The sequence below is a fragment of the Xenorhabdus sp. TH1 genome (genome assembly GCF_037260955.1).
Taxonomy (GTDB): domain Bacteria; phylum Pseudomonadota; class Gammaproteobacteria; order Enterobacterales; family Enterobacteriaceae; genus Xenorhabdus; species Xenorhabdus griffiniae.
Map to the genome: position 1 here is coordinate 1,932,707 of NZ_CP147734.1, position 461,373 is coordinate 2,394,079.

Sequence of the window (461,373 nt, forward strand, 5' to 3'; positions counted from 1 at the left end):
ATTTTCAGTCTTGCCGGACTTTCCCGTCACGAAAGCTCTAGACGCGGTAACATTTTTGGTATCGTTGGTATGGCCATTGCGCTGGTTGCCACAATATTAGGACCTGATACTGGTAAAATTGGCTGGATTATTTTAGCGATGGTTATCGGTGCAGTTATTGGTATTCGTCTCGCAAAAAAAGTGGAGATGACCGAAATGCCAGAATTGGTAGCTATCCTGCACAGTTTTGTCGGATTGGCGGCGGTTCTGGTTGGGTTCAACAGTTTTATCACCCATAATAATTTTACCAGCTCCATTATGGAAAACATTCATCTGACAGAAGTTTTTCTTGGGGTATTTATTGGTGCTGTAACCTTTACTGGCTCAGTTGTCGCATTCGGTAAATTACGCGGAAAAATCTCTTCCAAGCCATTGATGTTGCCACATCGGCACAAACTTAATTTGGGCGCATTGATTGTATCTTTTATCTTAATGCTCATCTTTATTAAAACAGGAAGTATTGGCTTGCAAGTTTTCACTTTACTGGTGATGACAGTTATCGCACTCGCTTTTGGCTGGCATTTAGTCGCCTCGATTGGTGGGGCAGATATGCCAGTCGTTATTTCCATGCTGAACTCATATTCAGGCTGGGCAGCCGCCGCCGCCGGTTTCATGCTAAGTAATGACTTACTGATAGTTACAGGTGCTTTAGTAGGTTCTTCGGGGGCAATCCTTTCTTATATTATGTGTAAAGCGATGAACCGTTCCTTTATCAGTGTCATTGCTGGCGGTTTCGGTACAGATGGTAGTACTTCAGGTGATGATCAAGAGTTGGGAGAGTACCGCGAAACAACAGCAGAAGAGGTCGCTGAACTGTTGAAAAATTCCACCTCGGTCATCATTACTCCAGGCTACGGTATGGCAGTCGCTCAAGCGCAGTATCCTGTTCATGACATTACAGCCAAATTACGAGAGAGGGGCATCAATGTTCGTTTTGGCATTCATCCCGTTGCGGGACGATTACCAGGTCATATGAACGTATTACTTGCCGAGGCTAAAGTTCCTTACGACATTGTCTTAGAAATGGATGAAATTAATGACGATTTTCCTGAAACAGACACGGTTTTAGTTATAGGGGCTAATGACACCGTAAACCCAGCCGCTCAGGAAGATCCTTCAAGCCCTATTGCTGGAATGCCAATTTTAGAAGTTTGGAAAGCACAAAATGTCATCGTATTTAAACGTTCGATGAATACGGGATATGCTGGAGTACAAAATCCGTTATTCTTTAAAGAGAATACACAAATGTTGTTTGGTGATGCGAAAGAAAGTGTAGAAGCCATCCTTCGGGCTTTATAACTCAAACCAACCTTAAAATCTCAAGAGCTTCGCGTTATAACGCGAAGCTCTTTTTGTGTCAGATGAAAATACAATGCGTCTCAGCCGTAGAACGAAAACGATCCGGTAAACGTGGTACAAATGTTTATCTGACCGCTGAAGTGGTAGATGAAGCCCGTGATTTAGGGATCAATTTATCAGCAACACGAGACAAGATATTGTAATTTCAAAATTTATTTTGTATATATAATACTCTCAATACTGATTTGATTGCTAAATCCTTTATCAAGATTAAGAAAACAACCTTGTATTCATGATAATGAGAGTTACCTTTTATTTTTTGATTAAAGGTAACTCTACTATTTTTAAATTACAGTATCATATTTAATCTGAATTAATACATTGAATGAAATTTTTCAGGGGAATTTTACCTTTCAATATTTTCTACCTTCATATTTTGCGACATGAGCATTTTGACCACAGTTTTCTAATTTTTTATAACCTTTGAAATACCATGTAATTCCATCTTTATCAGTATATGCCCTAGAAAAAACACTACTATTTCTTTTAAATTCATATTTAGTATATAGACCATTTTTATACTCTATAGAAGAGTTATAACAATTATCCCACTGAATATCAACGTTTGCCAATGCAGTTCCAATTCCTCCAGTTAATGCAATACTTGCGGCTAATGCCCCAACAGTCAATAATTTCTTAAACATAAACATTCTCCTGTAATATTTTAGAATTTGCCATTTAAGTATATTACTTATAAAGTATTATTTGATAACGCACGCTAAATCTAAATCACCACCTAACGACATTGCAATTTCAAAATTTGGAAACTTATTATATTTTTATATTCTGGATTGGAAATATAATCCCCATTACCATAATTTGTAATCAATAATTATTTTTTACTCTTTTCAAGATGGAAGTGAACTATTGGAAATTACAATATAATGCATAATAACAATATTGATCTAATGCAATCTAATTATCCACCTATTAATTAAGGTGGAAATATTTTATAAAGATAGATATTAAAAAAAGGGGATATTATAAAAACAATGGATACTATAAATTCGATTCATCCCACAATACCGATATCACCTGTTATCAATATGCAGCGGTTAACCCGTGCTTATCAACAGGGTGGAGAGAACCCAATACCCGTTCTAAAAAATATAACGGCACAAATTTATGCTGGTCAGAGTTGTGCTATTGTCGGAACATCGGGTTCAGGTAAAAGCACTTTACTAAACATCCTTGGTTTGCTGGATAAACCCACCACCGGTGAGTATTTTCTTTGCGGCGTTGATATGTCAACAGCCGATACTGATCTCAGAGCCAGAATGCGCAATAAAGAAATTGGTTTTGTTTTTCAAAGCTTCCATTTATTAGCCGGAATGACAGCCATAGAGAACGTCGCTTTGCCACTTCTTTACCGCGGTATTCCTGCCTCACAAGCTCATAAAATTGCCAAAGAAAAATTGCATTTGGTTGGTCTCTCACATCGTGCTACTCACTATCCGGCAGACTTATCTGGCGGACAGCGACAACGCGTTGCGCTCGCCAGAGCATTGGTCGGAGACCCCTCGTTATTACTGGCTGATGAACCTACCGGCAATCTGGATCGCCAAACCGCAGAAGAAATTTTATTACTACTTTCTTCTCTTCATACAGATAAGGCGATGACGCTGGTCGTAATAACCCATGATGCTATGGTTGCGAACCATATGCAGCGTGAATTACGCATCATTGACGGTCAGTTGCATGAAACCAGAGGGATGACAATACATGCATGATAGCAGCTATGGCATGTCGATATTAATGATCTGGAGAGAAGCTTGGCGTAACTTAATGGCAACTGGAAGAAGCACTTTGCTGGCTTTATCGGGTATTGCTATTGGTTGCGCTTCTGTTGTGGCATTTGTGAATACAGGACATAACGCGACATTGGCTGCGTTGAAAATGTTCAGCGGGCTGGATATCAATGTCATTACAGCAGATCTGAATTCCTATAATCATGGGATTGGTAGTGATTCAATTACAATGGCCGATCTGACAACCGCTATTCCGGGGTTATCTTCCGCAGCTCCTTGGATTTATTATCCTTCGCCCGGACGCTATAACGGGAAAACAGAAACATTTACCATGATAGGCTCCTCTGCGGAACTTGAGGAAGTCATGCAATTGCGACTTCGTTATGGCCGATTTATCACAGATTATGATCAGCACTCTTCTTATGTGGTCATTGGTAATGAAGTCGCGGTTACCCTGGGTGAAGGGGACGCATCCCGTATGCTTGGCAAACAGATTCAGCTTGGCAACTATTTATATACCGTCATTGGTATTTTCGCTATAAAAGGGCAAAACCCTATCTTTCCTTTTTCGCTGGATTCGGTGGTGATTGCGCCCATCAATGCCATGCGTAAAATCTCACCCAATACCGATTTAAATGGCATCATTGCTCGCACGATAACGACCGCAACCACAGAAAGTGATGCGAAGGATTTATTGGCCTTGCTCAAGCGCAAATTTCCGGCAGTTGATATTAATGTTCGGGTAGCCCAACAATTACTAAAAGGGCAGACAGAACAAAGCAAAACCTTTTCTTTTATGTTGATCGGGCTGGCGGGTATTTCGTTGCTCACCGGCGGTATTGCAATTTCCAATGTAATGCTGATGAACGTTTCCGCCCGCCGAAAAGAGATCGGGTTACGTATGGCTTTGGGAGCAAGAACTCAAGATATCAGGCGCCTTTTTTTGTATGAAGCAGCAGCCTTGACTTTAGCCGGCGCCATTCTTGGGACACTGGCAGGTATTATCGTCGCCTTTCTTTTTGTCCTTTATTCTGGCTGGTCATTTTCTTTAGCCCCTTTATCTATTCCTTTAGGGATAGGTAGTTCAATCATGGCGGGACTTATCTCTGGTTTTTATCCCGCACATAAAGCCTCTCAAATGGAACCCGTACAGGCATTACGTGATGATTAAAAAATATTTTCTTTATAGCGCTCTGACCTTGTTTTTCATTTTTCCTCAAACAGTGCTCTCTGCATCTGAACAGGAACGAGAACCTGATTACAGTCTGCATCGGAAAGCCTCAGAAAAGGCTATAGGCTTATCGTTGAGTGATGCAATATCACTGGGTTTAAGAAATAACTACGCAATACGTAGTGTTTATCTGGATCGTATCGCCCAAAAATTTGATTTACGGGTAGCAGAAGATCGATTTACACCAAAGCTACAGCTAAGTGGGCGTTACATTGCGGGTAAAAATCAGGATGCAAATTTCAAGAAAACTAACCTTTCACCGAATGCCACACTATTCACCCCGTTGGGAACTCGTTTTACTCTTTCCTGGACGCGTGAAAGCACGAGATCTGGGATTAATAATTTTCATAATGATGGCGCAAGTATTACTGTAGTACAGCCTCTCTTACGAGGAGCAGGAACCGATGTTAATAATGCTCCGATCTTATTGGCTAAACTCCAGGAACAAACCAATAGGTTGAATTTAAAAGAGACTATTTCCGATTCCATCACGCAAATTATTTTTGCATACCATGCATTACTTCGTGCTCAGGAACAACAATCATTATCTATCGCTTCCCTTAAGCGGATGCGGAAATTAGTCGAGATTAACAAAGAGTTGATTGATGCAGGCAGAATGGCCCAGACAGATATCATACAAACACAGGCTGATTTAGCGATGCAGGAACTTTCGGCCAAAGAGGCGGAAAACAATGTGCATTCCACCAGGCTGGCATTACTCAAGTTACTTGCCCTAAACCATAAAACTCCCATCTATGCTACAGATACGCTAAAAGGAACGCATGTTAATCTGAATATTGAACAATCAATTGCCAAGGCACAGGCCCAGCAGCCTGACTACCTTATTCAATTACTTTCTGCAAAAACAGCCGATATTCAATTATTGCAGGCACGAAATGACCGGCTCTGGGATTTATCATTGGTTGGTGGCACATCGCAGAATCGTTCATCCTCTTCTGAAACCCGAAACTGGGAAAATTTTGTGGGTATACGATTGGATATTCCAATCGGAGATATGACTCAGAAACAAGCAGAAGTTCAGGCGAAAGTCAATGTCCAGAAGCAAGCTTTACGCTTGGAAGAGGCAAAAACGAATCTGGAGCAAAAGATAATCAATGCAATCCGCGATACAGAATCACGCTGGCAGGAATATCAATTAGCGATAAAAGCCAGTTCACTTTCTCAAAAGAAACTCGAAATTGAACAGGAAAAATTACAGGCTGGCCTATCCAGCAACTTTCAGGTTCTGAGTTTTGAAACTGACCTAAGAAATGCTGAAAATGCACGCTTGGACACACTTATTCAGTATCTCAATGCTCAAGCTGAACTCGATCAAATTCTTGGTACTACACTGGAAAGCTGGGAGATAACACTCAATGATTAAACGTTATCGATGGGCCATTGCTGGCATATTTATTGTGGCGGCTTGTTTTTTAGTCTTTTTATCCTTAAAGCAATCACCAGCTCAGGAGTCAATACAATGGATTGAAGTAAAACAAACCGTTATAGAAAAACAACTTGGTTTGGTCGGCAATCTACAATCTGCACGTCTTGAAACTATACCTGCTCCATTTGATGCGATTATCAAACAAGTTTCGGCCAAAGAAGGGCAGTGGGTGAAAGCTGGCCAAACATTAGTGACGCTTGATACCCGAAAGATTGATATTGATCTTCGGCAAGCGCAAGTTGAGATGATAAAAGCCTCATCAGTCGTTGACCAATTGCATGACTGGGAAAACAGCCAGGAAGTTATCCGCGCCAGAAGAAACGTTGAAAATGCCAACCATATGGTTATGGAACTGAAAAACAATCTTGCCAAAACTCAGGCTCTGTTTTCACGGGGCATCGTGCCAAAAATGGAAGTGGAAAACCTCCAGCAGCAACTTCGCCGACAATTAACGGAACTTGCTTCAGTACAGGACGATCTTGCATCCATCCGACAAAAAGGAAGCGTGAATAACGTGCGTGTTGCAGAGATGGAACTTCAGAATGCAACAAGCCGCTATCAGACATTACAAGAACAATATTTACATAAAGAAATCAAAGCGCCATTTTCGGGTGTCGTACTTAGGGCAACACAGGGAGAAAGTAAAAAGTTGTTAACGATTCAAACAGGCGTTAGAGTGACCGAAGGTATGCCATTACTGGAAATTATGGACACAACCCAATATCAGGTATTGGCGCAGGTAGAAGAAACCGATCTCGCTAAACTTAAAGAAGGGCAGGCAGTAAAAATTACTGGAGAGGGATTTTCTCAACATCCTCTGGATGGAGAAATTGAGACTATTGCGATGCAAAGTGTGAGTACGGATAAACCAGGATCAGCAATTTATTATGATATTGTGATCAAAGTGATTTCATCTATGAATCAAAGTCATCCTATCAGATCTGGAATGAGTGCCAAAGTCAATATTGTTATTTATCGCAATGAACAGGGAATCGTTGTACCCGAAGCAGCGCTAACTCGCGCTAATAATGGACAATTAACCGTAAACTGGCGCCCGGATTTAAAACAGCAGGCTGTAACTCGTCAGGTCACTGTTGGCGAAGCTATGCCGGAAGGAATAGAGGTTCATGGCCTGGAAGAGGGATTTATTGCACTGCCACGTTAAAAATAATCACTCAGCTTTCTATTTGGTAAGGCATATAAATATATCACTGAGCTATTTCAATACGGTCATCTTTACTAAGAAGCCGGCCATTTTCCAGCTTGATACAATGGTCAGCCAAGTGGAAAAAACGATCGTCATGTGTAATAGCCAACACGGCCTTACCTCGCGCGGCTAATTCGGGCAGTAATTCCTGATAAAATACCGCCTTAAACAGCGGATCTTGATCAGCCGCCCATTCATCAAACAGATAAAATGGCCGGTCTTCCAAATAGGCAACCACCAAGGCAAGACGTTTCCGTTGTCCTAACGATAAATCACGGGTCGAAAAACAACCGTTCTCAATTTTTACCTTGTGATCTAAATGTAGTTTAGCGAGTAACGCATTAGCACGTGCATCCAATGTTGAATCCGAGTCACCCAGACCGACCAAAGTTTCGAAAAGGTGGAAATCAGAAAAAATCGCTGAAAATAATTGTCGGTAGTTTGCCCTATTGTTGTCAGTAATTACCTGTCCATCAGCAGTAATGACACCACTTTCCGGTGTATAGAGGCCGACTAATAACTTGGCTAGAGTCGTCTTACCACTACCATTCCCACCGATCAGAAAAGTAATTTCTCCCCTTTTAAGTTCCATATCAATGGGGCCAAGTTGGAATACTTCATCCTCTTTCTCTCGATAATAACTATGGGTGATACCAGACAGGCGTAGTGAATGAACTTTCCCAAATTCATTAGCAGAGATTTGTTGACCAAAGTGATCTTGTTCATTCAATTCAGAAAGTACATTTCCAATTCGGTCTAGCGACACACGAGCAGCATTCAGTGCTGGAATACTGTTTAGCAACCCATCCAAGGGCATCAACATAAACAGAAAGATAATTAGATAACCCGATAACCTTGCTGTTTCAAGAGAGGGCATTACTATCGGAGCGAATATTACCACGCCCAAGAACACATAAAATAAGAAGAGGATCCAACCAGTGCCAAAGGCATAAACACTAAAAGCACGAGTACGATGCTGGCGTACCGCATCAATTTCACTATTAAGCGAGTGGGTAAAAAAAGACTGAGCACGTGAGAAATGTAACTTCAACTCTTTTGCACCAGAAAATAACGCATTGAAGTGACTAAAGAGACGATCTTGCGCCTTGCCCGCGGCTTTGAACGAAGAGATAGCTTTAGCTCCACCCAGGCTATAACCCACTGAACCAATGATGACTACAATCAATGCTAAGGAAAATATAGGCCAGGATAACCAAGCCAGATAACCGAGGCAGCCTAGTACAATAGATCCCTGCATTATGATATTAGGTAAAGTGAAGAATAATATTGATACATTAGTTGTATCATCAGTAATAATAGATTGACCTTGAGACGAGCCAAGTAGCTCAATCTGGCGAAAGGGGGCACTAACAACGCGCTCTGAAATAAGTTGGCGCATTTTCGCTATTGTGTTCTGGCTTAATTTAGCGAAAATCACGCCACTCAATATGCGACAAGTAATAGCCAGCACAACCAGGATACCGAAATACCAAGCGAGTGAAGAGTAACTTTCTTTGGGGATCGTCACAGCTCTATTAATTAATGTAATCAAAGAAACACTAGAAATACCATTGGCGATACTGGCAAAGATAGCAATGATAAATGCCCAGCGCGAACGAAACAAAAGTAAGAATAAAATCTGATAGGCTGGTTGCTTTATTGTCGAAATATTCATTTATGGATCCATAAATTTTGTAGGTTACTAGCCAAAGTATTTATCCTTTCTGGCGAAGGCGCTTGTCCCGTAAGCCTGGCTAAGGTGATGAAATTGTATCACTCTGTTTCATAAAGTATCCTCAATGCACCCTAAATACATTATAATTATTAATACAACCCGATTTTCTCCAAAGCTTGTCAGGTAAAATAAGTGACGATGTCACAAAGTAAATCAGTTAAACCCATTTTCAGAGTAATTACTCACCATTGGAAACAAATACAGGCACACCAATTACAAGAACAATACTTACATAAAGAAATCAAAGCGTCATTTTCGGGTAAGGGATAGAGGTTCATGGCCTGGAAGAGGGATTTATCGCACTGACACGTTAAAAATAATCACTCATCTTTTGGGGTCATTCGGTTACGGATATCACGTCTAAACACTTCAATTGTCCACATCCAAATAATATGGCCAATGATCTCAGAGAAAATCTCATCGAAAGGCAATTGCCAGAAAGGTGGCGACCATCCATTCATGGGCAACACCATGCCGTGGAAAACAACGGTAATAAGCAGGGCAAAGGCGACACTGTGCCATAATTTTACGGTCGGAAAAATCTCTGCAATAAAAGAATAAACCATGGCAAAAATGATGGAGAAGAGATGGTGAACGCTTGCCACTCCCCAATTAACAATATGTCCAGAGTAATGATAAACCATATCGTTTACTTTAAATCCCCAATCTTGCAGCATTTCAACTGGGGGGATAGCTCTGTCGGGGGTTCTGGGGGGCATAAGATTTTCTGTTCCCCATTTCACAAAGCTGGCAATATTTCCACCGAGAAAACCCGCCCATAATGCAATACCGTAATGCCGGGTACTTTTTTTTAGTTGCTGCCAAAAGAGAGTTCATAGAGCCTGTTGATTTTTTAAGTTTATAATTTAATCAACCCACATCGGTAACCAAATAATGATAAACGCCAGCGCTAACAGGCTGGCATAATTTCGCTCAAGCTTGTTGTAATGAGGTTTGGTTGTTTTTTTGCGAAAATAATTATACCAAATCATCATGCTGTCTAATAATCCCTCACAAAACGTCAACAACCCCTAGCCAAGGTACCGAAATACCAAGAGAGCGAAGAGTAATTCAACAAAATAATCTCCAGAGTAATTTTTAACCTCTTGTAATAAATTTTCATTAAATTCAATTTGTTATCATGGATTATATTTAGACTTTTTTCTTCAAAACACTTCTACTTATTAAAAGAGCCATTTGAAAAAGTAAGATTTATTGCATAAGATGAGCAAGGGAAATACTGTGATTTTTACAGAGCGCAACCATCAAACCCTCACCAAATTGAACAAAAATAAACCATAAGGAAAATGGAAATGTCTATTCCGTTCAACTACGAAAATAGCAATGATGAAAAATCATTGATTGTACCGATCGATTCCCAACAAGAAACAGGGATGCTGATGTCGCTATCAGCAGCGGGAAAACAGATCCATAACAATCCCGCCATTGCTTATCTTGTCAGTCTTAGTTCAAAACGCAGTCGCCAAACTATGAAATCATTTCTGGATATTGTGGCAAAAATGTTGGGATATCAAAATGTACAGGACTGTACCTGGCATGCACTTCGTCGTCACCATGTTCAAGCCATTATGGAAATGCTTTCAGCTTCAGGTAAAGCTCCCGCAACAATTAATACTTATCTTTCGGCCTTGAAAGGAGTTGCATTAGAAGCATGGACAATGAAACAACTCGATACCGACAATTTTCAGCATATAAAACAGGTGCGATCTGTCAGGGGAAATCGGCTGCCAAAAGGCAGGGCACTTGAGCGTTCTGAAATCAGAACATTATTTTTTACCTGCGAAAATGATATCAGCACAAAAGGGTTACGCGATGCTGCCATTATCGGTGTGCTTTTGGGGTGCGGGCTTCGTCGCTCAGAAATTGTTTCACTCGATATGAAGCACATTATTCATCGCGAACAAGCATTAAGAGTCATGGGAAAAGGGAATAAAGAGCGGTTGTCCTATATGCCAGAAGGAACCTGGGAACGTTTAAATCGTTGGATAGAGGAAGTACGTGGAGATCACCCAGGCCCACTTTTTACCCGAATTCGTCGTCATGATGATGTCACTGATGATCGTTTATCAGATCAAGCTATCTATCACATTCTTGAAATACGCAGAATAGAAAGCGGATTGGAAAAATTTGCCCCGCACGATATGCGCAGAACTTTTGCGTCAGCCATGTTGGACAATGGTGAAGATATCGTGACTGTCAAAGATGCAATGGGGCATTCAAGCATCACGACAACCCAAAAGTATGATCGCCGTGGAGATGAACGTCTAAGAAATGCGGCCAAAAATCTGGATTTTTGATAAAAAGATGACCGAGATTCTGTTCTATTTTTCTTCGGTCAAATATTATTCGACAAATTACTTCATTCAGTGTTAATTATTAACCTTTTATAAATAACTATAATAGGTATATTTGTATGGCCAAAAAAACGACACTTTGGAGTGCCTACGGTTCAACTTCCTTTTTCGTTTTATTATGGAGTAGTGGCGCAATTTTTTCTCGTTGGGGATTGGATCATAGTTCTCCTTTTGCCATTTTGATAGTGCGTTTTACGATTGCGTTTCTATTTTTGCTACTACTCTGCATGTTCAAAAAACGTTTTCTTCCTGCTTCTGGAAGCAGAAATAAAATTGCCGCAGTGGGATTGTTGATCATTGGAGGATATTCCATTTTTTATTTTCTGGCATTAGAAAATGGCATAACCCCTGGTATCCTGGCTACAGTAATGGGAATTCAGCCAATTATTACACTGTGGGTGATAGAAAGAAACTTCACTGCGTACCGTTTAGTAGGATTGTCCCTGTCTTTCATTGGATTAGTACTTGTTGTTTTTCAAGGATTAGTTTTGACAAAATTTTCCTTTTCCGGGACTTTTTTCGCTTTAGCTGCACTGGCCTGTATGAGTATTGGCGCCATTTTTCAGAAACAAATCCAGCAAGATCCCTCCGAAGTATTACCATTACAATATGGCGTAAGTTTATTGCTTTGCCTGTTATTTATACCTTTCACCCCCTTTCATATTGAACCTGTCATCGGTTTTATTGTACCTGCATTATGGCTTGGTTTAGTGATTTCTGTAGTCGCTCAATTATTATTTTATCGACTTATCAGAGCTGGTAACCTGGTTAATGTCACTAGCTTGTTTTACCTTGTTCCAGGAGTAACAGCAATAATGGATTACTTATTTCTAGGTAATACATTATCTACTTTAAGCATCCTTGGAATGTTCGCAATAATAATCGGTTTGGCTCTGGTTTTTCGTAAGAAAAAAACAAAGTAAATTGATCATCTTAAATAAATTCAACTGGCTAAAATCATTGTGAATTTATATGAATCATTATGTACAATTTATGACTGCCCGAAATAAAATCCGGGCAATCTATCAACGACTAAACACATTACTCAACATCTATCTTGATTGGGCAAACAAAACCATCAGGCTTTATAGCTAATAAATCACATTTTAGTCGATCAATGACATGTTCGGCAGTATTACCAAGAAACGCGGCTGATAACCCAGTTCGACCAAGGATACCTAAAACAACCACACCAGCGTTGAGTTCATCACATATTTCAGGGATGACTTTTTCCGGTATACCTTCGTGAACGTGAGTTTGCTGCTCATCAATATAGAATTTCTGCCTCAGCTCTTTCATTGCGATTAAATGTTGGCCACGCAACGCTTGGTTATACACATTAGGGTCAAAGTCAGGCAATTCAGTTGCAATATTTAAAGGGGCTACTGGATAAGCACTAACAAGATGGATCAGAGGGTCTTTTACAACTCGATTGGCGAGTTCTTGTGTCTCACGCACCAATTTCAGATTCAGTTCATTATGGTAAGGTTCTTCATTAGATAAATTGACAGCAACAACAGCGGAACCATTTTCTGGCCATACTTGATCTTTAACCATCCAGACTGGACAAGGGCACTTACGTAGCAGATGCCAATCAAGTGGTGTAAAAATCATTGATTCCAATCGGGAATGTTGATGTGCCATTTTCAATAATAAGTCGTGATTTTCACTAATAATTTCTTGAATAATGGCTTCATAAGGGCGATTATGCCAAACCACTTTTATCTCAATATCAATGCCTGATTCAAGATAGTAATGGGCTTGTTGTTTTATCCAAGCGACTCGTTGGCCTATGACCCCTTTCCGCATAGCATTCCTTTCCTCTGGGGAAAGCAGGGTGGTCATGTCATATGAAAGATCATAAATAGGTAAAAACGCTTTAATCTTCCCACCATTACGCTGCACGATATAGACTGCGCGCCTTAATGCGGGCTGATCATCCTGATTAGGGTCAATTGCAACCAAGAGGTTTTGATAGTTTGCCATATAGGGTTCCTCGCAGAGTCTGAATACCTCTTTCATAAGAAGATAAACCAATATGGACAACTATAACAGGGTAAGAATAAGCCAAATCAGCAAAATATAGTGATCTGGCCTAAAATTTAACTAACGTTTATTAAGAAACACTAGCTGGAGACTTACCAGCCAACACGGTCAATTTATTCATATCTTCTATCGCGATATACTTACCTTTGACGGCTAAAATTCCATTTTTTTGGAAACGGCCAAGTAAGCGACTAATTGTCTCAACAGTCAGGCCTAAGTAGTTACCAATATCACCGCGTGTCATAGTGAGGCGGAATTCACGCTGTGAGAAACCGCGTTGTGAAAAGCGACGTGACAGGTTGTAAATAAAAGCAGCCAATCTTTCTTCTGCGTTCTTTTTGGAGAGTAACAGGATCATTTCTTGGTCGCCTTTAATTTCTCCACTCATCAAACGCATCATTTGTTGGCGAAGATTGGGCATTTTCCCAGAAAGATCATCTAGAGTTTCAAAGGGAATTTCACATACCATTGAAGTTTCCAACGCTTGGGCGAAGCTTGGGTGTTCAATATTAATGATCGCATCAAATCCAACCAAATCACCAGCAAGGTGGAAACCTGTAATTTGTTCATCACCCTCTTCAGTAATAGTATAGCTTTTAATAGTTCCAGAGCGGATGGCATAGAGTGATTTTAGTGCATCACCGGCCTTAAATAACGTTTGCCCTTTTTGGATAGGTTTCTTACGTTCAATGATGTTATCAAGCTGGTCAAGTTCATGTTCATTTAAAGTAAAAGGAATGCAAAGCTGGCTAATGCTACAATCCTGACAGTGGATTGCACAACCACCAGATTGAATCCGACGAATAATACGTTTTTCCGGGATCATAAGGAGTGCTCATTAGAAGTGATTAATATACGTAAACTTAACATATTTAGGTTGCTCTGATAAGAGCAAGATACTGCCATTAATCGTGGTATTTATCATCACCAGATGAAAAAATGAAATTTTTTTGTTCAATATCGAGCCTGCATGAAATTTACACCACTCAATATAATATCTCAATAAAACTGAAATTGAGTTAACAATATATGGATATAATATGCGTCGATGACGTTATCTGGTTACAAAGAAATGGAATAGAGGATTGTGAGATGAATGAATGGTTGTTAATTGCATTTACAATGATAGTACAAAGCTCAGTAGGGTTCGTATTGATGAGCAGTCTTTATATTTACTGGATTCAGCATGGGTTAAACATGCTGCAACATTCAGCGACCATTTTTGCTCAAAAAATATTCCTAAGAACGTTATTAATCAGCAGCACGTTGGCAGGAATAGGGTTATCTGCTTCTTTGAAGATAGAAGAATACCCATTTAGTATTTATCACACATTGCAAAATGTAATACAGAAATGGGCAAACACAGAAACAATTTTTGCAATCATTTATTTTAGTCTACTGGTTTTATATACGATTTTTTTTATGATCACAAAACGTACCTATATCTACATTGTTTTGGCAATTGGAATTATTGGTTTAATTGATCTTTACTATATGACAATTATTTATGTCAATAATGCCATGCTGACTTGGACAAACATTAATACCTATTTTCTATTTTATAGCGCAGTATTTACGTTAGGACCTGCATTAGCGCTGTCAGTTATTTACTACCCGGTAGGAAAATATTTTCGAGGAAGATTAGCGCTCAAATTAGTGATATCAGCTTTACTGGTTGTTTTCATTAGCGTCACAATGCGACTGATCGAACAACCTGCTTATATGGAATGGTTAACGGAAAGTACAATTGTTAATAATAATATCATTTTTCCACATCAAGCTGAATTTAATATCAAAAGTGCCTTTGGATTAAGAATGATTTCATGGTGCCTGTATATTATTGCAATGGCAATCTGGACTTATTCCCTATGGAAGGCAAAATATAACTCACTGATTAATAATAACTATTATATTATCTCTGGGACGGCACTTATGTTTGTTGCTGAAACAATCAATCAATATACATTTTTTATTATGTGAAAAATATGATAAACAATTAATACTATCTCAACTGGTTATCATACTCTTTTCACTCTTCTTTCGACATAACAGAAACTATGACATTGCCATAGTTTCTGTTATGCATAAAAGTCACCACATTTATATTTTCAAAAAAGATATTTGTAATTAGTTACTATTGGGTGTCTTTTCATTTCTTTGTGGTAGCGCACAAAATTAAAATTAATAATAAGTTAATTAATAATAAGTTAATTATTAATACAATAAGGATTATATTTTATATCTATATAAAGCAAGTTGATTCGCCAGCATAATATTACAGAATGTTTTTTCTGTGGCAGAAAATTAAAGAATTGTTTTCAGTTAGTTATTGTAGGGGTTTTATCACCTCCTCAATGCCTTGTCGTTAAAAACAGAAAATAAAAATAAATCTATTAATGATTTTATAAAAACTCAATTTAAGACAAGATAAAAATAATCAATTAAAAAGGTTACTCATCATGACTAAACAATTTCATCCTAATTTAAATGTAGATGCATTATTTTTGGGACCAAAATCAGAAAACGCTGTTTTTTTTAGAGAGATGATAGATTATGCAGTGAGCGAACATTTACACTGGCGTTCAGGTTTTCACCCCGAAGATTCAACCCTAGTCACATCCGTTGATCGCTATGAACATAACTATAGAGAAACACTTTATCGTACAGAAGGGATCTTAAATCAGCTGTCAGCAAAATTGAAAAACACGTCTATTCCTTTCTTTTCTCCTCGTTACCTTGGCCATATTAATAGCGATACCTTAATGGTTTCTAATCTTGCCTACGTTATGGCCATGATGTACAACCCGAATAACTGTAGTTACGAAGCGTCTCCAACAACAACAGAATTAGAGCTTGAATCAGGATTAGATCTTTGCCGCATGTTTGGTTATGACCCGAAAAAGTCCTGGGGACATATCACATCGGGTGGCACAGTAGCTAATTATGAAGGGCTGTGGGTAGCCAGGAATTTAAAAACATTGCCCTTTGCTATATCTCAGCATCCTAAAGCAAAAGATCTCATCGAACATAAAACGTCCCGGCAATTGAAAAATATGCCAACCGCTGAACTTTTGGATCTGATTACCGCGCTACAAGAACGTGAATTGTTTGAAGAAATTCGCGATATGACATGCCGTGGTACGGGAGTTAAAGCAGAAATTCTAGGCAAATTACTGGTCCCACAATCTAAGCACTATTCTTGGATGAAAGCTGCAGATATTTTTGGTATTGGCCAAGAAAACATTATTCCATTACCCGTAAATGATAACTATCAAACTGACATTGCCCAAATACGGAAAATCATCTTTGAATTAATTGAACAAGGTGAACCAATCCTGGCAATGATTGCCGTGGTGGGCACAACGGAAGTTGGAGCCATTGATCGGATTGATGAAATCATTGCGTTGAGGAAAGAGTGTGAGGAACGTTATGGCGAATCATTCTACATTCACGTTGATGCAGCTTATGCAGGATATGCGTGTTCCATGCTCCTAAATGAGCAGGGTGAATTTGTAGAATATGATGAGTTGGCCAGTTACCACCGTTCGGTGGGGATTATGCCGGAAAATATCAGTTGGCCAAAACCTGAAGTTTACCAAAGCTTCAAGGCATTAAAAGAAGTCGACTCGATTACTGTGGATCCGCATAAAGTTGGTTTCATTCAATATGCAGCGGGAGCTGTCTGCATGAAAGACAAGCGTATTCTCGAATTGATCTCTTCACATGCAGCCTATGTATTTGAAGACCACGATGAAAAAACAAATAGCGTCAGTCGGGGAATTCTTGGTTCATCCATCATGGAAGGTTCAAAATCGGGAGCAACAGCAGCGGCACTTTGGGCTGCTCATCGTCTGTTACCTTTGAATATTAATGGATATGGTAAAATAATTGCGGCGGGTATCGTCACAGCACAAAGGTTGTTGAATAAATTGGCAAACTTACCACCAATAGAGATTGGTAAACATCAATTTGAAGTACATATCTTTCCATCCCCTGATTTCCATATGATCAACTTTACGTTCAAAGAAATTGGCAGCGAAAGTCTGAGCAATCATAATGCGCTTAACAAGCGTTTATACGAGCTTTGCTCATATTCCACAGGACGTGCTTATGCCAATGATTTTCTCACTTCCTCAACCATATTAGATTATAAAGAATATGGTGATACACCGTGGCACTATGCAGAGAAATGCGGTTTTAGCCGTAATGAATGGGAAAAAGTACGCAATATCTATGTACTACGCGCAGCGGTAATGACTTATTGCTTACGCAATGAAGAGCACTTTGAAGAGTTTTGGCAGCAACTTCAAGCTATCTTTGTGAAGAAATTGAACCAGATTGTTGATGAAGAAGAGAAAAAGTCCCGGTTAAAATTAGAACTAGATACACCATTTATTGGTTAATAAATATCAATTTAAATGTTTATACCAATAACTTCAAAATGCATGTGATTTCTCCCCGCTTTGCAGGGAGAAATCACGTTTCACAGCGTGTTGTAAATTGTGCGTATATCGATATTGTTTAACTAATTGAAAAACTGCTTATTAATTAAAAAAAGAATTATATTTATCTAAGTTCTTTCTTATTTCAAAAACCCACAACACAAACATAACCATTTGAAATATAAAACAATAAATAAAAACAACAATCTATCAACATAATAATGTGATTATTATCACAAAATAAAGATATTATCAATGCGAACTGAAATTATTGATGTTTAAATCATAAATTACCACGATTAAATTTATTCTAAATAAAAACATAATATTTATTAATTAAAAAATATAAATTAAATATAAATTAACGACTTTTATTATTTAAATATGATTTTTATTACACATCAAATAAATTAACCAAATCATCAAAGAACAAAGAGTCAATATAATCAAAAAAGATTAAAATCTTTTATCATTTTATATTAATTTTTTTATAAAACATAAAACCACCAATAATCTCTAACTAAAGAAGGAATAATATATGTCGTTTAAAATCGAGCCTATCAAGGGAAAATTTGGTGCTTATATAACCTGCCAAAGTCTTTCAGAGTTATCATCAGAAGAATATAAAAAAATAAAGTTATACTTATCAGAATACGCTCTATTGATTTTCAAAAATCAAAAGATGGATGATGAGGCACTAGTGAATTTTGCACAGCATATAGGAAGCGGAAGACTCGAAGAACCAGCCAGAAAAATTTCATTATCAGACAATCGAAAATACATCGCTTATTTAACAAATATTTGTGATAGCAATGGTGAACAATTGGGTTTTGCCGGAAATGATACCGACTTTTGGCACTCTGATCAGGAGTTTAGGATTAATCCGGCCTCCGTTAGCATCTTATATGGTGAAGTTGTGCAGTTTAGTGGGGGCAATACATCCTTTGCTTCAACAGCGGTAAACCACCTTGGTTTCACCCATGATGAAATTTCGATGATGAATAATTTATATTCTACTCGCCAGCCAGCAGCTTCGCATGACAATGTGCCTCATATTACCGTTGCTCATCCGGTCATGCTCGAAAATATACAAACGAAACGACGTTTTGTTTATGTTAGTGAAAATACTATCGCATTTTTTCTCGATAAGAAAATATTACCAAACTCAGACATACTCAAAAACGCCATTTTAGATAAGATCTTGTCACCAGAAAATATTTATTCCCATCAATGGGAAGAAGGCGATTTGTTACTATATGACAATAGCCAACTTTTACATCGCCGCGAATGTTTTACCGGAAATAGATTTATTAAAGGATTGAAAATATATCCTGATACATCCTACCAACCGGAAATACCTGGTTGGACTGTTGGGGGAATTTGATATGAACCTATCAAGAGAAAAAGAGAAATCCATTACTCAATTGATTAGAGATAGTAATAAAAAATATATTCATGGGCGTAATCTTAGTCCTGCCGAACCTATGTTAATCAGGGCAGGAATAGCGGGTGATTTGCCATTTAATAGCTTAACCACAGATGTCGTAACTGGTTGTTTACCAGAAAGTATGGCTTGTTATGGCATGTGTTTTTCCGCTATCTCTAGTTGGGAAAATGGGATCGACTTTGGTAAACGTATCGATAATCACTTGGATGAAGATATTTTTTCCGGCGATCTACAAGCATTACCTGATTCACAAAAATACGTCAGATGCGGATGGAATAGTGATCCTTCATGGAATTGGGCCGTATCTACGCGAATGGCTGAATTGGCACGAGAAACTGGGATCTTAATGATTTTCATCACCAAATTCTTTAAAAAAATGACTGATGATATTGCGCAGCGTTTAATCACGGTAAAGGCTGAGATGAGAGTTTCGGTTAGTGCATTAGATACCAATGAGCAATTAAAGAAACGGCTCGCTTTTATTGAGTATTATCGCAACGCAGGAGGGATTGTGATCCCCATTGTGTTAACAACATTCTTTAAAGATATTGGATTGATGGAACGACAACAAAATATTGTCGATTGGATGGTAATTCATGACTATCCAGCAGCCGAAAACAGCCTGAGATTCCCTAACAAGGCTAAAATTTCTGAAATTGTTGATCCTGATATGGTTAAGCCATTGGATAAAGGCGACGAATTTTGGAGTGGTCGGTTATACCCTGATCAGCTCGTATTTCCTACCACAACCACTGTTCCAGAAAATTATCAAGGAATTAATAGTGGTTATCTTTCCGAATTGGATATGGATGAAATCCATCAATTATTCCTTGATCCCGTTAAAACACATCAAGAAGTCATGCAATCTAACTTGCCGTTGTCCAGTCCAAAAATGTGCGGAGTCTCTGATATGCATCGCCGTGCCCAAGAATATTGAGAAGGTGTAAAAATGAAAATCAGCGAAATAGTAGAGTCAGAAAATGGCTCCAAGAAATATTTGCTATCAGCAAGTGACTCAGATTTAAGAAAAAGCGTTGAATCGACTTTCTTTATGCATACAGATCAACATTTGCCTTATCTCTGCATATCCAGCCAATACGGTTGTGCGGTTGGTTGCGTGTTTTGTGAAACAGGCAGACAACAGCCGTTGGGAAATATGACAACAGAACAAATAGTACAGCAAGTCTTGTTATGTCATGAACATTTATTGCATTCAGGAGCATTGGGTGACAGCCAAAGACTTAATACGATATTGTTTGCAGGAATGGGTGAGCCAATGTTGAATCTGAAAGAGATCAGCGGGGCAATAACTGAGTTCAAAAAACAAACATTGGCAAATAGGGTTACCCTGACAACAGTGGGTATTCGCCACGCTGGAGATAAAATTTATGAGCTTCCGCTTGATATGATTTCCATTTCTCTTCATGCCACCACAGACGAACAGCGTGACATGCTCATTCCATCAAAAGCAAAATTTGGTATCAAAGACCTTCTTAACCATTTTTCAACATATCATCACCATACAGGTGTACCTGTTATCGTCAATTATCTGATGATAGAGGGAATCAATGATTCCCAAGAGGATTTGGCACGGTTAAAAGATTTGGTGGATAAAGACACATTCATTATCAAGTTAAAGTACTTGAATGAAGTGAGTGATATCAATGGCATAACATTGAATCCTTCAGAAAATATGCCGTTTTTTGCCCAATCACTTACCGAAGCCGGTTTTCGATGTATATCAGATAAAAGTGATGGAACAGAAATTTGGGGAGGTTGTGGACAATTAAAATCTCAAGTCAGGGATATTCGCAGTAAGTACCGAATTATGTAATATGTCACTATTACGTCATCATTTGGCTCGTGCGATGGATGCTCCACAAGACATCCATCGCAGATATTCTTTATTTTATTCCCATCCATACAGTCCAAAAATCTTTCTCAACGATATCCGTATTATTACCCAGCGATTTTTCAATATGCTTGATTAGATAAGCTATCTCTTCATCACTTAATTCATGCAATATAGAGCGCCCTTTACGCGCCTGAAGCTCTACGGCTAATTGTGAAAAACTCTTATAGACAGTCTTCTTTTCCAGAAGAGAAAATGCCTTAACTTGTTTAAAACCAACGGATTGTAAGCCATCAATCACTTCAATATTGTCTGGCCTGCGTTGATTTTCAAAATTCATCAGGTGAGGATAGACGTCGAAGATATAACCACGAATATGTTCAGGCGATCCAGGAAATTGGATATCTTGCAAGGTTCTATCCTGCAAGAGATATACTCCGCCAGAACGCAATAATCGATGAGCTTCAGCAAAACAAGAGATTCTATTTTCTCGACGGATATGGTGGATCAGCGCTCTTTCAAAGACAATATCCTGGCTACTATCAGGTAAGCCAGTGCAAAGAGCATCACCTTGTTTGATAACGATATTTGGCAAACCTTGGGTATTTTCCGCTGCATCAGCTAACATCTGTTGGGAAAAATCAACGCAAGTGACTTTTTTAGCGCCCATTTTCCGCCAGGCCAGAGAATAAATACCACCACCACAACCAATATCCGCGATTTCCTTATCACATGGATCGACCAACTTCTGCATTAAATCGAACCATTCTTGTTGAGCCTCACGACCAAAATAAGTATGTTTATTTTCTGGTGCGTTAAAGTTGATTGGCATAATCGTGACCTCTTACGGTTGTTTTAAAATCACTTTTGTAACGTATCAATTGGTGATAGGGATTACCCCCAAAGAAACACCTAATCCCATTAAAATAATGCCAATGATACGATTAAGTACGGTTTGCTTTTCTAACATTGTGGCTCTGAGTTTATGGTGAGAGAAGAAAACAGCCACGCCAATAAACCAGATAAGGTGCATAAGAGACATAAAGATCCCATAACCAATTTGTAATCCAATACCAGTCGATGGTGAAACAATTTGAGTAAATATACTGACAACAAAAAGTGTTGTTTTTGGATTTAATACATTAGTTAGAAAACCTGTCCTAAAAGATGCCATTGAAGCAGTTTTGTTTGAGTTAATATCAACACCAACTGCCGTTTTTGAGATAAGTGTTTTGTAGCCGATATAGATCAGGTAAGCCGCTCCAGCCATTTTTATAGCAAGCAATATATTGGGGGAATGAGCAATCAAAATACCAATACCCAGAATGGAATAAGTAACATGAACCAAGACACCTGACGCTATCCCGAAAGCCGCCACTATACCTGCCCATCGGCCATAAAGATAACTGTTACGAGTAATCATCGCAAAATCAGCGCCAGGGCTGATAACAGCAAGAATAGTAATAACGGCTACAGCAATTAACTCTGTCATTATGTCCTCTGATCATCATTTATCACATTTTACTGACTTATTTTCTTTATTTTTTGGCCAAAGAATAACGATTAATTTACGCTAGAATGATTGAGAAAAAATCAACGATAATGCGCAACACCGCTCAAAAGGACAGCAATGAAAAATCTTCCCTCATTAAATGCACTACGAGTATTTGAAACAGCAGCCCGTTACCAAAGTTTAGTTAAAGCATCGGAAGAATTATTCGTCACTCAGGGGGCGGTAAGCCGTCAAATCCGACAATTAGAAGCTACTTTGGGAGTAATCTTGTTTGAACGGAGAAATAGGGGGATCTTCTTGACAACGGCAGGTGAAAAACTCAAACAAGCCTGCCAACAAGCATTTGGATTACTGACATTGACAATTGATGGGCTTCAACAATCTTCACAATTAACACCATTAGTTGTTTCATGTGAACCCACGATTATGATGAAGTGGCTCATTCCAAAGCTAATAGCGTTTAAAGCAAATCATCCTGATATCGAAATTCATTTAGTCTCTGGGGGTGGAAATATCGATTTTTCACGCAATTCAGTGAATTTGGCTATTCGCCGCAATGATTTTCTTTGGGATAAACGTTATGTTGCTGAACAGTTGGGAAGGGAATGGATAGGCCCGATTTGTTTACCTAACGCAGAAGATCATGTTACCACACACCAGCCACTTACCTTATTACATACCCGTACTCGTCCTGAAGCATGGAATGACTGGATGTCAGAAATTAAGCAAATTATCCCAAAACAGAATGAACTCTGGTTTGAACACTTTTATATTTTATTAGAAGCAGTGATGGCTGGACATGGCGTTGGAATAAGCTCTATATATATGATTGAACAAGAATTGAGTGATAGGAGAATAAGTGCACCTTATGGCTTCATTCCAGATGGTTCTGCTTATTATTTGATATCACCTGAAATTTTCGAGGTTAATACACCACAAGCTATTTTTCTTGCATGGTTGAAAAAAACATTCCATGAAACCCAAATTCGACTTACTGATTTTTGCCGTCATTAATCGCCTGCTGGCAGTTATTATTCTGTGAAGGTGTTTACTATCTTTAATAGCAGTTAATGACGTTAATTAGGTGACGGTGTCACTAATATATCTTTCAGTGTTAGTCCAATTGCTACGATAAAACAGCTTCCCAGTAACATCACCGTTACTTCAGTGCCATATTGTGTTAGCAACATAGTAGCGACAGGAAGTAAAGACAAAATGGTTAGATTATTCAAACTTTCTGAGATAGCCAGTATTTGACCTTTATCCTGCTTTGCACGACTTGCAAGAATCGAAGTGCTTATCGGAGCAGCAAGTCCAAGTGCATATCCCCATAATATCAGACAAGCCAAACTAAAAATCAAAAACAGGGGAAATAACATAAATGCAGTACTGGTGATGAAAACTAAAATTATGGCTAACAAAAGAGCACATTCATCTCTGATAATCAGGTGCTTCACGATATTTACGGATAGATTACCCAAACCAAGCCCGATGCCAAATACAGAAACAGAAATACCGACAGCTCCTGTTCCCATCACGTAATGATGCCTTAAAACCTCTCCGGCTAATATAAAGGCAGATACTGCTGTACCATTCCAAAGCCCTTTCGCGATAAGGAAGTATATTAAATTTCTTTGGCATCCAATTTGAAACATTGTCTTTTTATGAACTGTTTTTAGGGTGTCAATCTGGTTTGGAATGTATTTTCTTCTCAAAACTTTTTTACTTAAAACATAGAGCAACAAACAACCTACCGCACTCACTAAAAATGGCACTTGCCAGTCAAATAACTCTGTCAAGACACCGGCAAAAATAGGACCTCCTACAATTCCAGCTGTCATACCAAGCATAACAATGCCCATTGCCGATGCCTGTTTATGGGATGGGAAAAGTTCTGCGATCAGCGCAAATATGGTCGGAATTAAAGCGGCTGAAGCAATGCCACCCAGAATACGTAACCCCATTGCAATCTCCAAGTTGGGAGCTATCGTTAATGCTAATCCATCAAGGAATAGAAACAGTAATGATACCAACAATAATTTGCGTCGATTTATCCGATCAGATAACCAACCGAAAATTGGTGCTGCAAGTGCGTAGGCGAGGGCATAACAAGATATCAGCCAAGTGGCCTTGTCTGTTGTTGTCCTAAATGCATCGGCCAAGGGTTTTAGCATGGGGGATAACATAAATTCTGTCGCACCAATGAAAAATACAATAAGTGAAAATATAAGTAGCATCATAGATAGAACAGTACGTGGTGGCATAGTTAAGCCTCCTTCAATATAAGAAATGGGATTGGTAACAGTAGAATTATTTGATGAAAAAAGAACGAGAAATAGGGGAAGTTAGTACGATGATATTAAATAACATACTAGGGATTATTATATATGGCAATTGATCGACTTTACCAAGACAGTGACTTAGCCCAGTTTTATGATTTCGATAACGAATGGGGATCAGATTACGATTATTATGTTGAACTTGCTAAAAATGCTCATGCCATTTTAGATCTGGGCTGTGGCACTGGAACACTCACGAATAAAATTGCCCTCACTTATCCCGATAAAGTGGTATTTGGCTGTGATATTGCTAGCTCCATGTTGGATATCGCTAAATCAAAATCAGCAGGAGCACGAATCACTTGGGTACAATCCGATGCTAAGCAGTTGGCATTATTTCAGAAATTTGACTTAATCATTTTATCCGGTCACGTTTTTCAAGTGTTCTTAACTCATCAAGAGCGAGTTACCGTGCTTAAACGGATTTATGAACACTTGGCAGAAGGAGGACAATGTATCTTTGACAGCCGTAATCCTTTAGCAAAAGAGTGGTTGACTTGGACAATAGCAGATTCTAAACGTGAGTTTATCCATCCAACATTCGGCCCTGTTTTGGCATGGAATGATTTTCGAGTTCACAATACTACTGTGACTTACGGCACTTACTATCAAATTTTAAATAACAAGCAGGAATACCAGGCATTTTCAGCAATTACATTTGCCAGTTTTGCTGAGATCCAGCAAGCATTGGCTGACGCGAATTTAATTGCGACAAATGTATTCGGTAACTGGCAAGGAGAAACTTATCATGATCAGTCAGAAGAAATGATTTTTATCGTAAGCAAGAATAAATGAGACGATAAAAGAAAACTCACTGCCAGCCCTTGCCAGCAGTGAGTTATTTACATTTTACTTCGTCGTAGTTGCTTCAATATCAAGTACATTAATCGGGCCAGCATTTCCTGCCATATCTTCACCATATGCGCAAACACGCCATGGTGCTTCAGATTTTGCTAACATTGTTAGCCTCCAGGGATAGCTATAACCTGTTTTATCGTCACAATTTGTTGTTGCTTTAGACCCATATTTAATTTGTACACTTGAGATATCATACGGGCGAGTGTTAACGGTTATACGCCAAACATCCCCATAATCATCCTTATTTAACACGGGCTTAATTGATGGGGGAGTATTATCAATTTCTCGCAACATAACAGAAGCATCTTTTGTCTTTTGCCATTGTCCATCATTATCCTGGTGAATAACACAGAGTTTATAGATACCTTCTTTATTAGGAAGCAGCATGTTTTGCAGCGGGCTTTGGTTTGCAGGAATAGAAGCACTGTATCCTGCTTCAGCAGAACAATCGATATCACTGATTAATCCTGTTTTATATCGAATATTCTTAACGTTAACATTTTCCTTGATAACGATGTCCCATTTTGCTTTCTCGCCGTCAACAGGATTAACGCTCTGAGTTATCCAACGTGACCAAAGAGGACTTCTTTCCAGAATATTACCGCTGTTATTTTCCAATTTAGACAGATCTAATTTGTTATCCCTGGTCAACGCATTGGCAATACTATCGACAGGGATAAAATAGCTGGCGCCTTCTGTTGGAATGCCTGTATTGTTTTCGATAGTACAAGGCCTGCCAAGGCCACAACCGGTCATTCCTGGTGTTACGGTTGTATTCAGCACACCAATCACGTCTGTTTTATCGTTTTCGAAAACAGGGGAACCAGACGTTCCACCAGCGACTCCATCACAATTCACGGAGAAAACCGGAGTCCAAATCCATGGAGAGCCACCCTCATATAAAACGGGTGATTTTCCGGTGATGTTACACTCAGATTTTCTGAGATAAGCGTAATTGTAATCAACGTTATCGACAGGAATATGAGTCAACACAATAGGTTGATGTTTCATATCTAGGTTTTTTTTCAACTTCAAAGGATGATAGCCTTTTTTCGCTAAATCACTATAAGTTGCATCCAATTGTAATACCGCAATATCTTCGTATTTCATCGTTGAATATAAAATACGGTTGACTTTTATTGGTGATAACTCTTCTTTCTTATCAATGAAATAGTCTGGTGTATATCGCCAAAATTCAGGTGCAGGTTGATCAACGATGACATCATTTGTACCTACATTGCTATCTACACAGTGCCCTGCGGTAAGTATCAAAGCTGGTGTATCCTCATTCGGTACATTTTCACCAGAAATCAAGGTTGCAGTACAGTGTGAGGTTCCATTGAATTTACCAACAGTTCTAAATTTTTCAGCGCCAGGATCGGTTGATTTCATCAATGGAGCACCATTATTATTTAAAGCTAAAGAACTTGTTGCAACGGAAAATAAACTGATTAATAAGATTTTACGATAAGCCACAATTTTCCTCCTTTGGATCGATTTAATGACTCAAATACATTATCTAATTTAATCATTCTTTGGTGCTACCAAGGTGATTTGTGCCAAAGTGGATACAAAGACCTAAAAATATCGAGGAATAAAAAAACTCACTACCAGCCCTCGCCAGCAGTGAGTTTCTGCTATCAAAATGCAATTTTTATTAACTAGAATTTCCAGTTGGCATTCAGGAATACCCCATTATCCTTATGGCTGTCCGATAAAACACCGTTATACCCCAGTGACAGTTTAGTATTTTTACTAGTTTCCAATTCCGTACCTACCTTGATTACAGTAGCATCACGCGCGGCTGAAACACTGTTGACAGTAAAGGTGGCATCACTATTGTTAAAACTTAATTTAGTGCCTTGATTTACCTTACCAAACCGATGTTGCCAACCCAATTCACCATATGCTGCTACAGTGATTTCATTTTCGGATTGCCATTTTTGATCGACACGTAAACCTAGTGTGGAGAAGGTTGCATTTTTCGATTGTTTCTTACCGTTCAATGCAGCGGCACCGCCATGTTCATTAATACCCTCATTGCGGAAATTAACATAAGACAGATTAGCGAATGGCTCCAGATTCAGCCAGGAAGTATTTATTTCGTAAGCTGCTTCAGTAAACAATTGACCGGTTTGAGCACCATATTTTGCTTTCAGATTGTCTGATTGACGACCAAAAGCAACTGAGCGTTTGGTATCAAAACGATGCCAACTGTAAGTAGCGCCGGCACGTAATGCCAAAGCATCAATCTGTTTACTACCGTATAGCGCCAAATGGAAATTGTTACTACGTGCTGAAGTGTGATATCCACCGTTCAAAGAAGAGCGGGTATATCCGGTAGCGATACCGAGTCGCCAATCATCACTTAACTCTTTATCTGCTCCTAATAACACACCATAGTTAGATACACGATAACCATTGACTTCACTGTTACCATTAGCACGTTGCCAGTTACCTATTACTTGTCCCCAAGCGCCGTTTTTATTTACTTTGATATTCTGTTCGATAGTTCCACCATTAGCCTGACGCAAACGGGTATTCAGCGTATCGCGCAGATAGCGGCTATTATTGATTTGTGCCGCAGCAATATCAGCATGGATCTGGCCGGAAGAAAGTTGTTGAAATGCTTGGCGAGCTTGTGCCGCTGTATCAAACATCAAGATACTTTCATAAACGGGATGCCCCAAACTCAGCTTATCAGCGGCATTAGCTACAGCACGTTCATTAGCAGTTACTCCTAAACTAGCAAATGTGGTGGAATTACGTTTTATATCCAACATTACCCGATTAGATTGAGAACTGGACGGGTAACTAAGTTCAGTACCAATAAACAAATAGTTTGGCTCTACAGTTGCAAATTTGCCGTTGATTCCCCCGGTTGCTTGCAGAATATTATATTGCTGCCCAAGCAAACTACGAACCTCTTGCTTCGATAACAAATTGTTACTATTTTCCAGAGTGACTTGCACTTCACCGCCTTTCAGCATAGCCGAACCATTGCTAATAATGCGATCACTATATCCCTGGCTATTTGGCGCCACTTTTACCAGATAACGTGAACCAGCTTGGAACGTCACATTACGATCAACGTTCAACGTACCACTGGAACTGACAGCGTTAGAACTAAAGCTGCTTGGTGCAATACTGGCACCAGAGTTGGCTATGATTGAACCGACAGTACCATCACCGCCAAGAATTGCGTTATCTTGCACAGTAACGTCTGAAGTTATGGAGCCGCTAACCAATAAATGACCTTGTTCAACCAAAGTTGGCCCTTTATAAGTGCTATTTTTACCGGCCAACTCAAGTATACCGTTACCGGTTTTTGTCAACCCACCATGACCGGAGATATCATTTCCCCAGCTGTCATAAGCACATTCAATACTATTACAGATTCGTTCTACAGTAGTGCCTTTCTCAACTATGCCACCAATACCTGGAATATTGGCAATAAATTGAGTTTCAGAATAAGAACCAGGAATATAGTATTTCTTCGGAATATCCTTTTCGGTAATAAACATCTTAGGACCATCAATAGCATCTTTCAGATTCAACATTCCCCAACCATACATATCATCCAAACCCGGTTTACCTAAATCGGTTGCCGTGGTTTTAAGGACATCTGCGATTTGCCCAGCAGTCATATAAGGGAATCGTTGCATCAAAACGGCAGCGGCTCCAGCCACATGCGGTGATGCCATTGATGTACCTGTGTAGGCATCATGGGTAGGATCTATCGTCAACTCACCATTTTGGAAAGCCTCTTCGTCGATTTTTCCATTCACGTTAGAAACGAATTTTCCCGTACTACTGTAAATTTTTGTGCCCGGTGCCGACAAACAATAGCTGGTGGTATAACCACAACGGGTTGATGAAACGTTAATCTCGTTTTCCCTGGTTAGGTTGGCAACACTGAGATAATTTTTCAATGCGTCAGGAAAGAAATAGGGCATACCCGCATGTAACCAAGTGACGTTATAGTTATTCGCATTCCCCGCTGCAAAAACAACTAATTTGCCTTGACGCGCTGCCCGCAATAGACCCGCAGTTTTCGTCGTATAGTCGTCCAGTTCTGGAATTGGGGAACGGCTTAGCCTATCCAAATCATCTTTAATTGGTGTGACATAATTAATGAGATCTTGCAGTGTGACTGGGTAATACTTAACAGTCCCATTTTCCCATCTCTTAGGCTTACCATTTTCATCAGTTTCATAAGAGGGACGAACGCCCCAGCTGTTATTAATGACACGTGCGTTGCTTTGGATCATGGCTTCTGTACGGTTATACGGGTTTTGTAAATATTTCCCAGTAATCAAACCTGCATCAAATGCCACACCATGCATTTCCTTGCCGTCCCGGTTTGCTGCAATGATCCCAGAAACATGGTTACCGTGAGCTCCAAAACTGATAATCCCTGTGTAGGGGTCTTTATCGTAGTTCCAAGTATCGTTTGGGCTCAAAATTTTCAGTTTTCCGGCAAATTGAGGATGGTTGGTAACAGCTTCATCCAATACACCAACATCAATGCCTTTACCCGTGTAACCACGAGCATAGGCATAATGGGCACCAATAGCAGCCAATCCCCACTGATGATTAAATTCATCTGATAACCAGCTATCCGGTGAGTTTTTCTTACCCTGTTCCTGATATTCAGTAGCAGCTATTGAAGTGTTAATAGGTAATACCCCAAAAAATAATGTCATCCACAAAAAAATCGGTCGTGCCGAATTGTTTTTTTTCATAATAGAAGTTCCATTTTTCAAAAATTGGCAAAATTGGCAACTTTCAATTTGCTGTTTTTCAAATTGCTCATTGAAAAGTTATTATTAATGAAACTGATGACGATGATTGAAATGCAATAAGTAAGCTATGGTGAGATTGACCTATATTTGATTAGCTACAGAGCAATGCAGACCATAAATATTCTCTGCCTACAAGTTGCTATAGCATAATAATAAGACTAAAAATGCAAGTGAAAAAATTAACTTTATTATAACTATTTTATAACAATAAAAAGATCATACACATAGTATCATCCTTCTTAAATCTTCTTTAAAATGGCATGGTTTTGGCATAATGTTAATTTATTGATTGTATATTGTTAATTATTTGTGTTACGTGTATGTGATCACCACTTGCGATACTAACTTGAGTGATGATTTATTAAATGACTGTTTCTATCAAGGTGTTTATAAAATTTTTCTAAATTTAATTGCTTTCGTTTTAATAATGATTATTGGTTTTTTACTCTATTTGGAGTAGATAATTTATTTTTGAAAATAAATTATCCTGTGTGAATAAATTGTTATTTAATATAAATTAAATATTTTTTAAAAAACCATAACAAATAATCATAACCGAATGCGAATGACTCATCATCTTTTTACATAAACAATTAATCGTAAATGTCTTTCTAAATCAGTGACCATTGATGTGTAATCGAAACTAGTTTCCTGTCCATTGACATTTAATTCCCGTATTCCATTACAAGGTTCATAGATTTCATGTCTATGCCACATATCACAAAAATCCGGTGATATTTTAATCAGCTTATTCACAATCTCTTGAATATAACTGTCTTTAGCGGCAAGAGCATAATCACGCCTAAAGCTAGCGAGTAGACGACGTCCAAGATGCGGTTCTATCTATTTGGCTCGAAGCTTCTATCAAAGCTCATAATTTTGTGGCGGCTGAATTCTGATAGTTTGGCCGCGGTTTTTGTATCGCCAGATAAACAGGAGCAGGGAATTGGTAAGGCATTAGTGAATGATGCTAAAAATCGAAGAACTGAACTCACGTTATCGGTCTATTACGGGCTGTGATAAAAAAGAGAAAAATGGATTTAAATAAGGGAGCCACATACTCTCGGCTAAAATTTTTGAGCCGAGAGTATGCATAAGGGACTGAATATTGTTTATCTACATACCATACAGATAATTTCTGCTTTCTTCGCCAACATCTTCACGAACTTGCTTCAGTGCCTTAGCATAAGATTTAAGTAGTTTCAGTGTATAGTTAACACGGCTTTCAAACTCCTCATTGTTGCAAATGAGATCTTTTAAAATCAAACTTTCACCCTGACGGAAGATTAAATGATCAGGCAAGAAACAAACATGATTATTTTTAAAACCCGTCATCCGTAATTCACAAAGAGGATAAACACCGTTAATTCCACTTGATACACTCACCAATAATGCTGGTTTATGACCTAATTCTGCTATAGAACAATGTAATAAAAGGTTCTTCAACGCCGGAGTTGACATTCCATGCCATTCTGGAGTGACAAAGATAAATGCTTCACTTTCTCTTAAATGTTGTGCGATCGGCTGCCAGGGATGAGATTCTGCTGATATATCTGTTGTAAAACCATCATGCAATGGTAATTCTACACTGGAGAGATCCAGGATCTCTATTTTAGTAAACCCATACTCACTACTTAATTTTTGTAAATAACACGCTACACGTTGGCTGAAAGAGTTTGGGCGTTGACTACCTGAAATTATAGTAAGTTTCATTGATTTTCCTGTCATTCTGTAATAGCTAATCAAACTGTAGGATTATCGGTTTTTTCTATCTGATTTCGAGGAATCGAAAACCAAACAGCGATAATAATCGTGCATGCACCTAACATTTGTGGCAAGGAAAATGTTTGCTTTAGAAACAAATATCCTAAAATACAAGCAGATAGTGCACTAAGGAATCCCAAAAACGAGATTGTCACAACGGGTAACTTTTCAATTCCTCGGAACCAAATAATATAAGAAAACACCGCACCAATTATACATAAATAGCTATAGCCGAAAATATTGGTTACAGTAAGGTGTTGTGGTAAACCTTCTATAGAAATAGCAACAGGCAATAACATTAACCCTCCAAGAGTTAATTGCCAGCCGGTAAAACTGAGTAATGATAAATTGGTGGGGCGGTTCCAATATTTAGTAAGCACAACCCCTAAAGCCATACAACTGCACCCCGCGAACCCCGTAATAACGCCTTGCCAATTTAAGCTACTGGCTGAGTTTAATACTAATAAGCCAATCCCGACAACGCCCAATATTGCCGAAATAATATGTTTGATTGTGAGAGAAGTTTTCAATATGTAAGTACTTAACAAGATAACAATTATGGGTTGGCAAGCCATGATTAATGATGCCGTACCACCAGGTAGATATCCTGCCGTAACAAAGAGAAAATAGAAGAAGGCACCGATATTGAGCAAGCTCAATACCATAATACGTAACCACCAAATTCCTTTGGGCATAGTACGACAAATCAACAGTAATAATATACCAGCAGGTAATGCTCTAATAGTAGAAGCTAGCAAAGGCATATTGGGTGGTAATACTTCTGTCGTAATAATGTAAGTACTTCCCCAAACAATTGGTGCTAATGCAGTCAATAACATATTATGGATAGATCTAATTTCTAGCATGCTGTTGTCCTTCTGATTTGTTCGTTTTTTGTTCTTAACATCACTTTTTTTAGTACTCCTTTTTAGTGCTTACTACCTAAAAAAATCATCAACAAAAGTATCTTTATGTAAAGATAAATTAAAATAATAGCCTAATTGATTTTTATCAAGTATCTTTTTGTCGAAATAAAATGAATAGGGAAAAAGCATGAAGTACGATCACGTTGACCGATTACTGAGACAGTGGGAACAGCAGCGCCCAGATCTTGATCCGTCGTCGATAAGCGTTATTGGGCGGTTATGTCGCATTCACAAAATTATTGAACAACGCTTGCAACATGCTTTCAAAGAACACAGCCTAAGTCTCATTGAATTTGATATTCTTGCGACATTGCGTCGTAATAACATACCAATTACACCTACTGAGCTATATCAATCCGTTATGTTAACTTCTGGCGCAATGAGCACGCGTATTGAGCATATGGTACAACGGGGATTGATTGGGCGTATTGCTAACGAAGAAGACCGACGTAGTTGCAAAATTTTTCTGACTCCAGAAGGAAGGGCATTGATAGACAAAGCAGTGGAAAGCCATTTGGAGAACCAAACTGCGATTCTCAAGCCATTGACAAAAACCCAACAAGAACAACTGGCAACACTGCTACGACATTGGTTGCTGGAGAATGAGTCAGAGAGTTTTTAAGAACGAAGTTTTCAGACAAATTGAAAGTAGCTTTCCATAAAGATATCAATATCTTTACTTAAAGATTTTTTCCAAAACACTCGCCCTGATTTATCCCAGGGCGAGGTAGAGTTAAGAATAAAGAATATTAGAACTTAACATTAATTCTTGCCCAGTAAGTACGTCCAGGCTCATTTACTGCTGTATTGCCGGAATAACCAAAGCCCTGATTGCCCGCTAGGTTAAGGTGTTCGCTATAAGCTTTATCAAAAATATTGTCAACACCAGCACTAACTTGAATGTTTTTGGTCACCTGATAGGCTGCATTTGCAGATAAGATGGCGAATTCTTTGCTACGATCAAAGTCTTTGCCGACAACGTTACCTTCATTGATTGCCACTCGGTGCTGGCTATTTACCAAACGCAACAAACCACTGCTAGTCCAGTCACCATATTCCCAAGTCAGGCCGAGACGCGCTTCCAAAGGTGGGATTTGTGGTAATGGACGATGATGAGTGGTATTTTGCGCCCAGGAATACGCCAGGCTGGCATCAGTTTTCCAATTTTCGTTAAAATTATAAGAAACTCCCGTTTCTCCACCCATAATGGTGGCATCCACGTTACCAGCCACCACATTCTTGTTATGGTAATCGAACAAGATAAAGTCATTCACTTTACCTATATACGCTGATATCCAACCTTTCAGTCGGTTATCATTATATTGTGCACCGATATCCAATTGGGTTGTTTTTTCAGACTTGATATTAGTGAAAGCATTGCTGCCTGATTTACCCGAAACCAGCTCCCAGTAATCAGGAAAACGCTCGGTATAACCCAGGCCGACATAGAGCATCACCGGAGATTCTTTCAGGTTATGTTCAAACCGAATAAAGCCAGCAGGTAGGGTCTCTTTACGTTCTTGTTGAGTCGTATATTTATACGCTGTTGCACGATCTAATCGCACACCACCGATAACTTTATTCTGTGTAGTTGCATCCCAGGTTAATTCACCAAAAATACCGTAATCACGGAAGCGGACATTTTTCATCCAGCCATTTCTTTCAGCTTCAGCCATCATGCGATCGGTATTGGTACGGTGAATATTAGTTTGCATATCCACACCGCTCTGTAACTTGAAATCTTCCCACACCCAAGTTCCCATCATACGGCCACCCATTGTCAGGCGGTCAGGTTCTGAGGCCATTTTCATTTTTGAATGACGCATGGAATAGTTATCCATCACATGGTCGGTGTAGTTGTAATAAAAATTGGATTCGAATTTGTCAAACACTTCGCCAATGTTGGATTTCTCAAAACGCACACCAAAACTTTTGCGCTTAAATTGAGTACCATCCATATTTCGCGTGGCGTAACGTGCTTCACCATCGCCGTGTCCAGCGCTTAACTCCAGTAACGTATTTTCATCAGGTGTCCAACCTAAGGCGACATCGGTATTCCATTTATCCCAGCGGGAAGGAACGTGATTGCCATCACCATCTTTATAATCATTGGAGCGGGATTTATTACCGATCAAACGGATATATCCTAGTTCATTGCCAATACTGAGATCAGCGTTACCATCCCAACGACTATTAGAGCCAATAACTGTGCTGACATTACCTTGAGCACCAAATTGTTCAAACTGAGGGCGAATACGCTCGAAACGGATCGTTCCCGCTGAATTACCTGGCCCCCAAAGTACAGTTTGTGGACCTTTAACTAAACTCAAAACATCAAAACTTTCTGGTGAAATATAAGAACTTGGCGCATCCATACGTCCACCGCAAGAACCCAAGATTTCACTGTCATCAATTAACATTCTCAGGCGAGAACCAAACATGCCACGGAATACAGGATCACCGTTAGTGCCACCGTTACGGATCTGTGAAAACCCTGGAATGGTTTTCAGGTAATCAGAACCATCACTAGCAGGTATTGGTTGACGAGGTACTTTTAGTGAAGAAACGACCTCAAGTGGTGAAACTGCCGGTGCAGTTACCGTTATCACAGTTTCATTATCGTGCTCATGAGTAATGTGTTTTCCTTCTGTTTCTTTGGTATTGGCAGCCCAGCCACTGCTTGGCATTGTGAGTGCGATAGTCAAAGCTGCTGTCAGAGGTGATATACGAAATAATTGCGTAATAAACATAAAAAATCCCTTAATTAGTAACATTGCCATACAAATTGCGTAAGGCAAGGAAAATAAAATGGTTTATTTCAAGCAGACCGACTAAATAAGGGGTGGGGCGCGTGGTTGTGATTCGCCATAAAACAGCCGAATAACAGGGCCAAAGAAACGCAATATTGGTGGTGTCCTGAACACAATGAGTGTCAGCAAAATGAAAGGAATAAAACCACCAGCTAATAATGGCAGATTAATCAGAAGTTGACAGTAACCACAAGCGATATCGTCCATTAAGCCCATATGGACATGATCTACACCATGATGATTCATCGTGTGTGTCGATGGCATATCAGACACAAACACACAATGATTTATTTCACTTTTTATTTCTTCACGGTGGTGCTCCAGTGTTTTTGATACCACCGGTGCAATGAACAACATCAAAATCGCCAGTAAGGCGATGATAGCAGGTGTTCGGTTTTGTGAGAGGCGAAAAAGCGATAACAAGCTAATGATCCGGATCAATTTCTACGATTGAGGGCTAATCTTACTGCATTTGGGATGGGATTGTTAAAATATTTTAGGATCTTGTATCAGTCACCAGCGTTCCAGTGCATCGTAATTTCACTAGAACTGTGAGTTTCACTTTTGTGAGTGAACTCATCATTAATGATTCGATAATTGAGGTTTAACTTGAGTATAGTTTCATTGCAATCTCTTGATTACAACCTTGTGCGAGGAGCTATAAGATGCCAGATAGAAATCATTTCCAAAAACTGAACTTTAAAGCACACTGGATGCCGTTCAGTGCTAATCGTCATTTTCAACAAGATCCACGTTTGATTGTCTCAGCAGAAGGAAGTTGGCTATTTGATGATCAAGGTCGTCAAATTTATGACAGTTTATCAGGATTATGGACGTGTGGAGCAGGCCATTCACGCGCTGAAATTCGTCAAGCTGTTTCAGATCAACTGGGAACATTGGATTATTCCCCAGGTTTCCAATATGGACACCCTTTGTCATTTAAGTTGGCAGATAAAATTGCCAGCCTTATGCCTGGTAATTTAAATCATGTATTTTTTACTAGTTCAGGTTCAGAAGCTGCCGATACCGCAGTAAAAATGGCTCGTGCTTACTGGCGGATTCAAGGACAACCTGCAAAAACTAAATTTATCGGTCGGGCACGGGGTTATCATGGTGTCAATATCGCAGGAACCAGTCTTGGCGGTATTGGCGGTAATCGCAAAATGTTTGGTCAGTTTATGGATGTTGATCATCTTCCGCATACATTACAACCGAATATGGCTTTTACTAAAGGGATGCCAGCAGCTGGTGGCATTGAACTGGCAGACGAATTACTAAAACTCATTGAATTGCATGATGCCAGTAATATCGCTGCTGTTATTGTCGAACCACTTTCTGGATCTGCCGGCGCTATTATCCCACCACAAGGTTATTTACGACGTTTACAGGAAATCTGTACCCAATACGATATCTTGCTGATTTTTGATGAAGTGATTACTGGTTTCGGACGTCTGGGATGCTGGAGTGGTGCTGAATATTTCGGTGTGACCCCAGATATCCTTACTTTTGCCAAACAAATTACCAACGGTGCAATTCCTCTGGGAGGTGTGATTGCGTCCAGCGAGATCTACGATGCCTTTATGTCACAATCTCTGTCCGAACATATGATTGAATTCAGCCACGGTTATACCTATTCAGGTCATCCGGTTGCTTGTGCAGCGGGATTAGCCTCATTGGAACTGCTGGAAAAAGAAAAGCTGCCTCAACAAGCCGCGGAATTGGCACCGCATTTTGAACAAAAACTACATGCACTAAGGTACTGCCCAAATGTCGTGGATATTCGTAACTGCGGGCTGGTGGGAGCCATTCAAATTGCCCCACGGGATGGAGATGCAGTTGTCCGGCCTTTTGATGCCGGTATTGCATTATGGAAAGCGGGTTTTTATGTCCGTTTTGGTGGTGACACGTTGCAATTCGGTCCCATGTTCAATGCTAAAATTGATGATCTTGATCGTCTGTTCAATGCGGTTGGTGATGTTCTGCACCAAATTCAATAAAGGTCATTATTAACTTATTCTATGGGCGGTATCCTAACCGCCCAAACCCACATCAAAATCATCTAAATATCCAAAACTGGGCATTGGGTCTTCTGCCATGCATGGGGAAATTATGTCTACAGACAGTAGACGAAAGCGTCCTTCTATTCTTGTTGGTGGTTTGTCATCATTTTACCTCTTTAAAACCGAATAGATTTTCATTATGCAAAATAAAAGCTCTATCCTATTGCTGACCTTATCAATCGCAGTTTTTGGTGTTATTACTACCGAAATAGCCGTTATTGGATTATTGCCACAACTTGAAGCGCAATTGCATGTGACACCTACTCAAGTTGGTTTTCTGGTAAGTATTTATGCCATCGTGGTAGCCGTAACGGGGCCATTTGTTACCCTGATACTCTCTGGATATAATAAAAAATACGTTCTTCTTACTATTCTTTTTATATTTGTCATTTCTAACCTTATTTATGCTACGACAGATATCTTTAATTTGATGCTATTATTCAGAATACTTCCAGGGTTGGTACATGCAGTTTTCTTTGCTATTGCTCTTGTGATTGCTGCAAATGCCGTTCCTAAAGAAAAAAGTGCAGGTGCAATAGCAAAGGTTTTTGCTGGAGTTACGGTTGGAATGGTATTGGGAATGCCTATAAGTTCGTTTATAGCAGAGTACCTATCACTTAGTGCGGCATTTTATTTTGGTGCAATTACTTGTGCTCTGGCTTTTGTTGGCATTCTATTATTTGTTCCTTCTCTCCCTGCGACAAAGCACGGTATTAATATTGAACAAATAAATGTTCTACGTAAGAGAAATTTATGGCTGGCGATTTCTACTGTGATATTGACTTTTTCCGCAATGTTCTCAAGCTTCAGTTATATAGCGGATTATCTAGCAAAAATCACTCAGCTAAATAATGATTCTATTGGTATAATTTTAATACTATTTGGTATTTGTGGATTTATAGGAAATTTTGTTTTTAGCAGCTTTTTGCAAAAAAATGCTATGATAACAACTTATACCTATCCTATTTTATTAGTTATTCTCTATATCCAGATCTGGTATCTGGGTTCCTTACCGATAGCAATGTGTGTACTAACGGTTTTCTGGGGTGGGCTGCATTCTGCTGGATTGATGGTCAGTCAAACATGGCTTATGCGAGAAGCCAATGAAGCACCGGAATTTGCCAACAGCCTTTATATTTCTTTCTCGAATTTAGGTATTACTATTGGATCTGTGGTTGGAGGATGGTTTCTTTCACAACTCGGAGTACATGCTATTTTTCTGAGTAGCATCCTCTTTTCTTTAATGGCTTTTTTCAGCATCTATATTAAAAATAATTGACAAAATTAATCCAATAAGCCGCTTTCCGCCATTTCAACCAGAGTATCTACGACATAGCGTATTTTGGGTAACAACTGACGGTTTTGCGGCCATAATGCACTAATTGGGATTTCTATACCTGAATACTCTTGCAATACCTCTCTAAGTTCTCCGCTTTCAAGATATTCTCCCACCATCCACAATGGTAATTGTGCAAACCCACACCCAGCCAAAACAGCCTCCAACATTGCCTCTCCATCAGCAAATTCATAAGTTGCTGGTGGAGTGTAACGTTTTACTCTACTGTTCGTTTCCTTCAATAACCAAGATACAGGCTGGTTCCTGCGAAACCCCACTATACACCGGTGTTGGCTTAATTCTTCGGGAGTTTCTGGTTCATTGTTAAGATATAAATACTTTGGTGCAGCACAAATCACAAGTTTTTGAGTCGTTAACTTACGGGCAACTAGACCACTACTATCAGAAAGTTCACCAATACGTATAGCAAGATCAATGCCTTCATCAATCAAATCAACAAAGCGTTCACTGAATGAAACAGTGAGTGATAATTCAGGGTATTCACGGGCTATGTTTAAAAGAGCAGGAAGTATCCGCTGACGACCAAAAGCGGCCGGTAAATCAATTCGGAGCCGTCCTGAAGGATGGGCAATATGTGAAGTAAGTGCAGATTCAGCTCGTTCAAGAATATCAATGGCGCTTTGACAATTTGTCAGGAAGGCTTCTCCATCAGGTGTCAGGCTCAAACTTCGTGTTGAGCGTTGAAAAAGTTTAACACCTAAGCGATCTTCAAGTCGCCCGACATTTTTACTTACAGCCGATTTTGTCAAACCAAGACGTTCTGCCGCAGCAGTAAAACTCCCTAGTTGTGCTGTTATTACAAACGTTGTTATTCCATTGAAATGATCTATTCTACGCATGCTTAAGAATGTCTATATCAGCTAATGTATTAATAAAGACCCAGCCTATATTATTTATAACTTGGGTCAAGTAAGGAAAATCTCGGGGCGGTTCGATAATATTCAAACCAAGTTCTTTTGCTTTCGAAAAATAGGGGGCAACATCCTCTACAGTATAGATCCTTTACTTTGCAAACTTCCGTGAGCCAGCTACACAAAAAATTATCCCGACAGTGACAACTATCATCAATAGGCTTACTGATTCGCCAAGTAAACTAGCGGATAGGGCGAGGCCAAAAAAAGGTTGTAGTAATTGAAGTTGGCCAACAGCAGCAATGCCTCCTTGCGCTAAGCCACGGTACCAAAAAATAAAACCAATCAACATACTAAATAGGGATACATAGACAAGGCTAATCCATGCAGGAGTACTGACATTCGCAAATGAGTTTGGCATCAATAGAAATGTCAGAATAAACATTATTGGTAATGATATAAGTAACGCCCAACAGATGACTTGCCACCCTCCCAATATACGAGAAAGTTTTGCGCCTTCTGCATAGCCAAGTCCACAAACAAGGACAGCAGCAAGCATTAATACATCTCCGATCAATGAAGCAGATAAGCCTTGTAAAAAGGCAAACCCGATCACCAATAAACTTCCAATGATAGAAAATACCCAAAAAGCGGGGCGAGGGCGTTCTCCACCTCTCCAAACACCAAAAATGGCTGTAGTAAGAGGTAATAAACCAAGAAATACAATTGAGTGTGCCGAAGTGACATACTGAAGAGCTAATGCGGTTAAGAGTGGAAATCCAACAACAACGCCTACGGCAACAATAAATAATGAAAACAGTTGACTGAATTCGGGGCGTTTTTCTTTAAAAACGAAAAGAAGAATGACTGCTAATAAACCCGCAATGGATGCGCGAGCGACCGTTAAAAAAATAGGATCAAAATCCATAACCGCTAATTTTGTTGCAGGTAACGAACCACTGAATATGAGTACACCTAAAAAACCGTTAAACCATCCACTTGTTGAATTGCTTTTATTTTTTTGCAACATGATCATTATTCCCATAATTTAGTTCAGATAAACACCTATCTATGTTATTAAAAATCTTTCCGTAAATATTCTTAATCACCAAATGCTTATTATCGTTGTAATTCATAACATGTTCTGCTCCTTCAATTGCTGCTAGTTTCGCTATCTCATATTGTTGTCTATCACATTCATAATTGCGTAACCAGTTACGAAAGAGAAGATGTCGAATATGTTCTGGGCAATTTTCACCAAATACATGTAAATTTACGCGCGGTAAATCAAGCCTCAGCATTCTATGCTGATACCAAGAAGGTTCCCTTACCCTTAATCGGTAACCTAATTTTTCTAGAGCAGGAATGTAGTCCGCTTCTTGTGTAGGATCAGCAACGATTAAATCGATATCAATAACAGGTTTCGCAGATAAACCAGGCACAGCTGTAGAACCTATATGTTCAATACTAATAATTTTATCTTGAAATTGTTTCTGTATTTTGTTTTTTTCTTCATTGTAAATAGTATTCCATTCTGTATTGTAGGGAACGATAATAATAGGATCTTGTATCTGATTAATACCATCAACCCAAGGGTTTTCATTCGGATTCCCATCACAGAAAGACATAATAAGTGGCTTTAGGGAAATCAATGATTCTGACATATATTGCTCCAATCATAATTTCATAATGTTATCATTTTGTATATTGGTCGAATCATTATATCAATATAAAAAACAGGAAATACTATGACTGATAATAGTACTAGAACCGATCTTTTCTCGCCTGCCAAATTAGGGGAAATTGAACTTGCCAATCGCATTGTTATGGCACCTTTAACACGTAGCCGTACGAATGAGGAGGGTGTCCCAAACGAACTTAATGTTACATATTATGCTCAGCGAGTAAGTGCCGGTTTAATCATTTCAGAAGCAACTAATATTTCAGCACAGGGACGTGGCTATGCCATGACCCCCGGTATCTGGACAGAAGATCAGGTAACAGGATGGAAAAAAATCACCGATGCTATTCACGTTGCTGGTGGAAAGATTGTAATACAATTGTGGCATGTTGGTCGTTTCTCACATGTTGATCTTCAACCTAATAAAGAAGCGCCAGTAGCACCATCTGTTATTAAAACGGATGGTAACGTTTATACTCATCGTGGTGTTGAGAAAGCGTCCATTCCACGTGCACTTAGAACCAACGAAATCCCTGATGTTATAGAGCAATATAAACATGCGGCGGAATGTGCTAAACGGGCAGGGTTCGATGGTGTAGAAATTCATGCTGCTAACAATTATCTATTGGAACAGTTTCTGCGTGATTCCACTAACCATCGCACCGATCAGTATGGTGGTTCAATTGAAAACCGAGCTAGATTAATTCTCGAAATTGTTGAAGCTGTAACCCATATTTGGGGGAGTGGACGGGTTGGCATTAGATTGTCTCCAGTGACAACAGAAGTAGGAGATACTCCGCTTGATAGTAATGTGATGTCAACTTATGGCTATCTGATTCAGCAACTCAATAAATTCAAACTGGCTTATCTCCATTTTGTTGAAGGAACAACAGGAAAAAGCCGTGATATTCCTGAAGGTGTTGATTTGGATAAACTAAGATCATTATTCGATGGGGCTTATATCGGTAACAACAATTATGATCTTGAAATGGCGATTTCCCGTCGTGCGGAAGGTAAGGTAGATGCAGTTGCATTCGGGCGCCCGTTTATATCTAATCCGGATTTGGTGGAACGTTTACGCTACGGGATTGAACTGACTGATATCAATAATGACGCTTATTACGGTAATGGAGCAAAAGGATATACCGACTGGTTAAAGGCGAATTATTAATTTTATCGGCGGCTTAGCTGAATAATTTCAGAAAAAGCAATGGTAAATACAAGGTAATCTTAACTCCTAAAAAAATTGATATAAAAGACAGAAAACTTTTCTGTCTTTTATGGAAAAATCATTCTAATTCGCTAAAATTTTGTTGCCGAATTTTGGTAATGTTCTTATTAATTTTATGGCGTAAATTATTAGCAAATAGGGCTTTATCTTCGTCACTGAGTTTCTGTGAATGTTTTGCAAAAAAGCTATCAGGATCATCAAATAGGCCAAAATCTTGCGTAATTCCTGCACGCTGAATATAGGTATCATTATTACCGTTCCATTCAACCGGTGGGCTTTGTAACTCTTCAATAGCCACACCGTAACCAATAAAAACTCCATTATGATCAGCGTATTTTTTTTGTAATGCCGACAAATAAGGCAAATCAAGAATAACTCCTTCAAAGTTATGCCATTGTCCATCTATATAAGCCTCAACCCAAGTATGGGAAATTTCTTTAGGCATCCGTTCGTATAGCATTCCGTTCATAATTCCTTTTTGTAAGGTTTTATCGATTGTAAAGCCATGCAAACGACAAGGTATTTGAAGTGCGCGCAACAGCGCCATAAATAAGATAGATTTTGTGTTACATTGTCCATAGCCAGATCGTAAGATCGATGACGCAGTTAATGAATCATCTTCATTAAAACCAAATTCAATTTCATCACGGACAAAATTATAAATGGACTTGACTTTTTCATTTTCAGAGAGAGTCCGCCAATGGCGTGATTCCACTAATTGCTGGATGTTCTCAGCCTCAAAATCTAGCAAATGTGTTTTTACTAAATATCTATCCATCATTATTCTCCTAGTGGGTAAATAAAGAACAATGTAAGCAATTTATTCCTCCGTAACTTTCAAAAATTGGCTGACATATTTGGCAAAACTTGGTTTTATTCCCATTAGTTTTCGACATGTGGCAGATAAATGAGAAGGGGAGTCGAATCCACATTGTAGTGCAGCATCAGTGATGCGATTGCCTTGTGAAATCAGCCAAAGGGCGCGCATCAAACGCTGAAAGAGTAGATAGTTTTTTAAACTACTGCCGGTTATATCTGTAAAAAGATGTGATAAGCGGCTTTTAGATAAATAAACAGCTTCTAATAGTGAATCTTGTTGAACAGGAAGTTCATTTGCTAAAGAAATCGTTGTAAGCACCTGTTGAATACGTTGATCACTGATATCATGGGGAAGATAACAATGGTTAATTGCTAAGATAGCAAGTAGTTTTTCCCATTTTTTATTATAATGCGAAACATTTAGTGTTCCATTTTGAAGGTTTCTTGCATTAAAAGATAATGCATCAGAAATGAAGTTAGAAAAACAAGAAAAAGATTTGTTCTCTGGTAGGTACTGGTGCTGTAAACAGTATGCTAGTGAAGAAGTGTGATTAATTAATATTAACCAAAATGGCTGTCGAACTAGAGAAATTGTATGCATTACTTTGCTATTGATTAATATAGCCTTACTGACAATAGAGATCTCTTTAATATTTATAGTTATCGGTTGATGAGTTCGAGATATGATCAGATGTAAGAAAGCATGGCGGTGAGCAGATGTACTTATACTTTCACCTAGCAATGACAAATGATTTTCCGCAACGACTGTGACTGTATTGGTTGACATTTCTTCTCCCTTATCCATTCTGACAATTTCTTCATCACCGTTACTGCCTAAGCAGAGTAGACAGGCGAGATGCTATCTTTCACTTAATATCTGTACCAGTTTTTTTATTATCTTGGTATGGATAAGGTAAGGGCGGATAACGATAATCTTGTCATTAGGCTCATTATTTAACATAATATACATTATGCGAATCAATGATGTAATAGCAAAGTTGTAATGTCCTACTATGTTGCTGGCCGGAGTTCATCATACGAAATAGCGACCTGCTCACGATAAGCAGGTCTCTTAAGAAGGCGTTTATAATATGCCTCAATGTTTGACCCTGAGTACCCGATCTCGTTTGCCCTAAAAACCCTCTTAATTGGCGTTGTATACAAATCACATTCTATTAGATAGAAACTATAACATGTTTACTGTCAACATGTACGTAGTTGTAATAAGTAAGGCTTCATGATCGTTAGGCTCTCAGCTCAACCTCATAAATCTTACGTTTTGCTATCATTTTTATTGGTTTTTCAATAGCTCTGACATCCGTTAGCTCCCAAGCTAACCAACCCGCTTCGTAATACGATGCGCAAGCTGCATCAATATCACTTTCAACAAATGGCCTAACATTTTTAACTTTGACGATTGCGACAGCTTTCCCCATTTCCTCATCACCCTCTTTTAAAAGATAATGTTGGTTCTCAACAATCAACAAGTCTTCATTACAATCAAAGTTTGGTGCCCATTTTCTTATTTCTAACGTCTTTTTTCCTGCCACAATATTTTCACCTGCTGGTGCAACTATAGATATGGCTTTCATCAGTATGATTTTCTCATGTTATTTCTCGTAGAGCCTTCTGTAATTATTTATAATACATGTATAAATTAGAAAACTTCAACTTTGCTAACAAGTAGACATTTCTACTTAGCCTTGACAGCATGTTTAAACCAAATAGCTTAATTATCTATGTCGATAATGTTTCCCTAGGTACTGAGTTTTATAGAAAAATATTAAAATCTGAGCCTTTGGAAACCTATGAGGAATTCTCTGTATTTTGGTGGGTTTGAAATATGCCAGTCTGATGTTTCCCGCAACGATGTCGATTTGATATATCAGGAATGGAAAACTCTTGGCACTGAATTCGAACTCAAGCCAACAGATCTTGAATTCGGCTATACATTTGTAGCAATAGACCCATCGCTTAAGTAGCGAATATTGGTGCTACACCGGTAAACCAGGAGGCACTTGCGTTTTTTGTAGCCTCCTAGCTATGGAAACCACTACTCAAAATGAAACTATATCTGCTGGATTAAGAGTGCTTATTACCCCCAGAGCGCCTTTAATTAATGGGATAGCCATCGGAGAGAGATAGGAACCTAACGGAATCTTCATGTGATCAATGCAGGTTAGCATAGTAAAATCGTGGTTGTGTCCAATGAGATCATCGCTGATGGCTTTGCCAATGCGTACCGTTTGTGCTACCCCATGTCCGCTCCAGCCATGCACCATGTACACAGGTATGCTGTTACTACTTTTACGGGCATCAGTGGCACCGTTCAAGGTCAGATCGCTGATACCGCCCCAAGAATATTCCAGTTCAGGTTGCTCCAAATGTGGGAACACGGTTCTGATACGATCAAGTAAGTAGTTGTTCACATCACGCGGTGACCAGGAGTTACCTGTACCCTGCCCACCAAATAACAGACGGTTACCACGCACCGCGCGATAATAATCTATTTGTAATTGTGTATCGTAGACCGGCAGATCTGACGGAATAAGCTCTTTGATATCCACCAGCAACGGGGAAGTTACCGCCACATAGGTGAAAAAAGGCACAGTCGTAGAGGAGCCTGAGATAAACTCATCGGTGGAGCCGTGCACCCCCAGTACCACAGCTTTATTCGCTCTGATAATTCCCCATTCAGTTTCTATGATCGTGTCGTTGGTATCTTGCCTAATGCCCTTTACTTTTGTATTGTCATACACTTGCCCTCCCAGTCCGACAAAGCCATAAATTAGGCCTCGCAGCAACGCCAGAGGCTGAACCTGTCCACCGATGCTATCGATATTGGCACCATAGTAGATACTCGAACGCACATACTCTTGCAATTCATGTGACCCAATAACCTTCACCGCCCTATCTCCCAGTTGGCGCCTGGCATCAGCATTAGCTACCAATGGCCCCATATGACCTGGATGTATCGCTGCAGTGATGTGACCATACTTGCGGTCACACTCAAAACCGTAACGTTCGCGGAGTTCATCCACAAGATCCATCGCTTCAATTGATGCAAAGCGCCATAAACGCTTAGCCTCATCTGGTGAAAATTTTTCCTGTATGTTTTCAGCTGCCCAGCGAGCAATGCCAGGGGTCATCTGCCCTCCATTACGACCAGAAGCTCCTGAACCAATGTGATCTTTTTCAACCAAAATTACATCTACACCCGCTTCAGCAAGATGCAGCGCAGTGGAAGCCCCCAACAACCCGCCGCCAATAACTACAACTTCGCAGCTTTGGTCTCTGGAAAGGTTCCCAAAAGCCGGCCAATTGGCCAAGGAGGCTTCATAGTAGTTAGCTGGGTTTTCAGCCACGCTTCTATGCCAGTTCCATATGCGGGGATCTAACCCCAATCGGCTGGTTCTGTACTGTGCATCTTGCAACAGAGACGGCCGGAGTTGGTTAATATTGATGGCCGGATCATCAATCGCAGTTAAAGTCCCTGCGAGCAGAGATGTAACGGGAAATATGGATGAAAGTACTCCTGCCCCTGCAAAGGTCGCGGCAGTAGAGATAAAATCTCTTCTGTTCATTGCCATTTCAGCACTCCTTTATGACCGGAAATTACCGCTAGCAGACGGTGGATTTCCTTATGCCTGTGAGTGAATCCTAGTATTTGAACTATATTTATTGCTACAAGACTGCCCTTTCAAAGAAGCGAGAATCAATAAAATAACAGTGCCGACAAACGGAATAAGATGTAACAGTAACCACCAGGTACTACAGTTGATATCATGTAGACGGCGAGCATTCACCGCCAGTGCCGGCAAAAAGGTCATCAGTAGATAGATAAAACTGAACCACCCCATATAAATTTCGGGGTTGGCAACCGCAAACAGTCTTTCCAAGAAAGAAATAATGAGAATAGCGAGGATCTGAAATAGAAAGAAATACCAGAACTCCTTACGCTGAGCTTGCCCTCGGAAACAGGTATAATTCTTTAACACATTTAAATACCAGTGCATTGTTGCCCTCCAGTACATGTCCTCCCCTGCCGCTACGAGCATATATCCCTTATTTGTCTCTGTTTAAGCGGCAGAATAACCCATATTACTTTTCCTCTTTATAGTTCAGTGAGATCGAGCAATACAGATTTCAGAATGTTGAGCGCCTCATCAAAAACTTCATTTTGTATGGTCAATGGTGGAAGGAAGCGGATAACGTTGCCATGTACACCGCACGTCAATAGAATTAGGCCACGCTCTAGCGCTTTCTGACGCACTGCGTTGGTGAAGCCAGCATCGGGCTCCTGACTGTTCGTACGGTTAAATTCCACCGCAATCATCAGCCCAAGTCCGCGCACATCAGCTATCTGCGGAACACGCGGCTGTAGTTCATGCAGACATTTTTTTAGCTGCTCCCCCAGTTGTGTAGCACGCTCAGCCAGCTTTTCTTCTTCGATCACATCCAGAACCGCATGACTAGCTGCAATCGCTACCGGGTTACCTCCATAGGTTCCTCCCAAACCACCAGGTACGACAGCATCCATCAGCTCTGATCGCCCCGTTACAGCCGCCAGTGGAAATCCCCCTGCCAGCCCTTTCGCCATCGTGGTCAAGTCGGCCACAACCTCATGATGTTCCATAGCAAACAGTTTACCCGTACGTGCGAAACCCGTCTGAATCTCATCGGCAATGAGTAAGATACCGTAGTGATCTGCAATTTCGCGTAAGGATTTGAGTAGTTCGGGAGGTGCAGGATAGAAACCACCTTCTCCCTGTACTGGTTCGATGATAATGGCAGCGATGCGCGTAGGCTCAATATCGGTTTTGAAGAGATTATCCAGCGCATTTAGTGTCTGTTCTACGCTGATACCGTGCAGTCCTACCGGAAACGGGATACGGTAAACGTCACTAACCAGTGGGCCAAACCCCATTTTGTACGGTGTAACTTTGCCAGTTAATGACATACCGAGAAAGGTACGGCCATGAAAAGCCCCGCTGAAAGCCAATACGCCACTGCGTCCGGTAGCGGCACGTGCGATCTTCACGGCATTTTCTACTGCCTCAGCCCCAGTAGTCACAAAGACAGTCTTTTTCGCAAAATTTCCCGGCACCAGACGGTTCAGTCGTTCAGCTAGCGCTACATAATTTTCATAAGGCACTACTTGATGACAGGTGTGGGTAAATTGCTCCAATTGTTCTCTGGCTGCGGCAATGACGCGCGGGTGACGATGGCCAGTATTTACTACTGCAATACCGGCGGCAAAATCAATATAGCGTTGTCCTTGGGAATCCCAAATCTCAGCATTTTCTGCGCGTTCAACATAGACTTGTGTGGTTACTCCTACGCCTTTTGCGATAGCCGCATTACGCCTTTTAGCTAACATAGATTCAGTCATAAATAAAATCTCCTAAGCAATCTGAACAAGTGGGCTTTAGCAGATAAATGCCTTGGGTGATTCAGGTAGGATCACCAAACGCAGTGAGGGTATTTCACCATCGGTCGACTGGCTAATGTCTTGGTTTTTCAATAGCGAACCTGAACGGACTCCTGGTACTGTTGAAGTTACGACACGCGCATCGTCATTAATAATTAATGCTGGCTTACCGATAGCACTCAGAATCGGCAGAAGTAACCGATCCAACGTCGAGACGAGAATATCTACTGCTGCCACACCGGCAAATTTTTCTCCAATAAGTACCGGATGGGCTACCGTAATCGTGTAGGCACCGTTACAGACATAATCCACATAAGGGCCGTCGATAACGGGAAGATGACGACTGGCAGGTTGCCGGAACCATTCAAACAATCGGAAATCCAAACGCCTACGCTGTTCCTGATTATTCTCCAGCTGCGCATACTGAATAGTATTTCCTTCCTGACGCCACCACTCCAGCGTCCAGTAATCGTCGTTTTCCTTTCCAACCGCCTTTGTTACTGCATAACTGGCAAATCCCGCCCCGTTACACCAGATATTGTTACGAAGTACATCATGAATATGTTTTTGCAATGCGCTGCGTTGCTTCTGCTCCAAGCGAACACCTTCCGTACGATATAGCGGCAACTCTAATAAAACACGGGTTGTCTTATCCGCTAAAGTTGCAGTGGCTTGCTGCGCTGCGACTAAGATATCGTTCAAGATACCCCTGGCGCGCTCTATGTGTATGTTGTTATACATATGTCCTCCTTTCCTGAGATGAATACAATCGCATTACTCTCGATCAAATCTCTGCAAGAATGACGCATCAGTATCCATACGCAATTTGCATTCAAGCAGGTGGTCAGTAATTCGAGTAATCATCTTCTGTGCCAATTGGTAACAGGCAAGATCATCTCCCTTATACAGAGCGGCTAAGAGTGTACGCCAGGCGGCGGCAACCTCGCTATGAATGGCATCTTCCCTGTACAAAAGCACCAGTAAAGGCGTCCATTCGGCCTGAATCTCCAACTCCTGATTAGCAAGCCTAGCCGACTGAGCCTGAGATGCCAGAGTTAGCAGACAGCGCATATCTGTCTGTATTCGGGTATCTGGCTGCGTCGCGGCCACAAAGCTGTCAATCAGTTGCCCAAGCCTTATTAGTTCACCTGGCATTGAACGCTGAGCCGCAAGTCTCGCGCTATGGCCAATCACTGCACAGTGAAACTCGCTAAAATCCGCCAGTTCGCCTGAAGCCATAAGCCGCAATGGGTGATATTTCTGCATTGTCTCAACGGAAACCTGGCACACAAAACTACCGCCATGACGTCCGCGCCGAGTATCGATCAACTGCCTAGCACGCAGCGTGTTCAGGGCATCACGAACAGTTACCGGTGATACACCCAACAGCCGCGATAACTCGTTTTCGTTAGGTAACTGCTCATCAGTCTGTAATATCCCGGAGATGATCGCGTTACTTAAACGTTCCACAACCTGTTCGGTTCTGGTAGCCTGATCTAGCGGTGCATAGACGATAGAATATGCCGTCATTCTCTAATTCCTGATTGAAATAATGCGGGATAAAACTAAAAAATGCCGTGGTGATGCAGTGCTTGTGCATCCTCTGGTACCGGTGCGATAGCATCCCAAAGCTCAGCAATTTTGCCATTCTCGACACGCCATAGTTCGAAATAGCTATGGCGTGCTCCGGCAATGCTCCCCTCTGAGTGAGTTAGAACAAACTGACCGTCAGCTACAGTACGGTGAATTTTTGTATAATGAAGACCTTGCCCTTCATCTTTAAGTTGCTTAAGAAACGCAATAACTGCAGCCGTGCCATCAGAAATATCGGGACTGTGCTGGCGAAACAGCTCACCATTGGTGTAATTTCCGAATTCGTCATAGTGTTCTTCGATCAAGGTTCGGGTGAAAAAATTAACCACTAGTTCACGATTCTTCTCCTTGTCATGGCTATGTCCCGTTTCAGTCGGACCATCTAACTGTGTTCGGCCGCTGGCATTAGGCGCGGACTGTGGTACTAAGCCGTCCCAGTGCTCCACGATTAAGCCATCGGTAACTCGGTACAGATCGAAACCGACCAATGGTTGATCGTCTAATCCCGTAAAACGGCCGTGGATAGCAACCAGATCACCGTCTTCTAGTACGCGAAATGATTCATGGTGCAGTTCAGGATGTGACTGGACTAACTCACGTAGTCCGATAAGGCCGTCTTTGACTAGTGGAGAATGTTCAATGAAATTCGGTGCAAAATAACGTTCAAGTGCCCCCACATCACGGTCAGTAAACAGCTCGTGGTGCGCACGTGATACCAAGTCGCGCGAAGATATATTTTGATTCATTATGGGTGCCCTTGTATTAATCGTTGGAACTCATTACGTGTTTAATACGTGTATATTCTTCGAAACCATAAGCTGACAAGTCCTTACCATATCCTGAGTTTTTGAATCCACCATGTGGTGCCTCTGCTGTAAGGGGAATATGGGTGTTAATCCAGACTGTTCCAAAATCAAGCTCGCGGGACAGGCGTAACGCGCGGCCATGATCGCGGGTCCAGACACTGGAAGCCAATCCGTATTTCACATCATTAGCTTTCTCAATAGCTTCCTGTTCTGTCAGGAACTTTTGTACTGTGATAACAGGACCAAAAATCTCGGTTTGAACCACTTCATCATATTGCTCCAGGCCAGTAATCACTGTAGGTTCAAAATAATATCCTGAACGATTGGCTTGACGCCCCCCTGTTTCAATACGGGCATGAGCGGGCAGACGTGCAATAAATCCTTTGACCTGTTCCAGCTGGCGAACATTATTAAGCGGCCCATACAGCGCCTCTTTATCTTCTGGATCACCAAAACGGGTAGCTTTAGCTGCCGCTACTAATTTAGTAACGAAAATATCGTGAACAGATTCATGCACCAGTACACGTGAAGCCGCCGTGCAGTCTTGGCCAGCGTTAAAGTACCCCGCAGTAGCGATGGTCTCTACTGCTTTGTCGATATCCGCATCAGAAAAAACGACCACCGGTGCTTTACCACCGAGTTCCAGATGTGCCTTGGTGAGATTAGTTGCCGCCGACGAAGCAACCTGAGAACCTGCCCGAGTGGAACCAGTGATAGAAACCATAGCAGGCGTTTTGTGTGAAACGACCAGAGTGCCAGCGCTTGCATTACCTAATACCACGTTGAAAGCGCCGGCAGGGAAAAACGGTGCGGACAGTTCAGCCAGTAACAACGTACTTTCCGGTGTAGTATCACTTGGTTTAAGCACGACAGTATTACCTGCCGCAAGTGCAGGCGCTATCTTCCACACCGCCATCATCAATGGATAGTTCCATGGGGTAACCTGTCCCACTACACCTAGTGGTTCACGTCGAATACTGGTAGTCATATCAGGGAGATATTCAGCTGTAGCTCTACCTTCCAAAAAACGAGCTGCACCGGCGAAGAAGCGAATATGATCCACAGATGTTGCAACCTCTTCGGAAGCAATCAAGTGCTTGAGCTGTCCTGTATTACGACTTTGCAATTCAATCAGATGTTCAGCGTTTTTTTCTATCGTATCAGCCAGCGCCAACAACGCCTGCTGACGTGCTGAGGGTGTGCTGCGTCCCCATATTTTAAATGCCTCTTTAGCCGATGAATAAGCATTATCAACATCCGCTGTAGTTGCGTTGGGAGAACGCGCATATGATTCACCTGTGACCGGGCTTACCAGATCAAAATATTCGGAACCTTTAGACTCAATATATTGACCATTAATGAAGTGCTTGAGTGTTGGTATCGGCATAATTGACTCCTCTCCTTATGGATTGAAAGTATAAAATATAAACTATGATTTAATATATTTATCGGTTTCATTTTAGTCAAATTCGTATCAAAAATGTAAAAAAGCAGATAATTTAGATACATAAATGTAACTTTTAATGTTTTCATCAGAAAAAATATTCAAATCTGTGAGGGGGATCGAAGATTTAATATACTTGCGAACTTTATTAATTCTTAAGAGGATAATTTCTTGGTTCTAGATTGGCATCAACTCGATAAAACATGTCATGTTTTTATTATTTTATACATTTGTGACATATGTCACTGACAGATATATATAATATACTACCTTACTACCCATAATTTATATTATATAGACTTATATTTAATTAGTTATATACCAATCCAACTGCAAGTTGCAGCTTGAAAATCAATGTGATTATTTATATCTCCCCGCTACGCGGGGAGATATAAGACGTATCTTGAAAGGCGATTAGTATATAGACCATCCCAGATAAATTAGGTGGAATTGTGTTTATTAACAAACGAAACCAACAATATACCAATGATTGATGTAGAAAATAATATTTTTTATACGGTTCACAAGTTGACTTATTGATCACTGTCATTGATGATGAATTAATTTCATTAGTAAATGAAAGGTAACATGTCGCTGGTGGTATGACTAAATTAATTAGAATCAACGATAACTCTCTATAAATAATATCAACTAAAGTTGAGGTTTTAAAATGTTAATCTGAATATATGAAGAGCGGCGCCCTGCTTTCCTGCATGGTTATGCATTTAAATAGATATTCTTATAAATTGTTAGATTGATAACTTAACAGCGATCAGTATATGAAATACATTCTATTCCTTTATTCTTTTATACGTAAACAAAAAACAGCGTTGGTGTTAGCTATTGTTTTCACGGTAGTAGCCGCTTTAGCGGAGGTTTTATTTCCATTTTTAGTCCAGGAATTAGTCAATACTCTATTAAAGGATAAGTTAATTCTTTTTTTCTCATTTAATGAATTAATTATGTCTCTAATTGCAGTATCATTATTGATTGTTATCAGCCACGCCATTATTATTTGGATGCAAACAATTAATGCATCAGAATTAAGTTATAATATGAGGAAATCGTTAGTCGATTCTTTCCTCTCTTTTCCTTATCATATCACCAGAAAATTTCATTCAGCGAATCTGGCATTCAGAATAAAAAACGATACTTATCTTGTATCGGATAGAGTTAGAGATCTATATAGCGAATTTCTCTATGATACGCTATCAATAATCGGGCCATTTATTGCCATGGCCTTGATTGATATTAAATTGGCTATTTTGGCATTTATGATAGTTTGTTTGACTACTTTAATCAGCAAACCAATTACTAACCGAGTGGCTGTTTATGAAAGAATTCTGCAAATTTATAACTCACGATTAACTGGTGTTATCCAAGAATCTCTTTCTTGGATCAAATCTGTCAAGATTTTCAATTCTGAAGAGTCGGAGAAAAAGAGAATTAATGATGCTAATACTAAAGTGAAAAATGTTGAGAGGATCACAGGGCTGTTCATGTCCTTATCTATTCCTCTTGGCTTTTTTGCACAGTTAGCATCGACAATTGCCGTACTTTGGTATGGGGGTTTACTATTAATGGATGGGACGATCAACCCCGGTAATTTTGTTGCTGCATTTACCTATGAGCAATTAATGTCTGATTCCATTAAGAGATACAGTCTTCATTTAAATAAGTTTGCTTCACTCAAGTCGTTGTTGGATAGGGTTTTCGAATTGTTGGCAACATACCAACCAAACAATCGCAAACAAAGCCAACCAATGGGCAATTGTAGAACTCATGCTATTGATATCAACATTAAGAAATTCTCCTATAACGACAGAGAAACTTTATTCAGAGATATGGATATCTCTATACAAAAAGGAGAACGAGTTCTTATTGTTGGCGATAATGGTCAAGGCAAAAGTACAATATTCGACATTGTGACTGGCTTAACACCATTAAACGAAGGCTATGTCTCAATTTTTGGCGAAGTTCTGGATAACCCCGATTCTCAGCGTTGGTTACAAAAATTTGGAGTGATGTCACAACAGACTCAGATTATAAAAGGCACGTTATACGATAATCTGCACATTGCTAATACAGAATCAACCAGGGAAGAGATGATTTCTGCATTGATTAAAGCGGGTGGTAATGAACTGTTGGGCAAATTGAAAGATGGTCTGGATTCATACATTGACGAAAAAGGCTCTTCCTTATCAGGCGGTGAAAGGCAGGTTATTGGATTAGCACGTTTGTACCTCAAGACGCCAGAAATACTGCTATTTGATGAACCGACTACCTATCTGGACAACAGTAAAATAAATAGCTTTGCAGAATCATTGGACAATATCGTTCGTGGTAAAACAGTACTCATGATAAGCCATGATCCACGTATATTTAAATTGGCTGAGCGAGTTATCCGAATCGACAAAGGAAAAATTGCATTTGATGGCTCTTTACAGGAATATATGGGCAAGCAAGAGAAAACTGATTACTGACTTTTTAAGCCCGCATTTTGCGGGCTATTTAACTTTGACTAATGAAAAACGACTTTTTCTATTAATACGAGCATTACGATAGTTATTCACAGATAAGAGGATAGTTATGATTGTTTTTGTAACAGGTGCAACTTCTGGTTTTGGTGAAGCAATTGCAAGAAAATTTCTTAAACATGGTTCCATCGTCATTGCAACGGGACGACGTGAGGACAGATTGGATAAGTTGAAAAAAGAATTGGGCGAAAACTTTCACCCTATCCAACTTGATGTGAGAGATCGCACTGCAATCGAGCAAACTATTCAACAACTACCAGATAACTTACGTAATATAGACGTTCTTGTGAATAACGCAGGGCTTGCGTTAGGGTTAGAACCTGCTCACCAAGCTAACTCTGATGACTGGGAAACAATGATTGATACTAATACTAAAGGATTAGTGAACATGACGCGGGCTTTGTTGCCTAATATGGTACAAGCCAATCGTGGCCATATTATTAATATTGGTTCCACCGCAGCAAATTGGCCCTATGCAGGCGGTAACGTATATGGTGCTACTAAAGCCTTTGTTAAACAATTTAGTTTAGGGTTGAGGGCTGACTTGCATGGAAAGAATATTCGAGTCACCGATATTGAACCAGGTCTGGTTGGAGGAACTGAATTTTCTCATGTTCGTTTTAAAGGCAATCAGGAAAAAGTCGATAAAACTTATGCCGGTACTGATGCATTGACAGCAGACGATGTTGCAGAAGCGGTATTTTGGGTTGCTAACCTACCTTCTCACGTCAATATTAATATATTGGAAATGATGCCAGTTTGTCAGTCATTCGCTGGTTTAAGCGTATATAGGGACTAATAGTTTTGGTGTTACGTTAAATGGCCTAATCTTATAATCATAGTAAATAACACTATGAAAGAGGTTCCAACATGAACATTCGTTCTTTAATTGTTAAAAGTCTGTCTGCTATTGTTCTGGTGTTTTCCTTTTTCTGGCTAACCCCTGCTTTTTCCACGCCATGTACGTCAGAAAGCACATGTGTCACCATCAATGGTGAAGAAACTTCCTTGAGCAAAGAAATGACTCGCCAAAGCAAAGAAGAATGGAATGAACAAAGAAGATTGCGCCAGAAAGTAGACAAGCGTAAAGAGAAAGAGTTTGATAAGTATGAAATGGAAGCTGATAATCGTGAAGCTTGTTTGAAAAGTACCAATATTAATGCGTATTGGGAACCGAGCACAAAACGTTGTCTGGATATCAATACAGGTCACCAGATTAAACCTTAATAAAATCAATACCGACATCAAAATAAGGAGATGATGGTGAAAAAGATCCTACTGACTGGAGCTTTGTTTTTTGCGCTTTCTCCTTTTGCAGTGCAAGCTCAAGTTTCACAAAAGTTAACATGTGAAAGCCTGAAAGAAGAAATTGCGCAGAAAATTAGCCAAAATGGTGTTTCAAAAACGGATTTCAGACTTGACTTAGTCCCTAGTGATCAAGTTACTGAAAACAATACTACAAGTGGGAAAGTGGTTGGTCATTGTGATCGCGGTAAACAAAAAATAGTTTATATCCGTCTCTCTCACACTGACGCGGCTGGCACAATTCCAACCAAAACGCCAAGTGACAAAAAAAGCCAAGGGTAAACGTTTTTTCTGACTTTTGGAAAAGGGAGCATAATTTGCTCCCTTTTTATTCATAACTGAAAATCACTCCTTGTGAAGTGAAAGTGACCAGCAACAGGTTTTGGCTCTGCCTTATTAGCCTTTAGATTTTAAAGTAACAGAGGTGGTAACAACTTGTTTTTAGGGATTTTTATTCTCTTTTTAATCAATTATCAAACGCTAATATCGCAGAAACATCCAGATAGCAAGATAAGTCACGTTCTTCTGGCCTTAAAAGATAAGGTATTTCCCCCAACTGTGGAGCTGGTATGTGACGCCGTAACCTTTCCAACACCTTAGCGTAGTGTGCTAGTCCTGGATTGATGCGATTAGCGACCCAACCAATCAGGGGTACACCATCATTCATGATGGATTGCGCAGTGAGAATAGCGTGGTTAACACAACCTGCCTGAATACCAACTACCAAAATAACGGGCAATTTTTCTTGCACAACCCAATCAGAATAAAACGTTTCATCGTCCAGCAACATACGCCAACCACCGTTACCTTCAATGATGACACGATCTGCCTTATAGCCTAAATTTCTTAGACTTTTTGTCATTTGAGTAAAATCAGCGCGATTTTCTTTTTCATAATTATTTTCCCAAATGACAGGGTTGATTTCTTCATAATCCGCTTGTATCGGTGAAGATTTATGTATGATTAAGGCATCACGATTACGCATTCCCTCCGGAGTTTCATGTTTTTCTATCGCAATAGGTTTATATCCTATTGCAGTTGTTCCTTCACGATTAAAGACTTGCAATAATGCGCGGGTAACAACTGTTTTACCGATGTTGGTATCCGTGCCTGTAACAAATAAGCGTGTTAACATAAATTCATTTCCGTTTTCCATAATAACAGAGCAGATTGATCAGTTACTTACTCTTTTAACAAGCAAGGAGTGTAGGGGATGTGTTCGGGATAGGGATTGCGTTAGCTCAATGTTTTGCGTGATGGATGTTACCCTTGCATGAGTTCAAGAAGTAATTCACCGTTATACAACGCTTGCTTAATTAAGGCTGCCGCAGGAAGTGTACCTGTATTGTCAAATTGGGTAGTCACAATATCAACTTGTTGGCTATAACCAGGAAGTGAACGCTGTATTATCTGTTGTTGAATGGCAGGATATAAGATGTGTTTTACGGGGTTCAGCGGCGAACCAATTAAGATCCTTTCGGGGTTAAAGATATTCACCATAATCGCCATGATGCGTCCGATTCGTTCCCCTACATCATGAACAAGTTCTGTTACCCGTGGATCTCCATCAATAGCTGCCTGACAAAGTGAATCAATCGTCAAAGAACCAGATTGGCTTTCCGTCTGGGAACGAAATTTTTGCAAAACTTTTTTGATACCGACTACCGTTTCAAGACAGCCTATATTGTTACAGTAACAACGTTCACCATTGGGTTCGACTTGAATATGCCCAATTTCTACAACACTATGATTTCCCGCGTGGAGCATTTGCCCTGATGTCATAATTCCCGCACCAACATTGTCATCAATAACAAGTTGAATAAGATCTTGGTAGTTCTTCCCTGCTCCATACAAAGATTCTGCAATTGTCCAGGCGGCTATACCATGTTGCAAAAAAATTGGCAGTCCTGTGCGTTGGTGTAAAAATTTTCCTAAAGGAAGATCTTGGATATCGTAGTATGGTGAGCTATGGATAATTCCATTGATCGGATCGACTATCGCATTGATAGTAATACTGATTGCGGTTAAACGTTCTAGGGTAGATTGTTGATACAAAAAGAAGTTATCAATCTCATTGACGATGCAATCTAAAAAAGAACAATTTTGAGGCACAGAGAATGCTAATTGCTTTTCAACGACGAGATTACAGCTCAAGTCACGAAGCCCAATGACAATACGCCCTTCGTCAATACGAATACATAAAAATTGCCACCCTTCACTCTCTACTTTCAACCCAACAGCAGGGCGTCCTCTAAAACCGAGACCGGGGAATTCAGTTTCTTTCACTAAATGTGCATCAATGAGTTCCCGTGTGATTTTAGTAATACTAGCTGGTGCCAATTGGGCTTTTTTGGAAAGAGCAATACGCGAGATAGGCCCATATTGATCAATCAACCGATAAACCAACCCAATGTTGGTCTGTCTGATTTGCTCAACATGACTTGGTTGAACATCAACACTCACCTCGCCTCCTGCATTTAATTTACGCGGCTAAAAAATTAATAATGACGATTATGTCTCTGTTTAAATGAGAAGATATCCGTTTAAAGTAGAAATGTGATCTTTCACACGAACTTATCGTGATTATTACTTTTAATGAACATTAGACCCATTCACAATGTTTGAAATTAGAAGATGAGTTAACCGATCTGCCGCAGCGCTGTTATCGCAATTTCTGCGCTTAACCAACCAAACTTCGGAGTAAGCAGAATTGTTTGCCAAAGGCAGGTATTGAACACCATCCAGTTTCATTCGAGTAAATGACTCAGTAATAATGCTTACCCCTAATCCCGCGGCAACTAATCCTAATATCGTCATTGCTTCCCCCGCTTCCTGAGAAATCGTCGGAATCACTCCCACATTAGCCAATAAGGAAATAATTTCATCATACAATGCTGTCCCTACATCACGTTCAAAAAACACCAGTGGGTAATCAGATATCATCTCCAAATCCACACCTTCATTGGCATATTTCAGCAGAGGATGATCATCATGTACAGCCAACATAAAACGCTCGCGGAAGAGTAACTGATGTTCCAAGTTATCGGGTAATGTTGTATTACGCATAATCCCTATATCGATTCGGCCTGTCTGCAAAGGCGCTATTTGCTGTTTAGTATTCATTTGATGCATATGAATGGCGACATCAGGATAGCGTTCTCGGAATTGACGTAAGCTCAGGGTTACTTTTTGCATAAAAGGTGTGGTAGATGTAAAACCAATAGATATCTCCCCTAATTCCCCTTGCTGCATTCTGGCTGCTTTGGTTGCTGCGGCATCAACTTGGGAAATGATTTGATATGCTTCCTGAAGAAACATATGTCCGGCAGGGGTTAAATTGACATTTCTGTTATTACGTATGAGTAATTTGGCATTTATATGGGCTTCCAGCGCCTGGATCTGCTGACTTAATGGGGGTTGTGAAATATTCAATCGTTCTGCTGCACGTCCAAAATGTAACTCTTCTGCCACAGCAATAAAGTAACGCAAATGTCTAAGTTCAATATTAGCCGTCATTATCTATCACCTAATTGATATTTTTAATATATCATTTTCAATAATTAATATATTAGACAAAATATTTATGAATTTCTATTCTTGATCTACATCAAGTCGTTATCGTTTGTTTTAACATAGATAAGGAAGTAGCGTGAACACAGTCCAAAGCGTCAGTGGAAAATCAGCAGTCTCTGGCGTTGAAAGAGATGACACGATCAATCAAGGATACAAAAGTAAACAGCTCTACATTCAACGTGAAGATGCTGTGTACTTGCGAGTTACTCTTTCGTTCTTTACCGTTGGGTTGGCAACATTTGCATTGCTCTATTTTGTTCAACCTATTTTGCCGATTTTATCAGATGAATTTAACATTTCGCCGGCTAATAGTAGCTTAGCTTTATCCCTTTCCACCGGAATGTTATCCCTCGGTCTATTGATAACAGGTCCTCTATCTGATGCACTTGGCCGTAAATATGTCATGGTAATATCACTTATTGCCGCTGCCATTTTTACTCTTTTAAGTTCTGTCGCAACAAGTTGGCACGGGATTTTGGTTATGCGTGCACTCGTGGGTTTATCATTAAGTGGCGTTGCCGCTGTTGCGATGACTTATTTAAGTGAAGAGATCCATCCTAGTTATGTGGCTTTGTCTATCGGGCTTTATATTAGTGGTAATTCAATAGGAGGCATGAGTGGGCGTTTGATTACTGGTGTGATCGCTGATCACCATTCATGGCGAATCGCTGTTATCTTATTAGGTGTATTTGCCTTAGTCTCCGCCATTGTATTTTGGAAAATGTTACCAGAATCTAGGCACTTCAAATCCAGCTCATTAAAACCTAAATCATTACTCATCAATTTGAAACTACACTTCCGTGATCAAGGTCTTCCCTTGCTATTTGCCGAGGCTTTTTTGATTATGGGAAGTTTTGTCACCATGTTTAATTACATTGGTTATCGATTATTAGAAACACCTTATCATTTAAGCCAGACTATTGTTGGTTTGTTATCTATTGTCTACTTAACAGGAACCTACAGTGCAACTAAAGCTGGAGGACTAACAAGCAAATATGGGAGAGGAAAAGTATTATTAGCCGCTATTAGTATGATGCTAATTGGTTGTATAATCACCTTATTTTCCCCTATCTGGGCAGTAATGTTAGGCGTGATGATATTAACAACAGGCTTCTTTGCCGCTCACGCAGTTGCTAGTGGATGGGTAGGACAGAGAGCCAAACGAGCAAAAGCGCAAGCCTCATCGCTCTATTTATTCTGTTATTACTCTGGTTCCAGCATTGCAGGAACATTAGGTGGAGTATTCTGGCTCCATTTTGCATGGAACGGCGTTGCCATATTTATTTCATTACTAACAATGATGGCTTTTTATTTAGGCTTAAAACTCAATAAATTAGAAAAATAATAAAATAAAAAAGCCGACATCATATTGATTTACAATAATAAATGTCGGCTTATTCAATCAATACGTCCAAAATAATCTGAGTTATTCATTGTATATCTGATGCCTACGATAGCTTATTTTTAATAATAGGATTCAGTCGGTAACATTAAAACTTTTGTTAAATACCCATCAATAATTTCAATGCATCCTTCTTTTTTTAGCGAGAGTAATACTCGCTGTATACAACTGCGTGAAAGTGTACATCTTTGTTCTATAAATTTAATTGCCGTAATATTTTCTCTGAATTCTTCTGGTAAGATCATCAGGCGAGATAATAGGCTACACACAACCTCCTTATTTCCATGACGGAAAAGGCTAATATCTCTTGCATACAAGAAAGATATTTTATAGGAAATTATCCTCATCCACTCTCTATTGAGATCATGTTTTTTTATCGCATTCAACGCACTAATTCGAGGAATCTTATACATTTTGCAATTTCCTCCTAACTCAATGGAATAATAGATTTCTGCTCCAGAATAGAAAGATAATCCTATGACATAGGGTGAAAAAAGCGTAGCAATGATTAAGTTATCGTTAATTCTTCGGATGTTGACATACCCTTGCTCTAATAAAAAAAACTTAGCAAACTCACTCTCTATTTTAATTATTTTTCCTTGTGTTGATAAATCGGTCGTGATTAATTCAGAGTACGGTAATAATGCATCCATAACCTTTTTAAAAGAATTCAATGGCTTGACTAATCTTTTCATATTTAACGACCTTGGTGTATGACCCACTCTATCAATCAGATAATTAGCTGATTTTCAATTGATGTGTTATTAATTTTTTATCACAATGCTAAATTATTTCGCAATAGGTGATTTCTTTTTTATTTGGCTTTTTGAGGGGATTTTGTAGATGTTTTTATAGTTTTGATCTAACATAAAAGAATGTTGTAACTAAATAAAGATTCGTCTTTGAGAATAATTATGAAGAAATATATTTCAGTAGAATCACTTACAACTTGCTTCAAAAAACAAGAAGAAAAACTATCTGAACTGGTTAAGTTGTTAATGACTTATCAACTTATTGATGCACGGGTATTTGAATTACCAAAAATAGAAAAAGGTAAAGAACATGAACAGATAACGGAAATCATAGTCAATCCGCTACAGGGAAATGAAGCGCTCAGTGTAGGTTTATGCTTCTATCAGAAGCTATTCATACACCACAACAATCCTAATGTCAGCAGTAAAGCTGCAAGCCGACTGCCAGGTGCATTATGTTTTACTGTCAACCACCAGCAATATCGAGAAGCAACAGCAATCATTAATGAAGTAAACCAATTAAAAATAGAGTTGGAAAACATCGTTACCAAAGAATCAGGTGTCAGCAAAGAACAACGTTTTGAATTTGTTCATGATCATCTACGCGGCCTCATTACCCTGAATGCCTATCGTACTATCACGCCCCTATTGAATCCTGACTCCATTAATTTTGGGTGGGCCAATAAGAACATCATTAATAAAGTCACCAAGCAACAAGTTTTGGAAAGATTAGAGAAAAGCTATAATGCAGGGAGAGTAGTCCCACCCTATTCCAGTGATCAATGGGCAGGATTAGTGGCATTAGAGATAACAGATATTAAAAAATTATCCGATGATGTGGTATTGAAAATAAAACGACCAGTAAAAGTGCAGCCTATTACCCGTGTATGGTATTCAGAAATACAAAAGCAAGTTCAATATGCTTGCCCAGTTCCTTTAATTGTTTTTTACACAGAAGATAGTGAAGCCGAGCCAAAAATCGGCAACTTACCCAATTACAATATCAATACAATTAAACATAAACATAAACCTAAAGCAAAACCACTCGAATTGGTAATCCCCCGCCTACATCTCTACAAAGAAATTTAAGGTATAAAAAACCGGAGTCAGTATTCTCCGGTTTTTGCGTTTTTGCTTATATGATAAGCAATTATTTCATGCTACCAACCATATCTTCAGGACGAACCCACGCATCAAATTCAGCCTCAGTTAAATACCCTAACTGGAGTGCCGACTGTTTCAATGTCAGGCCTTCTTTATGTGCTTTTTTAGCAATTTCAGCCGCTTTATCGTAGCCAATATGGGTATTCAACGCAGTTACCAACATCAATGATTCATTCAGCAACTGGGTTATGCGTTCACGGTTAGGTTCAATACCAACAGCACAATGCTCATTGAAACTACGCATACCATCCGCCAGCAAACGAACAGATTGTAGGAAATTATGAATAACCATGGGACGGAATACGTTCAATTCAAAGTTACCAGACGAACCGCCAATATTGATCGCCACATCATTACCCATGACCTGGGCACATAGCATTGTCATCGCTTCACACTGGGTTGGATTTACTTTACCCGGCATGATGGAACTGCCCGGCTCATTTTCAGGAATGGAAATTTCACCAATACCACAACGAGGGCCTGAAGCCAACCAACGAACATCGTTAGCGATCTTCATCAATGATGAAGCCAAGCCTTTCAATGCGCCGTGTGAGTGAACTAACGCGTCACAAGTTGCCAAGGCTTCGAATTTATTCGGCGAAGTGATAAAAGGATGACCAGATAATTCAGCAATTTTCTGCGCAACACGAACAGCATACTCAGGGTGAGTATTCAGACCAGTCCCTACCGCAGTACCACCCAATGCCAGTTCACACACATGAGGAATACTATCTTCAATGTGTTTCAAATTATGCACCAGCATGGCTGCCCAGCCAGAAATTTCCTGGCCTAATGTCAATGGCGTTGCATCTTGTAAGTGAGTACGACCAATTTTTACAATGTCTTTAAATGCTTCCGCTTTATCTGCCAGAGTTTTTTGTAGCACTTTTAACTCCGGTAACAAATGTTCGCGTAATGCAGTCACTGCTGCAACATGCATGGCAGTTGGGAAAACGTCATTGGAGCTTTGACTCTTGTTAACATCATCGTTAGGGTGAATCAGACGTTCACTACCCCTTTCACCACCAAGGATCTCACTACCACGGTTCGCCAACACTTCATTCATGTTCATGTTGCTTTGAGTTCCCGAACCAGTCTGCCAGATAGCAAGAGGGAATTCTGTTGGATGCTTGCCTTCCAACACCTCGGTTGCCGCAGCGATAATTGCCTCGCCACGTTCTTGAGGCAGAAGGCCCAGATCCATATTAACGCTGGCCGCAGCTTGTTTAGTCAATGCAAGGGCATGAATCAATGCAACAGGCATTTTTTCCTGAGAAATACGGAAATGCTCTAATGAGCGCTGAGTCTGCGCTCCCCATAATTGGTCAGCAGGTACTTCAATCGGTCCCATTGAGTCTTTTTCAATGCGAGTGGCTGCCATTACTATCTCCTTAGCACACAGAATAATTGAATAAGCCAGAACAAACTTCGCAGATAAATTAACCGGCATTATTTTATCATGCCATAAATTCATTATCGATAATGCGACCTAGCCGTGTTTATTGTATTGTTGTCATATAAATAAGTGACTTTTTATTATAGGAAATTCTGCCATGCTGAAAATGGTCAATAAAATACAGCACTATAACTGGGGAAGTAAAACCGCTCTTACGGATATTTACGGTATCGAGAATCCTGATAATCAGCCAGTGGCAGAATTATGGATGGGGGCACATCCAAAATGTAGTTCACTGGTAACAGATCCTCAAACGGGTGAAACCATTGCCTTAAACACCTTAATCGATAAAGAGCCAGAAAAATACCTTGGAGAAAAAGTAGCCCAACAATTCCAACGTTTGCCTTTTTTGTTCAAAGTATTGTGTGCAGCTCAGCCTCTGTCTATTCAAGTGCATCCTGATAAGGCATCAGCAGAAATGGGTTTTGCCAAAGAAAATGCACAAGGGATACCGTTAGACTCAGCACAACGCAATTATAAAGACGATAACCATAAACCCGAATTGGTATATGCCCTGACACCATTCAAGGCCATGAATGCTTTTAGGCCTTTAAGTGAAATCGTGCAATTATTGGATGATGTTTCTGCCGCACATCCAGAGATTCGAACATTCCTCCAACAACCGACTGAACAAAATCTGTCGTTTCTGTTTTCACAGTTATTGAATATGCAAGGCGGGCAAAAGCAGTTGGCGATGGCTGTCTTAAAATCAGCACTAAACTGTCATCAGGGCGAACCGTGGGATACTATCAAAAAAATGACGTCGTTCTATCCCGATGATAATGGACTGTTTACACCACTCTTACTCAATATCGTTGAACTCGAACCCGGCCAGGCTATGTTTTTATATGCCCGCACTCCCCATGCCTATCTTGATGGCGTTGCTTTAGAAGTTATGGCCAATTCTGACAATGTCTTGCGAGCCGGTTTAACCAACAAGCATATTGATGTTCCTGAACTCATGGCTAATCTGGATTTTATTCCAAAAGCTGCCGATACTTTGCTAACCGTACCAAAACAGGTAAAAGATGCGCTGAGTTACCCTGTTCCTGTTAATGATTTTTGTTTTTCTGTCTATCCTATTTCAGAACAACCAATTTCATTGGAAAATGATTCAGCATCGGTTCTATTTTGTGTTGAAGGGGAAGCAGTTATCAACACGGATAAGCAGCAGTTGAGATTACTCTCGGGTGAATCACTTTTTTTGCCTGCTATCGAAGATACCGTAACTGTTTATGGTAAGGGGAGAATAGCCAAGGTATCTAATTAATTTATTTTCATTGGTTGTTAATCATATTTCCAGTGAATGTTGACATAAATACAAAACGTATAATACACCCATGTATATGCGTTAAAAGGATGGGATTTTTACATGAAAAAGTCGTTAGTTGCAGTAAGCATTGTTGTTGCTCTGGGTGCTGTGTGGACAGGAGCATCATGGTATACAGGTAAGAAACTTGAAGAGCGTTTAGATGGCTTCATAAAACAGGCAAACACTGAACTGGTAAAAGCGTTTCCTGAAAGTGGCATAGAATGGCAAGCAAAAGATTTCAAACGAGGTATTTTCAGTTCCGATGTTCGTTTGATCCTAAACATCAAGAATGGTGTAAAAAATGCCGATATCCCACCAAATGAAGAAATCATTTTCAAATCGACAATCGATCATGGGCCATTTCCTATCTCTGACTTGAAGAGATTCAACCTGAGTCCCCAAATGGCCTCTGTCCACGCAGAACTGGAAAAAAGTGATGCGTTGAAAAAACTATTTAATATCACAAACGAAAAATCGCTGTTTAACTTAGATGCTAAAGTCAGTTATAACCGTGCGCTCTCTGCTAACATTGATCTGATCCCTATTAATCATACGGAAACGACTAAAAATGGTAACCAACGGGTGCTGTCATTTTCAGGCGCAAAAATCAGTGCCGACGTCAATCGTGATCTAAGTGAATTTTCCTTCACAATCAAAAGTGATGAACTGTCTTTCAGCGATCCGACCAAAAAAGAGTCAATTTCACTTAAGGGAATTGATTTTAAAGGGGATAACAAAAAAGGCAAATTCGATATCTATACCGGAAATCAAAGCTATAGTATTGGCGAATTCAGCATGAATGGAATTCCTAATGAGCCAAATATCGCTCTTAAAGGAATGAAAGTGACATCCAATTTAGGCGAGGACAAAGATAATCTGAAAATCAAAATCGTTTATAGCATTGATGGTTTAAAGATTAAGGATATAGAGTTTGGCTCTGGTAAGTTAGCTCTGGGTATGGAAAAACTTGATGGCCAGTCTGTGCGTAAATTTACCCAAGCCTATAACGATGCGGCTGAAGCGGCCTTGACTACGGATCAAGTATCTTATGATACGACTTCCTTAGCGATCCTCAGTAACTTACATCTCCTTCTGAATAATAATCCACAATTCAGTATTTCTCCTTTTAGTTGGAAAAACAGTAAAGGTGAAAGTTCAGTGGATTTCAACCTTGCCTTACAAAATATTCCGGAGGATAAAAGTGCATTGCAACTTATGGAACCAGAAGAAATGGTTCGTACCCTGGTTCAAAAATTGTCTTTGCACATTAATATACCGAAAGCCATGTTGATAGAATCTATTGCGCAGTCAGCGATGCTAGACGGTAAGGATAAAGCTACCGCAGAAGCTCAAGCAAAACTGCAAGTTCAGATAATGACCCAAGAAGGGATTAAATACAACATTCTGACTGACAAAGACGGTATCATTGGCCTTAACTTCCTCTATGCCAATGATAAAGTCAAATTAAACGACAAAGAATCCAGTTTACATCAATTCCTGCTTGATAATGGCTTTGCAGAATAGTGTTTCACTTTCTTGCCAGCCAACACGTTGGCTGGCTTTTTTATATATATAATTTAATAAAAAGGATAATAAAATGATTGACATACAGCTTCCACTGACCGATCTTCACCGTCACCTTGACGGTAATATCCGTCCTGAAACCATTTTGGATCTTGCACGTCAACATAATATCCCTCTCCCAGCTTATGAGCTGGAAGCATTACGTCCGCATGTCCAAATCATTGAAAATGAGCCTAACCTTGTCAGCTTCCTGCAAAAATTGGACTGGGGTGTGACTGTACTTGCCGATTTAGAAGCTTGCCGCAGAGTCGCCATTGAAAACGTTGAAGATGCAGTCAAGGCGGGTCTTGATTACGCTGAACTGCGTTTCTCCCCTTATTACATGGCAATGAAGCACCAACTTCCCGTTGAAGGCGTCGTGGAAGCGGTGATCGACGGTATCCACTCAGCAAGCCAGCAGCATGATATTCAGATCCGTTTAATTGGTATTCTGAGCAGAACATTTGGGGAAAAAGCGTGCACCGAAGAACTCGCCGGACTTCTTGCTCATAAACAACATATCACCGCATTAGATCTGGCGGGTGATGAATTAGGCTTCCCCGGCCATCTCTTTGAGCAACATTTTATCCGAGCACGTGACGCAGGTTGGAATATTAGCGTACATGCAGGTGAAGCCGCAGGGGCGGAAAGCATCTGGCACGCTATTCGTGAATTAGGTGCAACTCGTATTGGTCACGGTGTCAAAGCAATCACTGATCCAGCCTTAATGGATTATTTGGCTGAACATGGCATCGGTATTGAATCCTGCCTGACATCAAACTTGCAAACCAGCACCGTCAGTTCTTTACAAGCTCACCCCCTGAAACAGTTCCTTGAGCACGGGATCCTGGCATCAATCAATACGGATGATCCGGCAGTAGAAGGCATCGAAATTCGCCATGAATATAACGTTGCGGCGCCAGCTGCGGGACTGTCTCCAGCGTTGATTCGACAGGCACAGATTAATGGCTTGGCAACTGCATTCCTTAGTGAAGCAGAAAAACAGGCACTGAAAGAAAAAGTCGCCAACCGCTAAGAACTAAGTTGTTCCAAAGGCAGAAAATTACTCTGCCTTTTTTATTTTTAAACGCTGCGCATAACGCTGAGCAAGGACAGCACAAACCATCAATTGGATCTGGTGGAAAATCATCAACGGTAACAACATCACACCAACCATTGGCGCGGGAAATAATACATTCGCCATTGGTACGCCATTCGCCAGGCTCTTCTTCGAACCACAAAACACAATAGTGATTTCGTCATCTTTGCCAAATCCCAGCAAACGCGAGCTATATACGTTAATTAGTAGTACGATAGCTAATAAAACACAGCAGACGATCCCAATCATAAGCAGTGAATAGGCATCGATTTTATGCCAAATACCTTCCACCACCGCCTCACTAAAGGCAACATAAACCACCAGCAAGATAGAAGAACGATCTGTCATGTTGACCAATTTCTTATGTTTTTCCACCCAACTGGCAATCAAAGGACGCGATAAATGTCCGACGATAAAAGGCACCATTAACTGCAAGATAATATCTCTTATCGCTTTCCAGGTATCTGTTTGAGCCCCTCCTTCTTGAGTTTGGATCAAAAAACCAACCAACAATGGAGACAGGAATACACCTAACAAGCTTGAGGCGGAAGCACTGCATATCGCCGCGGCAACATTTCCCCCTGCAACGGAAGTAAACGCAATAGCCGATTGTACTGTGGCAGGTAAAGCACAAAGATAAAGAAAGCCCATATAAATGGTTGGTGACATCCACTCTGGCACGATGAAACTTAACCCCATCCCTAGTATGGGAAACAAAATAAACGTGCTGGAGAAAATCACCAAATGCAACCGCCAATGCCCTATCCCTGCCAAGATGGCATTGCGGGATAACTTCGCGCCATGCATAAAAAATAACAGCGCAATAGCGGCTGTAGTTAAGTATTGAAACCACTTTTTCGCTTCACCTTCGCAAGGAAAAAACGATGCAATGATGACCACAGTAATTAATGTCACTAAAAAAGGATCAATTCTTAATTTTTGCAACACGTTCATCAATATAAGTCCCCTTTACCCACCTGCCACTGTTTAATTAGTCAATTAAGATTGTGCGTTGTTCTTTTGCTGATTTTTCACCAGCTTCGATAAGTTTCATAATCAAAATAGCTTCGCTAGCAGTTACGGGATTAAGTTTTCCAAACAAAATCGCATCACGAATAGCCGCATAATAAGCGCCATAATTACCAGGTACAGTAGGAACAACTTTCGTAACTAAGTCATCACCTTGTGACAACGTCACATAACCATCCCGTGCATCATATCCCCAGTCTGCCCGTGGAGGCCTTTCTCCTGCCTTTAAGCGCTCTTCTTGAGGATCCAGACCATACTTGGTATAACTGCCATCCATACCATGCAATGTATAAATAGGTGATTCTGCTGCTGCAAGCATGGTTGCATGCAACACGACTTTCAAATCAGGATAGGTAAGCTGGGCATGAAAATAATCCGCCGTCTCTGCATCTGGGCGCATCATGCCCAAATCGGTTGTGATAGCTTGTGGTTTGCCAAACAGTTGCACGGCCTGATCCAGTAAATGAGGCGCTAAATCATACCAAATGCCACTACCGGCTCCAGCAGCTTCACGCCAGCGCTGACGAACAGCGGGACGGTAACGATCAAAATGGGATTCATAATATTTCAGGGCTCCCAATTTATTTTCTTTAATAAGTGATTTCACTGTCAGAAAACCAGAATCCCAACGACGATTATGGAATACAGACAGCAATAAATTGGCTTCTTCCGCTTGCTTTTTCAATGATTGAGCCTGTTCTACCGTAATGGTAAAAGGCTTATCAACGACAACATGTTTACCTGCCTCTAACACCTTTTGTGCCAATGGGTAGTGAGTATCATTTGGTGTCGGGATCACGATAAGGTCAATGTTGGGATCACTGAAGAGTTCCTCCGGCGAGGAAGCGACTGATATTGTTGGCCAGTCTTTTTTAACTTTATCTATATCACTGCTGGAAATGGCAACCAATTCTATATTGGGTGTTCCTGCAATTAATGGCGCATGGAATGTTTTACTTGCATAGCCATAGCCTACTAAACCCACTTTCAAAAAATCACTCATAACAGCCTCTAAAAAATGATCAAAATATCGTAAACAAGTCATCAGGCACCAGAAAGTATCACCTCCTCTCACACGTTAGCAAATAATCCTGATTCCAGTACTACTCTCTTTTTCCTATAATCATTTTCTACTATCAAAAAAATCACGGTGGAGTGAAAACTGCTTATGTATCAGTCCAATGATTATTATCGCATTAATGGCTGGTTATTAGCGCCTGCCGCATATCTAATCATGACATTAATCGCTGCCAGTTTGATGTTACTGTTATATATAATGACGTTTATCCATAAAAACGAAACTATTCATCAAATAGGGGGGAATTTTACCACCTTGTGGTATACCTCAGTATTAACCACGACAATGATGTGGTGTTTTACTATATGGGCATTGAAGCTACTTTTTATTCGCTCGAAACGATTCCCACGTATTTTTATTATTTGGCTGATGGCTTCCGTGTTGATGGCCATAAAAACTTTCGCTTTTTCTCCTATTTCTGATGAAATGGCAATACGATCCCTATTATGGCCATTACTGGCTGCCACCATCTTCATTCCTTATATTAAACGCTCCCATCGGGTGAAAATGACTTTCACACAAGATCGATAACATACCCCACAATTGATTGTTATCATTGCCCCGCTTCCCCACATTCAGGTGGGGAATTTCTACTCAAACTATGTAAGCAGTGTTCCATTTTCCAATATCTTATTTTCAGGTATAGCAATGACTGAATACCTTTTGTTATTTATTGGCACAGTCTTAGTCAATAATTTTGTTTTGGTAAAATTTTTGGGTCTATGCCCATTTATGGGGGTATCCAAAAAACTCGAAACCGCCATCGGTATGGGGCTGGCCACAACTTTTGTTCTTACCCTAGCTTCTATCTGCGCATGGCTGGTAAACACATTTATTCTTGTCCCGCTCGATTTGGTTTATTTGCGCACCCTGAGCTTTATTCTCGTTATTGCGGTTGTCGTTCAGTTTACGGAATTGGTCGTCCGCAAAACCAGCCCGACGCTTTATCGCTTGTTAGGAATTTTCTTGCCACTGATTACAACCAACTGTGCTGTACTTGGTGTTGCATTACTGAATGTCAATCAATCTCACGATTTTTTACAATCTGCTGTATATGGATTCAGTGCTGCCGCGGGTTTTTCTCTTGTCATGGTGCTATTTGCCGGCATTCGGGAACGCCTGGCCGTTGCCAATATTCCTGTCCCTTTTCGTGGTTCATCAATAGGGCTTATTACAGCAGGGTTAATGTCCCTCGCATTTATGGGATTTAGTGGTTTGGTGAAATTCTAATGATGTCATTATGGATTGCTATCGGCGTACTAAGCATACTCGGATTAATCTTTGGCTTAATCCTTGGTTTTGCTGCGCGTCGTTTTAAAGTAGAAGAAGATCCGATTGTTGAAAATATCGACAGCTTATTACCCCAGAGTCAATGTGGACAGTGCGGTTATCCCGGCTGTCGCCCCTATGCGGAAGCGGTTGCCAATAATGGCGAGATGATCAATAAATGCGCCCCCGGTGGAGAACAAGTTATGCTCAAAATCTCCGAATTAATGGGTATTGATCCACAACCGTTGGACGGCGACGATAACGTTCAGAATCCAGCCAGAAAAGTTGCTTTCATTGATGAAGAAAATTGCATAGGCTGCACAAAATGCATTCAGGCTTGCCCTGTAGATGCGATTATTGGTGCAAACCGTGCCATGCATACCGTTGTTGAAGATCTCTGCACAGGTTGTGACCTATGTGTCGCACCTTGCCCAACAGATTGTATTACGATGATCCCCGTTGCTACTACTACCTCAAATTGGAAATGGGATTTAAACACCATTCCAGTAAAAAATATCCCCGCAACACCAGACCCTACTTTATTCTCCTCTGCTAAGCCTGTTGAGGTTAAACCCCATGTTTAATCTACTCAACTTGCTTAACAAAAATAAAATCTGGGATTTTAATGGTGGTATCCATCCACCAGAAATGAAGTTGCAATCTAGCCGTACCCCATTACGCCATGCGCCATTGCCGGATGAATTAATCATCCCCCTACAGCAACATTTGGGGCCAGAAGGCGAGCTGCTGGTTAAAGTGGGCGATTATGTGCTGAAAGGCCAGGCTTTAACATTTGGAATGGGCAGAACAGTACCTGTTCATGCTTCCACATCTGGGACAATTATTGCAATTGAACCTTGCGTCACAGCACACCCTTCTGGGCTAAAAGAATTGTGTGTCCGGTTGCGTCCTGATGGTAAAGATCAATGGGGAGAACGCAACCCAATCGCTGATTACACCATATTGGAAGTCAATGAAATATTGCAACGCATTCAACAAGCCGGTATTGCTGGCTTAGGTGGTGCTGGCTTCCCTACTGAAACAAAACTGAAAGGCGGACGACACAATCTCAACACCCTAATCATCAATGCGGCCGAGTGTGAACCTTATATCACCGCTGATGATCGTTTAATGCAAGAACATGCAAAAGAAATTATTGCGGGTATCCGCATCTTAATACATTTGCTTAATCCAAAGCAGGTATTGATCGGCATTGAAGACAACAAACCCGAAGCAATTAATGCCTTAAACGCAGCACTTAGTGGTGATAAATCCATCGCTGTGCGTGTCATTCCAACAAAATATCCTTCTGGTGGAGCCAAACAACTGACCAAGATCCTGACCGGAAAAGAAGTACCTTCTGGCGGTCGTTCTTCTGACATCGGCGTTCTTATGCAAAACGTGGGAACAGTCGTGGCGATAAAACGTGCCATTATTGACGGTGAGCCGTTAATCGAACGTGTAGTGACGCTAACAGGTGAAGCAGTCACTTCGCCTGGCAATTTCTGGACGCGCCTCGGCACGCCTGTTCACTTCCTGTTACAACAAGCCGGATTTAACCCAGGATCAGAACAAATGGTCATTATGGGTGGACCATTAATGGGATTCACTTTACCTGATTTGAATGTCCCCATCGTCAAAATCAGTAACTGTATTCTTGCACCTTCGGTACAAGAGATGGAACCCAAAGTCATTGAAGAAGCGTGCATTCGCTGCGGCCTATGCGTTGAAGCATGCCCCGCCGGATTGCTGCCGCAACAACTGTACTGGTTCAGTCGTGGGCAAGAACATGAAAAGGCCAAAAATCATCATTTATTCGACTGTATTGAATGTGGAGCTTGTGCTTATGTATGCCCAAGTAATATCCCTCTGGTTCAATACTATCGACAGGAAAAAGCTGAAATATGGGCGATAGAAGCAGAAGCACGCCGTTCTGCTGAAGCTAAGGTGCGTTTTGAAGCTAAACAAGTACGTATGGAACGGGAAAAATTGGCACGTGAAGAACGCCATAAAAAAGCGGCTGTTCAAGTAAATAGCAGTGATAAAAGTGCTGTACAAGCCGCCCTTGCCCGTGCGAAGGAAAAACAGGGAAATACTGGCGAATCTATCCTTGTGCAGGCAGGACAATCACCTGACAATACAGCAGCAATTGCAGCACGTAAAGCCAGAAAAGAACAGTTGCGTGCTCGTCAAGCAGAAAAACAAATTACTACAAACTTAGATATAGAAGAAAATACATCAACATCGGTTGAAGACAATGATCCGCGTAAAGCCGCCCTCGCCGCTGCGATAGCCAGGGCAAAAGCGAAAAAGGCAGCACAAAGCGATGAAGTGACAACGTCACTAGAGCAATCTCAACAAAATAGCGGGGATGATACACAAGATCCACGCAAGGCAGCTGTTGCGGCGGCTATTGCCCGTGCTAAAGCCAAGAAAGCCGCGCAAAGCCAACCGGAGTCAACCCTCCCTCAAGCGGATTCCGCAGAGCCGGAAGAAACCGATCCCCGTAAAGCAGCTGTTGCGGCGGCTATCGCCCGTGCTAAAGCCAAGAAAGCCGCGCAAAGCCAACCGGAGTCAACTCTCCCTCAAGCGGATTCCGCAGAGCCGGAAGAAACCGATCCCCGTAAAGCAGCTGTTGCGGCGGCCATTGCCCGGGCTAAAGCCAAGAAAGCTGCGCAAAGCCAACCGGAGTCAACTCTCCCTCAAGCAGATTCCGCAGAGCCGGAAGAAACCGATCCCCGTAAAGCAGCTGTTGCGGCGGCTATTGCCCGTGTCAAAGCTAAAAAAGCCGCTCAGGAAGAACAAGTAATTACAACCGAATAGTGAAATTTATCGATGAAATTTAGGCCAGTAAAAACTGACAACAACCAACTAAAAGTCGCAAGTTCACCTTTTACACACAACCAAAAAAGCACTAGTCAGATCATGCTTTGGGTAGTTTTAGCGGCCATTCCTGGTATTGCTATCCAGACCTATTTCTTTGGCTCTGGAACATTATTCCAGATTTTGCTAGCTATCATTACCGCATTGTTAGCTGAATCTGCTGCTATCGCATTGAAAAAACAACTAATACTTCCCTATCTCAGGGATAACTCTGCTTTAGTGACAGGATTGCTTTTAGGTATTAGCCTGCCACCATTAGCACCATGGTGGCTAATCGTGCTCGGCACATTTTTTGCTGTCATTATTGCTAAGCATTTGTATGGCGGACTTGGGCAAAATCCGTTTAACCCTGCCATGATCGGCTATGTCGTTCTATTGATCTCATTTCCTGTACAAATGACCAGTTGGATGCCTCCTGAATCTTTACAGACATTCACTTTAACCCCATGGGATAGCCTTATGGTCATTTTCACAGGACATACGCCAGATGGCTCAACTTTGTTACAACTGCAACAAGGTATTGATGGATTGAGTCAAGCAACACCGCTGGACAGTTTCAAAACTGGCAGGTTGACTCACAATATTGATGAAGTATTGCAACAACCTATATTACAAGGCGTTTTAGCTGGCATTGGCTGGCAATGGGTTAACGTTGCTTATTTGGTTGGCGGCTTGATCATGCTCAACCGAAAAATCATTAACTGGCAAATCCCAACTGCCTTTATTTTGTCACTGGGTATTTGTGCACTGATAAGTTGGCTTTTTGATCCTACCCGTTATTCACCACCCTTATTGCAACTTTTTTCCGGTGCCACCATGTTAGGCGCATTTTTTATTGCAACTGACCCCGTTAGCGCATCAACAACACCAAAAGGCCGTTTGATTTACGGAACCATTATTGGTGGGCTTATTTGGATAATTCGTGTTTATGGTGGTTATCCTGATGCTGTTGCATTTGCGGTATTACTGGCAAACATATGTGTGCCACTTATTGACCATTACACCCAGCCTCGTGCTTACGGCCATAAATAGGAAAAGGAAGAGTACTATGTTAGAAACTATGCGTCGTCACGGTGTTACCCTCGCAATTTTCGCAGCTTGTACGACAGGGCTAACGGCAATTGTTTATTCATTAACAAAGGATCGGATCGCCGAACAAGCAGCTTTACAACATAAGGTATTGCTGGATCAAGTTGTCCCCCCTGCTTTATACGACAATGATATGCAAAATGAATGTTATCTAGTGGCAAACAAGGCATTAGGTAATGAACAGCCTCACCGTCTTTACCTCGCCCGTAAAAAAGGTGTTCCGGTTGCGGCTGCGTTAGAAAGTACAGCGCCTGATGGCTATTCGGGTGCAATTCAATTACTGGTTGGTGCTGATTTTTCTGGCAGCGTGTTGGGTGTTAGAGTCACTGAACACCACGAAACCCCCGGTTTGGGCGACAAAATTGAAACCAGAATTTCCAATTGGATTTATGCTTTCTCTGGCAAAAAAATCATGTCAAAGGATGATCACAACTGGGCGGTCAAAAAAGATGGTGGAGAATTCGACCAATTTACCGGTGCAACCATTACACCGCGTGCTGTTGTCAATGCTGTTAAACGGACAACTCTTTATTTGGAAACAGTATCGACACAACTTTCTTCCCTGCCAACTTGCGAAGAGAAATAATTATGAATGAAACTAAAAACCTATTTATTCAGGGGCTATGGAAAAATAACTCCGCATTGGTACAGCTTTTAGGGCTTTGCCCTTTATTGGCTGTTTCCTCTACGGCAACCAATGCGCTAGGATTAGGATTAGCGACAACACTGGTTTTAGTGAGTACTAATATGGCCGTGTCAGCATTACGTCGCTGGGTCCCCCATGAAATTCGTATCCCAATTTATGTGATGATCATCGCGTCTGTCGTCAGTGCCGTCCAGATGTTAATCAATGCTTTTGCTTTCGGACTCTACGAATCATTGGGTATTTTTATTCCTCTGATTGTCACTAACTGCATTGTGATAGGCCGTGCTGAAGCCTACGCATCAAAAAATTCGATCTACAATTCAACAATTGATGGTCTTGCAATGGGGCTGGGAGCAACTTTCGCCTTATTTGTATTGGGTTCCATGCGAGAGATTTTGGGGAACGGAACTATTTTTGATGGTGCCGATCTATTGCTGGGTAACTGGGCTAAATCACTGCGTATTGAAATCATCCATCTGGACTCCCCTTTCTTGCTTGCCATCCTGCCACCAGGTGCTTTTATCGGATTAGGTCTGATGCTGGCAGGAAAATATATCATCGATGAACGCATCAAAAATCGGGCAGAACATAAAGAACGGCAGTATAACGTAGAAAAAGGCTGTGGAAGCCATATCACAAGAGGCTAAAGAGCAACCAGATATGAATCAACAAAAACGGATTGAGATACTTACCCGTTTACGGGATAACAATCCACACCCAACTACTGAGCTGGTATTCAACTCTCCATTTGAGTTACTCATTTCTGTATTGCTATCTGCACAGGCTACAGATGTCAGCGTGAATAAGGCAACGGCAAAACTATATCCCGTTGCTAATACACCGCAGGCGATCCTTGATTTGGGCGTTGATGGTTTAAAAGAGTATATAAAAACTATTGGGTTATATAACACTAAAGCTGAAAACGTGATTAAAACTTGCCGAATATTGTTGGAAAAACACCAGGGAGAAGTACCGGAAGATCGCCTAGCGTTGGAAGCGTTACCAGGCGTTGGTCGAAAAACGGCTAACGTTGTTTTAAATACTGCTTTTGGTTGGCCAACTATTGCAGTTGATACGCATATTTTTCGCGTCAGCAATCGAACTCAATTTGCCCCAGGGAAGAATGTCGATGAAGTCGAGAAGCACTTATTGAAAGTTGTGCCAGCAGAATTCAAGGTTGATTGTCATCATTGGCTGATTCTACATGGTCGCTATACTTGCATTGCCCGAAAGCCGCGCTGTGGTTCTTGTATTATTGAGGATCTTTGTGAATATACGGATAAAACCGAATAATTAAAAATCCTGAATCTTCATTAGTCTGTCTCCTTTAATTCTTACAGGAGGCAGACTGAGAAAATCATATTATTTTTTCCCCTATTGAAATTTGTGAGTTGAATTTTATAGTTGTATTGTTGAGATTTAAATTAGTATGTTGTAACTAAATATTTCTTTTTAAAGCATTACCTAATACGGATTAGGACTAATAATACTGTCGTATCAGTGGAGAAATAAAAATGGCATTCCCCATTTCGGTAAAATGGCCGATTTTTAGTCTTACACCACAGTTTTTCCTGTTTTGATAAGATGTTACTTGCTCCATACTCTCGATTCGCGTAAAACTGTTGTCCAAAATTATCGATAATAACTCAATATTCCTCAGATATTATGTTTCAAAATAATCCGCTGCTTGCGCAGCTAAAACAGCAACTTCACGCCCAGACCCTGCGTGTAGAAGGTTTAGTCAAAGGAACTGAGAAAGGTTTTGGATTTTTAGAAGTCGACGGCCAAAAAAGTTATTTCATTCCACCTCCCCACATGAAAAAAGTCATGCACGGAGATCGGATTACCGCCGCTATCCACACAGACAAAGAGAAAGAAATTGCCGAACCGGAGTCTCTGATTGAACCCTTCCTGAGCCGTTTTGTAGGAAAGGTCCAGAAGAAAGAAAATGACAACCGACTATGGATTATTCCTGATCACCCATTGTTAAAAGACACTATCCCTTGCCGTCCAGCAAACCACGTTGACCATGCCTTTGAAAACGGCGATTGGGCCGTAGCTGAAATGCGCCGGCATCCACTGAAAGGTGATCGCGGTTTTCATGCCGAAATCACTGGCTATATTACGCAAGGTGATGATCATTACGCACCATGGTGGGTAACATTAACTCGCCACGAACTGGAACGTGAAGCGCCAGCAATGACGGATTGCCCGTTGGATGATAGTTCTATCGAACGCATCGATCTGACCGCGCTTGATTTTGTCACCATTGACAGTGCAACAACCGAAGATATGGATGATGCCCTGCACATCACCAAAAATGATGACGGCAGCCTGAAACTTTCTATTGCAATTGCCGATCCTACGGCTTATATCAAAGCAGGTAGCGAACTAGATAAAATTGCCTACCAGCGTAGTTTCACCAATTACCTGCCAGGTTTCAATATTCCAATGCTCCCTCGTGAGCTATCCGATGACCTGTGTTCTCTGCGCCCTAATGTACGCCGCCCTGCCCTGGTTTGTCAGGTTTCAATTTTCGAAGATGGTCAATTGGGTGATGATATTCAATTCTTCTCTGCTTGGGTTGAGTCTAAATTTAAGCTGGTTTATGACGAAGTCTCAGATTACTTAGAAGGCCAGGAAGGTTGGAAACCCGAATCAGACGCCGTGACTAGCCAAATCATCCTCCTAAAAGAGATGAGTGAACGTCGCAATAACTGGCGTCTGCAAAATGCGCTGGTTTTCAAGGAACGTCCGGACTATCGATTTATCCTTGATGAAAACGGCCATGTTGTTGATATCGTTATTGAACAGCGTCGCACAGCTAACCGTATTGTCGAAGAAGCCATGATCACAGCAAACTTATGTGCAGCTAAAATTCTGCGTGATAAATTAGGCTTTGGTGTTTATAACGTCCACACTGGCTTTGAACCTACCCAGATTGAACAGGTTATTGAAGTTCTCAAGGAACATGGCATTGAAGCTAACGCTGAAGCATTACTAAAACTGGAAGGGTTTTGTGAATTGCGCCGTGAGATGGATAACCAACCGACACAATTCCTGGACAGCCGCATCCGCCGTTTCCAAACATTTGCTGAAATCAAAACAGAACCAGGCCCACACTTTGGTTTAGGATTTGATGCTTACGCGACCTGGACATCTCCTATCCGTAAATACAGCGACATTATCAACCACCGTTTGTTGAAAGCAATTATCCAACAAGTGGAGATAGAAAAACCTACTGAAGATCTTTGCTTGCAATTGACCGAGCGTCGCCGAGCTAACCGCATGGCAGAACGCGATGTTGGTGATTGGCTCTATGCTCGTTTCTTGCAACCTCATGCTGGCACAGATAAAGCATTCCCAGCAGAAATTATCGATATCACCCGTGGTGGCTTGCGAGTTCGACTGGTAGATAACGGTGCCGTCGCTTTCGTCCCTGGACCATTCTTGCATGCTGTTCGTGATGAACTTCAATGCAGCCAAGAAACAGGTTCCGTGTTGATTAAAGGCGAAACTGTTCACCGCTTAAATGACATCATCAATGTCCGTATTGAAGATGTCAGAATGGAAACCCGTAATATTGTGGCACGCCCTGTATAAGCTAATCTTACCAATCATTTATATAAAGCATCTCTGCCGCCATAAATGGCGGCAGTTTTGTAATAACCCATAAGGGGACTTCCACATGCTATTTTCTTCAGTGAGCCGGATAGGTTTCACAACCACCCTTGTTTCCTTACTTGGTGTACTCTTCACTTTTCCAGCCAATGCAAGCGATTATAACAATCAAATTTCTTACCCGAATGAAACATCGTCTGCAAGAAACCCACACAAGACAAATAAGATCATTCATCAGCTTTCCATATTAGAGAAAAATGCCAATGGCCGGCTTGGCGTAGTATTAATAGATACATCTGATAACTCCATCATCTCTTACCACGCAAACGAGCGCTTTCCTCTATGTAGCACGAGTAAGTTAATAGCTGTATCCGCTATTCTGAAGAAAAGCGAAACAAATGCCCACCTATTAACTCAACGAGTTCATTATCAACAATCAGATCTTGTTGAATATAGCCCTATTACAGAAAAACACCTTAAAGAAGGTATGACCTTGGGAGAGTTAAGTGCAGCAACACTACAATATAGCGATAATACGGCTATGAATTTGCTTCTTAACCAATTGAATGGCCCAAATGAAGTGACACACTTTGCCCGTACTATCGGTGACAATGTTTTTCGTCTCGATCGCTATGAACCCGAATTAAATACCGCTATTCCAGGTGATGAGCGCGATACTTCCACACCTCAAGCTATGGCAAAAAGTTTATATCATTTGGTATTGGGCAATGCTTTAGCTACAACTCAACGTAAACAATTAACTGAGTGGATAAAGGGCAATAAAACAGGTGGTGCCAGCATTCAGGCCGGAGTACCCAAGGATTGGATTGTAGGAGATAAAACTGGTCGCTGCGATTATGGTACAACAAATGATATTGCGGTTATTTGGCCAGTACCTAACCGTGCACCATTAGTTTTAGTTACTTATTTTACTCAACCAGATAACAAAGAAGCCACTGCCCGGCCTGACGTATTGGCTACAGCTGCACGTATCATGACTCAAGACGAAGAAAATGAAACAAGCAAGGAGTAAACACTCACTGCACAGCTCTTTCCATATTGACCGTGACAGGTGTTAATTTAATTATTCAATTAACAAGCCATGCAGTTTATTGGCTGCATAGCTTGCAGATGACAAACCGGGCTTAGCCTCCAGCCAGTTTTACCTTCATTCCTTTTGCTTCCAGCAATTGTTTCAGTAAGTCGCGTTTATCGCCTTGAATTTCAATTTCTCCCTCCTTGACAGATCCCCCGCAACCACATTTTTTCTTCAATTCGGCGGCCAACTTAGCCAAAGTTTGGTCATCAGCATCTATGCCTGTAATCACACAAACACCTTTCCCTTTACGGCCACTAGTTTGGCGCTGGATCCGTACAACACCATCCCCTTTCGGACGAGAAGGCTTTACTTTTTCCTCCTCCTGAATGCGGCCACCCTCCGTCGAATAAACCAGGCGAGAGTTATTATCCATGAACAACTCCAATAGATTGGTTAATCTGCTGTAGTGCTAATGCCGGATTTTCTGCACGGGTAATTGGACGCCCGATCACCATATAATCCACCCCAGCCTGAACCGCTTGAGGAGGTGTCATGATCCGGCGCTGATCTCCTGCTTCTGTACCTTCAGGGCGAATACCTGGAGTAACCAATTGGAATGCTTGTCCACATACGGCTTTCAATTGCTGTGCTTCATGGGCTGAACAAACTACGCCATCCAAACCACACTGCTTTGTCAATAATGCCAAACGCTCCGCATGTTGCGCTGGAGTCACATCAATGCCTGTACCTAATAAATCAGCGTGTTCCATACTGGTCAGTACTGTCACAGCAATTAATAGAGGGGCATCCTTGCCATAAGACAACAAGACTTCTTTAGCTGCTGTCATCATTCTCTCACCACCACTGGCGTGAACATTAACCATCCACACACCTAGTTCAGCCGCAGCCGCAACCGCCCTTGCCGTTGTATTGGGAATATCGTGAAATTTAAGATCCAAAAATACGTCAAAACCACGCTGATGCAGCGCCTGAACAAATTGTGGGCCATATAATGTAAACATCTCCTTACCCACTTTCAGGCGACAGGATTGTGGATCAATCTTATCGACAAAGGCCAGCGCCATATCCTGATTGTCATAATCCAATGCGATAATAATAGGTGAGTCAATCTGTTTATCTAAAGTTTGAACTGTGTGAGAGGTCATTTTTAGGCCCTTTGATTTACTAATAAACTTGAACTACTTATAAACTTTCATCACTAATGAATAGCGACCGTGTCACTGACCATCCAATCCTCGGATCGGTTTAATTGAGTCCCAAGAACGACATGATGGGCAATGCCAATATAATGAGCGGGAAGTAAAACCACATTTATGGCATCGATAATCAGGTTTTGTACGAATTTGCTCACCTACCATATTGCGCAAAAGAATCAGGCTTTCTTTCGCCCGCCCTTCTTCTGCTTCCGTCAGATGATAATCCATCAGACGATAAAACAACCTCATTGTTGGATAGCGTTCCAGTTGAAAGTTAATGAAATTTTGGGCAACATCACGTCCTTCTTTCTTTTCAAGAACATCAGCCATATGAAGTTCTGCGATCGCACCACAATTTTCTTCTACACAGCGTTGTAAAAAAGACTGCCATTCATCTGGTTGAGATAGATTCTGGTAACATTCTTGCAACATTGGCAAAGATTCACTGACGAGTTGTTTATCTTGGTCGAGAATACGCTTCAACGCATTGGTCGCGTTAAGATACTCCCCTTGGGCCATATAAATACGGCCAAGCATAATAGAAGCACGAGCACAGTTTTTATCTGCCTGATACGCTTTGTTCAAATAACTGAGCGCATCAATAAAATCGTCACTACCCATACATTGCAATGCCAACTCACAATAAAAATGGGCAATCTCTTCCCGAAAATGATGCTTGCCCAGTTTTACGAGTTTTTCAGCGATATCAACAGCTTTATTCCAATCACTCGTTGATTGATAAATGATGAGTAAGGAGTTGAAGGCATTTTCACGCAGGTCTGTTTCGTCAACTAGCTGAATAAACATATTCTCAGCACGATCATAGACGCCAGCAGCCATATAATCTTGCCCAAGTTGCTGGATCGCAAGCAAACGCTGTTCAAACGTCAGAGAAGCACTTTCCATAAGGGATTGGTGAATACGGATGGCTTTTTCAACTTCACCACGGGAACGAAAGAGATTGCCCAATGTTAGATGAGCCTCAAATGCAGGACTATCCTCTTTCAGCATATCAAGAAATAAATCTACCGCCTTATCTTGCTGATTTGAAAGCAAAAAATTAACACCATCAACATACTCACGCGAAAGGCGGTCAGCCGATTGTTGCTTATTTTGTTGAGCACTTCTGCGCCCCATATACCAGCCATAGGCGGCAGCAATGGGAAGCAACAGAAACAACAGCTCTAACATGGAGAATTATTCCTTGTTTAATGCCACGGTAGATACGACTTTTTTGGATGAACCGGATGGTTGCCCCACCTGAGTTTCCAGTCGCTTAATTTTGCGTTTCGCATGTCGCAAAGAGATACCGGCGCGTAAGTAAAAAATCCCACAAATTCCCCAACCGAGGATAAAGCCAACAGCAAATAATGCAGCCAGCAGTGTAGATACAGAGTAATCACCTTTAGCAATCAAATAATTAAACGTCACTATCTGATTGTTATTTGCTCCCAGTGTCACTGAGATAACAAAAACAACCAGTGCCAGTAATAAGATCAGAAAATATTTCACATTTCTTCCTGTTATCTATTGTTGCTGATTGATTATGCCAAATAACAGACATAGTGGCGTGCTAAATTAGCATTTCTCGTCTACACACGTCTACGTAAAGGGAACAATTTATTGCAACAAACACTGATTTCCTTCTTTTTGTGATAAATATATCTACAAAAATCTGCCTTCTAGTTTAGCATGTTAATATGTTTATCATTAAAGAATCTGACACCTTATATTCATACATATTAATACCTTCTGTTACAATGCTTCGTCGTGCATGCGTCGTAGCCAGAGAAAATTTTTTGCGTAGTTTTAGCTGTTTTCTCAGCCGGTATTGTTTTAAATATCACAATATTTATAACGAGTTAAATCAACATATGAATACAAAAATACAGCTAAAACGAGTAGCTGAAGCAAAATTACCTACGCCATGGGGCGAGTTTTTAATGATTGGATTTGAAGAAACCAAAACAGGCCGTGATCACGTCGCTCTTGTTTTTGGAGATATTTCTGGTGATGAACCTGTATTATCGCGGATCCACTCAGAATGCCTCACTGGCGATGCTTTATTCAGCCTAAGATGTGACTGTGGCTTTCAATTAGAAGCTGCGCTTTCGCAAATTAGTCAAGAAGGCCGTGGCGTTTTGCTCTACCACCGCCAGGAAGGCCGCAATATTGGTCTGCTGAATAAAATTCGAGCCTATGCTTTACAGGATCAAGGTATTGATACTGTTGAGGCTAATCATCAATTAGGTTTTGCGGCCGATGAAAGAGATTTCACCCTGTGCTCAGATATGTATAAGTTGTTGCATATTAATGCAATTCGCCTTCTTACCAACAACCCTAAAAAAGTTGAAATCATGATAGAAGCGGGCATTAATATCACCGAACGTGTTCCACTGATTGTAGGGCGTAATCCCCAAAATGCCCGTTATTTAGATACTAAAGCCAGCCGAATGGGCCATTTATTATCCCAATCAAACTAAAAGTTTTCCGATTAATTTATATAAAAAACTGCGTCGGTGTGGGCGCAGTTTTTATTTTTAAACCTTTTTGACAACATTACCTCATTCCACTCGGCGAACACGCGTGAAGTGTCCCTATTTCTACTAAATCGCCTGTGGGGGTAACTTATTATTTCTTGTCTGCTGCGATACGATCACGAACATGTTGAGCACGCTCCTGTGAAGGCGGGTGTGAATCAAACATGCTGGTTTCACCACTGCCTAGTTTAGCCAGTTTCTCGAAGCTGGTTACTAAACCTTCCGTTTTGATATTGCGTTTTTTCAGCAAATCATAAGAGAAGTCATCAGCCTGACTTTCCTGATGTTGTGAGAACTGCGAGTTGATCAGTTTTTCACCCAATGCAGCCAGCTGAGAATCGCTCAGCTGTGCGGCTATACCACCCGCTGACGCAGCTGCGGTACGTGCAGCAACTGCGGCATAAGCAACTTGCATTGCTTTACGTGAATGACCCAGTGCAACGTGACCCATTTCATGGCCCAGTACGCCTTCGACTTCATTATCATTCATTATGTCCATCAAGCCGCTGTATACGCGCACACAACCATTAGCCATTGCCCATGCGTTCACATCATTAGTCAGATAAACTTTATAATTAACCGGTGTACCGTTAACTTCGTTACCCAATGCTTTGGCTATTTTGTTCAAACGTTTAGTGTATTGACTGGATGCCGGTGCAATTTTATTCTGTGCATCCATTTCATTACATGCTTGGTCAGATAACTGTTTGACATTAGAATCACTTAGTGTCGCCGCCTGGAGTAATTGCATTCCAGAGTGAGCCAGCATTCCCTGATCAATATTCTTACAACCTGCCAGAACTACAGCAGAAATAGCCACTGCAACAAGAGTTTTAATTTTCATAATGTTGTTTTTCCTTTGCAATACATGCAACTATAGTATTTTAAGAGCATTAAAAGACTATGAGTTTTTATAAAAATAACAATAGAAATAAACTCTGATATTTATAATTATGTGAATTTGGTAACATTTTAAAAAAATAATCAAATTATCAACAGAATAATGGTGACGTGTCGTCTATATAGCCTGTTCCTTTTCAGATCAGCTTCTTATTGGCCTAAAATTCTAATCTTGGAACAGGCTCTTGGTTCAATTTATTATCCAGAATTCAATTTCTTATTTCAGCATATTACGAATCACGTAATGTAAAATGCCATCATGATAGAAGTAATCCAGTTCTGTTCCCGTATCAATGCGACAACGAGTATCAATCACAATTTCTTGTCCATCGGCATAGGTGATTTTCACTGCAATTGTCTGCCCAGGCTGAATGTTAGATAATCCTGTAATATCAATTTGCTCCTCTCCTGTCAGGTTTAAGGTCTTACGGCTAACGCCCTGAAGAAATTCTAATGGTAAAATCCCCATACCAATCAAATTAGAGCGGTGAATTCGTTCAAAAGATTCCGCAATCACAACCCTGACCCCAAGTAATCTCGTTCCTTTTGCAGCCCAGTCACGGCTTGATCCTGAACCATATTCTTTTCCTGCTATAACGGCTAATGGTATTTTCTCCTCCTGATAACGCATAGCCGCATCATAAATAGCAAGTTGGGATTGAGAAGGAATATGGCGGGTATACCCTCCTTCAACACCAGGTACCATTTCATTACGGATCCGAATATTGGCAAACGTTCCTCGCATCATGACTTCATGGTTGCCACGCCTTGAGCCATACGAGTTAAAATCTTTTGGTGCAACGCCATGTTCTTGCAAATAACGTCCAGCAGGACTGTCAGCCTTGATATTTCCAGCAGGGGAAATGTGATCCGTCGTAACTGAATCCCCCAATATCGCCAAAATGTGAGCCTTGTGAATGTCTGTAACGGGTTTAGGTTCAGCTTTCATATCACTAAAAAACGGTGGATGGCGTATATAGGTAGAATCCGGCTGCCAAGCATAAGTTGCTGAACTTTCCACACTCAGGGACTGCCAATTTTCATCACCATCAAACACAGAATCATATTCTTTATGGAACATTTCGGTTCTGACTTTTCCAATCGCTTCTGCAACTTCTGTACTATCAGGCCAGATATCCTTCAAATAAACATCATTTCCTTGTTGATCTTTTCCGATAGGCTCTCGCGTCAGATCTTTCTTCATACTGCCAGAAAGCGCATAAGCCACCACCAAGGGCGGCGATGCCAACCAGTTGGTTTTTACTAAAGGATGAATACGTCCTTCAAAATTTCGGTTACCGGAAAGCACAGCTCCAACGGTTAAATCAGCTTGCTTAATCGCAGATTCAATGGGATCAGGCAATGGCCCAGAGTTACCAATACAGGTAGTACAACCATAACCCACTAAATTGAAACCCAATTTTTCCAAATATGGCATGAAACCTGCCAATTCCAGATAATTTGTCACAACTTTCGAACCAGGTGCCAGTGACGTTTTAACCCATGGTTGACGCTGCAAGCCTTTCTCAATCGCTTTTTTGGCAAGTAATCCCGCCGTCATCAATACGCTGGGGTTAGAAGTGTTTGTGCAAGAGGTAATGGCAGCAATCACCACGGCACCATCTTGCAATGAAAAAGTTTGGTTATCTAAAGTCACTGATATCGCGGCTGAGTGCTCTTGTGTATTATGAGTATCCAACTCCATAGCAGACTGAAAAGCCTGTGGTACATTTCCCAATGCAACCCTGTCTTGAGGCCGCTTCGGTCCAGCTAAACTTGCTTCAACCGTCGACATATCCAACTCTAGGATGCTGGTAAAAATAGGCTCATCCCCAGTATTACGCCATAGACCCTGAGTTTTGCAATAGGCTTCAACCAAAGCAATTTCTTCTTCATGACGCCCCGTCAATCGCATATAGTCTAATGTAATGTCATCAACAGGGAAGAAACCACAAGTTGCACCATATTCAGGGGACATATTGGCAATAGTTGCCCGATCTGCCAGCGGCAAATCAGATAATCCATCGCCATAAAATTCAACAAATTTACCCACAACACCGTGCTTACGTAGCATCTGTGTCACGGTCAGTACAAGGTCAGTTGCTGTGATCCCTTCTTGCAATTTTCCGATCAGTTTAAAGCCAACAACATCTGGAACCAGCATGGAAACCGGCTGCCCCAGCATGGCCGCCTCTGCTTCAATTCCTCCTACCCCCCATCCCAAGACACCCAACCCATTAATCATGGTCGTGTGAGAATCCGTTCCAACCAGCGTATCAGGATAAGCAAAATCCTGGCCATCCTGATTTTCATACCAGACAGCTTTCCCCAGATATTCCAGATTAACTTGATGACAAATCCCCGTTCCAGGAGGGACAACACGGAAACGGTTAAACGCTTTCTGCCCCCAACGCAAGAACAGATAACGTTCATAGTTACGTGCCATCTCTATCTGGACGTTTTCTGAAAATGCCTGTTCAGTGCCAAATTTATCAACCATCACTGAGTGATCGATAACCAAGTCAACAGGAGATAACGGATTAACCTGTTCTACATTACCACCGAGTCTTAACACAGCTTCCCGCATGGCAGCAAGATCGACGACAGCCGGCACGCCTGTAAAATCCTGCATAAGGACACGGGCAGGACGATAAGCAATTTCGCGGTCTGCATGACCGGTCTTTTGCCATTCCACCAGCGCCTGCAAATCATCTTCCACAACTGATTCACCATCAACATTGCGCAAGAGATTTTCGAGCAAGACTTTCAGTGACTTTGGCAAGCGGGATATATCGCCTAATTGTTCAGATAACAGAGGTAGGCTATAATAATGATAGATTTTACTTCCAATTGAGAGCGTTGAAGCACAGTCTTTTTTCAATTTAAACGACATAACTCCTCCTTTCTTATTATGGTTAGCTACCATTAAACATAACATATAAGCAAATATTTGTTATTCCATGACCACACATTTTGCTAATTAGCTATAAACCCTCATTTATTGATAAATTTTAATGATGACATTTCCAAAGTAGATATGTTTTATTCGCGCCATAAAAGTTTTATTGAATTAGCTCTAAAATTTTTACGTATTTCTGGCTAATAAGTTTTAAATTGAAACTTGAAAAACAAAGGTATATTCAGGATAGTTAGAGATTGGAGGGAAAATTATGGATACAGAAAAAAACAAAGAATTTCAATATCATCTAAACAATATACAACAAGCAGATCAGTTTTTTTCAGCCGGTATTAGAGATAAATTTTCATTGTCAGATTATCAGCTTAGTGATACAGACGGCCTTGTCCAATTTATTATTACTGCAAATATTGTCGATAAAGACAGTATCTTACAGAAAATGAACGAGATCAAAAAAATACAGATCGCGCTTTCCTCAATAGTCGCCGACTATATTACCAAATATACCCATGTCCATGGTAAAGAATATAAAACTGACATTCAATTTTGGGAAGATATCATGGCAAAACTGCCATTGATGAGTATCATAAATGTCGAAAATAAAACTTATCAGCATGAAATGAAAGGAATTTCTATTGCAATAAATTTACTCCAACTCATTATGGATATTATTTTAAATGCAAACTCTCCAAGCCTGAAAAGCTTTTCCGACTTTTTACAAAAACAAGGTGATGCCATAAGACTGGGTTTAAAACGGAATGGAGATCATTACTCCACCCTCACATTAGCCAGTGTTATTGAAGCAATTGGGATCGAAGATCAGGTCGTGTATATCCCTAAAATAAAACTCTACAAAATAGATTTTGACAGAACCAACTCGGAGGTGACATCAAACTGCGCCTCTAACGAGAATGTTAATATTGAATTTACTTACTCTTCTTGTACTTCCTTATTTAATTATCAAGCGCTAGAGGATCACGAAGTTAAAACCGCTTTCGATAAATTTATTCTCAAAAATCAAAAATCTTCAATAGAAGACTCTGACAATTTTTTCAGTGGTGAATTTAATACAATGATCCCAAAGGGGATATAAAATAAAAGATCAACCACCTACCTGCTGTTTGGAGGTGGTTTAATCTTCTTTATACCTATGTCTCTGATATTAATACCTTTTTATACTATTGGTAGTTCGATATCTTTGAACATTTCTTCAATTTCTTCATTAGAACGCAACGCTATGGCGTTATCCACCACATTACGCGTCAAATGTGGCGCGAAACGCCAAATAAAATCGTACATATAACTGCGCAAGAAACTACTGCGGCGAAAGCCTATCTTGGTCGTGCTGTAACCAAATTGATCGCGCATATCAATACGTACTAAATCACTGTCCTGAACAGGTTCTATGGCCATACTGGCAATCACACCAACTCCCAGTCCTAGTCGTACATAAGTCTTAATCACATCAGCATCTGTTGCTGTAAATACGATTTTAGGTTTCAAACCAACCCGATCAAAAGCAACATCTAACTCAGAACGCCCAGTAAAACCAAACGTATAGGTTACAATCGGATATTCAGCCAATTCTTCAATCGTGACATTCTGTTTACTAGCGAGAGGATGATTTTTCGTCACCACAATAGAACGGTTCCAATGATAACAAGGCAGCATAATCAGATCGCTATAAAGGTGCAGTGCTTCTGTTGCTATCGCAAAATCACTATTTCCTTTACATACCTCTTCCGCAATTTGCGTTGGAGAACCTTGATGCATATGCAGTGATACATTGGGATAACGTTCAATAAAGCCTTTAATAACAGGAGGTAAAGCATATCTTGCTTGTGTATGGGTGGTCGCTATATATAAAGAACCACGATCAGGATAGGTGTGTTCACTAGCAACAGAACGAATTGAATCAATTTTTGACAGCACTTCACGTGAAATACGGACAATTTCTTCACCAGCCGGAGTCACGTGCGTCAAATGCTTACCACTGCGAGCAAATATCTGAATCCCCAACTCATCTTCGAGCATCCTGACTTGTTTACTGATCCCTGGTTGAGAGGTGTACAATCCTTCTGCTGTAGAAGATACATTTAGATTGTGATTAACCACCTCTACAATATAACGCAATTGCTGTAATTTCATGTCAGCACTGTCCCTAATAATCAAATGTATGAACGTTTTGTAGTTTAACCAATTTCTATATTACCAATGGTTATCCACATATAACCATATAGAATATATATTTGTCAGTATATAACCACTATAACACTTGCTATATATTTATATAACAAATAATTAAGTTGAGTAACTATTATCAAGAACCTGTTGCAGATATATTGTGTTTTAATTTTGTTGAAATACAAAAAAAGCCAGTCCATAGAACTGGCTTTTTAGAAAGAAAAATTATATTTCTCACAAAAAAAGAAATATATCTCTAAATATATTTCTATGAATTATACCCAATAAATAAGGGTATAAAGCACAAATTCATCTTCAGATTGATTACTTCTCTTTCACAACCCAAGCCCCTTCAACAAAAAATGCGCTCCATCCGGTAGTTTTACCGTTTTTCTCTGACGAAACGTATTGCTGTTTAGTTTTACGACTAAAACGAACAACTGTTTTATTTCCTTCAGGATCAACAACAGGCGCTTGCGCTAAATAACGCAATTTCTCCGGTAAGCGATCTTTAAACCGAACAAGCTCCTCAACCAATGGCGCTCGTGTTTCGCGAGATTTAGGGAAAGTGTTAGCCGCTAAAAATACCCCTGCGGCGCCATCACGCAGAACAAAATAGGCATCCGATTTTTCACACGCCAATTCAGGTAATGGAACCGGATCTTCTTTTGGTGGTGCCACTTCCCCATTACGTAAAATCTTACGGGTATTTTTACACTTTTCGTTTGTACAACCCATGTATTTACCAAAACGCCCCATTTTCAGGTGCATTTCTGAACCACACTTATCACATTCAACTATTGGGCCATCATAACCCTTAATACGGAATTCACCCTCTTCAACTTCATAACCATCACATTCTGGGTTATTACCACATACATGCAATTTACGCTGGTTATCAATTAAATAACTGTCCATCGCTGTACCACACTTTTTGCAGCGACAGCGAGCGCGCAATGCATTGGTTTCAGCATCATCCCCTTCCAAAATATTTAGGATTTCATTTTCTGGGATAAGGTTAATCGTCTGCTTGCATCGCTCTTTAGGTGATAACGCATAACCAGAACAGCCAAGAAATACCCCTGTTGTTGCAGTACGAATTCCCATTGGGCGACTACAGGTCGGGCACTCAATCGAGGTAATCACCATTGGGTTTGGACGCATTCCACCTTCATCTGGCTCTTTACTAGCAATATCGAGCTTCTCACTGAAATTGGAGAAAAATTCGTCCAGAATGCCTTTCCAATTCGCTTCATTGTTAGCTACATGATCGAGCTGGTCTTCCATTCTTGCCGTAAAATCATAGTTCATCAATTCGTTGAAATTTTCTTCCAAACGATCATTAACGATTTCACCCATTTTTTCTGCATAGAACCGCCGATTCTCAACGCGAACATAACCACGCTCTTGAATGGTTGAGATAATTGACGCATAAGTCGATGGACGACCAATTCCGCGTTTTTCCAACTCCTTGACCAAAGACGCCTCACTGAAACGTGCAGGTGGTTTTGTAAAGTGCTGGCTTGGTATCAACTGTTGCAAATCAAGCTCTGTGCCTACTTCCATGATTGGCAACGTATGATCTTCATCTCCTTTGCGCAAAGCCGGCATGACTTTTGTCCAACCATCAAAACGCAAAGTACGGCCTTTGGCACGTAACTCAAAATCGCCAGCTTGGACGGTCAGTGTCGTGGAATCATATTTCGCAGGGGTCATCTGACAAGCAATGAATTGACGCCAGATAAGCTGATACAATTTTTGTGCATCAGTTTCCATATCTTTCAATTCTTCTGCCATGACATTAACATCAGAAGGTCGAATCGCCTCATGGGCTTCCTGAGAGTTTTCCTTGCTACTGTAGACATTAACACTTTTCGGCAAGTATCTATCACCAAAATGGTTACTGATATAACCCCGAACCATTTCCAATGCGTCCTGACTCAAGTTAGTCGAATCGGTACGCATATAAGTGATATGCCCAGCTTCATATAAGCGTTGCGCCATCATCATGGTTTTCTTAACCCCAAACCCAAGCCGTGTACTTGCCGCCTGTTGCAATGTTGAGGTAATGAATGGGGCACCTGGCTTACTCGATGTTGGACGATCTTCACGCTCAACCACTTTGTATCTCGCCTTTTCAAGCAGAGATACTGCTGACTGCGTTTGTTGCGCATTTACAGGCTTAAATGGTTTTCCCTTCTCATGGGTAACTTCCATATGGAGAGGGATATCGCCCTTAGCCATTAAATCCGCGTGCAGTTGCCAATATTCTTCCGGCACAAATGCCTTGATTTCGCGTTCCCGCTCAACCACAAGACGAACTGCGACAGATTGTACCCGCCCAGCGGATAACCCTCTGGCCACTTTTTTCCACAATAGCGGTGAGACCATATAGCCTACAACGCGATCCATAAAACGACGCGCTTGCTGGGCATTCACACGATCAAGATTCAATTCACCGGGATTATCAAAAGCCTGTGTGATTGCATTTTTGGTAATTTCATTGAATACAACCCGACTGAAACGGGATTCGTCTCCACCAATCACTTCCCGCAGGTGCCATGCAATAGCCTCTCCCTCGCGGTCAAGATCCGTTGCAAGATAGATATGATCGGCTTTTTCAGCCAGCGTTTTCAGCTCTGAAACAACTTTTTCTTTGCCTGGCAAAATTTGATAGTTCGCTTCCCAACCATGATAAGGATCGACGCCCATACGAATTACTAGCGCCGTTTTCTCATCTTTTTTTGCTTTCTTTTTATTCTTATCGGTAGATGAGCTTGAACTCTTTTGACTCACTGTTCCACTCGTCGGCAAATCACGGATATGACCTACACTGGATTTTACAACGTAGTCATTCCCCAGATATTTATTGATTGTTTTGGCTTTTGCCGGGGACTCCACTATAACAAGAGCTTTAGCCATAGTTACCTTTACCTAATTATCTTCTTTTCAGATGGCGAAAATCACGGCGTTATGTTGCGATATATAAAATAAAACCTCTTTTTATATTGCGATAGATTTGCAAGATATCAACTAATTTTTATCTTGTACTTTTGCTTAAGCGCAAAACCCTTTGAAATATCTAGGGTATTTTATATACCTACACAAACCATGCAATTGTATGTTTTAACAGTTGTAAACAAAATCTTCCATCTGCATGACGAAAAGCCCACACTCTACCTGATAAAAAACGATGCGCAACAACTTATTTCTTGCTAAAGCACAATAAATGAAAACTAAAACCATACCCATTAAGCGAGAATAGTGGTTAAAAAAAGCAAATGAAATCATTAAGACATACGAAGATTTGATACAAGGCATGTACACAGAGAGGCAGAACAAAGAAGTGGAGCATTCCCCCTGGTTGATGAATAAATATGCGGGCAATAAAGGATTATAAATCGCCTTTATTTACCCGCATAATCTGTAATAGTTTTGGGTAACGATTTTGCCGTTACAACAAAGGTTTTTCTCCCCTTTGCCACCAACGCATAAACAATTTGTCAACGTTCTCCATCGCGCTACCCATAAAACGGTCTATGGCACGTTTACGGCGATAATAATTGACACCGATGACTTCACAATGTTCAATTTTTTCAATCAGAAAATCATCACTGACACCCACATCATCAATCAATCCATTTTCTTTTGCCTGTGTACCGTACCAATACTCACCAGTAGCTACGTTTTCTACATCTAAAGATGGACGATATTGGTGGATAAATGATTTGAATAACTTATGCGTTTCATTCAAATCTTCCTGAAATTTCTTGCGCCCCTGTTCAGTATTTTCTCCCAGAACAGTCAAGGTACGTTTATATTCACCAGCAGTATGCAATTCAACATCAATATCATTTTTTTTCAAAAGCCTATGAATATTGGGTAATTGCGCTACAACGCCAATGGAACCAATAATGGCAAACGGTGCAGCAATAATGCGATCAGCTACACAAGCCATCATGTATCCACCGCTTGCTGCTACTTTATCCACGGCAATTGTCAGGCGTATCCCTTTCTGTCGCAAACGAACCAATTGAGATGCTGCCAATCCATACCCATGAACCACGCCACCAGGACTTTCCAGTCGCAGCAAAACTTCATCTTTTTTGTCAGCCACAGCCAATATCGCACTGATCTCTTCACGGAGTGACTCCACCTCACGGGCATCCATACTGCCTTTAAAGTCCAAAACATAAAGATTTGGCTTCTGTATGCCTTGATGACCTGTTTTGGCTGCCGCTTTTTTCTGCTTAGCATCATTTTTCTGCTGTTTTTTTAATTCTTTTTGCCAAATTTTTTGTTCTGCTTCACTCATTCGCGCCTGTTGCATCTGACGCTGTCTTTCCTTATATGACTCACCAAGATTGGTCAGCTTTAATTCCCCTTTGTGCATTGTTTTACGTACACCTAATCCGATACAAACGAACGCCAAAACAGCGATTGCCAAGACCACTGTGAGCACTTTGGCTAAGAACAATCCGTATAGAGACAAATATTCCACAGATCCACCTTTATTAATTTATAACAAACAATATATTTGTTTCATTCTAACCAAAAATCGAATGCCTTTCCCTAACAGTTTACTTAACCCTATCTCAATTGAAGTTACACTTTTTACCCATTTTTCACCCATACAGGCAAATTTGACGGGAACCTTAAGTTTTGTTCTGATGATGACTTGTATATGCCAATCTAACTTCAAGATGCATGTGATTTCTCCCCGCAAAGCGGAGAGAAATCAGGTTTCATAGCGTGTTGTAAATGGCAATTTGAAGTTTAATGCGTATATGCCATTCTGAAATGGCAAATCATAGCTTCACAAACAATTATAGGAAGATTGTTCGATGTTTGATTACCAACCAAATAATCACCTGCTGCAACAAAAAATTATTCTCGTCACTGGTGCTGGCGATGGCATTGGACGAGAAGCTGCACTGACCTATGCCCGCCACGGTGCACAAGTTATTTTACTGGGACGTACTACTGCGAAACTGGAAGCAGTCAGGCAGCAAATTACAAACGAGGGCGGTTTACCTGCTGACATTTATACGATGGATCTGCTGACAGTGACCGCCGAGGAATGCCAAACTTTCGCCAATGATCTAACACAGCGCTATTCACGTTTGGATGGCGTCTTGCACAATGCCGGTCTTCTTGGCGCCGTTTCCCCTATCGTAGAACAACCTGTTCAGCTTTGGCATGAAGTGATGCAAGTGAATGTCAATGCCACTTTTATGCTGACTCAGGCATTGATCCCTCTATTATTAAAATCCACCAGCGCTTCTTTGGTGTTCACCAGCTCCAGTGTCGGCCGTCAAGGTAGAAGTGGTTGGGGAGCATATGCTGTTTCCAAATTTGCTACAGAAGGTCTAATGCAAGTTTTGGCAGAAGAATATCGGGATACTTCCCTGCGTATCAACTGCATCAATCCCGGCGGGACACGTACCAATATGCGAGCTAGTGCTTTTCCTGATGAAAATTCCGCTAAGTTAAAAACACCCGCGGATATTATGCCCGTCTATCTTTATGTGATGGGAGATGACAGCCGAAATGATTCCGGCATCAGTTTTGATGCTCAACCCGGACGCAAAGCGGGGCCTGCCGAATAATGACCAGAGATAACAGCCAGTACCAGAAAAGACAACAACGCCTGAAAGAAAAAATCGATGCCCGTATTGAAGCAGCACAACAAGAACGGGGAATTGTCATTGTGTTCACTGGAAACGGTAAAGGAAAAACGACCGCTGCATTTGGCACAGTGATTCGTGCAATCGGGCATGGACAACGTGCTGGTGTTATCCAATTTATTAAAGGGACATGGGAAAGCGGTGAAAGAAACTTGTTGATACAACAAGGTGTTGAATTTCATGTGATGGCAACAGGTTTCACATGGGAGACACAAAATCGCGAATCAGACACAGCAGCCTGCCAAACAGCCTGGCAACAGGCTGTAGCAATGCTATCTGATCCTTCACTACACCTTATCGTGCTGGATGAATTAACCTATATGGTCAGATATGGTTATTTAGAACTGACCGATGTTTTGGCCGCTCTCAAACAGCGCCCTGCTCATCAAAGTGTGATTATCACTGGCAGAGGATGCCATCGAGAATTATTGGAATATGCCGATACGATTACAGAAATGCGTCCGGCAAAACATGCTTTTAATGCCGGCATCAAGGCACAGAAAGGTATTGATTGGTAAATGGATCCGCTGTTTCAAATCGTCCAGATAAATGTTGATATGAGCTGAAACAGCGGTTTAAGCGTATTAACGACCTTTAGGTGCCGTCTTCTTCCCTGCATTCTGACGAGAACTGCTTGCAGGACGTTTTCCTGCCGGACGGGATGCAACCTGAGTATGTCGTCTTACCGCACGGCGGATCTGATTAGCCTTAACGCGGCGTTGATCACGCCCAACAGCAACTTTGGTCACACTCTCTTCATCCAAGTCAACCAACTGACGTAAATAGTTAGTCTGTTCTAACCCCAACTCAGTCCAGCCACCTCGCGGCAACCCTTTCGGCAGATTAATATCGCCATAACGCACACGGATCAGGCGGCTGACTTGCACACCAACGGCTTCCCATAAGCGTCTGACTTCGCGATTACGGCCTTCTGTCAGAGTCACGTTGTACCATTGGTTGATCCCTTCTCCACCTTTAAACGCAATGGTCTTAAATGAAGCCGGGCCATCTTCCAGTTGTACACCTTGTGTCAATTGACGGAGTTTTGCGTTATCGACTTCGCCAAACACACGGACTGCATATTCACGCTCAACTTCGCGGCTTGGGTGCATTAAACGGTTAGCCAATTCCCCATCGGTAGTAAACAACAACAACCCGCTGGTATTGATATCCAAACGCCCTACCGCAATCCAGCGTGCGCCTTGCATTTTTGGCAAACGATCAAATACAGTTGGACGGCCTTCAGGATCATGGCGGGTACACAATTCACCTTCCGGTTTATAATAAGCCAAAACCCGGCAAACTGTTTTCTGTGGCTCTTTGATATTTAAGATCCGTCCATCCAGACGAATTTTTATTGCGGGATTAACTTCGATTCGATCACCCAACGTTGCGATCTTACCATCAACGCTAATACGCCCTTGTTGGATATACCCTTCGATTTCGCGACGGGAACCATGACCAGAACGCGCGAGAACTTTTTGTAACTTTTCTGTTTTATCGCTCATTGAGCAACCTCTATTGTCGCCTTCACAGGCGTCGTGATACTAAATAAAATTGAATCGTATACGTTAAGAAAATCGTACACTTTATAAAAAAGGTGTTACATCACCTTCGCCTTCACGAAGAATTACGGGTGAATCCCCCGTCAAATCTACTACCGTCGTCGGTTGCTGCCCAAGATAACCACCGTGAATGATTAAATCAACTTGTTTACCCAAAGTATCCTTAATCTCTTCAGGATCCGATTCGGCAAAATCATTTCCGGGCAAAATCAAGCTACATGACATCAATGGTTCACACATCCCTTCCAGCAATGCCAACGCAATAGGATTAGAAGGAACACGTAAACCAATCGTCTTACGTTTTTCGTTCATCAAGCGACGCGGGACTTCTTTTGTTGCCTGTAAAATAAACGTGTAATTACCAGGCGTGTTATTTTTAATCAACCTGAACGCCTGATTATCTACATGGGCATAAGTGGCAATTTCAGATAAGTCACGACACATCAAGGTAAAATTGTGGCGTCCTTCCAATTGGCGAATACGGCATATACGGGTCATAGCATCCTTATTTTCCAGGCAACAACCAATGGCATAACCTGAATCAGTAGGATAGATGACAACTCCGCCCTTTTTCAGTGCATCCACACTTTGGTCAATAAGACGGACTTGTGGATTGTCAGGGTGGATATAAAAAAACTGGCTCATACAATAACCTCTATACTTCTATGCAGTCCAAGCCGTGACCAGTCGTGCCATATCGGTACAACATCACCGGGTAACCACAAATTGCGCCCAAGTTCTATCCATGAACAGGGTTGGTGAAAATCCGATCCTAATGATACTTTCAACCCATATTCTCTTGCCAGTTGACCAAGTTGTTGTCTTTCATTAGGGGCTTGCTGGCACTGTGCAACTTCCATTGCATCACCACCATGTTGTTTAAACCAAACTATTAATCGTTTTAGCCATTTCATCGACAAATTATACCTGCCGGGATGGGCAATCACAGCCTGTCCTCCAGCCTGGTGAATGGCTTCAATAGCCTGTTCGATTGTACACCATTGCGGTGGGACATAACCGATTTTTCCTCTTGCCAGATATTTTTTGAACACTTTCGGGATAGTCGGTACAACTCCCGCTTCTACCAAATAACGGGCAAAATGGCCACGAGTAACTTGTCCACCATTGGCTAATCTGGATGCGCCTTCCCAGGCATCGGCAATGCCTGCTTTGGCTAATCGTTTTCCTATTTCAACACCACGCTGTTGCCTTAAATCAACCTGATGCGCTAAAAATCTCCTTAAGGAAATAGCATGAATATCAATATTTAAACCAACGATATGAATTTCCAGATTTTGCCACAATGTCGAGATTTCAACGCCGGATATCAAAGTTAATGGCAAATTATTTTGTTGAATATGGTTTAAAGCCGACGGAATACCCTCCGTCGTATCATGATCGGTGATTGCCAGTACATTAATACCCATAGCAATGGCTCTGTCCACGAGCTGCTCAGGTAATAAAACGCCATCTGAAGCAGTCGTATGGCTATGCAGATCATAGCGTCTTGTCATTTCACTGGCGGCTTCAATCATTGTTTTTTTAACCTGTTTGGATGGGAAGAAGACACTATCGATTAAGTGATATGAAGCGCTATCAAGCGCAAAGCGGTTATGATAACACAAGAAGAAAAAAAATCATTGACAAGCAAACCACGAACCAGTTTACTAGTACGCGGGTTGACTAAGACACTCTTTACTAAAAAAACTTTTATCAAAAAACCATTGAGGCACTCGAAATGAGCGTATTTATGCAAACTAAGCAGTCAAAGCGTTGGTGGCACAACTTCCCAGTCAGGGCGGTTGGCTCACGCACGTAAGTTCAGAATAGATACGCAAGTGCCAAAACCCGCCCTAAGAGGCGGGTTTTTTTATAAATAAAGATTAGAAACGGGGTATGAAGATGACTGGCAAAGAATTTAATATCTCTATAAATCAGGTAGATACTCTCTACCAGACAGATCCAACACTGCTTTTTCATCAACTTTGTAGTAATCGCCCAGCAACGTTATTGCTGGATTCTGCTGAAATTCACAGTAAAAAGAATCTTAAAAGCATTTTGATCATTGATAGTGCTATGCGCATCACGGCCAACGGGCGTCAAGTTACTTTTGAGGCGCTCACTGAAAACGGCCAAAACCTGATCCCGATACTCACTAACTTACTATCAGGTAAAGCTCAATTAGATGTAGAACCGAAGGTTATGCGAGCACGGTTTCCGGCCATTGAGCACAATCTGGATGAAGATAGCCGGCTAAAATCCGATTCAGTTTTTGATGCATTGCGTGCCCTGGCAGCACTAGCCTCTTTTTCAGAAAACCCCGATGCCATTTTTGTTGGTGGATTGTTTGCTTACGATTTAGTCGCCGGTTTTGAACCATTACCTAAAGTAGAAGCTCATCAACGTTGCCCTGATTTCTGTTTTTATCTCGCAGAAACACTATTAGTGATCGATCATCAAGATAAACATTCACGTCTGCAAACTTCATTGTTTGGCGAATCTGATTCAGAAAGAAAACGCCTTAAAGCGCGTTTAGCAACCTTAGTTACAGCCATTTCAGCCCCGCTTCAGCCACTCTTACCTGTCACATTACCCGATATTACTGTCGGCTGTAACCAAAGTGATGAACAATACGCAAATATCGTGCGTCAGCTACAGCAATTTATCCGTCAAGGGGATATTTTTCAGGTAGTTCCATCGCGTCGTTTCACCTTGCCATGCCCTTCTCCGCTGAACGCTTATCATGTATTGAAAAAACAAAACCCAAGCCCTTATATGTTTTTTATGCAAGATCAAGATTTTTGCCTGTTTGGGGCTTCACCAGAAAGTGCTCTTAAATATGATGCCAACAACCGCCAGATCGAAATTTATCCGATAGCCGGTACTCGACCACGTGGACGTGATCACAACGGGGAATTGGATGCCGATCTTGATAGCCGAATTGAGCTGGAAATGCGCACGGATGCGAAAGAAATGTCTGAACACGTGATGTTAGTCGATTTGGCTCGCAACGATTTAGCCCGTATCTGCGAACCAGGCAGTCGATATGTCGCCGATTTAACCAAAGTCGATCGTTATTCATTTGTTATGCACCTGGTTTCCCGTGTTGTCGGCACACTTCGACATGATTTAGATGCCTTCCACGCCTATCAAGCCAGCATGAATATGGGTACATTGACGGGAGCCCCTAAAGTTCGGGCGATGCAACTCATCGCAGAATATGAAGGTGTACGACGTGGCAGTTATGGCGGAGCCGTCGGTTACTTCACTGGCAAAGGGGATTTTGATACCTGCATAGTGATCCGTTCCGCCTATGTGGAAAACGATCAAGCCACCATTCAAGTTGGAGTCGGTGTGGTGCTGGACTCCATTCCTCAGTCAGAAGTAGATGAAACTCACAGTAAGGCCAGAGCTGTTATTCGCGCCATTGCACAAGCGCATCATGTGGAGGTGACATTCTGATGGCTAATATTCTTTTACTCGATAATGTAGATTCCTTCACATATAACCTTGTGGATCAACTGCGTACTCATGGTCACCATGTTGTTATTTACCGCAATACCGTGCCAGCAGACGTCATTATTGCCAAACTTAATGAGATGGCGTCTCCTCTTTTAATGTTATCCCCTGGTCCGGGGAAACCCTCAGAGGCAGGCTGTATGCCCGCATTGATTAAACAAGTAATAGGCCAGATCCCGATAATCGGAATTTGTCTTGGACATCAGGCGATTATTGAAGCTTACGGAGGAAAAATCTCTGCTGCTCAGGAAATTTTGCATGGCAAAGCAACACCGGCCATCCATGATGGGAAAAATATGTTTTCCGGCCTCCCAAATCCTTTGTCTGTCGCCCGTTACCATTCTCTTGCCGCTGTGCATACTCCGGCAGAACTGACAGCTTCTGCTTCATGCGGTGATATTGTGATGGCTGTGCGACATGATGAGCACAAAGTTTGTGGTTTTCAGTTTCATCCCGAATCTATCTTGACTACACAGGGTGCCAAACTCCTTGAACAAACTCTAGCCTGGGCATTGAACTAACAATTTCAAAGATAGATGAGTTTAAGGGTATCGAATTAAAAGCACTCAACTTAAAGGAATGGGAAGATGCAGTTGATTTTTGACAAATTATTCAGTGCTCAGGCACTGACACAACAAGAAAGCCAGCAGCTATTCACCGCCATTATTCATGGTGAGCTGAACGATACACAACTGGCTGCTGTATTAATTAGCCTGAAGCTGCGTGGCGAGCAGCCACAAGAAATTGCGGGCGCAGCCCAGGCGTTCCTGGCAAACGCAGCCCCCTTTCCTCGCCCTGATTACACGTTTTGTGATATCGTCGGCACAGGTGGAGACGGTTCCAATAGCATCAATATTTCAACAGCCAGCGCCTTTATTGCTGCTGCCTGTGGCCTTAAGGTGGCAAAACATGGAAATCGCAGTATTTCCAGTCGGTCTGGATCATCTGATTTATTAGCTGCATTCGGCATTGCATTGGATGCTCAAGCTGAAGAATCACGCAAGGCTTTGGATGAAATTGGGGTCTGTTTCCTGTTCGCCCCCCAATATCACAGTGGATTCCGTCATGCGGTGCAAGTACGCCAGCAACTAAAAACCCGAACACTATTTAATGTACTTGGCCCGTTGATCAATCCGGCGCGTCCTCCTGTGTCTCTCATCGGCGTCTATCACCCTGAATTAGTTGAACCCATAGCCCATACCTTACACGCTTTAGGTTATCAACGCGCTGCCGTTGTACACAGCGGAGGAATGGATGAAGTTGCCTTACATGCACCAACTTATGTTGCAGAGCTTAATCACGGTGAAATTCGCCAATATCAATTAACAGCAACAGATTTTGGTTTGCCAAGCCATCCAATATCGTCACTGCAAGGTGGATCACCAGAAGAAAACCGCAACATGTTGGCTATGTTGTTACAAGGTCACGGAAACCAAGCCCATGCTCATGCCGTAGCAGCCAATGTGGCTCTGTTAATGAAAATTCACGGGCAAGAAGACCTACGGGAAAATACTCAATTAGCACTCGATACTATTTACAGCGGCCAGGCCTATGAAAAAGTAACGGCATTGGCAGCAAGGACCAGATCATGAAAACCAGCGTATTACAGAAAATTGTTGAAGATAAAGCGGCATATCTGATTACTCGTAAAGCAGAGCAACCGCTGGAGAGTTTTATTGCTGATATCGTTCCAAGTCATCGTCGGTTTTATCAAGCCTTGACTCATAAGCAAACCATTTTTATTTTGGAATGCAAAAAGGCATCCCCTTCAAAGGGATTGATTCGCGAAGATTTCGATCCCGTCCATATTGCTAAAACTTATCAACCTTATGCCGCTGCAATCTCTGTCCTGACCGATGAAAAATACTTTCAGGGCAGTTATGATTTTCTCGCCATGGTCAGTTCTGCTGTCCATCAACCTGTTTTGTGCAAAGATTTTATTATTGATGCCTATCAGGTTTATCTTGCCCGTTATTATCAAGCTGATGCTATTTTACTGATGCTGTCTATCCTTGATGATGATACATATCGTAAATTATCGGCATTGGCCCACAGTCTTGATATGGGTGTATTGACCGAAGTCAGTAATGAAGATGAACGGCAACGGGCAATTAAATTGGGCGCAAAAGTTATTGGTATCAATAATCGGGATCTCCGTGATTTGTCCATTGATTTAGGGCGTACCCGTAAATTGTCGGTGGGCTTACCTGAAGACACCATCGTCATCAGTGAATCCGGTATCCACCAGCATCGTCAGGTGCGAGAATTAAGCCAATTTGCCAATGGTTTTCTTATCGGTAGTTCTTTAATGGCACAACAAAATTTAGATCTCGCCTTACGACGCCTAATTTTGGGTGACAACAAAGTTTGTGGCTTGACTCGCCCACAGGATGCCAAAGCTGCGTTGCAAATGGGTGCCGTTTACGGTGGTTTAATTTTTGCCGAAAAATCACCGCGCAAAATCAGTCTGCAAAAAGCTCAACAAATCATCAATGAAGCTTCTCTGCTATATGTTGGTGTGTTTCAAAATCAACCCATTGATTTTGTCAATAATACTGCCCGTAGGCTTTCACTCACCGCAGTTCAACTGCACGGAAGTGAAGATGAAAACTACATCAACGCCCTGCGCTCAGTACTACCTGAACATTGTGAAATTTGGAAAGCCATCAATATGTCTAAGGCTGAAGACGTTTCCGTAATACCTCACGTTGATCACTTACTGTTGGATAACGGCGCCGGTGGAACGGGAAAACCATTTGACTGGCAATTAATTAATCCATTAATTCAGCATAACAGTTTTCTGGCGGGTGGCCTGAATGCTGAAAACTGCCAACTGGCAGCAACACTTGGCTGTTATGGACTGGATTTTAACTCAGGCGTTGAAGTGTCTCCGGGTATCAAAAGCAACCAGAAAATCAAGCAGGTGTTTCAACAATTGCGCTGTTATCACTAATTTTTCAGATAAAAATGGATGAGTAGAATAATGAGTAAATTGAATCCTTATTTTGGCGACTTTGGCGGGCAATTTGTGCCACAAATTTTAATCCCTGCACTTAACCAATTAGAAGAAGCTTTTATTGATGCACAGAAAGATCCTGAATTTCAGCATACTTTTCAGGATCTATTGAAAAACTATGCAGGCAGACCTACTGCCTTAACGCTGTGTCAAAACCTGACGAAAGGGACAAAAACACGTTTATATCTAAAACGTGAAGATTTGCTTCACGGCGGTGCTCACAAAACCAATCAGGTCTTAGGGCAAGCATTGTTGGCAAAACGCATGGGAAAGCATGAAATTATTGCTGAAACAGGCGCAGGTCAACATGGCGTCGCCACCGCGCTAGCTTGTGCACTATTGGGACTGAAATGCCGTATTTATATGGGAGCAAAAGATATTGAACGCCAATCGCCCAATGTTTTTCGTATGCGTTTGATGGGTGCCGAAGTGATCCCTGTCCACAGTGGCTCGGCAACCTTGAAAGATGCCTGTAACGAAGCAATGCGTGACTGGTCAGGTTGCTATGAGAAAGCACATTATCTATTAGGCACTGCCGCAGGCCCTCATCCCTATCCGACAATGGTACGAGAGTTCCAACGTATGATTGGTGAAGAAGCCAAAGCTCAAATTCTGGAAAAAGAAGGCCGCTTACCTGATGCAGTCATTGCCTGCATTGGTGGTGGTTCAAATGCCATCGGTTTATTTGCTGAATTTATTCCAGAAAATGATGTCCGCTTGATTGGTGTTGAGCCTGCGGGGCATGGTATTGAAACTGGAGAACATGGTGCCCCATTGAAACACGGAAGGTTGGGAATTTACTTTGGTATGAAAGCCCCCATTATGCAGACAGAAGATGGGCAAATTGAAGAATCTTATTCCATTTCGGCGGGTTTAGATTTTCCTTCCGTTGGTCCACAACATGCCTATTTAAACAGTATCGGTAGAGCCGATTATGTTTCAATTACTGATGATGAAGCGCTGGATGCTTTCCAGGAACTCTCACGCAATGAAGGTATTATTCCGGCACTGGAATCCTCTCATGCGTTGGCTTACGCCTTGAAAATGATCCATGAATTTCCAGACAAGGAACAACTATTAATTGTCAATTTATCTGGCCGTGGTGACAAAGACATCTTTACCGTTCACGATATTTTAAAATCCAGGGGGGAAATCTGATGGGACGTTACGAACAACTTTTTAAGAAGCTGCAAAACAAAAACCAAGGCGCTTTTGTTCCTTTTGTCACCCTCGGTGATCCTAATCCCGCATTGTCGTTGGAAATTATTGATACCTTAATTTCAGGTGGTGCTGACGCCCTTGAATTGGGTATTCCGTTCTCAGATCCCCTGGCTGACGGCCCAACTATCCAAAATGCCAATCTGCGCGCGTTATCATCCAAGGTCACGCCTACATTATGTTTTGACCTACTGGCTAAAATTCGGGCTAAATACCCTGATGTACCCATTGGCCTGTTAGTTTACGCTAATCTCGTCTTTCACAATGGCATTGATGAATTTTATCGTCGCTGCAAAGATGCCGGTGTTGATTCCGTTCTTGTGGCTGATGTACCGTTATCCGAGTCATCGCCTTTCCATTCAGCTGCCATAAAGCATGATATTGCCCCGATCTTTATTTGTCCCCCAAATGCAGATAATGATTTATTACGTGAAGTTGCTTCATTTGGACGGGGATATACCTATCTGCTATCAAGAGCGGGAGTAACTGGTAGTGAAAATCGTGCTCAACAACCACTTAGCCATATTGTCAATAAACTCAAAGAATATCACGCAGCCCCTGCTATACAAGGTTTTGGCATTTCAAAGCCAGAGCAAGTTATAACGGCTCTCAATGGTGGTGCTGCGGGGGCAATTTCAGGTTCAGCTGTTGTCAGAATTATTGAAGATAACTTACATCAACCCAATATCATGCTGGAAAAATTAATGGATTTTGTTCGTGCCATGAAAAACGCTACACAATTGTAAGCCCACTAGCAAAAAATGGGGCAATTACGCCCCATTGGTTCTCTCTTATATCACAGTCAAACACATACGTAGCTTTAGTTAGAAACTATAACCAACACCGAACATAAAGACCCACGGATCAAGACGGGTTTTATATTTTTGATCTACATCACCAGTTTTGAATTTCACATCAGTTTCAATATTCATCCACCAAAGCGAAGTATTCAGCATCCAGTTTTTGTTCAGTTGATAATCCAGGCCAACCTGCCCAGCGATACCCCAAGAATCTTTCAGATCTAAGCTATTTAAATTAGCGGCCTTCACGGTTGCATTATTACTAAATTTTTCGCTAAAGAAAGTCGTGTAGTTAATACCAATCCCGACATAAGGACGAAATTCATTTTCTGATGAACCAAAATAATATTGTGCCATTAGCGTTGGTGGTAAATGTTTAACTTCAGCGATTTCACCCGCTCCCGGCAAACTGACCCTATGCTGGAATGGTGTCGCTGCCAATAATTCAACACCAATATTATCAGTAATCATGTAACCAAAAGTTAAACCCAACTGGGTATTATTATTGACACCAAAAGATCCCAATCCTAATACATTATCAGAACCCGCATGCGGCCTTACCGTTGCTGTACCTGCACGAAACAGGAAGTCACCTGCTTCATGGGCAAAAGTCAATGACGGGGCTAACGTAGCAGCAGCCAATACAAGCGCAGAAATCTTTTTCATTATCCATCCCATTTATGTGGTTTTAAAACAGTCAGAAATATACCCGTTTGTTTACTATTATGATCTAAGGCAGATCACATCTTTTAAAGATCTTTGGCGAAATAAGGTATTTATTACTGTTTTATTATTTCATTTACTGGGTATTTTAAATTGATCCAAATCAAAATTATCTGCGTATTAATTTTAATACCATTCACGATTTATATCTTGGTATCAACTTTTGAATGAATAACAATAAATAATAATATAAATCATATATCTTTATTTAATGCTCTTATCCTTTATTAACAAAAATTTAATAAATTGATCATTTATATAAAATCTACACTGAGGAGGATTGGCAAAAAAAGAATTCTTCCCCCCAACAACCTCAAGATACAGGATCAAGTATTAGAGTTCTTAGCCTCAACAAGGCCCAGTGGGAGCAAAGCTACAATTTGACGATATCTGTTAATGCGTCTGTGTATAAGAACCCCCGAAAATGCAGTATTAATTAACTGATATAATAGAGGTTCGCTTGAAAAATGGAAAACATCCCACACTAAGTATATTTTTTAACCCAAAGACACAACATAAATAAAACGAATAGCCACAACCACCACTCGTTTATCATTTTTAACGATTATTTCTTTCCTGGGCCTTCAGATATGCAGGTCGACTCATGGCTCTGTCCATGTAATCCTTTATTTCTGAACTTATAGCTATACCACATAATTTTGCCCACAAAAGAGTGTGTGTCACGAAGATATCAGCTAACGTAAAGTTAGGGCCTGTTATCCATTCGTAACCTTCATTTAGCCTGATTTGGTTAACTGCTCTGTTTGCTTCGCTTTTGGCGTAATCTATGAGTCCTAGGTTTCGCTGATTTTCTGGAATGAAAACTTGCTGTTTCAATAAGTTCCACACTGGAGACTCGAGGTCAGTAAGAGCATAGCTCAACCATGAGTTAATAATGGATCTCGGCTTCGGCTCGGTAGGATAGAATGTTGCAGAAGGATATTTTTCACAAATATATATACATATTGCCAGTGTTTCTTCAATAGACACATCTCCATCACTCAGAAAAGGGACTTTTCCTCGTGAATGGAGGGATTTTATGGTTCCTTCTTTTTGGCATTCGAGTAAGGCCTGTTGTTGAGACCAATACCACATCCAGTTAAGTCGTGTATCGTGTTAATATGGTTTAAAAAAGCCAAATGTTATATTTTACAGCTTCGCTTCCACTAGGCCAACAAGGTACAATTGTGCACTATTGTTGTTTTATTTGATAGGAGCCACTTTTATGCCCATCACGGCAAATACCCTGTATCGTGACAGTATCAATTTTTTAAAGAATCAATGGTTGAATATCGTCATCCTCTCTGTCTTGGCCACGTTGGTGACAACACTGTTGGGGTATTTACTCATACCAAATGAGGAACAACTCAATTTATTGGCCGAGTTGCAAAATATAGTCAGAGAGTCCGGTAATACGGGGATCCAGCGTTTCGTGATGCAATTAACACCAGATGAGCAATTCATGTTAATGCGCACAATGTTCGGGGTTTTATTTACCAACATATTTGGTAACACCCTGCTAACAGCCAGTATGCTGGTACTCATCAATGCTATCTCTTGCGGTCAGCAAACTAGTGCCATTCATGCCAGTACATTATCAATAACACGATTACCTAAGATGTTTTTGCTAATGTTTATCTGTACCCTGTTGATTCAAATCGGTTACGCTGTAATGATCTTGCCTGGCGTACTGTTTTCTATTGCATTCTCACTGGCTCCTATCTTTTTGTTTGAAAAAGGCAAAAGTGTTTTTGCAGCCATGCAAAATAGTTGGAAGTTAGCATTTGGTAATATACGCTTGTTGCTCCCAGCTATATTGCTATGGCTTATTGCCAAGCTAATACTGGTCCTTATATTGGCAAAAATGCCTGATATGTTGTTAACAACGCTAGATAATCTGTTATCATCCCTATTACTGATTTACCTATTCCGCTTGTATATGTTGGTCAGGCCACAAAATAAAACCACAAACGGTATGTAATAATCACCTAACATAGTTCACCTCACTGCAATGCAGTGAGGTGAACTGCCGAAAAATGAACCTCAATTATTTCTCCTCAACTTGCTGCTTACTTTGGATTAAACGAATAGCAAAATAGAGATCCGGCACAACTAGCAAATCTTTATCGCTACGACTTAATTTGTTTTGTTTAATCCAACGCTTCAGTTCTGTCCTGCGTCCTGCCAAAACCAATGTTACACCTTTCTCTTTTAATTCTGTGATTAACTCATCCAATACGGCAAAAACACTGACATCATCATAGGTAAAGCTGACCGTCGCATCCACCACTAACCACACAGGATCATTTGCAGCACTATTCACATGCTGTAATACCCGTTTTTTGAAATATCCAACGTTAAAATAAGTGAGTGGAGAGTTAAAGCGGTACATCATAATGCCATCTACCGGTTTGATATCATTATGCTTATGAATGGAACGAACCATACCTTGGTCATTCACGCCCAGCAGTTGATCCGAAGGCCGAAAAACTATTCGCAAAAATTGCAATAATCCCAACAAAACGGCAAAACCGATACCATCGATTACCCCGACCAACAAAACAGCAATTAACGTAAAAATTGACAGCGTAAAAGCCTGACGATTACGTTTTCGATAAGCCCAAAGATTTTTTAAACTCAATAAAGACCAAGTGGAAAAGATCAAAACAGTACCCAGTGATGACAGGGGGATATACACCAAAAATTCTGTCATAAATAGCAATACCAGCAAAATAGCACAGGCTGCTATCACCGAAACCATTTGCGTTTTACCACCTAGCGCGTCATTGACCGCAGTACGGCTACCCGCAGCACTAACAGCAAAACCTTGCGACAATGACGAAGCGATATTAGAAATACCTAGTGCCCTAAGTTCCAAATCTGCATCAACTTGGTAGCCATTTTTACTGGCAAAACTACGAGCAGTCATCATAAAACTGACGAAACTGATCACCGCTAAGTTAATGGAAGGAACCACTAAATCACGTATGATACCGATTTCAAATTCAGGTATAGGAACCACAGGCAAACCATTCCCCATACTCCCCACAATCTGGATACCATATTGGCTAAGTTCAAATTGCCAACTGATATAAGTCGATACGATCATGGCCGCCAATGGCGCTGGCCAACTCGGACGGAGAAAATGTACACTAAGCAGTACCAGCAGCGTCATGACTGATATTCCTACTGTCGGCCAGTGAGATTCTAACAACTTATGGGGAAATGCAATCAATCGTTCAATCAATTCCACCGGCAACCCAAACAGCCCAAAAACTTTAGCCAACTGATCAGCGATAATGGTAATCGCAACACCATTAATAAAGCCTTTCAAAATGGGATGAGATATAAAATCAGCGAAAGCGCCCAGACGAAAATGGCTGGCCAAAATACACCAAAATCCTGTCATTAACGTCATCACTATCGCAAGCTGCCAACGCACATTCTCATTTCCCAATGCCAACGGTGTAACAGCAGCAGCAATAACAGCACACGTTGCAGCATCTGGCCCAACAATCAACTGCCGTGAAGTACCGAACAACGCATACACAAACATCGGTAAGATACAGGCATATAAACCAATAATGGCGCTGATCCCCATTAATTCAGCATAAGCAATCGCAACAGGCAATGCTACTGCAGCAACAGAGAGACCCGCCCGCATATCATGACTGAAATATTCTCTACGGTAATGACAGATATTTCCCAAGCCAGGCATCCAGCGATGTAATCTTTCCCACAACATAGCCTTTATGTCCTTTTGTGAAAATGAAACTTAGTTATAATGCGTAACTAAATGGAAACTCACAAACTTCCCCTTTCCCACACTTAGCTTGTCGCTCATTGTGATAAAATTACCTAAACAGATGAAAAATGTTTTTTACCTGATAAATAAACCATTTCATTGAGATCTGGTACACTCTGGCACAAATTTAAAAACATGCCATCATTGACTTCACAATGGATTCAATTTATGAAACAACTTTTAGACTTTTTGCCACTAGTCGTTTTCTTCGTCATCTACAAAATGTACGACATTTTCTATGCATCTGGTGCCTTGATTGCAGCAACAGGGTTAGCTGTTGTCATTTCTTACTTCATTTATCGTAGAGTTGAAAAATCCTCCTTAATTACATTTGTTATGGTTGCTGTTTTCGGTACTCTGACACTGGCTTTCCACAGCGATTTATTTATTAAATGGAAAGTGACTGTCATTTATGCCATTTTTGCTCTAGTACTGCTTATTAGCCAATGGGTGATGAAAAAGCCGTTAATTCAACGGATGTTAGGCAAAGAGTTAGAATTGCCTGATTTTGTCTGGAACAAACTGAATATAGCTTGGGCGATCTTCTTTGTTGCCTGCGCATTAGCAAATATTTATGTCGCTTTCTGGCTACCCCAGGATGTTTGGGTAAACTTTAAAGTGTTCGGGTTAACGGCATTGACACTAGTTTTTACTGTATTGAGTGTGGTATATATCTACCGTCATCTGCCTCGCGAACAAAAATAATATAATGACCTTCATATGGATACCTGCCGATGCAGCGGCAGGTATTGTTGTATTCACCAAATAAAGCAAGTTTTCTAATGACACAACAACAATGCTTACCAAACGGAGAATTGGTTCTCCGTACACTGGCCATGCCTGCTGATACTAATGCCAATGGGGATATTTTCGGTGGTTGGCTGATGTCTCAAATGGATATTGGCGGCGCAATTTTAGCAAAAGAGATTGCTCTAGGGCGCGTAGTGACTGTTAGCGTAAATGGCATCAGTTTTCTGAAACCGGTTGCGGTAGGTGACGTCGTATGTTGCTATGCCCGTTGTCTCAAAACGGGAAATTCATCCATCACCATTCATATTGAGGTGTGGGTGAAAAAAGTGGCTTCTGAGCCAGTCGGCCAGCGTTACCGTGCTACAGAAGCCGTTTTCACCTATGTTGCCGTTGATGAAAATAATACTTCCCGTCCTTTGCCTGAAGATAAAAGGCATTTCAAGTTGGAAAGCAGTGAAATTGACAATAACTAAATTAAAACAAAATGTTAAATAAAATACAAAACGCATAAAAACCACATATGCTCACACCTATGTACAAACAGAAAACATACTCGCTATAGCACATAGCAATGGATTTTACGTACGTTAGATAGAGGAAGTTCAGGTCATAGGTAAGGATAAAAAGGAAATCACTATCACCACACACAGGGCAGTCATCTGCCCTTTAACTCTCAGGGTGATCATCTAAAAAATTTTCCGATTTGAAATCGGGAAATCCCTATAGTTCCCGTATATAACTCAAATCTGAGCCATGATGGAAATTCCTATTATCTTTAAGATTCGAGAAATTTTTCACACACCCATCAGCTAAAATTTCAGCTGATGTATAATTAGTCAAACATTCGTCCGATTGGAACTGCCCCCCAAATTATTAGGTAAGCCAAAGTGAAGACCACGGTAATTTCATACCTCCGTTTGAAACAGAAGCGTGCTAAATTAAAGACGGGGAAACCTCCACGCTTACTCGCTTACTGTACTAAATTTCATCAGCCACCTCAAAACCGCAATCATCCAGATGCAACACTGCAAGATAAAGGATTTGTTGTCCTGAGCAATGATGCTGGTAGCAATTACCAAAAGCAGTAAAAGCGGCGTATGATTTAGCGAATACAGCTAATCAAAATGCCAATATTCAACTAGCCAAAGACCAAAACGGAGCGGATATAGAAAACATCAATCTTTTGCTACGTGAGATCTGCTTCTGGATTGCCTTCGGATAAATTTCGCGCATCCAGATAATGTGCAAATGTTATACAAATAGTCACATACGCCTGAGCCATCAATAGCAAACAATAGAATTTTATTTCCTGCTTCCAAGCGTTGAAAATCTGTATTAATTTTCATACGCAATGTGCCTGTTCATCAAATATAGCTAATTCTCATGCCCCACCAGACATGGGGATCATAATTATTGCGTCTGCCTTGACCCGATATTGACCCGTTTGTAGTCATTTATATTCTCCTTTCAATAGGAAGCCAAAAGCCAGTAGCGAAAATGCTGGCTTTTTTATTTGGTTAATTAGGTAGGATTAAAAACACCATGCAAAAACGTCCGATGAAAAATAATTTCACAGGTTAATTTCATGGTCTTAGATTTTGGAGTGAGTGAAGGCTAGATTTTATTCTTAAGTTATAGAATTATTTAGTTAGAAGACCACATTCTGCTGCGCAGCCAGTCAGTGAACGGGGGTTATTCAGGAAATATGGGGAATTCTTCTGGCTTACAATTTGGTGCGAGTCGAAATAAGCCGTATAGCCGCAGAGGCTGGCGTCTCTCCATTGCGTATCAGTTTTATTATGGCATTACGGGATATTCAGGATGAAATTTTATGGTGTGCGATTGCAACTCCCGAAACTATTCCCAAAAAACTCAGGGCACTGAGGGAAAGAGTGAAACGGTATATTTTGCCTGAAAAAAGAAAACGGCCCAAAAGTCGGACCGTTCGTATGTCGAAGACTCGCTACTCTATTCGATCAAAACATTCTTAACTGAATGGTGTTATCATAAGAGGCCGTTATTTAAAAGGAATAAAAAGACTGACCAGAGTCATAAATCTAGTTAGTATAATGGAAATCAATTACCACAATACCCTTCCTTGGCAAGACGAACATCTGACTTAGATATTACCTTTTTTCCTTCTTCCTCTGTTGATACACTTAAATCAGCGCCACCAACAAAAACGCCCATCTTTATGTACTGCCTTACGAAGTAATTTTTCCCAGATTCAGTAAAAATGAGTAAATCATTAGGGGAAAATTCCGATTCAGTAGATATTTTGTGGTTTCGGTCACCTGCTACCTGTGTGTAGAAAAAAGTTTTATCTGCTGTTTCTCCAAGACACTTACCATCAACATGAATATCTTTTTTTAGAGCCTTGCCGACAAAACTGTCTCGGTAAATATATAAACCAGATTTGCCCTTCTCTGGAGCAGAGAAACTTTTAGCTTCTACTGTTTCTTGTTCAGTTGCAAGAGGTACGCTAGCACAACCACTGAGAAGTAAAGCGCTTAAAAAAGAAACGGACAAAAGCAATCTTTTAGTATTCATCATAAAATAGAACCTTTTTATATCATTTTCCATTACATTAAAAGATAACAAACAAACCGTAACCAACCCACACCTAGCTTTTCATTACCTCCATTGTTAAATTTTATTCATTATACCAATCAATGAAGGAAAACGACCCCAAATAAATGCATAAATAGCATTGACAGCTTATCTTTGAAGCAATTCATCTGTGCCATACAGGTAACAAGTTAATCACTGATCAAATAAATCATAGACGATTTAAAGCCCTAATGGAGCTTTATGTCACCATCTCAACTCAATTGCATTCATTTTGTTGTTAGTTCCATGTTAATCAGCACATCAAAGCCTGATAAATATTCTATGGGGTCTCATTTAGTTATGTTTTTGATTGGTAGATACGCAAATTTCTCTCTATTGAACCTGACGTTAAACAGATAACTATCATCTTTATTACCAATGTCGTGAATTTCTCATGACGCCAAATGAATATTTGTGACTATTTCTGATTACAACAAATAAAGGATTAAATTATCTTAAAAATCAAAACATTAATTAACAAAATGTGACTGCACGTGACTGGAAATGATTAATAGTGATTAAATAAAGGCATTTCAAATTGGAAAGCAGTGACTCAGAGCCATAATCCATTTTGCTGATGAAGTTAGGGGATGCTTTACATCCCCTGTTCAGAAAAGAAACTTTTGCACAATTAGGATTGTGAAATGCCTGTAGTTTTAAATTCGATAGTCGTTATGTACCCAGTAGCAGGAATTTTTTCATAACGCCATTTTCTCATCGCATTTCTCACTTCACGTTCAAAGACATTTTTCGGATTGGCAGAAATAATTTTAATATTCTTAACGCGGCCATTTTCATCAACATCAAATTTTACCTTTACCGTTCCCTCAGTCCTTAACTGTAGTGCTCTGGATGGGTAAACGGGATCTGGCCTGTTTAATGCTTTCGGCCCGTTTTGTACTCCCGCTTTTTCACTCATAGTATGGTGATCCGATTTCTGATCATCCAAATTCTTTGCTATCTGAGTTTCTTGATCAGAAACAGGTTTCAGCGGTTGTTCAGAAGTGTTTTCTGCCTTTTTCTCTCTTGGCTTCACTTCTTTTTTGACGATTTTTTTCTTTTCAGGTTTAGGCTTAGGCAGAGCAATTTCCGCAATAGGTTCAGGCTCCGGTTCAGGTTCTGGCTCAGGAAGGGATTCAGACACGGCAGGTTTGGAGACAGGTGCCTCTTCAGCAGCCAACTGGATCATGGCAACAGACATAGGTGTAGCTTCTGCCTGTTTTTCGAGCTTAGTGGCATGGAAAAGTGCCGCAGCAATAGAAATATGTAAACAAACGGAAAGTAGTATCGGCCAATGTATCCAACGCATAAGAGAATTCTTGCTTAACAGCATGATAGTCAGTTTTCAGATAGATATTAGTTTAAATGCAAATGACTATCATATTCAATAAAGATTCAAAAACTTCTATACCTGATTTGCATTTTTCAAGCTAAAACCTTATTGGATACACACGCTCATTCCAGTGGAATCACATGATTATTAACCATAATCTTGGCGGCTGAAAATATTTTTCTTAACGGAAAAATATTGAGTTATTAAGAAAATGCTGCACATTGATCCTAAGTAATTTCACTACATTAGCATTAAACCCACTCTACATTCTGGGTGAATAGAATCGATCTACGGCGCTTATAAGCATCTACCTTACGGAGTGCATAGATACGCAAATTACGACGTGACTGCCCTTCTAACCAGCGGCGACGGCGACGGATACTTTGACGGAGTATTCTCCAACGCCCTACTTCTCTTCTACTATGTTTCATAAATATTCCGAGTAATCTCTCATTGAATAAATAATATTATTCTTAATTGTCACGATTAGCGATGTCAACCCATTGCCAATCTACCCCATGACTCTGGCATGAGAGTACATTGTTCGACTTCATCAGATTAATCACTATCATCAACCATTCATGATTTATTTATATCAATTTGCGTATATTACATACAGCCTACAAAGTCAAATCGTTGTTATAATTGACTAAATAGTCATGGTATTTATCATAATTGGCGCTTTTTGGCTAAAATTGTACTCTATTCATTAATGATATTAAGTTGATAGTTCACCCGAATTTCTAGAAACTTGCGGCAATGACTACATTAATATTTAAATAAATAGGATTGATTGCCACGTATGACAACTTTCTACTCTGTACTGAGCTGGCTGGCGATTTTTTTCTACTGGCTGATTATTGCGGGTATCACTATTCGAGTTTTGATGAAACGTCGTCCTGTGACATCAGCAATGACATGGTTACTCATTATTTACATTTTTCCATTAGTCGGGATCGTTGCTTACTTGTCATTCGGAGAATTACACCTTGGCAAACGCAGGGTTGAGCAAGCCAGACAGATGCGTTCATCTGTAGCCAAGTGGCTGGCCGAGTTAAGAAATTCCCCTCAAATTTTTGCCGATGAAAACAGTGAAGTCGCTACTCCGTTGTTTCAACTGTGTGAGCGTCGACAAAAGCTCAAAGGTGTCAAGGGTAATAAAATGCAATTAATGACATCTTATGATAACTCGCTAAAAGCGATTGTTCATGATATTGAAAACGCCAAATACAATATCGAAATGGTGTTTTATATATGGCAATCTGGGGGACTGGTTGATCAGGTCACCGATGCTCTGATGCGTGCAGCCAAACGCGGCATTAAATGTCGAATTATGGTAGATTCGGCAGGAAGCTGGCAATTTTTCCGTAGCCCTTATCCTGATATTATGCGAAAAGCAGGTATTGAATTTGTTGAATCACTCAAAGTTAATATCTTCCGTTTATTCTTGCGTCGTATGGACTTGCGCCAGCATAGAAAAATTATCCTGATCGATAATTATATTTCATACACCGGTAGCATGAATATGGTTGATCCCCGTTTTTTTAAACAAGATGCAGGGGTCGGTCAATGGGTCGATATCATGGTAAGAATGGAAGGCCCTGTTACGACAACACTAGGGATCATTTACGCTTTTGACTGGGAAATGGAAACAGGACAGCGGCATCTTCCTCCGCCACCTGACAGTGTCACCATGCCCTTCGAACAAGCCAGTGGTCATATAGCCCAAGTTATTGCTTCCGGGCCTGGGTTCCCTGATGAATTAATCCAACAATCCCTAATGACTGCTATTTTTGCTGCCCGCAAACAGCTTATTCTTACCACTCCCTATTTTGTTCCCAGCGATGATTTAATGCACGCAATTTGCACTGCGGCTATGCGCGGTGTTGATGTCAGTATTATTGTACCAAGCCAAAATAACTCATTTCTTGTTCGTTGGGCCAGTCGCGCGTTTTTTTCTGAATTACTGGAAGCCGGTGTGAAAATTTATCAATTTGAAGATGGCTTATTACACACTAAAAGTGTTTTAGTCGATGGACAACTCAGTATGGTCGGTTCTGTCAATTTGGATATGCGCAGCTTATGGCTGAATTTTGAAATTACAGTGGTCATTGATGATGAGCACTTTGGCAATGATTTAACTCTGGTTCAACAAGACTATATTATGCGTTCAACATTGCTTGCAAACAATAAATGGGAAAAACGCCCTGTGTGGCATCGTATCCTGGAACGTATCTGTTACTTTTTCAGCCCGCTTTTATAATTCCACGAATAACAGTATTCATTCAATACAGAACATGTTTTAATTTCATCATGTGATTAATCTCGGATCTTGCACCATGGAAAACCAACCGAAATATTCTATGCAATTAGACTTAAATAACCGAATGACTGAAGATGAAGCGCTTGAAAAAGCTTACGACATCTTTTTGGAACAAGCGCTTTCTCATCTCGATCCGGCTGACAGCCTATTGTTTAATTTGCAATTTGAAGAACGAGGGGGGGTTGAATTAGTGGAACCTTCAGGGATCTGGCTTGAACATGTTGATTTTGATTTGGATCCAGACTTTTTTTCAGAAGTCATTATTGGCTTGGCTGAATCAGACGAGGCTGAAATTGATGACATCTTTGCCCGTGTCTTGCTCTGCCGGGAAAAATCTCACTCCATCTGCCATATCCTATGGAAAAAATAATCAAACACGCCTCCCCCGATCGGCCAAAATAAATGCCCTCACAATGAGGGCATTGAATTTAATTTCGTGACAGCGTCACATTAACCTAATCTAACGGATTAGAGTGGATCAACCTTAAGGCAAGACACCGCATGTTTAAAGCTTCCCTCAAGCAATGGACGGGTCTTGGCACATTCGGCATCAGCCATTGGACAGCGAGTGCGGAATACACATCCAGACGGGGGATCAATCGGTGAAGGCAGTTCTCCCTCCAGCAATTCAATATGCTTGTTGCGCTCTTTGTCTGGATCAGGGATTGGCACCGCCGACATAAGCGCTCTGGTATATGGATGCAACGGATTATGATAAACTTCATCGTAAGTACCTAATTCCACAGCATTTCCCAAATACATCACCAAAACACGATCTGATATGTGTTTTACTATTGATAGGTCATGAGCAATAAATATCAGGGAAAGTCCCATTTCCCGCTGTAATTCCTGCAACAAGTTAACGACTTGTGCCTGAATGGAAACATCCAGCGCTGAAACAGGTTCATCACAAATAACTAATTTAGGCTCCAGAATTAAGGCACGAGCAATGCCAATACGCTGGCATTGTCCCCCAGAGAATTCATGTGGGTAACGGTTTATCAGGTTAGGTAACAATCCTACCCGCATCATCATCTTTTGAACTTTTTCTTTTATTTCCCCACCTTTCATTTTGGGGTAATACGTTTTTAATGGCTCCGCAATAATATCACCAATGGTCATACGTGGATTCAGCGATGCCAAAGGGTCTTGAAAAATCATCTGAATATCATTGCGAATATCCCGCCATTGTTTGTCACTCATATCCAGCAAATTTTGACCAAGCCAAGTGACTGCGCCACCAGATGCTTTCACTAACCCAATGACGGCTCTGGCAAGAGTCGATTTCCCGCAGCCAGATTCTCCCACTACGCCCAGTGTCTCACCTTCATATAATCTTAAGGTAACGCCATCTACCGCCTTTAGGGTTTTTACCGGCTGCCAAAACCACTGTTTTCCATCTTTAATATCAAAATAAACTTTAAGGTCATCAACTTCCAATAAGACACGTTTTTCAGCTATTGTGCTCATACCAATTCCTCCTGGCGTTTAAAGCAGGCACGCAAGCGCCCATGGCCAAATTTTTCCAGCTGTGGTTCCTCACGAACACAATGCTCTGTGGCAAACTGACAACGCGGCTGGAATGGGCATCCCTTTGGCAAACGCAATAAATTGGGGGGATTGCCTTGAATCGTTTCCAATGATTCCTCATCACCATCCAGGCGAGGAACAGCATTTAATAACCCAATAGAGTATGGATGGGTAGGACGGTAAAATACGTCACGCGCCGTGCCATATTCCATCGTTCTTCCGGCATACATAACTAATACTTTGTCACAAATGCCAGCAACCACCCCCAAGTCATGGGTAATCATGATGATGGCAGTGTTAAACTCTTTTTTCAGTTCGTTAAGCAACGTCATAATCTGTGCCTGAACGGTTACGTCCAATGCCGTTGTCGGTTCATCGGCAATCAATAACTTAGGCTGACATAATAACGCCATAGCAATCATGACGCGTTGACGCATACCACCAGAGAATTCATGCGGATACATTTTCATGCGCTTACGTGCCTCTGGCATCTTAACGGCATCCAGCATACGGATAGATTCTTCAAAAGCCGCACTTTTACTCATACGTTTGTGCAGCATCAATACTTCAATTAATTGATCACCCACCCGCATATAAGGGTTAAGGGAAGTCATGGGATCTTGAAATATCATCGAGATCTCTTCTGCCCGCATTCGGTTCAGCTCTTTTTCTTTCAGGTTGAGAATTTCTCGCCCATTAAAGTGGGCAGAACCACTGACCGAACCATTGCTGGCTAATAACCCCATTAATGCAAATGCTGTCTGCGATTTGCCAGAACCAGATTCACCCACGATCCCCAGTGTTTCTCCGGCCTGTAAGTCAAAATTCAATTTATTTACAGCAGTCACGTTGCCATCTGGCGTACTGAATACGACATCTAGATCTCTTACCGATAAGAGGGATTCAACATTTTTCGAAGTTTCAACGCTATTCATAGGCTCTCCTTAACGGTCTTTCGGGTCGAGGGCATCTCGCAGGCCGTCACCAATAAAGTTAAAACAAAACAAGGTCATGACCAGAAAGCCCGCCGGAAATAACAATAACCACGGAGCCACTTCCATTGAATTAGCACCATCACTTAACAAAGCGCCCCAACTACTGAGTGGCTCCTGAGTTCCCAAGCCAAGGAAACTTAAGAAGGATTCAAACAGGATCATGCTAGGTACAAGTAATGAGGCATAAACCACCACAACACCTAATACGTTTGGCACGATATGGCGCAAAACGATATGACGGGTAGAAACACCACAAACCAACGCTGCTTCGATGAATTCCTTGCGTTTTAAACTCAGTGTCTGACCACGGACAATACGTGCCATGTCCAGCCATGACACCATGCCTATTGCAACGAAAATCAACAAAATGTTTTGACCAAAGAAAGTCACTAGAAGGATAACGAAGAACATGAATGGAAAAGAGTTGAGGATTTCCAGCAAGCGCATCATGACCATGTCGATTTTACCGCCAAGATAGCCTGACATCGCACCATATAAAGTACCAAATAACACGGCAATCAAAGCGGCGGCAATCCCGACCATCAATGAAATCCGCCCACCAATGGCAACGCGCACTAACAGATCACGCCCTGAAGAATCGGTGCCAAAATAGTGTTTGGATTCAAAATCCGGCGGCATCGTCATCATGTTCCAATCAGTGTCATCGTAAGCAAATTGGGACAACATTGGAGCTAAGATCACAAATAATATAATCAAGAATAGAATACATAAGCTTGTAATCGCCGCCTTGTTATGCACAAAACGGCGACGTGCATCCTGCCACAAACTGCGGCCCTCAATTTCCAGTTGCTCAGAAAAATTTTCCAGAGCTTCGCTATTTTTTTTATTCAGTAACATTGCGCGCTCCAGTTTTAATAACGAATTTTCGGATCAATGACGGCGTATAGCACATCAACAATGGCATTAAACATAATGGTCAGGCTCCCCACCAGGATCGTCAAACTCAGTACCAGTGAGTAATCACGGTTTAATGCACCATTAACAAACAATTGTCCCAGGCCAGGTAAACCGAAAATAGTCTCAATAACCATTGAACCCGTAATAATGCCTACGAATGCAGGCCCCATGTAAGAGATAACGGGTAATAAGGCAGGTTTTAACGCATGACGGAAAATAATCTTCCGCAATGGCAAACCTTTGGCCCGTGCTGTACGAATAAAATTGGAATGCAAAACTTCTATCATGGAACCACGGGTAATACGGGATATGCTGGCAATATAAGAGAGTGAAAGTGCGACCATTGGCAAAAGCATATATTTAGGTGCCCCGCCATTCCAGCCCCCTCCCGGCAACCATTTTAATGTAATGGCGAATATCAAAACTAATAAGGGGGCGACCACGAAACTGGGGATCACGACGCCTGTCATGGCAAACCCCATTACCGTGTAATCCCATTTCGTATTCTGGTTCAATGCCGCAATAACTCCTGCACTGACACCGAATATTACCGCCATAACAAAGGCGGCAAATCCCAATTTAGCAGAAACCGGCAAAGCTTCTGCAACCAGATCATTGACACTGTAGTCTTTATATTTGAATGAAGGACCAAAATCCCCCTTAGAGAGTTGGATTAGGTAATTGAAATATTGCTTATAAATAGGATCATTTAAATGGTATTTCGCTTCAATATTTGCCATAACCTCTGGCGGTAGCTTTCTTTCTCCTGTAAATGGGCTACCCGGCGCAAGCCGCATCATAAAAAACGAAATAGTAATAAGTATAAAAAGTGTCGGGATCGCCTCTAAGCAGCGACGTAAAATAAATTTTAGCATTGCCCGTTCCTACTATTTAGCCAAACTGTGGCTTTTAATTATTTAACAAGCCGGTGATCTCGTTGGATCACCAGCTAATTCCTAATGTTTTATTATGTACAGATCTTTGGTATGGAAGTTATCTAAGGGATCTTTACCGGTATAACCACCGACATAAGGTTTTAGCAAACGAGAATTTGTATAATAATAGATAGGAATAATTGCAGAATCTTTATCCAATTGCGCATTAGCTTTAGCATAAATTTCAGCACGTTCTTCGTCGGTTTTGACTTGAAGTGATTGTTTCATTAATGCATCAAATTCTTTGCTCTTATAATAGGCTGTGTTATTGCTACTATTGGATAACATGGCGTTCAAGAAGGTAGAAGCTTCATTATAATCAGCACACCATCCTGCACGAGCAATGTCGTAGTTACCTTGATGGCGGGAGTCAAGGAAAGTTTTCCATTCCTGATTTTCAAGAGAAACATCAATACCGATATTCTTTTTCCACATAGATGCTGCGGCAATGGATAACTTTTTATGCAAATCGGAAGTATTGTACAGTAGCTTAATTTTCAAGGGATTATCTTTAGTAAATCCAGCCTCTGCCAAAAGTTTTTTCGCTTCTTCATTACGCTGCTGCTGATTTAATTTGGTATACCAGTCTGGTTTCTCATCTTTAAAATCGGCGATATAGGGTGGTGTATAACCATAGGCAGGTATATCACCCTGATTTTTCACCTTATTAGTCATAAGATCTCGATCTATACCCAGTTTCAGTGCAGTACGCACACGGGGATCATTAAATGGGGGTTTTTGGTTATTGATTTCATAATAATAAGTACATAAATACGGGTTTACACGCAACTGTTCAGGAATTTCTTTTTTTAGTTTTGAGAATAGTTCTATCGGTAAATTGTTATAAGTCATCTCAATTTCGCCAGCGCGATAGCGGTTAACATCGGTGACTTCGGAGGAAATAGGCAAGACAGTGATTTGATTAATAACTGTATTCTTATTATCCCAATAGGTTGGACTACGTTCGAAAACAAGACGTTCATTGATCACCCAACTTTTCAGTTTATAAGCGCCATTACCGACAAAGTTCAGGGGTTGCGTCCATTTTTCGCCATACTTCTCTACAGTTGCACGATGGACTGGTGATGTACTTGGACGAACAAACAATCTGACTAAATAAGGTACAGGTTCGCTGAGTGTCAATTCTAACGTATGATCATCCAATGCTTTGATACCCAACGTTTCAGGTTTTTGTTTACCTCTGATGATATCGTCAACATTGAGAAGATGGGCATATTGAAGAAAACTTGCGTATGGGGACGCAGTATTTGGATCTACCAGACGGCGCCAACTGTAAACAAAATCCTGTGCAGTGACAGGGTCACCATTAGACCACTTTGCATCTTTACGCAGATGGAATGTCCAAACTTTGAAATCCTTATTTTCCCAACTTTCTGCAACTCCCGGTATAATTTTACCGTCAGGATCATTGATTACCAGAGTTTCAAATAGATCACGCGCGATATTAGACTCTGGTACACCTTCGATTTTATGCGGGTCCAACGATTGTGGTTCAGAGGCATTGTTACGAACTAGCACCTGTTTTGCAGCGTCCGCAAGTTGCACGCCTGCAGGCACTTGTGCTGCAAAAGCTGGCCACCCAATCATCATACCTAACGCTACCGTAATACCAGTAGCCAGTTTTTTCTTTGTTGTGTTTATCATCTTATTCTCTCCAATTGATATCATTTGACCCATTAAAGTCATATCCACACATTGGGCTGGTTATTTTCCGTATCCAAAAGGAACTATTTTGTTTACGGTAAAACAATATCTTGTGACGATAATTAATTATTCACCTTTTTAATATACAAATTCTTTAGATCGACATAATCCATGGGATCTTTCCCTGTCATTCCCCCAACAGTCGGCCGAATAAGGCGCACACTGACTCGGTAATAAACCGGTATCAACCCTGAATCTTTATCTAGCTGAGCTTCGGCTTGCTGATAAAATTCCTTACGTGTCGCATCATCTTTGGCAGTCAGGGCCTGCTTAAGCAAGTTATCAAAAGTCTCACTTTGGTAAAAACCAGTATTGGTACTGCTACTTGACAGCAACATATTCAAGAAAGAAGAGGGTTCGTTATAATCGCCACACCATGTCGCTCTTGCGACATCGTAATTTCCTTGGTGGCGGTTCTGGAGAGAAGTTTTCCACTCTTGATTTTGCAAAGTGACTTTTGCGCCAATATTTTTCTGCCACATAGAAGCCGCAGCAATGGCTTGTTGTTTATTTTGCTCTGATGTGTTGTATAACAAAGTAAACTTAAGGGGGTGACTGGCATCAAAACCTGCCTCTTTCAACAATTCCCTTGCCCGCTGATTGCGTTGTTCCTGGGTCCAACTTGCCCATTCTGGATTAATAGTCAAACCGCCGCCAATATATGTGGGAGTATATCCATAAGCCGGAATTTGCCCCTGCGCCATAATTTTTTTCGTAATGATATCGCGATCAAGACTCAGTTTTATGGCTTCACGCACCCGTTTATCTTTAAACAGAGGGTTCTGATTATTGATTTCGTAATAAAACGTGCACAAATAAGGTGAAATTTGCAATTGTTCGGGGATATCCCGTTTCATTTTTTGGTATAGATCAGGAGGAATAGCACTATCAGTAATATCCACTTCCCCGCTACGGTAGCGGTTAACACTACTAACTTCAGAGACAATAGGCAGGAAAGTGCCTTTTTCAATGAGGGTTTCTTTATTGTTCCAATACTGAGGATTACGCGTTAAAACAATTCGCTCATTGACCACCCAATCCTTCAATGTATAAGCACCATTGCCAATATAGTTTTCCGGTAATGTCCATTTATTTCCCCATTTTTCAACCACATCTTGCCTGATAGGTTTCATCGCTGTATAGCTTAACATGTCAATCAGATAAGGAACTGGCTGGCTAAGTGTTACCTGGAAACGGTGATCATCTAACGCCTTAACCCCCAATTGTTCCGGTGATTTGATTCCTTTCAGAATATCGTCAACGTTCTGAATATAGGCATATTGCAAATAACTGGTATAAGGCGAGCCAGTATTTGGATCAGCGAGCCGGCGCCAACTATAGACAAAATCCTGCGCAGTCACAGGATTACCATCACTCCATTTGGCGTCATGACGCAAATAGAATGTCCATACCTTATAACCATCATTTTCCCATCTTTCTGCTACGCCAGGCTCAGTTTCACCATGTGGCCCGGTCGTTACCAGTCCCTCCAATAGATTGCGAATAATGACGGTTTCTGGAGCACCTTCAACTTTATGAGGATCCAATGAAGTGACTTCGACACCATTGTTAACGGTTATTTCTTGTTTTTCAGCTAAGGTAACGCCTGCTGGAAGAGTTGCAGCAATGCTCTGAGCCACAGGAAAAGATAATAAAACGATATTCGAAATCAACTGACCTAACTTTAATGTTTTTTTTCTCATATTTTTCCCTAAGTTATAAACAGTAAATGAATCGTTTTTAATTTACTAACTCAACTAATTTACTTAGTTCGTTAACAAATTATAATTAACCTACTAAAAAACCATGTCCACATAATAATTGTTATTTGATTCCTATAATAAATTTATTAAAACATTAAAATTATTCATTATCCCTGTATACAATACACTTACAAAATAAATGTAATGCAATGATAATTATCATTTTTATTCTATTATCCCCAAGCGATATCTATGGAATATTATCAAAAGAGAAAATAAACATTATTTTAACAAAAAGCAATTACGACAAAGTAAAAGCCCATCTTCATCACAAAACAACGATGCAAGCCACCGGTTAGACAAGAGTATAAAATTTCATCTCACTACATGAATAATTTGAATAAATATATAAATTATTCTTGCTATACGCATTAAACTTCAAGTTGCAATTTACAACACGCTATGAAGCCTGATTTCTCCCTGCTTCGTGGGGAGAAATCACATGCATCTTGAAGTTTGAAGTTTGATTGGTATATATCACAGTAACCCAGGAAACAAAGATATCGAACTTAATAACAACCAATTTTCGCGTTTATTTTGCTTATCTTTACATGACTTATCGTTGTTCATCGATACAGTCATCATGACTATCAGCGCATTCACCTAAAAATACAGTAAATCGAAACTATTTCGGTAAGTTAAATCAATTAACTTAGTGATTGCAACTGAGCACTCTCCCTTACCTACAGGCAATACAATAATAACAAAGTTAATAAATTGTGTTTATACAGTTAAATAATTAACTAGTTCTCGTTGATCCAAAAACAATAGCTGAATTGAGTCAGCTTGATGTTTTCATGATCTAAATCACAATACAAATGCCGGTAAATGGTAAGCTGTATTCAAGACAAAATTTTAAGGAAAGTAACTATTTCTATATTAATCAATTTGTTGAGTAATTTATCACGGCAATTAGCAGTATTTACGATTAAATTCAAATAATTAATCTTATAATTTTATTTAATAAGTTAATAATCTCGCAGCTAATTTCCCTAAAAATATTTAAATTTGTCAGGAGTAATTTTTATGACTGTAGTCCATGTTGCAGAACTCAATGAATTAGTTGCTCGTGTAAAAAAAGCCCAGCAGGAATTTGCCCGATTTTCTCAGGAACAAGTTGACCGAATTTTTCGAGCTGCTGCCCTTGCCGCTGCTGATGCCCGTATTCCACTAGCAAAATTGGCCGTATCTGAATCTGGTATGGGCATTGTGGAAGATAAAGTGATCAAAAACCACTTCGCTTCAGAATATATTTATAATGCCTATAAAGATGATAAAACTTGCGGTATCTTATCTGAAGATAATACTTTCGGTACTATTACTATCGCTGAGCCTATTGGTTTAATTTGCGGCATTATTCCAACAACAAACCCAACATCTACTGCTATTTTCAAGGCACTTATCAGCCTGAAAACCCGTAATGGTATTATTTTTTCCCCTCATCCACGTGCCAAGAAAGCGACTAACCGAGCAGCTGAAGTTGTCTTAAAGGCAGCGGTTGAAGCAGGCGCACCAAAGGATATCATTGGCTGGATAGATGAACCTTCCGTTGAACTCTCAAATGCCTTAATGCACCACCCTGATATTAACCTGATTTTAGCAACAGGTGGCCCAGGTATGGTAAAAGCAGCCTATAGTTCAGGCAAGCCCGCTATTGGTGTTGGTGCCGGCAATACTCCTGTCGTGATCGATGAGTCGGCTGATATCAAACGAGCCGTTGCATCTATCCTGATGTCTAAGACGTTTGATAATGGTGTGATTTGTGCTTCAGAACAATCTGTTATCGTCGTTGATTCTGTTTACGAACAAGTACGTGAACGTTTTTCAACTCATGGTGGCTATCTTCTCCAGGGAAAAGAGCTAAAAGCTGTTCAAGATATTATCTTGAAAAACGGCAATTTAAATGCAGCGATTGTTGGCCAACCCGCAATAAAAATTGCTGAATTAGCTGGTATTAATGTTCCTGAAAGCACCAAAATTCTTATTGGTGAAGTTACTCTGGTAGATGAAGCAGAACCCTTTGCCCATGAAAAACTATCACCACTGCTTGCCATGTACCGTGGCAAAAACTTTGAAGATGCGGTCGAAAAAGCCGAGAAATTGGTTGATATGGGAGGTATTGGACATACGTCATGTCTCTATACCGAACAAGATAATCAGGCAGAGCGTATTAAATATTTTGGCGACAAAATGAAGACCGCGCGTATTTTGATCAACACACCTGCATCTCAAGGTGGTATCGGAGATTTGTACAACTTCAAGCTATCTCCTTCTCTGACGTTGGGTTGTGGTTCTTGGGGAGGCAATTCTATTTCTGAAAATGTTGGACCAAAACACTTGATCAATACAAAAACCGTCGCCAAAAGAGCCGAAAATATGTTGTGGCACAAACTTCCAAAATCAATCTATTTCCGACGCGGTTCTCTGCCCATTGCCCTGGAAGAAGTCGCCACCGATGGTGCTAAACGCGCTTTTATTGTGACAGACCATTTCTTATTCAATAACGGTTATGCCGATCAAGTTATTAATGTCTTGAAATCTTATGGCGTTGAAACTGAAGTATTCTTTGAGGTCGAAGCAGATCCAACATTAAGCATCGTTCGCAAAGGTGCTGAACAAATGCATCTGTTTAAACCGGACGTCATCATTGCCCTTGGCGGCGGTTCCCCGATGGATGCAGCTAAAATTATGTGGGTGATGTACGAGCACCCAGAAACGCATTTTGAGGAACTGGCTCTGCGCTTTATGGATATCCGTAAACGTATCTATAAGTTCCCGAAAATGGGTGTGAAAGCTAAATTTGTCGCCATTACCACCACTTCAGGCACGGGTTCAGAAGTCACACCTTTCGCGGTTGTTACCGATGACATAACAGGGCAGAAGTATCCTTTGGCAGACTATGCGCTTACCCCCGATATGGCAATTGTTGACGCGAACCTAGTCATGGATATGCCAAAATCGTTATGTGCCTTTGGTGGCCTAGATGCAGTAACCCATGCATTAGAAGCCTACGTTTCTGTTTTAGCCAATGAATACTCTGATGGACAGGCATTGCAAGCACTAAACCTGCTAAAAGATTACCTACCTGTTAGTTACCACGAAGGTGGAAAAAACCCCGTTGCCCGCGAACGGGTTCATAATGCTGCCACAATAGCAGGTATTGCCTTTGCTAATGCATTCTTAGGAGTATGCCACTCTATGGCCCACAAACTTGGCTCTGAGTTTCATATCCCACATGGCTTAGCTAATGCACTGTTGATTTGTAACGTAATCCGCTACAACGCCAATGACAATCCGACAAAACAGACTGCTTTCAGCCAATATGGCCGCCCACAAGCGCGACGTCGCTATGCGGAAATTGCAGATCATTTGGGGTTAACCTCATCGGGTGATCGTACTGCCGTCAAAATTGAAAAACTATTGGCTTGGCTGGAAGAAATGAAGTCTCAGCTAGACATTCCAGCTTCAATTCGTGAAATAGGTGTGCAAGAAGCTGACTTCCTGGCAAAAATCGACAAGCTTGCAGAAGACGCGTTTGATGACCAATGTACCGGTGCAAATCCGCGCTACCCATTAATCTCTGAGTTGAAACAACTGCTGCTAGATTCTTTTTATGGCCGTAAATTCACCGAAGAGAACAAACCACAGGAGGCAGTAAAACCAAATAGAAAAAATAATAAGAAAGAATAATAAATGATAGTCTGATGGATATAACTTAAAAGGCGTTTGGGTAACCCAACGCCTTTTTATTATTTTATTTTCCAGCCTTCTCAAACCGATATAATTTTAGATTTATTGATTAAAACGGGTGGCGTATTAAACCTTTCTTACCCTGGCTTCACGAATAACATCAGTATAGTGCCTACGACACACAGAGACGTATTTTTCGTTACCACCAATATCAACCTGAGCACCATCGTAAACAACACTGCCATCGCTACTAAAGCGAAGTACACGACTGGCTTTTCTCCCACAATGACAAATTGTTTTTAACTCTACCAATTTATCTGACCACGCGAGAAGATATTCACTTCCGCTGAATAACTCGCCTTGAAAATCTGTCCTTAAACCATAACAAAGAACGGGGATATCATCATAATCTACAATTTCGCAAAGTTGCTCAACATGCTCTTTCGTTAAGAATTGGCATTCATCAATCAAAACGCAATGGACTTTTTCTGCCTCATTTTCCTTTCTGATAAGCTCAGCAATATTTGTTCTTGGTGAAAACAACAAAGCTTCAGCGGATAAGCCAATACGGGAACTAACTTTCCCTTTACCGAATCGAATATCGATTTCTGCTGTAAAGATCAGTGTTCTCATTCCTCTTTCATTATAGTTATAGGAAGACTGCAATAAGGAAGTTGATTTCCCTGCGTTCATGGCAAAATAATAAAAATAAAGCTGAGCCATTGGCCTGTCCATCCTCTTGTCAAATTTAATCAGGCGATATAACAGCACCAGCTTACCACAAATTCTGGTTGAGATTATCCTTGCGATTGTCAAATGTAGAGTAGCAGAAACAAATTAGAACGAATCAGAAAAAATTATTTTCATGATAATCATCACACTTGCGCATATAAAATCAACACCATAAAATACTTCCTGCATACCAAATGAACAAAATTAACATAAAAAGAAAATAATTATTTTTACCCCCATCCTTTGAATATTAATAATCATAGTGGTTTACTTTTGTTCAATTCACCCACCATGATCATAACTAATGGATTACCCATAAAAAAACTTTCATCTCACACTTACTCTTCAACTTATTTCTAGCAAAACAGTTAATGTTTCTTACGGATTGACTATAAATTAGTTTTATACTCTATGTTTTATCCCTTACTAAACTTTACACTATTCTCCTTCACGCTTATTGAAAAATGGTAATCCCAATAGCAGGATTAAAACGCAATATATCGATCACTTCAAAAATTGCATTTTAAAATGACATGTTTTAACCTGAGAAAGTAAATTCACTATTGCAGAAAATAAAATAGCATTCTATTATTATCTCCACATCAGCTATCATCATTATAATTTGAGACCAGGACAATGAGCGAAAATTTAAAATCCTTAAATAACATCCGTACCTTGCGCGCGCAAGCAAGAGAATGTGAACTTAGTACTTTAGAAGAAATGCTGGAAAAACTTACGACTGTTGTTGAAGAACGTCGTGAAGAAGAAAACCAGGTTCGTGTACAATTAGAAGAGCGCACACGTAAACTTCAAGAATACCGTGAAATGCTGGAAAAAGACGGTATTGAATTAAGCGATTTAGTAGATGCCCTAAGTGGCAAAGCTACTGGTAAATCTAAACGTGCTGCTCGTCCAGCAAAATATTCATACGTTGATGAAGGTGAAACTAAAACCTGGACTGGCCAAGGCCGTACACCAGCTGTAATCAAAAAAGCAATTGAAGAAGAAGGCAAAACACTGGACGATTTCCTGATCTAATCAGCTGTTTTGTAAACCTGATAACAAAAATACCCTATCAAGGGTATTTTTGTTTTATGCTTAATATAAACTAACTAGGTTAATTACGGGCTGATGTAAAAACACAGAGAGTTATATTAATAGCTAAGTCGCTTTCATATTTTCGATGTGATAAAAAATAACTTAACACTAAATTAGTTTTTTATTAACATAATCTTATAAAAAAAGGAGCTAATCGCTCCTTTTCCTATTTCTACTGTTACAGTTTTTGATAAAAGCCTAAATACCAATCAGTAAATCGTTTCACCCCTTCCTTTACCGGCGTATTAGGCGAAAAACCAATTTGATTGTAAAGCGCGCTTGAATCTGCACACGTTGACAATACATCACCGTCTTGAATTTCCATAAAGTTTTTCTTCGCTTCAATCCCTAATGAAGTTTCAATAGCTTCAATAAAATCACCCAGTTTTGTCGGTTGTCCATTACCAATATTGTAAACTCTATATGGTGCAGAGCTGGTAGATATTTGTTCAGCTTCAACTGACCAGTCTTTATTAGAAGTAGGAATGATATCCTGCAACCTAACTATAGATTCAACAATGTCATCAATATATGTAAAATCTCTCACCATATTGCCGTAATTATAAACATCAAGTGGCTTACCTTCTAACATGGCTTTAGTGAATTTAAATAAAGCCATATCAGGACGCCCCCACGGTCCATATACAGTAAAAAATCTTAATCCTGTAGTGGGAAGTTGATAAAGATGTGAATAGCTGTGAGACATTAATTCATCAGCCTTTTTCGTTGCTGCATATAAAGAAACAGGATGATCAACGGAGTCATCCGTAGAAAAAGGCTGCTTTTTATTTAAACCATATACTGAACTAGAAGACGCATATAATAGATGCTCTACAGAATGATGGCGGCAACCTTCAAGTATATTGATATGACCGACAATATTGGCATCTATATATGCCATAGGGTTTTGTATTGAATAACGCACCCCTGCCTGAGCCCCTAAATGGATCACTCGCTGAAATTGATGTTTCGCGAACAATTCGGGTATTGCAACTCTGTCAGCCAAGTCTAGTTTTTGAAATTTGAAATTTGAATAAGGGAGTAATAAATTTAATCTCGCCTGTTTCAGGTTAACATCATAATAATTATTGAGGTTATCAATACCAACAACCTCATACCCCATATTCAATAACCGCTGACTAACATGAAAACCTATAAAACCAGCAGAACCTGTCACTAAAAATTTCATATATTAACTCAAATAACTGGTTTGATTGAAGCACCGCGGCCAATGCCATAATAAGTAAAACCTCGCGATTGTACGCGTTCAGGATCATAAAGGTTGCGCCCATCAAAAATCACTGGAGTTTTTAATGAATTCTTAATCACATCAAAATCAGGTGCCCTGAAGTTTTGCCATTCTGTACAGATAATCAAAGCATCAGCACCTTTTAATGCCGCTTCTTTTGTTCCCATTAAAGAGAGTTCATCACGCTGCCCATAAATACGCTGAGCTTCCTGCATAGCCTCAGGATCATACGCCTGAACTTTAGCACCACATTTCCATAACGTTTCCATCAAGACACGGCTCGATGCCTCACGCATGTCATCGGTATTAGGTTTAAATGACAGTCCCCAAATAGCAAATGTCCTGCCCGATAAATCATCACCAAAATGCTGTCTTACAAAAGCAGGCAATTTACTTTTCTGTTCTTCATTAACCTGCTCCACCGCCTGAAGAATTTTTGGCGTATATCCAATTTGTTCAGAAGTCCGGATCAGTGCCTGGACATCTTTAGGAAAACATGAACCGCCATATCCACATCCAGGGTAAATAAAGTGATATCCGATACGTGAGTCGGAACCAATGCCTTGTCGCACATGTTCAATGTCAGCTCCCAGCATTTCTGCCAAATTAGCAATTTCATTCATGAAACTAATTTTTGTTGCCAACATGCAGTTAGCTGCATATTTAGTCAATTCCGCGCTACGGATGTCCATAACTATCATACGATCATGATTACGATTAAATGGTTCATACAATTCACGCATGACATCAACCACATCATCATTATCACAACCAATAATAATACGTTCAGGCCGCATACAATCAGCAACAGCAGCGCCTTCTTTCAAAAACTCAGGATTAGAAACGACATCAAATGGAAGCTCCAAACTACGCTCGGCCAATGTTGCTTGCATCACTGCCTTAACTTTATCAGCCGTACCTACTGGCACAGTTGATTTGTCAACAACAACTTTGTAACCATCCATATTTTCTGCAATAGTTCTGGCTACAGCAGTAACATACTTAAGATCAGCCGAGCCATCTTCATCAGGAGGTGTGCCTACTGCAATAAACTGTAATTTGCCATGGGCAATACCGGCTTTAGCATCCGTTGTAAAATTCAGCCGCCCTTCAGCATGGTTTTTCTTTACCAAGGGTGTCAAACCCGGCTCAAAAATAGGAATTTGACCATTTTTTAGGTTCTCGACTTTTTTTGCATCAACATCGACACAAAGTACATCATGCCCCACTTCAGCAAATACGGTTGCTTGCACTAAGCCTACGTAGCCAATACCAAATACAGTAACTTTCATATCACACCTTAAAGTACTAGTAGATTATTTTTCAATCTGATTTTGCAAGGCCATGATCCAATCCGTGAATGACTTGCCCAATTCTTTATGTTTCATGCCATATTCAACAAATGCCTGCATATAACCCAACTTATTACCACAATCATGGCTACGGCCTTGTAAGTGATAAGCCTCAACGGGTTCTTTTTCCATCAGCATGGCAATGGCATCGGTCAGTTGTATTTCATCTCCTGCCCCTGGCGCAGTTTTAGCCAATAATGGCCAGATTTTTTCGGATAATACATAACGACCAACAATGGAAAGATTCGATGGCGCTTCTTCTGGTTTTGGTTTTTCAACAACTCGAACAATCGGTTTGCTATCCCCAGGCTGTAAATTTTCCCCCAAACAATCAACAATGCCATAATCTGCGACACTTTCTACAGGGACGGGTTCAACGAGAATTTGGCTTGCACCACGGCTATTGAAGCGTGATAACATTTCGCTCAAATTATATTTTGATAGGTCAGTACTGTACTCATCCAAAATAACATCCGGCAAAATAACAGCAAATGGCTCATCACCAATAAGTGGTTTAGCACATAACACAGCATGCCCCAATCCTTTTGCAATTCCCTGACGGGTTTGCATAATCGTCACATGACTTGGACAAATAGACTGTATTTCGTCCAATAATTGACGCTTAACTCTTCTCTCAAGAATCGCTTCCAACTCAAAGCTGGTATCAAAATGATTTTCTATTGAGTTTTTGGATGAATGTGTCACCAGAATGATTTCATTAATGCCTGCTTTGATACATTCATTAACCACATACTGAATCAGAGGCTTATCCACCAAAGGGAGCATTTCTTTTGGGATGGCTTTAGTGGCTGGCAACATCCGGGTTCCCAAACCAGCAACAGGTATAACCGCTTTTTTGACCTTTTTATTTATTACTGACACTGACATTAAATCGTCTCCTACTGATATGTTCTCACTGTAAAACTCCTTTACAGCTTAAACAATATCATTAACTCTCAGAAAAAATGATTATAAAAACACACTCATAAAAATAACGGGCACAAGTATACACTAGTTAATTCAACCAAATATACAGTGTGCTAACCTTTGCTCACATTTCAATGATTAGATGTCGGATTGTGCATTTAATCCTATTCAACAAATACTAATTTACCTTACAATTAACGATAATCTGCAATCTCTTTAAATAACTGGAGTGATTTTGACAAAAATGTGTCCCTGTGGCAGTAGCTCATCTTTCGACCTTTGCTGTAGCCCCTATCTTGAAAACCATCACCCTGCCCCAAATGCTGAATCCCTGATGCGTTCCAGATACAGTGCTTACGTTACACAAAATGCAGACTACCTTATCGCTACCTGGCACCCAGATTGTCAGGCTGAAAATTGGCGTACAGAAATAGAACAAAGTTTTGCCGGTGTACAATGGCTGGGATTAAATGTCCTCGAAACTAATCAAGGGAAACATAATAACGAGGCCTATGTTGAATTTTCAGCTTGCTTTATTGAACCAGGAAAGCAAGATAAGCAATTGATTCATGAGCGTTCACGTTTTTTGCGCATCGATCAACGTTGGTTTTATATAGATGGTATTCGTCCTGAAATAGGCCGAAATAGCCCCTGCCCATGTGGTTCAGGCAAAAAATATAAGAAATGCTGTGATTAAAACAGCATCTAAATATCAAACATCACAACTCACACACAGTGAAGAATATTTGAGGTTCTCGTAATCCATGCAAAACGCAAACATACAAAAAAAAATCTTACGTACGATTTGTCCTGATTCCAAAGGATTGATCGCAAAAATCACAAACATTTGTTACAAACATCAATTAAACATCGTTCAAAATAATGAGTTTGTTGATCATCGTACTGGCCGATTTTTTATGCGTACCGAGCTGGAAGGTATTTTTAATGACGAAACACTTTTGGCCGATTTGGATGACGCTCTACCTGCAGGTTCAAACCGTGAATTAAATACAGCGGGCCGACGTCGTATCGTTATCATGGTGACAAAAGAAGCACATTGCATTGGCGACATTTTAGTTAAAAGCGCCTATGGTGGATTGGATGTCGAAATTGCTGCTGTCATCGGCAACCATACTACTTTACAAAAATTGGTTGAGCAGTTTGATATCCCATTTCATTACATCAGTCATGAAGGCCTAACCCGAGAACAACATGATGAAGCGTTGATGGACCAGATTGATCAATATAAACCGGATTATGTTGTTCTTGCCAAATACATGCGCGTCTTAACACCCGCATTTGTTCAGCATTACCCAAATCAAATAATCAACATTCATCATTCATTCTTACCCGCATTTATTGGTGCGCGCCCCTACCATCAAGCTTATGAACGTGGTGTGAAAATTATTGGCGCAACGGCTCATTATGTAAATGATCATTTGGATGAAGGACCGATTATCACCCAAGATGTGATAAATGTAGATCATACCTATACAGCTGAAGAGATGATGCGTGCTGGACGTGATGTTGAAAAGAATGTATTGAGCCAAGCATTATACTGGGTATTTTCCCAGCGGGTTTTTGTATATGGTAACCGTACGGTTATTCTCTAATAAGCAATCAAGTATCGTGCCTTTAGCTGATTGAGGTGTAATACAGGTACTGTCTATCGATGGTATTACCCAATAGGTTACAACGCGATCATTAAGATCAAAAAGCAAGCGAACAATACTTTATGTTCAATTAGCTACTTTACAGCGGCGGTTTATCTGATATGATACCGCTCGCTGTTAACAACAGCATACAATTCAAAATCTGGTGGGGTTCCCGAGCGGCCAAAGGGAGCAGACTGTAAATCTGCCGTCACAGACTTCGAAGGTTCGAATCCTTCCCCCACCACCATCAAAACTCATTTTTTACATAAAAATCCCAAAATGGCTCTATTTGTTTTTACCAAACAATAGACTATAGTTTGCTGAATCGTAAAATTGAAATACTATACAATGACTGTGAGTAGAAAATAAGAGATCTCATTTAGTAGAATAGAGAGATGTGTAATTATGCATAGACCAAAGGTGAGGAACGAAATGACACATCATCCTTATCCTTCCTCACCACTATCAAAAATCTTTTCCAAGCTCTTAATGCATTAAGAGATCAACAAATGGTTACCTCATTACTTGCACCAATCGTCGAAATTCATCACTAATCTATTTAAAAAAATCCGTTTAAAAAATTTGCTTGAAGTAAAACAAATCAACAAAAACAAAACACTTCAAATTAACGGATAAACCAATGTCTTCAAAGTTAATGCGTTTAGATAAGCGCCATAGTGGAGCCGGGAAATCAGATAGTTTGTATCGTTCATGTAGTCAGTTACTCCATATCGCTGACGGAGTCAATGAAACGATTTAATACGCTTGAATGAGATTTTGATTTGTAGACATAACACTGATTAACTGCATCAGGTCGTGATATTGGAATGAAGCCTAGGCTTTCTCCCTCTTCCAAAGCACCGGAATGAGAATCTGTAATAAAAATATAATCGGTTGACTGAATAAAGTTAAGACAGCATTCTATGCTATCCATTTGTCGGATATTAACTTTTTCTCCATTTTTCATTATTTCCTCTTCCAAATTCTTTATCAAATTGCCTTTGTAGAGCACTGGATCACATAACCATGTTCTTTTTTTCAGCAATTGAATAAAGTCTCCGTTTACTTCATCCAATAGTTCCTTTCGACAGCAGATCCCCAAATTTGGTCCATCAATTTTCCGTACCAGGCTGAATCGGTCACTAAGTATTTTTTCTGAACTTAAAATTATTGTATTGCCCTCATAGTCAACTATTTCATCAATGTTATCATAACTGAAGCGTAATATATTAACTTGAGCATTATTTCTGTCCGCTGCTTTATAAAGCGAAATCAGATGCTTTTTCTTACCCCAATCATGGTATATATTTACAACATTACAAATACTCCCACTAATGTGTTTCTTTGTAATTTCTTTCTCTTTCAAATAAAGCTCTTTTAAGTCATTATATAATTCCACTCCGTCTTTGGTCAGAATCATCCCAAACTTCTCCCTTTTAAACAAGCGCTTTCCTAACGTCGCTTCAAAGTCTTTAATTGATTTAGCGACTGGGGGAGTCGTACGGTTCATCACTCTTGCCGCTTTGCTTAAAGAACCCATTTCCACCACCGCCATGAATGCTTCTAATTTACGAGAAAAAAACATAATTCACCGTTCCTATGTAACTTGTGGCTAAAATAATTTCCTTGAAATGGCCTTCTCATCAGGTAACCGCTAAATCAAACTTGATATTATGAAGGTACAATTTTGTACAATAAAAATAAATATTTTTCAAATGGCATTTATATAAAATGCCAGCCCCTGATGTAATAATGCGGTTTAGATGAATAATATAATTCATCTATATCATGATGAATATTCCACCGTGATTGTAATCCATTAATAAATATAACCATGGTCTACAAGCTCAAATTTCTATCAGAGATTGATTAACTCTTCTACTTTTTCATTAATTAATTTTTGTAACACGCAACATAAAATGAATTCTAAGAATAAAATTCCTCACGGAAAATTATAATATCAAATGTTGAATATAACTTATAATAATTAGTAAATTATTATAAGTTCATTAATTTACTAATCATTTATTTGGTGTCTTTTTATTTTTTAAAAATCGTTTCGATACTTTAAATTCTGGATAATGAGAGTATTATACCCAATATAGTATACATATATGAGTAAAATAGCGAATTATCAAAGTAATTAAGTAAAAATTATTATTTAATAAATAGTTACATCCTTATTTGTATCTGTTAATATTAATTAACATATTCTATAGGTGATTATAACAAAATGAAATTTATATCATTTAATATTAATGGGTTAAGAGCACGTCATCATCAACTCGCAGCCATTGTTGAACAACACCAACCTGATGTTATCGGATTACAAGAAATAAAAGTCCATGATGAAATGTTTCCTCTGGAAGAAGTCAGTAAGCTGGGTTATCACATTTTTTATCATGGTCAAAAATCTCACTACGGTGTCGCATTGCTAACTCGCCAACAACCAGTGGATATCCGTAAAGGTTTTCCTACTGATGACGATGATGCACAGCGCCGCATTATTATGGCCGATATCGAGACACCTGTTGGTTTATTAACTGTAATCAATGGCTATTTTCCTCAAGGAGAGAGCCGTGATCATCCGATTAAATTTCCTGCAAAAGAAAAATTTTATCAGGACCTACTATCTTACCTAGAAACTAATCATTCTCCGGAGTCACACATTTTGATTATGGGAGACATGAACATCAGTCCAACAGATCTCGATATCGGCATTGGAGAAAACAACCAGAAACGCTGGTTAAAAATGGGAAAATGTTCTTTCTTACCAGAAGAGCGAGAATGGATGGAACGCTTAAAAAATTGGGGGCTTATCGATACATTCCGGGTAAAATATCCTGAAGCTAATGATCAGTTTTCTTGGTTCGACTATCGTTCAAAAGGTTTTGATGATAATCGTGGACTGCGCATTGATTTGCTGCTTGCCAGCCATCCTCTGGCAGAAAGATGTATATCCTCTGGTATCGATTATGCTATACGCAGTATGGAAAAACCATCCGATCATGCCCCTATTTGGACAGAGTTTAAGATATAAACAACGATCATGAAACACAGCACCTCCATTATGGTGCTGTGTCGTTATCGTGAATTATCCCTGATTAACTTGATCTTTCTTTGCTCTGCTCTTACCAGATTTTTCCTGCTTGCCTTTACCTTTTTTGGTATTAACAGGAGCAGGAGGCAAGTTCCTAAAAGCCGTTAAATTACGATGCTGTTTTGCCTGCCAGATCAATTGCTGCAATGTTTCCTGAAGGGGGAACATAAAATCCTGATAACGGAATTGCTTTTCGCTGATTTGTGTCAGCCGAGATTCCCAATGTGCTGTCATATCTGGCAATACCGCCATGTCCGGTAACACATGAATTAACGCCCTGCCAGCCGGAGTCGCGTGAATATAGCGTCCTTTTTTGTACAGGAAATCCCGTTTGAATAGTAATTCAATGATCCCCGCTCGAGTCGCTTCAGTACCTAAGCCATCGGTTGCACGAAGCACCTTTTTCAAATCTTTATCCTGCACAAATCGAGCTATGCCAGTCATTGCAGACAATAGTGTCGCATCAGTGAAAGGCCTTGGAGGCTGTGTCTGTCTTTCCACCACTTCACCTTTCTCACACAATAATTCATCTCCTTTAGAAACAACAGGTAACGGCGTCCCTTCATTCTCTTCATCCCGTTCCTTGTTGCCAAGTAGAGTCCGCCAACCCGCCTCTGCTAGAAAACGTGCCTTAGCGATAAATTTTCCACCAGCAATATCAAGTTCAATCGTACATTTCCGAAATACCGCATCAGGAAAAAACTGCATCAGGTATTGTCGCGCAATCAAACTATAAATATGGCTTTCATTTTCGGTTAAATTAACTTGGCTACTACGTGCAGTAGGAATGATGGCATGGTGAGCATCAACCTTCTTATCATCCCAACAGCGGTTCTTTTGCTCTATATTTAAAGCATTCTGCGGAAACAAATGGGTAGCATGAACCGAAATGGCATTCAGGACTGCATGACGCCCAACAAAATGTTCTTCCGGCAGGTAACGACAGTCAGAACGCGGATAAGTGATCACTTTATGGGTTTCATAAAGCCGCTGACAAATGTCAAGGACATCCTGAGCACTCAAAGCAAAACGCTTGGCCGCTTCAATCTGCAAGGATGAAAGGGAAAAAGGTAATGGTGCCGTTTCTGTTTCGCGCTTATCCTGATAGGAGGAGACATAGGCAGGTTGTCCAGTAATACGCGCAACAACATGCTCAGCTAACGGCCGGTGAATAATTCTGCCTTCTTCATCCTGAAAATCAATGCAAGATTCACTCGGTTGCCATAAAGCCGTAAATCGCTCTTCATTGGGTGTAACAACGTGTGCTTTAACTTCAAAAAAATCTTTTGGCACAAAATTTTCTATCTCTTCATCACGACGTACAACCAAACCTAAAACAGGGGTTTGCACTCGCCCGACCGATAATACCCCCTGATAACCGGCATTTTTGCCTAATAAAGTGTAAGCACGGGTCATGTTGATGCCATAAAGCCAGTCTGCCCTGGCTCTGGCGAGCGCAGAAACACATAAGGGGATAAACTCCCGATTGCTTCTTAGCCGTTCAATCGCTTTTGCGACTGCCTGGGGATTGAGATCATTGATTAAGCATCGCTGGACATTGTGTTTTTTATCCATATCCAGATCTAAAAAATCCAGCACTTCATCCACCAACAATTGCCCTTCGCGATCAGGGTCACCTGCATGGACTATCTCGTTTGCTCTTTCCAACAGGGATTTAATTGTGTTGAGCTGTTTGGCCACGGCTGCCCGTGGCTTTAACTGCCATTTTTCAGGAATGATCGGTAAATCAGCCAATACCCAACGAGCATAACGGCTATCGTAGGCATCAGGTTCGGCCTGTTCCAATAGATGACCCACACACCAAGTCACAAACTGGTTATTACCACATTCGATAAACCCATCCCCACGTCGATGGGGCTTCGGTAAAACATCCGCGATAGCCCTCGCGAGGCTGGGTTTTTCTGCAATAAAAAGACGCATGGAATTATTCAAGAACTTCAATGAGTGCCCTGCCTGAGCTTGGCTCAGTCAGTTCACCAATAGCAAAAAAATCAATGTCGTGGCTTCGTGCAACGGCTTTCGCCTCTTCCACGGCATCCGGCAAAATCGCCAGTAATAAACCACCCGAAGTTTGTGGATCACACAAGAGATGACGTTGATGGGAAGCCATCTTTCCAATTAAGTGCCCATAGCTGTCAAAGTTGCGTCCCGTTCCTCCAGGTACACAACCTTTTTCGATATAAACATCAACATCTGGCAATCTCGGAATTTGTGAAAATTTGATCTTCGCCTGAACACCAGAACCTGCACAAATTTCACTTAAATGCCCTAACAAGCCGAAGCCTGTTACATCCGTCATAGCGGTAACACCTTCAATTCCTGCAAAATCTGTCCCCGCTTTATTCAACTGGCACATAATTTCTTTCGCAATACCTTGGTGTTCGGGTTGTAACAACCCTTTCTTTTCAGCCGTAGTCAATACGCCAACGCCCAAAGGCTTAGTCAGGAACAGGAGACTGCCTGCTTTTGCCTGATTATTACGCTTTACACGTTCAATATTGATGATTCCCGTCACTGCCAAGCCGAATATGGGTTCAGGGGCATCAATAGAATGCCCTCCAGCCAAGGAAATACCCGCTTCCTGACAAACAGCCCGGCCTCCCTCAATAACATTTTGCGCAATTTCCGGTGCCAGTTTATTAATTGGCCAACCCAAAATCGCAATTGCCATGATGGGTTTCCCTCCCATCGCGTAAATATCGCTAATGGCATTAGTCGCCGCAATACGGCCAAAATCAAACGGATCATCAACAATAGGCATAAAGAAATCCGTAGTACTAATGATGCCTGTACCATTACCAATATCATACACAGCAGCATCATCACGGGTTTCATTACCTACCAAAAGATTAGGATCGAAAAACTTTGCCTGTTCACTGTGCAAAATAGTTTCCAGCACTTTAGGCGAAATTTTGCAGCCACATCCGGCACCATGGCTGTATTGAGTCAGACGGATTTCTGTTGACATTAGTCGCTCCAGTTAAGAAGTCACTGACAAATTAGAAATAACTGACAAAATTCGTCAAATCTGGCATTGCAACTTTTGCAGGTGCCCTCAGTTCTGGGGTTCCTAAGTACAAGAATCCCACAATCTTGTCATTTTCCTTACATCCCAAGCCTGCCTTAACAATGGGATCTTCTGTCCATGAGCCTGAACGCCATATACCGCCAAAACCTTGGGTGATGGCGGCCATTTGCATCGCGTGAACGGCACACCCTGCAGCAACCACTTGTTCCCATGCCGGAACTTTTGCATGTTCAACGACCTTGGCGATAACGGTAATAATCATAGGTGCTCGGTAAGGGGCATTTTTTGCTTTCTCCTCAACATCCTTGCCCAGACCACCTTCAATTGCCGCTTTTTCAAGAAGATGACTAAATTTATTTATTCCTTCCCCTTCCATCACAATAAAATGCCAAGGACGCAAAGCCCCGTGGTCAGGCGCTCTCATCCCTGCAGCTAAAATATGTTGCAATTCACTGTCTTTTGGCGCGGGGGTTGTTAAACGTGAAACTGAACGACGATTTAACAAAAGTTCCAAAGCATTCATTCTTTTCTCCTAAATAAGATAATCTGTCTCAAGCCCACATTCTCTGTTTATTCGTTAATGAATGAAAGCACATAAACTGTTTTTTCAATCAATAACATGATTTCCAGCTGACATTTTCCAGTGAGCTGATTAGGATAACCCCTCTTGATACCATAACCGGAGATAATATGCGCAAATTATGGCACTTCACGGCAGCATTATTTAAATGGAGTTGGAAACTCCTAAATTTTGTTCGCCAGTTTATTTTCAATCTTATTTTTATTCTGTTGATCGCTGTTATCGTTGTTGGGGTTACTGTTTACCAGCAACAATCCAAACTTGACGATAATTATCACGGGGCGTTGTATGTCAACCTATCTGGTATAGTTCTTGATCGCGTAACTGATCGCAATCCACTCGAACAATTTACCAAAGATCTTATTGGGCCATCCAATAGCAATTACAAAGAAACCTCCGTGTTTGACGTTGTTGACAGTATTCGCCGCGCAAAAAATGATCCCCAAATTACGGGCATGGTATTAGATCTAAATAATTTCATCGGCGCAGACCAAACTTCTATGAGGTATATTGGTAAGGCTATCAACGAATTTAAAACTGCTGGTAAACCTGTTTTTGCGATTGGTGATGCTTACAGCCAATCACAATATCATTTAGCCAGCTATGCCAATAAAATATATTTATCTCCACTTGGTTCCGTTGATATCCATGGTTTCTCCACCAACCATTTATACTACAAATCATTGTTGGATACGTTGAAAGTATCTACCCATATTTTTCGTGTGGGAACCTATAAATCAGCGGTTGAACCCATACTGCGCGACGATATGTCACAAGAGGCTCGTGAAGCTGACAGCCTCTGGCTTAACGAATTGTGGAACAATTACTTAAATACCATCGCAGTTAACCGACATATCCCTGTTGATCAAGTCTTCCCTGGTGCAGCAAACTTTATTGAAAAACTCCGTAAAGCGGGTGGGGACTTTTCACTGTATGCGTACCAAAACAAACTAGTGGACTCTATTGAACCCCGCAATGCGGTTGAAAAGAAAATGCGGGAAAAATTTGGTTGGAACAAAGAACAAAAACATTTCAATTACATCAGCATCTATGACTACATTGACCAAAAACCAATACAATATGCAGATAATAAAGGCAATATTGCTGTCATTGTTACTGAAGGTGCAATCTTAGAAGGCAAGCAATCGCCGGGTATCGTTGGAAGTGACACTATTGTTGAACAACTACGTGCCGCACACCATAACCCCAACATAAAAGCGATCGTATTACGAGTAAACAGCCCAGGTGGTAGTATCGGTGCGTCCGAAATTATTCGCAATGAATTGGCAGCCATCCGAGATGACAAGACTGGAAATGCGAAACCTATTGTAGTTTCCATGGGAGGGATGACTGCCTCAGGGGGTTACTGGATATCTACCCCTGCTAACTACATCATTGCTGATCCGAGTACCTTAACAGGCTCGATTGGTGTTTTTGGTGTCATTCAGACCTTTGAAAAGACGCTCAATTACGTTGGTGTGAATACCGACGGTATTTCAACAACGCCATTAGCTGATATTTCTGTTACCAAAGGTATTAACCAGACGTTCTCAGATGTAATGCAGCTCGCTATTGAGAGTAGCTACAGTAAGTTTATTAAGCTGGTTGCAGTTGCCCGTAATAAGTCTGTAGATGAAATTGATAATATCGCTCAAGGGCGTGTTTGGAGTGGCATTGATGCCAAAAAGCATGGTCTAGTCGATCAACTGGGTGATTTTGATGATGCCGTTAAAAAAGCCGCTGAGCTGGCAAAGATCAAAGATGTCTCACTGGACTGGATGCAACCTGAACTTTCATTCTCGGAAAAATTCATGCTGGGACTGACTTCATCAGCGCAAGCACTATTGCCAAATACTTTACAATCAATGTTGCCTGCTCCATTTGCCGAAGTCGCTCAAGATGTAAAAAAACAAGCTGCATTTTATAACAATATGAATGATCCACAGAATATATACACATTCTGCCTGAATTGTGTCGATATTCGTTAAATAACTGACTAAATTTACAACAAATTTAAAGCCTGATTTCACTCTCAGGCTTTTTTTATTCCTGATACTCCCTATAATCCAGCTAAATGTTTTTATTGAGGCGTTACCATGCAGAAGAAATCGATCTATGTTGTTTACACCGGCGGTACTATTGGGATGCAACATTCCCCTAATGGATACATTCCCGTTTCCGGTCATTTACAACAACAACTCGCCAAAATGCCAGAATTTCACCGTCCAGAAATGCCGACATTCACGATCCGTGAACACCAACCCCTGATTGATTCTTCTGATATGAGTCCTGACGATTGGAGCATTATCGCAAATGACATCTATCAGAATTATCATGACTACGATGGTTTTGTTATTCTGCATGGTACGGACACCATGGCTTTCACTGCATCAGCACTCTCCTTCATGTGCGAAAACCTGAATAAACCCATTATTGTGACAGGGTCACAAATTCCTCTGGAAGCATTGCGTTCCGATGGACAAACCAATCTTCTTAATGCGCTGTATCTCGCAGCGAATTACCCTATTAACGAAGTTAGCTTGTTTTTTAACAATAAGTTATTTCGTGGCAATAGAACAATTAAAGCCCATGCAGATGGCTTTAATGCTTTTTCATCCCCTAACTGCCCTCCATTGATGGAAGCCGGAATAAATATTCGCACCTTCAAAACAAATCCTATACCTGCTAGTCATGGCGAATTTTTTGTGAATACCATCACATCACAACCAATTGGTGTCGTGACTATCTACCCGGGATTATCCAGTCAGGTGGTAGAAAACATTCTCATGCAACCAGTCAAGGCGTTAATTTTACGCTCTTACGGTGTTGGCAATGCTCCACAACGGGCTGATTTGCTACAAACGTTAAAGCAAGCGACTGAGAGAGGTATTATTGTGGTTAATTTGACACAATGTATTTCAGGCCGGGTCAACATGGAAGGCTATGCGACTGGTCATTCTCTGGCTGCATCAGGTGTTATCAGTGGTTATGACATGACTTTCGAAGCAACTTTAACAAAATTGCACTATTTATTAAGCCAATCTTATACCCCTGAAGAGATCCGCTATCTGATGCAACAAAATCTGCGGGGAGAGTTGAGTTATGCTGATGAATAATGAACAGATGAGTCGAGAAATATGATGAAAACAGCATTATTACTTATCGATCTACAAAACGACTTTTGTACTGGAGGCGCCCTGGCTGTCAAAGATAGTGATGCAGTGATTGAAGTAGCAAATAATGTTATTGCACGATGTCAGGAAAACACTATCACTGTCATCGCCACTCAAGATTGGCATCCGGCTAATCATATGAGTTTTGCAGAAAATTCAGGACAAAAAGTAGGTGAATTAGGCGAACTCAATGGCATTCCTCAAGTATGGTGGCCTAATCACTGTATACAAGGAGAGTTTGGTGCGGAATTTCATCCTTTGTTAAATCAATCTGCTATTCAAGCAATTTTCCGCAAAGGTGAAAATCCCCAAATAGATAGCTACAGTGCATTCTTTGATAATGACCATAAAAGCAAAACTCACCTGGATGATTGGCTAACAGAGCAGAAGATACAACGCCTGATTGTCATGGGTATCGCCACTGATTATTGCGTAAAATTTACCGTACTTGATGCCCTGGCACTCGGTTATGAAACCTATGTCATTATTGATGGCTGCCGTGGTGTTAATATCCAGAAAGATGATAGCCAACAAGCATTTGAGGAAATGGCCGGAAAAGGGGCAAAGTTAATTCTACAAAGTGAAATTATATCCATTTTATAACTCCCCTAGCTCCTTCATAAAATTAAAAAGAACCTCGTTCTTCAACAGAAATAGGGCGAGGTTCTCAATTCATGCCATTTCAATCTTCCGACTGAGGTTTTAATTTTGCAACCATGTCGGACTGAAATATAGCCTTTAACTCCTGCTTACTTTTCATGGTAATTTGACCGTCTGTGCCAATCGTCATATGTTCAGGATCATGATTATATTTTGCTTGCCAGAGCATCACCGCCTGTAAACTGTATTCTTTCTGTTCTGGCGTGAGTGGTACACCATCCTGCCATTTTCCCAGTTCAACAGCCTGAACTAATCGCTGATAAATTTCAGGAGTCATGGCGGAGAGTAAATCATCCAACTTCATCGAAATTTCCTTAATGGCTATGTGCTCTATTTTGCTACATGCACTACATATTTTACTTGTACGGCCGTAAGCCGACATGGTTATTATTAATATTATTGACCTTAAGAACAGTTAAGAATACTTTATCAAAAATAAGCTGAATCGTTTCTTTTTAGTTCATAAGGCCAACTTTTCATTTAAATTCAGCGTATTCAAAATAACATTAACCTGCCGTTTCTTCGCCTGTTTCTTTATCAACAAAACGCAGCGCTGCTGAATTAATACAAAAACGTTCCCCTGTCGGTTTCGGACCATCGGGAAAGACATGCCCCAAATGTGCCTGACATTGGCTACAACGCACCTCTATCCGATGCATATTATGAGAATAATCATCAATATATGTGATAGCACCATCACTAATCGGTTGGTAAAAACTTGGCCATCCACATCCCGAATCAAACTTCGTATCAGAAACAAATAATGGCTGGCGGCAACACAAGCAATAATAAATGCCATTTTTCTTATTGTGCAGCAGTTTCCCTGAAAATGGCGGCTCAGTACCTGCTTCTTGCGTAACATAGCGTTGCATTTTATTAAGCTGTTCTATAGAAAGGGAAATATTTTGACTTTTAGTCATAATGACCACCTTTTAAGGTCAATGATTTCAATAAAATATCATCAGAAACAACCCAAAATTAACACCAAAATGTCAAAACACATTCTAACCTATCCAACATAGCAATTTACTTTACTAATTGTGATAAATCTCACATAACTAACCAATGGTAACTTTAAATATCTCCTTATGCCCCGATAATGGTGTGCGTAGAGCTTGTTCCAGCTGTATAGCAATCGTCTAGATAGTGATTATTAAATTGATCTTTTTCAATTGTTGACACGATTCCGCTTGACGGCTGGCAAGATTTTGGTAACTTTAAAAACAACTTTTAATTCACTAAAAAATAGCTGGTGGAATACTATGACTATCAAAGTAGGTATTAACGGTTTTGGTCGTATCGGCCGTATTGTTTTCCGTGCTGCTCAAGAGCGCTCAGACATTGAAATCGTTGCGATCAATGATCTGTTGGATGCAGAATACATGGCATACATGCTGAAATACGATTCAACCCACGGCCGCTTCAACGGTACTGTTGAAGTTAAAGACGGCCAACTGGTTGTTAACGGCAAAACCATCCGTGTGACATCTGAAAGAGACCCAGCTAACCTGAAATGGAACGAAGTGGGTGTTGATGTTGTTGCAGAAGCAACGGGTATTTTCCTGACTGACGAAACTGCACGTAAACATATCGCTGCTGGCGCGAAAAAAGTTGTTCTGACCGGTCCATCCAAAGACAATACGCCAATGTTCGTTATGGGTGTCAACCATAATGCCTATGCAGGCCAGGATATCGTTTCCAACGCATCCTGTACCACTAACTGTCTGGCTCCACTGGCTAAAGTTATCAATGACAAATTTGGTATCGTTGAAGGTCTGATGACTACCGTTCACGCAACAACGGCTACCCAGAAAACGGTTGATGGTCCTTCAGCGAAAGACTGGCGTGGTGGCCGTGGTGCAGCACAGAACATCATCCCATCTTCCACTGGCGCAGCAAAAGCAGTAGGCAAAGTTATCCCAGAACTGAACGGTAAACTGACTGGTATGTCTTTCCGTGTTCCTACTCCTAACGTCTCTGTTGTTGACCTGACTGCACGTCTGGCTAAACCAGCAACTTATGCAGAAATCTGTGATGCAATTAAAGAAGCTGCAGAAGGCGAACTGAAAGGCATTCTGGGCTATACTGAAGATGACGTGGTTTCTACTGATTTCAACGGCGAAAAACTGACTTCTGTATTTGATGCAAAAGCAGGTATCGCGCTGAACGATAACTTTGTAAAACTGGTTTCCTGGTATGACAACGAAACCGGTTATTCCAATAAAGTCCTGGATCTGATCGCTCATATCTCCAAATAACTGAGCTTTTATCGACTTTCAAAAGCCATCTGTTTACAGGTGGCTTTTATGTTTATATAACTAAAATATTGAGATATTCTTGTCTTTTAGTTCAACGGCCAATTTAAGTTTACATAAGGTCATGACAGATGCTTGATAAAATTTTCTCATTACCAATTGTAGAACAGCTCTCCCCTTATATCAGCCAGCGAAACATTGATGGTTTTCCGTTAGTTGTTGTTTCCCATCCCAAAGCTCGTGGAGTGATCAGTCTTCAAGGCGCACACCTGATTACCTGGCAGCCCAATAACGAAAAACCGGTATTATGGGTAAGTGATAACACCCCTTTCAGGGCAGGCACTGCTATTCGTGGCGGCATTCCCATCTGTTGGCCTTGGTTTGGTTCATTTGCAGCTCCCAGCCATGGATTTGCGAGGATATTACCTTGGGAACTCAAAGCCCATGATGAAAATGAAAATGGCGTTATTTTGACGTTCACATTACAGGATAACGCATATACCCGTAAGTTATGGCCACATGAATTCACGCTGATTGCCCGTTTTAAATTGGGGGAAACTTGCGAAATAGAGCTAGAGCCTCATGGTGAATATCAAGCCACTTGTGCTCTTCACTCTTACTTCAATGTGAGTGACATCAATCAAATTCGGGTCAGTGGGCTTGGTTCCCATTTTATTGATACCCTCACCGATAGCGAGCAATATATTGATGAAGATTTAGTCTTCCACGGAAGAACAGACCGCATTTATACAGAACCAGACGATTTTAATCTGCTCAGAGATCCGCTATGGAAACGAACAATTGAAATACACCACTATCACCATAGCGAAGTAGTATGCTGGAACCCCGGCGCTGCACTTTCCAGTAGTATGAAAGACATGAGCAAAGAGGGTTATAAGAATATGGCTTGTATCGAAACTGCACGTATCAATGACCCATTGCAGCCTAAGAATGGCAACCCTAGCAGACTTTCTGTCATTATCCGCTGCCGTAAATTCTCAGATAATAATCAACCAAGCGAAATATAGAGCAGGCATTTATTCCAAGACCAAGGATAAAAATGCCTGAATTCTTAAAGATAGAAAGGGTTAAACCACAGTGACAGGAACACGCTTCGCTAAAGCGCACAAAAGCTCGTAACCAATGGTTCCTGCCGAGTTTGCGACTTCGTCTACGGGTAGATTTTCTCCCCACAACTCGGCAATACTGCCTATATTTGCCTGAGGGCACGGAGTCAAATCAACCGTCATCATATCCATTGATATAGCACCCAATAACTGGGTACGAACACCATCAACCATGACAGGTGTTCCCGTTGGGGCATGCCGCGGATATCCATCCGCATAACCACAGGCAACTGTACCGACAAGCATGGGTTTCTGGGTTATATAGCGGCTGCCATAGCCAATTTTTTCCCCCTTGGGAAGCTCATGTACTGCGATGATTTCACTTTTTAGCGTCATGGCTGGTTTCAACCCAATATCGGCAATATCACGCCACTTTCCACTAGGAGACGCGCCATAAAGAATAATACCTGGCCGTATCCAATCCTTATGTGTTTTCGGATGCCACAACACAGCACCAGAATTCGCCAGGCAATGGTGCTGTGAATTCATTTGCAAACGCTCAACAACCGCGAATTGTTCATCAATACCCATTTCATTATCCGAATTGGCAAAATGGGTCATTAACGTCACTGACTTAATATTTTTAGCCTTTTTCGCCATTGAAACTATCTGTGTATACTCTTTTGCGGTGAATCCCAACCGATTCATACCACTATTGAGTTTCAAATAGATATCAATGGGAGCATCTAATTTAGTTTTTTCTATCTCATCAAGTTGCCAATGACTATGTACTACGGTTGTCAGATGGTATTTATTGATAATCTGCAAATCCGCAGGTTTGAAAAAACCCTCCAATAGCAAGATTGGCCCTTGCCATCCCTGCTCCCTTAAATAAATAGCTTCATTCATGTCAAGCAGTGCAAATCCATCTGTCTGCATGAGTGATTGCCATATTCTGTCCAATCCATGCCCATACGCATCCGCTTTTACTACCGACCAAATTTTGCTGTTACCCACCATTTGACGAATAACTGACAGATTATGGCGAAATGCATCGAGATGGATCGTTGCCAAAATAGGACGTGGCATGACGACCCCTTCTTATAGTTTATAAGTTTATGCTGTGTGTAAATGAGGTTTCATTGGAAACACTTTTATATTAAAGCCATCAATGTATCTGAATACGGAAAGATCATCTGCCGCAATATCGGGCTTTTTGCCTGAAATTAAATCAGCCAGTAACTTCCCTGAACCACAGGCCATTGTCCAACCCAGTGTTCCATGTCCCGTATTTAAATAAAGATTCGCATATTTAGTTGGCCCAACAATAGGTGTACCGTCCGGGGTCATAGGGCGCAAACCTGTCCAGAATGAGGCCTCCGTAATATTGCCACCATTGTGGTATAGATCCTGCACAACCATTTTTAACGTTTCACAACGATTTTGGAGGACATTCAAATTAAATCCGACTACTTCCGCCATACCACCAACGCGAATACGATTATCAAAACGCGTAACGGCAATCTTGTAAGTTTCATCCAGCACAGTTGAGACGGGTGCTTTTGACTCGTCCATAATCGGCATCGTCAATGAATAACCTTTCAATGGATAAACCGGTATTTTAACCAGTTCTTTTAATATTTCAGTGGAATAAGATCCCATCGCTACCACATAGTGATCCGCCGTCATGATACCATCATCACATTGAATACCTGTGACTTTACTTCCATCCACTAGGATCCGTTTAACCTGCTTGTTAAATATAAACTGCACACCAATATCTTCTGCCATTTTAGCCAGTGCTTTGGTAAAAAGCTGGCAATCACCCGTTTCATCATTCGGTAATTGCAACCCGCCAGTCAGTTTATGGGAAGCATTAGCAAGCGCCGGCTCCACTGTAGCCAATTGCTCAGCGGTCAATAATTGATAAGGAACTCCTTCTTGCTCTAACACTTTGATATCATTGGCAGCATTATCAAATTGCTTGGTGGTTCTGAACAATTGCAGGGTTCCCCCCTGACGCCCTTCATATTGGATCCCCGTATCAATCCTTAATTGTTTAATACAATCCCGACTATATTCTGCCAAACGAACCATTCTGCTTTTATTCATCGCGTAATGGCTTGCATCACAATTACGCAGCATTTGCCACATCCAGCGCAACTGAAACAGGGAACCATCAGGGCGAATAGCCAAAGGTGCATGACGTTGAAACACCCACTTCATTGCTTTTAGTGGGATCCCTGGAGCCCCCCAAGGGGTGGCATACCCTGGTGAGATTTGACCGGCATTAGCAGCACTAGTTTCTTCCGCGGCACTATTCTGGCGATCAATTACAGTAACTTCATGGCCTGCTTGTGCAAGATACCATGCGCTGGTTACGCCAATAACGCCGCTGCCTAAAATAAGGACCTTCATTTTACCCCCTACTGGCAAGTGATATTTTCAAGCATAATATGCTAAACATAAAAAGCCAATACAGAATAATAGACTGTGATACAATTAATTAACTTTTAGGATTTAAGTCACATTTACATTACAAAATATAAAAAACACATTTCTTCAATAATCGCATGTTTTCTATATAAATACATTTAAATCATCAAGTTAAATAAGAGTAAAATACTGTTCACCCCTTTAATTTCCTACTTATTAAAGTGGTTTTTATGGCAAAAAATAAACATTTCACTCACAAGGGTGAAATTTATAAAACACCAAAAAAATATAAATTTTTAGAATTTTATATAAGACCACTGTTAATTAAGTAGAATAATAATTTAAAAAACTGCATTACACAGTTGGGAGTGTTTCTAAATAACACATATGTGTTAAGTGATGATTAGTGAAGTGCCCCAGAAACATAGATAATTATGCATCATATAATTGTATATTATATGACCTAACCATGATATCACTACATAACTGGGGTAAATAAATGTAACCAATAGCGAGGTAAACAAAAAACGAAGAGTTTAACCAACTTAAGACATGTTTCTGTTAATTCATGGATCTTTCTGTTAATTCATGGATCATAATACTCTGCATACTATGCCAAATAATGCCACTCTCTTTACCATAACTCCGCACGCAATCCATAATCTTGTCATAGGCTTTTTCCCGGCATAATGAACTTAACTGCTGGTAGAAATTCAACGCTAAATTACGTGCTTCAGGACTGGAGAAATAATAACGACCAACACGGGTATACAACCCTTTCAGCCCATTAATAATCAAACCATAAATTGGGTTTCCTGATGCAAAAGCCAGACCACGGAAAATATCATAGTCCACAGAGCTGAAAGCTTCAGCGGTATCTTCCACGTTTTCTTTTTCTGCCAAAATTTCCAATGATTTTTCAGGGTTATTCCTAAATGCAGTACGGATAAAGATGGCTGCGATATTAGTTCTCACTGCCAATAAGTTATCAATCAACTGAGGAACACGATCATGATCAAGACGCGCCAAAGTTTCCAGAATATTAAGACCAGATGTTTCCCAAAAATTATTAACCTTGGTTGGCTTTCCATGCTGGATAGTCAACCAACCATCACGGGCAAGGCGCTGCAACACTTCACGCAAGGTCGTACGGGTGACACCGATCAATTCAGATAATTCACGTTCTGCTGGCAATATAGAGCCAGGTGGAAAGCGATTATTCCAAATACTTTCAATGATATACTCTTCCGCGAAACTCGCAGGACTTTGAGCCTTAATTACCATAATTTTAATTATTCCAAAGTAGTTTTCTTGGCTAATAATAGCGGTTGATCATACCAGAATGTGTTTGCTCGACATAGTTACCTGGTAAATAAACCGTGAAAGAGTGAATAGGCTCATAAAAAATGCAAATATTAGTAGATTAATTATGCGCTAATGCTCTTAAATTGCTATCACATTGAGCGTACTATACCGAACCAATATGTTTCTTAGTGGTTGATAGCTACTTAGATTTTTCCACGTATTCACAAAGAGGAATATTAATAATAATGGAAATCAGTATCCAACGTGCAGTGGTGAAAAACTTTCTCGGTAATGCGCCGGATTGGTACAAACTAGCTATTATTGTTTTTCTGATTATCAATCCACTGGTCTATTTCTTCATCAGCCCTTTTGTTGCTGGCTGGATGCTCGTCGTTGAGTTTATCTTCACATTAGCAATGGCATTAAAATGTTATCCTCTACAACCCGGAGGGTTACTCGCTATCGAAGCTGTCATCATTGGAATGACTTCACCAAAACAAATAGGTCATGAAATTTCCAACAATCTGGAAGTCATTTTATTGCTGATTTTCATGGTTGCGGGCATTTACTTCATGAAACAGTTATTGCTGTTTGTTTTCACAAAGCTGCTGTTAAATATCCGTTCCAAGAAAATGCTGGCATTGGCATTCTGCCTGGCGAGTGCTTTCTTGTCCGCTTTCCTTGATGCTCTGACTGTCATTGCCGTTGTTATCAGTGTTTCAATCGGGTTTTACGCCATCTATCACCAATTCCTTTCCCATCATGGCAGCTCTGAACTGAATGACGATAAGTATATTGACAGTGAAGATAAAAGAGAGACATTGGAACAGTTCCGGGCATTTCTGCGCAGCCTGATGATGCATGCGGGAGTTGGTACTGCCTTGGGCGGTGTGATGACTATGGTTGGTGAACCCCAAAACCTGATTATTGCCAAACATGTCGACTGGGATTTTGCTACATTCTTTATTCGTATGTCGCCAGTCACCATCCCCGTGTTTATTTGTGGTTTGCTAATCTGTTTACTGGTTGAACATTTTAAACTGTTCGGTTACGGTGCTGAATTACCTGAGCGTGTTCGCTCTGTTCTGGAAGATTACGACCAAAAGGCCAGTGAAAAACGTACCCGCCAAGAAAAAGCCCAGCTTGCTGTTCAGGCACTGATTGGTATTTGGCTGATTGTAGCATTGGCTTTTCATTTGGCTGAAGTGGGTTTGATTGGTTTATCAGTCATTATCTTAGCAACCGCATTCTGTGGCATTACCGAAGAACATGCGTTAGGTAAAGCATTTGAGGAAGCCTTACCGTTTACTGCCCTGTTAACCGTGTTTTTCTCTGTAGTTGCCGTCATTGTTGATCAACAACTGTTTGCGCCATTTATTCAATTTGTCTTGCAGTCTTCACCCGCTTCACAGCTTTCCTTATTCTACTTGTTCAACGGATTGCTCTCCACGGTTTCTGATAACGTTTTCGTCGGTACGGTTTACATTAATGAAGCACTTATCGCCCTGAAGAGTGGTTTGATTTCACAACAACAATACGAGTATTTGGCCGTTGCCATCAACACAGGAACTAACTTACCATCCGTGGCAACCCCTAATGGACAAGCCGCGTTTTTATTCCTGCTAACTTCTGCCTTGTCTCCATTAATCCGTCTCTCTTATGGTCGCATGGTCATGATGGCCTTGCCTTATACTATTGTGATGACACTAGTGGGACTATTGTGTGTTGAATTCTGGTTAGTGCCTGCCACTGAATATCTCATCAAACTTGGTTTGATCACGCCACTATAATTGGAGGCCTAATTTATCGCTATATCCTACCGGATGGTGTGATTTTGCATACCATCCGGTTTTTTTGTTAGCCACTTGCCTGAAAAAATAGCTCAGTTAATTTTAATTTTATTTTTTTATGGCTGATGAAACGGCACAATAAACCCGTTATTTATCTTAAGAAGATGGGAAGAAAAGAAAATGTTTCAATTTTTAAATCAGAGTTCCCAAGGGCGAGGCGCATGGTTATTGATGGCATTGACAGCCCTTATCCTGGAAGCGACAGCACTCTATTTTCAACATGTGATGAAGTTACAGCCTTGCGTAATGTGCATTTATGAGCGTGTTGCGTTGTTCGGTATTTTAGGCGCTGCGCTACTTGGTGCAATCGCACCAAAAACGCCTTTGCGTTGGTTAGCGATTTTGCTGTGGATTTATAGCGCATGGCAAGGATTACAACTGGCATGGGATCACACCATGATGCAGTTATACCCTTCCCCATTTAATACTTGTGAATTTTTTGTCCGATTCCCATCTTGGCTACCACTGAATGATTGGTTACCTTCAGTGTTTCAGGCGATTGGGGATTGTTCGATGAAACAGTGGGAATTTTTAACACTGGATATGCCGCAATGGCTGATTGGTATTTTTGCCGCTTATCTGCTGGTATGTATATTAGTATTAGTGAGTCAATTTTTTCGAATTCAGGATAGATCTTAAGAGTAAGAAATTGTTCCAAAAGGAGTCTCTAAAGGCTCCTTTTAACCTTGGTTTATCCCCGTACTCACGGAGAACTCGCCGGTACTTTGTAAGCCGCTCTCAAAAATCTTTCCTATATTCAATTCTCTATCACAGTAATAAAAACACGATCTGTATTGCAGATTATAAATCAGAAAAAACGGAAAGATAAATTTTACTGATTTATAGGCTGAAAAAATGGTAGACTTTTTAAGTCGAAAAAATATTTTATAAAACAGTTAGATAAAATTAGGGTGTTCCCCGTGAGTACGGGGATAAACGGAACGCCGGAATAAAACCACGTCCGGCACGTGTGTGTTCCCCGTGAGTACGGGGATAAACGGGAACCACCAAAACCAGCGCAACCCCCAAAACAGTGTTCCCCGTGAGTACGGGGATAAACGGCATGTATTAAAAATGGTTCGTGGTGCTTAATTGTGTTCCCCGTGAGTACGGGGATAAACGGACACTGGACATGGAGCGGCAGGCCATTCAAGCCGTGTTCCCCGTGAGTACGGGGATAAACGGCCATTCAGTTTGTCCGCTATACGGTGATGCCGGTGTTCCCCGTGAGTACGGGGATAAACGGTAGCATCTATTGGGAAGATGTGGCCACTGGAGGTGTTCCCCGTGAGTACGGGGATAAACGGAAACCAACCCAGAGTTACCATATTCGCCAGACGTGTTCCCCGTGAGTACGGGGATAAACGGGTCGAACGGTTCAGGCGGTTAATGACGATGTCGTGTTCCCCGTGAGTACGGGGATAAACGTTCATAGCCGACCATTTGAGCAATATGTATGGGTGTTCCCCGTGAGTACGGGGATAAACCGTCTGGTCGTACGTGGATGACGCCGGAAAAGGTGTGTTCCCCGTGAGTACGGGGATAAACCCGCCCATCGGCGCTAACGCCATTCATTAGCGCCGTGTTCCCCGTGAGTACGGGGATAAACCGGTAACAGGCGGGAATATCTAGAACATCTGCTAGTGTTCCCCGTGAGTACGGGGATAAACCGGTTGCCGCCGGGAAGAATTTACGAACCAGTTCGTGTTCCCCGTGAGTACGGGGATAAACCGACACCACGTTCGGCACCGAATCTTTGGGGGCAGTGTTCCCCGTGAGTACGGGGATAAACCGTTCATGTAATTTATGTTGGTGTTCGTCCAGTTGTGTTCCCCGTGAGTACGGGGATAAACCGCGGATATTTTCCCACTGTTAGCGCCGGTATTGCGTGTTCCCCGTGAGTACGGGGATAAACCGCGCCTTATTTAACATAACACCCGTTGCCAGAAGTGTTCCCCGTGAGTACGGGGATAAACCGTCGCCCGTGCTCATGCGGTTACTGCCGAGTGGGTGTTCCCCGTGAGTACGGGGATAAACCGGTAATACTTACGACGGAACAGTGTCGAAGCTTCGTGTTCCCCGTGAGTACGGGGATAAACCGCATAAAGGCACGGTGATCACCATCACAAATTAGTGTTCCCCGTGAGTACGGGGATAAACCGCTGATGCAGTTGGGAAAACACGTGCCGAAATGGTGTTCCCCGTGAGTACGGGGATAAACCGGCTATCTCACCTGAACTTGTTGAATTAGGGACGTGTTCCCCGTGAGTACGGGGATAAACCGGATTTATTGCCGGTCAGTTGCCGTAGCATCGGGTGTTCCCCGTGAGTACGGGGATAAACCGCCTACGTGGTGGAAGACTATCGCGGCGTGGCAGTGTTCCCCGTGAGTACGGGGATAAACCGTATGCTCTTAATTCTGGATTTTCTTCAAGAGCGTGTTCCCCGTGAGTACGGGGATAAACCGCATAAAGGTTTGGAAAAATTCTTTAAAACAGGGTGTTCCCCGTGAGTACGGGGATAAACCGAATGCACCGTGTATTGCTGGCTCGGTCTCGCAGTGTTCCCCGTGAGTACGGGGATAAACCGGAAAAACCGTCAGTGTCCGCCTTAATCACCCGGTGTTCCCCGTGAGTACGGGGATAAACCGATAAAAACTGTAGATGTGGAAATGGGCGCATAGTGTTCCCCGTGAGTACGGGGATAAACCGCCAATGAGTTTTCCAACCGATACGTTCATCAGGTGTTCCCCGTGAGTACGGGGATAAAACAGCCCTATTTAACATAATGGCTCTTAGGCGAGTGTTCCCCGTGAGTACGGGGATAAACCGGCTCTTTGTCGCCGTGGGATTTGTTGCGGGGAGTGTTCCCCGTGAGTACGGGGATAAACCGCGGCACAATGGATTTACGCACTGGTGACCGTTGTGTTCCCCGTGAGTACGGGGATAAACCGGATAAACCGTATAATCTAACAGACGAAAAAGGGTGTTCCCCGTGAGTACGGGGATAAACCGCGGCTATCCGATGTAATCACATATTTACCCAAGTGTTCCCCGTGAGTACGGGGATAAACCGTAATTAAAGATTATGTCAACCCATAACAGAGAGTGTTCCCCGTGAGTACGGGGATAAACCGCTGGAAGAGAAAAAACGCCGGCTGGGTCTCGGGTGTTCCCCGTGAGTACGGGGATAAACCGTCGTTTTTGTTCCTGCTCGACGGCTGCAACGGGTGTTCCCCGTGAGTACGGGGATAAACCGTCTGGTGATGAAGGGCTACAAGGTGAGATCAAGTGTTCCCCGTGAGTACGGGGATAAACCGACGAATTGCCGGAGCAGATGAGCGCAGGAGGTGTGTTCCCCGTGAGTACGGGGATAAACCGGCTGCTTGCCATCCTTGAGCAACACGAAACCGGTGTTCCCCGTGAGTACGGGGATAAACCGCGTGGACAACAACCGGGAAAAAAAACAAAAAAGTGTTCCCCGTGAGTACGGGGATAAACCGATCTGACACCAGCCATGCGTAAGATTGCTGCAGTGTTCCCCGTGAGTACGGGGATAAACCGGAGGCTTCATATTGCGAGAATCCTTGCGCAACGTGTTCCCCGTGAGTACGGGGATAAACCGTATTCTGTCTCACTGTCAATGAAACACGCCTCGTGTTCCCCGTGAGTACGGGGATAAACCGTGATTGCCAGCATCGTTCGCCCGCTGGGTATCGTGTTCCCCGTGAGTACGGGGATAAACCGTCTATACCTCGGCGGAAATTAACCTAGATTTTGTGTTCCCCGTGAGTACGGGGATAAACCGACTCCAGCCATTCGGCTTCGTAACCTTTGTCCGTGTTCCCCGTGAGTACGGGGATAAACCAGTACAGTGCTAATTAAAATACATCATCATTTGCGTGTTCCCCGTGAGTACGGGGATAAACCGCAATGCGTGTTTCAATGAATGTTTTATACTGGGTGTTCCCCGTGAGTACGGGGATAAACCTCATTCGGTATTTCTATTACATTTGTCATATCTGTGTTCCCCGTAAGTACGGGGATAAACCAGAATTTCGGGAAATGAATCTATTTAACTGGTTAAATACCAATTAACAACGTCATGCTACATTCGAAATTTCTACCGACTTCCTACTGTAATATTTTCTTTCAGTAGTGTATGATTCACGGCATATTTTGCCTGCCATGCTTTAGGGTTGATTAAGTAATGTTGCCGGAAACGTTTAGAAAAATGACTTGGGCTGGAATAACCCACTGCAGCAGCAACCTCAATGACACTCATTCCTTTCTTCAATAAATCTTCCGCAGTGGTCATACGGACGTTTTCCAGATATTGATGAAAAGTACGAAAAACAACCGCCCGGAATCCCTCTTTTAATTTCCGTTCATTCAGACCTACTGCTCTTGATAACGATTTTATTGTCCAGGGATGATGATAATCGTTATTAATGATTTTTATCGCATTGTAAACAGCCCGGCGCTGCAACCCGCTAATCATATTATATTGGCAATCATAAATTTGTGCTGTCACGCAAGCGAGTATCTCTAACGCCTTTGCCTTTAAGTAGACCTTCCTGACACTACCATTTAATTGACACTCTTCTATTTGATTCACTATCTGCATAAAAGGCGGATAGATAGGACAAGCCATCATCAAAGCATCACTATAACTCGCGTTTTTCTCAAAACCAGCCGTTAATTTGGTAAAAGATGGCAACTCCTGAGCTTCAATTTCGTTCAGAGAAAAACGGATATCGAGAATACGCCAAGTTCCGCAGCCAAAAAAATTCATACCTCGCGTCACCGTAGGCGAATAAAAAAAGACCATCGTTCCCGGATTAATATCTAAAACCTCACCATTTTCAATTGCCATTTTTCCCTTCCCATTGAGAACAAAGGCTATTGACACTGTTGGTGGTCCTTCACAATATTCTGTAAAATCTTGGCTTAGCTCAAGATGGATACGGTTGATGTGAATTCCATCAGATAGTTCCTCTGTTAGCAATGAAGGCGTTGTGTTGTTTTCCTCTACTGGTGAATGCCTATTATTGCCATGGCCAGCAGCGAAAATCCTCAATGTTTCGCTATAGATTGTCTTCATGAAATCCCCTGTAAAATCAGCATCAGACACCAACCATTTCAAAAAAACGCTTTCCACAATAAAAACAGCATGTTGTGCGTGTTAAAGGCATTATTTTTTTATTTTATATATTTATATACCAATGTGAATATCACGCAATTTATCATTAATGAGAATCATTATCAATAGTACGTATCGCGCTATTTTTGTCCCTATCCCGTTAGCTCTTCCTTTCTATTCCAGTTAATTTCACTAAAGATTGTTTTCGGTTTACCACGCTTATTTGGTTTACCACATTTGATCTTTTTAAAACATGATTTGGAAAGGCATAAAGAGTATTTATGAGAAAAAAATATGCTAAAGCGTCTGTCTTATGTTGTCTGATCACACCTGTTGTGACTTGGGCGGAGCATTCACCCAAAGCCACAGAAGATGTTTTGATTGTGACGGCTAACAAACGAGCAGAAGCATTAAATAAAGTTAATGGCAGTATTTTAGTAAAAACTGGCGAGGAACTTGAGCAAGCAGGTATCACCCAAGTACAGGATCTTGAGCGTGCTTTCCCTGGCTTACAAATCCGCTCTCGCGGTAACCGAACCTACTCAGCAACCACCATTCGGGGTATCAGTTCACCCGATTACTATTCACCCTCCATTCGCATTTATGTTGATGGTGTTCCTCAAGATCACCAATTTCTGACACAAGAGTTAATTAATGTAGAACGTGTAGAATTATTACGTGGTCCCCAAGGCACTTTATATGGTGGCAATGCCCAAGCCGGTGTTATCAATATCATCACTCGTTCTCCAAAAGAAGGCCCTTGGCTTAACCTTTCTGGTCATTATTCTAAATTAAAACAAGGGGGTTCCTTCAGTGGATCAGTACCGCTTATTGAAGACATGCTTTATGGCAGCATGAGTCTACGCTGGGTAAAAGAGCCAGGACAAATTGATGCCCCAAATCGCGGTGATAAAAATATTGACTCCAGCAAGACCTGGCTTGGTAAAGGAAAGCTGACCTTTGCACCAGAAGAGTCTCCATTCAGCGCTGAACTTAGCTTTGCTCATGAAGATCTCAATTCACATGAAGAGCTTTATTTAACCGACGAACAGTTCCGTCGGAAAGAATATGATGGCCCTATCCCGGATTTAACACGGCGCGTCAACAGTTATGCACTCAAAGCGGACTATGATTTTGGTAACAACGTATTAACCAGTATCACCGCCTATCAGGATCGCGATATTTTCCGTGATTTTATCGGGGGTAAATGGAAAGAAAAACACCATGCCACCACCCAAGAACTACGCTTAAACTCCAACTACTCTAATGGGATTACCAGCGTTCTCGGCGGCTGGTTCTCAGATGAAACTAGCAGACATCATACTGGCGCCTATATGAATTACTATAGCGCTGCCTTGAACACGATAAAAACAAAATCACTGGCCCTGTTTGGTGAAGTCAAATTACCCATCGCTTCTCAATGGGATCTGACGCTTGGCGGGCGTTTGTCACATGAAAAATCTCAAATAGCCTATGCAGGCCGTTCTGGCATAATGGCGGTCGACGCTTTTGATAACCAGGTTTCCAGCAATGAGTTTATACCTAAGGCAGCACTGGGCTGGCAATTGACACCAGATACCCGTTTCTATCTCTCTGCCACCAAAGGATACAAGCCGGGCGGGTTCAATAACATTGTTTCCTCTGCCAATGATAAAAAGCCTTACGATACCGAAACCTCAGACAATTATGAGTTTGGTTGGCATACCTCATTCTTTAATGACGCAATGACATTAAACAGCGCAGTTTATTACATTCGTTCCAAAGATAAACAGATCTACGTCGGGCCTATGGGTGGACAATTCATTCGTAACGCCGGAAAAGCAGAAAGTAAAGGTATCGAGCTGAGCAGCCAGATTAACCCAATGCAAGGGCTTAGACTTTCTCTGGGGGGTAGCGTAGGTAAGTCAAATTTCACTGAGACAACAAGTGGCGTAAACTATAAAGGCAAACGCCTGCCTTATGCACCAGATGTCATGCTTAATGCAAGTTTCGACTATCTGATTAATCAAACATTGTTACCAGGTAACCTCTATTTCAATGCTGGCACTCGCTACTATTCAAAAAGCTACTTTGATGAAGCAAATGCCCTTGAACAAGGGGGATATACTCTCTATGACGCATCACTTAGTTTAGAAATGGATCATGGCATCAATGTCAAACTTTATGGGGAAAATTTAGGTAATAAACAGTATCGCGTATCCAGTTTCCAGATGGGAAACAATACGTATAGCATGATAAATAAAGGCTTGAATGTTGGGCTGGATGTGAGCGTTGCACTATGATGCACAGCACCTCACATCGCCGTCACATCTCGTTACTACTTTTGACTTTGGCTGGTGTTTACACCATCCAAAGTACCATTGGTATGTTAACGTTACAAAGCATGCCGGCATTTCTACGCAACCACGGCGTTACCCCAGATAAGATAGGGTTACTCTACCTATTAATGTTACCTTGGGCATTAAAATTCCTCTGGGCACCCGTTGTAGAACGCTATCGCAAATCAGGTTCGGGGGATACTCACCCCCGCCGCATCATGCTCTGCGGCAATCTGTTAATTGCACTGCTTTTTGGTTTAATGTCCTTAGCGAACCCTGCCGAACATATGCCGCTTATCATAGCGGCCCTGTTTTTGATTACGCTTTGTCTGACCGTGGTAGATACCACCACAGACGGCCATGCTATCGATCGATTACCACCACAGCATCGCCCCTGGAGCAATGTCATGCAGGTTGGGGGAAGTTATCTGGGCGCCATTATTGGCAGCGGTCTGTTTTTATATCTTATTTCACTCTATGGCTGGCACATTGGTGCAGGCATGTTGGTGATAGTGATGCTATTAATGTCACTGCCTATCTTGTTCATCCGAAAAACGCAGGGACAGGGAGAATCGAGCACGTCAAAAACATCGATCACGCCCTCCTCGCCAAAACCTTCGCTAAAGAGTGCATTACGCCGTACTCCGGTTAAACAGGCACTGATTTTAATACTGCTATGTATGATGGGGACACGCCTGTCACTCGGTATGCTCTCCCCATTTTTAGTCGATCGCGGCGTAGACTTAACCCAATTAGGCATCATTGCTGCCAGTGGTGGGGCATTAGCTGGCTTATCTGGTGTCCTACTTGGCGGCATCGTGGTTCGTAAACTAGGTGCCATCCAGACATTATTGACGGTCATGTTGCTTGAGTGTCTGGTGTTAGTGGGTATTTTCTGGCTTTCTCAGCAACCAGAAACACCCCTGTCCCTGCTTTCGGCAGCATACGTTTTTATCACGCTAATCACCGCGACCAAATTTGTTGCCTTGTATACCCAAATGATGTCTCTGGCGGCAGGCATACAATCTGGTGTGGATTTTGCGCTGATGCAATCCGCAGATATGAGCATTGCCATCATCTGTTCAATGCTGGGGGGATTGATTGTAACCAAAGCAAGCTATGCCTCTCTTTTCGCGCTTGCCTCCCTCTTCACCCTGGCTGGCTTGTTCTGGACATTACGTAAGCGCCACGATTTCCAAAAGGAAAACACCTATGCCCAGCAATGATCCTTCTGTTCAAAATTCTCCTGAGCAACGTGCCGCTGACGCCGGTGTCCTTAAGACATTGTGGGATATGATGCGCCCATACCGCACGCTGAGTTACGTTGCTATCGCACTTGCCATTGTTTCTGCTGGCCTGCAAATACTGCCGGCCGCAGTTGCTGGCCTTATTACCCAATCACTCTATGACGGGCAATATGACACCTTGCTGAATTACGGCGTCATGTTATTAAGCTTCACCTTTGCCGCGATGCTGACTTTCAGTGCTTCAACGTTTGTTGCTCATTTGATCGCTGCCGATGTTCAGGCTGATGTTCGTCGTAATATCAGCAATAAGTTGAAGTCTGTTCCCCTGGGCTTCTTTATGCAGACTGACAGCACCGAAATCAAGAAGATGATGTTAGATGACGTCGAACAACTTGAAGATGGTATCGCCCACATTATTCCAGAGATGTCAGCAACCGTGTTCGGTCCATTAATAGCATTGGGTGTGATGTTAGCCATTGACTGGCGATTAGCATTGGCGGCTTTTGTTCCAACTTTGGGTGCTTGTTTATTATTCATCTATATTCAGATGAAAGTTCAAACCACTACTCAACGATTTTACGCCTCCCAAAATCGTATTGCCTCGACAATGGGTGAAGTTATCAACGCAATTCCTGTAGTGAAAACCTATTCAGGTGGCAATATTGCCCTACAGCGAGCGGAAGAAGCCTTTACCGCCCTGACACGTATTATCGATGTTTGGGTTGAGAAAGTGCAGGTCAAATCCAGCCGATTTTTTGTGCTATCCAGCGCTAATCTGCTGTTTGTCCTCCCCTTGGCGGTCTGGCTATTTAACCGACAAGCAATCACTTTATTTGAATTCACCTTCTTTATTCTGGCTGCCATGGCATTCGGCAATATTGCTTCATCTATGTTTTCGGTGATGACACGTTTGCAGCAGCAAGAGGCCTTAGTTACACGATATCGTTGGCTGATGAATCAACCTGAATTAGCGCCATGTACCCAAAATCAGGTTCCTGCCGATCATACTGTGGCTTTGCATAATGTCAGCTTTTCCTATCAAGATAAGCAGGACAATGTCTTAAATAACGTTTCGTTTTCCGTCCCTGCCGGCAGTTCACTCGCTCTGGTTGGTGCCAGCGGCTCTGGTAAATCCACGATAGCCAGCCTGGTTGCCCGTCTTTGGGATCCTCAACAGGGCAAAATTACTGTTGGTGGTGTTGATATCCGCAACATGGATGAAACCACACTGCGTAATAACATCTCTTTTGTGTTCCAGCGGGTATTTCTGTTCAACGATACGATAGCCAACAATATCCGCCTGGCCCGTCCTGATGCTTCACAAGCAGAAGTTGAAGCAGCGGCCATCGCAGCACAAGCACATCAATTTATCCAACAGTTACCACAAGGTTACAACACCGTAATCAACAACGGTATTAGCTTGTCTGTAGGAGAAAAACAGCGTATCGCCGTTGCCGCCGCTATCCTGAAAAACGCGCCCATTCTTGTATTAGATGAAGCTACCGCCTATGCCGATCCAGAATGTGAAAAAGAGATGCAACAAGCACTCAATGCGTTATGCCGCAATAAGACAGTGATTGTTATCGCCCATCGCCTGCCAACTGTCCGTCACCTTGACCAAATACTGGTCCTGGATAAAGGACAAATCATTGAGCAAGGCACCCATGATGAACTACTCGCACAGCAAGGCGCGTATGCCAAACAGTGGGCAGCCTGGCGGGGAGAAAATACCGGAACAGGAGTAAATTAATCATGGGATTATTTAATCGTCTCCAACAACATCTGTCCGCAAAACTACAACGGGTTTGGTTGGGTGGATTGTTATATAAGCAGCTTGATACCATTGCAATTATGGCGCAACTGGCTATCGCTGCCTGGGCCATTACTCATCTGGAGGGAACTCACCCGAAAGAAAGTGACAACGCTATGCTGCCGCTTATCACACTGACATTATTGGTTATTTTACTGTTGCTGCGATTCACTTTTATGTCTCGCGCATTACGTAAACTCACCATTGCCGCTTATGGGTTGGGGATAGAAATCCGCCGCTCTTTGCTACAGCGGCTTGTCGGTATGTCCATCGCGACAATTCGCGGACTAAGTGCCGGGAAAATAGCCCTGACATTATCCGAAGATGTGCAATGGCAGGAAAATCAATCAGCCTATACCACCCCACAAATTACCTGCCAGATTATGATGCTGACACTTATCTATCTGGCTTTATTCTGGTTCGACTGGGTTGTTGCTGGCTGTGCCCTATTAGTCTTGATGGTTGGATTACTGATCCTGGGTGGGATCCGGCAAAAACTCAATGAAATACTGCGCCGTCGGGCAGCGATGATGGCTGATGTATCCGAAGCAATCGTAGAATATGCCCAGGGCATGGCGTTTATTCGCGCGGCGGCTGCGACCACAACGGTAGAACAACGTTTTGACCAGGAAATTGAACAACTACGTGCCGCATTCCGCCGTGGAATATTCAAAAGCATACCGTTGCTGAGTCTGTTCTACATCATTATTGATACCAGCGTGGTTGTTGGCATTCTGGCCGGAGCCTTACGTTTTCATGAAGCACTCACTCTCCCTGAGATGCTGATCACTATTCTGTTGTTGTTCGCCACTATTACCCCTTTACGCGGGATCATTCCCCTGCTCAACGTAACCGCATTGACACAAGTCGGTGAAACACATATTGCAGAGATAGAGGCGATTGCAACACAAACTTCCGGGCCATTAGCTGCACCCAACAAATATGATGTTGAAGTTAACAATATCTCATTTAGCTACCCAGGGGCTCACCAGCCCGCTATCCAGGACGTATCATTTTATGCCCCACAAGGCAGTATGACCGCTATTGTGGGGCCAAGTGGCAGTGGTAAATCCACGCTGGCCTACTTATTACTTGCTTTCTATCAACTGGATAAAGGTGAAATCTGTTTAGGTGGGAACCCTATTCATCATTACCAGACTCAAGCACTGTATGACACCGTCACAATGATGTTCCAGGAAACCGCCCTATTCCAGGACACGGTTGCCAACAATCTTCGTCTGGGGGATCCGAATGCGACACAGGCAGAGCTGGAACAGGCGGCCCGCCTCGCCAATATTCACGATACGATTATGGCATTACCGCAAGGGTACGATACACCTTTAGGTGTGGATGGCGGTACGTTATCGGGTGGTGAGCGCCAACGGCTTGCCATTGCTCGTGCGATCCTAAAACAGTCCCCGGTTCTATTCCTGGACGAAGCAACGGCGTCGCTGGATCCCGAAAATGAGCGGTTAATACAAGAAGCCTTTGATTCTCTCACTCAGGATAAAACCGTTTTTGTCATCGCTCATCGGTTAAGCACGATAACCCGTGCTGATCAAATATTGGTAATGGATCATGGAACCCTCTGTGATAGCGGTACACATGATGAATTACTGGGGCGTTGCCCGCTTTACCAATCCCTTTGGAAAAATCACCTTGGCTCAGAAAAGCATTGGCATTTACACCCCAATATTCACTTAAACAAGGTGTAACCCACCCATATGATTTTTTAGGTACTGTCATTTATAGGATTTACTTATGCACATGGACCTTCACTCTCCTGATTCACTGCGCCAGCTTATCGCTGGCCTGTTTAATCAAAAAAATATTTTGGTGGGCGATCATGATGATTTAATTCGCCATGGGCTGGATTCAATGCAAATCATGGCATTGCTAAACCAGTTTAGACGCCAGGGCCATCGTGTCACTCTGCGCGAACTTTACCAAAAGCCAACGCTGTATGCCTGGAGTCAGCTTCTGCAACGCTATGCCCCTGTCACTCATACAGTTCCCCAAGAAACAACGCCACAGCCACGGATTGTTGATGCGAATCCATTCCCATTGACGGCGGTACAACATGCTTATTTTGTTGGGCGTTCACCGGAGCAAACGTTGGGAGGTGTGGGTTGTCATTTGTATCATGAGTTTGATGGTATCGGGCTGGAGCCTGAACGACTGGAAGCGGCTATTCACCTACTGATCCAGCGCCATCCGATGTTACGTGTGCGTTTTTTGCCGGATGGTCGCCAGCAAGGTATGCCCCGCGCTTACTGGAAAAAATTAACGGTTCACGATCTCCGCCATCAGTCCATTGATGAACAGCAACAAGCGCTGGATAACATACGTAACCAATTAAGCCATCGTGTATTACGGGTTGAAGAAGGGGAAACGTTTGATATTCAGCTTAGCCTGTTTGGCGATAAACAACATCGGCTACATACTAATATCGATCTGCTGATCATGGATGCCGCCAGTTTTAGCCTGTTCTTTACCGAACTGGCGGCATTAATTGCCAAACGCAGCCTGCCTGCCATTTCTTCTGACTATGATTTTTGCAGTTACCTGACACAATATCAGGCTCAATTTAAGCAAGCCCGACAGGAAGCAGAGGAATTCTGGCGTAACCGATTAGACACCTTGCCACCTGCCCCTCAACTTCCTCTGGCCAGAGATCCTTCTCTGATAAAAAATGTTCGGATCCAGCGCAGGTGTTTTCGTTTATCGCCTGAACATTGGGAACGTTTTAAACAACTCGCGCAACAAAATGGCGTGACGCCAACGATGGCATTGGCGACGGCATTTGCCGCTTTATTGTGCCGTTGGAGCAATGCAACACGCTTGTTGTTCAACCTGACGCTATTTGACAGAGCTCCGCTGCATAACGCGGTTGACAACATTCTGGCCGATTTTACCAATATTTTGCTGTTGGACATCCCCGGCGATAATTTACCGTTCAGCCAACTGGCTCAGGATGCACAAGCAACATTTACCGAGGCTTACGAGCATCGTCACTGGTCTGGTGTCGAAGTTCTGCGTGAACTCAAGAAGCGAGGTAACCACCCACATGGTGCACCGGTTGTGTTCACCAGCAATTTAGGCCGGCCTTTATATGGTGAAAATACCGGTGATGTCCTGGGAAAACCAAGCTGGGGAATATCACAAACCCCCCAGGTATGGCTGGATTTTGTTGCCTTTGAACATGAAAACGCCCTGAACATCCAGTGGGATAGCAACGATGAACTTTTCCCTGACGGCCTGATGGATACGCTATTCACAACCTATCAAGGGCTGATTGAAAACCTGACGGAAAACGCAACACAATGGCACGAAAAATTACCGGATCTGATGCCTGGGTCACAATACCGTCTGCGACACCAAATTAATAACACGGTTGAACCTTTACCTAATGCTTTGTTGCATGAAGCGGTGTTTACACAAGCAGAACGCACACCAAATGCTGTGGCTTTAATAGCCCATCATGAACAAATAAGTTATGGCGACCTCAGTCTGGCCGCCCGCCGATTAGCCGCCGTACTGCAAAAAGCGTCGGTTATATCGGGAGATCGCGTTGCCATTAGCATGGAAAAAGGCATTGGACAAATTGTCGCTGTGCTCGCTGTACTTTATGCCGGCGGTGTTTATGTTCCGGTTCCCGTGGATCAACCACTAAGCCGACGTCGCGCTATCTGTGAAAGTGCCGGAATCAATGTCGTGATTATTGATCCTAAGCAGCAGAATAATACCTGGTCACAGGATATACATTGCATTTCCTGGCACCAAAATGAGCCGTTACTGCCCTTAACTCACATGGCTAAGCGCGCGGTGACTGATCCGGCTTATATCATTTATACCTCCGGTTCAACTGGTATGCCAAAAGGTGTGGTGATTAGCCATCAAAGCGCACTGAATACCTGTCTGGATATCAATCGCCGTCATCAAGTGCAAAGCCATGACCGTTTACTGGCACTCTCTGCCCTGCATTTCGACCTCTCTGTGTATGACATTTTTGGCATTCTCAGTGCAGGAGGCGCACTGGTCTTAATTGATGAAGCACAACGCCGCGATCCATCAACCTGGGAAATGCTGATCGAGCGTCATCACGTTACGTTGTGGAACAGTGTACCGGCACTGTTTGATATGTTGCTGACCTATTGTGAAGGGATGGAGGTTGATGCCCCGAAAACACTTCGTACTGTGATGTTGTCCGGGGATTGGATCGGTTTGTCACTGCCTGAGCGTTACCGTGCGTTCAATCCTGATGGTGTATTAAGTGCAATGGGCGGCGCAACGGAAGCGGCTATCTGGTCAAATGAATATATCGTGAAGGAAATTGACCCGCAGTGGCGTTCTATCCCTTATGGATATCCTCTCACTAACCAGCGTTACCGCGTAGTTGGTGAAGATGGCCGTGATTGCCCTGACTGGGTTGTCGGTGAACTGTGGATTGGGGGTGCTGGTGTAGCGCTAGGCTATTTTAATGATGAAGAACGCACGGCTACCCAATTTGTCATTGATCAGGGAGAACGCTGGTATCGTACTGGAGATCTGGGTTGTTATCACCCCGAAGGCTGGCTTGAATTTATGGGACGCCGTGATAGCCAGGTGAAAATTGGGGGTTACCGGATTGAACTGGGAGAAATTGATGCCGCCCTCAGTCAAGTAACCGGTATCAGTAAAGGTGTTGCCTTAGCCCGTGGTGAAAAAGAAAAGTCTCTGGTGGCATTCCTGGAGTTGGAAGGTGATACTTTATGCCAACGCATAAATCGTGCCCCACAATTACCAACACACTATCGTGATCTGTTCCCTGCAATGCAGGCAATAACCGATGATAATCATCATGACGAAGTTGCGCCATTCCTGCTTGAACACCTGTCGCATTACGGCATTACATTGACTTCACCGCAATCGCTCACTGATTGTCTGACGCAATATCAACCTCAGCCGGAATACCATCACTGGTTTGCCCGTATGCTGACGTACCTTTGCCGATGCAATTTATTGACTGAACCTGCACATCATATCTATCAAGCTGGATTACCAGCCACCTCATTCAGTCATAAAGCAAAATGCATTCCTGCACGCTGGCATTCTACGCTGCGTAATATTCTTACCGGACAGCAGGCAGCCGTCACATTACTTGATGATCCGCAATTTGCACCGGAGCAACTGCTCTTTGCCCAACCAGAAACCCAGCAATGGCTGGCAGGGTTGAAACACGTCATCATTGGCCTGTCCCAGCGGTTACAACGCCCCGTTACTTTGATGGAGTTCGATGCCCGCAGCGGCCTCTGTGCTCAGTGGCTGGCAGAACATATCACTGACCAACATCTGTCTTATATCGGCTTTGAACGTTCTCAGGCTCTGATTAACCAGATGCAGGCAAGATTAAGTGGCTATACTCACGCATCAGCACAATATTGGTCTGAGAAAAACCGGCCAGAATCGCAACAACATCAGGCAGATATCATCCTGCTAAACAATGTATTACACCGTGAGGAGGACCCAACACGTTGCATCAAAGCGTTGCTTCCACTGGCACAGCCGGGAGCGTTGGTATTGGCAATGGAGTTGCAACAAGCCTCCCCTATTTCCCTGATTACCGCTGAGTTACTTTCACCCCAAGGCATTCGGTTACGTTCTGCGGCAGAGTGGTTATCTCTTCTTCCATTACATGCGGAAACACCGATTACTATCGGCAATTTGAGTGTGTTGTTGATGCAAACAAGTGACAACGTCACCATACCTGATCGGGAAAAAATTAAATCCGCTTTGGCACAACATTTGCCAGGGTATATGATCCCACAGAGCTTGCATGTTATCCCGCACCTGCCCCTGACTCCTAACGGCAAAATCGACCGCAAGGCGCTGGCACAATCTCTTCAGTTCGCCACAAAAACAGCTACAGCGACGCCTCAGCCTGAAATAACCTCACTAAATGCGGTGGAGCAAACCGTTGCCGATAGTTGGCAACGCCTGCTAAATACAGAGCAATTGGGCCGTAACAGCGACTTTTTCCAACTTGGCGGTGACAGCCTTTTAGCTACCCGTTTGATTGGTGACCTGGCACAACAAGGCTTCAAAGGCGAACTCAGTCACCTGTTCCGTCACCCGCAATTGGCGGCGTTTGCCTCAACACTGACTTATTTATCTGAAACTGCATCAGAAGCCTATGCAATACCCGAAGAGCAAGATGAATATCAGCCTTTCCCATTGACCGAAGTTCAGCAAGCTTATCTGGTCGGACGCTATCCTGGTTTTGCTCTAAGCGGCATTGGTGCACATTTCTTTATCGAATACCGGATAGAACAATTAGATGTTCAGCGCCTGAATCGAGTGTTAAATCGCCTGATCCAACGTCATCCGATGCTCAGGACAGTTGTGATTAATGGACAACAACAGATATTGCAAAATGTCCCGCTTTTCTCCGTTAAACAACACCGATTTGCTGATATGGCTGAAGCAGACACCTTACGCGACCACCTGTCACATCAAGTATTAGATGTCAGTCGCTGGCCGGTGTTCGATTTCCAACTTGCACAAGACAACAGTCCAGTTTCCCGACTATTTGTTAGTCTGGATAACCTGTTATTAGACGGGTTAAGTATGCAGATATTGCTGGCTGAATTAGAGCAGCTATATCTCAACGAACAGCACACATTACCGCCACTGAAAGTGACATTCCGTGATTGTGTATTACGCCAGCAACAAATGCCGGTACACCAGCGTTCACTGCAATACTGGCAAGAGCGAGTGAAAACATTGCCATTGGCCCCGCAATTACCATTGCGTATTGCGCCAGAAAATGTCCAATCTCCGCATTTTGTGCGCTATAGCGATCGGTTATCTGCACAGGAATGGGAGCAGTTAAAACAACAGGCGGCCTCCCACCAAATAACACCTTCTGCGCTCCTGCTTGCCGCTTATGCCACCGTTCTGTCCGCATTCAGTACCAGACCGGAGCTAACCCTTAATCTGACGCTGTTTGATCGCCCACACTGGCATGAGGATATCAAACATATTCTGGGTGATTTCACCTCATTGTCACTACTGGCCTGGCATCCAGAGAAAAACTGGTTATCAAGTGCGCGTCGGCTGCAACAACAGCTATGGCAAGATCTGGATCACCGCCATATTTCAGCAATCAGAGTGATGCGCGAACTGGCACAGCGCCGTGATCCCAACGCTGCCGTTATGCCAGTCGTTTTCACCAGTGCGTTGGGAACCCATGAAGGACAGTTCCTGTCACGTTCATCATGGATGAAACCGGTTTGGGGGATCTCGCAAACGCCACAAATCTGGCTGGATCACCAGGTTTACGAATCTGACAGTGAACTTTGCCTGAACTGGGACGCAGTCGAAGAATTATTTGAGCCACACCAGTTACAAAGCATGTTCAACAGCTATATGGCGCTATTGCGCACTCTCGTTGCACAACCGGAAAGTTGGCATTCAGCTTTAGAGCAATTGCTGCCACGCCAGCAAGACACAGTCGTTACAGATAATCCTGTTGTGGCGATGGCACCATCACGCTTAGAAGGCGCCGAGCCACAAATATGCAGTGAAATTCAACGCCTGTTTTTATCTGTAACCCAGTGTCCGATAAATGCACAACAGAACTTTTTTGAGGCAGGAGCCAGCTCGTTACAGCTCATTCAACTGCATAACAAATTACAACATGCGGGCTTCCAGCATCTTGCTGTTACTGATTTATTTGCCTATCCGACACCCGAAACGCTCAGTTTGCGTTGCCGTAAAGAGACACCCGACGGAAACCACCCGTCGATTACCCTTCGTCAACGTCAACAACAAAAGCGTCTGCAACAACGGGAAAAACGTCATAAAGGAGCTGTACAATGACTAACTTAACGCCTCACTACGATAATTGCGATCCCATCGCAGTGATTGGCCTTGCCTGTCGTTTTCCGCAGGCACCAGATAGCGATACTTTTTGGCATAACCTGCAACAGGGGATTGAGTGTACGACGACACTTTCCCGTCAAGCATTATTGGATGCAGGTATTCCTCCTGAAGTCATTGATAGTGAAAACTTTGTCAATCAGGCGGCAATACTGGAAAACGCGGAACAATTTGATGCCACACTGTTTGGCTATTCGCGTCAGGAAGCAGAAATGCTCGATCCTCAACAGCGTCTATTCCTACAAACAGCCTGGCACGCGCTTGAACATGCCGGTTATGCGCCACGAAATATCGCCCTGAAAACCGGTGTCTTTGGTAGCAGCCGGATCAGTACCTGGCCTTCGTGGTCACAGTTTGCGATGACCGATGTTGGCAAAGTGAAAGGGTTACAGGCATTAATGAGTAACGATAAAGATTATCTTGCGACTCGTACTGCCTATAAATTAAATCTGAAAGGGCCTGCCCTCACCGTACAAACAGCCTGCTCAAGTTCACTGGTTGCCGTACATATGGCTTGCGAGAACCTGCGTTCCGGTGAGTGTGACATGGCTCTGGCCGGTGGTGTGGCGGTTTCTTTCCCACAAGAGAGTGGTTACTTGTATCAACCCGGGATGATCTTCTCACCTGACGGGCATTGTCGTCCTTTTGATAGCCAGGCAAATGGCACCTACGGTGGCAATGGTGTTGGTGTTGTTGCATTGAAACGTCTGAGTGATGCCTTACGCGACGGCGATCCCATCATGGCCGTATTGCGTGGCAGTGCCATTAATAACGATGGCAACGAAAAAGTGGGCTTTACTGCACCTTCAGTGAATGGCCAACGCCGTGTGATTAGCGAAGCATTACAACTGGCTGATGTCGGCATTGATGACATCGGCATGATTGAAGCACATGGCACAGGAACACCCCTTGGTGATCCCATAGAAGTTGATGCATTACGCACTGTATTCTCTGACCGCAGTGGAGCAGTTCCGCCTTGTTACCTTGGCTCCGTGAAAAGCAATATCGGCCATCTCGATACTGCCGCAGGCATTGCCAGTTTGATCAAAGCGGTTCTGTCCGTCTGGCATGGTTACATTCCTCCAACAATCAATGTACAGCAACCCAATCCGGCATTACGGTTGCAAGAAAGCCCATTCAGGCTGGCAACACAAGGACAACGTTGGACGCAAGAATTACGAACTGCCGGCGTTTCTTCATTCGGTATTGGCGGCACCAACTGTCATATTGTGGTGCAATCATTGCCAACAGAATTACACCGCCGTGATGTCAATCATTCACCAACAGCGCCGTTGCTGCTCTCCGCGGCTTCTGAATCCTCATTGCGTCAATTGGCACAACGCTACGCGACTGCGCTCAATAATACCCCTGAACGTTATGCCGATCTGGCCTGGACTGCCTTACAAGGGCGCGATATTTCACTGCCCTGGCGTTTAGCGCTGACAATATCACCACACGATATAGGGAAAAATGCGGCCAGTTTATCCGCTTTTGCAGGCAATATACCAACACCGAACATTTTTAGCGGACAAGCTAAGAATGAAAACAAGCAATTGTGGCAATTCAGCGGTCAGGGATGCCAATGGCCTGGCATGGGAAAAGCCATGTATGCCAGCTCTCCGGTTTTCTCCGCCATGTTAGATCGTTGCTGTGCGGCCTGTGCTTGCGAGTTAGCGCTGCCATTAAAAGCCGTTATGTTCGGCGAGCATGATGCTGCATTAGCGACTACCGAATATGCACAACCGGCCATTGTGGCACACCAAATTGCATTGGCAGCCCATTGGCGTGCACTTGGGCTCAAACCGGATTATGTCCTCGGGCATTCCGTTGGTGAATTCGCAGCTGCCGTTGTTGCCGGAATTTTTACGCCTGAACAAATCATGCCGCTGGTCGCCGCTCGCGGCAAACTGATGCAAAACTGCTCCCAGGGAGGAGCAATGCTGGCAGTCTTTGCCAACGAAGAAGATATTTGTCCTGTTACTGATTCATTATCTTTGGATCTGGCGGTTTGCAATGGCCCACAACACTGGGTTTGGGCCGGCACTGAGACAGAAATTGAGCTTCTGGCACAACGTCTGGCACAGCAGCAGATCCGCTGCCAACGGCTTAAGGTTGCCTGTGCCGCACATTCAGCCATGCTTGATCCTGTTCTGGCAGACTTTTCCCTGTATTGCAGCCGGTTACAACCTGCATCGGGAGAAATTCCGCTCATTTCTACTTTGACAGCCAATCTGGCAAGTGATGAGCAATTAGGTTCACCAGATTACTGGTGTAACCATATGCGCCACACGGTACGTTATCACCAGGCCATCGAGTTTGCCCGCCAGCAAGGTGTTGCACTGTTCATGGAATTTGGGGCTGATGCACAACTAACAGGGATCGGACGACGTGGCAGTCTGCCACAGGAAACCTGGATTGCGAGTACACATCGTCAACGCTCCCCAGAGGCAGCTCAACAAACGGCACTTATGCAACTTTACTGTGCCGGTGCGCATCTTGACTGGCCGCATCTTTTCCCCTTTGCCGGAGTAAAATGCCATGCGCCACTCTATCCATTTGATGGGCAGCATTACAGCTTCTCTGCAACCGAATTACCTGCCAATAAAACCGGACAATCTTTAGCCAATAGCCTTATTGAGCTTGATGTCAATTCCCTGCTTGATCCTGCCATTGAGCAAAACCCTGATGCAGCGATATTGCGGGCATTGTATACCGATGCATTGATATATCAGTGCCATGGGCGTGACGCTGAACAAGGTTTCAGTGCCATCGACACCATTCGGGCTGGTCGGCTACAACCCTGCTGGCGTCCGTTGCTGGAGCAGCTATTAACCCACTGTGTACAGCAAGGCTATTACCAGGAAATTTCCGTTCCAGCGGTAAGTAAAATATATCGTCCTTACCGTGCCTTGCCTTATGCCAGACGCCGGTTATTGGAGGCGCGTTTATTCGCGGCTTTCCCGGCACTAATTTATGCTGGTGAGCGCCTATTCGCTCTGTTAAGTGATCGTGCTGATCTGCCTCGTCAATCAATGGCACCCCAAACGGTGGCAAAAGCCTGGCTTCCCGCCCCCCAACCATGCCCTGATACTCACTATGTCTTGCATTGGCGCCCAATAAACACCGCGGATAGACAGAAATCTTCAACGCCCTATACGCTTCGCTCTTCAACAGCAAATAGCGAGACGACAAGTCATTGGCGTCAGGCCGGTATTCATTTACAACCTGAAAGTGGCAATACGTTATTGCTGCTCGCAGGCAATGATGTTGCAGAATTATGTGATCAGGTTATTCATGAACTAAAACGCGACGAAACAACACCGTTAACCGTTATAACCAGCTGCGCTCAACCAGAATCCACCTTGTTAAAAGAGGATATCAATCCCGCCCAATATGCTATTTGGGCCTTGCTGCGTGTTGCCGTTGAAGAATACCCCCATCGTCGCATTCAGGCGGTTGATATCGCTGATGTCAACGACGCTGACGCGTTATCATTCGCACTTGGCTATCTGGATGAAGGCCATCAAGTGCACAATCGCTGGCTGCGAGTACGTGGAAACCAAATCGCTGTCCCTGTTTTACAGCGCCAGCCATTACCATTATCACCGCAGCCGGTATCCATTCCTCATCAGGGTTGGCACATTATTACGGGTGGAATGGGCGGTATCGGTCGCATTTCCATTCGTTGGTTGCTATCCCAGGGTGCGCGCAAAATTGCCGTGTTTGCCCGCCGCAAACAGGCTGATTGGGATGATTTTGTGCAAGAATTGTCATTGAATAACGAATGTGAAATACGTTGGGTTAACCTTGATGTCACTGATACGTCAGCCTTGCTAAATGCGGTGCAAACTCTGGCACAAGAAGATCGTATTGCTGGCGCGATCCATGCCGCAGGCATTGCTGACCACACCCCGCTGGCAAAACTTGAGCGTCAACACCTGTCACAAATATTATCCGTCAAAGCTCACAGCGCATCGGCACTGCAAACTGCGCTCCAACAACATCATGCACAGTACCTGCTGTTGCACGCATCTGCTGCATCAATGCTAGGTGCCCAAGGGCAAGGTGCTTATGCAATCGCCAACGCTTGCCTGGAATCCTTAGCGCTGACAGCACCAAATCAATTAATGGTTAAAACGTTGGTTTGGGGCGTTTGGGGTGGCATTGGTATGGCCAGCGACCGACGGTTGGTAGAAAAACTGGCGCAAGATGGCATGTTACCGTTCAGCACAAATGAAGGTATCTGGCATCTCAACCAATCTTTGCATACTTCATCAGCTTGCTATCTGGCAATGCGGTTAGATGAACATCACCCTGATATTTTGCGGCGCTTACAGGCTGGTGTGTCCGATACTACCTCGTCACTTTCTGCCGATAACACGTTGTATCAGGACAATGAACAACGGCTTAACTGGCTGCGTCAGCATGTTGCAACATTATTACGTCTGGAACAAATTGAACATTTAGAGCCGCACCAAGATCTATTGCAATTCGGTTTGGATTCCCTGCTATTCCTGGAGTTAAACGCGGCGATCCACCAGCAATTTGGCTTTAGGTTGACCGCAGGTTTGGCTTACCAAAATATGACGCTGGCGGGGCTTAATACGCTCATTGGCGATGCCCTGCCTAAACAGCCTGTCACCTCTTCCCAGCCAGCGGTAATTGTTGACAGCGCCCAGCACCACGCCCCCTTCCCTCTGACACCCATTCAGCACGCCTACTGGATTGGTCGTACACAGGCCATTGATTTTGGGGGTGTTGCTTGTCATGTCTTATTTGAATGGGATCTGGCACTGGATAGCTTTGATATCCCGCGTTTTGAACAGGCATGGAATGCGTTGATTCAGCGTCATGGCATGTTGCGCATGATAGTCGATGAAGACGGGCAACAAAGAATATTGCCGGAAACATCGTGGTATGTTCTGTCTCAGGCTGATTTGCGTACACTGGATGATACCGCCTGCGAACAGGCATTAGCCCAGCGTCGCCATACTCTCTCCTACCAAGTACCACCGGCAGAACAGTGGCCACTGTTTGACGTCTCTGTATCACTGCTACCGAATGAACGTTGTCGCTTACATATGAACCTGGATCTGTTGCAGTTTGATGTACAGAGTTTCAGGATCATGATGGATGATCTACAACTCGCTTATCATCAACAACCTCTCGCCCCACAAGCATTTACTTTCCGCGATTATGTGATGGCAGAACAAGCGCAACGTGAAAGTAAAGAGTGGCGGGCATCATGGGCATACTGGCAGGAACAACTACTTTCATTGCCACCGGCGCCACGATTACCGTTGGCGCCACAATTGCCCCAACGTAGCCAACCACAATTCACAACTTATGAAGGTCGATTGGCACAATCTGACTGGCAATGTCTCAAACAAAGCTGGAAAAGATGGGGAGTTACCCCTTCTGCAGGTCTGTTGACGCTGTTTGCCCATACCCTTGAATGGTACAGCCGTCATCCGCTGTTTACGCTCAACCTGACATTCTTTAACCGGCAACCTTTCCATCCAGAGGTGCAAGAGCTGATTGGTGATTTTACCTCGGTGATGTTGATGGATTTTGATTTACGCAAGACAACGTCCCTACGAGCCAGCATGGAAAAAACCCAGGCTTTGCTCTGGCAACGGTTGAGCCATAGCCATGTCAATGGTGTTGAGGTATTGCGGGAACTTGGCCGCCAACAAAACGGTGAAACCCAAAGCAGGCAGCCGCTGACACCGGTCGTTTTCACCAGTATGTTAGGAATGGCACAAGAAGGCGTCGCTATCAAACAATCCATCACCCAATTACTGGGCGATCCGGTCTTTGTTCTGAGCCAGACGCCACAAGTCTGGTTAGATCATCAGGTCATGGAAGTCGATGGTGATCTGCTGTTTAACTGGTACTGCATGGATAATGTGTTAGAGGCAGGTGTTATTGAGTCACTGTTTGCCGCTTATAATGCACTGTTAGTGCAAATTTGTCGCCAGCCTGAACACATGGCGTATTACGACCTGCATACGCCACCATCTGGTCATACGCGTTATGACTTCTGGCCACAACACCCTGAATTGCGTCAAGCCGAACATTATCTGCGTACTAAGCCTGAAATACGGTTGGCAGAAATTCAGCCACGTCAGGATGATACACAAGGTTACAACCTGTGGTTGGTTGCAGAAGATCATTTGCCCTTATCACTGCCAGAACCACAGGTTATCAACACCGATACCTTACCGCTCCCCACGTTAGCAGAACAACAAGCGTTTGAACGCTCCTGGCAACATATTGAGCAACAAGCATTATTTGGCCTGAGCCAAACTTTACTGCGCCATAACTTATTCACTGCTGCACAACAATATCACTCTCGTGCAGAGATTGAACAACGCTTACAACTGGCACCACAGTATCAACGCCTGCTGACTCAATGGCTGGCACTATTCAACAGCCAGGGATTTATTGAAAAAATCGCTGACGGATACCGTTGTCTGCAACCACTTAGCCATGTTCCGGCTCCTACAGCAAAACTGGATGATGCACAGTGGTGTCAAACCATCAGCCGATATATAGCAACCTGTATCGAACAACATGACAGCCTGCTTGCCGGACGTGGCAATGCATTGGAACTGCTGTTTGCCGATAAACAAATCACTGCCAGCCTCTACAGTGAGAACCCCGCATTACGTTGCCTGAACCAGGCTGCCGCTGAAATTGTCCGACAATTGAGCCAGACATCCGAACATTTCACTGTACTGGAAGTCGGAGCAGGAACCGGTGCAACTTCAGAGAAGGTATTGGCACACAATGCACACGCCATTCAAAACTACCATTTTACTGATGTTTCACCACTATTCCTGGATGACGCACGCCAGTTACTCCATCACTACGGCGAAACGGTAAAATTTGCCCTGTTTGATATTAATCAGCGTATTGATTTTAGTCAGCACCCAGCATCCGGTTATGACCTGATTATGGCGGTTAACGTATTACATGATGCGCTCCATCTGAAGAATACCCTGCGACGCCTCTCCCGATTATTGAAAGCCGGCGGATGGTTGCTAATTATTGAATCAACCAAACGCGAAAGCGCCATGCAACTCACCAGTGTCGGATTTATTGAAGGTATTAACGCCTGGGTTGATGATCGCGGTGATGATCATGGTAATAGTGCATTGATGGAACTTGCGGGTTGGCGTAATTGCCTGACGCAGTCCGGTTATCGGGTTTCATTAGAATGGCCGGGGCAAAACGGGCCTGAACTGCATCAACAACTGATCCTGGCACGAGCTGAACAACAAGCACGGCTTAATATCAGTGAAATAACCGCCCAATTTTCTACCTTGCCTTACTCATTGCATATTCAACAGCAAGAGCAATTGCCGTTGATAGTGACAGCGAAAGAGAGCATGGTACAACCGTTAATCGCGGAAACCGGACAACCAGACACAGAAGATGGTCAGCTTCATGAGATTGAACAACAAGTCATTGCGCTCTGGCGTTCACTGCTGCCTCAGTCAATACAGCGCCACAGTGACTTTTTCCAAAGTGGCGGTGACAGCCTGATTGCCACCCGAATGGTCGTGCAACTACGTCGTCAGGGTTACGAACAAGCCAATCTACAACAGTTATTCGAACATCCTAAGTTGAGTGAATTTTGCCGTACTCTGCGGGTAACCGAACCCCATCCAGAGACACTTGCGATATCGCAGCAAACTGAGCCTGCATCTGAGCAAATTTTGCCACTGACCGCACTGCAATACGCTTATTGGTTGGGAGAGAGCCAACTGTTTCAATTTGGTAACGGTATCGCTCATTTCTATGCTGAGCTGGCTATCAACGGGCTTGATCTGCCTCGTTTTACCCACGCCTGGAACCGTGTGATAAACCATCATGCGCAACTACGTGGTTATGTGAAGGATGGGCAATATCATATTTTGCCGCAAGTTCCCCGCTATACACCGACAGTTATTGATTGCCGTGCCATGCTGCCGAATGAACGCGAGATGCAACTGCATCATGCCCGCGACACGCTACGAACTCAAGGCGTTCCCAGCGACAACTGGCCGCTGTTTGATTTAACCCTGTACCATACCGATGATCGGACGCATTTATTGCATTTGACCATCGACCTGTTGGTTGCGGATGGTAAGAGCCTGACGTTAATCCTGCGCGATTTACACCATTGGTATCAGGAACCTGACTGGCAGCCAGCGCCACCGGCAGCAACAATTGGCGACTATATTCAGGCACTGGAGAATGAAGAAACCGGAGAAACCTGGCAACAAAGCCGGCAATACTGGCTTGATCGCTTACCTTCGTTGCCGGATGCTCCGGTGTTACCACTGCAAGATCACCAGTCACAGCAACTCAATCAACAGTGCCTGACCGGACATATCAGCCTACAACAATGGCAGCGTTTGCAACAGCGTGCAGCAGAATACCGCATATCACCGTCACAAGTGATGCTAACGCTATTTACCCATGTTTTATCCGTGTGGAGCAGTAACGAGCATTTTACAATCAATGTCCTGCATGGTAACCGCCTGTTAATACCTCAGTATTGCGATACGTTAGTCGGCAATCTGTCTACCACATCATTGCTGGAAGTGGATCTGCGTAATATCACAGGGTTTAGTGAGGCTGTAAGCCGGATACAGCGGCAATGGCTGGCCGATCTTCAACACGCGCTGTTTGACGGGCAACGGGTACTCAGGGAGAAAAACCAACATCGCCACAACCTCAACGCGGGTATGCCAATTGTATTCAACGATACAACCGGCACAGCGGGTAAAGGACCAGCAGGGTTGGGAACACTCAATCTTTTTGGTGCGCAAACTCCCCATGTTTATCTCGACTGTATGTTAATTTCCGGCACAGAAGGTGGTGTCACCATACAATGGGCGATCTTGCCACAACTGTTCCAGCCTCAGGTTGCGGAAAACATGTTTGCCCATTATCAAGCGTGTATCACTGCCTTGCTCGAACCGGATTACTCATGGAATACCCCGCTGCCTGACTGGCTGCCAGCAAGTGATCGCGCTTTGTGCCAGAACAGTAATGCGACAAAAAACGTGTTTCCATCACACACGCTCTGCTCGCTCATTGAACAGGCAGTAAATCGTTACCCACAACGTACCGCTGTAGTTGATACCTCTCGTCAGATTGACTATCGCACTTTGTGGTCACAAAGCCTAACACTGGCAGCCCATCTGCAAGCACAGGAAAATCAGGCTTCATCCCTGATTGGTGTGGTCATGGAAAAAGGCTGGGAACAGGTTGTCGCCGTTCTTGCGATTTTATTCGCAGGACGGGCTTATCTGCCTATTGATGCCAGTTATCCGCAACAGCGGATCCACCAGCTATTGGCATCAGGGAAAGTTGATACTGTACTGACGCAACCTAAGTTTGCTCAACAGCTGAATTGGCCTGAACATACCCATGTCATCTCTCTGGATGAAACATGGCTCAATCACTTACCTGTCACCGAAGCACAACGTTTAGCTGTACACCCCGAAGATTTAGCTTATGTCATCTTCACCTCCGGCTCGACCGGAAAACCAAAGGGCGTAATGATAGACCATCAGGGTGCTGTCAACACGATCTTGGATATTAATCAACGCATTGCGCTCAATGAGCACGATAGCGTATTGGCAATATCAGAGTTAACCTTCGATCTTTCCGTTTATGACCTCTTTGGCACATTGAGCCGTGGGGCAAAACTGGTTATTCCTGCTCCTGGAGACACTAAACAACCTGACAAACTGCTGGCATGGTTACAACAAGAATCGGTCACTGTTTGGAATTCCGTGCCAGCATTTGTGCAACTGCTTGAGGAATATGCCCGAAGCTATTCTCATTCTCTAAATAGCCTGCGTTGGATATTGATGAGTGGTGACTGGATACCCACCCATTTGCCGGCAAAATTGTCTGCCCTTCGCCCTGCGCTTAACCTGCTCAGTTTGGGCGGCGCAACCGAAGCATCAATATGGTCTATTGCTTATCCTATCGCACACGTCGAGCCTCATTGGAGCAGCATTCCCTATGGCAAGCCTTTGGCTAATCAGACTTTCTATGTGCTTAATTCAGCATTGTCACCTTGTCCGGTCTGGGTAACCGGCGAGCTTTATATTGGTGGACGTGGACTTGCCTTGGGTTATTGGAATGATACAGAAAAAACGCAACAAGCCTTTATCATTCATCCCCAAACAGGTGAGCGGCTCTACCGTACCGGTGATTTAGGTCGCTGGCGGCCAGACGGTAATATCGAATTTCTGGGGCGCAATGATCACCAGATTAAAATTCGGGGTTACCGGATTGAACTGGGCGAAATCGAGCATCGCTTATGTGAACACCCTGACATACAACAAGCGATAGTCTTTGCGCATACGACGTCAAACGGAGCATTGCAGCTCGTCGCCGGCTTACGTTTAACCGATACTGCGCCAATATCTGCCGAACTGTTACCGATACTGCCGCACTGGTTGCAGCAAACCTTGCCAGTTTGGATGTGTCCACAGCGCTTTATCATTCTCGATACGATACCTGTATCCGACAACGGTAAAATCGACAGACCTACATTAATAACTCTGGTTGAAAAAGTGCAAGAAAATGACTCAGCACCATCAGTGACTCTCAGCGCGACAGGACAAACGGTATTAAACCTTTGGGAAGCCGTATTAGAGCAACAAGATATTAACGTGCATGAAAGTTTCTTTACTCTTGGCGGGGATTCTCTGGCAGCAGTACGCTTAATGGTGCAAATCAATCAGACATTTAATCGCCAATACCCGCTCAGCCTGTTGCAAACTTACGATACCGTACATTCACTGGCGGAATTTATTGAGCACCACCCAGAAAATACGTGTCAAGGCGTGATATTAAACAAAGGGAACATTGCACGATCTACCTTAGAACGATCCACCTTAGAAGACTCCACCTTGTTTATCGTCCATCCAATTGGTGGGCACCTGTTGGGATACCGTCATTTGGCTGCCAATTTTGACGCCCAGCGCATGATTGGCCTGGCATTTGCGCCAGAAAGCATGAATACCGATAAACCTTCTGTCGTTGCGCTGGCCACGGATTACATCAGTCAAATCCGTAAATTCCAGCCTAAAGGATCTTATGCACTGGCGGGTTGGTCTTTCGGTGGATTAGTGGCTTATGAAATAGCCCATCAATTACGTGCTGCCGGTGAAAGTGTTTCCCATTGCATCCTGATTGATAGTTTCGCGCCGAATGTGCGCACGGATCTGACGCTGGATGATACATGCTGCCATCGTCATTTCCTGCTCGATTTACAAGGACAATTCCCTGGGCTGGAGCTGGATAACAGTGCTATCACAGCAAACACGGAAACCTTCCTGCAAGCATTGCACCAAGCCTTACCGCAATCTGCACAGATGGATAACTCACTGGCTGAGCTTTACGCCATCTGGCAGCATAATCTGCGGGCATTGCTTGACTATTGTCCACCACAAACTTCACAACCTTTCAGCCTTATTCGGGCAAGACAGGCATTGCCTGATTTTATGGATTACCTCGATTCAACAACCATTACCTCAACTGATCTTGGCTGGCAGGCTTTCGGGCCAGTCAATGTGACACAGCTTGATGGTGATCATTACAGCCTATTCCACAAACATGTCGGCTCTCTGGTTGCGTGTCTGAAAAACATCCTGAGTTTAGCTCCAACTGTTAAGGAGAACATATGATAAAGCTACGGCGGGTTCTGATTGTCGGTTCAAAATTTGGTGAACTGTATCTTAATGCGTTTCTACAGCCTCGGTCAGATCTGGAACTGGCCGGAATTCTGGCGCAAGGAAGTCCTCGTTCACAACAACTTGCCCGCGATTTCAATGTCCCCCTATTCCGTTCATTGGATGAATTGCCGGATGATATCGATATTGCCTGTGTGGTCATACGCGCAGAGGTTATTGGTGGCGAAGGCGACCAATTAACTCAGGCGTTATTGGCACGGGGCATTTCGGTCATTCAGGAACATCCTCTTGATGCAGAAGCGATCAAAAGACACCAATCAACAGCTAACCAGCATAATGCGATGTTTTGGGTAAACAGCTTTTACAGCCAATGTCAGGCTGGCAGAAGTTGGTTACATGCGGCTCATCAAATCGAGCAATTATCACAGCAACGTCCGGTAAGTGGCTATCTGGCAACCAGCCGCCAGTTACTTTTTTCCGCCCTTGATCTGTTGTTACAGGGCTGTCATTGCCCGGAACAGATTGAGATAGCTTATGTAGGTCAGCGGAACAATGCATTTCATCGCTTTGAACTCAGCATAGCGGGAACCACAATAACGTTAGATGTTCAATCCTATCTGGATCCCAGGGATCCCGATATGCACAACCTGGTCATGCATAAAATGACGCTAATTTGGCCGGCCGGTTATCTGACGCAGGAAGCCAGCTATGGACCGGTTATCTGGACACCGGTTCTTCATGCACCAAACCATCTGAATAATGAACAGAGTCTTTACCTGAATGCCGGCCAGCCGGAAGGCGCTTATCTGCACCAGACAACATCACAAATTCTTTGTCCGGCAACGCAAAATTGGATGACTGCATTTGAATGTGATGGTGCCGAAGGTGTGGCACGCCTCCTCAATACCTTGAATTCAGTATTGAATGGGGCATTCTGCCCCCCTGCTTTTAGCTACGATTACCAATTGCGGCTGGCAGGCTTGTGGCAACAAATTTTACGCATGATGGGAGAGCCGGTTACTCAAGAGCTACAGCCACCCGTCTGGATTGATCCAGCCCAATTGATGCTAATTAAGGAAGAAAACTGATGACGTGGAAACTTCCTGTCCATCCAATGATCCGTCCATGCCTGACGACGCATAGCAAACCTAAATATACGCTGCTCATCTGCCCCTTTGCTGGGGGCAGTACCAGTGCATTTCGGAATTGGTCCACATTGGAAGATTCCGATATTGCGGTTTCACTGGTGATTTATCCCGGACGTGACGGCCGTATGAATGAACATGCTGTTACCCGCATTACGCCATTGGCTCAGTCGCTTTCTGATGTGATCAGATCGTTGACTCCCGCACAGAGAGAAAACCTGATACTGGTCGGCCACAGCATGGGAGCGCAAGTCGCTTTTGAAACCTGCCGACACCTTGAACAACATCTCTGTGCTCCCAAGGCATTGGTACTTTCGGGATGTCATGCCCCTCATCTTCAATCCCGCCGCAAACTGAGTGGATTGCCTGATCATGAATTCATTGAACAACTGATTGATATTGGCGGTTGCAGCCCGATTTTACGGGAAGATCCTGAACTACTTGCCCTGTTCTTACCCATGTTACGGGCTGATTTTTTTGCTACAGAGCACTATTACCACGCTATTCAGCCGGATTCAGTAAAACTACAAACCCCCACATTGTTGCTTTCTGGCACTGAGGACAAAGAAGCTTCCGCTGTGGAAGTTCAACAGTGGCGCCATTGGCTTGCAAGTGACAAACAAAATCTTGCGGATTGCTGCCAAGAAATTGCTGGCGATCATTTTTACATTACACAAAAACCACAGAATTTTATTCTTCAGGTTACCCAATTTATGCAATATGTTTATTCAAAGGAGTTCGCATAATGGCACCTTTTTCTATCCCAGAGAACACACTGACGATGACGCCAAACTATCTTTGGAATGGCAAAACCCTGGATCAACAGCTTGCCGGATGGTCTAGTATCTGGGGGAATAAAACAGCGCTGATCTATCAAGAACAGCGGCTCACTTACCATGAACTCCATCAAGCTGCGGAAAGGCTGGCGAGCGGTTTATATCATCGTGGAATACTCCGTGGTGATAACGTTATGGTACAACTGCCTAACCGTATCTCCTTTGTTGTCACCTGTTTTGCTTTGTTTAGGCTAGGCGCTCATCCAATATTATTAATGCCTACCCAACGGGCACATGATGTTCATGCGCTTTGCCAGATTGCCCGTCCGGTGGCTTATATTATCCCTGATTGTATCCACGGCTTTGATTATCGGGAAATGGCACGGGAAGTTGCCGCATCTTGCCCCGAACTGAAACATATTATCGTTGATGGAGAGGCAGAAGAATTTATCCCATTCACCGCTATTGAGGATGAACCGCTCAATATTATTGGCCCAAGTTATGGTGATATCGCCGTACTTCTGCTTTCCGGCGGAACGACAGGTACACCAAAACTAATCCCACGTACTCACGATGCCTATACCTATGATTTTGTGCTCTCCGCCCGTCTGTGCGCAGTCAATACTGAAAGCGTCTATTTAGCGGTATTGCCTGTTGCACATAATTTCACGTTAGGCAGCCCTGGGATCCTGGGTACGCTTTCTCAGGGAGGGTGTGTACTCCTCAGTGATACTGCGAGTTGTGATGAAGCCATGCCATTGATCGAAGAGCATAAGGTAACACACTTAGCATTAGTTCCGGCTCTTGCACGGCTCTGGGAACAAGCGCGAGACTGGGAACAAAGCGACCTTTCATCCTTGCGCTGCTTACAAGTTGGTGGTGGCAGGCTCACACCGGAACTGGCAGCACAAGTTATGGCGCGCCTTGGTCCTTTACAACAAGTCTTTGGTACAGCGGAAGGATTACTGTGCTATACCCGATTAGACGATCCTTATGAGGTTATCATTAACACCCAAGGGCGCCCATTGTCAGAAGAAGATGAGATCAAAATTGTTGATATCAATCTGCAACCCGTTGCATCTGGGGAAGTCGGTGAACTGATTACACGAGGTCCCTACACCATTACAGGGTATTACCGTGCTGAACAGCACAATACCGTCGCTTTTACCACGGATGGATTCTACCGCACAGGCGATTTGGTCCGCATCAGACCAGATGGCAACCTGATCGTTGAGGGACGGATTAAAGAACAGATCAACCGCAGCGGTGAAAAAATTTCAACGCTAGAAGTTGAAACATTGCTGCTGCAACACCCAGATATTGATGACGCCGTTGTTATCGCTGTCCCAGACGAACTATTGGGTGAACGCATTTGTGCTTGCCTGCCAAACAGTGCCAGCCAACCCGATCCTGCACTCATACAAACATTCTTGCATCAGAAGGGTGTTCAGCGTCATAAAATCCCTGACCAATGGTTATTTGTGGCGTACTGGCCATTAACTGCGGTAGGAAAAATCGACAAACGCCAGTTAGTACAGATGGCACAAGCAGAAAATAACCACCTGATGCAGCAATATCATGAACACACCATGGCTATTACCAGCATTCCGTTAGATCTGGTTACCCATTTACTTGCCGATAATGATGCACAACCTTGTACGCTCTATGAAATGAAAGGTGAATGGTCATTGGGAATAGGTTGCGCCGCAACCATAAGTGCAGATGCATCGGGGCAATTGATTGATTCACAAGGCCATCATCATCCATATGATATCCATACATTAAGCCAAAAACTTGAACAAGTGCTCAACGCGGTTCCAATTAAAGACTGGCGTGCTTATGGCAAAACATTATTTGAGTTTTCCCATATGACGTATGGAATGGCAATAGAAAACCAAGATGAAGCGTTAATCAAAATTACTATTCCACAACATGAATTACGCATAACTCAAGGGCAGGTGCTGATACGAACACTGGAAGAAGCGCAACTATCTATATTGAGTGAGAAAGTCAAACAGGCTGATCAATTAGGCACACCAGTTTTCTCAGATACAAAAGAGATAGACATTATCAATACAGCAGACGCGGCAAAACATTATCAAGACAACGTTGCCAATGCAGTTAAGGATATTGCCGCAGATCACTACCAAAAAGTGATCCTGTCACGCCGAGTCGAGCTTGGTTCAAATATTGATATTACACACAGTTACTGGCTGGGCCGTCGGACTAACACCCCTGCCCGCTCTTTCTTCTTACGTGATGGAGATTTCACTGCTTACGGTTTCAGTCCAGAAACCGTCGTTGAAGCCGAAAGTTCGGGTTGGGTTAATACCCAACCGTTGGCTGGCACCAGAGCATTAACACATGACAAGGAGCAAGATCAGAAACTGCGAGCCGATTTACTTTCTGATCCGAAAGAAATTTCCGAACACGCGGTTTCGGTTAAACTTGCATTAGAAGAATTAGCGCCGATTTGTCAACCAGAAACGCTTTGTGTCTCAGAATTTATGGCTATTCGTGAACGTGGTTCGGTACAACATTTGGCATCACGAGTAAAAGGGTTGCTACACACAGACAAAAACCGCTGGGATGCATTTATTGCCTTATTCCCGGCAGTCACCGCGTCAGGGATACCGAAAAAACCTGCTTTACAAGCCATTTCTCGTTATGAAAATGAACCACGCCAGCTTTATAGTGGTTGTGTCATGCTCCTGGATAGTACAGGTAAACTGGATGCCGCATTGGTATTACGCTCCCTCTACCAGCATAAAGGACGCTGCTGGCTTCAGGCTGGTGCTGGTTTGGTCAGAGATTCAAGACCAGAAAGAGAATGGCAGGAAACCTGTGAAAAACTTGAGTGTATTATGAAATATGTTCGCCCTTATTCCAGCAAAGAAGATTAAACGTTTATTAGGATAGGCTACCGAGGGAAAACCAGATATCACTCTGGTTTCCCTACGTTAAAAGGATGTACACCCACCATCCAACAACGCCTGTTCATTACAACGACGACCGTTCGCCAGCTGGCAAACAGGAACTTGGTGACCATTCAATTGCTTGGTTAATGCCGGAATTCCCCCTGCATCAGAACAACTTTCACTGGCATCTTTACTCAGATAAATACCCAGATCAGAATATTGATAGTGTTTGTATCGGCTTGATTGATGGCTGCTGCAACCTGCCAATATAGCACCTACCAGCAACAATTTGACAAGGATAACTCCCCGCTTTAACCGCATATTTTCTCCCGTTTACTTATCTGATGAGGGTATATACCAATCGCCTTTCCAGATGCGCCTTATATCTCCCCGCGTAGCGGGAGATATAAACAATCACATTGATTTGCCAGCGGCAACTTGAAGTTAGATTGGTATAGCTCAATGCCCTGTACTTTTAGAAAACAAATTGATGACTAAAACACCGACAATAATAAGAAGAATACCGATAATTGCCGGTAAATCCAATTTTTGCTGGTACAAAAATATACCCGCAATAGAGACTAAAACTATACCAAGGCAAGACCATACAGCATAAGCAATCCCCAAAGGCATCACCTTGACAACTTGTGATAACGCCCAAAATGATAAGCAATATCCCATCACCACAACAACAGACGGCACTAAGCGAGTGAAACCATCGGCTGTTTTTAACATTGTTGTTGCTATCACTTCAGACAAAATTGCGATAAACAAATAACCCCATACATTCATCTTGCTCACCAAGCCAACGTTATAAGACAGGCCAAATTCAAAAAAAACCGCTTAATCTACCATAACTTAAAACAGAATACCTTAACGAAATGAGGTGTTTTTTCTTTATAAAAAGAATGATGATGAAAAAATCAAATGTAAATTTGACAAGGAATTATTTAATAAAATAAAAATGATTATTCCATTAATCTATCCACATGCATCAATATTATTTCCACCTATAAAAACCACTTCAAATTATTTATACCCATCTCACTTCAAGATGCGTGTGATTTCTCCCCGCGAAGCGGGGAGAAATCGGGTTTCATATCGTGTTGTCAATTGCAACTTAAAGTTGGATTGGTATATCACAAAAATGACTAAAAGAAATTATTCATTTCAATATAGAAAAGATCATGGAATTATTTCCTTGCGATACAAACACTATAACAGCAACTTAAAAACCAACAGGTAACCATAAAGAAACAAAACCAGATCATAAGAAATTAAAAAATATAACTCTAACGGATAAAAATATTATAGACTTCACTACAAATGACTATCACTATTGAAACATGAAAAACTACGGCTATAAAATCATGAACATGGAATAATGGACAAAAATAATGACTATTTTAGAAAATAAAAACAAACTGCGCGAAACAGGATAAATGACGAAGATATATACCAATCTCCTTTCAAGATGCGTCTTATATCTCCCCACGTAACGGGGAAATATAAACAATCACTTTGATTTTTAAGCTGCAACTTGAAGTTGAATTGGTATACATTGAAATAGAAAAAATAAAATTTAAACCCTTGGACAAACAATATTAGCTATTTTAAATGAGGGGGGATGCTGAAAGATTGCAAGATTAGTTGTAGTGATACCATGATAGCTTATGCCAACACCTATTAAATAAAATAATAACCTGATGTTAAAAACCATAAAACATCAGATATAACGTAATAAATTATGTTAATGCCAAAACATAAATAAATTAAGGTTAGGCAAACACTGAAATCTACTCATTTGTATCATGAATGACAAATAACTTGTAAACGGAATGCATTCGTATAATTGACTATGAGAACACTTGAAGGTTCGTTGAATTCGAACTTATATCACCTTCATCCTGCTCAAGAGGATGTGTTTTATGAGCAAACTTTTCACGAAAACAGCCCATTACATAACCTGGGTTGGTATACCTTGATGGAAGGTGAAGTTGATATAGCCATCCTGCAACAAGCCTGGCGATTACTATATCAACATATTGATACGCTGAGGTTACGCATATCCATTAATTCAGATAATGAAGCAACCCAATATGTTCAGAATCAGAGTGAGACTGAGTTAGTCATATTCCATGATTTTACAATGCAACCTGATCCCGAAAAAAAAGCAAAACTTTGGATGCAGCAACAGATAGATATTCCCATTAACTTTCCAAATGAGCCATTATACCTGGCTGCATTGCTTCGTATTACCAACGAGAAATATTACTTCTTCACTAAGTTCCATCATATTATGATGGATGGGGTTGGTTTATTTCGGTTACATGAATATGCTCATAAGTTATATGCATGTCTGAAAAATAAAACTTCAACCACCTGGTTAACAGAAATTCCACAATATTTAGATACGATAGAAAAAGCAAAAGAATATCTGACTTCCTCCTGTTACGAAAAAGACAAAAAATACTGGTGCGATTTTTTAACAAAAAACGATATACATCAATTAACCCCTTGTTATCAAAATAGGGGTTCTCGTAACGATACGTTGGCATTACCGTTTTCAATTAAAGCTGATTTGCTTGCCTTTTGCGAAAAAAATAAAACGAACTTTCTTGCTGTCTTTTCGAGCTTAATCATCATGATGATGTCAGAACTGACAGGGCAACAGGAATTAACATTTAATACCATTACTCATGGCAGAAGGACAAAATCAGAGAAATATGTCGTAGGGATGCAAACCAATATTTATCCGGTACATTGCCATGTTTCTCACACAATCCGTGTTACCGAACAGATTAAGCTAATCGAATTAGCGTTAAAAGAGAGCTATCACCACAGCCAATTTCCTCGCTCTCACTTGATTCGCATGGCTAATAACCAGGGCATTGCTTTACCGAATATATTTATCTTCTATGAAAGGCTTTCAGCATCAGCATCTGAAATCAACCAAGCTCAGCATTATATTGTAGATGGCGGGTTTAACACTGACCCTCTCGTTTTTCGCTTGCAAGACTTTGGATATGATCAGGAGCTAACAATAGCGATAGATTATTTACAGGAATATTTTAGTGAGCAAGATGTAAAACAACTACTTGTACGATTGCAGAATTTATTGATTACTTTGCTTAACACGCCTTCTTTATTCGTCCATGAATTACCTATTTTATTAGAACAGGAGCGTCATACCCTGCTGCACAGTTGGAACCAAACTGATGCATCTTACCCGCAGGATAAAATCCTACAGCAACTGTTTGAGGCACAGGCAGCAAGAACACCGAATAACGTGGCGTTGGTGTTTGAAGAGAGAACCCTGACCTACCGCCAGCTCAACGAACAGGCAAACCAGCTCGCCGTTGTTATCCAGCGGCAATGCAATACACCGATGCAAGCAGATACCCCCATCGCTCTCTACCTCGATCGCAGTCTGGAGATGGTAGTCAGTATTCTGGCGGTACTGAAAGCCGGCGGCGCTTATGTACCGATCTCCCCTGAATATCCACCGGAGCGAGTTCAGTTTATTCTGGAAGACACCGGAAGCCCATGTATACTCACCCAACAACGCTATCTGACAACACTAGAGCAGCATACTTACACTTTGCCAATTCAGCCGACGCTGATAGCCGCAGATGACCGTACAGTCACCCAAGGCCAGTCAGTAGAAAATTTAGTGCCAGTGAACAAAAGTTCTGATTTGGCCTACATTATCTACACCTCCGGGACGACCGGACAGCCGAAAGGCGTTGAGTTGACCCACCGAAACGTCATCAATCACTTATGTTGGATGCAATCCCAATACCCATTAAGTGCCTCGGATAAAGTCCTGCAACAAATCCCTTATACCTTTGACGCTTCAGTCTGGGAGTTAATTGCAGCTAACTGTTTTGGTGGCACTATCGTACTGCCCTCACCGGATACCCATAAACAGCCGGAGGACTTATATCAACTGATAGAGAAAACTGGCGTAACGGTGGTGCAATTCGTCCCGTCCATGTTAGGCGCTTTCTGCCAGACAGTACGGGACTTAGGACAGCAATTACCCCGCACTATCCGTTACGTTCTATGTGGCGGGGAAACGCTGACGATGTCCCATGTCAACGCGTTTAGATTTATAAATAGTCATTCAAGCACTTTAATTAACCTCTATGGCCCCACAGAAACGACAAATGATGTCACCCACTTTGAGGTAACCAATGAGATTGGTGGCATTATTCCGATTGGCAAGGCACATAACAACACCCGCCTGTATGTCCTTAACCATCATGGAAAACTGTCTCCCATCGGCGCCCCTGGAGAGTTGTATATCGGCGGTGCTGGACTGGCGCGGGGATATCGTAATCGTCCAGAGCTGACTGCCGAGCATTTTGTGGAAAATCCGTTTGCCACAGATGAAGACAAATCCCGTGGTTATACTCGTTTGTACAAAACCGGTGATCGGGTGCGCTGGCTGCCAGACGGTAACCTGGAATATCTGGGACGCCATGATTTTCAGGTCAAAATTCGTGGTTACCGCATTGAACTGGGTGAAATCGAAACTACTTTATCCTCTCATCCGCAAGTGAAACAGGCAGTGGTGATCGACCGAGATCATGCAGGCCATAAAGCACTGGCGGCTTATCTGGTCACAGACGAAGCCTTGACCAATGACACTTTGATAGCGCATCTCTCAACCCACCTGCCGGAGTATATGATACCCGCCAGTTTTACCCGCATTGATGCCATCCCCTTGACTATCAACGGCAAGCTCGACCGCCATGCTTTGCCAGCACCGGTATGGGAAGATCGGGATCGTTATATAGCGCCACGCACTGAGTTGGAAACCCAATTGTGTGTGCTCTGGCAAGATGTCTTAGGATTAGAACGGATCGGTATCGAGGATAATTTCTTCCGTATCGGTGGCGACTCGATTGTCAGCATCCAGTTAGTCTCCAAACTGCGGCAAATCGGTTTCTCCCTGCAAGCCAAATCGATTTTTGAAGCACCAACGGTAGCGCGGTTGGCGCAATTGCTGACACAAACTTCATCCCATGTCTCTGTGGTGGCTGAACAGGGATTATTGCATGGGGAATTTGGTTTATTGCCTATCCAGCAAGATTTCTTCAACCTGAACCTGCCATGCCCGCACCATTGGAATCAGGCATTTATGATCCGGCTGCCAGGCAATATCAGTCACGCAGCTATTGAACAGGCGCTGATCGCACTGACTGAGCGACATGATATGTTACGCGTCCATTTTGTTAAAACTGAACAGGGTTATCGTCAGTGCTACTCCGCAGAAATATCCCCCTGGTTACCCACATTACAGCATTGTGATTTCAATGAATTAAATCATCAACAGCTGACACAATGGCAAAGTGGCTTTAATTATTGTACGGGTCCTTTGTGGCAAGCCGCCCATCTGACCGGATATGCCGATGGCAGCGCCCGCGTATTCTTCGCATTTCATCACCTGATTATTGATGTCGTGTCCTGGCGGATTATTGCGGAAGATATACGCCTGCTGCTACAGGGAACAGCGCTGCCAGCGAAAACCAGCAGTTACCGGCAATGGGTTGCTGCTGTCTATCGCTATGCCATACAGCATCAAGATGAAGTGCCCTACTGGCAGGGCGTCATGGCGGGTGAAAAAACTTACCCGCTGATGGGAGAACTCAACACGCATCAATTGAGTTTATCAACTGAACTGACGAACACTCTGCTACATGAGGCTAATCTAGGTTATCACACGGAAATTAACGACTTGCTGCTTAGTGCTCTCACACTGGCATTGCAGACAACGTTCTCCCGTGCGGTGAACTTCATTACTCTTGAGGGGCATGGGCGGGAAGCCATCGACAGTGCTGTGGATATCTCCGAAACTGTGGGCTGGTTTACAACCACCTATCCTGTTCGTCTGGTAACGCAGGACAATATCGCTGAGACGATTATTCACACGAAAGAGATGCTGCGTGCCGTGCCAAACAAAGGTATCGGTTATGGGGCGCTACGTCAGGTTGGATACTTGTCAGAGGATTTACCAGCCATCAGTTTTAACTACCTTGGTCAATTGGGCAGTGAGAACCATCAGGATTGGGCGCTGACCAATGAAGAGTGTGGTTCAATGATTGCCAGCGAGAACATAAGCCATTTACTGCTCGATATCAATGGCGCAGTTCAGGCAGGAAAATTGCAATTCAGTGTATTGTCTCGTTTACCGTCAGCCCAAACTCACATATTTATCACAGCCTTTGAGCAAGCACTCAATAGTGTCATCGCCGCCGGCCAAAAACAGGCCCAATTAGGTAGTGTGAAAACACCCAATGATTATGAATTTAAAGCAGTTTCAATCGAACGCTTAAAGCGTTTGCAACAAAACTATCAGATGGAAACTCTGTATCCCGCAACCAGTTTGCAGCAGGGATTTATTTATCATCATCTGGCTCAACCACAAGATGATGCCTATCGTGTGCAATTGTTGCTGGATTACCACACCGCACTCAAACCTGCCGCCTATCAACAAGCCTGGTCTCTGGCTTCACTGCGCTTTCCCATCCTCAGAACAGCATTTGATTGGGAAGGGGAAATTTTGCAGATTGTAACCACGGGTGCCAGTATTAATCTGGCTAACTTCGAGAGCAAAGATATCAGCCACTTACCCGCAGAAGAACGAAACAAGGCGATTGAAACAATCCAACAACATGACCGTACTCTGCCTTTTAATTTACGTCAGCCTGGTTTAATCCGCTTTACCCTAATTAAACAGAGTGAACAACGGGTAACGGTACTGATAACCCAACACCACACGATTACTGATGGCTGGAGTGGTCCGATTTTATTACAAACTGTGCACGGGTATTACGACATGCTGGTGCAAGGGCAAATGCCTCAGATCGTAGTGGAGAAAGCTTATCTGGCAACCCAGCAATATTATTTGGGGCATCTGGCCGAATCTGAGCGGTATTGGGCGGAACGTAAAACACATTTCCAGGCAACTAATGATCTGTCAAACCTGTTGAATCGTCATGTTAACTTGACGCAGATAAAAACCATCGAAAAACCGGCTGAACAGGCACTTACTGTGCAGGGGAGCGATTATGCGCAACTTAAGGATATGTGCCGGACACAAGGTATTACCCTGAACGTGGTCTTGCAATTTGCCTGGCATAAATTACTGCACAGTTACACCGGAGATGAGCAGACTATTGTTGGCACCACCGTATCCGGGCGCGATGTACCGGTAGACGGTATTGAATCCAGCGTCGGCCTGTATATTAATACGTTGCCATTAATGGTGCAGTGGGATAATAACCGCAGTGTTATTAGCGTCTTACAAGCTATACAGAAAGATATCGCTGCGCTCAACAGCCACAGTGCCGTCTCACTTGCCAGTTTGCAATCCGACGGGGAACGGTTATTCCATAGCCTGTTTGTCTTTGAAAACTACCCCGTCCCCGTGGCAAACGAAAATGAAGGAGGTATCGAGAATACCCTGACATTCAGTCAGGCCATCGAAAAAGTGGACTATCCGGTGTCGTTAATGGCCTATGAGCAAAATAACTGTCTTACGGTTAAATTGGGTTATGGTGAAGATTGGCTGACCGATAAACAAGCACAGCGCTTGTTGCATCAGCTTGAACGCATTCTACACGCTGTGGCCGGTGATCCACACCAGCTTCATACCGCCATCCTGTTTCTCAGTGAAGCAGAGCGTTATACCCTGCTGCACACCTGGAACCAGACCGATGCCCCTTACCCGCAAGATAAAACCGTACAGCAACTTTTTGAAGTACAGGCAGAAAGGATGCCGGATAATGTGGCACTGGTGTTTGAAGGGGAAATCCTGACCTACCGGCAATTAAATCAACGGGCAAACCAGTTAGCCCGGGTTATTCGTGCACATTATCAGCAACATAAAAATGCCCCTCTGCCAGCAGACACCCCCATCGCCCTCTATCTTGACCGCAGTCTGGAGATGGTCATCAGTATTCTGGCGGTACTGAAAGCCGGTGGTGCGTATGTCCCGATCTCCCCGGCATACCCGCCGGAGCGGGTGCAGTTTATTCTGCAAGATACCCAAAGCCCGTGTGTCCTTACCCAGCAACGCTATCTGACAACACTGGCGGAATATGCTCAGGCACGGATAGCGGCAGATGACCAAACTATCACCATAAACCAGCCCGTAGAAAATGTGGCATCCGTCAATAAACCTACCGACCTGGCCTATATCATCTACACCTCGGGCACCACGGGGCAGCCTAAAGGCGTCATGATCGAACATAAAAATGTGGCCCATATGGTGGCGGCACAGGCAACCCTGTTTGATAGCACAAAGCGCAAAAAAGCCCTAATGTTTGCGGCTTATGTCTTTGATGGTTCCGTTTTCGAACTGTTTTCCAGTTTACTGCATGGCCTGACGGTCTATCTGTGCAGCGAAACAGAGCGCAATGCGCCGGCCGTTGCACAACTGATCCAACGCGAAGGTATTGAAATCGCCGCCCTGCCTCCTGCCATACTGAAGTTATTAATCGGCACTGAGTTCCCCTCTTTGCAGTTATTGGTGACCGCGGGAGAAGCCCCATCCCTAGATTTTCTTGACTATTTCAGCCATCACAGCGATGTATTCAACTCTTACGGCCCGACCGAAGTGACCGTTTGTGCCAGCGGCAAGCACTACCAATCCGGGGCGATTGCCCGCAATATTGGCCAAGCCATTAATAACGCCCGTCTGTACGTCGTTGACAAACAGGGTAACTTATCTCCTATCGGCGCGACGGGCGAGTTATATATCGGCGGTGCCGGACTGGCACGGGGGTATTTAAACCGGCCTGAACTCACCGCTGAACGTTTTGTTGAGCATCCGTTTGCCTCAGAAGCAGATAAAGCCCGTGGCTATACCCGTTTGTACAAAACTGGTGACTTAGTCCGCTGGCTGCCGAATGGGGAGCTGGAATATCTGAGGCGCAATGATTTTCAGGTTAAAATCCGGGGCTACCGTATCGAATTAGGGGAAATCGAAAACGCCCTGACTTCACACCCACAAGTTAAACAGGCGGTGGTGATCGACCATAAGCACAAAGGGGATCAAAGACTGGTGGCGTATCTGGTTACCGATGGTGGGTTGTCCGATGACACCCTGATAAAATATTTATCGTCTCGCCTGCCGGACTATATGCTGCCGGCCAGTTTTACCCGTATCGAATCCGTACCCTTAACCCTCAACGGCAAGCTAGATCGCCACGCCCTGCCAACACCGGTATGGGGCAAGAGTGACAACTATATAGCGCCCCGTAATGCCTTAGAAACTCAGTTATGCGCTATCTGGCAGGAGGTATTAGGTTTGGAGCGGGTGGGGATTGAAGATAACTTCTTCCGTATCGGCGGCAATTCCCTGACCGCGATTAAGCTGACGGCCGCAATTCACCACACCCTTGGGCTTGCGGTTTCATTGACGCAACTCTTTGAACACAAAACCATCGCCAGCCTGGCGAACCAAATGGGACACCCCGCCAATACGGTTATCCCTCACCGCGAATTGGCGCACTACCCCTTATCCTTTGCTCAGGAGCGAATGCTGTTTATCGAGCAGTTTGAACAGGGCACCGATGCCTACCATATTCCCTGTCTGGTTCAACTGGATAATGCCGCCTGTCTGCCTGTGTTAGAAACCGCCATTAACCGATTAGCACAGCGCCATGCCGTGATAAGAACGGTATATCCCCATCATGATGACGGACAGAACTACCAACAAATACTGGACAGGCCGTTGGTTATCCGGTCAGTCGCGCCCTGTGATGATATTGACACGCTTCTGGATACCGTACGCACTGAGATAGCCACGCCATTTGATTTGACCACCGAACCCAGCCTGCGCCTCTGTCACTATACCCTGGCCGATAAACATTACTTCCTGATGTTATGGCACCATATCGCCATTGATGGCTGGGGCATCGACATTTTTATGCGTGAACTGGCCGAGATTTACCCAGCCTTGTTAGCCGGCCGTGATAGCCGGTTGCCTGTTCTGGATATCACCTATGGCGATTATGCCGCCTGGCAGCGGGAATATTTACAGGGCGATGTGCGTGAACGCCAGCTCGCTTACTGGCGACAGACTTTAGCCCATTACGAAACCCTGGCCTTGCCAACAGACTACACCAGACCCGCTCAGGTCCGTTATCAGGGATGGGACTTCAATTTCACGCTAGATACCGCCCTTTCTGACCAGCTCAGAATACTGGCAAAAGAGCAGGAAACCACCCTGTATACCGTGCTGCTCAGTGGCTTTTATGTCACGCTGGCAAAATTATCCGGCCAAAACGATATCGTACTGGGCACACCAACTGATAACCGACACCACGCCCAAACCCAAGCGCTGATAGGGATGTTTGTCAACTCCCTAGTCTTGCGGGCACAACTTGTGCGGACAGACAGTGTCGCCACCCTGATTCAACAAATTCATCAGTTACTTGCCGATGCCAAAGCGCATCAGGACATGCCATTTGAACAACTGCTTGACGCTCTGGCAATTGAGCGTGACCCCGCCCGTCATCCGATTTTTCAGGTGATGTTTGGTTTACACCGTGTTGGGGAACACCGGCCAGATGAAGCCAGGCTGCCGTTTCAGCCGGTGACATTAGATGAATCCCTGTACAGCCCGGCCAAGTTTGACCTGAGCCTGTTTCTGTCTGAGGGACAACCCGCTATTACAGGCAACCTGAATTACGCGGTCAGCCTGTTTAACGACACCACCATGGCACGGCTGGCCGCTATCTACCAACGGGTGCTGGCCGCCTTCGTGACAGACCCACAACAATCGCTGGCGGGGATTGCTATCCTGTCGGCCTCGGAGCGCCATACCCTGCTGCACACCTGGAACCAGACCGATGCGCCTTACCCGCAAGAGAAAACCGTACAGCAGCTTTTTGAAGTACAGGCAGAAAAAACGCCGGATAATATAGCGCTGGTATTTGAAGGGGAAACCCTGACCTACCGGCAGTTAAACCAACGGGCCAATCAGTTAGCCCGGGTTATTCGTGAACATTGTGACCCTATGCCAGCAGACACCCCCATCGTCCTCTATCTCGGCCGCAGTCTGGAGATGGTCATCAGTATTCTGGCAGTGCTCAAAGCCGGCGGCGCGTATGTGCCGATTTCCCCGGCCTATCCGCCGGAGCGGGTGCAGTTTATTCTGCAAGACACCCAAAGCCCGTGTGTCCTCACCCAGCAACATTATCTGACAACACTGGCGGAATATACTCAGGCACGGATAGCGGCAGATGACCAAACCCTCACCAGGGATCAATCAGTGGAAAATTTGGCATCTGTCAATAAACCTGCCGATCTGGCCTATATCATCTACACCTCAGGCACCACGGGGCAGCCAAAAGGCGTCATGATTGAGCATAAAAATGTGTCTCATCTGGTGGCGGCGCAGGCAGCCCTGTTTGATATCACAAAGCGCAAAAAAGCCTTAATGTTTGCGGCTTATGTCTTTGATGCCTCGGTTTCTGAACTGTTTGTCAGTTTACTGCATGGCCTGACGGTCTATCTGTGCAGCGAAACAGAGCGCAATGCGCCGGCCGTTGCACAATTGATCCAGCGCGAAGGCATTGAATTAGCCACCTTACCCCCAGCCATATTAAAAGTGTTAATTGGCACTGAATTGCCCTCTTTGCAGTTATTGGTGACCGCGGGAGAAGCCCCGTCCTTAGACTTTCTGGACTATTTCAGTCATCACTGCGAGGTACTGAATGCGTACGGCCCGACCGAAGTGACCGTTTGTGCCAGCGGCAAGCACTACCAATCCGGGGAGATTGCCAACAATATCGGTAAGGCCATCAATAATGTTCGTCTCTATGTTATTGACCAACAAGGCCATCCATCTCCTATTGGCACACCAGGCGAGTTATATATCGGCGGTGCCGGACTGGCACGGGGGTATTTAAACCAACCTGAACTCACCGCTGAACGTTTTGTTGAGAACCCGTTTGCCTCAGAAGCAGATAAAGCCTGTGGCTACACTCGTTTGTACAAAACCGGTGATTTAGTCCGCTGGCGGCCGAACGGGGAGCTGGAATATCTGGGGCGCAATGATTTTCAGGTTAAGATCCGGGGCTACCGTATCGAATTAGGGGAAATCGAAAACGCCCTGACTTCACACCCACAAGTTAAACAGGCGGTGGTGATTGACCATAAGTACAAAGGGGATCAAATACTGGTGGCGTATCTGGTCACCGATGGTGTGCTGCCCGATGATACCTTGGTTCGGTATCTTTCCACCCGCTTGCCAGACTATATGCTGCCCGCCAACTTTACCCGTATCGAATCCGTACCCTTAACCCTCAACGGCAAGCTGGATCGCCGCGCCCTGCCAACACCGGTATGGGGCAAGAGTGACAACTATATAGCGCCCCGTAATGCCTTGGAAACTCAGTTGTGTGCCATCTGGCAAGAGGTGTTGGGACTGGAGAGAATTGGCATTGAAGATAACTTCTTCCGTATCGGCGGTGACTCCATAGTCAGTATCCAGCTAGTTTCCAAACTGCGTCAGGCGGGCTTTTATCTCCAGGTCAAATCGATATTTGAAGCACCCACGGTGGCTCGATTAGCCCAACTGCCAACACTGATATCACACACAGTAAAAACCAGTGCTGAACAAGGGTTACTAAGCGGAGAGTTTGGTTTATTGCCTATCCAGCAAAGTTTCTTTGACCTCAATCTGCCAAATCCACACCATTGGAATCAGGCATTTATGATCCGACTGCCAGGCAATATCAGTCATACTGCTATTGAACAGGCACTGATCGCACTGACTGAGCGACACGACATATTACGTGTCCATTTTATATATACTGAAAACGGTTACCGTCAGTGCTATTCACCGGAAATGCCACCCTGGTTGTCTGCATTACAGCACTGTAATATCAATGAACTTACAGAAACGGAATTACACCAACAACTCACCCAATGGCAAAGTGGATTTGATTACAGTAACGGCCCCTTATGGCAAGCCGCTTATCTGACCGGATACACCGATGGCAGCGCCCGATTATTCTTCGCATTCCACCACCTGATCATTGACGCTGTATCCTGGCGAATTATTACCGAAGATATGCGTTTGTTATTGCAAGGCATGACCTTACCACCGAAAACCAGCAGTTATCGGCAGTGGGTGGCCGCAGTCCATCATTATGCACAACAGCATCAAGATGAAGTGTCCTACTGGCAACAAGTCATAACAGACAACGACATACATCCTGCACTGGGTACAACCACTTATCACCAATTAGACATCTCTGCCGAAATGACAGATATCCTGCTGCATGAAGCCAACGCCGGTTATTCCACTGAAATTAACGACTTATTACTGAGTGCCCTAACCTTGGCATTACAGGAGACTTTCTCCCGAACAGTAAACCACATCGTTCTGGAAGGGCATGGGCGGGAAGCCATCGATAACACGCTAGATCTTGCTGAAACCGTCGGCTGGTTTACAACACAGTACCCTGTTCGGCTGGAAATGCAGGCCACTATTGCAGAAACCATTATTCACATCAAAGAGATGCTTCGCACCATACCAAACAAAGGTATTGGTTATGGCGCGTTACGTCAGGCTGGCTATTTGTCAGGAGATTTACCGGCCATCAGCTTCAATTATCTCGGTCAGTTAGGCGGAAGTTGCCATCAAGACTGGTCACTGAGTAGCGATAATTGTGGCGCAGTGATAGCCAGCGGGGATCACAACGATTTATTGCTGAATATCAATGGCGCAGTTCAGACGGGAAAACTGCAATTTAGTGTGGACTCCCGCTTGCCACACGCTCAGACAGCGGTATTTATCACGGCATTTAAGCAAGCACTCAATAATGTTATCAGCGAAAGTCAAAAACAGGCCCATGCGGGAGGAATAAAAACGCCCAGCGATTACGGAATTAAAGGCGTTTCAATTGAGCAGTTCAACCAGCTTACTCATCGTTTTGACTATGTGGATAACGAAAATTCACCTCTCTATCCAGAAAAGAAAACCATCTTGGACGTGTAAAAAATGTTGATGCTATTTAAAGAACTTAAAAAAAATCATGTATCGATATGGGCTTGTGAGAATAAATTAAAACTGGCATTTACAGGGGAAACACCCCCTGTCCAGCTTATTGATAAGGTTAAGAAGAAAAGGGAAAACATATTAACTTTCTTACATGAGGAGAACATTTTCTCCGAAGAGGATTTCAAACGTTTTACCTTTAATGGCATTGAAGTGATATTTCCTGCCAGCAGTTTACAACAGGGGTTTATTTATCATCATCTGACTCAACCACAGGATGATGCCTATCGTATGCAGTTACTGTTGGATTATCACACCAATATCGACTTTACCGCCTATCAACAAGCCTGGTCGCTGGCCTCCCTGCGTTTCCCTATCCTCAGAACCGCATTTGATTGGGAAGGGGAAATTTTGCAGATTGTCACTGCGGGTGCCAGTATTCATTCGGCACATTTCAAGAGTAAAGATATCAGCCAATTACCAGAAACAGAGCGAAACAAGGCGATTGAAGCAATCCAACAACATGACCGTACCTTGCCTTTTGATTTAAGCCAGCCTGGGTTAATCCGCTTCACTTTCATCAAACAAAATGAACAATGGGTAACCGTGCTGATCACCCAACATCACTGTATTGCCGATGGTTGGAGTCATTCGATTTTATTACAGGCTGTACATGAATATTACAATCAACTGATAAAGGGACAAGTACCGCAGGTTGTCGTAGAACAGGCTTATCTGGCAACCCAGCAATATCATCTGGATCATAAAGTTGAAACAGAAGCATATTGGGCGCAGCGCAAAGCTCACTTTCAGGGAGCCAACGATCTTTCTGCGCTGCTAAGTCAGCATGTTGATTTAACGCAGATAAAAACCGTTGAAAAGCCAGCCGAACAAGCGCTTATTGTGCGAGGAGACGCCTATACGCAACTTAAGGATATGTGCCGAATGCAAGGTGTTACCCTGAATGTGGTATTGCAATTTGCCTGGCATAAATTACTGCACAGTTACACCGGAGATGAACAGACCATTGTCGGTACTACTGTATCCGGGCGCGATGTACCGGTAGAGGGTGTTGAGTCTAGTGTCGGCTTGTATATCAATACGTTACCGTTAACAGTGCAATGGAATCAGGCTGACAGCGTAGCTGCTATATTGCAAGAGATACAACAGGATATCGCCGCACTCAACAGCCACAGTGCGATATCGCTTGCCGGCTTACAATCCGATGGGAAACGGTTATTCCACAGCCTGCTGGTTTTTGAAAACTACCCTGATCCTGTAGTGAACGAAAACGAGGGCGGCATTGAAAACACCCTAACATTCCGCCAGGCCTTCGAAAAAGTGGATTATCCGGTATCGCTGAAGGCTTATGAACAGGATAACAGCCTGATCGTCAAATTAGGCTACGGTGAAGACTGGCTGACAGATAAACAAGCGCAACGCTTACTTTATCAGCTTGAACGTATTCTACACGCTGTAGCCTGTGATCCACACCAGCTTCATACTTCTATTTTGTTCCTTAGTGAAGAAGAGCGTCATACCCTACTGCACACCTGGAATCAGACTGATGCGCCTTACCCGCAAGATAAAACCTTACAGCAACGCTTTGAAGTACAGGCAGAAAAGACGCCGGATCATGTGGCACTGGTATTTGAAGGGGAAACCCTAACCTACCGGCAATTAAATCAACGAGCCAATCAGTTAGCCCGTGTTATTCGTGACCGTTTTCAGCAGTACAATGATGCCCCTTTGCAAGCAGACACCCCCATCGCCCTCTACCTCGATCGCAGTCTGGAAATGGTGATTAGTATCTTAGCAGTGCTGAAAGCCGGCGGCGCTTATGTGCCTATATCCCCCGAATATCCCCCAGAACGGGTGCAGTTTATTCTGCAAGATACCGGAAGCCTGTGCGTACTCACCCAAAAACGACATCTGACAACACTCGCAGGATCACCGATATCGATAGCGGCAGATGACCAAACAATTATCAGGGATCAGTCCGTGGAAAATTTGGTTCCGGTCAATAAACCTACTGATTTGGCCTATATCATCTATACCTCAGGCACTACAGGACAGCCTAAAGGCGTCATGATTGAGCATAAAAATGTGGCTCATCTGGTGGCGGCACAGGCAGCACTGTTTGATATCACAAAGCGAAAAAAAGCCTTAATGTTTGCGGCTTATGTCTTTGATGCCTCGGTTTCCGAACTGTTTCTCAGTTTACTGCATGGCCTGACGGTTTATCTGTGCAGCGAAACAGAACGCAATGCACCGGCAGTTGCACAATTGATTCAGCGAGAAGGTATTGAAATCGTTACCTTACCCCCGGCTATATTGAAATTATTAGTTGGTGCTAAGTTACCTTCCTTACAGTTATTAGTGACGGCCGGTGAATCACCCTCCTTAGATTTTCTTGATTATTTCAGCCATCACTGTGATGTGGTGAATGCGTACGGTCCGACCGAAATCACCGTTTGTGCAACTGGAAAGCGCTATCAACATGAAGACATTGCCAGCAATATTGGTAAAGCAGTTAATAACGTTCGTCTGTATGTTTTTGACAAACCGGGAAACCTGTCCCCCATCGGTGCATCAGGCGAGTTATATATCGGCGGTGCCGGATTAGCACGCGGTTATTTAAATCAACCAGAACTCACTGCCGAACGTTTCGTGCCAAATCCCTTTGCCACCCCAGAAGACAAAGCCAACGGCTATACCCACCTGTACAAAACCGGCGACTTAGTCCGCTGGCTACCGAATGGAGAGCTGGAATATCTGGGACGCAATGACTTCCAGGTTAAAATTCGCGGTTATCGCATTGAACTGGGGGAAATAGAAAGTGCCCTGACCTCACACCCACAGATAAAACAAGCGGTAGTGACTGATCACGAGCATAAAGGAAATAAGGTACTGATCGCGTACTTGGTCACAGATAGCGCGCTATCCGATGACACCCTGATTAGATATCTTTCTACCCGCTTGCCAGACTATATGCTGCCTGCCAACTTTACCCGCATTGGATCCATACCCTTAACCCTCAACGGCAAGCTGGATCGCCGCGCCCTGCCAGAACCGAAATGGGAAAACCGCGACAGTTATATAGCGCCCCGTAATGACTTAGAAACCCAGTTGTGTGCCATTTGGCGGGAAGTATTAGGGCTGGAGAGAATTGGCATTGAAGATAATTTCTTCCGTATTGGTGGCGATTCCATAATCAGCATCAAACTGGTTTCCAGGCTGCGACGGGCTGGTTTTTCCCTGCAAGTCAAATCGATCTTTGAAGCACCAACGGTAATGCAGTTAGCGCAACTGCTGGCACAAACTTCATCCCATGTCTCTGTGGTGGCTGAACAGGGATTATTGCATGGGGAATTTGGTCTATTGCCTATCCAGCAAGATTTCTTCAACTGGAATTTATCAAGCCCGCATCATTGGAATCAGGCATTTATGATCCGGCTGCCAGGCAATATCAGTCATGCGGCTATTGAACAAGCATTGATCGCACTGACTGAGCGGCATGATATGTTACGCGCTCATTTTATTAATACCGAACAGGGTTATCGCCAGTGTTATCCCGCAGGGATCCCCCCCTGGTTACCCACATTACAGCATTGTGATTTCAATGAATTAAATCATCAACAACTGACCCAATGGCAAAGTGGCTTCAATTATTGCACTGGCCCTTTGTGGCAAGCCGCTCATCTGACCGGATATGCCGATGGCAGCGCCCGCGTATTCTTCGCATTTCACCACCTGATTATTGATGTCGTGTCCTGGCGAATTATTGCGGAAGATCTGCGCAGATTGCTGCAAGGCGAAACGCTGCCAGCGAAAACCAGTAGCTATCGGCAATGGGTTAATGCGATCCATCACTATGCAGAGCACCATCAACAGGAAATTCTCTATTGGCAGCAAGTCATGGCTGAAAACCATGTCTACTCTGCTTCGCATGAAATGAGCCAACACAAGTTGAGTGTTTCCGCTGAATTAACCGATATTCTGCTGCGTGAAGCCAATGCCGGTTACCATACCGAAATTAACGATTTATTGCTTAGTGCCCTCACATTAGCATTACAGACTATTTTCTCACATCCAGTTAACCACATTATGCTTGAAGGTCATGGACGGGAAGCAATTGATAACACACTGGATGTTTCAGAAACCATCGGCTGGTTTACAACCACTTATCCAGTTCGTCTGGTAATGCAGGACAATATCGCTGAGACGATTATTCACACAAAAGAGATGCTGCGTACCGTGCCAAACAAAGGTATCGGTTATGGTGCATTACGTCAGGCCGGATATCTGTCGGGAGATTTACCGACAATTGGCTTCAATTATCTCGGGCAGTTAGGCACAGAAATTGAGCAAAATTGGTCACTGATCAGCGACGACTGTGGAACCGTCGTGACAGATGATAACCATAGTCATTTGTTATTGAATATTAATGGATTAATTCAAACGGGCAGGCTGCAATTTAGTCTTAGTTCGTCCTTATCACAAACTCAGACACAAAAATTTATCACAGCCTTTGAGCAGGCACTTAATTCTGTTATCACCGCCGGTCAAAAACAGGCTCAATTGGGTGGAATAAAAACGCCCAGTGACTACGGTATTGAAGGGATCTCAATCGAACTTTTGCGTCATCTTCAACAGACATATCAGATTGAAGCACTGTATCCCGCAACCAGCTTGCAGCAAGGATTTATTTATCATCATCTGGCTCAACCACAGGATGATGCTTATCGCGTGCAACTGCTGTTGGATTATCACACTCAACTCGACCTTGCCACCTACCAACAGGCCTGGGTTCTAACCTCACTGCGCTTTCCTATCCTCAGAACAGCATTTAATTGGGAAGGGGAAATGTTGCAGATTGTCACTGAAGGGGCAAGCCTTGATTCGAAAAATTTTATTATCAAGGATATCAGTCAGTTATTACCAGAAGAGAAAGCCAGAGCGATTGAAGCGATCCAACAACATGATCGCACCTTACCCTTTGATTTACGTCAGCCCGGGTTAATCCGCTTTACCTTAATTAAACAGAGTGAACAACGGGTAACGGTGTTAATCACGCAACATCACAGTATTACTGACGGTTGGAGTAACCCAATTTTATTGCAAAACGTGCATGAATATTACAACCAACTCGCACAAAAACGCGTTCCCCAAATAGTGGCAGATAAAGCCTATCTGGCAACCCAGCAATATTATCTGGAACACAAAGCGGGATCTGAAATCTATTGGGAGAAGCGTAAAGCACAATTTCAGGGAGCCAATAATCTTTCTGCCCTGTTAAGTCATCACATTGATTTAACTCGGCTAAGAACGATTGAAAAACCCGCGAGGCAAACTATTACTGTCCAGGGAAACGTATATCAGCAGATTAAGAAAATGTGTCGTGAACAAGGCATTACCCTGAACGTGGTCTTGCAATTTGCCTGGCATAAATTACTGCACAGTTACACCGGAGATGAACAGACTATTGTCGGCACCACCGTATCCGGACGCGATATACCGGTAGACGGTATTGAATCCAGCGTCGGCCTGTATATTAATACGTTGCCATTAATGGTGCAGTGGGATAATAACCGCAGTGTTATTAGCGTCTTACAAGCTATACAGAAAGATATCGCTGCGCTCAACAGCCACAGTGCCGTCTCACTTGCCAGTTTGCAATCCGACGGGGAACGGTTATTCCATAGCCTGTTTGTCTTTGAAAACTACCCCGTCCCCGTGGCAAACGAAAATGAAGGAGGTATCGAGAATACCCTGACATTCAGTCAGGCCATCGAAAAAGTGGACTATCCGGTGTCGTTAATGGCCTATGAGCAAAATAACTGTCTTACGGTTAAATTGGGTTATGGTGAAGATTGGCTGACCGATAAACAAGCACAGCGCTTGTTGCATCAGCTTGAACGCATTCTACACGCTGTGGCCGGTGATCCACACCAGCTTCATACCGCCATCCTGTTTCTCAGTGAAGCAGAGCGTTATACCCTGCTGCACACCTGGAACCAGACCGATGCCCCTTACCCGCAAGATAAAACCGTACAGCAACTTTTTGAAGTACAGGCAGAAAGGATGCCGGATAATGTGGCACTGGTGTTTGAAGGGGAAATCCTGACCTACCGGCAATTAAATCAACGGGCAAACCAGTTAGCCCGGGTTATTCGTGCACATTATCAGCAACATAAAAATGCCCCTCTGCCAGCAGACACCCCCATCGCCCTCTATCTTGACCGCAGTCTGGAGATGGTCATCAGTATTCTGGCGGTACTGAAAGCCGGTGGTGCGTATGTCCCGATCTCCCCGGCATACCCGCCGGAGCGGGTGCAGTTTATTCTGCAAGATACCCAAAGCCCGTGTGTCCTTACCCAGCAACGCTATCTGACAACACTGGCGGAATATGCTCAGGCACGGATAGCGGCAGATGACCAAACTATCACCATAAACCAGCCCGTAGAAAATGTGGCATCCGTCAATAAACCTACCGACCTGGCCTATATCATCTACACCTCGGGCACCACGGGGCAGCCTAAAGGCGTCATGATCGAACATAAAAATGTGGCCCATATGGTGGCGGCACAGGCAACCCTGTTTGATAGCACAAAGCGCAAAAAAGCCCTAATGTTTGCGGCTTATGTCTTTGATGGTTCCGTTTTCGAACTGTTTTCCAGTTTACTGCATGGCCTGACGGTCTATCTGTGCAGCGAAACAGAGCGCAATGCGCCGGCCGTTGCACAACTGATCCAACGCGAAGGTATTGAAATCGCCGCCCTGCCTCCTGCCATACTGAAGTTATTAATCGGCACTGAGTTCCCCTCTTTGCAGTTATTGGTGACCGCGGGAGAAGCCCCATCCCTAGATTTTCTTGACTATTTCAGCCATCACAGCGAAGTATTCAACTCTTACGGCCCCACCGAAGTGACCGTTTGTGCCAGCGGCAAGCACTACCAATCCGGGGCGATTGCCCGCAATATTGGCAGAGCCATTAATAACGCCCGTCTGTATGTCGTTGACAAACAGGGTAACTTATCTCCTATCGGCGCGGCGGGTGAGTTATATATCGGCGGTGCCGGACTGGCACGGGGGTATTTAAACCGGCCTGAACTCACCGCTGAACGTTTTGTTGAGCATCCGTTTGCCTCAGAAGCAGATAAAACCTGTGGCTACACTCGTTTGTACAAAACCGGTGATTTAGTCCGCTGGCTGCCGAATGGGGAGCTGGAATATCTGGGGCGCAATGATTTTCAGGTTAAGATCCGGAGCTACCGTATCGAATTAGGGGAAATCGAAAACGCCCTGACTTCACACCCACAAGTTAAACAGGCGGTGGTGATCGACCATAAGCATCAAGGGGATCAAATACTGGTGGCGTATCTGGTCACCGATGGTGTGCTGCCCGATGATACCTTGGTTCGGTATCTTTCCACCCGCTTGCCAGACTATATGCTGCCCGCCAACTTTACCCGTATCGAATCCGTCCCCTTAACCCTCAACGGCAAGCTAGATCGCCACGCCCTGCCAACACCGGTATGGGGCAAGAGTGACAACTATATAGCGCCCCGTAATGCCTTAGAAACTCAGTTATGCGCTATCTGGCAGGAGGTATTAGGTTTGGAGCGGGTGGGGATTGAAGATAACTTCTTCCGTATCGGCGGCAATTCCCTGACCGCGATTAAGCTGACGGCCGCAATTCACCACACCCTTGGGCTTGCGGTTTCATTGACGCAACTCTTTGAACACAAAACCATCGCCAGCCTGGCGAACCAAATGGGACACCCCGCCAATACGGTTATCCCTCACCGCGAATTGGCGCACTACCCCTTATCCTTTGCTCAGGAGCGAATGCTGTTTATCGAGCAGTTTGAACAGGGCACCGATGCCTACCATATTCCCTGTCTGGTTCAACTGGATAATGCCGCCTGTCTGCCTGTGTTAGAAACCGCCATTAACCGATTAGCACAGCGCCATGCCGTGATAAGAACGGTATATCCCCATCATGATGACGGACAGAACTACCAACAAATACTGGACAGGCCGTTGGTTATCCGGTCAGTCGCGCCCTGTGATGATATTGACACGCTTCTGGATACCGTACGCACTGAGATAGCCACGCCATTTGATTTGACCACCGAACCCAGCCTGCGCCTCTGTCACTATACCCTGGCCGATAAACATTACTTCCTGATGTTATGGCACCATATCGCCATTGATGGCTGGGGCATCGACATTTTTATGCGTGAACTGGCCGAGATTTACCCAGCCTTGTTAGCCGGCCGTGATAGCCCGTTGCCTGTTCTGGATATCACCTATGGCGACTATGCCGCTTGGCAGCGGGAATATTTACAGGGCGATGTGCGTGAACGCCAGCTCGCTTACTGGCGACAAACCTTAGCCCACTACGAAACCCTGGCCTTGCCAACAGACTACACCAGACCCGCCCAGGTTAGTTATCAGGGACGGGACTTCAATTTCACGCTAGATACCGCCCTTTCTGACCAGCTCAGAATGCTGGCAAAAGAGCAGGAAACCACCCTGTATACCGTGCTGCTCAGTGGCTTTTATGTCACGCTGGCAAAACTATCCGGCCAAAACGATATCGTACTGGGCACACCAACTGATAACCGGCACCACGCCCAAACCCAAGCGCTGATAGGGATGTTTGTCAACTCCCTGGTCTTGCGGGCACAACTTGTGCTGACAGACAGTATCGCCACCCTGATTCAACAAATTCATCAGTTGCTTGCCGATGCCAAAGCGCATCAGGACATGCCGTTTGAACAACTGCTTGACGCTCTGGCAATTGAGCGTGACCCCGCCCGTCATCCCATTTTTCAGGTGATGTTTGGCTTACACCGTGTTGGGGAACACCGGCCAGATGAAGCCAGGCTGCCGTTCCAGCCAGTGACATTAGATGAATCCCTGTACAGCCCGGCCAAGTTTGACCTGAGCCTGTTTCTGTCTGAGGGACAACCCGCTATTACAGGCAACCTGAATTACGCGGTCAGCCTGTTTAACGACACCACCATGGCACGACTGGCCGCTGTCTACCAACGGGTGCTGGCCGCCTTCGTGACAGACCCGCAACAATCGCTGGCGGGGATTGCTATCCTGTCTTCCTCGGAGCGCCACACCCTGCTGCACACCTGGAACCAGACCGATGCGCCTTACCCGCAAGAGAAAACCGTACAGCAGCTGTTTGAAGTACAGGCAGAAAAGACGCCGGATAATATAGCACTGGTATTTGAAGGGGAAACCCTGACCTACCGGCAGTTAAACCAACGGGCCAATCAGTTAGCCCGGGTTATTCGTGAACATTGCCAGCAACATAAAAATGCCCCTCTGCCCGCAGACACCCCCATTGCCCTCTATCTCGACCGCAGTCTGGAGATGGTCATCAGTATTCTGGCAGTGCTCAAAGCCGGCGGCGCTTATGTGCCGATTTCCCCGACATACCCGCCGGAGCGGGTGCAGTTTATTCTGCAAGACACCCAAAGCCCGTGTGTCCTCACCCAGCAACGCTATCTGACAACACTGGCGGAAGCACGGGCAGCGCCGCCGATACGGATAGCGGCAGATGACCGGAGCATCACGATAAACCAGCCCGTAGAAAATCTGGCTATAGTCAATAAACCTACCGATCTGGCTTATATCATCTATACCTCAGGCACCACGGGGCAGCCAAAAGGCGTCATGATTGAGCATAAAAATGTGTCTCATCTGGTGGCGGCACAGGCAGCCCTGTTTGATATCACAAAGCGCAAAAAAGCCTTAATGTTTGCGGCTTATGTCTTTGATGCCTCGGTTTCTGAACTGTTTGTCAGTTTACTGCATGGCCTGACGGTCTATCTGTGCAGTGAAACAGAGCGCAATGCGCCGGCCGTTGCACAATTGATCCAGCGCGAAGGCATTGAATTAGCCACCTTACCCCCAGCCATATTAAAAGTGTTAATTGGCACTGAATTGCCCTCTTTGCAGTTATTGGTGACCGCGGGAGAAGCCCCGTTCTTAGACTTTCTGGACTATTTCAGTCATCACTGCGAGGTACTGAATGCGTACGGCCCGACCGAAGTGACCGTTTGTGCCAGCGGCAAGCACTACCAATCCGGGGAAATCGCCAACAATATTGGCAAAGCCATCAATAATGTTCGTCTTTACGTCCTTGATAGTCACAACAACTTGTCCCCTATCGGTGTGTCGGGTGAATTATATATCGGCGGTGCCGGACTGGCACGGGGGTATTTAAACCGGCCTGAACTCACCGCTGAACGTTTTGTTGAGAACCCGTTTGCGTCAGAAGCAGATAAAGCCCGTGGCTATACCCGTTTGTACAAAACCGGCGACTTAGTCCGCTGGCTACCGAACGGGGAGCTGGAATATCTGGGACGCAATGATTTTCAGGTTAAGATCCGTGGCTACCGTATCGAATTAGGGGAAATCGAAAACGTCCTGACTTCACACCCACAGGTCAAACAGGCGGTGGTGATCGACCATAAGTACAAAGGGGATCAAATACTGGTGGCGTATCTGGTCACCGATGGTGTGCTGCCCGATGATACCTTGGTTCGGTATCTTTCCACCCGCTTGCCAGACTATATGCTGCCCGCCAACTTTACCCGTATCGAATCCGTACCCTTAACCCTCAACGGCAAGCTGGATCGCCGCGCCTTGCCAACACCGGTATGGGGTAAAAGTGACAACTATATTGCGCCCCGTAATGCCTTAGAAACTCAGTTATGTGCTATTTGGCAGGAAGTTTTGGGTTTGGAACGGGTAGGTATTGAAGATAACTTCTTCCGCATTGGTGGTAATTCCCTCATAGCGATTAAATTAACTACAGCAATACGTAATGAAATAAACGTTGATATTCCTTTAAATATTCTATTTAGCTACAAATGCATTTCCTTGTTATCCCAATGGTTGGAAGCCGGTAGCGCTACATCTAATTTACTTAATTTCTTAACACCCGAATCAACCGCAAGCAATAAACTGTTTATGATCCATGCAGTTAATTGCGGTAGTGAAGTCTATGAGCCTCTGGCAAATGCTTTATCTGATACGTATAACTGCATCGGTATCGATAATTACAATCTTTCCACAGAGCATAAAATCGATTCATTACAACAGATAGCACAGATCTACATGAAATTAATCTTGACTGAAACTTCCATTGATAAACCTATCCGTATTCTAGGCTGGTCATTAGGAGGACAATTAGCGATAGAGATTGCATTTCAATTGGAACAACTTGGTGCAAAAGAGATTCAGTTGTTTCTATTAGATACCGTCATCAATAATGATGAGATAAGAAAACTTAGAAATAAATTAGATATATCAAATGCATATAACAAGGTTATCAAAAAGTTACAGGAAATGGGAGCAAGCGAAACTTATATTAATAAGGTATTAGAAGCAATACCTTTTGAGTCTAGAATAGCGGACTGTCATTTAAGCGGAAAATTATCATATACAAATATCACTTTATTTAAAGCGGGTAAAATAAACCCACATCATAAAGAAGAAACAGGACTTACTATGAGTCGACTGATAATCAAAATACCAGATAATAATATTTCACAATGGTCAACCCATCCATTAGTCATTAAGTTGATTGATGATTGTTATCACGAGAATATTATTGAGTCTGTTTCCATTATCAGTGCAGAAATAATTAATACATTGTCAAATAAGGATGATATCAATATAGAGTAACTTAACAAGGCCAGTATTGCTGGCCTTATTTTTTTACATCTTTATTATTAGAAATAATATACCCAATGAATTTTGACTTGAAAGACGATTGGTATAAAACCAACTGTGAATATTTTTCCAGCCGATATCAGCGGCATCCTTATCACTACCGTGCTTTTTTATAACACTGCTCGATATATGGCTGAAATCGGTTGGACACAGACATGTTTCAAACAAAAAGAAAAATCCGTATAATCCCCCTCCTGCAAAGGATCCGTATAGAAAATCTACAGCCAATTAATCGGCAATGTGAGAAGTCGCAATGAATCAAAAAGATACGAGAAAAGAGACACTTGAATTCAACAAACTCCAGAAACGCCTGCGGAGAAACGTTGGTAATGCCATCATTGATTACAATATGATTGAAGATAACGATGTTGTAATGGCATGTATTAGTGGCGGCAAGGATTCATTCGCGATGTTAGATATTCTGTTGAATCTGCAAAAAGCGGCACCAATAAAATTCAAAGTCGTTGCAGTAAACCTTGATCAGAAACAGCCTGGCTTCCCTGAACACATTTTACCCCAATATTTTGAAAGCCTGGATATTCCATACTACATTGTTGATAAAGATACCTATTCTGTTGTTAAAGAGAAAATTCCTGAAGGCAAAACTACCTGCGGATTGTGTTCAAGACTACGTCGCGGCACCCTCTATTCTTTTGCAGAAAAAATCGGGGCAACAAAAATTGCGCTGGGACATCATCTTGATGACATCGTTGAAACGCTGTTCCTGAATATGTTCCATGGCGCACGTATGAAAGCGATGCCGCCAAAATTACGCTCTGACGATGGCCGTAATGTTGTCATCAGGCCGCTGGCATATTGCAGGGAAACAGACCTGATTGAGTATGCGGAAAGCAAAAAATTCCCAATCATTCCTTGCAACTTATGTGGTTCCCAAGAAAACTTACAGCGACAGGCGATCAAAGCAATGCTAGTAGATTGGGATAAGAAAACACCAGGCCGAGTGGAGAATATTTTTAAGTCTATTCAGAATGTTAGCCCAAGCCAACTGGCAGACAAAACGATTTTCGATTTTGTCAACTTGCCATTGCATCGTGAGGGAGAAAGGGAAGAGTATGCTTTTAACGAAGCAGTGGTATCGTCAACGAATATTAATGAATCACTGTTTATCGATGTGACAAACATTTAAAACTAAGCAGTTTTGGTACAGGTGGCTTAAACTCCGTCAAAAAAATAGCCGATACTAAAACAAGTATCGGCATAATTAATGAGCAATTATTCTGTGTAAAACTCAATATGAGAAAAACTACAATTATGGAGCACAACGTTCAACGCTGTATTCACCTGCGGAAACTATGATGCCTTAATTATGGCAACCAATCATTGATTTATCTCAAATCCTATAGCCATTTACTTCGCCTTAACCACCACGCAAAAGCCACCATTAATAGTGACAACAAAAGCGTGAACAAACCAAACCCAAACCGATACTCATTACCGGGTATTCCGCCCAAGTTGACACCGAACAATCCAGTCAAAAAGGTGGTTGGCAAGAATACCATCGCCAATAGAGACATCATGTAAGTACGGCGGTTCATGGCATCCGCCATCATGGACGTGATTTCATCAGCAAGAACTGCGGTTCGGGCAATACAACCATCAAGATCATCTATTCCCCTACCCAACCGATCAGCAATCTCTTGCATTAAACGGCGCTCTTCATTATTCATCCAAGGCAATTTTTCACTGGCCAAACGGATAAAAATATCCCGCTGTGGTGCCATATATCGGCGCAGAACGATTAGCTGTTTACGCAGTAATACTAATTCTCCGCGGCCAGGAACTTTCTGTTCCAAAATATCATCTTCAAACTCAATCAGGTTGTCATGTAGCTCTTCAATAAAATCATTGGCTTCATCAGTAATGGCCCCCGCTATTTCTACCAACCAATTCCCTGTACTTTTCGCACCAACACCGTTATGCAAATCAGCCAAGACCTGATCGATAGAATGAATTTTTCGATGCCGGCTGGAGATAATAATTTTGTCATTAATATAGATGCGAAATGAAACCAGATGATCGGGACGCGCATTATCATTACGGTTCACCGATCTCAAGGTAATCAAAGTTCCTTCACCTGTGCGCACGACCTTTGGACGGATATTATCACTCACTAACCCCTCCTTTACTGGGAACGGTAGCAAGGTTGTATTCATAATCCATTGATGGCTAGCCGGATTTTTATAATCAAGATGTTGCCACACTGGTTGCTCTGCGGTTACGAGTGAATTATCCCCAAATGCGGTAACACCTCCCTTGCCATTTAATTGACAGGCATAAATTGCATTTGAACCTTTAAATACCGAGCCATAGATAGCTTCCACATCTGCTCCTTATTTGTACTTAAATTTCGCGCTTACTCTTCATGCTCAATTGTGTTACAGGATATGACTATAGGCGATATCTTCAGGATTAGTGATCGGGTATCCTTTTAACCACGATTTGATCCATCGACCATTGGTATAGTGACTTTCTTCAATACGGTATTTTTTTGATAAATAAATTATAAGATATTGTTAATTAAAAGAAGGATGAATATTTTATTTCTTTTTGTGGGCAAGATCGCACTATTCCTTTACACTGGCGGCGTAGTTTACTTTTTAGAGAGATTAAATCATGACACAAACAGTCAAGTTTCAAGGTGGTGATATCACCGTTAATGGAGATTTTCCACAAGCAGGTCAGGCAGCAAAAGAATTCACGCTAGTTGCCAAAGATCTCGCTGATGTAACATTGAGCCATTACGCAGGTAAACGTAAAGTGCTTAATATCTTCCCAAGCATTGACACCGGTGTTTGTGCCACATCTGTCCGTAAGTTCAACCAACTTGCCAGCGAATTAGATAATACTGTTGTGCTGTGCATTTCAGCGGATTTGCCTTTCGCGCAGTCTCGTTTCTGTGGTTCTGAAGGACTGTCTAATGTTGTCACTCTTTCTACACTGCGTGGCGGGAAATTTCAGGAAGATTACGGCGTTGCAATCAGCGAAGGCCCATTGGGTGGACTGACTGCACGCGCTGTTGTTGTTCTGGATGAAAATAATCAAGTTATTTATAGCCAGTTGGTCGATGAAATCACCAATGAACCTGACTATGACAGCGCGTTAGCCGCATTGAAGTAATTGTTTTTTTAAGGTTTAGTGTTTAAATCTTATTGCCTGGCGACGATAAAATCACAATTTATCATTTTATCGTCGCCAGCTTATTTCATATATAAGATATTGTTAAAAGCCGTAATACTTCAGTTATTATTCACCGTCTTCATGTTCAACTAAGTGTTTTTTACCATTCAGACCATATTCACGTAATTTATTGGCGATTGCCGTGTGAGAAACACCAAGCCGTTTTGCCAGCTTACGCGTACTGGGGTAATGACGATAAAGACGTGTCAGCACAGAGCGTTCAAAACGCTTGCTGATTTCATCCAAAGATCCCACCAAAATATCTTCATTAAATGTTACCTCAGCTTCTAGTTCGGGCAGCCGGATATCCTGCGGGCTAAGTTTGTTACTCTCAAGTTGAGTCAAAGCCTGATATATCGCATTACGAAGCTGTCTAACATTACCTGGCCAATGGTAACCACACAAAAACTGCTCTAAATCAGCAGAGAATTTAGGCTTATGTAAGCCCTGTTCTTGCGCAAAACGTGTTACAAAATAGTCTGCCAATGGCATGATATCCGCCTGACGTTCCCGCAAAGGCGGTAATGTGATGGTTAAGACATTCAGCCGATAGTAGAGATCTTCCCGAAACGCCCCTTTTTGTACCAACTCCATTAAGTTTTTCTGCGTGGCGCAAATGATCCTGACGTTTACTTTAACTTCATTCTCTTCACCTACACGACGAAATGTTCCATCATTCAAGAAACGCAGTAATTTAGTCTGCATCTGTGGCGACATTTCACCAATTTCATCTAGCAAAACCGTACCGCCATTAGCCTGTTCAAAGAATCCTTTTTTACCTTCCAATGCATTGGGGTAGGCTCCCGCCGCATAACCAAACAGTTCACTTTCTACAACATCATCCGGCATAGAAGCACAATTTAGCCCAAGAAAAGGCTGTTTTCCCCTTGCACTGCGCAAATGACAGGCTTTAGCAAATTCATCTTTTCCTGTTCCTGTTTCACCAACAAGCAGCAAGGGAACATCGAGCATTGACATCTTACGGGCTTGCTCAACGATATGAACCATTTTAGGACTGACAGCAATAATCTGTTCAAAAGCATTATCATCACTTACGGTTAATTTTTTGCGTGATGATTCAATATGCCCCGTTGGCTGATGTTCACCAGAACGCAGCATAATTACCGCCCCTGCACATCTGACAACTTGATTTTCATCCGTTAATTGCATAGGAATAATATCCATCCCATACTTTTGCTCTTTGATGGAGAGTTGTGCTGAATGGGGTTGATGATGCTCACTTTCAAGCCAGCGAAGGAAATTGTAATTGTTAATCAGATGGCTAATGTTTTTTTGGCTAATTTTTTCTTTACTGACACCAAACAGTGCCAAAGCCGCAGAGTTAACCAGTTCAACATTGCCTTTCATGTCAATAGAAAAGATGGGGTCGGGAATCGATTCCAACAATGTCCACATCGCCCGATGCTCTTTTTCTGATGGCATAAAGGCAACTGTCCTGACATCAATGACGCCATTGATACGGCGAATTTCTGCCATCAACTCCCGAAAGATATTGAAATCAATTTGAGTGAAATTAAGGTAAATACGACATGCAGGAGAAATTTCAATTCCTTTCAGGTCAATATTTCGTAAAACCAGTAAATCAAGTAACTCGCGGGTTAACCCAATTCGATCCTGACAAGTAACTTCCAATCGCATTTTTCTGACCTTATTGACACGATGTTCTTAACTGCCTGAAATGTTACCCGTTACTATCCAATAGATGAAGCCCTTGTCAGCAAAAGTTTACAAGAAAATAAGATGTCAACCTGGTATGACATTTGTTATTAATTTGCTTACTTTTTTATTGCCTCTTTGGCTGTGCTTTTGTTTTTCATTGGTAACGTATTTTTAAGCTGAGCAAGTAATTGGTGGCGAAAATCGCCTAACTTCGGTTTATTTCCATCAATCCACGGCAAAGGCCGACACAATTCCATTGCCTTGATGCCCAAACGGGCTGTCAGCAACCCTGCACCAATCCCTTGTGCGGCACGTGCAGAAAGACGAGCCGCAATGTCTTGTGACAACCAGTCCATACCCACTTCCCTGACTAACTCTGAGGCTCCTGCAAAGGCAATATTCAGCAATACTAACCGAAATAAGCGAATACGGCTGAAATAACCTAACTCGATACCATAAAGCGCTGCAATACGATTAATGAGCCGAATGTTTCTCCAGGCAATAAAAGCCATATCCACGATAGCCAATGGACTAACAGCGATCATCAGAGCCGATTCCGCAGCTGAGCGACTGATCTCTTGCCTGGCTTGCGTATCCAGGACAGGCTGAACTAATTGGCTGTATAGCATGACAATTTCACGATCATTGTGCGTCTCATGCACGGCAGCCTGCCAACGCTGTAATGCCGGATGTTGTCGTTCAATGCCAGCCTGTTCTGCTAATTTTTCACAAAATTGCTTTCCCTTGCCAATGCCATGACTTTGCAATAGCGTTTTCGCCGTGTCTCGCTCTTCTGTACGCTGCCGTAAATGGTGAAGACGCCGCCATTCTTTTATCACGCTGCCTATTCCCGCAAACACAATCATACTGCCTGCTGCTGCGATCCCCAGTGCAATCCAGTCATGTTGCCGCCATGCCTGGTAGATCCACTGAATACATTGGGCAACAACACTCATCCCCAATAACAGGACAGCACTGATAAAAACTTTTCGCCAGAAACTACGTTTTGGTTTCAGCGCAGCATACACTGCACCTTCAAATTCGCTTTCCTTCTCCTCCGCTTCCCGCTCTGACATAACCGGATAGAATTCTTCTTCCTGCCCAATAAATTCTTTTTTTGCTTTTAGTGATGGCTCAGACGCTGTTTGTGTAAGATCGTCAAAATCCATTCGCGGTTTTAAAGGCTCGGTCATGTTAATTTGTCTCCCAATAAAAATTCCATCACGCTATCCATGCGAATATGGGATAACGGGGTGTTAACATTGGCTTGTTTTGGCCGAAATAATTCAAAATTAAACCCCTGTTTCTGCCAGAATTCACTATTCGGCAAGCGCTGTGGCACTTCACCTGGAAAAAATGTCAATAACTTATCATCTGACAAGCGATTGCCTTTGATAGCAGGGATTTTTTCACCTTTATGCATGACAATACCGCTCTCTGTTGCCTGAACAGATGCAAGCCCTACACAATCCATGCTGATCCCTTCAAACGCCGCATTTTGCCATGCCTCCTGTACCAAATGCTGTAAGAGTGAAACGAGATTGGCATGTTGATCTGACGTAATATGATCTGCTTTGCTGGCAGCAAACAGCAACTTATCGATGCAAGGCGAAAATAAACGACGAAACAGTGTTCGTTTACCATAATGAAAACTTTGCATAAGTTGTGTTAATGCAAGTCGCATGTCATTGAAAGCTTGCGGGCCACTATTTAATGGTTGCAAGCAATCCACCAGCACAATTTGCCGATCAAAACGCAGAAAATGCTCTTTATAGAACGCCTTAACGATATGATCACAGTAATAAGCAAAACGCTCACGCAACATGCCGATATTGGTGTGTTTATCCGCCTTTGCCAGTTGTGGCTCTCCGATGCTGTCAATATCCGGCCACGGGAAAAATTGCAGCGCGGGTGCTCCCGCCAAATCACCCGGTAAGATAAAACGGCCAGGTTGGATAAAATGCAAACCTTGCTGTTTACATTGATGCAGGTAGTCCGTATAAGCCTGAGCGATTTTGGCCAGTAAATTTTCATCAGCTGGCGCCAGTGGATCACATTGCTGGCATAACGCTAACCATGGCTTAGCCCAATTTGCTCTTTCTCCTTTCAGTAATCCATGCATATGCCGTGACCACGCCAGATAATTTTGTTCCAGCATGGGTAAATCCAATAACCATTCGCCCGGATAATCGACAATTTCTAAATAAAGGGTTGAAGTTTCTTTGAGGTAGCGAAACAGGGAATCTTCAGAACGATAGCGCAACGCTAAACGTATTTCACTTACACCACGGGTTGGCGTCGGCCAGTTAGGCGGAGTGTCATATAATTCTGCGATGTTTTCATCATAGGTAAAACGAGGCACCCCAAAATCTCGCTGTGGCACTCGCTTCACACCAAGCAAACGCCCATCACGCACAGCAGAAAACAGCGGCAATCTGGCTCCACTGTGAACATGCAAAAGTTGGTTTACCAAGGAAGTAATAAATGCGGTCTTTCCACTGCGACTTAATCCTGTTACCGCCAGTCGCAAATGACGGTCCATACCACGATTAACAAGTGCTGTCAGTTCGTTTTGTAACCGTTTCATGTTTCTCCTAAATGGGAATACCGTGAATCAGTCTCATCTGGCCTGTAGCAACGGAAATAATGGCAAATTTTGCCGATGTTACAAGCCAGATCCCATGCTATATCCACTGTCTGGTTACAACTCAAAGCTGGCGGAAACGGCTACGCACATTGTAAGTATCAGAAGTCACATAGCGTTCCATTTGACGTAAACGTGCTTCGCTTGCTTTCAATTGGTCGTCTATTTCGTCCAACATCTTCTGTGCTGATGGTCCTCTATACTTTTCCTCTGCTGAATATCCCGCAGGTGCGGGATCCATGACAAAGGTCAAGATAATATAAGCCAATACCGTTATGCCAAATAGACCAAAGAACAACGATAATACTGCGATGGTACGAATAAGCGGAGCGGGTACGTCAAAATAGTCTGCCAGTCCGGCACAAACTCCTTTAACTACCCCCTGCTCTGGCAGACGGTAAAGTTTTCGACGGTATTGATTTGACATTATGACTGTCTCCAATTTGGATGCTCTGCGTCGAGGATATCTTCTAACGTTTTGATCCGTTCTTGCATACGTCTGGCGTTCTCCGTCAACTGTTCCAAACGCTGAATTTCACTGTTCCCTAACTGATCCCGATTGCTGTTACGGTGGCTATAATGCAGCCACAACCAGATGGGTAAGACAAAAAGCACAAAAATGATCAGCGGGATCCCAAGAAATATATAGCCCATTATCTTTCCTTAGTTATGTATGACATATGTCATCATTGAGAATCTTTGATATTCATTTTAGCTTTCAAGGCCGCTAGTTGTGCACTGATTTCATCATCTGCCTTCAATTCTGCAAATTGTTGGTCGAGTGATTTCTGTTTACCCAACCCAAACGCTTCTGCCTCCGCTTCCATATGGTCTATCCGACGTTCAAACTGTTCGAAGCGCGCCATTGCCTCATCGATTTTACCACTATCCAACTGACGGCGTACCTGGCGCGAAGATGCCGCAGCCTGATGACGCAGTGCCAATGATTGTTGTCTCGCACGCGCTTCTGTCAATTTATTTTCAAGCTCTGTCACTTCGCCTTTAATACGTCCCAGCGTCTCATCCAGAATGGATAATTCGTGTGTGAGTGATTCAACTAAGCTAGTGACTTTTTGTTTTTCAATCAATGCTGCACGCGCTAAATCTTCTTTACCCTTGCTCAATGCCAGTTCAGCTTTTTCTTGCCAACCATCAATTTGGTTTTCACCCATGCTAATGCGGCGCAAAAGCTGTTTTTTCTCTGCCAGGGTACGGGCAGAAGTCGAACGGATCTCCACCAATGTGTCTTCCATTTCCTGAATCATCAAACGGATCATTTTCTGTGGATCTTCTGCTTTATCCAGCAGAGAAGAGATATTGGCATTCACGATATCAGCAAAACGAGAAAAAATACCCATAGTCATAAACCTCTTTCATTAGAATGTATGTTGTTGTGCCTGTGTATTGTTAAAACGGATACAAGATAAGGCACTTAACTAATACAAGATACATGCCAAAATACAAGATACATGCCAACTTTCTTGTTTTTGTTATCTAACTGAAATTATTGAAATATTTTTTTGTTTGCTTTTTTATCGCAATTAGCTAGCTTAGTAAAGTTAACCAATTTCTGGCGAAAAATACCATGTCCCAGTTCATTGATAATCTATTAGGTGAAACAAACTGTTTTATTGAAGTTTTGGAACAAGTCTCCGCATTAGCGAAGTTGAACAAACCTGTTTTAGTTCTGGGGGAACGAGGAACAGGTAAAGAGTTAATTGCCCGCCGATTACACTATCTGTCCCCACGTTGGCAAGGCCCTTTCATTTCCCTAAATTGTGCAGCACTCAACGAAAATTTGCTTGACTCAGAACTATTTGGTCATGAGGCGGGTGCATTCACTAGCGCTCGTTCAAAACACCAAGGACGCTTTGAACGAGCCGATGGCGGAACCTTGTTTCTTGACGAACTCGCTACTGCGCCCATGCAAGTACAGGAGAAATTATTACGTGTCATTGAATATGGCCACCTGGAGCGTGTTGGCGGCACTCAGTCATTACAAGTTAACGTACGTTTGATCTGTGCCACCAACGAAGATTTACCTGCCATGGCTGCCTGTGGAAAATTCAGGGCCGATTTGCTCGATAGGCTCGCGTTCGACGTGGTTCATATCCCACCATTACGCCAGCGGCAACAGGATATTATGCTACTGGCACAAAATTTTGCGATTCAGATGTGCCGTGAGTTGGAATTGCCATTCTTCCCTGGATTTACTGACGAAGCTAAACAACTGCTACTTTCCTACCACTGGCCTGGCAATGTTCGCGAATTAAAGAATGTCATCGAACGCTCTATTTACCGACATGGTAATAGTGAAAATGAATTAAACACAATCATCATCAACCCCTTTTCACTATCGCAACAACCGACTCCCCTAGCCACTGAGAGTGAGATGAACCCTGCCTGCCTTCCCAAATTACCCCTTGATTTAAGACAATGGCAAAACGACAGCGAAAAGAGTTTAATCAAACAGGCTTTGACAGAAAGTCAATTCAATCAAAGAAAGGCGGCTGACAAACTCAATTTGACTTACCACCAATTCCGCGGGTTAATCAAGAAACACCGTATTGATGTTAATGGCAAGATAGAGTAGACAGATAAAAAAGTAGCCGGCACCCGAGCCGGCTAATAAAAAATACTGGAAGCAATGTGAGCAATGTCGTGCCTCTCCTGATATACAGACTTGCTATTGCAAGGTGTATCCCTGAAAGCACATGAGAATGATAATACTTATCAATTACACTTGTAAAGTATTTTATTGAGAATTTTTCTCATTATCGTGATCTGTCCGTTGTTTTTGAGCAGAAAGCGTTAATTAAGTTACAATGGCCAAACTCTTTTTTATGACTGACATTTTATATGCGTTATTTGATTTACTGGATTATATTATTGATTTCCGCCCCTACCCTGGCGGCCAAGAATGCGACTCCAGAAACGGTTGCGGAACCCATTCCAGAATCGAGGTCAAACAATGCCTCGGAAAACTTGCCTCATATTTCTGCCTCCTTACGGCAGAACGGTTTTATTTATTGCGTTAATGGCAATTTGAATACGTTTAACCCCCAAATGGCTATCAGCGGCTTGACTGTAGATACGCTTGCTGCACAGATTTACAATCGCCTGTTGGGCGTTGATCCTCTGACCTATCGTCTGGTTCCTGAACTCGCTACCGATTGGGAAGTTCGGGATAACGGCGCAACTTATCGCCTTCACCTGCGCCATAATGTTGCTTTCCAATCAACCGATTGGTTTACACCAACCCGCACAATGAATGCTGATGATGTCGTTTTCAGTTTCCGTCGTGTCTTCGATAAAACACACGATTATCATGATGTTAATGGTGGACACTATCCCTATTTTGACAGTTTGCAGTTTGGTGATTCAGTAAAAAATATCCGCAAGATCAACCAATATACTGTCGAATTTCATCTTAATGCACCCGATGCTTCTTTTCTCTGGCACCTGGCCACCTACTATGCACCTATACTGTCCCAAGAATATGCTGAGAAATTGCAACAAATAAATCGACAGGGGCAAATAGATTGGAAACCTGTCGGAACAGGTCCCTTCATGCTGGAAGATTATCAGATGGATCAATTTATCCGCCTTGTTCGCCATGATAAGTATTGGAAAGGTCAACCGCACATGGAACAAGTCGTTATAGACACGGGGGCTGTTGGTACAGGTAGGATCTCAAAATTACTCACGGGTGAATGCGATGTACTGGCTTATCCCGATGCTAATCAGTGGAATATTTTACATGATGATCCCAATCTGCGTCAGATGTTACGTTCAGGCATGAATATCGCTTATCTCGCATTTAATACCAGTAAACCGCCACTGGATCAGTTAGCCGTTCGTCAAGCCATTGCTTATGCCATCAATAACCAACGCCTGATGAAATCCATTTACTATGGTACGGCAGAAACAGCAGCTTCTATTTTACCTCGGGCATCATGGGCGTATGATAATCGTGCTGAGATCACTGAATATAATCCTGAAAAATCCCGCAAGATGTTAAATGAATTGGGATTAAATGGGTTGGAATTAACGTTATGGGTGCCAACGGCTTCACAATCCTATAACCCAAGCCCGCTGAAAATGGCGGAACTCATTCAGGCTGATTTGGCACAAGTGGGTATTAAGATGTCTATCCGTCCCGTCGAAGGCCGTTTTCAGGAAAACCAACTCATGGACAAAACCCATGATATGACGCTGGCAGGCTGGTCTACTGATAGCAATGATCCTGATAGTTTTTTCCGCCCATTATTGAGCTGTGCCGCCATTGCGTCGCAAACGAATCTAAGCCGTTGGTGTAATTCAGATTTTGATGAAGCCCTGCATGAGGCCTTATTAAATCAACAACTGGCTTCACGCATCAAAAATTATCATGTTGCACAAGAAATTCTCGCGCAGCAATTACCCGTGTTACCTCTGGCTTATTCGATGCGTTTACAAATCTCTCGTTATAACATTCAAGGATTGGTGCTCAGCCCGTTTGGTAATAGTTCCTTTGACAAAGTTTACCGCGAACAAGAAGCCACCGTTCCTGATGAAAATAAAAAAGGAAGCCAATGATTATTTATATCCTGCGTCGTTTGTTGCTTCTGGTTGTGACGTTATTTTTTCTTTCATTAATCAGTTTCAGCCTGATGTATTTCACACCTCATGGTGCCTTGAGTGGCGCATCACTGTCAGACGCTTACGTATACTATTTCCGTAGCTTACTCCAATGGGATTTTGGTATTTCCAGAATTAATGGGGAACGGATTATCGAACAACTGTATACTGTTCTCCCGGCCACGATGGAGCTGTGTGTCCTCTCTTTTTCCATGGCATTGCTAATTGGCATCCCTCTTGGGATTATTGCGGGTGTCTGGCGCAATAAAAAAGTCGATATCATTATCAGTACATTTTCCCTATGCGGTTTTTCCATTCCTGTTTTCTGGCTGGCGTTGCTGCTGACCCTGTTTTTCTCACTTTATTTAGGCTGGCTGCCTGTCTCAGGACGTTTTGATTTACTCTATCGGATGGAGCCTGTCACTGGTTCTGCACTGATTGATGCCTGGCTATCAAAGTCACCCTATCGCAATGAAATGATCATGAGTGTTATTCTGCATATGATCCTGCCCGTTATGACACTGGCCGTTGCGCCTACTACCGAAGTTATCCGTTTGATGCGCAATAGTGCAGAAGAGGTTTCAGGTGAAAATTATATCAAGTCGGCAGCAACACGCGGTTTATCACGGTTTACTATCATTCGTCGCCATTTATTGCATAATGCTTTGCCGCCTATCATCCCTAAGTTGGGGTTACAATTTTCAACCATGCTCACATTAGCGATGGTGACAGAGCAAGTCTTTAACTGGCCTGGTTTAGGGCGCTGGCTCATTAGCGCTATCCGCCAGCAGGATTATTCCGCAATCTCGGCGGGCGTCATGGTGGTAGGCTCGTTGGTTATTTCCGTTAATATTCTGACAGATATTATTGGTGCAATGGCTAATCCCTTAAAGCATAAGGAATGGTATGCCGTTAGATAATTTTTACCGTGAAAAGAAAATGCCGTCGCCATTAAAAGTTATCTGGCGATTTTTCTATGCCGATATATTAGCAATGACAGGTTTTTATGGGGTGTTAATTTTAATTGCACTGTGCCTGTTGGGTGATCTTTTCGCCCCATATCGGCTTGACCAACAATTCATGTCCCAACTGATGCCACCTTCATGGTCACATCACGGTAATGTCGCCTTTTTTCTTGGAACTGACGATCTTGGCCGTGATATTTTCAGCCGTCTATTGATTGGCACGTCGTCCACATTTGGGGGAGCATTGATAGTCACTGCGGCGGCAGCCATTGTAGGATTAATCATTGGTAGCCTTGCCGGTATGACTCACGGCTTGAAATCGGCGGTGATGAACCATATTCTTGATACCTTGCTCTCTATTCCTTCATTGCTGCTGGCCATCATTGTGGTTGCTTTTGTTGGCGCTAGCCTGCACCATGCCATGATTGCCGTTTCACTGGCATTACTGCCAAGAATAGTACGTACTGTTTATACTGCTGTACATGACGAACTGGATAAAGAATACATTATTGCAGCGCGTCTGGATGGCGCTTCAAACTACCATATTTTACGTTATGCCGTTCTCCCCAATATCACTGCGGTGATAGTCAGTGAATTAACCCGTACCCTCTCCATCGCTATTCTTGATATTGCCGCACTGGGATTTCTCAACCTTGGGGCACAACTACCTTCTCCCGAATGGGGAGCTATGCTGGGAGATTCACTAGAATTGATCTATGCTGCACCCTGGACTGTTATGTTACCTGGAGCAGCAATTATGCTCAGCGTTTTGCTGGTTAACTTACTGGGTGATGGTCTACACCGCGCTATTAACGCAGGAGTCGAATGATGCCATTACTTGATATTCGAAACCTCACCATTGAATTCATGACAGCGGAAGGCCCCGTCAAAGCTGTTGACCGAATGAGTATTTCACTGACAGAAGGTGAGATATTGGGTTTGGCTGGCGAATCAGGCTCAGGCAAGAGTCTGATCGCCAAAGCGATTTGTGGCGTCACAAAAGATAACCTCAAAGTAACCGCAGATCGTTTCCGTTTTAACGACATTGATTTATTGCGCCTGACACCACGGCAGCGCCGTAAGGTGATTGGGCACAATATTTCCATGATTTTTCAGGAGCCACAATCATGTCTCGATCCATCAGAAAATATTGGTAAACAGATTATTCAATCTATTCCTGGATGGACGTACAAAGGCCGTTGGTGGCAGAGATTTAATTGGCGAAAACGCCGCGCAATTGAGTTACTACACCGTGTTGGTATTAAAGATCACTCCGACATTATGCACAGTTACCCTTACGAATTAACAGAAGGTGAATGTCAAAAAGTGATGATTGCCATTGCGCTTGCCAACCAGCCACGCTTGCTGATTGCTGATGAGCCGACCAATGCAATGGAACCAACGACCCAGGCACAAATATTCCGTTTACTGTCGAGCCTCAATCAGAACAACAACATGACTATTTTATTAATCAGCCATGACCTGCAAATGATGAGTAAACTGGTCAAACGTATCAATGTGCTGTATTGCGGTCAGACAGTGGAAAGCGCCATACCAGATGAGTTATTGGTGAAACCTTATCATCCCTATACACAAGCCTTGATCCGTTCAATACCTGATTTTGGTAGTCCGCTACCACACAAAAGTCGGTTAAACACGCTATCTGGCGCTATTCCATCACTGGAACATTTGCCGGTAGGTTGCCGTTTGGGGCCACGTTGCCCTTATGCACAAAAAACCTGTATCGCAACCCCACGGCTACGGGTCATTAAGAGCCATGCATTCGCCTGCCATTTCCCTTTGAATATGGAGGAATCGTAAGTGGTTGAGACACTGCTGGAAGTTAAAAACCTGACTAAAACATTTCGCTATCGAACCGGACTATTTCGCCGTCATCAACTTGACGCCGTAAAACCAGTGAGCTTTACCCTACAATCGAAAAAAACCCTCGCTATCCTTGGCGCAAATGGTTCTGGTAAATCTACACTCGCGAGAATGTTATCAGGGGTTATTGAGCCAAGTTCAGGTGAAATTCTGATTAACGGTCATAAGCTGTCTTACGGAGATTATAGCTACCGCAGCCAGCGCATTCGTATGATTTTTCAAGATCCCAGCACCTCACTGAATCCTCGTCAGCGCATTGGTCAGATTCTGGATATGCCATTAATTTTGAATACGAAGTTATCTCCCTCCGAACGGGAAAAACGTATCAACCAAACATTACGTCAGGTCGGTTTATTGCCAGATCATGCCAATTATTATCCACATATGCTTGCATCAGGGCAGAAACAACGCGTGGCTTTAGCACGAGCTCTAATATTGCAACCACAAATCATTGTTGCAGACGAAGCCCTGGCATCCCTTGATATGTCGATGCGTTCCCAAATCATTAACTTAATGCTGGAGTTACAGGAAAAACACGGTATTTCATATATCTATGTCACCCAGCATCTCGGTATGATGAAACACATCAGCGATCAAGTACTGGTCATGCATCAAGGGGAAGTTGTCGAGCGTGGCAATACAGCAGAGGTTCTGGCTTCTCCGCTGCATGATATTACACGCAAATTGATAGCCAGCCATTTCGGTGAAGCCCTGTCTGCTGAAGCATGGCGACAGGATATCACCTGATGTTTTTATTGGATGTATTTTAATCACTGATCGGAACAGAACGGGAAACTCACCACATTTTCCTCCGGCATGGTAGAATCATTCCCGTTTATTCACCATAAATACCGTAGTTATGGTTAGAGATTTATTATTTCTGTTTATCCATGACTTTTGGTGTTTGATCACAAAGAACAATTTTGATCATAAAGAACAATTAAGGATACTGCTATGGGTTTCATGACCGGCAAGCGCATTCTCATTACTGGCGTCGCCAGCAAACTGTCTATTGCTTATGGAATTGCCAAGGCAATGCACGATCAGGGAGCAGAGCTGGCTTTCACTTACCAAAATGACAAGTTGAAACCTCGCGTCGAAGAATTCGCCGCATCACTGAATTCAAATATCGTTCTGCCATGTGACGTGGCTGAAGATGAAAGTATCGACGCATTGTTCGCTGAATTAGGCAAAGTATGGCCTAAATTCGATGGTTTTGTTCACTCTATCGGTTATGCACCGGCTGACCAGCTTGATGGTGATTATGTTAACGCTGTTAACCGTGAAGGTTTCAAAATTGCCCACGACATCAGCGCATACAGCTTCGTCGCAATGGCGAAAGTCTGCCGTAATATGTTGAATCCAGGTTCTGCCCTGCTTACCTTGAGTTATTTGGGTGCTGAGCGTGCCATTCCTAACTATAACGTAATGGGTCTGGCAAAAGCCTCCCTGGAAGCAAACGTACGTTATATGGCAAATGCAATGGGGGTTGAAGGTATTCGTGTTAATGGTATCTCTGCTGGCCCAATCCGTACTCTGGCAGCTTCTGGTATCAAAGATTTCCGTAAGATGCTGGCACACTGTGAAGCGGTTACACCTATTCGCCGCACTGTGACAACAGAGGATGTCGGTAATGCGGCTGCCTTCTTGTGTTCAGATCTGGCTGGTGGTATTAGCGGTGAGATCTTGCATGTTGATGGCGGTTTCAGCATCGCGGCCATGAATGAATTAGAGTTAAAGTAATAGCCTGTTAAAAACAGTTCCAGCCATAACATTATGGGTGGGACTGTTTTTTTATTATTAGTCTATTCTGACAGCATGAAATTGATGTGCTGGAGTAACTATCCTATCTTGTGCAGCAACAATCTGTAATTCATATTCCTCACTCTTTTGCGTTTCCAACATCACTTCGTAAACCGCAGCGGCAACATGTTCTAAGGCAGCTTGTAATGCTTCATTTGTCAAAGAAGGGTTTTTTAATAGATCAGCGAGAAACAAACCACTCGTTAAATCACCAACACCAACTGGCTGACGTGCTCCCGTATCAATTAATGGGCGGCTAACGTGCCAACTATGCTCTTTAGTTACCAAAAGCATTTCAAAACAATCGGCCTGATAACCTGCACGACTCAAATGCTTAACCAATACAATTCTGGGACCTTTTTCACATAACTCACGCGCAGCGGATATCGCTTGTTCTACGCTGCTAATTTTTCGCATCGCCAATGTTTCAAGCTCCAGCAAATTAGGTGCAATAACATCACTGGCTGGCAGAGCTTTATCACATAAAAATTCTGCAACGCCCGGAGCAACTATGCATCCTTTTTCTGGATGTCCCATGACAGGGTCACAGAAATACCATGCATCAGGGTTGGCTTCTTTCACCTGCTTCACGATATCAAGGATATAATTTCCCTGCTCCGCAGAACCAATATAACCACTCAAAACTGCATTACAGGATGCGAGTTTATTTATTTCACCTATTCCCTGCACGATTTCCGCCAAGTGTTCCGGCGGCATGACACAGCCACGCCATTGAGGATATTGGGTATGGTTTGAAAATTGAACCGTATTTAATGCCCATACGTTCACTCCCATACGACGCATCGGAAAAACAGCCGCACTGTTTCCAGCATGGCCAAAGACAACATGAGACTGAATTGAAAGAACATTATTCATAATAAGGCCTAGTTTATTATTTTTAATTTATGAATGGATAATATTTATAAAGACACCAGATACATTAAGGGCAACATTATCGTTGCCCTTAAGAATATCAGTTAATTATTTCCAATTGACGAGACAATAATGTTTTTTACCACGGCGTAATAAGCTATAACGCCCAAATAAACAATCACTATCCGTAAATACATACATAGGTTCGGATTGTTTTTCACCGTTGATGGAAACCGCATTAGAACTGATCATAGTACGTGCCTGCCCACGGGAAGGAACAAATTCGGCGGTGACCAATGCTTGTTGCAGATCAGCACCTTTTTCAAGTTCAATTGTTGGCATTCCATCTTGTGCTAATTGGGCAAAATCTTCTTCGGTCAAATCGGCAATGGCTCCTGAGAATAAACTCTCGGTGATACGCTTCGCCGCTGCAAGACCTTCTTCACCATGCACCAGACCGGTAACTTGTTCTGCCAGTACATATTGGGCACGAGGCGCTTTACCACTGTTTTTATCTTCTTCTTCCAGTGCATTAATTTCTTCAATGCTCATGAAAGTAAAGAATTTCAAGAAACGGTAAACATCTGCATCTGCTGTATTAATCCAGAACTGGTAAAATTTGTACGGACTCGTTTTCTTCGGATCCAACCAAACTGCCCCACCCTCTGTCTTACCAAATTTAGTTCCATCTGATTTGGTGATAAGTGGCACGGTCATGCCAAACACTTGTTTCTGGTTTAAGCGACGCGTCAAATCGATACCTGAAGTAATGTTGCCCCATTGGTCTGATCCACCAATCTGTAATTCAACACCATATTCTCTATTCAAATTTGCAAAGTCATAAGACTGCAATAGGTTATAAGAAAATTCAGTGTAGGAAATACCAACATCATCACGGTTAAGACGTTGTTTCACCGCTTCTTTGTTGATCATCTGGTTTACGGAAAAATGCTTACCGATATCACGCAGGAAGGTCAGCACATCCATTTGACCAAACCAATCGTAGTTATTGGCTAACTCTGCACCATTTTCACCCTCGAAACTAAGGAACGGAGAAACCTGGTTACGAATTTTCTCAACCCACTCTTTGACCGTTTCCCCTGTATTCAATTTACGTTCGGTTGCTTTAAAGCTTGGATCACCAATCAATCCTGTCGCCCCACCAACCAACGCAATAGGTTTGTGTCCAGCAAGTTGGAATCGTTTTAAACACAGCAAGGGAACCAGATGGCCCAAATGCAAGCTGTCAGCGGTAGGATCGAAGCCACAATAGAGAGAAACCGGACCTTGCGCCAGTCTCTCAGCTAACGCCTCTTCATCCGTTACCTGGGCAACAAGGCCCCGCTCTTGCAGTTGTTTAATCAGGTTATTGCTAGACATTAATAACTCCATCAGTTTGTATACTTTGCTTATATTTTTATACGCGTCTTTCATGTTGCCGCCTTGTTAGCTACGCCGCAACTTGAAATCTATTGGGTATATAAGCATCTCGTGATAAACAAGTGCTATAGCATAAAACGCCAGTTATATAAGTGCCAGTATTAAAAACAGTAATTATTTCCCCTATTTTGCAATTCACTGCCCTGATTGGCTGTAATTTGCAATTTAAGGGGCCAAACGGTCAATATTCCACTTATCACCATCACGTTGATACAGGAAACGATCATGAAGACGATGGGCTCCGCCCTGCCAAAATTCAACTGAGTCAAATTTGACTTTGAATCCTCCCCAAAAACTAGGGAGAGGAACTTCACCATTCTGGAATTTCTGTTTTAACTCCAAAAACTTCCCTTCCAAAATGCTTCTGGCTGATACCTTTGAAGATTGTTGGGAAGCCCAGGCTGCAATTTGGCTATCCCTCGGACGGCTATGGAAATATTTTACAACCTCAACCGGGGATAAGCGCTCAGCTCTGCCGAGAAAACTGACCTGTCGTTCCAATTGATACCAAGGAAAATGGAGGCTGATCCGGTTATTCTGGGTCAGATGTTTTGCCTTGCGACTGCCAAGATTGGTATAGAATATCAAGTGATCAGCATCGAAATGTTTTAATAGAACGATGCGTTGATAAGGTTGCCCATGCTCATCGACTGTCGCAATACACATTGCTGTCGGATCGCTGAGCTTCGCTTCACAAGCCTGCTTTAACCAACGTTCAAAAAGTTCAATTGGTTCTTCAGTAAGATCTTTTCGCCTTAACCCACCACGTATATATTCCCTGCGCAGTTCTGCAATATCGGTTTCATTATTCTCTGACATTTCTAACTCTCTATTTATTAATGAGTATTAGCATACCATTGTTATCTGTTAGCTAACTGCCGTCTTTTAATTAATAATGACCATCCGTTAATTGATCATTATCCAACCAATTATCTGACAACCGGATAAATTGCTCCTAAAATCGTTTCTCTATCCGCACCTGTGACTGATGGTAAATTACCCGACAACCCAGACATTGTTCGGAATGCTAGCCAGGCAAATGCCAGTGCTTCCATGTCGTCACCACTCAAACCATATTTGTCTGTTGTGGTCACTTCAGTACCTGGCAATAAAGCCGATAGCCGATTCATCACGAATGGATTACGCGCCCCGCCACCACATACCAGAAGACGATCACACCCACCACTTAGCCTAACTTGCTGAGCAACGCTTACAGCCGTTAGTTCAGCTAATGTGGCTTGAACATCCACGGGTTCAACATCAGGGAAATCAGCCAACTGTTTTTCCAACCATGCCATATTAAAATATTCACGCCCTGTACTCTTCGGTGCTGTACGTGCGAAATAAGGATCAGAAAGCATTTTCTGGAGTAAAGAAGCATTAACAGTCCCTTCATTGGCCCACTGTGCATCTTTATCATAAGGTAATTGCTTATGCCGCCATGTCCAAGCATCCATCAACATATTGCCCGGCCCGGTGTCATATCCCTTAACGGCTGAATTAGGCAGAAGTGCTGAGATATTTGCTATTCCGCCAATGTTTAAAATAACACGCCTTTCTGTCGGATGGCCCAATACAGCCATATGGAATGCAGGCACCAAAGGGGCACCCTGGCCACCATAAGCCATGTCACGCCGTCTGAAATCACCAACCGTTGTGATATTGGTAAGTGCTGCCACTCGGTTATTGTCACCAATTTGCATAGTAAAAGGTTTTTCACCGTCCGGCTCATGCCATACAGTCTGCCCGTGACATCCAATTGCTATAATATCATTTGCAGTCAACCCTGCTTTATTCAGTAACCCTTGAACAGCTTCCGCAAAGAGAGTGCCAAGCTCATAGTCAAGTCTCCCGACCATTGATAATGTCGTCTGCTGCCCTTGACAAATGGATAGCAATTTTTGCTTAAGCTCTTGCGGAAAAGGATAACTATAACTCTCTTGCTGAGTCACAGCCTTATCACTGATCTCCGCCAAAATAACATCAACCCCATCCATGCTGGTGCCAGACATCACACCAATATAACATCCTGACTTCATAAACATTTCCCCCATTGAATAATGGATCATATTTTACATGTGGATTACATTTAATCTTGCGTAAACGATAAAATAACGATCATTATCAGGGATAAAATCTGAGTTTTGGAAAGCTCTTCACAAAACCTGCTAAGCTTTTGGTCAGGAATTATTCTTTTCGTTCATTGTGAACATTTATTACGATGTAGACATGCATCATTAGTAGCCGAACACTTGGTGATAAGTTTATTATCAAGCTTCCCTGTCGGGTATTAAAATTAGGAGTGACTATGTTAAAACGTTTCCTGGTTGGTGCAATTGTAGTAACCACATTGTCTGGCTGTGCAGACATGGGAGCACTTTCTAGTGATACTTACTCTATTGGTCAAGCCAAACAAGCTCAAACCGTGACCTATGGAACCATTCTGTCTGTACGACCCGTCACGATTAAAGGCAAACAAGCCGGTGATCCTAATATGTTGGGTCTCATTGGTGGTGCTGTTTTGGGAGGGCTGCTAGGTAATACAGTCGGTGATGGTTCTGGTCAAAGGCTTGCCACAGCCGCCGGTGCTATTGCTGGCGGTTTAGCCGGCCAAAGAATCGAAGGTACTTTAGACCAAACGAAAGGTGTTGAGCTAGAAATTCGTATGGACAGTGGAAAAAATCTTATCATAGTACAAAAATTGGATAGCGTCGTATTCAGCAGAGGGCAACGCGTCAAGATCGCAAACAGCGGAAATTCTTTGACTGTATCACCTCTTTGAAATACTCAAATAAACAAGACAAAAAATCGCGGCTTACCAGTAACAAATATCCGGGCCGCGATTTTATTATTATAGTTTAATTCTTATATTACCTGTTTGTGCAATTGGTTAATATTTTTTTCAATTTTCTTTATTACAGAAGCAAGTAGAATTAACTCATCATGAGTAATTCCTTCCAAAATTTCTTTTCTGGTCGAATCAATAACACTATCTACTTCTCTAATAAAATTTTCCGATTCTTTGGTTAATTTGATTCTTTTTGCACGTCTATCATTAGCACATGTATGACGTGTAATCAGTTTCTTTTCTTCTAATTGATCAAGCGTTCTCACCAAAGAGGGTTGTTCAATACCAATAGCTTTTGCTAACTGTATCTGTGACTGCTCTGGTGGTAGTTGACTAATATTGTATAGAGTAACCCAATGCGTCTGAGTTAATTTCAACGGTTTCAAACGATGATCAATTAAAGCGCGCCAAACACGGACTAAACGTGCCAGATCTGATCCCAATGTCAATTCCAATTACCCCTCCTTATAATTAGAGACTCATATAACATCAATGAATTATCCAATCAGTTTATTCATATGAATAATGGATACGCACCCCTATATCATGCTTACATTAGCAGAGTCAGCAAGTTCGCTAATTACCTAATTAGTGTCGCGTTGGCTTGTTACTCAAAGTTGACATTTTCGTCGCCCTGAAGAGCGAAATTGTATGGCGTACAGAATAATATCGCGCATTAATCCACCAACGATATAAACTGTATAAAATAATCCTCCAACTAAACTATTGAAATTCTAGATGTCAACAAAAAATACCCTCCTAAATATATACACTTCCACTCGACCAAAGTTCTATAAGAATAACCGCCATCCAAATACTAATCTATATATTTTTACATTAATATCATTTTTCTCTTACAGAGATTAGTCGCCTCATAATAAATAATATAAAAAACAACAAGATAACAAATTGATCGTTTTTCATTCAATAAATAATTCTTTAATTATAAATTTTTACTGGAATGGCTAATATAGGTAACAGAAATAATATTTTGAAATGACTTATGTCAAATAAAAGAAATGTAACATAAATAATATATCATTTATCACTAGTAATATTTCTTATTTTTGCGATCATCCTAAACTGTAATTCATATATACGCATTAAACTTCAAGTTGCAATTTACAACACGCTATGAAATCTGATTTCTTCCCCGCTTCGCGGGGAGAAATCACACACATCTTGAAGTTAGATTGGTATAAATGATACTTTTTAGACAACTCAGAATGAAATTAAAATAAATCGGATTGTTTTGAAATGATATTTTCTTCATCTCTCTTACTTCTTAACTCCCTTAGTTTTCTCTGATGACATAACCGCAATATTTCTCTTTTTTCACCATCCGATAATTTCATCCATATAAATCGCTCTTCTCTACTGCGATAGCATCCTCGGCAAAAACCACGGGGATCAGATTCACAAACGCCTCGGCAAGGGTTTGGAATAGCAAAGAATTCTAATTGTTCAGCCATCTTCCCCCCTACCTCTAAGCTTATCAAACATTCCAAAAATAAGACTGTTTGTTGGCCAGTATAAACTTCAGCCATAATATTTCAAAACAAAATGGTAACAACCAAAATAAGCCGGATAATTTGAATTATTTGATCTATACACGCTATAGTAATCAGGCACATACAGATAGGTGGGCAAAGTTTTGCAATAAGGCTATATTTCGCAATAAAACTATAAATATCAGGAGGTAATCATGCGTTTACTCCACACTATGATCCGTGTAGGCCATATGCAGCGTTCGATTGATTTCTATACTCAGGTAATGGGGATGCGTTTACTTCGCACCAGCGAAAATCCAGAGTATAAGTATTCTCTCGCGTTTGTTGGTTATACCGATGAAAGTCAAGGCGCCGTTATTGAGCTAACCTATAATTGGGGTGTTGAAAACTATGAAATGGGAACCGCATTTGGGCATATCGCCTTGGGTGTTGACGACGTTGTGGCAACCTGTGAACGCATCAAACGTGCTGGAGGGAAAGTAGTTCGTGAAGCAGGGCCGGTTAAAGGTGGAACAACTATCATTGCATTCGTTGAAGATCCCGATGGCTATAAGATTGAACTTATCGAAAATTCAAGTGCCAGCAATGCATTAGGCAACTAACTCTATCAATAGCTATCAAATTATAGCTATACGCATTAAACTTCAAGCTGCAATTTACAACACGATATGAAACCTGATTTCTCCCCGCTTCGCGGGGAGAAATTACATGCATCTTGAAGTGAGATTGGTATACAGCTATTTATAAGGTATATAAGGGCATATTGCCCTTTAATTCCCCACCAGATAAGCATTATTTCTGCAAGACACTCCAAATTTTGTCATAATACCCACTATTCCAGAATCAAAAAAAGAATCCTGAAGCTAAGAACTGAAAATCAGATGCCTAATCAAAATGATAAAAATATGCTAAGTGGGCGCTTTCGTGGCTACTATCCTGTTGTCATTGATGTCGAAACCGCTGGCTTTAATGCGCGTACAGACGCTTTACTTGAAATTGCTGCAACTACTTTAAAAATGGATGAAGATGGTTGGCTAACGCCTGCCAATACGCTGCATTTTCATATCGAGCCTTTTGAAGGGGCTAATCTTGATCCTGCCGCTCTCGCTTTCACTGGTATTGATCCTACAAACCCCTTACGAGGGGCTGTCAGTGAATACTCTGCTTTACATGCAATTTTTAAAATGATCCGCAAAGGCATGAAAGACACGAATTGTAACCGTGCAATTATAGTCGCTCATAATGCCAATTTTGATCACAGTTTTGTTATGGCTGCTGCTGAACGTTCTGGTTTGAAACGCAATCCGTTCCATCCGTTCGCCACTTTTGATACTGCTGCACTCAGTGGCTTGGTTCTTGGTCAGACAATTCTTGCCAAAGCCTGTATCACAGCGGAAATTCCGTTTGACAGCAATCAGGCTCATAGTGCTCTTTATGATACTGATCGAACCGCCCTACTTTTCTGTGAACTGGTTAATCGCTGGAAGCGGTTAGGTGGTTGGCCGCTAGCTTCTACTGATAACGCTAACTGCGGATCCTAAAAAAGTAAGCCCCATCTTTAATAAGTATGGGGCTATAAAAAGTAGCCATTATTCAAATGAATGACTGACCTTATTCCTGCTCACGATATTTATCGGCAGTCTCTTTGATCAGTGTTTGTAGTTCACCACGTTGATACATCTCAACAAGAATGTCACAACCTCCCACCAACTCACCATCAACCCAAAGCTGAGGAAAAGTCGGCCAATTTGCATACTTAGGTAATTGAGCACGGATATCCGGATTTTGCAGAATATCCACATAAGCAAAACGTTCACCACAAGCTGATAAAGCCTGAACTGCCTGTGCAGAGAAGCCACAGCTTGGCAATTTTGGTGAACCTTTCATGTACAACAGAATTGGGTTTTCTCTGATTTGGCGTTCGATTTTTTCAATTACCGCATCAGCCGTTGTATCAGTAACCGTGTTAGTGTTTGTATTGATATTAGTCATTTTTGCTTCCTTAAAAACTGCAAGCGCTATTTATCAGCATAAGATAAAGATTGATTCAGAATACCACTTTCTACGCTAATTTTTCTACCGTGAACTTTGTATGGCAAATTTTTGCCGTGGCTTACCACAAGTGATCACTTAATATTTTCATTTCAACTGACTGTATTCAATCCATATTAAGCTCAGTTCTGCACCAGTTCGCAGCTTAATAGCATCTTTTTCCCTGTTATTTAGCAGAAAAGTTGTTAAGATAATTATCAAAATAGCAACACGATAATAAACTTAAATTTGCCCTGCTCATGGTTCGTGTCTAAGCCATGGTTTGCAGAGCCAAAAACCCGATATTAAAAAAAGGAGCATGCAATGTCTTTTGAATTACCAGCATTACCTTATGCCAAAGATGCCCTGGAACCACACATTTCTGCAGAAACTCTGGAATATCACTACGGCAAACACCACAACGCTTATGTTGTAAATCTGAATAATCTAATTAAAGATACTGAATTTGCCGGAAAATCTCTGGAAGAAATCATCAAAACATCTGAAGGTGGCATCTTCAATAACGCAGCACAAGTTTGGAACCATACTTTCTACTGGCATAGCCTGTCACCAAATGGGGGTGGCGAACCTACCGGAAAAGTGGCAGACGCTATCAACAATGCTTTCGGCTCTTTTGCTGAGTTTAAACAACAGTTCACTGACTCAGCCTTGAAAAACTTTGGTTCGGGTTGGACTTGGTTAGTTAAGAAAGCTGATGGTACTTTGGCTATCGTTAACACGTCTAATGCAGCAACACCATTGACTGGCGAAGATAAACCAGTACTGACTGTTGATGTTTGGGAGCACGCATATTACATCGATTACCGCAATGCACGCCCCCAATATTTAGAACACTTCTGGGCTCTGGTCAATTGGAAATTTGTTGAAGAAAACTTGGCTTAATAAGCCTAATTCTTATACTAGCTTGAAATAATAAGGGCGGGTTTTCCTTTATTCGCGGCATTCCGCATGTTGGAGAACCCGCCCTTAAGGCAAGTGGGGCTACAAATTCTTTTAGAGCTTGATCAGATCAGGCAGAGGCTCCCCAGAAAAATAATCATGATTAATGCACTACTGGCGGCCAATAATCCCAATTTCAGATCTGTATCCATAGAATATCCTCAATGTGAAAATTAAGACACCTCAACACCATAAATTTTAAGCGGTTATTTGCCATATATCGAAAAAACCATACCGCAATATTTAGTACATACTCTTTATAGCATCGATTATTGCTTTCACTTTTGAGCTAGATCAGACAAAATCCAAGGTTTACCGCGAAATTATTGTCAACCATCACCCTGTATATAAATATATTGGCAAACGATTAACAAATAGCTATACCCGACAAGAAAGATAAAGGGTATATAAATTAGGTCAGGAGTCCTTTTTTCATGGCAACGATTAAAGATGTGGCTAAACGCGCTGGTGTTTCGACCACAACCGTATCCCATGTTATCAATAAAACCCGTTTCGTCGCCGAAGATACAAAGGCTGCAGTTTGGGCCGCTATTAACGAATTGAACTATTCTCCCAGTGCGGTTGCCCGTAGCTTAAAAGTTAACCACACCAAGTCCATTGGATTGCTGGCAACATCAAGTGAGGCACCATACTTTGCTGAGATCATAGAATCGGTTGAAAATAGCTGCTATAGCAAAGGTTATACCCTGATTTTATGTAATTCTCATAACAACCTTGATAAACAGAAAGCGTATCTCGCGATGCTCGCACAAAAACGCGTCGATGGTTTGCTAGTAATGTGTTCAGAATACCCTGAGCAACTTTTGAGTATGTTGGAAGGCTATCGTAATATTCCTATGGTGGTCATGGATTGGGGAGAATCCAGAGGCGATTTTACCGATGCAATTATTGATAATGCCTTTCATGGTGGTTATCTGGCGGGTCGTTATCTTATTGAACGTGGCCATCGTGATATTGCATCTATTCCTGGACCATTGGCAAGAAATACAGGGGGAGGCCGCCACCAAGGTTTTCTTAAGGCACTAAAAGAAGCCAATATAGCCATTCGGGATGAGTGGATTGTACAAGGTGATTTTGAACCTGAGTCCGGTTATCAAGCCATGTATAAGATCCTGAATCAAAAACATCGTCCAACTGCTGTTTTCTGTGGTGGAGATGTCATGGCGATGGGGGCGATCTGTGCAGCTGATGAGTTGGGCCTGCGCGTTCCGCAAGATATTTCAATCATCGGTTATGATAATATTCGTAATGCCCGCTATTTTACGCCAGCATTGACAACCATTCACCAACCCAAAGAGCGTTTAGGGCAAATGGCCTTTTCAATGTTGCTGGACAGGATCGTCAATAAACGTGAGGATGCACAAACTATTGAAGTCCACCCACGCCTTGTTGAACGGCGCTCTGTTGCAGATGGACCTTTTATCGATTATCGCCGCTGACAGTTAATTTTCTTGTAGCCATTCGGCATTAAGCGTTTCGCTATCCCCCAGATAATCAAGTAACCAACTTAATGCCGGTGAATGGCTTTTTTGCGACCATGTCAAGCAGCATGGGCTGTCAGGCAATGGTTGTTCAAGTTCAAGTGTAACCAGCTTGCCTTTACGGATCAGCGGTAGAGCACGGTGTTTAGGCACCATGCCTACACACAATCCATCCATCAAACAACTTAATCCAACATCCCAATCAGGAACAATTAATCTCCGTTGATTATCCAAAGCCCATGTATCACGCTTAGGCAAGTTGCGGGAGGTATCTTCGAGGCATAAACTAGGGTAAGGCCGCATTTGGTCATCATTCAATTTTTCCGATATTACTGCCAGTTCGTGTTCAGGGCTGGCTACACACAGCCAAGGCATAAATCCCATATCCCTGAAGCTATATCGCTCACCAACAGGGGAAGCACGTGTCGCTCCGATAGCGACATCCACTCTGCCATCCACCAGAGCATCCCATACGCCATTGAAAACTTCAGGATAAATTAATAATTCAATATCTGGAAAATGGCGATAAAAATCCAAAATTAGCCGAAGCGTTCGCTCTGGTTTTACAACCTGATCAACCGCAATACTAAATTGCCCCCGCCAACCATTGGCAACCTGTTGGCACTGGTGCCGAGTGTGATTCATTTTTTTGATAACAGAACGTGCTTCTTTGACAAAAATTGCTCCCGCTTCTGTTAAATCGACATCACGATGACGACGTTCAAACAGAGGGACTGCCAACCATTCTTCAAGCTGTTTTATCGTATAGCTGACAGCAGAAGGGACACGATGAAGTTCTGAAGCAGCCGCGCTAAAACTTCCTGTTCTGGCAACAGCATCAACGACTTCCAGAGAGTATTCAGACCACATATATCTTCCTTTCAATTTTTTTCACAGCATGGTGCAAATATTACCGTTTCACAAGTAAAAATCATGCTATATAAAATAGGCTAACTATTTCCTTATCCACTACAAAACCTAGTTATTAACACAATGACAACAAATAAAAACGCCATTCCATTTATGTCTTATCTCGCCGGCTTAAGCATGTTAGGCTATCTGGCTATTGATATGTATCTGCCCGCTTTTGATGCAATGCAAGCAGAATTGGGTACATCAACTAATGCTATCAGTGCGAGCCTTAGCATTTTCCTTGCCGGATTTGCTTTTGCACAACTTTTATGGGGTCAATTGTCTGACCGTTTAGGCAGAAAACCTGTTCTTATTATCGGCCTGTCCCTGTTTTCCATTAGTTGTTTAGGTATGCTTTGGATAACGGGTCCTACCCAGTTACTGGTATTAAGGTTTATGCAAGCAGTTGGTGTTTGTTCTGCCGCGGTAACTTGGCAGGCTTTAGTCGTCGACAGATATGATGCAGAACGTACCAAACGTATTTTTGCCATGATCATGCCTTTGGTTGCCCTTTCCCCTGCTCTTGCTCCTTTGTTGGGCGCATGGTTATTGACGCATAATGGTTGGAGAATCATTTTTCTGGTTTTAATGATCGTAACGATGTTGTTGTTAATACCCACATTTTTCCTGACCAATAAACGTACTAATATCGAAACCAACACCGATAAAAAGGCAGTTTCTTTCTTTACGTTATTAACTTCCCCTGTTTTTAACGGAAATGTTTTGGTCTATGCGTCTTGTAGTGCTGGTTTTTTTGCTTGGTTAACAGGCTCACCAACAATTTTGAAAGGCATGGGTTATGATCCTACCGATATTGGCCTAAGTTATATTCCCCAAACTCTGGCCTTTATGATTGGCGGGTATGGTTGCCGTATCTTATTGGAAAAAGTGAAAAGCGAAACGATATTCCCATTTCTATTAGTGGGATATGCTGTAAGCATGATCACTATTTATTTGCTCTCCATATTGAGTGAACCTTCATTTATCGCCATTCTTATTCCTTTTTGTGTGATGGCAGCAATGAATGGCGCATCCTATCCAATTGCAGTAGCAAATGCTCTGTCTGTTTATCCCCAGGATAGTGGTAAAGCAGCTGCATTACAAAATGCCCTACAACTGGGCCTCTGTTTTGTCGCAAGTATGCTCGTCTCTGTATTTATGGAATACCCTCTTCTATCGACGACGACAATAATGGTGCTTACGGTTGTTCCAATGGCTGTCGGTTATTGGCTGCAAAAACAAGGTATTAAAAAAAGCCACCAGGCATAAATAAAATAATTTCCTAAAAAAATAATAGTTAAGAACATTATTATCTAAAGGTTACCCCATTATGTGACCTTTAGATGATTGTTTAAATGCCATTTCACTCATATACTCATACGGTTTAATTATTTTAAAACTTCGGAATTTGAGGTCTTTCAGGGCATTGACGCTCTATTTAATTTTAGGATGAATAGGCAATATGTGCTTTTTAAAACAATTTCTATATTATTTTCCAATAAACCTTCGAGGTTTTATATAATAAAAAATCAGCTATAAAGTGATACCTCAAAATTCCACCACACCAATGTTGGAGAGTATATGAGTTCATCTTTCGTTGAAGGTAAAAAAACAATCACTAATCCTTGGCATAGGATCGCCCACGAATTGCTTCAGGAAGCTGATATCAATATCAATGGCAAACGCCCTTTCGACATACGTGTTAAAAATCCTGACTTCTATAAACGCGTATTGAAAGAAGGCTCTTTGGGTTTAGGTGAGAGCTATATGGATGGCTGGTGGGAATGTGATCGCCTTGATATTTTCTTTTATAAAGTATTACGGGCAGATTTAGAACATCGTATTCCTAAAAATGTCAAAGATATCTTCAAGATAATTATCGCTCGTATATTTAATTTACAATCGCCCAAACGTGCCTGGATTGTAGGTGAAGAGCATTATAATTTAGGCAATGACCTGTTTATTCGGATGCTTGATCCTCACATGCAATATTCTTGCGGTTATTGGAAAGATGCCAACACACTGGAAGAAGCACAATCTCATAAACTACACCTGATTTGCGAAAAACTACAGTTGTCCCCAGGCATGACTGTATTAGATATCGGTTGTGGATGGGGAGGCTTAGCAGCCTATGCCGCTGAAAACTACGGTGTATCTGTCACAGGGGTAACGATTTCAGCCGAACAGCAGAAATATGCCCAGGAACGTTGCAAAGGTTTAGATGTAAAAATTATCCTTGAAGATTACCGAAATCTTAACCTTCAATTTGATCGTGTTGTATCCGTCGGTATGTTTGAGCACGTTGGCCCTAAAAATTATGATAATTATTTCAATATCGTGAAAAAAAATCTAAAACCTGATGGTTTATTTCTTCTCCATACCATCGGCTCCAATGTTGATAAATTAGGTTCCGATGCATGGATTAATAAATATATTTTTCCCAACGGCTGTTTACCATCAATAGCCAAAATTGCCAAAGCAACGACAGGAAAATTTGTCATGGAAGATTGGCACAACTTTGGGGCTGATTATGACCGAACACTGATGGCATGGTATGAGCGATTTACTGCCAGTTGGCATGAAATAGAACACAACTATAGCCCACGCTTTAAACGAATGTTCACTTATTACTTGAATGCTTGTGCAGGTGCATTCCGTGCAAGAGATATTCAGTTATGGCAGGTAATATTCAGTCCGCAGGGTATAGAAAATGGATTGAGAGTACCTAGATAAGATCCCCCATAATACGCACTCCAAGCTACAGAAATAGGATATTTCTGTAGCTTTCAGATTTTGTCGAACCAAATTATTAAAACATCGAAGACACAATCTAGAAATATTTTTATTGCCCTTCAACCTGAAACAATAAATTATTTTGTTCTTTCTGAGCCATAACCCGTTCAACAGTATCGACAATCGCTTGAGTTTGTGGATCAATTTCAATATTAACCTTTTCACCCAAACGTTTTTTGCCCAGAGTTGTGCGCTCCAATGTTTCTGGAATTAAATGAACGCAAAAACGATTATTGACTACATCTCCAATGGTTAGGCTAATCCCGTCAATCCCAATAAATCCTTTATGCAGGATATATTTCATTAACGGTTTATCGTGAATCCGAAACCATATTTCATGGTTATTTTCAGAAGTAAAAATCTTGGTAATTTCTGCTATCGTAATAACATGACCGGACATCAAATGCCCACCTATTTCATCACCGAATTTAGCTGCCCTTTCCAGATTAACTAAATCACCGATTCTCAGTTCACCAAGGTTGGTCAGACGTAATGTTTCTTTCATTAAATCAAAACTGACTAAATCACCAACGATCTTAGTGACAGTCAGACAACAACCATTGTGGGAAACAGAAGCTCCCGTTGCAATTCCGGGTAATAATTCAGCCGGAAATTTAACAACATGGGTCCGAAAATTCATTTTTTCTTCAATAGCAACTATCGGCGCTTTTCCCTGAACGATACCTGTAAACATGGGAACCTCTTTAATAATTTCATCTAGCGGATTAGTTTAACCCACTCACCACTTTTAAACAGCATTTCGTTTAAACATGACTCTGTTTAAATATCATTTTACTTAACTCACTATTTGGGTTGAGTTTAGTTTCAGTTAAGTGTTGCTTCAATCATATCGAGTATAAACATCTTGCAATGATTGGATTAATAAAATGAGTCCTATACAATAGGGCGGCTTATAAGCGATACATTTTCCATTAACATCGTTTGCTCGCAAAATATTTCTTGTTTTTCTTGTTAATTTTCAATCAAAAAAGGTGTAGTACGTGCAGAAATATTTAAATGAAGCGCGTCGTTTGCTCGCTTTGGGGATCCCTATTGTCATCGCACAGTTTTCACAAACTGCGATGGGTTTCGTCGATACTGTCATGGCCGGTAAAGCTGGTGCTGTTGAAATGTCAGCAGTGGCGGTTGGCACATCAATCTGGCTGCCAACCATTCTGTTTAGCCAAGGTTTATTGCTCGCCTTGACGCCAATCGTGGCACACATGAATGGCTCTGGCCAGAGAAAAAATATTGCAGGCCAAATCCAGCAAGGATTTTGGCTTGCAACCATCCTTTCTATCTTGACCATCGTAATACTGTATAACAGCCGATTTATTATAGAGGCACAACATAATATCGATCCTGTATTGGCACAAAAAGCCACAGAATTTATCCATGCGATCATGTGGGGGGCACCAGGTTATTTGTTTTATCAAGTTTTGCGTAGTCAATGTGAAGGATTATCGAAAACCAAACCAGCAATGATAATTGGCCTTGCCGGATTACTGGTCAATATCCCTGTTAACTATATTTTTATTTACGGTAAATTTGGTGCACCTGAATTGGGTGGTGTAGGTTGTGGTGTTGCAACGGCAACCGTTTACTGGATCATGTTCCTGTTGCTGCTTGTCTATGTGAAGCACTCTCCTTCCCAAAAAGATATCCAAACATTCAAAAAATTTGGGGGTCCTGAATGGCATACGCAAAAACGTATTACACTGCTTGGCCTACCTATCGCTTTGGCGCTGTTCTTTGAGGTTACCCTGTTTGCTGTCGTTTCGTTATTGGTTTCTCCGCTTGGCGTTGTGGCTGTTGCTGGGCACCAAATATCACTCAACTTCAGCTCCATGATGTTTATGTTCCCTCTGTCATTGGGGATAGCTGCAACTATTCGCGTTGGCTATAACCTGGGCCAACAATCAATAGAAGGCGCTAAGATATCCGCTTATACAAGTATTATTGTTGGCTTAATTATTGCCTATGTGACAGCGACCTTTACGGTACTGTTTAGCAAACACATTGCGTTTATGTACAACGATAATCCTGAAGTCGTTCTTCTTGCTTCCCATTTGATGTTGTTTGCTGCTATTTACCAGCTTTCTGATTCGGTTCAGGTCATTGGATCAGGGATACTACGCGGATATAAAGATACACGTTCTATTTTCTTTATCACTTTTATTGCTTACTGGCTCTTAGGGCTACCTAGTGGTTATATTCTGGCATTGACTGATTATGTCACTCAGCCGATGGGGCCACAGGGTTTCTGGATTGGGTTCATTATCGGTTTAACCGCATCAGCATTTATGATGGGCTACCGTATCCTATGGACACAAAAACAGCCAGCCCATGATGTACTGAAACGTTCTACTCGTTAATTCAGTACTTTTTTACCAACACAAGGGGAAAAGCTGCTAATTCATGCTAAAAGATGTAAATGCGAGCAATTGAACAAGAATTTGCATTTTCCCCTTGCCAGAAAGCTCAGTGCCCGTTAATATTCGTCCCCGTTGTCAGTCACGGAAATTTAGATTGCGTCCGTAGCTCAGTTGGTTAGAGCACCACCTTGACATGGTGGGGGTCGGTGGTTCGAGTCCACTCGGACGCACCAAATATCCGGTTGACAAAAAAGAATCTTAATGTGCGTCCGTAGCTCAGTTGGTTAGAGCACCACCTTGACATGGTGGGGGTCGGTGGTTCGAGTCCACTCGGACGCACCATATCTCATTCATCACTTCACACTTTTCTTGTTCTGCTTACATTTTCCAGTTTTTTCACTCTAACATTCCTTTGCTTACATGCCAGTTGTTACCTGATCTGCTTGCGTAGTAAAAATTCCATTATATTTTGTTTGCGCAACAACTCTCTGATTTCTTTAATCATGAGTCATAACTATCTCCTCTTTTCTGTATGGAAATCCTTTCGAGAGCCATTTTTTGATTCATTTCACAGAAATTAGTCTCTATAATACGTTTATGTCATAAGTTGAATGGTTTCAGCCAATTAATTTACCGAATTCAGAAAAAATTACAGATGATTAATCAAACTAAATCCGCATATCTACACATGCCTAAATTCACGCTGAAAAACTATTTGACTCTTACATTATCTATTTTCTATTGCTATCCGTTTTCACTATGTTGCGCAACCCATAACACCAGATGATGCTGGCATAGACGTTAATGGCTGGCGATTCACTCTTTTAATCCATTAAAATCAGTAGATAGATTGTCATGAAAAAAACCAAAATTGTTTGTACTATCGGGCCAAAAACAGAATCCGAAGAGAAATTGACCGAGTTGCTTAATGCTGGTATGAATGTGATGCGCCTGAACTTTTCTCACGGTGACTATGAAGAACATGGTCAGCGCATTAAAAATATTCGCGCGGTTGTAGCTAAAACGAGCAAAAAAGCAGCAATATTACTGGATACTAAGGGTCCCGAAATCCGTACCATGAAACTGGAAGATGGCAATGACGTCTCTCTTATCGCGGGCCAAACTTTCACCTTTACAACAGATAAATCTGTTATTGGCAATCGAGATCGTGTCGCTGTAACGTATACTGGACTGCCAGAAGATTTGAAACCAGGAAACACTGTATTGGTTGATGATGGTTTGATCGCCATGACAGTTAAAGCAACTACCGCTACTGAAGTCATCTGTGAGGTATTGAACAACGGTGACTTAGGTGAAAACAAGGGTGTTAACCTGCCAAATGTTTCTATCAACCTGCCTGCACTGGCAGAAAAAGATAAACAGGATTTGATCTTTGGTTGTGAGCAAGGCGTAGATTTCGTTGCGGCATCTTTTATCCGTAAACGCTCCGATGTACTGGAAATCCGTGAACACCTGAAAGCTCATGGTGGCGAACACATCCAAATTATTTCCAAAATTGAAAATCAAGAAGGCCTAAATAACTTCGATGAAATTCTCGAAGCGTCTGATGGCATCATGGTTGCCCGTGGTGATCTGGGTGTTGAAATCCCAGTAGAAGAAGTTATCTTCGCGCAAAAAATGATGATCGAAAAATGTAATGCAGCTCGTAAGGTTGTTATCACTGCCACCCAGATGCTGGATTCAATGATCAAAAACCCACGCCCTACCCGCGCTGAAGCCGGCGATGTTGCTAACGCTATTTTAGACGGTACCGATGCAGTAATGCTTTCTGGTGAAAGTGCGAAAGGAAAATACCCTGTTGAAGCCGTTTCTATCATGGCAACAATCTGTGAACGTACAGATCGCGTTATGGGCAGCAAAATTGAACATACCAGAACTCAGAAATTGCGTGTTACCGAAGCAGTGTGCCGTGGCGCGGTTGAAATTGCAGAAAAATTGGAAGCTCCATTAATTGTCGTGGCAACATATGGTGGTAAGTCTGCAAGATCTATCCGCAAATATTTCCCTAATGCCTCAATCCTTGCGTTGACAACAAATGAAATCACAGCTCGTCAATTGCTGTTGGTCAAAGGTGTTTCCACCCAGGTTGTCAAAGAAATCGCCTCTACCGATGATTTTTATCGCCTTGGTAAAGAAGCCGCATTGGCAAGTGGTATGGCACACAAAGGGGATATCGTTGTTATGGTATCCGGCGCATTAGTACCAAGTGGCACCACAAACACTTCCTCTGTTCACGTGCTATAGGCCAAATAACAGTACTGCCTAAACTTGGCAGTACTATACCAATATAACTTCAAGATGCATGTGATTTCTCCCCGCTTTGCGGGGAGAAATCAGGTTTCATAGCGTGTTGTAAATTGCAACTTGAAGTTTAATGCGTATAGAATCATAAAGAAACCCATATTTGTATAATACAAATATGGGTTTCTTCATATTTTACTATTTTCTCCATTTATGTTTGAGTCAAAAGATTTTTTATATACCCATCTAACTTCAAAATGTATGTGATTTCCCCCCGCCTTGCGGGGAGAAATCAGGTTTCATATAGTATTGTAAATGGCAACTTTAAATTTAATACGTATATAACAATAATTCGTGTTAATTTAACAATATTAATTCAAACATCCTTTTATCATTAAAAATAATTAAACATATAAGTTACACTATCATTTGTGTTGCCTTTTATTGCCGATATCCAAAAAATTATTGGTTTATTTTGAAATAAAGAATAGTGAAATTTTTTTCATAGCAAAAATTTATTCTCTTTCCAAAACAGTTTGTGTAATACTTAGATGGCTACTTGGTGATTAACTTAATCTAGAGGGTAATGTAATGAATCGTACTAAAGTTGTATTTGGTGCAGTAATTCTGGCTTCTACTCTGTTAGCGGGCTGTTCAAGCGCTACTAAAGTTGAACAACTTGCCTCTCAGGTTCAAACTCTCGGTTCCAAAGTTGACCAATTGAGCAGTGATCTCAGTTCTGTTCGTTCTGATGTACAATCAGCCAGAGACGAAGCTGCTCGTGCGAACCAACGCCTTGATAACCAAGTTCGTTCATACAAGAAATAATTTTTATAGTAGGAAAGTCAGTAGAAATTATTGATAAAAAATGGCGTACAGTAGTACGCCATTCCTATTTCTTAGGTTTCAGGTTGGTAAATCGGCCCTGGTTGATGTAGTGGTGGCATATTGGTAACTAACCCTATATTCACTTGTACTGGCATACCTGAACGACGAATAATCGCTTGATCAACAAGAAATTCATCTGTTTCACGATGATTAACGAACTTCACTAATCCTTCAGAACGTGAGATCGGCATTGTTTGTGGATCATCTGTCTCTTTATTAGACAGTGGCTGATGAACTTCCACATAGCGCTTACCATCTGGCTCTACAGAATATTTCACCGGCTCATTAATAACTTGGACACGGGTTCCTCGTGGGACAGTCCGAAACAAATTTTCAATATCCTCAGGCCGCAAACGAATACATCCTGAACTCACACGCATACCAATGCCAAAATTCGCATTTGTACCGTGGATCAGATACTCGCCACGCCCAGCAGCCAAACGTAAGGCAAAATCCCCCATTGGATTATCAGGACCTGCGGGTATGACAGCAGGCAAAATAATTCCCCGACTAGCATAATCCTTACGAATATTAACGGTTGGTGTCCATGTCGGGTTTTTAATTAATTGGCTGACTGACGTTGTCATAATCGGCGTGTTACGCCCAAGTTGGCCTATTCCAATAGGATAAACAACAACATAATTTTTTCCCTCAGGAAAATAATAAAGCCTAAGCTCAGCCAGGTTGATAATAATTCCTTGGCGGGGAGTGTCTGGAAGCAGCATCTGTGATGGAATAATTAACTCAGTACCTGGTTTAGGTAAGTAAGGATCGACACCAGGATTTGCTTCCAACATCGCTAATAATCCTATTTGGTATTTGGCAGCAATGGATTCTAATGGACGCCCATCATCGGGCACAATATAGGTAGAGTTTTCGCCAATCAGGCGGCTATTGGCAGGAGGCAATGGATACTCGATAGCATGGGCGATATTGGTCAATCCACTTAACGACAACATGCCAATCAAGAACATGCCGATAACAGTTAAAAATCGCTTCATACGTGCTTCCTGAAAATGATGCTTGAATGTGGTGGTTAATTAATAGCCTATTTTGCAAAACTATTCTATCTTATTCGTAGTAATCAAAGCGGGATTGATATCGTTTGACTGTTCCCATCAGGTAAATACTGACAGGAACAAAAACATAATAGGTAGATAACTAAGATAAAACAGCCGTTGTCAGGCGGGATGTGCAGCATAATTGTTGTTGATCATTATAGATATCAATCTGCCAGACCTGATGTGAACGACCAAGATGAACAGGTTTACAAATGCCTTTAACCATGCCTTCATAAACAGATTTAAGGTGGTTAGCATTAATCTCTACTCCCACCACTTTCTGTTCGCCTTCCGAACAGAGATAACCTGCAATCGAGCCAAGTGTTTCAGCCAATACCACAGATGCCCCGCCATGCAAGATCCCGAATGGCTGTTTAGTTCGTTGATCGACTGGCATTGTTCCTTCGATAAAATCATCGCCAATCTGGGTAAATTCGATCCCGACATGTTTTACCATACACTCACTATTAAATTGATTCAGTGTATTTACATCTATATTACGTTTCCAAATCACGACATTATCTCCAATAGGGCTTGTAATGGATGTTTAAGCTGTTTTCCTTCTATACGCTTCACCTGACTGCGGCACGAATACCCTGTACTCAGGCAATGTTCTAAGGAGAGATTTTTCAGTGCCGAAGCCCATGAAAGTTTGTAGATGCCAATGGATTTCTCCAGATTTTTCTTTTCGTGACCATAAGTACCTGCCATGCCACAGCATCCAACATTGACATGATTCAATTGATGACCAAAATGGCAGAAGATATCAGCCCACTGTTTGCCGCTATTAGGCAATGCTGTCACTTCGGTACAGTGTCCAAGCAAATACCAGGCATCTTTGGACATGGAACCACCATTTTTCACTTGTGACATTTTTTCCGGCAGGATGCTGATTAACCACTCATGTACCAGCTGAACGTTAAAATTTCCCCTTCGCTCACCGAGAATAGCGTTGTATTCATCTCGATAACACAGAACTAAAGCAGGATCGACACCTACCATAGGAATATTCAAACACGCTATCCGATTAAGGAAGTCAGCTGTTTTTCCCGCAGTTTTGGCAAATCGATTCAAGAACCCTTTCACATGCTGCGCCTTTCCATTGGGTGAAAATGGCAATAAGACCGGCTTATACCCCAATTTTTCTGTCAACAATACAAAATCGGTGACCACTTTCGCATCGTAATAACTGGTAAAAGGATCCTGGACAATCAGCACATGTTGGTCACGCTGTAATGATGACATGACTTCCAACTGTTCCAGTGTTGTCCTTGCTGCATAATGGCCAGCAAGTTGCTGTTGCAATGTCGGGTAGGAGAGTAACGGCAGATCAGCCATGCCAATGGCATGCTGGCTAACTTTTTGTACCCATGGTTGTTTCAGGAAAAAATTAAATACTCGCGGCGCTCTTGCCATCAATGGCGTACTGTGTTCAACATTAGCAACAATATGATCACACAACGGACGCAAGTAACGGCTGTGATACAAAGCTAAGAAGCGTGAACGAAACGAAGGGACATCAATCTTGATCGGGCACTGTGTGGAACACGCTTTACAGGCTAAACAACCTGACATGGCCTCTTTAACTTCATGTGAGAAATCATATTCACCTCGCCACGCCAGCCAGCTATGACGAGTTTTTTCAATCAATCCCCGCAAGCTGGGGCGCGCTTGATCCAGCCCATGCTCCAGCAATTTGGGTTCAACCCCTTGTTCGGTCAAAAGCCGCAACCATTCTCTCACCAGAGTCGCCCTGCCTTTGGGAGAATGTATGCGATGCTGGCTGATTTTCATTGATGGACACATTGGGCTTCTGACATCGAAATTGAAGCATAACCCATTACCATTACATTCCATTGCACCACGAAATGCAGTCCTTACATTGACAGGAATGGTACGATCGTAAGTTCCGCGCTTGGCTGCATCCACTTTCATCATTGGCGCATCGACACCAATTGGTGGACAAATTTTCCCCGGATTGAGGCGATTGAGTGGATCAAATGCTGCTTTTATTCGGCGCAGTTCGTTATACAAAAGCTCACCAAAAAAGGCAGGGCTATATTCTGCTCGAAAGCCCTTTCCATGTTCTCCCCATAACAAACCGCCATATTTGGCCGTCAAATGAACAACTTCATCAGAAATCTGTTTCATCAAGATTTCCTGCTGAGGATCACACATATCCAACGCGGGACGCACGTGTAAAACACCTGCATCTACATGACCAAACATACCGTAATTCAGTTGGTGATTATCCAAAAGCTGGCGAAATTCAGCAATGTAATCGGCAAGGTGTTGAGGAGGAACACAAGTATCCTCGACAAATGGAATGGGTTTAGCTGGACCTTTACTGTTGCCTAACAATCCGACAGATTTTTTCCGCATGGCATAAATGCGTTCAATATCCCTCAAATCATGGCATATCTGATAGCCAATAATGCCCGCCTGATTTTTTTCCATCAATTCATCAAGACGTAAGCAAAGCTCCTGCAACTGCTGATCAATTTTTTGTTCATCATTACCACTGAATTCGACAATATTCAGGCCTTGCATATCCTTATCAGGCACATCTGTAATCAATTCCTTCACTGAATGCCAGATAATATCTTCGCGCGCCAGATTGAGTACCTTAGAGTCCACCGTCTCTACTGAAAGCGCTTTGGCTTCGACCATAAAGGGAGCATTACGTAAGGCAGAATCAAAGGAATTATATTTGACATTCACCAGTCGCCTGACTTTAGGTAACGGTGTGATATCCAGCGTCGCCTCGGTAATGAAGGCCAAAGTACCTTCAGAACCCGTCAAAATACGGGTGAGATCAAAAGACTGCATATCATCGCTGAATACATGGCGTAAATCGTACCCCGTCAAAAATCGATTGAGTTTAGGGAATTTCTCAATGATTAGTTTCCGTTGTTCACGGCAACGTTCCAATACCGTTTTATAAACACGACCAACGATACTCTCTTCTTGGGCAATCGATTCCGCCAATGCTGTACTCATAGGGCGGGTATCTAACATTTCCCCTCCCAATAAAACAGCACGTACACCTAGTACATGATCCGAGGTCTTACCATAAACCAACGATCCCTGACCGGAAGCATCCGTATTGATCATGCCGCCTAACGTAGCACGATTACTGGTTGAAAGTTCTGGAGAGAAAAAATAACCGAAAGGTTTTAGGTATTGATTAAGCTGATCTTTGATAACACCAGTTTCTACCCTTACCCATCCCTGCTCTGGGTTGATTTCCAAAATGCGGTTCATATAACGGGACATATCCACCACAATACCATTGTTAAGTGATTGCCCATTCGTGCCAGTTCCACCGCCGCGGGGGGTAAACGTCAGTGCCTTAAAACGCTCCTCTTCTGCTATTCTTGTCAGCAAAACAACATCAGCACCAGAACGAGGAAATACAACAGCTTGTGGTAACAGTTGATAAATACTGTTATCTGTCGCCATAGTCAGCCTATCGGCATAACTACTGGCGGTGTCTCCAGTAAAACCCGCTTCTTTCAGTGCAATCAAATAGTTCTGTGCCAGTTCACTGGCATGGGGGGCTTGTGATATACGTGGGATCATTGGCTAATTGCCCCTTATTCTAATAAATATCCACATTGCTTTATCTATATACTATCTTGGATAACGTAACTCAGACAATTTTCTACTTTCTGAGCAGGCAGGCTTTTAACCATATCACAATATTTATCGATTTTGAGCAACCAATGAAATATCGTTATATTTAATTACCGTTGTTACTGCCAACACATTTAATTACCTGAGAAATGATTTCATGGAAAAATCACAATCACACCAAGATTTACCTAAGTTGTTATTCGCTCTATTCTTCATTTTATTGCTCATTACCACCAGCTTTTGGGTCTTAAGTCCCTTCATTTTGGGATTTATTTGGTCAGGAATGGTGGTTATCGCAACCTGGCCATTATTGGAGAAATTACAACAACGGCTATGGGGAAAACGCTGGATTGCAGTTTCTATCATGACATTACTGTTAGTTTTGTTATTTGTTATTCCGATTGCGTTACTGGTCAGTAGCTTGGTAGAAAACAGTGCTCCTTTGATTGAATGGGCAAAATCACCTTCCTCTTTCCATCTGCCACAGTTGGAATGGCTCAATCGAGTACCGGTCATTGGCGAAGATTTATATCTTAAATGGCAGGATTTGATTGCTGATGGCAGTAACATACTACTCAACAAAATTCCTCCTTACATCGGTAAAGCAGCAACGTGGTTTTTTACCCAAGCCGCTAATGCAGGACGCTTCCTTTTCCATCTGGCACTGATGGTCATGTTCAGTGTATTACTTTATTGGAAGGGTGATCAGGTTATGCTGAGTATCCGTCATTTTGCTATCCGGCTGGCGGATAAACGCGGTGATGCTGTCGTATTGCTGGCTGCCCAATCGATCAGAGCCGTAGCTCTTGGCGTGGTGGTAACGGCGTTGGTTCAGGCCATTGCGGGTGGAATTGGGCTAGCAATTGCCGGCATTCCGTATCCAATGATATTGACAGTACTCATGTTTGTATGCTGTGTTGCCCAGCTAGGGCCTCTGTTTGTTCTCGTTCCCTCTATCGCATGGCTTTATTGGACAGGAGAAACAACCTGGGGAACAATTTTAATTATCTGGAGCCTGGTATTAACCACCATGGATGGTATCCTACGCCCATTCCTGATCCGTCTTGGTGCTGACTTGCCGATGGTATTAATTCTTACTGGTGTCATCGGCGGGATCCTTTCATTGGGTGTTATCGGGCTATTTATTGGGCCCGTTGTATTAGCTGTTTCTTACAGTTTGCTATTGGCATGGATGAATGAAGTTCCTAAACCCGAAGGAAAAATGACAGATATAGAAAAATATTTTGGGAAAAAGCATATCAAATAATCAAATAACTGCGCGGAAATATAATTTTTTCGCGCAGTTATCAAACTGATTAATATATCACCAAACCACTCTCTAAAATACCCACTTATTTTCAGAATAAATAACTCCCCTTAAGAAAATTGTTGCAAAAAAGTTATTTTTCCAAAGTTTATTTTCTAGCCTCTGTTTATTAAGAGAATTCTTAATGAATAAATTCATTTATTAAATTAGTATTCACTTCATCGAAACAAATGTTTTCCAGAGTATTGCTGCCTCGGCCTATAACGCCATAGGCCAGGGTCAATAAAGTAATATATATTGCTGTGTGTAGTCTTTGCCTGTCAGCCCATGATAGGCTTTTTTTTTGGTATTACAAAAAAAGTTATGTGATATAAAATATAAAAGCCTGAAAATATTTTAACAGGCTTTTTAATTTGAATTAAATAATGAGTTATTTACAACTAATTATTTTCAGCCAAAGAAATCCAGGTTTTCACAACCGTATCAGGATTCAATGATAAACTGTCAATTCCTTCCTTCATTAGCCATTGAGCAAAATCTTCATGATCCGAAGGTCCTTGTCCACAAATACCAACATATTTCCCCTGCCGTTTAGCTGCTTGAATAGCCATTGAAAGTAATTGTTTCACTGCTTCATTACGCTCGTCGAATAATTCGGATACCACACCAGAATCACGATCTAATCCCAAAGCTAATTGCGTCATATCATTTGAGCCAATTGAGAAGCCGTCAAAATATTCAAGAAATTGATCTGCTAACAACGCATTCGATGGAATTTCACACATCATGATAACTTTCAAGCCATTCTCACCGCGTTTCAAACCCTGAGATGCCAATTCCGCTATCACTGCTTCTGCTTGAGCAACAGTACGCACAAACGGGATCATCACTTCAACGTTAGTTAATCCCATCACATTACGTACCCGCTTGATCGCCTCACACTCCAAAGCAAAACATTGGCGGAAACTGTCAGAAACGTAGCGCCCCGCTCCACGGAAACCCAGCATGGGGTTTTCTTCCTGTGGTTCATACCTGTCTCCACCCACTAAGTTCGCATATTCATTGGATTTGAAATCTGATAAGCGAACAATCACACGTTTTGGCCAAAAGGCTGCCGCAAGCGTTGCAATCCCTTCCGTCAATTTCCCTACATAAAACTCAATAGGATCACTGTAACCAACCATCAATGAGTTAATTTGCCCTTGTAGCTCAGGAGATTGTTTGGAGAATTCAAGCAGGGCACGAGGGTGCACACCGATCATTCGGTTAATAATAAACTCCAGTCGAGCCAAACCAATCCCTTCATTTGGCAAACAGGCGAAATCAAATGCGCGATCAGGATTACCCACATTCATCATAATCTTCACATCTAATTCTGGCAGTTTATCAACTTGGGAACTTTGGACGCTAAAGTCCAACTTATTCTGATAAACGTAACCTGTATCACCTTCTGAACAAGAAACTGTTACCTGTTGGCCTTCTTGCAAACGCTCAGTCGCATCTCCACACCCCACAACGGCAGGAATGCCCAGTTCACGAGCGATAATGGCTGCATGACAGGTACGTCCACCACGATTAGTGACAATTGCGGCTGCTCTTTTCATGATCGGTTCCCAATCCGGATCAGTCATATCAGTGACCAGTACATCCCCCACTTGAATACGATCCATTTCACTAAGATTGTGGATAACTTTGACTGTTCCAACACCAATGCGATGCCCAATTGCTCGACCTTCTATCAGTACATTACCTTGCTCATTGAGTTGGTAACGTTCCATTACCTGCTGATTTGACCGAACCGTTTCAGGACGGGCTTGAACAATGTATAACTTGCCATTGTGTCCATCTTTCGCCCATTCGATATCCATTGGACGACCGTAATGTTTCTCAATCAGCAAAGCTTGTCTGGCCAACTCTTCCACTTCACTGTCAGCTAAAGAGAAACGATTGCGCAATTCATCTGATACCGTTTCCGTACGCACTTGCTTCCCATGCTCTTTACTATTTGCATAAACCATGCGTATTTTTTTAGAGCCAAGATTACGGCGCACTATTGCAGGACGATTGTTATTCAACGTCGGTTTGTGGACATAAAATTCATCAGGGTTTACCGCCCCCTGAACAACCATCTCTCCCAAACCATATGCTGATGTAATGAATACAACCTGATCAAAACCTGATTCAGTATCAATCGTGAACATCACGCCAGACGAAGCCAAATCAGAACGCACCATACGTTGTATACCCGCAGAAAGTGCAACACCGCGGTGGTCATACCCCTGATGGACACGATAAGAGATAGCACGATCATTAAAAAGTGATGCAAAAACATGCTTGATAGCCACCATAACCGCATCAATACCTTGCACATTCAAGAAAGTTTCTTGCTGTCCAGCAAAAGAAGCATCTGGCATATCTTCTGCTGTTGCGGAAGAGCGCACGGCGAAAGAGGCATCAGGCTCACCTTCAGACAATTGTAGATAGGCATCACGAATATCTTTTTCAAGCTGAGCTGTAAATGGCGTATTAATAACCCACTGACGGATCTGGGCGCCAGCTTTAGCTAATTCATTGACATCATCAACATTAGTTTCATCCAGCAATTGATAAATACGCTGGTTCACACCACTTTGTTCCAAGAAATCATTAAATGCTTGTGCCGTTGTAGCAAAACCATTGGGAACGATCACGCCAAGTTCAGCCAGATTAGTAATCATCTCGCCAAGTGAGGCGTTTTTACCACCAACCCGATTAACGTCATTCATGCCTAATTGGTTATACCAAAGCACATTACTTGAGGTGAGGCCACTATTGGACATTAGAAACTATCCTTTTTACATTCGGAGGTACAATCGGAAAATTAAAGCTGCACTTCACAGCAGGAAATAGCCTAACACATTGTCTTGACAGATATAGAAAGGTGAATCGATCAACCCAACAACATTATTTTTTTACAGGTATAATCTGGAAAAAAATCCTAAGGGCATAACGATAAAAGAAGAGAGACAATGATAGAGATCCATTCCCCTCAAACAGCGAAAAATGAAATACTGGAACGCAGTGTGTTTTTTATTTCCGATGGAACAGCAATCACGGCCGAAGTATTAGGCCATGCTGTATTATCCCAATTTCCAATTACTATTACTTCCTATACCTTACCTTTTGTGACTAGCAAGGCTAGAGCAGAGGAAGTCAGGGATCAAATAAACGCGATATATCAGCAAACCCAAATTAAGCCACTCGTTTTTTATTCCATCATTTCAGATGAAGTGAAAAGCATTATTACCAGAAGCAATGGATTTTGTCAGGATATTGTTCAAACATTAGTTGCACCGTTACAACAAGAAATTGGCTTGGAACCAAAACCAGAATTACACCGAACTCATGGTTTATCTAGAAAAAATCTGGGGCAATATGACGCTCGCATTGCGGCCATTGATTACACTCTCGCTCACGATGATGGTATTTCATTACGTAACCTTGATCAGGCTCAAGTCATTATTCTTGGTGTATCTCGATGTGGGAAAACACCAACCAGCCTCTACCTTGCTATGCAATTTGGTATTCAGGCTGCAAACTATCCTTTTACCGCAGATGATATGGATAATTTGCAGTTACCAGCGGCTTTAAAACCTTTTCAGCATAAATTATTTGGTCTGACGATTAGCCCAGAAAGGCTTGCAACTATTCGTGAAGAGCGGCGTGAAAATAGCCGTTATGCCTCATTACGACAATGTCGGGTCGAAATTGCTGAAGTTGAGGCTTTATTCCGAAAAAATAAGATCAATTACCTGAATACCACTAATTATTCTGTCGAAGAGATTTCGGCCAAAATTATTGACAGCATGGGATTAAAACGCCGTATGTTCTGATTTCAAAACGCAACATACTTAACAATATTTACTCACGACACTTTCTCGCGTAATTATCATGATTGTCTGTTGAATTTGCTGGGGGTTGAGTTATTGTGATTCCCCAGTTATTCCAGACTCTGTCACAATATAAAGTAAAATCCGAGAAAGAAAGTATATGTACAAAACAGATGAGTTAAGAACCCACCGCATTGATAGCCTGATCACACCTCAAGTACTTACCGCACAATATCCTATACCAGATAAAATCTCACAAAATGTGACATTGTCACGAAAGCGTATTGAATCCATCCTGACAGGCGAAGATCAACGTCTACTCGTTATTATTGGCCCTTGCTCCATTCATGATGTTGATGCAGCGCTTGATTATGCCTCTCGCTTACGCATCCTGCGCGAAAAATACCAGCAAAATCTAGAAATTGTGATGCGAACTTATTTCGAGAAACCAAGAACCGTTGTTGGCTGGAAAGGCTTGATTTCAGATCCCCTGTTAGACGGCTCTTGCCAGGTTAATAAAGGACTCTCTCTTGCCCGTAAGCTGTTAATTGATATCAATGAATTAGGCGTTCCGACAGCCACAGAATTTCTGGATATGGTCACTGGTCAATACATTGCCGATTTAATCAGTTGGGGGGCGATCGGCGCCAGAACAACAGAGAGCCAAATTCACCGAGAAATGGCCTCTGCCTTGTCATGTCCAGTAGGTTTTAAAAACGGGACGGATGGCAATACGCTTATCGCTATTGATGCAATACGTGCAGTACGAGCCAGGCATCTGTTTTTGTCCCCAGATAAAAACGGTCAGATGACGATTTATCAAACCAGCGGCAACCCCTATGGACATATTATTATGCGTGGTGGGAAAAAGCCGAATTACAGTGCTGAAGATATTGCAGCAACTTGCCACAAATTACGTGAATTTCACTTACCTGAACGCTTAATTGTGGATTGTAGCCATGCTAATTGCCAGAAAATTCATCGTCGTCAATTGGATATAGCAAGAAATATTGGTGAACAGCTCCAATCTGGCTCAACAGCGATTGCTGGTGTTATGGCTGAAAGCTTTTTAGTTGAGGGAACGCAAAAAGTTATTAGGGGAGGATCTTTGACCTACGGCCAATCTATTACCGATCCATGTCTTGGCTGGCAAGACACGGAAGAATTTATCAATATTCTTGATGAAGCCATGAGAAATCGTTCCTGAATCCTTTCCTTATTTTGGCTCCCACCGACTATCGGGAGCCAATAGCCATAAATTTAAATCCTTTAAAATCAAAATATTAACTCAAAATTTCAGGTATAGAAAAAATAGCTTGAAGTTAACCACTATTGAAACGATAATTATTCTCAATATCAGAATAATTATTGTTCAATAAAATCAAATGCATTGATAGTCAACTCTGACACAATAAAAAATCTAACAAACTCGCTACTGAATAACAGTGATATATCAGTTAATTATGTTCATAAGAACACGCTATTTCACCATGGAAATTGACTTGTATGACTTTAATTAAATCACCAAACCTAAAACTGTCTACATTAAGTGTACTCATCTTCACGAGTTTATCTTCTGCGTATGCCACAACAGTGCCTTCGGAAACAGTACATTCCAAGAAAGAGAAATCTTCCAAAGACACGGTAACCGTCTATGCCACTGGTAACCAACGTAACAGTTTTGAAGCCCCTATGATGGTGACAGTCATTGAAGGCAATTCAGCCAGCAATCAGGTTGCAGGCAACGCAAATGATTTACTACGCAATATTCCAGGCGTTAATGTCGCGGGTATTGGCCGCGCCAATGGACAAGATATCAGCATTCGGGGTTATACCCAAAAAGGGGTTTTGACCCTTGTTGATGGTATTCGACAAGGAACTAATACCGGACACCTTAATGCTGTCTTCCTCGATCCCGCTTTGATTAAGCAAGTGGAAGTTGTCCGTGGCCCATCAGCACTCCTTTATGGCAGTGGGGCTTTGGGGGGGGTTATTGCCTATCAAACAGTAGATGCTGCTGATTTACTGGAAGAAGGCAAAAATACGGGTTTTCGTGTTTTTAGCCGCGCAGGGAGCGGTGACCACAGTCTGGGATTTGGGGGCGCTGCATTCGGTAAAACCGAACAGTTTGATGGTTTAGTTGCATTTGGCACCCGTGACGCGGGAAATATCCGTTTCGGAAAGGACATAACAGAAAATAACGACGAACTCATTGGCAATGCTTTGGTAAAAGGTTCCTGGAAAATAGATGACAACCAAAAGCTCACTGGCAACTTGCGTTATTACCGCAATGAGGCACATGAGCCTAAAAATCCACAAGACATCTATAGCGAGGGAAACAAACGAGTAGACCGCACCACAGCACAACGTGATGCTCAATTGTCTTATCAATTAAACCCAGCCCAATATAGTTGGTTAAACGCCAAAGCAGATATTTATTATTCCGATATCAATATTAATAACAAAAGCAAAGACAAGGTTTTTGAAGGTCGTAAACAAGAAACTTATGGTATAAAACTTGAAAACCGCTCCCATTTGGGAAGTGCTACCTTTGCAGCCCACCAATTTACCTATGGTGGTGAAGCCTATAAACAAAAACAAAAGCCAAGTAGCAGTATTGTAAAGGGATTTCCCAACGCCGATATCCGTTTTGCATCTGGCTGGGTTCAAGATGAAATGACCCTGCGTGATTTACCTGTCTCATTTATTGTGGGTACACGTTACGACAATTACAAAGCCACAAATAGCAAATATGATGATATTAGTGCCGACAAATGGTCATCAAAAGGCGCCATTAGTATTACCCCTACAGATTGGTCAATGCTATTTGCCTCTTATTCTCAAGCATTCCGTTCTCCGACCATGGGTGAAATGTATAATGATTCGGAACATTTCTATATGCCCCCAAGGAAAGGGGTTCCTGGATTTACAAACTATTGGAAACCCAATCCAAATTTACGTCCTGAAAGCAATGAAACTCAGGAATACGGTTTCGGGTTGCGTTTCGATGAACTGTTTGCCAACAATGATGGCCTGAAATTTAAAGCCAGTTATTTTGATACTCAAGCGAAAGATTATATCTCTCTCACTATGACACCTGATATGAGGTTCACGACATCTTCCAATATCCCAAAAGCTAAAATTTGGGGTTGGGATGTTTCTATGACGTACGATTCTGATTGGTTCAGTTGGGATCTCGCTTACAACCGGACAACGGGTAAGAACGAAGAAACAGGGGCATCTATAGAAGCACTGACCCCCGATACCCTAACCAGTACATTAGATATTCCATTATCTGACACAGATTTCTCTATTGGATGGATCGGTAAATTCACCCAGCATACCCAAACGAAAGGGGTACATGGCACCAATAGGAGTGAACAAGGCCGGAAGATTTCTCAATACGCAGGTTATGGCGTCAATGACTTCTACGTTAGCTATCATGGCACTGGAACATTAAAAGGTCTAACTACCTCCGTTGTACTGGGTAACGCCTTTGATAAAGCCTATTACTCATCGCTGGGAGCACCACAGCATGGTCGTAATGCCAAACTGTTTGTCAGCTACCAGTGGTAAAAGAACAAACAGATTATTATCTCGATTTTAAAATAACATTGTTTTTAAACACCGTTTTTTAAGGAGCTAGCAACTGTGAATCAATCACTTTATGAGCGTTACCTACAAGCCAAAGCAGAAAATAAAGCTAAATATGCACGCGATCTGGCTGCTTACCTTAATGTCAGCGAAGGAGAGTTATTGCATAGCCGTGTTGGTATCGACGCAACACGTTTAAATATTGACGCTCCTACCCTGCTTCAAGAACTGGCAGCAGTTGGCGAAATCAAGGCAATTACCCGAAATGACTTTGCCGTTCATGAACATATTGGACGCTACGAAAATACCAAATTTAGCCCACATGTTGGTTTGATCCTTAATCCGCGTGAACTTGATTTGCGTCTATTCTTCGAACACTGGAGCAGCGTTTTCTCTTTGGTTGAACCCGCCAAGAGTGGTGTGCGTCATAGCATTCAATTCTTTGACCGCCAAGGTGATGCCTTGCATAAAATCTATGCCACCAGCAACACCGATATGGCTGCATGGGATGCACTGATCGAAAAATATCAGACGAGTGAAAATCCAGCGCTGGAAATTCAGCCGGAAGAAGTGCCTGAACATGCAGAAGTAACGGAACAACTGAAAGTACAGTTAGATGAAGAATGGCGTGCCATGACGGATGTTCACCAATTCTTCATCATGATGAAACGCCACAATCTTAACCGCCAGCAGATTTTTAACGCCGTTAAAGATGATTTGGCTTATCGCGTGGATAATTCAGCACTCACTCAACTTGTTGAAGTTGCCTATAAAGATCAAAACGAAATCATGATCTTTGTCGGAAACCGTGGTTGTGTCCAGATTTTCACAGGTAAATTAGAACGATTGATGCCTTATCAGGAAGAAAATTCTTCCCAGAAATGGCTCAACATATTCAACCAAAATTTCACCCTGCATCTGATTGAAAGTGCCATCGCAGAAAGCTGGGTTACCCGTAAACCCACCGATTGTGGCTTTGTCACCAGTCTTGAGTTGTTTGATGCCAATGGCAACCAAATCGCACAGTTATACGGCCAACGCACTGAAGGCACGCCTGAACAGGCCCAATGGCGTGAACAGATTGCTGCTTTACCTAAACTGCAACCAGAACAGGAAACTTGTGTAGCATGAAAAAATGGCTTCTAACATTTATGCTTGCCATCTCTTTCAATGTGTTCTCTGCTGAACGCATTGTGACCATTGGTGGCGATGTGTCTGAAATTGTTTTTGCACTTGGTGAAGGACATCACGTTGTCGCAAGGGACAGTACCAGCCAAAATCCCAAGGAACTGCTTTCCTTACCTGATATCGGGTATATGAGGATGTTGAATTCAGAAGGGATTCTATCCATGCGCCCCTCACTGGTGATTGCGAGTGAGTCAGCCCAACCTTCTCTCGCACTCAAGCAAGTCGAAGATTCTGGTGTAAAAGTCATTAAAGTGACCAGCGAAACCTCGTTAGAAGCCGTTCCTGCAAAAATCATGACCGTCGCCAAGGCGGTCAACCAAGAAAAACGAGGTAACGAATTGATTGCCCAATATCGGCAACAACTCGCAGATATCGCCACGTCAGATATTTCCACCAAAGTAGTCTTTGTTATGAGTCACGGTGGCATTATGCCAATGGCAGCTGGTCAGAAAACCGCAGCCGATCAAATTATTCGTGCCATTGGGGCAAAAAATGCGATGCAAGGCTTCCAGGGATACCGCCCTTTATCTCAGGAAGGGGTTATTGCCAGCAAGCCGGACTTACTGTTAGTCAGCACCGAGGGGCTAAAAACGTTAGGTGGGATGGATAAAGTTTGGCAGCTTCCTGGGTTAAGTTTCACACCAGCAGGAAAGAAAAAACAAGTCGTGGTTGTTGATGAAATGGGCCTGCTTGGTTTCGGCCTACAAACACCCGCTGTGATGAAACAAGTCCGTGATGCTGCGGAGAAAGCGCAATGAGCCATTCCCGCTCTCCCAGTTTCGGTGTGATAGTACTGAGTTTATTGTTGTTCCTTCTGGCAATTAGCTCAGCAAATATGGGAGCATTGCCACTTTCTTTTAAAACACTGTGGGAATCCTCTTTGGATGACCCACAGTGGCAAATCTGGTTAAACATTCGGCTCCCACGTATTTTGCTGGCGATCCTCGTTGGAGGAGCGCTGGCTATATCCGGTGCCGTAATGCAAGGATTATTTCGTAACCCTCTGGCCGATCCCGGATTATTAGGGATCAGCAGTGGTGCAGCTCTTACCGTTGCAATGTTTATTGTGCTGCCTTTCGCCTTACCTGCCAGTATTGCGCTGTACGGACATATTATTGCCGCTTTTATCGGCAGCCTATTAGTATCAACCCTAATATTCATTCTCAATAAATATAACCACGGCAACCTGTCAAAACTACTCCTTGCAGGCATCGCCATTAATGCACTCTGTTCGTCATTTATTGGTGTATTGAGCTATATCAGTAACGACCAACAATTACGCCAATTTTCCATTTGGATGATGGGTTCACTCAGTCAAATAGAGTGGCCAACACTGGCGATTGCGGCATCACTCATTATCCCTGTCTGTATGCTGACACTCAGCCAATCACGCAAACTCAATTTGCTGCAACTGGGTGATGAAGAAGCACACTATTTAGGTATTAATGTCCAACGCACTAAATATCAATTATTGCTGTTAAGTGCCTTACTAGTTGGATGTGCCGTTGCTTTGACCGGTGTCATTGGCTTCATTGGCCTCGTTATCCCACACCTTGCCAGGCAGCAGTTTGGGGGAGATCACACTTGGCTACTGCCAATATCTGCATTGGGCGGTGCCTGCCTTCTGTTAAAAGCCGACACATTAGCCAGGACATTAGTTTCCCCTGCTGAAATGCCAGTAGGCCTTATCACTGGCTTGATCGGTGCCCCCTATTTTTTATGGCTTATCCTTAAGCCATCAAGAAACCGTTCATAATGGAACCGAGCATGTCAAATAATTTACTTGAAGCACAAAATTTAAATTATTTCATCGGGCAGCGTAAAATAATCAAGGATGTTTCCCTTTCCCTGCATCAAGGGGAAGTTGTAGCAATTATTGGCCCAAACGGGGCGGGGAAATCAACACTGTTACGTCTATTGACCGGCTATATCCAACCCAGTTCGGGAGATTGTCTGTTAAAAGGAACGCCTATTTCTCGCTGGCCAACCCAGCAACTGGCTCGTATTCGTGCAGTCATGCGACAATATAGCGCCCTCTCCTTTCCCTTTAGTGTAGAGGAAGTCATTGCTATGGGACGTGTTCCCCATGAAAATTCCCACAAAAAAAGCGCTATTGATGAAGCGATTGCTTTGACAGAGTGTGAAGAACTGAGAAACAGGAATTATCAACAATTATCCGGGGGGGAACAACAACGGGTTCAACTGGCAAGGGTCTTAGCTCAACTTTGGCACCCTGTACCTACCGAATCTTGTCTGTTTTTGGATGAACCCACGTCGGCACTGGATCTTTATCACCAACAACATACATTGCGATTGGTTCACCGACTGACACGACAGCATCCCATTGCTGCCTGTTGTGTACTGCATGATTTGAACCTGGCTTCACTTTATGCCGATAAAATTGTCTTGTTGCACAAAGGCCAATTAGTCGCATCTGGTACTCCGCAAGATGTACTGCGTGACAATATTCTTAAGCAATGGTATCAAGCCGATTTAGGCGTTATGCAGCACCCTGAAACTCATCAGCCACAGATCTACCTCCGCAAATAAAAGATATCGTTTATTCCCTTTTAATGATGAGAAAAAGATAAGAAAGGCAAATTTTGCTGTGATCGGCAAAATTTGCCTCGAATAAGTAAAAATCGAGTTCAAAACAGCTTAAAATTAAATAATATTTTTAGAAATACGTTGCTTGCGGACTGAAGGTAAATACCAAAGTGTGGCAATAAAACACAGGGCATAACCCAACATTTCACAGCCCTCTTCCACCATATTTTTAACCGTTCGGTTAAAATGTTCATCCATCAATCCCTTCCACAGTTCACCCATACCAAATAAACGGGAAAACACCAGTACACACAACAAGCCACAAGCCATCATCGAATAACTTTGGTGACGTGTGAAATGGACAAGTCCAGAAAGAGTTTGCTGCCCATATTTACAGGCATACCCAATACAGACTAAAGCAAGTGGAATGGCAAACCATGACCATGCACCATGAAAAAAGAGATTATCAAAATAGATATCTAATTCTCTAATCAGAAGACAACTGAAAAAACCAGCCATTAATACCAATGATGGGCGCAACTTTACATTTTTCTTGGCTTCATAAAACAGCAAAGCAGCAATAATCAACAAAGTTATTTCCTGAAAAATTTCAGTCAGTGAATCTTCATGTACCCCATTTTTCAGGTAATTAACATCCAAAAAGAGTAAACCCGTAACTCCTGCTATCACTAATGCGTAGAAAATAAAAAAAACCAGTTTCCTGATTAAATAGATAATATCCGTTTGCATTACATCCTCGTTTATAATCAATAATGTGGAGCATAATACCACTTACACTAAAATCTGATAAACATCTGGTGCTATGATTTATTTTTTAATCGAAAAAAAATAAATCATAGGTCACAATTATTAATCTGAAACAGCACATTTTGCGTATACGATAAAAAAGAAATTCTTAAAATGGCTCACGCAATAACATAACTAATTATTTATCAGTGTATTTTTAGCAAAACCCCACCCATGTGGAAGGTAAACATGTTAGAAAATGTTATCAACGATATTGTAAGATGGTTAGAAAGCCAACTTCAACGGACTGAAGGTATCAAAATAGATGCTATAGCCCATAAAAGTGGTTACTCAAAATGGCATTTACAACGAATTTTTAAGGAGTTGAAAGGCTGTACATTAGGCCAATATGTACGTCGTCGTCGTCTCCATGAAGCAGCCAGATCTTTACGTGAAGACAATTTGCCAATTCTTGACATTGCTCTTCAATATGGTTTTAGTTCTCAAGCTACATTTACCCGAATATTTAAAAAACATTTTAATACTACACCCGCTAAATTCCGAGAAAATGGATATCTACCTGAGCTCAAGACGTTCTTGCATTGTGAGGAATATATCCACAAGTATAAATATTGTGAAGAATAAATACGAAGTAAAAAATAACTCTCTATGTATTAGAATTATATTAATTATCACCTTTTATGGTCAACTTCCCTGTCGTTGGCCATTTTTTTGTATTTTACCGAAAATTATTCAATTACTTAAGTTCATTAATTAGCCAATGATATAATTGCTGTAATTCGCCATCCAGAGCGGAATATTGTTCACTAATTTGCAAGATCACTTGCCCAACCGCTCCTGGCTGATACAGTACCCCAATTAATTTTCCGGACAATATTTCAAGCGGAGCAGGTTCCAGACTGTCAGTAAAAACTTGGCAACGGCTAATCACACCATGTTCAACATCAACATGTAATTCAACCCCTCCCCAATGGAATCGCGTCTCCAGTACATGACTAAATGCAGGAGCCTGACCAAAATTCCATTCCCAACTACTCTGTTTAGCAAAAATATCACTAAAACCGGGTAAATCAGGCAAAACCAAGGGAGAAATCACTTCCGCTTTGACTGTCTCACCGAAGTGTGCAAAAAATGCATCGATAATCCCCTGACAAACCCTTTCATGCGTGATGTCAGGCAATAACTCAGCCAAATTCATAACCCTGGAACGAACTGAAGTGATACCTTTCGTCTGTAACTTTTTAGGATCCGGATTAAGATAATCAGCAAGTCGATTTAGATCTGCATTAATCAACAAAGTTCCGTGATGAAAACCTCTGTCTTTTGTTTCCTTATACGCAGAGCCGGAAATTTTACGCTCTCCTTCCGGGGAAGATAGAACCAAATCATTGCGGCCAGAAGCGATTGCATGAACTCCTGTTTTCTGCAATCCTTCCAGGATGATTTGTGTGGAAACGGTTTTGTTATATTCAGGCTTCCCTGCCATAAAAGTGAAACATGTATTACCCAAATCATGAAAAACTGCACCACCTCCGCTACTACGCCGAGCCAGTTTGATACCATCTCGCTCCATTTTCCGAGTGTTACACTCTTTCCATGGATTCTGCGCGCGTCCCACCACAACAGTATCGGCATTACGCCATAAAAATAAGACACGCTGATTTGGAGGCATTTGTCGAAAAATACATTCTTCAACAGCAAGGTTAAACCAAGGATCATGAGAATCTGAAAGCAACAGACGTAATGAGGACATTTTTGACTCCGGCAAAAAAGAATAGCGCTTTAAGATATCATAAAGCACTGCCGAAACAATAAGATAGACGTAATGTTAAATCCTACGAGCTTGCCAAAAAACACGACGCCAATATACATTATCAAGGGAAGAACGTATTACCCCCTTACTTGTGGAAGCATGAATAAACTCACTGTTAGTATCGTAAATACCCACATGCAATCCACTCTTTCCACTGCCGGTTTTGAAAAAAACCAAATCCCCTGGCATCAGATCGTCTTTACTTATCCATGTGCCTATTCGGGTTTGTTCACTTGTCGTCCGGGGAAGCTGGATATTAAAACGATCAGAAAAAGTTCGGTACACAAAGCCAGAACAATCGATACCATGTTTATCCATGCCACCATAGCGATACGGCGTATTTTGCCATCGTTCAAGTTGATCTTTTAATTGGGCAATGACCATGATCGGATCAGAAAGACTTGCCTTCAGTGGAGATGATTTAGGCTTAGAAACAGGGTTGGTACAACCAATAAGAAATAAACTGGATAGAAAAAACAAATACCTTAATTTCATTACCAAAACCCCGCCATTACTCGCTATTGCATTGATTAACTGAGTTATATTTCTTGCTCATTTTCGTGCAGTTAAGGTTATTTTAAGCTATTTTCCCCCATATAGCATCCCATATACCGTTGTAGAACGACTTTATTGTAAGAAAACAAAAAGGCCACACCCTTGAAACTTCACATAGCGCAGCCTTAAGTTCAGAGTATAGATTTAAAATTAAAGCCAATTGAAGCAAAAATGAAATGTCTTACTTACGTTTTGTTGCAGAAAAACACCTAATTTTTTAGCATCGGCACTTTGATACTGAGAAGTGCAAAGATATTCTTCATTATTCTCAGAGGAATTACCAAGTAAATAATCCGCTGGAGTGTAAATTTGAAGTTTGCTGCTAATTCTGGATACCCCTTATTAAAAAGAGGTAAAATATCTGAAATAAACAAACCTGTGACGACAAATTTTATCTATTTTGTTTCCGGTCTGCTGATTAACCAAACGCCCAATAAGATGAAAAAAACGCCCAACGTTTTTAACAGTGAGACTGTTTCGCTAAACCAAGGTAATAAAGCCACCATTAAATAAACAAAGGCATAACTCAAGCTAATAATAGGGTACGCTTTATTCAATGGCAGATATTTCAATGTGAAAAACCAACATAACATAGATAGTATATAACCCGCCAACCCTGCCATAATCATCAGCAAAGGATTGTGATTTGCCCAAAGCCAGTTGATGTCCAGCCAGTGCATTGATAACGAAAGTTCCGGCAGATGGGCGACTCCCCACTTCAATAACAATTGCGCTACAGTGATCAGCAGGACACTCGCCATCCCCCAAAGATAACCTTTCATTAACTTAAACTCATCAATAAGATCCCGAACATAATGGCAAAAACTCCCATCCAGTGCTTTAATCCCACTTTTTCCTGATACAAGAATTGCCCAATCAAAGTCACTATGACAAAATTTATACTAAGCATAGGGTAAGCAATGCTCAATGGAAAAAATTGCAATAATCGCAACCAAAATATCATTCCTATACCCAACAGAAGAATAGCACTAGACAGCCATGCCGCCATCGATACTACTTTATGCGGGGTATCTTTTTTCTGCCAACAAGCAACTGCCTGCTTCTGGCATAATTGCCCCGCGCAAGTAAACAAGCTAACCAAAATCAATAAGATTATATTGCTACTCATGGCTGTTTCTTATAAATCACAAGCACAAATCTATGACTACGACGCACAAAATCCGGTTCTGGTAGTTCAGACAACTCACCTTCTGAAGGTAATAGAAAAACAATCGCGACTTGACCTTTTTGACGTGCTTTTACTAGCCATGCAGGAAATTTTTGCGCTGTGATATATCGATATTGGCTATCAGGATATGCAAGACCATATTTTAATTCTCCCTGACGATCAAACAGGTAAATATCACTGCGTTTCAATTCCCAGGCAACCGCAGCCCCCATCCCAACAGACTGAGCCAAAATATATTTACTGTCAGCCAACTCTTTTTCGTTTTGCTGAATGAAATGCTGAGGAAGTTTCGAATTTATCGTCTTATCAGGTAAAGCACTACCTATGGATAGGTTGAGTATAATTGAACAAGCGGCAGCCCATAACCAATATTTACCATCGCGAATAAAACAGAGATAACCAATCCCACCCCAAACGCCAAAGGCAATTATTCCCATAATCCATTTCAGCCACTCGTCGGGTTGATAAAGTGGTGGATCCTTCAAGGTTTCCAGAATAAAAAGTACCAAAATGGCAAGCAATCCGATGAAAACGTTCACCAACCCATTTATTTTCAACACGTTCATGCGGCCATTTTTGACGCAATCGACAGCATATTTTGCCATCATTAAGGCTAAAGGGCCGATAAAGGGTAAAACGTAAGTTGGTAATTTTCCTTTTGCGATACTAAAAAACACAAATGGAACAACAAACCAGCAAAACAAAAAAAACATTTCTGGGTGACTTTTTTTCTCCTTCCAGCTTTTGATTAAAGCACCTGGTAGTAACCCTAGCCACGGGATCACGCCTAAAATCAATACGGGTAAGTAATACCAAATAGGTGCAATATGCTGAGCTTTATCAGAAGCAAAACGCTGTATGTGCTCTACCCAAAAGAAATAATGCCAGTAATCCGGCTCACGCACAGCAATCGCAATCACCCACGGTAGGCTTATCAAAACAGCAAAAATTACGGCAAGAGAACCAAAACGAACCATTTCCAAAAACCGCTTTTGATATATTGTAATGGGTAGCATGGCAATCACGGGTAATGCTAATGCTAGAAAGCCTTTTGTCATAAAAGCCATCCCACAGGTCAGCCCCAGAACAGACCATGCCAAAATCCGTTCTCGGATCGACACCGCCTTAAGCGCCCAATAACAGCTTACGATCCCCGCGGTAATCCATAAAGAAAACATAGGATCAAGGACACTGTAAGTACCAATGGAAAAAACAATAAACATGGAAATGTAGATCAGGCTGGAAACGAAAGCAGTCTGGCGACATTGCCACATCATCATTGCTAAACGATAAAGAAGAAACACGCTGATTAGGATACTAAGCACGGAACCAAAACGGACAGCAAAATTATTATCACCAAAAATCCATTGGCTAATGTTGTTGATCCAATATCCTGCTACTGGTTTCTCAAAATAGCGGATATCCAGGAAATACGGTACGATCCAATCCCCACGTTGCAGCATTTCCCGGCTAATTTCTGCATACCGAGTTTCATCCGGTTGCCATAATGAACGACTATCCAGCGGTAATAAGTAAGTAAGAACAAAAAAAAGAGCCATCAGAACGGCTCCTGCTTTACTCGTTCGGGTGTTCAACATCTGTGCTATACCTCTTGTTGGCAACCTAACCAGCCTTCACGACCAAGAAAATCCGAACGAACAATTTTCCCAATAGGAAGCGTATCCCTATTCTCTGGTAACAAATGGCTTAATTTACAGAACTGAATATCTTGTTGATGAAGCATGTCCAGTAATGCCTCAAATTGTGCAGATTTCGACATCCCTTCGACTTCGGTATGGATCGTATAAACAGGAATCCCATGATCATTTTTAATCGCTGCAAGGATAAAGTGATTAAAATCTGCATCACTGACTTGTGTTCCAACAACTTCATCATAGGTAGGTAATGTGACAGGAATTTGTACAGTTCCCACTTGTCCATCGGGCAAGAGTGGCCTGAATGGATGTATTCCGCGGCAATCACTGTTGTAATCAAAACCAAAATGTTGTTTAACGGCCAGCACACGTTCATCAGCGCGCCAACCCGCAACGGCTGAGCATGTCACAGTTTTTCCTGTTGCTTTTTGCAAAGCATCAACACCCAATTTCACTTGCTCTGTTAATTCCTTCTCCGACCAACAACCTACTTTTGCCTGCCAACCTTGATGATCCCATGCATGTAAACCTACTTCATGGCCTGCTTCTATTGTTTGCTTCATCAAATGCCCTAAATCTTTTGCGATTTTTTTTCCCGGCCAAGCTGTACCTGCCAATAAAATATCCAGGCCATAGAGAGACACAGCATTTGATCTCAGCATCTTCCAGAGAAACTTTGGACGCAACAGACGCCATAAATGGCGCCCCATATTGTCTGGGCCAACACTGAAAAAAAAGCTGGCTTGAATATGGTGCTTTTGTAAAACTTCAAGCAACCGTGGTACACCTTCCTTAGTGCCTCGATAAGTGTCCACATCAATTCTCAAACCAACTTTTTTCATTACGTTATTTCCGCTCTCTTCCTCGTTTTCCTACTGCCTTTTTAATTTTTCTCTTTCGCTTCTTCAACTGCGCCACGCAGAAAGAAGTCCAATGTTTTATCAATGGTTTGCTTCATATCAATAGTGGGTTTCCAACCTAACAGACGTTCTGCGTTTTTAATGCTGGGTTTGCGGTGTGCAACATCCTGATAGCCTTGCCCATAATAACTGCTGCTTTCGACCTTTTTGAATCCAGCAAATGGGGGAAAGTGCCCCCGCAACTCATGTTGTTCAAAGCTATCTAATAACATTTCGGCTAACTGACGAATGCTCGCTTCATTTGTTGGATTACCAATATTGATTATCTGACTATCGCATCGCCCATCCCGGTTTTCGATGATCCTGTACAGTGCCTCAATACCATCATGGATATCCGTGAAACAGCGTTTTTGTTCTCCCCCATCCACCAATTTAATTGGCGAACCTTCCACCAAGTTCAAAATCAATTGGGTAATAGCCCTTGAACTACCAATACGCGCTGAATTTAGGTTATCCAGCCTTGGCCCCATCCAGTTAAATGGACGGAATAAAGTAAATTTCAGGCCTTCTTGTGTACCATATGCCCAAATGACTCGATCGAGTAATTGTTTTGAAACTGAATAGATCCAACGCTGTTTATTAATAGGTCCAACAATCAGACGCGAAGTATCTTCATCAAACTCTTTATCATCACACATACCGTAAACTTCGGATGTGGAGGGGAAAATAATCCGTTTATTGTATTTAACACAATAACGAACAATTTTAAGGTTCTCTTCAAAATCCAGTTCAAAGACTCGCAAAGGATTACGGGTATATTCAATTGGCGTCGCAATTGCCACTAATGGCAGGATGACATCACATTTTTTGATGTGATATTCAATCCATTCAGTATGAATGCTGATATCTCCTTCAATAAAGTGAAAACGTGGATTACCAATAAATCGCTCAATCGCAGAAGAACCAATATCCATCCCATAAATGTCATAATTGCCATCACTCAACAATCGTTCAGTCAGATGGTTACCAATGAATCCATTCACACCCAAAATGAGTACTCGTTTACGGCGACTGATTTGGGTTGTTGCTTTAGGACCAACATGAACCCCTGCGACAATACCCATCTCAAGAGCTAATCGATTACCTTGAACATAAAGCCCTGACTCCCCTTGGCCGCTAATAATTTCCAACGCACCATCACCACAAGCAATCACAAAGGGATCCGTCGAGATTACGGTTCCTGGGCGTTTTCCGTGGGACTGATCAAGTGGCCGTGAACGCCAAATCGTCATCTTACGTTCACCGAGAAAAGTAAATGCCCCTGGGTAGGGTTCTGTCACCGCCCTGACTAAGTTATTAATCTCTTTGGCAGACTTATTCCATGCTATCTCACCATCTTCAGCGGTACGACGGCCAAAATAAGTGGCCTGGCTTTCATTCTGTGGAATTGATGGATAATGACCTGATTTTATTTGAGGCAGAATACGATCCAATAATTCAACTGTCGCTTCACATATTTTTTCATGTATTCTCAGTGAAGTATCATGTTCATCAATCTGTACAACCTGTTGTGCGATAATATCTCCCGCATCCGGCTTCTCCAGCATTTTATGTAATGTTACACCGGTTTCAGTCTCTCCACGGAGTATTGCCCAGTTAACCGGAGCACGGCCACGATATTTAGGCAACAAGGAGCCATGAAGGTTAAATGAGCCTTTTTCAGCCAGTGACAGAATTTCCTGACTAAGCATGTTGCGGTAGTAAAAAGAGAAAATAACATCTGGTTTCATCTCACGAATGCGTTCAACCCAAAGCGGGTGATTCACATTTTCTGGTGCAAACACAGGTAACCCCAAATCAGCACCAATACGGGCAACAGAAGAGAAAAAGTGATTTTCATTTGGATCATCAGTGTGTGTGAATACAGCCTGAACATCAAAACCCGATTTGACTAATGCATTAAGTCCGGCACAACCAATATCGTGATAGGCAAAAATAATTGCTTTCATTAGCTTTCTTCCTGATTATCGTTAGTCTTCTTAACTCCGACCACTTTTTGAATGAAATAGCGCGGACGAGCACGAACATCGTTATATATTCGACCAATGTATTCACCCAACAGTCCCATGGCGACAAACTGTGCCCCAATGAACATAAAAAGAATAGCAAACAGGGTAAACACCCCTTCAGCAGCCCACATTGAACCAAATATAAGGCGCAGAACAATCAATAACACCGCCAACAAAAAACCTGTTATGGCAATGATACTTCCCGCGACGCTTAGTAACCGCAATGGTGCAGTAGTTAAGCACGTCAGAAGGTCATACATCAGGTTTATCAGTTTCATAAAACTGTACTTGGAGTCCCCAAACTCACGCTCTGCATGGGCCACGTCAATTTCTATTGTTCTGCGTGCAAAGGTGTTGGCAAGGATAGGAATAAATGTACTGCGCTCATGGCATTGAAGCATCGCACAGACAATATGACGTCGATAGGCGCGCAACATGCAACCATAATCCCCCATTGAACGCCCTGTCGCCTTAGTTATCATTGCATTGATTATTTTAGAGGCAGCTTTACGGAACCAAGAGTCCTGCCGATGAATACGACGAGTTCCCACAACGTCATACCCCTCTTCCGCCGTTTTAACTAAACGGGGAATTTCTTCCGGTGGGTTTTGCAAATCAGCATCAAGTGTAATAACCAGATCACCGTCAGCTTGATGGAAACCGGCCATAATGGCTGAATGTTGCCCATAATTACGGTTAAGCAAAATTGCAATCACATGATTTTCTGGAGATTCTGCCGCCTGAGTTAAGATCTCGGCAGAACTATCATGGCTGCCATCATCGACCAAGATTAATTCGTATTTCTGTTCTAATTTTTGGCACGCTGCGAGCGTTCTTTCCAATAATTGGGGTAAACTTTCTTCTTCGTTGTAAACAGGAATAACGACTGAAACTTTTTTGATCTTCTCAAATATCACTTAATTATGCTCCGAAAGAATTTCAGTTATTACATTCACGACACGATCTACATCATCATTGCTCATGTCGGGAAAAAGAGGTAATGAACACAATGCTGATGAATTCCACTCAGATACAGGCAAGGAAAGTTGTGGATAACGCTCACGATAATATTTTTGTGTATGCGCGGCTCTGAAGTGCAAACCCGTGCCAATATTTCTATCCTTTAGGCGTGCCATAAACGTATCGCGGTCAATGCCACAGATATTTTTGTCAACGCGTACCATAAAAAGATGGTGGGAATGCAAATGCGCATATTCTGGGGCTTTCAGCATTTGCAGCGGTGAATCAATAAGAGCGGCAGAATAGCGAGCCACCAATTCCCGACGGCGTTCATTCATTGATGCCAGTTTGCCCAATTGCACAACTGCCATCGCCGCATGAATATCTGATAGGTTGTATTTAAAACCCGGCTCAATCACTTCCGCTTGGGGTTTTCTGCCCTGAATTTGTCTATCAAAAGCGTCAACAGCTAAGCCATGAAATTTTAAACAGCGGATCCGCTGGGCAAGTTCATCATCATCTGTAACGAACATGCCACCTTCGGCACAGGTCATGTTTTTTATCGCATGAAAAGAAAAAATTGCGCTACCCCGCTCACCAATCCATTCATTTTTATAACGAGTGCCGACAGCATGAGCTGCATCTTCAATCAGAGGAATTTTCGCTTTTTGGGCTACAGCGCGAAGAGCATCAAGATCACAAGGCGCTCCTGCATAATGAACGGGAATAATTACTTTGGTTTTGGGAGTGATCGCTTTTTTGATTGTTTCTGCGCTGACCATTAATGTATCACGGTCAACATCAACCATGACAGGTTCAGCGCCTAACAAGCAAATCATATTGATCGTGGAAACCCAAGTTTGGGAAGGCGTAATGACTTCATCACCTGGGCCTATGCCGAGAGCCAACAAAGCCAAATGCATTCCCGCAGTCGCGGAACATAGAGCAATGGCATGTTTGCAGCCAAACATAAGAGAAAAATCTTGCTCTAACTGATGGTTTTGTGGGCCTGTAGTAATCCAACCGGAGTGTAAAACTTTCTCTATCGCTTCTATCTCTTCGCTGCCAATTGCAGGACGAGAAAATGGCAAAAAATTATCCATAATCGTTTTGTGCCTTGTATATCCTAATTGCTTTATAATTGATCGATTCTAGGTAATGATTTTTTAACGAAACATCAACGAAAAACAAATTATGGTCAACCAAACACCAAAAACAGATAGCAAGCAATAATTATGGTAGATTTCGCTTACAGGAATTACACGTGGCTGACCCTCCATAATTTATAGCTGTCATTTTTGATATGTCCAATATTTACCTCAAAAACTTCTGATAAATTTCGTTCTGTCATGATATTCTGTGGCATGCCTGATGCTAACAATTTCCCATGAGAAAGCAGCCATACTTCTGTCGCTTGTTCATATGTGTGGTTAAGATCATGGCTACTCAATAATACCGTTCCTCCCAACGCACAAAATCTTTTTATTAACTTATCCAAAACGGCTTGTTGGGTGATATCAAGATTATTTGTTGGTTCATCAAGTAAGAGTAAACTTCCAGCAGGATTTAGCTCCGGCCATATCTGAAAAAACGTACCCGCCAATCTGACTCGTTGCCACTCTCCGCCGGAGAGTTGACCAATGGACGAAGTAAGCAATGGCAGGAGTTTCATTTGCTGGCACAGTTCATACAACACATGTTCACTGTGAGCCAATGACGTACATTCAGGGCGGAACATATCTAGATACTGAAAAACCGGCATGATAGGAACAGAAGAAGCCTGAGAGAACCAGGCACGGTGCTTTGCCAATTCGTGCTGGCGGTAATCCTGCAAGTTTCGGCTATGCAAACAAATAGTGCCGCTATAGGATAACACGCCCGCAATTGCTGCAAGCAGAGTACTTTTCCCTGAGCCATTGAGTCCCACCAAATGAATCTGTTTCCCTACCGCAACAATCCCAGACAATGAACTCAATCTATTGTTAACACTAACATTATCCAGTTGCAAAATCGGCTGACTGATCATGCTATTACCCTCATTTCCTTATCTCGCATTAACAGGCAAGTGCGATATTTCTTAATAGTGACGTGTTCTTAATAACAGCCATATAAAAATGGGGGAACCTAAAGTTACGGTAACAACACCTATTGGCACTTCTGCATGGGATAATGATAGACGGGAAATTAAATCTGCCAACAGTAAACCACTGCCTCCCGCCAATGCACTGGCTGGAAGTAATGCCTTATGATCAGTCAAACCAATTAATCTCAAAATATGGGGAATAACCAAACCGATAAAACTGATAGCTCCCGCAAGAGCAACACTCAAACCAACTAATAACCCGATTACCGATACAAATGCATTACGCCATTTATGGTGAGACACACCTAGTTGCCGAGCCTGTAACTCCCCAAGAGAGAGGTAATTCAAAATGTTACCTTTACTGCTTAACCATAAGACAGCGGGAAACAATGCAACCATCAGCCATTTTTGGCGCCAATCAACGCCACTGAAACTTCCCATCATCCAATACATCAATTGCCGGAGATCTAAACTGGTACTGAAATAAACCATCCATGTCATCAAGGCGCCAAAGATCACCCCGAAAGCAACGCCAATCAATAACAAGCGGGTATTGGTCACTTGATGTTTTCTGGAAAATCCCAGCAAAATAGCGGTCATAAAAAATGCCCCAGATACCGCGCCAACACTTAATAACCACAATGGTGCAATACCATGAAAGACAAGTATTAAACATACCACTACAACACCAGCGCCATTACTGATCCCAAGCAATCCTGGCTCCGCCAATGGATTTTCGAACAACGCCTGCATAATGGCTCCTGACAGGGCTAAGCTCGCACCAACCACCATCACGGCAATCACTCTGGGCAATCTCAACTGCCAAATAAACAACTGGGCAGGCTCTGATAACCATTGATCAGGCCAAAACCAGATTTCACCGGCACATAATGACAAGATAAACAGAATAACGAATAAAACAGACAAAACCGCCATCACTCGATGGTTACGTTTTCTCTGATAGGTGATCAACTCGTAAACAGAGCGCATGTGTGAGGCCATTTAGAAAATAAATGCTCCTTCCATTGAAGGCAATGAAAAGAGAAGATAAGAAAAAGACCGCAAAATGCGGCCTTTTTATGTAGTTATTCTTTGGGTAACGCTTTTTCCACTCTGTTTTTCAGTTTTTGGCCAGGGCGAAAAGTGACAACACGGCGAGCCGTAATCGGAATATCTTCACCTGTTTTTGGATTACGGCCTGGACGTTGATTTTTGTCTCGCAAATCAAAGTTGCCAAATCCAGATAATTTCACTTGCTCCCCATTCTCCAAAGAACGACGAACTTCTTCAAAGAACATTTCTACCAGATCTTTAGCGTCACGCTTGCTAATACCCAGTTTCTCAAACAGATTTTCTGACATTTCAGCTTTAGTAAGCGCCATAAGTTCAGTCCCTCAAGGATGCTTGGAATCGCTGTTCTAGTGCAGCAACGCATTTGTTGACGGTCGCAGCAATTTCTTCTTCTTCCAGTGTACGCATGGTATCCTGCAAGATTAAGCTAATAGCAAGGCTCTTGTAGCCTTCCGCGACACCTTTACCACAATACACGTCAAATAAGTTTATGCCAACTATATGATTTACGCCAACTTTCTTACATTCAGCCAGAACATCTTCTGCGGCTACATTTTCAGGCACAACGATGGCGATATCACGGCGGTTAGATGGGAAGCGAGAAACTTCCTTCATCTCAGGGATTACGCGGTCTACCAGACCAGTCCATAATAACTCGAATACCACGGTACGGCCGTTTAAGTCAAGTTTACGCTCCAGTTCTGGATGAACAACACCGATATAACCAATGTAATTATTTTCCAGATAAATCCCAGCGCTTTGCCCAGGATGTAAAGCAGGATGTTCTTCTGCCTTAAAGGAAATGTTAGATAGTTTACCTGTCAGTTCTAAAACAGATTCTAAATCACCCTTCAAATCAAAGAAATCAACTGCTTGTTTTTCAATCGACCAGTGCTCTTCGAAACGGTTGCCTGCAATAACGCCACCGAGCATTAATTCCTGACGGATCCCATGCTCCGCATTTTCATCCGGCACAAAACGCAATCCTGTTTCGAATAAACGGACACGGTTTTGCTGACGGTTCTGGTTATAGGCAACAGTAGTCAATAATCCTGTCAACAAGGACAAACGCATTGCAGACATATCCGCCGAAATTGGATTAGGCAAAATTAACGCTTCTTCCTGCGGGTGAAGATATTTCTGAATCTTAGGATCAACAAAGCTATAAGTAATCGCTTCTTGATAACCTTTGTCCACCAACATTGTTTTAACCCGTTTCAATGGCAAATCAGCTTCACGATGTGAAGTCATAATCAGATCTGCGCGCACTGGAACGTCAGGAATGTTGTTATAACCGTAAATACGAGCGACCTCTTCAACGAGATCTTCCTCAATTTGCATATCAAAACGCCAGCTAGGTGCAATAGCCTGCCAACTTCCATCCTGGATCGTGACCTGGCAACCTAAACGCGTCAGGATATCCGTGACTTGTTCATCAGCAACATGATGACCAATCAAGCGATCCAATTTATTGCGATTAAGCGTAATCGTCGCTGGTTTTGGTAAGTGAGATTCGCTAGTAACATCAACGATTTCACCGGCTTCTCCACCACAAATGTCGATCAACAATTGAGTGGCATATTCCATCGCTTTATGCTGAAGCTGTGGATCAACACCACGTTCAAAACGGTGAGAAGCATCGGTGTGCAAACCATAACGACGAGCACGGCCAGTGATTGCCAGTGGTGCAAAGAACGCACATTCTAGCATAATATGCTGTGTTTCTGCATTAACACCAGAATATTCCCCGCCAAAAATCCCCGCCATAGCAACCGGTTGTTTTTCATCAGAAATAATGAGTGTTTCAGCAGAAAGTTCGGTTTCACTACCATCTAGCAGAGTAAGTTTTTCACCTTGCTCAGCAAAACGCACAATAATTGAACCATTTAAACGTTCCAAATCGAACGCGTGCAATGGTTGGCCCAATTCGAGCAAAACATAGTTGGTAATATCAACAACCGGATCAATGGAACGAACACCACCACGACGCAGTTTTTCGCGCATCCACAGTGGGGTGATTGCTTTGACTTTCACATTCTTGATCACACGTCCCAAATAGCGCGGACAGGCTTCAGGAGCCTCAACACGAATAAGGAATGTGGCATCTGTAGTTGGTTTAACCGCTTCGATTTTTGGCTCTGCCATGGACAATTTATTGATAACTGCAACATCACGAGCAACTCCCATGATGCTCAGGCAGTCAGCACGGTTTGGTGTAATGCTGATTTCAATCGCATTATCGTCCAACTTCATGTAATCACGCAGATCAACACCAATCGGAGCATCTGCTGGCAGTTCAATAATGCCATCATGATCGTCTGCAATACCTAATTCAGCAAATGAACACAACATGCCTTCTGACGGCTCGCCACGCAATTTCGCTGGCTTAATTTTAAAATCACCTGGCAGCACAGCACCAACCGTAGCAACAGCGACACGAAGCCCTTGTCGGCAATTAGGTGCACCACAGACAATATCTAACAGGCGTTCGCCGCCAACATTAACTTTTGTGACACGCAACTTATCTGCATTTGGATGTTGTCCGCACTCAACAACTTCACCAACAAATACGCCGTGGAATTGACCTGCCACTTTTTCAACACCATCAACTTCCAAACCCGCCATGGTGATTTGATCAGACAATGCTTCACTATTAATGGCTGGGTTTGCCCACTCGCGTAACCAGAGTTCACTGAATTTCATGAGATATACCCGCCTTATTTAAATTGTTTGAGGAAACGTAAATCATTTTCGAAGAATGCACGCAAATCTGTAACACCATAACGCAGCATAGTCAGACGCTCCATTCCCATGCCAAAGGCAAAACCAGAATAGATTTCAGGATCAATACCAACATTGCGTAATACGTTAGGATGTACCATACCGCAACCCAAAACTTCTAACCATTTCCCATTTTTGCCCATCACATCAACTTCTGCGGAAGGTTCCGTAAAGGGAAAATAAGAAGGACGGAAACGTATTTGCATATCTTCTTCAAAGAAGTTATTCAAAAAGTCATGCAGCGTGCCTTTCAGGTTGGTAAAGCTGATATTTTTATCAACGATCAGCCCTTCTACCTGATGGAACATTGGAGTATGTGTCTGATCATAATCGTTACGATATACACGACCTGGCGCAATGATACGGATTGGCGGCTGACGCTCTTTCATGGTGCGGATCTGTACCCCTGAAGTCTGGGTACGCAGCAAACGCGTCGCATCAAACCAGAAAGTATCGTGATCAGCACGCGCAGGATGATGTGCAGGAATGTTCAGAGCATCAAAATTATGATAGTCATCTTCGATTTCCGGGCCTGATTCAACAGAAAAACCCAACTCGCCAAAGAAAGTTTCAATACGTTCAATCGTGCGGGTAACAGGGTGCAAACCACCATTTTCCATACGACGACCAGGCAATGAAACATCAATTTTTTCTGCTGCCAAACGCGCATTCAGAATATCAGCTTCTAGCTTTGTCTTACGCGCATTCAAAGCCTCTTGAACTTCTTGTTTTGCCTGATTAATAACAGCCCCTGCCGCTGGACGTTCTTCGGCTGGTAAGTCACGCAGCGATGACATCTGGAGGGTTAAATGGCCTTTTTTTCCCAGGTATTCAACTCGCACCAAATCCAACGCGGCAACATCCTGGGCTTCTTCCACGGCTGTTTTTGCCTTTGCAACCAGCTCAGTAAGATGTGACATCGTTTTCCTCTTCCTTTGGCCTGATGGCCCTTTAGTTGTTATCGATTATGTCCTCAATGTTATCGATTAATGAGGCCATAAAAATAAAAAAGCCTCCACACTGGAGGCTCAAGCGCTATTTTTCGTTTCTTTTCTTACGCGCGAAGCCCCCTGATTTCAGGTGCTAAAGTAAAAAAAGAAACGAAAAAAGGCTAACTTTATCATTTGCGTTCTTTCTCCTGTACCCTTCTTGCATTTACTGATCGCAGACAGTATCTAATCTTTATGGAAAAAAAGTAAAAGAGGGAGCAAGCTCCCTCTTTTAACCTGACTTATGCCAGAGCGCCCTTCGCTTTTTCAACCAGAGCAGCGAATGCTACTTTGTCGAATACAGCGATGTCAGCCAGGATCTTACGGTCGATTTCAATCGAAGCCTTTTTCAGGCCGTTGATGAAACGGCTGTAAGACATGCCGTTCTGACGTGCAGCAGCGTTGATACGTGCAATCCACAATTGACGGAATTGACGTTTACGCTGACGGCGGTCACGGTAAGCGTACTGACCAGCTTTGATAACAGCCTGGAAAGCAACACGGTAAACGCGCGAACGGGCACCGTAGTAACCTTTCGCTTGTTTCAGAATTTTTTTGTGACGTGCACGGGCAATAACACCACGTTTTACGCGAGCCATATACTTCTCCTATCGTCTCTGAGTTCTAATCTAAAAAATTGCTTATGCGTATGGCAGACAAGCAACAACCAGGCCCAGATCACCTTTGGAGACCATGCCTTTTGGACGTAAATGACGTTTACGCTTGGTTGATTTTTTAGTCAGAATGTGACGAAGGTTAGCGTGCTTACGCTTGAAACCGCCGCTTGCGGTTTTTTTGAAGCGTTTAGCTGCGCCGCGTACTGTTTTAATCTTTGGCATTTTAATTTCCACTTCGCATTGTTAATTACAACGAACTAGCCAGGCGAATAGACTCCAGCCAGATTAACTGGAGCCTATTACTTGTTTGCCTGACTATTTCTTCTTAGGAGCGAGCACCATGATCATCTGGCGACCTTCAACCTTCGTTGGGAAGGATTCGACCACCGCCAGTTCACTCAGATCGTCACGAATGCGGTTAAGCATCTCGATACCAATCTGTTGGTGTGCCATTTCACGCCCACGGAAACGCAGGGTGATTTTGGCTTTATCGCCATCTTCCAGAAAACGAATCAGGTTGCGTAGTTTGACCTGATAGTCGCCTTCATCTGTACCAGGACGGAATTTAATTTCCTTAACCTGAATAACCTTTTGTTTCTTTTTCTGTTCTTTGATTGACTTACTCTTTTCATAGAGGAACTTGCCGTAATCCATAATACGACAAACCGGCGGTTCGGCATTTGGGCTGATTTCAACTAAATCAACACCAGCTTCCTCAGCTTTTTCGAGAGCTTCTCTCAGACTGACAATACCAATCTGTTCGCCATCTAATCCAGTTAAACGAACTTCAGAGGCGCGAATCTCTTCATTAATGCGATTTGGGCGCGCCGGTTGAATTCTTTTTCCGCCTTTAATACCTTATTCCTCCAATTGGTGAAGATTGCGACTGCGTATTTCTGTCAGCAGTTTTTCTGTAAACTCACTGACCTCAATGCTACCTAAGTCTTTGCCGCGGCGAGTACGAACGGATACTTTTCCTGATTCGACTTCTTTGTCACCACATACAAGCATATAAGGTACACGACGCAGAGTGTGTTCACGGATTTTAAAACCAATCTTCTCGTTTCTCAAGTCTGCTTTTGCACGAATGCCTGCATCTTGAAGTTTTTTAACCAATTCCTGTACATAATCTGACTGGCCATCAGTAATATTCATAACGACGACCTGCTGAGGTGCCAACCATGTTGGGAAAAACCCAGCATACTCTTCTGTCAGGATACCGATGAACCGTTCCAGCGATCCCAGAACTGCACGGTGAATCATGACAGGAACCTTACGTTCGTTATTTTCCCCTACATATGACGCGCTCAAGCGTGCTGGCAGTGAAAAATCGAGTTGCACAGTACCACATTGCCACGCACGATCCAAACAATCATATAGAGTAAATTCAATTTTAGGGCCATAAAATGCCCCTTCACCCGGCTGGTACTCAAATTCAATGCCATTTCGGGTTAATGCTTCAGCAAGATCTGCTTCTGCTTCATCCCACTGTTTTTCCGTACCAATACGTTTTTCCGGGCGTGTTGATAACTTAACAACAATCTTCTCAAAACCAAATGTGCCGTACACATCGTAAATCATCTTGATACAGCTACTGACTTCTTGAAGGATCTGATCTTCAGTACAGAAAATATGTGCATCATCTTGAGTAAAACCGCGTACACGCATCAAACCATGTAAAGCGCCAGAGGGTTCGTTACGATGACAACTACCAAATTCAGCCATACGCAACGGCAAGTCACGGTAAGATTTCAATCCTTGGTTGAAAATCTGAACATGACCCGGGCAGTTCATCGGTTTTACGCAATATTCGCGGTTTTCCGATGAAGTTGTGAACATGTTTTCTTTATAGTTTTCCCAATGCCCAGTTTTTTCCCACAGAATACGATCCATCATAAATGGACCCTTTACTTCCTGGTATTGGTACTCTTTGAGTTTTGTGCGGACGAAAGTTTCTAATTCACGGAAAATTGTCCAGCCGTCATTATGCCAAAACGCCATGCCCGGTGCTTCTTCCTGCATATGATACAGGTCAAGCTGCTTACCAATTTTACGGTGATCGCGTTTTGCTGCTTCTTCCAAGCGCTGTAAATAGGCATTAAGCTGTTTCTTATCCGCCCATGCAGTACCATAAATACGCTGCAACATTTTGTTGTCACTATTGCCGCGCCAGTATGCTCCTGCAACTTTTTGCAGTTTAAAGTGATGACAAAAACGCATGTTAGGAACATGCGGCCCACGGCACATATCAACGTATTCTTCATGGTGATACAGACCTGGGCGATCATCACGACTAATGTTTTCGTCCAAAATCTGGATCTTATACTCTTCACCACGAGCTGCAAATGTGTCACGCGCTTCTTGCCAGCCAACCCTTTTCTTGATGACATCGTAGTCTTTTTTGGCAAGTTCCAGCATGCGTTTTTCAAGCAGCTCGATATCTTCCTGTGTCAACGAGCGATCTAAATCGACGTCATAGTAGAAACCATTGTCAATAACAGGACCGATAGCCATTTTCGTATCGGGCCACAACTGCTTAATTGCATGGCCCAACAAATGTGCGCATGAATGACGGATAATTTCCAAACCTTCTTCATTCTTACTGGTGATAATAGCAAGATTGGAATCAGTCTCGATTAATTCGCAAGCATCAACCAATTCTCCATTAACACGGCCAGCAATACACGCTTTTGCTAAACCAGTACCGATATCACGAGCCACATCCATTACGGAAACAGCATGCTCAAATTGACGTTGACTACCGTCAGGAAGAGTAATTACAGGCATTTAAAATCCTTATGTACAGTGGTGACCCACACGAAAGATCACTTGTATTAAATCAAATTCGTTTATTTTTAATAAGACATTAGCAATTTCTTACTTCACTCTGTAAGTTATGTACATAGGTATATACATCTTTTGCCAAATTACCTATGTACATCGCTAAAACTCAAAATCTATACTAACATACAGGACTACTTAATGTAACTAAGTGACGCCATACGTATTACATTCGCAATGAGTTAATTTTATATAATTTATTGATCTTTATCATAGTTTAAATTCCAACCATCTTTGAGGTGGGATATTGAACCACCAGCCCACAATATTCATTGGGATATGCTGTTTGTGCGTGATTCACAATAAACTGGGTAATGTGTGAACGCATATAGGTTACGCGATGCTCGACTTTTATGATGAGTTGAAATGACATAGCCGCTCCTTTATAACTTTAAGTCGTCAAAAATAGAGAAATAAAGGAACAAAAGGCTATGTCACAGCAAGATTTTATCATTTGGGTGTTTTGTTGGGTAGATGACAATTTAACGCAGTTACAGCAAGGTATGCGATTCAGAAGCCGGGGATATCCGCCTAAACTGAGCGATGCAGAAGCTATCACGATGGAAGTGGTGGGTGAATTTTTAGGGTTTTCAACAGATAAAGGCATTTGGACGTACTTTAATGGCCACTGGCGCGAATGGTTTCCGGGGCTGGGTTCACGCGCCAATTTCGCTAAACAGATTTCGAATCTTTGGGTTGTTAAACAACAACTGCAAGAAAAACTGGCGAGGTTATTGGGCGCGCTCGACAGGCCGGTACATATTATCGACGGATTTCCATTGCCCGTCTGTGGATTCAAAAGAGCAAAAGGCTGTGCCAACTTCAAAGGACAAGCCGATTATGGGTACTGCGCCGCCAAAAACGAAATTTACTACGGCTTCAAAGGACATCTCATGATAGACGAAACCGGCGTGGTAACCGGGTTTACACTGACGCCCGCCAGTGTCAGTGAGCGTGAAGCAATCTGGGATGTGCTCGGCTCGATAAAAGGCTGTTTGCTGGGTGATAAAGGGTATTTAGGCGTTGAATTTAAGCAGGAAATGAGGGTGGAGGGTATTGAAATGATTACCCCGGTGCGAGCCAATATGGATGATCCCCTCCCCAGAAAAACGAGAAGGATCATTAACGCCAAACGCCGTTTAATTGAAACCGTGATTGGTCAACTCGCCGGACAATTTGCTATCGAGAAGTGCTGGGCACGGGATTTGTGGCATTTGAGTAATCGAATTGCCAGAAAACTGCTTTCTCACACGTTGGGTATTTTTGCCAATGTTAAACAAGGTAAAAATCAACGCGACTGGCTTCAACAAGCCAACGTTATAGGGTGTTAAAGTCGAGCATCGCGTTATAGGTTCCTCTATATAACAAAAAACCCGCCGAAGCAGGTTAAGTTATATTTAAATTCATTCACTAGAATCGATAACCAACACCTATCACCCATGTTCCCGCTTTTAACTCACCAATTTTTGAATATTCATATGATGCATCAATGGCTATATTAGGAATTGGATTAATCTGTAAGCCTGCGGCATAGGCAAACTCTGTTTTGCTTTCACTATGTGAATTTCCACCTGATTTAGCTTCCTCTTTACCATGAGCCGCACCAATTAAACCGTAGGCACTCACATATTCATTGATACGATACGCAGGGCCAGCGGTTAATGAATAGTAATCCAAATCAACATTAGCTACCTTGTGTCCGCCACTATAAAAATCATAACCTTGGTGGGTATATGTAAACGAGCCAACTATTCCCCAATTATCATCCAATTCATAACGATATTTAACATTAAATCCTTTTGGATTCTCTTTTAATTTGTCACCCTGTACTTTAACGTGACTCTGAGCATATCCTGCTGAAATAGTGCTTTCACTAGCAGCATGCACGTTTATAGATAGGGCTGATATTCCTGCTGCAATCAATGTTGCTAAAACCAAATTTTTCATAAAAAACCTTTAGTAATTAAAAAATCATAAAAAGTATAGGAAAATTATTGATTTTATCCTGCTGTGTTTCCTAAAGGTTGATCTGAGTCACTATGGATTTTTCACCAACTCATCAACGCAGGCCCCGGAAAACCGCCGAAAAGCAATCGAACATCCTCTCCATATCAAACTTTGCAATCGCTCATCAATCCATCGCATACATCTTTAGGAGGGATCATTGGTCGGATGAATCCTCATAAAATACCCCGTTCCCGCATAGAATCCCTTTCACATCAGCAGTAGAAGACAAGGTAAAATGAAGTTCTGTATTGCCTTCATACCTCTTACTATCAATGTAGAAAATATCAACCTTTTCCTGCGTAAGATTTGCTTGCGGGTTCCCTCTGGAAAATTTCGTACACCCAAATAATGCGCAAACATCATGCGAATAGTCACACGCGCCTGAACCTGGTTTTGATAAGCCCGACAGCAACGCGTTAATGGTTCCATCAAACTAATACACAGAATAGGTGTTAAAATAGCTCCGTAGGAACATATTTAAACGACCCTATGCAAACATATTCCTTAACGTAAATTGGAAATTACAACAATTAATGAATAAAAGGGCTGTATTTATATGTTGGAAGCTATCTGAGATAACTAAAATAATCCAGGATAGTGCCATTATTTTTCATTGAACAAATTGTTTTATTAAAGAAATAACTTTAACCATAAGTTATCATAAATATTTTTTATAAAACATTAATAATCAATACTGCTTGTAAAATATTTATCGAAAATTTGTAATATTCATAGTTTACAAAAGACTATTTTTTTACAATAAAAAATTCAGACTAGCCTAATGAAAATTTACAGATTATGATTAATAAGTTACATCTAAAGAATGATAAGCATTTTTAACTTTCCATAAATAACGCGAAGCCTGTGGTGCAGGATGATTATTTTGAACATATTGATAGAATTCATTCGGAGTCATTTGATTAATTTTATTAATTGCCAAAGCTCGGTTTGAGTCAAACGTTCGCAATAATGCTCCTGCACCATTTACATAAGCAACTATCGTTGCGTAGTACAACGTTTCTGGATTAGAAATACCTTCCAGATGCTGCTTTTTCAAGATGCTGATATAGGCGGTACCAAGGTCGATGTTGGTTTTAGGATCTTTCAATTCACGCAGCGTTGGTTGTCCTGATTTCCCTTTCATTCTGTAAGCATCTCGTCCAGCTGTAGATGCCTTAATCTGCATGAGTCCAACCGCATTCGATTTACTAACAACCTCTGGACGAAAATCTGATTCCACCTGAATAATCGCTTTGATGAGCGTTTCATCAACACCATAACGTCTCGCGGCTTGCGCAATAAAACCATCAAATGGGGTGGATTTAAACCTATTTGTCAATTTATGAGTACCAAAAGCAGACTTGTTGCCATCAAGCATACGTTTTACCGTTGATTGTCTATTACTGTCTGACTGGTGTATTTGTTGGCTTGCACATCCAGACAATAACAATATCACTGCAATGTAACGGAGTTTTAATTTCACACTGCTTCCCCTAAATAAAATTAATTCTATAAAGGATATATAATTTTACTGATAAACCAAAAATATTTTTCTATCACTTAATAAAATAAATCTCTTTAATTGCTCGTAGCTAACGCTAAACAATATGCTGGTTTTTTGTTCGCATGAGGTGTGTCGTTGTCATATCAATCGGTAAGAATTTAAGGAGCATCTATCGAATTTATCATCAATTTTGCCTCTATCGCCTTGACTTTACACAAATGATACTGATAATCATTATCAATAATTATATGTACAACGAGTAAGGGTTACCATAATGAATAAAAAATATTCTCTTTCTGATTTTCCGATAGTTAATCTGATCCTTGTTCTATTCACAATGGTGTTATTCAGCCAGCAAGCCCATGCCGAAAAAAAATTCAGAGTGGTTACAACATTTACTATTATTCAAGATATAGTCCAAAATGTCGCAGGAGACGCAGCAATTGTCGAGTCAATCACTAAACCTGGTGCAGAAATCCATGATTATCAACCCACTCCCAAAGATATCATAAAAGCACAGCGTGCAGACCTTATTCTCTGGAATGGCTTAAATTTAGAACGCTGGTTCGAACGCTTCTTTGAAAACATGCAAGATATTCCTGCTGCGGTGATAACCGAAGGTATTACTCCTTTACCGATTCGTGAAGGGCCTTACAATAAAAATCCTAACCCCCACGCCTGGATGTCGCCAAAAAATGCGCTGATCTATATCGAAAATATCCGCAAAGCCTTAGTCAAATACGATCCCGACAATGCCGAAATTTACAATCGTAATGCCAAAACTTATGCAGAAAAAATGACTCAATTGGATGCACCTCTTAGAGAACGTCTTTCTCGTATTCCTGAAGATCAACGCTGGCTCGTCACCAGTGAAGGTGCTTTCAGCTACCTCACACAAGATTATGGTTTCAAAGAAGTTTACTTATGGCCAATTAATGCTGAGGAACAAGGTTCCCCACAACAGGTTCGCCGTGTCATTGACACAGTAAGAGCGAATAAGATCCCGGTCGTCTTCAGTGAAAGCACAGTTTCAGATAAACCAGCAAGACAAGTCAGTAAAGAAACGGGGGCACATTATGGCGGGGTACTTTATGTAGACTCCCTGTCCACTCAAAAAGGACCAGTTCCAACTTATATTGATCTACTTAACACCACTGTAGACACCATCGCAAAAGGATTTAATCAATGAATCGCTCATCATTAAACCATCAATCGTTATTTGAGCATCCTCATTTAATTGTGCATAACGCCACTGTCACTTACAACAATGGGCATACGGCTATTTATGATGCCAGTTTTGACATTACTGGCGGCACAATTTGTGCATTGGTAGGTATGAATGGCAGCGGCAAATCCACATTATTCAAAACCATCATGGGATTAGTCACACCTTCACAAGGAAAAGTGACGCTCAACAAGCAACCTATCAAAGCTGCATTAAAACAAAATATCATCGCATATGTTCCTCAAACTGAAGATGTAGATTGGAATTTTCCGGTTCTGGTTTCTGATGTTGTAATGATGGGACGCTATGGAAAAATGGGATTTTTGCGCCGCCCTAGCAAACGTGATCATGAAATTGTCAATAACGCCCTTGAACGTGTCGGACTGGCAGACTTGCGTGATCGCCAAATTGGTGAACTTTCTGGCGGGCAGAAAAAACGCGCATTTTTAGCCCGTGCGTTGGCTCAAGAAGGGAAAGTCTTGCTATTGGACGAACCTTTTACTGGGGTAGATGTTAAAACAGAAAATGCCATTATTGACTTACTTCGTGACTTACGTGACGAAGGGCATTTGGTCTTAGTGTCAACGCATAACCTCGGCAGTGTACCTGAATTTTGTGATCACGTTATTTTGATCAACCGCACGGTGCTCGCCAGTGGCCGAACTGAAAATACGTTTACTCAAAAAAATCTGGAAATAACCTTCGGTGGCGTCTTGCGCCATATTAATCTTTCCGCGCCTGAGCTGCATAAAGATGACGATCCACGCACACTGACAGTGATAACCGATGATGAACGTGCTGCCGTCTTCTACGGACATGATCATCATATTCCACCGCGGCAAAACCCCAAACAAAAGGAAAACCAACCATGATGGAACTGCTTTTACAACCATTCAGTTACAACTACATGGTGAAAGCCATGTGGGTAAGCACCATTGTTGGGGGTGTCTGTGCTTTCTTATCTGCTTATCTGATGCTAAAAGGTTGGTCGCTAATGGGAGACGCCCTCTCCCACTCTGTTGTGCCTGGTGTGGCTGGCGCATATGCTCTCGGTTTACCTTATGCAGGTGGTGCTTTTTTTACAGGGATGCTCGCTGCATTATCAATGACATTGGTGCGTCATATTACTCGGTTACGTGAAGATGCGGTGATAGGTTTTATATTCTCCACTTTTTTTGCCGTCGGATTATTGATCGTTTCTTTAAACCCTACATCCGTGAATGTACAAACCATTATATTAGGCAATATTCTGGGGATCGCTGACGAAGATGTTTTACAAGTGGAAATCATTATTGCCGTTTCCTTCATCATATTAATGGTACTTTGGAAAGATCTGTTGGTTGTTTTCTTTGATGAAACTCATGCACGCTCTATTGGATTATCACCGTTACGGTTGAAAATCATTTTCTTCACTTTATTAAGTGCCTGTACCGTTGCTGCATTACAGACAGTGGGCGCTATCCTGGTTATCGCAATGGTTGTAACGCCTGGTGCAACCGCCTATTTATTGACAGATAGATTTAAACATTTGTTGATTATTGCCGTCGCTATCGGTTCACTCACGAGTGGTCTCGGCGCATATGTGAGTTATTTTCTCAACGGTGCAACTGGAGGAGTGATTGTTACTATACAAACAGTCATTTTCTTACTCGCGTTCTTCTTTGCCCCTAAGCATGGCACGTTAGCCTCCCGCAGACGAGCCAGAAAGGAATCTCTGGCATTGATTCAGGAGCAACGCTCATGAACACATTTATTGAATTAATAACTGAACCTTTCATGCATGAGTTTATGCGACGAGCTATCTATGCGGCTATTATGGTGGGAGCTGTTTGTGCTGTACTTTCCTGTTATTTAGTCTTAAAGGGTTGGTCATTGATGGGAGATGCCATTTCCCATGCCGTTTTGCCAGGGATAGTGCTCGCTTTTGTAACCGGCGTACCACTGGCAATAGGTGCTTTCCTTTCTGGTATATCTTGTGCATTCGCGACAGGATATTTAAAAGAACATAGCCGAATCAAAGAAGATACTGTCATGGGAATCGTTTTCTCAGGTATGTTTGCATTTGGGTTAGTCCTGTTTACTCGTATAGATACGGATCAACACCTGACACACATTTTATTCGGCAGCATACTCGGCATTACCCAGCATGAATTACTCCAAACTTTGTGTATTGCCGGGATCACACTGGCTATTGTGCTGCTAAAGAGAAAAGACTTCATGCTCTACTGCTTCGATCCCAACCAGGCACGAGTGGTTGGCCTTCCCGTAAAACTTCTCCATTACGGATTATTATCACTACTGGCCCTAACAATTGTCGCATCTTTGCAAGCAGTCGGTATCATCTTGGTCATTGCGATGTTAATCTCCCCCGGCATTATTGCTTTTATACTTTGCCGGAGCTTTGATCGCATGCTGATTGTGGCAATGGTTGTTTCTATATCATCCAGTGTCCTTGGAACAATCATCAGCTTCCATATTGATGGTGAAACAGGCCCCTGTATCGTCATCATTCAGGCAATTTTCTTCACTATTGCACTGACTTATGACCAAATAAAATTAGCTTGCAAGAAAGCAAACAAAAGATCGTTTGAGAAAATCTCATCCCAAGAAGTATCAATTCCAGAAAAATCAAATTAAAAAATAATAGAGTGCCATATCAAATTTGAGATATGGCCTTATTAATTCCTATTAAAACGCCTTTTATCCTGTTCAAATGTTACATCTGTCTGTAATATAAGCATAGCAACTGTCAACTTAATGAGGTGAAACATGTGGCAAACAGTGAGCCGACTATTAAGTGAGCATTTTGGTGATGCTGAAATTCACGATAAAAAGGAATTGACAGGAGGAGATATTCACCGTGCCTGGCACATTAAATATGGTGAACAACCTATCTTTATCAAATCCAATGTGAAAGAAATGCTGCCAATTTTTAAGGCAGAAGCAGAGCAACTGGAATTATTAGCTCGCAGCAAAACAACCCGAGTCCCCGATGTTTATGGTGTAGGTCACGACCGCAACTATAGCTTCCTGCTGCTGGAGCATTTGCCCATAAAACCCTTTAACCCACACAGTGCGTATCTTTTTGGTCAACACCTTGCGAAGCTACATCAATGGAGCGAACAACCTAAATTTGGTTTTGATTTTGATAACATGCTGGCAACGACCATACAACCTAACGGATGGCAAAAGCGTTGGGCCCATTTTTATGCCGAAAAACGCATTGGATGGCAACTGCAACTTGCCGCTGATAACGGGATGGTGTTTGGAGATATTAACCAAATTGTTCAAGTAATCAGCGATAGACTGCACAATCATCACCCTCAACCCTCTCTCCTGCATGGCGATCTATGGCCCATGAACTGTGCATCATTGAACGATAATTGTGCCGTCACTTTTGATCCTGCCTGCTATTGGGGAGATCGCGAATGCGATCTGGCGATGCTGCCACTTTACCCAGATCTTCCTTTGCAAATATTTGACGGTTACCAGAGCATTTGGCCATTGCCTAAAGATTTTCTTGAACGTCAACCCATTTACCAACTTTACTATTTGTTAAATAGATGCAATCTTTTCGGAGGAGAGAATTTTATTCTAATCCAAAAAATAATTGATAAAATTTTATCTGATCAGACATAAGAGAACTTAATATTTAATTGTTGATAATAGTCCAATGATTCAAAAAAAGATAAAATTTATTATATTAACCCCAACGTGACATTGAGCATCCTTGCAGTGTTATTAACTATCGTATTACCACCCTAAAAATTTAAATAATAAGTAAGCAATTACACCGATAATGATTGGTGATATGTAAAGAATAAAAATCTGTCTGAATAAAGAATGAGAGGGGAAAACAATTTTAGCTTTCAATTGTTCCTTGGTTATTCCACTTTCCTGCGCGTGTTCAAAGACCATTTGATCTTCGATACGTTCTTTAATGAATTTAAATTGACGATATATTCTCAATCCAGACGCACTCATTGCCAGCCCCACAAACATCAGCATATAAATGACAAAAAAACTGATATTTTCCCCAGTAATTCCAGCAACAAACTCAGGGGTTGGAGAATATTTCCAGAAAAAATCCAAAAATGGTGTATTGAATTTAATCATTTCTGTCATCATCTGAAGAAAATCATTCAATACCACATTAACACCACCACCGCCAATACTATCGTCTTTCACACCATGCTGCCCTGCTGCTAGATTAATTACTGAAACAAAAGTCGACAACAGGGCTGGTACAAAAATAATCCAGCCTAAGATTCGCTTAGCTATAGCAACATATCTGGCTTGTTGATACGTCATTACATTCTCCATTGGCACAAATAGTTTTATTTTTTACTCAATGATAGCTCATAAAGAACCAATGTTAATCCTATTTATGGAGTCATTATTTTACTTCATTAATGAAATCATCTCTTCCTTTGTTATCATCCATAACGAGATTTAATTTATTGGAATTGTTACAATCAAACCTCTTTAATCACTGTTATCATCACGGAGAGATTTGAGATGTCATTTTGTTTATCTATGGAAGCCGCCATTTTTGATATGGATGGCTTGCTGATTGATTCTGAACCTTATTGGATACAGGGAGAAAAAAGCGTATTCAGTGAATTAGGGTTGGATTTAAATTTAGCCAAAAACCTACCTGATACATTGGGGTTACGCATCGATCAGGTGGTTGAGTTATGGTACCAAGCATCACCCTGGCAAGGCATCCCAAAAAGTGAAGTTGAGCAACGCATCATCAATTATGTAGTTCAATCAGTTGAAAAAAACCGTCCCTTACTACCTGGAGTAGAACATGCTTTAAATCTCTGTTGCGAACGCGGGTTAAAAATCGGCCTAGCTTCTGCCTCACCCTATGAAATGATTGAAAAAGTACTCGAATTATTTAACCTACGACATTACTTTGATGTTGTTGTTTCTGCTGCGCACTTACCTTACAGTAAACCACATCCCGAAGTTTATTTGCTGGCAGCCAGTCAACTTGGAATCAACCCGATTAACTGTCTTACATTAGAAGATTCATTTAACGGTATGATAGCAACCAAAGCAGCAAGAATGCGCTCAATTGTCGTTCCAGCCACTCATCATTTCGATGATCCTCGCTGGTCATTGGCTGACATTAAACTGAATTCTCTAGAAAAACTAACAATAGAAGATATTACTTAATCGCTACCGCGCTGTCCCATTTCTCGCATAAGGCAGCGCAAATATCAACCTTCCCCTCAGCCAACAAGCCACAATTTAAAAATTTCCTAATTACCCTCTATCTTCCTCAGACAAAACCCTCTATACTGCCCAACTGTATGTATAAACAGCAATCAGCATAAATAATTAGTATAAATCGTTATGACAGCAGAAGGGCATCTTCTTTTTTCCGTTGCCAGTCTTGTATTGGCTCATCAGCTAGAAATTACACCAGAAATAGCACAGGGAGACTGGTTACACATGCTTCCCGGTGTACTTCTGGCTTCATTGTTGCCAGATATCGACCACCCAAGTTCAACCTTAGGCCGATTGTTCCGCTTCATATCCATTCCAATCGCGCGATTATGTGGACACCGTGGATTTACACATAGTTTATTAGCACTGCTCGTGGGAGTTACTCTATTCCAGACTGAAATACCGTCTAATTGGCCCATCCCAACTGACTTTGTCCATGCAATGGTTATCGGTTATATCAGCCATCTTATTGCTGATATGCTTACTCCCGCTGGTATTCCACTGTTATGGCCTCTAAGAATACGTTTTTGCTTGCCTATTCTTAGAGGTAAGGATCGTAAAAAAGCCGAACGTTTTATTGCCGTACTGGTAGTAGTGATCGCTATTATCCTTCCACAACACATTAATTTCTCATTCATTCGCTATTTCGATAGCCTGCAATTTAACCAAATACAGTTTGATAAATTACCTATTGATAAGCTACAGAATCTCTACAAGTAATTGATCAATATCCATATACAACAAATATAGTAGCCTCATTGAATAATGGGGCCACTTGAAAATATAGAACATTTTTTATTCACTTCCTGTCGCCCCAAGAAAATCTTTGACTTAATAAAATACAAAGTTAACAGCTGTAACAATAGAAATAGATTAGGATATATAATCAATTAAACTAGCTAGTGAAAAATAATTATATTAAATTCCATTTAATTATAAGTAAGCGGCTTATTATACTGATAATATTTCACCTTACGCATTTCATGGTATGTAGACGATAGATTCAAATTGGAATACAACTTACAAATCTATATTCCAAACTACACACCACAACTCGAAATTAAAGAGTATATAAGTTTTGGAGACTAGAGATGAATTTACCACTCATCATCAACGTGCTCGTTTTTGTAGCACTGCTTATTCTATTGGCAAAAACGAACTCAAATAAATGGAGTTTATCCAAAAAAGTTCTTGTGGCTCTAGTCGTAGGTGTCGTTTTTGGGCTGGCATTAAACATCATTTATGGAACAGATAATCTTACCGTAAAAGAATCAATTAAATGGTTCAATATTATTGGTAATGGTTATGTACAATTGCTACAAATGGTTATCATGCCGTTGGTTTTTGCTTCTATCCTTAGTGCCGTTGCTCGTTTACACAAAGCATCTTCCTTAGGAAAAATCAGCTTGTTTACCATTGGTACGTTACTGTTTACTACAGCGATTTCCGCTTTAATCGGCATCGTAATTGCCAATTTATTTGGGCTCAATGCAGCAGGACTGATCCAAGGTACTCAAGAAACTGCTCGTTTATTAGCAATTGAAAGCAATTATATTGGCAAAGTTGCAGATATGAGTGTGCCTCAGATCATTCTCTCTTTTATCCCCAAAAATCCCTTTGCTGACTTGACGGGAGCACGCCCTACTTCCATTATTAGTGTGGTAATTTTTGCAACATTTTTAGGCATCGCTGCGCTACAAATGATTAAAGATGATCAGGGACGCGGTAAACGGGTTCTCGTTGCCATTGATACCATGCAAGCATGGGCAATGAAGCTAGTTAGGTTAGTTATGCGCCTCACTCCATACGGTGTGATGGCTTTAATGACCAAAGTTGTTGCTAGTTCCAATATCCATGACATTACCCAATTAGGTAGTTTTGTTGTTGCTTCCTACATCGCTCTTGGCCTGATGTTTGTAGTACATGGCGGGCTTTTGGCACTTACGGGTATCAATCCTCTGAAATTCTTGAAAAAAGCAGGCCCCGTACTGACCTTCGCATTTACCAGCCGTTCAAGCGCTGCAAGTATTCCCTTGAATGTTGAAACACAAACTCGCCGCCTCGGTATTCCTGAGTCTATTGCCAGCTTCTCCGCTTCTTTTGGCGCAACTATTGGACAAAATGGCTGTGCTGGCATTTATCCAGCGATGTTGGCAGTGATGGTCGCTCCAACCGTAGGTATTAACCCTTTTGATCCAGTGTGGATTGCAACTCTTGTGGGAATTGTCACTATTAGCTCTGCGGGAGTTGCTGGTGTTGGTGGTGGCGCAACATTTGCAGCATTGATTGTTTTACCTGCCATGGGTTTACCTGTCACCTTAGTGGCACTGCTCATTTCTGTTGAGCCTCTTATTGATATGGGACGTACAGCATTGAATGTTAATGGCGCTATGACAGCAGGTACTATTACCAGTCAATTAATGAGAAAAACCAATAAAAAAGTATTTGAGCAAGATGAAAAAGTTTTATTAAATCACTCTCAATAACATGCACTTTCTTCTGTGAATAAAGAGAGTTTACCCGGCATAGCCAGGGGTTTCTATATACAATAAAGCCGAGGTTCGCCATGAACCTCGGCTTTCTTATCTATATTAGCTATTGGTTATTTATTATTTTATATATTCACCGCTACGAAGGGCTTCAATACGCTTATCCAACGGCGGATGAGATAAGAACAACTCGCTGAAACTCTTAGCTTTACCATTAATACAGAATGCCATCATGCTTCCCTCTTCCTGAGGTTCATAGCTGGTCTTAAGACGTTGCAATGCTGCAATCATCTTTTCGCGGCCAACCAATTTTGCTGATCCTGCATCCGCATGGAATTCACGGTAGCGGGAGAACCACATGGTAATAATGCTTGCCAGAATACCGAATACGATCTCTAACACCATAGAAATCACCATGTAGACTATCGGATTACCATTACTGCTGCTTTCACTTTCATCATCGCTGCTGGAAAGGAAACTTGCAGCAGCCTGCGCAATGATACGTGAAATGAAGATAACAAATGTATTCACAATACCCTGCAACAATGTCATCGTAACCATATCACCATTGGCAATATGACTAATTTCATGCGCTATGACGGCTTCAGCTTCATCACGGCTCATATTGTTCAGTAGCCCTGTACTAACAGCGACTAGAGAAGCATTACGGCGTGCTCCTGTAGCAAATGCATTAATATCCAAGGCATCATAGATAGCCACTTGTGGCATAGTAATTCCCACTTGATCCGACTGACGGCGTACAGTTTCCATCAACCAAGCTTCAGTTTCATTGGATGGTTTTTCAATAACCTGGCCACCCACAGAACGCAGAGCCATCCATTTCGACATTAACAAAGAAATGAATGCACCCCCAAAACCAAACAAACCAGCCATAATCATGAGGCCAGCAACACTGCTCCGCTGAACTCCTGTAAGTGAAAGTATTATTCCAAACACCACCATGACAGCAAGGTTTGTGAGAAGGAACAAGGCGATTCTCATCATATAAATTTGCTTCCTTTAATTATCAAACAGTTCAACTAAAAGTTAAGCCATAAGATGGGGACAACCCCCATATTATTCAAGTTTTTTAAGATGTTAAGCGATATAAACAACATAACTTTACAATATGATAAAAGGCCGACTACCAAGCCGGCCTTTTATTTATAACAAATTTTAAGACTATCTCGTTACAGCTATTTCAGCAGGCTGATGTGCCAAATCCAAAGCAATTTTTACAGATTCATCTAAGTAAGGATCAGGCCCTTTATAATCTTTTGGCAAATCATCAAGCGATTTGAGCGGTTTTTTACCTTCCCGTTTAAAGCGTTCATTAAAACGATTCAATTTGATTGCTTCGTATTCCTTGTTTTCTTTCTCTCTTTGAGCATAGTTCAAGGAATAAACGCCCTTACGTTCTTTGATGACTTTATAGTAAGCAATATCCTGTTTGATATATTTAAATTCAGGATCATTAGCAATCCGTTGATTATGCAACTTAGTCAAGAGTGGCGTTAACTCTGAAATCACTTTCAAAGAAGTATAATGCGCAGGCTGAATACTGTCCCAAGGTAACGCATTATCTTCTTGGCTTTCCCCTATTTCAGAAGGTTCTTCTCCTGTCGGCATAATGATATCAGGCGTTACTCCCTTAAGCTGGGTACTACCACCATTTATCCGATAGAATTTCTGGATCGTGTATTGCACAGAACCAATTTCTGGCCACTCAGGCCGCAGCATTTGATCATAAATACGGTTCAAAGGACGATATTGCTGAACTGTACCTTTGCCGAAAGATGGTTCTCCCACTATCAATCCACGGCCATAATCTTGCATGGCAGCCGCAAAGATTTCAGATGCAGAAGCACTTCTGTTGTCAATCAGAACAACCAGAGGACCTTTATAATAGATTGCTTCATCTGTATCTGCCTCCACTTTTACTCTACCAGTATTATCTCGAATCTGGACAACGGGACCAGTAGGAATAAATAAGCCAGATAACGATACAGCTTCTGTTAGCGCTCCACCACCATTGCCGCGCAAATCAATAACAACCGAGGCAACCCCCTGTTTAGTGAGTTTTTGCAACTGTACTTTTACATCATTAGTTAAGCCAACGTAGAAACCTGGTATATCCAGAACACCAACCTTATCTTTCCCTACCGTTTTTACCGACATCTTGACAGCTTTATCTTCAAGGCGGATATTCTCACGGGTTAAGGTAACAATGTGGTTTTTTGCCCCTTTCGTACTTGGAATGATTTCAAGACGAACCTTACTCCCCTTCGGACCTTTGATGAGAGCAACGACATCTTCCAAACGCCATCCAACAACATCAATAATTGGTTTACCTACTTGCCCAACACCAATGATTTTATCCCCAACTTTCAATAAATTGCTTTTGGCCGCTGGACCGCCTGGAAGCAATGAATGAATAGCGATATACTCATCATCATATTGTAAAACAGCACCAATGCCTTCAAGAGATAAGCTCATCTCTGAATTAAATTGTTCTGTATCACGAGGCGAGAGATAACTGGTATGCGGATCTATTTCACGGGCAAAAGCCATCATAATGCTTTGAAAAACATCCTCACTTTGGGTTTGTGTGAGGCGTTTTAATAATGTCCGATAACGTTTAGTCAACGTTTCTTTGATTTCTTTATCATCTTTGCCGGATAATTTAAGATTTATCCAATCAGATTTGATTTTAGCATCCCAAAGCCTATCCAACTCTTCACTACTCTTTGGCCATGGCGCTTTAATACGGTCGGTGTCAATGGTGTCATGATCGTTTAAGTCAACGGGTTTTTCTAAACGGGCAAGCACATATTGATAGCGTTCAAAACGACGCTTTTGCATCAGATTAAATAGATCATACGGAAGTTTTAGCACGCCATTTTCAAGTTCTTTTCCTAATTCTCCCTTCTGGCTCGCGAATTGCGCGATATCAGATGCTAAAAAAACATTATGTCCATAATCCAGTTGATTCAGGTAACGATCAAAAATTTTTCCTGAAAAATCTGCATCCAGATAAAACTGGCGATAATGAGAACGAAGAAAACGGGAAACAATCCGTTTACTTATTGTGGGATGTTGCAGTTCCGGTTTTAAATCTGGCAATTGGCTCAGGCTGACCACAGACGTATTATGATTAGAGTCAGTAACGTGGCTACCACTCGCGACATTACCATTATTAATAGTATCTGTATAACCTGTACCAGAAAATGATAGACCTAAAACGAAAGCCAATGTAATGAGTTTGTTCATGCCCAAGTTGGCCTCCGTATCAGAACTTTAAGTGTTCTGCGCGTACAATCATTGCTAAACCAGTAGGTAACTGCACTCTGACACCATCTTTTGCAATTTCAAGCACAGATGCATCCATTAAGCTTTTTCCTACGTTTACTTTGATTGTCTGACCGACTTTCAAAGAGGATACGTCAGTGACTGAGTTTAACCCAGATTGTGCAATTTTTTTTATGGTCTTATCTGCTGGTTTACGTGATTGTTGCGGGCGGTTTTGCGAACGCACTGGACGCTTTTCACCATCGCCTGATTTCTTCTGACGACGAGGAACCGGCTTTTTATTCACAGGCCGTTCATTTTTCTTGTCAGATACGTTTTCAGTTTCACGTTTCTTGGCATGTTGTTCAGATCGTTGAGCCTGTACCCGCGCTTTCGCTTCTGCTAATTGCTGGCGCGCATGTTCAATATGTTCAATTTCCAGCTCGCCACACATGTTTCCGTCAAGGTCAACACGCTGTGCTCCCTCTTTTACACCATAGAGATAGCGCCAACTGGAAGTATACAAACGCAAAGCAGAACGGAGCTGTGTTTTACTCAAACACTCCTCGCCCTGAATACGTTCAACGATGTCCTGGAAGATCCCGATCTTCAAAGGACGTGCTTCACCTTCTGCTACAAAGCAAAGTGGGAAGCGCTCAGCCAAGAAAGCAATGACTTCTTTACTACTGTTCAACTTAGGTTGATTTTCCATGAAATTTCCTGATTACAACGGTTTTGCCAACCAGCGCAGGCATGAACAGGCGACATTATAATAATGTTGCTGATAAATGCCACGTTATACGTATGTTAAGTTACGTTCTGTTGTAGATATTTTGACACAACACATTGTTCCAAGTGGTTACAAAGCCTGATAACTAGCGCTTTCAAGCCATTTTCATCATTCTCGTCAAACCGATCAAAAACCGTGCTATCAATATCCAAAACACCAACAACTTTCTCGTTGATTTCTAAAGGAAGTACAATTTCAGCATTACTGCTGGCATCGCAGGCTATATGACCCGGAAAAACATGCACATCAGAAATCCGCTGTATACTCTTATTTGCAACTGCCGTTCCACATACACCTTTTCCTATTGGAATACGAACGCAAGCAATCCTACCCTGAAATGGCCCTAATACTAGGGTATCATCATCAACTAAGTAAAAGCCAACCCAATTAACATTATCCAAACGCTCGTATAACAATGCGCTTGTGTTAGCAAGAGAAGCTATAAAATCGTACTCTCCTGATAGCAGGGCCATCAAACTATCAGATAGCTCTTGATAAAATTTATTCTTATCCATAATTCCCTACGCAATAAACAAAAAATTTAACACAATGAAAACAGTTGTTTTACATTAAATTTTTACCCTATGTAACAAACTATTTCTAAGCATAACCAGTCATATGATTTAGATTTACTTTTAGAATACCGTCTCTCTGCCTGAATTTAAATTTTCTTTAATTATTTTTACCAGTATTCACTTATAAAATTTAGGGAGATATCACAATCTGTTTAAAAAATAGACCAATTTACACTCAATATCGGCCTTTCTTCATTTTTTATTATAAAACACGTTATGGTTACTTTAAGTACAAATAAAAAAAGGCCGAGTTACTCCTCTACTCGGCCCAGGGAAAAATGGCTCTATTAAAAAGCCTTGCGCTAAAAGTTGCCATTGAGACGTAGAACAACTTACTACCTAAAGCGTAGTTGACATACAATGAATTACAAGCTTTAGCCACTATCGGTTGGATGAATGATCACATAAAGCCAGTGCTGCTTTCTGGAATGGCTCAATGCTCATTTTTTGCTTAGGACGATCGGGATCATTTAAGAGGATGGTATCTAATGATGATGCAATGACTTTATTAGCTTGCATCAGTTGTGTTGCTCTATCATTCAATGGATACTGCATCAATGTACTGGGATTTATCACAAACAACGCGCCATCTGTTCGGCAATCAAGCATAACCTCTTCGCGAGTGAATGCCCACTGTTTCCCAAACTGTAGCTTGCTGATGGTTTTTATTGGCGCAGCTACTCCTTGAAAAGAGAGAAGTAAAAAAGGCAGAACCCAAAATAGTCGTTTCATTATATTTCCCCTATAGATACATGCCGTAATTTTATCGCTAATTTTCCTGTTTATGTACCCAGATTTGCACCAACCATTACGCAGGAGGTTGCGTTGCAAAAATCGCTACGCATAACAATGCGGTTGTACCCAGAATAATTTCCAGCCAGCTATTGATTATCAATTGCTGATAGCACTTTTTCTGTTTTAACTTGGGAACTAAAATATAACGGTTAATCAAAGCCAAAAGAACCATTCCAATAACCAGAACTATTTTTAACCATAGCATGGATTGGTATTCAGATAGAGCTCGACTAAAGACAGGCCAATCTGGAATGAGAATCACACTACTCACTATTCCTGTCACAATCACCAGAAACACGGCAAAATGCCCATAAAGAGAAAATTTCTTCATAGCAATTACGCTATCTGCATATAGATTAGCCGCATTAGGGGATAAGTTGGTTTCTACTGACTGCCGTAATCGCAAGAATTGTAGACACACTAAGAATGGCCACAACCCACCAAACCAGTAACCAGCACTGAGTAAATGAACAACCTGATTAGCTTGAAGTAATAGCCCTATACTTCCTTCATGCATAGCTGCATGTCCAATGAAAGCATGGCTTGAAAGTAAAATAATTGAGCAACCTAACAACAGGAAATTTCTGACCTTAATATTGGAAAGGAACAATCCCCCCACAGCCAGTGCAGCTATTAATAACTGCCATCTCCAGACTTGCCCAAAAGAGGTTCCCAAGACTGCCAGCCAAATATCCAGAGCATAAATATCGTGCCAGCCATCCCCCATTAATCCAGTCTGCACAATAAACCAGATAATTGAAGTTATCAAAGCCAGCACGGTGCTGATTAATACTCCAATTTTTAACCGTTCTCCCATTAGGATCGAAAAATGCCCGGAAACAATTACGGTGAATAAGCTAAGGCCGAACATCAACATGACGACCACAAAATGAGAGAAACGGCAGAATATGTATAGCGCCTCTAGAGAGATCATTATCTTACGGTAAAACTATAAACGCCTTTGGTTTTATGGCCATCGACAGAGAGTACACTCCAGTCAACACTGTATTTTCCCGCAGTAAGTTTACCTTCAACTGGCAGGATTAACTTGGTTTTGGTTTCAGGATCGAGTTCCAACCGACCTGTTTTAACTACAGCTTTTTCTGGACCAATCAATTTTACCTTACTAAATCCCAGTTCAATACGTTCTGAGAAGTTCAAGGTGATAGTTTGTGGGGCAACTTCAACCACGGTATTTTCTGCGGGAGTCTGATCTTTCAAATGTGCATGGGCCAAAGCCTGCTGACAAGACATGCCGACAAACAGAACCACAAGAGTAGATAATTTGGTCCAGAATGAACGGATGTTAAGAATGAGCATATAGATAACCCTTTAATATGTAGATAAATTTTTCATGCTTGAAGGGTGATTCTATACCAAAAAATCTGTTTAATCTGCGGCAATTGACGAGTAATGTCCTGACCTGTGAGGCACTACGCAAAAATGGGATAAAAGAGTGAGGGTCGTAACCCCGGTTTCACAATGCATGAAAAACAGATAAAGAAACGGGAGTTACGATGGAAAAATAGATCAAATCGAAAACCGAAAGCTATATCAGGCCTGTACTGGTGCCGTAGATAATCCTTTAAGATCTTTATCCAACAAGAACAAGGCTTTTCCACTTTCACCTACCATATCTAGTTTGTCCAGAATGGATTTGAACAGTTTTTCTTCTTCATGCTGCTCAGCAACATACCACTGCAAGAAGTTAAAAGTGGAATAGTCCTGTGTCGTCATCGCTACATGGGCAAGTTTATTGATCTCTTCCGTGATCAATTTTTCATGCTCATAAGTCTGATTAAACACATCAGAGATAGATTTAAATTCTACAGGAGGAGCCTGAATAGCGCCTAATACAGGCATTGATCCAGTGTCACCCAAATAATCAAACAAACGTTGCATATGTTGCATTTCTTCCTGTGAATGAGTCTTTAAAAACGCTGCAGCACCTTCATATCCTTTATCACTGCACCATGCACTCATTTGCAAATATAAATTCGCAGAATAAAATTCAAGATTTAATTGCTCATTTAATTTTTTGATCATTTCTTGTTTTAACATCAGCCAACTCTCCCAATAATTCATTAAACTTGGCGTATTATGCCAATTAAAATCACATAATACAAAAACAAAATAAAAATATATAACACAATGATAAATAAAGGATTACAAATAATAATAGATAGAAATAAATCTCATTAAATATAAGAAAATAAGAATCAATTTTATTTAATTAAATTTTTATTCAAAAAAACATTTTTAATAAAAATGATAATTGATATTATTTGTATTTATTAGGTGAGTTTCTGCCCTTTTTAAACAACTTGCTAAACAAAAGAGTGTTTACTAATTTTCTTTTATACCAATCTAACTTCAAGATGCGTGTGATTTCTCCCCCGCTTCGCGGGGAGAAATCAGGTTTCATAGCGTGTTATAAATCGCAACTTGAAGTTTAATGCGTATAGAGAAATTTAAAATGAATTTTCAGAGAGGCCAATATGGAACATAATTTAGCCAAATTATCTAAAGATGAGATGGATAAGGTCAATATTGATTTAGTAGCATCCGGTGTTGCTTTCAAAGAACGTTATAACATGCCTGTTATTCCTGACACGGTTGAACAATCACAACCAGCACATCTGCGGGAATATTTCCAACAACGCTTACAGCACTACCGCCAGCAATCAAGGTTACTGTCACGCCTGCCTTATGAGCCTAAAAACCGCTAAGGGAATGCGATGAGAAAAGATAACCACCATTTTCTGGTGGTTATCTTATTCCAGCTAATTTATTTTCCAACAAATTTATCAGTCGCCTTAATGAGTTGGTGTAAAATACCGGCTTCATCAAAAGAGTGCCCAGCACCTTCCACAATATGCAATTCAGCTTCCGGCCACGCTTTTGCTAAATCCCACGCATTTTGTATCTGACATGCCATATCATAACGGCCATGGATAATCACCGCAGGGATATGTCTGATCACATCAATATGATCCAGTAATTGCTGGGTTTCGTCCATAAAACCATTATTAATAAAGTAATGGTTTTCAATACGTGCAAATGCCAAAGCAAAATTATCTTCTGAAAAAGAAGCTGAACTTGCAGAAGGCAACAGTGTGACGGTTTCTCCTTCCCAAAGACTCCATAAACGGGCCGCTTCCAGCTGGACTTGCAAATCGTCACTGGTCAGCCGTTTGTTATAGGCCGCTATGACATCTTTACGCTCTTCTTCTGACAGGATCGACAATGTACGTTCCCATTTTTCCGGGAAAAAACGCGAAGCACCTTCTTGGTAATACCAGTGCAACTCTTGTGGACGAAGCAAGAAAATCCCTCTTAGCACTAATTCTGACACACTATTCGGGTGTTTTTCAGCATAGGCCAAAGACAGTGTTGATCCCCATGAACCGCCAAAAACCAGCCATTTCTCAACACCCATGAGATTACGCAGCCGTTCAAGATCCTCTATTAAATGCCATGTTGTATTATTTTCCAGGCTAGCGTGGGGCTTAGAACGCCCACAGCCACGCTGATCAAATAACATAATATGGTAGCGTTCAGGATCGAATAACTGACGATGATAGTTTGCTATCCCACCACCAGGGCCACCATGGATGAATACTGCGGGTTTACCTTTTGGATTGCCACACAATTCCCAATAAACCTGATGTCCATCACCCGTATCCAGATACCCTGTTTGATATGCATCATAAGCGGGATAGAGTTTCCGTTGTTCCGTCATAAAGCCCCTCACTGTTTAAACAAAACGGGATACTTTCTCAGTATCCCGCACATATTTAAAGAAAAGATAGTGTGACAAATTATTTGCTTTTATTTACTTTACTTCACCATAACTGATAGTTTCTTTTTGACAATCAATCGTGACATTGTAACTTTTATCTTCTTTCGTACCTCGGACGATCAATGGAACCTGCAATACATTTGTATCACCAGTAATATCATTGACATTTACCCATGCAATGGGTTTTGAAGTACCTAATTGTTTTCTGTCTCTATCCCAGTGACTAATACGCTTTTGTAAAAAATCTTGCTTAACTTGTGCCGCTACTTGATCTTTAGTTAAATTTTTACAAGAAATAAACTTCGCCACACGGTCGTTCTCAGCAGCGGTTACCGTGAACGAAACGGAAAACAAAATACCGGCACTCAATAAACCAATACGATGAATAAACTGATTTGCCTTCATATTACCTCCTATTACCATCCAAATAGTATGGATTAAAAGTTGCAATAAATTAACATGTAATAGAAAGCAATTATGTGAGTTTTGTTAAAAATGCCTCGCGACTAGTTTTCATCATCTTCAAATAAAACAGGGATCTGCTCATGGTTTCGGTGCTTTTCGCGTAATTCCTGAGCAATAATAGCAATGGCTTCTCCGCTGCCCATTCCTTCGGAAATAAGCTGATGGATCCTCTCTACGGCCGCTTGCTGCTCTTCATGGGATAATACTGGCATACCTGAAAACATCGTTATAACCTCAAATAAAACATAGCACTTAATGGCAAACGGCGATTATAGCCTGTTTTTATCTCAAGTCAGGAGCAAGATTGTGTGATAATCTCCGCGGATTAATATGTTATTCCTTGTGGATTGCTCAACACCAATATTGATTCCGCCATGAAAATTGCATTACAAAAACGACAATTACCGTATTCTCCTGATCTCGCCATTCACTATTTCGCCCCTTTGTCTGCATTACCCTGGGCCATGCTGTTACATTCTGGAACCGCCGAACATCCGCATAATCGATTTGATATTATTGTCGCTGAACCTGTGACAACCCTTGTCACCCAAGGAACCTCTACCGAGATTAATTGTAATGATAAGGTTTCTCTTTCCAAAGAAGATCCCTTCCAGCTATTAAAAAACTATCTTCGCATCTGGGACATTAATGCTCAATTTGATCCGGACCTCCCTTTTCAAGGAGGAGCATTAGGTATATGGGGATACGATCTCGGACGACGTATCGAAAAGTTACCTGAATTAGCCACCCATGAACTGAGCTTTCCTGATATGGCTATAGGGATCTACGATTGGGGATTAATTATTGATCATCAGCTACAGAAAGTAACGTTACTAAGCTACCACGATATTGACGAACGGCTGACATGGTTAGAGTCTCTGCGAGAAACCAGAAAAGAAGAATTTTCCCTGACAAGTCCGTGGCAATCGAATATGACAGCACAGCAATACCACGAAAAAATTGCTCATATCCATCGCTACCTACGAGAAGGGGATTGCTATCAAGTCAATTTATCCCAGCGGTTCTATGCTAATTACAAGGGAGATGAATGGCAGGCATTTATCCAGCTCAATGAAAGCAACCAGGCTCCCTTTTCTGCCTTTATCCGCTTGCCTGAGCACTGCATTATCAGCGTTTCACCTGAACGTTTTATCCTTTTGAAAGATCATCACATTCAGACGCGCCCAATAAAAGGAACGCTGCCCCGATTGCAAGACCCTGTAGAGGATCAATTACAAGCTGAGAAATTAGCAAACTCACGCAAAGATCGCGCGGAAAACTTGATGATTGTTGACTTATTGAGAAATGATATTGGGCGAGTTGCTACCCCAGGTTCAGTCAAAGTCCCTGAATTATTTGTTGTTGAACCCTTTCCGGCCGTACACCATCTGGTTAGCACCATCACAGCAACTTTGCCTGACACATATCATGCCACAGATTTACTGCGGGCCTGTTTCCCAGGTGGATCAATTACGGGTGCCCCTAAAATCCGAGCCATGGAAATCATTGAAGAATTAGAGCCACATCGCAGACATGGATATTGTGGTGCTATTGGCTACATTAGTTTCTGCGGTACAATGGACAGCAATATTACTATTCGTACCTTGCTGACAGAAAAAGAAAAAATTTACTGTTGGGCAGGTGGTGGTATCGTTGCAGATAGCATCGCTGAAAAAGAATACCAGGAAACATTTGATAAACTCGGACGGATCTTACCTCAATTAGGGGAACTATCTATATCATGACATCGCTCTCTGACTTCATTCATCGGTTTCAATTGCAGCTTCCTGCAAAACCAGCACATTTAGCCAGCAACCAACGAAATGCTGCGGTATTATTACCGATTATATGTAAGCCAGAACCAACGCTGTTATTCACCCAACGCTCCGCAAGCCTCCGCTCCCACGCCGGACAAATTGCTTTTCCGGGTGGAGCGGCAGATCCTGAAGACGCCTCTCTGATTGCCACAGCTTTGCGCGAAGCAGAAGAAGAAGTCAGCCTGCCACAAAATAAAGTGCAAATATTGGGGCAATTAGCCCCCTTGGATAGTATTGGGGGTTATCGTGTCACTCCGATAATTGGGCTTATTACCGAACCCATCTCTTTTCGAACCAATCCCGCAGAAGTAGCAAGCATTTTTGAAATCCCGCTGCTTGAGGCACTTTCCCTTCCCCATTATCGATATCTGGATATAAAACACCGCAACCAACAGCGACGAGTCTATTTTTATTGGCACCAAGAGCATATGATTTGGGGATTAACCGCAGCCATTATTTATCGCTTAGCCCAGCAAGTACAAAAAACGTTCTAAAACACCACAAAACTGTGCATTACTTATCCATAATCATATCAATTGCTATTATAATTAAAAAAAAACTGTAAACTCCTTTATCAACACTACCAAATAACAGTAAAGTAGCGCGCTTTATATAAATAACTATATTTCTTTCTTCTTTAAAGGAGTCTGGCGTGATTAGCGTTTTCGACATGTTTAAGGTGGGTATTGGCCCATCCAGCTCTCATACTGTTGGTCCTATGAAAGCAGGCAAACAATTTGTCGATGATCTTGTAAACCAAGGAGTAATGTCCTCTATCACGCGTGTAGCTGTTGATGTATACGGCTCACTTTCATTAACCGGGAAAGGTCACCATACGGATATCGCTATCATCATGGGCCTGGCAGGTAACATGCCCGCAACTGTTGATATTGATTCAATCCCAGGTTTTATTCGTGATGTTGAGCAAACTGAACGTTTGCCGCTGGCAAATGGTTTACACGAAGTCGATTTTCCTCGCGATGGCGGTATGAACTTCCGTAGCGATAACTTATCACTGCACGAAAACGGCATGCAAATTCATGCATTCGCAGGTGACGAAAAGGTTTACAGCAAAACCTACTACTCCATCGGGGGTGGTTTTATTGTTGATGAAGAACATTTTGGCAAACCATCCCAGGACTCCAAACCGGTTTCTTACCCTTACAGCTCTGCGGCTGAGCTGTTGATGAACTGTAATAAAACCGGCTTGTCTGTTTCTGGCTTGATGATGAAAAATGAATTGGATTTACACAGCAAAGAAGAAATTGCTGAGTATTTCGCAGACGTATGGGCAACTATGCAAGCTTGTATTGAGCGTGGCCTGAATACAGAAGGGGTTTTGCCTGGCCCATTGCGTGTTCCTCGCCGTGCCGCTGCATTGCAGCGTATGCTGACATCATCAAATAAATTGTCTAATGACCCAATGAATGTTGTTGATTTAATTAACATGTTTGCATTGGCCGTCAATGAAGAAAATGCGGCGGGTGGCCGTGTTGTTACCGCTCCAACCAATGGGGCATGTGGTATTGTCCCTGCTGTTTTGGCCTACTACAACCATTGCATTGAGCCTGTGACAGCGGAACTATACACCCGCTATTTCCTGGCTGCGGGTGCCATTGGTATCTTATATAAGATGAATGCCTCTATTTCTGGTGCGGAAGTTGGCTGTCAGGGTGAAGTTGGGGTAGCTTGCTCGATGGCAGCAGCCGGCATTGCCGAATTATTTGGCGCAAGCCCTGAACAGGTTTGCATCGCAGCAGAGATTGGAATGGAGCATAACCTTGGTCTGACTTGTGACCCTGTTGCAGGCCAGGTGCAAGTTCCTTGCATTGAACGTAATGCTATTGCTTCCGTGAAAGCGATCAATGCTGCCCGTATGGCACTTCGCCGTACCAGTGAACCTCGTGTTTCTCTCGATAAAGTTATTGAGACGATGTATGAAACGGGCAAAGATATGAACGCAAAATACCGTGAAACTTCACGCGGTGGTTTGGCGATAAAAGTTCAGTGTGACTAATGTAAGCATTGCTTACTCATTAGACAGAAAGCGATATTATCGCCTCCTTTTTCTACATTTAAATTTTAGCTGAAATAGTATCCCTGCCATTTGGTAGGGATATTTTTTTGGCTGAAACGAGTGACTAAAGTACATTATTTTCCATTTTACGGTAAATACATCGCAATTTTTTTATAAGAAAATTAAGAAAATGTTACCGGAAACAAAAACAAACACCAAAAAACAACCAATTTAAAGAATTTTAAAAAATAAATTTATTTAAATGCAGAATAAAATATTATTTTATCCTATCAAAACAGTCTATCTTAATTTTTCTGACTAATAGCAATTTTCTTGAAGGCTGCAAATGATACTCTAACTATATATTTACTTATGTAACAAAATATAAAACCATGACCGTTTTATGTTCACTACCATCCTATTGATTGAATAGGAAGTTAAATACATTAGAAATATTGAGTATGAGCTTGCAGTAGTCTGAGTTCAATTGTGATAGAAAGGGGAAAACAAGTGAGTATAGCCATTATGATTGGCACACACGGGGCTGCGGCGGAACAGCTGCTTCGTACTACAGAGATGTTGATTGGGGAACAGGAAAATGTTTCTTACATCGACTTTGTGCCCGGTGAAAACGCTGATACGTTATTCGAGAAATACAACCACAAGCTGGAATCGCTTGATACAGAACAAGGCGTACTGTTTTTCGTCGATACCTGGGGTGGCAGTCCATTCAATGCTGCAAACCGCATCGTGGTTGATAAAGACAACTACGAAATCGTCACGGGTGTCAATGTTCCGATGCTGGTTGAAGCTTTCATGTGCCGTGATGATGATCCAACGATGGAAGAGCTGGTTGCTGTAGCACTAGAAACCGGCAAAGAAGGTATTCGAGCCCTTAAAGCAAAACAAGATGAAGAGCCTGCCAAACCTGAACCCGTAAAACCCGCTGCACCTGTCTCCGCCGTTCCAGCTTCAGCAATCTCTGCGGGTGGCCATATGAAGATTGCCCTCGCACGTATTGATGATCGCCTTATCCACGGCCAGGTTGCTACCCGTTGGACTAAGGAAACTAACGTCAAGCGTATCATTGTCGTCAGTGATGAAGTTGCCCAGGATACGGTTCGTTCTACCTTATTGAAACAAGTCGCACCTCCCGGCGTTAGCGCACATGTCATAGACGTTGCTAAGTGCGTTCGGGTTTATAACAACCCCAAATATGCTAACGAACGCGTCATGTTGCTCTTTACCAACCCAACAGATGTTCTGCGTATTGTCGAAGGCGGCGTCGCTATCGAATCCATCAACATCGGTGGCATGGCTTTCCGCCAAGGAAAAACCCAAATCAACAACGCGATTTCCGTTGATAAAACTGACATTGAAGCCTTTGAAAAACTGAACTCACGCGGCATAGAACTTGAAGCCCGTAAAGTTGCCAGTGATACCCGTTTGAACATGATGGATCTACTGAAAAAAGTTTAGCCATCAGAACAGATGTCATTTTATTAACCATTAGTCAATAACAAAATTCTTACCAAATTACATTTGGTTATAGGAGAAAAACAATGGAAATTACCGTTGTTCAACTTGTGTTGATATTCATCGTTGCCTGTATCGCAGGTATGGAGTCAATTCTCGATGAATTTCAATTCCACCGTCCATTAGTTGCTTGTACATTAGTCGGCTTAGTGCTTGGTGATATGAAAACCGGCATTATCATCGGCGGTACACTGGAAATGATTGCCCTTGGCTGGATGAATATCGGTGCAGCAGTCGCCCCCGATGCAGCATTAGCTTCCATCATTTCAACCATCCTGGTTATCGCTGGTGGGCAAGATGTCGGTGCCGGTATCGCACTGGCTATTCCACTGGCAGCAGCAGGCCAGGTTCTGACTATCATCGTCCGTACCTTGACTGTGGGTTTCCAACATGCAGCCGATAAAGCCGCAGAAAACGGTAATCTTCGTGCAATTAGCGTCATTCACATTTCAGCTTTGCTGCTTCAAGCTATGCGAATCGCCATCCCTGCCCTGATCGTTGCAATATCCGTAGGCACATCTGAAGTTCAGCATATGTTAAATTCCATTCCACAAGTGGTCACCAGCGGCCTGAATATCGCCGGTGGTATGATCGTGGTTGTCGGTTATGCAATGGTGATTAACATGATGCGTGCAGGTTATCTGATGCCGTTCTTCTACCTTGGTTTCGTTACGGCAGCCTTCACTAACTTCAACCTTGTGGCATTAGGTGTGATTGGTATTGTTATGGCAATCCTGTATATCCAGCTTAGCCCTAAATATAATCAATCACAGGCAGCCGCTTCTGCTGGCAATACGCCAAACGACCTTGATAACGAATTAGATTAAGAGGATGAACAACATGTCAGAAGCAACAAATATGGGTCAGAAAAAGCTGACACAAAGCGATATTCGTGGTGTATTCCTCCGCTCTAACCTATTTCAAGGGTCGTGGAACTTTGAACGGATGCAGGCACTCGGTTTCTGCTTTTCGATGATACCTGCCATTCGTCGTCTGTACCCGGAGAATACCGAAGAAAGGAAGCAAGCTCTCAAACGACATATGGAATTTTTTAATACCCATCCTTATGTTGCAGCGCCTATCCTGGGTGTCACTATGGCAATGGAAGAGCAACGAGCCAATGGAGCTGACATTGATGACGGGGCTATCAACGGTATCAAAGTGGGTTTGATGGGGCCTTTAGCAGGGGTTGGTGATCCTATTTTCTGGGGAACTGTTCGTCCGGTATTTGCCGCTCTGGGAGCCGGTATTGCCATGAGTGGCAGTCTGTTAGGCCCTGTTCTGTTTTTCATCCTGTTTAATTTAGTGCGATTAATTACCCGTTACTTGGGTGTCGCTTATGGCTACAAAAAAGGGTTAGATATCGTTAAAGATATGGGCGGTGGCTTCTTGCAGAAAATGACAGAAGGCGCGTCCATTCTCGGCTTGTTTGTCATGGGTGCCCTCGTCAACAAATGGACCAAAGTGAATATTCCGCTCGTGGTTTCTGAAGTGCCTGATCCAATCACGGGTGAGATGAAAGTGACTACTGTTCAAACCATCCTTGACCAGTTAATGCCTGGCCTCATGCCATTATTGTTAACATTTGGCTGTATGTGGCTACTGCGGAAGAAAGTCAATCCGTTATGGATTATCATCGGCTTTTTCGTGCTGGGGATCGTCGGTTTCCGTTTTGGTTTCCTCGGTTAGAGCTGATATTCCTGCATGACTTGAATATTCGGGGGAGGTTTTGCCTCCCCTTTCTTTGTGAGAGAATAGGGATTAAAAATGAGTTTGAATGATATTATTCTAATAGTTTTAATTGTATTAATGCTCGCTTTTGCGATTTATGATGAATTTATTATCAATCAGCTCAAAGGAAAAACGCTGTTAAATATCAAACTCAAAAGAAAACAGCGGCTTGATGCACTGATATTTATCATTTTGATTGCTATTATTATTTACAATAATGTCACATCACATGGCAGTCAGTTCACGACCTATTTATTAACATTTATCATCCTGGTGACATTATATTTAGGTTATATTCGCTCACCAAAACTAATATTCAAAAAACAGGGTTTTTATTATGCCAACCGTTTCTTTTCTTATGAAAAGATTAACGCAATGAATTTATCTGAAGACGGCATTCTGATGATGGATTTAGGGCAAAACAAAATATATATATCCGTCACAAAGCTGGATGACTTAGAAAAAATTTATCAATTTCTGGTTAACAACAGATGATTAAACTTGGCAGATTCGATTAAATAAGATCAATAATTCATATTGGTCTTATTTCCTCCTAAAACAGATATAGATAACGATAAGCATTATCATTTTCATATTTAAAATTATGGCAAAATCTTTTTGCCTTTTATTCTTAATATGATATTGTCCGTCGCAGTCATTGGGGAGTAGCCTGTTCCAGAAAATCTCTGGAAAATTCGTATCAACATACTCGTTTAAAATAAAACGTGGTACGAATACCTAAAGAACCTAATAACATCCAGGTTTTTATATTCCCGTTATATTTCAAGTGACAATTAACAAATTCGCAGCTTGAAAGATACGGGGATAAATCGGTTGGCAAGACCATAGACACATAACAGCGCCGTTGGTTGGGGGTGTGTTGTGTGTGTATGGAATCACCCAACCGAGGCTATTTTGATGAATCTCTATGCAACACTTATTCTCGCGCTTGCCCTTTCCATGGATGCTTTTGCCGCTGCTGTAGGAAAAGGGGCCGCCCTTCACCGCCCTCATTTTCGCGAAGCTATCCGTACAGGTATCATCTTTGGTTTGGTTGAAGCCTGTACGCCTTTAATCGGTTGGTCATTGGGCCTGTATGCCAGCCAATATATTATGGAATGGGATCATTGGATTGCCTTTTTCTTGCTCTTGATCCTTGGTTGCCGCATGATAATTGATAGTTTCAAACGTGAACCTGAAACGCCTTATCAAGCGACTCCTCAACGCCATAGTTCAACGGCATTGGTTCTCACTGCAATTGCAACCAGTCTGGATGCTATGGCAATGGGTGTCGGCCTTGCCTTCTTACAAGTTGATATTCTCCACACAGCCATGACAATTGGCCTGATGACTATGATTATGGCCACATTAGGCATGTTAATTGGTCGTTATATTGGCCCGCTATTGGGTAAAAGAGCCGAGTTAGTTGGGGGATTGGTCTTAATTGCCATTGGCTTCAATATATTATTCGAACATCTTAAATTATTCTGGTATGCGGAATAAGGTTATTATTTTATTAACTCAATTTACTCCGGATATATACGCATTAAACTTCAAGTTGCAATTTACAACACAATATGAAACTTGATTTCTCCCCGCAAAGTGGGGAGAAATCACACGCATCTTGAAGTTAGATTGGTATAGTTCGTTATATTCCGGAGATTTGTTCCCTTGTCACCATACTTCTAAATAATAATACTGAGAGTATCAGATGTTGGCGTTCCTTACCCCGCCCGCCGCGCGGGGTAAGGAATACTCCTATTATTTTGAAACGCTATTTAGCGGTTATAAGATGACAGAAATTATTTTATTATCAAACACGTCGATATATTTTTAACGTAAAATCTGCTTCACAAGCAAACTGTTCTCTTGATATCAAATGCGTTTTAACCTCTTCTGATGCCCGCCAGGCAAAAGGGGTCATCTGCAATAAATTATGTGCTTGTTCACCATTTAATGACATGGTATAGGCCAACGTTTCGGTTGAAATTAATTCAAATTCTTCCCATTGTTCCTGATTCTCAGGATGTAAATGCACTTCCTGATAAATAAGCTCTTTCAATTGATACAAATGACGAGGCCCTGGTGTTACTGTCAGGACAATCCCCTCTGTTTTCATTACCCTGGCCAATTCTGCCGCTTTGCAGGGAGCGTAAATCCGCAAAATACCATCCAGTGAACTGTCCGCAAATGGCAACCGGTGACTAGATGCTACGCAGAAATTAACGTCGGGATAACGCCTGGCACCATAACGAATTGCGACTTTCGCCACATCCAATCCAAACACTGCCAATTTCCGCTGAAGATTCAGCTGTTCCTGAACCGCAGCGGTGTAATAACCTTCACCACAACCAATGTCCAGCAACGTTTCAGCCTTTTCTGGTAAATATTCATCAAGCAACTTAACCGTTTTTTGTTGCAGGATCTGATAATGGCCTGAGTGCAAAAATGCCCTTCTCGCTTGCATCATCTCCACACTATCCCCAGGCTCTTTTGAGCGTTTATGCTGAACGGGCAGTAAATTGACATACCCTTCTTTTGCACAATCAAATTGGTGATTATTCTCGCAACGCCATTGGTGGTGAGTAAACAGTAAAGGTGTGTGACATAAAGGACATTGATAAGACATAACATTCCGACGGATAGGGAAAATCAGGGGGCGTACTATACCATATTTCTGATATATACGTTTTTAAACTCCATGCTTTTGAAATTTAAACGTGACACTCCACTGCCTGACTGCGTTAAAGAAATTATATTGACTATTCTCAACACTCTATTTATTTTTACCATCCAATAACACTTTCATTACAAATTGGGGATGTTGTCAAATACTTAGATAGCAGTGCAGTCCCCTGGCCTTATCCCAATGATGGTGCAGAATACTTTGTTAAAAAGGTGGCTTTTCCCGCCATACAATCAGGAAAAGCCTGGCTATAGTCTATTCGGATAAAAAAACATCCCGATGAACTCATCGGAGTGATCGGGTTACATGACCGGCAAGATAATAACCGAGGGTTTTGGCTTTCCCTGGAGCATCAAGGCCAAGGATTGATGCGCGAAGCCTGTGAGAAAGTGACTGATTATTGGTTTCACGTACTGGGGAAATCCGTTCTTAGAACACAAAAAGCCAGTATTAACCGCGGTTCGAAAAAAATCTCATTAGCACAAGGTGAAAAGCTGATAAAAGTGGAAGAAAAAGAGTACGTTTCAGGAAAATATGCTTGTGAGTTCTGGGAAATAACCAGGGAAGAATGGTGTAATCGACATGCACCTTCTTAATAAATTTTAACTACCCATTAATCCTACATTTTCTGCCTGGGAAACTGGGCTTGCAGGAATGGCAGTAATAATAAACCTATCAATACAGCACAAACAGAAATAGTGATAAATAACCCCTTCCAATGATAATATTTTAAAATAATGGCAAAAGGATAACCAGCAAGTGCAGCTCCCGTATACGCAAAAAGGCCGACAAACCCCGTCGCCGCCCCCGCTGAATCTTTATGGGAACATTCCGCCGCAGCCATACCAATCAACAATTGTGGCCCAAAAACAAAAAAACCAATGGCGAAAAAGCCAATGGATTGAAAAATCAAATCAGTCATAGGCATCAGCCATAAGGCAGCCACCGATAAGAAAATACCCATCGCAAATATCAAATTCATCGGCCCACGATTACCGCCAAACACGCGATCCGATCCCCAGCCTGCCACCAGCGAACCCATAAATCCCCCCACTTCAAAAAGTGATAATACAGCGTTCGCGCTCACTAAATCATAATGGTGATATTCTGTCAGATAGAGGTTTCCCCAATCGTTAATAACCGTACGGACGAGATAGACCAAAACGTAACTCAATGAAAGCAACCAAATATATTTATTGCCAAAAACATAGGTTTTCAGTATTTCTCTGGTCGTTAGCCCTTTCCCTTGATTTTCCTGTATTTTTTCTAAATGATCATCACGAAATTGGCCAATGGTCGGTAACCCCATTGTTGTAGGTTTGTCGCGTAACCGCCAACATAAAAATATTCCGGCCAAAATACCTAAACAGCCCGGCACAATAAACCCTTCTCGCCAGCTAAAATGTAATGTTAAGAAACCGATAAACAACGCAACCAAAGCACTGCCTGTATGGTGTGATGTATTCCATAGAGACCACCAAAAACCACGCTCTGAGCGAGAATACCAACTGGTGAGCAATTTAGCACAGGGTGGTGAACCCCAGCCCTGAAACCACGCATTTAATATCCACAAAAAGGTAAACATCACAATCGAGCTGGACAGACCAAAAAAGATATTAATGATCCCTGTCGCAATTAACCCGATTCCCATGAAATAACGCGGGTTGGAGCGATCAGAGATAATGCCGGAAAGAAATTTGGAACAACCATAAGTGATATAAAACAGGGTTCCAATCAGGCCAATCTCACCTTTATCAAGGCCGAGATCGGCTATCATGGCAGGCATCGCATAGTTGAAACTTTTACGGGTAAAGTAAAACAGCGCATATCCCACATAAAGACTCAGCATGATATGCAAGCGCCAGTAGCGATACTGTTGCCGGATTTCTTCAGCAGATAGCGGCTCGTCATGTATCGGCCTGGATTGAGAAAAAGCTGTCATAAGCGTATTTTAAAGTTTAGGCAAAGTGATAGACAAGTCCGTCCCCGAAGATGTCGAATCAGCGTGTCGTTTTTCACTGTGAATTGAGAACGTTCCACCCAGCGCCTGCACACGTTCCCGCATACCACGTAAGCCAAACCCTTTCATATGATCCTCAGACTTACAGCCAATACCATTATCTCTGATTAATACATGGATCATCCCGTTGATGGAAAAATGTAATTCAATACGATCCGCTTGAGAATATTTCATGGCATTATTCAGCGCTTCCTGACAAAGGCGATATAACGTAATTTGGGTGGTGTCACTTAGTTGCGCAATTGCCATAGCTGAATCCGTTTCCCAATAAACATCTACCAATATGCCATGGGATGCAAATTCCATATCCCGCAATAATTGTTCAATAGCCTCTTTCAAACCGAGGTCATCAAGGATTTTAGGCCGCAGCCGACTAAGTAACCCTTTAGTTGTATCATAAACATTGAGGGATAACGATTCGATAGTTTTCGCACAATTAGCGCTAATCGGTGCAACTTCTACCCGCTGGATAATATTGGCCTGAGTACGAATAGCGGTAATATTCTGGCCAATTTCATCATGCAGTTCACGCGCAATTTCCCGCCTTACCGATTCTTCTGCTTTCACCAATTGACGGGACAAGCTGTGATTGCAATGAAGTTGACGCTTTAATTGTGCATTAAGATCACGCTGACGCTGCACCGCCATTCCCAGCATGATCCCCGTTAGCGTTTGAGCCAACAATGATAACAAGAGATCCGTGATCTCTATATTCGAAATACCATTATTTGAGACACCATTGCGCGCGGCAATCAAGGCAATACTGTTTAGCAAAGTGCCAACCACCGCCCCCTGCCAGCCGTAACGAAAAGCCAACAAGATAATAGGAATGGCCAGACAAAATGGGGCAAAATAACGCAACTCATTCGGCAGACCGACTTGAAGAAAAATATTTATTATAAACAATGAACTATAAAGAATAATGTGCTTCAGGTGAAACTGAATACGATGTGATACAAGATTAGCAGTCAGGGGAAACCAAATATTTTGGAACAAATAGTGCCATACTAAATAGCACAAAGGAACTAACATGACACCACCGGTTAAACTCACCAAAAATGCAATATTCAAAGCAGAATTATGATTACTGATCGCCACCACATTAATCATGGATGTTGTCAGAATAATACCAGCCATGACTGCAAATCGCTGCCATTGATTGCCACAATAATAGCGACTGGCAAACCAGACAAGAGGAAAACTGGCCATGCTAGCCGTTAACACCGTCAACCATTGTTGTTGTCCCATTAGGATCGTCAAACAAATGGTAAGCCCCCATTCTGCGCTGTAAATAGTCGTCCAATAACGCTTGGGGGTATGGAGAACAATACCGAGGCGTAAAGCAAAAGGAAAAAATAGGATGGCCAATTCAGAATCATTGACAAAATAGTAGGCAATGACCCATAAGCAGAACCACCAACAAGAAAACAATAGCCAGCCGCAAAATGAATTGATCAGATATTGACGCATTAAAGATCACTAGTGGCAAAATAATTCGCCAAACCAACGTTATTCGTTACCCCTAATTTACTCATCGCATTGGCTCGATGGACATGTACGGTTTTATGGCTTAATCCCAATTCAGCTGCTATAGCTTTAACATCCATACCACTCGCCAACATCTCTCCAACTTGTCGTTCTCGTTTAGTCAGGTATTCTAATGAAGACGGATTGCTCTTTGATGACGTTAAATTGAGTACAATGTCCGACGTGAGATAACAACCATTATTGGCGGTCGTCCGCACCGCTTGAATCAGTTCATCCGGGCTGCAACGTTTACTAAGATAACCACGCGCACCTGCTTTCAAGGCATTTTCCACCATAGTGGCAGAATCATGCACACTCAGCATAATACAGCTAATACCAGAGGGAAGATCTTTCAGCAGTGAAAGCCCGCTTTCATCTTTCATGGAAATATCAAGAATACAAACCGTTGCACTCGATCCCGGTAAGCCCTGTCTGGCTTCAGCACATGAACTGAACTCTCCCACGACTTCAATATCAGGCTCTAAATTCAGCAACTGCGCGAATCCTGAACGTACAACAACATGATCATCAACTAATGCTACTTTAATCATCATCATTTATTATCGAGTTAAGCATTCGACTAAACTACTCTTATTGATATGGCTTCGCAATAGTACGTAATAGATAGAAAATTAGGGTAAAAAATGATGAAAAGATGCTACTGTGGATATACAGCAGCATCAGTAAGTTTTTAGTCTGGTTTAATGTGCTTTCTTAGCTTTTCGGATCTTTCTCTCTTCCGCAATAGCCACCAAAGCAAGCAAACAGAGGCATACAAATGCTGAAGTATCCAGGGCAACAAATGTCCCTTTCCACCCTGTTAAACCAAAGACAGGTACACCATCAGCAATCATTCCCAAACCGAGCTTGGCAAAGCTGTCACCGATTAAATAAGCAAATGTTCCTTTAACACCATCAGCCACACTGATCGCTTTTTTCGGTACAAAGCCAACAGCCGCCACACCAATCAATAACTGTGGACCAAATACCAAGAAACCGAGCACAAACAAGGAACCCAAGTACATGTATTCACTGGTTGCATGTTGGTAGAATTCAAGACAAACAATAATCAACCCTAACGAGACACAAGCAACCAAGGCACGGCGGCCATTCGCCAAGTCTGACAAATACCCCCACATTAATGTCCCTACCAGCGCCCCTATTTCGAACATGGTAAAACCCGTGATGGCGGTTTCTTTTGATTGTCCCAGTTCCTGATACGCATACACAGTTGACCATTGGTCGATACCAATACGCACGATGTAAAGGAAGATATTGGCAAAACAGAGTAGCCAAATGACTTTGTTTTTTAATACATATTCAACAAAGATCTCACGTTTAGTCATCTGGTTTTCTTCTGCCGCGATATCTTCTTCGCTGACAGGTTCATCAAATAACTCTTCTACCTTACCCAAGCCGTAACTTTCTGGAGAATCGCTACCATAACGCAATCCAATGAAACCAATGATCAGGGCAATAATTGAAGGGAAAATAAACATCCCTATCACATGACCATTAAAGAAATAATTGGCCCCAAAGAGTGCAACCCCAGCCGCAGCAGCTCCCCCCACATTATGTGACATATTCCACAAACCCAGATAGGTTCCACGCTTGTTACGGGGCGTCCATTTCGTAATGGTGGAATAGCTGGCCGGCCCACCTATACTTTGGAAAAAGCCACTCAACGCATAAAATGCCACCATCAGGAAAATACTGATGCCAGAATTTCCCATGCTCATGCTAAACCCTAACATGGCAATGCCAGACAGGATCAACATAAATGGCAAGAATTGTTTGGTATTTTTGCCATCAGCATAATAAGCAACGACAGTTTTACCAATACCATAAGTAATAGAAAAACCTAACCCTATCAACCCAAGCTGCGTCATCGACAGACCATAAGTCGAGATCATATCGTTCTGGGCTATGTTAAAGTTCTTACGTACCAAATACATAGCCATATAGCCAATAAAAACGACCAAATACGACTGCATAAAGGGCTTGAACCACATTTTACGCCGTACTTCCACTGGTAGATCCAGTGTTGGCTTACGAATTTGTTCTAGAATCTTAAGCATTTGAAATCCTTAGATAACTACGAGAAAAAGAGCCTTTTTTGAAGCAGGTGAGAATGAAAAAGGCAAATCGCATGAAAGCAGAAATTTTCGTAGTTATAGTTTTCGTAAATATAATTTTGCAGATATAGTTATTATCTGGCCAGTTTAGAAAACTAGAGGAAGATTGGCTTGAGCTATGGTCCTAATTGAACTAGGAATATTTCCTATTTTTACCTTATTCGAACATAAAACGTGAAAGAAATCACACTCCTTGTCCAGTAAGGCGTGAAATGAAAGTTATAGTTGATTATCAATGATTGACACCCTCCTCGCCCTGAAGGACGAGGATCTCTACGGTGTTTAGACGGAAATCTGACTCACTTCGGTGGGTTCCTGCTTCAACGAACGGCTTGGCCGCACCGCTCCTCCACCAGCTAGCACGGTATGCCCTGCCACTAAAATACTACGCGCTCCGTTTAGATCAGCGTTATATATGCTGTGATATGCCGTTAACACTATATTTTTATTGAGATAAATAAAAATCTATTGGCAGTTCAACCGTAACACTGCCATTAGTTAAAATGGCTTCAGGTGGCTTAGGCAAAGGCTGTGCCCTTTCCAACACCATCCTGGCTTCCTTGTCCAGTGAATTAGTTCCTGAACGTCGAGTAAGTTCACTATTAATCACAACACCCAATGGGTTAACCGTAAATTTCACCATCGGGCGCCCTATTCGTCTTCTTCTCTGGGCATCTTCTGGATATTTTTTATAACGGTTTAAGTGTCCGGCTACCTCTGCCTGCCAAACGACTTTGGCATCGGCAATGGCATCAGAATTGCTCTCATAGGATGCAGCGGTACGTTCAGTCACATTATCGGCCATCGCATGACTGGTTGCTGGCGCAGCACTACTGTGGGATTTTTCACTTTCTTGCTCTTTCGCTTTCACTCGCTTAACAGGCTGAATTTTCTTCGGTGCATCTTGTTCTTTCTTGTTTTTCTTCTGCTTATCCACCAACAGCAGGGCATTTTCATTTACATCCAATTTTGGCATGTTAATTTTGTCAACTTTGCTCTCCTGCGGCTTGCTGGCAACAGATAGCTGCTGCTCAATGCCAATTGGTTGTTTTTGTATTTTTTGCAACGCTTCTGTCTGCACTGACAGTTCCACCATCACCGCCGGAGGAGGAAGAAACTCCTCAAAATCCACATCCTTTGGTTTGTAGACCAGCCATCCTACGAACAAGGCATGAAGTGTAATCGCAGCGAGAAAAGATTTTGCCGCATGACCAGAGTGAGCATTTTGATACGTGGTGTACGTCAACATCGCTTATAGCACATTATGTCAATAATGAATGGAAGTGAATGATAATCAATTCAATATATAAATGAAAACTATTTTTATTTGTTGGTAAGTCCACTTCCTTGTGATACTTACTATTATTTAGTTATATTTTTACTTACGTTGGGTATAAACCAGACAAAATCAGCATATTCACGCTCAAAACGGAAGAGAACCGATCAAAAGAGTCGATTTTATACGGGTAAACATTTGCATAACTATTAATCATTCAAAGAAAAATTGCCCGCATATTATAGATAATGAGAATCATTTATAAAAAATTACCCTGTTAAGCACAAACCTAACAGGGTAGTTTACTCACTTATCCCAAACTCACGGTAGGCAGGGAATTGACAAATGTTATTTTTACAGCGGTGCTGTTTGTGCTTCAACCGCCGCCAACGCCACCATATTCACGATACGGCGTACAGAAGCAATCGGTGTTAGGATATGAACAGGTTTCGCAACCCCCATCAAGACTGGGCCAACTGTTACCCCCTCTGAACTGGTGACACGCAGCAAGTTATAACTGATACGCGCCGCTTCCATATTTGGCATAATTAACAGGTTTGCAGCTCCCTTCAACGGACTGTCTGGCATGATATCGCGGCGGATACTTTCCACTAACGCAGCGTCACCGTGCATTTCACCGTCAATTTCAAGTGATGGAGCTATCTGCTGAACCAATGCCAGTGCCTTACGCATTTTTTGCGCAGAATCACAGTCCGAAGAGCCAAAACTTGAACGTGATAACAGGGCTACTTTAGGTTCAATACCAAAACGGCGAACAGTTTCAGCCGCCATCAACGTAATTTCTGCCAACTCTTCTGGGCTTGGATCTTCATTGACATAAGTATCGGCAATGAATGTATTTCCTGTCGGTAACATCAAGGCGTTCATAGCGCCTGCCGTATGCACTCCCTGGCGGAAACCAAACACATCTTTCAAAATCTGGTAATGTTCACCATAACTGCCAACAGTACCGCAAATCAGGCCGTCCGCTTCACCACGGTGTACCATGATTGCGCCTATCAGCGTTGGATTACCAATCACTGCCCGACGTGCTTGCTCTTGCGAGACACCACGGCGTTTCATCATGTGATAATATTCTTGCCAATATTCTTTGAAACGTGGATCATTTTCATTATTCACCACTTCAAAATCTTTACCCGCTTCAATATGCAGTCCCTGCTTTTTAATCCGCATTTCAATAACGCTAGGACGGCCAATCAGGACAGGGAATGCCAGCCCAAGGGAGACAAGTTCTTGGGTCGCATGCAGCACACGAACATCTTCCCCCTCTGCCAATACAATCCGTTTTTTCTCTTTTTTGGCTTGGGAAAAGATTGGTTTCATAAATAAGTTGGTCTTATAGACAAACTCATTGAGTTTCTCAATATATGCCCCGAAATCGGTAATAGGTCGGGTTGCCACACCTGATTCCATCGCCGCCTTCGCTACCGCCGGTGCAATTTTTACAATCAAGCGCGGATCAAAGGGTTTTGGAATGATGTAATCGGGGCCAAAGAACAGGTCTTGATCGCCATAAGCGGAAGCAACTTCCTGACTTTGTTCAGCCAGTGCAAGATCAGCAATGGCGTGCACACAGGCAAGTTTCATCTCTTCATTGATGGTTGTGGCCCCAACATCCAATGCGCCCCGGAAAATAAATGGGAAGCAAAGAACGTTATTCACCTGATTAGGGAAATCAGAACGGCCAGTGCAAATAATGGCATCAGGGCGTACTGCTTTTGCCAATGGTGGCAAAATTTCTGGCTCTGGATTGGCTAGTGCCATAATGAGTGGAGCTTTTGCCATGGTTTTCACCATGTCTTGTGTCAATACGCCTGGCCCGGAACATCCCAGGAAAATATCAGCATCAGGGATCACATCTGCCAATGTACGGCTGCCATTATCCTCAATAGCATAATCCGCCTTGGTCTTTTCCATGTTCTCTTCGCGGCCACGATAAATAACCCCTTTTGAGTCACAGACGACAATATTTTCACGTTTCAAACCTAATGCTACCAGCAGGTTCATACAAGCAATTGAGGCGGCACCAGCCCCCGATACCACCATGCGCACTTTGCCAATATCTTTATTAACTACCCGCAATCCATTTAGCACGGCGGCGGTACAGATAATGGCTGTACCATGTTGATCATCGTGGAACACCGGAATTTTCATGCGCTCACGGAGTTTCTGCTCAATATAGAAACACTCCGGTGCTTTAATATCTTCGAGGTTGATACCGCCAAAAGTAGGTTCCAGCGCTGCGATGATATCAATCAATTTGTCAGGATTGGATTCATCCACTTCGATGTCAAAAACATCAATACCAGAGAATTTCTTAAATAGAACGCCCTTCCCTTCCATAACAGGTTTACCGGCTAATGCACCGATATTACCCAATCCTAATACAGCGCTGCCATTAGAGATAACCGCAACAAGATTGCCACGTGCTGTATATTTATACGCCGCCAAAGGATCTTCTGCTATTTCAAGACAAGGTGCAGCAACACCCGGTGAGTATGCCAATGCCAAATCACGTTGCGTTGTCAGTGGCTTGGTTGGTGTAACCGTGATTTTTCCAGGTTGTGGAAACTCATGAAAATCAAGAGCGCTTTGTTTTAATTTTTCATCCATCATCAGATCCCTTACGCGTCATGTCTTAGTAAAAACCGCTCCAGTATAATAGTTACGGAAAGTTAAATCATGATGTCAGCAGCATTTTGTTCATCCCTCTTAAAATCAAGGTGCAAAAAACAAACAAATGATTGGCCTTACGTTAATTAATATTATATGGATATTATCCATGGATACCCACATTGAGGTATTTTACCGCCAATTAATAAACTGATAAATTAATTAATGATATATTTTTAAATTAATATTTAAAATAAGTTTACAAAAACAAAACTTAATCTATAAAATATTCCTCCAAATTTATTTGGAAAATGATTAGCAATTAAGGAAACACATTTTATTATGAAAGTGAATTTCATTTCATCTAAGTGGTTAAACCTGTTTGCGACATTTCTATTTTTATATCAGGATATATTTCCAGAATCTCATTAACGATGATTCAATATATTCCATAAAAATTACACAGCAATTTAACATAAAACAGAAATCTGTCTTTTATGTTTTATTAAACATAAATCTGCATTTCTATGTGGGGAGAAAGAATATGCATAATCATTCAGTCATGATAGTTGATGATCACCCAATCATTCGTCACGGTTTAAAAGGGTTGATTGAATTAGAACGAGAACTCATTGTGACTGCCGAAACTGGCAATGGTGAAGACGCAATTAATATTGCTTGCCAAATAAAACCCGATATTATTCTGATGGATTTGAAAATCAATGGCCTTTCAGGGATTGATACGATTAAATCTCTTCGCCGTAAAGGGCTTACTTCTTATATCCTCGTACTCTCCGATTCAGATCACAGAAGTGATATTTACGACGCAGTTGATGCCGGTGCGAATGGTTATTTATTAAAAGATATCGAGCTTACCTCTTTATTGAACAACATAAAAAAAGCTATCGATGGTCATGCTGTGTTCAGTGAAAAAGCCCATCAATATTTATCCACTCGCCATCTTTATGTTGATCCGTTATCAAAATTAACCAAACGTGAATTAGATGTTTTAAAAGAAATTGCAGAAGGAATGACAAATAAAGAAATTGCTGATTTCCTTTTTATTTCAGAAGAAACGGTGAAAGTCCACACCCGTAACTTATTGAAAAAGCTTAAATCACGTTCCCGCCTCGAAGCCACTATCATCTATCTAAAACACAGAAAAACAGAGTTCATTTAACATTGGCTTGTTGCTTAACGCCCCAATACGAAACACAATTTCCCTCATTTTTACCGATGGGGAAATTGTGAGTTATCAAGAATTATAAATTAATTAGAATAAAATTAATTTTACATATAATAAATAAGGGTATTATCTATAAATTTATTACTTCCAATGAAGAAAACCCACATTTGTCGATAATTTAAACACCCGAAACAGCAATGCCAGGAAAAGCAGGCAGAAAGTATGCGCAAAAAACGCGTTATCTGGATAAAATAGCCAATTTCCCGCATTATGTCGGATATGTTGAACAAGACAAAATCAAGGCTCTCATCATGTCAAATACCCCTGTTCATTCAGATACCCTTTCTCACAAAATAGCCATTCTCTACGGTATCAAAAACTGCGATACCATAAAAAAAGCGCGTCGTTGGTTAGACGATCAAAAAATACCTTATCAATTCCATGATTATCGGGTGGATGGTCTATCCCTTGAATTACTTCAATCATTTATTGAGCAAGTTGGCTGGGAATCGCTCCTGAATACCCGTGGCACAACGTGGCGCAAATTGCCCGATGAGCAAAAAGCCACGATTAACAATGCAGATGCTGCCAAGGCGCTCATGCTGGAGCACCCTTCAATCATAAAACGCCCTCTATTGGTTTCAGGCTCAGAAAATTCAAAAAGCGCAGGAACAGAAAAGTATTTACTCGGTTTCAAGGCAGAACAATATCAACAATTTTTCTCGCATGACTAGATGAGGAGAGCATCATGACTTGTCCGGTAATTGACCTTGCTCAGCAGTTAATCAAGCGTTCTTCTGTCAGCCCAGATGATCAAGGTTGTCAGGAACTGCTTATCCAGCGCCTGCAAGACATCGGTTTCACAATAGAACGAATGCCTTTTGGCGATACCCAGAACTTTTGGGCTTATCGTGGCACCGGAGTGACTTTCGCTCTTGCTGGACACACCGATGTGGTGCCTGCTGGCGATATCTCACAATGGCAAACCCCGCCCTTCGAACCTTCTATCCGTGATGGAATGCTGTATGGCCGTGGCGCCGCAGATATGAAAGGCTCTCTGGCGGCAATGGTGGTTGCCGCTGAACGTTTTGTCGCAGAAAATCCTGCGCATAAAGGTCGTCTGGCTTTTCTGATCACCTCCGACGAAGAGGCCAAAGCCACCAATGGGACAGTTAAGGTAGTTGAAGCGTTAATGTCCCGCCATGAACGTTTGGATTATTGCCTGGTGGGTGAACCATCCAGTCAGAAATACCTTGGAGATATGATCAAAAATGGACGACGGGGCTCACTCACTGCCAGCTTAACTATCTTTGGCACCCAAGGGCATGTTGCTTATCCACAGTTAGCAGATAATCCTATCCATCGTTCCATGCCTTTTCTGCAAGAACTCGTCAATACTCAGTGGGACAACGGCAATGCATTTTTCCCTGCCACAAGTATGCAAATCGCCAATATTCAGGCAGGAACCGGCAGTAATAACATTATTCCCGGTAAACTGTGGGTGCAATTTAATTTCCGTTTCAGCACTGAACTGACAGATAGCGAGATCCGCCAACAGGTTGAAGATATGCTGAAAAAGCATCATCTAACATATGAGATTGACTGGTGGTTATCAGGCCAGCCTTTCCTGACCTGCAAAGGGGAGCTTGTTGATACTGTAGTGGGATCCATTGAGCACTATTGTGGTTATAAACCCGAGCTATCAACCAGTGGCGGTACATCAGATGGGCGTTTTATTGCCAGAATGGAAGCTCAGGTTGTGGAATTGGGGCCAATTAATGCCACCATCCATAAAACCAATGAATGTGTCAAAGTAACTGATTTACAAACATTGAGCCTGATTTATCAACGTATCATGGAGCAATTAATCCAATGATGACATCTGAAACTTTGACCGGCCTGTCCACGGAGCACCTGGTTACGCTGACCGGCAATCACCGTTTGCAGTTTAATGCCACTAAAGCGTTTCTTGCCATGCAAAAAGCCGCTGCCAAAGCAGGTTTTAAGCTGCAACCTGCCAGTTCGTTTCGCGATTTCACACGCCAACAAACTATCTGGAATGAAAAATTCCGCGGTCAGCGGCCAGTATTAGATGAAAATAGCCAGCCCCTTGATATCTTGAAAATGGATGAAGGGGAATGTTGTAAAGCCATTCTTCGTTGGTCAGCCTTGCCAGGAGCAAGCCGCCATCATTGGGGTACGGAGCTGGATATTTATGATCCCTTTCTGCTACCAGAAGGTAAAAAATTGCAGCTAGAACCGTGGGAGTATGAAAACGGCGGATATTTTGAGCCATTAACCCATTGGCTGACAGAAAATATGTCCCAATATGATTTCTACCGTCCTTTTACGCGCCACGATGCAGGTGTAGCTTATGAACCGTGGCATATCAGCTATTGGCCATTATCCCATGAAGCCGAAAATTTATTCGATGAACGAGTTCTATTGAGTGCCTGGGAAGGTCGTGATATTGCCGGCATAAACTGGTTAAAAACCAATCTATCCTATATATTTGAAAAATACATCAGGACAATAGATTAAGAAAACGATAAATCAGGAAAATAGCAGAACAGCTGGTTATGAAAATAATTAGCAGATATACCAACCACCTTTCAAGATGCGTCTTATATCTCCCCCGCATAGCGGGGAGTATAAACAATCACATTGATTTGCAAGCTGCAACTTAAAGTTGGATTGGTATAAAAATAATTCATTAGGCTCCTGAGCCTCATGGAAGAGGCTCTAAACACTCTGAGGAAAATACCATGCATTGGTTGATAGATTATTGGTGGATTGTTCTGTTAGTGCTCGTCGGCATTATTGTTAATGCAGTAAAAGCACTAAGCCGCGTCGATAAGAAATCTTTCTTAGATAACAAACCCGAATTGCCCCCGCACCGAGATCTTAATGCTCAATGGGATGATGAGGATGATTGGCCGCAGCAGGATCGTAAGAAATAACCCAGTCTCTCCAGTGCTTGGCAAGTATTTTATCAATGCTTGCCAATGCATCAGCAGTCTCTTCACGCCACTGTTTTAATAGGGCCTTACGGCCATTTAACGATAAGTCGCTAACACATTGTTCGATACTTAGCCGCTGTTGAAGATGCTTTCTCAGCGCAGGCAAGGTCAAGCTGCTCTTCAACAGTAATCTCTGTAATGCAAAATAGGACGCTGACAAAGGACGATGAGCAAATGCAAACCCAGCCAATTCCTGCCAATCACTGTCATTGAGCTGTTCGTCACTATCATGCTCAACCGGCAAGGTAAAGCCGAGTAACGATTCCAATCCTTTGGCATCTCTGGCTAATCGCAGTTGTGCGAGTTGGGTAAATCGTTTTCCCTGTTCACTCAAAGGCAAAACAGCCATTGCGGTATAACAACCACTGCTTGCTTCTCGATAAGTTCCCATTCTCACCAAGCGAAAACCACATTTTTGCCAAAGAGTCCACAAATCAGCGGTATAACCAAAACTGACAGAGAGAAAATCCAGCTTTTGTTTACTGGCTTCCTGACATTGTTGGATTATCAAATGTTGTGCGATACCACGACGGCGATATTGAGCCTGCACAGCAATACGGCTGATTCGCTGCGATCGCAAAGTTGCCGCCTGCGGAAAACCGCCATGTGCCGCCAGGGATTGAGCCACTAAATTACCTCTTGGTCGCCGACGTCCTGCCCAGATTTCATGTGCTAATGTCTGTGACAAACCACCTTCGTTCACCATCCACAAAGCACCAATCAATCGTTGATCATGTTTTGGAGAACCAGAAAGTGCTGCCAAAAATGTCATTCCGTTACCATCCATTAATCGCCGCAGATCAAGGGGAGAGGTACGGTAATGTGCGCTGGTTAATAAGCCATAAAATTGGCGCAGTAATGTAGCCTGTTGTAACCATTCAGGCTGATAGATCGCGTGAAAATGTAATTCTTCTGCGTTTAATCGTGTGTCATAAACGAACGATTTATCATCGAATAACAGCGCACTATCCAGCCACGCTTCCAATGGATCATGTTCAGCCCAGCGCATAGGGGTTTTCAATTCACGAATATGGCAGTCAGGCAATTCAGCACAAAGTTTCAATAAAAAACCACGTCCCGTTCCCTCATAGCCCTGAACGGTTGAAGTCAACAATACCCGTGGAAAATGGCGAATTAATTCGGCTAATTGTGGCGTTGGGATCGCGGCTGCTTCGTCAATCAATAACCAATCAGCATCACTTTTATTTTCCGAGTGACCTTTTTTCGCTCGGCAATATTTCAACAAATTGTCAACTGACCAAAAAGGCGTTTCTTGCTCTGACGATTTCTGCTCAACAGAATCTGTGATAGCGGAGTAACGTCGAATAACTTCTGTGGTTATTTTGGCAGGGGCACATAGCCAGAATTTCCCCTGCCAATATCGCACTAACATTCCTGCCAGAGCCGATTTTCCCCGTCCCCGTGGTGCGGTGATCACCCAAACGCCTCGTGTGGCCTGTAACAATTCGTCAAGAATAGATTGCTGGCTTACCGTAGGCTTGCCATCAGGCCTCTGCCACGCTCCGGTTGCAGGCAATGGTGATATCTGAGATAGCTGCAAAGGTATTTCCTGACGCCATAATAATACTTCAGGAAAGGCCAGGATTTGCTGCTGAATATGACGAATAAAATGAGGTGTCGAAATAACATCTGCCGATTCATTCCAGCGCAAACTATCTTCATCAGGCTGTTCGGGCCATTGTGACCAGGCTGGTACGCGCATCACCAACCAGCTTCCTGCTTTTAGTGTGCCAGCCAGTATCGCCAATGCTTCAGCATTAAGCCCTTGAGTCGCATCAAAAACACCATGCAAGAATTCACGGCCAAGCAAGTTGGCGGCTTTTGTTGGCTCAATGGCCCCAGACACATGAGCTGAAACCGTTAACCAGTCCCCTTGAAACTGTTTTGTTAGCTGATTGACAATCCATTCACTCCATTGCGGATCACCACTCAAAATAACTAAACGGCGCTGTCCCTGTTGTTGCATCTGTGCCTGCAACATTGCCCATACGCTATACATAGTACGAACTATCCATAAAGTGAACTGTATAACAGGTGAAATATCTGGTGGTTAAAATGGCTACCCGCATGATCACGACTTACCAATCATAAGTGATAAAATGCCAGCGGCAATCAGAGGGCCTACCGGAACTCCCTTAAATAAGGCCACGCCCAATACAGTGCCGACCAATAATCCAGCCACGGTAGAAGGCTGACCAGACATCAGAGCCACACCACGGCTTCCCAGCCATGACACCAGGACACCCACAACAATAGCCAGCAGTGATTTCCAATTTAAGAAAGAGCTAAAAATTTCCTGTGCGGAGATTTTCCCGCTTGCGATAGGTGCCATGACTCCTACAGTCAGAATCAGGATACCTATCGTCAAGCCGTACTTTTCCACCCAAGGGAAAAATTGATTCAATGGCGTAATACGCACTACCAATAGAAATAACATGGCAAGTGTCACTGTCATGTTATGGCTGATGATGCCAAGCCCGGCAAGCACGAGCAAAATAAGTAAAGTAGGATCGATATGACTCATGAGTTTTTATTTCCTGTAAACTCCGATAGAATTTTTAGGCCAAGCAATATAAATTCTGGCATGGAAAAGATGATAACTTAAAATTTTTGCACTTAATCAAAAATATTTATAAAGAGCCATCCCAAAATTGGGTAATAGCGCAACAACGGGTAGTTTGTTAACATCCTTGTCTTAAACAATCACATTAATAAATAATTAACCATATAAACCAAGATACAACTCCTGTTTCTTGAGAGTTAACCTTTTAAACACCAACGCCTTTTTACCAAGGGAAATGCAGAAAGGTTGTAAGAAGTGCCTTGCAGCTAATATGCGTGCGTATAAGCGATATGAATATGAAAAAATTAACCTCTTCCATGATAATCTGTCTCTCTTTAGCGGGTTGCACCACTCAATGGGTTCCTGCAAGTAGTAATCCTGTTCCTTTCAGTGAAGCAAAAGTTGAATGCAGATTATCAGCATTACAACAATTTCCTATCAAAAATGAAGTTGCCCAACGATCAACACTGAAAATGGTGCAGCAACCTTGTTTCAATAAAGAGCAATGTGGAAAAAACGGTTACTACAGTCAAAATGTTCCCATGATCGAAAGCTATGTGACGGATGTCAACGAGGGTTCTAGAAGCGAATTTTATTACGGCTGTATGCACCAAAAAGGCTGGAAGCAAATAACCAAATCCCTACTTTAAAGTTTATCCAACCTGCAAGACAAGTGACAGGATGCCCTTTTGATTATTGGAGCATCCTGCCTGTTTTATATTATATTCTTTAAGTAATCGTTTGCGTCACTAGTCCAAAATAACGCCAATACGGCGTGCAACTTCCTCATACGCTTCGATCAGGCCACCGAGGCTTTGGCGAAAACGATCTTTGTCCATTTTATCCATCGTCTGCTTGTCCCATAAACGGCTGCCATCCGGTGAAAACTCATCCCCCAAGATAACCTTGCCCTTGAACAAACCAAATTCCAACTTAAAATCCACCAGAATCAAGCCTGCATCATCAAACAGTTTGCTCAATACTTCATTGGCCTTGTAGCTCAGACGTTTCATCTCAGCTAAGTGCGCTTTGCTCACCCAACCGAATGTCTCACAGTAGGATTCATTAACCATAGGATCGTGTTTGGCATCATCTTTCAAAAACAGATCAAACAGTGGCGGATTAAGCACTATTCCCTCTTCCACCCCCAAACGCTTAACAAGGGAGCCTGCGGCACGGTTACGAATAACACACTCAACAGGCACCATATCCAATTTTTTCACCAAGGATTCATTATCTGACAACAGTTGTTCCATTTGTGTCGGAATGCCCGCTTCTTCCAGTTTACTCATAATGAAATGATTGAATTTATTATTTACCATTCCTTTGCGATCGAACTGTTCAATGCGTTCACCATCCAATGCTGATGTATCATTACGGAATTCCAGCACAAGTAAGTCAGGATTATCAGTGGCATACACTGTTTTTGCCTTTCCACGATACAACTCAGCTTTTTTCTGCATTTTACACTCCAGAAATATAACGTCTTTAAACGTAACTAATTAAACAAAAAACGTACCCAAAATATAAAGGGGCCTAGGCCCCTTTGTATAGATTACTTATCTTTGGATTGGCTAAACGCAGCTTCCAGCGCAGCCACCATTTGATCATTTTCAGATTGAGTCAGCGGCTTACCTTTGTCGCTGATAAATTGCAGGCTGCTTCGGTTGTCCAAATCACCCACCTGTAACTTATAATTTCCTCCGCGGATGGAAGGCGCTTCGACTCCCAGCGCTTTCCAGTCAGAGGAACTAAGTTCTTCATAAGTCACCTCTATCGCTCCGGTAGAACGAGTACGATCCGTGACTTTCATACCGATGCTTTCCAACACGTATGGCAATCTGTTCCAGACGATGTTGTATGGTGCACGCACGATAATTTGCGGTAATCCGGTATTATCACTGCCACTTTGTACCGATAGTGGGCCTGAATTTTTAGCATTACTCAAGCCCGCGGCTTCTTGTTGCTGGCTTAAGTCACTCGCCAATTTATTAAGCATTACGACGTTGTAACGCTGGATTTTTACCGGATCGGTAATTTCCTTTTCTCCCTGTTTCAAACCTTCGTTCGCAACAGATAGTGCTATTTGGTAATCTTGTTTGGCCACTGAAATACGGTAACGTCCCTGATAAGGAACATTTTCATCCGCCCGTTGCCATGTAATCCAATCTGTCGTTAAGGTTTGTGCAGCATCATCTTTCTGGCTGATCTTATACCCTTTTTCCGTCAACAACTTGTTTATCTGAGACCATAAGTTATGGTGTTCTGGCGTGTTTTCAAGCAACAACTTACTGCTGTTAGCGCTATTTTCAACGCGGGAACCTGTCAACAATGCAAGAGCTTGCAGTGGGGGACGGATATCCAAATCTTTACCCACAGCCCCCGCGGTAGTCGTTGTCGGAATATTATACTCACCATTTTGCAGTGGTAATACCATTCCCGCAGGGACGTTCAATAATTTCAGAGGTGGCATGTCAAGATAGGATTGATCCCCGTTTACCTCACGTTTATGGCGCTGATCGCTGGTACAGGCAGCTAAAAAAACCACCAACGACAAACCAGCAATCTTCATAACCTTCGATTTTTGCAATAATGTTGCCATTAAAATTCCCTAAAATTTTACAGTAATCCAGCTATTTTTAAGGCACTACCAACTGGAATTTGCCCTTCCTGCGTTAGCGGAACCATTGGCAAACGCAATGTATCATCGGCAACCAACCCCAATTGACGGCACGCCCACTTCACTGGCGTCGGGCTAGGTTCAACAAATAATTGATGATGCAACTCCATCAGTCGGCTGTTCAGTTCACGAGCTTGCAAAAACTCACCTTGCCCAGCCAATTCACAAATCCGTGCCATTTCCGCTGCCGCAACATTTGCCGTGACAGAAATAACCCCTTTACCACCAAGCTGCATGAAATCGACAAAACTTGCATCATCACCACTCAGAAGAATGAAATCTTCATCGCTAACCAATTCTTGGATCTGACTAACACGACTTAAGTTCCCTGTCGCTTCCTTAAGCGCAACAATATTTTTCAATTTCGCTAAGCGAGCGACTGTCGGTGGCAATAAATCACATCCGGTACGAGATGGTACATTATACAGAATTTGTGGTAAGTCAGTATTCTCAGCGATTGCCTGATAGTGCAAATATAAACCTTCCTGTGAGGGTCTATTATAATAAGGTGTGACTGACAGGCAACCCACAACCCCCGTATTTTCGAAACGGTTGGTCAGAGAGATAGCTTCTGCTGTCGCGTTTGCCCCTGTTCCTGCAATCACCGGAATACGCCCATCAGCCATTTCCAGTGTTGTCAGTACAACATCAACGTGTTCGTCATAGTTAAGTGTTGCACACTCGCCTGTTGTTCCAACAGATACAATCGCAGACGTGCCACTGGCGATATGATAGTCAACTAATTTTCTCAAACTGGTCTTATCAATCTGACCATCTGAGTCCATCGGAGTTATCAATGCAACTATACTGCCTGTAAAACCAGAATGATTGCTTACCATTGCCATTTCCCCTTAGTTAAACCTAAAACTGCAAATAAGAAGTTCATGGTACTTTCTTGTTATACGGAAGAAAACTCTTTAACCACACGATTTCAATGAATTTTGTTAATATCAAGTGTAGCCGATTAAACATAAATTATAATTTTGCTCTCTTAAACAAATGCGATTGACCTTCTCTTGATCATTTTTTATGTTAAAACACAACTATAGACAGCACACACTGACTAAAATTAAAGGAAAATCGCTTTGCCAACATCAGAACCGCATTTTTTAGTGATCACTGCCTTAGGTACCGATCGTCCCGGCATTGTCAATACCATTACCCGCCTCGTCAGTACATGCGGCTGTAATATTGAAGACAGCCGTTTAGCTATGTTTGGCGAAGAATTTACTTTCATCATGTTGCTATCTGGTAGCTGGAACGCCATTACCTTGATCGAATCTACCTTGCCGCAGAAGGGTGCAGAACTTGAATTACTCATAGTGATGAAACGTACCCGATGCGGTATCCAGAAAAAATTTCCTTCGATCATCACCGTTAAAGTGGATGTAGATGATTCACCGGGCATTGTTGAGCGTTTCACCAGTTTATTCACGACCCAAGATCTTAATATCGCAGAACTGGTATCAAAAACTCACCCAGCCGAAGGAAATCACCCAGCTCGCCTGCAAATCCAAATTACAGGTCACAACCCAGTTGATGACAATGGCACGATATTTAAAGAAAATTTTCATCACCTATGTACAGAATTAAATGCACAAGGCAGTATTATCGTACAAGATCATTTAAATCAAAACGATTAAACGGAGAATAAGTGATGAGTCCATTGAAAGCCGGAGACAAGGCCCCACAATTCAGCCTTCCTGACCAAGATGGCGAACCCATTAATTTATCTGACTTCAAAGGTCAACGTGTTTTAGTTTATTTTTATCCCAAAGCAATGACACCCGGCTGCACAACCCAAGCCTGCGGCTTACGTGATGCTATGGATGAGCTAAAAAACGCCAATGTTGAAGTCCTGGGTATCAGCACAGATGCACCTGAAAAGCTATCCCGCTTTGTAGAAAAAGAGATGCTGAATTTCACACTGCTTTCTGATATTGACCACCAAGTTGCCGAACAGTTTGGTGTTTGGGGAGAAAAGCAGTTTATGGGAAAAATCTATGACGGTATTCACCGCATCAGTTTTTTAATTAACCCACAAGGTGAGATTGAACACGTTTTTAATAAATTCAAAACCAGTGATCACCACCAAGTTATACTTGATTACCTAAACCAGCATTAATTGTCAGTATAGGCACAATAAGTTTTGAGTTGCCGCTCAATCAATAAGGCGGCAACTTAGTTTATTTGTTTGGTATTTATTGCATTGTTGCTCAAAGCGAACCTAAACATCCTTCGCTACAATCAGTTATGATATTGGTCGTTATCATTCTTTTTCTTCTGGCCAGGCATGAATAACTGCTTTGATTAACGTAGCGAGTGGGATAGCAAAGAAAACGCCCCAAAATCCCCATAATCCACCAAAAATAATGACAGAAAGGATGATGGTAAACGGATGAAGATTGACTGCCTCCGAAAATAAGATTGGCACAAGCAAGTTACCATCTAACCCCTGTACGACCAAATATGCGACAAACAGCCCCCAGAAATCAGCCCCAAAGCCCCACTGAAACAAAGCCACAACAATAACTGGAATAGTAACAAGTACGGTACCGATATAAGGAGCGAGTACAGACAAACCAACCAAAACTGCAAGTAGCAAAGAATAATGCAATCCAAAGAAGGCAAATACAGCATACGTACAGATAGTCAGTATAACCATTTCTGTCACTTTACCGCGGATATAATTGGTAATCTGCTGATTCATTTCACGCCATACTTTTCCGGCCAAACTACGATTACGTGGTAATACATGCCGCAATGCCGCCACTATTTGGTCTTTATCTTTCAATAGAAAGAACACCATCAAGGGAACAAGGATCAGATAAATCGCCAGAGTCAATAATCCAATCAGAGAGGCAACCGAAAACTTAAAAACAGACTCACCCGCCAAAGAGAGTTTGCTACGCAGACTATCAGCAACCATATCGATAATACCGGCATCAACCAGCGCAGGATAACGGGAGGGAAAAGTAAGCGCGTACTCATTAAACCGATTAATCATATTGGGAAGATCGGAAAACAAATTTAAACCTTGTTGCCAGACGGTTGGGGCTACAATCAAGATCATCAACGCACTGATTCCCATGAATACTGTTAATATAATAGCAACAGAGAGGGTACGGCTACATCCCAACTTGCTTAATTGTGTCGTAGGCCATTCCAACAAATAAGCCAACACAATAGCTACAAGGACAGGTGCCAAAATTCCATTAAAAAAGTAGATGATCCCAAAACCAACCAATAAAATGACCGATAATGCAACAACTTGTGGATCAGCGAAACGGCGACGATACCACTGCATGATCATATCCAACATAAATACCACTCCTTTGCGATAATACTTAATGAGTATTTTTCACTAAAATTTATTATGATTAATGGTTTTAAGGTACTCTTTTGTTCATAAAAGTATTCATGAAATTGATAGCTAAAACGGAGCACACTATTTTATGAGAATCGCTTTATGAGAAAAACACCCAGAAAATCTTTGATAACGCTTTTTATTAGCCTGTTATTATTGGGGAATCCTCCTGTATTCTCTGCACCGGATGAAGATTCGCTACCTGATATCGGTACCACAGCGGGAGCAGCTCTCAGCATCAATCAGGAAATGGCTATGGGTGATTTATATATCCGCTCGATGAGATCCCAAGCTCCCCTGATTTATGATCCGCTGCTGACTCAATACATTAATCAATTAGGGCAAAAATTAGTCAACCACGCCGATTCAGTCAAAACGCCTTTCCACTTCTATCTGATAGATAACCCTAATATTAATGCCCTTGCATTTTTCGGTGGTAATGTTGTTCTTCATTCGGGCCTGTTTCGCTATAGTAACAATGAAAGTGAACTGGCATCTGTCATGGCTCATGAAATTTCCCATGTTACCCAGCGACACTTAGCACGATGGATAGAAGAACAAAAACGAACCAGCCCTCTGGCATGGACCGGCACATTAGGCTCTATTTTGCTTATGATAGCCAATCCACAAGCCGGCATGGCTGCACTCAGCGGCACACTTGCAGGCGTCCAACAAGGCATGATCAGTTTTACCCAATCCAATGAACAAGAAGCTGATCGTATTGGAATGCAAACACTTAGTCGAGCGGGATTTGATCCGCACGGTATGCCTGATTTCATGCAAATATTGGTCGATCAATCTCGCTATAGCTCCAAACTACCTGAAATGCTATATACTCACCCATTACCTGCCAGCCGCTTGGCTGACGCCCGTAATCGGGCCAATCAATATTCAACTAAAGCCGTTTCAGAATCCCAGGATTTTCTGTTCGCCCGTGTCCGTATTCTAACCATGTATTCAACTGATCAACGTCCCTACATTGATCAATGGCTAAAGAAATATAGCCAGGGAACCGCCAAAGAACAGCGGGCTGCTGCCTATGGACGCGCTATTTTGCTTTCTGACGATAAAAAGTATGCCGAGGCCAAAGCAATACTCTCTCCATTGCTAGATAAACAACCAGACAACATCTGGTTTATTGATATGATGACTGATATCGATATGGGACAAAAACAGTATACCAACGCCATCGTTCGCTTGCAGGATGCTCTCAAAAAATTGAAAAACAATTCAGTATTACAAATTAACCTCGCCAATGCCTATTTTATGGATAAAAAGTATTCTCAGGCATCACAACTTCTGTTTCGTTATACTTTCAATCATCCTGACGATCTTAATGGCTGGATATTATTAAGAAAAACTGCCGGAGCACAGGGAAAACATAATGATGAACTCGCCGCCTATGCGGAAATCATGGCATTGCAAGGTAATTTTGATTCCGCTATCGAACAACTGAGTAAAGCCAGTGGATTGGCCAAATTGGGCAGTTATGAACAAGCGCGATATGATGCCCGTATTGATCAATTACGCCAACTGCAACAGAGTTATGAACAATATAAAAAATGAAGGATTTTTTACATGCAACATCTTGACACAAAAAAAGTGACTTTTTACCACAACCCCCGCTGCTCAAAGAGCCGTGAAACTCTTAAGCTGATTGAAGAACTCGGTATTACACCGGAAATCGTTCACTATCTTGATACTCCCCCTACAGCAGAACAGCTTGCCATACTCTTGCAACAACTCGGTTTCAACGATGCTCGCCAATTAATGCGTACTAAAGAAGATCTCTACAAGACATTGAGCCTGGACGATGCCACGTTATCCCAAGACGCATTGCTCCAGGCGATGGCTGAAAATCCTAAATTGATAGAACGCCCGATTGTTGTTGTCGGTGATAAAGCTCGTTTGGGACGTCCTCCTGAGCAGGTTAAAGAAATTCTGCTGTAACTATTTTTTAATAAAAACGTGATAGGAATATACGCATTAAACTTCAAGTTGTAATTTACAACACGCGATGAAACCTGATTTCTCCCCCGCCTCGCGGGGAGAAATCACATGCATCTTAAAGTGAGATTGGTATATATTCTCTATCACTTTTTTATTCTGATCTCATTTTCTTACTGTTTTATTCACTCAAAGCTCAAGGATATCCTTGACAAACGGGATCGTTAGTTTGCGTTGTGCCACAATGGAAGCCCGATCAAGCTCATCCAATGTCCTGAACAACGTTTGCATTTCCCTATCGAGTCGCTTCAACACAAAACGCCCCACATCCTCAGGCAATTCAAAACCCCGTAATTTTGCTCGTAGTTGCAATGCCTGGATTTTCTCATCATCTGACAGAGGCTGTAATTTGTAAATTTGCCCCCAATCCAGACGAGATGCCAAATCCGGTAACGTCAGATTAATTTGCCGTGGAGGACGATCACCAGTGATTAAAAGACAAGTTCGGCCAATTTCTACGATGCGGTTGTAGAGATTGAAAATGGCCATCTCCCATTCCTGATCACCAGCAATACACTCAATGTTATCGATACACACTAATGATAAATGTTCCATCCCATCAAGGACTTCAGGAACAAAATAGGCGCGTTTATCTAGTGGTACATACCCTACAGCTTCTCCCTGTTGGGACAATTCGGCACAGGCTGCGTGAAGCAAATGACTCTTACCCCCGCCATCGCGGGACCAAAAATAGATATAACTGCCATGCGACTGACTAATAGCCAATTTTATTGCAGCTAATAAGGAAGTATTTTCACCTGCAAAGAAACTGGCAAAAGTTTCATCATCGGGCAAATATAATGGTAATGAAAGCTGCGACGGTGTATTCAGAAGCACCTCAAACAGAATGGATAACGAACAGTGCTAAGTCTACCACAAAAAGTCTCTATAAATGAAACGAATGCTTTGTTTAAAGTAGGAGATTATCATTAAAGCATATTTCCCCATAAAATGGATAACTTACGACCAGTCACAAAACAACACCTATTTCTTTCTTAAGTTAGAATAACCTAGAGTAAAAATTCTTATACCAATCTTACTTTAAGATGCGCGTGATTTCTCCCCGCGAAGCGGGGGAGAAATCAGGTTTCATCGCGTGTTGTAAATTACAACTTGAAGTCTAATGCGTATATATCTGGTAATTCCATTACTATCAATAAGCAATATTGGCAATAGTAAAAAATAAAAACCAAAAGTAAAAATAGACTATATTACCAAAAATTTTGCATTATCCATCTTAACTTATTTTCGATGAAAGTTAACAATAGATATTGTCTGTAAAGAAAAAATTTAGCGTTATAAATGACAAAGTAAAATGATAGAGAAAATAATTTTTTAAATAGCCAGGGCTTTAGAAAAACCCTTTCCAATAATTTTCATTAATATCTTTTACCTTACTACTTCACTCTTCTTATCATTTCTGATTGATTCCACAGAAGAGTTAATATATGGCTCTTCTGGCCGAATAAAACTGAGTAGTTTAAAAAACAGGCTTAAACTAATTCCCACAACAGTTGCAAGCGCCATGCCCTTCAATTCTACTGCACCGATCTGAATTTTCGCGCCGCTGACACCAATAATCAAAATAATGGCAGTCAGGATCAAATTTTGCGCCTTACTGTAATCAACTTTCGAATCAATCAGAACGCGAATGCCTGATGCACCAATCACACCATATAGTAATAGTGAAACACCCCCCATCACTGGAATTGGGATCATCTGGATTGCTGCCGCCAATTTACCAACGCAAGAAAGCAAGATTGCCATTACCGCAGCGCCACCAATCACCCATGTGCTATATACGCGGGTCAACGCCATGACACCAATATTTTCACCATAAGTCGTATTAGGTGTTGAACCAAAGAAACCCGAAATCATCGTTGAAAAACCATTGGCAAACATTGAACGATGCAAACCTGGATTTTTCAATAAATCTTTCTGTACGATATTTGCCGTTACCACCAAGTGACCTACATGCTCAGCAATTACCACCAGCGCCGCGGGTAAAATTGTCATAATGGCAACCCATTCAAAGCGCGGAGTATAGAACGTCGGCAATGCAAACCACGGCGCTTCGCGTACTGGGGTTAAATCTACAACCCCCATAAAAAATGACAGCGCATATCCAGCCAAGACACCAATCAGAATCGGAATAATCGCCATAAAGCCACGGAATATCACCGATCCCAAAATAGTCACACCCAGCGTAACCATGGATATGGTCAGGTTAGTCATATTAATTTCAGTACCTGCCGCTGGACGCAACCCCGCCATATCAGCAGCAACACCTGCCAACTCCAGGCCTATCACGGCAACAATCGCGCCCATCGCTGCCGGAGGAAACATCACATTGATCCATCCCCTTCCTGCAACTTTGACAAGCAGGGCCACCAAACAAAACAACAAACCACAGACAATAAATCCACCTAATGCCAATTCATATCCCAAAGGCAGTAACAACAATACAGGCGAAATAAAAGCAAAGCTGGAGCCTAAGTAAGCTGGGATCTTTCCTTTACAAATGACTAAATACAGTAATGTACCAATGCCATTGAACAACAAAATTGTCGCCGGATTAACTTTAAATAAAATGGGAACCAAAACAGTTGCACCAAACATGGCAAATAGATGTTGCAAACTTAAAGGAATAGTCTGTGCCAAAGGAGGTCTTTCTTCTACTCCAATAGTTCGACGAGTCATGATTGATGTCCTCTTGTATCACCTTGCTAGAAACCAAAAAAAGCCGACTTTCCAGCCGGCTATCAATGTTATTTAGTGCCAAATATTTTATCGCCTGCATCCCCTAAACCAGGGACAATGTATCCATGTTCATTAAGATGGTTATCAATTGACGCGGTATACAATTCAACATCAGGGTGAGCTTTCTCCAAAGCAGCCACCCCTTCCGGCGCAGCAACCAAAACTAATACTTTAATGACAGGGCATCCTGCTTTTTTCAGTAAATCAATGGTCGCTATCATAGAGCCACCGGTTGCCAACATTGGATCGACAACCAATGCCATGCGTTCATTAATATCGGAGACTAATTTCTGAAAATAAGGCACTGGCTCAAGTGTTTCTTCATCACGATAGACGCCAACAACACTGATTCGTGCACTAGGGATATTTTCCAGTACACCATCCATCATGCCCAAACCGGCACGCAGGATAGGGACTACCGTAATCTTTTTCCCTTTAATCTGATCTATCTCTACCGGACCACACCATCCATCAATGGTGACTTTCTCGACTTCCAAATCAGCAGTTGCTTCATATGTCAGAAGACTACCTACCTCTGAGGCCAGTTCACGGAAGCGTTTGGTGCTTATATCATGATCTCGCATCAGGCCAAGTTTATGTTTAACTAACGGGTGTTTAACCTCAACGATCTTCATGGGTTTCTCCTAATAGCCGGTAGATAAAAAAATCGCGGGATTATAACTCCTTTTCAGCATCAAACCACCACCAATCTATCAATTTTTATCACTAACGAGTTATTTTCTTCGATCCTGATCTAACAGGAAACCAATATAAAGCTATCGCAAACGTTTGCTTAGGCTGTTAGAATTATCGCCGTTCTGTTTATTCGTAAAAATGCAACCGCCTGGGAGCTACGCAGTGACCAACAAAACCTCTCTTAGTTATAAAGATGCTGGCGTCGATATTGATGCTGGTAATGCCTTAGTCAATCGTATCAAAGGTGTCGTAAAACAGACCCGTCGCCCCGAAGTGATGGGAGGATTAGGTGGTTTCGGTGCATTATGTGCCCTGCCCCAGAAATATCGTGAACCGGTGTTGGTTTCCGGTACAGATGGCGTTGGAACCAAACTGCGTCTGGCTATGGACTTGAAACGTCATGACACTATCGGCATTGATTTGGTCGCTATGTGTGTCAATGATCTGGTTGTACAAGGCGCCGAACCTCTTTTCTTCCTTGATTACTATGCTACCGGCAAACTGGATGTCGATACCGCCGCCAGTGTCATCACGGGCATAGCAGAAGGCTGCAAACAAGCAGGCTGTGCATTAGTCGGTGGTGAAACGGCAGAAATGCCCGGTATGTATCACGGTGAAGATTATGATGTCGCGGGTTTTTGCGTTGGTGTTGTTGAAAAATCGGAAATTATTGACGGCAGTCAGGTTCAGACCGGTGATGCCCTGATTGCACTTGCATCCAGCGGGCCACATTCCAATGGTTATTCTTTAATTCGTAAAATTCTTGAGGTCAGTCAGGCAGATCCTGAGACTACTGAGCTTGAAGGAAAACCCCTTGCCGATCACTTACTTGCCCCAACCCAAATTTACGTCAAATCTATTCTGGAGCTGATTGAAAAAGTTGATGTTCATGCGATTGCACATCTGACTGGTGGTGGCTTCTGGGAAAATATTCCGCGTGTTCTGCCAGAAAACATGCAAGCCAGAATCAATGCTAACAGTTGGCAATGGCCGGCGATTTTTACCTGGTTACAACAAGCCGGCAATGTCAGCGAGCATGAAATGTACCGCACATTTAACTGCGGAGTCGGTATGATAATTGCCCTTCCTCAGTCTCAGGCAGAACAAGCCATTGCGTATCTGACCGCGTCAGGCGAAAATGCATGGCAAATTGGTACAATTAATGAACTAAATGCCGATGAGCAACCTGTCGTTATTACAAAATAAACATTTTGTCTGATTGCTTTCAAGCTACAGCTTTATGGGCTGTAGCTTGAAAAATGAAGCACAGATTAATCAATGAATTTCTTCAGTGAAAACCCGTTATGAAAAAAATTGTCGTTTTAATCTCCGGCAATGGCAGCAATCTTCAATCCATCATAGACGCCTGCCAGCAAAACCGAATTAATGGATATATTGCTGCGGTTTTCAGTAATAATGCCGATGCCTATGGCCTGCAACGTGCTGAACAAGCAGATATTCCTGCCCACTTTATCAATCCAAAATCTTATGCAGATCGTATAAATTATGATATCGCCCTACTCAAAGCCATTGACCAATATGAACCCGATTTAGTGGTTTTAGCCGGTTACATGAGGATCTTATCGCCCGAATTTGTCCAACACTATTATGGACGCCTGCTCAATATTCATCCTTCCCTTTTGCCTAAATACCCAGGGCTGCATACCCATCGGAAAGCCATTAAAAATGGTGATAAAGAACATGGCACTTCCGTCCATTTCGTTACTGAAGAATTAGATGGTGGCCCGATTATTTTGCAGGCTAAGGTGCCCATTTTTGCGGAAGATAAAGAAGAAGACGTTATCGGGCGTGTACAAACCCAGGAACACCATATTTATCCTTTAGTTATTAGCTGGTTTTTAGATCAACGTTTGATAATGGAAGGCAATAACGCAATGATGGATGGCAAAGTTCTGCCACCACAAGGTTATGCATCAGAATAAGTTAACCCACTGACTTCAACTTACAGCTCTGTGTTAGCAGATTTTGTTATAATCTTTTTTAACTGCTATATTCCAGTAACACTTTGCTGTAAGTTGCTATTTTAGATTGATTTATCTGGCAATTATTATTTATTCGAACATTATTCAATATCAAATATATTTATACCCTATCGATTTCACTACAAAACACTGAGGTATCCAATGTCCAGTGGTTCGGAAAATCCATCGGTAAATTTACGTCCTCTTGAACGGGAAGATCTTCCTTTTGTTCATCAAATCGATAATAACGCCAGTGTTATGCGCTACTGGTTTGAAGAGCCTTATGAGGCCTTTGTCGAATTATGCGACCTCTATGACAAGCATATTCATGACCAAAGCGAGCGCCGTTTTATTATCGAAAGCCTGAACTCCAAAGTCGGGTTGGTGGAACTGGTCGAGATTGATTATGTCCACCGTCGTGCAGAATTCCAGATTATCATCGCCCCTGCTTATCAAGGACAAGGTTACGCAGCGGTAGCCGTCAAACTTGTGATGGAATACGCTTTTGCTGTCTTAAATCTTTACAAGCTGTATCTGATTGTTGATAAAGAGAATGTGAAAGCCATTCATATATACAATAAATTGGGATTCTATACTGAAGGTGAATTAATCGATGAATTTTTCGTCAACGGCTCTTATCATACCGCTATCAGGATGTGTACTTTCCAGCACCACTATTTCGCCAGGAAAACCCATGAAGCCTAAATCAGCACATCGACTCGTTAAACACCAATCATTAAACTAAGTGGAAAACCCAATGGAGTAGAAAGGAGTAGTAATGTCCCACGATCGTCTTTATAACGAGAAAGAACTCAGTTGGCTCTCTTTCAACGAACGTGTACTTCAGGAAGCGGCTGATAAAAGTAACCCGCTGATTGAAAGAATGAGGTTTTTAGGGATCTACTCCAACAACTTAGATGAGTTTTATAAAGTGCGCTTTGCTGATGTAAAGCGGCGTATTCTTATCAGTGAAGAGCGAGGTTCAGCCACTGCTGCCCGCCAATTGTTGAAAAAGATCCAGACTAAGGTTGCCAAAATCGATCAAGAGTTCGATGCTCTCTATAACGATTTGCTGCTGGAAATGGCTCGTAACCAGATTTTCTTGATCAATGAACGGCAGATATCCCCGAATCAACAGATCTGGTTGCGGCAATATTTTCGCCAACATTTGCGGCCACATATCACGCCAATCGTCATCAATCCAGAAACTAATTTAGTTGAGTTTCTCAAAGATGATTACACCTATCTAGCTGTTGAAATTATTCGCGGGCAAGAAACACAATATGCTTTGTTGGAAATTCCATCAGATAAAGTTCCGCGTTTCGTCAACCTGCCTCCGGAGATGCCAAAAAAACGCAAGTCAATGATATTACTTGATAATATTTTGCGTTACACACTGGATGAAATTTTCAAAGGGTTCTTCGATTACGATACCTTAAACGTCTATTCGATGAAAATGACCCGCGATTCCGAATATGATCTGGCAACAGAGATGGAATCCAGCTTGCTGGAACTCATGTCTTCCACGCTGAAACAGCGACTGACGGCGGAACCTGTACGGTTTGTTTATCAGCGTGATATGCCTGATGAAATGGTGGAACTACTGCGGAGCAAGCTGGGGTTATCCAATGATGACTCGGTGATTGCCGGTGGCCGTTATCATAACTTTAAAGATTTCATCAAATTTCCCAATGAAGGCAATCGGAATCTGCAAAATAAACCCATGCCGCGGCTGCGCCATACCTGGTTCGACCATTTCCGCAACGGGTTCGACGCTATCCGTGAAAGAGATGTGCTGCTTTATTACCCTTACCACACATTCGAACATGTGCTGGAATTGCTGCGTCAGGCTTCTTTCGATCCCAGTGTGCTTTCGATTAAGATTAATATCTACCGCGTCGCAAAAGACTCACGCATTATTGATGCCATGATCCACGCCGCCTACAACGGCAAGAAAGTCACTGTCGTGGTTGAATTACAGGCACGTTTTGACGAAGCAGCTAACATTCACTGGGCAAAACGTCTCACTGAAGCTGGTGTACATGTTATCTTCTCCGCACCTGGCCTGAAAATTCACGCAAAACTCTTCATCATTTCGCGTCTGGAAGGGGAAGAAATTATCCGTTATGCCCATATTGGTACGGGAAATTTCAACGAAAAAACAGCGCGGCTCTATACCGATTATTCTCTGCTGACCGCCAAACCTGAAGTCACCAATGAAGTTCGCCGCGTGTTTAACTTTATTGAAAACCCTTATCGCCCTGTCACATTTGATAATTTAATGGTATCGCCCCAAAATTCGCGGGCGATGCTCAATCAATTGATTACCCAAGAAATTGAAAATGCACAAGCCGGTGAACTGGCAGGCATCACGCTGAAAATCAATAATCTGGTGGATAAGGAATTAGTGAACCGTCTGTATGATGCCTCTGAAGCGGGTGTCAAGATCCGCATTCTGGTACGAGGTATGTGCTCTTTGGTTCCCAACCAACCTGGATTTAGTGAAAACATTCAAGTCACCAGCATTGTGGATCGTTTTCTGGAACATGATCGTGTTTATGTTTTCACCAACAAAGGCAACGAAAAAATTTTTCTTTCTTCAGCCGATTGGATGACCCGTAACATTGACTATCGCATTGAAGTGGCAGTTTGTCTGCTCGACCCCAGGCTAAAACAACAAGTTATGGATATCCTTGAACTGCAATTCAGTGATACCGTCAAAGCACGATATATTGATAAGGAATTGAGCAATCGCTATGTTCCGCGAGGAAATAAGCGTAAAATCCGCGCTCAGCTTGCTGTTTATGATTATTTGAAAAACCTTGAACAACCGGAACCAAGGGCCTGATCTATGCCATTGAAACACGATACCCCAATGCCCAAACCGCAAGAAATTGCCACGATTGATTTGGGTTCCAATAGCTTTCACATGGTCATCGCCCGTATTGTAAACGGTGCATTGCAGGTTATCGGGCGTTTAAAGAAACGGGTTTATCTTGCCGATGGTTTAAACAGCAAGAATGAGTTAAGCGAAGAAGCCATCAACCGAGGCCTGAAATGCCTCGCTCTGTTTGCTGAACGGTTGCAAGGTTTTTCCGCAGGTAATGTCTGTTTGGTGGGAACGCATAGTTTACGTGAAGCGACCAACGTACAAGAATTTCTGCAACAAGCAAAAGAAGTGATCCCCTATCCCATTGAAATTATTTCCGGCCATGAAGAAGCTCGCCTGATTTTCATGGGAGTTGAGCATACACAGCCGGAAAAAGGTCGGAAACTGGTGATTGATATTGGTGGCGGCTCGACGGAGTTGGTCATTGGTGAAGACTTTGAACCCCTGTTGATTGAAAGTCGTCGTATGGGGTGTGTCAGTTTTTCCCGCCAGTTCTTCCCCTGCGGTATCATTAATGAGCATAATTTTCGCAAAGCACGACTCCAGGCAGCGCAAAAATTGGAAAACCTCGTCTGGCAATTTCGGGCAAAAGGCTGGGATTTTGCTTTAGGGGCGTCAGGGACGATCAAGGCAATACATGAACTGTTGGTCGAACTGGGTGAGAAAGATGGCCTGATTACCCCAGAGCGCCTAAACATGCTGGTGAAACGTGTCCTGAAATACAAAAATTTCAATGCGCTGGAATTGCCGGGATTATCCAATGACCGTAAACAAACGTTTGTGCCTGGGTTGTCAATCTTGTGCGGTATTTTTGATGCTTTGCATATTCAGGAATTACGCTTGTCTCATGGCGCATTGCGGGAAGGTGTACTGTATGAAATGGAAGATCGTTTCCGCCATCAAGATATTCGCCAACGCACGGCCAAAAGCCTTGCCGAACATTATAATATCGATCGAGAACAAGCAACCCGCGTTTGGAGCACCGCCAAAAATCTTTATGACCAATGGTCAGAACAAAATCCCAAACGCGTCCATCCTCAACTGGAATCTATTCTACTGTGGGCGGCCATGCTGCATGAAGTCGGTTTAAGCATCAATCTGAGTGGATTGCAAAGGCATTCAGCTTATATCCTGCAAAATACCGATCTACCCGGGTTTACCCAAGAACAGCAACTGTTGCTGGCAACGCTGGTACGTTACCATCGTAAAGCGGTTAAAATACATGAACACCCTCGCTTCTATCTGTTTAAGAAAAAACAGTATCTTCCTATGCTTAAGATATTGCGATTGGCAACCTTGTTGAATAACCAACGCCAGGCTACCACGACACCGGAGACACTAAGGCTAAAAACGGATCATAGTCATTGGATGCTCTACTTACCTAAAAACTATCTAAAACAAAACGCACTTGTGTTGCTCGATTTGGAGCAAGAACAAAGCTATTGGAATGATGTGGCTGGCTGGCATTTACACATTGAAGAGGAATCGACTTAACGATATCGCGTTATGAAAAAGAAAACTGTTCAAATTATAAAATTGGTACTGTTTATCAGCTTCTTTATTTTCTTTGGACGCTTTATCTATTCATTTATGGCAGCATTGGCGCATCATCAGCAAACCCAGCAGCAATGGGTGACGCCGCTAAGTGGTTCGAAAATAGAATATAATACCCAATAGCTGTCAAATTTATGGCGATATTATTACAATCGCCGATTGTTAGCCCTATTTTCTACCTTTAAAGGTTTACTATGTCACAACCGACCTTTACACCTGATCATCTAACTTTTGCCAATCAGCATTCCCGAAAACTGGCACATATTCGTCAACGCCTGCTTTTCCTATTTACCCACGATAAGCTATTTGTCGATACATTATTAGGTCAGGCTGATGAACATTCAGCAATCAGTGACGAACAGTTATTGGAGAAAATAGAGGAAGTCAGTGCGCTACTGGCCAGATTGCATACTGCCGATATTGCCGACATTCTGGAAGCCTTACCTTATGATGAACGCCTCGCTTTATGGCGTTTGATTGACAATAACCAGCGCGGTGAGGTTTTAGTCGAAGCCTCCATTCCTGTTTGGGATAACCTGATCAAGGATATGACTGACGTTGAATTGTTACGTGCTATCGGTAAACTGCACGTAGATGAACAAGCCTATATCGCAGAACACCTTCCCCGTGACACCACTCGACGCTTGCTGACCTATTTAGAGCCGGGTCAACGCAATCGTATTCGAGAAGTATTGCAGTATCACAAAGACAGCATCGGCCAGATGATGGATTTCGAGTTCGTGACAGTGCGAGGCAACGTGACACTCGGCACCGTGCAACGCTTTTTACGTTCCCGAGACACCATTCCTGAAACAACAGATAAAATTTTTGTTATTGACCGCAAAAATCGCCTACAGGGAGAGCTGCCTCTCACCACTTTGCTGACCAACGTACCGGATAAATTGGTTTCCGAAGTCATGAATACGGATACCGTGACTTTCTTACCGGAGCAAAAAGGTGAAGATGCCGCCAGTGCATTTGAACGTTATGACCTGATTTCTGCCGCTGTGGTCGACAATAACGGACGTCTAATGGGACGCCTGACTGTTGAAGATATTGTTGATACCTTGAGTGAAGAAACGGATACCAATATTCGCCGCATGGGGGGATTAAGTCGCGAAGAAGATGTTTTTGCGCCTGTTGGCCAGGCCGTCAAAACCCGCTGGACATGGCTTGCCATCAATCTGTGCACCGCATTTGTGGCATCACGCGTTATCGGGCTATTTGAGCATACCATTTCCCAACTTGTCGCTCTTGCAACCTTAATGCCTATCGTCGCAGGCATTGGCGGCAATACCGGTAACCAGACCATCACCATGATCGTCCGTGCACTCGCCCTGCATCAAATCCAGACAGGGAGTTTCTCTTACCTGCTATTAAGGGAACTTGGTGTTGCCTTTATCAATGGCATTATTTGGGGAGGGATCATGGGCGTCATCACTTATCTGCTCTATGGTGACCTTGCTATGGGGGGAGTCATGACAATGGCGATGATATTGAATCTACTGATGGCCGCACTGATGGGCGTCTTGATTCCGTTTATTATGATGAAATTGGGAAGAGATCCCGCCATCGGCTCCAGTGTCATGATTACTGCAATTACCGATACTGGCGGCTTCTTTATCTTTTTGGGATTGGCAACGCTATTTTTGGTTTAACTCATTTTTTAATTGAATTAAGGGTGTTTCCGCCATATAAATAATAGAAACTAATATTTTTATAATTGACACCATTAATAATGTTGATGATTTATTGCATAATTCCCTGTGCCCTATTGGATACCCCATCACAAATACCATGAAAAATCACTACCATAAACATTATCTTTTTGACATAACCTCCACATTTTCTTCATTATTGACGAATTCCTGTTGGTTACACTAATAATATATTCTTGCATCTAATTTAGCATCAAGATGCCGTATGATTTGTCACCGCCACAACACTAAGAGAATGTCGAGCAAATGAATAACAAAAGCCGTTCCTACTTTTTCCGACTTGCTGCGGTGCTAGCCGTGATCATCGGGGTCGTTTTCTTTGCGTGGAAATATTTTAACACGCCTTCATCAGATGGTGGCTCTCAGCATTCCGAATCAAAACTTAATTCCGCTCAACCACCAGTACAAGTAGCAACGGCTGAAATCAAATCGATACCCCATTACTTAGGAGGATTAGGAACAGTTCTGGCGGCCAATACCGTCACGGTGACTAGCCAGGTGGAAGGTCAGTTAATCGCCCTGCATTTTAATGAAGGTCAATACGTCAAAAAAGGGGATTTACTGGCAGAAATCGATCCTCGTCCTTTCCAAGTCAAACTGGCAAGGGCACAGGGGCAATATGCCAAAGATCAAGCAACATTGGCTAACACTAAACAAGATTTGCTCCGTTTTCAGCAATTGGCGAGAAGTAAACTTATCTCTCAGCAAGAGCTGGATAAACAAATTTCTTTGGTTCGCCAGAGTGAAGCCGGCTTACAAGCCGATCAAGCAGATATCGATGAAGCCAAACTACAATTGGCATATAGCCGTATTACCGCACCGATTTCCGGTCGCGTCGGGTTAAAACGCATTGATATCGGCAACCACGTATCCAGTGGAGGAGCAACGCCAATCGTAGTCATTACACAAGTTGATCCTATTGATGTTGTCTTTTCCTTACCTGAAAACGATATTAGTGCTGTATTAAAGGCACAAAAAGATCACAAAAAAGTGGCTGTTATTGCGTGGGATCGCAACAATCAGCAGCAATTGGCACAAGGAAAACTCATCAGTATCGATAATCAGATTGATGTTACTACTGGCACGATCAAGATGAAGGCTCAATTCAATAATCAAGATAATGTGTTGTTCCCTAATCAATTCGTCAATATTCAGATGAAAATCAATACACTGAACAATGTCGTCGTGATCCCTACGGCTGGATTACAAATGGGAAATAGCGGTCATTTCGTCTGGAAAGTGGATAAAGAGAATAAAGTCAGTAAACATAAGGTTATTGCAGGCTTGCAAGATAACCAATTGGCGGTCATCAATAGTGGACTGTCAGCAGGCGAACGTGTCGTCACTGATGGTATTGATAACCTGACCGAAGGTGCCAAGGTCGAGGTTGTCAAACCCTTGACAATTGAAGCTCTTGATACGGATCAAAATAAGAAAAACTCAGAGCAATCAAACGGTAAGATGGAGAACTCTTGATGCAATCTGATTCTCCAATGACCGGCGGAGGACCATCCCGCCTGTTTATCCTGCGCCCTGTTGCCACGACACTGTTTATGATTGCAATCTTGCTGGCCGGGCTAATGGGTTACCGGATGTTACCAGTCTCTGCATTGCCACAAGTGGATTATCCCACTATTCAGGTGGTAACACTGTATCCTGGTGCCAATCCAGATGTGATGACATCCGCTGTCACTGCGCCACTGGAACGCCAGTTTGGTCAGATGTCCGGCTTAAAACAAATGTCATCCAGAAGTTCCGGTGGAGCTTCTGTTATCACGTTGGTATTTCAGCTCTCATTGCCCTTAGACGTGGCAGAGCAAGATGTACAGGCGGCGATCAATTCAGCCAGTAATCTATTGCCCGATGATCTACCTTATCCTCCCATTTACAGCAAAGTTAATCCGGCTGATCCACCTATATTGACGCTGGCCGTAACCTCTGATGCCCTGCCGATGAGCCAGGTACAAGATATGGTGGAAACACGCATATCCCAACGTATTTCTCAGGTCAGTGGTGTCGGTTTGGTGACGTTGGCAGGAGGGCAACGCCCCGCTGTACGCGTGAAATTGAATGCACAAGCACTGGCTGCCCAAGGATTAGACAGCGACGTTATCCGTTCTGCCATCATGAAAGCGAATGTGAATTCGGCAAAAGGCAGTTTTGACGGCCCCACTCGCTCTATTACCATATCCTCCAATGACCAGATGAAATCTATCGATGATTATCGCAATTTAATCGTGGCCTATAAAAATGATGCGCCGATCCGCTTGCGTGATGTCGCCACCATTGAACAGGGAGTGGAAAATAGCAAATTGGGCGCATGGGCGAATGAAAAACCTGCCATCGTCATCAATGTCCAGCGCCAACCTGGAGCCAATGTTATTGAAACTACAGATAATATTCGCATCATGTTGCCAGAATTGATCAAAAGCCTGCCCAAATCTGTCAATGTGGAAATGCTGACAGATCGTACTGTTTCAATTCGTCATTCAGTCAAAGATGTGCAATTTGAACTGTTGCTGGCTATTGCGCTGGTCGTCATGGTGATCTATCTGTTTTTGCGCAATGTAACGGCAACCTTGATCCCAAGTATCGCCGTACCGCTTTCACTGGTAGGCACATTTGCCGTGATGTATTTTTTCGGCTTCTCCGTCAATAACCTCACCTTAATGGCATTAACTATTGCAACCGGCTTCGTGGTGGACGACGCTATTGTGGTGATAGAAAATATTTCCCGTTACATTGAGCGAGGAGAAAAACCACTGGCAGCGGCGCTAAAAGGGGCAGGAGAAATCGGTTTTACGATTATCTCCCTGACTTTCTCATTGATCGCCGTCTTAATCCCTCTGCTATTTATGGGGGATATCGTTGGCCGGCTGTTCAGGGAGTTTGCTATTACCCTTGCTGTCGCTATTTTAATTTCTGCCGTTGTCTCATTGACGTTAACGCCGATGATGTGTGCAAGGATGTTGAAACCCGAAGCTAATATTAAACACAATCGCTTCGAGCAAGCGTGCGAACGCTTCTTTGAACGCATGATTGCCGTGTATGCTGTCTTCCTGAAACGGGTGTTGAACCATCCCTGGATGACACTTGGTGTTGCATTCGGTACGTTGGCTTTGACCGCCCTACTTTACATCATGATCCCCAAAGGATTCTTTCCCCTTCAGGACAATGGCCTGATTCAGGGCACACTGGAAGCACCACAATCTATCTCATTCAACGCAATGGCAGATAAGCAACGGCAAGTTACGACCCTGCTATTAAAAGATCCTGCTGTGGACAATGTCACCACCTTTATTGGTGTCGATGGTAGCAATCCAACATTGAATAATGCACGTCTTCAAATCACGTTGAAACCACTCAAGGAGCGTGACGACCGTATTGACGAGGTGATCCCACGCCTGCAAGCGCAAATTGCTAAAGTTCCCGACGTCAAGTTATACCTGCAACCCACCCAGGATTTGACCATTGATACCCAGTTATCGCGCACGCAATACCAATTTACGTTGCAAGCCACTTCGCTCGATGAACTCGCTGTCTGGGTTCCAAAATTGCAACATGCCCTAAAACAACGTTCAGAATTGGTGGATATCGGTAACAATTGGCAAAATCAGGGGTTAGTAGCCTACCTCAATGTGAATAGGGATATGGCTAGCCGTTTTGGGATCTCTATGGCCGCTGTAGATAATGCGTTGTATAACGCTTTTGGCCAACGCCTGATTTCAACTATTTACACTCAGTCAAATCAATATCGCGTTATCCTTGAGCAAGATACGAAAAATTCATCGGGGCTGGAAGCAATAAACAATCTTTATCTGACCAGTAATGATGGCAAAATGGTACCTCTCAATACCATTGCCACGGTTGAACAACGGTTAGGGAATTTGTCTATCGACCATCTGCAACAATTTCCTGCGGCCACTTTTTCATTCAACATAGCGAAAGGTTCATCCCTTGAACAAGCTGTCAATGCCGTCAAAGAGGCAGAACAAACCATCCAAATGCCGAAAGACATCATTACACAGTTTCAGGGAGCAACGTTGGCGTTCCAGGATGCGCTCAGTAATACCCTTTGGCTGATTTTGGCGGCCGTCGTCGCCATGTATATCGTACTCGGTATCTTGTACGAAAGTTTTATTCACCCTGTCACTATCTTGTCAACCTTGCCTACCGCGGGAGTTGGCGCATTGTTAGCTTTGATGGTTGGCGGGTACGAGCTGGATATTATCGCCATCATTGGCATCATTCTCTTAATTGGCATTGTGAAGAAAAACGCCATCATGATGATCGATTTTGCCCTGGCCGCAGAACGGGAAAAAGGGATGACCCCTTATGAAGCTATTTACCAAGCCTGTCTGTTACGTTTCAGGCCAATTTTGATGACGACAATGGCAGCACTGCTGGGCGCATTGCCACTGATGTTGAGCACCGGTATTGGTGCAGAGCTGCGCCGTCCGTTAGGCGTCAGTATGGTGGGAGGCCTGATCATGAGCCAAATCCTAACCTTGTTCACAACCCCTGTGATTTATCTGTTATTTGACCAGTTAGCACACTATGGCCGAAAGAATAAGAAAGATAATCAGGTAAAACTGGATAAATCCTCAGTTAATCATCAGGAGCCGTTGTGAAATTCTTCGCCCTATTTATCCAGCGGCCAGTTGCCACCACATTGCTGAGTTTAGCTATCACCCTATGTGGTGCACTCAGTTTTGTTCTGCTTCCTGTGTCGCCACTGCCACAAGTTGATTTTCCCGTGATAACGGTTCACGCTTCTATGCCTGGTGCATCACCAGAAACAATGGCATCCTCCGTGACAACACCACTGGAACGCGCATTAGGCAGGATAGCTGGGGTAAAAGAGATGTCTTCTGCCAGCTCATTGGGAAGTTCTTATATTTACCTGGAATTTGATCTCAACCGGGATATCAATGGCGCAGCACGAGATGTCCAGGCTGCCATCAATGCCGCTCAAAGTTTGTTGCCTTCAGGTATGCCAAAAAAACCGGGATATTATAAAGCTAATCTATCAGATGCCCCGATCATGATCTTAAGCCTCACCTCAGACAATTATAGTGAGGGTCAACTGTATGATCTTGCTTCTACCCGATTGGCGCAAAAGATTTCTCAGATAGAAGGAGTCAGCAAAGTCAGTGTCAGTGGTAGTTCGTTACCCGCTATACGTGTTGAACTAAACCCTAATGCGCTCTTCAACCAAGGTGTTTCTCTTAACGATGTCAGTAATGCCATCAATAATGCTAATGTCCGGCTGCCGACAGGCCATGTTGATACCAATAACCATATTTGGCAGCTACGCACCAATGATGAATTGAAAACACCTGACAGCTACCGTTCGATTATTGTCCATTATAATAACGGAGCACCTGTCAGGTTGCAGGATGTTGCAAATGTTAAGCACTCTGTCGAGGATATCCGCGCTGCAGGCATGTCTGGGAATAAGTCTGCAATTGTGCTTATTATCCGCCGCGAAGCGGGTGCAAATATCATCTCAACCGTGCAACGCATTCGTGATCAATTCCCTGCCCTGCAAGCCTCCTTGCCTGCCAATATTCAGCTCAACGTCGCTCAGGATCGCTCACCGACTATTCAGGCTTCCTTGCAAGAAGTAAAACGTGCACTAGCTATTGCCGTCGCCTTGGTGATTCTGGTTGTGTTCCTGTTTTTACGTTCTCCCCGAGCCACCTTGATTCCAGCAATTGCCGTTCCGGTGTCGCTCATTGGTACTTTTACCGCCATGTATTTATGTGGTTTCAGCCTCAATAATCTTTCGTTGATGGCATTAACCATTGCCACCGGATTTGTTGTCGATGATGCCATTGTGGTATTGGAGAATATTTCCCGTCATTTGAATGCGGGCTTAACCCCCATGCAGGCTGCCCTCAAGGGAACCAGAGAAGTTGGTTTCACTGTGCTGGCTATGAGCTTGTCACTTGTTGCGGTATTTATTCCCCTTGTATTGATCGATGAATTACTTGGCCGATTATTCCGGGATTTTGCTGTTACCCTGGCAACTGCCATTGGGATTTCTCTGTTAGTTTCACTGACCTTAACCCCGATGATGTGTGCACATCTGCTCAAATCTACACCTAAAAATGTCCAGAAGCAGACACGGGGATTTGGTAAGGTTTTATTGAGAATTCAACAAGGCTATGCCCGCTCATTGAAATGGATACTCAATCATACTCGCTGGGTATTGTTGGCATTGGTTGGCATTATCGCTTTGAATATCTGGCTCTATATCAGCATTCCAAAAACGTTTTTCCCGCAACAAGATACCGGAAAAATGTTAGGGTTTGTGGTTGCTGACCAAAGCATTTCATTTCAAGCCATGCGGGAAAAAATGAAACGCTTTATGCAGGTTGTCGATGATGATCCAACCGTGGATAATGTCGTAGGTTTCACCGGTGGTGACAGCCTCAATACGGGCTTTATGTTTGTTTCACTAAAGCCATTAAAAGAGCGTAGTGAAAGTATCCAACAAGTTATCACCCGCTTAAGAAGCAAACTGACCAATGAAGCGGGAGCACGCCTATATTTAGTTCCTGTTCAGGATCTAAGAAGCGGAGGACGAGGCGGCAAATCGACTTACCAGTTTAATTTACTGTCAGATGATTTTGACGCATTGCGCAAATGGAGTCCTATCGTCAAGAAAGCATTGGAAAAATTGCCTCAATTGGTGGATGTCAACGGCGATGAAGATGAAGAAGCTAAAGGCGCCGAAATAGCGATTACCTATGATCGTGACGTAATGGCCCGTTTAGGCATCAATGTTGCTGAGGCAAATAATCTGCTCAACAATGCCTTTGGGCAGAGGCAAGTTTCCACGATTTATTCCCCTTTGAATCAATATAAAGTGGTCATGGAAGTGGCACCGCAATATAACCAAGATCCCAGTGCATTAGAGAAAATGTTTGTCATTAATAGCAAAGGAGAACGCATTCCTCTTTCCTACTTTGCCCAATGGCGTCCTGCCAATGCACCATTGGATGTTTATCACCAGGAACTTTCGGCTTCTTCCACCATTGCCTTTGATGTGGCGCCAGGCTATACGCTGTCTGATGCAATCAGTGCAATAGAAAGAACGATAACAGAACTGGGCGTTCCTTCAGCAGTACGTAGCTCTTTTGCCGGCACAGCACAGGACTTTCAACAAAGTGAACGTTCGCAATTATTGGTGATCCTGGCTGCTATAGTCACTGTTTATCTGGTGCTCGGTGTACTCTATGAGAGTTATCTTCATCCTCTGACAATCCTTTCTACCCTGCCTTCTGCGGGTATAGGTGCTTTGTTGGCTTTGGAACTGTTCAATACACCATTCAGCCTAATCGCCATGATTGGGATTATGTTATTGGTTGGTATTGTCAAGAAAAATGCCATTATCATGGTGGATTTTGCCCTTGAAGCTCAACGAAATGGCAAACTCAGCACCCAAGAAGCCATTTTTCAGGCCTGTTTATTGCGATTCCGCCCGATTATGATGACAACGCTTTCTGCCCTGTTTGGTGCTTTACCTTTGGTATTGAGCAATGGGGATGGTGCAGAATTACGTTTCCCGCTGGGGATCACGATTGTTGGTGGCCTGGTGGTAAGCCAGCTTCTCACGTTGTATACCACTCCGGTTGTGTATCTGTTTTTTGACCGATTACGTGAAAAACGGCGCCTTCGCAAAACAATGTCCTCTCAGATAGTTGACCCAAAATAGCTGAGCCAGAATGAAATTCAGGATAAAAATGGGTATCAGCAGCAAACTTTTTCTGGCCATTTTTGCCACTTGTATGCTGGTATTGATCACAATGCACTGGGGCATTTACCTCAGCTTTCAGCACGGTTTTATGGGCTATATCAAACAAAATAGCCAAAATCGGGCGAATATGCTGGCACAAGCATTGACAGAACAATACCAGCAACATGGCAACTGGCATTTTCTGATCCAAAATGATCGCGCGATATTCCAAATTATCCGCACGATTGAACAGAGTGATAATCCCTATCAAAAAATCAAACATCATGGTTGGCGTCCCCAATTTTGGGTTGTGGATACTCATATGAATCGTTTGGTTGGGCATTCTAATGACATTCCAACGGAAAGTTATCGTGAGCCGGTCATCTATAAAAATAATATTGTTGGTTGGGTAATTGTCAGTGCATCAGACAAAATTACCCGTCAGGCTGATATTAGCTTTGCCCACCAGCAGCAATTCACCAGTTGGACTATTGTCGGTTTTTCCACTTTATTGGCACTGATCGCCACTTTTTTTCTTTCCCGTGGCCTCTTAAGACCGGTTAAGCGACTAGTGGAAGGGACACATAAACTTGCAGCAGGCGATTTCAGTGTCCGTGTTATTCCATCCAGTAAAGATGAAATCGGTAAATTGGCAATGGATTTTAACCAACTTGCCAGCACTCTGGAAAAAAATGAACAGATGCGCCGTGATTATATGGCCGATATCTCCCATGAGCTGCGTACTCCACTTTCTGTTCTGCGTGGTGAACTGGAGGCTTTACAAGATGGTGTACGGAAACCAACACCGGAAACTCTCTATTCCTTGCTTGTGGAAGTAACAACCCTAACAAAGCTGGTAGACGATCTGCATTTATTATCTCTTTCTGATCGTGGTTCACTAGCCTATAGAAAAGAGCCTGTTAATGTCAGTGAATTACTGCAAATCTCTGTAGCGAATTATCGTGGCCGTTTTGCGGATAAACAAATCACTTTAGAATTGAATTTAAAAGAAAACGTAACACTGATTGCTGATCCAAATCGGCTAACACAGTTATTTCATAATTTGCTGGAAAATAGCCTGCGTTACACCAATGAGCATGGAAAGGTAATCATTTGTGGATATTCAAATCAGCAAAAATGGATATTGGATATGCAGGACAGTGCTCCCGGATTGACTGCTGAACAATGCCAGTATATTTTTGAACGTTTTTATCGTTGCGAATCCTCCCGTAACCGCGCAAGCGGAGGTTCAGGACTTGGACTGGCGATTTGCTATAACATTGTTGAAGCCCATGATGGAATAATTCGCGTGGAAAGCTCATCTTTAGGTGGTATTAAAATTCACGTAGAATTACCGCTGATTAAATCGTCTGAACTTGAAACACAATGAGTACACACCTTACACAATATACTGTCCTCATCGTTGAAGATGAACCAAAGTTGGGGCAACTGCTGGTTGATTATTTACAATCCGCAGATTACCAGACCCAATGGCTCAAGCGTGGTGATGAAGTCATCGCTCATGTACAAAAATACCATCCTCATATTATCTTGCTTGATCTTATGTTGCCCGGTCTTGATGGATTGTCGATCTGTCGGGAGCTACGTAAATTTTCAAATATCCCGATTGTGATGATGACCGCAAAAACGGAAGAAATTGACCGTCTGCTCGGCCTGGAAATCGGGGCTGACGATTATATCTGCAAGCCTTATAGCCCACGGGAATTAGTAGCCAGAGTAAAAACAATCTTGCGCCGTTGCTACCGTCCGAAAGATATCATCAGTGAGCAAGGTGCACTCGCTATTGATGAAAACCATTTTCAGGCGCGTTACTTTGAACAAGTACTTGAATTAACGCCCGTTGAATTCCGTTTGCTCAAAATTATGTCCAGCCAACCAGGGCGTGTGTTTTCCCGTGATCAACTATTGAATAACCTTTATAACGATCATCGCATCGTGAATGACCGTACTATTGATAGCCACATTAAAAATTTACGTAGAAAACTAGAGCAACTGGACGGAGACAAATCTTTTATCCGTTCCATTTATGGATTGGGTTATCGCTGGGAAGCGGAAATCTGTCGTTTGATGTGAAGCTCAATTAAGCCGTGCAGTTTACATGATGTTGCTGATGTTCACATTCCACGGTAACAGATCGTGCAGGGGATCACCTGATTGACATTTGGGGCGTTCCGTAAAAAGGTAGAAATGATTATCAAATCGATGAGTGGGACGAGTGCGCCAGACTTATAGAAAACAGTATTATTACAAGTTAGCACTACTGTCTGCATTAATAGAAAAATATCAGAAAGCCGTCAACCAAATCGCCTGCTTTTCTCCTGTAGCCTAGCGCCATATCCAATTATCAGGAAACTATGTTTTTGGAAATCAAGGCGGTTTATTGAATCTGTATCGTATGCTGGAACATGTTGAGCCACTGGTCAATTCTGAAGCTGAAGAAGTTGGGGGAGTGAACTTTTCGAGGGAATCTGCGTCCCCCCAATTACCCTTACGTTGAGAATTTTATCGAATTAACATCTTGTAGTATTGAGTATAAACTTTTGCGCAGCCATTCTAATACTCTCTTATGATTATCATTACTAGGATCTTTTATTTTTATATAATATGCACTAGTAGCCTGCACTGCCTTACCTGATAGCATAACTAATGCATTGTTTTTAACATCTTTACTAACCTCAACTATAGAACGTGACTGCTCCTCGCCCTGTCGAGGGTTTACGGCGGATTTTGCTAAATTAATAGCCATAGCAGAGATGCCTCTCATATATACACGGTTTTGATTTTTTTATGTAGTATAACGGATTCCATTCCAATTTCGTTGTTCCTCTACGACTCTTTTGGAATGGAACCCGTGTAGAGAATAGTTGGACGTATTAGTCTGTTTTTACCTGCTTGCTCGATAATATGAGCGCTCCATCCCACGATGCGTCCAAGACAAAAAGTGGGAGTATATAGACCACTTTCCAATCCAGACACACGCAATGCAGCGGCTGCCCAAAACTCTAGATTCGTATATAAATCGCGTCCAGGTTTTTCCTCCTTTAATATTTTCACAATAATAGGTTCTACTTCTAATCCTAACTGAAGCAGGGGATCAAATTTTTTATATTTCTCACATATAGACCGTAATGCAGCGCCCCGTGGGTCATATATTTTATAAACACGGTGACCAAATCCCATTATCCGTTCACCATGTGCTAACTTTTGCTTAATAATAAATTCGGCATTCTCAATACATCCTATTTCATCGAGCAAGGTATCGACTTTAGAAGGTGCTCCACCATGAAGAGGTCCAATCAATGCACTGACTGCTGCTACAATAGAAGAGGTTAAGTCTGCTTCTGTAGAAGTAACTACACGGGCTGTAAAGGTAGATGCATTGATTGAATGGTCCATTGAAAGTATCAAATATGTTTCCAGTAACTTAATTTTTTCAGGTAATGGTCTTTCTCCTAAGAGCATATAAAGGTAATTTTCAACATGACCAAGAGACATATCAGGCTCCCTGAATTGCCTCCCTTTTCTTTTGTTGAATAAATATGCAATTATCACTGGAACTGCGGCAATCAATTTTATAGCTTCCTCCAGCTCGGGTGGATAACTGTGATCTTCCACTGGCATAGCTGATAATATGGTTCTTAAGGCAGCCATATAGCTAGCTTTTTCAGGGATGAGATCCATTATTTGATAAGCCCATTTTGGTAAATTACGGGCTTCTGACATTTTTTTAGAAAATACAATTAATTCTTCTGGTTCAGGAAATTTACCTAGCAATAGTAAATATGCCACTTCTTCGAATGAATATTTACTCGCGATGTCTTCAACTCGATACCCTCGGTATATCAATGTTCCATTAAGACCGTCAATAAAGGTGATTTTCGAAGTCCCTATTGCTACACCTTCCAAACCTTCATTTATTTTGTTCATGTTGTATTTCCTAGTTAAAATAAATTGAAATAGCATTCAGTTGTTTTTTAAAAGAATATTTAATCTATAACCTTAATGAATATTATCCACATGTGCATTAGTATAGATTAAACTAAAAAATCTCGTTCTATACCAATCCAACTTCAAATTGCAGCTTGCAAGTCAATGTGATTGTTTATATCTCCCCGCTACGCGGGGAGATATAAGACGCATCTTGAAAGGCGATTGGTATATAATAGAATCAATTAAATCAATGCATTAATCTTCATTTGTTAATGAATAAAACAAAGATAAAAATTTAAAATAAAAGAAGATTATTTTTCTTTCAAGATTTAAATCGTAATTTAATATATATCTATTGTAAATTATTATTTTTGTTTTGCAAAAGAATGTATAACACTCATTAATTGTTATGTATATCTTAACTTTAATAATGTTTTTCCTTTCGTCTGGAAGAAAGCGTAAACGCTTTATGAACATAATCGACACAAGATTGTGATTAAGTTTAAAAAACAAAGGTGTCTCGCTATCAAAATAATCTATATGTCATTCATTTTTTTAATTTAAGCAATCATGCTCTCACCCTACTCCTTTCATTTAGCCAATAATAATTAGTTAATTAAGAAGATCTGGAATAAATAAATAGTGATTTAATCCAAGAAAGCTATCGGGTTTTCGCAACTAAGAACAATTTACCATTACTTAGAGAGTCTATGAATCAATTCCATTCCTTCCTTGGATTTGCATCATCAGAACAAAGGCAAAAAGACCCCTAGTGCCTGACACTCTTTTTTTGGATTCACCGGCAGGCGGTAGTTCCACAATCTTGTGCAGGCTATCAACTAGGAAAAGTTGTCAGTTAATGATGGCCACCCAGTGTTGCTGTTTTTCAGTGAATGTCATGGTGGTTTGTCTCCTTAATAAAAAAACACTAAAAATCTTAATCCGTCGCATCAAGCAAACCTGAAATGACAGCTAATAACAGTGCCAGAGAGGCTAATAACCCTCCTGCCAGAGTAAGGGAAGTATAGCCATAATGAGAGGCGATAATTACACCCCCCAACCATGCACCAACTGCATTGCCCAGATTAAAGAATCCAATATTGACAGAGGAGACAAGATTAGGTGCACCAGCCTCTTGAGCTTTATCCATCACCAGACGCTGGATTGGCGATACGGTAGCAAAACCTAATGCCGCCATTAAAAATAGGCTCAAACAAGCAATGAATTGATTGTTACCATAAAGCCAGAAAATAAATAAAATTAAGGATTGTAGTCCTAATGTCCAATACAACAATGGCATCATTGCTTTATCTGCAAGTTTTCCACCCACAATATTGCCAAAGAAAAATCCCAACCCTAAAACCAGCAAAAGCCATGTTATTGAACTTTCAGAGAATCCTGCAATATTGATCATTAATGGTGCAATATAGGTAATCGTTGTAAAAAATGCGGCTGGGCCTAAGACAGTGATCCCCATAGCCAAAAGAACATGGATATTGGTGAAAGCCAGCAATTCCTTTTTAATACTGATAGGCGCTTTCTGATCGAACTTAGGTAATAATTTCAAAATCCCAACTAATGCGATAATACCAATAACGGTAATTATTACAAAAGTCACGCGCCAGGAAATCGCTTTTCCTATCCATGTTCCAAGCGGTATTCCAACTAAATTCGCCAGTGTCATTCCACTAAACATAAAGGCGATCGCGGTGGTTTTTTTATTTTCTGGCACGAGTTCAGCAGCAATAATCGCACCAATTCCCATAAAAGCGCCGTGGGTTAAGGAGGCTACAATTCGGCCAATAATTGCCAGATAAAATATCGGGGAAAAGGCGGTCAGTGCATTTCCGATAATAAATAATATCATTAACATGGAAAGCATCTTTTTCCTTTCTATGCGCCGCCCTAATATGATTAACACAGGCGCGCCAACAAATACACCAAGCGCATAACTGGTTACCATATACCCCGCAGTTGGTATTGAAATACTAAATTCAGTTGCGATTTCAGGAAGTAAACCAGCGACAATGAATTCGGTTGTAGCGATCCCAAATGTCGCTATGGCTAGAGCCAAAATAGCTACTGGCATGGAGAACTCCTAATAATAGGCTGAATTTGATTACAACAATGTGTCGTTATCTCCGAGAGAGATTGTAATATATTCGTGTAACCGCCAATTGGGAAGTAGTTCGACCAAGACAAAATAGTCATCCTGCCCTATAAAATAGTGGGGCAAGGAATAATTTTTTCTCATCAAACCCTTGACTGTACAAAATTCAGGCTAAACTTAAGCTAATAATTACCCAATCAGGAGAATTTCTTATGGCTACTGGGCATTATGATCTTAAGAAAGCAAAGAACGGGCAATTTTATTTCAATCTGGTCGCGGCAAATGGTGACATTATTCTGAGCAGTGAAATGTATACCACCAAAGCTGCCGCTAATAAAGGCATTCACTCTGTGCAAGTTAATTCTCCCGATAAGGCTCGCCATGAAGTGAAAAAGAACAAATCGGGCAAACCTTATTTTGTCCTGAAAGCCCGAAACCATCAAGTTATTGCTATTAGTGAAATTCACACTAATGAAGCAAGCATAAAGAAATGTGTGCAATCTGTCATAAAAATTGGACCAACAGAAAGCATTCGTGACCTGACCAAACAAAATTAACAGATACAATGATGACCCGCGCCGTATCCGCGGCGCGCTTTCTGCTTTCTTTATATTCCCATAATATATTTGTGCTAACGACAAAATAAGCGTTAAAATCCCCCCCTTTAAACCTTACCCTTAGTAATGATAATGCATGGGTAAGGGCTGACTTGAACTCAGATCGAGAACGTTAAGAAACTATGTTTACTCCAGAATTACTTTCTCCTGCCGGCTCTTTGAAAAACATGCGTTACGCATTCGCTTATGGCGCAGATGCCATTTATGCCGGACAGCCTCGCTATAGCTTGCGTGTCCGTAATAATGAATTTAATCATGAAACGTTGGCGCAAGGTATTAAGGAGGCACACGAATTAGGTAAGCGTTTTTATGTCGTTGTCAATATCGCACCCCATAACGCAAAACTGAAAACTTTTATTCGTGACTTAAAACCCGTCGTAGAAATGGGGCCTGATGCTTTGATTATGTCTGATCCGGGCTTAATTATGATGGTGCGCGAGACATTTCCTGAAATAGACATTCATCTTTCGGTTCAAGCCAACGCCGTCAACTGGGCTACGGTCAAATTCTGGAAACAAATGGGATTGACGCGAGTCATTCTTTCCCGTGAACTTTCGCTGGAAGAAATTGCTGAAATCCGTCAGCAAGTGCCTGATATGGAGCTTGAAGTTTTCGTGCATGGCGCACTTTGTATGGCTTATTCTGGTCGTTGCCTGTTATCAGGCTATATCAACAAGCGCGATCCTAATCAAGGAACCTGCACCAACGCCTGTCGCTGGGAATACAACGTGCAGGAAGGCAAGGAAGATAGTGTTGGTAATATTGTCCATATGCACGATCCTATTCCGGTTAAAAACATTGAACCAACACTCGGCCAAGGTGCACCAACAGATAAAGTCTTCATGGTGGAAGAAGCCAAGCGCCCTGGCGAATATATGTCAGCGTTTGAGGATGAGCATGGTACTTATATCATGAACTCCAAAGACTTACGCGCTATTGAACATGTGGAAAAATTAACCAATATGGGGGTTCACTCACTGAAAATCGAAGGTCGTACCAAATCTTTCTATTATTGTGCCCGCACCGCCCAAGTATATCGCCGTGCCATAGATGATGCCGTGGCAGGAAAACCCTTCGATCCAACATTGATGACCACATTAGAAGGTTTGGCACACCGTGGTTATACAGAAGGCTTCCTACGCCGTCATACCCATGATGCTTACCAAACTTACGAATACGGTTATTCCGTATCAAACACTCAACAATTTGTTGGTGAATTTACTGGCAATCGAGTCAATGGATTAGCAGAAGTTGCCGTGAAAAATAAATTTCTTGTCGGGGATCATCTGGAACTCATGACGCCATCGGGTAATATTAACTTCACGTTAGAGTCTATGATAAATAAGAAAGGCCAGGCCATAGAAATTGCGCCAGGTGATGGTCATCTCGTTTATCTTCCTATTCCTGAAGAAATTAATCTAGATTATGCTCTACTTGTGCGAAACTTAAAAAGCGGCAATACCAGAACACCACATCCACAAGAATGACAAGTAGAATAATTCAAAATAGGATTTTGAAGAAATTGATCTTTATTTTTAGAAATAGATCACATCAATACTAATTTATTTCTCGTATTATTGACTATGAAAAATAAAGAACTAAAAAAGTTTTATTGAAGACTAGGAACCACCTCCTTGGCTAGCTCAATCTCCCTTGGGCTGGCCTTTTCTTTTACATAAAAAACCAATAAATTCAAAGAATTAATAAAATCCCTTATCTTAAAAATAATCAAATTCATGCATCCAAATTAAAATTGGACATTTATTAACCTTCCCCCATTAAAGTAGTATTTAAAATAATCAAAAAAACAATCTTTTGATAAATATCATCAGAATTTGCTCAGCTTAATGAAGGAAATTTGGAAAAAAATAAACCAAATTATCCAATTTCTAAATAACTTCAATATTTATCACTACACTGGATAAGTATTATTTCGCTTTATTGTTATGCGAAACGGTTAAATTTTAATAAAATTTGTATTAACTGAAGCGATCCACTGCTGCTTCCTTTTCTACTTGCCTTGTGATCAGTTCAAATATAAACAACAATTCGTGGCGCCTTTTGCAAACTGGAGTTAATCATGACTAATATCGTTAATTTGTTAGGAAAAGACGCAGAGAGTTTATTAGAACATCAATGTAATACCATTCCACGTGAAAATCTCTATCTTCCAGGTACAGATTTCGTTGATAGAGTAATGCTCGAAAATAACCGCCCCAATACTGTTCTTCGTTCCATGCAAACCTTACTAAATCATGGGCGTCTAGCGGGTACTGGTTATCTCTCAATTTTGCCAGTAGATCAGGGAGTTGAACATTCTGCCAGCGCTTCCTTCGCTACCAACCCTCTCTACTTTGATCCCCAAAATATTGTTGAACTAGCGATTGAGGCAGGTTGTAACTGTGTTGCTTCAACTTATGGTGTTTTAGCATCTGTCTCTCGCCGTTATGCCCATAAGATCCCGTTTCTGGTTAAACTCAATCATAACGAGACATTGACCTATCCCGCCCAATATGATCAAACTTTGTATGCTAGTGTCGAACAGGCATTCAATATGGGTGCAGTTGCGGTAGGCGCAACAATCTATTATGGCTCTCCCGAATCACGCCGCCAAATAGAAGAAATTTCAGCCGCTTTTGAACGGGCACACGAACTCGGCATGGTTACTGTGTTATGGGCTTATCTGCGCAACTCCGCTTTCAAGAAAGATGGGGTTGATTACCACACCAGCGCCGATTTAACCGGCCAAGCGAATCATCTGGCAGCAACTATCGGTGCCGATATCGTTAAACAAAAAATGGCTGAAACCAATGGTGGCTATACTGCTATTGGGTTCGGGCATACAGATAAACGCGTTTATAGTAATTTGACTACTGAACATCCGATAGATCTCGTTCGTTATCAAATTGCTAACTGTTATATGGGACGTGCTGGGTTAATCAATTCGGGTGGCGCTTCTGGAAACAATGACTTAACTGATTCTGTCCGCACTGCTGTCATTAATAAACGTGCTGGAGGGATGGGATTAATCCTTGGTCGCAAAGCATTCAAGAAATCAATGAAAGAGGGTGTTGAGTTAATCCACTCCGTACAAGATGTTTATCTCGATAAGAAAATTACCATCGCCTAATCAGTTAGGTTCACTATTTTCAAGATGGGGACCTTTGCATCCCCATTATTCAAGGATTCACCACCATTGATGAAAATGGTGAACTGGCCCAATGCCATGGCCAACTTGCAAACTATCTGCCTGTATCAACGCATTTTGTAAATATTTTTTGGCAATCGGCAACGTACTTTGCCAATCAGAATAACGTGGACGCAATGCAGCGAGTGCCGCAGATAAGGTACAACCAGTCCCATGAGTGTGCCGTGTATTTACTCTGGGAGCGGTAAAACGCCACTCTCCTTCCGAAGTAAAAAGCCAATCTGGACTTTCCTTATTATCCAAATGTCCACCTTTCAATAAAACCGCCTGACACCCCATTGAACGCAATGCTCTCCCCTGCTGTAACATTTTTTCTTCGGTATCAGCAAGATCACATTTCAATATGGCTGCCGCTTCCGGCAGATTGGGCGTGATTAAAGAGACATTCGGCAGTAATTGCTCTACCATTGCGCTAATAGCCTCCAGTGATAGCAAGGGATCTCCGCTTTTCGCTACCATAACAGTATCCAATACAATGTAGGGAATAGGATAACGTTGCAACGACTTTGCTATTACAGTGATATTGGCTGCATTCGATAACATACCAATTTTAGCGCTATCTATCCTAACATCTGAAAGCACTGATTCTAACTGAGCGGCAATAAAGGGGGGATCAAGCTCATACACTGATTGTACACCCAATGTATTTTGTGCAACCAAAGCAGTAACAACTGTCGTACCATAAGCGCCGAGCGCAGAAAAGGTTTTCAAATCGGCCTGAATACCAGCACCACCGCTAGGATCGGTTCCTGCTATAGCCAGTGAGTTAATTCTCATGATAGTGATTCCTACCACCAGCTAAAGAAAGCGGTATCGGAATAAGAGATACCATGACTTCCCTACGCTGGCATTATCCAGATCAGGTAATACGGGTACTTCTCAGTTCAACAAAGAACGCCCCGAGTCAAAATAAAAATCACTCTATTAGTACTCTAATAGAGTGATATTTGCAATAGATTATCGTCAGATATTAAAACTAAACTAACGATAAGTATATTTAGCCAGTAATCAGATACCCGCTAAATTAAATTTGTTACTATAAAGTTGTGACGTTTGCAGCAGCAGGACCTTTAGGACCATCCTGAATTTCAAACTCAACTTTTTGGCCTTCAGACAGTGTTTTAAATCCATCTTTCATAATTGCAGAAAAATGTACAAATACATCTTTGCTACCATCAGTTGGAGTAATAAAACCAAAACCTTTAGACTCGTTGAACCACTTCACAGTACCAGTGATTTTTGCCATTTCAAAAATTTCCTTTGAATCACTTTATTAGCCTATTGGCATAAAAATAAACAAACCAGTATTAGTTTCTGTCATTTATTAACAGAACGGTACTTCGTTTACCCATGTGTTTTATCACATACTCTTTATATAATCGCAAGCCATTTTTTTCAGCTGCTGGAGCCAACGCACATATTTAAAATTATTAAACTTTATTCCGATTTGAAATTACTCAATAACTTTTAAGTCACATAACCATATAAATCAATGTAAAAAGAAAAATTTACCAAAAGAAATTTTTTTAATAAAACTAAAACATAATACTGTTTTCCATATCTATTATGGTGTATACCAGAGAATGATCATTATGCAAAATTCATTTTAGATAACTATAAAAATTATGGCTAATTTCACTTATTATTTTTGAACATACAATATGGGTTTTTACCTATAACCAGCTTACTTTTTGTTTATCATTTGTTAAATATTATTCAATTATAATAGTTGTAGAATGTTTTACCATTCATCCATATTTTTATACGATCAATTTATTTTATAAATCACATTTTGCTGAATTCTGCTGAATTAGTTAGAGCTTAAAATGAAATTACATTGCCAAAAAGGAGTATAAATACTCTTATTCCTGAATTATGGTAAAACACAGAAATAATATTTTATTAAAAATGGAATCTACCAGATAATGATGTTTAGTGACATAAAATAACGGTATATATTATTTAGCTGGCTATACTAGTTTTTGATGTAGTTAGCACTAAAAAATAATCAGCCGGGCATAATACCCGGCTGAAAGAATATGGCATGAATTGACAACTGATCTACTTATCTCTTAGCTTTTTTCTTTGAGCGAACAATCAAATAACCAACCCATAAGACACCAATCCAAAACGGCATCAAGATGACCGAAATACGAATTGGTGGCATCATTAGAATAATGATGAGTATGAATGCCAGGAATGCTAAACACAGGTAGTTCCCAAATGGATACCAAAATGCCTGAAATTTCGTCTTAACTCCTTCTTTATTTTTGGCTGAACGGAATTTCAAATGAGCACAACAAATCATAATCCAGTTAATAACCAAGGTTGTGACTACTAATGCCATTAGCAGTTCAAATGCCTTGCCGGGCATAATATAGTTAATCAATACACCAATTGATGTTGCCAGTGCTGATAAGGCAATAGACAAAACAGGTACATTGCGTTTGTTGACTTTGGTGAGTGCATGAGGCGCATTACCTTGTTTAGCCAAACCATACAACATCCGGCTATTACAATACACACCACTGTTATAAACAGATAACGCCGCTGTTACTACCACCACATTCAGCACATTCGCTACCCAGAAGTTATCTAGATCATGAAAAATCAAAACAAATGGACTACCGCCTTCTACTACTTTCTCCCACGGATACAACGATAACAGGATAGCCAATGAACCGATATAGAACAGCAAAATGCGATAAACAACCTGATTAGTGGCTTTTGGGATATTTTTTTCAGGATTTTCTGCTTCTGCTGCAGTAATGCCTACCATTTCCAGGCCACCAAATGAAAACATGATCACAGCCAACGCCATAATCAAGCCAGAAATCCCATTTGGCATAAAGCCGCCCTGCTGCCACAAGTTGGTGATACTTGCCTGTGGGCCACCATTACCGCTAATCAGTAAATAACTCCCAAAGATAATCATCCCGACGATGGCACTGACTTTAATGATAGAGAACCAAAATTCGGTTTCACCATATAACCGAACATTAATTAAATTAACGAGATTAATCAGTACAAAAAATATCGCGGCAGAAACCCAGGTTGGAATTTCCGGCCACCAATATTGGATATACATACCAACAGCCGTTAATTCTGCCATTCCAACCAATATAAACATTGCCCAGTAATTCCAGCCTGATAAAAAACCGGCAAAATTTCCCCAATATTTATAAGCAAAGTGGCTAAATGACCCCGCGACTGGCTCTTCAACAACCATTTCACCCAGTTGGCGCATAATTAAAAATGCGATAAACCCGCCGAGTGCATACCCAAGGAGCACTGAAGGTCCTGCCATTTTAATGGTTTGGGCAATACCTAAAAATAACCCCGTTCCTACTGCACCGCCGAGGGCAATAAGCTGAATATGCCTGTTCTTTAAACCACGCTTAAGCGTAGATTGTTGTTCTTGTTGTTCTGCCATCTAATCCTCTTTTTACGATGCTTAGAACTCGTCTCATTAGAAGTTGTTTTATTTGTTGTTTTGAACCTTTGTACTTGAATAGAGTCAGAAACTCTCCTGCTCTTCTCAAATCGCGCACAATCTACCGAGTTCAAATTTTCTCAACATAATCCCTTCAACATATTATATGTGATTGAGTTATGTACTAATTTAACGCAATATTGAGTTTGTTAATTCGTATCAAGTGGATATTAAAACACCATTTACAAAGAATGAATACTGCAGATGCATATTAACACACATGCGGGCAGAATAATGGGGGGTTGAATATCAAAAAGGTAAGTATCGGGTGATGGAACAAACTCCTAATTCGAACACATCATTACCTTGCTCACAATGTACGTCCAACGCTAACAAATACAAAAACAGACATATCAATATCAAGCACAGAGCTAAAAGGATTTTTTTAGTATTCAATGAGATCACCTTAGAATTATTTCGTTGTAGTCAACTTTATACTAAAATATTATAGTAAGTTATCATATGATAGAGTGATGACAGTATATTAAAATTTTTTATCTAATCATGTTTCTCCTAATTAATAATGGATTTTGTCATCTTGAAAAGAAGTTGTGTATACTGCCCCCAACTCAACCTTCAACCAATTTAAAATTGTAATGGCACAAGATAACCACTTAGCACTCGTATGCGCACTGAGTAAATGGATAGAAAACCATCTTGGCCGTGTCATTCATCTTGAAGAGCTTGCTGCTTATTCTGGCTATTCACTTTGGCACATGCAGAAAATATTCAAGGAAGTTACCGGCATATCTCTTGGAAAGTACATCCGTCAACGACGCTTGGCTGGCGCTGTTTACCTGTTGAAAAATAGTTCCTTGCCTATTTTCGATATTGCCCTGGATTTTGGCTTTGGTTCTCAATCCCATTTCACGTATATGTTCCGTAAAGAGTATGGCATTACACCTTATGATTTTCGCCAACGTACAGATATTGAACTTGAAGTTAAACGTCCACTACATCTAGCCTACAACTGCGAATCATAAAACCTGGTATCGTTAGCGGCCATTCACTATGGCCGCCATACCTCAACGTATTTATATCCACTTTTCTTTCCGAAAAATATCACTCTGTTTCTATATATTAAGCATAAATCGTTATTGGTATTTTTCGATCAATGCCAAGGCTATCGCTTCTGTTTCTGCATCGGCAATGCCACTAACGTCTGACGGGCGGAAATGCATCTGAAATGCTTGAATAGTTTTATAAGTGACACTATCCAAAACTCCCGTTTGAGGGATATTGTAACCATAAAGGGCCAGCGCTTTCTGAACTGATATCACTGACGTAGGAATACCCGGTGCCCTACCCGCCAAATATTTATTCACGGTTGCACGATCGGGCCAAGCACCAATCCCCTGTTCATAAAGCTCATGCCACGGAAAAACAGATCCAGGATCTTCTTTTCTCAGTGGTGCGATATCACTATGACCCACAACATTCACAGCCTGGATTTTATACCTGTGAACAATATCTTTTGCCAATCTGATGACTGCATCAATCTGTAATGGATGGTATGGACACCATTCTTTTTTGATAAACTCTTGTTTGAATCCGCAATTAACAATTTCAATACCAATAGAATGACGGTTTAAGCTTTGGTATCCATTCCACTCACTCTTTCCCGCATGCCATGCCCTTTCTTTTTCGGAAACCACTTGAAAAATAATCGGCTTTTTATCCTTATACCTTGGTTGCGAAGGAATAAGGTAATGAGTACTAACACGACCTCCCGTTAATTCCCGTAAAGATCTTTCATCATCTAACGCAGTATAGTGAAGGACAAGAAATCTAATTGAGTCAATATCTTGCTTGGTCGAATAAGGATAGGAATAGTCAACAATATAACCATTTCTACTTTCTTGCTGAGGGGAATAAGAACAACCAATCAACAACGTGATAAAGATGCATATTATTAATCGTTTTATCATGATCGGTCAGCTATTCTATAGAAAAAGATAACATTATGATGATTATATATTAGATTGAAACAAAAAAGATGTGGTGTTCCTATCTGCTGTTTTTAAAAACAAATAAAAGCCAGCTATTCGCGGAACGAACGAATAGCTGGCTAATAAAGTTACTTGTTACGAGCCATCTTTTGTTACTGATATCCTAAAGACATTTCAGTATTAGCAATTACTCTTCCCGCTGTTATGCGGTGCATCATTATCCCAAATACCTTTTTCAACTTGCTGCTGGATCTCTGGGTAGCTATTAATATTGAATGTCGGTAATTTGCCTGATTTTCTCTGCTGGTTATAATCTTTCGCCAGTTTCATTGCGATGCCTGACAACATCAATATAGCAATCAAGTTAACAATAGCCATACACGCCATTGATAGGTTAGCCATATTCCAAACCAGAGGTACATCTGCCAATGTACCAAACATCACCATACCCAACGCAGCCAACCGCAGAATAAACAAGCCAGCAGTGTGGTTACGCTCCAGGAATATCATATTGCTTTCAGCATAAGCGTAATTGGCAATAATCGACGTAAAGGCAAAGAAGAAAATAGCAATCGCAACGAACATCGTTCCCCAATGTCCAACAGCGGATGACAATGCTCGCTGAGTCAATTCAATCCCACTGATCGCAGTAACGTTCTCGTTAAGAACACCAGAAGAGAGGATGATCATGGCCGTTGCACTACAGATAACGATGGTATCCATAAATACCCCCAACATCTGCACATAACCCTGGGAGGCAGGATGAGGTGGATATGGAGACGCCGATGCTGCCGCATTTGGTGCAGAACCCATCCCCGCTTCATTTGAGAATAATCCGCGTTGCACCCCCTGAAGCATTGCCTGGGAGATACCATAACCTAATGTTCCCGCTATCGCTTCCTGAATGCCAAAGGCACTCTTGATAACCAGTGCAAATACCGCTGGGATACGCTCAATATTGTGGCCAACAACCCAAATTGCCAGGATAAAATAAGCAATCGCCATAAATGGGACAACGATCTCCGCTACGCGGGCGATAGAACGCAACCCACCGAAGATAATGATGCCACTGATAATGACTAATAGGATACCGACGTAAACTGGCTTGATATTAAAGGCAAAGGCAGCCGCTTCCGCAATTGAGTTTGCCTGAACGGCATTAAATACAAGACCAAACGCGATAATAAGGAAGAATGAAAACAGAATTCCCATCCATCGCTTCTTCAGCCCTTTTTCCATGTAGTAAGCCGGGCCACCGCGATAATTTCCTTGATCGTCTTTCGTCTTGTACAACTGGGCAAGCGTGCTTTCCACAAAGGCAGTCGCCATACCAATAAATGCCACTATCCACATCCAGAAAATAGCCCCTGGTCCACCGGCAGTAATTGCAATAGCAACCCCGGCTAAGTTGCCGGTTCCAACACGAGCGGCAAGACTGGTACATAAGGCCTGAAAAGATGAAATGCCAGAATTATCCGACTTATTACTATTTTTCAGCACTGAAAACATGTGGCCAAAGTGGCGAAGTTGTATAAAACCAGAACGCAGTGTGAAGTAAAGACCAACCCCAAGGAGAAGGTATATCAGTACATAGTCCCAAAGAATGTTGTTAATGAAGTTAATCAGATCCGTCAAGATATTTTCCCCTTACTAATTAGCAAACATTAGCTGACCATAGTGCCGTATTCGGCGAAATTTTATTGTGCTTAATTCCTTTTATAATTAACAAGTAACATGATTCTGTATACGAAAAACACAGAGGTACAAGCCATTAAAGCGGAAAGAATGTAACACAATATTTATTTCAATGGGTAACTTTTAATGAAATTTTTACATTTACTTTAGCGATATTGAACATTTGTCTTGATATCCATAAACGCATCATTTCTTATTTCAAGCCACTCAATTACATTTTTAGCGTAAAAAATACGCAATAATTTTCTTCCCATACATAAGCAAGAAACATAAATAAATTAACAATTGGACTTAAAATACGAAACCAGTTGGCAACTAAAATACAACCTATAAAAAACAACGTCAATCTAATGCCCACTCCGATGCTCATATAAAGAGCATCCGCTAATTGAAGTGACTGATGTTACGCCAACCAAAATACATAGAACAAATTTAGATAATCATGTTCTGATATATCACTAATGTAGTAATAACAAAATTTATTAAAAAAAACAGGACAATTACAAAATTTAATCTTGAAATTTCCAATATTTACGAAAAAATATGGAAATATTTTACTTAAAATGAGATTATTAAATTTTAATACTGTGATAATTGGAAAATACCATCATTGCATATTAAAATTTTCAGTTGTTATTTTTACAATAGGAAACAACAATAACAGGTTAGTAATATGTTAATAACACACTATCTGGCCATCAGATAATCTACAAGTGAGGTTATAATTGATGTTAGAGCGAAAAAGAAAGAATCCCGCAGACAACATACTGCCCAAGAGAGTTTATAGAGGAAAATCAAAGTATGAATATCATCCTGCAACAGGTGGTTCAATCTCTATCTGCTGTTTGAGCTCACCAGTATCTGTTGTTTGGAAAGAGTACAATAAGATTGTAGAAAAAATAGAAAAAAATAGTACATAGAGACTAATATATGTCGAAGTTAATAAAAAACGGGAGCTATGACTCCCGTTGATACCAATATTTATTATAACCCCACCTGAATAAGACTCAGTTATCACAACAAAAACAACTTATATTATAAAATATTATTTTTTACTCTCTATCATCAATTTTCCAATACAAAAATCATAAGTTAATCTAATATTTTACTTTAAAAATTTAGCACTCTATTTTCAATAAGCTATATCATCCTTAATATCTATATCTTCAATAGTAAAAAGTAATAGGACTATCCTGTCCGTTAGGAATATGGTTTTCTCAAATTCGTGCTACGATATAAATCATATCTATGCATTTGTTAAAACAAGACAGTAGACGACGGAGCATCGCTTATGTTTATAAGTCACATGATAAAAACTATTGCTATTACTACTCTAATTACTCTAATTACTCTAATTACTCTAATGTTATCAACACCTGCTAGCGCAAGAGAGGGAAAATTGATTAACTTACCTGATAAACGATTTGCCGTGCTGTCCGAAGGTGATCTGGAAAATGCATCAATTGGCAGCTATTCCATTGCCATTTTTAAGGATAAAGATCTCACAGACTTTGAAACTGGAGGGATCTTTGAACGTGACGGTTCAGTATTTGAAGATAATGGCACTCCGAGGATCAAATTTGCCGATATTGATGGTGACGGTTCCAAAGAACTTATTGTTTCCAAACTTACAGCGGGTTCTGGAAATTATCTTGAAGTCGATGCACTCAAAATTACCAAGGAAAATGTCAAACTTCTCACCCGTGTCTATATAAATGGAAACCATGATCCTATTAAGCCACTCCGTGCAACATGTAAAAGAGGAAAATGTACAAAACAAAAACCTTAATAATCACCTCCTCACTTAAAATTGCTATCCGCTGAGATTCAGAGCAAACGTTGAATTATGTACTATTGTTAATGTTGTCGTTCCTGTTAAAGTTTGTCACCACTATCATGGTACAGTCGATCAAGAGGAAATTATGAAACGTTTTTTACTACCAATTTTCCTTATCCCATTCTTCTCATATGCCGCACATACTAATGTAGATAAAACCGCAGAAACTTACTGTAATTTGTTCGGGAAAGCCTCTGTAGAAGCATTTAAAACCCATGACTCATCCGACACAATAGCGCAAAAGGCGTTCAATGAATTAACTAGCAAGGGATTTGATCTTAAAGAGATCCATAGTAACAAGGATGAATTTATTACATCTATCAAACAGACTGTCACAGAAGTCAGAAAAAATAAACAAGTCTTCCCAAGCCCTCGCCATTTTGACGAATCACTGGATAAATCTGTTGAAGCATGTAAAGTTCAAACAAAACATGCTTTATCTAATAGTACAAAATAGATCCCTGTAGAGCGACTTACTAATGTTGTCGCTCTATTTTCATTGGACTTGTTGTTACTCGAATTACAATGACTGACAGTATTTATTGGGTATGTATTCACCTTTAGGTGTGAATTCTATCCCAACAAAAGTCCGCACTGCATTTCCCCTTTCAATCTGATGATGAAATAAACGCCGTTTAGCCTTGATCTGTGCGTGTTGCATATTTTGTAGCTGCTGAAGCCTATTCCCCAGCAATAAACGAGCAATTCGACAATTCGCGTGTTGGCTACGTTCAGACTGCACTTTAACACTGATCCCGCTAGCAATATGTATTGCCCTAACCGCCGACTCTGTTTTATTGACGTGCTGACCACCTGGCCCAGAAGCTTTCAACCTTTCAAACCTAACCTCACTTTCCATCACTTCTCTTATGGGTTCAAATTGCGTCACACCAATAAACCAGTTCTTACGACCCACTCCTTTTCGCCACGGGCTTTCACAAATCCATTTTATAGTACCGTTCCAACGCTTAAACAGTTGCAACTCATTTTCTCCTTGAATGGCAATTAACACGGAACGTAATGTACCCGCACGCAACCCACGTTCTTCTTCCAGAATATCCACAATAACGCCTAATTCTATGGCTTCTTGGACCAATCGCGCCAATGCTTTCTTGACAGCTAACATGCATTCATCCGGCCCCTGTGCTGAGGAAATTTGCAACAATATCATTCGTTGCCTCCCCGTGTCTTATACGTCAGGACAGGCTTCAGCCGTGCTATCAACTTCACCAGACCAGCTTGTAACATAGCATCCATCACCCCATTGATAGGCTTGTAAGCTTCTGGGGCTTCTTGGTAAATCAATTGCTTATCTAAGCAAATAACACGACTGCCTAATGTTGTGCGAGAAAGTTGAACGGCATTGTAACGGCCACTTAAACGCTCCTTGCATTCCCCGCGCATCCATTTCCGTCCGGCTCCGTGAGCCAGGGAAAACAGACTGTCTTCACGACTCAACGGTTGAACCAGATAGCTATAATCTCCACGAGATCCCGGAATAATCACTGCGCCTTGATCAGCCGGAGTAGCTCCCTTGCGATGCAACCAACCCGTAATACCATCGATAGTGCACGGGGTAAGCAAATTATGCGAGATATCAAGCAGACGCTCCCCATTAGCTCGCCAACGTTTTAACATTCGTTCTGCAATTAACTGACGGTTAACACAAGCATAATCCAACGCTTGTTGGTGTTGCTGGAGGTAATTCTGCGCCTGTGGACTAGATGCTAACAACCCATGATGCCCATGCTCACGAACATGTTGTTCAAGGATCATTTGCCCCATTCCACGCGAACCACTGTGCACCAATAACAAAAGTTGCTGTTTGTTCAGTTGCCAAGTTTCAAGAATATCGGGTTGATAAATTTCATCTAATTGCTGTAGTTCAGCAAAATGGTTACCACCCCCAATCGTTCCCGGTGAATAACAAAAATGTTCAGGTATATTGTCAGATAAATTTTCTACTTCCAAAGGGGTATCAATGGAGCCAAGCCGTTTTTCCAACTTATCCAATGACCATTTACTCAACGTCAAATCTGTACGCCACAATGCCATACCACAACCAATATCGTTACCGATAAGGGCCGGATAGAAACGTGACTGTGAAAAAAATGCAGCACCAACTGGATATCCCCTGCCGGGATGGAGATCAGGCAGACCAACGACACGTATCATGTCAGGGAGTTGTGCTGTTATTTCAAGTTGCTGGATAGCCTTATCATCCAGCCAAGTATTTTCTGCTGCGATAAGCTGTACGTTCGGTACAACCGAATGCAAAGTATTGCCCATAGATCAGCCTTATGATCAATGAAAAAATAAAGGTATGGTCAGGCCTAGCCGGCAATACTGAAAATGTTGATGTAGTAATTAGCTATGGACAGGCCTGAAAAGAGTCATTGTTATTGTCATCATCATGAATTCCTCCTTTTCAGTTGTTAATATGAGTTTAGCGAATAGCTGCTTTTGGCAGGCGCTGCATCATACTTCAAGTTTTATGAATATTGCCAGTGTTTTTTTGAATTTATTTAGTTAAATTAAACCATCCGAAAGGAATTTGATTTCAGCTTTTCAGCGGCAATGCTATGCCAAATATTAAAAACAATAAAATCACTAAAAAAGTATTTATTGATTTAAAAAAATGATATCTAAACGATAATTTTTTCTCATTGCCTTGATTAGACTCTCCTTTATCTAACAAGAACTTATTATCCTCAATTTCAGCAAGTATCACTTTTGCGCGTTCTATATCAACATGATGGACAAGCAGTTTAACACCACCAAATGCCTGGGAATACATATAGTTATTCCATACAATGTCTTCATCTATCACTACTGCATAAATATCTTCTGATAACATTCTGCCCAAGACGATGTGAGCATCTATTGGCGATAGGAAATTCGCTAATAACTGCATATTTCCTCTTTGAGGACGACTATTCCACATAAGTAAACCATGATCAGATGAGTTATAAATCAGTATAGCTTATTATTACGTTATCCCCCGTTATCTTATTTATTCAATAATGCAGCTGGATTAACGCAATAAGTGCCACAGGTGAAATATTAAAAAGCGCTTCTTAAGGGCTATTCAGGCAGATATGAAAAAAACCACCAAAGCTTATTTACTGGTACTGAAACTATCCTATCCTGAAACACAACAACAAACCCGATAAATATCATGATGACCGCAGTAAAGATTGGATAAAAGTTGTCGTCTGAGTTGTTCGAAATTTGATAGGCTTTGATAATCATTACTTTAATTATAATAAACAAGTTAACTATTAAATCTCTTTTATCTATTCAGTTAAGCGATTAATTACATATGTGTAATAATGAAATGGAATACATGCCTACGTTTGAAGTGGAAGCGTGCTGAATTAAAGACGGGAAACTTCACTCTTACTGTACTAAGTTTCATCAGCCACCTGATGAATTTGATTAATCCCGCACCTGTTATTTTATGTCATTCTGCCATAAACATGCATCTCACCCATTGAAGTTAAATCAAGATGTACTCTCCAGTATTGATGAACTGATTTTATTGATGTTCACAGGCGGAGCAGTATTCCACCGCCTTCATGTTACTTAGCAATGTATTGTTGATTAAATGAGGGAATAAACATGCAAGCTAAAAAGCCTGAATCAAAAGCATTAGAAGATAACGTCGTAGTAGTACCCACACCACAATATGTTAAAAATTCAATCAAAGAAGCAATTGATGAGCACGCTAAAAGCCGTAATCATCCATATGCAACTCAGATGGAACCGGGATTTTTTACACTAAGTAACGAAGTCGATAGCGATAGTGAGTTAACCGTCGCAACCTCTCAAGCGGTTAAGAAAACCTACGATCACTGTAACAAGTTGTAGCTCTTGCTGGGCTTCGAATATATTAACGAATGGGGATAGTTGAATGAATTGATTGGGGTTGTGTGAGGATTGGGACAAGTGGGTAATTCAGGAATGAAAAGGAGGATATTTATCATCCAACTAAAATTAAATTTTATCAGCGGTAATATAAAATTTATTAATTCACCATCTGTTATTTTATGTCATCCTGCCATCAAAAAATGCTACCTATCAAATATTAATTAAGCCGTACTCTCCAGTATTGATGAACCAATTTCATTGATGTTCACAGGCGGAGTAGTATCTCACCGCCTTCATGTTACTTAGCAATGTATTGTTGATTAAATGAGGGAATGAATATGCAAGATAATAAGCCTGAATCAAAAGCATTAGAAGATAACGTTGTAATAGTACCCACACCACTATATGTTAAAGATTCAATCAAAGAAGCAATTGATGAGCACGCCCAAAGCCGTAATCATCCATATGCAACTCAGACAGAACCGGGATTTGTCACACTGAGTAATGAGACAGATAGTGACAGTGAAATAACCGTCGCAACATCTAAAGCCGTGAAAGCAGCATATGATTTGGCGAATACAGCGAATCAGAATGCCAATAATGCAAATGACAATGCAAACTTAGCCCTACCTGTTGGTGTTCCTGTTCCTTGGCCTACAGAAAATCCACCGGAAGGCTGGCTGATATGCAATGGTGAATCATTTGATAAAGCAAGGCACCCAAAACTTGCACTTGCCTATCCCTCTGGCGTGCTACCTGATTTACGTGGTGAATTTATTCGCGGCTGGGATAGAGAAGGGGAAATTGATCCTAATCGTGCATTACTATCTAAACAAGAAGCAACCATGCTACCGTCAGTTTATACCTATAAATATAAAGGTGAAGAGACAGGAGTATTTATCTCACCACCAATGAGTGCATATAAAACAGAAGGGATAGAAGGAGCTGAAGGAACAGATATCCGCCCTAAAGATTTTGATGAACCAGTGTACAAAGAATCAGATGAATATTTAGCTACTGCGTTAACAAAAGAAGGTGAAGGCGCAAGGCTGGCAACATTCCGTGTCCGCCCCCGCAACATCGCATTCAATTACATAGTCAGAGCTGCTTAATACCGCAACAATATAACCCGCAACTTCTGCGGGTTAACCATTCCCTTACACCGCCTATTCAGTCTGTTCATTATCAGTGACAACTGTTACCATCCCCCTGAAATTCGATCAAATATTAGAAAAAATGATATATCATGGTATTGCTCACTAAATAGTTGCCGTATACGAAAGAGTTATACAGTAACAACCCACCCCTCTTAACGGAACTTAGGCAGCACCAATAATCATAAGGTTATCAGATGGATAAATCGTTTTTACCTTCTCATGAGCAGCAGCAAGAATTGGAACTTTTCCCTGTAAAAGAAATAGAAGTCGACGGTATTCAAATGGGAGTTTTGAATAATGGAACTCCCTACTTAACTATGTGTGGACTGTCTAGGTTATGTGGTGTTGATTCAGGTGTATTAGTAAGGCTAACCACCAATTGGTTAGATGAAAGAAATAAACCTCGTGGTAAAAAAATTGACTCCATGCTCCAATCCAAAGGATTAAGACTTACAAAGCTATATACTACGATCACAAATCAAGGAATTGAGACTCATGCTTATCCTGATAGTGTATGCATGGCAATTCTTGAATACTATGCTTTTGAAGCGCACAAAGCTGGCTCATTTGATAACACAAAAGCTCTGAATAATTATCGCGCTTTAGCGGAGCATACTCTTCGTAGATTTATTTACTTAAGTGTTGGGATTGACCCAGAAAACCCTCAGCGAGGTGCTTGGCAGTGCTTTCATGAACGACTTCAGTTAAATTCACAAATGCCATTTGGTTATTTTTCTGTATTCAGTGAAATGGCTGATCTAACCCTTAGGATGATTAATACAGGATTTAATTTTGGTCCAGCATCAATTCCCGATATCAGTGTAGGCGTAACTTGGGGAAAGTATTGGGTCAGTAATAAACTTGATGACCGGTATGGAAAAAGAACGAGATATCCTCATGTTTACCCAGAGTGGTTTCCTCAACATAAAGCGGGGCCTGTTGATACTTGGATTTACCCAGACGATGCATTAGGTGAATTTCGTCGATGGATGCAAAAGTCATACCTTCCAACTAAATTTCCAGCATATATAGAAAGCAAAGCTAGAGAGGGCGCTATACCGGTAGTTAATACAGCCAAGTTATTAACTCAAGTCAAAAAACCAGAATTGCCAAATAAGCACTAACTTCTTCACTAGCCCTCACCACGAGGGCTTTTCATATCATCAAGACTCTAGATCTTCCCCCTGCCTCAAATTCCACACCGAATTTTCCGGCATTTGTACACGAACGGAAATAAATCTACCGCTGGGAATATCAATTGGGTCACCGTCAGCATAGCCCTCACGTATATTTCTGGCGAATGCGGGGGCATCTGCGTGTTCGCGGTGATAGGTCATAATTTTGATGATGCCATCAGGTAACACACGGTAATCGACCCAAATCAACGGTAGTTTATTTTTGCACAGGGGGATTTCGATACCCCCGTCAATCCCGCCCCATGCCGCATCTGCATTGAATCCCAGCACGTTTTTGATGAGGTAAACACCCTCAGAGAGACGTTCAACTCTGGCACCATCAGATTCGTCGTTGGTTTCGAATGCGCCAGTGTCCGTAATTTTGATGATGGGGGACGCTTTTTTCAGAAAACCATCAACAACGGTGGTATTTTTATCTGTCCAGACATTATAAATGTGTGAAGCCATCTTATTGCCACCTGCAAATCGGACACCATGACCAGCGTAAGAAATTGAGATATTACCCCATGTATCATGGGTTCTCATTTTAAATGATGAGCCATACATATGTGAGTATCCGTTATAGCTATCATTACGATATATTTCACTGACATACTCATTCCTGAGCCACTGAAGAAACTCCTCAGTGGATTTTATATTTATGACTCGCCCTCCATCTCCAAATCCGCAATCACCGAACACCATTAGCGTGCCCGTTTTTTTCGGGACACCGATTGTTTTTCCCTCCGCGGCAAAAACCAACATTGCTTTAGAAGAATTAGGTGTTGTTTGGATAATGGTGGTGTTCCCACCTGATTTAACCAAATTTAGCGTGGCGTAATGTTCACCGCCGCGGATAGTGTGGTCACCAGATGTAAACACCGAATTTGATTCACGAGGCAAGGCATTTTTTGCCAGCTCCGCCGTTCCCTGTAAACCGAGGGTAGATGGAAAAGCAGGTCTTTCTGCTTAGAAATGCGCACATACTCAAAAATCTAATAGCCTCTCTCAATAACTTACCCCTCAACGACGAATTTCCCATTCAAGTCACCCTATCAGATTCAAGCCGAACACTACCGCAGAACGACAAGTTCCATGCGTTATGTGGTGACGTCTCTAAACAGGGTATTGAGTGGGCTGGCAATACATGGAAGACGCCGGAATGGAAATGCATTTTCGTCTCTGGTCACGCCAAAGCAACCGGGAAAGAGGGACAGTTAATCACAGGGCTGGAAGGTGAACTGGTGCCGCTGGCAAGAGAAAGCACCGCCAGAATGAGTGTAAAGCGCATGAGCAGTTTAATTGAATATTCACAGGCATGGGCTGTATATCAGGGCGTAAAGCTCACAGAGAAACGCTACACGCTGAACTATTACGGTCACAGGGTTTAACTCAAGTGGAGGCAGGAGCAGTGAGTGAAATCAGAAACGGAAATTATCTAAAAATAGAGGGCGATCAATATCATCGTATCTTTGTCGTTGGGGACTTGCACGGATGCTATCAGCTTCTAATGGATAAACTGCAACAGGTTGAATTTGATTATAAAAACGATTTATTGATATCGGTAGGTGACCTCATTGATAGGGGGGATCGAAATGTCGAATGCCTCGACCTGATAACTCAAAAGTGGTTCAGGGCGGTTCGGGGTAATCATGAGCAGATGGCGATAGATGCGCTATTCCATAACGGTAATAGTGACCTGTGGTTTAACAACGGCGGTCAGTGGTTTCTGTATCTGGATGCTGAGCAGAAAATATTGGCAAAGACTTTATTGGCAAAAGCGGAGCAGTTACCTCTGGTTATTGAAGTGGACACAGGGCATAAGAAAATTGTTATTGCCCATGCTGACTATCCAGACAATGAGTATGAATTCGGTAAGTTAGTTAATTGGCAGTCTGTCATCTGGAGTCGAGACCGAATTTACGATGCGACCGGAAGCGGTATAGGTAGGGAAATTACCGGCGCTGACCTGTTCATATTCGGGCACACACCCGCACATGATGATGCTCAATATTGGAATCAGCGATACATCGATACTGGCGCAGTGTTTGGCTATGAGTTGACTGTGGAGCAAATCAAATGAAATACCTCCCATTCACACTCTTTTGGATAACAGTCACACTGATTATGGGACTGGCTTTAGGGGGATAAGGTGGCAAGGTTTTCCCCCTTATATCATGCACGCTAACTTGATAGTTTGTTATTAGCGACCATAGCTGGCAATGTAAATGTGTAAATAAGGAAAATTTCTACGAACGATAAAAGCTCATGAGCTTCATCTTCAGTAACTTCAATATCAGTATGTACACTGTCGTTAGAGAATTTTCTAATAATATGCCCCCAACTAGCTATTTCAGGGGTAATTAATCCAAGAGTTTTTAATTTATCAATCCTATCGTACAGTTTCCCACTTTTAAAATCGGCATCGATAGCCATATTCTGAGTTGCAATATCGAGAACTTTCCTGCAATTAATTGAGCACGTTTCATATCTTTCGCGCTGAAAATCTTCTTTTGCCTCAAGGAAAAATTTTTCTGCTCTTGGTGGTATATCGTCAGGGGCAGAGGGAATACTGGGTGTTGGATAAGTACCTTCTATTCTGTAGTTATTATTCCCGCTAGGAATTACAAGGTTATCGTTGGTATCTCTTATAGCTGTATAAGGAGGTTTTCCATAATGGCCGTAGTAAATATCAGCAATTATCAGATTTTCACAACTGCGGCATTTGAAAATAGTTGAACATATTTGGCTGGCGGTTTTTAAACTTTCGCCAATTCCTACCAATGTAGCCCTTTCACGTAAACAATGAGGACATTGCATGTCTAACGTTAAAACACCCATAAATTTAACTCCATTTATTAAAGAGATTGAAAATATTCTTCATTTCTCTGATAGACCAGAGGAAGTATTAATTCAAAAGATTAGAGTATCTTCGGATGAAACGAGGCAGAAATTTATCGTTGCTATGATAGGGAAATTAATTGAGCAAAGCAAAATCATAAAGTTACATAAAAAAGAATAATTATTGATGGATAATATTAATTATGAAAAAGCAGGTGCGGAGGAAATGTACAATCTGCCGAGAGTGGTTTCATCCAAAAGCTGACCATATATGGTGGTGTAGCCCAGAACATGGCGCAGAATTGGGAATGCGACGACAAGACAGGAAATATGAAAGAGCCAGGCAGAAGTTAGAACGAGAACGACGACAAAAAGAAGTAGCCAACCGAGATAAACTCAAAGCCCGCAAACTCTCAGTAAAACCCCGCAGTTATTGGATTCAACAAGCCCAACGCGCTGTAAATGCCTATATCAGAGAACGAGACCGCGACTTACCGTGTGTTTCCTGTGGTACGCATACATCTGCTCAATGGGATGCGGGTCATTACCGGACAACGTCAGCAGCGCCTCAATTGAGATTTGATGAACGGAATATCCATCGCCAGTGTGTTGTCTGTAACCAGCATAAATCGGGGAATCTGGTTCCGTACAGGGTGGAGTTAATCCAGCGCATCGGTCAGGCAGCGGTGGATGCTATTGAGTCCAATCATGATCGGCACCGTTGGACGATTGAGGAATGCAGGGCAATCAGGGATGAGTATCGTGAGAAGTTAAAAAATCTGAGGCAGGAGGCCGCATGACATTCGACAATTTCGATGAGGCAATGGCCTGTGCCAGACAGCGGAGAATGGAGGATAAAAAGCACTATGCTATTCGTCAGCGCAAAGAGCGTTTGTATGTCACCCGATTAGCAGACTGTAGGCATCCGGCATGGTCAACACTGGATGATTTTAGGTTCGAATGTTACGGAGTAACACAACATCGAATTCAGAAACTAGAGCCGTCTGATACACCGTTAATTATTGGGTTACTGGCATCTGGCCTCTCTCAGAGAGTGGTAACCCATAAATTTGATGTCACGCGTGGAGCAATAAGACGATTAATCAACAGGGTAAAACAACAACAGACAGTGGCGGGGATAAACCGATGACAAATATTCAACTGGTCATGGAGCGTTGGGGGGCATGGGTGGCGGACAACCAGGAGGGCGTTTACTGGTCATCTATTGCGGCGGGTTTCAAGGGGTTGATCCCCAATAGAATCAAGTCACGCCCGCAGTGTTGTGAGGGTGATGCGATGGTTATTTCTAGTTGTATGGCAAAGCTGAACCAGCAAAATAGTGATGCGCATGATTTGTTGTTTGACTATTACGTGTTCGGTAAGACGTTTATGTAGTTGGCGTATGAGCATCATTGTTCTGACGGGTACATTGGGAAGAAATTACAAAAAGCCGAGGGGGTCATTGAAGGGATGCTAATGATGCTGGATGTCTCACTGGAGATGGATAAATACGTCCAGAAAGAGCCAATGAATATCAGCGCGCATCAATTATGCAGTAATTTTTAAAAATAACTTTACGTACGTAAAAACGATGCTATTGTGATAAGAGTGATAGCTATGTCACGTAGCTTATTAGCTTTTCTCGACAGATGGAAAACAGTGACACAGTGTTATCATCTGGTTTGCTAATTTCAGACATTTTACCTCGCCATCGAGCGGGGTTTTTTATTGCCCCACATTCAGTAAAGGATATTTATCAGCACTAAACTTCAAATTTACACCCCAACAGATTACTGACTTAGTGAATAGTCATATTTTATAATGCAATACCCTATATTAATGCATATTAATCATTGTGAGGCTGCATCTCATTGAGATAAAATCTGACCTAAGTAATATTAACTGGCTAGTTAGCAGTAGATGAAATGACCTTAAACTTTAACAATAAATAAGTGAGGAAATGATGTCTGACGTTAATAAGCTGGATAGTACACCATGTTCTTTTGATCCTGAGCAATTTAAAGTTAAAATTAAATCTGTTGAGTACGAAGCGATTGAACCTAAAATTAAATCTGTTGAATTTAATGATAGTGTAGGCGCGCCAGTTGGTACTTTTCCGTGGGCAATTATTCAAGTGTATTTAAATAAGCCAGTGAGACGCAGTAGCTGGAATGCAAATATATACCTTATTCCTAAAAACGATAGTTCTGGCCATCTTATCTATATTCAGGAGTCAGATACAGATGGTAGCCCTTCTCCTTGGGTGCCTGAATCAAAAGATATGATGGCCTGTGATTGGGAGCTAGTGAAGATAAAACCAAAACCAGTTGAATGTATGCTGTCTTTTGATCTTAAGATAGAGACTAGCCAATATGAATATGGTAATGGTACTGAGCAATATTGGGGATATTTGACCGAGGGGGGGGGATACAGGTGCCAGTGAACCCCCTCCTTTTGGCACTCTGACTAACTTTCAAAGCACGATAGGAATTGGGAACGTCTTAGCATTTTATCTCAGCGAGTTCCCCATCGGTAGTTTTGGTTACATGCAATTGCAGGTTGATACTCAAAACCAACCGGATTTACACGGTAAAGATCTTGAAGTAACAGTTGATAATTACACTTACCATCTTGGCCCTAGCCCAGATTCTTCAATTTATCTTGACTACACCTCTGACGGCGCAAAAAAACTAGGCGACCTACTGAAACAAAACCTAGGTAAAACCCTGCATTTCTGCTTCAACTGGAAATAAATCTACATATTTAATTCAAGGCTGCTTAATGCGGCCTGTTCTATTTATGCCACCGCAATCACTCTCATAACCTCAGTATCTCCTATTGCGGTTGGCATCCTATTTACTACAACTCACAGGGGCGACCACAGACTCACCCCACGGACGCCCATTGTTCTAATGGGGTGGAATATGAAGATGAAAGAAAATCCTGATTTATGTGCTGACTTACTCAACGGCCTGAAAAACTCGTGGCCGCAGATCTTCGGCTCTGTTTTGGCAATCGCCATTTGTTACGGCCGACTAATTTACGACGGGGTGGAACGAAAGAACCGCTGGGTAGAGGCGCTGCTCTGTGGGGCGTTGTCATGGAGTGTATCCAGTGGTCTGGAGATGTTCGGCATTCCCGCCAGTTTTTCACCCGCTATCGGTGGTGCCATTAGATTTATTGGTGTTGAGAAAATCCGCGAGTTTGCTGTTCGCGCCATTAATAAACGGTTGGGGGATAAACAATGAGCAGAGGCATTGACAATCATAATCCGGGTAATATTGACTATAACCCCGTGAATAAATGGCTGGGACAATTGCCGCATGATAAAAATATTGAACCACGTTTTTGTCGATTCAAATCGGTTGAATATGGCATTCGGGCATTATTTAAATTGTTGATGAACTACCAGAGTAACCCCAAATTACAATTGCATTCGGTTAGGAAAATCATCAATCGTTATGCTCCGCCCATTGAGAATAACACGGAAATTTATATTCAGTTCGTAGCTGAAAAGATTGGCGTTTCGGCCGATGCGACAATATCCACTCAGGATCAAAACGTTTTGTTTGCGCTGGCCGAGGGAATCATCCAGATGGAGAACGGCGAGCAGCCTTATTCGGTAGAAACGTTCAGAAAAGCGTTTGAATTGCTATGAACTGGAAATTGCAGGTTTATTCATTGGTTGGAATTGTGCTGATAGGGTTTATCTGTCATTACCTCATTGGCAGCTATATTGAGGTGCGGGATGAAAATGAATCACTGAAACAGCAAAACCAACGCCAGCAGTCCATCACCGATAACGCCTACCACTCTATCAGGTTATTCAATGATATCTCACGCATTAATAGCGAAAACCGACAGCGGTCAGCCGTGGATTCTGAGAAAACGCAGGCCGCCATCAAAACGATTGTTGTTAATCATGATTGCGCCCATCGTACTATTCCTGATGGGGCTGTTATCCGGTTGCAGCAGCACGCGGATAGAATACGTTCAGATTCCGCCAATACCGATCCCGGCACATCTGCTCGCTGACTGTCAGCCGCCTGCAATACCGGACACAATGACATGGGGTGACACCCTGATTTTACATGAACGGTTATTGACGGTCATTGAGCAATGCAATCTGGATAAATGGGCGATACGGGAAATTGAAAAGCCCCTACAATGAGGGGCTAAACATTAACTAACTGAAAGTGATAGTTTTTTGCCTATCGCGGCAACCGCCCGGCTAATCGTATCAATTTTAGTGGTATGACGTGGCGCAAGTATTCGTTGGATTTCAGGGGGACGGATACCAGTTAAGCGTGATAACTCAGCTTTACTAATTTTAGCACTGAGAAGCTCATTATTGAGTAAGATTTTGGCATACACACTATCAGGTAAGTGTACCCACTGTTCATCTTCCTGAAGATCTGAATCTGCCAAGGGAAAGTTTTTATCCATGTCAAAGTAGATTTCGACACTGGAAAGCAAAACATCCTCTGCCATTTCCATTGCTTCAGGCATATCTGCACCACAAGTGATGGCTTCGGGAATATCCCTGAATGTGACTGTATATCCGTTATCTTCTTTAACAAATTTAGCAGGATAGTACATATAGACCTCTTTTAATAATCTATCGGTGCAGTGATAGCCCCCGCATTGAGGGCTAGAGTTTATTTTAAACCTAATTGCTTTTTGACTCCTTCGACTAACCCTGTTGTCAATTCCTGACTGGGGTGTCTGGGGAGGTGGCTTATTTTGCCTTTGTAGTAGAGTTTCAGATGCTTTTTGCCATTCTCTGTTTCTACACCTTGGGCTTTTAGCCACTTTAAAAACTCACTTTGTTTCACTGCTCCTCCATTCTGTTAACTTGAAATAAATATATGCAAAAATGCTAATAAAAGCAAGGTGAAATTAGCATTTTTGCATATAGATTACGTAACCAGAGAAATATCTATAACCCATGCTGCTACCCGTTCCTATCGCGTACCCAACGCATACGGGCTGGCGGCATTTTTGTATCTAACGCGCACCGCAGCGCCAATCTAAACATCGAGCCTTTATTTAGGAATGAGCCTTTGAGGAATCAGCTAAAACTGATGCTACTCGATGGGCTGATCTCCTATTGCGGCAAAGGTTCATTACCTAAGTAAGGATAAGCATCGTGAATTACCCAACTATCGTCATTGAAAATATTCAAGTTCGTAGTAGTGAGCACGGAACCTATAACCTTAATGACCTGCATAAAGCTGCTATAGCGGCAGGTCTGGCGCAAAAATGGCAGAAACCAAGTCAATTTTTGCAAAGTGATGGCATTCGGGAGTTTGTTGAGGAAGTGACCAAGGTGCTAAAACACACCTTGGAACAAAATCAAATACTTAGAATCAGTCACGGTGGTAATGAGCGCGGCACATGGGCGCATGAATTAATCACTCTTCGTTATGCTGCTTGGCTCTCCCCAGCGTTCGAAGTGAAGGTCTATCAAACATTCCGAGCTGTCATTCTGGGTCAATTAGGTAAGTTCGCTCAGGCAAATCGGCTCGAACTTGAATACCAAAGCAAGAAGCGTAGGGTTAGCACGGCAGCCAGAATAATGAATAGCTGGGGTGTCGGTGGTGAGAAGCAGAGGATCGAATCAGACAGAGAATTACTGGCTAAAGAAATACAGTTTTCTATTCCCGGTCTGGAGGAGGTCAAATCATGAAAATGCCAACCCATGAGTTTCTATGCTGGCGTGTTGCCGAAGCCTACTGTTATTACTTAATGAAAATCAATCAGAGCCTAGTGTATCGACATCTGTTTGGAGACATGCCGGTCAACCAGCATTTCATTGCTAGTCTGCTTGATGGCAGGATCAGTGAGAAACTCCCTCCCAACAGCCAAGCACTGTTTTACAGCAAGTTAATTGAACCCTTTGAAAAGGCGATTGATGAGCGTGTTGTGTTTGTCGGCGGCGTTGCGTCAGAACTGAGTAAGCGCGGTAAGCGCTACATGAATGCGTTCCTGCATGAGTTCGGAATAATGCTCATGGATATTGGCATCAGAGAGAAAAATGGTCTGTACCGATTACCTACTGATGAAGAGATGGGTGTGAAATGACCAAACAAGAACGACACGAATTAACTATCCTGCTCCAGACAATAAGAGAAGCCAGTAACTATCTAAACACAGGCCAAATCAATGACGGGAGGATCAATATGGATATCGTGGAAGCCGCATTGGAAGCGATACTGAACCGGAAGAAATAAAAATAGAAAATTCTGCAAAGCATCCTCAAACGGGTGCTTGATAGAGTTTTGTAGAGGTGTTTGGCTTCGGTTTACTTAACTCCGAATCTGATTAATCCAATCAATTAGTTTTACATCAGCCCGTCACGGGGCATTCAAACACAGAGCCTTACGGGATAAGTCTATGGGGTAAGCGGTTTTGCTTTAACTCTGTGGACTGCTATATCCGCGTGAACTTAGGCTTATCGCCATAAGGAAAAGCAATGGACTTATCATTATCTGAATTATCAGAGGTATTCACATGCAATATAGAACTTGGTGAGCTGTATTGGAAGCCAAGAGATAGGCGCCAGTTTAATAATGATTTCGCTCACAAAATGTGGAGTCTTCAATACGTAGGGAAAAGAGCTGGTGGTAAGGATGGATGTGGGTATGTGGTTGTTCATACTAAAGGGATAGCTATCCGTGTTCATAGAGCTATTTGGATATTTGCTCATGGCTCAATACCAAGCAGCCTATTTATTGACCATATAAACCACATTCGTGATGACAATCGAATTGTAAATCTAAGGCTTGTTACTCATTTGCAAAATATGAAAAACCAAGCCATGCACTCCACGAACATCAGTGGCGTCAACGGAGTTAGCTTTGATCGTAAGAAGCGAAAATGGATAGCCAGTCTAAGGCATTTAGACAACACAGTTAATCTTGGCGAATTTACGTCAATGGATGAGGCTATTGAAGCTCGACTTGAGGGGAACCAGAGGTTTAATTTTCACCCTAATCACGGGCGAGACCGTTACTTGGATACGCCATACATTGACCCTTGGAATCGAGTCAAGTGATTCACTGGGATTATATCAACCAGCGCAGTTGATTATTCTGATTTGAGGAAAACCATGTCACAGAGCACACTCACTATCGATATCAAATACAACACTGAGGCATTAAACCAACTGGAGTCACAACTAGAGCATATCGCCGAACTGATGGATCGTATTCGGGGACGGCGTGACAACCACCTCCGCCAGATAGTGCGCGAAGAGATACGCCAGTTCGTCAATCATGAAATTAGGCAAAGTGGAATGTTTTCAAGATAAGGAATAAAAATGGCACTCCCCGACAAACAGGAGATGTTTTGTCGCGATTACCTCGTTGATTTGAACGCCACGCAAGCGGCAATTCGTGCGGGGTACAGCGAAAGTACAGCCGCAGCACAAGCTAGTCGCCTGTTAATAAATGTTAATATTCAAAATAGAATCCAAGAATTAAAGTCGAACAGGAATGAACGTGTAGATATTAACGCTGACTATGTTCTACAGCGTCTTGTCGATATTGACAAAATGGACGTCCTCGACATTCTCACTGATGGAGGCGAACTCAAGCCAGTGAAAGACTGGCCTAAAGTGTGGCGCATAACCTTATCTGGCCTGGAAGTCCTTGAAGTCGGTTCACAGGATACTGCCGCTTTACTCAAGAAAATCAAGTGGCCTGACAAGGTGAAGAACTTGGAGCTAATCGGTAAGCATGTGTCTGTTCAGGCATTTAAAGAGCAGATTGATCAAAAAGTTGTGGCTACACATAACATTATGCCAGTGCCCGCCTGCGATAACGTTGATGATTGGGAAAAGGCAGCACAGAAACAACAGGGCGAGGTGTTAGGCGGATGAATTACAATGTGGTTTGGAAGCCTTTGCCTGGCTCACAGTCGTTATCATTAAGTTGCCCCTGCAATGAGATATTGTATGAAGGAACGCGAGGACCCGGTAAAACAGCGGCGCAGTTAGCCCGGTTCAGACGCAATGTCGGTGTTGGTTACGGTTCATTCTGGAGAGGAGTGATATTCGATACGGAATACAAGAACCTCGCAGATATCATCACTCAGTCAAAGCGTATGTATCGCTTATTTAAAGATGGTGCTCGTTTTCTCGCTTCCGCTTCTGAGTTACGTTGGGTTTGGCCGACCGGTGAGGAACTGTTATTCCGATTCGGGAAAGAGGCCGACGATTATTGGGATTATCACGGGCAAGAATTTCCGTTTATTGGTTTTAATGAGTTAACTAAACAGAAATCGGCTGATTTTTATGAGGCTATGTTCTCGTGTCGGCGTTCTTCATTCAGGTCAGAAGATTATCCACTGGAAGATGGTACGTTGTTAAAACCTATTCCGCTTGAAACATTCAGCACAACTAACCCGTTCGGTATCGGTCATACATGGGTGAAAAAACGGTTTATTGAACCTGCACCGCGCGGAACAATTATTCGTGAAACTCAAAAAGTGTTCAATCCTCAGACCAAAAAAGATGAGGACGTGACACTAACTCGTGTCGCCATTCATGGTTCATTTAAAGAGAATCCATACTTAGACCCACAGTACGTTGCTAAAGGCGTGAAGTGGATTGATCAGCATCTGGCTGGCGAAGATGCTACGGAACCTAATGAGATTAAACAGGACGGCAAAACACAAGGCCAGTTAAATATCATGCCTGGTATCTGCAAGAAAGTGCTTTCCGGTCCTGCGGATAGCTCAATATTTAATGGTGAAAAATATTTACCGCATCCGGCAGACAGAAAAGCCAAAGATGATCCTCACAATGAACGTTATAAACGTTATTTGCTCCGTGCATCGTTCATTAATGCTACAGGACGAACGCTGTTAGGGTTGTTAGGCATAACTTTTAATAAGCCCGTAAAAATTGATATTGCGGGTGGTATTGAGTATCTGGAAACAGACATTAATGGTGAAGGCCAGCCCCTCACGCAAATGATACGGGATTCACTTTCTCAGGTATTACAGCGCGGGCGGGCGGGTTTACTGACTGACTTTTCGGGCGCTGGCGTTCAGTCAGAATCTGAAAAAGGGCGTCCATACATTCGATTATTTACAGCAAAACAAATCATCAACTGGCGCGTGACTAATGGTAAAACGTCATTGGTTGTTGTGCATTATCAAGAACCAAAAGAATCAGATGATTTTGATTTGCAAATGATTGACTGCTGGATTGAGCTACGGCTTATTGATGGCAATGCCTGTTCTCGCAATTGGTATCGAGACGGCGACTTAATCGCAGGTGAGTGGGTGGAGCTTAAAGACGCTAACGGCAATTTGCTGTCAGAGTTGCCGTGGTCGTGGGTTGGCTCAATGAATAATGACCACACACCGGATGCGCCGCCGTTAGCAGATATAGCCTATGTGAATATCAAACACTATCAGGCTGAGGCTGACATTGCGGAATCAGCGCACACAGTCGGGCAGCCGATGGTGGCACTGACTGGACTTAATGATGCATGGATAGAAACCCACATGAAGGATGGGTTTACAGTTGGGTCGCGTCATGGAGTGTTACTTCCTCAAAACGGTGATATGAAATTTGCTCAGCCGGAAGAGCGTAACATACAGATAACCGTAGCGGAGCGACGAGAAAAACAGATGGCTATGCTGGGCGCTAAATTAATTGAGCGGGGCACGTCTGCACGAACTGCAACACAGGCACAAAACGAGGCGCAAACAGATAACTCTATCCTGTCATTGTGTGCCGGTAATGTAGAGCAGGCATTCAATCGGGCATTGCAGTTCTGTATCCAGTTTGCTGGTGCAGGCGTGGCAGCGATTGAACTGAATAAATCCTATGAAATTGCACAGCTTGATTCAGCGGCCATCTCAACACTGTTGTCTGCCGTCCAGTCTGGCGAAATGCGCAAGGTCGATTTTATTCGGTATCTGCAACGTATCAATATTGTTCCCCAAGATGAAAGCCCGGAAGATATTGAGGATCAGCTAAGAAATAACGAGCCTGAAATGCTGGGGAGATAGATGAAATCCATCAATGAAATGATCATGGATGAGTTGGTTGCACACTCCCTGTTTTCAGGCCGTTACGGTATGGGCGTTGCCCGCAAGATGGTTAAAGCACTAAATGAGTTTGATGCTGAACTCACAGCTTCTTTGGTTGCCGCATTAGACGATACCCGCATTGACACTGACAGATTCACTGTGCGGCGATTAGAATCGTTGTTATCTAGCGTGAGGGTAATCAATAAAAATGCGGTTGAAAGTGCATTTTCTGTGTTGTCCAGTCAAATGCTGGAACATGTCCGCTATGAAATGGGCTACTACCCGTCGCTGTTTGAGTCTCTGTTACCGGATGCTGTTCTGAGACAATACCCACTAATGAGCATTACAGAAGAGATGCTGTATTCCTCCGTAATGTCTCGACCATTTCAGGGAAAGTTGTTATCAGAATGGGCAGAAGGATTAGAGGCTGACCGCATGGTCAGAATCAATAATGCGGTTCGCAACGGCTATTTGCATGGCGACAGTGTGGTTGATATAGGACGAAAAATCAGAGGTCATGCCAATCAGGGATATAAAGATGGCGCGTTACAAATGAGCAGGGCTAATGCAACCAGTATTGCCAAAACAGCGATAAATCATTTACAAGCAACCGCAAGGGAGCAGTTTACAAAAGCCAATAAGGATATTTTTGATTGTAAGCAGTGGGTATCAACATTGGATAATAAAACATCCAATAACTGTATCATCCGTGATGGGCTGAAATACACACTGAATGATAAGCCTATCGGCCACAAAATTCCTTATTTGCAAGGCCCCGGCAAAATCCACTTTAATTGTCGCTCAATGGAAACGCTGGTGGTGAAATCATGGCGGGAACTGGGTATTGATGCTGATGAAATGAGCGAAGGGACACGGGCATCAATGGATGGTCAGGTGCCAGCAGGGACGACATTTTTAGAGTGGATTCAGCGCCAACCGGAGTGGAGACAGAGACAAGTGTTTGGTGAAACTCGTTTCCGGCTAATGCAGGATGGCGGCATGCACCCCTCGCAATTCTACACAGATAAAGGTGAGTTTATTTCATTAAACAAGCTCAAAGAGATAGACGAGCAAGCTTTTAGAGAAGCTGGTTATGACTAATGCCAGCAACAAATCACACAAACCCGCCACACTGAGCGGGTTTTTTATTATCAGCAGTCGGTGACTGCATCATCAAAACCCGAGGTTAATGATGTTTAAGTTTTTATTAACAAAAGAAGAATTTGACGTACTGACTGACGAACAGAAATCCATGTACAAAGAAAATGGCAACAAATATCAGTTACAAATTGATGGTATGCCAGAAATCCCCGATGTTTCCGGGCTACAAAAGAAAGTCGATGAATTACTTTCTGAGAAAAAATCTGAACAAGAGAAACGCCGCCAAGCGGAAGAAGCAGCCAAGAAAGCCGCAGAGGAGCAGGCTCGCAAAAATGGGGATATTGAAGCGCTGGAAAAAAGTTGGTCTGAGAAACTCACTGCGCGAGAAAAAGAGTTATTGGCACAACTCGAAGAAAAGGACACTAATTTGCGCACATTGCTGGTGGATAACGTTGCGCAGTCATTGGCGACTAAATTAGCAGGGGATAGTGCGCCGTTAATCATGCCACATATTAAATCACGACTGGCAGTTGAAAAGGGGAAAACCCGCGTTGTTGATGTCAGTGGTCAGCTTTCAGCGTTATCTATTGATGAACTGGAAAAAGAGTTTCGCAGTAACCAATTATTTGCACCGGTAATTATCGGTAGTAAAGCCACTGGAACCGGGGGTGACGGCGGCAAAGGGAAACCACCGGCCGGAGGCGGTGAGAGACCAAAAAGCACGAATTCATTAGTGGATCGTGCTCGTGAAATCATTGCTAAATCAGAGGAATAATTGAATGTCGTTAGAAATTTTTCAAAAACAAGTCTCCACGGCCGCTACTGAACTGGTTGATCAGGCTGTCCGAGAGTTTAACGAGGCATCAGGTGGGGCTTTGGTTCTCGGTAACGGTGACCACATTGGTGACTTTGTGGAACAGACATCGTGGCAGTTGCTAGGTGGGCTGGCTCAGCGTCGTAACGCATACGGTTCAGGGGATCTAACCCCGCAGGAATTAGGTCAGATTTTGGATCGCATGGTGAAGGTTGACGGACGTATTGGTCCTGTTTCTGTTACGCCCACCATGATGAAGCGATTGGGTAAGGATGTCTCAGAAGCCTCAGCGGTGGTTGCTGCCCAATCTGCGGAAGCCATGTTGCAAGACTACCTGAATACGACAGGCTCGGCACTGAAAGCTGCTATTTCGGGCAATACGGAGGTTATTACCGATCTATCCGCCGAGAAAAAATCCCCCTCTTTACGTGGTCTGAACCGGGCAACTCGTCCGTTTGGTGATGCTTACTCACGTATTGTGGCATGGTTGATGGATGGGGCAACGTTCAACGATTTTATGGATGAGACATTGGCTAACGCCAGTAACCTGTTCCAGATCGGTAATGTTGCTATCAAGCAGGACGGTTTCGGTCGTCGTTTTGTGGTGTCAGATATTCCGGCATTGGCAGATGGTGAAAAGCAACACTCGCTAGGCTTAGTTGTGGGTGCTGCGGCTGTTCAAACGTCACCACTCATCATGAAAGCACAGGATGTCCTCGGTACGGAGAATATCAAGGCGTTGATGCAGGGTGAGTACGACTTCACTGTCGGCCTACGGGGTTATCAATGGGCGAAAGATAGCATCAAATCACCGACAAATGATCAGCTTGGGACTAAATCTAACTGGAAACAGGTAGTAACCAGCATCAAGGATACTGCCGGTGTTATGGTGACGTTTGGTAAAGATATCACAGAAACGACTACGGTCGATAATAAGTAATCATAAGGGGGCTTACATGCCCCTTTCTTTTTGAGGTGAGCATGATTGATTCAGATAAAAACTCGCCAACGTTTAACAGTTACGCCAGTGTTGAAGATTTAAGGCAATTTGCTACTCAACGCGGCTATTCCCTGCCGGATGATAGTGTTTTGCCGTCCTTATTGTTTCAGGCAATGGATTACCTATCCACTAAACAGTGGAGGGGGAGTAAAGCTAATAAGAACCAAGCGCTGGCATTTCCAAGAAAGGGGATTTATGCCGATGGTGAGTTAGTGCCGGATGATGTTATCCCCAAGCCGATAATTCAGGCACAATGTCGGCTAGCTATTGATTCATTGGAACATGATCTGACCCCCACAGTCGGTGGTGAAGTCGTGTCTGAGGCTGTCAGTGGCGCAGTATCGGTAACGTATGCAGAGGGCACCAACTCAGGCAAGCCCAATATGTCGTGGTTTTATTCTACGTTGCGGGATTTTCTGTCTGGTGGCGGTGCTACATTCAAGGTTTTCAGGGGGTAGCTATGAAATTCTACCCACGAATGCAAAAAACGTCTGAACGATTGCTAAAAAAATATGGCGCCGAATTTCAGGTAAAACGAAAAGGGCAGTATTGGGTGGATGATGAAGGCAAAGAGCATCACGAACCGGAAAAGCAATTCAGCGCGGTCGGAGTAAAAACCAAGTACAACCCTAATGAGGTTGACGGTTCACTGATACTGTCTACGGATATCAAGATGGTGTTTTCGCCTGATATTGAGCTAAAAAAAGGTGATCGTGTGCTGGTGGACAGTGTTTGGTTGAGGGTGATTGAGACTAACCCAATAAAACCTGCTGATATCGTACTCTGTTACCAATCTCAACTGAGGGCATAATATGGCAGATCCATTTATGACGTCCATTGATGCGTTTGTGAATAAAGCAAAAGGTAATATTGAAGCTGCATCAAGAGGGGCGTTTATCAAGATATTGTCACGACTGATTATCATGTCTCCTGTTGGCAACCCTGAACTGTGGAATGTCAATCAAACAGCAAGAGAATACAATCAGGCTGTACATGATTGGAACGAGCAGCAGCGGTTAGATCCTAAAAATTTAACCCCAAAAAAACGGCAGCTAAAAAAACGTGCTCGCGTCACTGATTCTATGGATATCAAAGTACCGCCCGGATACACAGGCGGTCGATTCAGGGGGAACTGGCAGGTGACCTTTGATGAAATCCCCACAGAAGAGACAGGGCGCATTGATAAAAGCGGCAGTATGACTAAAACCGTGGGTGATTTGGTTATTGGGCAGTTTAAGGTTGGGGTGAAATCGGTCTATTTCTCAAACGTTGTGCCGTACGCCTATCGTCTGGAAATGGGGCATTCGAAACAAGCGCCAAATGGTCTGGTTGCAGTAACAGCACAAGAATTTCAGAAATTCTTTAGTGAGGCCATTACAGAGGCGAAATCATGAACCAGTCAACAATAAATAACGCTATTCGGGCGCTGGTGGCAAAAATAGCCAGACAGGAAAATCTTAAAGCGGCTTGGCCAAATATGCCGTTTGATGACATCAACGAACCGTACCTGCAATTACATATCATGCCTGCAACGACGCAGAATATTGGGCTATCGCTGGATATGCCGCTCTTCCGTGGTGTGATTCAGGTAAATGTGGTAGGTAAATCTAGTTCCGGTGATTCAATGTTAACTCACCTTGCTGATCGGATAGCGGGATACCTACAGAACGGTTTGTCATTGGCCGAAAGTTTATATCTCAACGATGAGCCAGGCATCCTTCCTTCCATTCAGGATGGAACCAACTACACCATTCCTATACGTACATCTTATCAATGTAACGCAATTCGATAACACAGCCGCAAATGCGGTTTTTTATGCAATAATAAGAGGTTAATGATGGCCTATAACATCCCTAATGGTTCCCGTGTTTATATTGCGAGTAAATATGGGAATGAAATCAAAGTAATATCAGCGTCTAACGCAGAAGAGTCAGTGCTGACGGTTGAATCAGCTACGGGCATAGCTAAGGATGATATCGTTCATGTCAATTCTGGCTGGAAAAAAGCCTCTGGTGCTTATCGTGTCAAGGCGGTCACGGAAAAAAATATTACCCTAGAAGGATTGGATACCACGGATAAAAATGTATTCCCCGTGGCGGGTGGTGCGGGTTCATTGAAAAAAGTGCTGGCGTGGGAAGTAATGCCGCAGGTGATGACATTGTCTACGGAAGGTGGTGAACAACAGGCGCAGGAAGTTCAGTTCTTGGAAGATGAACAGGCAGAAACGTTTGATACCTATAAAAATGGTGTTGTTCAGGTTTACACTTTCGCCCATGACGCCAAGTTAGCTATCCGTAAGCTGCTCATGAAATTGGACAACAGTAAGCAGATTACCGCCATTCGCTTCTATAACAAACGTGCAGCAGAAGACCGCTATTATATCGCGTCCGTATCGTTCCAGAGTGTGCCGAATACCGCAATGAACGAAGTGGAAAACGTCACCGCGCGCTTCTCTCTCAAATCTGACATGCAGATTTACACCAACGCAGAATAATAATCGCCCCGTCATGGGGCTTCCTTTTGAGGATTTTTTTAAATGGCTAAGTTTACGCTCGTTCCTAACCCTAAGTTCAAAGCAAATGTATTGATCCCTGTAGCAGGCCAAGAAAAATCGGAGGTTGTGACTTTCACATTTCATCATAAGCCGATCAGTGAATTGGATAAAATGCGGGAAATGCCAGCTCAGGAATTCTTTGAGAAAATTGTTGCTGATTGGGCGATAGAGGAGCCTTATAACGCCGAAAATTTGAAATTATTACTGGATAACTACCCATCCGCAACTACGGCAATCACCACGACCTACTACAACGAACTATTGGGTAATCGCGAAAAAAACTGATCGCGGTCGCTGAGGCGATGTACGGGGGAATGAGTTCCAAAGATGCTGCTGATTTTGAGCGGGCTTTTGGCTTCCTCCCGGACGAGTGTGATGTTGAGGTATGGCCTGATGTATGGGATTCTTACCAGACGTTTAGTGCCATGAAAACGCAATGGCGTGTTGGTATGAACGGCGCTACAGGGCTGGATTACACGCCATTAAATCAGGTCATGGACTATCTCAACATCAAAGACAAAGCGATCGTATTTAACGATATTCGGGTAATGGAAGTTAAGGCACTCGAAGTAATGCATAAGAAGTAACGACTCCTTTTATGACCTCCCTAGTGGAGGTTTTTTATACCCGAAGGAAAATCAAATGACTGATGTTGCAACTATCTCACTAAAGGTGAACACCTCTGACCTTGAAAGGGGTGAGCAAAAGTTAAACTCATTCAAGAATGCTGCTGACAAGGCCAGCAATTCCACAAATAAGTTAACCAGCCAGTCAGAAAAAAGCGCAGCCGCGTCTGCTGCGATGGCTAAAGAAATTGACCGGATACACCGAAGTGTTGCTGAGTTGGCTGCAAAGGAACAAAAAGCCATAGCTTCAAAAGCCCTTGCAGCGGAACAAGATAAAGTTGCAGAAGCATTCTTTAAACGGATTGATGCCATTAAACGCGATGCTACTGCGACAGAACAGTTAACCAAGATTCATGCTGAGGCTAGAAAAGCCCGTCAGTCAGAGAAATTAGATCTCGAATCCTACCGCAATATTATTTCTGATATTGTTGGCAAAAAGAAGCAGATGGCTGAGGTTGATGCAAGGCAGGCATCAACAACGGGTCAGGCGTTCCTTGCCAGATTAAAAGACCAACTGGCAACACAGAATCTCAGCCGTAATGAATTGCTGAAATATCGGGCGGCTCAATTGGGTGTGAGTTCGGCGGCAGAAATTTACATCAACAAACTCAAAGAAACAGGTAAGGCTACTAGCGATTTAGGCGGAAAAAATAAATCGGTTATTAATAGCCTTAAAAATATTGCCAGCGCAATAGGAATGGGTGGCCTATTGCGTGGGGGTGGGATTGGCACTGTAGTTACAGTAATAGGGAGTGCAGCTAAGATTGCCTATACCGCAGAGAAGGAGTTCACCGAATTCAATAAACAGCTCATTCTGACGGGTAATTATGCCAATAAAACCGCCAGTCAACTTAATGAGATGGCGCGTGTCATGGCGGGTAATAGCATTACTCGGTCTGAAATGGCTGCATCTGTTGCAAGCGTCGTTGGTACAGGGCTATTCAGAGATAATGAAATATCCCGTATCGCTAAATCCGCACCCTAGAGCTGCAAGGCAATACCACGGCCGCGGCCAGAATCGCTATTGATGCCTATGCGCAATCTATCAACGATGGTGCGAACGATATAACCCAAAATCTGGGGTATCTTGAGTCTGCATGGTTAGGGGTGCAAAATGCTGCTAAATGGGCTTGGGATTCTATGCTCAATAAAGGCAGAAAAAACACTCTGGATGAACAAATCCGCGACAAAGAAGAGCTACTTAAAAGCCTGAGTAATTTATTCATCACACCACAATATAGAATTGATGGGTTAAAAACTGAGATAGAAGCCCTCAAAGAAGAAAAGTTTCAGATTGATCTCAAGGGTGCACAGGAACAAGCCAAAAAGAACACCGAACAGATAGAAATCCAAAATTTTAGGATTCGCCAAAAATGGCATAATAACTATGCAAGCTGGAAAACTAAACGTGACGAGGAATTAGCAAAACTAGAGGCTGAAAAATATGCGTTAACCAAAGAGCAGTACGAAGAGTATAAGAAACAGATAAACTATAAGCACCGTGACCGCCAAATGCCCGGTTCTCGAAAAGGCAGAAAACCTAAATCTGAACCTAAATTCAGAGTCGATGCCGGTACTCGTGAAGATGAGAAAGCCGCTCGCGACTTATTGTCTTTACAATCCCAACTAGAAGTACTTAAGAAGCATCAAAGTGTTGACGATATTATCAGCCAGCAGCGTAAAGATCTCTGGAAAGAACAAGCACAGTTTAACATTCTCGAAGAAGCTGCTCGCACTCGCAAGCTGACATTGGATGAAAAATCACTGCTAGCCAGCAAAGAGAGTATCTTAGCACAAAAAGAAAAGCTGGCTGTCATTGGTGATGAAGTTGAAGCTCAGAAAAAAATCAACGCTGAACTGGATCAGCAGCACAAACGAGTCGCTGAAATTGAAGCCAGAACCAGAGCTATGATTGAAAGTGCTGGCAAGTCTGATCGAATTTATCAGCAGGAAATTGCTTTAGAAAAAGCAGAATCGCCAGAAAAAAGAGATGCGTTAACGAAGCACTTCAAAAAAGAAGAGGCTTTGAGAGGTAACTGGGAAAAAGACATTCAAAAAGGTTTTGCTGAGTTTCAAGACCAAGCCACCAATACTTACGCTAACGTTGCTCAAATCTCACAAGCAACATTTGCTGGGATGAGTAACACAATGGCTGATTTTCTTCTCACTGGTAAGGCTAACTTCGCTGACTTCACCAAATCAGTGCTTGAAATGATCACCAAAATGCTTATGCAGATGGCTATGTTACAAGCTATGAAAGCCGCATTCGGTGGTACTGAGTTTGGTAAGACGTGGTTCGGATATGCTGGTGGCGGTTACACTGGTGATGGTGGTAAATATGAGCCTAAAGGCATTGTTCATGGCGGCGAGTTCGTCTTCACCAAAGAAGCAACAATGTGTCTCGGTGTGGCTAACCTATATCGATTAATGGATAGCACCAAGAAAGGCTATGCTTCTGGTGGTCACGTTGGTGGATCTCAGCCAATGACTATCAGCACCCCAGCTCCGATAATGTACGGAATGCAACCTGTGTCCGGTGGAGTTACTTTGGTAATGAGTGGCGATATTAATATCGGTGCACAACAACAGCAGCAAGTCACATCAACCGATAGCTTAGCAGTCAGGCGTGAATTCCTGCAAATAGTTGAGGTTGGCGTTAATCGAATGCTAAATAATCCTGCATCTGCATTATATCGCACTATCAAAGGGCGTTAACGAAGACAGGAATATATTGGAATGGATTCCGATATACTTTGATTAAGATTTACTAATCTAAATAAAAAGTAGAGGTGATGATGAAAAAGTTAGCATGGGTGGCGTTACTATTACCAATGGTGGTTCAAGCTGAACAACCAGATAAAGATTTTATTATTGAAGCAGTAAATGATGTCTGCTCCCAGCATACTGACCCTAAATTTTGCCGATGGCAATTAGAAAACATTACTGCAATTTCGGGGATAATTTCACTAAGTTATGCTAGGGACTGTTGACGTTTTGCGAGGGATTATTAGACAGCATGATGATTTGGTATAATTACTTTCGCCAAAAAACAACCAGACCTCACCATCATGCCGCGAACTATGTTAACAGATCTCTATTGGAATAAGCTATCTGCATTAATGCAACATACCGGTTGGGTTTATGACAAACCTGAACACCGTTTGACCTTCGAAGGGATCCTTTACCGAATGAGAACGAGCATCCCCTGGCGCGATTTACCGACAAAATTCGGTAAATGGAATAGCGTCTTTTCACGTTTTAATGCCTGGTCGAAGAAAGGTGTTTTACAGCTTATTTTCAAATGGTTATCTGATATTGCGGATACAGAATGGTTGTTTATTGATGGAACTCTTGTTCGTGCTCACCAGCAGAGTGCCGGAGCCGCTTCAGATAACGATGAGGCGATTGGTAAAAGTCGTGGCGGGCGTTCAACCAAGATCCATTTAGCGGTAGACAGCGGAGGGTTGCCCGTTCATTTTGAACTCTCCGGAGGACAGGTTCACGATAGTGTTCACGCAGAAAGTCTTGTCTCTGAGTCCCCCTCATCCGAAGTCGTTATCGCTGACAAAGGATATGACAGCCAGCGTTTCAGAACATTTATTGAACAACGAGAAGCCGCCCCGGTGATCCCTTACCGCAAAAATAGTCGAAAAGCAGGCCAACATATTGATAACTGTTTATACCGTTACCGCCACGTGGTGGAAAATGTGTTTGCCAGGATTAAACATTTCCGAGCAATAGCAACAAGATACGATAAACTTGAACGGAATTATGCCAGCATGGTGGCACTGGCATTTATCATTGTCTGGTTGCCGATGTGGGGTGATTGAATTATGACCTTAAAACATCAACAGCCCCTAATGACGGATGCTAAAATCACTCATCTCTTCTACTTCACAAAACTGAGCCTGAAAATGTTCTATTTTAGCGCCCGGAGGCCCACCCTGCTCCAGCCAATGTGTTAACATTTTGATTTGTGCATCATTGCCACAAGCGACAATCTTCACACTTCCATCATTCATATTACGAACATATCCCGCCAGCTTATTTTTCTTTGCCCAACGGTAAGTGTGATAACGGAATCCAACTCCCTGTACCCTGCCGTAAACATAAATAGTCATGCTGCATTTAGTCATCGTTATATTCCTCCCAGATAAGATGGTAAGAACTTTGAAACGTTAAACCCACTTTTGTTATTGTATTTTATATACGCAACAGCTAATCTGAAATTATGAGATGGCGGTCACATGCCATCCTGATTTCAAAAATCATGCAAAATTCCGGCTACCATCACCGGGTGCGCGCTTGAAATTTACCTTACCGCCCTTATATAAGAGTCATTGCAAGGTTTCTTTGGAGGTGGCTATGATGATCGCCAGCAAATTCGGTATCGGCCAGCAAGTACGACATAGGTTGCTGGGTTACTTGGGTGTTATTGTAGATATTGATGCTGAATATTCTTTAGAACAACCGCAGGAAAATGATATTGCATCTAATGCTACCTTACGTTCAGCGCCGTGGTATCACGTTGTGATGGAAGATGACAATGGTCAACCTATTCATACTTATTTGGCAGAAGCCCAATTGACTTACGAAACATCAGATGAACATCCAGAACAATCTTCTCTGGATGAGTTAGCCGAATCTATCCGCAGTCAATTACAAGCGCCACGGCTACGAAATTAAATACTTTTATTACCGTTAACCAATCACTCTAAGGTGGTGAATAATAAACCAATCGCTGCCTTATTCACTTTTCTATCCCCAACCGCGGGATTTCAATTTTTGGACAACGATCCATCACAACATCTAATCCTTCATTTTCTGCCAATAATTTTGCTTCTTCATTGATAATGCCACTTTGTAACCAAAGGACTTTTGCACCAATGGCGATGGCTTCCTCCGCAACACCATAAACAGCTTCTGCGTTGCGAAATACATCAACCATATCGACGGGTTGTTTAATATCAGATAATTGGCTCACAACTGGCTGGTTCAATAAAGTCCGTCCTGCCAGTTTAGGACTGACAGGAATAACTTGATATCCCTGCTTTAGTAAGTATTCCATGACCTTATAACTGGGGCGATCTGTTTTCTCACTCGCTCCAACTAACGCGATGGTTTTTACTTTTCCCAAAATATCCACTATATATTGATCATTCATTTTGTCCTCCCATATTCTCCACAGCATTTTTCATCTGGTTTATCTGCTACAGTGTTTATGATAAATAATTCATTTATATAAAGGCATCTCTATGGAATCAACTGTTCGCACCTTACCTGAATCGAAAAAAATTGCGCTTGTCGCACACGATCATTGTAAAAACTCCTTGCTGGCCTGGGTTAATAACCACCATGCTTTGTTAGAAAAACATACTTTATATGCCACAGGAACGACGGGGCATTTAATTCAGCAGAAAACAGGATTGCCTGTAACGAGTATGTTAAGTGGGCCAATGGGAGGTGATCAACAAATCGGTGCGCTGATTTCGGTAGGCAAAATTGATGTTTTAATCTTCTTTTGGGATCCTTTGAACGCGGTTCCCCATGATCCTGATGTTAAAGCTCTGCTACGCGTGGCAACGGTTTGGAATATTCCTGTCGCAACCAACTGTTCAACCGCCGATTTTCTTATCAACTCAGCACTTTTCTCTCAATATGTTGATATTAGCGTGCCAGATTATCAGTGCTATCTCAATGAAAGATTGCGGTGATTTCAACAGGCATCAGGAATGAAGTTTAGGGTTTACGCTGAATCGGTACGCCCAATTGTGCCAGTTGATGAATAAAAATAGATGGGGTTTCCGGTTCCTGCATTAACCAAACCTGCTTTTTTGCTCGCGTTAATGCAACGTATAACAGACGACGCTCTTCTGCATCAGGGAAACTTTCAGGTTGTGGCAATAAAACTTGCTCTATCACAGATTCTCGTGCTGGTGCCGGAAAACCGTCTTGACCCTGTTTCAATCCCAGTATAATGACATAATCCGCTTGCTGCCCTTTAGCTGCATGAATTGTCATAAATTCAACCTTCAAATTTGGCCAACGAGTCGGTGCTTTTTTCAATAATTCAGGTTTGAGATAGTGATAACGTGCCAATAATAAGAGGGTTTCCTGCCTGGTCACATAACCACTTATCTTATTAAGTAATGCCTCTAACTGCTCTTCAGGTAAAATAACAACCGATTTTTTGCTGCCTTTTACCAGGCTACTGAGAGACTTTTTAAATTGATAAGGATTTTGTTGCACAAATTGGTTGGTAATTTCCCCAATACGGTCATTAAGACGATATGTCGTATCCAATGCACACTCAACGCCTTTACCAAAGTAGGTTGAAAATGCTGTCGTTAACGGTAATTCAGCACCACTAAAGCGATAAATTGCCTGACAATCATCTCCCACCACAAATAAATGACTTTGCTTATTTTGTGCCTTCAATGCCGTTAGTAATCTGAGCGCCAAGGGGGAAATATCTTGAAATTCATCCACCAGAATATGTTTCCACGGGCTGATAAATCGGCCTTTCTGTAAAATATTCACCGCCTGATGGATCAAACCTGGAAAGTCGACGGCCTCTTCAGACTTCAATGCTGTTTTCCAGGCTTTCAATAAAGGCGCCATCAGCCGTAGACGTTTTTGAAATGCATCAATATAAGCAGTAGGTGCTCGTTCAAGCATCTCTTTTTGACTGCCGCCCTGCATACGCATTAATTCCAGCCAACGTTCTAAACGGACCGATAAACGAATCGCCAATGACTTATCATGCCAATATTCACCTTCCGGCAATTGCCAACCCAATTCTTCATTCAACCATTCTCGCCAACCTTTAGCCTGTGCTTTTTTTTCTCCGCACTGTTTTTGCCATTCTTGAACGAGAAAATCACGGCGCTTTTGCAGATTAATTTCCAGCTCGCTAATTTTTGGCGGCTTATTACTGCCTTGCTGAATAATATGCAATGCCAGAGCATGAAATGTTTTTGCTTTTATTTCTTGGATTCTCAAACGAGCCTGAATACATTCATTCATTTTATCAGCAGCCCGACGATCGAAAGCCAACAACAAAATTTGCTCAGGAAGTACGGATTGACGTAATAACAACCATCCTGCGCGCGCAATTAAAACAGCAGTTTTTCCACTGCCCGCTCCCGCTAATACCAGAATATTTTGCTCACCATTAATCACCGCCTGACATTGAGCGCGATCAAGTGGTGACGTTTCTATTGTCTGGAAAAATTGACCATATTCCACCAGCATATGATCAACCCATTGTCGGTTCAGCGTTTGAATTATTTTTTCACCAGCCTTTAACCAATCCAGACAAATCTCATAATTGTTCCGACAATTTTCAAATTGCGTGACTCGTTGTAATGGCAAAGGTAAAGCCTGAAATGTTTCCTTGATTTGTTGTTGTATAGAAACTAAATCAGCGGCTTTTAGCCAACGATTCTGTTGTTTGATTTTAGCTATTTCATTTACTTGAACAGCCAAAACATCAGCACTGACATCGCTCATATCGAGACTCCATTTTTGCCATTCTTTTAATAGATAATGGTAAAAACGTTGTGTTTGCTGCCATTCAGTACCATGCAAGCGAACGACTTTTCCTTCTGGCAGTTCAAATTCCAATTCCCCCCAAACAATCCCTCGCTTACACTGAATACCAATTAATTGATTAAATGGAATAAGGTACTGGTGCTTGTCACCGCTAACTTCAATGCCAGCATTCAGTAGACGTACCCGATTATAAGGGTGCCGAGCAAGGCGTTGGCCAATTTGCGTTGATTTTAGTTCCATTGTCGTGGCACCGTATCTGAAAATTGTTGAACGATTTCATCATGTAAATGTTGTTAGGAGTATTTTGTGCTAACGGTCTTGTCCCGCTCCCGCCATTTTCTGTATAACAGTCACACTCTCTATTATATCCGTATATTCATTGCCCTGACAGGAACCACTCTCATCCCCTGGCTATTGGGGAAAGAACTCAAAATAACAATTCCACTGCTGTTGGGTGTCGTTGCAGCGGCATTAACTGACCTGGATGACCGCCTGGTTGGACGATTACGTAATCTCACTATTACCTTGATTTCTTTCTTTGTTGCTTCAACTGCTATTACACTGCTGTTTCCCTATCCATGGCTTTTCATGCCTGGTTTGACAATATCCACTTGTGGCTTTATCCTGCTTGGTGCTCTGGGACAACGTTACGCCACCATCGCTTTTGGTGCTTTACTGATAGCCATTTATACCATGCTCGGTTCGTCAATCTTCCCTGTCTGGTATCAACAGCCTTTGTTACTGCTTACTGGCGCTATCTGGTATAACTTGCTGACGTTAACAGGCCATTTATTATTCCCTATTCGCCCCTTGCAAGAAAATTTAGCACGCTGTTACCAGCAACTTTCAGTGTATCTCTATGCTAAAACCAGCCTGTTTGATCCCGATTCTGAGGCTGAGGAATATAAACAATCTGTATTTGATGTCGCCATGGCGAACAGTGCGTTAGTCGCAACGCTCAATCAGGCTAAAAGTTCTTTGCTTAGTCGTTTGAAGGGAGATCGGGGACAACGAGGTACTCGCCATACATTGCACTATTATTTTGTAGCCCAAGATATCCATGAACGTGCCAGTTCATCCCATGTTCAATATCAAAAACTAAGAGAAGTGTTTCGCCACAGTGATGTTATGTTCCGCGTCCAGAGATTGCTTTCCATGCAAGCGCGGGCATGTGAACAGGTTGCACAATCTATTATCCTGCGTAAGCAATATCAACATAACCCGCGGTTTGAAAGTGCGTTCAGCTACCTTGAAAGTTCGATTGAGCGTTTAAGAAATCAGCAAGGTACTGATACTAAGATTATGGCATTTGATAATTTGTTGAAAAATTTACGTGCCATTGACGCCCAATTAGCTGGCCTGGGTTCAGATCAATATCTGCTTTCCCAAACCAACTCCCTAAAAGATAAACAAGAAGAAACGCAGTTATCTGAAGAAGATTTAACCGGCTGGCGTGATATAGGGTTTAGGATCAGAAGCCACCTGACACCACAATCTGCACTATTCCGCCATGCTATTCGTATGTCCATTTTGTTGTGTACTGGCTATGCCATTATTCAGCTATTTGATTTACAGCGTGGGTATTGGATCTTGCTCACCAGTTTATTTGTCTGCCAACCGAACTATAGCGCCACTCGCCGCCGTCTGGCCTTACGTGTGATGGGTACACTGGCGGGAATTTTAATTGGCCTACCCATTCTCTATTTTGTCCCTTCCATTGAAGGCCAATTAGTATTGATTGTTATTTCTGGTATGCTGTTCTTTGCCTTCCGTAATAGTCAGTATGCACATGCAACGCTCTTTATCACGCTGCTGGTATTACTGAGTTTCAATTTATTGGGTGAAGGATTTGAAGTAGCGCTGCCAAGAATCATTGATACATTCGTAGGTTGTGGTATTGCTTTACTTGCCGTGAGTTTCATCTGGCCAGATTGGCAGTTCCGCCAGTTACCTCAAGTAATTACCCGCACAATGGGAGCGAATTGCCGCTATCTTAGTGCAATTTTAACCCAATACCACCAGGGCAAAAGTAATAGCCTGAATTATCGGATCGCCCGTCGTGATGCGCACAATTGTGATGCTGAACTGGCATCAGTGATCTCAAATATGGCCTCGGAACCCAAAAATTATCGTATCTCCCAAGAGGCCGCTTTTCGTCTACTATGCCTCAACCACACTATGCTAAGCTATATTTCTGCATTAGGCGCTCATCGAGATAAACTTAACGATCCGGCAATCTTAGAAATTCTTAATAATGCAATCTGTTATGTTGAATCCACATTAGAGCAAGACCAGATGAATGATGCGATATTGCAAGCGACGGTGAATAGTTTGTTAGAAAAAATTAATCTGATACCTTCTGAAAGTAACAATAAAGTCCAGCTTATACTACAACAAATAAAATTACTCATTGAGCTATTACCGGAATTTGTTTATTTAAAAAAGCAAATTAGTGATCAAGAACCACACTAATCATTTATCGTTACCCCAAAATATTCTGTCGTCGCATGAAACCGGGATATAGTAGGGGCTCCCGCCCCTATTCACCAAATCTCACTTATTATGGATGCTTGTCTGAATTATAGTGAACCAGCTCACTATGCCAGCTAATTAATTCATCACGTAATTTTTCTGGTAATACCGCAACATGACAGCCTTCTATTGCACCTGCTAATGCAAGCAACAAACTGACATTTGTTTTTTTCCTATGTTGCTGGAGCTTAAGGTAAGTCGCTTTTGCCCCTAATATTCTTAATTCTTCTACTTTAGAAATACCCACTTTCCATAACTGTCTTTCTAAAGCGATCCCTAAATTAGGAAGATCTTTAAGCCTAAGCGGTATTTTTTGTCTATTAATTATTTCTTTCATTGTGTATTGATAGGCTAAATTTACATATTCAAATAATTGTTTTTGATCCTGCCAAATTGATTCGTTAACACGGTAATACCGCAAAGTCACAGGTATTCCTCTTTTTGAATAAATAAATTTTTCCATTCCCTTGGCTTTAAATAGTATCTCAGCGTGACTATTTCCTCGTAAATAAAGCTCTCCATCAGAACTAATGGCAAATAAAACATCATCAATTAACAATCCAATGCCACCAAATTGAGATTTCTTCTTAAGCTTTCCTAGTGAAGATACACCATGTTGCAATTGAACAAAACGAGCTCCAGATAAAAACATTTTTTATCACTCCATGAATCACATTCCAAAGTAATGTTTAATCATGCCTTCTGTTAATAAAATAGATAACCAGAACAATTAATTAAAACCATACGCAATCTATTTTCAACTGCCAATCGTTAAGACAGAAAAATCCTAATTTCTGTAAATTTTTGCGAAGTGCTTTGAAAAAAAGAGGCTTGCTTTTAATCAAATATCGTTATACTGTATAAATATACAGTTTATTGTGGCGAGGAACATTATGAACATCCGATCAGCATGGAAATATCTCACTGAGAAAAAAACAGCAGCTGCCAGCACAACAGTGAACGAGCATAAAACAGACAAAAAAATGGTTGGGATGACCATGAAAAGCGTGTCTTTTGCACAATCACATCAATGCACCTCACACACGATAAAGGGCATGGTCAGTGAACTGGTTTACAATGAACACCAGCCAGTCATTAATCACATTCTTCTTCCTTTATTGCACCAATCTGGAAAGGAAAATCGATGGTTACTTTGGGTAAGTCCTAATAAGAAGTTAAGTCGCCAATGGTTAATAGATACCGGGCTTCCCTTAAATAAAGTTGTCCAACTAAACCAAATCCGTCCTATTGCTTCAATTAGTGCCATGGAAAAAGCGCTGGCAAGCGGCAATTATAGCGTTGTATTAGGTTGGTTACCGGAATTATCAGAATATCAATTAAATACGTTACAAATAGCTGCCAAAAAGGGTATAACCCTCGGTTTTATTATGCGGCCACAAAATTTATTACATCCATTTATTGCACAAAAAAATAGGCTACAAATTCACTCTAATTATTATCATTGACTTAAATTAGGATTAATCTCAATATTTTTTATTAAAAATAAGCTACTCATTGATAATCATTATTGTTTTCAATGAAAATCAATATATTAATAGTGTAAGTATTGTAAGTATTCGTCAAAAATACTTATGTTTTGTCAGTCGCTAATTAAATTTTTTGTGTCATGAGTCACAGTGTACTTGTAACTTTTTAACTTCGTTGTAGACTTTACACAGTTTAGGGAGTTGTGCTTGCCGTTCTTATATTTCAGAACACATCTTCTGATTAAAGCATGATTGCCTAACAGAACATTTTAACCAGTGGCTAACAATAAGGCTTTTAAAGCCAATTGCCTATTTGGATGATAACGAGGCGTAAAATGAAAAAGACAGCTATCGCAGTAGCAGTGGCAGTGGCAGTGGCAGCTTTCGCAACTACTGCTCAAGCAGCTCCAAAGGACAACACCTGGTATACCGGCGCTAAACTGGGTTGGTCTCAATACCATGACGTAAATTTCTACGGCAATGGTTATGATAACCGGATTGGCAACGGTGCTGCCCATAAAAACCAATTAGGTGCAGGTGCTTATGTCGGTTATCAAGCAACCCCATACTTGGGCTTTGAACTGGGTTACGATTGGTTAGGCCGCATAGCTTATAAAGGCAGCATTGATAATGGAGCTTTCCGTGCCCAGGGCGTTCAGCTAACGACTAAACTGAGCTACCCAGTGCTGGACAATCTGGATGTTTATACACGTCTTGGTGGTATGTTATGGCGTGCAGACTCCTCTGCAACCTACAATTCCGACTCAATAGGCGGAACTGGTGAAAAAAATCAACGCAGGCTGAAAAACAACGACAAAGGTGTTTCTCCTCTGGCCGCGATTGGTGTCGAATACGCATTGACCAAAAATCTGGCAACCCGTCTGGACTACCAATGGGTTAACAACATCGGTGATGCCACTACCGTTGGTGCCCGTCCAGATAATGGCCTTCTGAGTGTAGGGGTTTCTTACCGTTTCGGACAAGATGAAGCTGCACCGGTCGTTACCCCAGCAGCACCTCCAGTTGTGCCAGCGCCAGCGCCTGTCGTTGAAAGCAAGAGCTTTACCCTGCGTTCTGATGTTCTGTTCAATTTCAACAAATCAACCCTGAAAACAGAAGGTCAGCAGGAACTGGACAACCTTTATAACCAACTGGCTAAAATCGATCCAACCCAAGGCAAAGTTCTGGTAGTTGGTTACACTGACCGTATCGGCAGCCAAAACTACAACCTGCCACTGTCTCAGAAACGTGCCCAGTCTGTAGTTGATTATCTGGTTTCTAAAGGTATCCCAGCAGATAGCATCCAAGCAGAAGGCCGCGGTAAAGAAGATCCTGTCACTGGCTCTACCTGCGACAAAATTAAAGTTCGCTCTAAACTTATCGACTGCCTGGCTCCAGATCGTCGTGTAATCATCAACATTCAAGGTACTACTGAAGTTGTGACTCAGCCAAAAGCGGCTCAGTAATACTATTCTAATCGATTTATCAAAAGCCCCATTTAAAATGGGGCTTTATCCCTATTTATTGGCAGGATTATTTCCCTAATATTGCTTCCAGATCCTGTTTCAAACTCGACATTTGGTGAGTATATTTTTCTCGATATTCAGCATCTTCCAATAGCTGTATGATTGTTTCTGACAGGGTATTGCCACGACGTCGGGATAGCGCTGAAAGCCTCTGCCAAACATGAAAATCCAAATCAATGGATTTCTTACGTGAGTGTTGGTGTTCAGCATTAAAATGACGTTTACGCCGTGCCCGAATCGTTTGCTTCATTCGGTTAGACAAATTCGGATTCATATGCAGAGCAATCCATTTCAGTACCTTGACTGGCTCGCTTTCTAAATTCATTAATTCATTGACTGCATTTTGCGCAGCACTGTTTTCAATGTATTTAGTAATCGGCTCACCTTCACGGTGTTTTTTTGCCAAATAAGCCCATTTCCAGCCACACTCCAGATTTTCCAGTTGCTGATATTTCATTTCATCTCTCAGTGACAGCGTAACTTAAAATTAAGCATAGCAATTATTTCTTTAGATTGCCCATAACAACACAAAATATCGGCATAGTTTACAAGTAATGGAAGCGCTAGCCCAAATATCGTTTCTTTCAAAATTCTGGCATGTTGGTTCATTGCTTAATCTTGTATAATAAATGTTTCCCTTTTCACTATATGATGTAGCTATCACTTTGACGAATATAAAACTAGACTGGCAGGCATTACAGCCAAACAATGCGCCTTATCAGGCACTCTTTAATTCTGTCGCTGAATTCACCCCCATTACAATGGATGTGGTTCAACCCAGGCTGCATAGTGGGTTATCCCTTTTTTGTCAGGCCTCCCTACATCAACCTTTTATGCTGCTGAAAGCAGAAGAAAGTGATGTTTATCTGTCTCTTCTATCCAATACTATTTCTTCTTTGTTACCGGAAAGCCATCCAACTATCGGTGGTTATTACCAAATAGAACACCAAACCATTACCTGGCACGCTTCAGGGGAAGGTATTTTCGCCCCAACTGAACGGGTTGCTTACCGTGAGTGGATTGAGCCAGAACAGTTATTTGGCAATGTCTATACACACAAAGGGATACTTCAACTACAACCAGGCCTTATCCATCAAGTCAATGGTGGTATCTTAATTTTGCCTCTGCGTACCCTGCTCTCTCAGCCATTGATGTGGGTTCGTCTCAAGCAGATGATTATTCAACACCGTTTTGACTGGCTGTCACACGATGAAAATCGTTCCCTGCCACTACCAATACCTTCAATGGAGTTGGATCTACGTCTGATTTTAGTCGGTGACAGGCTCAGCCTTGAAGAACTACAGGCCATTGAACCTGAACTAACAAGCAGTGCATTGTACGGCGAATTTGAACTGGATATGCCCTTCCATACAGAAGATGATCTAACAATATGGTGCCAGTACGTTAATGGCATCATTCAGCAACAAAACTTGCCACCATTAAGTGCCGATGCTTGGCCTGAGTTGATTCAATTTGCTACCCGCAATATAGAAGATCAATTTCGGTTACCCCTGGATATTCAGTGGATACAGCAAAAATTGGCAGCCGCAACTCATTATCAGCAGGAAAAGCAGATCACCAAACATTCCCTGCAACAAGCAGAAGATAATCGTACCTGGCGCCATAGCTATTTGGCTGAACGCAGTATAGATGACATTCTGAAAGGCCAAATATTGATCCATACGCAAGGCTCAGTTATCGGCCAAATCAATGGGCTATCCGTGCTCGAATATCCTGGCCATCCTGATCCAATGGGTGAACCTTCCCGTATCAGTTGTGTTGCGCATTTAGGGGATGGAGAATTTATCGATGTAGAACGTAAGGTTGAATTAGGCGGCAATATTCATGCAAAAGGCATGATGATCATGCAGGCTTATCTAATTTCTGAATTGAAATTAGAACAGCCACAACCATTCTCAGCTTCGATTGTATTTGAACAATCCTACGGTGAAGTGGATGGGGACAGTGCTTCACTCGCTGAATTGTGTGCCCTTATCAGCGCGTTGTCACAACAACCTATCGATCAGCAAATTGCCGTTACTGGTGCTGTAGATCAATTTGGCTACGTGCAACCTATTGGTGGTGTTAATGAAAAAATTGAGAGTTTTTTCCGTATATGTCACTACCGAGGGCTAACTGGCCATCAGGGCGTCATTATTCCAACCACAAATGTTCAACACTTGTGCCTAAAGCAAGATGTTGTTGATGCAGTAAAGAATAAGCAATTTCATATTTGGGCAGTTGAGCATGTTTCTGAGGCTGTATCATTGTTAACGGGTGTTCCTTACTACGATCCACAAAAAGAACACTTGTTAGCTATAATACGTGAACGCATTACACAAGCTAATATTCAAGAACGACCTCGACTTCCTTGGTTTCTCCGTTGGCTAGATTAACTCCATTGTTATCTGATCGGAGTTGTTGGGCGTACAAGTGTACGCTATTCTCTAGCCTTACACGATTATAAGGCTATCTGAAAATATGTTTAAAAAACAAGAGTCCTACACGAAAGAAGAACTTCAAGCCTCTGGGCAAGGTAAATTGTTTGGTGAAAATGGGCCACCGCTGCCTTCTGGCAATATGTTGATGATGGATCGCATCATAAAAATGACAGAAAACGGCGGTACTTACGATAAAGGGTATATCGAGGCGGAGCTTGATATCAATCCTGAGTTGTGGTTTTTTGATTGTCATTTTATCAATGATCCTGTCATGCCCGGCTGCCTTGGCCTTGATGCCATGTGGCAGCTTGTCGGTTTCTTCCTGGGCTGGATCGGTGGGGAAGGCAAAGGCCGAGCACTCGGCGTTGGGGAAGTCAAATTTACGGGTCAGGTATTACCAACAGCTAAGAAAGTGACATATCGCATTAATCTCAAGCGTGTCATTAATCGCAAATTAATTATGGGCCTGGCTGATGGTGAAGTTCTGGTAGATGGCAAACTGATTTACACTGCGACTGATTTAAAAGTAGGTTTGTTTAAGGATACTAGTGCCTTTTAATCAACTTTTATTAGCAACCCTCTCTGTCTTTGATGCTGAACACCTCCGCTAAGCGGAGGTGTTTTTCTCTTTTGGATTAACTCACACACGATCTTCTTGCGCTTGGCGCCATCCCCCTAACCAATACGAACGAGCATCCAATGAATGATAAGGACAATATTCCCGTGGACGTCCCAAAATGCCTGCATGATAGCCTCTGGAAAGTGCTCTTGCTAAACGGTCTCTTTTCTGTCTTTTCATGCCTTACTTCCTCACTTGTTACTATGAAGATAAAATAATGATCGTTTTTATCCGATTGGCTCCGGTGCTCCCCCTATATGAAATAAATATCAGGCAAAGATATGCATAACTTGGTTAATGTTACAAAGAAAGTTGCCTGGCAATAGATTTGGCTAACTGACTATAACCTTTAGCTAAAGTCAGTACTAATCCAGAATAGCCATCTTTTTCCTGTTTCAAATTAAGGTTGAATGGCTGCCTAATTACCCTGTCTGGGTTCGATAATATCCAATAGCCTTCAATCAATACCTGGCCATCATAGCGCCCGTGAAAAGCAGTTATTGTGATATCCAGCGCATCTACATCTTTTTCTAATTCCTGTTGAGAAACCAAACGATGTGGAAATGCTGCACTCAGTTCAGAAATTAATATTTGTTGTAACTGTTGCTGCAATGGGCTAGCCCATAAATGGTTCGAGGCATTGATATAACTCACCTCCCCTGTCTGGTACACAATTCCAGGAGCCGCAAGGTAGTCAGAAAGGTTAATCCTTTTTATCCACAGCTGCCGTTCATGTTTTGCCCCTAATTTATCTTCCTGCGAAGGTATCAAGTTAGCCAAAACCGGTAACTGATAATATGTTTTTTGTGGTTGGCTACTACTGCATCCCGACATAAGCCCACTTCCAACAATAAACACACTGACAGACATAAAAAATGCCAATCTTGAAATCAATTTTTTCATCAATTAGGCGCCTTTTTAGGTTCAGGATCTTTTATCGCTTCTGCTTCAAATACTAATGCATTACTCTTTTTATTGAGTGTTTTCAAAACAGGCTGCAATTCACGTAATACCTGCTCCAACTGTTGCATATTATCCATCAGCTTACTGTAAGCGGGTGAACCTGGCTGGATCCCCTGCATACTGCGGTTCAACTCATATAATGTATTTTGTATATCTTTAGGCAATTCCTGTGCTTCCTTACTTGCAAGAATGCGATTTAATTCATCCATTGTCTTATGTGCTGTTTGGATTGCCCTCTGGCTTTCTTTAAGTGTCTGTGTTGCCTGAACAAGCACCGGTTCAATCGGCATATTGTTGATTTTATCCAACATTGTGGTGAATTTTTGTTGAATTTGCGCCAAACCACTACTTACTGTAGGCAGAACCTTATAACCTGCTGTTTCATATGGGCCTTTCCAGGGTTTCTCATTAGTAAAAAAGTCCAGATCAATAAATAATGCACCTGTGAGTAAATTGCCTGGTTTCAAAGTAGCTCTCAAACCCCTGGCAATAATTTCCTTCAATTCTTTGTCTGTGTTGAATCCATTACCTAACTCTTTCACAAATCGTCCAGGCTCTACATGGATCAATACAGGAATACGAAAATCATTGTCGATACGTTGCTTAATGTCTTCACTATAAAAAGGCACCCTTGCTACCGTTCCTACCCGGATACCACGGAATTCGACAGGTGCTCCCTGCTGCAAGCCACGTACAGAATCAGAGAAAAATAGCAAAAAGTCTGTATGCTCTGTATACAGTGCGTTTTGGATACTTTTCTCGCTATCGTAGAGTTTAAAGATTTCCTTTTCCTGTACTGGATTACCCAGTTCCCAACCTTTTGGTACATCAAAACTAACCCCCCCTCCAAACAAGGTCGATAATGAAGCCATTTCAACCCGTATACCTTGTGATGACATATCAAATGTGACACCGCTGTCTTTCCAGAATCTGACATTTGTAGTCAGTAAAGCATCATAAGGTGATTTAACGAAAATTTGGTAACGAACCAATCGGGATGTTGGATCAAAAGTGCCAGCCTCAACAGAACCCACTCGATATCCCCTAAATAACACGGGATCCCCAGGAGTTAATCGCCCTGCTGTTTCATTGGTCAAAATCAGACGAATACCTTTTGCATCAGGGGAAGCAAGCGGGGGAGCATCAAGCAATGAAAAAAGGGTTTCTTCTTCACCTTGTGTGCCGGGTTGTAATTCGATAAAAACACCAGACAGCAATGTACTCAAACCAGAAACACCTTCACGGCCGATCTGGGGTTTCACAACCCAGAAGGCAGAGTCCGTACGTAACAAGCGATTCATTCCATCATTTAGGCGGGCTTTAATGATAACTTGCCCCAAGTTTTCACTCAAAGACACACTTTCAACAACACCAACGTCAACGCTGCGGCTTTTAATTTTAGTTTTACCGGCCTCAATACCTTCGGCATTAGAAGTAATTAGTGTGACTTCTGGCCCCTGATGGCTAAAATGATAAAACAGTATCCAAGCTCCAATCAGCACAGTGATAATTGGTACGATCCATACAGGTGACCAACTCTTTATTTTACGAATTCTGGCTTGAGTCAGATCTTCTTCTTTATCCGTCACCTTACAACTCCTCATTTTTATGTCGCTCAAATTTACGATTGGCTTTATCCCAAGTTAAACGCGGATCGAACATGATTGATGCAAACATAGTCAAAACAACAACCAGAGCAAACAGCACCGCTCCCAAGGCAGGATAAATACTCATCAGTTGTCCCATGCGAACCAGCGCAGATAGGACAGCAATCACGAATACATCAATCATTGACCAACGCCCAACAAACTCCACCATTTCATAAATAAAATTCATTTTTTCAGAATCATAGTTCGTTTGACTTTTTGCATCCCAGCATAGCCAACCAATAGCCAGCATTTTCAATAAAGGTATCATGATACTGGCAATAAAAATAACCATCGCAACCGGATACGAGCCAGAGCCCCAAAGCAAAATAATACCTTCCAGTATGGTGGAATTAATTTGCTGTCCTAGCGCTTGGGTCACCATGATAGGCAAAACATTCGCTGGAATATAAAGTATGGCTGATGTTATTAGCAGTGCCATTGTGCACTGAAGGCTATTACGACGACGGGCATCTCCCTTTGTATGGCAACGGGGGCACCGAGATTGTTGGGCGGGCAAGATTGCGGTACAACTCTGGCAAAGCCTGACACCTTGCACCAAGCCAGGTTTTCCTGCCTGCAAGGTATGGCAAACTTTAGGTGCCGGAGCAATTTCATTCCAAAACCAGTGCCTGTCAAGACACTGAAACGCTCTGACCTGAAACAAGCAAAACAAGCAGTAAGGGAAAAAACTCAGGCCGATGCTAATTTCCCCATGTGCCATAAGCTTAACAAAGCTGACCAACACGCCCGCAAGGAAAATTTCTGCCATACACCATGTCTTCATCTTAAACAAAATACGCGCCAACTCTATTTTCAAGCGGCGCGCCATTTTGACGTTCTGACATAAAAGGATGATAGCAACCATACAAAATGTCGGCACAAGCTGAACGAAGATCAAGAAAAGCGCAGCCATGCTGGAATAATCTTCGTTGAACATCACCTTGGGGATCTGAGTCAACTTTATTTCACTCACAATTCCCGCAACACTCATGCTAACAAAAGGAAACAGGCAAGCGAGAAAAAGCATGATTAATGCGCTTAATGCATAGCCTGTTGGTTGATTACGCGGTTCTTTCCACTTTGCTGTCAGTACCGTATTACACCGTGGACAAACCGCCTTTTTCCCTTGTTCCAAATCAGGCACAGCCACCAGCATGTCACACTGAGGACAAAGAACCAGCTTGTCATGCTGGTGTTTATTGGAACACAACGTGTTTCTCCTTTAGCAAAAACCACAAGTTTCTTTTATGCGACAGTTATCATCCATTTTTCATCATTTCCAATTCCTGCCAGCGATCAAAAGTTTTTTCCAATTCTTGTTCTTTATTTGCCAGTTCATTCAAAACATTTTGCGTAATTTCATGTGATTGATTGAAGAATTCAGGGTCACTGACCTGAGATTGCAATTTATTTATCTCTTCTTCTAATTTCTCTAATAATAATGGTAGTTGTTCTAATTCACGCAGTAAATGGTAACTTATCTTATTATTTGACCGTTTAAGTGGTTCTTTGGACTTTACCGACTTATTTTCAACACTAACCTTTTTTTCTGAAACTTGACGCAAGGAAACAGTTTGTCCCCGTTGCTGCTGGGCATCGTAATATCCCCCTGCATAATTGTTGATGTCACCATCGCCTTCAAAAATCCAGCATTCAGTGACTGAATTATCAACAAATTGACGATCATGGCTGACCAAAATCACCGTTCCAGTATAGCTATCAACGAGTTCTTCAAGTAACTCCAATGTTTCAACATCAAGGTCATTAGTCGGTTCATCAAGAATAAGCAAGTTGCTTGGTTTCAAGAATAGACGAGCCAGCAACAGGCGATTGCGCTCACCACCAGACAACGCGCGTACAGGGGTCATCGCCCGTTTAGGATGGAAAAGGAAATCCTGCAAATAACCCAATACATGACGGGAACGTCCATTGACCATCACTTCCTGCTTACCTTCAGCGAGGTTATCAATAACCGTCTTATCAGGATCCAGTGCGGCACGGTGCTGATCAAAGTAAGCCACTTCAAGTTTTGTACCACAATGAATGCGGCCACTGTCTGCTGACAGATCGCCCAACATTAATTTTAATAATGTTGTCTTACCGCAGCCATTTGGCCCCACTAACGCAATTTTGTCGCCACGTTGAACTTGAGCCGAAAAATTTTTGACCAATGTTTTATCACCAATCTGGTAATTCACATTTTCCATTTCAAATACAATCTTACCGGAACGTGTCGCTTCTTCGACCTGCATTTTCGCTGTTCCCATAACATTGCGGCGTTCAGCACGTTCCACACGTAATGCTTTCAATGCCCTTACCCGGCCTTCATTACGGGTACGCCGTGCTTTAATCCCCTGGCGGATCCAAACTTCTTCCTGCGCCAGTTTTTTGTCAAATTCGGCATTTTGCAACTCTTCAACCCGCAGCGCTTCTTCTTTTCCTTCAAGATATTTGTCGTAATTTCCCGGCCATGAAGTCAGCTTTCCGCGATCCAGATCAACAATACGTGTCGCCATATTGCGAATGAATGAACGGTCATGAGAAATGAACACAAGACTACCGTTGAAGTCTTTCAGGAAATTCTCCAACCATTCGATAGTATCAATATCAAGATGGTTAGTTGGTTCATCAAGAAACAACACTTTTGGAGAACAAACCAGCGCCCTGCCCAGTGCTGCCTTACGCAGCCAACCACCAGACAATGAAGAAAGTTTCGCTTCTGCTGGCAAGGAGAGTTGTTTTAATACATCACTAATCCGGCTATCCAATGACCATAAGCCACGGATATCCAGCACTTCCTGTAACTCTGCCAAATGGTTGAGATTTTTCTCGCTAGGATCGGTTTCTACCAAACGCGAAACATGGTGGAACGCTTTGATATATTCAGCCTGCTCTTTTACCCCTTCCGCAACAAAATCAAACACCGTACCTTCTACGTCACGGGGAGGATCTTGCTGTAAGCGCGCAACAATCAGATCTTGTTCATAAATAACCAAGCCATCATCCAGTGGTTGTTCTTTTGCCAATACACGCAACAATGTGGATTTTCCCGCACCATTGCGCCCAACCAAACAGACTCTTTCGTTTTCTTCGATATGCAGTTCAGCATTATCCAACAGCGGTGCATCACTGAATGATAAGCAAGCACCGGATAAACTAATCAATGACATAATGTTATTTTTCCTCGCCAGCGTGATGCAGCAACCAGCAGTTATGGATCTGACGGTTACGGGCAAAATCCTGAGATAACGTTTTTTCTGTTATTTCGTTTGCAACCAGACCTAGCTTATTTAATTCAGCAAAATCCATTTTAAAACCCCGTTTATTGTTGGAGAACATTAAGGTTCCACCCGGACGTAACAGACGTTTTAATTGTTTCATTAATTCGATGTGATCACGCTGAACGTCAAAAGTATTTTCCATTCGCTTGGAGTTAGAGAATGTTGGCGGATCAATAAAGATAACATCGAATTGTTCACGGGTCTGCGCTAACCATCCCAGGCAATCTGCCTGAATCAAACGATGCTGACGTCCCGTTAAGCCATTCGCCTGTAAATTTTTCTCTGCCCATTCAAGATAAGTGCGGGACATATCTACCGTGGTTGTCGAACGCGCCCCCCCCAATCCTGCATGAACTGTCGCTGAACCGGTATAGGCAAATAAGTTAAGAAAATCCTTGCCTCGGCTCATTTCACCCAATTTTTTGCGGGCAATACGGTGATCAAGGAATAGCCCTGTATCCAGATAATCGGTCAGGTTAACCCAGAATTTTGCACCATATTCGTTAACCAAAAGGAATTCTTGCTTCTCAGCCATTTTTTCATACTGGCTTTTGCCTTTCTGACGTTGGCGAGTTTTCAAGATCAGTTGGTTGGATGATAAGCTGAGCACATTCATTGTTGCGCTGATCACATCAAACAGACGTTGACGGGCTTTATTGGCATCCACAGATTTCGGCGGGGCATATTCTTGCACAACGATTTTATCGGCATAGCGATCAACAGCAACATTGTATTCAGGTAAATCTGCATCATATAAACGGTAGCAATCAATACCTTGCTGCTTGGCCCATTTGCTGATTTTTTTCTCATTTTTACGCAAACGGTTAGCATAATCCTCCGCGATACCGATATCCAATGACTGCGGTTTATCCGCTAGCTGTTCACTTTTCTGGATGACATAATTCTTTTGGATACAATCCAGAGGACCATTTTTAGCTTTAAATTCACGCTCTGCGCGTAATTGTAAACAACCCAACAATTCCGGCGAAGCACTGAACAGTGATAAACGCCAGCCAGGGAAGCGAGCTTTCATCACGCGACCAAATACACTATGCAACGCGATCAGTGCAGGTTCACTTTCAAGACGTTCTCCATAAGGCGGGTTGCTTAATACCGTTCCCTCTGGTCCTTCCGGCAAAGGATTTTCCAGTTTGCTGGCATCTCCTTGTTGGAACTGGATCAATTGGGATACTCCTGCCCTACGAGCATTTGAACGTGCCATATCCATGACTCGGCGATCAATATCCGTTCCAAAAAAACGGGAAGTTGTTTCCTGTAACCCCTTACGGAAACGGACCTGTGCCTCTGTAGTGACTTCACGCCAGATTGTTTCATTGAATTGTAACCATGATGTGAACCCCCAATGCTGACGATACAAGCCAGGAGCGCAATCTGCCGCCATCATAGCCGCTTCGATTAGCAACGTTCCCGAACCACACATGGGATCAACCATTGGTGTTCCTGCCTGCCAGCCAGAACGTAAAATAATCGCGGCGGCAAGGTTCTCTTTCAGTGGTGCTTGTCCAGCCAGATCACGGTAGCCACGGATATGCAGGCTATCTCCACTCAAATCGAGTGATACGATGGCTTTCTCTTTATTCAGGAAAACATGGATACGGACATCAGGTTGTTGTTTAGCAACATCAGGACGTTGTTTGATTTTGCGCATGAAACTATCGACAATAGCGTCTTTCACTTTCAATGCGCCATATTGTGTATTTCTGATCTCCTCATTCGTGCCGCTGAAATGCACAGAGAACGTACTATCAACTGAGAAAATCTCGCTCCAGTCAATGGACTGGACACCCAGATACAGATCCAAGTCACTATAAACTTTAAATTCGTTAAGCGGCATCATGATACGGGATGCCAGTCTGCTCCACAGCAAACTTTTATACATCACCCGATCATCGCCTTGAAAATGAACCCCACCTTGGGCAATCTTACAGGATTGCGCTCCCAGAATTTCCAGTTCGTTCTTTAATAGTTCTTCCAGTCCACGTGCCGTGCTGGCAAAGAGAGAGTTCATCTTATTAATCATCACAAAAGTTCACCACCAAAAAAATTGTGGCACATTATAGCCAATACCTTCGACATGTCCTAAAGTTGCTGACACAATAAAGCTAAAAATGCTTTGGTAAAGACAAAAATATTTGGGAGATAATGGATGTTAACTCTATCGCGTCTCTATACTTACCCAGTCAAGTCCATGCGTGGATTACAACTTTCTCATTCTCTCGTTCAGGAAAGTGGCCTGATGTTTGATCGAAATTTTATGATCACCACAACAGACGGCACCTTTATTACTGCCCGCCAATATCCGCAGATGCTGCTATTTACTCCAACTATGCTCCATAACGGTTTGTATTTGCAGGCTCCAAATGGAGAAAGCATCACTGTACTTTACGATGATTTTAAAGAAGAGCGCCTCCCCACTGAAGTTTGGAGAAATCATTTTACCGCGTTAGTCGCTCCCGATATGGTGAATCGTTGGCTCAGTGGCTTCTTTGATAAACCTGTGCAACTACGCTGGCTCAGTGAAGAACTAACACGACGAGTTAAAAAATTCCCTGATATTTCTTTATCATTCGCAGATGGTTTTCCCTATTTAATTATCAATGAAGCCTCTTTTCATGCTTTGCAACAACGCTGTCCTGCCAGTATTAAAATAGAGCAATTCCGGGCCAATATCATTGTCACGGGAGCCGCTCCTTTTGAAGAGGATAGCTGGCAAACTATCCAAATCGGCGATATTGTTTTTGATCTACCAAAACCGTGCAGTCGCTGTATCTTGACAACAGTCAGTCCAGAGAAAGGCCGCAAAAATCCGCAAAGTGAGCCACTGGCTACCCTGCAATCTTTCAGAACAGCCAAAGAAAATGGTGCGGTTGATTTTGGACAGAATGCCATTGCCCGTGACAGCGGCATTATTCGAGTTGGGGATCGTGTTACCATTTTGGAAAAGAGAACGCCACGCGAATATAGCAGTGGTGAACAAGCAACCCATTTACCTATAAAGGAAATTGTTCAACAGTCCGTTACTATTGAATTCAATGGACAACGTTTTATTGGCAATAATCAGCAAATTATTTTAGAACAACTCGAAGATCAAGGTATTCAAATTCCCTATTCATGTCGTGCCGGAATTTGTGGCTCCTGTAAGATATCTTTGGTTAAAGGGGACGTATTGCCACTAAAATCGACATCCATTAAGGATAGTGGAAAAATTCTGGCATGTAGCTGTATTCCTCAAAATGATTTAGTCATTGAACTAAGATAAACATTAATGATGTATACCAATCCAACCTCAAGTTGCAGCTTGTAAATCAATGTGATTATTTATATCTTCCCGCTTCGCGGGGAGATATTACACGCATCTTGAAGTTAGATTGGTATAACACTTATTTTAACCTGCTGGTAACGAGTGAAAACTATTTTGGTATGAATTTATCCAAAATATGAGGACAATGAGAATATTCCCCTGCATTTTTAGTAAATAAATACACTTGATTCAAATTATCCATCATGTTTGAATAACACATTCACAATCGTTATTGAAATTAAATTTATTTTAAAAAATCCACCTCATACATATATTCACCAAACTCTTCAAAATAAAGTTGTTGAGTTTTCATAAAACGCTCATCAAATGTTTCTAATAGCCCCTCTGCCGGAACACCTGCCCCAGAGGATAGAGAATGATGAATAAAATAACCATAAATATCTTCACAGTCTTTTTTATAATTTATAGTATCTAAAATATGATGATGCCATATTTCATCTATTTCAACAGAGGGAATAAGCGCTATTTCTTTTCCGTTATATTTATAGATAAAAAACCTAAATTTTTTATACTGATCTACAGCATCACGTGCACCTTCTTCTGTCCATACCCTGGCTATATTGGGATTTTCTTTCGTGATCTTTTGTATAACACTTTAAAAATTAACACTTTTTATTTTTCAAAAACTCTTCCTACCTCATTTTGGCCACCCTCTTTTTAGTTTACTAAAAAAATAAAGCAGGAACAGAAATTAATTCTATACGCATTAAACTTCAAGTTGCAATTTACAACACGATATGAAACCTGATTTTTCCCCGCTTCGCGGGGAGAAATCACATGCATCTTGAAGTTAGATTGGTATATCCCTGCACGTGTTTATCAATTTAAATATTATCTACTGATAACTATAAAAAAATAGGATTGTTACATGTTATTCGATAATACCTGCATAATGATATCCTAAGCAGCTTTACATGCATTATTTTTGTGACTACTCTGCCTTTCCGAGTCAATATCCTTGCTATGCTGGTTATAGCCAATTTTTGGTTAGTCTGGCATAAATTTCCGTGGGCAAAACAACGAATCCCATTGAAGGAAAAATTGGTTTTTAGTATTGACCTAATGTGTTGAAAATAAATTATTTTTAGAACAATAGAATAGCTTATGTGAAATAAGATGTGGATAACCGTGACTTCACAGATAAATAGAGAAAAGCAAAATCAACGGATTGATACTATAAATATATCTGAACGCAGCAGCCTGATGACACTAAATTGCCCTATGATATATCGATGACTGAGTTGGCTCGATATAAGGCATGATGCGATCATTCATAACCTTAATGGGATCACAAAAATTCATGACACGATTGTGCATCTCTAGCTTTTGCTGTGCCAATAAACACAAGCTGGCATTGTCACCCACTTCTGCAACCATAAACAGTGCTTCAGTACCGCTATCCTGTAATTTAAGCTGAATAATTTCACCGTGTTCTGGTTTCTCTATCAAAGAAAAATGGGAGAAATACCAGCTCTTAGGCATTTGCGGTTTCATAAAACGTAACGCAACCACCCCGTTTAGAGCTAATTCAGCGCTGAACGCAGGAGCCATGTTGATACGACGTGAATGTTCTTCAAAAGTGTAAAAAAGTGCGGCATCATCGACTGAGAATGACATTTCTTCCATTGTAACGGCGTAATCAGTCAACATTTTGGCAGGGAAACGAGAACGAAAAACCATGCCATTAGCGAGATCGAGCATGACACGACTATGCTCATGATCAAAATACCAGCGCCACTGATCATCAGGTCTAATTTTCATTGATTACCTTTTTATGCTCAAAATAGCTTTTTTGGTTAAAATAAGCATTGTCAGCGAAATAAGAAGTAAAAAATAAATGATAAAATTTAATCTACAAGACAAAATATAGACGAGTTGAGGACAGAAATAAACCCCTGCCCCCAAATTGCAGCAAATATTTAGATATGATTAACAATATCTTTGATGAGTTTTGGTCCTTTATAGATAAAGCCGGAATATATCTGAATTAATGAAGCCCCTGCTTCTATTTTCTCCCTGGCTGCAACAAGTGAATCAATTCCCCCTACACCAATAATCGGTATTTCACCTTTTAATTCTTGCGAAAGGCGACGGATAATCTCTGTGCTACGCAATTGCACAGGACGCCCACTCAATCCCCCCGCCTGTTGGTAGTGATTCAAACCTTCGATAATCTTTCTATCCAATGTGGTATTTGTTGCAATAACTCCATCAATATGATGACGCATTAAACTATCAGCAATTTTTATTAATTCTTCTTCTGAAAGATCGGGAGAGATTTTAACAGCAACAGGAACATATTTCTGGTACTTTTGCTGAAGTTCGCTTTGCTTATTTTTAATCGCAGACAAAAGATCATCCAGAGCTTCTCCATACTGTAATGTCCTCAAGCCTGGCGTATTAGGAGAAGAAATATTGATAGTGATATAACCTGCATGAGGATAAACTTTATCCATGCAAATTAAATAATCATCTTTTCCATTTTCAACCGGAGTATCTTTATTTTTGCCGATATTGATCCCGATAATCCCGTCATATTTTGCACGCTTAACATTCTCAACCAGATTATCCACCCCAAGATTGTTGAACCCCATCCGGTTGATGATCCCTTCCGCTTCAATCACCCGGAATAATCTCGGCTTATCATTTCCAGCTTGCGGGCGCGGTGTTACTGTACCAACTTCAACAAACCCAAACCCCATTGCTCCAAACGCATCAATACAATCACCGTTTTTATCAAGACCAGCAGCTAAGCCCAGTGGATTTTTGAAGGACAACCCCATGCAGGTAACAGGCTTAGTGGCAACTGATTGACGGATAAAAAATTCGAAAGGAGTACCGGCTACACGTTTGAGTTGGCGGAAAGTCAGCTCATGTGCCTGTTCAGGATCAAGCTGGAACAACGCTTTCCGTACTAGAGAATAATACATTTAAATTAACCTATTGTTCTTTATGATTGTCTTTACGTGAGAATTGTCAGTTATACATCTTGAGTTATACGCAATCCCATACATATTAATTGCTGCGTTGTTGTGGCAGGAAGAGGGCGTTAATTTAACATTATATGAGTAAACAAAAAAGTCCTCTCTATATAAGCAGGTAAAAACAAACCCCGTTTAAAACAACAACAGGGTTTGTATGCGATCTCATCTCCGGCAATAACCAAAGAATAACGCGATGCTCGACTTTTATGATGAGTTGAAATGACATAGCCGCTCCTTTATAACTTTAAGTCGTCAAAAATAGAGAAATAAAGGAACAAAAGGCTATGTCACAGCAAGATTTTATCATTTGGGTGTTTTGTTGGGTAGATGACAATTTAACGCAGTTACAGCAAGGTATGCGATTCAGAAGCCGGGGATATCCGCCTAAACTGAGCGATGCAGAAGCTATCACGATGGAAGTGGTGGGTGAATTTTTAGGGTTTTCAACAGATAAAGGCATTTGGACGTACTTTAATGGCCACTGGCGCGAATGGTTTCCGGGGCTGGGTTCACGCGCCAATTTCGCTAAACAGATTTCGAATCTTTGGGTTGTTAAACAACAACTGCAAGAAAAACTGGCGAGGTTATTGGGCGCGCTCGACAGGCCGGTACATATTATCGACGGATTTCCATTGCCCGTCTGTGGATTCAAAAGAGCAAAAGGCTGTGCCAACTTCAAAGGACAAGCCGATTATGGGTACTGCGCCGCCAAAAACGAAATTTACTACGGCTTCAAAGGACATCTCATGATAGACGAAACCGGCGTGGTAACCGGGTTTACACTGACGCCCGCCAGTGTCAGTGAGCGTGAAGCAATCTGGGATGTGCTCGGCTCGATAAAAGGCTGTTTGCTGGGTGATAAAGGGTATTTAGGCGTTGAATTTAAGCAGGAAATGAGGGTGGAGGGTATTGAAATGATTACCCCGGTGCGAGCCAATATGGATGATCCCCTCCCCAGAAAAACGAGAAGGATCATTAACGCCAAACGCCGTTTAATTGAAACCGTGATTGGTCAACTCGCCGGACAATTTGCTATCGAGAAGTGCTGGGCACGGGATTTGTGGCATTTGAGTAATCGAATTGCCAGAAAACTGCTTTCTCACACGTTGGGTATTTTTGCCAATGTTAAACAAGGTAAAAATCAACGCGACTGGCTTCAACAAGCCAACGTTATAGGGTGTTAAAGTCGAGCATCGCGTAAAGAATATGTTACATATACCAATCTAACTTCAAGATGCGTTTGATTTCTCCCCGCGAGGCGGGGAGAAATCAGGGTTCATATCGTGTTGTAAATTGTAACTTGAAGTTTAATGCGTATATTAACTCTCAAGTGCCTTGGTAATCTTTTCGAACAGGTCACCAGATAAGTTCTCTATTCCTTTCAACTGTTCCAATGCCGCACGCATCAAGGCCTGACGTTTTTCATCGTAACGTTTCAAATGGATCAATGGATCAATCAAATGTGATGCTACTTGCGGATTTAGGTTATTCAGCTCGGTTAGCACTTCCACCAGGAATTGATAACCACTCCCATCTTCAGCATGGAAGGCCACGGCATTTCTGCTAAAGAATATTCTCAACAGTGAATAAACACGGTTTGGGTTGCTCAAGCTGAAAGAACGATGTTGCATCAAACCACGCACTTTCTCAAGTACATCGAAGGCTGGATTGGTGGCTTGCAGCCTGAACCATTTATCCATGACCAAACCATTCTGATGCCATTGCTTATCAAATTCGTCCAGTAATTGATAACTGCAAGGCAATTCAGCAAATACAGCCGCAGATAAGGCCGCGATGCTGTCAGTCATGTTATCAGCGTGATAATATTGTGCCGCCACTAATTTATCGGCCAACTCTTTGGTATCAATAAAGGCCAGATAGTAGAGGCAGGTATTACGCAAATCACGTTTTGCAATATCCCTATGCTCTACACGGTATACGCCTGTCTGGAGGCTGTGATAAACCGCAGAGAATTCATCTGCCATTTCATTGGCCAGTGCTTTTGTCATAGCACGAATGACATCATGGATAGCTTTAGGATCTACCACCGTAAACAATTCTGCCACTTCATTTTCAGACGGCAAGGTCAGGATCAATGCAGCCAGAGCCGGGTCGATATCTTTATCCAACAATACAGCACGGAAAGCATCAATGACATGCATTGGCAATTCCAGTGGCAGGGATTTTTGGTGACGGACAACATTCAGCCTCACATAGTTGGTTAACAGTGCCTGCGCTGCATCCCAACGGGAGAACTCATTACGCGCATGTTTCATTAAAAATGAAAGTTGCTCATCACTGTATGGATAATCCAATTTCACTGGTGCAGAAAACTCACGCAATAAAGAAGGGACAGGCCGTGATGGAACGTTATCGAAAACAAATGATTGCTCTGCATTAATAACATTCAAAACATGATGCACAGGCTGACCATGACGACGCAGCGGGATAACCCTTCCCTGTTCATCATAAAGTTCAATATCCAGAGGAATGTGCAGCGGTTGTTTCTCTTTCTGATCTGCTGTTGGTGATGTCATTTGACTGACATGCAAAATATATTGTTGCGTTTCTGCATCATATTCGTCGCGGACAGTCAGCACAGGTGTCCCGGATTGGCTATACCAACGGCGGAAAAGGGTCAAATCGACATTTGACGCGTCTTCCATCGCCTGCACAAAATCATCACAGGTAGCCGCGCTACCATCATGGCGATGGATATAAAGCTGCATACCCGCCTGAAATTGTTCTTCCCCCAATAAGGTGTGGATCATCCGAATCACTTCTGCGCCTTTTTCATAGACGGTCAACGTATAGAAGTTATTCATTTCCATCACCTGATCAGGACGGATAGGGTGAGCCATAGGGCCAGCATCTTCGGCAAATTGTGCAGAACGCATAACTCGCACATTCTTGATACGGTTAACCGAACGTGAACCCAGATCCGAACTGAATTCCTGATCACGGAATACTGTCAGCCCTTCTTTCAGGCTTAACTGGAACCAGTCACGACATGTAATACGGTTTCCGGTCCAGTTATGGAAATATTCATGTCCGATCACGGCTTCAATAGCAAGATAGTCTTCGTCAGTCGCCGTTTCCGTTTTTGCCAGAACATATTTGGAATTGAAGATGTTTAATCCCTTGTTCTCCATCGCTCCCATATTGAAAAAATCAACGGCGACAATCATGTAGATATCAAGGTCATACTCCAAACCAAAGCGGGTTTCATCCCATTTCATTGAGTTTTTCAACGATGTCATGGCCCAATCAGCACGATCCAAGTTGCCCCGATCAACAAACAGCTCCAGTGCTACCTCACGGCCACTGCGGGTCACAAACGTGTCACGCAAGACATCAAAATCCCCCGCAACCAATGCGAACAAGTAAGCAGGTTTTGGGAACGGATCCTGCCATTTTACCCAATGACGCCCATCTTCCAGCTCTCCTTGTTCAATACGGTTACCATTGGAAAGCAGGAATGGGTATTTGGATTTATCCGCAGTAATGCGAGTAGTAAAACAAGCCAGAACATCTGGGCGATCCAAATAATACGTGATGTGACGGAATCCCTCTGCCTCACACTGGGTGCACAAGGCATCACCAGATACGTATAGTCCCTCAAGGGCTGTATTAGCTACTGGATTAATTTCATTCACAATTTTCAGTGTAAACTGGGCTGGAAGTTGTTCAATCCGCAACTTTCCATCCTGTTCCTGATAATGCTCCCACTCTTGATCATCGATATAGATACCTTTTAACGTGAGATTTTCGCCATCCAAAACCAGTGGGGTAATATCATTGACCTGACGTTTTACCTGACTGATTGCCGTCACCGTTGTTTTTTCAGCATCCAGATCAAAATCAAGATCAATATTAGTAATTGTGTAATCTGGTGCTTTATAATCCAAACGGTGTTTAACGAGTCGCTGTTGTGTCATAGGGAACCTTTTCCATTACTTTTAAAAACATAAACGCTGACATAGAGAAATTTTCCTTTCAATCAATAAGTTTCTTTTTTAGATGTTAATAACTTATTAAATAAAGGTATAAATAATGTGATTAGCATATTAGTACTTTCGTGCTAATTGTCATCTCATATCTCATTTAACATGATATTATCTATAAATGGATTAACCTTAATCTTTAGATTCGGGAAAATATATGCAGTTATATGGCTTCAATAACCCAATAATCACGGTATACTCTCCCGACTTTATCGATTTAGCTGACACGAATATGCTCCGCGAGGATGCCTGACGCGCCATGACTTTAGACGCTACCCCGATTATCAAATCACTGCTTGATACAGATGCCTATAAGTTTCACATGCAGCAAGCAGTGTACCACCATTACAACAATATTCCTGTTGTTGCAGAATTTCGTTGTCGTGGTGATGAACTACTCGGAGAATACGCCGAGCCATTACGCCATCAAATTGATATGATGGCAGACTTAGCATTAACAGAACGCGAAGTCGATTATCTTTCTCGTCTCCCGTTCTTTAAAGAGGATTACCTGAACTGGTGCAAAACATTTCGTTTTAATCCTAAACAAGTCGACGTTTCTGTTACCCATGAAGGGCAATTAACTATCCGCATTTCCGGTTTATGGCACGAAGTTATCTTGTGGGAAGTCCCCCTGCTTGCCCTGATCAGCGAATTGGTCCATCGTCATCGCTCACCTGAAATAACACCTGAAGATGCCGTTATTCAGCTGAGAAAATTGATTGAGCTGTTTTACAAAGACGCTGCAGAAAAAAATATCGATCTATCTGGTTTTAAATTAATGGATTTTGGTACTCGCCGTCGTTTTTCATACGCAGTGCAATATGCCATTATCAATGAGCTAAAAAATAACTTCCCTTATTTGATTGGAAGTAGTAATTATCAACTGGCAGAACAGCTTAATCTTTCGCCTCTCGGTACACAAGCCCATGAATGGTTCCAGGCTCACCAGCAAATTAGTCCAGAACTTGCCAATAGCCAGAGAGCAGCACTGCAAACCTGGCTGAACGAATATCCAAATCAATTGGGCATCGCCCTGACTGACTGTATTACCATGGACGCTTTTCTGCGAGATTTCGATAAATCGTTGGCAACGGCTTACCAAGGCTTGCGTCATGACTCAGGTGATCCTATTGAATGGGGTGAAAAAGCCATAGCTCACTATCAATCACTCGATATTGATCCCATGACGAAAACATTAGTGTTTTCCGACAGCTTAGATCTGCAAAAAGCATTAACACTGTATCATCACTTCCATAAGAGAATTAATGTCGTTTTCGGTATTGGCACACGACTAACCTGTAATATTCCGGGTATAAAGCCACTGAATATTGTGATCAAATTGGTGGAATGTAATGGTAAACCCGTAGCAAAACTTTCTGATAGCCCCGGAAAAACCATTTGTGAAGATGATGAATTTGTCAATAGGTTACGTCGGGCGTTTGACCTTCCCTATATAGAGAAGGTGGTATAGAAAAAACGGCATAACTGGCTAATTATCTTTTGCGTAACCAGCTTTATGCTGGTTACAGCAACTTTTCCCTCTGTTTCCTCATTAAGACCCGAAATTTCCTCTTGTTTCCTGAGAGATGACAAGTAAGATAGAAGATCAGCTCCCTAATTAAGGGAGTATTTGGTAAATCTATCTAGTTATTAATTCACTATATAAAAGAGAGAAATTTATGAGCGTAGCGCCTGTAGTCAATGTACTGCAAGGCCGGGTTCCGGTTGACAACGAAGTCACCGTTCGCGGTTGGATACGTACAAGGAGAGATTCTAAAGCTGGTATCTCATTCCTCGCCGTCTATGACGGTTCCTGCTTTAATCCATTACAGGCCGTCGTTAATAATAATTTACCTAATTATCAGGATGAAATATTACATTTAACCACGGGTTGTTCTGTCGAAATCACCGGTACAGTGGTGGAATCGCAAGGTAAAGGTCAGGATTTTGAATTGCAGGCCACTAAAGTTGTTGTTGTTGGCATGGTTGATGATCCAGATACTTACCCAATGGCGGCTAAACGCCACAGTATTGAATACCTGCGTGAAGTAGCTCATCTTCGCCCACGCACCAATTTGATCGGCGCAGTGGCTCGTGTTCGCCATACACTAGCCCAAGCCCTACATCGTTTCTTCCATGAAAAAGGCTTCTTCTGGGTATCCTCGCCGCTTATCACCGCATCAGATACAGAAGGCGCTGGCGAAATGTTCCGCGTTTCTACTTTGGATTTGCAAAACTTGCCACGCACGGATAAAGGCGAAGTGGATTTCAGCCAAGATTTCTTCGGCCGTGAAGCTTTCCTTACTGTATCCGGTCAGTTAAACGGTGAAGCTTATGCTTGTGCATTGAGCAAAATCTATACCTTCGGACCCACTTTCCGTGCAGAAAACTCCAATACTAGCCGTCATTTGGCAGAGTTTTGGATGGTTGAACCAGAAGTGGCTTTTGCTGATCTGAATGATATTGCCAAGCTCTCTGAAGACATGCTGAAATATGTTTTCAAGGCCGCATTAGAAGAGCGTGCTGATGATCTGGCTTTCTTTGCAGAACGAGTTGACAGCGAAGTTATCACCCGTCTGAAAAAATTTGTTGATTCAGATTTCGTTCAGTTGGACTACACCGACGCGATAGAAATTCTGGAAAATTGTGGTCAGCAATTTGAAAACCCTGTTTTCTGGGGTGTGGATTTGGCATCAGAGCATGAACGCTATCTGGCAGAAAAACATTTCAACGCGCCAGTGATCATGAAAAACTATCCAAAAGACATTAAAGCCTTCTATATGCGCATGAATGATGATGGTAAAACTGTTGCAGCGATGGATGTGTTGGCTCCAGGCATCGGTGAAATCATTGGTGGTTCCCAGCGTGAAGAGCGTCTGGATAGGTTGGATCAGCGTATGGAAGAGATGGGACTGAATAAAGAAGATTATTGGTGGTATCGTGATCTGCGCCGCTACGGCACTGTTCCTCATGCTGGTTTCGGTTTGGGCTTCGAACGTCTGGTCGCTTATGTTACTGGCGTTTCCAACGTTCGTGATGTTATCCCGTTCCCACGGACACCAAGAAACGCAAGTTTCTAACGAATACGCTTAATAAATAAGCTAAAAACCAATCCTTTAAAAAGCCAGCGAAAGTTGGCTTTTTTTGTTTATGTCGAAAAGCACCCGAAAAAAGTTCCCTGATATTTACATTTTGAAACATCTATTTTCATTTTATTACTGATTCTGTACTTTTGTAGCACTTTGAGGGTAGATAAAATTCATTACCAATGGAACACTGATCGCCGACTAATAAGACACTCGATACCCGCAAATAGTTCCAAAATTTTTTAGTGTTCTATTTCTGGCAGTGGCAGGTGTCTAGATAACACCAATGAGGGTAATAATAATGAAACGCAATATTCTTGCAGTGGTAATCCCAGCTTTGCTGGTTGCTGGTACAGCAAACGCAGCTGAAATCTTTAACAAAGATGGCAATAAACTGGATTTGTACGGTAAAGTGGACGTTCGTCATCAGATCGCAGACAAAAAAAGCGGTGAAGACGGCGATGATTCCTACGTACGTCTCGGCATTAAAGGCGAAACCCAAATCTCTGATCAACTGACTGGTTTCGGTCGTTGGGAATACAACATCCAATCTAATCGCGCAGAAGGTAAAGACGAAACAACCAAAACCCGTTTAGCTTTCGCTGGTTTGAAATTCGCTAACTACGGTTCACTGGATTACGGCCGTAACTACGGCATAAACTACGATATCAACGTATGGACTGACGTGCTGCCAATTTTCGGTGCTGATTCCATGGCTCAGAATGACAACTACATGACTGCTCGTGCTACTGGCCTGTTGACCTACCGTAATAGCGACTTCTTCGGCCTGGTTGATGGCTTGAACTTTGCCCTGCAATACCAAGGTCAAAATAGTGATCGTACTAAGAATAATCGCCCTTATGCTAATGCAAACGGTGATGGCTATGGTTTCGCCACTACCTACGACGTAGGTTATGGTATCACTGTTGGTGGTACTTACGCGAATTCGGCTCGTGCAAATAATCAGCAAAATGATGGCGCTGCTAAGGGTGAACGTGCTGAAGCATGGAACGTCGGTGCTAAATACGATGCTAACAACGTATACTTGGCTGCATTGTACGGCGAAACCCGTAATATGACTAACTTCACTGTTCCTGGTAATCAACCTATAAGAGAACGCACTTATACTGCAAACAAAACTCAGAATATTGAGTTAGTTGCGCAATACTTGTTCTCTGACTTGGGCCTGAAACCAGCCGTAGCTTATGTTCAGTCTAAAGGTAAAGATCTGGGTGAAGGTGAGAGACGCTATACCAGAGATCTGGTTAAATATGTTTCTTTAAATACTTCTTACTACTTTAACAAAAACTTCTCTACCTATGTTGTTTACAAAATCAACTTGCTGGACAAGAACAAAGGCGGAGACTCAAACGCTCGCAACGTACTTGGTGTTGGCCTGACTTATCAGTTCTAATTACTGTTGATAAATTATTTAGCGAAACGTTAATCGATTTATCCCAGGAAAAGCAGCGCATCAGCGCTGCTTTTTACATTTTACCTCCCTGTTTTTTCAGGCTCTTTTTTTCACTCCGTAAACTACTTCACAAGATTTTATTCTTTTTGCTACAAGTAGTTGGCAAATAGATTTCTTAAGGTTACCCTGAGCAGCGTACCACTTATTTTGGGCTTAACTCTCCGAGTCTTGGAATCAAAAAAATGTTTGAAAAAATCACAGCAGCGCCTGCCGACCCGATTCTTGGTTTAGCGGATAGCTTTAAAGCAGATCCCCGTGAAAATAAAATTAACTTGGGTATCGGCGTCTACAAAGACGAAACGGGTAAAACTCCTGTTCTAACTACTGTTAAAAAAGCAGAAAAGTTCCTGCTGGAAAACGAAACTACCAAAAATTATCTGGCAATTAGTGGATTACCTGAATTTGGCCGCGTCACTCAAGAACTGCTTTTCGGCAAAAACAGCCCTATCGTCACTGACAAACGCGCCCGTACTGTACAAAGCCCCGGCGGAACGGGTGCACTGCGTATTGCCGCTGACTTTATTGCTAAGCAGACCAATGCAAAACGTGTCTGGATCAGCAACCCAACCTGGCCAAACCACAAAGGCGTTTTCTCCAGTGCTGGCTTGGAGATCCGCGAATACAACTATTACGATGCAGAAAGTCATGCCTTAGATTTCGAAGGCATGTTGGCAAGTTTGTCTGAAGCACAAGCAGGTGATGTTGTTCTGCTGCATGGCTGCTGCCATAACCCAACGGGTATTGATCCAACCGCTGAACAGTGGCAGAAACTGGCAGATTTATCTGCTGCAAATGGCTGGCTGCCCGTATTCGACTTTGCTTACCAGGGTTTTGCCAAAGGGTTGGATGAAGATGCAGAAGGCCTGCGTATTTTCACCAGAAACCACAATGAGCTAATCGTTGCCAGCTCTTATTCCAAAAACTTTGGGTTATACAATGAGCGTGTTGGTGCCTGCACCATCGTTGCAACAGACAGCGATACCGCAGAAAAGGCATTCAGCCAGGCAAAATCCATTGTGCGTACCAACTACTCTAACCCACCGGCGCACGGTGCTTCTGTTGTGACGACCATTCTGTCCAATGATGATCTGAAAGCAGAATGGATTCAGGAATTGGCAACCATGCGTGAACGCATTCAGCGTATGCGCCAACTGTTTGTGAATACCTTGCAAGAAAAAGGCGCGAAGCAAGACTTTAGCTTTATTAGTACACAAAATGGTATGTTCTCATTCAGTGGATTGACTAAAGAGCAAGTTGATCGCCTGCGTGAAGAGTATGGTATTTATGCGGTTAGCTCTGGCCGAATCAACGTAGCGGGTTTGACACTGGAAAATATGGTTCCTCTGTGTGAAGCTATCGTTGCAATACTCTGAGTTTCTCAAAAGCCGCTGACAAAGCGGCTTTTATCTTCTTTACATCATCTTATACGGCAAGAAAGACGTTTGCGATTAATCCTGTAAAAATGGATTGGTTTTTCGCTCATATCCTAATGTTGACATTGGACCGTGACCGGGTATGAATTGATACTCGTCCCCCAATGGCAATACTTTTTCCTTAATAGATTGAATCAATTCATCATAGTTTCCGCCCGGAAAATCCGTGCGACCAATACTGCCCTTAAACAATACATCCCCCATTGAGATGATTTTGTCGGTGTGGTTAGCAAGGATAATATGCCCCGGTGTATGCCCCGGACAGTGCAAAACGGATAACTCAATCCTGCCAATTTTTAGTGTATCCCCTTCATCTAGCCAACGATCGGGCGTAAAAGAGGGGCATGGTTCAACACCAAACATTTGACATTGAATTTCCAAGCCTTTTATCCAAAAAGCATCCCCCTTATGTGGCCCGTAAACAGGCACATCAAAATGCTGCGCGACTTCGACAGTAGCACCAACATGATCATAGTGACCATGTGTCAGCAAAATTTGGGTGATTTTCAGCCCACGTCGCTCTATTTCAGCGATAAGTTGTTCAGCATTACCGCCAGGATCAACAATTGCCGCTTCCTGAGTTTCTTCACACCAAATCAATGTACAATTTTGCATCGCCATCGTAACGGGGATAATGTGGTATTTCATTATACTGTTTCACTCCACAATCAAGACTCATTGTTGGTAATAAGATTACCACGTCCTGACCGGGCCTGTATCAATATGAATAAAATTACTCTTTGGATAAAACCCTACTCCCCCTGCCCGCATTTTCAATGCCGCCTTACGAATATGCGTAAGCTGAACACCATCAATGTGAAAATCCATGGCTTGTCCACGGGTATGATAACTGTGTTTTGCCACGCCACCACTGGTGTGACGCAACATATTATTTGTTGCCAAAGAACGATAACCCGAAACTAATTGAACATGTTTATTTATTCCCATCAGCATTTGCAATAAATAAATTTGATCAAATAATTTCGGATCAATGGTTTTAACCTTATTTTGCCGAAAATCGCGGAATAAATAATTCAGGCGGGCTAGTTCTGATTTATTATACCGATGACCATCAAAGAATTCGGCTTTGAGTGTTTCTCCGGTATGCAAGTTATCAAAACGTAAAATTCGAGGACGTGGCGTTGTCAATGCAGCCAAAACCGATTGAGGTAATAAACCTAATCCCAATGCGGCCACACTTATACCGAGCCACTTTCGGCGATCGTGGTCAATGTTATTCATGGATAATATGCCCTGCTATTCTTTAATATATTAATACTGTCTAAATGTATTTATAACTCAACTTAATCGACTAATAAGACATCATAAAATAAAAGATAGTTTCAATTATTTTTGTATTTTACTGTAAATTTACCACCTTATTATTGTGATCTACCTAACATAATTAAAATCACATTAAATTTATTGTCAACTACAAAATCACTCATTAAAAATGAACCATAGTAAAAAATACTTTAAAAATAATAAGTAATAAAGAATAACAGAGAAGAAAATATTATTTTCTTCTCTGTTTATACGCATTAAACTTCAAGCTGCAATTTACAACACGATATGAAACCTGATTTCTCCCCGCTTCGCGGGGAGAAATTACATGCATCTTGAAGTGAGATTGGTATATATAAATATCAACGCCAATTTTATTGCTTTAATTCTCATTGGTAACAGAAGAAGTTATAAATCATTTCTGGCTACTAAAATCTTGTAAAGTGACTCTGAATGCTGTCTTGCATTCATATCATAATCATAGATATCATCTCGGTATTGTGGTTTCCCTCCTTCATCAACCCACGCAGTTTGATAATAGAGGAAAACCGGGATTTTTTTGGGAATATTAACATATTTTGTTGACCATGTTTTCAATGAACTATTAACTTTAGTTTTATCCCAACCTGCGTCTCCCAACAACATATTAGCCAATTCAGAAGCCTTATTGACTCGTACGCAACCAGAACTAACAGCCCGCATTTCTCGGCTGAAAGCAGCTTGATTAGGTGTATCATGCAAATAAATAGCTTCTGAATTTGGCATATTGAATTTAAAACGCCCTAAAGAATTAGTTGGGCCTGGTGCTTGCCTGATACGATACGGGAAATTGCTCGGTGTTATTACGCCCCAGTTAATCGATGAAGGATCGACAATTTTGGCATCATTGCTCCAACTGGAAAAAATCGTATAACCACGCGTACGAAAATAACCAGGGTCACGCATTGCCCTTGGTGCAATATCTTTTCTAGTCATGCTGGTTGGGACATTCCACGGAGGATTGATTACCACATTATTTAATTCACTACTCATGATAGGTGTTTTTCGACTGGGGCGTCCAACAACCACTTTAGAACTTAGCACTTCTTTACCATCTAAATAATAGAAAAGTGAGTAATTCGGAATATTAACTAAAATACTTGTAGGAATATCTCCAGGAATAATCCGTAGTCGTTGGATATTCAATGCCATAATACGAGCTCGGGTTTGTGGAGTCGTATTTAACCATGCTTTAGTGGATTTACCGATAACCCCATCAGCTGACAATCCGTGCTGAGCTTGAAAATGTTTTACAGCCGCGGTTAATTCTCTATCATAAACTCTATTATCAGATTTGGCAGCAGATAAATCCACTATGTCTGAACGAGCCAATATTTTCCTTAATGCAATGACACTTTCACTACTTTGTCCGGGCCTTAGCGTTCCTTGAAATGAAAACCCAGTCCATGGCCGTTGATCAGCCAATTGGATCATCATCTCCTTACGCATATTTTCATACATAGGATGAGTTGGTGATAAACTCACAATATAAGAAAAAATACTATTTTTATTGATATGTTGTTGCCACGTATTAATTAAATGGGGCGGAGGTAATTCAATTTTATAAGGGGATTGACTATATAACCATGAACTCCCTTTTTTATCGACATTATTAATAAAGTGGAGATAACCTAACATAGCATCAGATAAGATAATATCACGTCCCATTTCACTTAATTCAGGAGTATGAAGTTGTATCAGCCATTTTTCAAATTGAGGCTGAAAACCCGCTAACGATATTTCAACTAATTGATTTTCAAATTGATTAATGGTTTTCTTATCTGACCACAACGGTTGCATTTTATTGTTAGCATATAAAGTTGCTAACTTATCACGAAATATCGGTTTTATTTGTTGTGGCAACCAAATCTGTAATTGCTTTCGACTTTCGTCAATAGAAATCACTGAAGGAATAGGAACTATCTTATCAGTTAAAATAACAGGATCAGCGTCTTTTTGTTCTGCTGGTAATTGCTGCATAACACTCGATGATAATCCATTTTGTTGATTTGCAAAGGTTCCTTCTGATATCACCAATGTGCTACAGATAAAAGAAACTTTCAGTAACCTGACCGTGTTCTTCATCATAAGAGTTCACCTCACCTTATTATGACTCAGCTATCCAATAACTTATTATAATTATCCGCAGATCTATTTTATCAGAAAGAATATTGGTAATTATATACATAATTACTATTTAAGATAGTATTTCCACCTAATCAAATGAGATCTCACCAGGTAAAATAAAACCTAATAAAATTTTTATCATAATAATTTAAATTTTAATGACTTAAAAAAAGAAAAGGCACCTTTAGTGCCTTTAATTAAAGTATATTGTGTTGAATTTTAAGATTAATACTCAGAATTAATGACAACTTCTTCTCCAAAGCGACCCGCTTTAGGCAGGGGCTGATAAGACGAGTTTGATGCTCTCAGAATGCGGATCCCACGAATATTCAATGCGCGAGCGGCAGCAATATCAGTATCTGCATCGCCATAATAAATCTTCAAGTTATGCTCTTTCATCCAACGAATTTTGTTATTTTTACCTGGTTCATCACCCGTAAAAATAACGGCATTCATTTTATCGGCTGGAATATGTAAGTCTTCCTGTAAGTATTTAGTCACCGCCTCTGTCTTAGTTTTTGTACGTGCAGTAATGAAATAAATATTATCACCCCGCTTTAAGTGCATCTGAACCAATTCAATACCGATCTTTTTGGGCATACTGAATTTATCCCATTCATTATTCATTTTTTCCCAAAATGCCGGATTTTTTAGATAACTATTATCATTAGGTGAGTATTCCGATTTACCACGATAAAAACCTGGACTTGAAAACAGTACGGTATCATCGATATCAAAACCTACCGCCATGGCTGGTTGGTTTTGTAGGCTTTGCTTAATCTGCTCTACGGATACCCAATGTACCGCATGACGTTGAGCCAAATCTGCCACAGAAACACCTGAAGCAACTTGCTCAGGCATAAATATTTTTGCTTGTGCCATGCTGTTCAAACCAAAAGCAAGCACAATTGTACTAAATAGCAGGGTAACTTTACGCATCGTTATTCCTTTTTCACATTAGTAGTAACGGTTCGAAATAGTAAACTTTATCACCACATCAAAACGAGACATACCGCACAAGGAGACAAATATCCAAACAAGTTCTATCCCAATTAAGAAAGAGGGCATAATACGCCCCCTTCTTAGAAGAAATATCATTCAATGATAAAGTTATTCTTGCAATACAGGTTGCACCTGTGTTTGTGATTGCCCAGTCACCGGAATATCTTGCCCAAAACCACGCAGCCCAACAACATGCACATGTTCCTGGTTATTGAAAATCTTACGTACCAATTTATAAGTTGTCCCTTTTTCTGGACTGATATTTTCCGGTGCAGCAATAATTAACTGCATATGCAAACGTTCACATAACTCAAACAGCGTTGCAATGGATTTCGCATCTAATCGAGCAGCTTCATCAAGGAACAGCAGTCGGCATGGAGAAATATCTTTACCACGCAGCCGACGTGATTCTTCTTCCCAGCTCTGTACAACCATGACCAGAATGGACATCCCCGTACCAATCGCTTCTCCGGTAGAAAGCGCCCCACTTTCCGCTTTTAGCCAGCCATCCGAACCTCGGTTGACTTCAACTTCCAGCTCAAGGTAATTGCGGTAATCCAGTAATTCTTCACCGATAGTCTGAGGCAAACGCTGTCCTATATCGATTTGCGGGTTCAGGCGCTGATAAAGTTTTGCCATCGCTTCTGAGAAAGTCAGACGCTGGCTGTTGAACAGATCTTGATGCTGTTCCTGCTGTTCAGAAAGCACATCCAACAACAGGGAATGACTTTCACGCACATTCACATTCAGGCGCACACCACCAACCTGTCCAAAAGAAACCGCCTGCAATCCCTGATTCAGCATACGAATGCGATTCTGTTCACGTTGAATGGTTTTGCGAATGATATTTGCCACGCTCTTGGAACTGATTGCCAGTTTCTGCTCACGAGCGGTTAGTTCTTCCGTCAAACGCGCCAATTCAATTTCCATCTGTTCAATGGCATCGACTGGATCATCCGTTCGAATAATATCCTGCCGGATACGTTCACGCAGATGCTGGTAAACCGCCACAAAGAATTGGATCTTACGCTCAGGACGCTTTGGATCTTCGGATAAACGCAACGCATCGCGCAGATGTTCATTATCGGCCACAGCCAGACGCAATGCCCCCAGCGCTTTATCCGACATTGAACGCAGCTCATCACCATCCATATAAGCCAGTTCGCGACGATGTAAGCGACGTTCAACGCCATTGTCTTTCACCATACGCATAACGGCACACCAGCCCGCCTTGGAAGAAACCACCTGCTCACGTTTCTGGTAATAATCACGTTCAGATTTACGCAATTTTTTCTGGAGGTTTTCCATTTCCGCTTCACAGAACGCGATCTGTTTCTCAAGCTGGTTAATGCGGGAACGATTAGCATTCACAGCCGCGTGAAGCTGATCACGGCGTTCACGGGCACGGCTTTCGGCGTTAGCATCTGCCTGGACACCAATATCTTTCAGCTCCTGCTCAAGTTCTTTTAACATGTCTTGCTTGGTGTCATAAGAACTTTTCAGTGATGCCAAGACTTGGTTAAATTGCGCACATTGTGCTTGCTGCTGACGCAATTTTTCACGCGCACGTCTACGATCAGATTCTGCGTGTTCAAGGCGTTGGCGCAATTTGTCGTTCAAGTCGGCATTTTCGTTAAGCATACCGGCAGAGTCGCTATAACTGAAATGCGCACGGCGTTGCACTACTTCCGTCAAGGCAAAGGTTTGTTGTTTAGCCTGATTCTGGCTCTGTTTCACGGCCTCATAATCCTTCTGCAACTGCTCATGTTGCTGTGGATCACTTTGCAAAACCGAAACCAACGGTTCAAGTTTAGCCAACGCATTACCGTGTTGTTGCAGGAAACGCGCAGCTTCCTGAGCCTCACTCATTTCTTCACGGACGGTTTCCACGCGCTCAAACAGGGTTTCATCCAACAAAATCGTCATTTGTGGAATCAGGCGATTTAATAGTGACAGGCTCTCTTTCACCTGAACCAGCTTCTGCTGATGTTGCTGAGCCTGGGTTTCAAATTGCGATAACTCACGCTCCAATTCAGTACGACGCTGACTCAGACGACGAATTTCTGCTTCTGGATCATCATCAAACACAACAGAAAGGTGTTTACCGACAAAACGACTGAAAGCCTGATGCGCACGCTGAACTTTCTGCACATCAAACGAAAGTGTCGCGTAGCGTTCTGCCAGTGTATCACGCTCAAGGCTAAGTGCTTCCAGACGACTTTCTCTTGCTGCCCGTCCAAATAATGGAACTTCAGGATAGCGGGAATAACGCCATTGGCGATCGGATGATTTCACCAGAACCGCGTTTTCCTGCTCTTCAAAATGGAAGACGCTGTCATCAAAAGACTGTGGATCTCCCTCAATTAAATAGAGATCTTCCGGGCAATCTTCCAATGTTTCCAGATGTGGACGAAGTAGTGAGAGATCAGGTACGACAATTGCGTGACGTGCAGGACCATACAGTGCGGAGAAATAAGGTGCGTCGTCAATGGTAATGTCGTCATAAATTTCAGACAATAAAACACCACCAAAACGCTCTGCCAATGCGAGCAATCGGCTATCTTCGGCACCACTTGGTTGGCTCAAACGTTCAATCTGTTTTTCCAGTTCGCGTTTCTGTGCCGCAATATCATCACGTTCGACTGTAATTTCACGCTCTTGCTCAAGCAATTGCTGCATATATTCAGTCACATCGTGACTATTTTCGAATGTTTCATTGCATTGTTCACTCAGCTGCTCCAAGGCTTCCTGTGCCGCCAACCACACGGGTGCCCGTACGGTCAGCCCTTGAATTTTTTGCTTGAGCTGTTCAAATTCCTGACGTATTTGAATACGACGTTCACCACTTTCATTGGCGCCCAGGCTCAATTCTTCCAACTGAGCTTCCAGTTCACCCCGTAACGCCTCCAGGTCTTCTGCCTGATGTTGCTGATTATGACGCTTACAAAACTCTTCCAACAAACGTTCTGCATTTTGCTGACTGTTCAGGCGTTGTTCCAGTTCGGCCAATTGGATACGTAAAGGTTGGACGCGCTCAGCCAGATGACGCTGGGATGGCCATTCACGCAATGCTTCACGAGCAGCTTGCCAGGCTTCACTACGGCTCACTTCACCAATAATACTTTTTACCAGTTGGTAAGCCTGCTCAAACTGACTATGCGCTGCGTCAGCAACGCTCAATTTCTGTTCCAGCGCCAGCAACGTCTCTGTCGCTTGCTGCGCTTTGGCCTGATAGGTTTCCTGCCATTCGTCGGCATTTTCTATCGACAGTTCGGGAAGCTGGCAAAGTTCACGGGCACGCTCTAATGCTTGCAATGCTTGCTGGTATTGAATAGCGCGAGTTTGCTGTACATCCAACGCTTGTTGGTAGTCAGCAAGCTGGCTTTTCAGTTCATCAACTTCTTGTTCTGCCGCTTCACATGTGGCTTCATATTCCGCCTGAAGATCTCTCGCCTCTTCTACAACTTCGCCCTGCTCTTCCAGTCGGTAGATCAGCTCTTCAATATCAGATTGGTAGCGATCGATTTTTTCCTGCTGACGCATCGCTGTTTGAACCAGATTCAGGTGATCACTGGCCGCCTGATAATCCATTTCTAAATCAGAAGAGGCTCCGCTTTGTTCCGCCAGCTCCCGCGCCATTTCAACATGGCGATATCGTTCAGCGACCAGTTGGCGGCGGCTGCCAAATAATTCACTGCGCAAAGCCAGTGCCTCATCCAGATGAACGCGGCGTTCGTTGGCATGACGCATATAGTCAGCAGACACATAAGCCGTAGCTTCTGTGATAAGGTGCTTGAAAAGATCACGGTCGGATTGGGTGACACGGATAGCTTCCAACGTAATGCGATTTTCACGCAATGCGGCTTCCATATCCTGAAATGCTTTTCTGACGCCGCTGTTTTCCGGTAACAAGTAATCACGCAATGAGCGGGTAATCGCACTGGAAATTCCGCCATATAATGATGCTTCTATCAGACGATAAAACTTGCTGCGGTCACTCGCTGAACGCAAACGTTTTGGGATCACACCCAAATCAAACATCAGGGCGTGGTAATCGGTAATCGAGTTAAATTGTTTGAACTGAACGCCTTCCATCTTATCAAGGCGTTCCTTTAGTTCATTTAACGACAGCACCCGCGCCTGACGTTCGTTGATATTGTCAGTCAATAACTGCGTTGGCTGAATCGACGCAGGAACGCCCTGAATCATAAAGGGTTTAATATCAACTTTTCGATCACGTCCTGCGACTTGTTGTAAACGGACTCCGGTGATAATCCGTTGATGGCGTGAATTAACCACGTCCAGCGTGGAGTAGCAAACACCTGCCCGTAACTTACCGTGCAACCCTTTATCACGTGAACCTGAAGTTGCCCCCGCTTCTGTCGTATTGCGGAAATGGAGCAATGTTAAATCAGGGATCAATGCAGTGACAAAGGCTGCCATCGTGGTTGATTTACCAGCACCATTACCGCCGGATAACGTTGTCACAAGTTCGTCAAGATCAAACGTTCTGGCAAAAAAACCATTCCAATTAACTAACGTCAGTGAGCGAAATTTACCGCGTTCAATCATGACTGCTCATCCTCCGTACCTTCTGCTGAATGCCCTGATGCTTCTTCATGTTCATTATCTTCCTGCGATGTTTCCCTTTCTACTGGCATGGCTTCACCATCACGGATCATCCGCAATTGTGCCTCGCGTGGGTCATCACCGCTGCGTACATCTGCGCCGAAGCGAAATACCGCTTCAGTAATCGTAAATTTATTACTGTCGTTTTGCAGGAAATAAACCATACCCAGACGGCGTAAGCGGTTTAAAGCTGTACGCGCTTTTTCCTGCAATTTCTGTTTGTCCAGATCTGAACCAGTCGAACGTTGGTTCACTAATTTCACCAGCTTATTTTCGTCTGCCAATGACAATAATTCTTCGTACAGTTCCTGAAAGGTAAATATCCCCTGATTGGACAGGCGCTCTGGGCTAAGGTAAAGGTAACATAGGATTTTACCTACCATCATATCCAATTCAGACAGCACAGAGCGCGGGATCAGCGTCGTCGAACGGGGACGCAGGTAGAAAAAACCTTCTGGTGCACGGATTAACTCGACGTTATAACGCGCATAAAACATTTCCAACTCTTCCTGAAAATCCATCAGAAAAGCATGATTATCAAGATCATCCAGACTAATATGGCGCCCTGCGCGCAGTTGGCTGTCTAATTCAGGGAAAAGTGTATTGGATAATGCCTGAGCCAGTTTTACTGGCATAAGTTGTTCAATATGTGTCGATGACATGTGCCTGTACCTTGGCTCCGTAATCATTAATCGCTAACCATTCCGCCGGTAAACCAGAGAAATCCGCTTCTGCAACCCCCAACCTGACTGCTTGATCCACCAAGATACGTGCCACATCAAAATGACGTTTACGTGGATACTGGACAAGGTAGTCGCGCAGTACAGCTCCCAAATCCAGAGGAAGTTTTGCCTGCTGGTAAACCACCAGCGCCTGCTCTATCATTTCAGCTAATTGTTCATTGATTTCACTAAACTCTTCGTATTCCATTTCTGGCGGTAGCTCTCCCATTACCTCTTCATTACGCAGAGTCAGCTCTTCATCACGCATATCCAGAAAACGTTCTGCGTTAGCGACTGTCAGTGCCCACGGACTGTCAAAATAGCGTTGAATAGATTGACGAAGACGCTGGGCAAAAATGCGGTTTTTATCCATATCAATGGCAGTTCGGATAAATTTGTGAACATGGCGGTCATAACCTATCCACAAATCAATGGCTTGTTGCCCCCAACTGATAATGCGATCCAGTTTGCTTTGCAAATCAAAAACCAGTTTATCGACCAACTCAGAACCGCCGCTGTCCATATTCGCGGCTTGGATGCGTAATAGATTCGCCTGCAATTTATCGCCCGCCGCTTCTAAAGTATCCTGAAGTTCCCGCAACGTGCCGGAGGTTTCAGACAGCAGTTGTTCACAATTAGCGATGGCCGCCTGCCAATCCTGATTGAGTAGTGCGGCGATATCAGTTTTTACGCTGTTTTGCTGTTCATCCATCAAGCGCTGGGACATATCGATACTGTCAAAAATTTCAGCGACGGAATATTTGAGAGGAACAAAAACATTGCGGTGCCAATGTAATTCATCGCCCCCTTCTTCGGCTGCCTCTGCTGCCCGATGCAATTCG

General features: G+C 42.3%; 379 protein-coding genes, 3 tRNA genes, 7 pseudogenes, 1 CRISPR repeat array, 2 riboswitches and 2 other annotated features (2 of these 394 only partly in view). Of the genes and pseudogenes, 205 read left to right on the forward strand and 184 right to left on the reverse strand.

What is annotated here, in order from left to right; all coding sequences use genetic code 11:
* On the forward strand, positions 1-1,338 hold the 3' portion of the coding sequence (gene pntB / locus WDV74_RS08585) for a Re/Si-specific NAD(P)(+) transhydrogenase subunit beta (protein WP_338885563.1). It extends 51 nt beyond the left edge of the window; 1,338 of the gene's 1,389 nt are visible here — the last part of the coding sequence; the start codon falls outside the window, past its left edge; it ends in the stop codon at positions 1,336-1,338.
* A 62-nt stretch (positions 1,339-1,400) separates the two neighbouring features.
* A pseudogene (locus WDV74_RS08590) lies at positions 1,401-1,538 on the forward strand (type II toxin-antitoxin system CcdA family antitoxin); the annotation flags it as partial.
* A 213-nt stretch (positions 1,539-1,751) separates the two neighbouring features.
* On the opposite strand, the gene WDV74_RS08595 reads toward WDV74_RS08590, so the two are convergent.
* Positions 1,752-2,042 (reverse strand): LCI family antimicrobial peptide, encoded by a 291-nt coding sequence (locus tag WDV74_RS08595; protein WP_338882273.1) that lies wholly within the window; start codon positions 2,040-2,042, stop codon positions 1,752-1,754.
* Positions 2,043-2,390: 348 nt separating this feature from the next.
* Between WDV74_RS08595 and WDV74_RS08600 the strand changes: the two genes are divergently transcribed.
* From WDV74_RS08600 to WDV74_RS08615, 4 genes are read left to right on the forward strand one after another with little or no spacing between them, the layout of a single operon-like run.
* Positions 2,391-3,128, forward strand: a complete 738-nt coding sequence (locus WDV74_RS08600; RefSeq protein WP_338882274.1) for an ABC transporter ATP-binding protein — start codon at positions 2,391-2,393, stop codon at positions 3,126-3,128.
* Positions 3,121-4,317 carry an ABC transporter permease gene (locus WDV74_RS08605; RefSeq protein ID WP_338882275.1) on the forward strand — a complete coding sequence of 399 codons (1,197 nt, stop codon included), beginning with the start codon at positions 3,121-3,123 and terminating at the stop codon, positions 4,315-4,317. The genes WDV74_RS08600 and WDV74_RS08605 overlap by 8 nt, the downstream gene beginning before the upstream one ends.
* The gene (locus WDV74_RS08610) at positions 4,310-5,761 is read left to right on the forward strand and encodes a TolC family protein (protein WP_338882276.1); all 1,452 of its coding nucleotides are present in this window, start codon (positions 4,310-4,312) and stop codon (positions 5,759-5,761) included. The genes WDV74_RS08605 and WDV74_RS08610 overlap by 8 nt, the downstream gene beginning before the upstream one ends.
* Positions 5,754-6,989 (forward strand): HlyD family efflux transporter periplasmic adaptor subunit, encoded by a 1,236-nt coding sequence (locus WDV74_RS08615; protein ID WP_338882277.1) that lies wholly within the window; start codon positions 5,754-5,756, stop codon positions 6,987-6,989. Before WDV74_RS08610 ends, WDV74_RS08615 begins: the two co-directional genes overlap by 8 nt.
* A 43-nt stretch (positions 6,990-7,032) precedes the next feature.
* Here WDV74_RS08615 and WDV74_RS08620 read toward each other — a convergent pair whose 3' ends face one another.
* The 3 genes and pseudogenes from WDV74_RS08620 to WDV74_RS08630 form a co-directional block, all read right to left on the reverse strand.
* Positions 7,033-8,706 carry a cyclic peptide export ABC transporter gene (locus tag WDV74_RS08620; RefSeq protein WP_338882278.1) on the reverse strand — a complete coding sequence of 558 codons (1,674 nt, stop codon included), beginning with the start codon at positions 8,704-8,706 and terminating at the stop codon, positions 7,033-7,035.
* Between the two features lie 380 nt (positions 8,707-9,086).
* Complete coding sequence (locus tag WDV74_RS08625) at positions 9,087-9,485, reverse strand: DUF1440 domain-containing protein (protein ID WP_338882279.1); 399 nt, start codon at positions 9,483-9,485, stop codon at positions 9,087-9,089.
* Between the two features lie 147 nt (positions 9,486-9,632).
* Positions 9,633-9,743 (reverse strand): annotated as a pseudogene (locus tag WDV74_RS08630) (IS5/IS1182 family transposase); the annotation flags it as partial.
* Between the two features lie 336 nt (positions 9,744-10,079).
* Here WDV74_RS08630 and WDV74_RS08635 point away from each other — a divergent pair.
* Positions 10,080-11,084, forward strand: coding sequence for a tyrosine-type recombinase/integrase (locus WDV74_RS08635; protein WP_338882281.1), 1,005 nt, complete (start codon positions 10,080-10,082; stop codon positions 11,082-11,084).
* A 116-nt stretch (positions 11,085-11,200) separates the two neighbouring features.
* A complete protein-coding gene (locus tag WDV74_RS08640; protein ID WP_338882282.1) occupies positions 11,201-12,064 on the forward strand; it encodes a DMT family transporter in 864 nt (287 codons plus the stop codon).
* A gap of 118 nt (positions 12,065-12,182) precedes the next feature.
* On the opposite strand, the gene uspE is transcribed toward WDV74_RS08640, so the two are convergent.
* Entirely contained in the window at positions 12,183-13,127 is a 945-nt protein-coding gene (gene uspE, locus WDV74_RS08645; RefSeq protein ID WP_338882283.1) for a universal stress protein UspE, read from the reverse strand.
* 130 nt (positions 13,128-13,257) lie between these two features.
* A complete protein-coding gene (locus tag WDV74_RS08650; RefSeq protein ID WP_338882284.1) occupies positions 13,258-14,013 on the reverse strand; it encodes an FNR family transcription factor in 756 nt (251 codons plus the stop codon).
* Between the two features lie 266 nt (positions 14,014-14,279).
* On the opposite strand from WDV74_RS08650, the gene WDV74_RS08655 reads away from it, so the two are divergent.
* The 5 genes from WDV74_RS08655 to WDV74_RS08675 all read left to right on the forward strand — a co-directional run bounded on the left by WDV74_RS08655 (position 14,280) and on the right by WDV74_RS08675 (position 20,910).
* Complete coding sequence (locus tag WDV74_RS08655; RefSeq protein WP_338882285.1) at positions 14,280-15,167, forward strand: DmsC/YnfH family molybdoenzyme membrane anchor subunit; 888 nt, start codon at positions 14,280-14,282, stop codon at positions 15,165-15,167.
* 479 nt (positions 15,168-15,646) lie between these two features.
* Positions 15,647-17,590, forward strand: a complete 1,944-nt coding sequence (locus WDV74_RS08660; RefSeq protein ID WP_338882287.1) for a pyridoxal-dependent decarboxylase — start codon at positions 15,647-15,649, stop codon at positions 17,588-17,590.
* Positions 17,591-18,167: 577 nt separating this feature from the next.
* Positions 18,168-19,013 carry a TauD/TfdA family dioxygenase gene (locus WDV74_RS08665; RefSeq protein WP_338882288.1) on the forward strand — a complete coding sequence of 282 codons (846 nt, stop codon included), beginning with the start codon at positions 18,168-18,170 and terminating at the stop codon, positions 19,011-19,013.
* A 1-nt stretch (position 19,014) separates the two neighbouring features.
* Entirely contained in the window at positions 19,015-20,013 is a 999-nt protein-coding gene (locus tag WDV74_RS08670) for a hypothetical protein (RefSeq protein WP_338882289.1), read from the forward strand.
* A gap of 12 nt (positions 20,014-20,025) precedes the next feature.
* Positions 20,026-20,910: a radical SAM protein gene (locus WDV74_RS08675; RefSeq protein ID WP_338882290.1), complete on the forward strand. Its 885-nt coding sequence runs from the start codon at positions 20,026-20,028 to the stop codon at positions 20,908-20,910.
* A 70-nt stretch (positions 20,911-20,980) separates the two neighbouring features.
* Here the strand turns inward: WDV74_RS08675 and WDV74_RS08680 are convergent, their stop codons facing one another.
* Both WDV74_RS08680 and WDV74_RS08685 read right to left on the reverse strand, forming a co-directional pair.
* Entirely contained in the window at positions 20,981-21,760 is a 780-nt protein-coding gene (locus tag WDV74_RS08680; RefSeq protein WP_338882291.1) for a class I SAM-dependent methyltransferase, read from the reverse strand.
* A 45-nt stretch (positions 21,761-21,805) separates the two neighbouring features.
* Positions 21,806-22,420: a LysE family translocator gene (locus tag WDV74_RS08685; protein ID WP_338882292.1), complete on the reverse strand. Its 615-nt coding sequence runs from the start codon at positions 22,418-22,420 to the stop codon at positions 21,806-21,808.
* Positions 22,421-22,558: 138 nt separating this feature from the next.
* Here WDV74_RS08685 and WDV74_RS08690 point away from each other — a divergent pair, with 138 nt between their 5' ends.
* On the forward strand, positions 22,559-23,455 hold the full coding sequence (locus WDV74_RS08690; protein WP_338882293.1) for a LysR family transcriptional regulator: 897 nt from the start codon (positions 22,559-22,561) through the stop codon (positions 23,453-23,455).
* A 62-nt stretch (positions 23,456-23,517) separates the two neighbouring features.
* Here the strand turns inward: WDV74_RS08690 and WDV74_RS08695 are convergent, their stop codons facing one another.
* Positions 23,518-24,705, reverse strand: a complete 1,188-nt coding sequence (locus WDV74_RS08695; RefSeq protein WP_338882294.1) for an MFS transporter — start codon at positions 24,703-24,705, stop codon at positions 23,518-23,520.
* 123 nt (positions 24,706-24,828) lie between these two features.
* Here WDV74_RS08695 and WDV74_RS08700 point away from each other — a divergent pair, with 123 nt between their 5' ends.
* Positions 24,829-25,575 (forward strand): class I SAM-dependent methyltransferase, encoded by a 747-nt coding sequence (locus WDV74_RS08700; protein ID WP_338882295.1) that lies wholly within the window; start codon positions 24,829-24,831, stop codon positions 25,573-25,575.
* Positions 25,576-25,629: 54 nt separating this feature from the next.
* On the opposite strand, the gene WDV74_RS08705 is transcribed toward WDV74_RS08700, so the two are convergent.
* The 4 genes from WDV74_RS08705 to WDV74_RS08720 all read right to left on the reverse strand — a co-directional run bounded on the left by WDV74_RS08705 (position 25,630) and on the right by WDV74_RS08720 (position 33,073).
* Entirely contained in the window at positions 25,630-27,114 is a 1,485-nt protein-coding gene (locus WDV74_RS08705) for a trypsin-like peptidase domain-containing protein (RefSeq protein ID WP_338882297.1), read from the reverse strand.
* A 185-nt stretch (positions 27,115-27,299) separates the two neighbouring features.
* Positions 27,300-30,383, reverse strand: a complete 3,084-nt coding sequence (locus WDV74_RS08710; RefSeq protein ID WP_338882298.1) for an autotransporter domain-containing protein — start codon at positions 30,381-30,383, stop codon at positions 27,300-27,302.
* Positions 30,384-31,559: 1,176 nt separating this feature from the next.
* Positions 31,560-32,156: an NAD(P)H-dependent oxidoreductase gene (locus WDV74_RS08715; protein WP_338882300.1), complete on the reverse strand. Its 597-nt coding sequence runs from the start codon at positions 32,154-32,156 to the stop codon at positions 31,560-31,562.
* A gap of 29 nt (positions 32,157-32,185) precedes the next feature.
* Positions 32,186-33,073 (reverse strand): EamA family transporter, encoded by an 888-nt coding sequence (locus WDV74_RS08720; RefSeq protein ID WP_338882301.1) that lies wholly within the window; start codon positions 33,071-33,073, stop codon positions 32,186-32,188.
* Positions 33,074-33,260: 187 nt separating this feature from the next.
* Here WDV74_RS08720 and WDV74_RS08725 point away from each other — a divergent pair, with 187 nt between their 5' ends.
* Positions 33,261-33,755, forward strand: coding sequence for a MarR family transcriptional regulator (locus WDV74_RS08725; RefSeq protein WP_338882302.1), 495 nt, complete (start codon positions 33,261-33,263; stop codon positions 33,753-33,755).
* Between the two features lie 127 nt (positions 33,756-33,882).
* On the opposite strand, the gene WDV74_RS08730 is transcribed toward WDV74_RS08725, so the two are convergent.
* Together WDV74_RS08730 and WDV74_RS08735 are read right to left on the reverse strand one after the other, a co-directional pair.
* Entirely contained in the window at positions 33,883-35,883 is a 2,001-nt protein-coding gene (locus WDV74_RS08730; protein WP_338882303.1) for a TonB-dependent copper receptor, read from the reverse strand.
* Between the two features lie 81 nt (positions 35,884-35,964).
* Entirely contained in the window at positions 35,965-36,366 is a 402-nt protein-coding gene (locus tag WDV74_RS08735) for a DUF2946 domain-containing protein (protein ID WP_338882304.1), read from the reverse strand.
* A 242-nt stretch (positions 36,367-36,608) separates the two neighbouring features.
* On the opposite strand from WDV74_RS08735, the gene WDV74_RS08740 reads away from it, so the two are divergent.
* Both WDV74_RS08740 and WDV74_RS08745 read left to right on the forward strand, forming a co-directional pair.
* Positions 36,609-37,940 (forward strand): aspartate aminotransferase family protein, encoded by a 1,332-nt coding sequence (locus WDV74_RS08740; RefSeq protein WP_338882305.1) that lies wholly within the window; start codon positions 36,609-36,611, stop codon positions 37,938-37,940.
* A 202-nt stretch (positions 37,941-38,142) separates the two neighbouring features.
* Positions 38,143-39,282, forward strand: coding sequence for an MFS transporter (locus WDV74_RS08745; protein ID WP_338882307.1), 1,140 nt, complete (start codon positions 38,143-38,145; stop codon positions 39,280-39,282).
* Positions 39,283-39,287: 5 nt separating this feature from the next.
* Here the strand turns inward: WDV74_RS08745 and WDV74_RS08750 are convergent, their stop codons facing one another.
* The 3 genes from WDV74_RS08750 to WDV74_RS08760 form a co-directional block, all read right to left on the reverse strand.
* Positions 39,288-40,199, reverse strand: coding sequence for a LysR family transcriptional regulator (locus tag WDV74_RS08750; RefSeq protein WP_338882308.1), 912 nt, complete (start codon positions 40,197-40,199; stop codon positions 39,288-39,290).
* 163 nt (positions 40,200-40,362) lie between these two features.
* Positions 40,363-41,241 (reverse strand): DMT family transporter, encoded by an 879-nt coding sequence (locus WDV74_RS08755; protein ID WP_338882309.1) that lies wholly within the window; start codon positions 41,239-41,241, stop codon positions 40,363-40,365.
* Complete coding sequence (locus tag WDV74_RS08760) at positions 41,225-41,875, reverse strand: GrpB family protein (RefSeq protein WP_338882310.1); 651 nt, start codon at positions 41,873-41,875, stop codon at positions 41,225-41,227. The genes WDV74_RS08755 and WDV74_RS08760 overlap by 17 nt, the downstream gene beginning before the upstream one ends.
* Before the next feature lie 84 nt (positions 41,876-41,959).
* Between WDV74_RS08760 and WDV74_RS08765 the strand changes: the two genes are divergently transcribed.
* Entirely contained in the window at positions 41,960-43,063 is a 1,104-nt protein-coding gene (locus WDV74_RS08765) for an alkene reductase (RefSeq protein WP_338882311.1), read from the forward strand.
* 118 nt (positions 43,064-43,181) lie between these two features.
* On the opposite strand, the gene WDV74_RS08770 is transcribed toward WDV74_RS08765, so the two are convergent.
* The 10 genes from WDV74_RS08770 to WDV74_RS08815 all read right to left on the reverse strand — a co-directional run bounded on the left by WDV74_RS08770 (position 43,182) and on the right by WDV74_RS08815 (position 53,159).
* Complete coding sequence (locus tag WDV74_RS08770) at positions 43,182-43,904, reverse strand: transglutaminase family protein (RefSeq protein ID WP_338882312.1); 723 nt, start codon at positions 43,902-43,904, stop codon at positions 43,182-43,184.
* 39 nt (positions 43,905-43,943) lie between these two features.
* Positions 43,944-44,747, reverse strand: a complete 804-nt coding sequence (locus WDV74_RS08775) for a helix-turn-helix transcriptional regulator (protein ID WP_338882313.1) — start codon at positions 44,745-44,747, stop codon at positions 43,944-43,946.
* A gap of 439 nt (positions 44,748-45,186) precedes the next feature.
* Positions 45,187-45,534 carry an ASCH domain-containing protein gene (locus WDV74_RS08780; RefSeq protein WP_338882314.1) on the reverse strand — a complete coding sequence of 116 codons (348 nt, stop codon included), beginning with the start codon at positions 45,532-45,534 and terminating at the stop codon, positions 45,187-45,189.
* A gap of 465 nt (positions 45,535-45,999) precedes the next feature.
* On the reverse strand, positions 46,000-47,532 hold the full coding sequence (locus WDV74_RS08785; RefSeq protein ID WP_338882317.1) for an FAD-dependent oxidoreductase: 1,533 nt from the start codon (positions 47,530-47,532) through the stop codon (positions 46,000-46,002).
* Positions 47,533-47,583: 51 nt separating this feature from the next.
* A complete protein-coding gene (locus WDV74_RS08790; RefSeq protein ID WP_338882318.1) occupies positions 47,584-47,976 on the reverse strand; it encodes a DUF805 domain-containing protein in 393 nt (130 codons plus the stop codon).
* Positions 47,977-48,056: 80 nt separating this feature from the next.
* Positions 48,057-49,334 carry a 4-aminobutyrate--2-oxoglutarate transaminase gene (locus WDV74_RS08795; RefSeq protein WP_338882320.1) on the reverse strand — a complete coding sequence of 426 codons (1,278 nt, stop codon included), beginning with the start codon at positions 49,332-49,334 and terminating at the stop codon, positions 48,057-48,059.
* A 36-nt stretch (positions 49,335-49,370) separates the two neighbouring features.
* Complete coding sequence (locus tag WDV74_RS08800) at positions 49,371-50,114, reverse strand: cache domain-containing protein (RefSeq protein ID WP_338882321.1); 744 nt, start codon at positions 50,112-50,114, stop codon at positions 49,371-49,373.
* A 33-nt stretch (positions 50,115-50,147) separates the two neighbouring features.
* Complete coding sequence (locus WDV74_RS08805; protein WP_338882322.1) at positions 50,148-50,903, reverse strand: GntR family transcriptional regulator; 756 nt, start codon at positions 50,901-50,903, stop codon at positions 50,148-50,150.
* Between the two features lie 35 nt (positions 50,904-50,938).
* Positions 50,939-51,712, reverse strand: a complete 774-nt coding sequence (locus tag WDV74_RS08810) for a nuclear transport factor 2 family protein (protein WP_338882323.1) — start codon at positions 51,710-51,712, stop codon at positions 50,939-50,941.
* Positions 51,713-51,728: 16 nt separating this feature from the next.
* Positions 51,729-53,159, reverse strand: a complete 1,431-nt coding sequence (locus WDV74_RS08815; protein WP_338882325.1) for a gamma-aminobutyraldehyde dehydrogenase — start codon at positions 53,157-53,159, stop codon at positions 51,729-51,731.
* An 836-nt stretch (positions 53,160-53,995) separates the two neighbouring features.
* On the opposite strand from WDV74_RS08815, the gene WDV74_RS08820 reads away from it, so the two are divergent.
* From WDV74_RS08820 to WDV74_RS08835, 4 genes are all read left to right on the forward strand, one after another.
* Positions 53,996-55,699: an ABC transporter ATP-binding protein gene (locus tag WDV74_RS08820; protein WP_338882326.1), complete on the forward strand. Its 1,704-nt coding sequence runs from the start codon at positions 53,996-53,998 to the stop codon at positions 55,697-55,699.
* Positions 55,700-55,805: 106 nt separating this feature from the next.
* The gene (ydfG, locus tag WDV74_RS08825) at positions 55,806-56,552 is read left to right on the forward strand and encodes a bifunctional NADP-dependent 3-hydroxy acid dehydrogenase/3-hydroxypropionate dehydrogenase YdfG (protein ID WP_338882327.1); all 747 of its coding nucleotides are present in this window, start codon (positions 55,806-55,808) and stop codon (positions 56,550-56,552) included.
* Positions 56,553-56,623: 71 nt separating this feature from the next.
* The gene (locus WDV74_RS08830) at positions 56,624-56,980 is read left to right on the forward strand and encodes a DUF1283 family protein (RefSeq protein WP_338882329.1); all 357 of its coding nucleotides are present in this window, start codon (positions 56,624-56,626) and stop codon (positions 56,978-56,980) included.
* 33 nt (positions 56,981-57,013) lie between these two features.
* On the forward strand, positions 57,014-57,340 hold the full coding sequence (locus WDV74_RS08835; RefSeq protein WP_338885564.1) for a DUF1161 domain-containing protein: 327 nt from the start codon (positions 57,014-57,016) through the stop codon (positions 57,338-57,340).
* 184 nt (positions 57,341-57,524) lie between these two features.
* Here the strand turns inward: WDV74_RS08835 and bioD are convergent, their stop codons facing one another.
* The 3 genes from bioD to WDV74_RS08850 all read right to left on the reverse strand — a co-directional run bounded on the left by bioD (position 57,525) and on the right by WDV74_RS08850 (position 60,574).
* A complete protein-coding gene (gene bioD / locus WDV74_RS08840; protein WP_338882331.1) occupies positions 57,525-58,193 on the reverse strand; it encodes a dethiobiotin synthase in 669 nt (222 codons plus the stop codon).
* A gap of 128 nt (positions 58,194-58,321) precedes the next feature.
* Positions 58,322-59,521: an ROK family protein gene (locus WDV74_RS08845; RefSeq protein WP_338882333.1), complete on the reverse strand. Its 1,200-nt coding sequence runs from the start codon at positions 59,519-59,521 to the stop codon at positions 58,322-58,324.
* Positions 59,522-59,650: 129 nt separating this feature from the next.
* The gene (locus tag WDV74_RS08850) at positions 59,651-60,574 is read right to left on the reverse strand and encodes a LysR substrate-binding domain-containing protein (RefSeq protein WP_338882335.1); all 924 of its coding nucleotides are present in this window, start codon (positions 60,572-60,574) and stop codon (positions 59,651-59,653) included.
* A gap of 196 nt (positions 60,575-60,770) precedes the next feature.
* Between WDV74_RS08850 and WDV74_RS08855 the strand changes: the two genes are divergently transcribed.
* Positions 60,771-61,976 carry an MFS transporter gene (locus tag WDV74_RS08855; RefSeq protein ID WP_338885566.1) on the forward strand — a complete coding sequence of 402 codons (1,206 nt, stop codon included), beginning with the start codon at positions 60,771-60,773 and terminating at the stop codon, positions 61,974-61,976.
* Between the two features lie 119 nt (positions 61,977-62,095).
* On the opposite strand, the gene WDV74_RS08860 is transcribed toward WDV74_RS08855, so the two are convergent.
* The gene (locus WDV74_RS08860) at positions 62,096-62,728 is read right to left on the reverse strand and encodes a helix-turn-helix domain-containing protein (protein ID WP_338882336.1); all 633 of its coding nucleotides are present in this window, start codon (positions 62,726-62,728) and stop codon (positions 62,096-62,098) included.
* A 219-nt stretch (positions 62,729-62,947) separates the two neighbouring features.
* Between WDV74_RS08860 and tus the strand changes: the two genes are divergently transcribed.
* Positions 62,948-63,874: a DNA replication terminus site-binding protein gene (gene tus / locus WDV74_RS08865; protein WP_338882338.1), complete on the forward strand. Its 927-nt coding sequence runs from the start codon at positions 62,948-62,950 to the stop codon at positions 63,872-63,874.
* Positions 63,875-63,935: 61 nt separating this feature from the next.
* On the opposite strand, the gene fumC is transcribed toward tus, so the two are convergent.
* Positions 63,936-65,330, reverse strand: coding sequence for a class II fumarate hydratase (fumC, locus tag WDV74_RS08870; protein ID WP_338882339.1), 1,395 nt, complete (start codon positions 65,328-65,330; stop codon positions 63,936-63,938).
* Between the two features lie 172 nt (positions 65,331-65,502).
* Between fumC and manA the strand changes: the two genes are divergently transcribed.
* The 3 genes from manA to add all read left to right on the forward strand — a co-directional run bounded on the left by manA (position 65,503) and on the right by add (position 69,316).
* On the forward strand, positions 65,503-66,675 hold the full coding sequence (gene manA, locus WDV74_RS08875) for a mannose-6-phosphate isomerase (protein ID WP_338882340.1): 1,173 nt from the start codon (positions 65,503-65,505) through the stop codon (positions 66,673-66,675).
* 102 nt (positions 66,676-66,777) lie between these two features.
* Positions 66,778-68,241 carry a YdgA family protein gene (locus tag WDV74_RS08880; RefSeq protein ID WP_338882342.1) on the forward strand — a complete coding sequence of 488 codons (1,464 nt, stop codon included), beginning with the start codon at positions 66,778-66,780 and terminating at the stop codon, positions 68,239-68,241.
* A 73-nt stretch (positions 68,242-68,314) separates the two neighbouring features.
* Positions 68,315-69,316, forward strand: a complete 1,002-nt coding sequence (gene add / locus WDV74_RS08885; protein WP_338882343.1) for an adenosine deaminase — start codon at positions 68,315-68,317, stop codon at positions 69,314-69,316.
* Positions 69,317-69,343: 27 nt separating this feature from the next.
* Here the strand turns inward: add and WDV74_RS08890 are convergent, their stop codons facing one another.
* Together WDV74_RS08890 and WDV74_RS08895 are read right to left on the reverse strand one after the other, a co-directional pair.
* Complete coding sequence (locus WDV74_RS08890) at positions 69,344-70,333, reverse strand: bile acid:sodium symporter family protein (RefSeq protein WP_338882345.1); 990 nt, start codon at positions 70,331-70,333, stop codon at positions 69,344-69,346.
* A gap of 37 nt (positions 70,334-70,370) precedes the next feature.
* Positions 70,371-71,411 carry an oxidoreductase gene (locus WDV74_RS08895; RefSeq protein ID WP_338882347.1) on the reverse strand — a complete coding sequence of 347 codons (1,041 nt, stop codon included), beginning with the start codon at positions 71,409-71,411 and terminating at the stop codon, positions 70,371-70,373.
* A gap of 165 nt (positions 71,412-71,576) precedes the next feature.
* Between WDV74_RS08895 and WDV74_RS08900 the strand changes: the two genes are divergently transcribed.
* The 10 genes from WDV74_RS08900 to bla all read left to right on the forward strand — a co-directional run bounded on the left by WDV74_RS08900 (position 71,577) and on the right by bla (position 82,027).
* Positions 71,577-72,017 (forward strand): DUF2569 domain-containing protein, encoded by a 441-nt coding sequence (locus WDV74_RS08900; protein ID WP_338882348.1) that lies wholly within the window; start codon positions 71,577-71,579, stop codon positions 72,015-72,017.
* Between the two features lie 117 nt (positions 72,018-72,134).
* Positions 72,135-72,716 (forward strand): electron transport complex subunit RsxA, encoded by a 582-nt coding sequence (rsxA, locus tag WDV74_RS08905; protein WP_189760139.1) that lies wholly within the window; start codon positions 72,135-72,137, stop codon positions 72,714-72,716.
* Positions 72,716-73,339, forward strand: coding sequence for an electron transport complex subunit RsxB (gene rsxB / locus WDV74_RS08910; RefSeq protein ID WP_338882349.1), 624 nt, complete (start codon positions 72,716-72,718; stop codon positions 73,337-73,339). The genes rsxA and rsxB overlap by 1 nt, the downstream gene beginning before the upstream one ends.
* Positions 73,332-75,578 carry an electron transport complex subunit RsxC gene (rsxC, locus tag WDV74_RS08915; protein ID WP_338882351.1) on the forward strand — a complete coding sequence of 749 codons (2,247 nt, stop codon included), beginning with the start codon at positions 73,332-73,334 and terminating at the stop codon, positions 75,576-75,578. The genes rsxB and rsxC overlap by 8 nt, the downstream gene beginning before the upstream one ends.
* A 12-nt stretch (positions 75,579-75,590) precedes the next feature.
* Positions 75,591-76,670, forward strand: a complete 1,080-nt coding sequence (rsxD, locus tag WDV74_RS08920) for an electron transport complex subunit RsxD (RefSeq protein WP_338882352.1) — start codon at positions 75,591-75,593, stop codon at positions 76,668-76,670.
* 16 nt (positions 76,671-76,686) lie between these two features.
* Entirely contained in the window at positions 76,687-77,313 is a 627-nt protein-coding gene (gene rsxG, locus WDV74_RS08925) for an electron transport complex subunit RsxG (protein ID WP_338882353.1), read from the forward strand.
* Between the two features lie 2 nt (positions 77,314-77,315).
* Complete coding sequence (locus WDV74_RS08930) at positions 77,316-78,020, forward strand: electron transport complex subunit E (RefSeq protein ID WP_338882354.1); 705 nt, start codon at positions 77,316-77,318, stop codon at positions 78,018-78,020.
* Positions 78,021-78,033: 13 nt separating this feature from the next.
* Positions 78,034-78,666 (forward strand): endonuclease III, encoded by a 633-nt coding sequence (gene nth / locus WDV74_RS08935; protein ID WP_338885567.1) that lies wholly within the window; start codon positions 78,034-78,036, stop codon positions 78,664-78,666.
* 372 nt (positions 78,667-79,038) lie between these two features.
* A complete protein-coding gene (locus WDV74_RS08940) occupies positions 79,039-80,976 on the forward strand; it encodes an exoribonuclease II (RefSeq protein ID WP_338882355.1) in 1,938 nt (645 codons plus the stop codon).
* Positions 80,977-81,061: 85 nt separating this feature from the next.
* Positions 81,062-82,027 carry a class A beta-lactamase gene (bla, locus tag WDV74_RS08945; protein ID WP_338882356.1) on the forward strand — a complete coding sequence of 322 codons (966 nt, stop codon included), beginning with the start codon at positions 81,062-81,064 and terminating at the stop codon, positions 82,025-82,027.
* Between the two features lie 112 nt (positions 82,028-82,139).
* On the opposite strand, the gene yciH is transcribed toward bla, so the two are convergent.
* The 4 genes from yciH to WDV74_RS08965 form a co-directional block, all read right to left on the reverse strand.
* Positions 82,140-82,466 carry a stress response translation initiation inhibitor YciH gene (yciH, locus tag WDV74_RS08950; protein WP_338882357.1) on the reverse strand — a complete coding sequence of 109 codons (327 nt, stop codon included), beginning with the start codon at positions 82,464-82,466 and terminating at the stop codon, positions 82,140-82,142.
* The gene (gene pyrF, locus WDV74_RS08955) at positions 82,459-83,199 is read right to left on the reverse strand and encodes an orotidine-5'-phosphate decarboxylase (protein ID WP_338882358.1); all 741 of its coding nucleotides are present in this window, start codon (positions 83,197-83,199) and stop codon (positions 82,459-82,461) included. The genes yciH and pyrF overlap by 8 nt, the downstream gene beginning before the upstream one ends.
* 72 nt (positions 83,200-83,271) lie before the next feature.
* Positions 83,272-84,441, reverse strand: coding sequence for a lipopolysaccharide assembly protein LapB (gene lapB / locus WDV74_RS08960; RefSeq protein ID WP_338882359.1), 1,170 nt, complete (start codon positions 84,439-84,441; stop codon positions 83,272-83,274).
* A gap of 6 nt (positions 84,442-84,447) precedes the next feature.
* Entirely contained in the window at positions 84,448-84,762 is a 315-nt protein-coding gene (locus WDV74_RS08965; protein WP_338882360.1) for a LapA family protein, read from the reverse strand.
* Between the two features lie 362 nt (positions 84,763-85,124).
* On the opposite strand from WDV74_RS08965, the gene ribA reads away from it, so the two are divergent.
* Entirely contained in the window at positions 85,125-85,733 is a 609-nt protein-coding gene (gene ribA, locus WDV74_RS08970; protein WP_338885568.1) for a GTP cyclohydrolase II, read from the forward strand.
* Positions 85,734-85,881: 148 nt separating this feature from the next.
* Here the strand turns inward: ribA and WDV74_RS08975 are convergent, their stop codons facing one another.
* Both WDV74_RS08975 and acnA read right to left on the reverse strand, forming a co-directional pair.
* A complete protein-coding gene (locus tag WDV74_RS08975) occupies positions 85,882-86,634 on the reverse strand; it encodes a M48 family metalloprotease (RefSeq protein WP_338882362.1) in 753 nt (250 codons plus the stop codon).
* Between the two features lie 273 nt (positions 86,635-86,907).
* Positions 86,908-89,583, reverse strand: a complete 2,676-nt coding sequence (gene acnA, locus WDV74_RS08980; RefSeq protein WP_338882363.1) for an aconitate hydratase AcnA — start codon at positions 89,581-89,583, stop codon at positions 86,908-86,910.
* A gap of 277 nt (positions 89,584-89,860) precedes the next feature.
* On the opposite strand from acnA, the gene WDV74_RS08985 reads away from it, so the two are divergent.
* Positions 89,861-90,700 carry a hypothetical protein gene (locus WDV74_RS08985; protein WP_338882365.1) on the forward strand — a complete coding sequence of 280 codons (840 nt, stop codon included), beginning with the start codon at positions 89,861-89,863 and terminating at the stop codon, positions 90,698-90,700.
* A gap of 80 nt (positions 90,701-90,780) precedes the next feature.
* Here the strand turns inward: WDV74_RS08985 and cysB are convergent, their stop codons facing one another.
* The 3 genes from cysB to sohB form a co-directional block, all read right to left on the reverse strand.
* Entirely contained in the window at positions 90,781-91,755 is a 975-nt protein-coding gene (gene cysB / locus WDV74_RS08990) for an HTH-type transcriptional regulator CysB (RefSeq protein ID WP_338882367.1), read from the reverse strand.
* A gap of 360 nt (positions 91,756-92,115) precedes the next feature.
* The gene (gene topA, locus WDV74_RS08995) at positions 92,116-94,713 is read right to left on the reverse strand and encodes a type I DNA topoisomerase (protein WP_338882368.1); all 2,598 of its coding nucleotides are present in this window, start codon (positions 94,711-94,713) and stop codon (positions 92,116-92,118) included.
* A 532-nt stretch (positions 94,714-95,245) separates the two neighbouring features.
* The gene (sohB, locus tag WDV74_RS09000) at positions 95,246-96,292 is read right to left on the reverse strand and encodes a protease SohB (RefSeq protein WP_338882369.1); all 1,047 of its coding nucleotides are present in this window, start codon (positions 96,290-96,292) and stop codon (positions 95,246-95,248) included.
* Between the two features lie 343 nt (positions 96,293-96,635).
* Here sohB and WDV74_RS09005 point away from each other — a divergent pair, with 343 nt between their 5' ends.
* Together WDV74_RS09005 and cobO are read left to right on the forward strand one after the other, a co-directional pair.
* Positions 96,636-97,400, forward strand: coding sequence for a YciK family oxidoreductase (locus tag WDV74_RS09005; protein ID WP_338882370.1), 765 nt, complete (start codon positions 96,636-96,638; stop codon positions 97,398-97,400).
* Positions 97,400-97,996 carry a cob(I)yrinic acid a,c-diamide adenosyltransferase gene (gene cobO / locus WDV74_RS09010; RefSeq protein WP_338882371.1) on the forward strand — a complete coding sequence of 199 codons (597 nt, stop codon included), beginning with the start codon at positions 97,400-97,402 and terminating at the stop codon, positions 97,994-97,996. The genes WDV74_RS09005 and cobO overlap by 1 nt, the downstream gene beginning before the upstream one ends.
* A 66-nt stretch (positions 97,997-98,062) precedes the next feature.
* Here the strand turns inward: cobO and rluB are convergent, their stop codons facing one another.
* From rluB to WDV74_RS09025, 3 genes are all read right to left on the reverse strand, one after another.
* Entirely contained in the window at positions 98,063-98,986 is a 924-nt protein-coding gene (gene rluB, locus WDV74_RS09015; RefSeq protein WP_338882372.1) for a 23S rRNA pseudouridine(2605) synthase RluB, read from the reverse strand.
* A gap of 81 nt (positions 98,987-99,067) precedes the next feature.
* Complete coding sequence (locus WDV74_RS09020) at positions 99,068-99,688, reverse strand: L-threonylcarbamoyladenylate synthase (protein ID WP_189759542.1); 621 nt, start codon at positions 99,686-99,688, stop codon at positions 99,068-99,070.
* Positions 99,685-100,578 (reverse strand): PHP domain-containing protein, encoded by an 894-nt coding sequence (locus WDV74_RS09025; protein WP_338882374.1) that lies wholly within the window; start codon positions 100,576-100,578, stop codon positions 99,685-99,687. The genes WDV74_RS09020 and WDV74_RS09025 overlap by 4 nt, the downstream gene beginning before the upstream one ends.
* A 233-nt stretch (positions 100,579-100,811) precedes the next feature.
* Positions 100,812-100,917, forward strand: a sequence feature (Trp leader region).
* Positions 100,918-100,945: 28 nt separating this feature from the next.
* Here WDV74_RS09025 and WDV74_RS09030 point away from each other — a divergent pair.
* From WDV74_RS09030 to trpA, 6 genes are all read left to right on the forward strand, one after another.
* Positions 100,946-102,505: an anthranilate synthase component 1 gene (locus WDV74_RS09030; RefSeq protein ID WP_338882375.1), complete on the forward strand. Its 1,560-nt coding sequence runs from the start codon at positions 100,946-100,948 to the stop codon at positions 102,503-102,505.
* A complete protein-coding gene (locus WDV74_RS09035) occupies positions 102,505-103,083 on the forward strand; it encodes a gamma-glutamyl-gamma-aminobutyrate hydrolase family protein (protein WP_189759539.1) in 579 nt (192 codons plus the stop codon). Before WDV74_RS09030 ends, WDV74_RS09035 begins: the two co-directional genes overlap by 1 nt.
* Before the next feature lie 66 nt (positions 103,084-103,149).
* Positions 103,150-104,154 (forward strand): anthranilate phosphoribosyltransferase, encoded by a 1,005-nt coding sequence (trpD, locus tag WDV74_RS09040; protein WP_338882376.1) that lies wholly within the window; start codon positions 103,150-103,152, stop codon positions 104,152-104,154.
* Positions 104,151-105,515 (forward strand): bifunctional indole-3-glycerol-phosphate synthase TrpC/phosphoribosylanthranilate isomerase TrpF, encoded by a 1,365-nt coding sequence (gene trpCF / locus WDV74_RS09045; protein WP_338882377.1) that lies wholly within the window; start codon positions 104,151-104,153, stop codon positions 105,513-105,515. Before trpD ends, trpCF begins: the two co-directional genes overlap by 4 nt.
* A 30-nt stretch (positions 105,516-105,545) precedes the next feature.
* On the forward strand, positions 105,546-106,736 hold the full coding sequence (gene trpB / locus WDV74_RS09050) for a tryptophan synthase subunit beta (protein WP_338882379.1): 1,191 nt from the start codon (positions 105,546-105,548) through the stop codon (positions 106,734-106,736).
* On the forward strand, positions 106,736-107,542 hold the full coding sequence (gene trpA / locus WDV74_RS09055; RefSeq protein ID WP_338882381.1) for a tryptophan synthase subunit alpha: 807 nt from the start codon (positions 106,736-106,738) through the stop codon (positions 107,540-107,542). Before trpB ends, trpA begins: the two co-directional genes overlap by 1 nt.
* A 78-nt stretch (positions 107,543-107,620) precedes the next feature.
* Here trpA and ompW read toward each other — a convergent pair whose 3' ends face one another.
* Both ompW and WDV74_RS09065 read right to left on the reverse strand, forming a co-directional pair.
* Complete coding sequence (ompW, locus tag WDV74_RS09060) at positions 107,621-108,262, reverse strand: outer membrane protein OmpW (RefSeq protein WP_338882382.1); 642 nt, start codon at positions 108,260-108,262, stop codon at positions 107,621-107,623.
* A gap of 615 nt (positions 108,263-108,877) precedes the next feature.
* Positions 108,878-109,309: a glutathione S-transferase family protein gene (locus tag WDV74_RS09065; protein ID WP_338882383.1), complete on the reverse strand. Its 432-nt coding sequence runs from the start codon at positions 109,307-109,309 to the stop codon at positions 108,878-108,880.
* Between the two features lie 235 nt (positions 109,310-109,544).
* Here WDV74_RS09065 and WDV74_RS09070 point away from each other — a divergent pair, with 235 nt between their 5' ends.
* Positions 109,545-110,300, forward strand: coding sequence for a YciC family protein (locus tag WDV74_RS09070; RefSeq protein ID WP_338882384.1), 756 nt, complete (start codon positions 109,545-109,547; stop codon positions 110,298-110,300).
* Positions 110,301-110,366: 66 nt separating this feature from the next.
* Here WDV74_RS09070 and WDV74_RS09075 read toward each other — a convergent pair whose 3' ends face one another.
* Positions 110,367-112,064, reverse strand: a complete 1,698-nt coding sequence (locus tag WDV74_RS09075; RefSeq protein WP_338882385.1) for a SulP family inorganic anion transporter — start codon at positions 112,062-112,064, stop codon at positions 110,367-110,369.
* Positions 112,065-112,292: 228 nt separating this feature from the next.
* On the opposite strand from WDV74_RS09075, the gene WDV74_RS09080 reads away from it, so the two are divergent.
* From WDV74_RS09080 to WDV74_RS09090, 3 genes are all read left to right on the forward strand, one after another.
* Positions 112,293-112,829: a septation protein A gene (locus WDV74_RS09080; protein WP_338882386.1), complete on the forward strand. Its 537-nt coding sequence runs from the start codon at positions 112,293-112,295 to the stop codon at positions 112,827-112,829.
* Positions 112,830-112,906: 77 nt separating this feature from the next.
* The gene (gene yciA, locus WDV74_RS09085; RefSeq protein ID WP_338882388.1) at positions 112,907-113,347 is read left to right on the forward strand and encodes an acyl-CoA thioester hydrolase YciA; all 441 of its coding nucleotides are present in this window, start codon (positions 112,907-112,909) and stop codon (positions 113,345-113,347) included.
* Positions 113,348-113,761: 414 nt separating this feature from the next.
* Positions 113,762-113,962 (forward strand): hypothetical protein, encoded by a 201-nt coding sequence (locus WDV74_RS09090; protein ID WP_338882389.1) that lies wholly within the window; start codon positions 113,762-113,764, stop codon positions 113,960-113,962.
* 101 nt (positions 113,963-114,063) lie between these two features.
* On the opposite strand, the pseudogene WDV74_RS09095 reads toward WDV74_RS09090, so the two are convergent.
* Positions 114,064-114,156: pseudogene (locus WDV74_RS09095) on the reverse strand (phage minor tail protein L); the annotation flags it as partial.
* A 381-nt stretch (positions 114,157-114,537) separates the two neighbouring features.
* Here WDV74_RS09095 and WDV74_RS09100 point away from each other — a divergent pair.
* Positions 114,538-114,865: pseudogene (locus WDV74_RS09100) on the forward strand (IS4 family transposase); the annotation flags it as partial.
* 85 nt (positions 114,866-114,950) lie between these two features.
* On the opposite strand, the gene WDV74_RS09105 reads toward WDV74_RS09100, so the two are convergent.
* The 3 genes from WDV74_RS09105 to WDV74_RS09115 form a co-directional block, all read right to left on the reverse strand.
* Complete coding sequence (locus WDV74_RS09105) at positions 114,951-115,427, reverse strand: DUF2846 domain-containing protein (protein ID WP_338882391.1); 477 nt, start codon at positions 115,425-115,427, stop codon at positions 114,951-114,953.
* A 688-nt stretch (positions 115,428-116,115) separates the two neighbouring features.
* Positions 116,116-116,793: a TonB system transport protein TonB gene (gene tonB, locus WDV74_RS09110; RefSeq protein ID WP_338882392.1), complete on the reverse strand. Its 678-nt coding sequence runs from the start codon at positions 116,791-116,793 to the stop codon at positions 116,116-116,118.
* 275 nt (positions 116,794-117,068) lie between these two features.
* On the reverse strand, positions 117,069-117,248 hold the full coding sequence (locus tag WDV74_RS09115) for a YciY family protein (protein WP_338882394.1): 180 nt from the start codon (positions 117,246-117,248) through the stop codon (positions 117,069-117,071).
* 371 nt (positions 117,249-117,619) lie between these two features.
* Here WDV74_RS09115 and cls point away from each other — a divergent pair, with 371 nt between their 5' ends.
* Together cls and WDV74_RS09125 are read left to right on the forward strand one after the other, a co-directional pair.
* A complete protein-coding gene (gene cls, locus WDV74_RS09120; protein ID WP_338882395.1) occupies positions 117,620-119,080 on the forward strand; it encodes a cardiolipin synthase in 1,461 nt (486 codons plus the stop codon).
* Positions 119,081-119,180: 100 nt separating this feature from the next.
* The gene (locus WDV74_RS09125; RefSeq protein ID WP_338882396.1) at positions 119,181-119,510 is read left to right on the forward strand and encodes an HI1450 family dsDNA-mimic protein; all 330 of its coding nucleotides are present in this window, start codon (positions 119,181-119,183) and stop codon (positions 119,508-119,510) included.
* 98 nt (positions 119,511-119,608) lie between these two features.
* On the opposite strand, the gene oppF is transcribed toward WDV74_RS09125, so the two are convergent.
* From oppF to WDV74_RS09155, 6 genes are all read right to left on the reverse strand, one after another.
* Positions 119,609-120,610 (reverse strand): murein tripeptide/oligopeptide ABC transporter ATP binding protein OppF, encoded by a 1,002-nt coding sequence (oppF, locus tag WDV74_RS09130; protein ID WP_338882397.1) that lies wholly within the window; start codon positions 120,608-120,610, stop codon positions 119,609-119,611.
* The gene (locus WDV74_RS09135; protein ID WP_338882398.1) at positions 120,607-121,605 is read right to left on the reverse strand and encodes an ABC transporter ATP-binding protein; all 999 of its coding nucleotides are present in this window, start codon (positions 121,603-121,605) and stop codon (positions 120,607-120,609) included. Before WDV74_RS09135 ends, oppF begins: the two co-directional genes overlap by 4 nt.
* Before the next feature lie 9 nt (positions 121,606-121,614).
* A complete protein-coding gene (gene oppC / locus WDV74_RS09140) occupies positions 121,615-122,523 on the reverse strand; it encodes an oligopeptide ABC transporter permease OppC (protein WP_189758961.1) in 909 nt (302 codons plus the stop codon).
* Positions 122,524-122,537: 14 nt separating this feature from the next.
* A complete protein-coding gene (gene oppB / locus WDV74_RS09145; RefSeq protein ID WP_193847855.1) occupies positions 122,538-123,458 on the reverse strand; it encodes an oligopeptide ABC transporter permease OppB in 921 nt (306 codons plus the stop codon).
* Positions 123,459-123,539: 81 nt separating this feature from the next.
* The gene (oppA, locus tag WDV74_RS09150) at positions 123,540-125,183 is read right to left on the reverse strand and encodes an oligopeptide ABC transporter substrate-binding protein OppA (RefSeq protein WP_338882400.1); all 1,644 of its coding nucleotides are present in this window, start codon (positions 125,181-125,183) and stop codon (positions 123,540-123,542) included.
* Positions 125,184-125,305: 122 nt separating this feature from the next.
* Positions 125,306-126,946, reverse strand: a complete 1,641-nt coding sequence (locus WDV74_RS09155) for an ABC transporter substrate-binding protein (RefSeq protein ID WP_338882401.1) — start codon at positions 126,944-126,946, stop codon at positions 125,306-125,308.
* A 1,086-nt stretch (positions 126,947-128,032) separates the two neighbouring features.
* Between WDV74_RS09155 and adhE the strand changes: the two genes are divergently transcribed.
* Entirely contained in the window at positions 128,033-130,696 is a 2,664-nt protein-coding gene (gene adhE, locus WDV74_RS09160) for a bifunctional acetaldehyde-CoA/alcohol dehydrogenase (protein ID WP_338882402.1), read from the forward strand.
* A gap of 126 nt (positions 130,697-130,822) precedes the next feature.
* Here adhE and WDV74_RS09165 read toward each other — a convergent pair whose 3' ends face one another.
* Positions 130,823-131,419 carry a thymidine kinase gene (locus WDV74_RS09165; RefSeq protein WP_338882403.1) on the reverse strand — a complete coding sequence of 199 codons (597 nt, stop codon included), beginning with the start codon at positions 131,417-131,419 and terminating at the stop codon, positions 130,823-130,825.
* Between the two features lie 645 nt (positions 131,420-132,064).
* Here WDV74_RS09165 and WDV74_RS09170 point away from each other — a divergent pair.
* The gene (locus WDV74_RS09170) at positions 132,065-132,466 is read left to right on the forward strand and encodes an H-NS family nucleoid-associated regulatory protein (protein ID WP_338882405.1); all 402 of its coding nucleotides are present in this window, start codon (positions 132,065-132,067) and stop codon (positions 132,464-132,466) included.
* A 238-nt stretch (positions 132,467-132,704) separates the two neighbouring features.
* Here the strand turns inward: WDV74_RS09170 and WDV74_RS09175 are convergent, their stop codons facing one another.
* From WDV74_RS09175 to galU, 3 genes are read right to left on the reverse strand one after another with little or no spacing between them, the layout of a single operon-like run.
* Positions 132,705-133,715 carry an NAD-dependent epimerase gene (locus WDV74_RS09175; protein ID WP_338882407.1) on the reverse strand — a complete coding sequence of 337 codons (1,011 nt, stop codon included), beginning with the start codon at positions 133,713-133,715 and terminating at the stop codon, positions 132,705-132,707.
* A gap of 8 nt (positions 133,716-133,723) precedes the next feature.
* Positions 133,724-135,067, reverse strand: a complete 1,344-nt coding sequence (locus WDV74_RS09180) for a UDP-glucose/GDP-mannose dehydrogenase family protein (protein WP_338882409.1) — start codon at positions 135,065-135,067, stop codon at positions 133,724-133,726.
* 24 nt (positions 135,068-135,091) lie between these two features.
* Positions 135,092-136,009 (reverse strand): UTP--glucose-1-phosphate uridylyltransferase GalU, encoded by a 918-nt coding sequence (gene galU, locus WDV74_RS09185; protein WP_338885569.1) that lies wholly within the window; start codon positions 136,007-136,009, stop codon positions 135,092-135,094.
* 280 nt (positions 136,010-136,289) lie between these two features.
* On the opposite strand from galU, the gene WDV74_RS09190 reads away from it, so the two are divergent.
* The 3 genes from WDV74_RS09190 (at position 136,290) to WDV74_RS09200 (ending at position 137,956) form a co-directional block, all read left to right on the forward strand.
* On the forward strand, positions 136,290-136,751 hold the full coding sequence (locus tag WDV74_RS09190; RefSeq protein WP_338882410.1) for a YchJ family protein: 462 nt from the start codon (positions 136,290-136,292) through the stop codon (positions 136,749-136,751).
* 67 nt (positions 136,752-136,818) lie between these two features.
* Positions 136,819-137,667: a formyltetrahydrofolate deformylase gene (gene purU / locus WDV74_RS09195; RefSeq protein WP_338882411.1), complete on the forward strand. Its 849-nt coding sequence runs from the start codon at positions 136,819-136,821 to the stop codon at positions 137,665-137,667.
* A gap of 204 nt (positions 137,668-137,871) precedes the next feature.
* Positions 137,872-137,956, forward strand: a tRNA-Tyr gene (locus tag WDV74_RS09200).
* A gap of 474 nt (positions 137,957-138,430) precedes the next feature.
* On the opposite strand, the gene WDV74_RS09205 is transcribed toward WDV74_RS09200, so the two are convergent.
* On the reverse strand, positions 138,431-139,294 hold the full coding sequence (locus WDV74_RS09205; protein WP_338882412.1) for a LysR family transcriptional regulator: 864 nt from the start codon (positions 139,292-139,294) through the stop codon (positions 138,431-138,433).
* A gap of 648 nt (positions 139,295-139,942) precedes the next feature.
* Between WDV74_RS09205 and xthA the strand changes: the two genes are divergently transcribed.
* Positions 139,943-140,749, forward strand: a complete 807-nt coding sequence (gene xthA, locus WDV74_RS09210; RefSeq protein ID WP_338882413.1) for an exodeoxyribonuclease III — start codon at positions 139,943-139,945, stop codon at positions 140,747-140,749.
* Between the two features lie 54 nt (positions 140,750-140,803).
* On the opposite strand, the gene WDV74_RS09215 is transcribed toward xthA, so the two are convergent.
* Genes WDV74_RS09215 through WDV74_RS09225 form a run of 3 tightly spaced genes read right to left on the reverse strand, consistent with a single transcriptional unit; the run spans position 140,804 to position 144,381 of the window.
* A complete protein-coding gene (locus tag WDV74_RS09215; RefSeq protein ID WP_338882415.1) occupies positions 140,804-142,750 on the reverse strand; it encodes a DNA topoisomerase III in 1,947 nt (648 codons plus the stop codon).
* A 4-nt stretch (positions 142,751-142,754) separates the two neighbouring features.
* A complete protein-coding gene (gene selD / locus WDV74_RS09220) occupies positions 142,755-143,798 on the reverse strand; it encodes a selenide, water dikinase SelD (protein ID WP_338882416.1) in 1,044 nt (347 codons plus the stop codon).
* A 31-nt stretch (positions 143,799-143,829) separates the two neighbouring features.
* On the reverse strand, positions 143,830-144,381 hold the full coding sequence (locus WDV74_RS09225; RefSeq protein WP_338882418.1) for an NAD(P)H nitroreductase: 552 nt from the start codon (positions 144,379-144,381) through the stop codon (positions 143,830-143,832).
* A gap of 167 nt (positions 144,382-144,548) precedes the next feature.
* Between WDV74_RS09225 and sppA the strand changes: the two genes are divergently transcribed.
* The 3 genes from sppA (at position 144,549) to pncA (ending at position 148,214) form a co-directional block, all read left to right on the forward strand.
* Entirely contained in the window at positions 144,549-146,426 is a 1,878-nt protein-coding gene (gene sppA, locus WDV74_RS09230; RefSeq protein WP_338882420.1) for a signal peptide peptidase SppA, read from the forward strand.
* A gap of 108 nt (positions 146,427-146,534) precedes the next feature.
* Positions 146,535-147,554, forward strand: coding sequence for an asparaginase (gene ansA, locus WDV74_RS09235; RefSeq protein WP_338882421.1), 1,020 nt, complete (start codon positions 146,535-146,537; stop codon positions 147,552-147,554).
* Positions 147,555-147,578: 24 nt separating this feature from the next.
* Positions 147,579-148,214 (forward strand): bifunctional nicotinamidase/pyrazinamidase, encoded by a 636-nt coding sequence (gene pncA / locus WDV74_RS09240; RefSeq protein WP_338885570.1) that lies wholly within the window; start codon positions 147,579-147,581, stop codon positions 148,212-148,214.
* Positions 148,215-148,293: 79 nt separating this feature from the next.
* On the opposite strand, the gene WDV74_RS09245 is transcribed toward pncA, so the two are convergent.
* A complete protein-coding gene (locus WDV74_RS09245; protein ID WP_338882422.1) occupies positions 148,294-148,575 on the reverse strand; it encodes a DUF1315 family protein in 282 nt (93 codons plus the stop codon).
* A gap of 202 nt (positions 148,576-148,777) precedes the next feature.
* Positions 148,778-149,191: a peptide-methionine (R)-S-oxide reductase MsrB gene (gene msrB / locus WDV74_RS09250; RefSeq protein ID WP_338882423.1), complete on the reverse strand. Its 414-nt coding sequence runs from the start codon at positions 149,189-149,191 to the stop codon at positions 148,778-148,780.
* Positions 149,192-149,533: 342 nt separating this feature from the next.
* On the opposite strand from msrB, the gene gapA reads away from it, so the two are divergent.
* On the forward strand, positions 149,534-150,529 hold the full coding sequence (gapA, locus tag WDV74_RS09255; RefSeq protein ID WP_338882424.1) for a glyceraldehyde-3-phosphate dehydrogenase: 996 nt from the start codon (positions 149,534-149,536) through the stop codon (positions 150,527-150,529).
* 128 nt (positions 150,530-150,657) lie between these two features.
* Positions 150,658-151,554 carry a D-hexose-6-phosphate mutarotase gene (locus WDV74_RS09260; RefSeq protein ID WP_338882426.1) on the forward strand — a complete coding sequence of 299 codons (897 nt, stop codon included), beginning with the start codon at positions 150,658-150,660 and terminating at the stop codon, positions 151,552-151,554.
* A gap of 60 nt (positions 151,555-151,614) precedes the next feature.
* Here the strand turns inward: WDV74_RS09260 and alr are convergent, their stop codons facing one another.
* From alr to fadR, 3 genes are all read right to left on the reverse strand, one after another.
* Positions 151,615-152,682: an alanine racemase gene (gene alr / locus WDV74_RS09265; protein ID WP_338882427.1), complete on the reverse strand. Its 1,068-nt coding sequence runs from the start codon at positions 152,680-152,682 to the stop codon at positions 151,615-151,617.
* Between the two features lie 27 nt (positions 152,683-152,709).
* A complete protein-coding gene (locus tag WDV74_RS09270) occupies positions 152,710-154,011 on the reverse strand; it encodes a D-amino acid dehydrogenase (RefSeq protein ID WP_338882428.1) in 1,302 nt (433 codons plus the stop codon).
* Positions 154,012-154,590: 579 nt separating this feature from the next.
* Positions 154,591-155,313 (reverse strand): fatty acid metabolism transcriptional regulator FadR, encoded by a 723-nt coding sequence (gene fadR, locus WDV74_RS09275; RefSeq protein WP_338882429.1) that lies wholly within the window; start codon positions 155,311-155,313, stop codon positions 154,591-154,593.
* Positions 155,314-155,579: 266 nt separating this feature from the next.
* On the opposite strand from fadR, the gene nhaB reads away from it, so the two are divergent.
* Both nhaB and dsbB read left to right on the forward strand, forming a co-directional pair.
* The gene (gene nhaB, locus WDV74_RS09280; RefSeq protein ID WP_338882431.1) at positions 155,580-157,124 is read left to right on the forward strand and encodes a sodium/proton antiporter NhaB; all 1,545 of its coding nucleotides are present in this window, start codon (positions 155,580-155,582) and stop codon (positions 157,122-157,124) included.
* 180 nt (positions 157,125-157,304) lie between these two features.
* Positions 157,305-157,823 carry a disulfide bond formation protein DsbB gene (dsbB, locus tag WDV74_RS09285; RefSeq protein WP_338882432.1) on the forward strand — a complete coding sequence of 173 codons (519 nt, stop codon included), beginning with the start codon at positions 157,305-157,307 and terminating at the stop codon, positions 157,821-157,823.
* Between the two features lie 272 nt (positions 157,824-158,095).
* Positions 158,096-161,236: direct repeats of the CRISPR family, unit length 29 nt; unit sequence GTGTTCCCCGTGAGTACGGGGATAAACCG.
* 70 nt (positions 161,237-161,306) lie between these two features.
* Here the strand turns inward: dsbB and WDV74_RS09290 are convergent.
* Positions 161,307-162,317: an AraC family transcriptional regulator gene (locus WDV74_RS09290; protein ID WP_338882433.1), complete on the reverse strand. Its 1,011-nt coding sequence runs from the start codon at positions 162,315-162,317 to the stop codon at positions 161,307-161,309.
* Between the two features lie 290 nt (positions 162,318-162,607).
* Between WDV74_RS09290 and WDV74_RS09295 the strand changes: the two genes are divergently transcribed.
* From WDV74_RS09295 to WDV74_RS09335, 9 genes are read left to right on the forward strand one after another with little or no spacing between them, the layout of a single operon-like run.
* Positions 162,608-164,608 carry a TonB-dependent receptor gene (locus WDV74_RS09295; RefSeq protein ID WP_338882435.1) on the forward strand — a complete coding sequence of 667 codons (2,001 nt, stop codon included), beginning with the start codon at positions 162,608-162,610 and terminating at the stop codon, positions 164,606-164,608.
* Positions 164,605-165,870, forward strand: a complete 1,266-nt coding sequence (locus WDV74_RS09300; RefSeq protein ID WP_338882437.1) for an MFS transporter — start codon at positions 164,605-164,607, stop codon at positions 165,868-165,870. Before WDV74_RS09295 ends, WDV74_RS09300 begins: the two co-directional genes overlap by 4 nt.
* A complete protein-coding gene (locus WDV74_RS09305; RefSeq protein ID WP_338882439.1) occupies positions 165,857-167,641 on the forward strand; it encodes an ABC transporter ATP-binding protein in 1,785 nt (594 codons plus the stop codon). Before WDV74_RS09300 ends, WDV74_RS09305 begins: the two co-directional genes overlap by 14 nt.
* Before the next feature lie 2 nt (positions 167,642-167,643).
* Complete coding sequence (locus WDV74_RS09310) at positions 167,644-169,416, forward strand: ABC transporter ATP-binding protein (RefSeq protein ID WP_338882441.1); 1,773 nt, start codon at positions 167,644-167,646, stop codon at positions 169,414-169,416.
* A gap of 46 nt (positions 169,417-169,462) precedes the next feature.
* On the forward strand, positions 169,463-175,561 hold the full coding sequence (locus tag WDV74_RS09315; protein WP_338882443.1) for an amino acid adenylation domain-containing protein: 6,099 nt from the start codon (positions 169,463-169,465) through the stop codon (positions 175,559-175,561).
* Positions 175,558-187,323 carry an amino acid adenylation domain-containing protein gene (locus WDV74_RS09320; RefSeq protein ID WP_338882444.1) on the forward strand — a complete coding sequence of 3,922 codons (11,766 nt, stop codon included), beginning with the start codon at positions 175,558-175,560 and terminating at the stop codon, positions 187,321-187,323. Before WDV74_RS09315 ends, WDV74_RS09320 begins: the two co-directional genes overlap by 4 nt.
* On the forward strand, positions 187,320-188,417 hold the full coding sequence (locus tag WDV74_RS09325; protein WP_338882445.1) for a Gfo/Idh/MocA family oxidoreductase: 1,098 nt from the start codon (positions 187,320-187,322) through the stop codon (positions 188,415-188,417). Before WDV74_RS09320 ends, WDV74_RS09325 begins: the two co-directional genes overlap by 4 nt.
* Positions 188,417-189,220 carry an alpha/beta fold hydrolase gene (locus WDV74_RS09330; RefSeq protein WP_338882447.1) on the forward strand — a complete coding sequence of 268 codons (804 nt, stop codon included), beginning with the start codon at positions 188,417-188,419 and terminating at the stop codon, positions 189,218-189,220. The genes WDV74_RS09325 and WDV74_RS09330 overlap by 1 nt, the downstream gene beginning before the upstream one ends.
* A gap of 35 nt (positions 189,221-189,255) precedes the next feature.
* Complete coding sequence (locus WDV74_RS09335) at positions 189,256-192,153, forward strand: salicylate synthase (protein WP_338885571.1); 2,898 nt, start codon at positions 189,256-189,258, stop codon at positions 192,151-192,153.
* A gap of 57 nt (positions 192,154-192,210) precedes the next feature.
* Here the strand turns inward: WDV74_RS09335 and WDV74_RS09340 are convergent, their stop codons facing one another.
* Complete coding sequence (locus WDV74_RS09340; RefSeq protein WP_273558166.1) at positions 192,211-192,489, reverse strand: DUF333 domain-containing protein; 279 nt, start codon at positions 192,487-192,489, stop codon at positions 192,211-192,213.
* 138 nt (positions 192,490-192,627) lie between these two features.
* Positions 192,628-192,960: an SMR family transporter gene (locus WDV74_RS09345; RefSeq protein ID WP_273558167.1), complete on the reverse strand. Its 333-nt coding sequence runs from the start codon at positions 192,958-192,960 to the stop codon at positions 192,628-192,630.
* Positions 192,961-194,047: 1,087 nt separating this feature from the next.
* On the opposite strand from WDV74_RS09345, the gene WDV74_RS09350 reads away from it, so the two are divergent.
* The 3 genes from WDV74_RS09350 (at position 194,048) to ttcA (ending at position 219,104) form a co-directional block, all read left to right on the forward strand.
* The gene (locus WDV74_RS09350; RefSeq protein WP_338882449.1) at positions 194,048-206,191 is read left to right on the forward strand and encodes an amino acid adenylation domain-containing protein; all 12,144 of its coding nucleotides are present in this window, start codon (positions 194,048-194,050) and stop codon (positions 206,189-206,191) included.
* Between the two features lie 3 nt (positions 206,192-206,194).
* Positions 206,195-217,909 (forward strand): amino acid adenylation domain-containing protein, encoded by an 11,715-nt coding sequence (locus WDV74_RS09355; protein WP_338882451.1) that lies wholly within the window; start codon positions 206,195-206,197, stop codon positions 217,907-217,909.
* A 301-nt stretch (positions 217,910-218,210) separates the two neighbouring features.
* Complete coding sequence (gene ttcA, locus WDV74_RS09360) at positions 218,211-219,104, forward strand: tRNA 2-thiocytidine(32) synthetase TtcA (protein ID WP_189761323.1); 894 nt, start codon at positions 218,211-218,213, stop codon at positions 219,102-219,104.
* A gap of 211 nt (positions 219,105-219,315) precedes the next feature.
* Here ttcA and zntB read toward each other — a convergent pair whose 3' ends face one another.
* Entirely contained in the window at positions 219,316-220,299 is a 984-nt protein-coding gene (gene zntB / locus WDV74_RS09365) for a zinc transporter ZntB (protein WP_338882452.1), read from the reverse strand.
* A gap of 292 nt (positions 220,300-220,591) precedes the next feature.
* Here zntB and tpx point away from each other — a divergent pair, with 292 nt between their 5' ends.
* Complete coding sequence (gene tpx, locus WDV74_RS09370) at positions 220,592-221,095, forward strand: thiol peroxidase (protein WP_273558169.1); 504 nt, start codon at positions 220,592-220,594, stop codon at positions 221,093-221,095.
* A 126-nt stretch (positions 221,096-221,221) separates the two neighbouring features.
* On the opposite strand, the gene tyrR is transcribed toward tpx, so the two are convergent.
* The 6 genes from tyrR to pspA all read right to left on the reverse strand — a co-directional run bounded on the left by tyrR (position 221,222) and on the right by pspA (position 226,837).
* On the reverse strand, positions 221,222-222,814 hold the full coding sequence (gene tyrR, locus WDV74_RS09375) for a transcriptional regulator TyrR (RefSeq protein WP_338882453.1): 1,593 nt from the start codon (positions 222,812-222,814) through the stop codon (positions 221,222-221,224).
* Between the two features lie 137 nt (positions 222,815-222,951).
* Positions 222,952-224,028, reverse strand: coding sequence for a YcjF family protein (locus WDV74_RS09380; protein ID WP_338882455.1), 1,077 nt, complete (start codon positions 224,026-224,028; stop codon positions 222,952-222,954).
* Positions 224,025-225,422 (reverse strand): YcjX family protein, encoded by a 1,398-nt coding sequence (locus WDV74_RS09385; RefSeq protein WP_338882456.1) that lies wholly within the window; start codon positions 225,420-225,422, stop codon positions 224,025-224,027. Before WDV74_RS09385 ends, WDV74_RS09380 begins: the two co-directional genes overlap by 4 nt.
* A gap of 121 nt (positions 225,423-225,543) precedes the next feature.
* Complete coding sequence (pspC, locus tag WDV74_RS09390; protein WP_273558172.1) at positions 225,544-225,906, reverse strand: envelope stress response membrane protein PspC; 363 nt, start codon at positions 225,904-225,906, stop codon at positions 225,544-225,546.
* A complete protein-coding gene (gene pspB, locus WDV74_RS09395; RefSeq protein ID WP_338882457.1) occupies positions 225,906-226,133 on the reverse strand; it encodes an envelope stress response membrane protein PspB in 228 nt (75 codons plus the stop codon). Before pspB ends, pspC begins: the two co-directional genes overlap by 1 nt.
* A 32-nt stretch (positions 226,134-226,165) precedes the next feature.
* The gene (pspA, locus tag WDV74_RS09400) at positions 226,166-226,837 is read right to left on the reverse strand and encodes a phage shock protein PspA (RefSeq protein ID WP_273558174.1); all 672 of its coding nucleotides are present in this window, start codon (positions 226,835-226,837) and stop codon (positions 226,166-226,168) included.
* A 227-nt stretch (positions 226,838-227,064) separates the two neighbouring features.
* Here pspA and pspF point away from each other — a divergent pair, with 227 nt between their 5' ends.
* The 7 genes from pspF to fabI all read left to right on the forward strand — a co-directional run bounded on the left by pspF (position 227,065) and on the right by fabI (position 234,691).
* Positions 227,065-228,072 (forward strand): phage shock protein operon transcriptional activator, encoded by a 1,008-nt coding sequence (gene pspF / locus WDV74_RS09405; protein WP_338882458.1) that lies wholly within the window; start codon positions 227,065-227,067, stop codon positions 228,070-228,072.
* 266 nt (positions 228,073-228,338) lie between these two features.
* Positions 228,339-230,057, forward strand: coding sequence for an ABC transporter substrate-binding protein SapA (gene sapA, locus WDV74_RS09410; RefSeq protein WP_338882459.1), 1,719 nt, complete (start codon positions 228,339-228,341; stop codon positions 230,055-230,057).
* A complete protein-coding gene (gene sapB, locus WDV74_RS09415; RefSeq protein ID WP_338882461.1) occupies positions 230,054-231,019 on the forward strand; it encodes a putrescine export ABC transporter permease SapB in 966 nt (321 codons plus the stop codon). The genes sapA and sapB overlap by 4 nt, the downstream gene beginning before the upstream one ends.
* A complete protein-coding gene (gene sapC / locus WDV74_RS09420) occupies positions 231,006-231,893 on the forward strand; it encodes a putrescine export ABC transporter permease SapC (protein WP_338882464.1) in 888 nt (295 codons plus the stop codon). Before sapB ends, sapC begins: the two co-directional genes overlap by 14 nt.
* The gene (sapD, locus tag WDV74_RS09425) at positions 231,893-232,885 is read left to right on the forward strand and encodes a putrescine export ABC transporter ATP-binding protein SapD (RefSeq protein WP_338885572.1); all 993 of its coding nucleotides are present in this window, start codon (positions 231,893-231,895) and stop codon (positions 232,883-232,885) included. The genes sapC and sapD overlap by 1 nt, the downstream gene beginning before the upstream one ends.
* Positions 232,886-233,695 carry a putrescine export ABC transporter ATP-binding protein SapF gene (gene sapF / locus WDV74_RS09430; RefSeq protein WP_338882466.1) on the forward strand — a complete coding sequence of 270 codons (810 nt, stop codon included), beginning with the start codon at positions 232,886-232,888 and terminating at the stop codon, positions 233,693-233,695.
* 207 nt (positions 233,696-233,902) lie between these two features.
* On the forward strand, positions 233,903-234,691 hold the full coding sequence (fabI, locus tag WDV74_RS09435) for an enoyl-ACP reductase FabI (RefSeq protein WP_338882468.1): 789 nt from the start codon (positions 233,903-233,905) through the stop codon (positions 234,689-234,691).
* Positions 234,692-234,748: 57 nt separating this feature from the next.
* Here fabI and pdxY read toward each other — a convergent pair whose 3' ends face one another.
* The 4 genes from pdxY to anmK form a co-directional block, all read right to left on the reverse strand.
* The gene (pdxY, locus tag WDV74_RS09440) at positions 234,749-235,627 is read right to left on the reverse strand and encodes a pyridoxal kinase PdxY (RefSeq protein ID WP_338882469.1); all 879 of its coding nucleotides are present in this window, start codon (positions 235,625-235,627) and stop codon (positions 234,749-234,751) included.
* A 105-nt stretch (positions 235,628-235,732) separates the two neighbouring features.
* The gene (gene tyrS, locus WDV74_RS09445) at positions 235,733-237,004 is read right to left on the reverse strand and encodes a tyrosine--tRNA ligase (protein ID WP_338882470.1); all 1,272 of its coding nucleotides are present in this window, start codon (positions 237,002-237,004) and stop codon (positions 235,733-235,735) included.
* A gap of 225 nt (positions 237,005-237,229) precedes the next feature.
* Positions 237,230-237,883 (reverse strand): pyridoxamine 5'-phosphate oxidase, encoded by a 654-nt coding sequence (gene pdxH, locus WDV74_RS09450; protein WP_338882471.1) that lies wholly within the window; start codon positions 237,881-237,883, stop codon positions 237,230-237,232.
* Positions 237,884-237,993: 110 nt separating this feature from the next.
* Positions 237,994-239,103 carry an anhydro-N-acetylmuramic acid kinase gene (gene anmK / locus WDV74_RS09455; protein WP_338882473.1) on the reverse strand — a complete coding sequence of 370 codons (1,110 nt, stop codon included), beginning with the start codon at positions 239,101-239,103 and terminating at the stop codon, positions 237,994-237,996.
* Positions 239,104-239,372: 269 nt separating this feature from the next.
* Here anmK and WDV74_RS09460 point away from each other — a divergent pair, with 269 nt between their 5' ends.
* Positions 239,373-239,846 (forward strand): glycine zipper 2TM domain-containing protein, encoded by a 474-nt coding sequence (locus WDV74_RS09460; RefSeq protein WP_338882475.1) that lies wholly within the window; start codon positions 239,373-239,375, stop codon positions 239,844-239,846.
* A gap of 83 nt (positions 239,847-239,929) precedes the next feature.
* On the opposite strand, the gene slyA is transcribed toward WDV74_RS09460, so the two are convergent.
* A complete protein-coding gene (slyA, locus tag WDV74_RS09465; RefSeq protein ID WP_338882476.1) occupies positions 239,930-240,367 on the reverse strand; it encodes a transcriptional regulator SlyA in 438 nt (145 codons plus the stop codon).
* 777 nt (positions 240,368-241,144) lie between these two features.
* Positions 241,145-241,384 (reverse strand): DUF1289 domain-containing protein, encoded by a 240-nt coding sequence (locus WDV74_RS09470; RefSeq protein ID WP_338882477.1) that lies wholly within the window; start codon positions 241,382-241,384, stop codon positions 241,145-241,147.
* A gap of 233 nt (positions 241,385-241,617) precedes the next feature.
* Here WDV74_RS09470 and gloA point away from each other — a divergent pair, with 233 nt between their 5' ends.
* Entirely contained in the window at positions 241,618-242,025 is a 408-nt protein-coding gene (gene gloA / locus WDV74_RS09475) for a lactoylglutathione lyase (protein WP_338882479.1), read from the forward strand.
* A gap of 279 nt (positions 242,026-242,304) precedes the next feature.
* On the forward strand, positions 242,305-242,964 hold the full coding sequence (rnt, locus tag WDV74_RS09480) for a ribonuclease T (protein WP_338882481.1): 660 nt from the start codon (positions 242,305-242,307) through the stop codon (positions 242,962-242,964).
* 70 nt (positions 242,965-243,034) lie between these two features.
* Here the strand turns inward: rnt and WDV74_RS09485 are convergent, their stop codons facing one another.
* Positions 243,035-243,415: a Grx4 family monothiol glutaredoxin gene (locus WDV74_RS09485; protein ID WP_189760907.1), complete on the reverse strand. Its 381-nt coding sequence runs from the start codon at positions 243,413-243,415 to the stop codon at positions 243,035-243,037.
* A gap of 363 nt (positions 243,416-243,778) precedes the next feature.
* On the opposite strand from WDV74_RS09485, the gene sodB reads away from it, so the two are divergent.
* Together sodB and purR are read left to right on the forward strand one after the other, a co-directional pair.
* Entirely contained in the window at positions 243,779-244,357 is a 579-nt protein-coding gene (sodB, locus tag WDV74_RS09490; RefSeq protein WP_338882482.1) for a superoxide dismutase [Fe], read from the forward strand.
* Positions 244,358-244,848: 491 nt separating this feature from the next.
* Entirely contained in the window at positions 244,849-245,874 is a 1,026-nt protein-coding gene (gene purR, locus WDV74_RS09495) for an HTH-type transcriptional repressor PurR (RefSeq protein ID WP_338882484.1), read from the forward strand.
* Positions 245,875-245,877: 3 nt separating this feature from the next.
* Here the strand turns inward: purR and punR are convergent, their stop codons facing one another.
* Positions 245,878-246,786 (reverse strand): DNA-binding transcriptional activator PunR, encoded by a 909-nt coding sequence (gene punR / locus WDV74_RS09500; protein WP_338882485.1) that lies wholly within the window; start codon positions 246,784-246,786, stop codon positions 245,878-245,880.
* Between the two features lie 123 nt (positions 246,787-246,909).
* Between punR and punC the strand changes: the two genes are divergently transcribed.
* Both punC and cfa read left to right on the forward strand, forming a co-directional pair.
* The gene (gene punC, locus WDV74_RS09505) at positions 246,910-248,097 is read left to right on the forward strand and encodes a purine nucleoside transporter PunC (protein WP_338882487.1); all 1,188 of its coding nucleotides are present in this window, start codon (positions 246,910-246,912) and stop codon (positions 248,095-248,097) included.
* A gap of 312 nt (positions 248,098-248,409) precedes the next feature.
* Positions 248,410-249,561 carry a cyclopropane fatty acyl phospholipid synthase gene (gene cfa / locus WDV74_RS09510; protein ID WP_338882488.1) on the forward strand — a complete coding sequence of 384 codons (1,152 nt, stop codon included), beginning with the start codon at positions 248,410-248,412 and terminating at the stop codon, positions 249,559-249,561.
* Between the two features lie 109 nt (positions 249,562-249,670).
* Here the strand turns inward: cfa and WDV74_RS09515 are convergent, their stop codons facing one another.
* Positions 249,671-250,315, reverse strand: coding sequence for a riboflavin synthase subunit alpha (locus tag WDV74_RS09515; RefSeq protein WP_338882489.1), 645 nt, complete (start codon positions 250,313-250,315; stop codon positions 249,671-249,673).
* Positions 250,316-250,622: 307 nt separating this feature from the next.
* Here WDV74_RS09515 and WDV74_RS09520 point away from each other — a divergent pair, with 307 nt between their 5' ends.
* The 5 genes from WDV74_RS09520 to WDV74_RS09540 all read left to right on the forward strand — a co-directional run bounded on the left by WDV74_RS09520 (position 250,623) and on the right by WDV74_RS09540 (position 255,086).
* The gene (locus tag WDV74_RS09520; protein ID WP_338882490.1) at positions 250,623-251,996 is read left to right on the forward strand and encodes an MATE family efflux transporter; all 1,374 of its coding nucleotides are present in this window, start codon (positions 250,623-250,625) and stop codon (positions 251,994-251,996) included.
* Between the two features lie 156 nt (positions 251,997-252,152).
* A tRNA-Val gene (locus WDV74_RS09525) sits at positions 252,153-252,229 on the forward strand.
* Positions 252,230-252,261: 32 nt separating this feature from the next.
* Positions 252,262-252,338: transfer RNA gene (locus tag WDV74_RS09530), tRNA-Val, on the forward strand.
* Between the two features lie 513 nt (positions 252,339-252,851).
* Entirely contained in the window at positions 252,852-254,261 is a 1,410-nt protein-coding gene (gene pykF / locus WDV74_RS09535) for a pyruvate kinase PykF (protein WP_338882492.1), read from the forward strand.
* A 588-nt stretch (positions 254,262-254,849) separates the two neighbouring features.
* Positions 254,850-255,086 carry a major outer membrane lipoprotein gene (locus WDV74_RS09540; RefSeq protein ID WP_338882493.1) on the forward strand — a complete coding sequence of 79 codons (237 nt, stop codon included), beginning with the start codon at positions 254,850-254,852 and terminating at the stop codon, positions 255,084-255,086.
* 71 nt (positions 255,087-255,157) lie between these two features.
* Here the strand turns inward: WDV74_RS09540 and WDV74_RS09545 are convergent, their stop codons facing one another.
* From WDV74_RS09545 to WDV74_RS09555, 3 genes are all read right to left on the reverse strand, one after another.
* Positions 255,158-256,147, reverse strand: coding sequence for a L,D-transpeptidase family protein (locus WDV74_RS09545; protein ID WP_338882494.1), 990 nt, complete (start codon positions 256,145-256,147; stop codon positions 255,158-255,160).
* A 160-nt stretch (positions 256,148-256,307) separates the two neighbouring features.
* The gene (locus tag WDV74_RS09550) at positions 256,308-256,721 is read right to left on the reverse strand and encodes a hotdog fold thioesterase (protein ID WP_338882495.1); all 414 of its coding nucleotides are present in this window, start codon (positions 256,719-256,721) and stop codon (positions 256,308-256,310) included.
* Positions 256,718-259,789 (reverse strand): FAD-binding and (Fe-S)-binding domain-containing protein, encoded by a 3,072-nt coding sequence (locus WDV74_RS09555; protein ID WP_338882496.1) that lies wholly within the window; start codon positions 259,787-259,789, stop codon positions 256,718-256,720. The genes WDV74_RS09550 and WDV74_RS09555 overlap by 4 nt, the downstream gene beginning before the upstream one ends.
* A 211-nt stretch (positions 259,790-260,000) precedes the next feature.
* On the opposite strand from WDV74_RS09555, the gene ydiK reads away from it, so the two are divergent.
* Positions 260,001-261,110: an AI-2E family transporter YdiK gene (gene ydiK / locus WDV74_RS09560; RefSeq protein ID WP_338882497.1), complete on the forward strand. Its 1,110-nt coding sequence runs from the start codon at positions 260,001-260,003 to the stop codon at positions 261,108-261,110.
* Positions 261,111-261,550: 440 nt separating this feature from the next.
* Here ydiK and ppsA read toward each other — a convergent pair whose 3' ends face one another.
* On the reverse strand, positions 261,551-263,929 hold the full coding sequence (gene ppsA / locus WDV74_RS09565) for a phosphoenolpyruvate synthase (protein ID WP_338882498.1): 2,379 nt from the start codon (positions 263,927-263,929) through the stop codon (positions 261,551-261,553).
* Between the two features lie 189 nt (positions 263,930-264,118).
* Between ppsA and WDV74_RS09570 the strand changes: the two genes are divergently transcribed.
* The 7 genes from WDV74_RS09570 to WDV74_RS09600 all read left to right on the forward strand — a co-directional run bounded on the left by WDV74_RS09570 (position 264,119) and on the right by WDV74_RS09600 (position 272,311).
* A complete protein-coding gene (locus WDV74_RS09570) occupies positions 264,119-264,982 on the forward strand; it encodes a pyruvate, water dikinase regulatory protein (protein ID WP_338882499.1) in 864 nt (287 codons plus the stop codon).
* Between the two features lie 157 nt (positions 264,983-265,139).
* On the forward strand, positions 265,140-266,186 hold the full coding sequence (locus tag WDV74_RS09575; protein ID WP_338882500.1) for a 3-deoxy-7-phosphoheptulonate synthase: 1,047 nt from the start codon (positions 265,140-265,142) through the stop codon (positions 266,184-266,186).
* Between the two features lie 299 nt (positions 266,187-266,485).
* Positions 266,486-268,555, forward strand: coding sequence for a TonB-dependent hemoglobin/transferrin/lactoferrin family receptor (locus WDV74_RS09580; protein WP_338882501.1), 2,070 nt, complete (start codon positions 266,486-266,488; stop codon positions 268,553-268,555).
* A gap of 75 nt (positions 268,556-268,630) precedes the next feature.
* Positions 268,631-269,704, forward strand: coding sequence for a ChuX/HutX family heme-like substrate-binding protein (locus WDV74_RS09585; protein WP_338882502.1), 1,074 nt, complete (start codon positions 268,631-268,633; stop codon positions 269,702-269,704).
* Positions 269,701-270,519, forward strand: coding sequence for a hemin ABC transporter substrate-binding protein (locus WDV74_RS09590; protein WP_338882503.1), 819 nt, complete (start codon positions 269,701-269,703; stop codon positions 270,517-270,519). The genes WDV74_RS09585 and WDV74_RS09590 overlap by 4 nt, the downstream gene beginning before the upstream one ends.
* Complete coding sequence (locus WDV74_RS09595; protein WP_338882504.1) at positions 270,516-271,517, forward strand: iron ABC transporter permease; 1,002 nt, start codon at positions 270,516-270,518, stop codon at positions 271,515-271,517. Before WDV74_RS09590 ends, WDV74_RS09595 begins: the two co-directional genes overlap by 4 nt.
* Positions 271,518-271,528: 11 nt before the next feature.
* Positions 271,529-272,311 (forward strand): heme ABC transporter ATP-binding protein, encoded by a 783-nt coding sequence (locus WDV74_RS09600; protein ID WP_338882505.1) that lies wholly within the window; start codon positions 271,529-271,531, stop codon positions 272,309-272,311.
* A 114-nt stretch (positions 272,312-272,425) separates the two neighbouring features.
* Here the strand turns inward: WDV74_RS09600 and WDV74_RS09605 are convergent, their stop codons facing one another.
* Positions 272,426-273,058: a hypothetical protein gene (locus WDV74_RS09605; protein ID WP_338882506.1), complete on the reverse strand. Its 633-nt coding sequence runs from the start codon at positions 273,056-273,058 to the stop codon at positions 272,426-272,428.
* Between the two features lie 246 nt (positions 273,059-273,304).
* On the opposite strand from WDV74_RS09605, the gene WDV74_RS09610 reads away from it, so the two are divergent.
* Complete coding sequence (locus WDV74_RS09610; RefSeq protein WP_338882507.1) at positions 273,305-273,700, forward strand: helix-turn-helix domain-containing protein; 396 nt, start codon at positions 273,305-273,307, stop codon at positions 273,698-273,700.
* Between the two features lie 112 nt (positions 273,701-273,812).
* On the opposite strand, the gene WDV74_RS09615 is transcribed toward WDV74_RS09610, so the two are convergent.
* The 19 genes from WDV74_RS09615 to WDV74_RS09705 all read right to left on the reverse strand — a co-directional run bounded on the left by WDV74_RS09615 (position 273,813) and on the right by WDV74_RS09705 (position 292,932).
* Positions 273,813-274,829 (reverse strand): lipoate--protein ligase A, encoded by a 1,017-nt coding sequence (locus tag WDV74_RS09615; protein WP_338882508.1) that lies wholly within the window; start codon positions 274,827-274,829, stop codon positions 273,813-273,815.
* Positions 274,830-274,904: 75 nt separating this feature from the next.
* Positions 274,905-275,384 (reverse strand): NlpC/P60 family protein, encoded by a 480-nt coding sequence (locus tag WDV74_RS09620; RefSeq protein WP_338882510.1) that lies wholly within the window; start codon positions 275,382-275,384, stop codon positions 274,905-274,907.
* 455 nt (positions 275,385-275,839) lie between these two features.
* Positions 275,840-276,226 carry a 4-amino-4-deoxy-L-arabinose-phosphoundecaprenol flippase subunit ArnF gene (gene arnF / locus WDV74_RS09625; protein WP_189760075.1) on the reverse strand — a complete coding sequence of 129 codons (387 nt, stop codon included), beginning with the start codon at positions 276,224-276,226 and terminating at the stop codon, positions 275,840-275,842.
* Positions 276,226-276,573 carry a 4-amino-4-deoxy-L-arabinose-phosphoundecaprenol flippase subunit ArnE gene (arnE, locus tag WDV74_RS09630; protein ID WP_338882512.1) on the reverse strand — a complete coding sequence of 116 codons (348 nt, stop codon included), beginning with the start codon at positions 276,571-276,573 and terminating at the stop codon, positions 276,226-276,228. Before arnE ends, arnF begins: the two co-directional genes overlap by 1 nt.
* On the reverse strand, positions 276,570-278,231 hold the full coding sequence (arnT, locus tag WDV74_RS09635; protein WP_338882514.1) for a lipid IV(A) 4-amino-4-deoxy-L-arabinosyltransferase: 1,662 nt from the start codon (positions 278,229-278,231) through the stop codon (positions 276,570-276,572). Before arnT ends, arnE begins: the two co-directional genes overlap by 4 nt.
* A gap of 5 nt (positions 278,232-278,236) precedes the next feature.
* The gene (gene arnD, locus WDV74_RS09640) at positions 278,237-279,130 is read right to left on the reverse strand and encodes a 4-deoxy-4-formamido-L-arabinose-phosphoundecaprenol deformylase (RefSeq protein WP_338882516.1); all 894 of its coding nucleotides are present in this window, start codon (positions 279,128-279,130) and stop codon (positions 278,237-278,239) included.
* A 41-nt stretch (positions 279,131-279,171) separates the two neighbouring features.
* Positions 279,172-281,157, reverse strand: a complete 1,986-nt coding sequence (gene arnA, locus WDV74_RS09645) for a bifunctional UDP-4-amino-4-deoxy-L-arabinose formyltransferase/UDP-glucuronic acid oxidase ArnA (protein ID WP_338882517.1) — start codon at positions 281,155-281,157, stop codon at positions 279,172-279,174.
* Positions 281,157-282,134, reverse strand: coding sequence for an undecaprenyl-phosphate 4-deoxy-4-formamido-L-arabinose transferase (gene arnC, locus WDV74_RS09650; protein ID WP_338882519.1), 978 nt, complete (start codon positions 282,132-282,134; stop codon positions 281,157-281,159). Before arnC ends, arnA begins: the two co-directional genes overlap by 1 nt.
* Positions 282,135-283,280, reverse strand: a complete 1,146-nt coding sequence (arnB, locus tag WDV74_RS09655) for a UDP-4-amino-4-deoxy-L-arabinose aminotransferase (RefSeq protein WP_338882521.1) — start codon at positions 283,278-283,280, stop codon at positions 282,135-282,137.
* A gap of 155 nt (positions 283,281-283,435) precedes the next feature.
* On the reverse strand, positions 283,436-284,203 hold the full coding sequence (gene btuD, locus WDV74_RS09660; protein ID WP_338882523.1) for a vitamin B12 ABC transporter ATP-binding protein BtuD: 768 nt from the start codon (positions 284,201-284,203) through the stop codon (positions 283,436-283,438).
* A gap of 51 nt (positions 284,204-284,254) precedes the next feature.
* Positions 284,255-285,250 (reverse strand): vitamin B12 ABC transporter permease BtuC, encoded by a 996-nt coding sequence (gene btuC / locus WDV74_RS09665; protein ID WP_338885573.1) that lies wholly within the window; start codon positions 285,248-285,250, stop codon positions 284,255-284,257.
* Between the two features lie 95 nt (positions 285,251-285,345).
* Entirely contained in the window at positions 285,346-285,642 is a 297-nt protein-coding gene (ihfA, locus tag WDV74_RS09670) for an integration host factor subunit alpha (RefSeq protein ID WP_038233943.1), read from the reverse strand.
* Between the two features lie 4 nt (positions 285,643-285,646).
* Positions 285,647-288,034: a phenylalanine--tRNA ligase subunit beta gene (gene pheT / locus WDV74_RS09675; protein WP_338882525.1), complete on the reverse strand. Its 2,388-nt coding sequence runs from the start codon at positions 288,032-288,034 to the stop codon at positions 285,647-285,649.
* Positions 288,035-288,048: 14 nt separating this feature from the next.
* On the reverse strand, positions 288,049-289,032 hold the full coding sequence (gene pheS, locus WDV74_RS09680; RefSeq protein WP_338882527.1) for a phenylalanine--tRNA ligase subunit alpha: 984 nt from the start codon (positions 289,030-289,032) through the stop codon (positions 288,049-288,051).
* An 82-nt stretch (positions 289,033-289,114) separates the two neighbouring features.
* Positions 289,115-289,237: a sequence feature (Phe leader region), on the reverse strand.
* A gap of 106 nt (positions 289,238-289,343) precedes the next feature.
* Complete coding sequence (gene rplT / locus WDV74_RS09685; RefSeq protein ID WP_010847342.1) at positions 289,344-289,700, reverse strand: 50S ribosomal protein L20; 357 nt, start codon at positions 289,698-289,700, stop codon at positions 289,344-289,346.
* A 42-nt stretch (positions 289,701-289,742) separates the two neighbouring features.
* Entirely contained in the window at positions 289,743-289,940 is a 198-nt protein-coding gene (gene rpmI, locus WDV74_RS09690) for a 50S ribosomal protein L35 (protein ID WP_006118955.1), read from the reverse strand.
* Between the two features lie 93 nt (positions 289,941-290,033).
* Positions 290,034-290,573: a translation initiation factor IF-3 gene (gene infC / locus WDV74_RS09695; RefSeq protein WP_273570799.1), complete on the reverse strand. Its 540-nt coding sequence runs from the start codon at positions 290,571-290,573 to the stop codon at positions 290,034-290,036.
* Between the two features lie 3 nt (positions 290,574-290,576).
* Positions 290,577-292,505 (reverse strand): threonine--tRNA ligase, encoded by a 1,929-nt coding sequence (gene thrS / locus WDV74_RS09700; RefSeq protein ID WP_338882528.1) that lies wholly within the window; start codon positions 292,503-292,505, stop codon positions 290,577-290,579.
* A gap of 271 nt (positions 292,506-292,776) precedes the next feature.
* On the reverse strand, positions 292,777-292,932 hold the full coding sequence (locus WDV74_RS09705; protein WP_338882529.1) for a hypothetical protein: 156 nt from the start codon (positions 292,930-292,932) through the stop codon (positions 292,777-292,779).
* 58 nt (positions 292,933-292,990) lie between these two features.
* On the opposite strand from WDV74_RS09705, the gene WDV74_RS09710 reads away from it, so the two are divergent.
* Positions 292,991-293,890: an IS982 family transposase gene (locus WDV74_RS09710; RefSeq protein WP_338882532.1), complete on the forward strand. Its 900-nt coding sequence runs from the start codon at positions 292,991-292,993 to the stop codon at positions 293,888-293,890.
* 79 nt (positions 293,891-293,969) lie between these two features.
* Here the strand turns inward: WDV74_RS09710 and WDV74_RS09715 are convergent, their stop codons facing one another.
* Positions 293,970-294,506, reverse strand: a complete 537-nt coding sequence (locus WDV74_RS09715) for an Ail/Lom family outer membrane beta-barrel protein (protein ID WP_338882533.1) — start codon at positions 294,504-294,506, stop codon at positions 293,970-293,972.
* A gap of 862 nt (positions 294,507-295,368) precedes the next feature.
* Positions 295,369-296,049 (reverse strand): transglycosylase SLT domain-containing protein, encoded by a 681-nt coding sequence (locus WDV74_RS09720; RefSeq protein ID WP_338882534.1) that lies wholly within the window; start codon positions 296,047-296,049, stop codon positions 295,369-295,371.
* Between the two features lie 295 nt (positions 296,050-296,344).
* On the opposite strand from WDV74_RS09720, the gene WDV74_RS09725 reads away from it, so the two are divergent.
* The 5 genes from WDV74_RS09725 (at position 296,345) to WDV74_RS09745 (ending at position 300,934) form a co-directional block, all read left to right on the forward strand.
* Positions 296,345-297,259, forward strand: coding sequence for a metal ABC transporter substrate-binding protein (locus WDV74_RS09725; RefSeq protein WP_338882535.1), 915 nt, complete (start codon positions 296,345-296,347; stop codon positions 297,257-297,259).
* Complete coding sequence (locus WDV74_RS09730) at positions 297,256-298,167, forward strand: manganese/iron ABC transporter ATP-binding protein (RefSeq protein WP_338882537.1); 912 nt, start codon at positions 297,256-297,258, stop codon at positions 298,165-298,167. The genes WDV74_RS09725 and WDV74_RS09730 overlap by 4 nt, the downstream gene beginning before the upstream one ends.
* Positions 298,164-299,039 (forward strand): metal ABC transporter permease, encoded by an 876-nt coding sequence (locus tag WDV74_RS09735; RefSeq protein WP_338882538.1) that lies wholly within the window; start codon positions 298,164-298,166, stop codon positions 299,037-299,039. Before WDV74_RS09730 ends, WDV74_RS09735 begins: the two co-directional genes overlap by 4 nt.
* Complete coding sequence (locus WDV74_RS09740) at positions 299,036-299,932, forward strand: metal ABC transporter permease (RefSeq protein ID WP_338882539.1); 897 nt, start codon at positions 299,036-299,038, stop codon at positions 299,930-299,932. Before WDV74_RS09735 ends, WDV74_RS09740 begins: the two co-directional genes overlap by 4 nt.
* 132 nt (positions 299,933-300,064) lie before the next feature.
* On the forward strand, positions 300,065-300,934 hold the full coding sequence (locus tag WDV74_RS09745) for a fructosamine kinase family protein (protein WP_338882541.1): 870 nt from the start codon (positions 300,065-300,067) through the stop codon (positions 300,932-300,934).
* 114 nt (positions 300,935-301,048) lie between these two features.
* On the opposite strand, the gene WDV74_RS09750 is transcribed toward WDV74_RS09745, so the two are convergent.
* Positions 301,049-301,606 (reverse strand): YniB family protein, encoded by a 558-nt coding sequence (locus WDV74_RS09750; protein WP_338882542.1) that lies wholly within the window; start codon positions 301,604-301,606, stop codon positions 301,049-301,051.
* A 207-nt stretch (positions 301,607-301,813) separates the two neighbouring features.
* On the opposite strand from WDV74_RS09750, the gene hxpB reads away from it, so the two are divergent.
* The 3 genes from hxpB (at position 301,814) to WDV74_RS09765 (ending at position 305,019) form a co-directional block, all read left to right on the forward strand.
* Positions 301,814-302,479: a hexitol phosphatase HxpB gene (gene hxpB / locus WDV74_RS09755; protein ID WP_338882543.1), complete on the forward strand. Its 666-nt coding sequence runs from the start codon at positions 301,814-301,816 to the stop codon at positions 302,477-302,479.
* 180 nt (positions 302,480-302,659) lie between these two features.
* The gene (locus tag WDV74_RS09760; RefSeq protein WP_338882544.1) at positions 302,660-303,253 is read left to right on the forward strand and encodes a metal-dependent hydrolase; all 594 of its coding nucleotides are present in this window, start codon (positions 302,660-302,662) and stop codon (positions 303,251-303,253) included.
* 371 nt (positions 303,254-303,624) lie between these two features.
* Complete coding sequence (locus tag WDV74_RS09765; protein ID WP_338882545.1) at positions 303,625-305,019, forward strand: L-cystine transporter; 1,395 nt, start codon at positions 303,625-303,627, stop codon at positions 305,017-305,019.
* Between the two features lie 123 nt (positions 305,020-305,142).
* Here WDV74_RS09765 and htpX read toward each other — a convergent pair whose 3' ends face one another.
* The 8 genes from htpX to ftnA form a co-directional block, all read right to left on the reverse strand.
* Entirely contained in the window at positions 305,143-306,027 is an 885-nt protein-coding gene (gene htpX, locus WDV74_RS09770; RefSeq protein WP_338882546.1) for a protease HtpX, read from the reverse strand.
* Between the two features lie 177 nt (positions 306,028-306,204).
* Complete coding sequence (prc, locus tag WDV74_RS09775) at positions 306,205-308,292, reverse strand: carboxy terminal-processing peptidase (protein WP_338882547.1); 2,088 nt, start codon at positions 308,290-308,292, stop codon at positions 306,205-306,207.
* 19 nt (positions 308,293-308,311) lie between these two features.
* On the reverse strand, positions 308,312-309,022 hold the full coding sequence (proQ, locus tag WDV74_RS09780; RefSeq protein ID WP_338882549.1) for an RNA chaperone ProQ: 711 nt from the start codon (positions 309,020-309,022) through the stop codon (positions 308,312-308,314).
* Positions 309,023-309,117: 95 nt separating this feature from the next.
* Complete coding sequence (locus WDV74_RS09785) at positions 309,118-309,615, reverse strand: GAF domain-containing protein (RefSeq protein WP_338882551.1); 498 nt, start codon at positions 309,613-309,615, stop codon at positions 309,118-309,120.
* 441 nt (positions 309,616-310,056) lie between these two features.
* Positions 310,057-310,407, reverse strand: coding sequence for a YebY family protein (locus tag WDV74_RS09790; RefSeq protein ID WP_338882552.1), 351 nt, complete (start codon positions 310,405-310,407; stop codon positions 310,057-310,059).
* A gap of 76 nt (positions 310,408-310,483) precedes the next feature.
* A complete protein-coding gene (gene copD, locus WDV74_RS09795) occupies positions 310,484-311,404 on the reverse strand; it encodes a copper homeostasis membrane protein CopD (protein ID WP_338882554.1) in 921 nt (306 codons plus the stop codon).
* Positions 311,404-311,790 carry a copper homeostasis periplasmic binding protein CopC gene (gene copC / locus WDV74_RS09800; protein WP_338882555.1) on the reverse strand — a complete coding sequence of 129 codons (387 nt, stop codon included), beginning with the start codon at positions 311,788-311,790 and terminating at the stop codon, positions 311,404-311,406. Before copC ends, copD begins: the two co-directional genes overlap by 1 nt.
* A gap of 234 nt (positions 311,791-312,024) precedes the next feature.
* On the reverse strand, positions 312,025-312,531 hold the full coding sequence (gene ftnA, locus WDV74_RS09805) for a non-heme ferritin (protein ID WP_338882556.1): 507 nt from the start codon (positions 312,529-312,531) through the stop codon (positions 312,025-312,027).
* A gap of 437 nt (positions 312,532-312,968) precedes the next feature.
* On the opposite strand from ftnA, the gene WDV74_RS09810 reads away from it, so the two are divergent.
* Complete coding sequence (locus WDV74_RS09810; protein WP_338882557.1) at positions 312,969-313,199, forward strand: DNA polymerase III subunit theta; 231 nt, start codon at positions 312,969-312,971, stop codon at positions 313,197-313,199.
* A gap of 59 nt (positions 313,200-313,258) precedes the next feature.
* Here WDV74_RS09810 and pip read toward each other — a convergent pair whose 3' ends face one another.
* The 3 genes from pip to WDV74_RS09825 all read right to left on the reverse strand — a co-directional run bounded on the left by pip (position 313,259) and on the right by WDV74_RS09825 (position 314,961).
* Positions 313,259-314,212, reverse strand: coding sequence for a prolyl aminopeptidase (gene pip / locus WDV74_RS09815; RefSeq protein ID WP_338882558.1), 954 nt, complete (start codon positions 314,210-314,212; stop codon positions 313,259-313,261).
* A 93-nt stretch (positions 314,213-314,305) separates the two neighbouring features.
* Positions 314,306-314,677, reverse strand: a complete 372-nt coding sequence (gene yebF / locus WDV74_RS09820) for a protein YebF (protein ID WP_338882560.1) — start codon at positions 314,675-314,677, stop codon at positions 314,306-314,308.
* 101 nt (positions 314,678-314,778) lie between these two features.
* Positions 314,779-314,961, reverse strand: coding sequence for a YoaH family protein (locus tag WDV74_RS09825; protein WP_338882561.1), 183 nt, complete (start codon positions 314,959-314,961; stop codon positions 314,779-314,781).
* Between the two features lie 150 nt (positions 314,962-315,111).
* Between WDV74_RS09825 and pabB the strand changes: the two genes are divergently transcribed.
* The 8 genes from pabB (at position 315,112) to mntP (ending at position 323,341) form a co-directional block, all read left to right on the forward strand.
* Positions 315,112-316,482 carry an aminodeoxychorismate synthase component 1 gene (gene pabB, locus WDV74_RS09830; RefSeq protein ID WP_338882562.1) on the forward strand — a complete coding sequence of 457 codons (1,371 nt, stop codon included), beginning with the start codon at positions 315,112-315,114 and terminating at the stop codon, positions 316,480-316,482.
* The gene (locus WDV74_RS09835; protein ID WP_338882564.1) at positions 316,479-317,048 is read left to right on the forward strand and encodes a CoA pyrophosphatase; all 570 of its coding nucleotides are present in this window, start codon (positions 316,479-316,481) and stop codon (positions 317,046-317,048) included. The genes pabB and WDV74_RS09835 overlap by 4 nt, the downstream gene beginning before the upstream one ends.
* 158 nt (positions 317,049-317,206) lie before the next feature.
* Entirely contained in the window at positions 317,207-318,571 is a 1,365-nt protein-coding gene (locus WDV74_RS09840; protein WP_189759212.1) for an L-serine ammonia-lyase, read from the forward strand.
* Between the two features lie 510 nt (positions 318,572-319,081).
* Positions 319,082-320,050, forward strand: a complete 969-nt coding sequence (gene manX, locus WDV74_RS09845) for a PTS mannose transporter subunit IIAB (protein WP_338882566.1) — start codon at positions 319,082-319,084, stop codon at positions 320,048-320,050.
* 83 nt (positions 320,051-320,133) lie between these two features.
* The gene (locus tag WDV74_RS09850; RefSeq protein WP_189759214.1) at positions 320,134-320,934 is read left to right on the forward strand and encodes a PTS mannose/fructose/sorbose transporter subunit IIC; all 801 of its coding nucleotides are present in this window, start codon (positions 320,134-320,136) and stop codon (positions 320,932-320,934) included.
* A 13-nt stretch (positions 320,935-320,947) separates the two neighbouring features.
* Positions 320,948-321,796 (forward strand): PTS mannose transporter subunit IID, encoded by an 849-nt coding sequence (locus WDV74_RS09855; protein ID WP_338882567.1) that lies wholly within the window; start codon positions 320,948-320,950, stop codon positions 321,794-321,796.
* Positions 321,797-321,874: 78 nt separating this feature from the next.
* The gene (locus WDV74_RS09860) at positions 321,875-322,333 is read left to right on the forward strand and encodes a DUF986 family protein (protein WP_338882568.1); all 459 of its coding nucleotides are present in this window, start codon (positions 321,875-321,877) and stop codon (positions 322,331-322,333) included.
* Positions 322,334-322,484: 151 nt separating this feature from the next.
* Positions 322,485-322,627: riboswitch (yybP-ykoY riboswitch) on the forward strand.
* A gap of 129 nt (positions 322,628-322,756) precedes the next feature.
* Positions 322,757-323,341 (forward strand): manganese efflux pump MntP, encoded by a 585-nt coding sequence (gene mntP / locus WDV74_RS09865; protein WP_338885574.1) that lies wholly within the window; start codon positions 322,757-322,759, stop codon positions 323,339-323,341.
* A 310-nt stretch (positions 323,342-323,651) separates the two neighbouring features.
* Here mntP and rlmA read toward each other — a convergent pair whose 3' ends face one another.
* Positions 323,652-324,467 carry a 23S rRNA (guanine(745)-N(1))-methyltransferase gene (gene rlmA / locus WDV74_RS09870; RefSeq protein WP_338882570.1) on the reverse strand — a complete coding sequence of 272 codons (816 nt, stop codon included), beginning with the start codon at positions 324,465-324,467 and terminating at the stop codon, positions 323,652-323,654.
* Between the two features lie 350 nt (positions 324,468-324,817).
* Here rlmA and WDV74_RS09875 point away from each other — a divergent pair, with 350 nt between their 5' ends.
* Positions 324,818-325,120, forward strand: a complete 303-nt coding sequence (locus WDV74_RS09875; protein WP_338882571.1) for a GNAT family N-acetyltransferase — start codon at positions 324,818-324,820, stop codon at positions 325,118-325,120.
* Between the two features lie 23 nt (positions 325,121-325,143).
* Here WDV74_RS09875 and WDV74_RS09880 read toward each other — a convergent pair whose 3' ends face one another.
* The 7 genes and pseudogenes from WDV74_RS09880 to maeB all read right to left on the reverse strand — a co-directional run bounded on the left by WDV74_RS09880 (position 325,144) and on the right by maeB (position 334,116).
* A complete protein-coding gene (locus WDV74_RS09880; RefSeq protein ID WP_338882572.1) occupies positions 325,144-326,466 on the reverse strand; it encodes an MFS transporter in 1,323 nt (440 codons plus the stop codon).
* 9 nt (positions 326,467-326,475) lie between these two features.
* A complete protein-coding gene (uhpB, locus tag WDV74_RS09885; RefSeq protein ID WP_338882573.1) occupies positions 326,476-328,014 on the reverse strand; it encodes a signal transduction histidine-protein kinase/phosphatase UhpB in 1,539 nt (512 codons plus the stop codon).
* Positions 328,014-328,622, reverse strand: coding sequence for a transcriptional regulator UhpA (gene uhpA, locus WDV74_RS09890; protein WP_338885575.1), 609 nt, complete (start codon positions 328,620-328,622; stop codon positions 328,014-328,016). The genes uhpB and uhpA overlap by 1 nt, the downstream gene beginning before the upstream one ends.
* 150 nt (positions 328,623-328,772) lie before the next feature.
* A complete protein-coding gene (gene uhpT / locus WDV74_RS09895) occupies positions 328,773-330,149 on the reverse strand; it encodes a hexose-6-phosphate:phosphate antiporter (RefSeq protein ID WP_338882574.1) in 1,377 nt (458 codons plus the stop codon).
* 339 nt (positions 330,150-330,488) lie between these two features.
* Positions 330,489-330,617: pseudogene (locus tag WDV74_RS09900) on the reverse strand (transposase); the annotation flags it as partial.
* Between the two features lie 34 nt (positions 330,618-330,651).
* Complete coding sequence (locus WDV74_RS09905) at positions 330,652-331,455, reverse strand: TonB family protein (protein WP_338882576.1); 804 nt, start codon at positions 331,453-331,455, stop codon at positions 330,652-330,654.
* Positions 331,456-331,836: 381 nt separating this feature from the next.
* A complete protein-coding gene (gene maeB / locus WDV74_RS09910) occupies positions 331,837-334,116 on the reverse strand; it encodes an NADP-dependent oxaloacetate-decarboxylating malate dehydrogenase (protein WP_338885576.1) in 2,280 nt (759 codons plus the stop codon).
* Between the two features lie 544 nt (positions 334,117-334,660).
* Between maeB and WDV74_RS09915 the strand changes: the two genes are divergently transcribed.
* The 5 genes from WDV74_RS09915 (at position 334,661) to WDV74_RS09935 (ending at position 338,262) form a co-directional block, all read left to right on the forward strand.
* Entirely contained in the window at positions 334,661-335,296 is a 636-nt protein-coding gene (locus WDV74_RS09915) for a response regulator (RefSeq protein ID WP_338882577.1), read from the forward strand.
* A 317-nt stretch (positions 335,297-335,613) separates the two neighbouring features.
* A complete protein-coding gene (locus WDV74_RS09920; RefSeq protein WP_338885577.1) occupies positions 335,614-336,036 on the forward strand; it encodes an ArsC family reductase in 423 nt (140 codons plus the stop codon).
* A 14-nt stretch (positions 336,037-336,050) separates the two neighbouring features.
* Entirely contained in the window at positions 336,051-337,178 is a 1,128-nt protein-coding gene (gene dapE / locus WDV74_RS09925) for a succinyl-diaminopimelate desuccinylase (RefSeq protein ID WP_338882579.1), read from the forward strand.
* Positions 337,175-337,843 carry a M15 family metallopeptidase gene (locus tag WDV74_RS09930; protein ID WP_338882581.1) on the forward strand — a complete coding sequence of 223 codons (669 nt, stop codon included), beginning with the start codon at positions 337,175-337,177 and terminating at the stop codon, positions 337,841-337,843. The genes dapE and WDV74_RS09930 overlap by 4 nt, the downstream gene beginning before the upstream one ends.
* A 224-nt stretch (positions 337,844-338,067) precedes the next feature.
* On the forward strand, positions 338,068-338,262 hold the full coding sequence (locus tag WDV74_RS09935) for a YpfN family protein (protein WP_338882583.1): 195 nt from the start codon (positions 338,068-338,070) through the stop codon (positions 338,260-338,262).
* Here WDV74_RS09935 and WDV74_RS09940 read toward each other — a convergent pair.
* Positions 338,207-340,342 (reverse strand): GNAT family N-acetyltransferase, encoded by a 2,136-nt coding sequence (locus WDV74_RS09940; RefSeq protein ID WP_338882585.1) that lies wholly within the window; start codon positions 340,340-340,342, stop codon positions 338,207-338,209. The two genes, WDV74_RS09935 and WDV74_RS09940, sit on opposite strands and share 56 nt — an antisense overlap.
* Positions 340,343-340,414: 72 nt before the next feature.
* Positions 340,415-340,867 carry a DUF441 domain-containing protein gene (locus tag WDV74_RS09945; protein WP_273558002.1) on the reverse strand — a complete coding sequence of 151 codons (453 nt, stop codon included), beginning with the start codon at positions 340,865-340,867 and terminating at the stop codon, positions 340,415-340,417.
* A gap of 335 nt (positions 340,868-341,202) precedes the next feature.
* On the opposite strand from WDV74_RS09945, the gene WDV74_RS09950 reads away from it, so the two are divergent.
* Positions 341,203-341,556 carry a hypothetical protein gene (locus tag WDV74_RS09950; RefSeq protein ID WP_273558003.1) on the forward strand — a complete coding sequence of 118 codons (354 nt, stop codon included), beginning with the start codon at positions 341,203-341,205 and terminating at the stop codon, positions 341,554-341,556.
* Positions 341,557-341,655: 99 nt separating this feature from the next.
* On the opposite strand, the gene purC is transcribed toward WDV74_RS09950, so the two are convergent.
* The 3 genes from purC to dapA all read right to left on the reverse strand — a co-directional run bounded on the left by purC (position 341,656) and on the right by dapA (position 344,425).
* Positions 341,656-342,369, reverse strand: coding sequence for a phosphoribosylaminoimidazolesuccinocarboxamide synthase (gene purC / locus WDV74_RS09955; RefSeq protein ID WP_338882587.1), 714 nt, complete (start codon positions 342,367-342,369; stop codon positions 341,656-341,658).
* Positions 342,370-342,461: 92 nt separating this feature from the next.
* Positions 342,462-343,508: an outer membrane protein assembly factor BamC gene (gene bamC, locus WDV74_RS09960; protein WP_338882589.1), complete on the reverse strand. Its 1,047-nt coding sequence runs from the start codon at positions 343,506-343,508 to the stop codon at positions 342,462-342,464.
* A gap of 17 nt (positions 343,509-343,525) precedes the next feature.
* Positions 343,526-344,425 carry a 4-hydroxy-tetrahydrodipicolinate synthase gene (gene dapA, locus WDV74_RS09965; RefSeq protein WP_338882591.1) on the reverse strand — a complete coding sequence of 300 codons (900 nt, stop codon included), beginning with the start codon at positions 344,423-344,425 and terminating at the stop codon, positions 343,526-343,528.
* A 246-nt stretch (positions 344,426-344,671) separates the two neighbouring features.
* On the opposite strand from dapA, the gene WDV74_RS09970 reads away from it, so the two are divergent.
* Together WDV74_RS09970 and bcp are read left to right on the forward strand one after the other, a co-directional pair.
* Entirely contained in the window at positions 344,672-345,229 is a 558-nt protein-coding gene (locus WDV74_RS09970) for a glycine cleavage system transcriptional repressor (protein ID WP_338882593.1), read from the forward strand.
* A gap of 14 nt (positions 345,230-345,243) precedes the next feature.
* Complete coding sequence (gene bcp, locus WDV74_RS09975) at positions 345,244-345,711, forward strand: thioredoxin-dependent thiol peroxidase (protein WP_338882595.1); 468 nt, start codon at positions 345,244-345,246, stop codon at positions 345,709-345,711.
* Positions 345,712-345,855: 144 nt separating this feature from the next.
* Here the strand turns inward: bcp and WDV74_RS09980 are convergent, their stop codons facing one another.
* Positions 345,856-346,908: an AI-2E family transporter gene (locus WDV74_RS09980; RefSeq protein WP_338882597.1), complete on the reverse strand. Its 1,053-nt coding sequence runs from the start codon at positions 346,906-346,908 to the stop codon at positions 345,856-345,858.
* 147 nt (positions 346,909-347,055) lie between these two features.
* Here WDV74_RS09980 and WDV74_RS09985 point away from each other — a divergent pair, with 147 nt between their 5' ends.
* Both WDV74_RS09985 and arsC read left to right on the forward strand, forming a co-directional pair.
* A complete protein-coding gene (locus tag WDV74_RS09985; protein WP_338882599.1) occupies positions 347,056-348,519 on the forward strand; it encodes a M48 family metallopeptidase in 1,464 nt (487 codons plus the stop codon).
* Positions 348,520-348,531: 12 nt separating this feature from the next.
* Complete coding sequence (arsC, locus tag WDV74_RS09990) at positions 348,532-348,903, forward strand: arsenate reductase (glutaredoxin) (RefSeq protein WP_338882601.1); 372 nt, start codon at positions 348,532-348,534, stop codon at positions 348,901-348,903.
* 186 nt (positions 348,904-349,089) lie between these two features.
* On the opposite strand, the gene hda is transcribed toward arsC, so the two are convergent.
* The 3 genes from hda to upp form a co-directional block, all read right to left on the reverse strand.
* On the reverse strand, positions 349,090-349,797 hold the full coding sequence (gene hda / locus WDV74_RS09995) for a DnaA inactivator Hda (RefSeq protein ID WP_074019532.1): 708 nt from the start codon (positions 349,795-349,797) through the stop codon (positions 349,090-349,092).
* A gap of 552 nt (positions 349,798-350,349) precedes the next feature.
* On the reverse strand, positions 350,350-351,660 hold the full coding sequence (gene uraA / locus WDV74_RS10000; protein ID WP_338882603.1) for a uracil permease: 1,311 nt from the start codon (positions 351,658-351,660) through the stop codon (positions 350,350-350,352).
* A 68-nt stretch (positions 351,661-351,728) separates the two neighbouring features.
* A complete protein-coding gene (gene upp / locus WDV74_RS10005; RefSeq protein ID WP_338882605.1) occupies positions 351,729-352,355 on the reverse strand; it encodes a uracil phosphoribosyltransferase in 627 nt (208 codons plus the stop codon).
* A gap of 223 nt (positions 352,356-352,578) precedes the next feature.
* On the opposite strand from upp, the gene purM reads away from it, so the two are divergent.
* The 12 genes from purM (at position 352,579) to baeR (ending at position 370,398) form a co-directional block, all read left to right on the forward strand.
* A complete protein-coding gene (gene purM, locus WDV74_RS10010) occupies positions 352,579-353,622 on the forward strand; it encodes a phosphoribosylformylglycinamidine cyclo-ligase (RefSeq protein WP_338882606.1) in 1,044 nt (347 codons plus the stop codon).
* 98 nt (positions 353,623-353,720) lie between these two features.
* Complete coding sequence (gene purN, locus WDV74_RS10015) at positions 353,721-354,359, forward strand: phosphoribosylglycinamide formyltransferase (RefSeq protein WP_338882608.1); 639 nt, start codon at positions 353,721-353,723, stop codon at positions 354,357-354,359.
* 201 nt (positions 354,360-354,560) lie between these two features.
* On the forward strand, positions 354,561-355,103 hold the full coding sequence (speG, locus tag WDV74_RS10020; RefSeq protein ID WP_338882609.1) for a spermidine N1-acetyltransferase: 543 nt from the start codon (positions 354,561-354,563) through the stop codon (positions 355,101-355,103).
* Between the two features lie 73 nt (positions 355,104-355,176).
* Positions 355,177-357,246, forward strand: coding sequence for a polyphosphate kinase 1 (gene ppk1, locus WDV74_RS10025; RefSeq protein ID WP_338882610.1), 2,070 nt, complete (start codon positions 355,177-355,179; stop codon positions 357,244-357,246).
* 3 nt (positions 357,247-357,249) lie between these two features.
* Positions 357,250-358,782, forward strand: a complete 1,533-nt coding sequence (gene ppx / locus WDV74_RS10030; RefSeq protein ID WP_338882611.1) for an exopolyphosphatase — start codon at positions 357,250-357,252, stop codon at positions 358,780-358,782.
* Positions 358,783-358,794: 12 nt separating this feature from the next.
* Positions 358,795-358,965, forward strand: a complete 171-nt coding sequence (locus WDV74_RS10035; protein WP_338882612.1) for a YfgG family protein — start codon at positions 358,795-358,797, stop codon at positions 358,963-358,965.
* A 71-nt stretch (positions 358,966-359,036) separates the two neighbouring features.
* Positions 359,037-360,500, forward strand: coding sequence for a magnesium transporter (gene mgtE, locus WDV74_RS10040; RefSeq protein WP_338882613.1), 1,464 nt, complete (start codon positions 359,037-359,039; stop codon positions 360,498-360,500).
* Positions 360,501-360,806: 306 nt separating this feature from the next.
* Positions 360,807-362,036 carry an MdtA/MuxA family multidrug efflux RND transporter periplasmic adaptor subunit gene (locus tag WDV74_RS10045; protein WP_338882615.1) on the forward strand — a complete coding sequence of 410 codons (1,230 nt, stop codon included), beginning with the start codon at positions 360,807-360,809 and terminating at the stop codon, positions 362,034-362,036.
* Entirely contained in the window at positions 362,036-365,191 is a 3,156-nt protein-coding gene (locus tag WDV74_RS10050; protein WP_338882616.1) for an MdtB/MuxB family multidrug efflux RND transporter permease subunit, read from the forward strand. The genes WDV74_RS10045 and WDV74_RS10050 overlap by 1 nt, the downstream gene beginning before the upstream one ends.
* Positions 365,188-368,283, forward strand: a complete 3,096-nt coding sequence (gene mdtC / locus WDV74_RS10055) for a multidrug efflux RND transporter permease subunit MdtC (protein ID WP_338882617.1) — start codon at positions 365,188-365,190, stop codon at positions 368,281-368,283. The genes WDV74_RS10050 and mdtC overlap by 4 nt, the downstream gene beginning before the upstream one ends.
* A 22-nt stretch (positions 368,284-368,305) precedes the next feature.
* Positions 368,306-369,694, forward strand: coding sequence for a two-component system sensor histidine kinase BaeS (gene baeS / locus WDV74_RS10060; RefSeq protein WP_338885578.1), 1,389 nt, complete (start codon positions 368,306-368,308; stop codon positions 369,692-369,694).
* Positions 369,691-370,398, forward strand: coding sequence for a two-component system response regulator BaeR (baeR, locus tag WDV74_RS10065; RefSeq protein WP_338882619.1), 708 nt, complete (start codon positions 369,691-369,693; stop codon positions 370,396-370,398). Before baeS ends, baeR begins: the two co-directional genes overlap by 4 nt.
* A gap of 415 nt (positions 370,399-370,813) precedes the next feature.
* On the opposite strand, the gene WDV74_RS10070 is transcribed toward baeR, so the two are convergent.
* The 3 genes from WDV74_RS10070 to WDV74_RS10080 all read right to left on the reverse strand — a co-directional run bounded on the left by WDV74_RS10070 (position 370,814) and on the right by WDV74_RS10080 (position 374,344).
* A complete protein-coding gene (locus WDV74_RS10070) occupies positions 370,814-371,071 on the reverse strand; it encodes a hypothetical protein (protein ID WP_338882620.1) in 258 nt (85 codons plus the stop codon).
* Between the two features lie 80 nt (positions 371,072-371,151).
* Positions 371,152-372,252 (reverse strand): citrate/2-methylcitrate synthase, encoded by a 1,101-nt coding sequence (locus tag WDV74_RS10075; protein ID WP_338882621.1) that lies wholly within the window; start codon positions 372,250-372,252, stop codon positions 371,152-371,154.
* Between the two features lie 940 nt (positions 372,253-373,192).
* Positions 373,193-374,344 carry an MFS transporter gene (locus WDV74_RS10080; RefSeq protein ID WP_338882623.1) on the reverse strand — a complete coding sequence of 384 codons (1,152 nt, stop codon included), beginning with the start codon at positions 374,342-374,344 and terminating at the stop codon, positions 373,193-373,195.
* 233 nt (positions 374,345-374,577) lie between these two features.
* Between WDV74_RS10080 and WDV74_RS10085 the strand changes: the two genes are divergently transcribed.
* The 3 genes from WDV74_RS10085 (at position 374,578) to fbaB (ending at position 378,112) form a co-directional block, all read left to right on the forward strand.
* On the forward strand, positions 374,578-374,922 hold the full coding sequence (locus WDV74_RS10085) for a YegP family protein (RefSeq protein ID WP_338882625.1): 345 nt from the start codon (positions 374,578-374,580) through the stop codon (positions 374,920-374,922).
* A 182-nt stretch (positions 374,923-375,104) separates the two neighbouring features.
* Positions 375,105-376,469, forward strand: coding sequence for a tRNA 5-hydroxyuridine modification protein YegQ (gene yegQ / locus WDV74_RS10090; RefSeq protein WP_338882627.1), 1,365 nt, complete (start codon positions 375,105-375,107; stop codon positions 376,467-376,469).
* Between the two features lie 593 nt (positions 376,470-377,062).
* Positions 377,063-378,112, forward strand: a complete 1,050-nt coding sequence (gene fbaB, locus WDV74_RS10095; protein ID WP_338882628.1) for a class I fructose-bisphosphate aldolase — start codon at positions 377,063-377,065, stop codon at positions 378,110-378,112.
* 57 nt (positions 378,113-378,169) lie between these two features.
* Here the strand turns inward: fbaB and thiD are convergent, their stop codons facing one another.
* The 4 genes from thiD to WDV74_RS10115 all read right to left on the reverse strand — a co-directional run bounded on the left by thiD (position 378,170) and on the right by WDV74_RS10115 (position 382,088).
* The gene (thiD, locus tag WDV74_RS10100) at positions 378,170-378,970 is read right to left on the reverse strand and encodes a bifunctional hydroxymethylpyrimidine kinase/phosphomethylpyrimidine kinase (protein ID WP_338885579.1); all 801 of its coding nucleotides are present in this window, start codon (positions 378,968-378,970) and stop codon (positions 378,170-378,172) included.
* Between the two features lie 39 nt (positions 378,971-379,009).
* Positions 379,010-379,102, reverse strand: a riboswitch (TPP riboswitch).
* 124 nt (positions 379,103-379,226) lie between these two features.
* On the reverse strand, positions 379,227-379,436 hold the full coding sequence (gene cspC, locus WDV74_RS10105; RefSeq protein WP_338882630.1) for a cold shock-like protein CspC: 210 nt from the start codon (positions 379,434-379,436) through the stop codon (positions 379,227-379,229).
* Between the two features lie 819 nt (positions 379,437-380,255).
* A complete protein-coding gene (locus WDV74_RS10110; RefSeq protein ID WP_338882632.1) occupies positions 380,256-381,623 on the reverse strand; it encodes an amino acid permease in 1,368 nt (455 codons plus the stop codon).
* 309 nt (positions 381,624-381,932) lie between these two features.
* Entirely contained in the window at positions 381,933-382,088 is a 156-nt protein-coding gene (locus WDV74_RS10115) for a PhoP/PhoQ regulator MgrB (RefSeq protein WP_338805008.1), read from the reverse strand.
* 191 nt (positions 382,089-382,279) lie between these two features.
* Here WDV74_RS10115 and WDV74_RS10120 point away from each other — a divergent pair, with 191 nt between their 5' ends.
* A complete protein-coding gene (locus WDV74_RS10120; RefSeq protein WP_338882633.1) occupies positions 382,280-382,666 on the forward strand; it encodes a helix-turn-helix domain-containing protein in 387 nt (128 codons plus the stop codon).
* 111 nt (positions 382,667-382,777) lie between these two features.
* Here WDV74_RS10120 and WDV74_RS10125 read toward each other — a convergent pair whose 3' ends face one another.
* Together WDV74_RS10125 and WDV74_RS10130 are read right to left on the reverse strand one after the other, a co-directional pair.
* Positions 382,778-383,608, reverse strand: a complete 831-nt coding sequence (locus WDV74_RS10125) for an N-acetylmuramoyl-L-alanine amidase (protein ID WP_338885580.1) — start codon at positions 383,606-383,608, stop codon at positions 382,778-382,780.
* 204 nt (positions 383,609-383,812) lie between these two features.
* Positions 383,813-385,267 carry a sodium:alanine symporter family protein gene (locus WDV74_RS10130; protein ID WP_338882634.1) on the reverse strand — a complete coding sequence of 485 codons (1,455 nt, stop codon included), beginning with the start codon at positions 385,265-385,267 and terminating at the stop codon, positions 383,813-383,815.
* A gap of 1,423 nt (positions 385,268-386,690) precedes the next feature.
* On the opposite strand from WDV74_RS10130, the gene WDV74_RS10135 reads away from it, so the two are divergent.
* Positions 386,691-387,116, forward strand: a complete 426-nt coding sequence (locus WDV74_RS10135; protein WP_338885581.1) for a PliI family lysozyme inhibitor of I-type lysozyme — start codon at positions 386,691-386,693, stop codon at positions 387,114-387,116.
* A gap of 133 nt (positions 387,117-387,249) precedes the next feature.
* Positions 387,250-387,621 (forward strand): hypothetical protein, encoded by a 372-nt coding sequence (locus WDV74_RS10140; RefSeq protein WP_338882635.1) that lies wholly within the window; start codon positions 387,250-387,252, stop codon positions 387,619-387,621.
* 63 nt (positions 387,622-387,684) lie between these two features.
* Here WDV74_RS10140 and prfH read toward each other — a convergent pair whose 3' ends face one another.
* From prfH to WDV74_RS10155, 3 genes are all read right to left on the reverse strand, one after another.
* On the reverse strand, positions 387,685-388,335 hold the full coding sequence (gene prfH / locus WDV74_RS10145) for a peptide chain release factor H (protein WP_338882636.1): 651 nt from the start codon (positions 388,333-388,335) through the stop codon (positions 387,685-387,687).
* A complete protein-coding gene (locus WDV74_RS10150; protein WP_338882639.1) occupies positions 388,332-389,453 on the reverse strand; it encodes an RNA ligase RtcB family protein in 1,122 nt (373 codons plus the stop codon). The genes prfH and WDV74_RS10150 overlap by 4 nt, the downstream gene beginning before the upstream one ends.
* A 271-nt stretch (positions 389,454-389,724) precedes the next feature.
* The gene (locus WDV74_RS10155) at positions 389,725-390,108 is read right to left on the reverse strand and encodes a hypothetical protein (RefSeq protein ID WP_338882640.1); all 384 of its coding nucleotides are present in this window, start codon (positions 390,106-390,108) and stop codon (positions 389,725-389,727) included.
* A 677-nt stretch (positions 390,109-390,785) separates the two neighbouring features.
* On the opposite strand from WDV74_RS10155, the gene WDV74_RS10160 reads away from it, so the two are divergent.
* The 3 genes from WDV74_RS10160 to WDV74_RS10170 all read left to right on the forward strand — a co-directional run bounded on the left by WDV74_RS10160 (position 390,786) and on the right by WDV74_RS10170 (position 393,315).
* Positions 390,786-391,034, forward strand: a complete 249-nt coding sequence (locus WDV74_RS10160) for a tail fiber protein (RefSeq protein ID WP_338882642.1) — start codon at positions 390,786-390,788, stop codon at positions 391,032-391,034.
* Positions 391,035-391,372: 338 nt separating this feature from the next.
* Complete coding sequence (locus WDV74_RS10165; protein ID WP_338882643.1) at positions 391,373-392,146, forward strand: phage tail protein; 774 nt, start codon at positions 391,373-391,375, stop codon at positions 392,144-392,146.
* A 239-nt stretch (positions 392,147-392,385) separates the two neighbouring features.
* Entirely contained in the window at positions 392,386-393,315 is a 930-nt protein-coding gene (locus WDV74_RS10170) for a hypothetical protein (protein ID WP_338882645.1), read from the forward strand.
* 39 nt (positions 393,316-393,354) lie between these two features.
* Here the strand turns inward: WDV74_RS10170 and WDV74_RS10175 are convergent, their stop codons facing one another.
* Positions 393,355-394,248: a hypothetical protein gene (locus tag WDV74_RS10175; RefSeq protein ID WP_338882647.1), complete on the reverse strand. Its 894-nt coding sequence runs from the start codon at positions 394,246-394,248 to the stop codon at positions 393,355-393,357.
* Between the two features lie 65 nt (positions 394,249-394,313).
* Here WDV74_RS10175 and WDV74_RS10180 point away from each other — a divergent pair, with 65 nt between their 5' ends.
* Complete coding sequence (locus tag WDV74_RS10180) at positions 394,314-394,757, forward strand: recombination protein NinB (protein WP_338882648.1); 444 nt, start codon at positions 394,314-394,316, stop codon at positions 394,755-394,757.
* A gap of 20 nt (positions 394,758-394,777) precedes the next feature.
* On the forward strand, positions 394,778-395,449 hold the full coding sequence (locus WDV74_RS10185; RefSeq protein ID WP_338882649.1) for a metallophosphoesterase: 672 nt from the start codon (positions 394,778-394,780) through the stop codon (positions 395,447-395,449).
* 101 nt (positions 395,450-395,550) lie between these two features.
* On the opposite strand, the gene WDV74_RS10190 is transcribed toward WDV74_RS10185, so the two are convergent.
* Positions 395,551-396,207, reverse strand: a complete 657-nt coding sequence (locus WDV74_RS10190; protein WP_338882651.1) for a DUF4145 domain-containing protein — start codon at positions 396,205-396,207, stop codon at positions 395,551-395,553.
* On the opposite strand from WDV74_RS10190, the gene WDV74_RS10195 reads away from it, so the two are divergent.
* The 9 genes and pseudogenes from WDV74_RS10195 to WDV74_RS10235 all read left to right on the forward strand — a co-directional run bounded on the left by WDV74_RS10195 (position 396,185) and on the right by WDV74_RS10235 (position 400,242).
* The gene (locus WDV74_RS10195; RefSeq protein WP_338882653.1) at positions 396,185-396,388 is read left to right on the forward strand and encodes a hypothetical protein; all 204 of its coding nucleotides are present in this window, start codon (positions 396,185-396,187) and stop codon (positions 396,386-396,388) included. The genes WDV74_RS10190 and WDV74_RS10195 overlap by 23 nt on opposite strands.
* A 22-nt stretch (positions 396,389-396,410) precedes the next feature.
* Positions 396,411-397,007, forward strand: a complete 597-nt coding sequence (locus WDV74_RS10200) for a recombination protein NinG (RefSeq protein ID WP_338882654.1) — start codon at positions 396,411-396,413, stop codon at positions 397,005-397,007.
* Complete coding sequence (locus WDV74_RS10205) at positions 397,004-397,357, forward strand: hypothetical protein (RefSeq protein WP_338882655.1); 354 nt, start codon at positions 397,004-397,006, stop codon at positions 397,355-397,357. Before WDV74_RS10200 ends, WDV74_RS10205 begins: the two co-directional genes overlap by 4 nt.
* A pseudogene (locus WDV74_RS10210) lies at positions 397,354-397,773 on the forward strand (antiterminator Q family protein). The gene WDV74_RS10205 and the pseudogene WDV74_RS10210 overlap by 4 nt, the downstream one beginning before the upstream one ends.
* A 397-nt stretch (positions 397,774-398,170) precedes the next feature.
* Entirely contained in the window at positions 398,171-398,650 is a 480-nt protein-coding gene (locus WDV74_RS10215; protein WP_338882656.1) for an MW1434 family type I TA system toxin, read from the forward strand.
* Positions 398,651-398,753: 103 nt separating this feature from the next.
* Positions 398,754-398,960: a hypothetical protein gene (locus tag WDV74_RS10220; RefSeq protein WP_338882657.1), complete on the forward strand. Its 207-nt coding sequence runs from the start codon at positions 398,754-398,756 to the stop codon at positions 398,958-398,960.
* Positions 398,961-399,131: 171 nt separating this feature from the next.
* Positions 399,132-399,455 carry a phage holin, lambda family gene (locus tag WDV74_RS10225; protein WP_338882659.1) on the forward strand — a complete coding sequence of 108 codons (324 nt, stop codon included), beginning with the start codon at positions 399,132-399,134 and terminating at the stop codon, positions 399,453-399,455.
* Positions 399,452-399,865 carry a structural protein gene (locus WDV74_RS10230; RefSeq protein WP_338882660.1) on the forward strand — a complete coding sequence of 138 codons (414 nt, stop codon included), beginning with the start codon at positions 399,452-399,454 and terminating at the stop codon, positions 399,863-399,865. The genes WDV74_RS10225 and WDV74_RS10230 overlap by 4 nt, the downstream gene beginning before the upstream one ends.
* Complete coding sequence (locus WDV74_RS10235; protein WP_338882661.1) at positions 399,862-400,242, forward strand: hypothetical protein; 381 nt, start codon at positions 399,862-399,864, stop codon at positions 400,240-400,242. Before WDV74_RS10230 ends, WDV74_RS10235 begins: the two co-directional genes overlap by 4 nt.
* Before the next feature lie 147 nt (positions 400,243-400,389).
* On the opposite strand, the gene WDV74_RS10240 is transcribed toward WDV74_RS10235, so the two are convergent.
* Positions 400,390-400,806 carry a type II toxin-antitoxin system HicB family antitoxin gene (locus tag WDV74_RS10240; protein WP_338882662.1) on the reverse strand — a complete coding sequence of 139 codons (417 nt, stop codon included), beginning with the start codon at positions 400,804-400,806 and terminating at the stop codon, positions 400,390-400,392.
* Positions 400,807-400,865: 59 nt separating this feature from the next.
* Positions 400,866-401,042: a type II toxin-antitoxin system HicA family toxin gene (locus tag WDV74_RS10245; protein ID WP_338882663.1), complete on the reverse strand. Its 177-nt coding sequence runs from the start codon at positions 401,040-401,042 to the stop codon at positions 400,866-400,868.
* A 314-nt stretch (positions 401,043-401,356) separates the two neighbouring features.
* On the opposite strand from WDV74_RS10245, the gene WDV74_RS10250 reads away from it, so the two are divergent.
* The 22 genes and pseudogenes from WDV74_RS10250 to WDV74_RS10355 all read left to right on the forward strand — a co-directional run bounded on the left by WDV74_RS10250 (position 401,357) and on the right by WDV74_RS10355 (position 416,179).
* Positions 401,357-401,896, forward strand: coding sequence for a KilA-N domain-containing protein (locus WDV74_RS10250; protein ID WP_338882664.1), 540 nt, complete (start codon positions 401,357-401,359; stop codon positions 401,894-401,896).
* On the forward strand, positions 401,893-402,291 hold the full coding sequence (locus WDV74_RS10255; RefSeq protein WP_338882665.1) for a hypothetical protein: 399 nt from the start codon (positions 401,893-401,895) through the stop codon (positions 402,289-402,291). Before WDV74_RS10250 ends, WDV74_RS10255 begins: the two co-directional genes overlap by 4 nt.
* Positions 402,288-402,440, forward strand: coding sequence for a hypothetical protein (locus tag WDV74_RS10260; RefSeq protein ID WP_338882667.1), 153 nt, complete (start codon positions 402,288-402,290; stop codon positions 402,438-402,440). The genes WDV74_RS10255 and WDV74_RS10260 overlap by 4 nt, the downstream gene beginning before the upstream one ends.
* 242 nt (positions 402,441-402,682) lie before the next feature.
* Positions 402,683-403,264, forward strand: a complete 582-nt coding sequence (locus WDV74_RS10265; protein ID WP_338805097.1) for an HNH endonuclease signature motif containing protein — start codon at positions 402,683-402,685, stop codon at positions 403,262-403,264.
* Between the two features lie 54 nt (positions 403,265-403,318).
* Positions 403,319-403,519, forward strand: coding sequence for a hypothetical protein (locus WDV74_RS10270; RefSeq protein ID WP_338882669.1), 201 nt, complete (start codon positions 403,319-403,321; stop codon positions 403,517-403,519).
* A gap of 9 nt (positions 403,520-403,528) precedes the next feature.
* The gene (locus WDV74_RS10275) at positions 403,529-404,089 is read left to right on the forward strand and encodes a terminase small subunit (protein WP_338882670.1); all 561 of its coding nucleotides are present in this window, start codon (positions 403,529-403,531) and stop codon (positions 404,087-404,089) included.
* A pseudogene (locus WDV74_RS10280) lies at positions 404,086-404,958 on the forward strand (terminase); the annotation flags it as partial. The gene WDV74_RS10275 and the pseudogene WDV74_RS10280, both read left to right, overlap by 4 nt.
* 603 nt (positions 404,959-405,561) lie before the next feature.
* A complete protein-coding gene (locus tag WDV74_RS10285) occupies positions 405,562-406,233 on the forward strand; it encodes a DUF4055 domain-containing protein (RefSeq protein WP_338885582.1) in 672 nt (223 codons plus the stop codon).
* Positions 406,234-407,355, forward strand: coding sequence for a phage minor head protein (locus tag WDV74_RS10290; protein WP_338882671.1), 1,122 nt, complete (start codon positions 406,234-406,236; stop codon positions 407,353-407,355).
* 91 nt (positions 407,356-407,446) lie between these two features.
* Complete coding sequence (locus WDV74_RS10295; protein ID WP_338882672.1) at positions 407,447-408,130, forward strand: hypothetical protein; 684 nt, start codon at positions 407,447-407,449, stop codon at positions 408,128-408,130.
* Between the two features lie 4 nt (positions 408,131-408,134).
* On the forward strand, positions 408,135-409,109 hold the full coding sequence (locus WDV74_RS10300; RefSeq protein WP_338882673.1) for a major capsid protein: 975 nt from the start codon (positions 408,135-408,137) through the stop codon (positions 409,107-409,109).
* A 41-nt stretch (positions 409,110-409,150) separates the two neighbouring features.
* On the forward strand, positions 409,151-409,627 hold the full coding sequence (locus WDV74_RS10305) for a DnaT-like ssDNA-binding protein (RefSeq protein WP_338882674.1): 477 nt from the start codon (positions 409,151-409,153) through the stop codon (positions 409,625-409,627).
* 2 nt (positions 409,628-409,629) lie between these two features.
* On the forward strand, positions 409,630-409,980 hold the full coding sequence (locus WDV74_RS10310; protein WP_338882675.1) for a hypothetical protein: 351 nt from the start codon (positions 409,630-409,632) through the stop codon (positions 409,978-409,980).
* 1 nt (position 409,981) lies between these two features.
* Positions 409,982-410,563, forward strand: coding sequence for a hypothetical protein (locus WDV74_RS10315; RefSeq protein ID WP_338882677.1), 582 nt, complete (start codon positions 409,982-409,984; stop codon positions 410,561-410,563).
* Entirely contained in the window at positions 410,560-410,961 is a 402-nt protein-coding gene (locus WDV74_RS10320; RefSeq protein WP_338882678.1) for a phage tail terminator-like protein, read from the forward strand. The genes WDV74_RS10315 and WDV74_RS10320 overlap by 4 nt, the downstream gene beginning before the upstream one ends.
* A 45-nt stretch (positions 410,962-411,006) precedes the next feature.
* Entirely contained in the window at positions 411,007-411,663 is a 657-nt protein-coding gene (locus WDV74_RS10325; protein WP_338882680.1) for a phage tail tube protein, read from the forward strand.
* Positions 411,664-411,705: 42 nt separating this feature from the next.
* A complete protein-coding gene (locus WDV74_RS10330) occupies positions 411,706-412,008 on the forward strand; it encodes a phage tail assembly chaperone (protein ID WP_338882681.1) in 303 nt (100 codons plus the stop codon).
* A 29-nt stretch (positions 412,009-412,037) separates the two neighbouring features.
* Positions 412,038-412,310, forward strand: coding sequence for a DUF1799 domain-containing protein (locus WDV74_RS10335; protein WP_338882683.1), 273 nt, complete (start codon positions 412,038-412,040; stop codon positions 412,308-412,310).
* 55 nt (positions 412,311-412,365) lie between these two features.
* Positions 412,366-413,334: a phage tail length tape measure family protein gene (locus tag WDV74_RS10340; protein WP_338882684.1), complete on the forward strand. Its 969-nt coding sequence runs from the start codon at positions 412,366-412,368 to the stop codon at positions 413,332-413,334.
* Between the two features lie 122 nt (positions 413,335-413,456).
* On the forward strand, positions 413,457-415,064 hold the full coding sequence (locus WDV74_RS10345; protein ID WP_338882686.1) for a phage tail tape measure protein: 1,608 nt from the start codon (positions 413,457-413,459) through the stop codon (positions 415,062-415,064).
* Between the two features lie 80 nt (positions 415,065-415,144).
* Positions 415,145-415,339 carry a hypothetical protein gene (locus WDV74_RS10350; protein WP_338882688.1) on the forward strand — a complete coding sequence of 65 codons (195 nt, stop codon included), beginning with the start codon at positions 415,145-415,147 and terminating at the stop codon, positions 415,337-415,339.
* A 78-nt stretch (positions 415,340-415,417) separates the two neighbouring features.
* Positions 415,418-416,179: an IS5 family transposase gene (locus WDV74_RS10355; RefSeq protein WP_338882689.1), complete on the forward strand. Its 762-nt coding sequence runs from the start codon at positions 415,418-415,420 to the stop codon at positions 416,177-416,179.
* Positions 416,180-416,206: 27 nt separating this feature from the next.
* On the opposite strand, the gene yccX is transcribed toward WDV74_RS10355, so the two are convergent.
* Positions 416,207-416,485, reverse strand: coding sequence for an acylphosphatase (yccX, locus tag WDV74_RS10360; RefSeq protein ID WP_338882691.1), 279 nt, complete (start codon positions 416,483-416,485; stop codon positions 416,207-416,209).
* A 229-nt stretch (positions 416,486-416,714) separates the two neighbouring features.
* Here yccX and hspQ point away from each other — a divergent pair, with 229 nt between their 5' ends.
* The gene (gene hspQ, locus WDV74_RS10365) at positions 416,715-417,035 is read left to right on the forward strand and encodes a heat shock protein HspQ (RefSeq protein ID WP_189760833.1); all 321 of its coding nucleotides are present in this window, start codon (positions 416,715-416,717) and stop codon (positions 417,033-417,035) included.
* 64 nt (positions 417,036-417,099) lie between these two features.
* Here the strand turns inward: hspQ and WDV74_RS10370 are convergent, their stop codons facing one another.
* Entirely contained in the window at positions 417,100-417,513 is a 414-nt protein-coding gene (locus WDV74_RS10370) for a CoA-binding protein (protein WP_338882692.1), read from the reverse strand.
* 91 nt (positions 417,514-417,604) lie between these two features.
* Here WDV74_RS10370 and mgsA point away from each other — a divergent pair, with 91 nt between their 5' ends.
* Complete coding sequence (mgsA, locus tag WDV74_RS10375; RefSeq protein WP_189759254.1) at positions 417,605-418,063, forward strand: methylglyoxal synthase; 459 nt, start codon at positions 417,605-417,607, stop codon at positions 418,061-418,063.
* 25 nt (positions 418,064-418,088) lie between these two features.
* Here the strand turns inward: mgsA and helD are convergent, their stop codons facing one another.
* Positions 418,089-420,143, reverse strand: a complete 2,055-nt coding sequence (gene helD, locus WDV74_RS10380) for a DNA helicase IV (RefSeq protein ID WP_338882693.1) — start codon at positions 420,141-420,143, stop codon at positions 418,089-418,091.
* A 66-nt stretch (positions 420,144-420,209) separates the two neighbouring features.
* On the opposite strand from helD, the gene yccS reads away from it, so the two are divergent.
* Positions 420,210-422,375, forward strand: a complete 2,166-nt coding sequence (gene yccS, locus WDV74_RS10385; RefSeq protein WP_338882694.1) for a YccS family putative transporter — start codon at positions 420,210-420,212, stop codon at positions 422,373-422,375.
* Positions 422,376-422,463: 88 nt separating this feature from the next.
* Here the strand turns inward: yccS and WDV74_RS10390 are convergent, their stop codons facing one another.
* Positions 422,464-423,087 (reverse strand): TfoX/Sxy family DNA transformation protein, encoded by a 624-nt coding sequence (locus WDV74_RS10390; RefSeq protein WP_338882696.1) that lies wholly within the window; start codon positions 423,085-423,087, stop codon positions 422,464-422,466.
* Between the two features lie 340 nt (positions 423,088-423,427).
* Here WDV74_RS10390 and sulA point away from each other — a divergent pair, with 340 nt between their 5' ends.
* Positions 423,428-423,901: an SOS-induced cell division inhibitor SulA gene (gene sulA / locus WDV74_RS10395; protein ID WP_338885583.1), complete on the forward strand. Its 474-nt coding sequence runs from the start codon at positions 423,428-423,430 to the stop codon at positions 423,899-423,901.
* A gap of 356 nt (positions 423,902-424,257) precedes the next feature.
* A complete protein-coding gene (gene ompA, locus WDV74_RS10400; RefSeq protein WP_338882698.1) occupies positions 424,258-425,388 on the forward strand; it encodes a porin OmpA in 1,131 nt (376 codons plus the stop codon).
* Positions 425,389-425,455: 67 nt separating this feature from the next.
* Here ompA and matP read toward each other — a convergent pair whose 3' ends face one another.
* Entirely contained in the window at positions 425,456-425,905 is a 450-nt protein-coding gene (gene matP, locus WDV74_RS10405) for a macrodomain Ter protein MatP (protein WP_338882699.1), read from the reverse strand.
* Positions 425,906-426,113: 208 nt separating this feature from the next.
* On the opposite strand from matP, the gene WDV74_RS10410 reads away from it, so the two are divergent.
* The gene (locus tag WDV74_RS10410; protein WP_338885584.1) at positions 426,114-427,844 is read left to right on the forward strand and encodes a Lon protease family protein; all 1,731 of its coding nucleotides are present in this window, start codon (positions 426,114-426,116) and stop codon (positions 427,842-427,844) included.
* An 85-nt stretch (positions 427,845-427,929) separates the two neighbouring features.
* Positions 427,930-428,448, forward strand: a complete 519-nt coding sequence (gene fabA, locus WDV74_RS10415) for a bifunctional 3-hydroxydecanoyl-ACP dehydratase/trans-2-decenoyl-ACP isomerase (RefSeq protein WP_338882701.1) — start codon at positions 427,930-427,932, stop codon at positions 428,446-428,448.
* Between the two features lie 81 nt (positions 428,449-428,529).
* Here the strand turns inward: fabA and rmf are convergent, their stop codons facing one another.
* The 6 genes from rmf to rlmKL all read right to left on the reverse strand — a co-directional run bounded on the left by rmf (position 428,530) and on the right by rlmKL (position 436,430).
* Entirely contained in the window at positions 428,530-428,688 is a 159-nt protein-coding gene (gene rmf / locus WDV74_RS10420; RefSeq protein WP_338882702.1) for a ribosome modulation factor, read from the reverse strand.
* 120 nt (positions 428,689-428,808) lie between these two features.
* A complete protein-coding gene (gene pqiC, locus WDV74_RS10425) occupies positions 428,809-429,378 on the reverse strand; it encodes a membrane integrity-associated transporter subunit PqiC (protein ID WP_338885585.1) in 570 nt (189 codons plus the stop codon).
* A gap of 32 nt (positions 429,379-429,410) precedes the next feature.
* On the reverse strand, positions 429,411-431,075 hold the full coding sequence (pqiB, locus tag WDV74_RS10430) for an intermembrane transport protein PqiB (protein WP_338882704.1): 1,665 nt from the start codon (positions 431,073-431,075) through the stop codon (positions 429,411-429,413).
* Positions 431,062-432,276 carry a membrane integrity-associated transporter subunit PqiA gene (gene pqiA, locus WDV74_RS10435; protein WP_338885586.1) on the reverse strand — a complete coding sequence of 405 codons (1,215 nt, stop codon included), beginning with the start codon at positions 432,274-432,276 and terminating at the stop codon, positions 431,062-431,064. Before pqiA ends, pqiB begins: the two co-directional genes overlap by 14 nt.
* Before the next feature lie 103 nt (positions 432,277-432,379).
* Positions 432,380-434,290 carry an ABC transporter ATP-binding protein gene (locus WDV74_RS10440; protein ID WP_338882706.1) on the reverse strand — a complete coding sequence of 637 codons (1,911 nt, stop codon included), beginning with the start codon at positions 434,288-434,290 and terminating at the stop codon, positions 432,380-432,382.
* A 4-nt stretch (positions 434,291-434,294) separates the two neighbouring features.
* Positions 434,295-436,430 carry a bifunctional 23S rRNA (guanine(2069)-N(7))-methyltransferase RlmK/23S rRNA (guanine(2445)-N(2))-methyltransferase RlmL gene (rlmKL, locus tag WDV74_RS10445; protein WP_338885587.1) on the reverse strand — a complete coding sequence of 712 codons (2,136 nt, stop codon included), beginning with the start codon at positions 436,428-436,430 and terminating at the stop codon, positions 434,295-434,297.
* 138 nt (positions 436,431-436,568) lie between these two features.
* Between rlmKL and WDV74_RS10450 the strand changes: the two genes are divergently transcribed.
* Positions 436,569-437,681 carry a YcbX family protein gene (locus WDV74_RS10450; RefSeq protein WP_338882708.1) on the forward strand — a complete coding sequence of 371 codons (1,113 nt, stop codon included), beginning with the start codon at positions 436,569-436,571 and terminating at the stop codon, positions 437,679-437,681.
* A gap of 1,272 nt (positions 437,682-438,953) precedes the next feature.
* Here the strand turns inward: WDV74_RS10450 and WDV74_RS10455 are convergent.
* Both WDV74_RS10455 and pyrD read right to left on the reverse strand, forming a co-directional pair.
* Entirely contained in the window at positions 438,954-439,505 is a 552-nt protein-coding gene (locus WDV74_RS10455; RefSeq protein WP_338882710.1) for a cell division protein ZapC, read from the reverse strand.
* 158 nt (positions 439,506-439,663) lie between these two features.
* Entirely contained in the window at positions 439,664-440,674 is a 1,011-nt protein-coding gene (gene pyrD / locus WDV74_RS10460; protein WP_338882711.1) for a quinone-dependent dihydroorotate dehydrogenase, read from the reverse strand.
* A gap of 338 nt (positions 440,675-441,012) precedes the next feature.
* On the opposite strand from pyrD, the gene WDV74_RS10465 reads away from it, so the two are divergent.
* On the forward strand, positions 441,013-441,912 hold the full coding sequence (locus WDV74_RS10465; RefSeq protein ID WP_338882532.1) for an IS982 family transposase: 900 nt from the start codon (positions 441,013-441,015) through the stop codon (positions 441,910-441,912).
* Positions 441,913-442,047: 135 nt separating this feature from the next.
* On the opposite strand, the gene pepN is transcribed toward WDV74_RS10465, so the two are convergent.
* Complete coding sequence (gene pepN / locus WDV74_RS10470) at positions 442,048-444,666, reverse strand: aminopeptidase N (RefSeq protein ID WP_338882712.1); 2,619 nt, start codon at positions 444,664-444,666, stop codon at positions 442,048-442,050.
* Between the two features lie 325 nt (positions 444,667-444,991).
* On the opposite strand from pepN, the gene pncB reads away from it, so the two are divergent.
* The 4 genes from pncB to WDV74_RS10490 all read left to right on the forward strand — a co-directional run bounded on the left by pncB (position 444,992) and on the right by WDV74_RS10490 (position 450,668).
* The gene (gene pncB / locus WDV74_RS10475; RefSeq protein ID WP_338882713.1) at positions 444,992-446,206 is read left to right on the forward strand and encodes a nicotinate phosphoribosyltransferase; all 1,215 of its coding nucleotides are present in this window, start codon (positions 444,992-444,994) and stop codon (positions 446,204-446,206) included.
* 208 nt (positions 446,207-446,414) lie between these two features.
* Positions 446,415-447,815, forward strand: a complete 1,401-nt coding sequence (gene asnS, locus WDV74_RS10480; protein ID WP_338882714.1) for an asparagine--tRNA ligase — start codon at positions 446,415-446,417, stop codon at positions 447,813-447,815.
* Between the two features lie 307 nt (positions 447,816-448,122).
* On the forward strand, positions 448,123-449,235 hold the full coding sequence (locus WDV74_RS10485; protein ID WP_338882715.1) for a porin: 1,113 nt from the start codon (positions 448,123-448,125) through the stop codon (positions 449,233-449,235).
* 242 nt (positions 449,236-449,477) lie between these two features.
* Positions 449,478-450,668 carry an amino acid aminotransferase gene (locus WDV74_RS10490; protein ID WP_189759284.1) on the forward strand — a complete coding sequence of 397 codons (1,191 nt, stop codon included), beginning with the start codon at positions 449,478-449,480 and terminating at the stop codon, positions 450,666-450,668.
* A gap of 75 nt (positions 450,669-450,743) precedes the next feature.
* On the opposite strand, the gene WDV74_RS10495 is transcribed toward WDV74_RS10490, so the two are convergent.
* The 7 genes from WDV74_RS10495 to mukF all read right to left on the reverse strand — a co-directional run.
* On the reverse strand, positions 450,744-451,376 hold the full coding sequence (locus WDV74_RS10495; protein ID WP_338882716.1) for an MBL fold metallo-hydrolase: 633 nt from the start codon (positions 451,374-451,376) through the stop codon (positions 450,744-450,746).
* 45 nt (positions 451,377-451,421) lie between these two features.
* The gene (locus WDV74_RS10500; protein WP_273557297.1) at positions 451,422-451,970 is read right to left on the reverse strand and encodes a YcbK family protein; all 549 of its coding nucleotides are present in this window, start codon (positions 451,968-451,970) and stop codon (positions 451,422-451,424) included.
* Between the two features lie 450 nt (positions 451,971-452,420).
* Entirely contained in the window at positions 452,421-454,139 is a 1,719-nt protein-coding gene (ldtD, locus tag WDV74_RS10505) for a L,D-transpeptidase (protein WP_338882717.1), read from the reverse strand.
* 264 nt (positions 454,140-454,403) lie between these two features.
* Positions 454,404-455,117, reverse strand: coding sequence for an acid phosphatase AphA (gene aphA, locus WDV74_RS10510; RefSeq protein WP_338882718.1), 714 nt, complete (start codon positions 455,115-455,117; stop codon positions 454,404-454,406).
* A gap of 171 nt (positions 455,118-455,288) precedes the next feature.
* Positions 455,289-459,752 (reverse strand): chromosome partition protein MukB, encoded by a 4,464-nt coding sequence (gene mukB, locus WDV74_RS10515; protein ID WP_338882719.1) that lies wholly within the window; start codon positions 459,750-459,752, stop codon positions 455,289-455,291.
* Positions 459,749-460,471, reverse strand: a complete 723-nt coding sequence (gene mukE, locus WDV74_RS10520) for a chromosome partition protein MukE (RefSeq protein WP_338803156.1) — start codon at positions 460,469-460,471, stop codon at positions 459,749-459,751. The genes mukB and mukE overlap by 4 nt, the downstream gene beginning before the upstream one ends.
* Positions 460,452-461,373 carry the 3' portion of a chromosome partition protein MukF gene (mukF, locus tag WDV74_RS10525; protein WP_338882720.1) on the reverse strand. The gene runs 401 nt beyond the window's last position, so 922 of the gene's 1,323 nt are visible here — the last part of the coding sequence; its start codon lies off the right edge, out of view — the gene reads right to left on this strand; its stop codon occupies positions 460,452-460,454. Before mukF ends, mukE begins: the two co-directional genes overlap by 20 nt.

Bases quoted from the DNA above. Each gene is read 5' to 3' on its own strand.
- purU (WP_338882411.1), top strand. From the start codon at position 136,819: ATGCAAAACGCAAACATACAAAAAAAAATCTTACGTACGATTTGTCCT.
- WDV74_RS10110 (WP_338882632.1), bottom strand. From the start codon at position 381,623: ATGGCAGAACAACAAGAACAACAATCTACGCTTAAGCGTGGTTTAAAG.
- baeR (WP_338882619.1), top strand. From the start codon at position 369,691: ATGAGTACACACCTTACACAATATACTGTCCTCATCGTTGAAGATGAA.
- mukB (WP_338882719.1), bottom strand. From the start codon at position 459,752: ATGATTGAACGCGGTAAATTTCGCTCACTGACGTTAGTTAATTGGAAT.
- WDV74_RS10165 (WP_338882643.1), top strand. From the start codon at position 391,373: ATGCAAGATAATAAGCCTGAATCAAAAGCATTAGAAGATAACGTTGTA.
- WDV74_RS10140 (WP_338882635.1), top strand. From the start codon at position 387,250: ATGAAACGTTTTTTACTACCAATTTTCCTTATCCCATTCTTCTCATAT.
- WDV74_RS08745 (WP_338882307.1), top strand. From the start codon at position 38,143: ATGCAAAATAAAAGCTCTATCCTATTGCTGACCTTATCAATCGCAGTT.
- sapB (WP_338882461.1), top strand. From the start codon at position 230,054: ATGATTATTTATATCCTGCGTCGTTTGTTGCTTCTGGTTGTGACGTTA.
- WDV74_RS08815 (WP_338882325.1), bottom strand. From the start codon at position 53,159: ATGCCGATACCAACACTCAAGCACTTCATTAATGGTCAATATATTGAG.
- pheT (WP_338882525.1), bottom strand. From the start codon at position 288,034: ATGAAATTCAGTGAACTCTGGTTACGCGAGTGGGCAAACCCAGCCATT.
- btuC (WP_338885573.1), bottom strand. From the start codon at position 285,250: ATGCGCTCTGTTTACGAGTTGATCACCTATCAGAGAAAACGTAACCAT.
- arnB (WP_338882521.1), bottom strand. From the start codon at position 283,280: ATGGATAATTTTTTGCCATTTTCTCGTCCTGCAATTGGCAGCGAAGAG.
- WDV74_RS08785 (WP_338882317.1), bottom strand. From the start codon at position 47,532: ATGGCAATGAACAGAAGAGATTTTATCTCTACTGCCGCGACCTTTGCA.
- WDV74_RS10295 (WP_338882672.1), top strand. From the start codon at position 407,447: ATGTTTAAGTTTTTATTAACAAAAGAAGAATTTGACGTACTGACTGAC.
- WDV74_RS10355 (WP_338882689.1), top strand. From the start codon at position 415,418: ATGCCGCGAACTATGTTAACAGATCTCTATTGGAATAAGCTATCTGCA.
- WDV74_RS10265 (WP_338805097.1), top strand. From the start codon at position 402,683: ATGGACTTATCATTATCTGAATTATCAGAGGTATTCACATGCAATATA.
- rsxB (WP_338882349.1), top strand. From the start codon at position 72,716: ATGATGTCATTATGGATTGCTATCGGCGTACTAAGCATACTCGGATTA.
- nhaB (WP_338882431.1), top strand. From the start codon at position 155,580: ATGGAAATCAGTATCCAACGTGCAGTGGTGAAAAACTTTCTCGGTAAT.
- tpx (WP_273558169.1), top strand. From the start codon at position 220,592: ATGACACAAACAGTCAAGTTTCAAGGTGGTGATATCACCGTTAATGGA.
- WDV74_RS08595 (WP_338882273.1), bottom strand. From the start codon at position 2,042: ATGTTTAAGAAATTATTGACTGTTGGGGCATTAGCCGCAAGTATTGCA.
- btuD (WP_338882523.1), bottom strand. From the start codon at position 284,203: ATGATCAGTCAGCCGATTTTGCAACTGGATAATGTTAGTGTTAACAAT.
- WDV74_RS09740 (WP_338882539.1), top strand. From the start codon at position 299,036: ATGAACACATTTATTGAATTAATAACTGAACCTTTCATGCATGAGTTT.
- WDV74_RS09950 (WP_273558003.1), top strand. From the start codon at position 341,203: ATGAAAAAATTAACCTCTTCCATGATAATCTGTCTCTCTTTAGCGGGT.
- WDV74_RS10500 (WP_273557297.1), bottom strand. From the start codon at position 451,970: ATGAATAACATTGACCACGATCGCCGAAAGTGGCTCGGTATAAGTGTG.
- WDV74_RS09730 (WP_338882537.1), top strand. From the start codon at position 297,256: ATGAATCGCTCATCATTAAACCATCAATCGTTATTTGAGCATCCTCAT.
- WDV74_RS10340 (WP_338882684.1), top strand. From the start codon at position 412,366: ATGACTGATGTTGCAACTATCTCACTAAAGGTGAACACCTCTGACCTT.
- WDV74_RS10215 (WP_338882656.1), top strand. From the start codon at position 398,171: ATGTCTGACGTTAATAAGCTGGATAGTACACCATGTTCTTTTGATCCT.
- WDV74_RS09070 (WP_338882384.1), top strand. From the start codon at position 109,545: ATGCCCATCACGGCAAATACCCTGTATCGTGACAGTATCAATTTTTTA.
- yebF (WP_338882560.1), bottom strand. From the start codon at position 314,677: ATGAAGGCAAATCAGTTTATTCATCGTATTGGTTTATTGAGTGCCGGT.
- WDV74_RS09205 (WP_338882412.1), bottom strand. From the start codon at position 139,294: ATGTTTTTTTCTCGTAAATTAGAAGCATTCATGGCGGTGGTGGAAATG.
- ydfG (WP_338882327.1), top strand. From the start codon at position 55,806: ATGATTGTTTTTGTAACAGGTGCAACTTCTGGTTTTGGTGAAGCAATT.
- WDV74_RS10275 (WP_338882670.1), top strand. From the start codon at position 403,529: ATGGCACTCCCCGACAAACAGGAGATGTTTTGTCGCGATTACCTCGTT.
- fabI (WP_338882468.1), top strand. From the start codon at position 233,903: ATGGGTTTCATGACCGGCAAGCGCATTCTCATTACTGGCGTCGCCAGC.
- rsxA (WP_189760139.1), top strand. From the start codon at position 72,135: ATGACTGAATACCTTTTGTTATTTATTGGCACAGTCTTAGTCAATAAT.
- WDV74_RS09880 (WP_338882572.1), bottom strand. From the start codon at position 326,466: ATGACAGCTTTTTCTCAATCCAGGCCGATACATGACGAGCCGCTATCT.
- WDV74_RS09980 (WP_338882597.1), bottom strand. From the start codon at position 346,908: ATGTTGGATATGATCATGCAGTGGTATCGTCGCCGTTTCGCTGATCCA.
- WDV74_RS09030 (WP_338882375.1), top strand. From the start codon at position 100,946: ATGACTGGCAAAGAATTTAATATCTCTATAAATCAGGTAGATACTCTC.
- trpCF (WP_338882377.1), top strand. From the start codon at position 104,151: ATGAAAACCAGCGTATTACAGAAAATTGTTGAAGATAAAGCGGCATAT.
- bla (WP_338882356.1), top strand. From the start codon at position 81,062: ATGCTATTTTCTTCAGTGAGCCGGATAGGTTTCACAACCACCCTTGTT.
- WDV74_RS09355 (WP_338882451.1), top strand. From the start codon at position 206,195: ATGTTGATGCTATTTAAAGAACTTAAAAAAAATCATGTATCGATATGG.
- WDV74_RS09260 (WP_338882426.1), top strand. From the start codon at position 150,658: ATGCTTGATAAAATTTTCTCATTACCAATTGTAGAACAGCTCTCCCCT.
- WDV74_RS08780 (WP_338882314.1), bottom strand. From the start codon at position 45,534: ATGAAAGCCATATCTATAGTTGCACCAGCAGGTGAAAATATTGTGGCA.
- selD (WP_338882416.1), bottom strand. From the start codon at position 143,798: ATGTCAACAGAAATCCGTCTGACTCAATACAGCCATGGTGCCGGATGT.
- WDV74_RS08930 (WP_338882354.1), top strand. From the start codon at position 77,316: ATGAATGAAACTAAAAACCTATTTATTCAGGGGCTATGGAAAAATAAC.
- WDV74_RS09945 (WP_273558002.1), bottom strand. From the start codon at position 340,867: ATGAGTCATATCGATCCTACTTTACTTATTTTGCTCGTGCTTGCCGGG.
- htpX (WP_338882546.1), bottom strand. From the start codon at position 306,027: ATGATGAGAATCGCCTTGTTCCTTCTCACAAACCTTGCTGTCATGGTG.
- WDV74_RS09245 (WP_338882422.1), bottom strand. From the start codon at position 148,575: ATGAAGTTGGATGATTTACTCTCCGCCATGACTCCTGAAATTTATCAG.
- WDV74_RS08700 (WP_338882295.1), top strand. From the start codon at position 24,829: ATGGCAATTGATCGACTTTACCAAGACAGTGACTTAGCCCAGTTTTAT.
- WDV74_RS09935 (WP_338882583.1), top strand. From the start codon at position 338,068: ATGCATTGGTTGATAGATTATTGGTGGATTGTTCTGTTAGTGCTCGTC.
- pspB (WP_338882457.1), bottom strand. From the start codon at position 226,133: ATGGGCTATATATTTCTTGGGATCCCGCTGATCATTTTTGTGCTTTTT.
- mgsA (WP_189759254.1), top strand. From the start codon at position 417,605: ATGGAATCAACTGTTCGCACCTTACCTGAATCGAAAAAAATTGCGCTT.
- WDV74_RS09710 (WP_338882532.1), top strand. From the start codon at position 292,991: ATGTCACAGCAAGATTTTATCATTTGGGTGTTTTGTTGGGTAGATGAC.
- WDV74_RS08650 (WP_338882284.1), bottom strand. From the start codon at position 14,013: ATGATCCCGGAAAAACGTATTATTCGTCGGATTCAATCTGGTGGTTGT.
- WDV74_RS09380 (WP_338882455.1), bottom strand. From the start codon at position 224,028: ATGACCGAGCCTTTAAAACCGCGAATGGATTTTGACGATCTTACACAA.
- WDV74_RS09270 (WP_338882428.1), bottom strand. From the start codon at position 154,011: ATGAAGGTCCTTATTTTAGGCAGCGGCGTTATTGGCGTAACCAGCGCA.
- sulA (WP_338885583.1), top strand. From the start codon at position 423,428: ATGACCATGAAAAGCGTGTCTTTTGCACAATCACATCAATGCACCTCA.
- maeB (WP_338885576.1), bottom strand. From the start codon at position 334,116: ATGGATGAAAAATTAAAACAAAGCGCTCTTGATTTTCATGAGTTTCCA.
- WDV74_RS09125 (WP_338882396.1), top strand. From the start codon at position 119,181: ATGCAATTAGACTTAAATAACCGAATGACTGAAGATGAAGCGCTTGAA.
- fbaB (WP_338882628.1), top strand. From the start codon at position 377,063: ATGACTAATATCGTTAATTTGTTAGGAAAAGACGCAGAGAGTTTATTA.
- WDV74_RS10135 (WP_338885581.1), top strand. From the start codon at position 386,691: ATGTTATCAACACCTGCTAGCGCAAGAGAGGGAAAATTGATTAACTTA.
- WDV74_RS08765 (WP_338882311.1), top strand. From the start codon at position 41,960: ATGACTGATAATAGTACTAGAACCGATCTTTTCTCGCCTGCCAAATTA.
- WDV74_RS10440 (WP_338882706.1), bottom strand. From the start codon at position 434,290: ATGTCATTGATTAGTTTATCCGGTGCTTGCTTATCATTCAGTGATGCA.
- WDV74_RS10240 (WP_338882662.1), bottom strand. From the start codon at position 400,806: ATGTACTATCCTGCTAAATTTGTTAAAGAAGATAACGGATATACAGTC.
- pspF (WP_338882458.1), top strand. From the start codon at position 227,065: ATGTCCCAGTTCATTGATAATCTATTAGGTGAAACAAACTGTTTTATT.
- WDV74_RS08830 (WP_338882329.1), top strand. From the start codon at position 56,624: ATGAACATTCGTTCTTTAATTGTTAAAAGTCTGTCTGCTATTGTTCTG.
- rluB (WP_338882372.1), bottom strand. From the start codon at position 98,986: ATGAGCGATAAAACAGAAAAGTTACAAAAAGTTCTCGCGCGTTCTGGT.
- WDV74_RS10495 (WP_338882716.1), bottom strand. From the start codon at position 451,376: ATGAAATACCACATTATCCCCGTTACGATGGCGATGCAAAATTGTACA.
- WDV74_RS09115 (WP_338882394.1), bottom strand. From the start codon at position 117,248: ATGAAACATAGTAGAAGAGAAGTAGGGCGTTGGAGAATACTCCGTCAA.
- WDV74_RS08820 (WP_338882326.1), top strand. From the start codon at position 53,996: ATGAAATACATTCTATTCCTTTATTCTTTTATACGTAAACAAAAAACA.
- tyrR (WP_338882453.1), bottom strand. From the start codon at position 222,814: ATGCGATTGGAAGTTACTTGTCAGGATCGAATTGGGTTAACCCGCGAG.
- WDV74_RS10465 (WP_338882532.1), top strand. From the start codon at position 441,013: ATGTCACAGCAAGATTTTATCATTTGGGTGTTTTGTTGGGTAGATGAC.
- WDV74_RS10350 (WP_338882688.1), top strand. From the start codon at position 415,145: ATGAAAAAGTTAGCATGGGTGGCGTTACTATTACCAATGGTGGTTCAA.
- ompW (WP_338882382.1), bottom strand. From the start codon at position 108,262: ATGAAAAAGATTTCTGCGCTTGTATTGGCTGCTGCTACGTTAGCCCCG.
- WDV74_RS10290 (WP_338882671.1), top strand. From the start codon at position 406,234: ATGAAATCCATCAATGAAATGATCATGGATGAGTTGGTTGCACACTCC.
- hxpB (WP_338882543.1), top strand. From the start codon at position 301,814: ATGTCATTTTGTTTATCTATGGAAGCCGCCATTTTTGATATGGATGGC.
- yciA (WP_338882388.1), top strand. From the start codon at position 112,907: ATGACACAACAACAATGCTTACCAAACGGAGAATTGGTTCTCCGTACA.
- WDV74_RS09105 (WP_338882391.1), bottom strand. From the start codon at position 115,427: ATGATGAATACTAAAAGATTGCTTTTGTCCGTTTCTTTTTTAAGCGCT.
- pqiB (WP_338882704.1), bottom strand. From the start codon at position 431,075: ATGAGGAGTTGTAAGGTGACGGATAAAGAAGAAGATCTGACTCAAGCC.
- WDV74_RS09300 (WP_338882437.1), top strand. From the start codon at position 164,605: ATGATGCACAGCACCTCACATCGCCGTCACATCTCGTTACTACTTTTG.
- WDV74_RS09620 (WP_338882510.1), bottom strand. From the start codon at position 275,384: ATGAAATTAAGGTATTTGTTTTTTCTATCCAGTTTATTTCTTATTGGT.
- trpB (WP_338882379.1), top strand. From the start codon at position 105,546: ATGAGTAAATTGAATCCTTATTTTGGCGACTTTGGCGGGCAATTTGTG.
- sapC (WP_338882464.1), top strand. From the start codon at position 231,006: ATGCCGTTAGATAATTTTTACCGTGAAAAGAAAATGCCGTCGCCATTA.
- WDV74_RS09310 (WP_338882441.1), top strand. From the start codon at position 167,644: ATGGGATTATTTAATCGTCTCCAACAACATCTGTCCGCAAAACTACAA.
- WDV74_RS10300 (WP_338882673.1), top strand. From the start codon at position 408,135: ATGTCGTTAGAAATTTTTCAAAAACAAGTCTCCACGGCCGCTACTGAA.
- WDV74_RS08625 (WP_338882279.1), bottom strand. From the start codon at position 9,485: ATGCCCCCCAGAACCCCCGACAGAGCTATCCCCCCAGTTGAAATGCTG.
- mntP (WP_338885574.1), top strand. From the start codon at position 322,757: ATGAATCTCTATGCAACACTTATTCTCGCGCTTGCCCTTTCCATGGAT.
- fumC (WP_338882339.1), bottom strand. From the start codon at position 65,330: ATGGCAGCCACTCGCATTGAAAAAGACTCAATGGGACCGATTGAAGTA.
- uraA (WP_338882603.1), bottom strand. From the start codon at position 351,660: ATGACTCGTCGAACTATTGGAGTAGAAGAAAGACCTCCTTTGGCACAG.
- punR (WP_338882485.1), bottom strand. From the start codon at position 246,786: ATGTGGTCTGAATACTCTCTGGAAGTCGTTGATGCTGTTGCCAGAACA.
- trpA (WP_338882381.1), top strand. From the start codon at position 106,736: ATGGGACGTTACGAACAACTTTTTAAGAAGCTGCAAAACAAAAACCAA.
- WDV74_RS09320 (WP_338882444.1), top strand. From the start codon at position 175,558: ATGACTAACTTAACGCCTCACTACGATAATTGCGATCCCATCGCAGTG.
- pip (WP_338882558.1), bottom strand. From the start codon at position 314,212: ATGACGGAACAACGGAAACTCTATCCCGCTTATGATGCATATCAAACA.
- ompA (WP_338882698.1), top strand. From the start codon at position 424,258: ATGAAAAAGACAGCTATCGCAGTAGCAGTGGCAGTGGCAGTGGCAGCT.
- pqiA (WP_338885586.1), bottom strand. From the start codon at position 432,276: ATGCTGGTGGCTGTGCCTGATTTGGAACAAGGGAAAAAGGCGGTTTGT.
- WDV74_RS09135 (WP_338882398.1), bottom strand. From the start codon at position 121,605: ATGAATAGCGTTGAAACTTCGAAAAATGTTGAATCCCTCTTATCGGTA.
- arnE (WP_338882512.1), bottom strand. From the start codon at position 276,573: ATGAGTAGCAATATAATCTTATTGATTTTGGTTAGCTTGTTTACTTGC.
- WDV74_RS10335 (WP_338882683.1), top strand. From the start codon at position 412,038: ATGAGTTCCAAAGATGCTGCTGATTTTGAGCGGGCTTTTGGCTTCCTC.
- WDV74_RS10255 (WP_338882665.1), top strand. From the start codon at position 401,893: ATGAAAATGCCAACCCATGAGTTTCTATGCTGGCGTGTTGCCGAAGCC.
- WDV74_RS09715 (WP_338882533.1), bottom strand. From the start codon at position 294,506: ATGAAAAATTTGGTTTTAGCAACATTGATTGCAGCAGGAATATCAGCC.
- WDV74_RS08740 (WP_338882305.1), top strand. From the start codon at position 36,609: ATGCCAGATAGAAATCATTTCCAAAAACTGAACTTTAAAGCACACTGG.
- pdxY (WP_338882469.1), bottom strand. From the start codon at position 235,627: ATGAATAATGTTCTTTCAATTCAGTCTCATGTTGTCTTTGGCCATGCT.
- WDV74_RS10155 (WP_338882640.1), bottom strand. From the start codon at position 390,108: ATGTGGAATAGTCGTCCTCAAAGAGGAAATATGCAGTTATTAGCGAAT.
- mukE (WP_338803156.1), bottom strand. From the start codon at position 460,471: ATGTCATCGACACATATTGAACAACTTATGCCAGTAAAACTGGCTCAG.
- fadR (WP_338882429.1), bottom strand. From the start codon at position 155,313: ATGGTAATTAAGGCTCAAAGTCCTGCGAGTTTCGCGGAAGAGTATATC.
- uhpA (WP_338885575.1), bottom strand. From the start codon at position 328,622: ATGATTAAAGTAGCATTAGTTGATGATCATGTTGTTGTACGTTCAGGA.
- copD (WP_338882554.1), bottom strand. From the start codon at position 311,404: ATGATCTCTCTAGAGGCGCTATACATATTCTGCCGTTTCTCTCATTTT.
- thrS (WP_338882528.1), bottom strand. From the start codon at position 292,505: ATGCCTGTAATTACTCTTCCTGACGGTAGTCAACGTCAATTTGAGCAT.
- sppA (WP_338882420.1), top strand. From the start codon at position 144,549: ATGCGCAAATTATGGCACTTCACGGCAGCATTATTTAAATGGAGTTGG.
- pepN (WP_338882712.1), bottom strand. From the start codon at position 444,666: ATGACACAACAGCGACTCGTTAAACACCGTTTGGATTATAAAGCACCA.
- WDV74_RS10035 (WP_338882612.1), top strand. From the start codon at position 358,795: ATGAAAAAGAAAACTGTTCAAATTATAAAATTGGTACTGTTTATCAGC.
- WDV74_RS09825 (WP_338882561.1), bottom strand. From the start codon at position 314,961: ATGTTTTCAGGTATGCCAGTATTATCCCATGAAGAGCAGCAAGCGGCC.
- WDV74_RS08800 (WP_338882321.1), bottom strand. From the start codon at position 50,114: ATGTATAACAACATACACATAGAGCGCGCCAGGGGTATCTTGAACGAT.
- cfa (WP_338882488.1), top strand. From the start codon at position 248,410: ATGAGTTCATCTTTCGTTGAAGGTAAAAAAACAATCACTAATCCTTGG.
- WDV74_RS10080 (WP_338882623.1), bottom strand. From the start codon at position 374,344: ATGCCAGTAGCTATTTTGGCTCTAGCCATAGCGACATTTGGGATCGCT.
- WDV74_RS10150 (WP_338882639.1), bottom strand. From the start codon at position 389,453: ATGGGCAATACTTTGCATTCGGTTGTACCGAACGTACAGCTTATCGCA.
- pykF (WP_338882492.1), top strand. From the start codon at position 252,852: ATGAAAAAAACCAAAATTGTTTGTACTATCGGGCCAAAAACAGAATCC.
- WDV74_RS08610 (WP_338882276.1), top strand. From the start codon at position 4,310: ATGATTAAAAAATATTTTCTTTATAGCGCTCTGACCTTGTTTTTCATT.
- WDV74_RS09540 (WP_338882493.1), top strand. From the start codon at position 254,850: ATGAATCGTACTAAAGTTGTATTTGGTGCAGTAATTCTGGCTTCTACT.
- WDV74_RS08940 (WP_338882355.1), top strand. From the start codon at position 79,039: ATGTTTCAAAATAATCCGCTGCTTGCGCAGCTAAAACAGCAACTTCAC.
- pheS (WP_338882527.1), bottom strand. From the start codon at position 289,032: ATGTCACATCTTACTGAGCTGGTTGCAAAGGCAAAAACAGCCGTGGAA.
- manA (WP_338882340.1), top strand. From the start codon at position 65,503: ATGCTGAAAATGGTCAATAAAATACAGCACTATAACTGGGGAAGTAAA.
- WDV74_RS09940 (WP_338882585.1), bottom strand. From the start codon at position 340,342: ATGTATAGCGTATGGGCAATGTTGCAGGCACAGATGCAACAACAGGGA.
- WDV74_RS09930 (WP_338882581.1), top strand. From the start codon at position 337,175: ATGATGACATCTGAAACTTTGACCGGCCTGTCCACGGAGCACCTGGTT.
- msrB (WP_338882423.1), bottom strand. From the start codon at position 149,191: ATGACTAAAAGTCAAAATATTTCCCTTTCTATAGAACAGCTTAATAAA.
- uspE (WP_338882283.1), bottom strand. From the start codon at position 13,127: ATGGCAAACTATCAAAACCTCTTGGTTGCAATTGACCCTAATCAGGAT.
- WDV74_RS08665 (WP_338882288.1), top strand. From the start codon at position 18,168: ATGTCGTTTAAAATCGAGCCTATCAAGGGAAAATTTGGTGCTTATATA.
- WDV74_RS09460 (WP_338882475.1), top strand. From the start codon at position 239,373: ATGTTAAAACGTTTCCTGGTTGGTGCAATTGTAGTAACCACATTGTCT.
- arnT (WP_338882514.1), bottom strand. From the start codon at position 278,231: ATGTTGAACACCCGAACGAGTAAAGCAGGAGCCGTTCTGATGGCTCTT.
- WDV74_RS09760 (WP_338882544.1), top strand. From the start codon at position 302,660: ATGACAGCAGAAGGGCATCTTCTTTTTTCCGTTGCCAGTCTTGTATTG.
- WDV74_RS10450 (WP_338882708.1), top strand. From the start codon at position 436,569: ATGTTAACTCTATCGCGTCTCTATACTTACCCAGTCAAGTCCATGCGT.
- WDV74_RS10225 (WP_338882659.1), top strand. From the start codon at position 399,132: ATGAAGATGAAAGAAAATCCTGATTTATGTGCTGACTTACTCAACGGC.
- WDV74_RS09590 (WP_338882503.1), top strand. From the start codon at position 269,701: ATGAAAAAATGGCTTCTAACATTTATGCTTGCCATCTCTTTCAATGTG.
- WDV74_RS09170 (WP_338882405.1), top strand. From the start codon at position 132,065: ATGAGCGAAAATTTAAAATCCTTAAATAACATCCGTACCTTGCGCGCG.
- topA (WP_338882368.1), bottom strand. From the start codon at position 94,713: ATGGCTAAAGCTCTTGTTATAGTGGAGTCCCCGGCAAAAGCCAAAACA.
- WDV74_RS09605 (WP_338882506.1), bottom strand. From the start codon at position 273,058: ATGCAAACGGATATTATCTATTTAATCAGGAAACTGGTTTTTTTTATT.
- WDV74_RS10370 (WP_338882692.1), bottom strand. From the start codon at position 417,513: ATGAATGATCAATATATAGTGGATATTTTGGGAAAAGTAAAAACCATC.
- WDV74_RS09570 (WP_338882499.1), top strand. From the start codon at position 264,119: ATGATAGAGATCCATTCCCCTCAAACAGCGAAAAATGAAATACTGGAA.
- rlmKL (WP_338885587.1), bottom strand. From the start codon at position 436,430: ATGAACTCTCTCTTTGCCAGCACGGCACGTGGACTGGAAGAACTATTA.
- WDV74_RS08680 (WP_338882291.1), bottom strand. From the start codon at position 21,760: ATGCCAATCAACTTTAACGCACCAGAAAATAAACATACTTATTTTGGT.
- WDV74_RS08755 (WP_338882309.1), bottom strand. From the start codon at position 41,241: ATGTTGCAAAAAAATAAAAGCAATTCAACAAGTGGATGGTTTAACGGT.
- pncB (WP_338882713.1), top strand. From the start codon at position 444,992: ATGACTTTAGACGCTACCCCGATTATCAAATCACTGCTTGATACAGAT.
- WDV74_RS09225 (WP_338882418.1), bottom strand. From the start codon at position 144,381: ATGAATGCTTTGGAACTTTTGTTAAATCGTCGTTCAGTTTCACGTTTA.
- WDV74_RS09515 (WP_338882489.1), bottom strand. From the start codon at position 250,315: ATGTTTACAGGTATCGTTCAGGGAAAAGCGCCGATAGTTGCTATTGAA.
- asnS (WP_338882714.1), top strand. From the start codon at position 446,415: ATGAGCGTAGCGCCTGTAGTCAATGTACTGCAAGGCCGGGTTCCGGTT.
- WDV74_RS08685 (WP_338882292.1), bottom strand. From the start codon at position 22,420: ATGACAGAGTTAATTGCTGTAGCCGTTATTACTATTCTTGCTGTTATC.
- WDV74_RS09005 (WP_338882370.1), top strand. From the start codon at position 96,636: ATGTTTGATTACCAACCAAATAATCACCTGCTGCAACAAAAAATTATT.
- WDV74_RS08675 (WP_338882290.1), top strand. From the start codon at position 20,026: ATGAAAATCAGCGAAATAGTAGAGTCAGAAAATGGCTCCAAGAAATAT.
- rsxD (WP_338882352.1), top strand. From the start codon at position 75,591: ATGAAATTTAGGCCAGTAAAAACTGACAACAACCAACTAAAAGTCGCA.
- gapA (WP_338882424.1), top strand. From the start codon at position 149,534: ATGACTATCAAAGTAGGTATTAACGGTTTTGGTCGTATCGGCCGTATT.
- rmf (WP_338882702.1), bottom strand. From the start codon at position 428,688: ATGAAAAGACAGAAAAGAGACCGTTTAGCAAGAGCACTTTCCAGAGGC.
- cysB (WP_338882367.1), bottom strand. From the start codon at position 91,755: ATGAAATTACAGCAATTGCGTTATATTGTAGAGGTGGTTAATCACAAT.
- WDV74_RS10235 (WP_338882661.1), top strand. From the start codon at position 399,862: ATGAACTGGAAATTGCAGGTTTATTCATTGGTTGGAATTGTGCTGATA.
- WDV74_RS08795 (WP_338882320.1), bottom strand. From the start codon at position 49,334: ATGACTGAATCTATGTTAGCTAAAAGGCGTAATGCGGCTATCGCAAAA.
- WDV74_RS08725 (WP_338882302.1), top strand. From the start codon at position 33,261: ATGAAGTACGATCACGTTGACCGATTACTGAGACAGTGGGAACAGCAG.
- bamC (WP_338882589.1), bottom strand. From the start codon at position 343,508: ATGGCAACATTATTGCAAAAATCGAAGGTTATGAAGATTGCTGGTTTG.
- WDV74_RS09725 (WP_338882535.1), top strand. From the start codon at position 296,345: ATGAATAAAAAATATTCTCTTTCTGATTTTCCGATAGTTAATCTGATC.
- WDV74_RS10285 (WP_338885582.1), top strand. From the start codon at position 405,562: ATGAATAATGACCACACACCGGATGCGCCGCCGTTAGCAGATATAGCC.
- WDV74_RS08810 (WP_338882323.1), bottom strand. From the start codon at position 51,712: ATGAATCAAAATATATCTTCGCGCGACTTGGTATCACGTGCGCACCAC.
- oppC (WP_189758961.1), bottom strand. From the start codon at position 122,523: ATGTTACTGAATAAAAAAAATAGCGAAGCTCTGGAAAATTTTTCTGAG.
- punC (WP_338882487.1), top strand. From the start codon at position 246,910: ATGACAACAAATAAAAACGCCATTCCATTTATGTCTTATCTCGCCGGC.
- WDV74_RS09705 (WP_338882529.1), bottom strand. From the start codon at position 292,932: ATGTCATTTCAACTCATCATAAAAGTCGAGCATCGCGTAACCTATATG.
- pabB (WP_338882562.1), top strand. From the start codon at position 315,112: ATGAAAATTGCATTACAAAAACGACAATTACCGTATTCTCCTGATCTC.
- ribA (WP_338885568.1), top strand. From the start codon at position 85,125: ATGAATACAAAAATACAGCTAAAACGAGTAGCTGAAGCAAAATTACCT.
- WDV74_RS09330 (WP_338882447.1), top strand. From the start codon at position 188,417: ATGACGTGGAAACTTCCTGTCCATCCAATGATCCGTCCATGCCTGACG.
- tus (WP_338882338.1), top strand. From the start codon at position 62,948: ATGAAGAAATATATTTCAGTAGAATCACTTACAACTTGCTTCAAAAAA.
- rnt (WP_338882481.1), top strand. From the start codon at position 242,305: ATGCCTAATCAAAATGATAAAAATATGCTAAGTGGGCGCTTTCGTGGC.
- WDV74_RS08615 (WP_338882277.1), top strand. From the start codon at position 5,754: ATGATTAAACGTTATCGATGGGCCATTGCTGGCATATTTATTGTGGCG.
- WDV74_RS08720 (WP_338882301.1), bottom strand. From the start codon at position 33,073: ATGCTAGAAATTAGATCTATCCATAATATGTTATTGACTGCATTAGCA.
- WDV74_RS09470 (WP_338882477.1), bottom strand. From the start codon at position 241,384: ATGGCTGAACAATTAGAATTCTTTGCTATTCCAAACCCTTGCCGAGGC.
- matP (WP_338882699.1), bottom strand. From the start codon at position 425,905: ATGAAATATCAGCAACTGGAAAATCTGGAGTGTGGCTGGAAATGGGCT.
- WDV74_RS10070 (WP_338882620.1), bottom strand. From the start codon at position 371,071: ATGGCTATTAATTTAGCAAAATCCGCCGTAAACCCTCGACAGGGCGAG.
- yccX (WP_338882691.1), bottom strand. From the start codon at position 416,485: ATGACTAAATGCAGCATGACTATTTATGTTTACGGCAGGGTACAGGGA.
- WDV74_RS08695 (WP_338882294.1), bottom strand. From the start codon at position 24,705: ATGCCACCACGTACTGTTCTATCTATGATGCTACTTATATTTTCACTT.
- cls (WP_338882395.1), top strand. From the start codon at position 117,620: ATGACAACTTTCTACTCTGTACTGAGCTGGCTGGCGATTTTTTTCTAC.
- WDV74_RS10195 (WP_338882653.1), top strand. From the start codon at position 396,185: ATGTCTAACGTTAAAACACCCATAAATTTAACTCCATTTATTAAAGAG.
- trpD (WP_338882376.1), top strand. From the start codon at position 103,150: ATGCAGTTGATTTTTGACAAATTATTCAGTGCTCAGGCACTGACACAA.
- uhpB (WP_338882573.1), bottom strand. From the start codon at position 328,014: ATGCGTCAATATCTGATCAATTCATTTTGCGGCTGGCTATTGTTTTCT.
- WDV74_RS09305 (WP_338882439.1), top strand. From the start codon at position 165,857: ATGCCCAGCAATGATCCTTCTGTTCAAAATTCTCCTGAGCAACGTGCC.
- ppk1 (WP_338882610.1), top strand. From the start codon at position 355,177: ATGTCCCACGATCGTCTTTATAACGAGAAAGAACTCAGTTGGCTCTCT.
- WDV74_RS09315 (WP_338882443.1), top strand. From the start codon at position 169,463: ATGCACATGGACCTTCACTCTCCTGATTCACTGCGCCAGCTTATCGCT.
- WDV74_RS09600 (WP_338882505.1), top strand. From the start codon at position 271,529: ATGTCAAATAATTTACTTGAAGCACAAAATTTAAATTATTTCATCGGG.
- WDV74_RS08860 (WP_338882336.1), bottom strand. From the start codon at position 62,728: ATGAAAAGATTAGTCAAGCCATTGAATTCTTTTAAAAAGGTTATGGAT.
- WDV74_RS10455 (WP_338882710.1), bottom strand. From the start codon at position 439,505: ATGAAAATTAGACCTGATGATCAGTGGCGCTGGTATTTTGATCATGAG.
- WDV74_RS09750 (WP_338882542.1), bottom strand. From the start codon at position 301,606: ATGACGTATCAACAAGCCAGATATGTTGCTATAGCTAAGCGAATCTTA.
- upp (WP_338882605.1), bottom strand. From the start codon at position 352,355: ATGAAGATCGTTGAGGTTAAACACCCGTTAGTTAAACATAAACTTGGC.
- WDV74_RS09485 (WP_189760907.1), bottom strand. From the start codon at position 243,415: ATGACTAATATCAATACAAACACTAACACGGTTACTGATACAACGGCT.
- WDV74_RS10190 (WP_338882651.1), bottom strand. From the start codon at position 396,207: ATGGGTGTTTTAACGTTAGACATGCAATGTCCTCATTGTTTACGTGAA.
- WDV74_RS10320 (WP_338882678.1), top strand. From the start codon at position 410,560: ATGAACCAGTCAACAATAAATAACGCTATTCGGGCGCTGGTGGCAAAA.
- copC (WP_338882555.1), bottom strand. From the start codon at position 311,790: ATGCTCATTCTTAACATCCGTTCATTCTGGACCAAATTATCTACTCTT.
- rplT (WP_010847342.1), bottom strand. From the start codon at position 289,700: ATGGCTCGCGTAAAACGTGGTGTTATTGCCCGTGCACGTCACAAAAAA.
- WDV74_RS09615 (WP_338882508.1), bottom strand. From the start codon at position 274,829: ATGTCCTCATTACGTCTGTTGCTTTCAGATTCTCATGATCCTTGGTTT.
- WDV74_RS08895 (WP_338882347.1), bottom strand. From the start codon at position 71,411: ATGAGTGATTTTTTGAAAGTGGGTTTAGTAGGCTATGGCTATGCAAGT.
- purC (WP_338882587.1), bottom strand. From the start codon at position 342,369: ATGCAGAAAAAAGCTGAGTTGTATCGTGGAAAGGCAAAAACAGTGTAT.
- mgtE (WP_338882613.1), top strand. From the start codon at position 359,037: ATGTCACAACCGACCTTTACACCTGATCATCTAACTTTTGCCAATCAG.
- WDV74_RS09385 (WP_338882456.1), bottom strand. From the start codon at position 225,422: ATGAAACGGTTACAAAACGAACTGACAGCACTTGTTAATCGTGGTATG.
- WDV74_RS08750 (WP_338882308.1), bottom strand. From the start codon at position 40,199: ATGCGTAGAATAGATCATTTCAATGGAATAACAACGTTTGTAATAACA.
- rsxC (WP_338882351.1), top strand. From the start codon at position 73,332: ATGTTTAATCTACTCAACTTGCTTAACAAAAATAAAATCTGGGATTTT.
- ihfA (WP_038233943.1), bottom strand. From the start codon at position 285,642: ATGGCGCTTACTAAAGCTGAAATGTCAGAAAATCTGTTTGAGAAACTG.
- WDV74_RS08805 (WP_338882322.1), bottom strand. From the start codon at position 50,903: ATGACGGCATATTCTATCGTCTATGCACCGCTAGATCAGGCTACCAGA.
- WDV74_RS08730 (WP_338882303.1), bottom strand. From the start codon at position 35,883: ATGTTTATTACGCAATTATTTCGTATATCACCTCTGACAGCAGCTTTG.
- tyrS (WP_338882470.1), bottom strand. From the start codon at position 237,004: ATGTCTAGCAATAACCTGATTAAACAACTGCAAGAGCGGGGCCTTGTT.
- WDV74_RS09165 (WP_338882403.1), bottom strand. From the start codon at position 131,419: ATGGCTCAGCTTTATTTTTATTATTTTGCCATGAACGCAGGGAAATCA.
- WDV74_RS08890 (WP_338882345.1), bottom strand. From the start codon at position 70,333: ATGAACGTGTTGCAAAAATTAAGAATTGATCCTTTTTTAGTGACATTA.
- WDV74_RS10485 (WP_338882715.1), top strand. From the start codon at position 448,123: ATGAAACGCAATATTCTTGCAGTGGTAATCCCAGCTTTGCTGGTTGCT.
- sapD (WP_338885572.1), top strand. From the start codon at position 231,893: ATGCCATTACTTGATATTCGAAACCTCACCATTGAATTCATGACAGCG.
- uhpT (WP_338882574.1), bottom strand. From the start codon at position 330,149: ATGCTTAAGATTCTAGAACAAATTCGTAAGCCAACACTGGATCTACCA.
- WDV74_RS09765 (WP_338882545.1), top strand. From the start codon at position 303,625: ATGAATTTACCACTCATCATCAACGTGCTCGTTTTTGTAGCACTGCTT.
- nth (WP_338885567.1), top strand. From the start codon at position 78,034: ATGAATCAACAAAAACGGATTGAGATACTTACCCGTTTACGGGATAAC.
- pspC (WP_273558172.1), bottom strand. From the start codon at position 225,906: ATGTCAAATCAATACCGTCGAAAACTTTACCGTCTGCCAGAGCAGGGG.
- fabA (WP_338882701.1), top strand. From the start codon at position 427,930: ATGTTTAAAAAACAAGAGTCCTACACGAAAGAAGAACTTCAAGCCTCT.
- WDV74_RS10330 (WP_338882681.1), top strand. From the start codon at position 411,706: ATGGCTAAGTTTACGCTCGTTCCTAACCCTAAGTTCAAAGCAAATGTA.
- WDV74_RS09155 (WP_338882401.1), bottom strand. From the start codon at position 126,946: ATGAGAAAAAAAACATTAAAGTTAGGTCAGTTGATTTCGAATATCGTT.
- rpmI (WP_006118955.1), bottom strand. From the start codon at position 289,940: ATGCCAAAGATTAAAACAGTACGCGGCGCAGCTAAACGCTTCAAAAAA.
- dsbB (WP_338882432.1), top strand. From the start codon at position 157,305: ATGTTTCAATTTTTAAATCAGAGTTCCCAAGGGCGAGGCGCATGGTTA.
- WDV74_RS09860 (WP_338882568.1), top strand. From the start codon at position 321,875: ATGAGTTTGAATGATATTATTCTAATAGTTTTAATTGTATTAATGCTC.
- WDV74_RS10260 (WP_338882667.1), top strand. From the start codon at position 402,288: ATGACCAAACAAGAACGACACGAATTAACTATCCTGCTCCAGACAATA.
- WDV74_RS09215 (WP_338882415.1), bottom strand. From the start codon at position 142,750: ATGCGTCTTTTTATTGCAGAAAAACCCAGCCTCGCGAGGGCTATCGCG.
- ppx (WP_338882611.1), top strand. From the start codon at position 357,250: ATGCCATTGAAACACGATACCCCAATGCCCAAACCGCAAGAAATTGCC.
- WDV74_RS08790 (WP_338882318.1), bottom strand. From the start codon at position 47,976: ATGTACTGGAGGGCAACAATGCACTGGTATTTAAATGTGTTAAAGAAT.
- WDV74_RS10230 (WP_338882660.1), top strand. From the start codon at position 399,452: ATGAGCAGAGGCATTGACAATCATAATCCGGGTAATATTGACTATAAC.
- tonB (WP_338882392.1), bottom strand. From the start codon at position 116,793: ATGCGTTGGATACATTGGCCGATACTACTTTCCGTTTGTTTACATATT.
- WDV74_RS09035 (WP_189759539.1), top strand. From the start codon at position 102,505: ATGGCTAATATTCTTTTACTCGATAATGTAGATTCCTTCACATATAAC.
- prfH (WP_338882636.1), bottom strand. From the start codon at position 388,335: ATGATATTGTTGCAAATTTCCTCAGCACAGGGGCCGGATGAATGCATG.
- WDV74_RS08985 (WP_338882365.1), top strand. From the start codon at position 89,861: ATGGATACAGAAAAAAACAAAGAATTTCAATATCATCTAAACAATATA.
- WDV74_RS08850 (WP_338882335.1), bottom strand. From the start codon at position 60,574: ATGACGGCTAATATTGAACTTAGACATTTGCGTTACTTTATTGCTGTG.
- ansA (WP_338882421.1), top strand. From the start codon at position 146,535: ATGCAGAAGAAATCGATCTATGTTGTTTACACCGGCGGTACTATTGGG.
- bcp (WP_338882595.1), top strand. From the start codon at position 345,244: ATGAGTCCATTGAAAGCCGGAGACAAGGCCCCACAATTCAGCCTTCCT.
- WDV74_RS08605 (WP_338882275.1), top strand. From the start codon at position 3,121: ATGCATGATAGCAGCTATGGCATGTCGATATTAATGATCTGGAGAGAA.
- WDV74_RS08760 (WP_338882310.1), bottom strand. From the start codon at position 41,875: ATGTCAGAATCATTGATTTCCCTAAAGCCACTTATTATGTCTTTCTGT.
- sodB (WP_338882482.1), top strand. From the start codon at position 243,779: ATGTCTTTTGAATTACCAGCATTACCTTATGCCAAAGATGCCCTGGAA.
- WDV74_RS09340 (WP_273558166.1), bottom strand. From the start codon at position 192,489: ATGCGGTTAAAGCGGGGAGTTATCCTTGTCAAATTGTTGCTGGTAGGT.
- WDV74_RS09080 (WP_338882386.1), top strand. From the start codon at position 112,293: ATGAAACAACTTTTAGACTTTTTGCCACTAGTCGTTTTCTTCGTCATC.
- WDV74_RS09920 (WP_338885577.1), top strand. From the start codon at position 335,614: ATGTCAAATACCCCTGTTCATTCAGATACCCTTTCTCACAAAATAGCC.
- WDV74_RS08655 (WP_338882285.1), top strand. From the start codon at position 14,280: ATGAATGAATGGTTGTTAATTGCATTTACAATGATAGTACAAAGCTCA.
- WDV74_RS08635 (WP_338882281.1), top strand. From the start codon at position 10,080: ATGTCTATTCCGTTCAACTACGAAAATAGCAATGATGAAAAATCATTG.
- yciH (WP_338882357.1), bottom strand. From the start codon at position 82,466: ATGGATAATAACTCTCGCCTGGTTTATTCGACGGAGGGTGGCCGCATT.
- arnF (WP_189760075.1), bottom strand. From the start codon at position 276,226: ATGAAAGGTTATCTTTGGGGGATGGCGAGTGTCCTGCTGATCACTGTA.
- WDV74_RS08670 (WP_338882289.1), top strand. From the start codon at position 19,015: ATGAACCTATCAAGAGAAAAAGAGAAATCCATTACTCAATTGATTAGA.
- ldtD (WP_338882717.1), bottom strand. From the start codon at position 454,139: ATGATGAAGAACACGGTCAGGTTACTGAAAGTTTCTTTTATCTGTAGC.
- WDV74_RS09545 (WP_338882494.1), bottom strand. From the start codon at position 256,147: ATGAAGCGATTTTTAACTGTTATCGGCATGTTCTTGATTGGCATGTTG.
- WDV74_RS10200 (WP_338882654.1), top strand. From the start codon at position 396,411: ATGAAAAAGCAGGTGCGGAGGAAATGTACAATCTGCCGAGAGTGGTTT.
- WDV74_RS09735 (WP_338882538.1), top strand. From the start codon at position 298,164: ATGATGGAACTGCTTTTACAACCATTCAGTTACAACTACATGGTGAAA.
- ftnA (WP_338882556.1), bottom strand. From the start codon at position 312,531: ATGTTAAAACAAGAAATGATCAAAAAATTAAATGAGCAATTAAATCTT.
- WDV74_RS09555 (WP_338882496.1), bottom strand. From the start codon at position 259,789: ATGATCCCACGTATATCACAAGCCCCCCATGCCAGTGAACTGGCACAG.
- cobO (WP_338882371.1), top strand. From the start codon at position 97,400: ATGACCAGAGATAACAGCCAGTACCAGAAAAGACAACAACGCCTGAAA.
- WDV74_RS09905 (WP_338882576.1), bottom strand. From the start codon at position 331,455: ATGTTGACGTACACCACGTATCAAAATGCTCACTCTGGTCATGCGGCA.
- pspA (WP_273558174.1), bottom strand. From the start codon at position 226,837: ATGGGTATTTTTTCTCGTTTTGCTGATATCGTGAATGCCAATATCTCT.
- pyrF (WP_338882358.1), bottom strand. From the start codon at position 83,199: ATGACCTCTCACACAGTTCAAACTTTAGATAAACAGATTGACTCACCT.
- arnD (WP_338882516.1), bottom strand. From the start codon at position 279,130: ATGAAAAAAGTTGGTTTGAGAATTGATGTGGACACTTATCGAGGCACT.
- WDV74_RS10045 (WP_338882615.1), top strand. From the start codon at position 360,807: ATGAATAACAAAAGCCGTTCCTACTTTTTCCGACTTGCTGCGGTGCTA.
- WDV74_RS08880 (WP_338882342.1), top strand. From the start codon at position 66,778: ATGAAAAAGTCGTTAGTTGCAGTAAGCATTGTTGTTGCTCTGGGTGCT.
- hspQ (WP_189760833.1), top strand. From the start codon at position 416,715: ATGATGATCGCCAGCAAATTCGGTATCGGCCAGCAAGTACGACATAGG.
- WDV74_RS09020 (WP_189759542.1), bottom strand. From the start codon at position 99,688: ATGAGCCAGTTTTTTTATATCCACCCTGACAATCCACAAGTCCGTCTT.
- WDV74_RS09025 (WP_338882374.1), bottom strand. From the start codon at position 100,578: ATGATTGAAGCCGCCAGTGAAATGACAAGACGCTATGATCTGCATAGC.
- WDV74_RS10085 (WP_338882625.1), top strand. From the start codon at position 374,578: ATGGCTACTGGGCATTATGATCTTAAGAAAGCAAAGAACGGGCAATTT.
- WDV74_RS09785 (WP_338882551.1), bottom strand. From the start codon at position 309,615: ATGGATAAGAATAAATTTTATCAAGAGCTATCTGATAGTTTGATGGCC.
- WDV74_RS08690 (WP_338882293.1), top strand. From the start codon at position 22,559: ATGAAAAATCTTCCCTCATTAAATGCACTACGAGTATTTGAAACAGCA.
- WDV74_RS08620 (WP_338882278.1), bottom strand. From the start codon at position 8,706: ATGAATATTTCGACAATAAAGCAACCAGCCTATCAGATTTTATTCTTA.
- oppB (WP_193847855.1), bottom strand. From the start codon at position 123,458: ATGCTAAAATTTATTTTACGTCGCTGCTTAGAGGCGATCCCGACACTT.
- dapA (WP_338882591.1), bottom strand. From the start codon at position 344,425: ATGGTAAGCAATCATTCTGGTTTTACAGGCAGTATAGTTGCATTGATA.
- WDV74_RS08640 (WP_338882282.1), top strand. From the start codon at position 11,201: ATGGCCAAAAAAACGACACTTTGGAGTGCCTACGGTTCAACTTCCTTT.
- oppF (WP_338882397.1), bottom strand. From the start codon at position 120,610: ATGAGCACAATAGCTGAAAAACGTGTCTTATTGGAAGTTGATGACCTT.
- WDV74_RS10325 (WP_338882680.1), top strand. From the start codon at position 411,007: ATGGCCTATAACATCCCTAATGGTTCCCGTGTTTATATTGCGAGTAAA.
- WDV74_RS10315 (WP_338882677.1), top strand. From the start codon at position 409,982: ATGGCAGATCCATTTATGACGTCCATTGATGCGTTTGTGAATAAAGCA.
- pqiC (WP_338885585.1), bottom strand. From the start codon at position 429,378: ATGTCTGTCAGTGTGTTTATTGTTGGAAGTGGGCTTATGTCGGGATGC.
- lapB (WP_338882359.1), bottom strand. From the start codon at position 84,441: ATGTTAGAGCTGTTGTTTCTGTTGCTTCCCATTGCTGCCGCCTATGGC.
- anmK (WP_338882473.1), bottom strand. From the start codon at position 239,103: ATGAAGTCAGGATGTTATATTGGTGTGATGTCTGGCACCAGCATGGAT.
- adhE (WP_338882402.1), top strand. From the start codon at position 128,033: ATGACTGTAGTCCATGTTGCAGAACTCAATGAATTAGTTGCTCGTGTA.
- WDV74_RS09180 (WP_338882409.1), bottom strand. From the start codon at position 135,067: ATGAAAGTTACTGTATTTGGTATTGGCTACGTAGGCTTAGTGCAAGCA.
- WDV74_RS09345 (WP_273558167.1), bottom strand. From the start codon at position 192,960: ATGAATGTATGGGGTTATTTGTTTATCGCAATTTTGTCTGAAGTGATA.
- speG (WP_338882609.1), top strand. From the start codon at position 354,561: ATGTCCAGTGGTTCGGAAAATCCATCGGTAAATTTACGTCCTCTTGAA.
- WDV74_RS08975 (WP_338882362.1), bottom strand. From the start codon at position 86,634: ATGAAAATTAAAACTCTTGTTGCAGTGGCTATTTCTGCTGTAGTTCTG.
- add (WP_338882343.1), top strand. From the start codon at position 68,315: ATGATTGACATACAGCTTCCACTGACCGATCTTCACCGTCACCTTGAC.
- WDV74_RS10220 (WP_338882657.1), top strand. From the start codon at position 398,754: ATGCAATTGCAGGTTGATACTCAAAACCAACCGGATTTACACGGTAAA.
- WDV74_RS10075 (WP_338882621.1), bottom strand. From the start codon at position 372,252: ATGAACAAAATAAATGAAGGTTTGGAAGGTGTAGCAATAGGGACTTCG.
- WDV74_RS08600 (WP_338882274.1), top strand. From the start codon at position 2,391: ATGGATACTATAAATTCGATTCATCCCACAATACCGATATCACCTGTT.
- pncA (WP_338885570.1), top strand. From the start codon at position 147,579: ATGAAAACAGCATTATTACTTATCGATCTACAAAACGACTTTTGTACT.
- WDV74_RS09610 (WP_338882507.1), top strand. From the start codon at position 273,305: ATGTTAGAAAATGTTATCAACGATATTGTAAGATGGTTAGAAAGCCAA.
- WDV74_RS09325 (WP_338882445.1), top strand. From the start codon at position 187,320: ATGATAAAGCTACGGCGGGTTCTGATTGTCGGTTCAAAATTTGGTGAA.
- WDV74_RS09295 (WP_338882435.1), top strand. From the start codon at position 162,608: ATGAGAAAAAAATATGCTAAAGCGTCTGTCTTATGTTGTCTGATCACA.
- oppA (WP_338882400.1), bottom strand. From the start codon at position 125,183: ATGATAAACACAACAAAGAAAAAACTGGCTACTGGTATTACGGTAGCG.
- WDV74_RS08775 (WP_338882313.1), bottom strand. From the start codon at position 44,747: ATGGATAAGGGAGAAGAAATGTCAACCAATACAGTCACAGTCGTTGCG.
- yegQ (WP_338882627.1), top strand. From the start codon at position 375,105: ATGTTTACTCCAGAATTACTTTCTCCTGCCGGCTCTTTGAAAAACATG.
- WDV74_RS09850 (WP_189759214.1), top strand. From the start codon at position 320,134: ATGGAAATTACCGTTGTTCAACTTGTGTTGATATTCATCGTTGCCTGT.
- WDV74_RS08715 (WP_338882300.1), bottom strand. From the start codon at position 32,156: ATGAAACTTACTATAATTTCAGGTAGTCAACGCCCAAACTCTTTCAGC.
- WDV74_RS10390 (WP_338882696.1), bottom strand. From the start codon at position 423,087: ATGTTTTTATCTGGAGCTCGTTTTGTTCAATTGCAACATGGTGTATCT.
- arnA (WP_338882517.1), bottom strand. From the start codon at position 281,157: ATGAAAGCAATTATTTTTGCCTATCACGATATTGGTTGTGCCGGACTT.
- rlmA (WP_338882570.1), bottom strand. From the start codon at position 324,467: ATGTCTTATCAATGTCCTTTATGTCACACACCTTTACTGTTTACTCAC.
- WDV74_RS10160 (WP_338882642.1), top strand. From the start codon at position 390,786: ATGCAAGCTAAAAAGCCTGAATCAAAAGCATTAGAAGATAACGTCGTA.
- gloA (WP_338882479.1), top strand. From the start codon at position 241,618: ATGCGTTTACTCCACACTATGATCCGTGTAGGCCATATGCAGCGTTCG.
- WDV74_RS10310 (WP_338882675.1), top strand. From the start codon at position 409,630: ATGAAATTCTACCCACGAATGCAAAAAACGTCTGAACGATTGCTAAAA.
- ydiK (WP_338882497.1), top strand. From the start codon at position 260,001: ATGGAAAAATCACAATCACACCAAGATTTACCTAAGTTGTTATTCGCT.
- WDV74_RS09855 (WP_338882567.1), top strand. From the start codon at position 320,948: ATGTCAGAAGCAACAAATATGGGTCAGAAAAAGCTGACACAAAGCGAT.
- WDV74_RS09335 (WP_338885571.1), top strand. From the start codon at position 189,256: ATGACGCCAAACTATCTTTGGAATGGCAAAACCCTGGATCAACAGCTT.
- WDV74_RS09810 (WP_338882557.1), top strand. From the start codon at position 312,969: ATGGAACATAATTTAGCCAAATTATCTAAAGATGAGATGGATAAGGTC.
- WDV74_RS09175 (WP_338882407.1), bottom strand. From the start codon at position 133,715: ATGAAATTTTTAGTGACAGGTTCTGCTGGTTTTATAGGTTTTCATGTT.
- WDV74_RS10305 (WP_338882674.1), top strand. From the start codon at position 409,151: ATGATTGATTCAGATAAAAACTCGCCAACGTTTAACAGTTACGCCAGT.
- WDV74_RS08770 (WP_338882312.1), bottom strand. From the start codon at position 43,904: ATGATGGATAGATATTTAGTAAAAACACATTTGCTAGATTTTGAGGCT.
- arsC (WP_338882601.1), top strand. From the start codon at position 348,532: ATGCAACATCTTGACACAAAAAAAGTGACTTTTTACCACAACCCCCGC.
- WDV74_RS08710 (WP_338882298.1), bottom strand. From the start codon at position 30,383: ATGAAAAAAAACAATTCGGCACGACCGATTTTTTTGTGGATGACATTA.
- bioD (WP_338882331.1), bottom strand. From the start codon at position 58,193: ATGTTAACACGCTTATTTGTTACAGGCACGGATACCAACATCGGTAAA.
- purN (WP_338882608.1), top strand. From the start codon at position 353,721: ATGAAAAAAATTGTCGTTTTAATCTCCGGCAATGGCAGCAATCTTCAA.
- WDV74_RS10170 (WP_338882645.1), top strand. From the start codon at position 392,386: ATGGATAAATCGTTTTTACCTTCTCATGAGCAGCAGCAAGAATTGGAA.
- WDV74_RS08660 (WP_338882287.1), top strand. From the start codon at position 15,647: ATGACTAAACAATTTCATCCTAATTTAAATGTAGATGCATTATTTTTG.
- WDV74_RS09985 (WP_338882599.1), top strand. From the start codon at position 347,056: ATGAGAAAAACACCCAGAAAATCTTTGATAACGCTTTTTATTAGCCTG.
- sapA (WP_338882459.1), top strand. From the start codon at position 228,339: ATGCGTTATTTGATTTACTGGATTATATTATTGATTTCCGCCCCTACC.
- WDV74_RS09075 (WP_338882385.1), bottom strand. From the start codon at position 112,064: ATGTTGTGGGAAAGATTACATCGCTGGATGCCTGGCTTGGGAAATATC.
- WDV74_RS10270 (WP_338882669.1), top strand. From the start codon at position 403,319: ATGTCACAGAGCACACTCACTATCGATATCAAATACAACACTGAGGCA.
- ttcA (WP_189761323.1), top strand. From the start codon at position 218,211: ATGAATCAAAAAGATACGAGAAAAGAGACACTTGAATTCAACAAACTC.
- dapE (WP_338882579.1), top strand. From the start codon at position 336,051: ATGACTTGTCCGGTAATTGACCTTGCTCAGCAGTTAATCAAGCGTTCT.
- WDV74_RS09745 (WP_338882541.1), top strand. From the start codon at position 300,065: ATGTGGCAAACAGTGAGCCGACTATTAAGTGAGCATTTTGGTGATGCT.
- WDV74_RS09835 (WP_338882564.1), top strand. From the start codon at position 316,479: ATGACATCGCTCTCTGACTTCATTCATCGGTTTCAATTGCAGCTTCCT.
- acnA (WP_338882363.1), bottom strand. From the start codon at position 89,583: ATGTCGTTTAAATTGAAAAAAGACTGTGCTTCAACGCTCTCAATTGGA.
- cspC (WP_338882630.1), bottom strand. From the start codon at position 379,436: ATGGCAAAAATCACTGGTACTGTGAAGTGGTTCAACGAGTCTAAAGGT.
- helD (WP_338882693.1), bottom strand. From the start codon at position 420,143: ATGGAACTAAAATCAACGCAAATTGGCCAACGCCTTGCTCGGCACCCT.
- WDV74_RS10180 (WP_338882648.1), top strand. From the start codon at position 394,314: ATGGAAAAGCAGGTCTTTCTGCTTAGAAATGCGCACATACTCAAAAAT.
- WDV74_RS10050 (WP_338882616.1), top strand. From the start codon at position 362,036: ATGCAATCTGATTCTCCAATGACCGGCGGAGGACCATCCCGCCTGTTT.
- WDV74_RS08835 (WP_338885564.1), top strand. From the start codon at position 57,014: ATGGTGAAAAAGATCCTACTGACTGGAGCTTTGTTTTTTGCGCTTTCT.
- prc (WP_338882547.1), bottom strand. From the start codon at position 308,292: ATGAACAAACTCATTACATTGGCTTTCGTTTTAGGTCTATCATTTTCT.
- rsxG (WP_338882353.1), top strand. From the start codon at position 76,687: ATGTTAGAAACTATGCGTCGTCACGGTGTTACCCTCGCAATTTTCGCA.
- WDV74_RS09915 (WP_338882577.1), top strand. From the start codon at position 334,661: ATGCATAATCATTCAGTCATGATAGTTGATGATCACCCAATCATTCGT.
- WDV74_RS10490 (WP_189759284.1), top strand. From the start codon at position 449,478: ATGTTTGAAAAAATCACAGCAGCGCCTGCCGACCCGATTCTTGGTTTA.
- pyrD (WP_338882711.1), bottom strand. From the start codon at position 440,674: ATGTATTATTCTCTAGTACGGAAAGCGTTGTTCCAGCTTGATCCTGAA.
- purR (WP_338882484.1), top strand. From the start codon at position 244,849: ATGGCAACGATTAAAGATGTGGCTAAACGCGCTGGTGTTTCGACCACA.
- WDV74_RS10120 (WP_338882633.1), top strand. From the start codon at position 382,280: ATGGCACAAGATAACCACTTAGCACTCGTATGCGCACTGAGTAAATGG.
- xthA (WP_338882413.1), top strand. From the start codon at position 139,943: ATGAAATTTATATCATTTAATATTAATGGGTTAAGAGCACGTCATCAT.
- alr (WP_338882427.1), bottom strand. From the start codon at position 152,682: ATGCCACGTCCTATTTTGGCAACGATCCATCTCGATGCATTTCGCCAT.
- WDV74_RS10205 (WP_338882655.1), top strand. From the start codon at position 397,004: ATGACATTCGACAATTTCGATGAGGCAATGGCCTGTGCCAGACAGCGG.
- WDV74_RS09790 (WP_338882552.1), bottom strand. From the start codon at position 310,407: ATGAAACGACTATTTTGGGTTCTGCCTTTTTTACTTCTCTCTTTTCAA.
- pdxH (WP_338882471.1), bottom strand. From the start codon at position 237,883: ATGTCAGAGAATAATGAAACCGATATTGCAGAACTGCGCAGGGAATAT.
- aphA (WP_338882718.1), bottom strand. From the start codon at position 455,117: ATGCGTAAAGTTACCCTGCTATTTAGTACAATTGTGCTTGCTTTTGGT.
- proQ (WP_338882549.1), bottom strand. From the start codon at position 309,022: ATGGAAAATCAACCTAAGTTGAACAGTAGTAAAGAAGTCATTGCTTTC.
- WDV74_RS09595 (WP_338882504.1), top strand. From the start codon at position 270,516: ATGAGCCATTCCCGCTCTCCCAGTTTCGGTGTGATAGTACTGAGTTTA.
- WDV74_RS09580 (WP_338882501.1), top strand. From the start codon at position 266,486: ATGACTTTAATTAAATCACCAAACCTAAAACTGTCTACATTAAGTGTA.
- WDV74_RS08900 (WP_338882348.1), top strand. From the start codon at position 71,577: ATGTATCAGTCCAATGATTATTATCGCATTAATGGCTGGTTATTAGCG.
- WDV74_RS09575 (WP_338882500.1), top strand. From the start codon at position 265,140: ATGTACAAAACAGATGAGTTAAGAACCCACCGCATTGATAGCCTGATC.
- ppsA (WP_338882498.1), bottom strand. From the start codon at position 263,929: ATGTCCAATAGTGGCCTCACCTCAAGTAATGTGCTTTGGTATAACCAA.